The sequence below is a fragment of the Shewanella sp. HL-SH5 genome, assembly GCF_051163755.1.
In the GTDB taxonomy this organism is placed as follows: domain Bacteria; phylum Pseudomonadota; class Gammaproteobacteria; order Enterobacterales; family Shewanellaceae; genus Shewanella; species Shewanella glacialimarina.
Genome location: NZ_CP195038.1, coordinates 3,567,792 through 4,029,164, shown reverse-complemented (window position 1 = coordinate 4,029,164; position 461,373 = coordinate 3,567,792). Strand labels below are relative to the sequence as shown.

Genomic DNA, 461,373 nt, shown 5'->3' with positions numbered 1-461,373 from the left:
TATATGACCCAATCGATACTGGCTACCGCCAACGGTATTGAGATGATATTTAATGATGTGCATAACACGGTTAAACCTGACTCAGTTATCGGCAAGCAGGGCGCTAAAGCGATTGTTGAGTATTATCAGCACTTGTCAAAACAGGTATATGGTTTTGAGGTTTCTGCTGTTGAATCGTTAACCTTATTAGCAGACAGTCAGTTAAAAACGGATCCTCAAACCGCGTTAAGTACTTTTATGCTGGCTATTGAAACTTATCCTAAAGAGGCGGGAGCACATGCTGCACTCGCTGAAGCCTATGTTCAATTAGGCGAGGTCGATAAAGCTAAAGATTCACTGAGAAGTGCGCTTAGTTTAACTGAGCATCCATTTTATTTGGATAAGTGGACCAAGATGCTAGAGGGTCTATAGACGCTTAGCTGCTGTTAGCGAGCAATAACACCATGAATGAAAGTGTTATTACTCACGAATAAGCACTATATTCGAATGAAAGACTTTGTCGCAATAATATTGTCTGAGGAGTCCCTTAACGTTAGAGTATAGGTTCCTTTTGGAGCTTCGTACTTCGATACTTTATGCTTTATACTCCAAGTGTTATCGGCATTACCATAAAGCATTCCTGCCCATAATTCACCTCTGTCACCGTTTTCGCTGGTGAATTGCCAGCTAGCCATTATCGCGAGGTTTTTCTCATCATTGTCAGCCTCAATATTGAAGAATAGGGCAATGTGGTCACCCTCACTGAGCTTGAGTTTAGGCTGGTTATTCACAATTGTTAGACCGTCAGATGAGACTAAACCTGCATCTTTTATGTTTATTGAGAATTTGATGTTTTCAACTTGATACTCCTCTAACAATAGCAGTTGTAATGCTCGCCGCTCGGCTGCTGAAAAGTCCGTTTCGAGAAATATTTTGCCAATAACCGCGCGCTGAGCTTGTTTGTTAAGTTCTTCGTCTTCGTTTGTCTTATTTTCTTCAAGTACATTTTTCAAATGATTTAATTTTAGTAAATCAACGCATTTAGTGTTATCTCTTGGGATGGTATCACCGACACAATAATATTTTGCCATCTGTATTTTGGCAGCAGAACTATAGCCTTGTTGATCAGCTCTTCTGAAATACTCGAACGCTTTAATATTATCTTTAGATACAGACTCATTACTATTACCACTATACAACAAACCCAATTTATAGCTTGCTGCCGCGTAGCCATACTTAGATGCTTGCTTATACCAGGATAATGATTCTGCTTCTTCACCCTGTTCTAAATGAAGACTTCCCATTATGTAGTTAGCTCTTCCGTGTTTCATTTCTGCAGCTTTTAAATAATATTCATTTGCTTTTTCAGGATTTTTGGCAATTTTGCTATCGAAATGCCATGCATCTGCAAGGGTGACATAATCTTCAGCTAAATCCACAATTGCTTTTGCATCTTTGTCGGCTGAAATTAACTGTTCATAACTATTAAAGTTAAACGTGTTTTTTAGAAATTCGGCAATAGTGATGGATTGGTGACGCTCCCAAAAATAATTATCATGACCATGTTTAGTTTTATCGTAGTAAAGGGTCTGTGGTGGATTGCCTAACTTTTCTAGAACATATTCTAACCGACGAGTGTGTTCAAATTCAGCGATAGGGTCCTGCTTGCCGGCAATCAGTAATAAAGGAGTTTTGATTTTATTCGCCAAATACAAGGGAGAGGTATTCTTTAATTCGACCCTGTTATCACCAACCACTTTTGCAGTGCTTTCACGGTATTCATCTGTGGTTTTGATGTTGCTAGAATTAAACAATAAGGGCAAATCATAAACCCCATAAGCACCAACCACGCATTGATAATCATCGGGGTGTTGTATTGCTAACATTAAAGAAGAGTAGCCACCGTAGCTCGAACCAATAGCACATCTTCGTTTGAAGGAATACCGGCTATTAATATAGTTAACTGTGTTAGTGATGTCTTTTTCAATATCTAGACCAAATTCACCTACTCCACTGAGTTTAAAAGCTTTGCCGTATCCCTGAGAACCTCTGAAGTTGATTCTTAGAACAGCATAACCCCGGCTAGCATAAAACTGGCTTTCAGGATTGAAATGATTGTAATCTCTGATGCCAACAGGACCGCCATGAGGCATGATCAGTAACGTTCCATTACTGGTATCTTTATTGGGAAGGGTTAAATATGATTCAATATCGACGCCATTTTTAGATTTAATATTGAACTCTAAGGTCTTATTCAGTTGATAGTCTTGCAGTGACGGATAGCGATCAAAGAGTAAGACTGCTTTGTCGGTATCACTATTGAAAAGATAATATTTTCCTGAGTCATCAGAGGCTGAAACGAATAAAATATGTTGGTTGTTATCTTTGTTGGAGTTGATTGTGATTACAATTTTATTTGGAAATGCTTGAGTAAACTTTTTTTGTTCTAGACTGGCATCTTTATCAAATATGTTAGTTGTTAATTGGCCATTTTCATAAAAAGAAACCGAATGAAGGTTACTTTGCTGATCAAATTTTCCTCCGACAAGGTCATATTTTTCATGTTCATAAATCAAGTCGAGTAATGACTGATTTTTAATATCAAACTTATATAAACCCACTTTGTCGGAATTCTGATTGCTGAGTACATACATTGTTTGCTCATCAATAATTTGTATTGGGATGAAGGTTTCTGAGTCTGAGGATAGGGTGAAAAATTTTTGCCACTTGTAGTCATTAAATGGTCGGTAAAAGAAATTTATCTCTTTCGCTTCCTTATCAATTTTTAGAGAAAATAAGGTCATTTTTTTTTCATCGAAGAAATAACCGTGCACTTTCTGCTTGGTGTCATCAAATAAGGTTTGTTTAGAGAAGAGGTTTTTTTCTAGCTGTTCAATGCTGACTTTATGCAATTGTTGGTAGTTACTATTATATTTTTTGAAGCTATAGAGCACTTCACCACTATAATTGAGTGAACTAATGAGATCTCCTTTTGATTCAAGGATCGCAAAGCGAGGTTTAATGTTTCCTTGGCTATCTTTAATTGTCATAAAGCCTTCCATAGAGAAACCTTTGTGACTTATTTTTAAATATATATGATTGTTATCAAGCCACTGATATCCAGTAACGGTCTGGCTTGGGGGTAAGACTAAAATATTAATTAAATTCTGGGATTCGATTTCAATTAACGATAACTGATAGCCTTCGTCATTATACTGAGATGTCGATAGATATTTTTCATCAGGGCTAAAACTTAATTGACCGAAAGCGGGTGAAATAAACAGTTTATCTGCCGGAATAGGGATAGAGAAAACGGTTTTAATTATACTTAGGGTTAATACCAACGTAAGCAGGAGGCGATTTATCATTCAGATTTTTCCTTAGTCATTTCGCGGGCAAATGAAAAAAAGTCGTCATTACCCGGGCCAGAATAAACTAGCTCGCGAGATTGATATATATTGGGAAACTTTGCTTCTATATATCTCAGTGCTTCTGATGATTGGTTTTCTAAGAGCATTTTTGAGCCAAAAAATTTAATTTCAATATTGAAATTACCGATATAATTAATTTTTCCAGCTTCAACAGTGAAGTTCCATATTCCATCAGTAAGGGAGTAATAATAGTAACGATTTAGTTTTATCCTTTCGAAACTATAAGCGCCAGCAGGAATTTCGGCTATGATGAAGTTTGAACCAGGCTGCAAATTTTCTTCAGTAAAAATAAAATCACTGTCGCCGTCAATGCTAATACTGTCTAATTTACTATTAGTATCAATGGAAATAAGCAAGTAACCCATAAGGGTATCAAGTTTTTTATCTTGGTCTGTGTTGATTGCGGTAATTTTCTGCGCGCAACCAGCCATTAACATGGCGAGCAGTAACACTAAGCACGGGTTCATTATTTTAAGTATCCTTACTTGGTTTAACGTCATTATATCCATGATCAATAACGTATTTAAATATTTGTAGTATCTAAAAATGTGTAACAATATCTATTTAATAATCAATTTTGTCAAATGCAGAATGCAACTTTAAATTTATTATCGCAGTTGGATAGATATAAGAGTTAGTTTGGTTATCAGGTATGATATTTTATCGAATAAGATTGTTATTTGTCATTCATTTAGGGCTGTTAGTATGATTTCAAAGTGGGCAAAACGTTTTTTTCAAATGGCTGAGTTAGTTGGCTCTTGGAGTAAAGATCCGTCGACTCAAGTGGGCGCGGTGATCACCAAGCATAATCGTATTGTGTCTGTTGGCTTTAATGGTTATCCGCACGGTATTTCAGACAGTGCTGAAACCGACGACCGGGAAATGAAGCTGCTTAAAACATTGCATGCCGAAGAGAATGCGATTTTATTTGCCAAGCGAGATTTGGATGGGTGCGATATTTGGGTGACGCATTTTCCTTGCCCTAATTGCGCAGCAAAAATAATTCAAACAGGTATTACTGGGGTGTTTTGTCCTGAGCAGAGTGAAGATTTTCTTTCTCGTTGGGGAGAGAAAATTAAAATTAGCCAGGAAATGTTTTTACAAGCGGGAGTCGAAGTGAATTGGCTGCCGATAGATGAGTTGAACCAAAAGTAAACTTTAATTTCACGATAAAAAATCGCCCTCATGGGCGATTTTTTACATTTTATCCCAATCTTTATTATGTAATACAATGGGTTTTGCATTTTTTATCTTATTGCTTTCAATGAAACATTTTCCCTAGCGTACCTTGTTGTTTAACTCAAAGACTGATTTGTTCTTAAAAATAGTAATACTATAAGTATATCTATTAGATTTTTATCAATAATGTTTTTATCAATTAGATTTTTTGCATGAATATGATCGACATCAAATAATCATCTATCACTTTTGGGTAACATCATTAACAAGGCGGATAAATGAGGGTTTATTTTGCTTCAGTACAAAAATAGCAACTTTAGAGGTACAGATGATGAAATCAATACAACAATTAGGCGTAATAATCGCGGTGATATTAACCCTAGGCAGTACAGCAATGGCAGCTGATGGCGGCAACCCTAAAAAGGGAAAACATCTTTATAAAAAAGAGTGTAAAGCTTGTCATAGCGCAAATAGTGAAGGGCCGGAGTTAACGCCAATGGCAAAAACAATGGCTCAATGGGATAGATTTTTCACACGTGACCAGCACAAGTCAAAACCTGAAGTTTTTAAAGCGCTATCAGAACAAGAGCTAAAAGATATTCAGCAGTTTTTGTATGACCATGCAGCAGACTCTGACCAGCCTCAAACCTGCGGCTAACTCTTATATAGCTGATGTTATTGGTATGTTTTAGATAGCACACCATCAGTAAACCCAAATAAATGTAGAAAAAACGAGGATTAACCTCATGGATTTCTGCACCCTAAATTTAGCTAACTCGATTGATTTATCAAGGTTAGCATAAAAAGGAAGCACTATTATGCGCACCTTAATATCAATTTTAGTGGCAAACGTATTAGCAATAAGCAGCGTGGCTGTTACCGCAGACACGTTACAAGTAAACGATGACGCGCAAAAAATTGCAGAGCTGCAACGCCAACTTGCGGACATTACCGATGAACTTGACGATATTAATAGTCGAGTCGATAAAACCGAAAGGCATGGCGCGTTAGATAGAATTAGCATCACCGGTGACTTTAGAACCAAAGTCCACTCTTTGCATTACCAAAATGTCACCTGGAACCCTGCAATGAATGTCGATTTTTCTGACTTTGGCGGTAAGGCAATGTCAGGAGCATTTGGATCGCCAACCGATGCAAATTCCCCCTAGGGCAGATGATGATGGCTAATCCTGATTTGGCTCAAGCATTTCAAAGTGGCCAATTGCAAGGTGTGATGCCCTATGTTTTAGCACCTAAGACGATGCAAGACATAGATAATGACTTGTTTTATACCACGCGCTTACGCTTAGATTTAAAAGCCAAGGTTTGGGATAACGTCAGTTTTTCTGGTCGCTTAGCTATGTATAAAAATTGGGGCGACTCAACCGGTACACAGGTTTTCGACTCTTGGAGATCATTCACTATGGACGGGACCAGCAGCGGTAACACAAGCGGCGACTGGTTAAGAGTAGATCGTGCTTATTTTGATTGGCGCAATATTGGTGGCAGCGAAACGTATTTATCTATTGGCCGCCGACCATCTACCTACGGCCCACCAAGCCATTACCGTGAAAATGAAATGCGTGGTGGTACACCGTCAGGGCATTTAGTGAACTTTAACTTCGACGGAGCGACTTTAGGTTACAACCTAGGTGAAATTACCGGTGTTGATGGTCAGGTAGTGCGTTTTTGTTATGGTCAGGGCTTTGAATCTCAGTGGGGAAATGGCGAAATGTTTGGTGATATTGTGACCAAAGATACTCACTTAGGCGGCTTTAATATTGATGTCATCAATGATGGTAACCACTTCCTGCAACTTACCCTTTTTGGTGCGAAAGATGTCAATGATGGTTTTAAGGGCACGATGGCATTTCCAACGCAGTTAGCGGGTATTTTTGCCCCTACCATGTATCAGGATATGCAAAAGTTTGACAACTTTAACTTTGTCACCCGCGTGCAACCTAGTGGTGTCATTGGTGACATGTATTTAGGGGGTATTGGTTATGCCTATGAAAGTGATGACGACATTAAGGTGTTTGGATCACTTGGATGGACACGCGCTGAGCCCAATGGTAATAGCGGGTTATTTGGCGGCATGTTAAGTGATGCGGTATTTGAAGCTGAGCTCAATAGCACAGGTACAGAGATTATTATGGTGCCTAAATATGCAGATGATAGTTCATCTAAAGATGGTTATGGCATTTATGTTGGCATGCAAATACCTGCTCCCTTTGGCAAATTGGGCTTGGAATATAACTATGGTTCTGAATATTGGACGCCATTTACTCAAGCACAGGATGATCCCGTTGGTAGCAAGCTTGCCACACGTGGTCACGTGGGCGAGGCTTATTACATTTTTGACATTAATCCTCGTATGTTCATCAAGTTAGCCGGACTTTATTACGACTACGAATACACTGGCAGCGGCACGCCTGTTGGCGCACCGCAGAAAATTAATGACGTAATGGCAGGCACTGCATTCTCGATGTTGCCTGTGGTTGATACGGCTTTTGATGTTAATGCCTCATTAACCGTTAATTTCTAATCATGGTGTCCCAGCTTACTGGGACAAGGAGTGTACGATGAAAACCATGACCTTATTTATGGTGTTTGCATTAAGTAGTCCGCTTGCTTATGCAACATTTGATCACAAAGAAGCGATAACAGGGCCTTTTGCTCAAGGTACTGATGTGACATCTCAATGTATTGAGTGTCATGAAGATCATGCCAAAGAGTTTATGAAGTCATCACATTGGACCTGGGAGTTAAAGCAAGAACTCCCCGGAAGAACCGTAATGCGCGGCAAGAAAAATAGCATTAATAACTTCTGTGTATCTATAAGTGGTAACGAGCCTCGGTGTACCAGTTGTCATGCGGGCTATGGTTGGAAAGACAATAGCTTTGATTTTTCTGATATGACAAAAGTGGATTGTTTAGTGTGTCATGACACTACGGGAACGTACGTCAAAGAGCCTGCTGGAGCAGGAGAGCCTATGGCTAAAGTTGACCTCACGCGGGTAGCACAAAATGTTGGCCAGCCAGTGCGAGATAACTGCGGTACATGTCACTTTTATGGTGGCGGTGGCGATGCGGTCAAGCATGGGGATTTAGATTCATCCATGTCTTATCCAGATAAAGCGACCGATGTTCATATGGATACCGACGGTAATGATTTTCAGTGTCAAACCTGTCATACCACCGAAGGTCATCAAATTACCGGTAATGCGATGGGCGTGTCGCCTGGAGGACAAGATCATATAGGTTGTGAAAATTGTCATAATAGTGCACCACATCAAAATAAAAAGCTCAATACCCATACTGCTGCGGTAGCGTGCCAGACATGTCATATTCCATTTTTTGCTAAAAATGAGCCGACTAAAATGCGATGGGATTGGTCTACCGCAGGAGAGAAGCGACCAGAAACCAAAGATGAATATGGCAAAAGTACTTTCATGAACAAAAAAGGCAGTTTTGTGTGGCAGAAGAATGTGCCGCCACAATATGCCTGGTACAACGGCACAGCTGATGCCTATATGGCAGGAGATAAAATTGATCCTAAAAGTGTGGTGAAACTAACCTATCCATTGGGCAATATTGGTGATGCAAAGGCTAAAATTTACCCATTTAAAGTCCATACGGGTAAACAAATTTACGACACTAAGCTCAATATTATTATTACCCCTAAAACCTTTGGCGAAGGTGGATACTGGGATAAATATGATTGGGATCTTGCCGCAGATTTAGGCATGAAAGCTAATGCAACTATGGTTGAAAAAGGCTTGAGCTATAGTGGTCAGCATGACTTTGTGGAAACTGAAATGTGGTGGCGTATTAACCACATGGTGTCACCTAAAGATCAAGCTCTACAGTGCAGCGACTGCCATAACAAAGGTCAGCGCTTAGATTGGAAAGCATTAGGATATGACGGCGACCCAATGAAAAACAAACAAGGTAAACGTCATGCAATGGAGTAATTTTAAGCTATTCCTGAAGGCATTGTTTAGTTTCTAGGTTACCTAGACTTAATATTACCAATAATAAAAGAGCTTAAACCGACTAGCGATTTAAGCTCTTTTTATAGCGGATTATGTGGGTTTACTGCTGAATAATTTGACCCGCTTTAATGACTTGCTCGCAAGGGTTTACCCCAAAAGTGTAAGCCAGTTCAGCAGGTGAACTAATATCCCACAAACAGAAATCGGCTTGTTTACCTACCACTAAACTACCAACACTTTCTTCAATCCCCAATGCTTTAGCGGCATTAATGGTTAAGCCTTTAAGGGCTTCTTCAGGCGTTAGGCGGAATAATGTACACGCCATATTCAGCATCAATTTGGTTGAACAAATTGGCGATGAACCTGGGTTAAAATCACTGGCGATAACAATGGGTACTTTGTATTTACGCAGCAATTCAATCGGTGGCAATTTGGTTTCTCGTAGAAAATAATAGGCACCAGGTAGCAGTACCGCACAGGTACCGTTTTGACTGAGGGCTTGTACGCCTGCTTCATCTAAATGTTCAATATGATCGACAGACAAAGCGCCAAGTTTGGCAGCTAATTCACTACCACCAATATTAGACAATTGTTCGGCATGCAGCTTTATTGCTAAGCCGGCTTGTTTGGCAGCTGTCAGCACTCGCTCTGTTTGCTCAAGATTAAAGGCGATGCCTTCGCAAAACACATCAACAGCATCAGCAAGATTATGCTTAATCACTTGGGGCAGCATCTCATCAATGACTAAATCGACATAAGCATCAGGTTGGGTTTTATATTCTGCAGGAATGGCATGGGCGCCTAAAAATGTGGTTTTCACATCGATATGGTGATGCTCGCCGAGTTCCCGCGCAACCCTTAGGAGTTTTAATTCGGTTTCGGTATCTAAACCATAGCCGGATTTTATTTCAATTGTGGTAACGCCTTCCTTAGCAAGCGCATTTAAGCGCTTACGCCCCAGATTAAATAGCGTTTCTTCATCGGCTTCACGGCAGGCTGTTACGGTAGAAATTATACCGCCGCCAGCTCGGGCAATATCTTCATAGCTTACGCCTTGTAAGCGTTGTTCAAACTCATTGGCGCGGCTGCCGGCAAAGACGAGATGAGTGTGGGCATCAATCAAGCCAGGGGTGATCCATTTACCTTTACCACGGTAAATCGGCGTGGCTAACGCATCAAACTCAGGGAGATCTGCGCGAGGGCCTATCCAGGCTATTTTGCCGTCTTTTACGGCAATGGCTGCACTTTCAATCGCGCCATATGGCATTGATGATGCTGTATCCATAGTGGCCACGTTGACATCAATCCACACGTGGTCCCAGTTCATAGCCATGTTCTTTACTCAGTCTTTTGATTGTTAATCAAACAATACTTGATCTCGCTTGTATATACAAGCTAGGATGATATCCCATTATTCCTCATTTCTAGCATTGGAACCGCATATGGCATTGGCAAAATTTGCTGAGATTAAACAATTCATCCTTGCGCGTATTGAGGCGGGTGAGTGGGAAGAGAACGCCCGCATACCATCAGAAAATCAATTAACTGAGATGTTTAATTGTAGTCGAATGACTGCCAGACGCGCATTAACTGAACTGGTCGAGGCTGGCATTTTAGAGCGCACCCAAGGGTTAGGGACATTTGTAGCAGGTCTTAAGTCGCAATCGTCTTTACTGAATATTCGTAATATTGCCGATGAAATTAAAGAGCGCGGCCATGGATACAGTGTAAAGCAGCTAGAGTTAACCCAAATAGACGCCATCGCGCCAATTGCTATCGCGTTAGGATTAGAGGTGGGTAGTCCCGTATTTCACTCGGTATTAGTGCATTGCGAGCAAGGTATACCATTACAGTTAGAGGAACGCTTTGTTAATCCTAACTTGATCCCTGATTACCTAAAGCAAGATTTTAGCCAGCAAACACCCCATGAATACTTATCCCAAATTGCGCCATTAACAGAAGCGCGCCACACAGTCGAAGCGATTATTGCCACAGAACAAACTCAGCAACGTTTAGAAATAGTGGCCACTGAACCCTGCTTACAAATTACTCGCCGCACCTGGTCACGTAAAGGCGTGGTGAGTTTTGCCCGTTTAGTGCACCCCGGCAGTAAATTTAGATTAGGCGGCCATTTAACCTTTAAGCGTTAACCATAGATAAATAAGTTATTCGCCGTAAGTAAACAGATTAACTAACGAACAACAAGCCGTTAGCCACAGAAAAAATAAAACAAACCGAACAGGTTGAAGAGGAAAATATGGATAAAAGACACGACCCAAGCAGACGAATTATTGCGCCACACGGTACAACGCTAAGTTGTAAAAGCTGGTTAACAGAAGCGGCAATGCGGATGTTAATGAACAACTTACACCCTGATGTAGCTGAACGCCCGGAAGATTTGGTGGTTTACGGTGGTATTGGCCGTGCAGCAAGAGACTGGCCAAGCTATGACAAAATTATTGAAGTGCTGCAGCGTCTTGAAGATGATGAAACCTTATTAGTGCAATCAGGTAAACCTGTAGGTGTGTTTAAAACCCACAGTAATGCACCGCGAGTGATTATTGCCAACTCAAACCTGGTACCGCATTGGGCTAATTGGGAGCACTTTAACGAACTCGATAAAAAAGGTTTAGCCATGTATGGCCAAATGACCGCCGGTTCGTGGATTTACATTGGCTCGCAGGGCATTGTGCAAGGCACTTACGAAACCTTCGTCGCTATGGCAAACCAACACTTTAACGGTTCATCTGCGGGTAAGTGGATTTTAACCGGTGGTTTAGGTGGCATGGGCGGCGCTCAACCATTAGCAGGCACTATGGCAGGCTATTCAGTATTAACCTGTGAAGTGGATGAAACCCGTATCGACTTTAGAATGCGCACCCGCTATGTAGACAAAAAAGCCAAGTCGTTAGACGAAGCTTTAGCCATGATTGATGAAGCCAATAAAAGCGGCAAGCCTGTATCGGTCGGCTTATTAGGTAATGCGGCCGATGTATTTACTGAGTTAGTTAAGCGCGGTATTACGCCGGACGTGGTAACCGACCAAACCTCTGCGCATGATCCATTAAATGGTTATTTACCTCAAGGCTGGACATTAGAGCACGCTGCCAGCATGCGTAAAACTGATGAAGCGGCAGTGGTTAAAGCTGCTAAGCAATCAATGGCTGTTCAGGTTAGAGCTATGTTGGCATTACAAGCCGCTGGCGCTGCAACCACAGATTACGGTAATAACATTCGTCAAATGGCGTTTGATGAAGGCGTTGAAAATGCTTTTGATTTCCCTGGTTTTGTACCTGCTTATGTGCGTCCTTTATTCTGTGAAGGTATTGGCCCGTTCCGTTGGGTAGCCTTGTCGGGTGATCCTGAGGATATTTATAAAACTGATGCCAAAGTCAAAGAGCTTATTCCTGATAATCCACATTTGCATAATTGGTTAGACATGGCGCGTGAGCGTATTGCGTTTCAAGGTTTACCTGCACGTATTTGTTGGGTTGGTCTAAAAGATCGTGCTCGTTTAGCGTTAGCCTTTAACGAAATGGTTAAAAATGGCGAGTTATCTGCGCCAATCGTTATTGGTCGTGATCATTTAGACTCAGGCTCAGTAGCCAGTCCAAATCGTGAAACAGAATCTATGCTTGATGGCTCTGATGCGGTATCTGATTGGCCATTAATGAATGCACTATTGAATACCGCTAGCGGCGCCACTTGGGTGTCACTGCACCATGGTGGTGGCGTGGGTATGGGCTTTAGTCAGCATTCTGGTGTGGTGATTGTTGCCGACGGTACTGATGAAGCGGCTACGCGATTAGGTCGAGTATTATGGAATGACCCCGCTTCTGGTGTGATGCGTCATGCTGATGCAGGTTACGACATCGCAAAACAGTGCGCTAAAGAGCAAGGTTTAGATTTACCTATGATTTCAAGTGATAAAGCAGGAACACAATAATGACTAAGCATAAATTCACATTAACACCGGGCACACTCACACTGGCAGAGCTGCGCCAAATTAGTCGTAATTCTGTTGAGCTAACCCTTGCCGATAGCGCCTTTGCTGATATTAATAATAGTGCTGAAATTGTTCAGCAAGTATTGCGAGATGGTCGCACCGTTTATGGTATCAATACCGGTTTTGGCTTATTAGCTAACACCAAAATTGCGCCAGGTGATCTACAGCTATTACAGCGGTCCATTGTGTTATCGCATGCGGCGGGTATCGGCCAATATATGCAAGATGCGACCGTGCGCTTAATGATGGTATTAAAAATTAACTCATTAAGCCGGGGTTTTTCGGGTATTCGTCTTGAGGTGATCAACTTCTTAATCCAACTGGTTAATGCCGGTGTTTATCCCTGTGTGCCGGAAAAAGGTTCGGTTGGCGCATCGGGTGATTTAGCTCCGCTGGCCCACATGTGTTTGCCGTTATTAGGTGAAGGCGAAATGAGTTACCAAGGTGAGTTAATTAGCGCCAAAGAAGGCTTAGAAATTGCCGGTTTACAACCTTTAGAGTTAGCGGCGAAAGAAGGCTTGGCGTTACTTAATGGTACGCAAGCTTCAACTGCGCTGGCGTTAGAAGGTTTATTCAATGCCGAAGACTTATTTGCCGCCAGTTCAGTGATCGGCTCAATGAGTGTGGAAGCTGCAATGGGCAGCCGTAGCCCGTTTGATGAGCGTATTCACGCAGCGCGTGGACAGAAAGGCCAAATTGACTCGGCAGCTATTTTTCGTCATTTATTGGGCAATGACTCTGAAATAAGTCAAAGCCATGCAAACTGTGACAAGGTGCAAGACCCGTATTCACTACGTTGCCAACCACAAGTATTAGGTGCGTGTTTAACTCAAATTCGCCATGCCGCTGATGTACTCGGTGTCGAAGCTAATGGGGTAACAGATAATCCATTAGTGTTTCAGGACACCGGAGATATTTTGTCAGGCGGTAACTTCCATGCCGAACCTGTTGCAATGGCGGCGGATAACTTGGCGATTGCGATAGCTGAGTTAGGTTCAATTTCTGAGCGCCGTATGGCCTTGTTAATTGACTCTAGTTTATCAAAACTACCGCCATTTCTAGTGAATAACGGCGGGGTAAACTCAGGTTTTATGATTGCGCAAGTGACTGCGGCAGCGTTGGCGTCTGAGAATAAAACCTATGCTCACCCTGCATCGGTAGACAGTTTGCCGACCTCTGCAAACCAGGAAGATCACGTGTCTATGGCAACCTTTGCCGCGCGTCGTTTACGGGATATGAGTGAAAACACCCGTGGCGTGTTGGCAATTGAATTGTTGGCAGCGGCTCAGGGGCTTGATTTTAGAAAGCCATTACAACCCAGTGCTGCGGTAGCCAAAGCGAAAGCCGAGTTACGTGAAGTGGTGACGTTTTACGATCAAGACCGTTTCTTTGCACCTGACATCGAAAGTTCGATTGACTTATTGATGCAAGCAAACTTTAACACTTACTTACCAATGGGGATGATCCCGAGTCGCTAGATGATACGATTCTTGATACCTAGGGTGAGTTGTAAAGCCCTAGGTTAAAAAGTAATGAATAGATAAAGGACCCTGAGGTCCTTTTTTATTGTGATTTTCGGTTTTGTGCGATAACGATAAAGTAAGTGATAAAACACCGCCTAGCCTTGTTTCAAATGAGCAATATCAATATTGTTTAATCTTTCATATAAGTGCTGAAATGATAATGTTAAAATCACGATTTAAAATAATAGTTTGCGGCTGGCTTTAGATGGGTAATTATGGATTTAACTGATTATCGTTTACCCAGTGATTGTTATGTTTAGGCTTATCTTAATGAATAGGATTGAATTTGAATACAAATTGGCGAGTTGAAGTGGCCTCTTGGCTAACAGATTTAGGGATTAATAGTCAGCCTACCGATGGTATTTCTACCTCAGTATTATTGCTCGCGTGTGTGCTTGTGGCAGGCATTGGTTATTTTATTACTCATCATTTTTTTGTGAGTGGTATTAATCGTATTATCCGACGTTCTAGTGTGACTTGGGATGATATTTTTATCCGCTTCAAAATGTTTGAACGTTTAGCTATGCTAGTTCCCCTGCTCATTTTAGACTTTTTATTGCCGATAGTATTAACCGAACATAAAGTATTAAGCTTGTTTTTAGATCGTGCGCTTAGCGCTTTACTGGTGATATTAATTATCCGCGCCATTTACGCCGGTTTGAATGCAGTTAATGAGATAGCAGATGTTAAACGAATTAACCGAAACCTACCGGTTAAGAGCTTTGTACAGCTGACTAAGTTGTTTTTATTTTTTATTGGTCTGATTGTTATAATTTCCGTGTTAAGTGACCGTTCGCCGATATATTTTTTTAGTGGTTTAGGTGTTGCCACAGGTTTGGTGATGTTAGTTTTTCGCGACACCATTTTAGGCTTTGTTGCGGGTATTCAATTAGCAGCTAATCGCATGGTGAGTAAAGGCGATTGGATCCAAATGGACAAGTATGGTGCTGATGGTGCGGTTGAAGATGTCACTTTAACGACCGTAAAAGTGCGTAATTGGGATAACACTATCACCATGATCCCCGCTTATGCTTTAGTGTCCGATGCATTTAAAAATTGGCGCGGTATGTCAGAATCTGGCGGACGCCGTATCAAACGTTCAATTAATATCGATGTAAATAGTATTAAGTTTCTCAGCGATGATGAAAAAAGCCGCTTATCAAAAGTGAATCATTTAAAAGCTTATATTCCACAAAAGCTGTCAGAAATTACCACGGCAAACCAACTGATTAGCGATCTTGATATGCCAGTTAATGGCAGAAGGTTAACCAACATTGGCACCTTCAGGATTTACCTACAGGAGTTTTTACGCCAGCACCCTAAGATACACAAAGACATGACCCTGATGGTGCGTCAGTTGGCGCCAACAACTGAGGGGCTGCCGATTGAATTGTATATTTTTACCAATGATATTCGCTGGGCATACTACGAGGAGATTCAGGCCGATATATTTGATCATGTTTTTGCTGTATTACCAGAGTTTGGTTTGCAAGCATTCCAAAATCCGACTGGCATTGATATGCGTTCTATCAACACAGTAGTCAATAAGCTAGAAAATTAGCAGATTATAGGGCTGTGAATCGCAGCCCCAACGGTTATTTGGTTTGTTGCTTTTGATAAACGGGGATGGTTTTGGCGTGACGGCCATTAATGGTGCGGTAAAAAGCCATCAATTGATTTATTTCTAACTCTATCGCCCCGGTTGGTTTTAATGCTGTGGTGATAATTATTTTCTTACTGTTAAAATCTAAGCCTACCGGCACAATATCAACACCTGCCTGCAGGGCGATATGATAAAAACCACTTTTCCAGCGTTTAACAGGACTGCGAGTGCCTTCCGGTGCTAATGCAAGTTTGTAATTTGCGTTTTGATTAAATAGCTGTACCGCAGAATCAACCAAGTTATTGTGTTTACGTCTGTCTACCGGGCTGCCACCCATTGCTTTAAATATCCAGCCCCAAGGCGGAACAAACAATTGATGTTTACCTAAAAAATGGATTGGGGTGTTTAATGCACCGCGCGCCAGAATACCAATAACAAAGTCCCAATTGCTCGTGTGCGGGCCAACAATAATGACACATGATTGGTTATGATTTATATGGCCATCAAACTGCCAGCCAAGCTTGGTGAGTGACCAGCTACAGAAGCGATTAAACATAAGTAACCCTTTATTTTTGGCTACCATTAAACGGGTAGCCTTATTATTTTATTATGTATTTTAAAGTAACAAATCTATTTGGATTAGCAAGCGCTTAAGTAGAGCTGGCGCATCTTTCTAGCGGCCTGTAGAGCTTAAATTATAGATCAATTGGTGTTAGGTGAATTAATGTGTAGGGGCTTGTTCGAACTCAGTAATATTTTTGGCTTCTTGCAAAATACTCTCACCTAAGTCAGCTTCAGAGCGCATTCTGGCAAAATCCAGTTTCATACGTTGTTGCTTGGGTAGTGCTTGGCGCGCTTCCATAATAGGATGAGATCTTATGATGTCATAATGGCTGAACAGCTGTGGGAAAAGCGGGGTCACTTGTTCTGTCATTGACAAAGCATCGAATAACTTACCAATACGCATTACCCCTTCAGAAAGCTCGCAGCGGTCCTCTAGCATCGCTGCCGCGATGTAACGAATATCGGTAAGGGCTTGTTGTCGGCGCACCTCTGCTTTTGCTAGGCGCTCTTCAAGGGCTTGTTGATTAATGGCAGCTTGGCGTTTCACTTTCAACAACAATGATGCGGCATAAGCACCTAAGGCGATAACGATGATAATGGCGATGATTATAAGAGCGGTAGACACAAAGACTCCTTAATTGGCTGACTACGACGAATAACAAACTGGCGCATTAAGCGCCAGTCGGGAGTTTATTTAGTCTTTGGAGAAGTAATCGTTTAAGTGATTCTCACCAGACTCAAACCGGGCTAATAAGTCATCATCAGAATCTGATTTAGCGGGTTTTTTGACTGCTTTTGGAGCTGGCTCAGGTTCATTTAACCCTAAGCGGTTCATTAAATGTTCAATTTTGTCTAATTGAGCATCAAGCCACTTTTGATCTTCTGCAGACAAATCACGGCCTTCTTCTAGCATGTCTAACAAGCTATTTAGGCGTGGGTCATCTTCTAACTTGAGCAACTTTTGCTCGTCAGTCAGTTTAGGTTGCTTAGGCTTATCCTGTTCCGCAACTTTAGATACTTTGACCACAGGTGCTAGTGCTACAGGCTTTTTACTGCCATGACGAGGGTCTGTCGACTTGCCGGCATTAGAGGGTGCACTTTTCTTTAGTAAGGCTTCGTTGTGACGACTTCCAGACTTTCGGCCTGTTTCGCCACGTTTTCCTTCAGCATCTTTACGATCGGCTTTTTTGACTCTAGGTGCAAATTTAGGGCCGTTCTCTCCGCCCTTGCGAGTTTTTTTACTGCGCGCCATGAATTATCTCAGTTACTTTTTAAAACAGCTCACGCCGGCAAAATGCCAACGTGCATTAAATTAGGATGCGCTTTATACCAGATCCTGATGATTTTTGCATCAAAATGAGCGCCTGCGATACAAATAATAGCGTAAATTCGCTATTTTCGGTTAAATATTCGAAAGTTTGTCGTTGATAGAAGCTCACATGGGTAGGATTATTTTTATAATGCCACTTATTAAAATGTCTTAAATCCGTCATCAGTGGGGTACTAATTGCTAACCATCCCCCCGGTTTAACTAAACGAGATAACAATTGCCACTCTTTATTTGGGTGGCGAAAATGCTCAAACACTTTATAACTACAGACAAAGTCATAGGTTGTTTGCAATACACTGTGATCCGCTGCGAAAAAAGGATCGTACTGTTTAACACTATGGCCGGCTTCATTAATTGACTGCAAACATTGTTGATCCAGCACTCGGCCAAAGTTAAGTCCTGATAATGTACCAGATTGTTGTAAATTAATTTGCGCTAAAAGTGGCATTAAGAATTGTGAAAGCTGCCGTTGTTTAGCCCCTTTCTGTGCTCGGCCATAACGTTGCATTTCAATACTGGGTCTTAAATGAGACTTAGGATCTGCCATAACTAGCCCACAATGAGGACAGACATAAAACGCGCGCTTTTTATCCTGCAAAAAAAATTGAGCCTGATGATTGCACAGAGGGCAGGGTATCATTAAATATTTATACACCTATAGAAGGATGTGTCATGACAGTATATAGGGATTTTTTGAGCTTTAAAATCACCAAGATATACAGTTTAGCTTGAAAAAAAGACAAGAAAAAAGGTGGCAGTAAACTGCCACCTTATAAACAGTGCAAAAAGCACCTTATTCTGATTCCAAGTATCCATGCTTGCTATGCGACTTCCCGGTCGGATCCTTCTTGTTTTTTAAGCTTTCCATGCGCTTATTATTATTGGTCATCTATGACGCTTTTTATATGCTCTGTAGTCATCCTAACTTCAGCTTCCGTAGACGGTCATTAATGACACATCATATTCCTAACCGTCATCTGTGACGTGAATTTACTATCCATGTATAAAGTACCTTCCAGTGATAGTCGGCTTCCAGTGAATGCATCCTAAGCATGAGCTTTGTGTGCGAATACAGTTTGCTTTTATCTCTGTTGCGTAAGGCAGTGCTATATAGCATGTCGACCAATTGGTCTATCCCTTACAAATTATCTGACCTGGATTTCAAACCGAAATCGCGACTCTTTGTTATTATTATTGAGTGGCCGTAAGTATATTATTATTATTGATTCAATTTATTCTTATATCTTAAATGACAAGGTCCGAGATCTGTTTTTACATTATTATTATTAGCAATAAACAGCTGGGTTCATCTCGGTACGGGGGGTATTTAACCCTAAAAGCGTCAACCCTGTCAAGCATTGATGGTATGAAGTTGACGTAAACGTAAACTGGCGGTCAAAAATAATGGGTCAATCAGACCCATTATTTAATCAGTAGATTTATGATTTAAAACTACTTAATGCTTGAAATATACTTAGATAAAGCTTCCATATCTGCATCGGTTAACTTTTTCGCAATGTCTTGCATCATGCCGTTCATATCGTTATTACGGCTTTTTTCACGAAATTTAGTTAATTGAATTTTGATGTAATTAGCATGTTGGCCGCCAAGAGCTGGAAACCCTGCCGCTGCCATGCCTTTTGCATCTGGACCGTGACATGCAATACATGATGTTATGCCGCGAGCCATATCGCCACCTTTGTAAAGCGACTCACCCGCAGCAGGGACATCGGCTACATCAGCCACAATAAGCTTTTGCGATGAGTAATAGGCTGCAAGATCAGCAATATCTTGGTCACTTAACCCGATAGCCATACTGCCCATGATTGGGTCCATACGACCTTGTTTACCACCTGTTTGCATTGCTGCACGAAACTCTTTTAACTGTTTCTCAAGGTATGATGGGTGTTGTCCCGCGAGTTTCGGGTACATATCAATCATGCTATTGCCGTCAACACCGTGACAGGCAGAACATACGAGTGCTTTAGTTTTTCCCGCTTCGGCATTACCTTCAGCCATAACAGGTGATGACATAGCGGCTACTACAGACAGCGCAAGAGCTAACTTTTTCATGGCGTTCCAACTTCTTGTTAATTTATTGTCCTGAGCTTACTAGGATAACCCGCAAGCGTGGTAAAATAGTTTTCCAAGCGACAATTTTGCTTTAAATGAGGCTTTTAGAGTTCATTTAAGAGCTTTTTAAATCACAATATTAAGATTTGCTTGGAGTTATAATGTGATCTGGCTGATATTTTACACGAAAACGTGCAAAAGGCAGCATTTGAAACATAAATATGATGTTAGGTAAACATTTTCTGGAGTAAACCGTGTCTGAATCTCAAATCGACTTTCGTCAAACTAAGTTTTTAATCAGTGCACCTGACATTGCACACTTAGATCAATATCTTCCTGGCGATGTAGGTGTTGAGATTGCATTTGCGGGCCGCTCTAATGCCGGTAAATCCAGTGCATTAAATGCGTTAACCGAGCAAAAAGGTTTAGCCAGAACCAGTAAAACACCTGGCCGTACTCAGTTAATTAACGTGTTTTCTCTCGCTGCTGACCGCCGTTTAGTTGATTTACCTGGTTATGGTTTTGCTAAAGTGCCATTAGCGTTAAAAAATAAATGGCAGCTTGCGTTAGGCGAGTATTTACAAAAACGTGCTTGCTTAAGTGGTGTTGTGGTATTGATGGACATTCGTCATCCGCTTAAAGATTTAGATATGCAAATGATTGAATGGGCGGTGTTCAGTGAAATTCCCGTGTTAGCTTTATTGACCAAATCTGACAAGCTTGCGCAAAACGTGAAGATGAAAACAGTTAACGCCGTGCGTAAAGATTTGTCTAAATTTGGCGATTGGGTTCAAGTTGAGCCATTTTCGTCAACTAAAGGCACAGGTAAGCCAAAAGTGCTGAGTATTTTAAATAAGTGGTGTAATCCACAATGGCTACTTGATCAGCAAGCGCTTGAAAAAGAACAACAAGAGCAGCAAGATTAGCAGCTACTTATCGATAATAAAAAAGCGTAATGTGTTAATCACATTACGCTTTTTTATTGGTCTATCATTTTTTACAAGCAAAAAAAACCGATAACCATAGGGCTATCGGTATAAAATTCTTTAGCTCTTTTTGGGGAGAAGCTAAATTCAACAAGACTCAAGTGACATCAACTCAATTTGATGACTCTCAATACAAATATAATAACGCTATTTTTAACTCATTTAAAGTATTTACTCTAAAAAATCGAATTTAAATTACAAATAATCATTAATTTTCCCATTGTGCAGTTTTAAAGTCACAAATCGATTAAAAAAAACCAAAAAAAAGCCTCAGCAATAAACATTGCTGAGGCGCCGAATTTGGCTGGTCACTATCGCTAGTGAAATAAAGGTTTGAAAGACTGAACATCTTAACCTCTGTACCCTACGACAAGAATAATACCCTATTGGACTTTAAATGGAAAACTGTTTTTCATATAAAACGACAATAATGTGAACTTAAGCACAGTCGACTGCTATCTATTTTTTATTCATTTATCATTATTATAGATTTTAGTTATTAATATCAGAGGATTGACGTTAATTTTAGCCGATAAAAAAACCGCGCTATTCTGGCGCGGTTTTGGCTTGATCTTGAATCGAGTTAACTTTTTGGCATTTATGAGCTTAGTGGGCTTGATCCCAGTTGTCTCCAATACCAGCTTCTGCGAGTAAATAAACATCTAATTTGGCCGCATCGGCCATCAGCTGACACACTTTTTGTTTTAGCGCCTCTGCTTGATCTGCATCCACTTCAAACACTAGTTCATCGTGAACTTGCATTATCATGCTTATCTCGCCATGGGTGTCTTGCTTTATCCAGTTTGCTACAGCAATCATCGCTTTTTTGATAATGTCCGCAGCAGTACCTTGCATTGGCGCGTTAATCGCAGCGCGCTCTGCAGCTTGGCGGCGCATTGCATTACGATCTTTTATTTCCGGTAAATACAGACGACGACCATATAAAGTGGATACGTATCCTTGTTCAGCGGCATCAGCACGTGTGTCTTCCATATACTTTAATACGCCAGGGTAACGGGCAAAGTAGGTGTCGATATAGGTTTGAGCTTCATTGCGTGGAATATCTAATTGCTTAGCTAAACCGAATGCTGACATGCCGTAAATCAAACCAAAATTGACTGCTTTAGCACGGCGGCGTTGTTCTGTGGTGACTTCTTCAAAATGTACTCCAAACACTTCAGCAGCAGTTGCCTTGTGAATGTCTTTACCCTCGGCAAAGGCAGTTAATAGGCCTTTGTCCTGCGACAAATGCGCCATAATACGCAATTCAATTTGCGAGTAATCCGCCGCTAATATCTTACGACCTTCTGGAGCAATAAACGCTTGGCGAATACGGCGACCTTCTTCGGTGCGAATAGGAATATTCTGTAAGTTTGGATCGCTAGATGATAAACGTCCGGTTGCCGCATTAGCCTGATGGTAACTGGTGTGCACGCGTCCGGTGGTAGAGTTAACCATTAACGGTAATTTATCGGTATAGGTACTTTTTAATTTAGCCAAACTGCGGTGCTGCAAAATAATTTTAGGCAATGGGTAGTCTAGCGCGAGTTCAACTAAGACATCTTCAGCGGTAGAAGGTGCGCCTTTAGGTGTTTTCTTTTTAACTGGGTATTTTAACTTGTCGAAAAATATCACTTGCAGCTGTTTGGGTGAGGCAAGGTTAAATTTTTCTTCGGCTATTTCATATGCCTCTTGCTCTAGTTGGTCGAGCTTTTGAGCTAATTCCCCACTTTGTTGGCTGAGTAGCATTGAGTCGATATACACACCTTGTCGCTCTATATCGGACAATACTTGAATAAGTGGCAATTCTAGCTCATTAAATACGCTGGCAAGTTTGGCTTCTTTTTCGACTCTTGGCCATAAGTGCTGATGTAAGCGAAGGGTAATATCGGCATCTTCTGCGGCATAGGGTGCGGCAATGTCGAGCGACACTTGATTAAAGGTGATTTGTTTGGCGCCTTTACCTGCAACTTCTTCAAAACTGATATTTTTATGGCCTAGATACTTAAGCGCTAAACCGTCCATATCATGACGTGATGCAACCGAGTTAAACACGTAAGATTCAAGCATGGTGTCATAACGCACCCCTTGTAACTTAATGCCGGCGTTAGCAAATATACTGATGTCGTATTTTAGGTTCTGACCGACTTTCTCAGGTTTAGTGCCTTCAAGAATAGGGCGAAGTTTTTCTAATACAGCTGCTTTATTCAGTTGCTGAGGCGCTCCTTCATAATCGTGTCCTAGAGGTAAATAGGCTGCTTTTCCGGCTTCTACCGCAAATGAAATCCCGACTAATTCAGCATCCATATAATTTAAACTGGTGGTTTCAGTATCCACGGCAATTAACTCTGCCTGACCTAATGTGATTATCCATTGGTCAAGTTGCTGGTCAGTCAAAATGGTTTGGTAGTCAGTTTCTATTACAACTGGCACCGAACTTGGCTCATCCGTTTCTTCAGCTTTAGGCGCTGTTGGGTTGTTGTTATCCAATACCTCTGCTAACCAACGCTTAAATTCCATTTCGCCATAACAAGCAATGAGTTCGTCACGGTTTTGCGGTTTAATATCCAGACCATGCCAGTCTTGCTCTAGTTCAACATCTGTTTTGATGGTTGCTAACTCATAAGACAATTTCAACATGTCTGCGTTATCGATGATTTTAGCAGGCATGGTTTTTGAGCCTCTAAAGTTCACCTCTAGTACAGATTGAGGATCGGCTAGTAATTTTGCCACGCTGCCAACTCCCGTTAACATTGCAAGGGCTGTTTTTTCACCTACACCAGGCAAGCCTGGAATATTATCGGCTTTATCTCCCATCAAGGCTAAAAAGTCGATGATCAATTCGGGACCGACACCAAATTTAGTTTTTATTTCTTCTGGTCCCATGATGGTATCTGTCATGGTATTGATTAAAGTGACATGTTCATCAACGAGCTGGGCCATGTCTTTATCGCCAGTACTGATTAATGTCGCCCGACCTTCTTTACTCGCCTGACGAGAAAGAGTACCTATTACATCATCGGCTTCCACACCTTCAATACTGATCAACGGCAAGCCTAATGCGCGAATAATACGGTGCAATGGCTCAATTTGACTGCGTAAATCATCCGGCATAGGAGGACGTTGCGCTTTGTACTCACTGTACATGTCATTACGGAATGTTTTGCCTTTAGCATCAAAAACTACCGCGATATGTGAAGGCTCATATCGGCTTAATAAGCTACGCAACATGTTTACTACGCCATATACAGCGCCTGTTGCCTCCCCTTTAGAGTTGGTTAAGTGTGGTGGTGCGTAGTAAGCGCGATAAAGATAAGACGATCCATCGACCAAAATAAGCGGATTATGAGCAACTATAGGCATAATATGAGTTCGTTTCTGTTATGTTGAAAAGAATATACTAGCAGTGAATATAGCATGAAATGGACTATGAATGTTTGAACGTTATGAGTAACTTAACTCAAGCGAAAAGTGTCAACAAAAATGACCACGCACAATGGTCACAGCCTGTGGATAAGTCTGTGAGTCATTTTGTGTAAATAACAGGATAGTTTTAAATACGACTAGAATTGAAAAATATAACTTGTTGAATTATATTGTTTATTTTAATTTTTGTGAGCGGTATATAAGTTTTATAAATTATTCTTATTATGTGGACTTTTTTATTTAACTGGGTTAGTCCCTTGATATATAAACGATAGATTAAAGCTTTTTTGGTGTTGCAAACTACATCGGATAATTCATTTAATGGATTCTCCGATAATCCAGCTCTGATATTTTTCGTAGCGATTGACGGTATAAAATTGAATAACTGACTTTACAAAAAATTTGATGAGCTAAGTTAGCACGATTTTTAATCAGATCAAGTGTTTTGTTGAGCATTTGTTAAAAAATTACGTAATCAATCCTAAGGTGAAGGAACCGACAATGAAAACTATTGCAGTATTATTAAGTGGATGTGGTGTGTTTGATGGCACTGAAGTGCATGAGGCTGTTTTAACCTTACTGGCGTTGTCTCGTGCGGGTGCTAAGTATCAGTGTTTTGCCCCTGATATTGATCAAATGCATGTGGTTAACCATTTAACTGGTGAGGTTACAGCTCAAGAAACACGAAACGTATTAGTTGAGTCAGCACGAATTGCCAGAGGAGAAGTGCTTAACGCAGCCAACTTAGACGTTGACCAGTTTGATGGCTTGATTGTGCCTGGTGGATTTGGCGCAGCGAAAAACTTATCTAACTTTGCCACTAATGGCAGTGATTGCATTATTTCGCCTATTGTTGAGACCTTTTTGCGGGAGTTTGCGTTGGCGAATAAGCCAGTAGGCTACATGTGTATTGCCCCTATGATGCTACCTGTTATTTACACGAATGTTAAGGGCACTATTGGCCGTGACAATGAAACTGCTCATGCATTTAATGAAATGGGCGGCGAACATCATGCGGCGAATGTTGAGGATATTTTTGTTGATGAGGCGAATAAAATAGTCACAACTCCAGCTTACATGCTGGCAACTAGCATTGCACAAGCTAATGAAGGCATCGAGAAACTGGTTAATAAGGTGTTAGAAATGATAGGGTAAATGCTAACCCTCGCTTGCCAGCAATGACAAAGAGGAGGGTTAGCTTTTAGCTGATTTACGGCTATCGAATAGTGCTTGAGCTAGACCCACCAACAAACCACCCACATGCGCCCCGTTAGCTATTGGCATACCTAATAAATCGGTAAACCCTAATATTAACCAAACCATCATAAAGCCCATATAAGATTGTGGTAATGCGATACTACAATCTGGTTTTCGTACACCCATTAACCAGGTGTACCCGACTACCGCATAGACCACGCCAGATAAGCCGCCAAAATTGGGACCTGTAATAAAAAATTGTAAAATATTGGGCAAGGTGCCCGCCATAAGCAATAAAAACAATAAGGGCCTAGTCCCTAAGCGAGTTTCTATTTTACCACCCAAATACCACCACCAGAGTAAATTGAAAATAATATGCATCGCGGAAAAGTGCATTAATGAGGGGGTAAATACACGCCAAACTTGATTAAGGTTGCTGTCAGACACAGCGCTAAAAAATGATAATGCGCTAAAGGTGGCATTACCCAGACCTAAGTTCATTAATGCATATACAACAACACAACTAAAAAAGGTGATTAATGTCAGTGGTCCTGCGCCGGTAATAAATTGCTGGGCTAAGCCTAAAACACCTGAACCATAATCAAACTTTGTCTGTGTACTGCCATTATCCCACGAAGCCTGTAGATATTTGTCATCGTGAGGATGCAACACAAATTGAGCAAATTCATTACGGGCCTTTGCTTCATGTTGTGGCTCAACTAACATAATTGCTACGCCATGAGGGTGAGGCTCAATATGGCTCTCAATACCCAAACCTGTTAGGTAATCCACAAAAGCCTGTGCGGTGCGAGCGTATGGTAGCAGGCCAATTTCTATCATGCGTGGGCGGCTCCCCATGCGACATAACCACCATCAAGGCTATAGACATCATCAAAACCTTGTTCAATAAGGTAGCCTGCAGCGCCTTGGCTGCTTATACCGTGGTAACAGACAACCACTAGTGGTTTATCCATATCGGCATCGGCAATAAACTGAGCGATATTTTCGTTAGTTAAATTGATCGAGTTTTCAATATGCCCGGCATTAAAAGTGGCGCCGTCGCGAATATCAACAATCTGTACATCGTTAGAATCTGTAGTCATATGGATGAGTTCGTTGATAGATAAATGCTTAAAAGTCGACATGCTGCACCTTAAGGTAAAAATAACGGAATAAATAACAAAGTAAACGTGATTATGTAATAAGGGGTTGTAATGATACAACCCCTTATTGGTGTGAATATTATGTTAGGTTTAGGGCTGTGCCTAAATTAGTCCCAATTTAAAATCACTTTTCCTGATTGGCCTGAACACATAGCGTCAAAGCCTTGTTGGAAGTCATCAATATTGAAATGATGGGTAATAATAGGTGACAGGTCTAATCCCGACTGAATTAAACTGGCCATTTTATACCAGGTTTCAAACATCTCGCGGCCATAAATACCTTTGATGATTAACCCTTTGAAAATGACTTTGCTCCAGTCAATAGCCATATCGCCACCAGGAATACCTAGCATGGCAATTTTGCCGCCGTGGTTCATGGTGTCTAACATGGCGTGGAACGCTGATGGAACCCCAGACATTTCTAAGCCGACGTCAAAGCCTTCTGTCATGCCGAGATCTTTCATCACATCTTTTAAGTTTTCTTTGGCGACGTTTACAGCGCGGGTTACACCCATTTTGCGGGCCAAGTCTAAGCGGTATTCGTTAACATCGGTAATCACCACATGGCGAGCGCCCACATGCTTACAAACCGCCGCAGCCATAATACCAATAGGCCCAGCACCTGTGATTAATACATCTTCACCGACCAAATCAAATGATAATGCGGTATGAACAGCGTTACCAAATGGGTCAAAAATAGCGGCTAATTCATCCGGAATGTCCGCTGGAATTTTAAAGGCATTAAATGCTGGTAATACTAAAAATTCAGCAAATGCGCCATCACGGTTTACACCCACACCAGAAGTGTTACGACATAAATGAGTGCGACCGCCTCGGCAGTTTCGGCAATACCCACAGGTAATGTGGCCTTCACCTGATACGCGATCGCCAATAGCAAATCCGCGCACTTCCTGGCCCATGCCGACTACTTCACCGACATACTCATGACCCGCGATCATAGGAACAGGAATGGTCTTTTGCGCCCATTCGTCCCATTTGTAAATATGTACGTCAGTGCCGCAAATAGCCGTTTTACGAATTTTGATTAATAGGTCGTTATGACCTACTTCTGGTTTTGGTGCGTCAACCATCCAGATGCCTTCTTCAGGCTTTAATTTACTTAGTGCTTTCATCTTAATAACCTATTATTTCCGAGCTGTTGTCGTCTTGGCTAAGATCAAATAATGCCCATGTCTTTACCTATTCGGGTAAAGGCACTGATAGCATGGTCTAATTGCTCACGGGTGTGTGCGGCTGACATTTGGGTGCGAATACGTGCTTGTCCTTTAGGAACAACAGGGAACGAAAAACCGACCACGTAGATATTTTCAGCCAGTAATTTGTTAGCAAAGTCACTTGCTAGTTTTGCATCGCCAATCATAACCGGAATAATGGCATGATCTGCGCCGCCTAAAGTAAAGCCTGCAGCTGTCATTTGCTCACGGAAATAACGGCTGTTTTCCCATACGGCTTCACGTAAGTTTTGCCCAGTTTGTAGCATTTCAAGCACACGAATCGACGCACTGACAATTGATGGGGCTAAAGAGTTTGAAAATAAGTAAGGGCGTGAACGTTGACGTAACCACTCAACCACTTCTTTTTTGGCAGCAGTAAAACCACCTGATGCGCCACCTAATGCTTTACCTAAAGTACCTGTAATAATGTCCACTCGGTCCATCACATCACAGTACTCATGTGTACCACGGCCATTTTGGCCAATAAAGCCCACGGCGTGAGAGTCATCGACCATCACTAATGCGCCGTATTTATCTGCTAAATCACATACGCCTTTGAGGTTGGCAATTACGCCGTCCATCGAAAACACACCGTCGGTGGCAATCAAAATATTGCGTGCACCAGCGTCTTGAGCTGCTTTTAATTGGACTTCTAAATCAGCCATATCATTATTGGCATAACGGAAACGCTTCGCTTTACATAAGCGTACGCCGTCAATGATTGAGGCGTGATTAAGTGCGTCAGACACAATAGCATCTTCGGCATCTAATAAGGTTTCGAACAAACCGGCGTTGGCATCAAAACAAGAAGAATACAAAATAGTATCTTCAGTACCTAAAAACGCGCTTAAGCTTGCTTCTAATTGCTTATGAATATCTTGCGTACCACAGATAAAACGCACCGAAGCCATACCAAAACCATGGGTGTCTAAACCCGCTTTTGCTGCTGCAATAAGGTCAGGGTGATTAGCTAAACCTAGATAGTTATTAGCACAAAAATTAATAACTTGAGTGTGATTAACTTCAATCGAGGTTTGCTGAGCAGATGCAATTACACGCTCACTTTTATATAAGCCATCGGTTTTTACATCGGCAATTTGTTGGTTGATACGGTCATAGAAAGAGGTTGAGGCCACCTTTTTTCTCCTAGATATTGGTTATTATGCTAATCCAAACCTCAGTGTAAAATCGGTCTACACGGGGCAGGTCAGTTGGAGTTGATGGCATTCTAACCTGTATTTTTGTTGTCCCACAGTGTTTTTTATAGTGGCAAATGCAACATTAACAAGATTAGGGCAATTGAGGTGTTTCGATTAGAAAATCTAATCAGAATTATGAATGAATTGTTATCGAAAATACCGCCAACCCACATACTATTGTAGCGGGTTCGGGCAACATTGTTTGATGGCTGTAGAGTTTACGCTGCGGCAGCGCGCTCTTGGCTAGCGATATCACGATAATGATGTTCTAAACGATCAAACGTGGCGATGGATGACGGCGTTGAGTAAGCTTTAAAAATCATCATAACCCGTAATAAACCATCGTATAAAGTGGCTTTAGTTATGGTGCCAATACTCGTTTGCGTTAACTGGTAGCTAATCCAAAAACTCACCATCATTTTAATCGTGTCTGCTAAGTCGATAATGCGGTCATCATCTACGGCTAATATGCCGTCTTTTTTCAGTTTGCGTAATACATCACTAGAGCGATTTAATACCTGCTGCTGGGCATGTAAATAACGTTTTTTAAGCGCATCATCACGACTTAAAATATCGGCTAAATTAGCGTACATAAAGCGGAACTGCCATAGGGTATAAAACATGGCATCAAAATAACCAATCAGTAAGTCAACCGTAATTGGGATGTCATCGTACGGCTTAAACCCCGACTCCAAATGACTTTCATACAAACTGAATATGGAGTTAATGATGTCCTCTTTATTGCGGAAGTGGTAATACAAATTACCCGGGCTAATACCTAAATGGGCAGCAATATGATTGGTTGTTGTGGCACGTTCACCGTGTTCATTAAACAGTTCGAGGCTTGCAAAAACAATTTTATCGCGGGTTTTCATGCGGTTTCCAATTTCAACAAAAAGTCATTTACGCTTATGGCGACATGATAATCGAGAGTTCATATCCCTATGAATTATGATTATGTTAACATTGTGTTTATCTGACAAGCAAAAATCTCAAAAGTAGCTAATTAATGTTCCGAATTCTGTATTCGATATTTCTTTACCTCTTGTTTCCATTAGTTGTAATTTATTTTGGCGTGCGTGCCTATAAGAGTGTTGACTACCGCAGTCGTTGGGGTGAACGTTTTGGTTTAACCCAATGGGCAAAAACCGATGTGGTGGTGCATTGTGTCTCAATGGGTGAAACCTTGGCCGCTGTGCCGCTAATTAAAAAGCTAATTAAAACCTATCCAGAGTATAAATTTACCGTCACGACGACTAGCCCAACAGGGTCTAGCGAAGTGGTCAAAGCATTTGGCACTAAAGTACAGCATTGCTATTTACCGCTGGATTTTACTTATGCAGTGAAGCGATTTTTACGCCAGACAAAACCCCAAATGTTGATCATTATGGAAACCGAGTTGTGGCCAAACTTGTTATATTTTGCAGATAAACAGCAAGTTAAGTTAGTTCTAGCCAATGCGCGTTTGTCAGCAAAATCTGCTAAAAAGTATCAAAGTAAGTCATGGCTAACTCGGCCTATGTTAAAACGATTAAGCGCTATTGCGGTGCAAACTCAAGCAGAAGCTAGCCGGTTTTCTTCGTTAGGTGTTGACCCCGCCGTTGTGCATGTGTGTGGCAGCTTAAAATTTGACCTCACAATTGATCCGCAAAAATTACAGCAAGCTCAAGCGTTAAGGCTGCAATGGCAACGCCAACAAGCGCCGATTTGGGTGGCGGGCAGTGTTCATCCCGGCGAGTTTGACGCAATATTAACTGCACATAAACAACTGTTAGCCAAATACCCTCAAGCCTTGTTAATTATGGCGCCGCGTCATCCTGAGCAATTTAATTTAGCAGCTATTACCATTGCTCAAGCTGGTCTGCAATTAGCGCGTCGTAGTATGAATGATAACGTGGTTGAACAAACTCAAGTGTTACTAGGCGACACTATGGGGGAGTTGGTGATGTTATATGGCGCAGCAGACCAAGCTTTTGTCGGCGGCACGTTAATTAATAACGGTGGGCACAACCCACTAGAGCCAGCAGCAATGGGGTTACCCGTCACTGTGGGGCCTAATCATTGGGATTTTGCCGAAATTACTGCGCTGCTGAAACAAGCTGGAGGTCTTAAAGTGGTAGCCAATGCTGATGATCTTGCCGACACACTACTGCACTTTTTTGAACATCAGCAAGATTATCAACAAGCTGTGCTAGCTGCGCGTGGTGTTGTTGAGCAAAATAAAGGCGCACTTGAAAAGCAATATGCGCTAATCGCGCAGTTATTAACGCACTAAAATACACGAAAGTGCTCAATAGGCTGCTTTTATTGGCGCTTAATTTACAGCCCTATTGGGTTTAGCGTTTGATAGCCCTGGATTAATTGTTGCCAGTTTTCTGTGGTGAATGGTAAGGTCGGTTGTTTAGTTTGCTCTTTGTTAAACGAGCGCAATAATCGTTGTAAATTTGCCTGTTGCCATTGTTTCTGCGGTGATTTAATTTCACCGCGATCAAAATCGATTAACGAGAATGAATCACCAGAGATTAAAATGTTCTTCGCGTTAAGATCGGCATGGTACACCCCACGCAGATGAAACTTAGCAATAGTTTGGCCCAATGCGTGCCACTGAGCCTCAGTAAGTGGCTGGTTAGTTAAATGCGCCACTAGATCTTTCGCACCAGCGACTCGCTCAATAATAATATCTGCTCGATACCAGAAACCAAAACGTTCAATTTTAGCCGCAATAGGGTTCGGTACCGCAAAACCTTCTTGATAAAGCAGCTCTAATAACGCTAACTCGGCATAGGCGCGTGTGCGAGCTAATCCTGTGTAGAAGTAAGCGTCACGGCTAAACTTTTCCATTAATCCACCACGCCAATAATGACGTAACACCCACTGTTGCTGTTGGTGTTCAGCACCGGTTTGCACAAACCAAGTGGTGTAGCGTCCTTTGGACTGGCCAACGACTGCATCGTTCGCCTGCCAGTGCTCAACAGTGAAACTGTCGACAGTTAATTGTGCTGCTGATGGTGGGCACCAAGCAATAACGCCGTTGGGTATGGATTTTAGCTGCATGAATAGTTAATAACCCTGCTAGATCAAAAGGGCATTATACCTTAAGATCACTCACTTGCATTCACTGGCAACTTCGCTTGCTTAATCTTACATTGGACGCCCATGAAGTTTGACCCCAGCAAGATGAAATCATTATGCCTTTTAAGGTTATCTGCCATTGGTGATGTGTGTCATGCCGTGGCTATGGTACAAGCTATTCAGCGTGAATATCCTGAGCTCAGCATTACCTGGATTATAGGTAAAGTAGAATATCAATTATTACAGTATCTCCCTGGGATAAAGTTTGTCATATTTGATAAATCCCAAGGTTGGCGAAGCTATGGTGCATTGCGTAAAGCATTAGTCGGACAAAAATTCGATGTGCTTTTGCACATGCAAGTGGCTTTAAGAGCCACCATCGCATCATTGATGATTAACGCTCGTGTTCGAGTTGGTTTTGATAAGGCCAGAGCCAAAGAAGGCCAGTGGCTAGTGACTAACCATGCGGTAGAACCACTAGCAACGCCACATGTTTTAGACGGTTTTATGGGGTTTGCCAAAGCCATTGGCGTGACAGACTTAACCCCGCGTTGGCATATTCCTGTCCCACAAGCTGACACCGACTTTGCCTCACAACTTATTGGGGATGATAAGGTATTTATTATTTGCCCCGCAGCCAGCAAAGCTGAACGTAACTGGTTACCTGAGCGATACGCTGCTGTGGCCGATCATGCGATTTCGCAAGGCTTTAGGGTAATGTTGTGCGGTGGTCCCACAAAACTAGAAAAAGATTTAGCCGATGCGATTCAATCACACAGTCAACATATGTTAGACAACCAAGTCGGTAAAACATCCTTAACGCAATTGCTTGCGGTGTTAAAGTTGGCAAAACGGGTACTTGCACCTGATACCGGACCATTACATATGGCTGTCACGCAGGGCACTGCCGTAATCGGTCTATATGCACATTCTAACCCTGATCGAACAGGGCCCTATTTCTATCGCCAACATACCGTGAGCGTTTATCCGCAAGTTATAGCGACGCAAGTGCAGGGCGACATTCCTTGGGGAAAAAGAGCCAAAGGCGATCATTTAATGGTCATGATTGACGTTGCTGCTGTTATTGAGCAATTTGATTGTTTGAACATATAGGTATATCTAAGGTTGCTGAGATATTAATGTTTCAGGAGCAAAATTGACAGCACCACTATTACACTAGCGGTCGATGTTTAGTTTACTGAATATTTTATCTGACAATAATTGATTTGAAGTAGTGGGTATTAAAAAAGAGTATATAAAAATGGGCAAAGTATTAAATACTTTGCCCATTTTTTGTGGTCTAGTGAGTATTACTTGACCGTAGAAGGTTTATTTAACCAAGGTGATCTAGCATCTGTACCACCGTACAATTCGAACTTGCGACTCAGTTTTTGACCGCCATCACGAGTTAGTGGCTGCCAAGCTAAACTGCCACGGTTTGAAACCGGTTTTGGAAATATGGCATCAAAAGGTATTGAAATATAAAATCCTTTTGTAAAGCTACCTTCGCCAAACTCTTCTGCAGACAAGTTTGTTTTAGATGCAAAAGCACCAACAATCACACCACTATTAAACTGTTTAGCCAATTCAACGCTGACTCCACGATCTTCTGCTAGGAATTGACCATAGCTGACTCGAAGTGACACATCATCAAACCATTTGGGTTGATAGTACACACTAGCATGGCCGGTAAACGTTCCTGTTTGTGCACGGAAGTAACGATTTGAGTCTGGATCAAAATTGATTTCTTCATCAAAAAAGCCAAATATATCATCAGGATCACGCTGTTTTACATAGTTTGCATCAACACCAAAAGCCCATTCACTGTCTAATGGACGGTAAAGCACTTCTCCACCGACACCACCAAACATCATTTCTAAATAGCCAACATAAGCCTGGGCATAAATATTCTCACTGACTTTATCCAACCAGGTCAGTTGCAGATTGTCGACTCGAACAGGTGCGTCTGAAACATACTGTCTTACTAGTGTTCTGACTCGCTTTAAGTCAGTTCCATCAGGCGGAGTTTTATATTTAAACTGGTCATAGTTATCAAGTATATTTATATACATTGAACCGCCGACTTCAATATGCTCGGTTAACCAGCGACTGGCGGAACCATTGAGACCAAAGTTGTACATATAAAAGTTTTCTGAGCCACCAAAAGACTGTGCCAGCTTAGGCGCAAAACCAAAGTTCCACTGATCTTCTGTCTGCCAATCAGCTTTTTCTGTTGGCATATTAGGTTCAACAACAGTAATGCTATCTTTGATATCTGCATCAATATAATCGTATTTTACAGCAGCTTTAAACTGTTTGGCATCAATACGCGTTTCTGTTGTAGGTAAATGACCCGCTTCCTCAATAATATTGAATGTTTTAGCTTCAGGAAATTGATTGGCTAAAATGCGACCCGCTTGATCGTGGGCGTGTTTTCTATCGCGATATTTAGTTTGCGTCGCAACAACGGTAACTTGATCATTTTTAATATAAATTTTAGCGCCTTTATATCCTGCATCAAAAGCCAGTTGCTTATTTAATTCAGGTAAATCTACTTTGCGGTCTGCAGTATCAGGTTTATCTTCAATCACAGGTTTTGGTGTGTCACGCCAGTTAGATTTTAATGTATTAAAGTTGGTTGCCAAACTAAAGCCTAATGTCCAGGTATTACCACGCTCGTAACTGAGTTTAAAGTCACCCCAATTACCTGCCTTATATAGGACACCGAAGTTAATTGGGCTGTCTTGCTCTAATAGAACGCCGGTTCGAACCGCGGGGAAGTCTGATTGATAATCGTTGCCGTCATACTCTACCTTTAAACGCAATGGATCCCAGGGGGTTTGATACTCAATACCGGCAAAAATAGCGCTACAACCTTTAAACCATCGTTCAAAGTCAATACTACCGCCAGTACCTTTATAACCAGTACTTCTATTACAATCGACAGATGATGTTTTATCGGTATCAATTAAGTTACCACTATTACCAATATAGCCCCAGCCTATACCAATAGTGGCATCAAAAGGACCAAAGGCTTTGGTCATGGCAATAAATTCACTGTCAAACAACCCAGTACCACCAATATCACGTAAGCCTATAGATGTTTCAGGTATCCAATAGCTTTCTTCAAGTAAGCGTAGCTTTACGTCAATACCTTTATCTGTGTAATAAGTGTCACCACTAAAGCTAGGGTCATCGCTGTACAGTACATCAGGCACTTGAGTGTACCTAATGGTTGTTTCTAACCAGGGAAAAAGTTGTAGTGACAAGGCGCCGTGGTAGTAGTCTTCATTGAAGGTGGCATTGACGTTAAACTCCCCTTCAGGCGCCATTCTGCCTGTCGGCATTTGAATCAAACCAACGCCGCCAAAATCATTCTGCGATGGGGTGAGTTTAATGGTGGCAAATTCATCACTTTGCGCTTGAGTAGAAATAGCTATACCACTGATTATTAATGGGATAGCACAAAAAGAATAAACAGTCTGTTTTACATGACTCATGATTAACGCACCCAATGTCTTAGTAATTCGAGTATTGCACTATTTAACTCTGGCTCGTTATCTCTAACACCTTGAAAGTCTAAATAAATGATAGCACCTGGTGCAATATCAATGTGCTGTTGATTCCAATAAGCAATCGGATAGCTAGTGACTTTACCATCAGGCTGAATAAGCCAAGCAAAGCTATTTTCTGAGTCATTAATCGGCATTGCCAAATCTAAATAGGCAGTGGCTGGTTGATTAGCTTTAAATGGTAGTGGGCCATTTTCCTCTACAGCGCCAAGTACTAATACAGAGTCAGATTTTGTCGGTAAAGTCAGTAAATATTGCCCAGTAAGCAGAGGATTTAGTTCTTGTTTGAGACGAATGCTATCGAAATCAAGCGGGATAAATTCTCTTTTAATGAATTTATTGCTATTTATCCATGATGACAATGATTTAAGTGCATTAATATTTTGCGGTTGACCCATGTCGGTATATTTAGTTTTAAGCGAGTTCAGTATTTTCTGCTGCTTTTGTTGAAATTGGGTTTCGGTTTTAGAGTCGTACAGACCAGCGGATAACCAATAAATAGCCTGTGGGTGTTGATTACTGGCAAATTGCGGACTGTGTATTAGACTATCTTGCATTATCTGTACTAGTCGAGGCGCCTGATCATAACGGAGTGTGAGTGATTGCTGTGCCGCAATTGACTGTTTAACCGTAATTGAAGTGCTTGCATTGATATTTTGCGAAAAAGTTATCACAAACACCAAGCATAATTGAATTAAAGACTTCATTTAGCGTCTCCAAAACCGTAAGGTTTTAACAAGGTTATATCGATATACGGCAAATTAGGGGCTATTTTTTGGCGACTTTTCAGCACTAATCCTGTGGCATTATCGACCCAAAATTGATTGGTATATTCCATATTCAAATTGTGAACAACGACGTGTTCATTAAATTTTTTCGCTAATACTGGCTTATCATTAATCGATACCGTTTCATCAGCGATAAAAGTAAATGTCGAGTACTGTTGATAATTAAGGTGATAACCCGGTTGCCAATCAATAGTGTTTTGCCATTGTAAGGGGGTACTGGCTAAATGGAGCCCCAATGCAATAGGATCTGTTTGATCGCTCGTTAAACTCACTCTGTTACCATCATAAAGATTGATGGTTTTTAATAAACGACTGTTGCGAGTAACTAACATACCGGCATCAGATGAGACCCATTTTAGCTCTGCATTTTGTGAGCTAAATTGAGTGGGAGGAAGAGTTTGTGGAGCTTCGACTAAGGCGAGTAGAACATAGGCTTGATGGGCATCGTTAATGGTAACGTAAACACTCGAGTATGGGCTGCTAGCTATTTCACTCACCGGAATGTTATCACTAGGTAGGCCGACAACGCTTTCTTTTAGCATTGCTCCCACCTGTATCGCTGAATTGGTACAGCCAGTGAGCGCCAAAAAGGTGATAATGAATGGTAGGGCTTTGTTATGGGAAGTCGGATGCATACGAGCTCAATTCCTTAAGCTTTAAGATTATTGCTAAAAAAAGAAAATAAAAAAGCACATTAAAAAATGTGCTTTTAGTGCAGCCAAACGACTTAGTTTGATACTGAAGTTGTTGTCGTGCCAGTACCAGTACCTGTGCTAGAAGTCGTTGTGCCAGTGCCAGTACCTGGAGTTGTACCAGTGCCTGGGCCTGTACCATCTTCAGCATTACTGTCTTGCGTAGCAGTAACAACACCAGCTACAACAAGAGCGCTACCTGCAACTAATAAACCAGTTGTAAGACCTGCAGCTCCACCACCACCAGCTGCACCACCAACACCTGCTTGAGTGCCAGTGGTAGTGTCAGCTGCATTTGCAGAAGCTGAAACGATTGTTAATAAAGCAATTGATAACGCGATAGCTGATTTTTTCATATTCAAAGTCTTCCCATAAAATAATTCAAACAAACCTGATGGAATATTAGCACATAACCGACCTACATCCATATATAATTCGATATAATTGCTCAATAAATATTCAGCCCTATCGAATCACAAATTTACACGATATTGTACTTTTTTACAAAAAAATGTTTAGTTTATTATCAATGATCAGTGTGTTGAGGTGCATAGAACTGATAAAATCATTAAAAATATATCATCAAGACTATTTAACTATGCACAGAAGAGCAATTTACCCTGGGACGTTTGATCCTGTTACTAATGGACATGCCGATCTTATCGAGCGAGCTGCGCGTTTGTTTAAGCATGTGATTATAGGCATTGCGTCTAATCCTTCTAAGCAACCTAGATTTACCCTTGAAGAGCGCGTAGCACAGGTTAATTTGGTTACCGCTCATTTAGATAATGTTGAGGTGGTAGGATTTACAGGGTTATTAGTTGATTTTGCAAAAGAGCAGAAAGCCAGTGTATTGGTTCGGGGTTTGCGTGCTGTGTCTGATTTTGAATATGAATTCCAACTGGCTAACATGAATCGTCGTTTAAGCCCTGATTTAGAATCGGTCTTTTTGACTCCAGCTGAAGAAAATTCATTTATATCATCTACCTTAGTAAAGGAAGTGGCTTTACACGGCGGTGATGTATCTCAATTCGTTCATCCACAGGTGGCAGTAGCATTGAAAATGAAAATAGCGCAGATGCATGCGCTGCAACAAGGTAAATAGGATTATGTTAAAAGGATTTAAGCTTTCCGCATTAGTCGCAGCCTTCGGCATAATAGTTATTACCCATAGCCCCCAATCTGAAGCAGCGCCTTGGGTTGATACATCTGATATTTATTTACGGGCTGATATTCAAGCCTTAGCCGATGCAGGTATCATAACTGTGCCAGTGAATACCTACCCGTTAATGTGGTCTGGTATAGGTGTTGATTTATCTAAAGCCGAACCATCACTGATGTCAGCAGATTTAGTCGATGCTTTCGCGCGAGTCAATTTTTATTATCAAATAGCTATTGGCAACCGCAACAACACAAGAATTAAAGCAACCGCAGCCAGTGATAGTGCTCGTTTTCAACATTTTGGTTCTGATTATCGTGAAAAAGGTGAGTTAATCGGCAGCCATGAATATATGGGTGAACGATTCGTTTATAAGATCAGTGCTTCTGCGAATTACGATCCATTAGATGATAAAGAAGTGCGTTTAGACGATTCTTACTTTGCAATGGTGATGGGAAATTGGATTGTTACCGCTAGCACCTTGAATCAATGGTGGGGCCCGGGTTTTGATTCTGGGTTAATTAAGTCAAATAATGCCCGTCCCGCACCATCATTAATGCTTAGTCGTAATAATGCTGCTGCATTTGAAACGCCGTTGTTATCCTGGGTAGGCCCCTGGACATTAACCGCGGGTTTTAGCCGTTTGGAAGAAGAGCGAGCGGTAGCAAATCCACTGCTGTGGAATTTTCGCGGCACTATTAGGCCACTAAAACAATTAGAGCTGGGTGTCTCGTGGACCACCATGTTTTGTGGTGAAGGTGAAGAGTGTGGTTTTTCAACCTTCTTTGATGCTATCAGTGGTGGTAGTGAATGTGCTAACGGCGATGCGAACTGTGATCCTACATTAGACACAAAAAATGGTAATCAGATGGCGGGCTTTGATGCACGTTATTCAGAGAGTTGGTTTAATGTTCCTGTCGGTTTGTATTTAGAGCGCACCTGTGAAGATCCAAGTGGCTCAGCGCCATGGGATTTAGCCGGCTGCGGCATGATGATGGGTGCGGATACTCGTTTTGCTTTTGATAGCCAGCAATACAAATTGTTTTTTGAATACACCGACACTATAGTGGCGTGTGGAACAGATCAAAGTATCTTTAATTGTTTTTACGAACATAGTACCTATAAAAGTGGTTCGCGTTATTATGGCAGAGCTTTGGGCAGCACCTATGACAGTGATGCTAAAGTGTATGCTTTAGGCTTAGTGGGCCAATTTAAAGACAGTCATGGTTTGAGTTCTATTCTACGTTACGCCCAGTTAAATAATGACGGCCAAAACAGTAGTAATGAATGGGCGCCCCAACCACCTAAAGAAGACGTGTTAATGTTAGAAGTGTCTTATCGTATGCCGATTTTGTCGGGAATGGTGACCTTTGGCGGTGCAGTTTCTAGTTCGAAGTTTGAAGTTGAAGATAATAAAACCGATGGTACGGTATTTGGTAGTTATGAATACCGTTTTTAAAGGCTAAATATTTTAGTCATAATGTATTCAATAAAAGGGAGCTTCGGCTCCCTTTTTGTATTCTAGTTTATGAGGCTCATGCTTGATGCAACCGATTTAATTTACCGAGGTTGGCACACTCCACAAAAAACCGTTGTGCGCTGGCCTAATTTTATCTCACTCAATAAATTACCACAGGCTGTGCAGGTTTGACCGCCGCGACCATACACATGTAGTTTTTGGGCAAAGTAACCTGGTTTACCATCGGCATTAGTGAAGTCTTTCAGCGTGGTGCCACCTTGCTTGATGGCGTGAGCTAGAATTAATTTCACCTCATTAACTAAGATGGTCAAACGTTCAATGTCTATATTGCCAGCCGCTGTTTGTGGGTGAATACCCGCAGCAAATAATGCTTCATTGGCATAAATATTACCGACCCCGACGACAATGTGATTGTCCATCAAACACAGTTTAATAGCCTTTTTCTTACCGGCTAACGCAGTTTGCAGTTGGATAGTATTAAAGGCATCGCTTAGTGGCTCAGGCCCTAGCTTAGACAATAGCGGGTGAGCCTCTTCGGGGAGTTCATACCATAACCAGGCACCAAAGCGGCGGGGGTCGTTATAGCGCAGCATGCGACCATTACTGAGGATTAAATCGATATGGTCATGTTTTTCAGGCGGTGTATTACGTGGCAAAATGCGTAAACTGCCAGACATGCCTAAATGTACAATGGTAATGCCAGCATCGGTATCTATGAGTAAATATTTAGCGCGGCGACGCACGCTGTTAATGGTTTGTCCAACAATGTTTTGCGCAACATCCGGGACAGGCCAGCGTAATGAGCTATTGCGTACAATCAACTGGTCAACGGTTTGGCCGACAAGGAAAGGACTGACCCCCTGGCGGGTGACCTCTACTTCTGGTAATTCTGGCATGGCTTAGCAATCTCTCTTATGGTGGGTCATCTACAATTATTCACTTTGATGCTTAGCGAGATTGTACGTTGACTATGGGCAATAGATCAGCGCGTAAGCTTGGGGGAATTTTATACCAATTGAATCCGGGTGATTGCAATAAACCCTCCTCTGTGAATAACAACCACACTTGGGGCTCGTCAATATTGGCAATGGCAAAGGTAATCTTGATAGGTTCAGAGGTATGTATGGGTTCAATTTGTAATGCAGATATAGCAATGTTTTGCCAAGCTTCAGTCCACTGCAAGCAGTTAAGGACGTCATCAGAGCACTGCCATTGACCGTTAGAGTCAGCAAGCCATTGATTATTGATGTGCAGTTGCTTTAACGGCAAGGTGCTGTCAAACAATGGCATTGCATCAGTTGGTACCTGTTCGGTTTTACTATTAATAAAGCTCAGTACAGCAATCATCATTGCTGTGACCAGGATAATAATGGTATTCCATTTTTTACGTGATAAAGCCATAAGCTCAATAGGATAATGAAACGTTATTTGAGTTTATCATCTATGGTGAGAAATACTAAATATCCTCAATGAGGTAAAGTCAGCTTGATAGAAGTAACCACCTACGGCACTGATAAATCGAAATATCTGCACGCTTTCATTATTGCTTTAGCTATTTTCGAGATACGTGAGCTATTTGTTGTTATGGGCATCTAGCTCACGCGGTAAATAAATCGGTGTCTTCACTCACACAATAGAGGTAACAAAATCACAGCGATCAGTTACAGACAATTGCTAATATCCTGCTTGGCTATCTGAACTATCTTCAATTTGACTTATCTTTCCCCCATAGATTTTTCTAAAACGTGAGTTAAAGTTGCTGAATAAAAACACGCTCGCCCTTGGCAATATGCTCATCCTTTTCACCAATTACGATTAAGCAGTTGGCGGTAACCATCGAATTCAACATGCCAGAGCCTTGAGCACCGCTTGAGGTAACATGCACTTGTCCGTCTGCGGCAATACGATAAACCCCGCGTAGAAATTCAGTGCGGCCTGTTTTACTGCGCAACAACTCATCGGCAACCGCTGGCATATAACTGGGTTGCCATTGTTGTTCACCTGCCAATTGTTGTTCACCCGCAAGCTTACGTAATGCAGGTTGCACGAATTGTAAAAATGACACCATGACAGCGACAGGATTCCCCGGTAAGCCAAAGAACAAGCTGTTATTGATTTTACCTACCGCCAGAGGGCGACCGGGCCGCATATTGATGCGCCAAAAATTAATTTGACCAATTTTAGCCAGTACGGTTTTAATGTAATCAGCATTTCCTACAGACACACCACCAGAGCTAATCACAATATCTGCTTGCTCGGATGCCTGAAGTAAAGCGGCTGTAAGTGCCTGTTCATTATCTTCAATAATACCTAAGTCGATAATTTTGCAGCCTAACTTTCTGGCCATTGCTTTGATGGTGTAACGGTTAGAGTCGTAAATACAATTTGGTTTAAGGGCGTCACCTGGCTGGCTGACTTCATCGCCGGTGGAAAATACTGCCACTGTTGGTGCTTTAACCACTGATGCTTGATGAACCCCTAAAGAGGCTAATAAACCTATCTCAGCCGCACCTAAACGCTTACCTTTAACTAGGGCTACCTCATTAATAGCAATATCTTCACCGGCTAAGCGCACATGCTGACCTAGCTTAATATGAGTGGTTTCTAACAGCGTTAATTGGTTGTCCTGAGTGTCGCAAAGCTCCCGAGGTTGAATGGTATCGACACCTTGTGGGGTTGGCGCACCGGTCATAATGCTTACCGCTTCCCCTGGTTTTACAACCTTGTCATAGCCATGGCCAGCCAGTACTTCTGCCACTATGGTGAGTGGCTTGCCAGAAGCAACATCGTGATATGCAAACCCGTAACCGTCCATAGCTGAATTAGTTTGTTGCGGAACGTTAACCGAGGAAATACAATCATTGGCTAAAATACGGTTATCCAGTTCGTCTAAATAGACTGACTCTGTTGCAATAATTGGGGTGACCTGACTAAGAATATGATTAATGCCTTGCGCAACCGAAAGCCCTTGTTGGCCATCACCTGGTGTTTGTGCAGTTAAGAGATCAATCGGCAAAGCGACGTATTTAGCTTGCCAACTTTGTTGATATTGGATGACAAAATCGGCAATTTGAGCAACATTGTTGAGATTTAATCGAGTCAATTCTGCTGGCGTTTGTGTGTCATCGCAGCAAGCAATAGCGACAATGTTGTCATCATGGGTATGGATTAAAGGTTTGCCATGTGACGCGCGATGTAATTCAATTTTAGGCAAGGCCAGCTTTTTAAAACCTTCGACTAAGACTATATCAACTTTATCTACTTCAATTTGTTTCAGCAGGTGAGCTAAGCTCGGGTCTGTCTCTAATGCATCCTCTGTCATTAACGCCCAGCGAACATGGGATGCTACAAGCACTTGCTTCGCGCCTGCTTTGCGCATTTCGTAACTGTCTTTGCCGGGAATGTCGACATCAAAATCATGATGGGCATGTTTGATCACCGCTAAACGAAGTCCACGACGATTCAATTCAGGAATAAGCTGTTTCAATAGTGTGGTTTTGCCGGTGCCACTGTATGCACAAAAACCAAGAACAGGGATAGACAGTGGATTATTAAAAACGGAAGACATAATGACCTCTAATTGAAAGACTGTGCTGGTTTTTATAGATAACTTGGCTGGTTACTCGACCTATCGTCCAGCAAGTTGCTCAGCAAGCTGTTGTTTTTGTTCAGGGGTATTCACATTGATAAAGGCGTTAGGTTGATCAGCAAAGCTGGTCACTTCATAGTGATGCTTGGCGTACCAAAAATCGATTTTACGTTCACCTGCATCTAGAAATGTTTTCATTGAATCACGTAACCCCGGCTTAAGTAATAACACCACAGGTTGTTCACGTATGCCATCGCTAGCCACAACAAGCTCAGCGCCTGTTTGCTGCATGGTTGCTAGCATTCTGCTGGTTAAATCCTGTGGTAATAATGGGCAATCACAAGGTACCACTAATAATAAGTCTGCTTCAGTATTGCCCATCGCGGTGATCATGCCTGCTAAAGGGCCTAAATAGCCGGAGTCAATATCACTCATCACAGGGTAGCCGAACTCGCTATAACGCTGTTGATTACGATTGGCGTTGATCATAATGCGCTGTACTTGTGGTGCTAATCGAATAATCGTATGGCTAATCATCGGCTGGCTGTTTAACTCGACTAAGCCTTTATCTTCTCCGCCCATACGCCTAGCCATACCGCCGGCAAGAATAACGGCATCAATAGTCGGTTGGTGTTTACTTGGCAATGACATAGTGTGATTCCATAACAGAGTAATCTTGTTGAGTATCTAAATTAGGCACATATTGGCTTGTGTGTATAACATGTTGCTTAATATGCCAATGTTGTTGACATAACGCGGTCAAGCCACAGGTTTGATGGCTACTAATCAGTAAGCCAGTACCTTCTGATTTAAGCTGGTTTATCATGGCAAGCACAAGGCGTTGAGAGTGTTTGTCCATGTTTGAAATGGGCTCATCTAGCATGAGCAATTTAGGCTGACAGATCCAGGCCCTAGCAATCGCTAAACGCTGACGCTCACCGCCTGATAACTCACTGGCGCAATGGTGCACCAAGTCGGTAAGTTGAGCCATTTTTATTGCCTGAACTAAGCGTTGCCGTATTGCTTGTGAGCGAGCTTGTCTTACCGTTAATCCGTAGGTTAAATTGTATTCAACACTGCCATCGAATAAATAAGGGTGTTGATGTAAATACACCGCTTTACCTAGCAAAGACTCTGCTTGCCACCAAGCGGGTTGGCTAAAGCCTTGGCTGTTAATATGCCCTTGTGAAGGAGATATTAACCCCGCCAAAATCTTCATTAGAGTTGATTTTCCTGAACCATTATCACCCTGTAGATAAATGACATCCCCCTGGGTAAAGTTCAATTCGTTGACGGAAAATAGTACTTTTTGATCAAACTGCATCACCACATTGGTGGCATTGATTGTCGCCTTTGTTGTGGAGCGAATCGCTATGGTTGAAGACGATTGTCGAGTCATTAATGACTCCTTGGCAGGGCTTTACCCCGTAATGAGCCCAGAGAGAAATTCAGTACTAATGCCAGAATGAGTAACACTAATCCAAGTGCAATAGCCTGAGCAAAGTCGCCCTTGCTGGTTTCTAACGCAATGGCTGTAGGAATATTGCGGGTGACATTCATAATATTGCCACCGACCATCATAGAGCATCCTACTTCAGTTAAAATTCGACTAAATGCGGCTATAACAGCAAGCAATAATGCCGCTCGTAATTCTCGGCACACAGTCCAAATTGCATGTAACCAGTTCGCACCTAATGTGCGAGATGTTTCCCACGCGCGGCGGTCGACGCTGGTAAATGCAGCTTGCGATAAGGCCACTAGCACTGGGGCGCAAATTAACATCTGACCAAAAATCATCCCATTTTGGCTAAACAACCATTTTAAATCACCCATAACACCGTTGCGGGTGAGTAATAAATACACTAATAATCCAATAACAACCGTCGGAATTGATTGTAAAGTTTGCACTAGGTTAGTGACAATCCAACGGCCAGGAAAGTGAGTAAAAGCAAGTAAAAAGCCCAGCATGATGGATGGGATCAGGGTGAACAGTAGCGCAGCGAACGAGACGGAAAAAGACACATAAATGATTGACCACACATCGGGGTCAAAAGAGATCAGCAAGCTGAACGCTTGCTGCAAAAGGGCTAACCAGCCTTCACTCATTATTGATAAGTTGCCTTAAACAATTGCTCTCCTTGCACGGTGAACTCATTAATCATTTTTTGTGTAGCAGGGCTGATTAACCAGTCACTTAATGCTTGTGCACCTTGATGATTCAGCTCAGGGTATTTTGTCGGATTAATCAGCATAACTTGATAAGGGTTGGCTAATTCAGCGCCGCCTTCAAAGCTAATAGTTAAGTCCAACTTTGCTTTGTAAGCTACAAATGTACCACGGTCTGTTAGCGTATAAGCTTGTAACTCATGCGCCATTAATAGGGTTTTACCCATACCTTGACCAACCGAAGTATAGCCTGCAAAATCAGGCTTGACGTTAGTTTGTTGCCAAATCTCCAACTCTTTCATATGTGTGCCAGAGTTATCGCCACGGGAGATAAACGTGCTTGGTTTGGTGGCGATACGCTCAAATGCCTGGATAACGCTTTTAGCATTGTGCACACCAGCAGGGTCATTTTTAGGTCCTAAGACCACAAAATCGTTTTCCATAATGCCGCGAGGTTGAATGCCATAGCCGTCAGCGACAAATTTTGCTTCAGCAGCAGGAGCATGAGTCATCACGATATCTACATCGCCTTGGCTGGCGAGTTTAATTGCCTGACCAGTGCCTGTGGCGATTACCTGTACCGAGTAACCTGATTGTTTTTCAAACCTAGGTAATAATGCGCTTAATAAACCAGAGTTTTCAGTGCTGGTGGTCGTTGCTAATTTTATTACGCTGTGATTTTTATGCTCATGTGCTTGTAATAATGGACTAAAAACTAAGCTGCCCAACACGCTAAATGATGCCGTAATACAGGCGATTTTCTTTAACATTAAATTATCCTTTTAAACGACGATGGAATTGCATAATCCATTACAGGAGGTGTAAGTCTCGGTTTAGTAACCGTTAATACTGTCCGCTGTTAAGCAAGTTAAATGCCAATTACATAATGTGCAAATTCAGTTCACGGCAAAACCTTAATTTGTGAACCAGATCCCACGGTGGTTAAAAACACCTAAGACAAATTGTCCCAAGGTCACTTTTTGGTGGTTCATCCTGACCCAGTTTCTATCATTGAGTGCTAAAGTAACGCCAAGTTGAGCCAAAATGTCCAATTGGAGTAATTATGAGCATCGCTGTAAGCGCTAACACCAGTATGTCGGTTCTAATCGTTGACGATGAGCCTGGAATGCGCAGCTTCTTAACTAAAGCCATGTTGAAAAAATTTGCTCTAGTCGAAACCGCATCAAGTATTGCACAGGCCGAGCAACTCCGCAGCCAAGGTCATTTTGATTTGTTAATCGTCGATATTCGGTTACCCGATCGTTCAGGCATCGAATGGCATGAAGCATTAGATGATACAGACCGTCAGTCCGATATTATTTTTATGACGGGTTATGCTGACATGGATGTGGCGATTAGAGCATTACGAGCGGGCGCATCAGACTTCATCATGAAGCCGTTTCACTTAGAACAAATGATGACAGCTGTTGATCGTTGTATTGAAAAGCGTTTACTAAAGCGTGAAAATTTTATGCTAAAACGTGAGCTGTCCCATGGTCAGTCTTCTACCATCATTGGCAGCAGTGACGCGATTAATGAAGTTAAGCAAGTGATAGAACGTGTTGCTCAAACCAATGCGGTTGTTTTAATTGAAGGCGAGTCAGGTACAGGTAAAGAGCTTGTCGCGCGCCAGCTACATCAGTTGAGTGGACGAGCAGGCCCATTTGTACCGGTGAATTGTGGCGCTATTGCACCAGATCTATTGGCCAGTGAGTTATTTGGTCATATAGCAGGATCATTTACCGGAGCAAAAAGCTCTCGGGAAGGATTATTTAGTTTTGCTTCCGGTGGGACTATTTTTTTAGATGAGATCGGCGAAATGCCGATGAATATGCAAACGGCACTATTGAGAGTGTTAGAACAACGTGCAATTCGCCCAGTGGGTAGTGAGAAAGAAGTGGCAATTGATGTGCGTGTTGTGGCGGCCACTAACCGGTTATTAATTGAAGAAGTCGACCAAGGCCATTTTCGTCGAGATTTGTATTACCGTTTAAATGTACTGAATATTTTAATTCCACCTTTACGTGCTCGTCCAGAAGATGTGGTGGAATTAACCCATCATTTTACGGTACAGATATCACAGGACTTGGGCATTAAACCGGTTCTATGGAGCCATGAAGATTTACAAGTTTTAAAGCAGCATGAATGGCCAGGTAATATCCGTGAGCTTAAGAATATGATTGAGCGATGTATTTTATTAGGTAAGCCCCCTGCAGAATATTGGAAAAAAACTGAACAAGCAGAAACTGTAGATAATTACGGCTACCCCCTAAGTTGGACATTAAAAGATGTTGAAAAACAGCATGTAACACAGGTGGTTGACTCCCATGATGGCAATAAATCCGCAGCGGCGAGAGATTTAGGCGTATCGCGAAAAACCTTAGACAGAAAGTACAAAGATTGGTTTGGGCAAGATAGTTGCGAGGATCAAAAGGAAGCTTAATCGTGTCACTTTTTAAACAAATATTCGGTATCAGTTGGCAACAAATGCAGGCTAAGGTGCGTTATCGACTATTAATTCTGACACTATTGCCGATCTTAATGACATTAATCAGCCTAGTATTTATCACTATTTACTGGAATATTAGTTATACCAGTCAGCAATTGTTTATGAAGGTTAAAGCTGATTTATCGGTTGCTGAAAATACACTACAACAGGTTCAAATCCGTCAAGAGCAACAGCTTGTTCATTTGGCTAATTCATGGGCCTTTCAAACTGCGTTTAGTCAACTCCAACAAGATAAAAATAATCCACACGCGCAGCAGACGATCGCAGAGGTATTAACGCAAACTCAGCGGCAATTTAACTTAGATTTTTTAAGGTTAATCAGTGTAGAACAAGTTAAAACAGATCCAGATTTAACAGCATTGTTGCGTAACAAGCCTGACTCGCCATCTTCAGGTGTCATGGTGCTTCCCTCTGAGCGTTTAAAGCAGATAAACCCACAATTGGCACAATATGCCACAATTAATCTTAAAACCACTCAAAGAGCGATAGCGCCAAGCAAGCAGCAGGAACATCGCGGCTTAGTGAGTCGAAGTGTACTACCAATAATAATGAATTCAGGCTCTTCAATGCAGTGGTATCTTGATGGGGGGAATATATTTAATAAAGATACCGTGATAGTTGATTACATTCGCAATCTTGTTTATGACAAAGGGACTTTACCTGCACATTCAATTGGTACTGTGACGATTTTTTTAGACAATGTCAGAGTCAGTACTAACGTGCCAATGAATGCCTCGTCATCACAATATTCTGAACAAAATCGCGCGCTAGGCACCTTAGTGTCAGAAGAGGTGAAGCAAAAAGTACTAGTGGATGGGCAAACTTGGGTTGATAGGGCATTTGTGTTTAATGACTGGTACATTTCCGCCTACGCCCCTTTGCTTGATATCTATGGTAAACGAGTGGGTATGGTATATACCGGTTTTTCTGAAGGACCTTTCATTCATAATTACCTACTTAATATTATTGAGTTAGGCAGTATTTTAATGCTGGTATTATTTGGCTCAGGCTTATTGGTTTATCGTGGCGCGTACAGTTTATTAAAACCCATAGAACGCATTCATCAGGTGGTTAAAGCGGTACAATCAGGCCGTAATGTTCGTATCGGTGAGCTCGGTTTAGATCGTGATAATGAACTGGCTCATTTAGCTGAACAGTTCGATAGTATGCTGGACTTATTGCAAAGTCGAAATTTACAGATTCAAGCCGCAGCAGAGCAACTCGAATTAAAAGTGGAGCAGCGCACCAAAAGCTTGCAAGACAAAACGGAAGAGTTACAACGTAATGTCGAATTACTGAATGAAACTCGCCAGCAATTGGTCACCAATGAAAAACTAACCGCATTAGGTGAGTTAACGGCGGGTATTGCCCATGAAATTAATAATCCTACCGCTGTAATTCTAGGTAATATGGAATTATTAAAGTATGAATTGGGTGATCAAGCTGAACAGGTATCAGAAGAGATTGATCTCGTGATCCAGCAAGTGGGACGTATAAGCACTATTATTCGTAGCTTATTGCAGTACAGTCGCCCTGGTGAATTTAATGCCCCCATCGAAATGCATCAGATGACCCCGATTGTTGAAGAAGTTTTAGTCTTGGTGCGTCACTCAATACAAAAGCAAGAGGTTGTACTAGTTAAAGCGCTTAATGCAAGTTGTCCCGTTGAGGTTAATCGACCGCAGTTGCAACAAGTGCTAATTAACCTAGTTGTTAATGCCGCCCATGCTATTGAAGCTAGAAATGATACGGGTAAGGGCAAAATTTGGATTCGAACCCAAGACTGGCTTCAAGGTGATGAACCTATAGGAGTGAAAATCGAAATAGAAGATGAGGGTATAGGCATAAACACTGAGCAACTAAGCCGTATTTTTGATCCATTTTATACCACCCGTAAAGACGGCACAGGTTTAGGGTTATCATTAAGCTACGGTATTATCAAACGGTTAGGCGGCACTATTGAAGTGAAGTCTACCGAAGGCAAGGGCACGGTATTTATTATTGGTCTTTATCATAGAGCTAAAGATGAATATACCAATAACCCTTACGAGGGGCTGCAGTTTAACTAAGCATGAGATTGATGTGAACCACTGGTGGCTAAATTAAATGAAGTGTGATGATTAACAGCATGGGGATAGAATTGAGCGGTTTATCATAAACTCACGTAGCCGTATAAATGTGTCGGTTAATAAATTTTAAGCAAAAAAAAGCCGGATGATTAATCCGGCCACAAAGAGTGTGAGCAATGTCGTGCTTGCGAACTCAGCGTAACAATAAAGGTGATGAATCTTTAAAATCGTAACTGAGCTTTGGAACGCAAATGAATAGTAATCATTCTCATTATCGTTTGCAAGTTAAATAAACTTTTTTTTATTCTTTACACTTCATTTACCAACTTTAAGACAATAAAAAAGCGCGATAGCCGATACCATCACGCTTATTATTCTATTATCAAATAGGGTTATAAAATGCGTCTTGAATGTTGATGCGTACTTAATAATTTATCTTGTAATACCCTCAATAACACCCCGTAAGCGGGTAAAAACAATCCCAAACTGACAATCAATTTAAAACCATAATCTATGGTCGCTATTTCTGGCCAGTGTTGCGCCATAAAAGTATCGGTAGAGGCATAAAATGCCACACTGAAAAAGACTAAAGTGTCGACTAAGTTACCAATTAAGGTAGACGCAGCAGGGGCTATCCACCACGCACGGGCTTTTCTTAATTGCGCAAATACCGTTATATCCATTAATTGGCCAATAAGATAAGCAATGAAGCTTGCAAAGGCGATGCGGAATACAAAAGTATTGGCTTCGAGTACGGCGTCAAATTGTTGAAATTGGCCTTGATGAAATAGTACGCCAATTAGATATGACACAATTAAAGCAGGAAACATGGCTTTAAAAATGATTTGTCTAGCGGCTTGCTGACCAAATATGCGCACGGTTAAATCCGTGGCTAAGTACACAAAAGGAAAGCTAAATGCTCCCCAAGTGGTGTGATAGCCGAATACTTGAAACGGTAACTGAACCAAGTAATTACTGGCACAAATTATCAATATATGAAAGCTGACTAAAAATAGCAGCGCACGGCGCGTCTGCGTCGGGGTAAGTGTTAACATCTTGTGGCCTTTTTATTGAGATTAGGCGGGGTGAGGGAACCCGCAATTTTATTGGTTCTGGGTATGCTAGCACCCACAACGTGTACAGAGATTTATTATGATTATATCTTGTGCGGTCATCACCAGTAATAGGTCGCTGCCGACAAGGGGGCAGGATAATACCACTCTAGCAATAAATAGCCCAGCTTAAGCGATGAAGTCGATTGTTTAGCTCTCATATTTCTGAGTGAAATAAGAATAAAGTAACAATAATACATGCACTTAAAAATTATTGAACGACTCTCAAAAAAACTATTAAGTGAGTTGTATGGTAATGTCTATGTCAGTTTTTACGTTTGTAATTAATAAAATCAACAACAAAGCATTTGTTTGTTGTACTTAAATATTTTGGTTTCTTTGATTTGCACGATACCTGTTACAATAAATCATCTTGTATTTACCATGTTATCTATATGTCAGTATCTCTGCTTAAACACAATACCCTGGGACTAGAACAGTCTTGTGATGAACTATTTGTCGTAGATTCTAAAGCGTCTCTTATCGAGAATTGCCTATCCTTATATCACTCAGATAAAGCGTTAATGATACTCGGTGGTGGCAGTAATGTTGTCTTCACTGAAGATTTTGCAGGATCTGTGGTTAAAATTGCGACTAAAGGGATTGCTGTAGAACAAGAAGGGAATGAGGTACTGCTTACTGTTGAAGCTGGTGAGAGTTGGCATGAGCTGGTGGCGTATTGCGTGGAACATAATTTCTACGGTATTGAAAACTTAGCGTTAATACCCGGCACTGTTGGTGCTGCACCGATCCAAAATATCGGTGCTTACGGGGTGGAATTTAGTCAGGTTTGCCATTCTGTCGAGTTCCTCGATCTTGATTCATCACAACTGTATGAAATTATGGCTGCAGATTGCCAATTTGATTATAGAGAGTCAATTTTTAAGCAACAACTTAAACACAAAGCTGTCATTACAGCTGTCAAAATTAAGTTAACTAAAGTTTGGGTGCCGCAGCTGGACTACGCTCCATTAAACACACTTGATTCTACGACTGTCAGTGCGAAACAGGTTTTTGAACTAGTTTGCCAAATAAGACAGTCAAAATTACCAGACCCTGCGGTATTAGGAAATGTTGGCAGCTTTTTTAAAAACCCAATTATTAACACTGATAAATTTGAAACTTTAAAAGATAAATTTCCACAAATAATCGGCTACAGCTTAGAAAATAGTCTAGTAAAACTAGCCGCAGGCTGGTTAATCGAAAATGCTGGGCTTAAAGGGTTTTCTATCGGCGGTGCATCGGTTCATCAACTGCAGGCACTAGTTTTAGTGAACTCTGCTAATGCAACCGGCAATGATATCTGTCAACTTGCGTTACATGTTATTGATGTTATTGAGCAGCGATTTGAAGTATCTCTAGAAACTGAACCTAGGATGATGGCGCAATTTGGAGAGGTCGTTTTATCATGAATGAACATTGGTCGCGTAAACGTTCAATACTGTCCTTGCTGAGCGCAGAACATTTTACTTCTGGCGAGAAAATAGCAAGTCAAATTAGCTTAACCAGAATGGCGGTTAATCAGCATATTGACTCATTATCAGAATATGGTGTTGAGATTTTTAGTGTGAAGGGCAAAGGGTATAAGCTCGCCAACCCAATAGCATTAGTTGATGAAAATAGATTGATTAACCAGATAGATAACAGATGTTTTTATTTTGATGAAATAAATAGCACTAATAGTTTTCTGTTAAGCCACCATGAAGACCTTAAGTCTGGTGATATTTGTGTTGCTGAATATCAATCAGCCGGCCGCGGCAGGCGTGGTAGGCAGTGGCAGTCTCCCTATGGTAACCATCTTTATGCATCCCTATTTTGGCGTTTTGACAGTGATGTAACCAAAGCTATGGGGTTAAGTCTGGTTATAGCGTGCTCAATCGTCAAAGCGTTAACTGATATGGGTGTGACTGGGCTAGGGCTTAAATGGCCTAATGATATTTATTTAGAGGGTAAAAAGCTGGCTGGAATTTTAATTGAAGTGGCGCAAACCAATGCACAACAAACTGAGCTGGTAATCGGCTTTGGGATTAACATGAGTATGTCGGCTGTACAGGGCGAACTTATTGATCAGCCTTGGAGCGATTTAACTAGCCAAAATCAATTGCCCGATAAAACCTTGTTATTGGCAAAGCTACATCAGCACTTAAAAAGTGATATTCAACTGTTTGATAAGCAGGGTTTGGTTCCATTTATTGATTTTTGGCAGCAATATGACTTATTTACTGACAAGCCTATCAAGTTGCTGATGGCGCCTAATGAAGTTGAAGGTGTTTACAAGGGAATAGATCAACAAGGAGGGATTATAATTGATACTAATGAAGGGCTAAAAACCTTTATTGGCGGTGAAATAAGTTTACGACGCGCCTAACTTAGCGCGTGTGAACTTAAGGTTACTTTCTCAGTAACACATTATCCATTAGGTGATTTTCACCTTTTTTGAGGATCAAATTTGCGCGTTCTCGAGTCGGTTGAATATTCAAGTTTAAATTTGGGCCATTAATCGTGTCCCAAATATTAGCAGAAATGGCATTTGCCTCACTATCGGACAATGCCGCGTAGTGATGGAAAAATGATAATGGGTCGCTAAATGCGCCTTTTCGAAATTGCAAAAATCGCTGCTGGTACCATTCTTTTAATAAATGTTCTTCTGCATCGACATATATCGAAAAGTCGACAAAGTCAGATACAAATGGACGTCTTAAATCAATGGGAGAGTCTAGACCTGTTTGTAAAACATTTAACCCTTCAAGTATAAGAATATCCGGTTGTTCTATCACTTGATGTTGATCATGACATCGATCATAGGTCACATGGGAATATAAAGGGGCTAAAACACGCGGTTCACCGGTTTTCACTGCGGAAATGAAGTCGACTAACATTTTCATGTCATAACTTTCAGGAAAGCCTTTGCGCTGGAGTAATCCCTTGCGTTTTAAGTCTGCTAGTGGGTACAGGAAACCATCGGTTGTGACTAAATCGACTTTTGGATGTTCTGGCCAGCGTTGTAATAAGGTTTGCAGAATACGTGCAGTGGTACTTTTTCCAACAGCAACACTACCTGCAATACTGATAATGTAGGGTGAACGAGAAGCGCTTTGCTCCAAGAACTTGTCTACAATCATTCCCCGTTGTTGCTTAGCTCCTACGATAAGGTTAAGTAACCGACTTAATGGTAGATAAATGTCAGTTACTTCATCTAATGATAACTTCTCATTCATGCCCCTTAGGTTTTCAAGCTCTTCCTGACATAATGTTAAGGGAACAGAATTGCGCAACTCCGCCCATTTATGACGTTCGAAGGAGAGATATAGCGCTTGTTGAATGCTGTTTTTCATTAATAAGCCAACTTTATACTGGGTCTGGCACATTACACGATCCGTATTACTGGAACAATACTTTAAGATTCAATTAACTGACCGAATAAAAATAATGGTTCATTATTGGTTATATTTAACGCTTCGCGAATAAAAAAACGACAATTGAGAGTTTATTTAGCTTTTTTATAATTTTTCTATTGCACTTAGCGCCACATTTACCTAATATCCGTTCCCGAAATGATGCGCCGGCATAGCTCAGTTGGTAGAGCAACTGACTTGTAATCAGTAGGTCCCGAGTTCGACTCTTGGTGCCGGCACCATTTTTCTGGAGGGGTTCCCGAGTGGCCAAAGGGATCAGACTGTAAATCTGACGGCTCAGCCTTCGAAGGTTCGAATCCTTCTCCCTCCACCATTTTTTAGGTAGTTAGGTAGCCTATGTAGGTTGCGCGGATGTCGTATAATGGTATTACTCCAGCCTTCCAAGCTGATAACGCGGGTTCGATTCCCGCCATCCGCTCCAAGTTTGTTTGCTGATATGGCTCAATTAATTGAGCAAACCTTAGGTCAAGGTTAGTCGGTATTACTGCCATGCTTATCAGCACAATCCTACAAAAAATAATCGCCTGACTAAAAAATCGATTCGATGTCATATCTATATGCATCGGATTTTTATTATGTGTGTGTTTTCATCACCAAACTATTGGATTGAGGCTATACCATGGCAAAAGCTAAATTTGAACGTAAGAAGCCCCACGTAAACGTAGGCACCATCGGTCACGTTGACCATGGTAAAACAACTTTAACTGCAGCTATTTCTGCTGTGTTAGCTAAGACTTATGGTGGTGAAGTGCGTAACTTCGCTCAAATCGATAACGCTCCAGAAGAGCGTGAGCGCGGTATTACTATTAATACTTCTCACATCGAATATGACACACCAATTCGTCACTATGCACACGTCGACTGTCCAGGTCACGCGGATTATGTTAAAAACATGATCACTGGTGCTGCACAGATGGATGGCGCAATCTTAGTAGTTGCTGCTACAGACGGCCCAATGCCACAAACACGTGAGCACATCCTACTTTCTCGTCAAGTAGGTGTACCTTTCATCATCGTATTCATGAACAAATGTGACATGGTTGATGACGAAGAGCTATTAGAATTAGTAGAAATGGAAGTGCGTGAGCTTCTTTCAGAATACGACTTCCCAGGTGATGACTTACCAGTTATCCAAGGTTCTGCATTAAAAGCGTTAGAAGGCGATGCGGCATGGGAAGGTAAAATTCTTGAGCTTGCAGAAGCACTAGATACTTATATTCCAGAGCCAGAGCGTGACATCGATAAGCCATTCCTACTACCAATCGAAGACGTATTCTCGATTTCAGGTCGTGGTACAGTGGTAACTGGTCGTGTTGAGCGTGGTATTGTACGCGTATCAGACGAAGTTGAAATTGTAGGTGTTAAAGACACAACTAAAACAACTTGTACTGGCGTAGAAATGTTCCGTAAGCTACTTGACGAAGGTCGTGCTGGCGAGAACTGTGGTGTGTTATTACGTGGTACTAAGCGTGATGACGTAGAACGTGGCCAAGTACTAGCTAAGCCTGGTTCAATCAACCCACACACTACTTTCGAATCAGAAGTATACGTGTTATCAAAAGAAGAAGGCGGACGTCACACTCCATTCTTCAAAGGATACCGTCCACAGTTCTATTTCCGTACAACGGACGTAACTGGTACTATCGAATTGCCAGAAGGCGTAGAAATGGTAATGCCTGGTGACAACATCAAGATGGTTGTTACTTTGATTTACCCAATCGCGATGGACGACGGTTTACGTTTTGCTATCCGTGAAGGTGGCCGTACAGTTGGTGCTGGTGTTGTAGCTAAAATTATTGCTTAATTGCGAATTTAGTTAACACTGAAAAAGGAAGCTTAGGCTTCCTTTTTTGTTTTGGCTGCCTGCGTTAAGATAAAACGCAAGTTTTTTACTGATTTATTCGCATAAGACCACCAGTCATGTTGCGAATAGAGCTGAATCAGAATACAATCTATGACCGATTTTTGACCCTGTGCTGTGATAGTTTCTGGGGTAACTCGGGAATGTAGTGGCAGTTCACTGTTGCTAAGCTCAGGTCGTATTGAGTAACGGAATTAACAGATGACAACAAGTACTGAAAGCCAGGGTAATTCTCTGGATATCGTGAAGTGGAGCGTGGCTGTATTGCTAGTTTTAGCAGCAGTTATTGCTAACCAATTTTTTGCAGAAGCCAGTGTAGTGGCTCGTGTTGCTGGTGTAATTGTCACTTTTGCAATTGCTGGCTTCATAGCATTTCAAACCGTTAAAGGTAAGCAAGCACTTTCATTTGCTCGCGAAGCACATATTGAAGTGCGTAAAGTGATTTGGCCAACTCGCCAAGAAGCTCTTACCACAACGTTTATCGTTCTTGCTGCAACAGGTGTTGTTGCATTGATCCTTTGGGGATTAGACGCAATCTTATTGCGAGTTGTGAATTTAATTACAGGCGTATAGGCATTTAAACATGACTGAAGCTACAGAAGCGAAGAAAAGATGGTATGTTATTCAAGCCTTTTCAGGTTATGAAGGTCGTGTACTTAAAACACTACTTGAACATATCAAAATGCACAGTATGGAAGATTACTTCGGCGAGATTTTAGTGCCAACAGAAGAAGTCGTTGAAATGCGTGCAGGTCAACGTCGTAAAAGTGAGCGTAAATTCTTTCCGGGCTATGTGTTAGTCCAAATGGAAATGAATGATGATAGCTGGCACTTAGTAAAGAGCATTCCTCGTGTAATGGGCTTTATTGGTGGTACATCAGATCGTCCAGCGCCGATTTCAGAGAAAGAAGCCAATAACATACTACAGCGTTTACAGGACACTGTTACTTCGCCGACACATCGTGTTATTTATGAACCAGGTGAAGTGGTTCGTGTGTGTGATGGACCATTTGCAGACTTTAACGGAACTATCGAAGAAGTCGATTATGAGAAGAATCGCGTTAAAGTTTCTGTGATGATTTTTGGTCGCTCAACACCTGTTGAACTTGATTTTCATCAGGTTGAAAAAAGCTGATTAAAATAACCACAAAATATTGATTGTTTGCGGGTGTGGATTTTTGTATAATTCGCACCCGTTGTTTCAGGGGGAGCAAATTGGCATGTCGCCAAGATGCGTTTGAACCCAAATAGAGGAAATGTCGACATGGCAAAGAAGATTGAAGCTTATATTAAGCTACAAGTAGCAGCCGGTGCTGCAAACCCGTCTCCACCAGTTGGTCCTGCTTTAGGTCAAAAAGGTGTGAACATCATGGAATTCTGTAAAGCATTCAACGCTCGTACTGAAAAGTTCGAAAAAGGCATGCCAATTCCTGTTGTTATCACTGTATACAGTGACCGTTCTTTCACTTTTGAAACTAAGACTCCACCTGCATCTTTCCTACTGCTTAAAGCAGCTGGTTTGAAATCAGGTTCAGGCCGTCCTAATACACAGAAAGTAGGAACTATCAAGCGTAGCGCTGTTCAGGAAATTGCTGAATCTAAAGCGGCTGATATGACTGGTGCTGATATTGAAGCGATGACTCGCTCAATTGAAGGTACTGCACGTTCAATGGGTTTGGTAGTAGAGGACTAATATAATGGCAAAGCTAAGTAAACGCGCTCGCGTAATTCGCGAAAAAGTTGATGGTACTAAGCAGTATGACATCAACGAAGCAGTAGCACTTTTAAAAGAATTAGCAACAGCTAAATTCGTAGAAAGTGTTGACGTAGCTGTTAACCTTGGTATCGATCCTCGTAAATCAGATCAAAACGTACGTGGTGCTACTGTACTTCCACACGGTACTGGTCGTGACGTTCGTGTTGCTGTATTCACTCAAGGTGCAAACGCTGAAGCTGCTAAAGCTGCGGGTGCTGAACTTGTGGGTATGGACGACCTAGCTGCTCAAATTAAAGCTGGCGAAATGAACTTTGACGTTGTTATCGCATCACCAGACGCAATGCGCGTTGTTGGTATGTTAGGTCAAATCTTAGGCCCACGTGGTTTAATGCCTAACCCTAAAACTGGTACTGTAACGCCTAACGTTGCAGAAGCAGTTAAGAATGCTAAAGCTGGTCAAGTTCGTTACCGCAACGACAAAAACGGTATTATCCACACTACTATCGGTAAAGTGGATTTCACTGTTGAACAGTTAAAAGAAAACTTAGAAGCGTTAGTGTCAGCACTGAAAAAGGCTAAGCCTGCAGTTGCTAAAGGCATTTACGTGAAAAAAGTTAGCATCTCTACCACTATGGGTGCAGGTGTTGCAGTCGACCAAGCTAGCTTGGAAGACATTAAGTAATTTTACAATTTGCGCGCATTAGTCTATAATGCGCGCAAATTGTGGGTTGAAGCTCCTTTTACTTGATATTGCCTTAATTCGTTAAGGTATATTGGCTAAAAAGTGAGTTTCCGTCCAAGACCGCAGGTGTTTATCGTAAGGTTAACTTAATTTCCTGCGTAGACGGTGTCAGGCCCCAGCTAAATTTTTTTACTGGAAAATCTGCACCGTAAGTAGCCATCTACATATTGTATTTGGTTTGGTAAATTCTAGGGATTTCCCTAGGTAGAATCCAGGAGTAAAGCCTAATGGCATTAAGACTCGAAGACAAAAAGGCAATTGTTGCTGAAGTCAACGAAGCTGCCAAAGGTGCGCTTTCTGCAGTTGTTGCCGATTCACGCGGTGTAACTGTAAGTGCCATGACTGTTCTGCGTAAAGCCGCTCGCGCTAATGGTGTTTATGTACGTGTAGTACGTAACACTTTAGCTAAGCGTGCTGTTGAAGGTACTTCATTTGAATGCCTTGCAGAAACGTTCACTGGCCCAACTTTAATCGCCTTCTCTCTAGAGCACCCAGGTGCTGCAGCGCGTCTTTTAAAAGATTTCGCTAAAGAGCAAGCAAAGTTTGAAGTTAAAGGTGCAGCTTTCGAAGGGATGTTTATCCCTGCAGTTGAAATTGATCGTTTAGCGAAACTACCAACATACGACGAAGCACTAGCTCAGTTAATGATGACTATGAAAGAAGCATCTGCTGGCAAGTTCGTACGTACATTGGCCGCCCTTCGCGATCAAAAACAAGAAGCCGCTTAATTATAAGTTGGCCGCTTAATAAAATTGAATTCAGAACAATAGGAAATATTTCTAATGTCTATCACTAAAGACCAAATCTTAGAAGCTTTCGCAGCAATGTCTGTAATGGAAGTTGTTGAACTAATCGAAGCAATGGAAGAGAAATTCGGTGTTTCTGCTGCTGCAGCAACTGTAGCTGTTGGCGATGCTGGCGCAGCTGCTGAAGAGCAAACAGAATTCGACGTAATTCTTACTTCTCACGGTGCTAACAAAGTTGCTGTAATTAAAGCACTTCGTGGCGCTACAGGTCTAGGCCTGAAAGAAGCTAAAACTATGTCAGAATCTTCTCCAATTGCAGTTAAAGAAGCTGTTTCTAAAGAAGAAGCTGAAGCGCTTAAAGCTGAGTTAGTTGCAGCTGGTGCAGAAGTTGAAATCAAGTAAGTTTTAGTTAACTTACTCACCCAAGCAATTGGGTGAAGGCTGGCGGTTTTTTAACCGTCGGCCTTTTTTGCGCTCTATGCGCAGGCGATTTTTTATTCACCGTTTATCGCCAGTTTTAGCAGTTCCTAGCAGAGATTACTGGTTAGGTTCTTGCGACAACGGTGACGGGCAAACGCGCTGATTTATATTAAAAAATTAATGTATTTCAGTCTTGGTCACACTAGTAAGTAGAGGAAACCCATGGTTTACTCCTATTCTGAAAAGAAGCGTATTCGCAAAGATTTTGGTAAGCGTCCAAAGGTTTTGGACATCCCTTATCTATTGTCTATCCAGTTAGACTCTTTTAAGAAATTCACCGATCAAGATCCTACGGGTGAACGCGGTTTTGAAGCGGCATTTCGTAGCGTTTTTCCTATCAAGAGCTTTTCTGGTTATTCTGAGCTGCAATATGTCAGTTATAAACTAGGCGAGCCAGTTTTTGATGTGAAAGAATGTCAGATCCGTGGTGTCACTTATTCAGCTCCACTGCGCGTTAAATTACGCATGGTGTTGTTTGATCGTGAAGCTGCAGCTGGCACAGTAAAAGATATTAAAGAACAAGAAGTCTACATGGGTGATATCCCATTGATGACTGATAACGGTACGTTCGTTATCAACGGTACTGAGCGTGTTATTGTGTCTCAGTTACACCGTAGTCCTGGCGTATTCTTTGATCATGACCGTGGTAAAACCCACTCTTCCGGTAAAGTGCTTTATAACGCACGTATTATTCCTTACCGTGGTTCATGGCTTGACTTTGAATTCGATCCTAAAGACGCATTATTCGTCCGTATTGACCGTCGTCGTAAATTACCTGCGACTATCATGCTACGTGCGTTAGATTTTTCTACTCAAGACATCTTAGACTTATTCTTTGAGCGTATTCAGTTCAAGATTAAGAAAGATTCTTTAGTGATGTCATTAGTACCTGATCGCTTACGCGGTGAGACAGCTAGCTATGACATTAAAGATGCTGAAGGTAGTCTGTTGGTTGAAGCGGGCCGTCGTATTACAGCTCGTCATATTAAACAGTTAGAAAAAACCAACACGACTGAGCTTGAAGTGCCAGTGGATTACATTGTTGGTAAGTATGCTGCACAAGATTATATCGATGAAGATACTGGTGAAGTATTAGTGACAGCAAACAGCGAAATCTCATTAGAAGATTTAGCTAATTTGTCATTAGCCGGCATTAAAGAAATTGATACGTTATTTATCAATGACCTTGATCATGGTGCTTATATCGCAGACACACTGCGCATAGATTCAACAACTAACCGCTTAGAAGCATTAGTTGAAATCTATCGTATGATGCGTCCTGGCGAGCCACCAACCAAAGATGCTGCTGAAGGTTTATTCCAAAACCTATTCTTTAGTGAAGAACGTTATGACTTATCAAAAGTAGGTCGTATGAAGTTTAACCGTCGTCTTGAGATTGCTGAAGATGAAGGTTCAGGTGTTCTGTCTAAAGAAGACATCGTTTGTGTTATGAAGAAAATCATCGAAATCCGTAACGGGTACGATGAAGTCGACGATATTGACCATTTAGGTAACCGTCGTATTCGTAGCGTAGGTGAGATGGCTGAAAACCAATTCCGTGTTGGTTTAGTCCGTGTTGAGCGTGCTGTTCGTGAACGTCTATCTTTAGGCGATTTAAACGAATTAATGCCACAAGACTTAATTAACGCTAAGCCAATTTCTGCGGCAGTGAAAGAGTTTTTCGGTTCTTCACAGTTGTCACAGTTTATGGACCAAAACAATCCTTTATCAGAAGTGACGCATAAGCGTCGTATTTCTGCTCTAGGTCCAGGTGGTTTGACCCGTGAACGCGCAGGCTTCGAAGTCCGTGACGTACATCCAACTCACTATGGTCGTTTATGTCCAATTGAGACCCCAGAGGGTCCAAACATTGGTCTAATCAACTCGCTAGCCAGTTTTGCTCGTACAAACTCGTACGGCTTCCTAGAAACGCCATACCGTAAAGTGGTAGACGGTGTGATTACTGATGAAGTTGAATACTTATCAGCAATCGAAGAAGGTCGTTACGTTATTGCACAGGCTAACATCGAAGTTGATGCAGCTGGTCGTATGGTTGAAGACCAAATAGCTTGTCGTCATAAAGGTGAATCTACCTTTATGCGTGCAGCTGACGTTCAGTACATGGACGTTTCGCCACAACAGATTATTTCTGTTGCAGCGTCATTAATTCCGTTCTTAGAACACGATGATGCTAACCGTGCATTGATGGGTGCAAACATGCAACGTCAAGCCGTTCCTACACTGCGTGCTGATAAGCCGTTAGTAGGTACTGGTATTGAACGTACTCTTGCTGTTGACTCTGGTGTTGTGGTGGTGGCTAAACGTGGCGGTGTGGTTGACTATGTTGACGCTAGCCGTATCGTTGTTAAAGTTAATGAAGACGAGCTACGCGCAGGCGAAGCCGGTATCGACATTTATAACCTAACAAAATATACCCGTTCAAACCAAAACACTTGTATTAACCAACGTCCTTGTTGTTTTGCTGGTGATCCAGTGGTTCGTGGTGATGTATTAGCTGATGGTCCTTCTACGGACCTTGGCGAATTGGCCCTTGGTCAAAACATGCGTATCGCGTTCATGCCTTGGAATGGCTATAACTTCGAAGATTCGATCTTAATTTCTGAGCGCGTAGCGCAAGAAGATCGTTTTACTACTATCCATATCCAAGAGCTTTCTTGTATTGCTCGTGATACTAAATTGGGTAGCGAAGAAATCACGGCTGATATTCCAAACGTAGGCGAGTCTGCTTTATCTAAATTAGATGAATCAGGTATCGTTTATATTGGTGCAGAAGTGAAGGGCGGCGATATTCTTGTGGGTAAAGTGACACCCAAGGGTGAAACACAGTTAACTCCAGAAGAGAAACTACTCCGAGCTATTTTTGGTGAGAAAGCTTCTGACGTTAAGGACAGCTCATTACGTGTTCCTAACTCAGTGAAAGGCACCATCATCGACGTTCAGGTATTTACCCGTGACGGCGTTGAAAAAGACAAACGTGCACTTGAAATTGAAGACATGCATGTTCGTCAAGCTCGTAAAGACTTAGGCGAAGAATTCAAGATCCTTGAAGACGGCGTATTAGGCCGTGCGCGTAACTTGTTATTAGCTGCTGGTTTCTCTGAAGCTAAATTAGCTGAGTTACCACGCAAAGACTTGCTAATCCAAGTGATTGACGATGAAGCAAAACAAACTGAACTTGAGCAGTTAGCTGAACAGCACGAAGAGCTGCGCGCTGACTTTGACAAGAAGTTTGAAACTAAGCGTCGTAAGATCACTCAAGGTGATGATTTAGCTCCAGGCGTACTGAAAATTGTTAAGGTTTACTTAGCCGTTAAACGTACTATCCAGCCTGGTGATAAAATGGCGGGTCGTCATGGTAACAAAGGTGTTATCTCGAAGATTTGTCCAGTCGAAGACATGCCATATGATGAAGAAGGTAATCCAGTAGACATCGTACTAAACCCATTGGGCGTACCATCGCGTATGAACATCGGTCAGGTACTTGAAGTTCACATGGGTGCTGCTGCGAAAGGCATTGGTAACAAGATCACCGCTATGCTTGAAGAGCAACGTGAAATTGCCGTACTTCGTGATTACATCAAACAAGTTTATGAGTTAGGTGATGACGTGTTACAGCGCGTTGATATCGACTCGTTTACTGATGATGAAGTTGTGCGTTTGGCGACTCACCTTAAAGGTGGTATCCCAATAGCAACACCAGCATTCGATGGTGCTAAAGAGAAAGAGATCAAGCAAATGCTTGCTCTTGCAGGCTTACCTGAGTCTGGTCAGTTGACATTATGTGACGGCCGTACCGGTAACGAGTTTGAGCGTAAAGTGACCGTTGGTTACATGTACATGCTTAAACTAAACCACTTAGTTGATGACAAGATGCACGCCCGTTCTACTGGTTCGTACAGCTTAGTTACACAACAACCATTGGGCGGTAAAGCTCAATTTGGTGGTCAACGTTTCGGTGAGATGGAAGTGTGGGCACTTGAAGCATACGGTGCAGCTTATACTCTACAGGAAATGCTGACAGTTAAGTCGGATGACGTTAATGGTCGTACTCAGATGTATAAAAACATCGTCGACGGTAACCATCAGATGCAACCAGGCATGCCTGAGTCTTTCAACGTATTGTTGAAGGAAATTCGTTCACTTGGTATTAATATCGAGCTGGATCAAGAGTAAGCATCGCACTTAAGCAATGTTTGGTAACCAAGGGTGCTTTGCATCAGCAAAGCACCTGGTTTAACTCCTTCAGGAGAGAAACGTGAAAGACTTATTAAAGTTTCTTAAACAGCAAAGTAAGACTGAAGAATTTAGCGGAATTAAAATTGGATTGGCTTCGCCTGATCTAATCCGCTCTTGGTCATTTGGTGAAGTTAAAAAACCAGAAACCATTAACTACCGTACATTCAAACCTGAACGTGAAGGTTTGTTCTGTGCGCGTATCTTTGGTCCAGTTAAAGATTACGAATGTTTGTGTGGTAAATACAAACGTCTTAAGCACCGTGGTGTCATTTGTGAAAAGTGTGGCGTAGAAGTTACCCAGACTAAAGTGCGTCGTGAGCGCATGGGTCACATTGAACTGGCTAGCCCAGTTGCACATATTTGGTTCTTAAAATCATTACCGTCTCGTATCGGCTTAATGTTAGATATGACGTTACGTGATATTGAACGCGTACTGTACTTTGAATCATTTGTTGTGATCGAGCCTGGCATGACCACGCTTGAACGCGGTCAAATGTTGACCGAAGAAACGTATTTAGATGCGTTAGAAGAGTACGGCGATGAGTTCGAAGCGAAGATGGGTGCTGAGGCAGTTTTAGAATTGCTACGTGCTATCGATCTTGAGCAACAAATCGAGCAAATGCGCGAAGAGTTACCATCAATAAATTCAGAAACTCGTCGCAAAAAAGTGACCAAGCGTTTGAAATTGATGGAAGCATTTTTCACATCTGGCAACAAGCCAGAGTGGATGATCTTAAAAGTGTTACCGGTTCTTCCACCTGATCTACGCCCATTAGTGCCGTTAGATGGTGGTCGCTTCGCGACATCTGATCTTAACGATCTATATCGTCGTGTGATTAACCGTAACAACCGTTTGAAGCGTCTGTTAGATTTAGCTGCGCCTGACATTATCGTACGTAACGAAAAGCGTATGTTACAAGAGTCAGTTGATGCGCTATTAGATAACGGTCGTCGTGGTCGTGCTATTACCGGTTCTAACAAGCGCCCGCTTAAATCTTTGGCTGATATGATCAAAGGTAAGCAAGGTCGTTTCCGTCAGAACTTACTTGGTAAGCGTGTTGACTACTCTGGTCGTTCGGTAATTACCGTAGGTCCTACTTTACGTTTGCACCAGTGTGGTCTTCCTAAGAAGATGGCTCTTGAGCTATTTAAACCATTTATCTATGGCAAATTAGAAGGTCGTGGCCTAGCTACAACCATCAAAGCTGCTAAGAAAATGGTTGAGCGTGAACAGGCTGAAGTATGGGATGTGTTAGACGAAGTAATTCGTGAACATCCAGTCATGCTTAACCGTGCACCAACACTTCACAGACTAGGTATTCAAGCATTTGAACCTGTTCTGATTGAAGGTAAAGCGATTCAATTACATCCGTTAGTTTGTGCGGCATACAACGCCGATTTCGACGGTGACCAAATGGCGGTACACGTACCATTAACGCTTGAAGCTCAGTTAGAAGCTCGTGCGCTAATGATGTCTACCAACAACATTTTGTCACCTGCTAACGGTGAGCCAGTAATTACGCCGTCTCAAGACGTTGTATTAGGTTTGTACTACACAAGTCGCGAATGTATTAATGGCCGCGGTGAAGGTATGGCATTCTCTGACGTGTCAGAAGTAGAGAAAGCTTATGCTACTGGTGCTGTTGAGATACATGCACGCGTTAAAGTACGTGTTACAGAGACAACTATCGCTGAAGATGGTGAAAGAACTAAGGCTACTCGTATCGTTGATACAACAGTAGGACGTGCGCTTTTATCATTAATTCTGCCTGAAGGCTTATCATATGATTTGGTTAACCAAAACATGGGTAAGAAGCAGATTTCTAAATTGTTGAACACTTGTTATCGTCAACTAGGTCTTAAAGATACTGTTATCTTTGCTGACCAGTTAATGTATACCGGTTTCCGTTTTGCAACCATCTCTGGTGCCTCTGTAGGTATCGACGACATGGTTATTCCTGACGAGAAATATACCTTAGTTGCAGATGCTGAAGCTGAAGTGCTTGAAATTCAAGAGCAGTTCCAGTCTGGTCTAGTAACTGCCGGTGAGCGTTACAACAAAGTCATCGATATCTGGGCATCTGCCAACGAAAAAGTATCGAAAGCGATGATGGAAAACCTGTCAATTGAGACAGTGATTAACCGTGATGGCGTGCCAGAGCAACAAGCTTCGTTTAACAGCATCTATATGATGGCTGACTCGGGCGCTCGTGGTAGTGCTGCACAGATCCGTCAGCTAGCGGGTATGCGTGGTTTGATGGCTAAGCCTGATGGCTCAATCATTGAAACCCCAATTACGGCTAACTTCCGTGAAGGCCTAAACGTACTTCAGTACTTTATTTCTACTCACGGTGCGCGTAAAGGTCTTGCCGATACCGCATTGAAAACAGCTAACTCGGGTTATCTAACTCGTCGTCTTGTTGACGTTGCACAAGATTTAGTGGTTATTGAAGATGATTGTGGTGTTGAACACGGTCTAACAATGAAGCCGCTTATTGAAGGTGGTGATGTTGTTGAGCCATTGCGTGAACGCGTACTGGGTCGTGTGGTTGCTATTGATGTATTGAAGCCAGGTACTGAAGAAGTATTAGCGCCGCGTAATACATTACTAGACGAAGCATGGTGTGACACATTAGAAGAGCACAGCATCGATGAAGTTATCGTACGCTCTGTAATTACCTGTGACACAGATTTTGGTGTGTGTGCGGCATGTTACGGTCGTGATTTGGCTCGTGGTCATATTATTAACCACGGTGAAGCGATTGGTGTTGTTGCGGCGCAATCTATTGGTGAACCTGGTACACAGTTAACCATGCGTACGTTCCACATTGGTGGTGCGGCATCTCGAGCTTCTGCAGAAAACAACGTTCAAGTTAAGAACGCGGGTTCTCTGAAGTTACACAATGCTAAGCATGTTTCTAACATTGACGGTAAGCTTGTAATTGTTTCTCGTTCATCTGAACTAGCCATCATTGATGAACTAGGTCGTGAGAAAGAACGTTACAAAGTGCCTTACGGTACCGTTTTAGAAAAACTGGAAGATACTGAAGTGGCAGCTGGCGACATAATCGCTAACTGGGATCCACATACGCATCCAATTATTTCTGAAGTTGCCGGTACAGTTAAGTTCGTTGACATGATCGACGGCGTAACCATGACACGTCAAACCGACGAGTTAACAGGTCTTTCTTCTGTTGTTGTACTTGACGTTGGTGCACGTACTTCAGCGGGTAAAGAAATGCGCCCAGCAATCCGCTTAGTGGATGCTAATGGTAATGACTTAATGATCCCTGGTACAGAAGTACCAGCTCAATACTTCTTACCAGGTAATGCGATTGTAGCAAAAGATGATAACGCGAAAATTAACGTTGGTGACGCATTAGCACGTATTCCTCAAGAATCGTCTAAAACACGTGACATCACCGGTGGTCTTCCACGTGTTGCTGACTTATTCGAAGCGCGTAAGCCAAAAGAGCCTGCAATTCTTGCAGAAATCTCTGGTACTATTTCGTTCGGTAAAGAAACTAAAGGCAAGCGTCGTCTAGTGATTACTCCTGCCGATGGTGGCGATCATTATGAAGAGATGATCCCTAAGTGGCGTAACTTAAACGTGTTCGAAGGTGAAAAAGTCGAACGTGGTGAAGTTATTGCTGACGGCCCAGAAGCGGCACACGACATCTTACGTCTTCGTGGTATACATCATGTAGCAAACTACATTGTTAACGAAGTACAGGACGTTTACCGCCTCCAGGGTGTGAAGATCAACGATAAACATATCGAAGTGATCATTCGTCAGATGCTACGTAAGTGTATTATCACTTCGTCAGGCGACACTGACTTCTTAGAAGGTGAGCAAGCTGAAGTGGCTCGCGTTAAGATCGCTAACCGCGAACTTGAAGCGCAAGGCAAGATGCCGGCATTGTTTGAGCGTGATTTATTAGGTATAACTAAAGCTTCTTTAGCTACCGAATCATTCATCTCAGCAGCATCGTTCCAAGAAACGACTCGTGTGTTAACTGAAGCTGCAGTCGGTGGTAAGAGTGATCCATTACGTGGTCTGAAAGAAAACGTAATCGTAGGTCGTTTGATCCCAGCGGGTACTGGTTATGCTTATCATAAGACTCGTAACGAAGAACGTGCTAAAGCAGCCGCTTCTGGTGGCAAGGTTGAAGCACCAAAAGTGACAGCAAGCGAAGCTGAACAGAACTTAGCAGACTTACTTAATTTGGCAGGAAGCTAAGATTAAGTTGCGAAAATGTTAATAAAAGGCGCCTTTGGCGCCTTTTTTATTCGAATTTCGATCAAAAGTTGGCTATTTCTTGACAGATTGGCATTACCTTTCTAAAATTCCGCGTCCCACCATTGTGGGATATAGATTTTTCACACCTAATTGTTGAGTTATTCAACTGTCGGAGCTATACATGGCAACTGTAAACCAGTTGGTACGTAAGCCACGTGCGCCAAAAGTCGAAAAGACTAATGTGCCTGCGTTGAATGCGTGCCCACAAAAACGTGGTGTTTGTACTCGTGTGTACACTACAACACCAAAAAAACCAAACTCTGCTCTACGTAAAGTAGCTCGTGTGCGTCTTACTAACGGTTTCGAAGTAACTTCGTACATCGGTGGTGAAGGCCATAACTTGCAAGAGCATAGTGTAATCTTAATCCGTGGTGGTCGTGTTAAAGACTTACCCGGTGTGCGTTACCACACTGTTCGTGGCGCATTAGATTGTGCAGGCGTGACTACACGTCGCCAAGGCCGTTCTAAATACGGTGCTAAGCGTCCTAAGTCTTAACGTATCCCGTTAGAAGTAAGGCCAAGCTAGTATTATTTAACATTCCAGTTTTGGAAATACCTGAAGCATACGGAGAATTAATATGCCAAGACGTCGCGTTGTAGGACAACGTAAAATCCTACCAGATCCAAAGTTTCACAGTGAGTTGTTGGCTAAGTTCATCAACGTCATTATGCAAGACGGCAAAAAGTCGACTGCAGAAAAAATTATCTACAAGGCGTTAGATGTTGTCGCTGAAAAGAAAAGCGAAGATCATTTATCTATCCTTGAAGCAGCTCTTGATAACGTACGTCCATCAGTCGAAGTTAAATCTCGTCGCGTTGGTGGTTCTACTTATCAAGTACCATGTGAAGTTCGTCCAGTGCGTCGTAACGCACTAGCGATGCGCTGGTTAGTTGAAGCTGCTCGCAAACGTGGTGAAAAATCTATGGCTCTACGTCTAGCAGGTGAAATGCTAGATGCGTCTGAAAACAAAGGTACTGCGGTTAAGAAACGTGAAGACGTTCACCGCATGGCAGAAGCTAACAAAGCGTTTGCTCATTACCGTTGGTAATATAATGGGGCGGGCATTAGCCCGCTCCATATTGTTGATATTGTCTAAAGCAAATTTTGCTTTAGTTGAGAGGGTATAATCGTGGCTCGTACAACCCCAATTGAGCGTTACCGAAATATCGGCATCGTCGCTCATGTGGACGCAGGTAAAACTACCACAACTGAACGTGTTTTGTTCTATACCGGTCTGTCTCATAAAATTGGTGAGGTGCATGACGGCGCCGCCACTACGGACTGGATGGTACAAGAGCAAGAGCGTGGTATAACAATTACCTCGGCTGCTGTTACCACTTTCTGGCGTGGTATGGATGCTCAGTTCACTGAACACCGTATTAATATCATCGATACCCCAGGTCACGTTGATTTCACTATTGAAGTAGAGCGTTCATTACGTGTGTTAGATGGTGCAGTTGTTGTCTTCTGTGGCTCATCAGGCGTTGAACCTCAATCAGAAACCGTATGGCGTCAAGCTGACAAATACCACGTTCCGCGCATTGTATTTGTTAACAAGATGGATCGTACTGGTGCTGACTTTGACCGTGTTATTAAACAAATCCGTAATCGTCTTGGAGCCACTTGTGTACCTATTCAAATGAATATTGGTACAGAAGAGGATTTTAAAGGGGTTATTGATTTGATTAAGATGAAAGCCATCAATTGGTCTGAAGAAGATCAAGGGATGTCATTCACTTATGAAGAAATTCCAGCACATCTTGTTGCTAAGGCAACAGATATGCGTGAGTACCTTGTGGAAGCTGCTGCTGAAGCCTCAGATGAACTGATGGATAAATACTTGGAAACAGGTGAACTTTCAGAAATCGAGATTAAGCATGCATTGCGTCAGCGCACTATCAATAATGAAATTGTCTTAGCAACCTGTGGTTCAGCATTTAAGAACAAAGGTGTTCAGGCGGTGTTAGATGCGGTGGTCGACTTCTTACCCGCTCCAGTTGATGTACCTGCAATTAAGGGTATTGATGAGGAAGAGCAAGAAGTAGAACGTCCATCTGATGATAATGCCCCATTTGCGGCATTAGCATTTAAGATAGCCACTGATCCATTTGTTGGAACACTTACCTTTATCCGCGTATATTCCGGTGTACTTCAATCAGGTGCAGCCGTTTACAACTCTGTTAAACAGAAACGTGAACGAATTGGTCGTATGGTGCAAATGCATGCAAATGATCGCTCTGAGTTAAAAGAAGTACGTGCTGGTGATATCGCTGCGGCAATTGGTTTAAAAGATGTCACAACAGGTGATACTCTTTGCGATATAGATCACAAAGTGATTCTAGAACGCATGGAGTTCCCAGAACCAGTAATTACCATTGCTGTTGAGCCTCGTTCAAAAGCAGACCAAGATAAAATGGCGATTGCGTTGCAAAAATTAGCAGCGGAAGACCCTTCTTTCAAAGTCGAAACTGATGACGACTCTGCTCAAATACTGATATCTGGAATGGGTGAGCTACACTTAGACATTATCGTTGACCGTATGCGTCGCGAATTTGGTGTTGAGTGTAACGTAGGTAAACCTCAGGTTGCCTATCGTGAAACTATTCGTTCCAGTGTTGAAGTAGAAGGTAAGTTTATACGCCAATCCGGTGGGCGAGGTCAATTTGGTCATGTATGGCTAAGAATTGATCCACGCGAAGAAGGTGAAGGCTATGAATTTGTCAATGAAATTGTTGGGGGTACAGTTCCTCGTGAATTTATTCCTGCCGTTGACAAAGGTATTCAAGAACAGATGAAGAACGGCGTTTTAGCTGGCTACCCTGTACTTGACGTAAAGGTCACTTTATTCGATGGTTCATATCATGATGTGGATTCGAATGAGATGGCATTTAAGATTGCGGGTTCTATGGGCTTCAAAAAGGGTGCGCTAGAAGCTACCCCTGTGTTGCTCGAACCTTGTATGAAAGTAGAAGTGACTACTCCTGAAAATTATATGGGCGACGTAGTAGGTGACTTAAACCGCCGTCGTGGCATAATTGAAGGTATGGAAGATGGCATCGCTGGTGTTAAACTTATCCAAGCAGTAGTCCCTCTATCTGAAATGTTTGGTTATGCAACTGATTTGCGTTCAGCATCTCAGGGTCGTGCTTCATACTCTATGGAGTTCTTGAAGTACGCAGATGCACCGCAAAACATTGCAAAAGCGATTATAGAATCTCGTAACTAATATTGGTTACGGCATAAATGTTATATTGCTCGAATTAAACGAGCACTTCTGAAAAAGAAAGGAATATATCGTGGCAAAAGCTAAATTTGAACGTAAAAAGCCTCACGTAAACGTAGGCACCATCGGTCACGTTGACCATGGTAAAACAACTTTAACTGCAGCTATTTCTGCTGTGTTAGCTAAGACTTATGGTGGTGAAGTGCGTAACTTCGCTCAAATCGATAACGCTCCAGAAGAGCGTGAGCGCGGTATTACCATTAATACTTCTCACATCGAATATGACACACCAATTCGTCACTATGCACACGTCGACTGTCCAGGTCACGCGGATTATGTTAAAAACATGATCACTGGTGCTGCACAGATGGATGGCGCAATCTTAGTAGTTGCTGCTACAGACGGCCCAATGCCACAAACACGTGAGCACATCCTACTTTCTCGTCAAGTAGGTGTACCTTTCATCATCGTATTCATGAACAAATGTGACATGGTTGATGACGAAGAGCTATTAGAATTAGTAGAAATGGAAGTGCGTGAGCTTCTTTCAGAATACGACTTCCCAGGTGATGACTTACCAGTTATCCAAGGTTCTGCATTAAAAGCGTTAGAAGGCGATGCGGCATGGGAAGGTAAAATTCTTGAGCTTGCAGAAGCACTAGATACTTATATTCCAGAGCCAGAGCGTGACATCGATAAGCCATTCCTACTACCAATCGAAGACGTATTCTCGATTTCAGGTCGTGGTACAGTGGTAACTGGTCGTGTTGAGCGTGGTATTGTACGCGTATCAGACGAAGTTGAAATTGTAGGTGTTAAAGACACAACTAAAACAACTTGTACTGGCGTAGAAATGTTCCGTAAGCTACTTGACGAAGGTCGTGCTGGCGAGAACTGTGGTGTGTTATTACGTGGTACTAAGCGTGATGACGTAGAACGTGGCCAAGTACTAGCTAAGCCTGGTTCAATCAACCCACACACTACTTTCGAATCAGAAGTATACGTGTTATCAAAAGAAGAAGGCGGACGTCACACTCCATTCTTCAAAGGATACCGTCCACAGTTCTATTTCCGTACAACGGACGTAACTGGTACTATCGAATTGCCAGAAGGCGTAGAAATGGTAATGCCTGGTGACAACATCAAGATGGTTGTTACTTTGATTTACCCAATCGCGATGGACGACGGTTTACGTTTTGCTATCCGTGAAGGTGGCCGTACAGTTGGTGCTGGTGTTGTAGCTAAAATTATTGCTTAATTGCGAATTTAGTTAACACTGAAAAAGGAAGCTTAGGCTTCCTTTTTTATTGTAAAAAATTTACTAGTATTTTGACAATAATTGTGTAAAATGCTGCGCAACGAATTGTGTAGACTTATTTTAATATAACGCACAAAGGGCCTTGATCTTATAAACCAGATCTGTATAATTGCCCACTCGCTGCACTAGTGCAGTGAGCGAAAGAAGAGTCGATTAGGCTTTTCATATTCATAGCGACTCCGATTGGGAGTCGAACGGTTAAATCATCTCGCTCTGCATTTCCGATCAGGAAGTAGCAAGAGGGTGATTTTTTATGTGTCCATTTTAGGAGCTCTGGTCAATGCAGAACCAAAGAATCCGTATCCGCTTGAAAGGCTTTGATCATCGTTTAATTGATCAGTCTACAGCGGAAATCGTTGAAACTGCTAAGCGTACAGGCGCGCAGGTCCGTGGTCCTATTCCACTACCTACACGCAAAGAGCGTTATACCGTTTTGATCTCTCCGCACGTTAACAAAGATGCTCGTGATCAGTATGAAATTCGTACACACAAGCGCTTAGTTGACATCGTAGAGCCAACAGAAAAGACAGTAGACGCGCTAATGCGTTTAGATCTTGCGGCTGGTGTCGACGTTCAGATTAGCTTAGGTTAATTGAGATCCTTAGAAGAGGTTTGAGAGATGGCTATCGGTCTTATTGGTCGTAAAGTGGGTATGACTCGCATCTTCACTGAAGATGGTACGTCAATCCCAGTAACAGTTATTGAAGTAGCTGGCAACCGTGTTACTCAAGTGAAAACTTTAGAAACTGACGGCTACCGTGCACTACAGTTAACTACAGGTACCAAAAAAGCCAATCGCATCACTAAAGCAGAAGCAGGTCATTTTGCCAAGGGCGGCGTAGTTGCCGGTCGTGGTTTATGGGAAGTGCGTCTAGCAGATGGTGAAGGCGAAGGCATTGAAGTTGGTGCTGAGCTTAATGTTGATATTTTCGCAGAAGTGGCGAAAGTAGACGTTACCGGTCAATCAAAAGGTAAAGGTTTCCAAGGCGGCGTTAAGCGTTGGAACTTCCGTACCCAAGATATGACTCACGGTAACTCTTTGGCTCACCGCTCGAATGGTTCTATCGGTCAGAACCAAACGCCCGGTCGTGTATTCAAAGGCAAGAAGATGTCAGGCCATATGGGTGCTGAACAAGTAACTACTCAAAATTTACACGTTGTACGTGTTGATGCAGAGCGTAACTTGATATTAGTACGCGGCGCTGTTCCAGGCGCTACCAATGGTGACTTGATTATCAAGCCAGCAGTTAAAGCTTAAGGTCTGAGGAGATAGTAATGGAATTGGTATTGAAAGACGCGCAGAGCGCTCTTGAAGTTTCCGAAACTACCTTCGGCCGTGACTTTAACGAGGCATTGGTTCATCAGGTAGTTGTAGCTTACGCTGCAAACGCACGTCAAGGCACTCGTGCCCAAAAGACGCGCGCGGAAGTTATTGGCTCAGGCAAAAAGCCTTGGCGCCAAAAAGGCACTGGCCGTGCTCGTGCCGGTAGTGTTAAAGGCCCAATCTGGCGTGGCGGTGGCGTAACATTCGCTGCTAAAACTCAAGATCACAGCCAAAAAGTTAACAAAAAGATGTACCGTGGTGCTCTTCGTAGCATATTTTCGGAATTGGTACGTCAAGAACGTTTAGTTGTTGTTGAATCATTTAGTGTTGAAGCTCCTAAAACTAAAGAGTTGAAAGCTAAATTAGCAGCAATGAACTTACAAGATGTTCTAATTGTTACTGCAGAAGTTGATGAGAATTTATTCTTAGCAGCTCGCAACTTATACAAAGTTGACGTACGTGACGTTGCGGGTCTAGACCCAGTAAGTCTAATTGCGTTTAACACTGTTCTTGTTACTGCTGATGCAGTGAAGCAAATTGAGGAGATGCTAGCATGATCACCGAAGAACGTTTGCTAAAAGTTATTCTTGCTCCGCACATCTCTGAAAAGAGTACTGTTGTTGCAGAGAAAAACAACACTGTAGTTTTCCGCGTAGCAATCGATGCGACTAAAGCAGAGATCAAAGCTGCAGTAGCGAAGCTATTTGAAGTTGAAGTAGATACAGTTCGCACTTTAGTTAACAAAGGTAAAACCAAACGTACTGGCGCCCGTACTGGCCGTCGCAGCGATTGGAAAAAAGCTTATGTTACTTTAGCTGCTGGTGCTGACATCGATTTCGTCGGCGGCGCTGAGTAAGCAAAGGAGAATTATCATGGCAGTTATTAAGTGTAAGCCAACCTCTCCAGGTCGTCGCCACGTAGTTAAAGTGGTGAATACGGACCTGCATAAGGGTAAACCTTTTGCTGGCCTGTTGGCGAGAAAAACTAAAAGTGGTGGCCGTAACAATACTGGCCGTATCACTGTCCGTCACATCGGTGGTGGTCACAAGCAACATTACCGTCTAATCGACTTCAAACGCGATAAAGATGGAATTCCAGGAAAAGTTGAGCGTATTGAGTACGATCCAAACCGTACTGCGCACATTGCTTTAGTATTATACGCAGATGGTGAGCGTCGTTATATTCTTGCTGCTAAAGGCATGAAATCTGGCGATCCAATCCAATCTGGTAATGATGCTGAAATCAAAACTGGTAACGCTAAACCGTTACGCAACATTCCTGTTGGTTCAGTTGTTCACGCAGTAGAAATGAAGCCTGGTAAAGGTGCTCAAATCGCTCGTTCAGCTGGTGCCTATGTACAAGTTGTTGCTCGTGATGGCGCATATGCAACTCTACGTCTTCGCTCTGGCGAAATGCGTAAAGTTCCAGTTGATTGCCGCGCGACATTTGGTGAAGTTGGAAATGCCGAACACATGCTACGCCAATTAGGTAAAGCAGGTGCTAAGCGCTGGAGAGGCGTACGCCCAACAGTGCGTGGTGTTGCAATGAACCCAGTAGACCATCCACATGGTGGTGGTGAAGGCCGTACTTCTGGTGGACGTCATCCAGTGAGTCCATGGGGTGTGCCAACTAAGGGTTATAAAACTCGTAGTAATAAGCGCACTGACAAGTACATCGTACGTCGTCGTAATAAATAGTAAGAGGATTCGCCATGCCACGTTCTCTCAAGAAAGGTCCCTTCATTGACCTGCACTTGCTGAAGAAGGTAGAGAAAGCGATGGAAGCGGGAGATAAAAAGCCAATTAAAACTTGGTCTCGCCGCTCAATGATCATCCCTAATATGATTGGGTTGACCATCGCTGTCCATAATGGTCGTCAGCACGTACCTGTGTTCGTAACTGACGAAATGATCGGCCACAAGCTTGGTGAATTTTCACCAACTCGCACTTATCGCGGCCATGCTGCAGATAAGAAAGCGAAGAAGCGTTAATACGGGAGGAATAAGATGGAAGTTTTAGCTAAACATCGTTTTGCTCGTACGTCTGCGCAGAAGGCCCGTCTAGTTGCTGATCAAATTCGCGGATTGCCTGTTTCTAAGGCACTCGAGATTTTGACATTCAGCCCCAAGAAAGCCGCCGTACTAGTTAAAAAAGTACTTGACTCAGCTATAGCAAACGCCGAACACAACGAAGGTGCGGATATTGATGAGCTTAAAGTTGGAGCCGTCTTCGTAGATGAAGGCCCAACTATGAAGCGTATCATGCCACGTGCCAAAGGTCGCGCTGATCGTATCATGAAGCGTACCAGCCACATTACTGTGGTTGTATCAGATCGCTAGGAGAAGAGAGCAATGGGACAGAAAGTACATCCTAATGGTATCCGTCTGGGTATCACTAAGCCTTGGATCTCTACCTGGTACGCAGATGGATCAGACTATGCAAATAATCTGAACAGCGACTGGGAAGTGCGTCAATATTTAACTGAAAAGTTAAAGGCCGCATCAGTATCTAAGATTGTCATTGAACGCCCAGCGAAAAGCATCCGCGTTACTATTCACACTGCCCGTCCAGGTGTTGTGATTGGTAAGAAAGGTGAAGACGTTGAAGTACTACGTGCATATGTGTCTAAAATCACAGGCACTACTGCTCAAATCAACATCGCTGAAATCCGTAAGCCTGAATTAGACGCTAAGCTTGTTGCTGACAGTATTGCACAGCAATTAGAGCGCCGTGTTATGTTCCGTCGTGCTATGAAGCGCGCGGTTCAAAACGCAATGCGTATTGGTGCTCAAGGCATCAAGGTTCAAGTTAGCGGCCGTTTAGGTGGTGCTGAAATCGCACGTGCAGAATGGTATCGTGAAGGTCGTGTACCTTTACATACTTTACGTGCTGATATCGACTATTCAACAGCTGAAAGTCACACGCAATATGGTGTGATTGGTATTAAAGTTTGGATCTTCAAAGGCGAAGTTCTAGACGGTATGATGCCTGCTATTGAAGAGCCAAAGCAGCAACCTAAGCGTAAGCCTCGTGGTAAATAGGAGAAACTTTAATGCTGCAACCTAAACGTATGAAGTTTCGCAAGATGTTCAAAGGCCGCAACCGCGGTCTAGCGAACGGTACTGAAGTTAGCTTTGGTACTTTCGGTTTGAAAGCAGTCGGCCGTGGCCGTTTAACTGCTCGTCAAATCGAATCTGCACGTCGTGCCATGACACGTCATGTTAAACGTCAAGGACAAATTTGGATTCGAGTTTTCCCTGACAAACCAATTACCTCTAAGCCTCTTGAAGTGCGTATGGGTAAAGGTAAAGGTAACGTTGAATACTGGGTATGTCAGATTCAACCTGGTAAGGTTCTTTATGAGATGGGTGGTGTACCTGAATCGTTGGCTCGTGAAGCCTTCGCTTTAGCATCAGCTAAACTACCTCTGAAGACTACCTTCGTAACTAAGACGGTGATGTAATGAAAGCGAGCGAACTAAGAGAAAAGAGCGTTGAAGAACTTAACGCTGAATTACTTGGTCTGCTGCGTGAGCAGTTTAACCTGCGTATGCAACACGCTACTGGTCAATTGACTCAAACGAATCAATTGAAACTAGTGCGTCGTAACATTGCACGTGTTAAGACCATTATTACTTCTAAGGCAGGTGCGTAATGTCTGATAAAATCCGTACTTTGCAAGGTAAAGTAATTAGCAACAAAATGGAAAAATCTATTACTGTTGCTATTGAGCGCCAAGTGAAACATCCTATTTATGGGAAGTACATCAAGCGTACTACTAAGATCCATGCACATGACGAAACTAATCAGTGTAATGAAGGTGACATAGTGACTATTAGTCAGTGTCGTCCTCTATCTAAGACTAAGTCTTGGACCCTAGCTGAAGTAGTAACCAAAGCCTAATTTTATGTTAGGTTAATCTAAACGGCTCCTTATTTTGGAGCCGTTTGTTTTTTTACTATGCAATCCGATATTGTGGTGTTATACTTGCGCGCCAAAATTGAGTAAAACTATCCTCATTTTTGGCTAAATATTGTCCCAATATTGGGATTTGTGTAGTAACGATAGCGGAGCACTTAAAATGATCCAAATGCAATCGACTCTAGACGTCGCATGTAATAGTGGCGCACGTAGAGTTCAGTGTATTAAGGTCTTGGGTGGCTCTCATCGTCGTTATGCCGGTATCGGCGACATTATCAAAGTTTCTGTTAAAGAAGCGATTCCTCGCGCTAAAGCGAAGAAAGGTGATGTATATAACGCGGTGGTAGTCCGTACTAAGAAAGGCGTACGTCGTCCAGACGGTTCTGTCATTCGCTTCGATCGGAATGCAGCGGTATTGCTTAACGCAAACCTTGCACCGATTGGTACTCGTATCTTTGGACCAGTGACACGTGAATTGCGTACTGAGCAATTTATGAAGATTGTCTCTCTGGCACCTGAAGTACTGTAAGGAGCTTTCAAAATGGCAGCAAAAATCCGTCGTGAAGACGAAGTGATTGTATTAGCAGGTAAAGACAAGGGTAAACGCGGTAAGGTTTCTCAAGTTCTACCTACTGGTAAATTAATTGTTGAAGGCATCAATCTCGTTAAGAAACACCAAAAGCCAAACCCACAATTGGGCGTAGCTGGCGGCGTTATCGAGAAAGAAGCACCGATGCAAACATCAAACGTAGCGATCTTTAACCAAGCCACAGGCAAGGCAGATCGTGTTGGTTTCCGATTTGAAAACGACAAAAAAGTCCGTTTTTATAAATCGAACAGCGAACTCGTTAAGTAATTTGGAGTAAACGATGGCGAAACTGCATGATAAATATCAAGAGACTGTGATCGCTGAACTAGCTAAAAAGTTCGGTTATAGCAGTGTCATGCAAGTCCCTCGGATTGATAAAATCACCCTTAATATGGGTGTTGGTGAAGCTGTTGCAGATAAGAAAGTTATGGAGCACGCGCTTCGTGACATGACTGCAATCGCTGGCCAAAAGCCAATTGTAACTGTTGCTCGTAAATCAGTTGCTGGCTTTAAAATCCGTGAAGGCTACCCTATAGGCTGTAAAGTTACCCTGCGCGGTGAGCGCATGTGGGAATTTTTAGAGCGTCTAGTTGACATTGCAATCCCACGTATTCGTGATTTCCGTGGCTTAAGCGCTAAAGCGTTTGACGGTCGTGGTAATTACGCAATGGGTGTGAAAGAACAGATCATCTTCCCTGAGATCGATTACGATAAAATCGATAAGATTCGTGGTATGGATATTGTTATCACTACTACTGCGAAAAATGATGAAGAAGGTCGTGCTTTGTTGACCGCTTTTAACTTCCCATTTAAGAAATAAGGGTAGCATAATGGCTAAAACTTCTATGAAAGCACGTGAAGCAAAACGTGCACAGCTCGTAGCTAAGTATGCTGAAAAGCGTCTAGCACTTAAAGCTACTATCAGCAGCCCAGAGACTTCGGAAGAAGATCGTTGGGATGCGGTACTTAAGTTGCAAGCACTACCACGTGATTCAAGCGCATCGCGTCAACGCAATCGCTGTAATCAAACTGGTCGCCCACATGGCTTCTTACGTAAATTCGGCTTAAGCCGTATTAAATTACGTGAAGCAACCATGCGTGGTGAAGTTCCTGGCCTACGTAAGGCCAGCTGGTAAGCACTTGTACGGAGTAAGCTAATATGAGCATGCAAGATCCTATTGCGGATATGTTAACCCGTATTCGTAACGGCCAAGCTGCTAACCACGTATCTGTAAAGATGCCTTCAGCTAAGTTAAAAGTAGCAATTGCGAAATTACTTAAAGATGAAGGTTTCATTACTGACTACGCCGTAGCAGATGAAGCTAAGCCTGAATTAGAAATTACATTAAAGTACTTTCAAGGCAAACCAGTCGTTGAGACTATCCAGCGCGTAAGCCGTCCTGGTCTTCGTATTTACAAAGGTAAAGACGAACTTCCAAAGGTTATGGGCGGTCTGGGTATCGCAATTGTGTCCACTTCTAAAGGCTTGATGACTGATCGTGCCGCCCGCCAATTTGGCTCGGGTGGCGAGGTTATCTGCTACGTAGCGTAAGGAGTTAGTAATGTCTCGTGTTGCAAAAGCACCAGTCACTATCCCTGCTGACGTAGAGGTGACTTTAAACGAACAGACTTTAACTGTCAAAGGCAGTAAAGGAAGTCTGACTCGAGTAATCAACAATGCGGTAAATGTTGTTATCGAAGATGCACAAGTTAAGTTTCTACCTGTCGAAGGCTTTGAAAAAGCTTGGGCACAGGCAGGTACTGCACGTGCACTAGTAAACAATATGGTTGTTGGTGTATCTCAAGGTTTTGTGAAAAAACTTAAACTTGTTGGTGTAGGTTACCGTGCGAAAATCGCTGGTAGTGACTTAGACTTAACATTAGGTTTCTCACATCCATTAGTACACAAGCTACCCGCAGGCGTGACAGTAGAATGTCCTAGCCAAACTGAAATCGTCCTAACAGGCGTTGATAAACAGTTGGTTGGTCAAGTTGCTGCAAACATTCGTGGTTACCGTCCACCAGAGCCTTATAAAGGTAAAGGTGTTCGCTATGACGACGAAGTTGTACGCCGTAAAGAGGCTAAGAAGAAGTAGGTAACGCGATATGGATAAGAAAACATCTCGCTTACGTCGCGCTACTCGTGCACGTAAGAAGATCCAAGAGCTAGGCGTGAATCGTCTGGTTGTACATCGTACACCGCGTCACATTTATGCTCAGGTTATTAGTCCTGAAGCTCAGGTGTTAGCTGCCGCTTCAACTGTTGAAAAAACAGTTAAAGAGCAACTAAAGAGTACCGGAAACGTAGATGCGGCCAAAGCAATTGGTAAACTAGTTGCTGAGCGTGCGATCGAGAAGGGCGTGGCTACTGTTGCGTTCGACCGTTCTGGTTTCAAGTATCACGGACGTGTGGCTGCATTAGCAGACGCTGCTCGTGAAGCTGGCCTGAAGTTCTAAGGGGTTATAAATGGCTAAATTAGAAGCTCAGCAAAAAGACGATTTGCAAGAAAAATTGATTGCAGTTAATCGTGTTTCTAAAGTAGTTAAGGGCGGTCGTATCTTTAGCTTCACAGCACTAACAGTAGTGGGTGACGGTAACGGTAAGATTGGCTATGGCTATGGTAAAGCACGTGAAGTTCCAGCAGCGATTCAAAAAGCTATGGAAAAAGCGCGTCGTAACATTGTGACCGTTGAGTTGAATGCAGGTACTCTGCATCACCCAGTTAAAGGTCGTCATACAGGTTCACTTGTGTACATGCAACCAGCATCACAAGGTACTGGTATTATTGCCGGTGGCGCAATGCGTGCCGTATTGGAAGTAGCAGGCGTTCATAACGTTCTGTCAAAAGCATACGGTTCTACTAACCCGATCAACATCGTTCGCGCTACAGTCGATGCGTTGGTGCACATGAAGTCACCTGCTCAAATCGCTGCTAAACGTGGCCTGAATGTTGACGAAATTCGGGGATAATGCACCATGGCTACTAAAACAGTTAAAGTAACACAGACCAAAAGCAGCATCGGTCGTTTACCAAAACACCGAGCTACCCTAACAGGTTTAGGTCTGCGCCGTATTGGTCATACAGTTGAACTTGAAGATACTCCTTCAGTTCGCGGTATGATTAACAAGGTTTACTACATGGTTTCGGTGGAGGAATTAGGATAATGCGTCTAAATACTCTATCTCCAGCAGCAGGTTCTAAATCTGCTCCTAAGCGTGTTGGCCGAGGTATTGGTTCAGGTTTAGGTAAAACAGCAGGTCGTGGTCATAAGGGACAAAAGTCTCGTTCTGGCGGCGGTGTGCGTGTAGGTTTTGAAGGCGGTCAAATGCCTCTTAAAATCCGTTTACCTAAGTTCGGCTTTACATCTCGCAAAGCTTTGGTTTCAGCTGAAGTTCGTTTACTCGAACTAGCAAAAGTTAACGGTGATGTCATCGATTTAAACACTCTGAAAGCTGCGAACGTTATTACTCGCAATATCCAGTTTGCGAAAATCGTTCTTTCAGGTACCATTGAGCGCCCAGTGACTGTAAAAGGTCTAAAGGTAACCAAAGGTGCACGTGCAGCTATTGAAGCTGCCGGTGGCAAGATCGAGGAATAATACGTCGATGGCAAAACCAGGACTTGATTTAAAAAGCGCGAAAGGTGGTTTATCTGAACTGAAAACTCGCCTTCTGTTCGTGATTGGTGCGATTATCGTCTTTAGAGCCGGTTCGTTTGTACCAATTCCTGGTATTGACGCAGCTGTATTAGCAGAGCTTTTTGCTCAGCAAAAAGATACCATCCTTGGCATGTTTAACATGTTCTCGGGTGGTGCTTTAGAGCGTGCCTCTATCTTCGCATTAGGTATCATGCCGTATATTTCGGCATCGATTATTATGCAGTTATTGACTGTTGTGCATCCTGCACTTGCTGAATTGAAAAAAGAAGGCGAGTCAGGGCGTAAAAAGATAAGTCAATATACTAGATATGGCACACTTGTACTGGGTACATTGCAATCTATCGGTATCGCGACAGGTTTACCGAATTTAGTTCCTGGCCTCGTGGCCAATATTGGATTTGGTTTTTACTTTGTTGCTGTTGTAAGTTTAGTCACAGGAACTATGTTCCTAATGTGGTTAGGCGAACAGATTACCGAACGTGGTATTGGTAATGGTATCTCGATATTAATTTTCGCAGGTATTGTTGCAGGATTACCATCGGCTATCGGCTCAACAGCCGAGCAGGCGCGTCAAGGTGACTTGAATGTATTGGTACTACTGTTGCTCGCGGTTATTGTATTTGCTGTAACTTATTTTGTAGTGTTTGTGGAACGTGGACAGCGTCGAATCGTTGTTAACTATGCTAAACGTCAACAAGGCCGTAAGGTTTTTGCTGCGCAAAGCACTCATTTACCACTTAAAGTAAATATGGCAGGTGTAATTCCACCAATATTTGCATCCAGCATTATTTTGTTTCCAGGCACACTGGCTCAGTGGTTTGGACAAAATGAGTCTATGTCATGGCTAAGCGATTTCGCTTTAGCTGTGTCCCCTGGACAACCGCTGTATTCATTATTGTACGCGACAGCAATTATCTTTTTCTGTTTCTTCTATACTGCGTTGGTCTTTAATCCACGCGAAACAGCTGATAATTTGAAAAAGAGTGGTGCATTCATTCCTGGGATTCGTCCCGGTGAACAGACTTCGCGTTACATTGATAAAGTAATGACACGTTTAACCTTAGCGGGTGCGTTGTATATTACCTTTATCTGCTTAATTCCGGAGTTCATGTTAATTGCGTGGAAAGTACAGTTCTATTTTGGCGGTACTTCGCTACTAATTATAGTAGTCGTGATCATGGACTTCATGGCTCAGGTTCAGACCCATATGATGTCTCATCAATATGAGTCTGTGATGAAGAAAGCTAATTTAGTCAACAAAGCGAATTTAGATCGCTTTGGAAAATAAGTTAGCTTTTACGGAGTGATGAAATGAAAGTTCGAGCTTCCGTGAAGAAGATCTGCCGTAATTGCAAGATCGTCAAGCGTAGTGGTGTTGTTCGCGTTATATGTGTTGAACCTAAACACAAACAGCGTCAAGGCTAAGTAAGAAGTTGGTCAGCCCAATAATGGGCTGACCAAAAATATTGTTTGCAAATTTGTTGTCTGTCGAGTATCCTTTCGGGCTTTTCGCAGATAGCCTTTAACATTTAAGGAGTGCATAGTGGCCCGTATCGCTGGCATTAACATTCCTGATCAAAAGCATACAGTCATCGCATTGACTGCTATTTTTGGTATTGGACGTACAAGCGCAAGAGCAATCTGTGCTGCTACTTCAATTGCTGAAGATGCTAAGATCAAGGAATTGAGCGAAGCTCAAATAGATATCCTACGCGAAGAAGTCGCCAAATATGCTGTAGAAGGTGACTTACGTCGTGAGATTTCAATGAACATCAAGCGTCTTATGGATCTTGGTTGTTATCGTGGTCTCCGCCATCGTCGTAGCCTGCCACTTCGTGGGCAACGTACTAAGACCAATGCGCGTACGCGTAAAGGTCCACGTAAACCAATCAGAAAGTAACGGGAAGGTAAACCAAAATGGCTAAAGTTCCGTCACGTTCTCCGCGTAAGCGCGTACGTAAACAGGTTGCAGATGGCATGGCTCATATCCATGCGTCTTTCAACAACACAATCGTAACCATTACCGATCGTCAAGGTAATGCTTTATCTTGGGCTACCTCAGGTGGTTCTGGTTTTCGTGGTTCACGTAAATCGACCCCGTTTGCTGCACAGGTTGCGGCAGAGCGTGCAGGTATTGCTGCGCAAGATTATGGTGTTAAAAACCTTGAAGTTTTTGTGAAGGGTCCAGGTCCAGGACGTGAATCAGCGATTCGCGCACTGAACGCAGTTGGTTATAAAATAACCAATATTACTGATGTGACACCTATCCCTCACAATGGTTGTCGTCCACCTAAAAAACGTCGTGTATAACACTACGTTATAGGATAGTTGGAGAAAGATCATGGCAAGATACTTGGGTCCTAAGCTCAAGCTCAGCCGCCGAGAAGGTACAGACCTTTTCTTAAAAAGCGGTGTGAGAGCAATCGAATCAAAGTGTAAGCTGGAAACTGCACCTGGACAACATGGCGCTCGTAAGCCACGTTTGTCTGAGTATGGTACTCAGTTACGCGAGAAACAAAAAGTTCGTCGTATTTACGGTGTGTTAGAAAAGCAATTCCGTAACTACTACAAAGAAGCTGCACGTTTAAAAGGTAATACAGGTGAAAACTTGTTACAACTTTTAGAAGTCCGCCTAGATAACGTAGTTTATCGTATGGGTTTCGGTTCTACTCGTGCAGAATCACGTCAGCTAGTAAGCCATAAATCTATTATGGTTAACGGTCGTGTAGTTAACATTCCGTCATTCAAAGTGTCTGCGAATGATGTTGTAAGCATCCGTGAAAAATCACGCACTCAAGCTCGTATTAAAGCGGCTTTAGAAGTGGCTGGTCAACGCGAAAAGCCTACATGGGTAGAAGTCGACAATGCGAAAATGGAAGGTGCTTTCAAGCGTCTACCAGAACGTAGCGATTTGTCTGCGGATATTAACGAACAGCTGATCGTCGAGCTTTACTCTAAGTAAAGCTAACAAACAAGAGAGGACACAATGCAGGGTTCTGTTACAGAATTTCTTAAACCGCGTCTCGTTGAAATTGAGCAGGTTAATTCAACTCGCGCCAAAGTTACACTAGAACCGCTAGAACGTGGTTTTGGCCATACCTTAGGTAACGCGTTGCGTCGCATCCTATTGTCATCTATGCCTGGCTGTGCTGTTACAGAAGTCGAGATAGATGGCGTACTGCACGAATATAGCAGTAAGGAAGGCGTACAAGAAGATATCCTTGAGATATTGTTAAATCTTAAAGGTTTAGCGGTAACTATCGAGGGTAAAGACGAGGCTATGCTTACGTTAAGTAAGTCCGGCACAGGCCCTGTTACAGCAGCAGATATCACACATGATGGCGATGTTACCATCATGAATCCTGATCATATTATCTGTCATTTGACTGGTAATAATGACATCAGCATGCGTATCCGTGTTGAACGTGGTCGTGGTTATGTACCTGCTTCGGCTCGTGCACAAACCGAAGACGATGATCGTCCAATCGGTCGCCTGTTGGTTGATGCGTCTTTCTCACCTGTTGCTCGCATTGCATACAATGTAGAAGCGGCTCGTGTTGAACAGCGCACAGACTTAGATAAGCTCGTAATTGATATGACCACTAATGGTACTATCGATCCTGAGGAGGCAATTCGTCGCTCAGCAACTATTTTAGCCGAACAGCTAGATGCGTTTGTTGATTTACGTGAGCCTGCTGCTAAGCCTGAGGAAGATGATAAACCGGAATTCGATCCGATATTGTTGCGTCCTGTCGACGATTTAGAGCTAACTGTACGTTCGGCTAACTGTTTGAAAGCCGAAGCGATTCATTACATCGGTGATCTGGTACAACGCACTGAAGTTGAGTTGTTGAAAACCCCTAACTTAGGTAAGAAATCACTTACTGAAATTAAGGACGTTTTAGCATCTCGCGGACTGTCGTTAGGTATGCGTCTTGAAAACTGGCCTCCAGCTAGTTTAGCAGACGACCTATAAGTCTCAGGTTAGTACAGATTAAGGTTATAAGGATTAGTCATGCGCCATCGTAAGAGTGGTCGTCAACTAAATCGTAACAGCAGTCATCGCCAAGCTATGTTCCGTAACATGGCATGCTCACTAGTTCGTCATGAGATAATCAAGACAACTGTAGCAAAAGCGAAAGAATTGCGTCGCGTAGTTGAACCTCTAATAACATTAGCTAAAGTAGACAGCGTTGCAAATCGCCGTTTAGCTTTCGCTCGTACCCGCGACGCTGAAGTTGTAGGTAAGTTATTTACTGAATTGGGTCCACGCTTCCAGGAACGTCCTGGTGGTTACACTCGTATTCTTAAGTGCGGTCTTCGTACCGGTGATAAAGCCCCAATGGCTTACATCGAGTTAGTAGGTCGTCCTGAAGCTGCTGAAGCTGTTGAAGTTGAAGCTGCAGAGTAATTAATTTTTAATTACTTATTCAAAACCGAGCCTAGGCTCGGTTTTTTTATATCCACTTTTCAGCTTTCTTATCCTTTGTTTTATTCTACTTAACCTCAGCTCGGGTTAAGAATGAATAAACGGTATTGAAATAGTCAAAATTCAACTGTTTACCCTCAAACTTAAGCTTTGCGCTGTTAACAAGGCGAATTTATGCGTCAATAGCGAGCTATTGCAAATGAATTCAACACAGTTAGCGGGGCAAAGATCTGTTTGATATGCATTTATTATCCCGAGCTGAGGTTTCTTAGTATTTTCTGCAATTTTTAACGTTCACAGTAGTCTTCAGTAACTAACAAAGGGTTAATATCAGTTGTTATCAAGTGTCTAATCTAATGAAAATATACAGTTTAGTAAGCTTTCAGTAGCCTCAGCATGCACATCGGAACGCAGCATAAGCGTTTGTTGCACTCTCAAACATGCTAAATCGACAATTTGTCTTTATTTTATGAAATTCAATTATGATTTGGCTTTCTGATGTCTATTTGGAGCTGTAATAATTATGTTTATTTTGCGGTTACCTTAGTTCCACTTACTCGTAAATAAGTCGATGAGGATTGTCATGTTCGCCAGATTTAGAATTGATATCTAAAGGTTCGAATATCGTTTTCGAGTCACCTGCGCTACAGAATAGGATGAATAACAGCTACCAATGCTAGCGACATATAAGCTTGAAGTTAATGCCTCTTCAGCTCGATCACTACAAGCAAAATTTGAGTCGTTGTGGAAGTTATTCGGATATTACACTGACGTAACGATTTCAGCAGTTTTAAATCTGAATCGGTTCCCGTAAGCGGTTATGGGAATTCTTACAGAAGCAGACAATGCGTTTATAAATTACATTACTGAATATTGCAGTGAACCTCTACCCCATCAATATAATGATGGGTAACGCCAAATGAGTCAGACCGTTTATATTGGAATCGCACTAAAACCGCGGCTAATTTAACTTGACCAATATTTTATACGAATATAAAAAAGACCGAATCTTTTGGATTCAGTCTTTTTATTTAAAGAGATTATTTATCTAGTTATAAGAACCAATATCTATTTCAACTCTATTAATTTATAGGCTTTGAATTTGTAGTTTTTCAATATAAGTTACTGGTATTTATAGCCCTTTGGCTCTGCGCCTTCTGGATAATCTAATTTTTTGTGGGTTTGTCCCATTGCTTCAGCAACTTCTGGTGGCATATAATTTTCATCATGCTTTGCAAGTACTTCAGTTGCTTCCAGCTTACCTGATTCCACTAATACGCCTTGAGCGACTATTCCCTGGCCTTCGCGGAATAAATCTGGAAGAAGATCGTCAAATGTCACAATGATTTCGCCACCTACTGAGTCATGTACCGCGAATTCCACATGTAAACTGCTTGGGTCGCGTATCATAGAGCCAACAGTGACCATGCCGCCTACGCGAATACGCTGTCCAATCTCTGGCTTAACTCCAGTGTCATTCTTACCATGTACAATTTCATATGGTGTATAAAACAAGTTCAAATTGGTATTTAACGCGTACAGTAAAAGTGAAGCGACACCTGCGACACCTGCGATTAAAGCTACTGCCAGTGTGAGTCTTTTTTTACGTCTTGGGTTCACGATTTATTACCTCTCGATTCTTTTAATCGTTCTTCTCTGATGATCTTTTTAGATATCTCAATAAGAACTTTTTTCCTTTGGCTAAGACTATGAATGATCAAAATAGCCAAACTGCCAAATGTTACACCGTAAGCTAACCATACAAAGAACGCATAGCCGCCCATATCTAAAAATTCTGCTAATGTATCGAATTGCATTATTTTGTCGCCTCCGCGTTAGCTAAATCACGAACCCAAGGACGCATTCCGTTACGTGCCAATACTTCTGCTCTATATCTTACTATGGTTAATGCTCCTATCATCATGCCAAATCCAGCAATATTGATAAGCAGTGGATAGAGCATATCTCCAGTCATTGTAGATTTTTCTGTAATCTTGATTGTGGCAGGTTGATGTAAGCTGCTCCACCATTCAACTGAATACTTGATAATTGGAATATTGATTACCCCAACGATGGCCAATATGCCTGCAGCTCTGCCTGCCAATACTTTGTCCTCAAATGAGGCGTAAAGTGCAATAACACCCAAGTAAAGGAATAATAGTACTAGTTCTGAAGTTAAACGAGCATCCCAAACCCACCATGTACCCCACATAGGTTTTCCCCATGCAGCGCCAGTAAATAATGCGATAAAAGTAATAACTGCTCCAATTGGGGCAATAGATGCCGCAGCCCAATCGGCGGCTTTAATCTGCCAGACGATACCAATAAATGAAGCGGTTGCCATCCCCATGTAGGCTGCCATTGACATGGATGCTGCAGGAACATGTATATATATAATTCTAAAACTATCACCCTGTTGATAATCCATCGGAGCATATAACAAGCCCCATGTCGTACCAACACCTATCATTGCAATTGCTAAACATGCAAACCAGGGCAACATTTTTCCTGCTAGATTATAAGATCGCTCAGGGTCTGCATATGAATTAAGCCATTTCCACATCTTATTCCACATATTAATTTGTACTCACACGTAAGGAGGCGCCAATTGCAAAAGGTGCCATAATTAAAGAACCAACCAGCATAGCGCCAATAATCGCTAGCTGACCATCATAAGGTAAATTCATCCCTGCCGCATCGATAGCACTTGTAGCAAAAATCAACACCGGTATATATAAAGGCAATATTAATAAGGTCAGTAATACGCCACCTTTACTGAGCCCAACAGTAAGAGCCACACCAATTGCACCTAATAGTGACAGGACAGGTGTTCCCAACGCTAAGGTAGCCATTAAAGCAACATAGCTATTACCTTCTAAATGAAGCAATACCGCTAATAATGGTGATACGAGTATTAATGGCACACCCGTTAAAATCCAATGAGCTAAGACCTTAGCCAATACCATAATAGCGAGCGGCTGAGGACTAAGTAACATTTGCTCTAAGCTACCGTCGCTGTAATCCGCTTTAAAGAGCCTTTCCAGTGACAGCATTGATGCCAGTAGAGCTGCTACCCATATTATTCCTGGAGCTACACGTGTTAGTACTTGCGGTTCTGGTCCAATTCCTAGTGGGAATAGAGTTACCACCATAATAAAAAATAACAGTGGGTTAAATATGTCACCACGATGTCTAACCGCAATTTTCAAATCACGTTTTAACAAGGTCACAAACGCGCTGCTGTAGCTAATACCTCTGTTCATTATTGAGCCTTATATAAAACGATAATCGAGAGTGATTTTACGAAGATTAGGCTCAGTAATTAAACTCATATCTTGATGAGTTGTGATAATTACGCATCCACCGCGATTAGCATGCTCCATAAAGAGTTGCTCCAGCTCTTCAACACCTTTTTTATCGATCGCAGTAAAAGGCTCATCCAATATCCATATTTTACAATTGGTATGCCATAATCTTGCTAACGCTGTTCTTCGGTGTTGCCCTGCAGACAGATGTCCTGCTAATGCTTCTTCAAACCCGCTTAAGTTTACTTTGGCTAAAATGTCAGACGTTCTATAGTCATCATAACCACTGATTCTTAAATTGAAGTTAAGATTTTCTTCTGCGGTTAATTCACTTTTAACGCCGGCTAGGTGCCCTAAATAAAGTAAATTTTCATTAAACTCATCACGCGATCGAATGATGTTGTGTTTCAAATACAGCACATCCCCGGAATAGGGACGAGATAAGCCTGCTAGAATACGTAATAAGCTTGTTTTTCCGGAGCCATTCGGACCTTCAATTTGAACGATATCCCCAGGCATGATATCAAAGCTAAGCTCGTCAAATAATAAACGCTCTTCGCGGATGCATGTTAGGTTGTTTGCACTGATCAAGGGAGTGGATGATGTTATTTTTGTCACTGAGCCCTCTATTTAATCGACTAATAAAGATTAAAAGATATTAACATAAACAGTATTATGCAGTTAACTTTAGCTATCATTAAGTGTCCGCAATTTGATGTAGTTCCAATAAAATTACTAAAATGCGAGTTTTTTCAACATTTGCTAATATATTACTTGAACTGGTTAATATTGGTTGATTTGAATGCCAAGGTGAGATTGTTATCACAAAAAGGTGAGATTTTTTGCAGTATGTAGTAATCTAGTAGAGCTAAAAATAGTCTGCCTTCTAAAAATAACAGGCAGCGTTGAGCTTTGTATTTATTTGCAATTAGGAACGTTGAACATGAAAAAATTGTTAGCAATGACTGCAGTAGCTGCCTTAACTTTGTCTGCGAATGTATTTGCTCAAGAAGGTGAAGCTGTATATAACAAGGCATGTCAAGTATGTCACAGCATGGGTGTGGCCGGTGCGCCTAAATCTCATGATGTTGCTGCTTGGGAACCTCGTTTAGCCAAGGGTGTTGATGTACTATTAAACTCTGTTAAGACAGGTTTAAATGCAATGCCACCAGGTGGTATGTGTACTGACTGTTCTGATGAAGATTACAAGAACGCTATTGAGTTCATGTCTAAGTAATACTTCTTTAAGAATATAAAAACCGGCCTAATAGCCGGTTTTTTTATGGATGTCTGACAGCAAATTTGCGTAGACCTCTATTAAGGTGAACCTAATAAGTTCGCCTTAATCTAAGTTATTGAACTATTGTATCTAATACGAGCGTGGTTTTACCGCCGACTTTAACAGCATCTACAGTACCTTTCATGTCACCCGCTTGTGGTTTGACGCTGCCATGTTTTGATAGCACGGCTATAATCTCAACTTCGCTAGCACCACTTAATTTTACATCCCCTCCCATAGAAGTACTATCGTCTAAGGTAATGGTCAATGGTAAATCACTAGCATTGACTTTAGTCGCTGCTAAAGGCACTTTTGGCCCTTGAGTTGCGCGAGCAAAAATAAATACTTGATCATTTGGCCCAACCTTAGACGCTAATTCCGGTGCAACTTCGACCATAACACTGACAGTTTTTGCAATTGTTGTACCTGCTTCAGTGGCGGTATTTTTAACAGCACTGTGGGCATCATCATTTGGCATGGCTCCCGTATCTGATTGCATACTCATTTTAGCAGACTGAATAGCATTCATTAATGCTGTGCGGTCAACATCACTACGGTCACTATCTAAAATAGCTTGCCATGCATTAATTGCATCTTGATATTGAGCATTAAAAAAGGCGTCCATTCCGACAAGTAATAATGTAGATGGGTCTTGTGCATCCAAAGCTAATGACTGCTCAATAATAGCCTGAATATCTGGCGTGAGCTTCTGACCTGCCTGGTAATACATCGCCGTTGCTTTAGGGCCTAGTAATTCAGCGTGGGTTCCGACTAACTCCATGACTTTATCGAATGCAGCAACAGCTTTATTATATTGGTTTGCTGAAATATAAGCATGACCTAGGCTAAACCATGCTTGGCTGTTTTCAGGAGCTTGTTGAACCTCTGCCTCCATCATCTGCACACGCTGAGCCATAATTTGTTCATTACTCATGCCTTGATGCGGATTATTAGCTTGTGGCGGATTTGCCAGTTCATTATATGCACCAAGCTGCTGATAGAAGTAACCTGTTAGTCCCAACACTACTATGGTCATCAAAGAGGGCCATAAAATACCTTTTGGTTTTGCAGCAGCAAGTGAGTCATCACCCTTATGCTTCATATCCTGCAATAAACTAATTTCTAGTTCCTGCTTTAATGCGTCAAATTCATTCTGATCATGTAAATCGTTTTGTAATTCTTTCTCAAGAATGCCTAAACGTTCATTAAAAAGTTCAAGGTTAGTTTGTTTACGGACGCCAGACTCTTCAGCTTGAAGTAGCTTTGTCTGACGAAAATGAGGTACCCAAATCATCATTAAACCGATAATAAGGACAAGCGCGATAAGAATCCAAAATGTGGTCATCGTTTCAATATTCACTTTTAGTTTATAGGAAAGCGGGGGTTCCGCTGAGCTTGATTAGACGATTATACGTAAAGATTATTAATTGAATAGTAATATAAGGAAGATATAAAGCTCAAACTTGAGAGTTGAGCACTGGTTCACAATTTAAAATGTGAACATTAAATGGTAAGAAACTTTAGATCATTTTGTTAGTCTTATCGCTGTGTGATTGTGATTAGAGACTTTTGATCCTACAGCGTACCGATAATGAGACAAGTAACCCAGTTTTGCACGAAAGTGGCAGACATGTGAGCTGGCAAGCTCTAAAATGATTTAAAATTCGCTTAAGCTAATGTGAGTATAGTAACGTATGCTCATCACCTGCATTAACGTGGTTTGTTGATATCAAATCAATGTTTTTATAACTAAGGAATACCCATGATTCCAGAAATTGGACATTTTTCACTGATAATAGGTTTGGCATTTGCCATGTTATTAGCCAGTGTTCCATTAATAGGTGCTGCCAAGAAAGATGCATATTTAGTGAGATATGCCTGGCCTCTTGCGTACGGTATGTTTTTCTTCATTCTAGTTTCAGTAGTTATATTAGGCTACAGCTTCGCGGTGGATGACTTTTCAGTCGCCTATGTTGCACATCATTCAAATTCACAATTACCCATCTTCTTTAAAATTGCTGCAGTATGGGGCGGTCATGAAGGTTCATTATTATTCTGGGTATTCTCATTGTCAGTGTGGGCAACAGCTGTAGCCATGTTCAGTAAAGGCTTAGAAGAAGTCTTTACTGCGAGGGTGCTAGCAGTACTAGCCATGATTATTGTTGGTTTCACCTTGTTTATGGTTCTAACCTCAAGTCCATTTGAGCGTATATTTCCAATTCCAATGGAAGGACGTGACTTAAATCCAATGTTGCAAGATGTGGGGCTAATCTTCCACCCACCTATGTTATACCTTGGTTATGTAGGTTTCTCAGTAAGCTTTGCTTTTGCTATTGCAGCATTAATGAGTGGTAGTTTAGATTCAGCTTGGGCTCGTTGGTCTCGTCCTTGGACGTTGGCTGCTTGGGTGTTCTTAACCGGTGGTATCTCACTAGGCTCTTGGTGGGCATACTATGAATTAGGCTGGGGTGGTTGGTGGTTCTGGGATCCAGTTGAAAATGCTTCTTTTATGCCTTGGCTAATAGGTACAGCATTGGTTCACTCTTTAGTGGTAACTGAAAAGCGTGGTGCATTCCGCAATTGGACTGTTTTGCTATCAATCTTTGCTTTCTCATTAAGCTTACTGGGTACCTTTATTGTGCGTTCCGGTGTACTCACATCGGTGCATTCATTTGCAGCAGATCCAAGCCGTGGTATGTTTATTCTGCTTCTACTGGCTATTGCCGTTGGTGGCTCTTTAACTCTGTTTGCTTTCCGTGCCAGCGAAATGAGCAGTCCTGCTCGATTTGAGCTCAAGTCTAAAGAAACCATGTTGTTGGTTTGTAACGTGCTATTAACTGTAGCTGCCGGTACCGTGCTACTTGGAACCTTATATCCGCTGCTTATAGATGCGCTCGGTATGGGTAAAATTTCTGTAGGACCTCCATATTTCAACGCGGTATTCGTTCCAATCGTGTTAGTACTGTTTGGCTTTATGGGTATTGGTCCAATCATTCGCTGGAAGAAATCAAAGCAAGGCGAGATCAAGCGTCAATTACTTGTGCCTGCAATGGTTGCAGCAGTGATCGGTTTGTCTGTACCTTTCCTCATGGGCGGCGAATTCAATATATGGGTTGTACTTGGCATTACTGCGGCAACATGGGTGACATTATCGACATTCCGCGCTGCATACAATATGGTTAAAGGAACAGATGGCAGCATCAGTTTAACCCGTATTGGGCGTAGCCAACTTGGAATGATCATGGCCCACTTAGGTATTGCCGTCTCAATTGTTGGTGCCACTATGGTGTCGAACTACTCAATAGAGAAAAGTGTTCGCATGGGGCCAGGAATCAGTCAAGAGTTAGCGGGTTACACATTCAAGTATCTTGAAACTAAGAATGTCGTTGGACCAAACTACACAGCACAACAAGGTCAAATAGAAATCTATCAAGATGATAAATACATTACCTTATTAAAACCGGATCGTCGTCAATATAATGTTCGTACAATGGACATGACAGAAGCCGGTATCGATTGGGGTTTATTCCGTGACCTATATGTCACCATGGGTGACCCAATCAGTGCGACCGAGTTTGCTGTACGTCTAAACTACAAACCTTTTGTACGTTGGTTATGGTTCGGATCAATCTTTATGATGATTGGTGGTTTCCTTGCTGCATCAGATAAGCGTTATCGCGTAAAGAGCACGGCTGCCGAAGTAAACGACAAAGCAAAAGAAAAGTTAGCGACAGCTTAAAAACGGAGTATTTATGAAAAAGTTGGTGCTGTTTATACCTCTAGCCTTATTTTTGGTGATGGGAATATTCTTATATCAAGGTTTATTCCTTAATCCACAAAAGCTGGATTCAGCATTAGAAGGGAAGCCGGTGCCGGCTTTCCAACTTGAGAGACTTGAAACCCCTGGTGAACTGTTGACTGAAGCTGATTTAAAAGGTCAAGTTTCATTATTAAACGTGTGGGCCACCTGGTGTCCTGCATGTAAATATGAACATCCTTTTTTAACTATGTTGTCTCGTCGTAATATTATGCCTATATATGGTATTAATTATCGTGACGAGCGAGCACTGGCAATAAAAGAGCTACAGCGCGAAGGGGATCCATATACGATCAACTTTTATGATAAAGATGGTCGTTTAGGTTTGGATCTCGGGGTATATGGTGCGCCAGAAACATTTATCATTGATCATAATGGCATTATACGATTTCGCTATGCAGGCCCAATTGATCAAAATATTTGGCAAGATACCTTATATCCAATGGTTCAGCAGCTACAAGCTGAAGCTAAAGCGGATGGAGCAGCGTAATGAAATTAGTTAATTTATCGTTCGCGTTAGTTATTGGTTTGTTATCGAGTGTAGTGGTCCATGCCACACCAGTAGATACCTATGAATTCAAAACACCCAGTAATCAAAAGCGTGCTATTTCACTCGCACATGAGTTGCGTTGCCCACAATGTCAAAACCAAAACTTAGTTGATTCTAATTCGCCAGTCGCTCAAGATTTGCGATTAGAAGTTTATAAGATGGTTGATGATGGTAAGTCAGATGAGCAAATTGTAGAGTTCATGACAAGTCGTTATGGTGACTTTGTACTTTATAAACCGCGACTTGATCCAAAAACATATGTTCTTTGGATTGGTCCTTTTGCGCTGCTATTTATAGGTTTCATTGTTGGCGCGATACTTATTCGTCGCCAGAGAAATGTAAAATATGCCCATGCCGAGATGTCAGCTGAAGATAAACAGCAGCTTGATGAATTACTAAAACGTAATAAATAACCTCAGTCCAGAATATAAAGACTTTTCAAACCGCTCTTTGTTTTGTTAACAGCGTTACATCAACGTGCTTTGCTTTCAAAACAAATAGCAAGTTTGCGATAAAATAGGCTAAACGTGTAGGGTTTAGCCTATTGACTGTATCTCTTAACCCGACTTGAGGTTAAATAATGATATCGAAAAAAAAACTTGTTGTTGTAGCCTCTATTATTAGTGCTAGCATGCTGCTAATAGAAAGCGGTGTAGCCTACCCAGGTATGCAACCTAGTCAAAAACCAGTATCTCAAACCAGTTTGGATAAAATCATCATCCTGGAGCAACCTTTTCCCATCGCCCAAGCTAACTTCAGCCAATTGAATAATGATCAAATAGATTTTGAAGCCTTCAAAGGTAAAGTCATCTTAGTGAATATGTGGGCGACATGGTGTCCCCCTTGTGTCAGAGAACTTCCAGCACTAGACAGGCTTGCCAAAAAAATAGATCAAACCCAATACATGTTGTTACCTATATCAATTGATGGCGATGGCCAAGTGATAGTGCAACCATTTTTGCAATCGATAGGTCTACCAAAATTCGAATCTTATTTTGATCCCAAGCAAAATCTTCGTGAAGTGTTCCCGTTAGAAACAATTCCGGCGACTTTTATATTAAATCCGCAAGGGGAACTGGTAGCTTATGTACGTAGTTATGTTGATTGGGACGATGAGAACGCTATAACCTTCTTAAAGCAGTTTTACACCACAACAGGAAAAGTGGTCGATTAGTATTCTTTTTGGTGCCTAATTAAACGATTTAGATCGTGTTAGGTTAAAAGATCGTCAAGCGATCTTTTTTTATATAAAAACTTTATAAAAGGGGTTGCACTGCCTCAGAATCTCCCTATAATGCGCATCCACTGACACGGCACAGCGCGAAAGCAAAGTGGCGAGTTAGGTTAATTTGAAAGGATAAAAACTTCGGTTTCATCATCAAATCAACAGCGAAAAGAAAGTTTGAAAAAACACTTGACGCTGACAACAGGGTCTGTAGAATACGCAGCCCAAGCCAACGACCTAGCGTCCAACGGCGATGTTTGAAAAATCAACATCAACGCTCTTTAACAACTTAAACAAGAAATCTGTGTGGACATTCACAGGTATTGAGTTATTCGAAATTGTCTTCTGTTCTTCGGAATGTTGGCAATCAAAAAATTTAAACTCAATGCAACGATGAATGTTCATAGCAATATGTACAAAAAGACTTTGTTAGCTTCGGTTAATAAAGCAATCAGAATTCATTGAGCCGAAACCTTCGGGTTTCAAAAAACTTTAATTGAAGAGTTTGATCATGGCTCAGATTGAACGCTGGCGGCAGGCCTAACACATGCAAGTCGAGCGGCAGCGGGAAGATAGCTTGCTATCTTTGCCGGCGAGCGGCGGACGGGTGAGTAATGCCTAGGGATCTGCCCAATCGAGGGGGATAACAGTTGGAAACGACTGCTAATACCGCATACGCCCTACGGGGGAAAGGAGGGGACCTTCGGGCCTTTCGCGATTGGATGAACCTAGGTGGGATTAGCTAGTTGGTGAGGTAATGGCTCACCAAGGCGACGATCCCTAGCTGTTCTGAGAGGATGATCAGCCACACTGGGACTGAGACACGGCCCAGACTCCTACGGGAGGCAGCAGTGGGGAATATTGCACAATGGGCGAAAGCCTGATGCAGCCATGCCGCGTGTGTGAAGAAGGCCTTCGGGTTGTAAAGCACTTTCAGTAGGGAGGAAAGGCAGTAGTTTAATAAACTATTGCTGTGACGTTACCTACAGAAGAAGGACCGGCTAACTCCGTGCCAGCAGCCGCGGTAATACGGAGGGTCCGAGCGTTAATCGGAATTACTGGGCGTAAAGCGTGCGCAGGCGGTTTTTTAAGCCAGATGTGAAAGCCCTGGGCTCAACCTAGGAATTGCATTTGGAACTGGGGAACTAGAGTCTTGTAGAGGGAGGTAGAATTTCAGGTGTAGCGGTGAAATGCGTAGATATCTGAAGGAATACCGGTGGCGAAGGCGGCCTCCTGGACAAAGACTGACGCTCATGCACGAAAGCGTGGGGAGCAAACAGGATTAGATACCCTGGTAGTCCACGCCGTAAACGATGTCTACTCGGAGTTTGGTGACTTAGTCACTGGGCTCCCAAGCTAACGCATTAAGTAGACCGCCTGGGGAGTACGGCCGCAAGGTTAAAACTCAAATGAATTGACGGGGGCCCGCACAAGCGGTGGAGCATGTGGTTTAATTCGATGCAACGCGAAGAACCTTACCTACTCTTGACATCCAGAGAATTCGCTAGAGATAGCTTAGTGCCTTCGGGAACTCTGAGACAGGTGCTGCATGGCTGTCGTCAGCTCGTGTTGTGAAATGTTGGGTTAAGTCCCGCAACGAGCGCAACCCCTATCCTTATTTGCCAGCGAGTTATGTCGGGAACTTTAGGGAGACTGCCGGTGATAAACCGGAGGAAGGTGGGGACGACGTCAAGTCATCATGGCCCTTACGAGTAGGGCTACACACGTGCTACAATGGCGTATACAGAGGGTTGCAAAGCCGCGAGGTGGAGCTAATCTCACAAAGTACGTCGTAGTCCGGATTGGAGTCTGCAACTCGACTCCATGAAGTCGGAATCGCTAGTAATCGTGAATCAGAATGTCACGGTGAATACGTTCCCGGGCCTTGTACACACCGCCCGTCACACCATGGGAGTGGGCTGCAAAAGAAGTGGGTAGTTTAACCTTCGGGAGAACGCTCACCACTTTGTGGTTCATGACTGGGGTGAAGTCGTAACAAGGTAGCCCTAGGGGAACCTGGGGCTGGATCACCTCCTTACCTATACGACTAACTCAATACCTAAAGTGCAGAGATGCATGTGAGTGTTCACACAGATTACTTGTTAACTTCTTCGGAAGTAGAGTGAAACACACCGCTTGCCGGTTAAGTGTTGTTCTTTAACAATTTGGAAAGCTGATAGTACTAACTAAAGGCGCATGAATGATGATTCGTTGTCGTTTGTGTGATTACGTTAGTGCGAAAATAATATTGATGCGAAAGCATCAGTATCTTGAGTTCTCAAAACACTGTTTAAGTGTCTTGAATATTCTAAAAACTAAGGCGAGTCACACTTCCTGGTCGGGAGTGAGACAAGTAAAAACCAGCTAGTTGCGATACAGTCTGATTAGTTCATTCTCTTGTTTACAAGGGTTGTGAAACTCATTTGGGTTGTATGGTTAAGTGACTAAGCGTATACGGTGGATGCCTTGGCAGTCAGAGGCGATGAAGGACGTAATAACTTGCGAAAAGCGTTGGCGAGCTAGTAATAAGCATTTGAGCTAACGATATCCGAATGGGGAAACCCGGCCACATAAGTGGTCATCATACAGTGAATACATAGCTGTATGAGGCGAACCTGGGGAACTGAAACATCTAAGTACCCAGAGGAAAAGAAATCAACCGAGATTCCCCTAGTAGCGGCGAGCGAACGGGGATTAGCCCTTAAGTCTATGGTGTGTTAGTGGAATGAGTTGGAAAGCTCAGCGGCACAGGGTGATAGCCCCGTACATGAAAACTAACCATAGATGAAAACGAGTAAGGCGGGACACGTGACATCCTGTTTGAATATGGGGGGACCATCCTCCAAGGCTAAATACTCCTGACTGACCGATAGTGAACCAGTACCGTGAGGGAAAGGCGAAAAGAACCCCTGTGAGGGGAGTGAAATAGAACCTGAAACCGTATACGTACAAGCAGTGGGAGCGGTTCTTGAGACCGTGACTGCGTACCTTTTGTATAATGGGTCAGCGACTTACGTTTTGTAGCGAGGTTAAGCGAATAGCGGAGCCGTAGGGAAACCGAGTGTTAACTGCGCGTTTAGTTGCAAGGCGTAGACCCGAAACCGAGTGATCTAGCCATGGGCAGGTTGAAGGTTGAGTAACATCAACTGGAGGACCGAACCGACTTATGTTGAAAAATGAGCGGATGACTTGTGGCTGGGGGTGAAAGGCCAATCAAACTCGGAGATATCTGGTTCTCCTCGAAAGCTATTTAGGTAGCGCCTCGAGCGAATACCATTGGGGGTAGAGCACTGTTAAGGCTAGGGGGTCATCCCGACTTACCAACCCTTTGCAAACTCCGAATACCAATGAGTACTACTCGGGAGACAGACAGCGGGTGCTAACGTCCGTTGTCAAAAGGGAAACAACCCAGACCGTCAGCTAAGGTCCCAAAGTGTATGTTAAGTGGGAAACGATGTGGGAAGGCTTAGACAGCTAGGATGTTGGCTTAGAAGCAGCCATCATTTAAAGAAAGCGTAATAGCTCACTAGTCGAGTCGGCCTGCGCGGAAGATTTAACGGGGCTAAACATACCACCGAAGCTACGGGTTTGCAGTTTACTGCAAGCGGTAGAGGAGCGTTCTGTAAGCGGTTGAAGGTGAAGGGGTAACCCACACTGGACGTATCAGAAGTGCGAATGCTGACATGAGTAACGATAAAGGGAGTGAAAAACTCCCTCGCCGAAAGACCAAGGGTTCCTGTCCAACGTTAATCGGGGCAGGGTGAGTCGACCCCTAAGGTGAGGCCGAAAGGCGTAATCGATGGAAAACAGATTAATATTTCTGTACCTCTGCTAACTGCGATGGAGAGACGGAGAAGGCTAGGCTAGCGCGGCGTTGGTAGTCCGCGTTTAAGGTAGTAGGCGGTGTTCTTAGGCAAATCCGGGAACACGTACTTAAATGTACACGTTGAGAGCTGATGACGAGTCACTAAGGTGATGAAGTAGTTGATGCCATGCTTCCAGGAAAATCTTCTAAGCTTCAGGTTAGTAGGGATCGTACCCCAAACCGACACAGGTGGTCGGGTAGAGAATACCAAGGCGCTTGAGAGAACTCGGCTGAAGGAACTAGGCAAAATGGTACCGTAACTTCGGGAGAAGGTACGCTGCTGTTGGTGATGGGACTTGCTCCCTAAGCTGACGGCAGTCGCAGATACCAGGTGGCTGCAACTGTTTATCAAAAACACAGCACTGTGCAAAATCGCAAGATGACGTATACGGTGTGACGCCTGCCCGGTGCCGGAAGGTTAATTGATTGGGTTATCGCAAGAGAAGCTCATGATCGAAGCCCCGGTAAACGGCGGCCGTAACTATAACGGTCCTAAGGTAGCGAAATTCCTTGTCGGGTAAGTTCCGACCTGCACGAATGGCGTAATGATGGCCACGCTGTCTCCAGCCGAGACTCAGTGAAGTTGAAATTGCGGTGAAGATGCCGTATACCCGCGGCTAGACGGAAAGACCCCGTGAACCTTTACTATAGCTTGGCACTGAACATTGAACCTACATGTGTAGGATAGGTGGGAGACTTTGAAGCTTCGTCGCTAGATGGAGTGGAGTCAATCTTGAAATACCACCCTTGTAGTTTTGATGTTCTAACTCTGGCCCCTTATCGGGGTTGAGGACAGTGCCTGGTGGGTAGTTTGACTGGGGCGGTCTCCTCCCAAAGAGTAACGGAGGAGCACGAAGGTTGGCTAAGTACGGTCGGACATCGTACGGTTAGTGCAATGGCATAAGCCAGCTTAACTGCGAGACATACACGTCGAGCAGGTACGAAAGTAGGTCATAGTGATCCGGTGGTTCTGAATGGAAGGGCCATCGCTCAACGGATAAAAGGTACTCCGGGGATAACAGGCTGATACCGCCCAAGAGTTCATATCGACGGCGGTGTTTGGCACCTCGATGTCGGCTCATCACATCCTGGGGCTGAAGTCGGTCCCAAGGGTATGGCTGTTCGCCATTTAAAGTGGTACGCGAGCTGGGTTCAGAACGTCGTGAGACAGTTCGGTCCCTATCTGCCGTGGGCGTTGGATGATTGAGGGGAGCTGCTCCTAGTACGAGAGGACCGGAGTGGACGAACCGCTGGTGTTCGGGTTGTCATGCCAATGGCATTGCCCGGTAGCTACGTTCGGAATCGATAACCGCTGAAAGCATCTAAGCGGGAAGCGAGCCCCAAGATGAGTCATCCCTAGAGCTTTAAGCTCTCTAAAGGGCCGTAGGAGACTACTACGTTGATAGGCAAGGTGTGTAAGCGTTGTGAGGCGTTGAGCTAACTTGTACTAATGACCCGTGAGGCTTAACCATACAACCCAGATGGGTTTTACTGATACGACTTAGTATTAGAATGGGACGCTTAAATAGTGTGACGAGACTCAAACTCAGATAAAGTAATCAGCTTTCCGAATTATTATTTAATGCTAGTTAAATAGCGTTAGATAAACAAAATTTGTCTGGAAACCATAGAGCTGTGGCACCACCTGATCCCATTCCGAACTCAGAAGTGAAACACAGTATCGCCGATGGTAGTGTGGGGTCTCCCCATGTGAGAGTAGGTCATTTCCAGGCGCCTAATTTCTCTTTTAAGTAAGAGAAGTCTACTGATAGTGACATATCAGCGACTTAAAAAGAATTTAGCATCGTGCGCAAGCAATTTGCTAAAGGAGCGGTAGTTCAGTTGGTTAGAATACCGGCCTGTCACGCCGGGGGTCGCGGGTTCGAGTCCCGTCCGCTCCGCCAACTTAAGACGAAGGCCTTTGCAGCAATGCAAAGGCCTTTTTCGTGTGTGTAATATTAAAAATATGGGTAATAGTTCTGTTGGTTAAGGCTTTTTCGAGACATCGATTCGAGACAGCGGCCTGTCACGCCGGAGGTCGCGGGTTCACTCTTGTTACCAGCAGCGTCCGCTTCGCCAACTTAAGACGAAGGCCTTTGCAGCAATGCAAAGGCCTTTTTCGTATCTGGAATTTGATATTATTGTTGATGTTTTGGTTTTCATCAGTCAATAAGGGCCAATTGGATAGCGTTATTTTAGATTAATGTCGTTCTTTGTCATTAATCTATTTTTACACCTTGTGTGGCTAATCTGGTGAGACTTTTTGTCCGTTATCTGTCTGATGAACCAGCTTTTTTCTTGCTAACACTTAATAGGAACAGATAAATCGATCTATTTTCTTGCTATTGCCATATTGGTTGCCTAACTTATGGGGCAATTGTTGTTATAAAGGAAAAAGCAATGAAGCTTGAGATGATTTGTACTGGTGAAGAAGTGTTATCTGGCCAGATTGTTGATACTAATGCCGCTTGGGTTGCCAATGAGCTAATGTCATTAGGTATTGAGATGCAGCAACGCACCACTGTTGGCGATAGATTAGCGGATTTAGTGGCTGCTTTCCAAGAGAGAAGTAAGCACGCTGACGTTATTTTAGTGAATGGTGGCCTAGGCCCAACCAGTGATGATATGTCAGCGCTTGCTATGGCAAAAGCGAAAGGCGAAGAGCTAATAGAGAATCAGCAATGGCGCGATCATCTAGAGAATTGGTTTACCAAAAATGGCCGTGTGATGGCGAAGAGCAACTTAAAACAAGCTTGGTTGCCTGAGTCGGCGGTGATGATCGATAACCCCGTAGGCACCGCCTGTGGTTTTAGAGTGAAGTTAAATAAGGCCTGGTTATTCTTTACTCCGGGAGTACCTTTTGAACTAAAACACATGTTCAAAGAACAATTTGTGCCATTCATTACTAAAGAGTTTGGCTCAGGTGATAACACCCAATTGCATAAACTGCTCACCATTGGCTATGGTGAATCTACTCTCGCTGATATGTTATCTGAACTTAGCTTACCCCTAGGTATCGAGCTAGGTTATCGCTCTTCTATGCCACATATTGAAATTAAAATTTTCGCCCGTGGTGATGAAGCTATTCGCGCGTTGCCTCAAGTGACAAAAGCGGTTAAGGAATGTTTAGGCACTGCCGTTGTGGCGGAAAATAAGCCGACCTTAGCTGAAGAGATCCATACAAGGTTATACCAGTCTGGTTTTAGTTTAAGTGTGGCAGAATCCTGTACTGGCGGAATGATCACCAGTCAGTTAATTGATTTCGCTGGCAGCTCATCATACCTACATCATGGCTTAGTGACCTACAGCAATGAGTCCAAGGTAAAAGTACTTGGCGTTAATCCGCAAATTTTAGATGATCACGGAGCTGTCTCTATTCAAACCGTCGAAGCAATGGCTGAAGGCGTGCGTAAAATACTCGACAGTGACTTCGCTTTAGCGACCAGCGGAATTGCTGGCCCTGAAGGTGGTTCTGATCAAAAGCCAGTCGGCACAGTTGCAATAGCACTCGCGACGCGTAATGGCATTTACAGTCAAATGGTTAAATTGCCGAGTCGCTCTCGACAGTTAGTGAGAAGCCTCAGCACTGCCGTTGCTTATGACATGTTACGTCGTGCGTTATTGGATGAAGCTGTCATAGTAGATTACCCATCAATTAGTCGATTTGAAAAATAATAACTGGTAAGGCTTGAGACTTATAGACACTTTTTATGAGACTGTAACTAATTTTGTGTAACTGCTTATCAAAACGTACTCTATTGAGAGTTAAGGATAGGCAGATACTTATGAACAAAAAAAGCGCCTATTGGCGCTTTCATTGAGTCATACTTTTTGGCCTTAAAACTTAACTACCAATTTGCCTTTTTGAACGGCGAGCTCTTTGGTCATTTTGGCCATTAACGCTTGATTTGAATCATTCATATCAAGTGTGTAAACCGGCTGACTTTCTAGAAACCCACGTAAGAAGCTCATTACCTGTGGGGTAATGGCTGTTAGTGCTTGCTCTAAATCGGCCGGGTTTGCACTGACATTAACTAAATCCAAATTGCGTAAATAGATACTTTTAGTTTCGCTGTTATACCAAGGCTGTGCTTCAAACGTTGTTTTAAGCTCAGCGCTAATTGGCATTAAGGGATTACGAATACGCACAAGAGTCGTTGCCGTTAATCCCATAGTATTAGGTTTATCACCTAAGCTGACTTGCATGTCGTTAAGCACCAAATTAATACCAATAATTTGGTTACCTTGCTTTACCTCAAAATGCATCTCTTTATTAAGGTAATTTTCTATCTCATTTTCAGTAATGCTATACTGACTGGCGCAACCAGTCAGTAGTAGCAAGGCACTGATAAAAATCAGCTTTAGTGTTTTCATTAACCTGTGTTTCTCATGCCTGCGGCAACGCCCGCGATAGTAAGCATTAGCGCCAGTTGTACATGCTTAGAAGGCTCAGCTTCCTTACGCGTACGGGCTAATAGCTCGGTTTGCAGGAAGTTTAATGGATCAATGTAAGGATTGCGAAGTTTTACTGATTCACGATTCCAGGGAGTATGCGACATTAACTCATCTGACTCAGTTAATGACAATACGGTATCAATACCCAGTTGTAATCGTTGACGTAATTTCTCACCTAAATGATGTAGTTCAGGTTTCACCAAACAGTTTTCATAATAGCGGGCTAAGTTAGGCTCTGCTTTCATGTAAACCATTTCTAGCATAGAAATTCGTGTTTCAAAAAATGGCCACTCGGCTTCCATTTCACGCAGTAATGCTAGTTCATCACGCTGAATAGCGTCATTGAGTGCTTCACCTGCACCTAACCAAGCTGGCAACATTAAGCGGTTTTGTGACCAGGCAAATATCCAAGGAATAGCACGTAAACTTTCAATGCCTCCATCAACTTTGCGTTTAGCTGGGCGGCTACCTAATGGTAATTTACCCAGTTCAACTTCTGGTGTTGCTGCACGGAAGTAAGGCACAAAATCCTTTTCTTCACGTACGATACCGCGATAATGCAGCACAGATTCATCGGCAATCCGCTGCATACAATCACGCCAAGCTTTTTTCGGCTCAGGTGGCGGTAATAAAGTGGCTTCCATTACGGCTGAGGTATAAAGCGCTAAACTTTGTACCGCTAATTTTGGTAAGCCAAATTTAAAGCGGATCATCTCACCTTGTTCAGTCACACGGATACGGCCATCTACTGAACCCGGCGGTTGAGATAGAATGGCTTTGTGAGCAGGCCCGCCCCCACGTCCGATAGAACCCCCACGGCCATGGAACAACATCAGTTTGACGTTGGCTTTATTACACACTGCGACTAACTGCTCCTGTGCGCGATACTGCGCCCAGGCAGCGGCCATCACACCGGCGTCTTTAGCTGAGTCAGAATAACCAATCATGACTTCTTGCATGCCTTTGGTGTATCCACGATACCAATCGATATTCAATAAAGACTCAATACAGCTAGCGGCATTGGTTAAATCTTCTAAGGTTTCAAATAATGGCACTACGCGCATTGGATGGCTGCAACCAGTTTCTTTTAATAACAATAAAACAGTCAACACATCTGATGGCTTACCCGCCATTGAAATAACATATGATCCCAAAGACTCTTTAGGCTGTTTGGCAATCAGTTCACAGGTTTTGATGACTTCAGCAACATCTTCGCTTGGCTGCCAATTAGCCGGAATTAAAGGACGACGATTAGTGAGCTCGCGCAGCAAGAATGCTTGCTTTTCATTTTCATCCCAGTGATTGTAATCACCTAAACCTAAATAACGGGTCAGCTCGGCAATCACATCGCTGTGACGAGTAGAATCTTGGCGAATATCCAAACGCAGCATATGAATACCAAAGCTGGCTAGACGACGTAAAATATCGAGCAGTAATCCATTGGCAATCAATTTCATGCCGCTGTCACATAAACTGTTATAAAGCAGTTCTAATGGCGCTTGCAGATCCGCTTGTTGCCAAATCAGTTCACTGGTATCAACATCAGGAAAACGACCTTCAAGTCGAATGTTCAAGTAATCAATTGTTTTACGCAGTTTACAACGTAATTGGCGTAACACTTCACGGTATGGCTCATTGCTATTGTTAGTGAGTTCAAGCAGTTCTGGCGTTGCTTGCTCCATAGATAATTCACCGACTAAGGCAACGATGTCTTTTAAATACAAACGTGCAGCAGCATGACGATTTCGGTCTAATACTTCTTGGGTGACTTTGTGAGTAACAAATGGGTTGCCATCGCGATCGCCGCCCATCCAGCTAGAAAAGCGAACAGGGGCGATGTTAATCGGTAATTCTTTACCTGTGCGCTGCTCTACTTGATCATTTAACTGACGTAGAAAGTCGGGAATAGCCTGCCATAGAGAGGTTTCAATCGTGCTTAAGCCCCAACGAGCCTCATCTACAGGTGTTGGACGCTCGCTACGAATTTCATTGGTGTGCCAAATTTGGGCAATCAATTGACGTAAACGTAAGTTGTTTTGGTTGCGCTCACGGTCTGACAGTTGGCTGTTTTCTTGATCTGTTAAACAATCGACAACCGCAGCATATTTTTGGATCAGAGTACGACGAGATATTTCAGTTGGATGAGCAGTTAAGACTAAGTCGATTTCTAATTGCTTCAAGCAATTAATCACATCATTTTCATCTAAATCAGTATTAAGAATGCGACCAAGCAGTTGCTCTACTGGGTCTGGCACACAGACTAACTCATCGCAATTACGACTTATGGTGTGGTATTGCTCGGCGATGTTAGCTAGGTTCAAAAATTGGTTAAACGCTTTAGCAAACGGCACTAATTCTTCATCTGGAAGTGAGGTCAACAATGCTAACATTTGCTCGCGAGAGGATTCATCGCCTTTGCGTGCCTGTTTTGCAAGAATTCGAATTTGTTCTACTTTCTCAAGAAATGCATCACCAAGATGGCTTTGCATTGTCTCACCTAAAATTTGGCCTAAATGTCCCACATTCGATCTCAGTGAGGCATACATATCTGCCACTTGCTCTGCCATACATACTCCAAAGTAAACTCGGTTAAACTTGTACTACTTATCTATCACAATAACCATCGTACAGTATTCGGTCAATACACAAACACCGCGTTTGGTAATTTTATTTCGTTAAAAAATTTCAACAAAAGCGGTTTTAAGGCTTTTTTGGTTAAAAATTACTTAATGCATGCGTGATAAATCATCTTTTTGATCAATTCTACTGTCGGCGTGAGATATTCTAAGCCAATAAACTCATCGGGTTGGTGGGCTTGATTAATACTCCCAGGTCCTAAAACTAAGGTTTGGCAGCCTAACTTGTTAATGTAAGGCGCTTCGGTTGAGTAGTTAACCACTTCAGCTTCATGGCCTGACAATTCAGCTACCAGTTTTGTCCATGGGTTGTCTGCTTTACCGGCAAACGATTCAGCGCCAGGATATAAAGTGCTGATACTAATACTGCCAGGGTACTCTTTATTGATATCACTTAAATAATTCAGCACCATGAGTTCAAGATCGGCCAATTCCATTCCTGGTAAAGGACGAATATCTAAGTGTAAATCACAACAACCACAAATGCGGTTAGCTGCATCACCACCGTGAATATGGCCAAAGTTCATTGTAGGGTAGGGAACGGTAAAAGCATCTTCGCGATAGTTTTCACTTAAATGCTGTTTAAGTTTCAATAACTGGCCCATGACTTTATGCATTACTTCAATGGCGTTTAATCCGCGGGCGGGGTCAGATGAATGACCACTGCGACCAATAACGCGAATACCTTGAGCTAAGTGCCCTTTATGCATATACACAGGTTTTAAGCTGGTGGGCTCGCCTATTACCGCATAATCAGGTGCAATTGCCTTTGAGTCGGCAAATGCTTTGGCACCACTCATAGTGGTTTCTTCATCGGCACTGGCAAAAATAGTCAGTGGGCGTTTAAAGTCTGCTAGAGGCATGTCTTTTAGCGCTTCAAGTACCAAGGCAAAAAAACCTTTCATGTCACAGGTGCCTAAGCCGTACCAACGATTATCTTTTTCTATTAACTCAAACGGGCTTTGGCTCCAACGACCTTCATCAAAAGGTACGGTGTCTGTGTGGCCGGCTAATAATAAGCCACCTTCCCCTTGGCCAATGCGGGCTATAAGGTTTTGTTTATTGCGTGAGTCTGCAACCGTAGGAGTTTCGCAGCTAAAGCCTAACTCGCTGAACCAATCTTGTAACAAGGCAATAACTGCATGGTTACTCATATCTTGCTCTGGCTCAAGCGCGCTGATAGATGGTGTGCCAATTAACTGTGTAAAAGCACTTTTTAGGTCAGGTAGTGTACTCATTAGTTGTCCTGTGTCTGAAATTATTGAAATACTTATTCAATAATATTGCATAAAAATTATTGTGTGCTAGTCTAGCAAACAGATGACTAAGGCACTACAACTAGAATGTAAGCAATGATAATAAATATGTGTAACTTTACTGTTAAATCCAATATACCAATAATCAGCAAGAACTTCCTGCGACGATAGTTCTAGATTAGACGTCCCCCGTCTAAATGTACTATGCTAACACTTCCATTTATGACAACAAAAGATAACAACATAATGAAAAATATCGCAATTATTGGTGCCAGTGGATACACAGGTGCACAAATTACGTCTTTGATAAATGCTGACGCTAATTTATCGGTTCAGGGGTTGTATGTGTCTGAGGGCAGTTTAGATAAAGGGCGTAAGCTAGCTGATCTTTACCCAGTGTATAGTCATATGCCTTATGTGCTTGCTCCATTAACTGACGAAGCTAAAGCGACAATTATTGCTGAAGCAGATGCCGTAGTATTGGCAACAGAGCATTCAATTAGTTTGGAATTAGCCGCTGAATTTTATAAAAAAGGCTTAGCTGTATTTGATTTAAGTGGTGCATATCGTTTTGCTGATGTCGCGCAATACCCTAAGTGGTATGGCTTTGAACATACTCACCCAGACGTACTTGCAGATGCAGTTTATGGCTTAGCTGAATGGAATAGCGAGCAAATTAAGCAAACTAAAATGATTGCTGTGCCTGGCTGTTACCCAACAGCATCATTAACCGCACTAAAACCTTTGAAGCCTTTGCTTACTGCTGCTTACCCAGTAATTAATGCGGTAAGTGGTGTTACAGGAGCGGGACGTAAAGCGCATTTACATACCAGTTTTTGTGAAGTCAGCCTGACACCTTATGGTGTATTAGGTCACAGACATCAGCCTGAAATTGCCACGCAATTAGGCCAAGAAGTGATATTTACCCCGCATTTAGGTAATTTTAAGCGTGGCATTTTGGCCACAATTACCGTGCAGTTAAAGCCTGGGACCACAGAAGCGGATGTCGCTAAAGCCTATAGTGTTTATGACAGCTCACCGATTGTGACGGTTAAGTATAATCAATTCCCTAAAGTAGACGATGTGGTACTGACACCAAACTGTCATTTAGGTTGGAAATACGACGAAAACAGTGGTTATTTAGTAGTTGCCAGTGCGATTGACAACTTAATGAAAGGTGCTGCAAGCCAAGGTTTACAGTGCATCAAAATCCACTTTGGCGTTTAATCACTAAATAAAACAAGGATAAAAAAATGACAACTAATTCTGTTTTAGTACTTAAAGTGGGTGGCGCATTACTGCAAACCGAAACCGGTATGGCTAATTTAATGTCAGCAATTAAAGACATGACCGCAGCAGGGCAGAAAATTGTTTTAGTTCACGGTGGTGGTTGCTTAGTCGATGAGCAATTAACGGCAAACGGTAAAGAGATTATCAAGCTTGACGGTTTACGCGTAACCCCAGCCGATCAAATTGGCATTGTAGTAGGCGCATTAGCGGGCACATCGAACAAAACCTTACAAGCAGCAGCAGCGAAAGCGGGTGTTGTCAGTGTAGGCATGAGTTTGGGCGATGGTAATGTGGTTAAAGCGAACATTAAAGATGAGCGCTTAGGACTCGTGGGCGAAGTGACCCCGAATGACGCTAGCTACTTAAACTTTATTTTACAGCAGGGCTGGCTGCCGATTTGTAGCTCAATCGCCATTTCAGATGCCGGCCAAATGCTCAATGTTAATGCAGACCAGGCAGCAACCGCATTGGCCAAATTAGTTAACGGTACTTTAGTGCTGTTATCTGATGTGTCAGGCGTGTGGGATGCGAACAAGCAAGTGATTAAAAGTTTAAATAAAAGCCAAATTGACACCCTAATCGCTGAAGGCGTGATTGAAAAAGGCATGAAAGTCAAAGTTGAAGCCGCTTTAGAAGTGGCTCAATGGATGGGCAAGCCGGTTTTAGTTGCTTCTTGGCAAGATACTGAACAGTTAAAAACATTAGCACAAGGTGGGTCCATTGGGACCCAAATACAGCCTTAATGGAGTAGTTTATGAAGCACCTGTTGTCGATAAAAGAGTTATCTCAAACTCAGTTACTGGATATTTTAGCGCTAGCTAAAAAAATTAAAGCCAACCCAGCTGAGTACCGTCGCGCTTTAGATGGAAAAAGCGTTGTGATGCTTTTTGAAAAGCCATCACTGCGCACCCGAGTAAGCTTCGATATTGGCATCAACAAGTTAGGTGGTCATTGTTTGTACCTTGACCAACAAAACGGTGCTTTAGGTGAACGAGAGTCAGTGGCTGATTTTGCCACCAATATTTCATGCTGGGCTGATGCCATTGTTGCAAGAACATACCTGCATAGCACAATAGAGAAATTAGCTCAGTACGGTAGTGTACCGGTTATTAATGCGTTATCTGATTTATATCACCCATGCCAGGCATTGGCAGACTTTTTATCATTATCAGAAAAGTTTGATGATGTTAGTCAGGCGAGATTAGCCTATGTAGGGGATGGCAATAATGTCACCCACTCATTGATATATGGTGCAGCTATTTTAGGCTTAACCATGACAGTGATTTGCCCTGAAGGGTATTTTCCTGATGCATTGGTGGTTACCGAGGCACAAGCTTTAGCAGCACAAAATGGCGGTAAACTGACATTATCTACTGATATCAATCAGATTGAAGGCCATGACGCCATTTATACCGACACCTGGATTTCAATGGGTGATGAAACCTCTTTAGCTGAAATAAAAGAGCGCTTTAGCCCGTATCAGGTTAATGCCCAATTAATGGCTAAAGCGGGTGCAAAATATTTCATGCATTGTTTGCCTGCTCATCGCGGTGTGGAGGTAACGGATGACGTTATCGATGGCAAAGGGTCATTAGTTTTAGACCAAGCGGAAAACCGTATGCATGCTCAAAATGCAGTATTGGTCACCTTATTAAGTTAGTCTGATGATTAAGTCAGTAATGCCATTGGCGTTATTCATATATAAAAATATACGTAATCGATTGTAGGAAAACAAACATGTCTAGTGCAGTGAAAAAAACCGGCGTTAAAAAAGTCGTCCTCGCTTATTCAGGCGGGTTAGATACCTCAGCCATCATCCCATGGTTAAAAGAAACCTATGATGATTGTGAAATCGTGGCCTTTTGTGCCGACGTAGGTCAAGGCGAAGAGGAATTAGTGGGCTTACACGAAAAGGCCATCGCTTCAGGGGCATCAGAATGCTACATCGTTGACCTAAAAGAAGAGTTTGTTGCTGATTATATTTATCCAACCATTGCTACCGGCGCGATTTATGAAGGCACTTACTTGTTAGGTACTTCAATGGCGCGTCCAATTATTGCCAAAGCACAGGTTGAAATTGCCCGTAAAGTCGGCGCAGACGCCGTATGTCATGGTTGTACCGGTAAAGGTAATGATCAGGTACGTTTTGAAGGCTGTTTTGCTGCCCTAGCACCGGATTTAAAAGTGATCGCCCCTTGGCGTGAATGGGAAATGCGTAGCCGTGAAGACTTGCTTGCCTACTTAGCTGAGCGTGATATTAAAACCAGCGCATCGGCGACTAAAATTTATAGCCGTGATGCTAACGCATGGCATATTTCCCATGAAGGCGGCGAGTTAGAAGACCCGTGGAACGAGCCATCAAAAGGCGTGTGGACATTAACTGTTGCCCCAGAAGATGCGCCGAATGAGCCAGAATATGTGTCGCTTGCGGTTAAACATGGTCGTATTACCCATGTTAACGATGAAGCACTAACGCCATATGCAGCATTAATGAAGTTAAACGACATTGCCGGTAAACACGGTGTAGGCCGTATCGACATTACTGAAAACCGTTTAGTCGGCATGAAGTCACGTGGTTGTTATGAAACACCCGGCGGCACTGTGATGTTTGCGGGCTTGCGTGCCATTGAAGAGTTAGTACTGGATAAAACTAGCCGTACTTGGCGTGAGCAGGTCGCTGCCCAAATGTCGCATTTAGTCTATGACGGTCGTTGGTTTACGCCTTTATGTAAGTCACTTATAGCTGCATCTGAGTCGCTAGCTGAATCAGTAAATGGTGATGTGGTGATCAAGCTTTACAAAGGGCAAGCTACACCAGTTAAAAAACGCTCACCAAACAGCTTGTATTCAGAAGCTTTTGCTACCTTTGGTGAAGATGAAGTGTATGACCAAAAGCATGCAGAAGGCTTTATTCGTTTATATTCATTAGCTAGCCGTATTCGCGCGCTAAATACGAAATAAACCTTAATCAATCTTAATTAGGGCGCTGCAAAGCGCCCTTCTTGTAATCACTTTTAATCTTACAAAAGAGTGAATAAAAGAGTGCTTAAAGAGTGATTACAAGAAGACAATATTGATCTAATCGACTTAATTGAATAGCAAAAAAGAGGATACCGACATGGCGTTATGGGGCGGAAGATTTCAAGGCGAAACCAGTGCACTTTTCAAATTATTTAATGACTCATTGCCAGTCGATTACCGTTTATTTGAACAGGATGTTGTTGGTTCAATCGCCTGGGCAGATGCCATTGCTAGCGTAGGTATTATTACAGCCAAAGAATGTAGTGATTTAAAAGCGGCATTAAATGAATTACTGGTCGAAGTGGGGAACGACCCCCAAGCGATTATCAGCAACGGCGCCGAAGATATTCACAGCTTTGTTGAACAAAAGCTGATTGCCAAAGTGGGTGACTTAGGTAAAAAACTCCATACTGGCCGTTCACGTAACGACCAGGTTGCTACCGATTTAAAACTGTGGTGTAAAAAAGAAGGTGCAGCACTGCTGGCTCGTTTAGGTACATTGCATGCAGAGTTAATTGCTTTAGCAGAACGTGAAGTTGACGCCGTTATGCCGGGTTATACCCATTTACAACGTGCACAACCGGTAACATTCGGTCACTGGGCGCTAGCTTATGTTGAAATGTATGAGCGTGACATTAGTCGCCTACAAGATGCATTGGGGCGTGCCGATTCATGTCCATTAGGTTCTGGTGCACTTGCTGGTACAGCCTACCCGATAGATCGCCATGCGTTAGCGTCAGCGTTAAACTTTGCTCGCCCAACGCTAAACAGTTTAGACAGCGTGTCTGATCGCGATCACGTGGTTGAATTGTGTAGCGCAGCATCAATCAGCATGATGCATTTAAGCCGTATGGCCGAAGACTTAATTTTCTTCAACTCTGGCGAAGCCAATTTTATCTCGTTAGCCGATGAAGTCACTTCTGGTTCATCATTGATGCCGCAAAAGAAAAACCCGGATGCGTTAGAGCTTATTCGGGGGAAAACCGGCCGTGTATATGGCAGTTTAATGGGTATTTTAACCACAATGAAAGCCTTGCCATTGGCATACAATAAAGACATGCAAGAAGACAAAGAAGGCTTGTTTGATGTGGTCGACAGTTGGGCAATTTGTTTAGACATGGCCGCATTAGTGTTGTCGGGCTTAAAAGTTAATCGCCCGCAAGCACTAGTGGCAGCTCAACAAGGTTATGCTAATGCGACTGAGCTAGCTGACTACCTTGTCGCCAAAGGCATGCCGTTCCGTGAAGCGCATCATGTGGTTGGCGAAGTAGTGGTATTTGCCATTGGTCAGCAAAAGCCGATTGAAGCGTTAAGCGTGGCTGAGTTACAAAAATTTGCCCAAGTGATTAGCGATGATGTTTATCCAAACCTCACCATTGAAGCGTGTTTAGAAAAACGTGACGTACTGGGCGGCACTGCGATTAATCAAGTTAACGCAGCCATCGCAGCCAAAAAAGCGTAACTATAGCGTTATTGGTTTGAATAGTTTGGCTAACACCCATTTATCAAAAAGCCCTGCTGGTGGATACCAGAAGGGCTTTTATGTTTACAGGGCTTAAACAGCACTGTAAACATAAAAGCTTACAATGATAATAGCGGATTATGTGATCATTATAGATTGTTAGCTGGACACTTATCAGACATAATTTTAAACAGTAACGTTAATCAGTAATCGTAATCAATCACTTATCAATGGCGTGCATTCATACATCTTATGGCTTTAGAACATTCGTCTAGCAGCACTAACCCTTGTTCACGCAGTCGCGATAGATTGTCGTGGCTGCGACGGACGTTGCGCCGTTCTCAGCAAGAAGCCATAGCATCGTCAGCCATGACCGCCACCAGTGATAACTTTTTTAATGCCTATGCCATATTTTTAGGCGCAAGCATGGGGCAAATGGGTTTTGTTACCGGATTACCGCAATTATTTGGTGCGATATCGCAGTTATTGTCAGTGTGGTTAGCCAGTCACTTTAGCCGTAAACTTTTTATTGTTACATCAGCGATATTGCAAGCGCTGGTGGTATTAGCAATGGGATTAGTCGCCGCCCTCAGGCCTGACAATGCAGTGTGGATGTTTATTGGCTTAGCGGTGTTATACCACGGTTTTATTAACTTGATTCAGCCCCATTGGCGCGCCTGGATGGGGGCGATAGTGCCTGACAAACGTCGAGGAGCCTTTTTTGCTGCCCGCACCAGATTAACCATGGCAGCGTCCTTGAGTGTGTTTTTTGTTGGCGGCGGTATTTTAAGTCTTACCGACAGTTATCAAATGGCCTGGCTAGGGTTTAGTTTACTGTTTTCAATCGCCTTCATGGGACGATTAGTGTCAGCATGGCTATTATTGCAAATGCATGACCCTGAACCTTGTTGCGCAAAAGAGAAAGGCTATTTTACCCAGACATTGGTCAATTTTCGCAGTGCTTGGGCAGATAAGGTTTTCCGTCAATACAGTTTATTTGTCGCCGGCATGCAATGTATGGTGGCAATCTCTGCACCGTTTTTTGCGGTTTACATGTTAGAAGACTTACATTTTACCTATTTAGAATTTGTGTTCGCCAGTGTCGCCTCCATTTTTACCCAGTTTGTTACTTTGCGATTTTGGGGACGCTTCAGCGATTTATATGGCAATAGAATTGTGATGATAATCACCAGCTGCTTAATTCCTTGTTTGCCACTGCTGTGGATTTTTTCTGATAATTATCTTTATATTATCGGCCTACAAGTTTTTTCAGGTCTAGCGTGGAGTGGCTTTACCCTTTGTACCGCTAACTACTTATACGACATTCGGCCTTTTCGCAGCGACTTTGCGACCTACGCAGCATTACAGGCATCATTAAGTGCAGGTTTTGTATTTGTCGGTGCCATGGTCGGTGGGTTTATTGCCACCTATGCCAATGACTTCTTGGTATTCACCGGACTTAATCAATGGTTATCTAGCCCAATATTTGTGGTGTTTATTGTGTCTACTGTGATGCGCTGTATGGTCACGTTATGGTTTATTCCGCGCTCAATTGAACCTAAAATTCGGCCAAGGCCGCAATTTTTACAACTCATATTCCGTATTAAGGGCTTTAGTGCCATATCAGGGGTGAGTTTAGATTGGCTTACCGTAACCAAACGGATCGTAAAGCGAAAACCTCACGAAAACGCAGACGAATAATACATTGAGCTGAGGTGACTTAAGCCATGATTATTATGGTTTAAGTAAGGTGTAATCAAAAAACTTTCGTTTATCAGGGCCAGCAGCATTGCTACTGATTTTATGTGGATGTTTATATTCATCCCAGCTGGCAACGTTGCGACCGACATTAAGCACAGGGAAGTCGATAGCATCGTCATCTTTTATCCCTAAAAAGGTTAATAAGGTTTGCAAGCTATTCGGCTGACCAATATCAATACTGATAAAGTCATCCCGCCCCGCAAAGTAATCGCTTACTTGCTGCTGGTGGCGTAAATAACACCCTGCTAAATGCGCTTCATCACGTACATCTTTAACCTGCCATATATCAAAACAATGATTAAAGCTGCGTTTCATTATCGGATGAAAACGGCCATTGTCTTTATCTAAATGCACCATCATCTTACTGAACAACATTTGCATCGACGGTAGCCATTTATCCATTGGCCTATCTAAATGAACAAACTTAGCGCTGGGAAATAGCGCATCAAGTTGTTGATAGTCACTAAAGCACGGCGCATCAGACACCGCATCGGCCAACATAAACGCCTGCTTAGTAAAGGCCTGGTGAGCAACCGTTAAGTCTTGCTCAAGCAACGCCACACTCACGCTAGTCGTACCGGTACGTGGCAGGCCAATAATAAACACTTTATTTGCCTGTTTATTCGGCAAAGTGGGATTAGGTATCGTTGACAATGATGGTGTTGAATGGGGCAGTTTAGAAGTCATTCAGTCGTTTTCGCATCGTGTTTATTTAGCCGGTAAGTGATTATACCGAAATGACTATTTAAAGTGTTATTGAAGTGAAAATAGATCGTGATGAGGCAATTAAAAACCCTAATCGCCTCATTATGTGAGGCGAATAATTTGTTATTTGCCTCATCTTGTAAGTAGAATAGTTTGGTGCGCTCATCAATACAGTATTTTAGTTAGCTAGCAGAGGTTAATATGTGGATTTGGCAACAGCAAGAATGGCCTGACTTTGTATGGGATCAAACCCGTATAAATCCTTTATTGCGTCAAATTCAATTTAACCAAGGTTTGTTGCTTGGGAAAATAGGCACTGAATCAGCCAGCCAATGGACACTTGATACTATGATCGCCAATATCGTCTATTCAAGTGCTATAGAAGATGAAAAGCTCAATGTATTATCTGTACGTTCATCTTTAGCCAATAAACTTGGGGTGAGTGAAGAAAACCCTTATCCCAGCACGGCACAAACAGATGGCTTAGCCGAGATCACCATAGATGTATTACGAAATTGGCAACAACCACTGAATTTAACGCGTATTTTAGATTGGCATGCCCTGTTGTTTCCAAGTAACCAAGCTGTGTTTAATCCTGTTGTAGGCGGCCAGTTGCGCGTTAGTGAGCCTATGCAGGTGGTATCTGGACGTTTAGACAAACCGACGATCCATTTTGAAGCCCCCCCTCGAGATACGCTAGACAATAGTTTAATACAGTTTATTGAGTGGTTTAATCAATCAATAACACAGGCTGATCTAGATCCTTTAGTACGGGCAGCAGTCACTCATTTATGGTTTGTCACCTTGCATCCACTTGATGATGGCAATGGGCGTATCACACGTTTACTCACGGACTTAGCTTTAGCACAGGCTGAACATCGTTCGATTCATTTTTACGCTATGTCAGTGAGCATACTTGAGCGACGTAAAGCTTATTACGCGATATTAGAGTCTACCCAAAAGGGTTCTCTCGATATTACACCTTGGCTTCTTTGGTTTTTAGACACCTTAAACGATGCCGTTCAAAACTCTCTTAATAACATTGAACAAACCATTGCGAAAACCCCATTCTGGCTTCGTTTGGATCGACGCTCACTCACCCCAACGTTAACAACAGAACAAGTTAAAGTGCTTAATAGATTACTCGATGGTGACTTTAGCGATGGCATCAGCAGTAGCCAATATCAGAAAATCGCCAAAGTCAGCCGGGCCACTGCAACCCGACATTTAGCTCAGTTTGTAGAGCAACAATGTTTGGCCAAAACTGGCGCGGGCGGCAGAAGTACAAGGTATGTGTTGGTGCTGTGAGTTTAATATCATAACAATCTTAATATGTGACTTATAGTCCGTAGACTCATTGTCTACATGTTTGCATCATCATGAAAACCTTTTTTTAGGATTTTTCATGGAAGATTTGATACTCGTTTCATTTGGTGCCTACTTTAAAAGCTTAAGGGTTTCAAAGGGATTATCACAAGAACAACTTGCGCTAAAAGCTGATTTAGATCGGACATATATCAGTGGAATCGAAAGAGGGAAAAGAAATGTTAGTTTGATCAATATTGTCAAACTAGCAGAAGCTTTGGAGTTACCTCCTAAACAACTTCTTGATTTTAAGTTCAAGGAATAAATATGTCTAACAGAGCATTTTATTCCGCACCTCTCGAACAGTTTTTAGTTACTAACGCCTTGTCTATAAGTGGTGAAATATCCGCGGCTCATACTCAGCAACTACAGCATCAGCAATCCAGAGCGTGGGGGGCTGAAATAGATATACTCAAAAGAGAACTGAAATTATGTGGTGCTGATAATATACATATCTTTTTTGAGTTTATGATCCCAAGAATGGGGCGACGTGCTGATGTTGTTCTCGTGGTGAAAGGCGTCATCTTTGTTATTGAATTCAAAGTTGGTGCACAACAAATTAATCATGCCGATTTAAGGCAAGCCCATGGTTATGCACTCGATCTAAAAAACTTTCATAATGGCAGTCATGATAAGTTTATCGTGCCCATTTTAATTGCTACGAACTTAGCTAAACCAACACCCCAGCAAGCATTATTCAAATTAGACTTTGCATTTGATAACGTAGCTTCTCCGATTGCTATTCATTCAGGTCAAATACTTAATGCAATTAATCAAATAACTACATCTTTAAAGCAGGTTGAGTTTGATGCCAACCAATGGGCTGCATCTGGTTACTTACCGACTCCAACAATTATCGAAGCTGCACAAGCTCTTTATGCTCAACATAACGTTGAGGATATTGCTAAAAGTGAAGCGGATACTCAAAATATCGGCCAAACAAGTCAGCAATTATTGCAGCTAATACACGACGCCCGTGAAAGAAAACGCAAAGTGATTTGTTTTGTCACAGGTGTCCCTGGTGCGGGTAAAACACTTGTTGGATTAAATATTGCGAGTACTCATTCAAACCCAAAAGAGAAAGAGTATTCAGTATTCTTGAGTGGCAATGGCCCTTTAGTGTCGGTGTTACAAGAGGCCTTGGCCCGTGATCGAAAAGTAAGAACTGCTGATACACTGGCATCTTGTCGACGACAGACAGAGCAGTTTATTCAGAATATTCATAAGTTTAGGGACGATTCTTTATCCGGTGCTGTTCCGCCTGAACAGGTCGCAATATTTGATGAGGCACAAAGAGCTTGGAATAAAGAGCAAGCTAGTAAGTTCATGCAAACAAAACGCAATCAAATAGGCTTTAATAAATCAGAACCCGAATATCTCATTGAAGTCATGGATCGTCACGAAGATTGGGCCGTAATTATTGCTCTGGTTGGTGGAGGGCAAGAAATTAACACCGGAGAGGTGGGGTTGTTAGGTTGGCTTAATGCACTAGACGAAAAATTTAGTCATTGGGATGCTTATTACTCTGCAGATTTACTAAATGGGGAATATGTTGCATCAAATTTAACCGCTAGCCATTTATCAAAAGGAACAGTCTTACCCTGTTTGCATTTAGCAACTTCGATGCGGTCATTCAGGGCGGAAAAATTATCAAGTTTTATTCATTATTTGATTGATGGTGATAGCGTATTAGCTTGGAAATTATTCACTACGTTCTCGCACTTATATCCTATTAAAGTGACTCGAGATTTAGACACTGCAAAGAAGTGGATAAAGTCGCAGAGTCGAGCTACTGAAAGTATTGGCATGCTTGCTTCATCAAATGCAATACGTTTGAAAGCGGAAGGTATTTTTGTAAAAAACAAAATTGAACCTAAAGATTGGTTTTTAGGTCAGCCAGAAGATATTCGCTCATCTCATTTTTTGGAAGATATTGCGACTGAGTTTGATGTTCAGGGCTTAGAGTTAGATTGGTGTTTAGTTGCATGGGATGCAGATTTTCGATTTAAATCTAAGGGAAAAGAACATTGGCGATTCCGTGGAAGTAAATGGGAAAAACGTCAACAAGAACAAACTCAAATTTATTTAGAGAATGCCTACCGAGTGCTACTGACTAGAGCGAGGCAGGGGATGATAATTTTCGTTCCTAGTGGAGATGACTCTGATAAAACAAGGCTGTCTGAGTTTTATGATGACACTTTCGATTTCCTACAACGTTGTGGTATTACCGTTGTTTAGGCTTATTTGATTCCATCAAAGCCAGCCATATCGGCATATGCCACTGTTGAAAACAGGATGTTTTCGTCAAGCCCCCATGGATGGGTTTACGGCGTGTTGCAGAGGACGATGCGGTGGGCGTGGGACCATTAGTCGCGTGACTTAATCATCACGGGTTAACACTTCAAGCAATTCAATTTCAAAAAACAAATCTGAATGAGGTGGGATTTTCTCGCCAATTTGACGCTCGCCGTAACCAAGGTTTGCTGGCACTGATAATTGACGCTTGCCACCAACCTTCATCGGATTGTCTCCAATAATACCCATATACCAACCTTGAATAACCCGCTTAGCGGATATCACCACTTGAAATGTATCTGAACTATCAAACACAGTGCCGTCGGCTAGTTTGCCAGTATATTTACAGGTAATAAGTGCGCTTTTCTCGGCTGCTTTACCTGTTCCTATTTGGGTGTCGTTGATGATTAAATCTGTCAATGTTGATGAGGTCATAGGGTGTCTTATTGATTGTTTTGTCGATTTTTGTGAATGTTATTAATGAGTGTCTGATGCCAGCAGATTGGCTAAAAAGCCAAAAAATATGCCCGTATCATAGCAGTTGATACGGGCATATTTAAAGCTGTTAGCTTAAGTAACACTCTAATAGCGTGTGGTGTTTAATTAGTTCACCGGTAAATGCTTTTGTAAAAAGGCTTCAATAGCATAAAAGGTTTTAAGTCTGTCAGCATTGTCACTAAGGTAATGGTCGCCATCTTCAAGCTCAACAAATTGGACATTTTTATTGTACTTAGTTAATGCATCAAACATATCTTCACTGTGCTCAACGTCGACAACCCGATCTTTCTCGCCGTGAATTAATAGCACTGGCACATTAATGTCTTTGGCTTTACTGACAGGGGAGCGGGCATAAAGTGCATCATAATCGTCGCCAATTTGCTGCTTCACAATTTCAAAGTTGCGGTAACGACGGTGTGACTTGACTAAGTCTTCCACATCCATCACACCACCAAAACTAATCGCACATTGAAATAAATCTTGGGTGGTTGCAACGGCCATTAATGCGGCGTAGCCTCCGTAACTTGCCCCAGCAATACAAATTCTTTTAGGGTCAGCAACGCCTTGTTCAATAAGCCAGCGTGTACCGTCTTCTACGTCGGTTTGCATTTCAAGTCCCCAGTTTTTGATACCTGCTTTCATAAAGTCGTAGCCGTATCCGTCTGAGCCTCTAAAGTTCATCCGCAATACCGCGTAGCCGCGATTTGCAAAGTATTGGGTCCAATAATCAAAACTATTGTTGTCGAAACTAATTGGTCCGCCATGGGGGAATACAATGGTGGGTAGTTTAGTTTTTAATGCGTTTTTTGGCGTTGTTAGAAAACCTTCAATATTTAAACCATCACGGGCTTTGTAGTTAATACTTTCGGTACTGGCCATTAATTCAGGGAATAAATTTTTGTAGCGATAAGCAATAGGGATCAATGTTTTGGCATCTCTGTTACCTAAATAATAAGTGCCTGAGTCGGTTGCGCTGGTAGAGAATACAATGTAACTGCGCTCGTCTTCACTGTATTGAGTAATAAAATTGCGGGTGTCGGGCAACACTTGATTCAAGCCATTAATGAGAGCGATATATTCTTCATCCCAAAAAGTGTATTCCGAGTCAGCACCATCACTTACACCAACGATTTGTTGTTTTACTTTGGAGTAAATTAATCCCCCAGTGACATCAAGATTATCGCGCTTAAACACCAGCTCTTTGGTGAGTTTAGGATCAGTGAGGTTCACTTTGAAAATAGCTTTATAGCCTTCATGGTAGGCTTGAATATATAAAATGTTAGGGTCTTCACCGAAGCCCATTGGCCAAACTTGATTTTCAGCAAACGCCTCAAATTCCCATAACGTACGATAGCTTTCATTGTTATCGGCTTGTTCAATGATTTTATAATGGGTGTCATCTTGAAAGATGCCGACTCGTACTCGATGTTGTTTGTCCGTCGTCCAATCGATGACATTTTTTACCGCATATTGCACAGCACTTGAGCGGCCGTCGGTGAGGTTAATTTTCATTACTGTTTCATTTTCTGGTTTGCTACCTAATCCAGTAAATTGCATCAGAATGTGGTCATCATCGTCTTTGAGCATATCAATAATATCAGATTGAATTTGTGGCACCCATTTAAAGCGTTTTAAAACCATGGGTTTAATCACACTTGATAATTCATTTTCAGAGATAGAATATTTAAATAACCGCCATTCATTGGTTGGCGTGCCATATCGTATGGCTGGAAACTTGGCATAAATAAATAATATGTCATTACTTGCCCAGGATAAGCCGGTAATGGTGAATTTTTGGTTGTCAGTTTGTACTGGATAAACTGACTTACCAGAAGCAACATTATAAATATTAACTAATGAGCCTTTTTGAGTATCTAAATCCAACCGAACAACTGTTGCAATGTTTTTACCATCAGGTGAAAGGGTGACATTGGTTACGTCGGGAATGCTGGCAAAAGCTTCAACAGGCAGTTGTTGTGGTGTAGAGGGAGTGGCAAATGAAGGTTGTGCGACAAGCAAAGCGAGTAACAATGCAAATGCACTGGAAAAAAGAGCTAAAGTCCGTTTCATTAAATATCCAAACTAAATTGTTATTTTGACATGTAACCAGGATGTTACCGTGTAATGCATCAAAGTTTAATGCTTTTTGAGTATTTACCCAAATTTTAGTTTAAGTCGGTAATGATAATGCCATCCCAAGCTAATACTGCGAAACAGCATAAATGCACATAATGCGCCCCATAAGGCGTGGTTGCCAAAGGATTGCAAGCTCCACCAGAGTGGAAAGTAAACCCCAAAGGTGGCGATTATCATGCTGTTACGCATAATATGCCCCTGGGCGGTACCAATATAAACGCCATCAAATAAATAGCAGCCAAAGGCTAAAATAGGCATGGCGATAAGCCACATAAGGTAGGTGCTGGCCGTTTGTTGTACGCTGGGGATATTGGTCAGAGCGTTGATAATATATTGACCAAACAACCAAAAGAAGACACTGAAAATAACGGCGATAATCGCTGACCAGGCAAATGCTAGGCTAACAGATTCAAACAATAAGCTGGGGTTATTTTGTCCTACAGCGCGGCCAACTTCTGCTTCGGCGTAGTAAGCTACCCCATCCAGCGCATACGATATCAACATCAATAAATTGAGCAGTACCGCATTAGCGGCTAAGGTATCGTCACCTAACCCTGCGCCATAAAAAGCCATAAAACTGAATGCCGCTTGCAGGCATAAGCTGCGAATGAATATATCGCGGTTTAAGGTGAGTAAGCGTGATAAGCCTGTAAAGCTTAAGTGTTGGGTTAACTGTGGCCAGGTAAAACTAGGCTGCTTTTGCAGTTGCTGTTTAACCATGATTACCGCCACACTAAATGCACACATATCAGCGATCACCGATGCTAAAGCCGCACCTTGTACGTTCCATTGAAAACCAATTACAAACACCACATCTAGAATAATATTAACAATGTTGGCAATAATTAGCTGCCACATAGCAGCTTTGGGTTGTTGCCTACCAAGTAGCCAGCCTAATAACACTAGGTTAGTTAAGGCGAAAGGCAATGACCAAATGCGGATCTCCACATACTGACGACAATAAAATTGTACTTGCTCGCTGGCTTCAGTTAAGTGCAGCGCTAATGACAATATCGGCTGTTGGAATAGAAGGGCGAAAAAGGCCAGTAAAAGCGCTAAACTGATCCCTTGAATAAGTAATTGCTGCTGGGTATGGTGATCGTTTGCGCCAAAAGCTTGTGCCACTAACCCTGTGGTCGACATACGTAAAAAACCTAATAACCATATTATTAAGGTAATAATGGTACTGCCCAGCGCCACTCCGCCTAAGTAATAGGCTTCACCAAGATGGCCAATGACCGCAGTGTCCACTAAACCTAATAGTGGCACTGTGATATTCGATAAAATCATTGGAATGGCTAGCGCCATTAATTGGCGGTTTTTATCGCCATTTAACAGTAAACGAAACACAGACATATTTGGGAAACACTATGCTTAAAAAAGTCATGTTAGTGGCGGGCGCAATATTAACGGGGGTTATATCGTCATTGGCTAATGCCGTGGTGATATTACAATACCACCATGTGTCTGACAGTACACCCAAAAGTACCTCAGTTACCCCAACTCAGTTTACCGAACAAATGCAATATTTGGCTGACAACGACTTTACGGTTATGTCACTGACTCAGGCTGTTGAACAAATAAAATTGCAGCAAACTGGATCGCCTAAGCAAATCGTTATTACCTTTGATGATGGTTATGACAGCATTATTGACAATGCCGCAGCTATTTTAGCTAAGCATCAATTCCCGTTTACTGTGTTTATCTCTGTTAAGCCTATTGATGCAGGATATAAGGGGATGATGAGCTGGCGGCAGATAAAAACACTCACTGAACAAGGGGCGACAATCGCCAACCATAGTTGGGGGCATGAGCATTTAATTCGCTATCTTGCCAATGAAACCACTGCGCAATGGCGGCAGCGGGTTGGGCAAAACCTGTTGAAAACAGAAGCTGAAATTAAGCAGCAAACAGGGCAAAGTGTGAAAATGCTGGCATATCCATATGGTGAATATAATGCTGAGTTAACCTCATTGCTGGATGAGTTGGGTTTTGTCGGCTTGGGTCAGCAATCGGGTGCCGCAGGTCAGTATTCATCACTCACGGCATTGCCGCGTTTCCCGGTAGCCTTTGATTACGCGGAACTGGCTCAACTTAAGCTAAAGTTTACCAGCTTGAACATGCCGGTAATTAAGCAAAACATTACCGATCCACAATTAAAAAATGGCCAATGGCGCCCTTTGCTTGAGGTAACCGTCGACACCACTGATATTGATAAGCACCAAATGATGTGTTTTGTGCAGGGCCAGGGAAGTCAGCCTGCTATTTGGGTTAATGATAATACTTTTTCTGTGCAGGCGAAGCGCGATTTACCCGCAGGACGAAAGCGCTACAATTGTACTGTGCCTAGTAAAACCCAAACAGGCTATTATTGGTTTTCACAAGCTTGGGTAAGGCTTAAAAATGATGGTACTTGGCGTGAAGAATAGCGAAACCTATTCTCATAAAAACACATTAACTGATGGTGAGTAAGGTCAGTAGTTTGTCGCTAATCTGAGTTAGAGGTAATACTTCACTGGCTGCCTCAATGGCAACCGCGGCACTGGGCATTTGCCACACCAGCGACGATGCTTCATCTTGGGCTATGGTATAAGCCCCTTTTTGTTTCATTGCAAGCAGACCTGCGCTGCCATCGGCGCCCATTCCGGTCAGTATAATACCAACAGAGTTTTGAGCCGCATGTTCAGCGACGCTATTAAATAATACGTCAATCGAGGGTTTATGGCGGTTTACCGGCCCAGCGTTAAGTAGTTTTGTTTTAAAGTGGTCGCCTTCAGGTTCGATGGCTAAATGCTGATCCCCTGGGGCAATATAAACGTTACCTGCGGTGAGCTTTTCACCGCCTTGGGCTTCTATCACATTTAAGTGGCAATTTTTATTTAGCTTGGCTGCAAATGAGCTGCTAAATACTGGCTGTATATGCTGGGTAATCACAATGGGTGGTATATTTGCGGGTAATGCCATCAGAATGGTTTGAATCGCTTCAATGCCTCCTGTTGACGTCCCTATGGCGATAAGTCCATTTTTAAACTTCCCCGTCACAGGGGGAGCTATTGCATGATGATGGCGAATAGCCGGTGGTGCATCAAAGGACACTTGTCCTGCAGCGGTGACTTTTTGAACTAAATTATTTTGAAATAATGATAGGCTATTTTGATAATGGTTTTGTGGCTTAACAATATAATCTATAGCCCCCAAAGAGAGTGCTTCTAAGGTGATGTCGGCTGCCTTTTTAGTGAGCGAAGACACCATCAAGACTGGCATGGGTCTTAGGCGCATTAAATTACGCAAAAAAGCCAGCCCATCCATTTTTAGCATGTCAACATCAAGGGTTAACACATCAGGTGAAAGTTGTTTAATAAGTTCGCGAGCTTCATAGGGATCTTCTGCTTCACCCACAACAATAATATTATCATCAGTATCAAGCATCTGGGTGAGTAGCTGGCGCATTAAGGCAGAATCATCTATGACCAATACTTTAATCATTTAGCCTCCTTTCAAGTGGTGATAATAATACGTTACTCCCTTACGGGCGAAATAAATAGCGTGTCCTATAAACTAGACACCAGTAGTTAAGTTATGCTGGCTTTGAGCGTGATTAATTCATAACGGTTTGAACGTTGAGTTATGCGTTGGTTCACCTATTTTTGAAAAATGAGCGGGAGTGCCTTTCAAGTATTGGTGCCTTTATAGGCAGAGTCAAGTATCTGATGTGTAAAGCAATGATATAAAATATTTAAAGTGTACTTTTTAGAGCTTACGGTTTTTTAAGCATAATCAACAGTTGTTAAGTGTTATCAACGATCTTTTTAAAATCAGCAATTAGCTCATTATTCAGTATCTGAGGTGTCTCACCCGGCTTAGGCTTGGCTTTAAATACCGCTATTTTTTCCGCATTAGGTGAGACCAGTACATATGATGCACTGTGGTCGACTTGATAATCATCACCATCACCTACCATTGCATAAGCAAAGCCGAGATCGCGGCTAAAGGGAAATAGCTGAGCATGTTCAGCGGTAATGGCTTTAAAGTCACTATTAAAAAAGTTGATGTAATCTAGACGTTTAGTTTGCGTGTCACGGTCAGGATCGGCTGATACAAACACCACTTGTATGGAGTCAGATATTTGCTGTAACGCGGGATAAGCTGCGGCTAATTTATTAAGCGTTGTTGGGCACACATCTGGGCATGAGGTGAAGCCGATAAAAAATAGGCTCCATTTACCTGTTAAATTTTTATTAGTAAAAGTATTGCCATATTGGTCACTCAAACTAAACGGCGCTAATTTACGAGGATTATCGTAAATAAAGCTGGTGGCTAAATCTAGGGAGTCGTATTGCGGCTTAGCAAGTGACGTTGAAGGCATATTATCTGCAGGGCTTAGCCATTGATTAGCGACTATGCCCCCGAATGCCATAATGATCAGTGCGACGATAATACTGCGCTTACTCATTCACCACTTCCCTAGATATTGATGTTAGCTGCCAATTTAGCGTGTGTATTGTTACTGTAAGTCACGATTAAACTTAACGGATTAATTCACCCACAAGTAATGATCAACCAGCAAGATGATAAATAGCACCATTAAGTGGTATATAGAAAACTTAAACACATTCATCGCTAAACCTGAGTAGTCATGGTACTTAAGCTGCCAAGCTTTATAAATAAATCCACAACTCAGTAGCGTTGAACCAACCAAATAAACCGGGCCACACATTCCGACTAATACGGGTAATAAACACGCTATGGCTAATAGGACTGTGTATAACAAAATGCAGGTTTTGGTAAACTCAACGCCGTGGGTAACTGGCAGCATCGGAATATCAACCTTGGCGTACTCTTTACGTCGATGAATAGCTAGCGCCCAGAAATGCGGAGGTGTCCAGGTGAAAATAATAATCACCAACAATAACGCATGACCATGCATTTCATTGGTGACAGCAGTCCAGCCAAGTAAAGGGGGCATTGCGCCTGCTAAGCCGCCAATTACAATGTTTTGCGATGTTGCACGTTTCAAATACGTGGTATAGACCAAGGCGTAACCAATTAGGCTGGCAAAGGTAAGCCAAGCTGTGAGGGGATTAACCCAGGCATACAGCATCACAAATCCTAACACCCCAATAGATACCGCAAACACTGCCGCTTTTACGCCAGATATTTTACCTTTAGGCAATGGACGGTTATAGGTTCGCGCCATTAGGCCATCTATTTTTCGGTCAATAAGGTGATTAAAAGCGGCTGCTGCGCCTGCCATTAATCCTATGCCGACCATACCGACAATTAAAGGTTGTAGTGGTACGGCTCCTGGTAATGCTAGACACATGCCGACTAACACCGTCAGTAGCATCAATGCTACCACTTTGGGTTTAGTCATTTCAAAGTATGCCCGCCACTGTAATGTGAGAGCCGCACTTGGAGCGTTGAGGATGATCGGTTTTGTCATTGTTATGTCCTCTAGTTACGCTTTACGCCATAGGGCGTAGTTAATAAATACCATGGTGAGCAGTAATAATGCTGCGCCGCCATTATGTGAAACTGCAATGCCTAATGGTAAATTCATCACCACATTGCTGATGCCTAACGCAACTTGCACAATTACCATTAAAATAAGTAAATAGGCACTGGTGCGCATGGTGGATGATTGTGCTTTTAATAACTTGAACGCCAACCAAACAAGCATTACTGCGGTGAATACTCCCCAAATACGATGAGTGATGTGAATCGTCATTCTGGTTGGATAATCTAATACCCCATATTCAAAACTGGGATGGTCACCTTGAAAGGGTGAAAACGCATCGGCAAAGCGCAGATTGTCTATCCAATTCCCCTCACAAATTGGCAAAGTGGTACAGGCCAGTGCAGCATAGTTAGAGGATGTCCAACCGCCCAACATGATTTGCACCACTAATACCACTAAACCTATAGCAGCCAATGGCGCCAGTTTTCGAGCATAAGTATCACCGCCGGGAATACGTAAAGGCTTAGTACGTAAATACAAAATGAGTAATAGTGAAAATAGGGCAAAACCGCCGATTAAGTGAGACATCACTACAATCGGCATCAGTTTCATGGTGACCGTCCACATCCCTAACGCGGCTTGAAAAATGATTAAGGCTGAGATAAATATTGGCAACTTTTTTGGCGCTTCACGTTGCTTTAAACACATGATTAAAATCACCAGCACCATAAGGCCTAATGTGCCAGCAATGTAGCGATGGATCATTTCAAGCCAAGCTTTTTTCGGTTCAATAGTGTGTTCAGGAAAATGGGTTTCGACTTTTGCCAGTTCATGGCTTTCATTGGGAACGGTTAAATGACCATAACACCCAGGCCAGTCAGGACAGCCTAAGCCTGCATCAGACAGGCGGGTGTATGCGCCCATTAGAATTACCATTAAGGTAAATACTAAGGTGAATTTAATCAGTTGAGGAATATGCATTAACCCACCCTCGACAACTTAAGCATTTTACGTAGGTCGGCAATGATCGCTTTGCCCTGAACGATATTAGCATCACGCCCCAATACTGCGTCATATTGCATGACTAAACTGCCTAATGGGTCGACGATAATCATTTGTTGTAACCGTAATAATTCAGCCATTTTGCTATTAATTACAGCGGTATCAAAAGGAATGTGTAGCTGTTTAAGCGCCTCGATATCACTGTTGTCTTGCAGCAGTATCATTGGAACTATTCTGTCGCGGTCTCGCCCAAGTGCAATGTGACTTTGGTTAATAATATATAATCTGTCTACACATTGTTCATCGCACTTTTCTGGCAGTAAATACACTAATTGCCATAAATGTGGCTTAGGGTTGTCCATATCTAGGGTGCTGTAAGTAAGGTCTGTACTGAGTAGCGCGCCTTTATTGGTTGCGCCGCCATGGTACAAATCCATACTTAATACTAGTTTGGCCAATGCCACAGGCACTAAAAACACCACAAACAAGAGTATTAATGTTTTATTACTTTTTCTAGGTTGGGAGTTCATTCTCTCTCCTCTTATTACTTGTTATATAATGGAAAAATATTTAACGCCTTAATTGCTGCCACTTTTTCAGTGTCAGCCAAGTCATTAATCCTAAAAACACTGCGGCCATAGTGAACCATTGCAGTGCGTATCCTTGATGTTTATGGGCCGATAATGGAATGGGTTGCCAGGGTTGTGGTAAGTCCACATGGGGCACATTGTCAGGTTGTAAAACCACAGGTAATAATGGATACCCCAGTGTTTGTGATAACTCATCTATGGCAATATTTTGAAAGCGCATAGGATTACCCGTTTCAGCCATAAGATGGTCGCTAAGTGGATTAGTTTGCTTTTGATAAATTCGCCCGAGCAATTTGTATCGCCCAGCTGGAATAGGGTTAATTTGCGGCAAAATACGGCGATCTTTATTGGCTGGTATAAAGCCAAGTTCGACTAATAATCGAGGCTCTGTTTGCTTTACTTGGAATACTTGGTAGGCCAAGTAACCCACTTGACCTTGGTATACTTGATTATCGAGTAATAAAACCTTGTCAGAGGCTGGCGAAGCTGAAACGGCTACACGGTAGCCTGTCAAAATATTTGTCTCAGACGCATCGGCTGTCTGTGAAGTAATGATTTGTTGTAAGGACTTAAAGGTAATTGCAGGTTGATTTTGTCTTTCAATTAACGTTTGTTCCCAAGCTTGTTTGAATTCGGCTCTATCAAGTTGCCACAAACCCAGCTTGACCAGAATGCTAAACACGCTCACAGTAATAGCAACAAAAACAAACGCGGCCCAACCTATACCCGCAAAAGGATTGCCTGTGACAGCCCCTCTGTTCGTTAAGTTAGTTTTAGTGCTACTGCTTGTATTCATTATATTTAATTTAGCCCGCGCATTATTTATTATGGTTAAAGGTGAAAACACTCAGTCTATGAGTCGCTTTTTAGGGCGTAGGGTAATGTTTTCTGCATTCGTGGTTATTCTGTTATTAATTGCCATGGGACTAGGCATTATTGAGCCTAACCCACGGCCTTACTAATATGTGCTATTTACCTGTTGCTACAACACGTAAACGAACACAAATAAACATAACCACACCACATCAACAAAGTGCCAATACCAACTACCTGCTTGGAAGGCAAAATGTTTATCTTGGGTAAAGTGACCTTTCAGCACCCTTAAAAGCAGTACAATTAAAAACACTGTCCCTAAGGTAACGTGCATACCGTGAAAACCGGTTAACAAGAAGAAGGTATTGCCATAAATTCCCGACTCAAGCGTTAAGCCCATTTCATGGTAGGCGTGGGTGTATTCTTCTACTTGTAAAAACAAAAACGCAGAACCTAAAAGAATGGTCAGTCCTAGCCAAATTTTCAGTGGTGTACGTTTCGCTTTTTCTAAACTTGTGTGAGCAAAATGTAAGGTTACCGAAGAGGTTAATAACAATATCGTATTGATAAGCGGTAAACCTGTCCATGGCATGGCTTCGGTGGTGGTGCCATCTGGAGTCTTAACCAGTGGCCATACTGCTTCAAATGCTGGCCACAATACTTCATGGGTCATGGCATTATTTGATGCACCGCCTAACCAGGGCATTGCAATCATTCTGGCATAAAATAATGCGCCAAAAAATGCCCCGAAGAACATGATTTCAGAGAAAATAAACCAGCTCATTCCTTGACGAAAAGAACGGTCCATTTGCGCCGAATACAAACCGGACATAGATTCATCAATCACGGTTTTAAACCAACCAAAAATCATAAATATGATCACAGCGATACCGGTTATTAGAATATAACCGCCATAACTGGCTTCAGTTGATAGTTGTTGTACGTAACTGCCTGCGCCAAAGGCGATTAAAAATAGGCCTATTGCACCAATGATAGGCCAGGCACTTTGTGCTGGCACATAATAGGTTTCATGCTTTGTGGTCATTTTGCTGCTCCTTGCTTTACACCACCGCCGACTTTGTCGGTAATGTCATAAAGGGTATAAGAGAGAGTCAATGTATGAATGGATTCTGGTAAATCAGGATCCACGTAAAAAACCAGTGGAAGTTCAGCGCTTGCTGATGCCGCTAGCGGTTGTTGATTAAAACAAAAACACTCTGTTTTATTAAAATAGGCTGCACCTTGACCTGGTGATACTGAAGGTATCGCCTGGCCAACCGTGTCTTTTGTCGATAAGTTTTTGGCATAAAACTTCGCATGGGTAAGCTCTCCAGGGTGCACTGTAATACGATTGACCTGAGGCTTAAATTCCCAAGACATATCAGATTGCACCTGCGCGACAAATTCAATGGTAACGGTGCGGCTTTTATCTACAATCACCGCTTGGTAAGTGCTGGCGGTGCTTTGGGGTTTGCCATTAATCCCCAAGGCATCACATAGCACGTCATACAAAGGCACCAACGCAAAACCAAAGCCGAACATACCCACAGCGCCCAAAATAAGCAGGGTCAGTAATTTACGATTCGATTTTGTTGGCTGATTCATCTCATTTTATCTCTGGTGGGGTAGTAAACGAGTGATATGGAGCAGGACTCGGAAGGGTCCATTCCAATCCTTCAGCACCTTCCCATGGTTTATCTGGTGCTTTTTCACCACCTTTAATGCATTTAAGCACTACGGCTAAGAAAATAAACTGAGACAATCCAAAGGCAAATCCACCAATTGATACAATCTGGTTAACGTCGGCAAACTGAATTGCGTAATCAGGAATTCGACGTGGCATACCAGCAAGTCCTAAGAAATGCATTGGGAAAAACAGCACGTTAACCGAAATGACCGAACACCAGAAATGCCATTTACCTAAGGTTTCGTTGTACATATGACCGGTCCACTTAGGTAGCCAATAGTAAGCAGCGGCCATAATGGAAAATATTGCCCCAGTAACCAGTACGTAATGGAAATGAGCCACCACAAAATAGGTGTCATGGTACTGGAAATCTGCCGGTGTAATGGCCAGCATTAACCCTGAGAAACCGCCAATAGTGAACAAAATAATAAAGGCGATAGCAAACAGCATGGGCGTTTCAAACGTTAAAGAACCGCGCCACATGGTTGCTACCCAGTTAAATATTTTTACACCCGTTGGTACGGCTATCAGCATGGTGCAGTACATGAAGAACAGCTCTGCAAATACCGGCATACCCGTGGTGAACATATGATGTGCCCACACTAAGAATGACAGCACCGCAATACTGGCGGTCGCATATACCATTGACGAGTACCCAAATAGCTTCTTACGGCTAAAGGCGGGCACAATGGCAGAGATAATACCGAATGACGGTAAAATCATGATGTACACTTCAGGATGACCAAAGAACCAGAAAATATGCTGGAACATAACAGGGTCGCCACCACCTGCGGCATCAAAAAAGCTGGTGCCGAAGTATTTATCGGTTAACACCATGGTGACCACACCAGCCAGTACTGGCATTACCGCAATCAGCAAGAATGCAGTAATAAGCCATGTCCACACGAATAAAGGTAACTTCATCCATGTCATTCCTGGTGCGCGCATATTAACTATGGTCACAATCACGTTGATTGCGCCCATAATCGAGCTAATCCCCATAATGTGTATCGAGAACACAAACAGTGCTGTGCTATCTGGACTGTAGGTGGTAGATAAAGGCGCGTAGAATGTCCACCCAAAGTTAGGTCCACCGCCTTCCATAAATAATGTGCTAAGTAACATGGTAAAGGCGAAGGGTAAAATCCAAAAGCTCCAGTTGTTCATGCGAGGTAATGCCATATCTGGCGCACCAATCATCATAGGTATTAGCCAGTTAGCTAAGCCGGTAAAGGCTGGCATAACAGCACCAAATACCATGATAAGGCCATGAACTGTGGTCATTTGATTGAAAAAGTTAGGTTCAACTAGTTGTAAGCCTGGTTGAAATAACTCAGCGCGGATCACCATTGCCATGGCACCGCCAGTTAGAAACATAATAAAACTAAACCATAAATACAAAGAGCCAATGTCTTTATGGTTAGTGGTTAGCAGCCAGCGCATAATGCCCTTAGGGGCACCATGATGATGGTCGTCATGGACTGCAGTATCGTGCGTAGATGTACTCATTAATTATCCCCTACTGTCCATGGCTATTGACATCGGCTGCTTGCACCGTATCGCCTGAATTGTTACCCCATGCATTACGCTCGTAAGTGATCACCGCTGCCATTTGGCGTGGTGATAATGAACTGGCGAAAGCTTGCATCGCGGTACCAGGTTTACCGTTGTGAACGATATTGATATGCGCATCAACAGGGCCAGTAATTATGGGACTACCAATCAATGATGGGAACGCACCAGGTAAACCTGCACCTGTTGCTTGATGACAAGCAGCACAAGACGATGTGTATACCTGTAGACCTTCGGTCATTAACTGCTCATAAGTTAATTCCGTCAAATCTACCTCTTTCACCTCGGCGACAATGTCGACAGCTTTGGTAACTGCAGCATTGACTTGCTCAGATGGATCGGCAGATACAACTGCTTGAGTGCTGGTATTTGCTGGATTAGGTTCTGCTGCATTAATACCACTGGCAACATTGCTTACATCAACAGCCTGAATAACATCACCGGAGTCGTTCCCCCAAGCATTACGCTCATAGGTGACAACCGCGGCAATATCTTTGGCGGTTAACTGTTTTGCAAATGATTGCATTGCTGTTCCAGGCTTACCATTAAGCACAATATTAATATGGCCATCGACAGGCCCCTTAATGAGTGGGCTGCCAATAAGAGATGGGAATACACCGGGTAAGCCTGCACCATTAGGTTGGTGACATGCTGCACATGTAGAGAGGTAAATTTGTTCACCTTTGGTCATTAACTCTTCTTTTGAAAGAGTTTCTGATAAGGCTGCTTGAGCCGCGGCAGCTGCATTATTGGCAAGCTGTTTTTGGTCTAAAAGCCACGCATCATATTCCGCTTCAGGCAACGCCTGAACCACAATAGGCATAAATCCATGGTCTTTGCCGCATAATTCAGCACATTGACCACGGTAAGTTCCTGCTTTATCAATTCGTGTCCAAGCTTCGTTAATAAAGCCTGGGTTAGCATCCTTTTTAACCGCAAAAGCTGGAACCCACCAAGAGTGGATAACATCATCTGATGTCATTAAAAAACGCACTTTCCGATTGAGAGGCAGTACCAAAGGTTTATCTACTTCTAATAAGTAGGTTGCGCTTTTAGTTTCATCACCGTCAATTTGGGTGCGAGGAGTGGATAAAATGCTATAGAACTCGACATCTTCATTAAAATAACTGTAATGCCATTTCCACTGCGAACCAGTGATCTTAATGGTTAAGTCCGCGTCAGACGGATCTTCCATAGCGATAAGGGTTTTAGTGGCTGGAATGGCCATACCAATTAAAATAACAAATGGGATCACGGTCCAAGCAATTTCTACTTTGGTACTTTCATGAAAATTTGCCGCGACCGCGCCTTTGGATTTACGATGATAGATCATTGAATAAATCATGATCCCGAACACCACAACACCAATAGCACAGCAAATATAAAGAATAATCATATGGAGGTCATAAACCTGGCCACTGATATTCGTTACACCCTTTGTCATGTTGAGGGGCATTTCGTTTGCCCCAAGTGGAGGTGCCAGTAACACCGCCATTACACAATACAACCATTGCTTCACAAGACTTCTCCTCTGCCAATTGCGAATAGCAACTACAAAGAAGAGTCACACAGTAAGTCTCTGCTCTATGTAAACTCTTCGGTTCCCAAAAAAGCTTGATGACTTCAAAGTACCCTGGTGGTTGTAAGCGTGTAAGGCTTACGGATTTGTATTTATGTGCACCACGCTGGCACCTACAACTGAACCTATCAATTCTGATTTGACGCTTTTATCTGTCAGATAAAATCTAGACTGTAGCGTTTCAATTAGGTTAAAAATGTTTCAACCCTGTTAAATACATTACTTGTAGATTAAACATTGATCAAGATCACTTTTATAGCTAATTAACTGAAATTTTGCATAAAAAAGCCCTGTACATAGACAGGGCTCAGTAAACACGGCGTTTAGTACTAATGAAATGAAGTGAAATTAATTGTTTTAACAGCATTATTTTGATTTGAAATAATCGCTTTAGTTGCCAAATTAGTGCCTAAGTGAGTGCTTACATCTTCAATAACGACACCTAATGCTCGGGCACTTTTTGCGACTAACTCTAATCGGCGACTGTCGCGTGCATCTAAAGGTTGAGTCCATGAAATAACGGCACTTGATGTACCACTGGTTAATGCTTTTTCCATTGCCCAAAGTGTTTCAATTTCATCCTTGGCATGTACTAACAATACGCGGTCCATTCTTACCCCAGCACTAGCTAACATCTGTTTATAATTGATATTGGCGGGATTAATTAGCACAATCCAACGACCTTGCAGGCTTAGTTGTGCCAATTGGCTAGCATATTGACTGAGTTCCACTTTACCATTGGTTTCGGTTTGGAGTGTGGTGATAGGCTGCGCTAAATTAATATCTGCAGTTGGCAAATCTACCCATAAACCAGGATGACGAGGGGATGTACCCATTAGTTTGTTCATAACCATTCTCCATTACGAATTACACCAACTGCAAGCCCTTCAATAGTGAGGCTTTGGTAACTTAAATCGACTTCGATAGGTGCATACGCTTCATTTTCAGCATGCAAATATACGACATTGCCTTTTTTCTCAAAACGTTTCACTGTCACATCATCTTCAACACGAGCAACAACGACCTGGCCATTTCTGGCTTGCTGTATTTTATGAACGGCGAGTAAATCACCCTCTAAAATGCCGATGTTTTTCATGCTGTCACCGCGAACCCTTAACAAAAAGTTTGCGGCAGGTTTAAACATATTAGGATCAACTTGATAGTATTGTTCTACATGCTCTTGCGCTAAAATAGGTTCACCTGCAGCGACTTGTCCAATTAAAGGTAAACCTGCTTCTTCGGGTTCATCTTCTTGGGTTAATCGTATTCCACGGGATGTGCCGGGCATGATTTCAATAAACCCTTTTTTAGCCAAGGCTTTTAAATGCTCTTCTGCGGCATTTGCGCTTTTGAAACCTAAGCGTGTAGCGATTTCTGCACGAGTAGGTGGCATACCAGTTTCAGAGATATTGTTTTTAATAAGCTCTAAAATTTCAGCTTGGCGTGGTGTTAAGGGTCTCATGTTATTTCCTGTCTTTCTATACAGTAACTGTCATTATATACAGTGTTTGTGTTTGCGCAAGTATTCACCAATTATTTTTTAATTTTATTATTTGAAATTTTTTTTTTATTATATGTATCAATTGCATGCTTCAATTTATTTGTTCTTGAATTTAAAAGCATTGTTTGATGTGTACAGCCTATAGTGAAAGGTAACCAGTTTCTGGTATCCTATGCGCCCATATTAAAAGGGCTTTATTGCGAATATTATTATGTCAAAACCAGATTCAATCATGCTTAGACTGCTGCGTAGGGTGCAAAAGCTGATGGTGCAAACGATAGTTGTGCCACATGACCCATTTGCAGATCTAAACTTCGATCCAGACAAGCCCATTGTTTATGTCATGAAGACAGAGTCGATCAGTGACACTGCAGCATTAAGCGAAATGACCCAAGGCTTAGGCTTACCAAGTCCTTATGCGCCATTACAACTTGATGGTATGAAAGTGCCACGAGTTGTTTGTTTAGAGGGGCGAAAGCCTATTATTGGTAAGCGTGAGGGTGGTGAGAAGTTTTTAAACTGTTTTACCAGTTTATTAGCGCTCCACCGTCAGCAGCCTGAATTAGATATTCAACTTGTGCCAGTAAGTCTTTACTGGGGCCGTACTCCAGGCAAAGAAGATGACACGATGAAAGCTGCTGTGCTTGAACGTGAGAATCCAACCTGGTTACGTAAATGGTTAATGATTCTATTTCTAGGTCGCCATAGTTTTGTGCAGTTCTCTAACGCAATGTCATTACGCTATTTAGCCGATGAACATGGTACTGATGAAGCCATTGCCCATAAATTAATTCGGGTGGCTCGGGTACATTTTCGCCGTCAACGTAAAGTCATGACTGGACCACAACTGCCTAACCGTCAAGCTCTGTTTGCTTCGTTATTAAAGTCTGAATCGATCAATAAGGCCATTGAAGAAGAAGCGGCAAACAAGAAGATTTCCAAAGAGAAAGCGCGTGAAACTGCGATTGAGTATCTGGACGAAATCGCGGCCGACTATTCAGATAGTTTAGTACGTATTGCTGAGCGTTTTCTCACCTGGTTATGGAATAAGCTATACAGTGGTATTAACATCAAAGGCGCTGAGCAAGTGCGCCAACTGCATCATGACGGTCATGAAATTGTATATGTGCCTTGTCATCGCAGCCACATGGACTATTTACTGCTGTCTTATATTTTGTATTACCAAGGTATGGTGCCGCCGCACATTGCAGCCGGTATCAACTTAAACTTCTGGCCTGCAGGCCCAATGTTCCGTCGTGGTGGTGCATTTTTCATTCGCCGTAGTTTTAATGGCAACAAACTGTATACCGCTATTTTTCGTGAGTATTTAGATCAACTGTTTGCTAAGGGCTACGCCGTTGAATACTTTACCGAAGGTGGTCGTTCACGCACTGGTAGATTGCTTGCACCTAAAACCGGTATGTTAGCCATGACAATTAACAGTGTGCTGCGTGGTATTGAGCGGCCGGTGACGTTAGTGCCTGTTTATCTTGGTTATGACCACGTGATGGAAGTGGCTACTTACCATAAAGAATTAAGTGGTAAGAAAAAAGAGAAGGAATCGCTTTGGCAGGTATTTGGTGCTATTCGTAAGCTGGGTAATTTTGGCCAGGGTTACGTAAACTTTGGCGAGCCAATCAATTTACAAAACTTTTTGAAACAACAATCTCCTGATTGGCGTGAAGAAATTGCCAAAGATCCAGACCAGAAACCATCATGGGTTACGCCAGCAGTTAATCTTCTAGCCAATCAAGTGATGACCAACATTAATGGCGCAGCAGCGGCAAGTTCAGTCACGCTAACTAGTTTAGTGTTATTAGCCTCAGAGCAAAATGCGTTAGAACGTCATCAGCTTGAGCGTCAGCTAAATTTCTATTTAAAGTTGTTGAAACAAGCACCTTATTCCGACTATGCATCGGTTGCAGAAGGTGATGGTCCATCCATTGTTAAGCATTGCTTATCACTCAATAAATTTACCTTAGAAAAAGACCCACTAGGGGACATTGTCGCAATTGACCCTAACCACGCTATTACCTTGAGTTATTATCGTAATAACATTATTCATATCATGATTATTCCTTCCTTAATTGCCAGTTGTTTAGTGCGCTATGAAGAATGTAATCGTGAACAAATTCTGGCAGTGGTTGAGGACTTTTACCCGCTGATGAAAGCAGAATTATTTATGGGTATTGCTGATCTTCCCGCTTATGTTGATTTAGTGCTTGATCAAATGGTTGAGGAGAATTTAATTAGTGGTGATAAACGTTGTGTTGTTGTCCAAGCGAATATCACCCAGTTAGAGCTATTAGCTGAAACCGTCAGTGAAACATTACAGCGTTATGCAATTATCTTTAATTTGCTAGGGATCAAACCTGAATTAGAGCGTGCTGAGCTTGAACGAGACAGCCATTTATTGGCCCAAAGGTTAGGGGCGTTGCACGGTATTACTGCACCAGAGTTCTACGATAAAAAATTGTACAATACCCTGAGCGTGAAACTAAAAGAGCTAGGTTATTTATGCAGTCGTGAGCCATTAGATGAAGTGTTTCGTATACGCGACCACGCGAATGGATTATTACGTCCATCAGTGCGACAAACCATTCAAGATAGCGTAAACGCGGAGCATTTAAATTAATGGCAAACCACATGAATGCGGCTAAAAATAGCCCCAAAAGTAAGTCTCTTATTGGTGGGGCAATGATTATTGCTGGTACGACTGTCGGCGCGGGAATGTTCTCGTTACCCGTGGTCGGGGCAGGTATGTGGTTTAGTTATTCTGTACTGATGTTAGTAGGTATTTGGTTTTGTATGCTGATGTCTGGTTTACTATTACTGGAAGCCAATTTACATTTTGAGCCTGGGGCCAGTTTTGACACGTTAACGCGTGATACGCTTGGGCAATTTGGTAGAATAGTCAATGGGTTATCAATTGCTTTTGTGTTGTACATCCTAACTTACGCTTATATTAGTGGCGGTGGCTCGATTGTTAATCATAGTCTGCAGGCCATTGGCATCAGCTTACCGCAAAGTATCGCCGGATTAGTGTTTGCGTTGGTGCTTGCACTTATTGTGTTAATCAGCACTAAAGCCGTTGATCGCATTACCACCATTATGCTTGGTGGTATGGTGATCACTTTTTTCTTAGCTACGGGTAACTTATTAATTGAAATAGATCCAAGTCGATTGTTTGAGCCTGATGGTGAAGCTCGATACTTGCCTTATATGTTAGCTGCATTGCCATTTGGCCTGGCCAGTTTTGGTTACCATGGTAATGTACCCAGTCTGGTTAAATATTACGGTAAAGATGCCAAAACCATTGTAAAAGCTATCGTACTAGGCACAACCATTGCCTTGGTGATTTATGCCTGTTGGTTAGTGGTCACTATGGGCAATATTTCTCGTGCTATGTTCTCAGATATTATTGCCCAAGGCGGTAATATGGGGGTATTAGTGGCGGCCTTATCTGAATCCATCGCCAGCGAAAATTTATCACGCGTACTGACCTTGTTTGCCAACTTAGCGGTTGCCTCATCTTTCTTAGGGGTGACATTAGGCTTATTCGATTACCTAGCTGATTTATTTGGTTTTGATGATTCACGTACTGGTCGATTAAAAACCGCAGCAATTACGTTTATTCCACCAACAGTATTAGGGTTACTCTTTCCTAATGGTTTTTTAATGGCTATCGGTTTTGCAGCTTTAGCCGCAACCATTTGGGCGGTTATTGTACCTGCACTATTGGCTTATAAAACCCGTCAGCTCTATCCAAATAGCCAAAGCTTTAAAGTACCAGGAGGCAATATGTTGATCATTATTGTGGTGTTATTTGGGGCATTAACGGCAACGTGTCACTTGTTGGCCATGGCGGATATTTTACCGGTTTACCAGTAGGTTTTTGACAGGCTTACATAATAAAAAGTCTTCTTCGGAAGACTTTTTGCATTTATGGCATTTTGTAGCTTAACTGTGGGCAATAAGATACGTGAAACCCTATGTTAAGAATTAAAAATGAAGGAGGCATGTTTTAATCATTACGTTACCCTCCCATGTTATAAGGCAGATGAAACATAAAACAAATAAACTTGTTGATAACAGATTGTTTTTATTGCTATGTTAATTTTTTAATTTAAGGATGAAATTGTTATGTCAGATCTGCTACTAACACAACTAAAAGCGATTGATCGTAAAATGCTGATGATTGCCATTATTGATTTTCCAGGCAGCCTTCTGTTTGGCTTAGGCTTGTATGGCATATTTGCTGGCTTTGATAAAAACTTTTTACCTATGTTGGCGGATCAACAAATCATTTACGCCATGATCCTTGTAGGTGGGGGGATAATGCTGTGGGGTGGTTGGAAGATGCTTATACTAGCCCGTGAAAAACAGCATATTTTGGCTCAACATAAATAATTAAATTAGCGGGTCATGGCATAAAATGAGATCTGTGTTGCAATTATACTGTTGATATTTCGTGTCTTGTTGTTAAGCCACCTCCGTTGTATTAAGTTTAGTTTAAGGTTGGAGTGAGTAATAGTTAGTCAATTATTGATCAGCTTCAAAGTTTAAGTGATGAATTCTACCTATTACCTAAATCTAGAGGCATATCAGCTTTTTTCGTACCACAACACTCTACACTTACTCAAAATTAATAATATATAAAATATTGTAAAACGGAGATGTGTGATGAACTGGCGAACCCTATTTAAACCAAGCACAAAATATTCCATTATCGTACTGATTTTAGTCGGTGTGATTTTAGGTGTAGTTGGCTATTTTGCAACTCAGCAAACCTTACATGCAACAAGTACAGATGCTTTCTGTATGTCTTGCCACAGTAACCATTCTTTAAAGGATGAAGTATTAGCGTCAGCTCATGGTGGTGGCAATGCAGGTGTAACAGTGCAATGCCAAGATTGCCATTTACCCCATGGCCCAGTTGATTACTTGATCAAAAAAATCATCGTTTCTAAAGATTTATACGGTTTTATCATGATAGATGATTTCAATACTCAAGCATGGTTAGATGAAAACCGTAAAGAACAAGCGGACCTAGCATTAAAGTATTTCAAATCTAATGATTCAGCTAACTGTCGCCATTGCCATACTCGTATATATGAAAATCAGCCTGAAGGCATGAAGAAAATGGCGAAAAAAATGCATGAAAATAATTTCAAAAAAGCACCCGAAGACAGAAAAACCTGTGTTGATTGCCATAAAGGTGTCGCCCATCCTTACCCTAAAAAGTAACTTAGCTTAGGCTACTGAATAAAAAACCTCGTTCAAGTGAACGAGGTTTTTTTATGGATGATTATTTAAAGTGTGCTTAACGGTATTGAGTGAGTTTATGGTACTGGTTGATAAGCATATAAACGGTAACTCACTTGTCCTGCTGTTTTTTGTTTCAGCGGTAACCAATTTGCTGGAATAACCAGATCAGTAAGATCGGTTTCGGTTTCAAGATAAATGAGTGCATCGTTATTTAACCAACCATGGGCCATTAATAATTCAATAGTCTGTTTGGCCAAACCTTTACGAAAGGGAGGGTCAATATAAACCACATCAAAACCTTGATCTGTTCCTTTAGCCAATAACTGCAAACTGTCACCATTAATCACTTTGGCATTGATGCAGTTAAGGGTGTGCAGATTTTTGGTCAGTTGGTTGGCGGCACTTTTTTGTAATTCAAACATTAACGCAAATTCGGCATAACGTGATAACGACTCTAGGCTTAATGCTCCGCTTCCGGCAAAACAATCTAATACTCGAGCGCCCCGAATATCAACCGATAGCCAGTTAAATAGGGTTTCACGCACACGGTCTGTTGTAGGGCGTAAGCCTTCTAAATCATGGATCGGCAGCTTACGAGAACGCCATTGTCCAGAAATAATTCTGACCTGCCCACTACTGCTATTTTGTCGTGCCATGTGTTCCCCGTGATTTTGTCTGAACAAAGAAAAAGAAAGTGGTAGACTATGCTCACCCTAAACAGCTGATATTTTATATTAAACTCAACCAAAAATACTGAGTATTCTCCAATAACCCCTATTGGCGTAAAAAAATCGCTGTAATTGAACTTATTTTATATTGAGCACTGGTAGTAAACATGGCAAAGAAAGGTTTTTTCTCGTGGTTTCGTAAAGACAAGAACGAGCAAGAGGTCGTTGAAACCTCCAAAGAAGTCGTCCAAGACGTTGCTCAAGATAGTATTCAAGATAGTATTCAAGATGATGCTAATCAAGCGCAAGCGAGTGATGCAAAAATTGCCGCTGAGGCGCAAGCTGCAGAAGAGGCTAAAATAGCAGCCGCTGAGGCTAAGATAGTCGCCGCTGAAGCTCAAGCTGCCGAAGAGGCTAAAATAATTGCCGCTGAAGCGCAAGCTGCCGAAGAGGCCAGAATAGTAGCTGCTGAAGCTCAAGCTGCCGAAGAGGCTAAAATAGTCGCTGCTGAAGCTCAAGCTGCCAAAGAGGCTAAAATAGTCGCCGCTGAAGCTCAAGCTGCAGAAGACGCTAAAATAATTGCCGCTGAAGCGCAAGCTGCCAAAGAGGCTAAAATAGCAGCCGCTGAGGCTCAAGCTGCCGAAGAGGCTAGAATCGTCGCTGCGGAAGCTCAAGCTGCCGAAGAAGCTAAAATAATTGCTGTGGAAGCTCAAGCTGCCGAAGAGGCTAGAATAGTCGCCGCTGAAGCTCAAGTTGCGGAAGATAATGCACAAGGTGTTGTTACCCAAGTTGAGCCAGAACCCCAAGACAAGCCTAAAAAAGAAGGCATGTTTGCGCGCTTAAAACGTGGTTTGATGCGTACCAGTGAAAATATTGGTTCTGGATTCATTGGTTTGTTTAGTGGCAAAAAAATCGATGACGATTTATTTGAAGAGCTTGAAGAACAGCTGTTAATCGCCGATGTGGGTGTTGAAACGACGACTAAGTTAATTAAAAGCCTCACTGAGCAAGCATCACGTAAACAGCTTAAAAATGCAGAAGCGCTGTATGATCTTATGCGTGATGAAATGCAAAAAATGTTAGCCCCTGTAGCTATCCCTTTGGTGCCTGATAATGCAGAGGGGCCATTTGTTATTTTAATGGTAGGTGTTAATGGTGTAGGTAAAACAACGACCATTGGTAAATTGGCAAAACAGTATCAAAAACAAGGCAAATCTGTCATGTTAGCTGCTGGTGATACTTTTCGGGCAGCCGCTGTTGAGCAACTACAAGTCTGGGGGCAGCGCAATAATATTCCAGTTGTTGCACAGCACACAGGTGCCGACAGTGCTTCAGTTATTTTTGATGCACTTCAAGCTGCTAAGGCGCGTAAAGTCGATGTGCTAATTGCAGATACTGCGGGCCGTCTACAGAATAAAAGCCACTTAATGGAAGAGTTGAAAAAAGTGGTTCGAGTGATGAAAAAACTCGACATCAATGCTCCCCATGAAGTGATGTTAACCTTAGATGCTAGTACAGGGCAAAATGCGATTAGCCAGGCACAACTATTTCAAGAAGCAGTAGGTGTGACAGGTATTACCTTAAGTAAATTAGACGGCACAGCCAAAGGCGGAATAATCTTCGCCATAGCAGACAAGTTTAATATCCCCATTCGTCACATTGGTGTCGGCGAACAAATTGATGATTTACGTACTTTTAATGCCAATGATTTTATCGAAGCATTATTTAGTCAAGAAAAGGCAGAATAACAGAACATGATCCAATTTGAGCAGGTAAGTAAAGTCTATCCCGGCGGGCAAAAAGCCTTACTGGATGTGAATTTTCATCTTCGTCAAGGTGAGATGGCTTTTTTAACCGGTCACTCTGGTGCAGGTAAAAGTACCTTGCTTAAATTGATCACCGTTATTGAGCGTGCATCGGCAGGTCGGGTGGCGATTAATGGCCATGACATTGCCAATGTCAGTGCTAAACACGTGCCTTATTTACGTCGTAATATAGGGATGATTTTTCAAAATCATCACCTATTAATGGACAAAAGTGTTTTCGATAATGTGGCATTACCATTAGTGATTGAAGGCTTTTCCCATGGTGAAATAAAAAAGCGTGTTGCAGGTGCGTTAGACATGGTTGGGCTATATGGCAAAGAGCGTCATAGCCCCATTATGTTATCTGGTGGCGAGCAGCAAAGGGTAGGTATTGCCCGCGCGATTGTGAATAAGCCACCTATTTTATTAGCCGATGAGCCAACAGGTAACTTAGACCCAAAGCTGTCTATGGATATTTTAAGGTTATTTGAAACCTTTCATGATGCTGGTACCAGTGTGTTAATTGCGACCCACGACTTGGGACTCATCGCACGAATGAAATATCGTACCTTTACCCTAAAACAGGGAAGAATGATTGGCGGTGAGTCTCATTCTAGCTCGAGGGGAGAAGACTAATGGCTAAACAAAATAGCATTACCCAAAGCAAGCTGCCTATGAGTGGGCGAATCGTGATGTTTTTTATTCGTCATGTTCAACAAGGCATGTCGAGTATGGGAGAATTATGGCGTACGCCAGTGTCTTCAATCATGACAATGGCAGTTCTTGGGGTCAGTTTAAGCTTACCTGCAGCATTGCAGGTGTTGGTTAAAAATGCAGAAAATATCACTCAATCTTGGAATAGCGCCGCGGAGATATCACTGTTTATCAATGAAGGACGCAGCGAGCAGTCTATTCAAAGCTTAATTTCACGCATTAAAGTGTTTCGAGAAGTCGAGTCGATTGACTATATCAGCCGAGATCAAGCCTTAGAAGAATTTCAGCGTCTATCTGGTTTTGGTGAGGCTTTATCTTACCTGGACGAAAACCCACTACCCGCAGTGGTAACGGTTACACCGTCACTTAAATATTCTAGTCCAACAGGTGCGCGAGAATTACTACGTAAGCTTGAACGTGAACCTGAGGTCAGTTTTGGTCGTTTAGATATTGAATGGTTAGAGCGTTTACAAGCCATGGTGCGCTTGCTGGAGAAAACCGTATTGGCAATCGCGGCATTATTAGTACTGGCGGTGATATTGGTAATAGGTAATACCATTCGACTGGCTATTATGAATCGTCGTACCGAAATTGAAATTATGAAATTAGTCGGCGCGACAGAAGCCTTTATTCAGCGGCCGTTTCTATATACCGGGATATGGTATGGCGTCATTGGTGGACTTTTAGCGTGGATAATTATTAATTTATTAGTCTGGTACTTAGATAGTGCGCTAGCTGACTTAATGGGACTATATGGTAGCGAATTAAGTTTACAGGCACTTACTTTTGCTGAACTGGGTCAATTGGTTTTACTGGCATCATTTTTAGGATGGTTAGGATCTTATTTATCAGTGCGGCAGCATCTTCGTAAAATAGAGCCGTCGTAAATCTATCGCCGACCAGCGGTAAACTTAGCATAGATGTTAACGGTAACAGGATTAACCGATTGAGATAATCTATGCAAAGTAAGTAAATGAAACTTAGTTTACTTGCAAAGTAGTACGTTAACGGGTTAAATAACCGCTCGGATGAACTTTGTTGGACATAAGATGTCTTAATAATATGAAGTTTATCAGCTAACATCTTGTGAATTTTTTAATCTATTTCATTGTATTCAAAGATTTTGTAGCATGATTTTATTAAAGCAGTAGGAGAGCGAATGACTAATCAAACGCAATCAATGGCGCTAGCGTTACCGCAAAGCAGTGGTAGCATAGAAGCTTATATTCGGTCAGTATCTAAAATTGAGATGTTAGATGCTAAGACTGAGTTTGATCTCGCCAAGCGTTTACAAGAAACCGGCGATCTTCAAGCGGCTAAACAACTTATTATGTCGCATCTTCGTTTTGTTGCACACGTCGCCAAAGGTTATTCTGGCTACGGGCTACCACAGGCGGATTTAATTCAAGAAGGCAATGTTGGTTTGATGAAAGCGGTAAAACGTTTTGATCCTGATGTTGGTGTACGTCTAGTCTCATTTGCAGTGCATTGGATTAAAGCCGAAATTCATGAATACGTGTTGAAAAACTGGCGTATTGTGAAAGTGGCTACCACCAAAGCACAACGCAAACTATTCTTCAATATTCGCAAATCTAAAAAACGTTTAGGCTGGTTCAGCGATGAAGAAGTCTCAATGGTGGCCGAAAACTTAGGTGTTTCTAGATCAGACGTGACCGAAATGGAATCTCGGATGGCAGCGCAAGATCCTGCCTTTGATTTGACCAATGACAGTGACGACGACACAACCGATTATGCGCCAGCATTGTATTTGCAAGATCACGCTTCAGATATTGCGCAAAATATTGAAGACGACAACTGGGAGTCTGACTCGCAGGACCGTTTATTATTAGCCATTAAAACCTTAGACGAGCGTAGTCAGCATATTCTCCGTTCTCGCTGGTTAGATGATGATAAAACGACTTTGCAAGAGCTGGCTAATACTTACCAAGTATCAGCTGAGCGTATAAGACAGTTAGAAAAAAATGCCATGAATAAGCTTAAAAGCTGTATGGATATCTAATACTGTTATTAGTGCTCGTTAAGTATTAATTAAAACCTGCCGAGGCAGGTTTTTTTATGCCTATCGCTAAAATATTTGTGTTAGCTGATACCGTTTCAAACACTATTGTGCATAAAAATCTTCACATCAAAACGCTTCAGTTTTAAGGCTAATTAGTTCGAGTTTTAAGTCTTCATATCTGTGCATTCCGAGTTAAATTGTTATAACCCGTGCTTAAGATCAACTTCCTGATAATGGGTTTTGTTAGGGGCTATTAAAGTTTTAAATTAGCCCTTACACTGAAAACAGAGCCATGACCTAGGTAAACTTAATGCCCCCAATTATTTGTAATACTGCTTTAGAAGCTGTTTCTTTAATTGAAAATGGTGAAACAATCTGGACCCACTCTATGGGCGCAACACCCAAGCTATTACTCGATGCATTGGCTGTTCACGCTTTAAATCGGCATGATTTAACACTATTGCAGCTTCATACTGAGGGCGCAGAGTCATTAAGTGACCCAAGATTGAAGGCTCATCTTCGTCATCGTTGTTTTTTCGGTGGCGTGCCAACACGCTTGTTATTGCAACAAGGTGATGCGGACTACGTACCGATATTTCTCTCTGAAGTTCCTAAACTGTTTCGTTCCGGTGAACAGCATATTGACACCGCTATTATTCAGGTATCGCCGCCAGATAAACATGGTATTTGTTCACTGGGTATTTCGGTTGAAGCAACGTTGGCAGCATGCCAAATGGCCGGTAAAATCATCGCACATATTAATCCCATGATGCCCCGTACTCATGGTGATGGGTTTGTTCATTACCAGAAATTTGCCGCCGTGTATGAGCAAAGTATAGTATTACCACAACATCCATTAGCAGTAAGTGACCCGATTAGCTCAGCCATAGGTAAAAATGTTGCCAAGTTGGTGCGCGATGGTGACTGCTTGCAAATGGGCATAGGCTCGATTCCTGATGCGGTACTCTCTTGCCTTACGGAGCATCGTGACCTTGGTGTCCATACCGAACTATTTTCCGATGGGGTATTAAACCTGGTTGAGAGTGGCGCCATTAATAATAGCCGTAAGAAGGTGCATCCAGACAAACTGGTGACAGGTTTTGCTTTAGGAAGCCAGAGACTCTATGATTTTGTTGATGATAATCCATCAGTGATTTTTATGGATATTGAACAGGTTAACGATACGGCTATTATTCGAAAAAACCCAAATGTTATGGCCATAAATTCTGCCTTACAGGTGGATATATCAGGTCAGGTCTGCGCCGACTCGCTAGGCACGAGCATCTACTCCGGTGTAGGCGGTCAAATGGACTTTATTCGCGGGGCAGCACTTTCTGAAGGAGGGCGATCGGTTATTGCCCTGCCGAGCACTGCAGCTAAAGGCACTATTTCAAGGATTGCGACAGTGTTATCTCCTGGAGCAGGGGTCGTCACTACTCGTGCCCATGTGCATTACATTGTCACCGAATATGGTATTGCCAATATGCGGGGTAAATCACTGCGTGAACGTGCCCGCGCTTTAATCGATATCGCTCATCCAGACTTTAGAGAACAGTTGTGCCAGGAAACCTTCGATATTTGGCGGTTGAGGGTATAGTTTTTTATGGATATTAGTAAATAACCTCAGCTCGGGATAATAAATGCATATCAAACAGATCTTTGCCCCGCTAACTGCGTTGAATTCATTTGCAATAGCTCGCTATTGACGCATAAATTCGCCTTGTTAACAGCGCAAAGCTCAAGTTTGAGGGTAAATAGTTGAATTTTGACTATTTCAATACCGTTTATTCATCTCTTAACCCGAACTGAGGTTAAATAAAAAAGCCTCACTTAATGAGGCTTTAGTAAGGTGTTTAGTGTTTTAGCGTGACCGCTAAAACATTACTCAACATTTTGGATCTGAATGTTGGCTTGGTTTTTTATTTCATTTAAAAACAGGCAATTAGTCTATTTTTGTTTGTTTTAAAATGATTTTAGTCACCACTTTAGTCCCATTTCACTTGTTGTGAACGCTTAAGTTTTTACAATACAATTAATTCGTCACTAAAATTATCTTCAACTCTATTACCATTACATAGAACCGAGTAAATAGAACAATCTAAGTTATTTTTATGAACCTGTAATTTCTCAATAAATTCAGGTGAAAGTGAACAGTCGCCATCCGAAACCATTAGAATATCGGCTTTGATATAATTATCGCTTGTTTCAATGATGTCTAAGGCACGCTTAAGAGGAGGCTCAAAGTCAGTGCCGCCACCAAAACCTTGCTTTAGAAAACTGAGTAAGCCTGATGATTTGTCGGCATCGTTCATAGTGAACTCTCTTAGTTCGCCATTCGAGCCAAATAACAACACATGAAGCGACCGTTGTTCTTGTTTCAGTATGTTGGCAATGGCTAGTAGAATAGCCTTAGCTTTTAGCAAAGGCAGTCCTGCCATACTGCCAGATGTATCTATGCAGGCTATAACAGGTCCTGTTCGTTTTTGGCTAATTTCGTTTATCTCGCCGTTAACGTGGGTCACGCCTTGAAGCTCGTATGTGAGTAAATTATTTTCAAGAAGCCTTGCGTAAAAAAGCATCTCTAGTGTTTCGTCTTCTAAATTTACTAACTCACTTGGCAACATCCTCATTAAATCATTGCTACGGTGTGTGCCGTGAACTTCATTTTTGCTGGCCTCTGGTATTTTAGTGACTTTCTTTTTATCTACTGAAATGTAGTTCCTACCCATCTTTTGAGCTAGGTCTTTAATTTGCTGATTATCCTTTAATAGGCTTGCCAATGCGCTAAAGTCATCTTTGCAGGCTTGTAGGTCAGCATAGGAAAATTCTGCATTAGGGCAGCCAACAAGAAAGCCTTTCACTTCTTCATATTTATCTGAGATATGACTAAGGGTGCTATTTAACGCTTTTAGTTTACCTTTTACTTCCTCAGGAATAGGTTCATCAGCCAGTTCTTCTTCATAGGCTTGCAGTTCTGCCAGTTCTGCGCGTATTTTACTAATACTGGTTTCATTCAGTGGTAGGTTTTTAAAGTATTCTTCTTGTGTTTGCCAGTCAGGTTCAGGAGTAGAATTGTCTGCCAGAGAATTGTCCCAATCCCACAAACGCCATTTTGTTGTGCCTAATTGCTTGCGTGCAGTGTTTTTCAGCTCACCGAGGGTTGGTTCCCAGGTTTCAATGGAAACTAGTGATGTGATGTAATCAAAGCCCCTTTCAATCAAGCCGGTTTTTTGTGACACGTGATCTGCATAATTTACGCACTTAGTCGAAAACTGATGGCAATTATTAAACACAAGGCCATAAAATGCTCTATCGCCGATATGGGTCTCTGCGCCATTGGCGACGCTCAAGTTACCAACTGCACCATAGCTGTTACAAGAAACATAAATTTTACGCCCCAGCTTACTTTTAGAAGTGAAGTCTGCAGCGCTACTATAGCTAACAGTGCTTTCCGCAATGCCATCAACCACAATGTTTGATATCCTGCCGTCACCGACATAAATACCCGAATGCTCAACGGCCACCCATAGATCGCAATATAGAGCGCTACCTGGGACTGGTGTTACAGTCTCTCGGAAATTGCTATCGATAAAGTATTTTATCGATTTAATACCTAGAGGAATGGCACTTTTGATTAAGTTGGCACCAGAGCTGAGGATGTTGGCGGCTGTACTGAGCATTACGACTCCCTATAGCCAAATGTTAGCTTTAATTTGATGCATTAATAAGTCAACACTGTTAATTTCACTTTCATCTGCTTGGGAATGTGATTTATCAGCATCAATAACCACTTTTCGTAACCTTGGTAAGTTGCTACTTCCATCCCATTGCCATACAGTATTAAAATCCCAGTTTAAGGTGTGCTCAAAAAAGTATTGATTAAACTGTGAATTCGCTATTTCCCTTCCATCTATATCATCAGAATTATTAACTCTATTATGTATTTTAATGCTATCTACAGAGGCATTATTAATGAGTTTGCAATCAAATGAATTACTAGTTATTCCTTTAATAGCCACTTCACCAGCACTTGTTATTGGGCCAAGTATACATTCAGTAATCTCGCCACTTTTAAGGCTCGATGTTATTCCGAAAAAGTTAAAATTATCTGTATGTGTGCTTGATTGAGTGTTTAGTTGAGCACTAGAACGGATATAAGGAAAAAATCCAAAGAACTGTCGTTGAATTTCTAGTGTACCTGTGACAATGCAACGTTTTATCTTGCTGTTGAATGCATTGACAACAATCCCTCCTTTCTTATAGGAGATGGCGGCACTGAAATTATCTAGTTCAATCATGCAGTCTGTAATCGTGCTATTTTTTGCATAATTGTCACTGTTAAAACTATCGTCGATTAAAATGGATTTTGTTTGGCATTGGGTTATTTCACAATCTTCGACATTTCCACCAACTAAGCTACTTGTTGTAGAGCAGGAATGAATTTTCGACTTTATTGCATCCCTTCTAGTTATTTTTCCATCAGAAATGCAATAAGTAATCTCAGAGCCTTCAATATTATTTGCTAATGAATAATCAATAAGTACAAGAGCAGTGATACTAGACTTTGGCTGAACATCATCAAATAGTGTCATATCTGTAGATGTTCCCTTAATACTAAAACTATTACCATTGTAATGACCTTGAAAAGGGATTTCTGTCCATGAACTCATTGAGGAGCAGTCAATGTCTTTTGTTTGCTGAAAATAGTAGCCTTTTAGCCCAATGTCTGGACGCAGTAAACCAATTAACTCATCTGTATTTGAAATCAGCAAGGGGTCGTCTATAGTGCCACTGCCTGTGTAGCCCTTGATAACTCCTTTTACTCGGCGTTTCGGTGCTACTTTGGTAGCGCTGACTGTAGGGGTGTCTTGTTCGCTAAGGGGAACGGATGAGCTGTAATTTCGCAAGACTTTAATAATTAACTTTTGAACGGTTGCAATATTATCAGGATGATTCCATAAACAATTTTTTAGCAACAACACATCTGAAAGATCAACCTCATTCCTACCATTAGTTGCAGCTGAAACTCGTAATAATTTAATGATTTTAATCAGGCGGCGATCAGATAATTCTTCTCGACGGTCTTCTTTGAAAGCTTCTTTATGCTCATGCCAAATATCTTGAACGGCTTGTTTGATATTGTCGGGGATCTTTATGCTTGAAATGCTGTCATCTAATTGTTTTAAATCATCATGGGTTAGCGGGCCTTCAATATCCTTATCTTCATTTAGTTCAAACAGATACTGTAACTTGCCTTCGCCAACATAATCGACAAAGCTTCTTACTAAGAAGCGGTCATACAATGCGTTAAGCTCTTCTTGACCTGTAGGTAACTCATTTGAAGCGGCGATTAAGGCTCTTAATGGTACTTTCACAGCGTTGGTACCATTGTGATAAACACGTTCATTCATAATGGTGAGTAATGCATTAAGAATCGATGAACTAGCCTTAAAAATCTCATCAAGAAACGCAATTTTAACTGATGGCAGGTACCCAGCAGTATTGCGCTTAAAGCGATCTTGTTTCAGTTCGCTTATGGATAGCGGACCAAAGATTTCCTCAGGCGTAGAGAATTTAGTCAGAAGGTATTCAAAATAGGGAATTGTGCTGGCTTGGGGCTCATGGGTAAAGCTTTGGGTGATACGCCTCGCAATGAGACTTTTTGCTGTACCTGGTGGGCCGATTAACAGTATGTTTTCACCTGCGAGTATTGATAGTAAAGTTGACTTTAATGTAGCATCACGGTCAACAAGGCCGTGATTAAGTTGTATTAGAAGAGAGATTATTTTATCTTTTATTATTGTCATTTTTAGTAACTTCCATGTGTAAAAAATCAAAACTTATTGAAGCGAAAATATGCAAAGAGTCATTATGCTAACACTGCTTTTTAAGTGTTACTAGTCAGATGATTTTTATTTACTTATTTCGAAACTGCTCCTTATATACATTTAAGCTTGTGACATTTCATCACTCAGTAATCAAGTGCTATTCAGCGAGTTAAGTATTTTACGTATATCTGTATCTTTTTGATCTGTATGCTCATATGTAATAACAAATTGATGATTCTTAAATTTTTACAGGGTATGATTGCATTCAATAAAAAAGATAAAAATTTAACGCTGCGAAGGAATGATGGCATTGGATATACAAGATAAAAGCCTTGAAAAGGGCTCTACTAATTTCAGTTTTCTCAAGCCATACGACCCTATCTTTATCGATTTGGCCAGCAGCGCCGAACGTGCCTTTATAAGCGACCCTAACACCACCTTGATTAAGCTGCGCCAACTCGGCGAAGCCATGGCGCAAGATATCGCCGCCAGATGTGGTGTTGAATTTGATGAAAAAACCACTCAAGCCGATCTGCTGTATAAAATCCATCGAGAACTGAATTTAGAGCCTGTTGTACGGCAGTTATTTCATTCATTACGTATCGAAGGCAACAAAGCTACACATCAGTTTATAACCCATCACAAAGAAGCATTAGAAGGCTTAAAACTGGCTCGTAGCTTAGCCATCTGGTTTCACCATGCCTTTGGTAATCTTAAAACACCATTTAAAGCGGGTCCGTTTACACCACCTCAAGATCCCAGTGCGCAGCTGCAAGCGTTACAAACTCAAATTGAGCAATTACGTAGTGAACTAAATGATAACCACCAGCAGTTAACTGATAATCAACAGCTAACCGAATTAATCGCCCGTGAAAAAGAAGAATACGCCGTCCTTGCTGAACAAATGGACGCTGAAGCTCGGGTATTATCAAAGCAGGCTGCTGAGCATGAAAAAGCACTCGCCGAGCAACAGAGTCAATTTGAGTCTCGTATTAAAGCGCTTCAAGCCGAACTGGCTCAACAAGCTCAAACCGACAGCAAAGCAGCCAGTAAAAATAGGTCAACCTTAAGTAAGCAAGCCAGCAAAGCGGGTAATCATATTGAGCTAAGCGAAGAGCTAACTCGGGTGTTAATTGACCAGCAACTTAATGAAGCCAAATGGACTGCTGATACCCAAAGATTAGATTACCGCAAAGGCACTCGACCCGAAAAAGGTAAAAATCTCGCCATTGCAGAATGGCCAACATTATATAAGGGCCAGCAGGGGCGAGCTGACTATGTTTTGTTTTGTGGCCTAACACCTATTGCTATTGTTGAGGCTAAAAAAGAGAACTCCAATGTCGCGGGTAAAATTACTCAAGCAGAGCGTTATTCTAGAGGCTATAAACTACCATCAACACAACAAGGAGCATGGGAACTAGAGGGCCGCACCGTTGCTTGGGCGGATGAAAACGATGGCCACTATCACATTCCCTTTGTTTATTCATGTAATGGCAGACCGTTTAACAAACAGCTAGCCGAATTATCGGGCACTTGGTTTCGGGATACGCGCAAGCCCAGCAATGCAAAGAAAGCACTGCAACAGTTTCATTCGCCAGATGGCCTGCTCGATAAGTTAAAACGTAGCCGTGAAGATGCTGAGCAGCAACTCCAACAAGAGGGGTTTGATTACCTGGGGTTGCGTGATTATCAACAAAAAGCCATTGCAGCGGTTGAATCGGCCTTAGAGCAAGATAAAACCGAGTGCCTGCTGGCAATGGCTACAGGCACAGGTAAAACTCGTACCATTATTGGTTTAATGTATCGCTTCTTAAAAGCTGAACGTTTTAGGCGTATTTTATTCCTCGTTGATAGAACCGCATTAGGTGAGCAAGCATGCGACTCCTTTGACGAAGCCAAGCTGGAACAAAATAAGGTTCTATCGTCTATCTACAACATTGCCGAATTAGGCGATATGGCCAGTGAGGCCGAAACCCGCATTCAAGTGGCCACAGTGCAAGCCATGGTCAAGCGTATTTTTATGTCTGACACACCGCCGCCACTTGATGAATTTGACTGTATTATTGTTGATGAAGCCCACCGAGGCTATGCCCTAGACCAGCAAATGACAGAAGGTGAGCTTGCCACTCGCGATGCGAGTCAATACTTGTCTAGTTACCGTCGCGTACTCGATTATTTCGATGCCGTGCGTATTGGATTAACCGCAACGCCTGCCAAGCATACGAGTGAAATTTTCGGTAAGCCCATTTATACCTATAGTTACCGTGAAGCCGTGGCAGATGATTGGCTTATCGACCATGAACCACCGATTAGATATGAAACCCAACTCAACAAACACGGCATCAAGTTTGAAAAAGGTGAAACCGTTAGCGCTATTAATACCCAAACAGGTGAAATAGAAACCGCCGATTTAGACGATGAATTAAAGTTTGATGTAGAGTCCTTCAATAAAAGGGTGATAACCGAGTCATTTAATGATGTTATCTGCCAAGAGTTAACCAAAGAGCTAGACCCATTCGGCGATGAAAAGACCATGATCTTTTGTGCCACCGACGTACATGCTGACATGGTAAAACGCTTATTAGACAAAGCATTTTTTGAGCTGTATGGCGATGAATACAACCAAGCCGCCGTGGCTAAAATTACCGGCCAAAGCGATAAAGTCAGTCAGCTTATTCGCCAATACAAAAATGAGCGATATCCTAATATCGCCATTACTGTTGACCTATTATCAACGGGTATTGATGTCCCTAAGATTTGTCATTTAGTGTTTTTACGCCGCGTTAAGTCACGCATTTTGTATGAACAGATGATGGGGCGAGCGACTCGTCGTTGTGATGATATTGGAAAAACCGCCTTCAAGATTTATGACCCCGTAGATATTTATAGTGCGCTTGAAGCTGTCAACACAATGAAGCCGATCGTTAAAGACCCCAGCATCACCCTTGAACAGCTGGTGGAAGAGTTAAGCGATGATGCCTATTTAGCGCAAGCCTTAGATGTACCTGGTGAACAGGCAGGCACTAGCCATGCCGATGATGTACTTAATCAGCTTGGTCAAAAAGTCATGCGGGTGATGCGTAAAGCGGTGAAAAAGGCAGAAAACAAGCCAGAACTTAAAGCAAAGCTCGAACAGCTTGAAGAGGTGTGGGGCGTAGCGCCTGATAAGCTCCACCAGCACTTACATCAAATTGGCCCTAAAGAGGCATCGCAATTTTTTAAGCAGCATAGCGGCCTTATTAATCAATTGGCAGAAGTCCGTTACTTAGTTGGCAGTAACGCAATGCCGATTATTTACAACGGCAATGATGAATTTATAAGTCGTCAGCAAAACTATGGCGTACACGAAAAACCAGCTGACTATCTTGAAAGCTTTAACCATTTTATTAAGCAGAATATTAACCAATCGGCAGCCTTGTCAGTAGTCGTGAATCGCCCTAAAGACCTAACGCGAGAACAACTGAAAGAAGTCAAATTAATGTTAGATGCAGCCGGTTATAGTGAGGCCCATTTGCAAAGCGCATGGCGTAAAAATACCAACCAAGACATTGCAGCCAGTATTATTGGTTATATTCGTCAGGCGGCGCTTGATGAAGCCCTCATTCCCTTTGAGCAGCGAGTCACCAAAGCCATGCAGCGCATTTACAGCGAGCATGACTGGAACCCGCTTCAACGTAAGTGGCTTGATCGTTTAGCAAAGCAGTTAGTGCATGAGGCTGTGATTGATAAGGCATTTGTCAACCAACGTTTTGCAGACCAAGGAGGGGCAAAGCGTTTTGATAGCGTGCTCGATGATCAGCTCGACACTATCCTAGATGAACTCAATGAATACCTCTGGCAGGTTGGTTAGTCATTGATGGAAGTTGTTGCATTAATGGCTTCAATGCCTCGGTTTGATTCGCTTATGAATGTATCGTTACCTTCAATAGTCTCTCAAACTCGACCTCCTGAACGAATAGTATTGGTCACCGATAGAGTTGCTTTATCTGAATCAGAGCAATCTAGTATCACTACGGCAGTAGCCCCCATACCTGTAACATTCTTAATTAATGAACGTTGCCAAGGCGCGGCTGGCTCTTGGAATACAGGCCTAGCCTATATTAATGAGTGTCACTCTAAGTGCTATGTTGCCATTCTTGATGATGATGATTATTGGCTTACAAATCATTTAGAACTGTGTTTAACACATTCGCAGCGAGGAGCTGCAAACATGGTTTTATCGGGGATATCTGTCATAAAAGAAGGGCTCACAGTAGCTAATAATATCCCTAACAACCTGAAACAAAGTGATTTTTTAGTCGGCAATCCTGGTTGGCAAGGGTCAAACACATTTGTGCTGTGTCAGTTGTTAATAGATGCCGGCGGCTTTAGTGATGGTCTTGTTAGTAGTAACGATAAAGATTTAGCCATAAGAGTGTTAGCTATTACTAATATCAAGATTGAGTACACGCTAGCCGTAACCGTTTGTTGGAATTTAGGAATGCACTCAACAGCCTTATCCGCTAGAGGTTCCAGACAAAAATTATTGGGTTGTGCTCAGTTTATCTTATTACATGGCCACCGAATGACTCAACCTCAAAAAGAACAATATTTTGAACGAATTTCTTCATTATTTTCTATTTCAGAGCAAGCAATAGTTAATGAGATGAACACTAATAAGGACATTAGAATTGCAGCAGGATCACTCTCATAAAGATACGCGGCCCTTAACCGTAGGGTTAGCGTTACGTAAACTGACAATGATAAAAGAATGTGGATTACATTATAAAAATGCTCCAGTCATCATCGGTATTAATCTATGTAACCAAGCAGAATTCATTGCTCAAGCGTTACATAGCGCATTATCTCAATCGTTAGTCGACAATAGCACTGCACAAATTGTCATTCTCGATGATCAATCAACAGATAATTGGCAAGCACACTGTAGCACCCTGTTAGATCATCCTAGCGTGACAATTTTAAGTGCACTCTGCGGCTCTCCAGCCAGAGCTCGTAACCAACTGCTAGATTATGCATCTACAACTACTGCTCAATGGGTTGCACGACTGGATGCTGATGATGTTCTTGATAACGCTAGAAGTGTTGAGTCTTTATGGTTAAGAGGTGAAGCGTCAAATGCTGACTTTGTTATTGGGAGTAATAGATTAAAACAAAATGGTCAGCTTTTAAGTGTTACCAATATTGCGAAACCAGAAGTATTACTTAATCCAATCAAGTTAACTGGATTTATTGAGGCATTTTGTCATGGGCAGTCCGATAATGAACTACCATCATGCAACTTGTTACTTAACACTAGGGTTATAGAACGATATCCAAATATTCGAAGTGCAGAAGACCATTGGTTGATTACACGCTTATTATTGTTACCTGAATATAAAGGTGAAATCGTAAGTTTGCCTTACTACTCTGTTTACACGTTGGATGGAATCGATACAACAAACAATAAGCAAAAAGCAATTTGGACAGAACAGAGACATCGTTTAGCCGTTGCAGCAAAACAATGGATGCAGGTACAAAAATTACCATTTCAATATTTAGGCTCTGGGCAAGAAGGGGTGGTCATTCAAAAAGGAAATAATATTGAGAAGTCTTTTTATCCTTGGGCAATCGATGATGAACAAGTCAGCTGGTTAAAACAAGCCTTACCTAGTAACAACATCGTCCCCCAAGTGAGCTGGCACAAGAAAAACGGACAATGGAGTTATAGTACCCCGAATTTATATACCTCTGAGATGCAGTTACCTGTGTCAGCCATTGTTGTTGGCCAATTTTTACAAGGAATGTATGCGGCAGGGATTTGTGGCTTGAATATAAAAAGGGACAATATTCGTCAAATGAAAGATGGCAGCCTGCACTACATTGATGTTGGGAGCGATATCCAACCTCTTACAGCAAGCAAGTTCTTAGATATGTCTGCAAGATTATATGCCATTGCCATATTACAGCTACCCGATGAAGAATTAGTGAGGCGAACATCTTCAACCTCTCAAGATAAAGCATTACAGCAATTAAAAGGCTTTACAGACTTCTATTTAGCTTTAATCGAAGCATTGCATCCACATGTGTCATTAAGAGCACCTAATGTACCAACCAGCATCGATGTGGGGATTAATCAAGATACAACATTACTAATTAAAGCCTGTGCCCAAGATGCGGATGTACTATTCACTCAAGTGAGTCATATCGTTACACAGTTAAATTATCCTCAAAAATTTAAACAGGTATTGCTATTGCTCGACAGCTACCAAGGGCCATTTTTACGTCAATATCAACAAGGTGATTTTAACCAGTTGCTCACATCAGCCAACGAACTAGTAAACAATGGCATAGTCGATGAACTGCTTATTGCTCCCACTTCAAGTGATGTTATATCTGCTACTTACAGCCAATGGTTTGGTGCATCAAAGGTTAAACAATCACACACCACTTCACAGGCACCACTTTTTTCACAGATATGGGCATTTAATCAAGTCACTACTCGTTATGTATTACAGTGTGACTGTGATGTGCTGGTGGGGCGTAAAAACTGGCAACATGATTACATTGCAGACATGAAAGCTGAATTAATCGACCCTAAAGTGATTAGCGTAGGATTTAATATACCTAAGTCTACAGATGCATTCTTACCCTACTTTGGACAAGATGGACAATTTGCTCCCGAAGTCAGAATGGGCTTGTTAGATCTCGTTAAAATTAAGCAAACACTGCCAATCAATAACCCCATAATTAATGATAAATACACATTAACTTGGCACCGTGCTTTACAGGCACATCAAAAGACAACAGGGCTCAGTTCATTACGTGGGGGAGATCCTGCCACTTTCTACATTCATCCTCGCAATGAAGATAAACAAGCAACAACACTTGATCAGATAAGGGACTTGGTTTCCCAAGGTTGTTGTCCTGTTGAGCAAGAAGAACAATTTGATTTAATTACTCATGCTAATTGGCAATATCCAAAGCGCAAAGAAGCTGTGATTTTCCTATTAAAAGGACGCTTCACCACGATAAACAAGCTTGAAAGGTGCTTAGATAGTTTACGTATGCAAAGCGATCAATCATTTGGGATCATCTTAATAGATGACGCCAGTGGTGAGATCCATAATTGGTGCTATCCAATATTGCTCGATAAGCTACTTGATCGTACAACCTTGATACGTCACCAACACAACCACGGGCGAGTACTGAATTTTATCCAAGCTATTTCAGATGTTTGTGTTAATGATGACAGTATCATTGTGATATTAGATCAAGATGACTGTTTAATGCGACATGACGTTGTTAAGCATATTGTGGATGCAGCTAATCAAGGTGCTGACTTAATCCACATGCCTATGTTTCGCCCTAATAAACCATTGAAATTGTATCAACCCAGCTACAACAATATTAGGCAAAAAGGGGGAGGGAATGTATGGGCTCATCAGCGTGCATTTAAAAAGTCTTTATTTGATAGCGTTCCACACGCTTATTTTAAAAAAGATCATGATTGGATACCATCGGTGACTGATTATGCCACTATGTTACCAATGGCTGAGGCCGCTAAAGCCCCTGTTTTTATTGATATTGGCTATTCATATTTCCACCAGCGAGCGGAATACACTCTAGATATAAAAGCTGAACAAAGCCAATTATTAAAAGCTATCTTTGCAAAAGAGCCTTTAAGCACTGAGCTGCAATGATTGCTGGCACCATGCCAATTTTATGTGGGTATCTGCCAGATATTGGGACGCTTCATTATGATACAGCCACCAATTACTGGTTCGCTGTTGGCCGCGTTGTAGGTAAAAATAGCTCTCTGCCTGCTTTAAGCTTTCGATGGAACTGTTATTGAGCCAACAGTCTGCCGAAATATTACCAATGAGCTTAGCCAAGGTAATATCATTAGGTGCTATAGCGAGCGTTTGTAATTGCGAAAAAGGATCAGATACATTGAGTTTGCCTAATTGAGGTTTACGTAAGCTCAATGCTTTCCAATCGAAGTGCTGGTCAAACTTTTGCATTAACGCATAGCGCCTCTCTCCTAGCCAGTTATGGAAGTGACATGGGTTAGGGATGTTGGCCGATAATGTCGCTGAGCGGGCTATAGAAGGAAGTAAGTTCATCCCAACAACTCTAGCTTGTATAGTGTTAGCCGCTAATGCTGTCAGTAAAACGGTGCCACTTGATGGAACATTGTTAAGCTCAGTCTGCAGTAAACTATGCAGTCTATTTAGCTGTGTTTCAAACCCTTCAAAAGGCAGTGGCCCTTGAATAGTATATGGTGAACTGAGCCCTGAGATTTTTTGGTTCTGAATTCGGCAAACGCCAACAAGCTCATTAAAGCCATGATTAAATACAATGATATTGGTGTCGTTAGATAATGAACATACATCAATATCTTTAGCGCCATTGCCGAGCACTAACCAGTTCATCGTTTCTGTATTATCACAATTAAGCGTTCTTCGGTTTGCTTTATTTGATGTATCAATGCTTTATGACGCAGGGTGTTATTGACATTGATTTGTTCACCAAAACGATTGCTAATGATAAAGTCCTCATTAACAACATCAAAATTCCATTGATGTAACCCATAGTATTTAGCCGCTTTACCCTCATTACGATAATGGTTCAAATAAAAATAACACTTAGGCTTTAATACCGTAATAGCTTCTTCAATAACGTTAATGGGATTAAGGCAGTGATCTATGCTGTTACGTGCATGAATTAAATCAAATGAGTTTTCCTCAAACTGCTGACTAAGTCGTTCCCCCTCACCGTAACGAGTCCAATATTTAGGCCGTAAATTAAGCGCAGTCAGTATTTTACAGTATTTATCTGCCATAGGATCGATAGGTACTAATTCGATTTCATGTCCATTATGTATTTTACCGACCTTACTCACTGGCCCAGCACCAATGTCTAACACTTTTACACCAGTTTTTGTACCACAGGGAAGTAACTCGGCTAGATCAGCTTGCAAAGGAGTATCGTGAGCAAAATGACGGGCTAATTTATCGCGGTTATTTAATAAGTTTTGTAGATGGAATTCATCGCCAACTAAAAGCAATGCCAGCTTCCATTTTACAAATTGGCCAAAGCCTGTGTTAGGCAAATAAGGCGATATAGCCACAAAGAAACATCGATATAGTGTTTTACGCAAAATCCAGTTACCTATAAAATCAATTGCATCAGTATGATACACCAATATATATTGGCTTTTGTAATTAATGTTTAGACTCGTTTACCAGTGAGTCATTGTAAACGAATACCTTTGACAAACGGGTTAGCGGAAACTTGCTTTATGTGTATAGATAATCCTATTTTCTATACAGAACAGTTGAACATGTATAGATTTTGGCTATTGCTATAACCGAATACCGAGCAGCGATACATAGGTGGCTTTAATGCTATCGACATAACACCTCAAAATATTCACGATGTGTCGATAAAGTAAGCTTTTGTGAACATGTTTTCTTTACATGTCGATTGAATCGACATAAGCTCAGCGTAATCTCTTTATATGTCGAAAAAGGAAGGTTTTTTAAACATGGAATGGCAAGCTGAACAAGCATACAACCATTTGCCCCCTCTACCACTAGATGACAAGCTAGGGGAGTTGGCCGAAACCTTACCCATACTCAAGGCTTGTATTCCAGCTCGCGCCGCGCTTGCCGAGTTAAAGCAAGCGGGTGAGCTATTACCTAACCAAGGCTTGCTTATCAACTTGCTGCCACTGCTAGAGGCACAAGGCAGTAGCGAGATTGAAAACATTGTCACTACCACAGACAAACTGTTTCAATATGCTCAAGAAGACAGCCAAGCAGACCCCATGACCAAAGAGGCGCTTCGCTACCGTACAGCGCTTTACCAAGGCTTTACTCAGCTAACCAGCCGGCCGCTGTGTGTCACAACCGCATTAGAAATTTGCAGTACCATAAAATCGGTGCAGATGGACGTGCGTAAAGTACCAGGTACTAGCTTAACTAATCAGGCCACGGGGGAGGTTATTTACACTCCACCAGCAGGCGAGAGTATTATTCGTGACTTGCTAAGCAACTGGGAAGCCTTTTTACACAATCAAGATGATGTGGACCCGCTCATCAAGATGGCCATGGCTCACTACCAGTTTGAAGCCATCCACCCTTTTATCGACGGTAATGGCCGTACTGGGCGGGTGCTGAATATCCTCTATCTTATCGATCAGCAATTGCTAAGTGCGCCTATCTTGTACCTAAGCCGTTATATCGTCGCCAACAAGCAAGACTATTATCGTCTCTTGCTTAACGTGACCACCAAGCAAGAATGGCAACCTTGGATAATCTTCATGCTTAATGCCGTCGAGCAAACCGCTAAGTGGACCACCCACAAAATCGCCGCGGCCCGAGAGCTCATTGAACACACCACGGAATACGTTCGCCTGCAGTTACCCAAAATTTATAGCTATGAGCTGGTACAGGTGATTTTTGAGCAGCCCTATTGCCGCATACACAACTTAGTCGAGAGTGGCTTAGCAAAACGTCAAACCGCCTCTGTGTATTTAAAGCAGCTATGTGACATTGGGGTACTCGAAGAGGTGCAATCGGGCAAAGAGAAGCTATTTGTTCACCCTAAATTTGTCACCCTGATGACCAAAGACAGCAATCAGTTCAGCCGTTATTCATCAGATAATCAGCAATCCCCTATTCAGTCAGCGCCGCAACAGGCCTAAACGTAAAGAGCAAAATCCAATGAGCAACAACGACATTGTACAAAAACTGTGGAACCTGTGTGACGTACTCCGTGATGACGGCATTAACTATTCCGACTACGTGACTGAGCTAGTCTTGCTGCTGTTTATCAAAATGGTGCACGAGAACACCGAGGCGGGCTTACTTAATAAACATACCTTGCCAACAGGTTGCCGCTGGACCGACTTAAGCGACAAAGATGGCTTAAACCTGCTCGATGACTATAAGCGCATGTTGCTCACCTTATCCACAGGCAAAGACAGCGAGGGTAACACCCAACATGCAGACCCATTGATTTTAGCTATTTACGCCGATGCACAAACTCGCCTGCGTGAACCGCGCCACCTAAAGCAATTGATCAAATCACTTGACTCAATCGACTGGTTCAGCGCCCAGAAAGACGGCTTAGGTGATTTATATGAAGGTTTGTTAGAAAAAAATGCTAACGAGACTAAATCCGGTGCCGGCCAATACTTTACCCCGCGCGCCTTGATTGATTCCATGGTGCGAGTGATTAACCCACAAGCCGGTGAAGTCATTCAAGATCCCGCTGCAGGTACCGCAGGTTTCTTGATAGCCGCCGACAGCTTTATTAAAGCCAAGACTGATGATCATTTTGATTTAGATGCTAAGCAGGTCGAATTTCAAAAGAATAAGGCTTTTATCGGTGTCGAGCTGGTGCCATCGACTCGCCGTTTAGCACTAATGAACTGTTTACTCCATGGCATGGAAGGTGACGATGAAGGCGTGGTGCATTTAGGTAACTCATTAGGCCAAGTCGGCATGAGTTTACCCAAAGCCGATGTCATTTTAGCCAACCCGCCCTTTGGAACCAGCAAGGGCGGTGATGCCTCCATCACCCGTGATGATTTAACTTATCCCACCAGCAACAAACAGCTGGCGTTCTTACAGCACATTTACCGCAACTTAAAGCCAGGTGGCCGCGCCGCCGTAGTATTGCCTGATAACGTGTTATTTGAAGCGGGCGTAGGTACCGATGTGCGCCGCGACTTAATGAACAAGTGTAACTTGCACACTATTTTGCGTTTACCTACCGGCATCTTCTACGCCGCTGGTGTCAAAACTAACGTGCTCTTCTTCACCAAGGGATCAGAGGCCGACAAGCTACAAGAAGAAAATTGCACCACCAATACTTGGGTCTATGACTTACGTACCAACATGCCTAACTTTGGCAAACGCACCCCGTTTGGTGAACAACATCTCAAGCCATTTGAAGCGGTTTATGATCCTTCAAGTCATTCCCGCGAAGGCGGGAATCCAGATCTTTCAGCAAGAAAAGAAGGTGAATGGTCGTTTAACGCCGAAGAAGTGGAAGTCGAAAGCACTGACGTTAACAAGGGTGTAGACCCACGCTTAGCGCACAGTCGTTGGCGCGTCTTTAGCCGTGAATTTATACGAGACACTAAAGGTGACTCACTGGATATCTCATGGCTCAAAGACGCCAACAGCGTCGATGCCGCAGACTTAGGCACCCCAGAAGAACTGGCCGGTGAAGCCATGACAGAGCTTAAAGGCGCATTGGCCGATCTTGAGGCTTTGATGAGATCTCTGGGTGTAGAGCTGGATCAAGAGCAAGACGAAGAGTTAGATGCTGAGGTGAAGGGATGAGCAGTTTGATTCCTGAAGGGTGGATAAAAGCTTCTTTAAAAGAGGTTGGAAAAGTAACTTCAGGTAATGCATTTAAAAGTACTCAATTTGTATCTACAGGTGTGCCGGTTGTGAAAATCTCTAATATTCAATATGGTGAATATGTAGAGAAAAACCAAGAGTATCTGCCATTATCTTTCATTAATGAATTCTCGAATTTTCAAATCGGGAGTGGAGATTTATTGCTAGCACTTACTAGGCCGATAACCAATGGTCAATTAAAAGTGTGTAAGTACCCTAAAGATGCAAGCACAGCTCTTTTAAATCAACGTGTAGCAAAATTAGAAACCAGTAAATCATTAACTCAACAATTCTTTGAATATTACTTGAGGTCAAAATTGTTCTTAGAGCAAGTGGAAAATGGGCTATCTGAAACTTTACAACCTAATTTGTCACCCAATACACTAACAGATTTTATAGTACTGCTCCCCCCACTCGCCGAACAAAAAGTGATTGCCGACAAACTGGATGAGCTGCTGGCGCAGGTGGAAAGTACCAAAGCCCGCCTCGATGCCATCCCCGCCATCTTAAAATCGTTCCGCCAATCGCTCTTGGCAGCGGCAGTGAGTGGCAAATTGACGGAGGCGTGGCGTGGTGAAAATCAGATTATAGAAAACTCAAAAAGCTTAAAAATACGATGGCTATCTGAGCGAAGAAATAATTTTGAACAACTGCAAAAAGATTTGGTTTCTAACGGTACCATCAAGCGACCTCGCCAGTTTAAAGAACCCATTGCGCCAGATACTGAAACCGGTGAAGTTGATATTTCTTCTGAATGGGAATTAGTAAGTGTTTCTGAGTTTGCAGAATGCCTTGATAATATGAGGATTCCTGTAAAAAAAGAACAGAGAGAATCAGCACAAGGTCTTTATCCATACTTTGGTGCAAATGGTGAGGTGGATAAGGTTGATGAATATATCTTTGACGATGAACTAGTTATGGTTACCGAAGATGAAACTTTCTATGGACGAGTTAAACCTATTGCTTACCGATATAGTGGTAAGTGTTGGGTTAATAATCATGCACACGTACTGAAGGCTCCAAATAAAGTCGCTAGTGATTATTTATGTTACTCGCTAATGTATTACAAAATAATTCCTTGGCTATCAGGTACTACAGGTCGTGCAAAGTTGACTCAAGCTGCATTAAATAGTTTGCCTATAGGGCTTCCTCCTGAAATTGAACAAACCGAAATCGTCCGCCGTGTCGAAGAGCTATTCGCCTTAGCCGATAAAATAGAAGCCCAGGTCAATGCCGCGCAGCTACGGGTCAATAACCTAACCCAGTCGATACTCGCTAAAGCCTTCAGAGGTGAACTCACCGCCGATTGGCGCGCCGCAAACCCTGAACTCATTTGCGGCGATAACAGTGCACAGGCTTTGCTTGAGCGCATTAAAGCCGAACGTGAAGCGCTTACGAAAACAACTAAGAAGCCTGCTAAAAAAGCCAGTACTAAAAAGGTGAAAGCATGATTGAAGCCGATACAGAGTCAAATCGAGTCGGCCGTGAGCGCGGCTTTAGTGATTTTGTTGTATACGTGGATGAGAGCGGTGATCACAGCCTGACGTCTATCGATAAAGATTATCCTGTATTCGTCTTGGCCTTTTGTATTTTTTACAAAGGGCATTACTTAGCTAAAGTTGTCCCTGAATTACAACAGTTAAAGTTTGATTATTTTGGCCATGATTTAGTGATCTTGCACGAGCATGAAATCCGCAAAGAAAAAGGTGATTTTACACTCTTTAAAACCCGTGACGAGAAAAACGTTTTTATGGGGCGGTTAAGCAACATTATTGACAGCAGTAATTTTATTTTGGCTTCCTGTGTTATCGAAAAACATAAGATGCCAAATAAGGATGATGGCCAAAACCCATACCACATCGCCTTGAAACATTGCCTTGAAACATTGTTTGATTTTGTTACCGAAAAAGGTCAACAAACGCTTGAAACGCATGTGATTGTCGAGCGCCGTGGCGCCAAAGAAGATGATGAGCTTGAGTTAGAGTTTCGCCGCATCTGTGATGGTGACAATCGCTATCAAAAAGATTTGCCCTTTAAAATACGTATGGCAGCTAAAACCAGTAATTCCGCAGGCTTACAATTAGCGGATTTAGTGGCAAGGCCTATTGGCAGGCACGTGATTAACCCCGCACAAGCTAACCAAGCTTTTGATGTATTACGAGCTAAGTTTTACTGCGAAGGTGGGCGTAAAATGGTGGGTAATGGTTATGACCAGTGGGGGTTGAAGCATTTCCCTTAGTTGCAGACTCTTATTTATCAAACGCCAGATAGCGAAAAACCCCGATGAAACTCACCAAGGTTTTGACGCCGACCGGGTACTCCCAATCCACTTAGCCTAAGTATAGTCGAATCGATTGCATGTTATCAATAAGCTAGACAAAAAATAAAACACAATACGGCACAATACGGCACAATACGATACAACCAGAGGTTAGATATAATCATTATGATTGACGTTATTAACCAGATTACAGATAAAAATGAGCCTTTAGGCAAAGGCATTTAACTGTGCAAGGCAATTGGGTGGCAGGCTATTTAGCTCAAGTCGGTATTAATTCGGCTAGCGCTTTAATTTTATCAATATTGTTTTACAGGGGCATTCAATGTCTATAATTACCTCTACTCAGTATAAAGCGGCGCTAAATTATGCTCTGAAAGTGCAACAAGGAGTATTTTCACTGACTATTGCCGCAGAACAGCTTGCAGCTGAAGAGTTAATTGGATCTGGTTCAGCTAAAGATTACTTAGTTGTACTTAGGGCGATGCTCAATGGAAGTATCTATAAGCGCACCATTAAAATTGATGCTTATAGCTATTATCTGGAGAAATTTTATCAAACATTAGCTGCAAATGATTTTGGCAGAGTGATTCAGGCAATTGAGCTTCATCTTGATTATTATTCGGAACTAGGTAAAGGCAATCAACCGTCGGTTAGAGCACTGGTGAACACCTATAAAGCCAAACTAGCTTCACAAGCCGCAAGCCCTATCTATCCTGATGAAGTCTTTAAGCTGCCTACAGAGTTTACTGAAGGAGCAGTAAGACAAGTTACTATCAATGCCTATGAGCGGAATTCCGAAGCAAGAACGGTTTGTATCGCCAAGCTCGGTGCCATTTGCCAAGTGTGTGACTTTGATTTTGAAAAGACCTATGGCGAAATAGGTAAAGGCTTTATCCATGTGCACCATAAAGTTGATTTAGCCACGATTGGTGAAAGCTATCAAGTTGACCCGATTAACGACCTTATCCCCGTTTGTCCGAATTGCCACGCCATGCTTCATACGGAAAAGCCTGCGATGGATATTGAGACGTTAAGACAGATAATCCAAGACAACGCCTTATTCTAAATTTACACTCCCCTAATTCAACAACCAAGTTGCTTGAGAACATCAAAGCCATTTATTAGCAGTAGGTTACACATTGTCATCAAAGCCGTCAGCGCAAACAATTAAGCACAGTTGGTTTGGCCATTTTTATAGGGGCAAGCCAAATGCTGTGGTTCTCACCGAGAAAGGCATTACATTTTATCGTGCTCAGGGGCAGTTTTTAGCTAAGTTCGGTTCAGTTAAAGAGCCACCAGCTGAAGTGAGTTTTTTATGGCAACAATTAGATTGCCCACCGAAGTTTAGTTTTAGTCCTTTAGGTTATCTGCTTGGATTTACTGTTTCAGGTAAGGCTTATCAAGTCCTTTTTCTCAGCTATTTTGCTCGAAAACATTTTGAGAATGACATAGCGCAACGTTGGGCTACCCACAATGCTCAACAATTGGATAATCTGGTGGCGAGGGTTGAGTTAACACTTTCTAGGGAATATTTGCGTCAATCGCGCTTGGAGATGATGCAGGCGAGAATCGATCGTGAATATCGGCGTTGGTTCCCTTGGTGTGAAAATATGCCATTGGCGAATGATATAAACGCAGCGTTAGCCAAATTACAGAAGATGTATAGCTGGAACAAAGCAGACATCGAACAGCTGCGTGAAAACTATGTAAAAGCTCAGCTATTCAAGTTTGCAGATTTTTTTGAACATGTTGAATCTAAGCCTCTGACTGAGATGCAGCAACGAGCTTGTGTGATTGATGATAACAATAACTTGCTATTAGCAGGGGCTGGTACGGGTAAAACTAGCGTAATGGTGGGCCGTGCAGGCTATTTAATTAACAGTGGTCAGGCACAAACCGATGAAATATTACTGCTTGCTTACGGCAGAAAAGCGGCTGATGAAATGGACGAGCGCATAAAGGAGAAGCTTGATACCGATGACATTAAAGCAAGCACTTTTCATAGTTTAGGTTTAAGAATTATTGCTCAAGTCGAAGGCAAATCACCGAGCCTATCGCCTTGGGCTGAGGATGAAAAAGCGAAAGACAGCTGGGTACAAAGCACGCTTGAAACATTGATTGAAGACGGAGCCTATCGTAAGCAGCTGTTTGAGTACTTCAGTCAATATTATTATGTTGAAAAAAGCCCTTTTGATTTTGATTCTCAGGGTGAGTATTTTCAATACCTTAATGACAATGATATCCGCACCCTTAAAGGGGAGCGGGTAAAAAGCTTTGGCGAGCTATACATTGCAAACTGGCTATTCAGTCATGGCATTGAATACAAATATGAAGCTAAGTATGAGCACGATGTAAGCACGGTTGATTTTAGTCAATATCAACCAGACTTTTATTTACCTGACTACGGGGTTTACATCGAGTATTACGGCATTGATGAAGATGATCGTACAGCCGCTTATATCGATAACCAGCAATATTTGGAGTCGATGGCGTGGAAGCGCCAATTGCATAACGAGCATGAAACAGTTTGCCTTGAACTATTTTACTATCAGCATAAAAAAGGTCAGCTTACTCATAAGCTTGAGCACGCTATTCATGCGTTAGATATTAAAGTGTCTCCGCTACCTGATGAAGCAATACTAGCGACACTTAATGAACTTGGTCGTGTTACTGAGTTAGCCAAATTGTTCAGTAAGCTAATTGGCTTGTACAAATCAGCTTGTCTTGATAATCATGAACTAGAAATGGTGTTTAGCAATGCCGCAGATGCGAAGCAGACCCGTAAGGCATTTGAGTTACTAGAGCCCATATTAAATCGTTACCAACAGCAATTGTTAGCATCTGGCGATATCGATTTTGAAGACATGATAGGCAAAGCATTAGGCTATATCCAACAAGGGCAATTTCTTAGTCCATGGCGCTATATCATGGTGGATGAATTTCAAGATATCTCAGAGCCTAGGGCTCGGTTAGTCAAAGCATTACGGGACTCTTGCTTACCTGGGGGCAAACCCAAAGCATCATTGTTTTGCGTGGGTGATGATTGGCAGGCAATTTATCGATTTAGCGGAGCAGATGTCAGTTTAACCACTCAGTTTACTGAATATTTCGGCCCGACAGCTAAAACGTATTTAGACGAAACATTCCGATTTAACAATAGCATTGGTGATGTCGCGACACAGTTTGTGACCAAAAACCCTGTGCAGCTGAAAAAAGACATTCGCTCCAATTCAAAAGTTGATTACCCCGCGGTGTCATTGATACGACGAGGCGCACAAGAGCCTGCCAATCAAGATGAACCAAGCCTCAATGCACTTGAACAGGCTTTGAATGCGATTAACAAGCGTGTTGAAAAGGTTGAGGATGAACTTAGCACTAAGTCAAAAGCCCAGCCTGTTGTGTATCTGCTGGCGCGCTTCTGGTTTCAACTACCCGACAACGTTGAACTAAAGCAGTTAAACAGACGATATCCAAAGCTGACTATCGAATGCCAGTCTTTTCATGCCTCAAAAGGTAAAGAGGCTGATTATGTGGTGATCATGGGGATGCAAACGGGCAAAAATGGTTTCCCGTCGATGAAAGTGACCCCTCCCATACTTGATGCGTTTTTACCTAAGGCAGAGGCATTTGAATTTGCAGAAGAGCGCCGCTTATTTTACGTGGCATTAACTCGGGCAAAACACCGAGCATACGTGCTTGCTGATATGACTGACGTGAGTCCATTTGTGATCGAATTGCTTAAAGAAAACTATGTCATTAAGAAAGATGAATTCAACACCTCTTTGGTGCAACAAATTTTTGAGGACATAAGCTGTGTGCGCTGTACTACAGGTACGCTGAAACCCAGAGTTGGCAACTTCAAATCGTTCTTCTCATGCTCCCATTTCCCTTTGTGTGCTCATAAAGAGGAGGGATGTGAGCTTTGCGGTGGCCCAATGACACGTAAACGGTTTACCGGCTTTAAGGTATGCCTTAATGATTCTTGTGGCCATACAGCGCCGGTTTGCAGTGTTTGTGGTGGCGATATGAAATTAAGAACGGGCCCTTATGGTGAGTTCTGGGGCTGCAACAACTATAGAAGGGATGCACTTAACAGTTGCAGTAATAAAATCAACAAGCTAGCTGCCACCAGCTTACTAGAACAATCGAAATTATGACGGATTATAAATGACAATCTTGGTGGTAGTTTTTATTGCGTCACAATAAGGTGAGCTTTGAGTGGGCTCCGCTAGCAAATAAAGCTTTTGCATAGACTGGTAGCTGTTTATTCTGCTAAAGCCTGTAACGTTTTAATGCGTTTTTTTAATTCACGCATATTGTCGCTTTGTTTTACCTTACCAGTGTAGAACATGCCTTTCTTGCGCAAGCTGCTAGCGTCCCAATTTAGATGTTGTTGATGCTGTGCATTGCTGAGCAAGCATTGATTAAAAAAAGGTGTTGGGTATACAGGTGTGTGGACATGAAAGTAAAGGTGCTTGCTGCCAATATCTTTATAGTATTGATCTAAGGCTGACTGAATAAGCATGAGAGCGTCAACGTTTTCATATTCAGCAATGTAGTATTTGAGCGTTTCTAACTCGACTCTGAATTCTGCAACAATTGCCATCGCGTCCGTGTAAGCAGATTTCTGGTGACTGTCGCTTAGTTTTGCTAGGTTGATATATGCAGTGATTGCACTTTCAGCCTGTTGCTTGGTGATTTTTAGCTTAAAATGGTTGTCTATAAACCAAGTGAATGAACTTAGTAATGGATTAAGCCTGACCTTTAATTTCCCCTCCTTTGTTTTTGCCCCCGTCGAGCGTCCACCGTGCAGTTTGCATCGCCCATTAGCCTTATTGCCATATCGTTTACAGGGTTTTCCTGAGCGCGTTTTAGCGCCACATAGGGGTAAGTCTTGAAGGTTAAACTTAGTCATCAATACTCCTGTTTTTACTGTTCATAATAGTGATCACTTTTAGTAACGGTTCGGTTCATGGGCTTTGTTTGGTATTTTCTAAATTATTATTTCGACTTTTTAGGTTGAAAACCGATAAACCTTAGAGCATGTGTGTTTCAGAGTGTGCGCTCAAGTTTGGTGTTCGGTCACCTTTTTTCTAGTTGGGTTTTAGTGCCAGTGCTAGGTTATCGGTTCATGGACTGCTAATTCATTTAAAGTGATCAGTGATCATTAGTTAAGTCGAACATAGTGAATCTCATCATGGCATGTAGATGCCCCAAAAAGTGGTTTTGGGCTTAAATGTGCTAATGACGACGTTCTAGTGGCAATGCATTGTTGAAGCTGCACAGCGAGCGATTGAGTAGTAAACCAAGCATGTTTCGTTTTTATATTTGGCTTGTCGCTCGGAGACTTTTGCTTGTGAGTAGCATGATAAGCCTGTATTCGACGGTTGCGCTGGAATGTGATGTATGGGTCCACCAGCAATATATCTAACTGCTCGTCAAAGGTTGATGCAGCTTTGAGTTTGTTGCTTAGCAAAGAACGTGCTTTACCGTTCAGCTCTTTTGTTGCTTCCTTTGCCAGATAGCTGAGTCGATAAATTGTTTGTTTAAGGGAGGCTTTATTACCACGTAGCATTATATTGAATGGGTAATCTACTAGAGCCACTGAACCACCTAGTTTTTCCCAGTCGGACTGTAAAAGGCTAAGTAGTTTTTTAGGGTGTTGGATCTTATGCCCGCTAAGCATTAATGCTAAATGGTAATGCTGTTTGTATGATTGGTGTTGTTCACGCGCGCATAGATACTGGATTTTGCAATTATAGCGTTTACTGAGTTTGTTAACTTGTTCGGTCAGGAATTGGCAGATCTCTTTGTTATCTGCTGAATAGCCCTTAGGATGCAAATCAACCCTAACGGAAAATACTTTGCTGTAATGGCTTAGCATGGTTTCACAGCTAGCAATAACCTGTGTTACGAGTTTTGGCTTCAATGTTTTACTTTTAGGCTTATAAACACTGTAAGCGTGGTTCTTGTAGGCGACTAATGTTGAGTTATGTTTTGTTATACAGAAAGACATGATTATTCTCGTTAATTTGCAATTCAGTGTTGCTGGGCCGTTATAGTATTTAATATCCGCTGTAACGACAGATGCCAATCTACTTGTTTTTACCTGCATTGCTGGGTTTGCGCTTGATTAGGGCTGAAAGTAGCAGTTAATTAAGTGGGTCAAACTGTGTCACAACAGTCGAATAAAAAGCAGGTATATAACCTGCTTTGCATACCATTGCGTTATTGGGGGAGCCATGCACGGATATCTTTAAATAACCAGCATGGGCGACCACTTTCAATGACTGACGGGCTAGGAAACTGACCCGCTTTGATTCTTCGGCCTAATGTTGAGCGGCTTACGTCTAGTAATCGCTGTATTTCAGGCTTTCTAACCAGTCTGTGTGCATCAATGAAAAGGGCCAGTTGATCGTCGTTACTCTTAGTCATTGTTATTATCCTGCCGCGCTGATGGGTTGACGTGTAGATACCCAATCGGTTAATTCGGATAGTAACCATCCAACTGAAGTGCTTTGTGGGTAAAGCTGTCTGCGTTTAGGAAATAGCCCTTTACGTTCTAATGACCATGCTGTGGTGCGTGAAATGGAGGTAATCTTTTTGCGTTCTGCTTCGCGTACTATGCGGTCAGGTAAAGTTTGATTTAATGTAGTCATAGTCACTCTCGTTTAAGTTAGTTCGAGAGCGATTTTGTAGGGGTTCTTATTCTTTAAAGGATAGCTGGCTCAGCCAACTACCCTTTATTATTAGACAATACTAATTGATGTAATGGACGAATTTTTGTTTGAAGTTGTTAAAAGGTATTGTTTGGTAAGGTGTTTTTTGAGCACCAACCCAAGATTGCTCAATAGAAAATTTTTTCTTTATATCGTTGATAATTGGATTTAGCATGCTTTTGAACTTATCAGAGTTAAAATCTTTGGGGTAACTGATTTTATTCTCTACACATAGCCTTTCAATGTGCCTTATTACGAGGATTGGCGGATAAGGGTGATTAGCTTGATCGCTATAAAAGTCTTCTAAAATGAACTCTGTTAGCCTAATGGCATTGAGATATTTTTTGAAAAAGGCTTTATGAGATTTCTTCTGAGCTGACTTTAACGATGTTAGCCCTCTATTCAGTAGGTCTTCATGCTCGACCTCATAATTATATTGTCCGATTAGGTACATTAGTTTGTGATGACAAGATGCGTATTCATCAGCCAGTGACTGTTTTTCTATATCATTCATTCTTTCGCTATTGGTAACATATTCTGTTTGTAAATCATCTAATACCATGTGTAGGTTATGTATTTCTCCTAAGCTGGTATTGATTAAATTTAGATTTTTATCAGCGTTGCAATCACTAACAATGGACAATTGCTGTAGAGGCGCACCTTTATTTATTAGCGTTATAAGCTGTTCACTCAGGGTACGTGTGAATAGTGTGGACATGATGTCATGGTTATCAGGTCGAAACGTTAAATCGATTTTAGTCTTCATATAATTTTAATACCTGTAACGGGTTGAATTATGCACGTTTAATAAAAGGCGTTATTGTGTTGTGAGCATCATTGATGGCAGGGGCAATTAGATTAGATAAGTTCTCCAATGCCTCTCTCCGCTCATCCAAATAGTCATGTTGGTTGTATGTACCCTCTATGCCTTTTAATTTATGGTTGAGGCAGCGTTCAGCTACATGAGGCAGTACATTAATGCTAGCAAGTAGTGTCCGACATGTTCTACGTAAATCATGGATCGTGAAGTGCTCGATTCCAGCTTGACCTAATAAGTTGTCATAGGGTTCCTTATTGCTATCCACTTTTTTACCAAACACTTTTGCTAGGGCATGGTTTAAGGTGTCGCTAGATATGTAACCTCTGCGCTTACTTGCGCGACGTGATGGGAAAACGAATTCAGATCCACCAGCTCTAACATGAAGTTCCTTAAGCCAGTTGATAGTTGCTGTTGGTAGGGGGATGGTAATTGCTACCCCTGTTTTACTTCGGTCTTTTGGCATGTGCCAAAGCTGTTTATCAAACTCAAACTCTTGCCACTTAGCGGCTATCAACTCCCCTTTTCTAACACCCAATGAAAGTAATAATGCAATCGCTAAATAATTGTCTCTGGTGAAAATATGGCTGTTGTTTCGCAATACATTAAATAGGCTAACCACCTCAGCGATTTTAAGTGCTCGAACACGGCTTTTCTCAACGCCACCAGCATCATTAGGTTTGAAAGCTGCCGCAGGGTTACCAGTGATAAGGTCTAACTTACAGGCATGATTAAAAAGCTGTTTACAGCATAAAAGTGTTTTATTGGAAACTGTAGGGCGGTTGCTGGTGGCCACTTTATGAATGATGGCCCGAATGTCGCGAGCATTGACATCAGCAACTCTAAGTTGGCCTATGGTGGGCTTAATTTCTTTCGTATACATTCGCAGTGGTATTTCGTCATGCTTTAAGCGTGAGGCTGTTGTTTGATACCAATCGGCAAAAAGGTCATTAACAGTGATGATGGTTTCTTGCTGCTGGCGTTCCCTTTCGGCCAGTGAGTCTATACCTTGCTTAGCTAATAGCTTTACTTTTGCGGCTTCAGCCTTTGCCTCTACCAAAGGCATGGCAGGGTAGGTGCCACCTTCAATCATCATTGAGCGCCTTTTGCCATTAACGCTGTATCTTACTTCCCAATATGCGGTGCCTTCCGTCTGCACTCTAATGTACAGGCCACCTCCTGCGGCTCTGCGTCCAAGCTCTTTAGTTTTTATAAAAGCCTTTATTTGTTTATCATTCATTCGCTTAAGTCCAAATTGGTGACTAATCTGACATAAAAGTGGGACTAATTAGTTTAGTCACCATTTTAGTCCCACTTTTTATGAAACAATAGCAAACAATATGAAACAAGTAAAAACAACTTAAAAATAAAAAACCCTGTTATAACAGATGTTATAACAGGGTTTTAGTGAGCTGTAGTAAGGGATTTAAAGTCTATTCAATGTTTTGGATCTGCTCGCGCATTTGCTCTATCAAAACTTTAAGCTCTACTGCTGCAGAAGTGATTTCTGCGCTAATTGATTTTGAGGCTAAAGTATTTGATTCGCGGTTAAACTCTTGCATCATAAAGTCTAAACGACGGCCTTCACTGCCGCCTTTTTTAAGGATTCTGCGGGCTTCGGTCACATGCGCTTCAAGGCGATCCATCTCTTCAGCCACATCTTGCTTCTGAGCCAGCAATACCATTTCTTGCTCAATTCGTGCCGGGTCTAATTCACCTTGAATTTCGGCTAAGCGATTAGTCAGTTTTTCACGCTGATACAGCATAACAGTAGGCATGTGGTCGCGGACCACTTTGATTTGCTCGGTCACGCCGTCTAAACGACTTAGTAGCATATCTTTTATCGCTGAACCTTCACGGCCGCGGGCTTCAATGAATTGGTCGATGGCGCTGTCAAAGGCGGTCATCAGTTCGCTGCCTATGCTGTCCATATCTTGCTCTGCTGAAGCTAACACGCCAGGCCAGCGTAGCACGTCGGTAAGGCTTAGTTCGCCTTGTCCGGCTTCTTGTTTTAGCCAATTGGCTGCATTAAGTAATTGTTTGGCTAAATCTTGATTTAACTGCAATGCGTTTGTGCTGTTGTCGGCTAGTTCATAACGTAGGTTTACTTCCACTTTACCGCGATTTAAACGTTTACGCAGGCGATCACGTAGCACGGGCTCAAAGCTACGGAATTGTTCTGGCAAGCGTAGGTAGGTCTCTAAATAACGCTGATTGACTGAACGAATTTCCCATGAGGCTGTGCCCCAGTCTGCTTTATGCTCGATACGAGCGTAGGCTGTCATGCTTTGGATCATGAAGTGTCCTATATGATATTAACCAAATTGATTTTCGATTATAGCGGTTTTATCACAAGGGGTTAAAGGATTCGTTCACACAATGTCGCCTTTACATGGCATATGTAAGCTTATGCGACTATAATATTGTCCCAAATTAAATACGAATTCGACTACAGGACTTTTCATGCGCCCAAGCAATCGTACACCCGCTCAAACTCGCCCTATTACTATTACCCGTAACTTTACTGCCCATGCGGAAGGTTCGGTATTGGTTGAGTTTGGTGATACTAAAGTACTTTGTACCGCTAGCTTTACTGAAGGTGTACCGCGCTTTTTGAAAGGCCAAGGACAAGGTTGGGTAACGGCTGAATACGGTATGTTACCGCGTTCGACCCATAGCCGTATGGACCGTGAAGCGGCTCGTGGTAAGCAGTCTGGTCGTACACAAGAAATTCAACGCTTAATCGGTCGTTCATTACGTGCTGCAGTTGATATGAAGCTGTTAGGCGAAAATACTCTCGTTATCGATTGTGATGTGATTCAAGCTGATGGCGGCACGCGTACTGCTGCTATTACTGGTGCCTGTGTGGCATTGGTTGATGCGCTTAACTGGGCGCGTGGTAAAGGCATTATTAAAGCTAACCCGCTTAAGTTTTTAATTGCAGCAGTAAGTGTCGGTATTTATAAAGGCGAAGCGATCAGTGATTTAGAATACATTGAAGACAGTGCTGCTGAAACCGACATGAATGTTGTGATGACTGAAACGGGCAAAATTATTGAAATTCAAGGTACTGCAGAAGGTGAGCCATTTAGCCACGAAGAGTTACTAGAATTGCTTGGCTTAGCTAAAAACAGTATTCGTGAAATTGTCGATGTACAGAAAGCGGCATTAAGTTAATATGCTGTTGAAAAATTAGGACCTTTGGTGGTCCTTTTTTTAATCTAAAATTTGATTGTAGAGGAATGAAAGTGAAAGCTTATCAACGTGAGTTTATTGAATTTGCCTTAGAACGCCAAGTATTACGCTTTGGTGAGTTCACCTTAAAATCTGGCCGTACTAGCCCGTACTTTTTCAATGCTGGATTGTTTAATACAGGCAAGGATTTAGCCCGTTTGGGACGTTTTTACGCCGCTGCATTAATTGATTCTGCTATTGAATTTGATTTGTTGTTTGGCCCGGCTTATAAAGGCATTCCTATTGCAACAACTACAGCAGTCGCCCTTTGTGATCATCATGATGTGGATATTCCTTATTGTTTTAACCGTAAAGAAGCAAAAACTCACGGTGAAGGTGGCAGCCTGGTTGGCAGTGAGCTTAGAGGTAAGGTGATGCTGGTTGATGATGTGATCACCGCTGGTACCGCTATTCGTGAGTCGATGGAAATTATTAATGCCCACAATGCCCAACTTGCTGGTGTGTTGATTGCACTAGATCGTCAAGAAAAAGGTAAGGGCGAGCTGTCGGCGATTCAAGAAGTTGAACGCGATTTTGGTTGTCAGATTGTATCGATTATTAAATTAGCCGATTTAATCAGTTATTTGTCTGAAAAGTCGGGCATGGAAACCGAGCTAGCTTCGGTGAGCGCCTATCGTCAGCAGTACGGGATTTAATTGGTACTGATGAGTTAGTTTCAGTTTAAGCATAAAAAAGCTGCGCAATAGTCATATTGCTGCAGCTTTTTTATTGGAATATTTATCACAATAGGTAATTGTTGTGGCTATTTAACTTGATGCAAAAACTCAGCACGGGTAGCCGGATTTGACTTGAAAATACCCCCTAATGCGGTGGTGGTGGTTGAACTTGTTGAATCCATTACGCCACGGGATTTAACGCAGTAATGCACCGCATCGACTTTTACCGCAACATCTTTGGTTTCAAGCAAGGTTTGTAATGCCACTAACACTTGTTGGGTTAAACGCTCTTGTACCTGTGGTCGCTGGGAAAAAAATCGCACTATACGATTAATTTTTGATAAGCCGATAATCTTGGTGCGTGGTAAGTAAGCAACGGTAGCAAAGCCATCTATGGTGACTAAGTGGTGCTCACAGGTGCTGGTTAAACTGATGTCTTGCACCCGCACCATTTCATCAACGCCCATTTTGTTTTCAATGACGGTGATTTTGGGGAAATTCTCGTAATCAAGGCCTGAAAAAATCTCATCGACATACATTTTTGCAATTCGACGTGGGGTGTCGGCTAGGCTGTCATCCGTCAAATCTAACGACATCAAGGTTAGAATTTCACGCATGTGATGCTCAATTTTAACCTTACGTTCTTCAGGTGTAGAGGTTTGTGGCAGCATAGGGGTTTCAAGCCCTCTATCAGCTAATGCGGCTTGAACTTTCTTGGCTGTTTCAGATAGTGCCATCATATTCTCCTACAACAAGTACCACTAAAGTGTACGTTAAAAATGAGGGAGCTGCTCACTGCAGCTGGATAGGGATGATAACGTGGTTTGGACTAAATTAATATTGCTGGCATAAAAAAGCCGACCCTTTTAGTCAGGTATCGGCTTTTGATGAGAAACTTTTTTGAAAAAGAGGCTAAATATCTAGGTTATCTTTTAGGAACTTAAGCATTTTTTGGTAGTATTTTGCACGGTGACTATCATTATAAAAACCATGGCCTTCGTCGTCCATGACTAGCTTTTCGTATGGATAATTTATGGCCTTCAAGCTTCTTTCAAGTGATTCAAGTTGTTCTATCGGCGCTCGTTTATCTTCACCGCCATGAACTAGCATCAGTTTTGCTTTTAATTTATCGACGTTAGCTGATGGCGACATGGCTTTTAGCGCCGACGGATTCTGTCCTAGTACTTGTTTAAGAAAGCTAGTGCCGGAGCGAGAGTCGGCAATATCCCCTTCGTTAAACATCAATTCGAGATCATATATCCCAGCAAAACCTATTGCACACTTGAATAAATCGGGTGCGAGTATAGAACTTTGCAATGCGCTATAGCCACCAAAGCTGCCGCCTACAATACAAATTCTGTTTTTATCTGCCATACCTTGTTCAATAAGATACTTTGTACCATCAATGATGTCATATTGAGTGTTTGAGCCCCATTGCTGGTAACCAGCTTCTTCAAAAGCAAGCCCATAGCCACCTGAACCTCTAAAGTTGATTTGCAGTACAGCCATTCCTTCGTGTGCTAACATTTGGTTTTGAGGATCGAACCCCCACCAGTCACGTACACCATGCGGTCCACCATGTGGATTAACCACTAATGGTAAGTCTTTCGTTTGTTTGCCATTTGGTACTGTTAAATAGCCATTAATCGTTTGGCCATTTCTATTAGTAAAAGTGATAGGTTTTACTTCAGCCATTAAGTCTGGATCAAGCCAAGATTTGTTTGAGACTAAATACTCGAGTTTTAATTTTTCAGCATCAAATAGATAAAAATCACCCGGATTACGATCATTAAATGCTTTAATTATAAATTTCTTACCATCCTCTGTTTCACTGACGATATGTACTTGGTGTCCTGGTAGCGAGGCTATAAGCTGTTTTAATAATTTACTGTGTGAATCATCTTGATCAACAAAAGCATATGTTGGATAGCCATTTTCAAACTCAACAGCATAAAGCTTTTGGGTTGAGTTGTTTTTCCAAAAATGACTTGGATCGACTTTTTCATCTTGAATGATTTTTTGCAGCTCGCCCGTTTCAAGATTAATTTTATAAACCCCCATAGTTTCAGTACCGTTTCTGCCAACGGCATAAATCGAGGTATCATTTTCTGCAAATGAAACAGGGGAAAACTCGGACAAATTAATGTTTAACTTACTGCTGTCAATCCAATCGCCATCATTTCTGTAGAATAATTTTGTTTCGTTATTTTTATCTTCGCCTGAAACAAATTTCACTTCACCTTTGAGGTTGGTTAGAAATCGCGAACCGCCTATGGGGGCCAATGTCAGTTTTTTTCGACTGCCAGTATAAACATTAACACGATAAACAACCTGTTTTGTTTCAGTAAATTCATCTAAAGATATAAACCCGCCTGAAGACATGCCTGCCCACGGCACCGCATTGACGAGCATGTATTTATTATCATGTGTCATCGGATCAAGAATGTATGCAGTCGCTTCGATAGAGGTGTTCTTTTTGATATGGGAACCTGTTTGCATTTGTCCGCTATTGTGGCCAAACAAATACATGCTTTTTGAGCCATCGGCATTGATGGCAAAAAGTTCACCATAGTAGATAGGATGATCTTGCCAGCCTTTTAAGTATTCTTTGGCTAATACAATGCGCTCATTATTCACCCATTGGTAATCGCCCACTTGTGCATTCTCACCAAAATGGACGGTATTGAGTAATTTTTTTGAGTCTGACGCCATGACAACCAGCACATTTTTACCTTCAAAACTTGTAATGGCGCTTAGGTAATCTCCAGTTGGAGATATTTTGACATTGCTATATTGGCTCCCTTTGCTGAATAATTCGGCAGAATTATTACTTAAAGCAAAAGGTGAAGTAAAAATTAATAAAAGTAGAAAAAAATAATGGTTTTTCATATTCATCCTTGAGTAACACTAGTCCCGTAAGTTATTGAGATATATCTTACTTTAATAATCAGATTGACCTAATTCTATAGCTGTTTTTTAATTAGGTAAAGACCCTTTAATCAGCACGTTGCACTTTGGTTGTTAGGGTTAACTTCTTAATAGCTGTTGCTGAATAAACGTCCATTGTTCGTCAAAGTGCAGTGTTGGTTTTTGCTTAAACTCACTGCGAACAAATTGCGAAATTCGTCCTTCAGCAAAGGCTAGTAGCAGATTGGCTAAAACGGCTTCATCCAAATTAAATCCACGACCTTCACGGACTGTTTTTTCACGCAGAATTTGTTTAATTTGAGTTTCTATTTTAGCAAAAAGCACGCTTATTCTGCTGCGTAGACGCTCGTTCTCACCTAGTAATGCATCTCCATTTAGCACACGTGAAATACCTGGATTACGCTCAGAAAATACCAATAAAAGGTGCAATACTAATTGGCAGCGTTTCATAGTGTCTTTCTCTTCATCCATTATGATGTTTAAGCGAGATAAAAGCGCATCTTCGATAAATTCAATTAACCCTTCAAACATGCGTGCCTTACTTGGAAAGTGGCGATAAAGTGCCGCTTCTGACACGCCGACTTCGGCAGCGAGTTTGGCTGTGGTTATGCGTTGACCTGGGCTGGTTTCTAACATTTGAGCTAAACATTGTAAAATGTGTTCACGACGATTGATTTTAGGGCTTTCCGCCATTCTTATGTTCCTTGACTCAGTGACTGCAAGTTGGGTTATTTGGTGCCAGAATGACCAAATCCACCTTCACCACGATCCGAGTGATTAAATTCATCTACTAGTGTAAATTGCGCCTGTACTATAGGTACAAATACCAGTTGTGCTAAACGATCGCCGATTTCTATCGTAAAAGATGCCGAGCCTCGATTCCAACAAGACACCATTAATGGACCTTGGTAATCAGAATCAATTAAACCGACTAAATTACCTAATACAATGCCGTGTTTGTGACCTAATCCCGAGCGTGGCAATATGATTGCAGCAAGGCTTGGGTCAGCAACATGAATTGCTATACCTGTTGGAATTAATACGGTTTCACCCGCGGCAATTTCCATCGTGGTGTCTATCATCGCACGTAAGTCCATACCAGCGCTGCCAGGTGTGGTATAGGCGGGCAGTGGGAACTCACTACCAATACGTGAATCTAAAATTTTTAGTTCAATAGGTGTTTTCATGTTGTCGGTAATTGTTGATTGATTAAAGTCAGCAGTTGGCGCGCTAACGAGAGTTTATCTGTTGCGGGTAATGAATGTTGCCCATCATGCCAAAATACCTGTAGTGCATTATTATCGGCATTAAAGCCTAGGCCTTGAATAGACACATCATTAGCGGCAATCATATCTAACTTTTTACGCTCAAGTTTACCGCGGGCATATTGTTCAATATTATTAGTTTCTGCCGCAAATCCAACGGTAAAGGGTTTATTGGCTAACGCTGCAACATTGGCGAGTATATCTGGGTTTTGCACCATAGACAGTTGCATTTTATCTGCCGACTTTTTCATTTTTTCAGTTGCGATGTCTGCAATTCGGTAATCCGCCACAGCGGCACAACCAATAAAAATATCTTGCTGGCTAATATTTGCCATAACCGCAGCTAGCATTTGCTCCGCTGATTCTATATCGATACGGCTGACATTGGCTGGGGTAGCCAAATTAACTGGACCACTAACAAGTGTGACTTCAGCACCCATTTCTGTCGCTGCTTGTGCTAAAGCAAAGCCCATTTTTCCCGAGCTATGGTTGGAAATATATCTTACAGGATCAATCGCTTCACGGGTGGGACCTGCTGTTAATAGCAATTTTTTACCCGCGAGCAGCTTTGGTGCAAAAAATTGAACCAATTGCTCTGCTATGGTTAATGGCTCAAGCATGCGTCCTGGGCCGACTTCACCGCAGGCCTGGCTACCGGACGCTGGTCCCCAAAGGGTAAAGTCTTTTCTAGCTAAATTAGCGATATTTTCTTGTGTAGCGATATTTTGATACATCTGCTGATTCATTGCAGGACAAATGATCACCGGTGCGCTAGTTGCCAAGCAGGTCGTGGTCAGTAAATCATCTGCCATGCCAGCATTAATGCGGGCAAGTAAGTTTGCTGTGGTAGGTGCAAGCAGTACAACATCAGCCCAGCGCGCTAATTCAATATGTCCCATAGCGGCTTCCGCAGCTGGGTCAAGTAAATCAGCCGCTACGGGATGACCTGATAAGGCCTGAATGGTTAAAGGAGTAATGAACTCCATCGCGCTTTGAGTCATGATAACTCGCACATCAGCGCCACGCTCTTTTAAGCGGCGAATAAGGTCGGCACTTTTATATGCCGCAATGCCACCGCCAATACCTAATAACACTTTCTTATCTGTCAGCATGGGTAAAAATTCGCTTCAAATCGTAATGCGGCTAACGATACCACAAAGCAATCAAAAGTGGGTGAAGATCCATTATCAAAATATTCGACCATACTGTGATGACAATAAATTATTTGAACAGATTTTATTCGATTAAAAACAAGGAATGTTTATGGGGATTAAAGATTGGCCGCAAGGCGAAGGACCGCGTGAAAAGCTATTACTCAATGGCGCAGGTCAATTAACGGATGCTGAATTATTAGCAGTAATATTACGTAATGGTTTGGCGGGACAAAATGCACTGGATTTATCACGTCAATTAATTACGCAATTTGGCGGTTTGCGTAAATTATTTTCAGCGCCCAAGCAGCAAATTTGTAAAGTTGCCGGTATTGGACCGGTAAAATATGCTCAATTACAGGCCGCAGCGGAGATTTCTAAGCGAATTGCACGAGAAAATCTACAAAAAGGCCAAATTTTGACAAATCCTGATTTAACTCGGGACTATTTAATGAGACAATTAGCGGACCGATCCTATGAAGTGTTCGCCTTGCTATTGTTGGATAACCAACATAGAGTCATTCAATTTGTAGAATTATTCCGCGGAACTATTAATGCAGCCTCGGTTTACCCCCGTGAGGTGGTGAGCTTAGTGCTGGAAAAAAACGCCGCGGCTGTAATAGTATGCCACAACCATCCATCAGGCATTGCAGAGCCCAGTCAAGCTGATCGGCGAATAACTGAGCGAATAAAAATTGCATTAGAAACTATCGATGTTTCTTTGTTAGATCATATGGTTGTGGGTGATAAAGAGATAGTATCCTTCGCTGAGCGAGGATGGATGTGTTAATCACTACTTGATCTTATGTAGCTAATCGTGTATAAAATGCGCCCTCTTTGTGCCTCGGGCGACGGCCATACGAGGCACATTAATGCTCGAGCGTTAAAAATTTGTTTTGGAGAAGATTGACATGTCAAGAGTATGCCAAGTAACTGGCAAGAAGCCTATGGTTGGTAACAACCGTTCGCACGCTAAAAATTCGACTCGTCGTCGTTTTTTACCTAACCTACAAAACCACCGTTTTTGGTTAGAAGAAGAAAAACGCTTCGTGCAACTACGTGTATCTACTAAAGGTATCCGTATTATCGACAAAAGAGGCATTGAAGTTGTTGTTAAAGAACTTCGTGCTCGTGGCGAAAAGGTATAATAGAAAATGGCTAAATCTAAAGGTAATCGTGAGAAGATCAAATTAGTCTCTAGTGCTAAAACTGGTCACTTCTACACTACTGAAAAAAATAAGCGTAACATGCCTGAGAAAATGGAGATCATGAAATTTGATCCTGTTATCCGTCAGCACGTTATGTACAAAGAAGCTAAAATCAAGTAATTGATTTATGCCTCTTTTAAAAAGCCCCTTTATTGGGGCTTTTTTTATGTCTGCAATAAAGTAAGCTATACTAATGGCTTAAAGACTTTAACTAAATCGCTGTCCTATAGTTTTTACACTTGCTAGCGAATTTTTATTTTCCCCTAAGTGATAATAAATGCTGTTCTAGTGAATTAAAATGCAATAGGATTGCATAAAGTGTGATGTCTTAGGGGTGTCCTACATCACAATACAGAAACTTAATTATTTAATGAGGTGAATTTGCCTGTGAGAACTACAGAACTGGTTGATGGATTTCGTCATTCTGCTCCTTATGTTAACGCCCACCGCGGTAAAACGTTTGTGGTCATGTTAGGCGGGGAAGCGCTAGCGAATAATCACTTTCGCGGCATTTTGAATGATGTGGCGCTATTACATTCTCTCGGGATTAAAATTGTTCTTGTTTATGGTGCAAGGCCGCAAATAGATGCGGGCCTTCAGGCCGCGGGGATTGAGCCTGCTTACCATAATGGTGTGCGTATTACAGATGAAGATACCTTAAAGGTAATCAAACAAGTTGCCGGAGCCGTTCAGTTTGATATTACTGCGCGCTTATCCATGAGCCTTGGCAATACGCCAATGCAAAATGCACAAATCAACTTAGTCTGCGGTAATTTTGTGATTGCTCAGCCTTTAGGGGTCGACGATGGTGTTGATTTTTGTTTAAGCGGCAAAGTTCGCCGTATCGACACTCAAGGCTTAAAACGCCAGTTAGAAAATAATTGTATAATTTTAATGGGACCAATAGCGGCTTCTGTTACGGGCGAAAGCTTTAATTTAACCGCAGAAGAAGTGGCAACCCAGGTTGCTGTAAAACTAAAAGCGGATAAAATTATTGGTTTTAGTGAAACCAATGGCCTGTCTGATGAAAATGGCAATGCGATTGCTGAACTGATGCCAAATCAAGCCATAGAGCATTTAGCCAAAATGGAACAAAATGGTTCAGCTTGTACCGGCATTACAGCGTTTGTTAAAGCCAGTATTGATGCTTGTCGTAATGGTGTACCACGTTGTCATTTAGTCAGCTATTTAGATGATGGTGCCTTACTTCAAGAACTGTTCTCCCGCGAAGGGATTGGTACCCAAATTGTCACAGAAAGCGCAGAGCGCTTACGCCGCGCAACTATTGGCGATATTGGTGGAGTATTGAATCTTATTCGTCCATTAGAAGAGCAAGGTATTTTAGTGCGTCGCTCACGTGAACAGTTAGAGATGGAAATCGAGCAATTTATGCTGATCGAACGCGATAACTTAGTCATTGGTTGTGCCGCGTTATATCCATTTGAAGAAGACAATGCCGGTGAGTTTGCCTGTTTAGTTGTTCATCCTGACTACCGAGATGCAGACCGAGGCAGCGTGTTGTTAAACAACATTATTGGTCAAGCGCGTGTTCGTGGTTATTCACGCCTATTTGCCTTAACAACGCGCAGTATTCACTGGTTTTTAGAGCATGGCTTCAACATTGTAGAAGTAGAAGCATTACCCGGTAAGAAAAAGCAGTTGTATAACTATCAACGTCGCTCAAAAATATTGGCACTGGATTTATAATCAAATAACCCAGTTGTCTCGTTAAATATGCCGGTCTGTCCGGCATTTTTTATGCCTGCCATTTATTAAATCGATAAGTTGACATAATATGTCGTTACTGGCAGATTAAATTTATTATTATCTTTTTATCCAGTGGAATACGTTTATGGACATTATTTCTCTTAGTGCTTTAGGGCCGTCAGCGCTATATAGCCTGATAGGTTTGTTAGCAGGACTGCTTGTTATTGCCGTTATAGTATTGCGTAAACCTATGCCTAAAAATGCTAAGTATGCCTCTATGGGGATCTTATTGGCTGTGTTTGGGGTATTTGTATTAACCTTATATCAGTCATATAACAGTGAGCTAAAATGGGATGATACGGGCGTATCACTTAATTTACCGTTATATAGCCAAGATTTTACCGCGAGTGACATTGATTGGCAGGCTTCGTACATCGCTGATTTAGCGATTCAAACCCAATTGCAGCCTAAATGGCGTATCAATGGATTAGGATTGCCTGGTTACGCTTTAGGCTGGTTTAAATTACAAAATGGCAATAAGGCCTTATTGTCAGTTGTTGCGGCGGAAAATGGCACACAAAAAGTGGTAATAGTGCCTATTATCGATAAAGATTATGTGATCATGATTAGCGTGGAGCAGCCAGATACTGCACTGGCTTTGCTCCATACTCAACTAACCCATTAAATGAGTGCTTGTGGGGACTTGATGAGGTTAATTATACCTTGGCTGTATTAATGCGTTTTTGACGTTGTGCTAACATGTCACCGACAAATACCACAAGCGCTAACCAAATAAATCCAAACGTTAGGCCTTTTTCCATATCAAAAGGTTCATTAAACAGCTTGATAGCCAAAATGAACATAATACTGGGGCCTATATATTGAAAGAAGCCTAGAATTGAAAATGGGATACGTACCGCGGCTCCCGCAAAGCAAAGTAATGGAATAGTGGTGACAATACCTGCTGCAATTAAGGTGAGATTCAAACTAAGGTTGTTAACTAGCATACTGGTAGCAGATGAATCTAGCGTCACCAATAAGTAACCTAAAGCGATGGGTAACAGCAATGCTGTTTCAACTAATAAGCCGGTTTTTGCATCGATATTGACCTTTTTACGCAGTAAGCCATAGAAACCAAAACTGGCGGCTAATGCAAGCGATATAAGTGGAATAGATCCAAACGAAATTAACTGTAGTAACACCCCAATGAAGGCTAGGCTCACAGCAACCCACTGCAATTTACGTAATCTTTCCCCAAGAAATAACATGGCTAAAAATACATTAAATAATGGGTTAATGAAGTAACCTAAACTGGCATCTAGCATGCGGTCATTATTGATGGCCCAAATAAAGATTAACCAATTGGCGGCGATTAATATCGAGGTGAAAACTAATACCGCAACTTGTTTAGGTTGTTTAAGCACTAAGCGTAAACGTCCAAATCCACCGATAAATTGCATTAATAGGATCATAAATACAAATGACCAAATTACTCGGTGCATCAAGATTTCAAGCGGAGACACTTGGATAAGTAATTTGAAGTAAAGCGGAGCAATTCCCCACATAACGTAGGCGCACACAGCAAGTATAACGCCTTTGCGGTATTCTAAATCAGGCATAAGTTCACAGGAATTGTCAGGTAAATGAGCGGGAGATTGTAGGCCTGATAGTCGCCCGACTCAAGTAAACTTATTTATCTTATTAGATTGCTGCTGTAAAGATTCTGCCTCAAAACTAACCCACCATATAGGTGCCCGTGCCGAAGGCAATATGAGTGCCTTCTTCGTTATGTAATTCCATACGACAAACTGACACCCGATTACCTGAGCGAATAACACTGCCTGTGCCAGTGAAAACCTGACCTCTACCTGGGCGAAGATAATCAATGCGCATATCAATGGTACCTAAGGTGGTGAGGCGTTGTTGTAATTCTTCAATTTGCCAATTATCTCGACTGCCAACTAACCCTGCAAACACCGTCAAGCCACCCACAACGTCCAGTATTGTTGCTGTTACTCCGCCATGAAGAATGTTTTGATGAATATTGCCAATTAATTCAGGTTTCATCTTAATGGCCACTTCTACGCCCTGAATATCGTAACGTATGATGTCTAATCCTAATAGATTATGAAACGGGACATGCTTATCGAAAATCTCTGCAACCTGCTGTAACACTTGAGCTTGAATGGGTGTTGTCATGTTCGTCCTTGCTTTCTATTAAACGTAGAGTATTTAATCTAGCGCTAATTCTAATCATTTGATAGAGGTGAATGTGGTTTAAGCCAAGACATCTGTGCATGGGTGCTTTAGAATAGTCGACTCATTTTGTTCCGTTCAACTAATTATGGATAAACCATTTTCCGCTAATGACATCACAACCCGTTCAATCTACTCATGCTGATTTATTAGCTGCTCAATTGCAGCAAGTCTTTGGTTATCGCGATTTTCGCGATGGGCAGCGTGAGGTTATTGAGCAAGCTTTATCCGGCAACGATACCTTGGTGATAATGCCAACCGGTGGTGGTAAAAGTATGTGCTACCAGTTACCAGCACTCGTTATGCCTGGGTTAACTATTGTGGTGTCACCGTTAATATCCTTGATGAAAGATCAAGTCGATAGCTTAAGGCAAAGTGGGGTTAGTGCGGCGTATTTAAATTCATCCTTACCACGGGAGCAAAGCGCCGCAATTTTGCGTCAGTTGCACCAGGGCGAAATAAAACTGCTTTACGTGTCTCCTGAACGGTTATTAAGACCGGACTTTATTGAGCGCATGCATGAGCTTACCATTTCATTATTTGCCGTTGATGAAGCGCATTGTATTAGTCAATGGGGTCATGATTTTCGACCTGAATATGCCGCATTAGGTGCGCTTAAACAGCATTTCCCCCACATTCCATTAATGGCATTAACGGCCACAGCAGACCATGCTACCCGTCAGAGTATTTGTGAGCGTTTGCATATTCAGCCCTATACTCTATTAGCCAGTTTTGATCGTCCAAACATTCGCTATACCGTAGCGGAAAAACTCAATGCAGCGAATCAATTACGCCAATACCTCCAAGTTCAAAATGGCGCCAGTGGGATTATTTATTGCAGCAGTCGACGCCGCGTTGATGAAGTGTCTGAGCGCTTACGTTTACAAGGTTTTAACGCGCAAGGTTACCATGCGGGCATGAGTCAGGATGACAGAGCGGATATACAGGATAAATTTTTAAAAGACCAAGTCGACATAGTCGTTGCGACAGTGGCATTTGGTATGGGGATCAATAAATCGAATGTGCGGTTTGTGGTGCATTACGATATTCCTAAAAGTATTGAATCCTACTACCAAGAAACAGGCCGTGCCGGTCGAGATGGGTTAGAAGCCGAAGCCTATATGTTATTTGACCCCGCCGATATCGGCAGGGTTAGACACTTGATTGAACAATCTGAACCGGGTCCGCAACAACAGGTTGAGTTTCATAAGTTACATACCATGGCCGCGTTTGCTGAAGCGCAAACTTGCCGTCGTCAGGTACTACTGCATTATTTTGATGAGAGTGCCTCTGAACCCTGTGGTAACTGTGATATTTGTCTTGACCCCCCTAAACGATACAACGGTACAGAAGATGCGCAAAAAGTGCTTTCTTGTGTATTTCGATTACAACAACGCTTTGGCATGCATCATATTATTGATGTGCTAAGAGGTTCTAAAGCTGCCAATGTGATGGATAGGGGTCACGACAAGCTGACAACCTGGGGAATTGGTGCAGATAAGTCCGCCGAACATTGGTTAAGTGTACTTAGGCAATTGATTCATCTTGGCTTAGCGAGTCAAGACATTACCCGTGGCTCCAGTATTCGCTTAAATCCCGCCGCCCGACCGATTTTAAAAGCTGAAATGGCGTTGATGTTAGCTGAGCCGCGGATCCAGTTACTCGATGTGAAACGTAAGCCTAATACCCGCTCAGTGCAGCAATATGATCGTAAGTTGTTTGCACGCTTAAAGCTATTGCGGCGTGAGCTTGCTGAACAACACGATATACCACCTTATTTGGTGTTTAATGATGCAACGCTAGCTGAAATGTCTGCCATGTTACCCACAAGTCCAGGTGAAATGCTGGCTGTAAATGGCGTAGGTCAAATTAAACTAGACCGCTTCGGTGGTGAGTTTCTTGATGAGATCAGTGACTATTTAGCCAACAGCTAATGTCTCGGTTATCAGGCCATAAAACGCTGCTAAATTAAAAATGTTCAAGTAGAACACCAAATAACAGCCATTACCTCTAATCCAGTTTGTTTAGTATTTTATTTACTACTTTGGTGCCACTTCTGTAAATTGCCTAGCTGATTTAATTCTGCACGTTTAATTAAGCTATCAAGGTTGTCCAGCTGCTGCAGGCTGGCAATGCCAAAGTTAACTTTAATTGATTGATATGGCTGAATAGTAATCGCAAGTTGATTAACTACTCTTGTAGCGCCTTCATCGGATGTGAAGGGCAGTAATACAGCTATTTGGTTGCTTTTTTGGCGCAAAATTTTATCTTGCTCTCGTAAGACTTGCTGCATTGCTCCTTGTACTATCGCAATATCCACATCACGCATATTGATGGTGTCCAGGAGCAACAATGTAAGCGGATTATGGCTCTGCTTCGCTAAGCTTAACATTGCATCTATTTGCTGTAATGGGTCGTCATTATTTCTCAAGTTGAGTTCAGTTTTAGGCTTGCGAGAGATGAAGAAAATAAACGATGCCAATAAAATAAAAATAGCTAAACTTAATAGCGCGATATTTTGTGCTTGAAAGGTTAACGATGATGGGTCTATTTGTTGGGTAATATTTTCAATGGGTTCGCGATTAGCCTTGAGCTGCGCAATGCGTGTATTAGTCAGTTTTTCACTGGCCTTTTGACTTGCAGCATATTTAAGTTCTTGCTGATGAAACGCTAATTTATATTGATTGTTGCTGCTGTAATGTTGACTTAGAATTTGATGAAACTCTACTAGATCAAAAAATTGATTATTATCATTGGCTTGGGCAATATTTTGATCCATTAGCGATAACGCTTGCTGGTTTTTATCTTGAGCGAAATAAATCATTGCTAAAGTACGTTTAGCCCGCATTAATTTAATATTGTCATTAGTATTGATAAAATGCTTGATGCTTTTTTCAATAGCGGTTTCTGCTGAGAGTAAATGACCCAGGTGCAGTTCGATATAAGCCGTTTGGGCATTAAAATTAGCTTGGTTATTTAAGTTATCTGGTTCAGGTGACAGGGTTTTAGTTAACGCTAAATAGTGCTCTGCAGATTTTAAATCACCTGAAGAGATAGAAATTCGTGCCAAGTAAAACCCCACTGCGGTGGCAATCACACCATTAGCCTGATGTGAGGCTTGTGCTTCTTTTGCATAGGCTAATGCAGCTAATAAATCACCAGAAGAGTACATTAAATTACTCATTACTAGTGCCAAGTATGGTTCGGGCAGCATGTACCATGAAGGAGTTTGAGTTTTGGCAACAGGATATAAGTCTATGGCGACTTTGATATCTTCAGATGCTTGTGAGAAGGTTTCATTAGTATTATTTCTGGTACTTCTAGTCATTAAGCCCTGAACTAATGCTTGAGGCTGGTTATATAGCTGAGCTAATTTAATCGATTCCTCATTGACGAGTGCGGCCAGAATTTGTTCCCCCTCAAAATCCAATGCACTTGCTTCACAGGCCAGAAAATAGGGTTTGGCTAAATCTATACGCATTTTTTGAGCCATATCGACGCCAACTTTGGCTACTTTAATGGCTTGTGAATTTAAACCCAAATTAATCAGATTAAAACAACTTAACAAATGTAATCTCAAATAATGACGGTCAGAAAAAGGCGTTGCTTGATGCAAAGAATCAAGTTCATCAATCAGTTTTTTAGCCTGGGCTGGATACTGTGGTGACAGCCAATCGATGTAATCGAGCTTTTCTGTTTTCGTTTTAAGCTGATAATCAGCATGAGTTAGTGCGGGTGGGTAAGTTGCAGCCAAAGCTGTGTTGCTGTTTAAGGATAATGCTGCAGTAATCAGTATCAGTGATCCTGTGATAAATAAGCAATACACACGTATAAACCGCTGCAACAAAAACATGATGACCTATAGGGACTGTTAAAAAGATGTCTGAGTAGTGTTGAGTATACCGATTTCACGCTAAATAATGCACAAAATTAGTGACTAAGTTAGAAGTGAAACAATGAGATAGCTCAATTTATTACGCTATTTATTCAATGATTATTCATTTTAATTGTCACTCATATTATTCAACTTAGTAAAAAGGGGGTTGACACTGAGGCGTTGCCAAGGTAATTATTAACCCAAGAGAAAATTTGATAACTGTAAAAATAGAATAGATATTTAAAAATTATGAATAACACTAACGTACTTCTAGGGCTCCTTCTCCTCATTCGCAGAAACTGCGCGGAGCCTGTTGTGCTGAATGTGAATTAATTTTCTCACCAATCACAAACCCCGCGCATGATGTCGCGGGGTTTTTTGTTTATACGCATTTGAAAATGTATTAATTACCGAGAAGCAATTGCCGATTTAGTTTAAAAAGCAAAGGCAAAAATGGAGTAAAGTCGATGTCTGATAGAGTCATAATTTTTGATACCACATTAAGAGATGGTGAGCAGGCTTTGGCGGCCAGTTTGACGGTGAAAGAAAAACTTCAAATCGCATTAGCATTAGAACGTCTTGGTGTAGATGTCATGGAAGTAGGGTTTCCTATTTCATCACCTGGTGATTTCAAGTCGGTACAAACTATTGCCCAAACCATTAAAAACAGTCGTGTCTGTGCGCTAGCACGTGCCCTAGAAAAAGACATTGATGCAGCAGCTCAAGCCTTATCTGTGGCAGAGCAGTTCCGTATTCATACCTTTATTTCTACTTCAACTATTCATGTTGAAAGCAAATTAAAACGCAGCTTTGATGATGTGCTAGAAATGGCCGTTAACGCGGTTAAATATGCGCGTAAATTTACCGATGATGTTGAGTTTTCCTGTGAAGATGCCGGCCGTACACCGATTGATAATTTATGTCGTATGGTTGAAGCGGCAATTACTGCGGGTGCGCGCACCATTAATATCCCGGACACCGTCGGCTATACCATCCCAAGTGAATTCGGCGGCATTATTCAGACCTTGTTTAATCGCGTCCCTAATATCGATCAAGCGGTAATTTCAGTGCATTGCCACGACGACTTAGGATTGTCGGTTGCCAATTCGATTACCGCCGTTGAAATGGGGGCTCGTCAGATTGAGTGTACTATTAATGGTATTGGTGAGCGTGCAGGTAACTGTTCTCTTGAAGAAATCGCGATGATTTTATCGACTCGCAAAGGCTTATTAGATCTAGAATGTGGCATTAACGCCAAAGAGATTTATCGTACTTCAAGTTTGGTTAGCCAGTTATGTAATATGCCTATTCAGGCCAATAAAGCGATTGTTGGTGCGAATGCCTTTTCACATTCGTCAGGTATTCACCAGGATGGCATGTTAAAAGCCAAAAATACTTACGAAATTATGACCCCAGAAAGCATTGGCTTAAATCGTAATAATTTGAATATGACCTCGCGTTCAGGCCGTCATGTGATTAAGCATCGCATGGAAGAAATGGGTTATTTGACGACTGATTATGATATGGACAGTTTGTACGATCAGTTCTTAAAATTAGCCGATAAAAAAGGCCAAGTATTTGATTATGACCTTGAAGCCTTAGTGTTTATGGAATCACGAGCTCAAGATGATGATAACTATGAATTACAACACATGATGGTGCATTCAGATTCAACCGAAGGTGTGGCGACAGCCACTATTCGTATTATGGTTGATGGCGAGCAAAAAACGGAAGCTGCCACAGGTAACGGTCCAGTTGATGCAGCATACAACGCGATTGCCCGAGCAACTGGGCGTGAGATAAATATTACTAGCTATAAATTAGGTGCTAAAGGTGAAGGCCAAAACGCATTAGGGCAAGTGGATATTACCGCCAAATATAATGGCCAAAACTTCCACGGCGTTGGTTTGGCTACCGACGTAGTTGAGTCGTCAGCGCAAGCGTTAGTGCATGTGATGAACTTAACTTATCGTGCCGATAAAGTGGCTGATTTTAAACAACAGATTCATAAAGATAGGGAGTTAGGTGGCGTATGAGTTATCAAGTAGCAGTATTGTCGGGTGATGGTATCGGTCCTGAAGTGATGGCTGAAGCACGTAAAGTGCTTGTCGAAGTCGAAGCACGCTTTAACCTCGATATTAAATACACCGAATATGATGTAGGCGGCATTGCGATTGATAATCATGGCTGCCCATTACCCGATGCCACATTAAAAGGCTGTGAAGCCGCCGATGCGATTTTATTTGGTAGCGTTGGTGGTCCAAAGTGGGAAAAACTACCGCCTAACGACCAACCTGAGCGCGGTGCATTATTACCGCTTCGTGGTCACTTTGAATTGTTTTGTAATCTACGTCCTGCAAAATTACACAATGGCTTAGAGCATATGTCACCATTACGTAGTGACATATCAGCCCGTGGTTTTGACGTGTTGTGCGTGCGTGAGCTAACCGGTGGCATTTACTTTGGCAAGCCAAAAGGGCGCCAGGGCGAAGGGGATGATGAAGAAGCATTTGACACTATGCGTTATAGCCGCCGCGAAATTAGCCGTATTGCCCGTATCGCATTTGAAGCGGCGCGCGGTCGCAAAAATAAAGTCACCTCGGTCGATAAAGCCAACGTGCTAGCGTGCTCGGTATTATGGCGTCAAGTGGTTGAAGAAGTTGCGATCGATTTCCCAGATGTTGAGCTGGAACATATCTATATTGATAATGCGACCATGCAATTGTTACGTCGCCCAAATGAGTTCGATGTGATGTTATGTTCAAACCTTTTTGGTGACATTATCTCTGATGAAATCGCCATGTTAACCGGTTCTATGGGTCTATTATCATCGGCCAGCATGAACAGCACAGGTTTTGGTTTGTTTGAACCCGCTGGTGGCAGTGCGCCAGACATTGCAGGGCTTGGTATTGCCAACCCAGTAGCGCAAATTTTATCTGCAGCATTAATGCTACGTCACAGCTTTAAAGAAGAAGCCGCGGCAACCGCCATTGAGCGTGCCGTAAGTAAAGCATTGTCGGCGGGCTATTTAACCGGCGAGTTATTAACAGCAGAGAAGCGCGACCAAGCCAAATCGACTAAGCAAATGGGTGACTTCATCGCTAATGCTATTAAGGAAGGTGTCTAATGATGCAAACTAGCGCAAAAACATTGTACGAAAAAGTATGGGATGCACACATAGTCGCCAGCCCAGAAGCTGAGGCGCCAATTATTTATGTGGATCGTCATTTAGTGCATGAAGTGACATCACCGCAAGCGTTTAGTGGCTTAAAGGTTGCGGGACGTAAATTACGCGCACCAGAAAAAACTTTTGCCACCATGGATCACAACACTTCAACTAAAAGTGCCAGCCTTGATGCGCTAAGCCCAATGGCACGCATTCAAGTTGAAACTCTAGCGCAAAACTGTAAAGACTTTGGTGTGCGCTTATATGATATTCATCATCCCAACCAAGGTATTGTGCATGTAATGGGGCCTGAGTTAGGTATTACATTACCTGGCAGTGTTATTGTCTGTGGTGACTCGCATACTGCTACACATGGTGCGTTTGGCGCACTGGCATTTGGTATTGGTACCTCTGAAGTTGAGCATGTATTGGCGACACAAACCTTACGTCAATTAAAAGCCAAAACCATGCGAGTAGAAGTGCGTGGCAGTGTCACTGACGGCGTGACAGCTAAAGATATCGTATTAGCCATTATTGGTAAGCTTGGCATGGACGGTGGCACAGGTTATGTGGTCGAATTTTGTGGTGATGCAATTGCCGCATTATCCATGGAAGGCCGTATGACCTTATGTAATATGGCCATTGAAATGGGCGCAAAAGCTGGCATGGTAGCACCTGATCAAACTACTTTTGACTACTTAAAAGGGCGCGAATTTACACCAAAAGGCCAAGATTGGGAGAAGGCGGTTGCCGCTTGGTCTGAATTGAAAACCGATTTAGATGCCCAGTTTGATGCGCAAGTAGTGCTAGAAGCGAAAGATATTGCGCCGCAGTTAACCTGGGGAACTAACCCTGGTCAAGTGGTTGCAATTGATGGCGTAGTACCTAATCCAGATGATGAGACCAATAGCACTGAGCGCAACAGTATCATTAAGGCATTAGAGTATATCGGCCTGACATCGGGCACAAAAATGACCGATGTGACCATCAATAAAGTGTTTATTGGCTCGTGCACTAATTCGCGCATTGAAGATTTACGTTCCGCTGCCGCACACGCTAAAAATCGTAAAGTGGCGGCAGGTGTTGTGGCTATTGTTGTGCCGGGTTCTGGCCAAGTGAAGTTGCAGGCAGAAGCTGAAGGTTTAGATAAAATATTTATTGAAGCCGGCTTTGAGTGGCGTTTACCGGGTTGTTCGATGTGTTTAGCCATGAATGATGACCGTTTAGAAGCCGGCGATCGCTGCGCATCAACCAGCAATCGTAACTTTGAAGGTCGTCAGGGCCGGGGTAGCCGTACTCACTTAGTGAGCCCGGCCATGGCCGCGGCAGCGGCAATAGCCGGTCATTTTGTTGATATTCGCAAACCTTACTAAACCGATAAAGGAGAGAAACATGCAAGCATTTACTGCCCATACCGGTTTAGCGGTAACCATTGATAGTGCCAATATTGATACCGACCAAATTATTCCAAAGCAATTTTTGTCTAAAGTGACCCGAGATGGTTTTGGGGTTCATTTATTTCACGATTGGCGTTATTTAGACGATGCAGGTGATCAACCTAATCCTGAGTTTGTGTTAAATCATCCTCGTTATAAAGGTGCCTCAATTTTACTCACCCAAGAAAATTTTGGCTGTGGATCAAGCCGTGAGCATGCTCCTTGGGCATTAGCGGATTTTGGTTTACGGGTGATTATCGCGCCTAGTTTTGCTGATATTTTTTACGGCAACTCAATTAACAATGGTTTGTTACCGGTAAAATTAGCGGCTGATCAAGTGCAGCAATTAATGAATGAAGTCGCGGCCAAAGAAGGTGCTGAAATTACTGTCGATTTACAAGCGCTGCAAGTTACCTCACCAACAGGTGCTGTGTTTAGTTTTAGTCTTACTGAATCAGCGCGTCATAAATTGCTAAATGGTTTAGATGCCATAGGATTAACCTTGTCGTTTGAGCAAAGCATCACCGATTATGAAGCTAATATTCCAGCTTGGTATGCATAAAACTTACCGCTAAAAGGTGGGTTAATTTTTTAAAAACCTTCTAGCAATAGAAGGTTTTTTTATTGGATACCATTTAATTACATTGAGTTTTCTTTAGTGCGCAACTTTAAGCTCTTATTAAGCCTAGTTGCATTTTGTAGCGTTTGTGAATAAGGTGTTTCATTTTTGTGTTTGGCTAATGGACTTTTCGCTTACATGGAGCTGGGTTAAATGAGAGCAAGTTATTAATGAAACTATCTTTTAGATGCTCGTTATTATTAGTGATGGTGCTAGTCTCGCTAGTGCCGATTATTTCTATGGCGGTATGGTCGAATCATAATGTATTTGAAGATGAATATCGGACGGTAGAAGAAAAGCATTTACTACTCGCCAAAAATATTTCTCAGGCATTAGAGCGCTATGCCATTGATGCTTTAGCTATTTTTACTCGTGCGAGTGATTCAGTGGTATCGCAAACCTTAGCAACAGAATTTATTCAGTTGATGCAGGATGTCGATGTTATTTCATTAGGTGAATTTGATCAGCATGGCAAATTACAAGCGGTTATTTTTGGTCCTGAAAACTCACAGCCTACCTCGTTAACCTCTTCATTAAACCCATTTAATTTAACTGATATTAATCGTAGCCGCTTCACCCCAATCCATAAAAAAGGTGTTACCAAGCCGACCTTATATATGATCCGCCAAAGTGATGATAAACGCATATGGCTCGCCACTATGCACTCTAGCTATATCGAACAATTACAATCAGCGGTTAAATTTGGTCAAGGCGGGCATGCTGCTATTGTTGATCAACAAGGTAATGTATTAGCCCATCCGAATAAGTTATGGCAACAAGAAAGTAAAGACATCAGCGCCATCAGTGTAGTGCAAAATATGATGATGGGTGGTTCAGGCGTTATGGCGTTTTATTCTCCGGCGGCAAAGGTTGACATGATAGCCGGCTATACCGTGGTACCGAGCACAGGATGGGGGGTGATGATCCCCCAGCCAAAAAGTGAATTATTAGCCCGTGCAGATGAACAAGCCGGCATTATTTTAACGCTAGCAATTAGTGCCTTTATTGTTTGCGTTGTCATTTCGTGGTGGATCTCTGGGTTAATTACGCGTCCGATTGCGTTATTAATTGATACTACTAATGGTTTAACCTTTGCCCCTAACACCTTAAAAAAACTGCCTTTATCGCGGTTAACAACCAAAGAGTTTGTGCAGCTTTTTGAAAGTTTTAACCATATGTCTGAAGAGATTAAAAAAAGTCGCTATGAGTTAGAGCGTCGCGTAGCTGATAGAACAGCAGATTTGGCACAAGCCCAGACAAAAGCGCTGCACTTGGCTAATCATGATATGGTCACAGGGTTACCTAACCGCATGGCGATTAGAGATATGATCCAAAACTTATTATCCGAAAAGCGTCACTTTTCATTATTATTTATCGATCTTGATGGTTTTAAGTTGATCAATGATAACTATGGGCATGGCATTGGTGACTTATTACTTAATGAGGTGGCTAAGAGAGTCAGCCGAGATCTGTTTCATGGTGATATTATTGCCCGCTACGGCGGCGATGAGTTTATTGTATTGTTGCCCAACAAAGACCAGGCGCAAACCGCTAACTTTGTTGCCAATAAAGTATTGGATATTATAAAGTTACCTTATGAATTAGAGGGGCATACTTTGTTTGTAGGTGCTTGTATTGGGGTGGCATTGTGTCATGGAGATGATGTGGATACAGATAGCTTGATTCACCGAGCAGATATTGCCATGTACAAAGCCAAGCATAATGGCAAAGATCAAATATCTATTGCGCAAGATGCTGTTTTTTGTGATAGCTAGCCAAACTTAACTCAATCAGTTAATGGTTCTACCTTAGTTGATCCCGTCGTGGTGAATTTATCATCACCACCTTTAGTGCTGCTGGGCAAGTGGCTGGATGACATATTAGGCCCAATGCAGATTATGCGGCAAATAAATCTGAAGTGCGTTATTCTCAACCGCAAGTGGTGGGAGAGGTTCCTATAATTGTGGTTCAAGTTAATGGCTGTTAGAAACAGTTTTAAAGATAATAGGCTATACAATGGATAAAAAAGACTTAAAGTTACTTGATATTTTGCAGCATCAGGGCCGTATTTCAATAGCCGACTTAGCTGATAAAATGAATATGTCTGATACCCCTTGTTTACGCAGAGTGAAAAAGCTGGAACAAGATAAAGTGATTATAGGCTATCAAGCCCAGCTAGATCCGCAAAAACTCGATCTTAATATCAGTGCGTTTATCTATGTTCGATTGGCTGATTGCACCAGTATTAAAGCGGATAAGTTTGAATTAGAGATGACTAAGCTGAAGCAAGTGATGGAATGTGCCGTGATCACTGGCGAATATGATTACATGCTTAAAATTGTCGCGAAAGATTTGTTGAGTTTAGAATGTTTGATTAAACAAAATATCAATAACATTGATAATGTTGCTCAAGTTCATTCAACGGTGGTGTTAAAGCCGGTGTTTAGCCGCACTATGTTGCCGTTAGAGCAGTAGACATACATGACTAAAATGCCGTATTACTGCTAATAGTAATACGGCATTTTAGTCAGTGTCAGACAATAAGTAGCTGTTAAATAAAATTATATTATCCAGAGCTGAGGTTGTTTAGCTAGCTGTTTCCATTGATTTAATAAACGCATTAGATTCAGCAATCGACTTGTTCATCTCTTTAATCAAGCTTGAAATGTCAGTCTGTAGGCTGCTGAATTCGCCTTTAATTGCGCCAATAGCCTGCGCATTAAGGTTGTGTTTTAAATACAGCATATTATCTTTCATCGCAGTTAAAATGGGCGGCATTTTAGCTTCAGCTCTGCGCATACTTTTCACTAAAGAGTTGTATGAACGCTGAGTCTCTTTCAGTTTGCTAGTGCTGTTACGACGTAAACTGGCCTTGCTGATTTCATCTATTTCAGATTGCCATTCTTCAAATAATGCTTCAGCCACATCTTCTACTTTATCTATACGATTACTCACATCATCAGCTGCAGCCTGCGCTGACTCATATTCGTCTTTAGCTTTGTTATAGGCTTTTTCTAAATCGCCGCCATCAAATGCCAGTAATGCCTGCATTTCAGCTAATGCAGAACTAAATTGCTCTTGCGCTTCTTCCTGTGACTCTTTTGCATCTTGCACTCGGTCGACCATAATATCACGCTTGTGATAGCCGACTTTTTCCATCGCGCCATAATAAGCACTTTGACAACCACCTAATGAAAGGGTGCTTGCTGCTAACGTTAAAGCAAGTCCGATGTTAATTATTTTTGAGGTTTTCATTTGGTTTCTCTTATTGTTTCTCTTATTGATTGTTACGCAGCAGACTTAAACTTTGCAGCATCAATAATGGCCCATAAATGAAATATTGCGCCTATGATAGCGGGTACAATGAGTACCCCAAAAAAGTATCCAGTACCTACAATGCAAAAGAAAGCGATAGCAGCTAAAAATCGACCTTGTAATAATTGTCCCAGTCCAGGGAAAAATAAACTCGCGACAGCGGCTAATACATTGCCAGCAGATCCTTGTTGTGACATAAATTCGTTCCTTTGGTTTGCATCTCATTTGTTATAACATTGTACGAAGTTGAAAGGTGATTACAATGAATATCTTACCTATCGTTTGTTGAATAAGGATAAATATGGCCAGTCGTATCACTATGGCATCCCTAAAGAAGTTTTTTATTGGGAGTTGGGAATTCTTATTACATCTCAAGCCTCGGCTTGATGAAGACCAAATTAATATTCGCGCCGGGCATTTAACCTATGTAACGTTATTATCACTGGTGCCTATGGTCGCGGTGACTATGTCGATGTTGTCGGCTTTTCCGGTGTTTGAGGGCATTAGAGAGCATATCGAAGGGTTTATGTATCAGAACTTTTTGCCCGCAGCCGGAGATACAGTACAAGTTTATATTAATGAGTTTGTCAGTAATGCTTCTAAAGGGACCTTTGTAGGGATTATAGCCTTAGTCTTTGTTGCCATTATGCTGATTTCTGCCATTGATAAGTCGTTGAATAGTATTTGGCGGGTCACAGAAAAGCGCTCTTATGTGGTGTCTTTTTCTATGTATTGGATGGTGCTGACCTTAGGCCCGGTGCTAATGGGGGCCAGTATTGTGGCTTCTTCCTATCTTGCCTCTTTGGAGCTATTGAGCGATACCGAGCTTTCAGGTTTTTTACCCTGGCTTATGGCACAGTTACCGATGATATTTTCTGTTGCCTCTATTTTGCTGCTGTATATGGTTGTGCCCTATAAAAAAGTGCATTTTTTACATGCGCTTTTGGGCGCTATAGTGGCAGCGGTATTGTTTGAGGCAGGTAAAAAAGGTTTTGCTTTTTATGTTACTCAATTTCCTAGCTATGAGGCCATTTATGGTGCGCTCGCGGTTATCCCTATTTTGTTTGTTTGGGTTTATATCTCTTGGATTATAGTGTTATTGGGTGCGGTTATTACCGCTTCATTACCTGAGTATTTAGATCAGCATGTTGCTCAATTACTGCATCAAATGATCCCAGAGCTGGATGATAAGCCTGCTGCTGACAATAACTCCATCGTTCATTCAGTGGTTGAAAAAGATATTTTGGAACCATCCGATGAAGATGAGAGTACGGCAACTCAGTCATCTCATTCAAATCAGTCATCGCAAACGACTGACAAAAAGATTAAGTCAACGTCTTGAGCTTAGCGTTTATTCGCCATGCAATGGTTGATGTTGGCGAGGGTGTCACGCTTTCGGTGTCGCAATATGGCCGCCTAGGCGCTAAACCTGTGCTGTATTTACATGGTGGCCCTGGTGCAGGTTGTCATGCCAGTGACGTGACTTTGTTTGAATACCTAGACTTACACGTATTTTTTATTGATCAACGAGGATGCGGCCGCTCACAAGGTGGTGATTTAAGTACTAATACTTTACCCGCTTTAATTGACGATATTGAGGTTGTGCGACAGTATTTTGCTATCGAAAAATGGGCTATCGTGGGTGGGTCTTATGGTGCGACACTAGGGTGGTTATACAGTGGATTATATCCTGCTAGGGTAAGTGAGCAAGTGTATTGGGGCTTGTTTTTAGCTAATACAGCAGCACGTGATTGGTTATATGGCCCTAATGGCGCGGCACAATTTTTTATCGATGCTTATCAAGCATTCAAGCCTGCAGCCGATGCACAAACAGAAGATGCTCAGATTGAAGATACAGCACAGTTATTATCTGCTTATGACACATTGTTACACTCATCAGACCCGCAACAAAGACAACACGCTATTTGGGCATGGAATCAGTGGGAGCAAGCTTTGGCTTCGCCAATGCTAGTTCATGTTATGGGGACTGGGCCTGAACTCACTTCAATCGCTCATATTGAACACCACCATGCCATGCATCATTATTTTTCTGCACCTGAGTTGTTTGAGCAAATAGCGCGGCGAGTTTCTGCAAAAACTCATTTAATTCAAGGCGAGTTAGATTGGGTGTGTCCTGCTCATTTACTGACGGATTTCTTACAAAAGGCCCAACACCATTATTTAACGGTAGAGCATGTAAAGTCCGGATACCATAGTTTGAGTGATATGAAGATGCTGCGTGCAGTGATGCAAGGTATCGCAAGTATTTGTTAAACGATAACGAATATGAGTCAACGCAGAACAGCCAATTTATACCTGTTATAAGCCGTTTTTAAGGAGTGAAATTACATTATGATTGGACTGATACAAAGGGTTAAACACGCCAAAGTGACTGTGGCAGATGAAACAACTGGCGAGATTAATCAAGGTTTGTTGGTGTTGTTAGGTGTTGAGCGTGAAGATGATATTGATAAAATGCAAAAGTTGGCCACCAAGATCAGTAAGTATCGAGTGTTTAGCGATGAAAATGGCAAAATGAATTTGAATATATCCCAGGTTGGCGGCCAATTGCTGGTGGTTTCTCAGTTCACTTTGGCAGCAGATACAGGTAAAGGATTACGCCCCAGTTTTTCTGGTGCAGCGACCCCCGAGCAAGCCAATACTTTGTATGAGGCGTTTGTTGCATACTGTGGTGAGCTTGGGCTTGACACTCAAACAGGACGTTTTGGTGCTGATATGCAAGTATCCTTGATTAACGATGGCCCAGTGACCTTCAGTTTACAGGTATAAAGTATGACTCAGCATCAACCGCTAATAGAAGAACTGGTGAGCACCTGGTATCAAACCATTCCGCTCAGTCAGTTTATGCAGATTGAGGTGTTGTCATTTACTGATGCGATTAATTTACCAACAAATATTGAACTTGCAGCTTCCCATGCTGAGGTGCCTTTATCTAAAATCAGTGAGCTAATAACCACAGCACCGTTAGCACCCAATATTAACCTGCATCAAACCATGTTTGCCGGCAGTATTTATACTTTGATGACCTTAACGGGTTGGGGCATGGTATGGCTGCAACAGCAGTTGGCCTCGGTCTCGGGTGACATTGTGCTTGCTGATGCGCAGGTGAACTATATTGCGCCAGTGCGTCAACAACCTACCGCGAGAGTGATTTGGCCAGCATTAGACTTGTCACCGCTGACACGAGGGCGGCGAGTTAAAGCCGAGCTTACGGTTGAACTCTGGTGTCAGGATGTATTATGCGCTCGTTTTTGTGGCGTTTATGTATCTTTACCTTCTGCTAAATAGGTGTTCATTCTATTTTTTAGAACCTTAGTGTCGATTTATTCCGCTATTATTCCATTTATTAGTAAGTATACTGTTGTTATTCCATCAAGGCAGCGATTCAACGTGTTTGAACGTACAGGGGTCCAGTGCTGAAGATGACGACACGACTTTAAGGAATAATCATGAACAAAGTATTAATGTTGAAATCGAGTATTTTAGGCGAGCATTCACAATCATCAGTATTATTAGATGACTTGGCAATGTTATTTAAAGATAAAGGTGCAGCAATCACTACCCGCGATTTGGCACTAGACCCAGTACCTGTATTAGATGGTGAACTGGCAAATGGTTTACGTGGTGGCGATAATTTATCTTCGCGTCAACTCGATGCCTTAGCGTTATCTGATAAATTAGTCGCTGAGCTCCAGCACAATGACACCATAGTATTAGCTGCTCCTATGTATAACTTTATGATCCCTACACAACTTAAAGCTTGGATTGATTTTATTGCCAGAGCAGGTGTGACATTTACCTATACAGATAAAGGGCCACAGGGATTATTAACCGGCAAAAAAGCCGTGATTGTGGCTTCCAGTGGCGGTATGCATAAAGATGCTGGCAGTAACCATGTCGTGCCTTATTTAACCACAGTATTAGCGTTTATTGGCATTACAGATGTAGAAGTTATTTATGCTGAAGGGTTAAACATGGGCGCAGATATTGCCGCATCAGCAATGACAAATGCAAAGCAAGCGTTAAAAGCAATATCATTGTAATTATTCGATTACTTATTAAAAAAATCCCGTAAATGCCCATGATTGAATATACTCAATCATGGGCATTTTTTATGATAATGTATTAACTTTTACCCAGATATATTATTTCGCTAAGCGGTGAGGTGAATGACAAAAACGCAAAAATGGTCGGCAGTTGGCTTTATTGTTACCGCACTATTTTTAGTGCCTCTATTAATGATTGCAGCACAACTCATTACCAGCACAGATGGCCAAAGCCGATATGGTATTAATGCTGAAAATTTAGCACCCTTAAATTTTCAATGGCAAGACACTAAGCTTAATACGCATATTTTTCCTGCTAATTCTGGTCAGTTCACTTATTTGTTTGCTGGATTTTTGTCTTGTTCAGAAATCTGTCCAATACGCATTCAGCAATTACATCAGCTTGAAAATGCCATTGCCCAAGATACTGAATTGGGCCAAGCAGATATAGTATTTATGTTTATTACTATTGACCCAGATAATGATACTCCAGCAATTCGACAGCAAATGATTGATGCCCAGTCAGCTAGATTTGTCAGTGCCGCGCTGGCAGAATCTGATCTATTGAGGTTTTCCCAGCATTTGTCTGAAAATATTCATGCGTATTCACCTACTAATAATCACGTAGGTAATCTATATTTAATTGCACCGAATGGACATATTGGTCGTATTTATACAGCCAAACAACTTTCGACCGACAAGATGTTAGCTGAATTAAGACAATATATAACATCGAAATAAAGGATCGCTATGATTGAATCGCAAGCCATTGAACGATTATTAAAAAATGATGCATATGTATACCGAATATTATTAATGCAAGCACCGTTACTTATTTTGAGTGGTTTTTTTGGTGCGAAAATGCTCATGTTTACCGGTGTTTCAGCGGTTGCTATCGCAGTGTTAGTGCAGGCAAGTTACAGCATGCTTAAAGGTACGCCGTTATTTGGTATTGTTGCAGCTGTAATCATGATGACGGTATCTGCGCTATTAGTGCAAAGCCAAATGGGTATGATTGAAATGCATTTTCATATCTTTGCTTCTATGGCTATTTTTTTGATTTATCAGCGTTGGCAGCCTTTGTTAGCCTCTTTATTAACTGTTGCCGCCCATCATGTGATATTTACCTATATTCAGCTTTCAGGTGGTAGTTTTTTTGATACACCTATAATGATTTTTGCCGGCGATTGTAATTGGAGCATTATGTTTGTACATGCTTTATTTGCTGCTGTTGAAACGATGATTTTAATTAAAATATCACTCTTCATGCGTGAAGACTCATCGGCGAATATACGCATCGCCGATGCTATTGAGCAAATTTCGGCTAATAAAGACTTATCTATTAGGCTGAGCCCTGCTACGACTTCAGCAGAGAGTGCATTTAATTTGATGCTGGAAGAGCTGAGTCAGTTGTTCAGTGATTATCATGATATTGCCGCGAAGATGACTAAGACGTCAGATCAATTACTGATGTTAAGCGAGCATACTCAAGAGGCTATGAATCATCAGCAGCATCAGGCTCATTCAATTTCGCAAACGGCGCAAAATGTGATTCAGTATTTTCACCAGGTTACAGATAACAGCAAATTATCAGCAGAGCAGGCACACACAGCAGCTTCATCTAGCGTGCAAGATAGACAAAGTGCATTGTCGATCATGAAGGACATGCAGTTATTAGAAAGTAATACCACAGAGGTAACCGAATCTTTAACCGATTTAACCAAAGATGTCACTGCCATCACCACCTTATTACAAGCTATTCGCAGTATTTCTGAGCAAACTAACTTGCTGGCATTAAACGCGGCGATTGAAGCTGCAAGAGCGGGTGAAAGTGGCCGTGGTTTTGCTGTGGTTGCCGATGAAGTGCGCGCTTTAGCACAACGAACTAGTCAATCAACTGATGAAATTGCCAAAGTATTAAGTCGATTAAATAACAGTATGCTGAAAACAGTTGAGTCAATGGATGAAGGCAAGCAACGTACTACGGCTAATGTGGCCCATACAAACGTTATTGCATCGGGACTGGCGGAACGAGCTAATCAAATTGAGCAAGTTGCTAGCTTAAGCCGTCATGTTGCTGATGATACAGAACAGCAGGGTAAGCAGTTAAGTCATATTGGCAGCGAAATGAGCGACAACATGAACACAGTTACCTTGTTATCAGAGCAAATTGCTAAGTTAGCTAATGGAGTGACCAGCATGAAAGCAATTACTGAAGAGTATCAAACCAAAGCGGCGATATATCGTGTTTAATTACATGCTTTAACATGTCTGTGTTTAAGGAAAAATGCGACTCGAATGAGTCGCATTTTTGTTAAAGCTAAGCAATTAGGCTTAACGGTAAGAGTTTAAATACTCTGATACGTAACTGCGTAGCTTTTTCTGGTTCGGTTTCAGACAGCTTCACTGTCACAGGTTTGAATTTCTCCATTGCCAGAGACTCAAAGTACTTTGGTTATCCAGGCATAGGCATCAATCGCCAGTTTATCATTAGTTAATTCGTTTAAACGGGTTAGCTTGGCTTTATCTTTATTAGTGCTTAATATGCCATAAATTCCACTGCTAATATTATGTACGGACTGGCTAAAGGCCATGGGGGAAAGAGGTTGTTTGGCTACCACATCTTCAAGCAAGCCAATAGTGCGATTGAGCTCACCGTGGCGGGACGAAAGATACTGCGAGTTGACACTTCTGCTTGGCAATCAAATGCGACAGTAAGTATCATTTTGCTTAGTCGACTGAACCGGCGTCTTTTCATTGCAGGTATTTGAGAAAGCGCTGGCGACACGTTATTGAGTACAGTTTGTTGATTTGGTCTCTGCTAGAGCGACCAACTTTTTTTGTTGGAAAGATAGGTGTCCAAGCACTCCATGATAAAATATCAAATGCTAACTGCACTACATTGCCTCTTTGTTGCCTAGTCGTCCTTATCTAAGTAGGCATTTTTGTTTGCGAGTGAAAATAGGAGAGATTACTGGCAAGCAAAAATCGACAGGGTGACTCTACACTAAAGTATGAAGGGCTAAACAGTCTTGCTTGCATAAAAAAACAGCAGGGAAAGAGGTTTTTTCGCTGCTGCTTCTTATAGGTTACTCAAATGTTACAGTGTTGGCTGACTATTGAGGTAATAAAGGTTGTAATCGTTTTACGGCATTTTTAATTTTACGGGTGTTTTCTGGTCCCATTCTAACAAGCAGTTTTTGCGCATTCGGTAGTGCTTCTAAATTAGCATCAACGTACTGATAGTTGACCGATATTGAGGTTAATTCAATAGGATCTTCAACAATTGGGGCGTCAGCAATCATTTTAAAAGCTTGTTGCATGCGTTCATCAAAAGTCATATTGGTGTAACCAAGTTCTGTAAACGCTTCCTCAAATAATGGCTTAAGTTCGCGGTAAGTCGCAGCAAGTTCTTGATCGTTCAAGCCAGAGACAAAATCTGCGTATAAATCATAGCGATGATAGCTATCTGGGTTTAAGTAAGTTTTATTAGTAATTTCACTCACCGAAAACTTATTGCTGGGCCCCTGCATTGGGCTGGCTTTACGGATCAACTCACCCTGAGCTAAGTTATCAATAAAGACCACAAATTGACGCGCCATATCTTTTTTCAAAATAAGCGGCTCAATTTTCATTCCATTGGCAACAGCTAAGGTTTTCTTGGCAACAAAGTCATCAGATTCCGCTAATGGTGGTAAGGGTTCTGCAACGACTTTAGGGGCTTGTGACTCTCCACCCAATGGCACAATATCAGATACTGATGTATCAGTTGTATCAGTATCTGTAATCGACTCTTCAATAGGTACCTCTTCGATAGGGTTCATTGGCACGGGTTCTGGTAACTCAATAGGTGTTGGCATGGCCGGTTCTAATTCAGCTGAGTCTTCGCCACTCATATAGAAGTAACCCGCACCGACTATCAGTGCAACGATAACGCCGCCGATAATGGCGTTATTCATATTTGGTTTTGTTTCAGCTTCAGTCGCGGGTGTAGCTCTATCTTCTTTATTAACCTGCATTGTAATTCCTTAGCTGTTTAAAGCTGATAATACGGAACAGAAAGAGTAAATACTGTTTCCATTGTGCAAGATTACGCTTGCATGTCCATAGGGTGGTTAAAATATAAATAAAAAATCATCTTATGCCTGTACATATTGTTGTCGTTCACCCAACCATCGCTCAATGATTAAGTCGACGTTATCGGGCACTTGTTGATAAACATGCACAGCAAGCTTTTGAATGCTTGGGATCAGGTGTTGGTCACGCATTAAATCAGCAATTTTCATTTCTGCCAACCCAGTTTGTTTGGTACCTAATACTTCACCAGGGCCTCTGATCTCTAAATCTTTTTGAGCAATAACAAAGCCGTCATTACTATTACGTAGCACACCTAATCGCTTGGTCGCAGTGTGTGACAATGGCGCTTTATATAACATGACGCAATGACTTGCCACCGCACCACGACCAACACGTCCCCTTAATTGATGTAATTGAGCCAGCCCTAAACGTTCAGGATTTTCAATAATCATCAAGCTAGCATTAGGCACATCAACGCCTACTTCAATCACAGTCGTCGCAACTAGCAGCTGTATTTCACCTGCTTTGAATTTTGCCATGACCTGTTGTTTTTCAGCGCTTTTCATGCGCCCATGTACTAAGCCAATAGTGAGTTCTGGTAATACCTCAGTCAGTTCCGCCGCGGTATCTTCAGCAGCCTGACATTCTAATACTTCAGACTCTTCAATTAAGGTGCATACCCAGTAAGCTTGACGATTATCTTGTAGCGCGGCTTGTCTAACTCTTTCTATCACATCATTGCGGCGACTGTCGGATACGGCTACCGTGGTAACTGGCGTTCTACCAGGGGGGAGTTCATCAATCACCGAGGTATCTAAATCCGCATAGGCTGTCATGGCTAAGGTTCTGGGTATTGGGGTGGCAGTCATGATGAGTTGATGTGGATGAAAACCCTGACTAACGCCTTTTTCGCGTAAGCCTAGACGTTGATGAACACCAAATCTGTGTTGTTCATCAATAATTATTAACGCCAGTTTATGAAAGTGAACCGCCTCTTGAAATATTGCATGGGTACCAATGACTATCTGTGCCGCTCCCGAAGCGATATCTTCTAATGATTGTACTCTTGCCTTACCTTTAATTTTACCCGCTAACCAACCTACTTTTACCCCTAAAGGTTCAAACCATTGGGCGAAATTAATCGCATGCTGTTCGGCTAATAACTCAGTGGGTGCCATCATAGCCACTTGATAACCATTTTCTATGACTTGCAGCGCGGCCACTGCAGCAACTAATGTTTTGCCTGAGCCTACATCACCTTGCACTAATCGCATCATAGGATGCGATTGCTGTAAGTCTTGGCTTATTTCAGCAACAACGCGCTGTTGCGCACCTGTTGGCCTAAAAGGGAGATTTTTTAAAAATGGATTAAGTAGTTGCCCGCTTGCGGCGATTGAAATAGCGGCATCACGCTGTGATTTTTGTCTTAGTTGTAACATGCTTAAGTTATGGGCGAGTAATTCTTCTTGGACTAAACGTTGCTGGGCAGGGTGTTGCCCTTGCTCAAGCATAAATGGATCGACATTTTTATCCGGTCGATGAAGTAGCATTAGGGCTTGCGGCAGTGTCAGGTTGTTGGGTTGCAGGTTAGCGGGAATAAGCTCTTGCAAGCCACCTTGATTTAGCATCAATAGTGCTTGTTCGGTTAACTTAATCCAACTTGCCTGCTTTAACCCTTCCGTTGTCGGATAAATCGGGGTTAAGGTTTCAGTTAAATTACTTTCATCACCGGCTTGGATAATTTTATATTCAGGGTGAACTATTTCAGCATGATGATTGCCACGACGAACTTCACCATAGGCACGGATCATCGCGCCTTGTTGCATACCATTACGTTGTGCCATCGAAAAATTAAAAAACCGTAATGTCATAGGTCCTGTGTCATCACGCACATTGCAGATAAGCATTCTGCGACGACCTTGAATAATTTGCGTGGACTGAACTTCGGCTTCGATGGTGCCGTAGCCGCCAAATGATAGGGCGCTAATAGGGTAGATTTGAGTGCGGTCTTCATAACGCAGCGGCAAATGAAACAGCACATCCTGTACTGTTTTAATGCCTAGCTTATGCAGCCTTTCAGCCATTTTTTTAGCCACACCTTTTAGCTCGGTGATGGGCACTAAATCTAAACGCAACAAACGTTATTTACTCCACTAAGTTATGCTTAACTCAATTTGCTAAGCAATTGCATAGTACTGTGATTATATACATATGTTTTACTATCTTAGCAGAGATTAGATCTAAGGCAATATCAAGATATTAGCTTAAATTCATAACCAACCTTTTTGTTTGGCAATTCGAGCAGCATCAATGCGATTGCTGGCATTGAGTTTAGCGATTGCTTCAGACAAGTAATTACGTACCGTACCTTCGGCAATAAAGAGTAATTTGGCAATATCGCTGGTGGCTTTACCTTCGCTGGCTAATCGCAGTGCTTGGCGTTCTTTATCATTTAGTGGGTCAATTTCACCTATGGCGGCAAACGCAAGCTCAGGGTCAATCACGCGCTTGCCTGACATGACTTTAATAATGGCATTAATTAGCTCATCTGATGGGGCATCTTTTAATAAAAAACCATTTACACCATATTCTAAGGCGCGTTTGATGTAACCGGCTCGGCCAAAGGTGGTTAGAATAATCACTTTGGTTGTGCTGGATTGTGATTGTAGCCATTGGCTTAAATCAAGGCCGGTTTTATGCGGCATTTCTATGTCGGTGAGTAATAAATCAAAAGACTGTTTTTTCAGCAAAGCTAAAGCTTGCTCACCGTCTTCAGCTTCTGTAATTTCAAAGCCATTAGCTAAATGCGCGAGGGGCAATTGGCCTTTGGCCAACGTAAGCAGTGCCACTAAGGCACCACGGATCATAGCCTGGTCTTCAGCGAGTAAAATTTTCATACGGTATCGTTTCCCTTTGCTTTAGCTCTTTCTTGTTACCGCGACTCACTACTAACCTTAATGCGTTGCATTGGGTAGGGTGATATTCAGCTGAAAGACTGGTGTCGTTTGATATTCAAATGTGCCATTTAATAAATCTACCCGCTCACGTATGCCTTTTAAACCATTACCTTCGGTAATCTCTTTTGCGGCGGTATTCTGGCTGAGACTAAGATGAATATGATGTTCATCTTGAGCAAAAATTAGACTCACTTTTTCAGCATGACTATGTTTAAGGCAATTATTAATAGCCTCTGTCAAAATGAGCGCTAATTGTGACTCGGTAAGGTCAGTTGATGAGGGAGTATCACCCTCCACATTCACTTCTATACCTTGATCGCGTAAAGATTGTATTAATTTAGGCAAACAAGCTTGCAGACCTTTATGTTTGTAGTTCGACACAGTTTGACGAATTTGGCTCAGGCTATCACGTGCTATTTCGGCTAATTGGCTTAATTGTGTTTGGGCCAAGTCTAATTGATTTGCATGAAGTAATTTTCCAGCAAGTTCGGCTTTTAAGGCAATAGAAGATAAATTGTGGCCCATAATGTCGTGTAAATCACGCGCAATGCGTTCACGTTCTAATGCGGTTGCCAGTTGGGTTATCTCGTCTTGTGAGCGCTTATGCTGACGCTTAATACGTTGACGATTTTGTTCAATAATACCAAAAAACCCTACACCTAAACTAATGCCCATGCCATAGAAAGCAAAATAGTAACCTTCAATATTAACGACTTGATTCAATAGTAATAACAACAAACAAATTGCCAAAAACCCTAAAGTAGCCGTGCGTAATGTATAGAAAAAGCCAATAAAAAAGCATACAAATGAGAATAATGAAATAGTGCCGGAGGTAAAAGGTGTCGCCACAATCGCGCATGTTAGCATTAAGATGATAGGGTAAAGCGCTTTTTGGGTACTGCTGTTATATGCCCAAAAATATCCGAAAATAAAGGGCACTAATATTAACAGTGCGACTATGATATTGAGCCATTGACCTTGCATAAAAAACAGCGGCACAAAGTAAAAACCTAGGTTTAACAGGTATACCCAAGCCGTTTTTTGCTCGTAGCTTTTTTCAGCAGTTAGGGCGTTGTTATTAAAGTAACTCATGGTGCTCATTCCCGTTTAATCATTAGGTCGTGCTGATAATTAAGGCGCTGTTAATCATATGTTAACTGCGCCTTAATTGCGCGTATTTGCACAAGCCTTTATTTAAAAAGGCGTTTAATATGACGCTTACTTTGACACCTGCTTTGCTGTTTGCTGGCTAAGTAAAAACTTAGCCCAACCATATTGTGCATCAACCGTTAACGCGGTTTGCCAGTCAGAAATTGCCCCCGCCATGTCGCCATCCTCTTGTTTAGCTAGCCCGCGCCATGTGTAGGCTTCGGCGTGCCCCCAGCAAATACTTTCACAAGGAGCTTCAAAAAGCGTAATGGCTTCTGTTGCAAGTGTTTGTGCTTTCTCTATACCGCCACCAAATATCGATGGGGTATTGAACGCGCTAATGGCTTGCACTAATTTAACCCTTGGGTTGGTCGCATCAAGTTGCTCTGCTTGGGTCAGTAAACGTGATGACTTCATGCCTAAGGTGGCAGCTTTGCTGCTATCAAAGGCGATTTGCATGCCATAGATTGACGCTAACAGCGCGCTGGCATCGGCACTATTTTCTCTGTTAATCAGCTGTGCAAGGTTTGCTTGAGCTGAATCTAAGTGAGTGCTTGCAAGCTGTCGCTGCCCCAATATATTAGCGGTTATTGCTAAGCGATACTCTGCATAAGCTTTTTCATAATCAAAAGTTTGGCTACTAATTTGTTTTAGTTGCTCAATATTCATGGTGTTGGCCGCGGCATCAATTTGGTTTATGTCAGCAAAGCTTGCGTGGCTAATAAGGGTTAAGCTGCCAATCAATAATAGTGTTTTCATGTCAATCTCCATTTGTTTCATGTTAATAAGCCAAACCAGACTGGTTTGAAACTGAGATAATTATGTCGAGAAACAGTGAAGCTTGGCAGACACATAGGTCATGGATTTTATATGACAAATGTCATTAATTTTAGGTGAGTTTTGTAGGCATAAAAAAACCGCCTATAAAATGAGACGGTTTTTTTGCTGGACACCAAGATGGAGATTTTGGTTGTTAGTAAATCTACTTAAGTGTTTATCAGCACCTGCTGATTAGCATGTTTAATTTAAGCAACCACTTGAGAAATCAAGAAGCCGGTATAACCAATATAGCCCGTTAGCAATACCGCACCTTCGCGACGACCAATACGCAGTCCGCTCCAGGCAAAAGGTAATACCATAATGGCGAAAATGATCATGGCGATGAAGTCTATTTGATTAAACCCCTCTGCAGATACCGGGTGGATTAATGCTGTAGCGCCCAATATGCCTAAAACGTTAAAGATGTTCGATCCCACTACGTTACCGATAGCAATATCACTTTGGCCCTTTAATGCAGCCATAACCGAAGTGACTAGCTCTGGCATACTGGTGCCAATAGCCACAATCGTTAAGCCGATAATGACTTCACTAATGCCAAACATTTTGGCTAGATCTACTGCGCCATCAACGAATAAAATTCCGCCGCCAACCAGCATAGCAATACCGACAATAATAAGCCCTACAGACAGTAATGGGTTTTGTGGCGTGGTATCAATATCTAATTCTTCAGGTTCATTTTTTGAACTGACATAGCTAAATACTAAGTAACCCACTAATAAGCTGAATAAAATAGCACCGTCGGTAAAGCTCACTACACCGTCAAGAAGTAAGAACCAAACTAAGATAGATGCAGCAATCATGATGGGAATATCACGTTTAACCATTTGTGATTGTATTTGGATCGGTTTAATTAATGCGGTAATAGCCAGAATTAATCCGATGTTAACAATGTTTGAACCAACAACGTTACCTAAGGCAATGCCTGGGTTGCCAGCAAGAGCAGACTTTATGCTGACGGCAAGCTCTGGTGCACTAGTACCAAAAGCCACAATGGTTAAACCAATAATCAGCGGGGCAATACCGAGCTTAAGTGCAACAGCACTTGCGCCACGAACTAGGGCTTCAGCCCCAATGGTTAAAATAATAAATCCGCCAAGAATGGCTAATGCAATTAACATGTTGCTCTCATTTAATGAAGTGGCGCGGTATTAACCATTAGCCACTTAAGGGTTACAGACATAATGAGACGTATATTGACAGAATATGTCAAAAAAATACACGCATTCAGCGTGTATTTTTTTGTCTATTTAATGAATTTTAGTTCATCAATTTATAGCTCATCTTCCCAGCGAATTTTTGCACCACGAACACCCTCTACTTTAGCGCTAAAGGCTTTTTCAAGCACATGACGTTTAATTTTAAGTGTTGGGGTTAATACATCATTTTCGATAGTCCATGGTTCTTTGACAACAATAATTGCATCAACATGTTCATGGGATTCAAGATTAGGATTTATGCTGTCTAAGGTAGCCTTTAATGAGGTACGCACTTCTTCACGTGGTTGTAAATTGGCGCCTTCAGACAATTGTACTAGGGCAACGGGATGAGGTAGACCTGAACCGATAACACAGATTAACTCGACGTGTGAGTCTTGAGCCAGCTTGCGCTCGATAGGCACTGGCGCAACGTATTTGCCCTTTGATGTTTTGAAGTTGTCTTTCACACGACCGGTAATATCTATATAACCATCACTGTCTATTTCACATAAGTCGCCAGTATGGAAAAATCCATCTTCATCAAATGCCGCTGCAGTGGCTTCATCTTGTAAATAATATCCTTTCATTAAACCAGGACTTTTTACTAATAATTCACCTTGTTCGGTGCGGCGCACCTGGCAGCCTTCAATTGCGCGGCCGACAGTGCCAATCTTATCGGCATTAAAAGGGTAGTTAATAATCGAATAAGCGCAGTTTTCGGTCATACCCCATGCTTCACAAATATTCATACCAATACTGTGATACCACTTCAGTAACGTGGGTGGAATAGGCGCTGAGCCTGAGCCGAGTAAACGGCAATGTTCTAAACCTAAGCCTTTTTGAATTTTGCGTTTAATAATGCTATTGATAATAGGTAATTTAAGCAGGAAATTAAGCTTATTTTGGCCAATTTTATTAACAATATTAAGTTGGAATAAGGTCCATAAGCGGGGTACTGAAAAGAAAACCGTTGGACGGCAACGTTTCACGTCTTCAACAAAGCTATCTAAGCTTTCAACAAACGCCACCGTTGAGCCTGAGTAGAAAGAGGACCCTTCCATGGCAATACGTTCAGTGATGTGAGCCAGAGGCAAGTAAGACAGCAGTCTATCGGCAGTATTGGTTTGTAAATCACGTACCACAGCCTCACAGGTCCAGCTGTAATTAGCAAAGGTATGAATAGCGCCTTTGGGCTTACCTGTTGAGCCTGAGGTATAAATGATGGTCATAGTGGTGTCGGGAGTTGGATACTCAGCATCAACAAGAGGCTGACCCAATGACAATAACTGATCCCATTGATACTGAGCTGGCATAGTGTCATAGGGCATGGCTAGGCGTAAAATTTCACCACCGACACCGGCTTCTTGGTCTGCCCAGTAGTCTAACTTACCGATAAAAATAGCCTTAGTACCACTGTGTTCTAACACATAGCGAATGGTATCGGCATTGGCGGTAGGGTAAATAGGTACGCTGATGTAACCGCCTAGCATTAAGGCTAAGTCTGTAATAAACCATTCGGCACAGTTTTTAGATAAAATAGCAACTTTATCGCCGGGGACTAAACCCAGATGACGTAATGCGCCTGCGATTTGTTGAACTTTTTGTTGTACTTCGCTCCAGGTGAAGTCGTTATAGCTGCCATTAATCGGCTGGCGTAAATAGACTTTTTCGCCGTGTGTTTCAACCCAATGCGCAAGCATTTCAACGGGTGTTTTAATTGCATTATTCATAGGGCTATTCTCTGATTTATTGTTTTTAATTAAGATTAGTTCAAACATGCGTTTGAACCAGTATGGCGAGTTTTGTGAGCCGGCGCAAATGGTTTGAGTTGATGGGATAGTAAACGTTATGAATCAATAGAATGCCCTGACCAGCGAGATAAGTGACGTCTTACAATTGAATATAATGGTATGCAGAGAAAAGCTCTCAGTTAGCTATATTTTCAGTTTACCTATACATGATGATAATTATTTGATATTCGACCTGGCTGTAAGTTGTTGAGTTATAATGTTTTTGTGTTATTTTGGTGTTGTTTTTTTATTTATTAAGAGGTTTATCTGCCATAGTCGCAAAATGGGGTTAATTAAAAACTTGCTGCAAAGGAATTCAGCAGAAATGTTTTTTAAAGTTCATTTACAACGGCGGCGATGCTATTTTTGAGGGGGATTTTATGCGTTTCTATTTAGGGCTTTCCTGTACGTATAGTTTCAAATGGGCGTGAGCTAATAAAGACATGATAATTAACAGTTTATTCCAGACAGGTAAGTGCTATCCCCATCGTTTAACGGTAGCATAATTAAATTACTACCATATTAATAATTCAAATAAAAACGCCTGGCAGATAAGGTTTATGAGTACTTAATGTTCATTGAAATCAGCGCTTCACGCGACCCCTTTTCCGCGCGAAGGCGGGCTAAATACTGTTGCCAAAGCTCGACCTGATTAGTACACAAATCAAATAAAACCTTCCATGAAAACAAGCCTGTATCATGACCATCATCAAAGATAATCTTTACCGCATAATTACCAACGGGTTCAATGGCAGTAATGTTAACTTCTTTTTTATGGGTGACTAATACTGGGTTGCCATGACGCTGTACTTCAGCCGATGGCGAGTGGACGCGTAACATCTCACAACTAATGCTGTGGGTTTGGCCATTGTCGAAACTGACTTCTAATAACTTAGATTTCCGCTTAAGTTTAATACCTGTTACGTCGGGTGTGGCTGCTGACATATGATTACCTTTTAAAATATCTAGCCAAAAAAGTGATAGGCCTATAAAAATGTTAATCCATAAAAAAGGATTAACGCTAAACCTAATATGTTAATCATACTCGATTGTAGTGTTAATCCAATTTTTGTCGTGTCTAAACGTGACGCGCTTTGCTTAGACCACTATTTATACCTGTTATCGATTATGCCAATTACAAAATAAAGCGGCTTAAATCTTCATCTTGAACGAAGGCATCTAGGTGCTTATTAACGTATTCTGCGTCAATGACAAAACTAGAACCGGATATTTCAGAAGCCTCGTATGAGATATCTTCCATCAGTTTTTCCATCACAGTATGTAAACGGCGGGCACCAATGTTTTCTGTGCGCTCGTTGACCTGCCAAGCAGCTTCAGCGATTCGCTCGATACCCGATTCTGCAAATTCAACTGTTACGCCTTCGGTGCCCATTAACGCGATATATTGCTCAGTCAATGAAGCATGCGGCTCTGTTAAAATGCGTTTGAAATCATGAGCCGTTAGCGCATCTAGCTCAACGCGAATAGGCAGTCGACCTTGCAGCTCTGGGATAAGATCTGATGGTTTTGACATCTGAAATGCGCCTGAAGCAATAAATAAGATATGGTCTGTTTTAACCATGCCGTGTTTAGTAGTAACAGTACAGCCTTCGACTAATGGCAGTAAATCACGTTGCACACCTTCACGGGACACATCAGGCCCTGAGGTTTCGCCACGTTTACAAATTTTGTCAATTTCATCTAAAAAGACAATGCCATGCTGTTCAACTAACTCAATAGCTTGCTCTTTTAAATCTTCTTGATTAACTAACTTTGCAGCTTCGTCTTCAATTAATTGTTTATAAGCGTCTTTAATTTTCATCTTCTTACGCTTTGAAGTGTTTTGACCTAGATTTTGAAATAGCCCTTGCAGCTGATTGGTCATTTCTTCCATGCCTGGTGGCGACATGATTTCTACACCAATTTGCGGTGCAGTAACATCTATCTCGATTTCTTTATCGTCGAGAGAGCCTTCACGCAGTTTTTTACGGAAAATTTGACGGGTACCCGAATCTTCTTTTTTGTCGGTTTCCCAGTCTTCTTTTGGCTTAGGCAGAAGGGCATCTAAGATGCGTTCTTCGGCTAATTCTTCAGCGCGGAAACGGCACTTTTTCATTTGCAGTTCACGGGTCATTTTTACCGCAGAGTCGGTTAAATCACGAATGATTTGCTCGACTTCTTTACCGACATAACCGACTTCAGTGAACTTTGTCGCTTCAACTTTGATAAACGGGGCGTTGGCGAGCTTAGCTAACCGACGGGCTATTTCAGTTTTACCTACGCCAGTAGGGCCAATCATTAAAATATTTTTCGGGGTCACTTCTTGGCGCAATGACGCGTCAAGCTGCATCCGGCGCCAGCGATTACGAAGGGCAACAGCGACTGAGCGTTTAGCATTTTTCTGGCCAATAATGTGCGAATCGAGTTCGTGGACAATTTCGCGAGGGGTCATTTCAGACATAGTTTTTCCTTTCACTCGAATTAATAATTCAGCTCTTCGACAGTTTTGAATTGGTTGGTAAATACGCAAATGTCGCCAGCAATAGTCAGTGACTTCTCAGCAATGTCACGGGCGCTTAATTCGGTATTTTGTAATAGGGCAAGTGCTGATGCGTGGGCATAGTTACCACCTGAACCAATGGCAATTAAATCATATTCTGGCTGCACGACATCGCCGTTACCTGTGATGATTAATGATTCTTTTTCATCGGCGACCACTAACATGGCTTCTAACTTACGCAACATTTTGTCGGTACGCCAGTCTTTAGCTAACTCGACTGCAGATTTAAGCAGGTGACCTTGATGCATTTCTAGCTTGGTTTCAAAGCGCTCGAACAAGGTGAATGCATCAGCGGTGCCGCCAGCAAAACCCGCAAGTACTTTATTGTGATACAGACGACGCACTTTACGCGCATTACCTTTCATTACAGTATTGCCTAGGGAAACTTGGCCATCACCTGCGATGACAACTTGGTTATTGCGGCGAACAGATACGATAGTAGTCACGGTTAATCCTCTTCACTAAACTCAGCAACCTTGAACAGGGTGCTGATTGATATAAAGGATATGGGGTAGCGGGTGAGTGTTTTCAAGTGAAGAAGATGAACATTCATTTATGAAAAAGCCCGATGGCTCGGGCTATTAAAATGGTATTTAAGATAGATTTATTGCCATAACCAAATTTGGCAGGTATTTATGCCGCCTTTTTGCATTGTATGACGGCCACGCTCACCATCACGCTTACTTTCAAAAGGTCCTAAAACGACTCGGTACCAAATGCCGTTAGCGCCTTCTGAACGCTTAACCAGTGCTTCCATGCCCATGAAGGCAATACGCGCTTTCATCTCATTGGCTTGGCTTTCCTGACGGAACGAGCCACATTGCATTTGATATAGGCCGCTAGACACCACACCAGAGTTTGGTACATCAACCTCAACCTGTTTGTTCTCTAATTCTTCAAGATAAGTCCATTCTTCTTGAGGCTTAGGCGGCAGTTCATTAGGATCTTTTTTAACGACTGCTGGTTTGGCTATTGGCGTGTCAGTTTTATTGGCCGTTGACGATGCTGTTCCTGTTGCGGAATCAGTAGAGCTGCCGTTAATCATCCATAAAAAATAACCAAAACCGGAAACCAATACAATAGCCAATAACCATGGGATGATTGGCATAGTGCGCGTATCTTTGCGTTTTGAAGCACGCGAAGTCTTAGCTGCTTTTGCAGCAGGTCTAGGTTTACGGTTAGCGTAATCTCGGCTCATATTTACATGCGCTCTAAGGTTTCAATGCCTAATAACGACAAACCTGTTTTTAAAGTGTTAGCGGTTAATTGTGCTAACAGTAAGCGGCTGCGTTTTTGTGCATCCGTGTCGGCGGCTAGCACTGGGCACGCTTCATAAAAGCTAGAAAACTCGCTGGCTAGCTCATACAAATATGCACATAGCACATGTGGCTGACCTTTGTCGGTCATGCGCGTAAGCACTTCACTAAACTGGGCAAGTTTGGTGCCCAAGTCTTTTTCTTTTTCATGCTCTAATACTATTTCGGCCTGGCTTAAGTTAATGTCTTCGGCGCGTTTGAAAATACCGGCTACACGGGTATAAGCATAAAGTAGGTAAGGCGCAGTATTGCCTTCAAAACTTAACATTTGCTCAAAGCTAAAAATGTAATCACTGGTTCTGTTTTTAGATAAATCAGCATATTTAACCGCGCTAATGCCTACTACGCGGGCGATTTCAGTTAATGTGGCTTCGTCCATGTCTGGATTTTTACTGCGAACCAAATCAAGTGCGCGAACGTTTGCTTCATCAAGTAAGTCGACTAGCTTAACCACGCCACCACTTCGGGTTTTGAATGGACGACCGTCTTCACCGTTCATGGTGCCAAAACCTGTGTGCTCTAAGGTCATGTCTGGGCGAACGAATTTAGCTAGGCGAGCAAGCTTGAACACTTGCTGAAAATGAAGTGCTTGACGTAAATCAACAAAATACAGCGCGCGATCTGCTTTTAATACATTAGAACGATAACGCATCGCGGCTAAATCTGTGGTGGCATACAGGTAACCGCCATCGGCTTTTTTAATAATAACCGGCAGTGGCTCGCCTTCTTTTGTTTTGAATTCATTCTGGAAAACAACTTTAGCGCCATTACTTTCAGTTAATAAACCCTGGCTATCTAAATCGGCAACCACTTGGTCTAAATCAGCATTGTAAGCACTTTCACCATGCACATCGTCACGGGTTAAACTCACCCCTAAACGTTGGTATACCTCTAAACAATGGCTTAATGAAATATCATTAAACTCACGCCAAAGTTTATTACAGTAGGCATCGCCTGATTGCAGTTTAACCACTAATTGGCGGGCGCGGGTGGCAAAGTCAGCGGACTCATCAAAACGAACCTTAGCAGCACGGTAGAAAATTTCTAAGTCGGATAACTCTAGTGTCGCTTGTTCACCATTGGCTGCACGAAGTTCTTCCATATATGCTAACAACATACCGAACTGTGTGCCCCAGTCACCGACATGGTTTTGACGAATAACGTTATGGCCTAAAAATTCTAACGCGCGCACCACACTGTCACCAATAATGGTTGAGCGCAGGTGACCTACGTGCATTTCTTTGGCTAAATTGGGTGAGGAGTAATCAACAACAATAGTTTGCTTAGTCGGCAGCTTAACCCCTAAATGGGCATCATTAATCGCTTGCTGTAATTGGTTAGCCAGTGCGTTGTCATCAATAAAAAAGTTAATAAACCCAGGGCCAGCAATTTCAACTTTAGCCACATGAGATGAGGCGGGTAAAGTATCAATAATCAGCTGGGCAACATCACGCGGCGGTTTGCCGATAACTTTAGTCAGCATCATTGCTAGGTTGCTGGCGAGATCACCATGGCTTTTATCTTTAGTGCGGTCCACCTGAATACGGGCTTGAAAATCAGCAGGTACAATACCTTGTTCTATAAACGAGGCGATGGTTTGTTGTAGTAAAGATTCAATATGTGATTTCATGGGCCTTTGCTTGCACTAAATTCGTTAATGAATGACGCGACAGAACCGCATATTTTAGCCGCTTATGGGGGTAAATTGCTATGTACTTGATGGAATTTTTTCAGATCAGATTATAAGCTTGCCATAAATGTGCTAAATGTTAACCGCTACATGAGGTCTTGTGGGTCACGATCTATGCTCCAACGGCACTTTTTGGTCTGTGGAAGTTGTTCTATAAACTCAAGAATTTTTTCAAATTCGATTTGTAACCGCTGACGTGATTTAGCTTGAAACATTAACTGGCGGCGATATTTACCTGCCTTTCTGTCTAATGGCGCGGGTATCGGACCAATAATTTCAAAGTCTTTATCCTGCGGCAGCAGTTGGCTGACTTGATTAAGAAAACTGTCGGCATCAGTAGCTAGGTGTGCTTCAGCGCGAATAAGCACCATGTGCCAAGCGGGCGGCAGCAGGGCTAATTGACGCTCTTTGAGTTGCTCGCGGGCAAAGTTACCATACCCCTGGCGTAATAAACTGCGCAGTAATGGATTATCGCTTTGGTGAGTTTGTAATAATACTTTGCCTGGCTTATCCGCACGTCCCGCACGGCCAGATACCTGGGTATATAGCTGACCAAATCGTTCTGGTGCACGAAAGTCAGCACTGAATAATGCACCATCGACATCTAATAAGCCGACTAAGGTAACATCTGGGAAGTGATGTCCCTTAGCCAGCATTTGCGTGCCAACTAGAATTTTATATTCCCCTTTATGAATACCGTGAAGTTGTTTCTCTAACGAGCCTTTGCGCCTTGTGGTGTCGCGATCTATTCGCACTACCGGGTATTTGGGAAACATTGTGGTTAATGCTTGTTCGAGTTGCTCAGTACCTAATCCATGACCCATTAGCATAGTGCTGCCACATTGATGGCACTGCTTAGGAATAGCGTATTGATTGCCGCAATGGTGACAGCAAATCTCATTCAAACCTTGGTGGACAGTAAAAAAGGCATCGCAGCGGTCACACTCGTGCAAATGTCCACACTCGTGGCATAACAATGCCGGAGCAAAGCCACGACGGTTTAAAAATAATAGCACTTGATTACCTGCATCTAAATGCATGCGCATTTCATTAATCAGTGAGGCTGACATACCATGCTTAAGCGGCTGGTTGGTGATATCAATAATTCCCTGTTTAACCTTTTGTGCAGCGCCTGCTCGTTCACTTAGCGTGAGATGATGGTATCGACCTGATATGGCATTTTGTAATGATTCTAAAGAAGGTGTAGCAGTACCTAAAATGACCGGAATATCTTCATAATGGCCTCGCATAACGGCTAAGTCACGGGCGTGATAGCGAACTCCCTCTTGCTGCTTAAAGCTGGAATCATGCTCTTCATCTAAAATAATGACCCCAGGAAAAGGCATAGGGGTAAATAATGCCGATCGTGTGCCAATAATAATCGCCGCTTGACCGCTTCTAGCTTGTCGCCAAGCATCAAGCCGTTGATTGTCGGTAAGCCCTGAATGAATTACCGCAATATTGACCGCAAATCGACGTTTAAAACGATTAATGGTTTGTGGGGTCAAGCCAATTTCAGGTACTAAAATAAGTGCCTGTTTACCTTGCTTTAATACTGTTTCAAGCACAGCTAAATATACTTCTGTTTTGCCTGAACCAGTAATGCCTTCGAGCAAACTACAGTTAAAGCCTTGTTGCTGATTAAGAATCGATACTGCAACGGCTTGCTGTTTATTAAGTTTATGGGGTGTTTCAGTGATGTCTAACTGCTGACGCCAAGCTAAATCAATGTTGACAGCTTGTGTTTTTTGCTCAATCCAACCTTTATCTTCAAGCGCTTTTAATGCCGCTTTACTATACTCCAAACTTAAAAACTCATCGTGGGTGATAGATTGTAATTTAAGCGCGTCGAATAATTTTTTTGAGCGGGTGCGCGGCTGAGTAAACTGACTTGAGCCTGTTGACCTTGCTCGCTTAAGGCGTAATAAATAATGGCTTGTGGCGCGGTGTCTGCCCCTTTACGAAGCGCAACCGGTAGCGCCTGACTGAGCATTTGCCCCTGGGTGGTAAAATAATATCGTGCAGCCCATAAAGTTAGCTTGTATAAAGATTCAGGTAAAATAGCTTCTGAGTCGAGCACTTGAGTGATATTTTTTACTTGATTTTCAGCTAGAACACATTGATCTGTAATGGCGGTAATTAAACCAATGAGCTGTTGGCGCCCAAAAGGGACTTTGACGCGCAACCCTATTGCTAATGCAGGCATGTCCTTTTCTGGGACGCGATAACTGAAGTTTCTTCGCAGTGGCACAGGTAAAGCGACTTCAACATACACAGGCATAAGGTTCCAAAAAGACAATTTAAATTATTCATCAATAGATGTACTTAGTGTACCGTTAACTGACAATAAATATAACAAACAGAATAAAAAGTAAGGTGAAGCTATGAATATGATGGGATTGATAATCAAATTCCTGCTCGTTGTTGTGCTGATATACAGCCAAGTTTTACCTGCTCAAGTATCACATATCAGTATTAATAGTCGTCAATTTGAACTAGGTCAGCCGCCTGTGTTAAAGGTTAATTTCATTGATCAGCATGCTGATTTATCTTTATATCAATTTGCCATCAAACAAACACACAATCAGCAGACTATAATGCAGGTATTGATGGCGGAGAAAATTAATCCTTACTTATTGCATGTTCAAGGGAATAAAGAGGTTACGGACACTGGTGCTGAGTTAATTGTGTCAAGATTACACAGTGATCATTGGGCAGCCATAATCACTTTGGCTTTATTTGATGCGCCTATCTCAGATAAAAGTGCGGCCTTAACTTCAACTGGTATTACATCTGCTAAGGTAAATCAAATCGCCGATACAGCTAAAAATAGTTCATCGGCGCTTGTTGATTCAGTTCAATCTTCGCCAGTTAAATCTGCTTCAGTGAGTTCGCAAAAAACACCGCCTTACGTTGAAGCGAATTGCACTATAGAGCGCAATGACAGTGATACCTTGTGGAAAATAGCGAATCGTTATAAAGGACAGTGGAATACCAATGTTTATGGGGCAATGCTGGCAATATTTGAATCAAATTTGATTGCTTTTTCTAAACAACGTATTCATTTATTGTTGAAGGATGCGCCATTAATCTGCCCATCTAACGAAATTTTGACTGAATATAATGATAAGTCAGCCGATCGTCGCGTATTTGAAGTGATTGAAGCTAAGCATCTGGCTCAGTAGAGCTTAATACATTAATAAATCAGTATTTAGTTGCAGCGGATTAGGGTATTTATATATAGTTGTTAGGCTTTGTTAAAAAAAAGTATCGATAATAAAAATGAGATAGAGCCATAATGGATACGCATCGATAAAAATGACAACGATAATATTGGTGTATGAATATAGTTAGACAAAGGATTAATAAATGAAAGCCTTTCAGGTATGTATCGCTTTAGCGGCATTTGCGGCTAGCGTATTCACTCAACCTGCAGTCGCTGATGTAAGTCATATCGGTATCGAAGCCATGGACTTTGAAGCTGGTGAGTTACCCAAACTAAATGTTAATGTGGTCAGTGACCATAATGACCTCTCACTACTCACCTTTTACATACGTCAAAAATATAAAAATACTATAGTGTTAGAGAAGTTAATTGTTGATGACCATAAGCAAAATACTTTTATTTTACGCGGCGAAGAAAAAATTATTGACCCTAATTCTTCACTGATAGTATCTGAGTATCGCAATGGTAAATGGCAGCAATATTCACCGGTAAGCTTATTTAAAGGCGATTTGGGGAAGCAAACAGCGAGTCATCAAGCGGATAAGCCGGTAGCGATTAAAACCATGAAGTCTTCGACAGCTTATAAGCAACGCCATCAAAATGTTGTGGCACAACCACAAGCCAAGCCAGAGAGTCGTTACAGCTCATCAATAGCTAGTACCTCATCAAGTACCAGTAATAGGTATTCATCGTCAGCAGACGCGAGTCAATCTGACTGTATAATTAATAAATCTGTCGAAGATACCTTATGGAAGTTGGGTATAAGTAATGCAAAACAATGGGGAACCAATGTGTTTGGTGCCATGATTGCTATTTATGAAACTAATCCAGATGCTTTTATTAACAATAATATTCAAAAGTTAAAGGCTGATAGTAAGCTGAATTGCCCCTCTGGTAAGATGCTTGCTCAGTTCCAAAGTCCGAATCAAGATAAGTTGTCGTTTGATGCGTTAGTGGCGGGAAAAATATCCAAAGCTGAGCATAATAACCTTGATGATCAGGTTGAAATGGTACAGTCTGATGATCAACAGTCGCAAAGGGTTAAAGCAAGTGAAGTCACTGCACTCCCTGAAGCTATTGAAGTTATTGAAACAATTGAAGATGAGATTGTGAGTCTTGAAGTGAGTGAAAGCGAGCTTGTAGCTGATGAGCCATACTTAATATCTGAATGCGTCATCAATAAGCTACCTCAAGACAGCCTGTGGAGTGTTGCAACGGCGAACCATAAGCAATGGAATACGAGTATATTTGGCGCGATATTAGCGATATATGAGGTCAATCCTAGTGCATTTTCGGGGCAGAATATTCAACAGTTAAGAGCCGATGCTACATTGGATTGCCCATCTGAGGATATTTTAAAGCAATATCAAAATGCCCAGGCAGATAAGCTAAAGTTTGATGAATTGGTTGCTAGGCAGCAATCAAACTAGCGATAAATTAACGGCGTTTGGTCTACAGTGCTCTGCGCTGAAAATAACCGCTTGTGTGCAAAGTGTAGAAGCTGTATTATCTTGCGCCTAAAACATATTGTTATTAACTGCATGTGGTGTCCAACTTCGGGTTGAGATAGCGACATGGCCTTCAATTTAAGGTAACCCCCATGAAAACAGGTATTCACCCAGAGTACGCAGAAATTACCGCAACTTGTACTTGTGGCAACATCATCAAAGTAAACTCAACTGTTGGCAAAAGCTTGCACTTGGACGTATGTGGTGCATGTCACCCATTCTACACTGGTACTCAGAAAATTGTTGATACCGGTGGTCGTATTGACAAGTTCAACAAGCGTTTCGGCGCACTTGGTAAAAAGTAATTGCTTGTGCAATTATGACAAAGGCGCCTTAGGCGCCTTTTTTGTTTTTGAAAATCATTTATCTTCACGTGATAACTCTTCCCCAAGATCATTTTGTTATAAACAATAGCTTAGTTTACTTAGCCGGTATTGTTGTTATATTTACTAACATTTTATTGGGTTTAGTGACAATTTAAGCGTTAATTGATTAAATGTTTGTTATTTTACTACACTTTTAACTTGTTGATTTTTAAAAGTTCATAAATGATAAGTTATTATTAAATGGCTTAGGTACTGTAATGGTAAGATGTGTGGTGAAAGTTTGATTTTTTGATTTATATCCACTTTAGATTAGCGTATTGTTAGGGTTCTTCGATGCTGAATAAACCAGCATTTATAAGATAACTGTTCACAACAATAGCCATTCAGGATTGATAAAATGTCAGATATTCGCCAACAAGCCCTCGATTATCATGAATTTCCCGTACCTGGCAAAACTGCCGTTTGTTTAACCACACCCGCACAATCAAGTCACGATTTAGCACTGGCGTACAGCCCTGGTGTTGCAGAACCTGTGCGTGAAATTGCAGCCAACCCTGAGAATGCTTATCGATATACTAATAAAGGTAATACCGTTGCGGTTATTACCAACGGTACCGCAATTTTAGGACTAGGAAATCTAGGTCCTTTGGCTTCAAAGCCTGTGATGGAAGGTAAATCTTTATTATTTAAGCGCTTTGCTAATATTGACTCTACTGATATCGAGGTGACTCACAATACATCAGAAGAATTTATTAATACCGTAGCGGCTATTGCGGATACTTTTGGCGGTATTAACCTTGAAGATATTAAAGCCCCCGAGTGTTTTGAAATTGAAAAAGAATTAATTGCCCGCTGTAATATTCCGGTATTTCATGATGATCAACATGGCACTGCAATTGTGACTGCTGCAGGCATGCTGAACTCACTTGAGATTCAAGGGAAGAATATTAAAGATGCGATATTTGTCTGCCTTGGTGCTGGCGCGGCCGCGATTGCCTGTATGACCATGATAGTAAAATGCGGTGCTTTACGTGAAAACATCTATATGTTGGATCGCCAAGGTGTTATTCATACTCGTCGTGAAGATTTAAATGAATATAAAGCATTGTTTGCCAATAACACTGACAAACGCACTTTGAAAGATGTGATTGAGGGGGCCGATGCATTCTTAGGCTTATCTGGAGCCGATTTGCTGACCGAAGAAGATGTGAAGCTTATGGCGCCTAATCCAATTATTTTCGCTTGTTCAAATCCTGACCCTGAAATTAAACCGGAAATTGCCCACAATATTCGCCAGGATTTGATCATGGGCACTGGTCGCAGTGACTATCCAAATCAAGTTAATAATGTGCTTTGCTTTCCGTTTATTTTTCGCGGTGCTTTAGATGTGCGTGCAGCAGTGATTAATGATGAAATGAAACTGGCAGCGGTTTATGCCATTGCTGATTTAGCCAAAGAAGCTGTGCCTAGCGAGGTTTTAGCAGCTTATCCGAATGTTAAGTCCCTTAGCTTTGGGCCTGAATATGTTTTACCTAAGCCAATGGATCCAAGGTTGCTGGTTAATGTCGCTCGCGCCGTAGCACAAGCTGCGATTGATTCCGGTGTCGCTAAAATTAACAAAGTACCAGCGTATTAATTTATCGGATAAAATGGTCATCGGCGCGAATACCAGTTTATATCAAGGGGCTTAAGCCCCTTTTTGCTGTTTTCTGCAATGTATCGGGATAAAGCAAAATATTTCCTTTAGATTATGTATACTTACCAAAGAATAAAAATCCAGCAGGAAGCGGATAAATGAAGCTTACTCAAATTCTCACAAAAAAATTGACCAGTTTTTGGTTGGTGTCTTTGGCTGCCGTTGCCTTTGTTTTTTTACTTTGTGCTTTAATGAGCTTTATTCAGCTGACCTACCGTTTTCAACAAAGTAAGGTCACTGAACTGGAATCTATGATTGTGGTCCACTATAAACAACATAGTGAGCGCCAGTTAGATACATGGTTGCCGGCCGTATTAAAAGCCTACCATGCCCAACATTTTCAATTGAGTCTTGGTGATAAAGTCTTATTTACTTATCAAGCAGATCACCCCCGAACTCCTTATTCAAACCTTAATTTATATCAACATGTTATTGACGCCGATAGTGGTCTTAGTATGACGCTTGCGGTACCTCCTCCTTTTAGCGCATATCAGCTGGGGTGGTATGAAACATTGATTCTGTTAATCGGACTTGGTGCCATTGGGGTGTTTGTGCGATACGGTTTAAGGTGGATTAGCCATGAGTTAGAGGGTATCGAGCAACTTGCACTGCGTAGTAAATTAATTTTAGACGGTGATATTAATGCTGCAAAATCACAAGCAACTAATGGACGTCCGCGGCTAATTAATCGGGCTATATCTCGCTTACTTGATGAATTGGATGATGCCAAACAAGAGCGTGGCAGATTAGATCAATTTATTCGAGCCAATACTTTTCTAGACCCGATAACTAATATTGGTAATAGGCTGTATTTTGATAATCGTATTGATGCGTTAAGCCATGATAATAAAATGGTGGCCCATGGGGTGATATTTCTACTTGAATTTAATGATGATGCATTAATGGATGTTAAGGCTGATATTGAAGCCGATCGGATATTTTTAACCCAAATAGTTGCCACTATTTCGCCGTTGATTAATGAGCACAGTGAGGTGATTTTTGCACGTAAAACACTGTTGCAGTTTATTATCGTGATCCCTCAATTATCGTTAGATGAAGCCGACTTATTGGCTGACAGATTATTAAGAAACTGCTTATTGGTAGATCATCACCATATAGTCAACCACGACAACTATCTTCATTTTGGTGGTGCATTTTATAAAGCTGGAGATCAGCCATTATTAATCATTGAAGAAGCCGAAATGGCGCTGCGCGCTGCTCAGCTGCAAAGAATTAATACATGGTTTATGTACGATAAAGGTGCGGTGGACCAGGAAATTGCTAAAGGGTCGGTTAGGTGGCGCAGTTTTTTAGAAAATGCACTCGTTCAAAAGCGTTTTATTGTAATGACCCAGGCTGTGCTGGGTAGTGATAATAGCCTGCTACATTATGAAGTATTTAGCCGTGTTAAAGATAATAAGAATAATGAGGTAAGAGCAACACTATTTATCCCAATGGCCAATAAGTGTGGCTTGATGCCGCAGATAGAAAGGCAGGTTATTGAGAAAGTATTATTTGGTTTAATGCAAAACAATACACTTACCTATAGTGTTAATTTAAGTATGGACACGCTAACAAGCCGAGCTTTTATTCGTTGGATCCAGTCTACTTTGCTTGAACACAGGCCATTGGCAGCAAGGTTGATTTTTGAAGTGTCAGAAGATATTTTTATTAAGCATCAGCAACATCCACAATTAGCTAAAACGCTCACTATGTTATCTAAAATAGGCGCTAAATTGAGTGTAGATCATGTAGGTAAGCAAGTAGTTGGCACACAATATATTCAAAACCAAGATTTTGATTTTGTAAAATTAGATCGTTCAATTATTCGTCAGGTGCATGAGCGACCTGAAAATCAGTTGTATATCCGTAGCCTTATTGGTGGTCTGTTACGTTCGAAGGCGCAGGTCATAGCGGAAGGAGTTGAAATGTTTGAAGAGTGGCAAACATTGAAAATATTAGGCGTTAGTGCCGCCCAGGGGCCGTTCTTGGGTGATGCTATGGTCTCGCAAAGGTGATGAGTCAGTAAACTTATATGTTATCAAATATCGTGAAAAACTTGTTTATCTTAGCGTGACAATCTATCTTATCTAAATAGGGCTATTTTTAGTATTTTTCTATAAAATAGAAAATATTAGCTGCTAAAGTATCGAATAAGTTCACCATGGATAATGCCATGTTTTTAGTTTTAGTTAACAGTTATGGTTGAATTAATGTTAGCGGTTAATATTTGTACTCAAAAGCCGTATCGTCAAAAGTTTAAATGGATGTAAACATACGATTAGACGCCAACACTTAATTCGAGTTAGATTGACTTTTTTAAGGCTCAATAAGTATGTTGGGGATCGACACCATTTAACACGCAAAAAGGTTTTTAGATGAATAGTGGTTTTGTTAATAAATTGGCTTTTTGGCGTACAGCAGAGGCTTCCGCTAAATTGGGCGTGTTTGTCGACACTGACTCAGTGTGGGTCTATCAAAGTGAAACGTCAGGTCAAGCCGAATCGTACACCAAATTTCCATTAATAAAACAGAACTGGAACGAAACTTTTAACGATATAAAACAAAAGTTTGGCACGGCTACTGTGCAAATAGTTATGTCAGCTAGCCATTATCAATCACTGCAAGCCGAGAAACCTAATGTTGAACCAGCCGAAATTAACCAAGCATTAATTTGGACTGTTAAAGACATGGTGTCCGAACCTGTTGCCAATATTCATCTCGATTATTTTGAATCGTCAGTTTCCGCTAACACTAAAATCAATGTCGTTGTTGTCGCTCGAGATAAACTTGTCGCTATTGCGAGTGCGTGTGAAGAACTTGGTTTTACCATTGCGGGTATTACCATTGAAGAGTTAGTGTTAACTCACATATTTGACGCAGATAACATGGCCCACATGTTAGTAACACATTTACCTCACCAGGAGTTGTTATTCACAGTCATTAAAGCGGGTGAATCTTTAATGCAACGCCGTGTACGTGGTTTTAACGAGTTGCAAGGTGTTAAAGAACAAGACTTGAGTGCTGGGTTGGCAGATAACTTAAGTTTAGAAATACAGCGCTCAATGGACTATTTTGAAAGTCAGCTGCGCCAGGCGCCGGTTGCTGCGATTAACTTGCTGACAGAGGGTAAGCAAGCTGCTCTGACTAAATTAGTTGCTGCTAACTTTAATCAAGCAGTTACTATGGTCGAACATCAAGGTGTTGCAGCTTATTTGGCCAAATTAGCCTTTGTAGAACTATCAAGGAGTGAAGTGTGATTAAAAGCAGAATTAATCTCTATACCGCTTCGCTTTTACCTCCCAAGCAAAGGTTAAACTTTACTAGGTTAATGGCTGCTCTAGCAGTGTTACTGAGTGTAAGCATACTTTTATATGGCCTTGCCTGGCATCAATTGAATAATATGCAGCATGAATTGCAGCAGGCTAATGCTCAGCAGCAAATGTTAATCGAAAACAAAAACAACTTAGAACAACAGGTTGCTCAACGTGTTCCCGATCGTGACTTAGTCGCCCGTGTTGAGCTTGAGGAGCAACGTTTAGTATTAAAGCGCTTGCTTAAGAATGAACTAGAGCAGCGCACAGCTTTGATTAGTCAAGGTTATTCTCCTATTTTAACTGACTTGGCAGTGGTATCTGACGCATCAGTTTGGTTGAGTCGAATTTATTTTAATCAAACCCAGATTGAATTTGAAGGTTTTGGGCTGCAACCCTCTAGCATTCCGAGATGGATTGAGCGACTTAATACGGCTGAGACACTTAAGGGTTTTGCTTTTGCCACTATGACGATGGATCGAGGCGAAGATCAGCCTTTGGCCTTTAAGCTTACCAGCATGCCTGTGGTGAGTAAGGAGATGGCTCAATGAAACAAAAGTGGCAGTTAATTGAGCAAAAATTTAATCAGTTGACTCAACGTGAACGAGTATTAATTGCTGCGGCAACGTTTATCGTTATTGGTATGCTGGCTTTTTTACCACTCGATGGTAGTTGGATGAAAATAACCCAACTAGATAATCAATTGCATAGCGTTGCGCAAGAAACCTCCATTATTGAACAGCAGATTGAGTTATATCAACAAAGGTTGATGTTAGATCCCAATGCAGATTATCAGCAAAGGCTGACATTAATTAATGAGCAGATGCGTGTAGTTGATGCAGAGCTAGATGCGCAAATGGTTGATATGGTGCCAGCAGATTATATGCCCACTGTATTGGCTAATCTGTTATCAAATGATAAAGGCATCAAGCTAATTTCATTTAGCTCTATTGCCCCAATTGCACTTTTACAGGTGGGTGAGGACGAGCAGCATCAGATGAACCTATACAGCCATGGGATCAAGCTGCAAATTGAGGGCGATTATTTTGCTATTTTGAATTTTGTTAAAGCGGTTGAATCTATGCCAGATAAGCTTTATTGGAAGCGTTTAGATTATCAAGTTGCTAAACACCCTACAGCAAATGTCGAATTAGAGTTATATACATTAAGCATTAATAAGGACTTTATCAGTGTTGCTAAACAAGATTAATCCTTACGTTATGAGCAGCTTGCTTTCATTGGTGGTTTTTGCCGCCCATGGGCAGACATTGCGTGATCCGACTTTACCAAGCGCGAGTTATCAAGCCGTCGTTATAGCGGATGCGACAGAAAGGTTAGTGCTAAGTAGCGTCATTAATGGCGCATCTTCGTTTGCGGTGATAAATAATAAAATTATGAAAGTTGGTGATAGGGTACAAGGAGTACGTATTGTGGCAATTGGTAAAAGCCAGGTAAGCTTGTCTGATGGTCGTAAACTCCAACTATTCCAGTCGGTAACAGAGAGATAGGACAATAATAACAATGAAATCGATTAACTATATCACCCCTCTGTTGGCATTAAGTTTGATGGCATGTCAAACCACCAATCGTCCAGATCCAACTGAATCAAAACAATCAATTAATGAGTCATTAACGCAAGCGCAAGCGCCCAAATTGGTTATGCCTCCTCCTGCTGCCATGCCCGCTGATGTGCAACGTGAGCTTAATGGTCAAAACAGTATTGGCGCTTCAATGCCGCCGCTTCCAGCAGAGCGTCGATTTGATGTTTCAGCGCATGAGGTTGATGCAAGAGTCTTTTTTCCTTCATTAGTTGAAGGTACGCCACTCAGTGTTGCTGTGCACCCCGAAGTACAAGGTAGTATTTCACTGTCTTTAAAGAGTGTCACTTTAGCCGAAGCAATCCAGGTTGTTGAAGACATTTATGGCTATGAGGTGAGTCGAGAAGGCCGGATATTACGTGTTTTCCCTTCTGGAATGCGTACAGAGACCTTCTCATTGAATTACTTATATATGGAACGTGAGGGGTTATCGTTAACTTCAGTCAGTTCAGGTCGTATTTCTGATAACGACAATAGTTCAAATTCGAGTAATAACAGTAATTCTAATTCAGGTAACAACAGTAGCTCGAGTAACAACAGTAATAACGACAGTAGTAATAGTAATAGCAGCGATAATACAAATGGTACATTTATCCGTTCCAGAACTAAAACTGATTTTTGGGGTGAACTAAAAGAAACGCTAACCGCTATTATCGGGGAAACTGGCGGCGGACGCCAAGTGGTTGTAACTCCGCAGGCTGGCTTAGTGACGATTCGTGCATTTCCGAATGAGTTACGCCAAGTACGCTATTTTATCGAAAAAGCAGAAACTCATTTACATCGTCAGGTGATTTTAGAAGCTAAAATTATTGAAGTGACCTTATCTGATGGTTATCAGCAGGGTATTCAATGGGAAAATGTCATGGGTCATGTTGGCAGTACTAACATTGATTTTGGCACAGGTGCAGGTCAGGGATTAAGTAATGCTATTACCAGTGTAGTTGGTGGCGTGACCTCAATTAATGTCAAAGGTACTGATTTTGCTGCGATGATTAGCCTGTTAGATACACAAGGTGACGTCAATGTGCTATCAAGCCCAAGGGTGACCGCTTCTAATAACCAAAAAGCTGTTATAAAAGTGGGTAGTGATGAGTATTTTGTCACCGATGTGTCATCAACCACTGTTGCAGGCACCACACCAGTGACCACTCCACAGGTTGAATTAACGCCTTTCTTTTCTGGCATTGCGTTAGATGTCACTCCGCAAATTGATGATGATGGCAATGTGTTATTACATGTCCACCCATCAGTTATAGATGTGAAAGAGCAAACTAAATTAATTAAAATCAGTGATTCCACCTTAGAATTACCTCTAGCACAAAGCGAAATTCGCGAATCTGACACTGTGATTAAAGCGGCATCGGGCGATGTGGTGGTTATTGGTGGTTTGATGAAGAGCGATAATATCGAAATTGTGTCTAAAGTGCCGCTATTGGGAGATATTCCCTTTATAGGTGAAGCATTTACAAATCGCAGCAGTTCAACCAGAAAAACCGAATTAATTATTATGCTAAAACCTACCGTGGTGGGTGATGATACCTGGGCAAATGAGCTAAAACGTTCGCAGGATCTCATTGAGCGTTGGTATCCGACTCAGCAGTAACCTTTGGCTGATCAGGAATTAGCAGTTATGTATTTGCAACACTTTGGTTTACGGCAGTTACCTTTCACATTGACGCCGAATACCGGATTCTTTTTTGGACTAACGCCACATGTTGAAGCGTTGCAAGTGCTGCAAATGGCGCTGGAAACAGGTGAAGGGTTTATTAAGGTTACAGGGGAAGTTGGCACTGGCAAAACCTTAGTTTGTCGCAAGTTATTGAATGAATTACCTTCGCAGTTTCAATGTGCTTATATTCCGAACCCTTACTTAACCCCAGCTGAGTTACGTTGGGCGGTGGCGGCAGATTTAGGTATTGATGTCGCCGAAAAACTTGATCAACAGCAATTGACCCGGTTGATACATGAAAAGCTATTAGCACTGAGCGAGCAAGGTTTTCAAGTTGTGTTAGTGATTGATGAAGCACAAGCTTTACCGGATGAAAGCTTGGAGGCACTGCGATTATTTACCAACCTTGAAACCGAAAGCCGTAAGTTATTGCAAGTGGTGTTATTTGGTCAGCAGGAGCTTGATGACAGATTAAATCAGGCTAATTTACGCCAGCTAAGACAGCGGATTACGTTTAGTTATCATTTACGGCCATTAAATTGGGATGAGGTTCAAGCCTATATGAACCATCGTCTCACGATAGCAGGCTACCAAGGTCTGGCCACTTTTACCGTTAAAGAATCAAAGTTAATCGCCTCCGGCGCACGCGGGATCCCTCGGTTGGTGAATATACTCGCCCATAAAACGTTATTACTTGCTTATGGAGAAGGGGCTACCAAAGTCACCTTGGCACATTGTAAAGCGGCAATTAACGATACCGAAGATGCCAATAAGAGTATTGTGTCCTCATCACAATTATTTACCCTTAAACCAGTACTCGTTTTCATCGGGGTGGCGTTAAGTGTTTTGGTTGGATTACATTTCAGTTCGATTTCATGTTGCGGTCATTGGCTGGCACGAATAAGTGGGTGGTTATGAGCGTAATCAATAAAATGCTGCAAGATTTAGAGCAGCGTCAGCAGAATGCGACTAGTGCAGATACTGCACCAGCAAGCCAATTTGTGCGTCCTCAAGTAGAGTTTAACAGTCAGGTTGAACAACCAAAAAAAACACGTTTAGGATTATTAGTGCTGGCATTGACTATTCCTATGGCGTGGTTTGGGTATAGTTTACTTCAGCAAGGTGAGCAGCTTGAGGATGCGGCAGAATTTTTGCCTGAAATATCGACTAACAATACCAGTTTACCCGAACAATCACTTATTTCTTCAACTGTATCACCAGTGATAACATCGGATAACCAGCAAGTTGAAGACACTAGCCAAAAGCAGGATATGTCGGACGAACAATTAACCCAACTTGCGTTATCTACAGAGCTTGGTAATGACTCCGCCAGCCATTTTATTGCAGCAGAAATTTTAGATGGGCAAAATATCGAGCTGCAACCAGCTGAAGCTACTATGGCCAAGCAAGATGCCCAGTTATCAGAGTTAGCACCGCAATCCGATACTTTGGAGCAGCAAGATACAGTCAATGTTACTGCCAGCTCAGATATTGTACAAGCTACCGCGATAACAACCGAGAGTGAAGCACCTGCAGTGGCTAGCTCTGCGCAGGCTAACTCGACTATACAAGCTCAAATACAACAAACATCGCAACAGCAACAATCACCGCAGCAAAAGGCCAGTAATAGACCAGTAAGTCAGCAAGCTGTGGCGAGTAATATGAAGGTAACTGAAGTCAATCTGACCAAGGCGCAATTAGCTAAGGTGTTATTTCAAAAGGCGCAAACGGCAGAAAAAGAAAAACGCTTAAGTGATGCATCAAGCGGGTATTTGGAAGCGATAATACTCGACCCTAGCTTACATGCGGCGCGCAAACAGTTAGTGAGTATTTATTACGCTCAAAATAATGCTAATACCGCGATTAGATTACTTGAAAGCGGCGTAGGTATGTTTCCGTCACACTGGGAATTTTATTTAATCAAAGCCAATATTGAAAACGCTTTGCAAGAATATCGCGCCGCTCTGCAATCATTGAGCTACATTGATGATAGTAGTCACTTTGTTAAAGATAAGTGGGTATTTCAAGGTGAAGTAGCCCAAAAAATAGGTCAATATAGTTTGGCTGAGTCTGCTTACCGCTCGCTGTTAACCCTTGAGTCAACACAGGCTCGGTGGTGGATGGGATTAGCCTATGCATTAGATTCTCAGCAGCAATATGTCAAAGCGGCCGAAGCTTATCGGTCTGCATTAAGCTATCCAGGATTATCGAATACTGCGATTGAATTTGTTGAGCAGCGTTTAGCGCAGCTAGGAGAAAACCAATGAAACCTAAGTTAAAGATGCGTTTAGGTGATCTTTTAGTCCAAGAACACATTATTTCGGAAGCTGAACTTCAACAAGCGTTAGCAGAGCAACGTAGTTCCGGTAAAAAACTCGGCCGTACCTTAATTGATTTAAAAAGTATTAGTGAAACGCAATTACTGCAGTTTTTATCACAGCAATTAAACTTACCCTTTTTAGATATTAGTCGCCTGCCGATTACCCCTGAAGTGGTTAATATTCTTCCAGAAGTACAGGCGCGTCGACATCGTGCACTTGTGGTTGAGAGCAACCACGATAGTGTCTTAGTGGCAATGAGTGACCCTGCAGACCTTCAAGCAATCGATAATTTGGAAATTCTTGTTGCACCTAAACAACTAAGAATTGCGGTAGCACCTGAACAGCAGCTGTTAGACGCGTTTGATAATTTATATCGTCGTACAGATCAAATTGCGCAAATTGCCGGTAAATTAGATGAAGAATATGCCGCTGACGACATGTTCGATTTGGCAAATTTAACCCAAGGTGACAGCGATAACGAAACAACAGTTGTTAAGTTACTGCAATCAATATTTGAAGATGCAGTGCAAATGCGCGCCTCAGATATTCATATTGAACCGGGTGAAAAAGTACTGCGTATTCGCCAGCGTGTTGATGGACAACTGCACGAAAATATTTTAAATGAAGTCAATATTGCTTCCGCTTTAGTGTTGCGCTTAAAGCTGATGGCAGGGCTAGATATTTCTGAAAAACGTTTGCCGCAGGATGGTCGATTCCACATGGAAATTAAGGGGCATAAGATTGATGTTCGTATGTCGACTATGCCCATTTATCATGGTGAGTCAGTCGTAATGCGTCTACTTGATCAAACAGCAGGTTTACGCACACTAGATGAAACCGGGATGCCGCCACACATTGTTGCCCGTATTCGTAAACAAATTAAACGCCCCCATGGCATGTTGTTGGTAACAGGCCCAACAGGTAGCGGTAAAACCACCACTTTGTACGGTATTTTAAGAGAGCTAAATACAGCCGACCGTAAAATTATTACAGTAGAAGACCCGGTGGAATATCAATTACCGCGCATTAACCAGGTGCAGGTGAATCATAAGATTGGTTTAGATTTCTCTAACGTGCTTCGTACCACCTTACGTCAAGACCCTGACATTATAATGGTGGGCGAGATGCGTGACCAAGAAACCGTTGAAATTGGTTTGCGAGGCGCATTAACCGGTCACTTTGTATTATCGACTTTGCATACCAATGATGCGGTCACCAGCGCATTACGTTTGCTCGATATGGGCGCGGCTAGTTATTTAGTTGCCAGTGCTTTAAGAGTGATCATTGCCCAGCGTCTTGTGCGCAGAGTGTGCCATAATTGCAGTGTCGATTATCAATTAACCCCAGCTGATACCAGTTGGTTGAAAAGTGTTTCTAAAGAAGATTTTTCACAGGCCACCTTTAAAGTAGGGACGGGCTGTCAAACATGTAGCGGTTCAGGTTACCGTGGTCGTATCGGTATTTTTGAAATACTAGAACTTGATGAGAACATGATTGATGCCATGCGTACAGGTAATCCGCAGGATTTCGCCCGCGCAGCATTAAAAAGCCCTAATTTTGTTCCTTTGGCTAAATCCGCGATGGAATACTTATTTCAGGGCACTACGACTATGGAAGAGGTGTCCAAGTTGGTTGAAGATGTCAGTGAATCTTCAATTGCGTTATCACAAGATGTTATAAACCAACAAACGGCTGAGGCGTAATTATGCCCACTTATCATTATCGAGGTAGAAATGCGCAAGGTCAGTCAGTGACGGCGCAACTGGAGTCAGCGGATGAAAACTCAGCCGCGGACGCCTTGATGAGCCGTGGCATTATTCCGTTAGAACTAAGAGTGGTAAAACCTCAAAAGACATTCTCTATTACTAGCTTGTTTGGCAGTAAAGTGTCATTGGAAGAGTTACAAATTTTTTCACGGCAAATGTACTCGCTGACTCGGTCTGGTATTCCTATTTTAAGGGCAATAGCAGGGCTGTCGGAAACCACTCATTCAGTGCGGATGAAACAAGCATTGGATGATATATCATCGCAGTTAACCGCTGGTAGACCTTTGTCTTCTGCGATGAATCAACATCAAGATGTATTCGATTCTTTATTTATTTCAATGGTTCATGTTGGTGAGAATACCGGTAAGCTAGAAGATGCTTTTATTCAATTATCTGGTTATATCGAACGTGAGCAGGAAACTCGTCGTCGAATAAAATCGGCTATGCGCTACCCCATGTTTGTGTTAATTGCGATCGCTATTGCTATGGTAATACTTAATATCATGGTTATCCCTAAGTTTGCTGATATGTTTTCACGCTTTGGTGCCGAACTCCCCTGGGCAACTAAAATTTTAATGGCAACCTCTAGTCTATTTGTGAATTTTTGGCCACATATGATAGTCGGCTTAATTGGCATAATCGTGGGTATTCGTTATTGGTTGCACAGTGAAAAAGGCGAGAAGCAGTGGGATAAATGGAAGTTACATATTCCTGCCGTAGGTTCAATCATTGAGCGTTCGACACTGGCGCGTTATTGCCGCAGTTTTTCGATGATGTTAAGTGCAGGTGTACCAATGACACAAGCGCTCAGTCTCGTTGCAGATGCGGTAGATAATGCTTACATGCATGACAAAATTGTAGGTATGCGACGAGGAATAGAGTCTGGCGAATCCATGCTTAGAGTGTCGAATCAAAGTAAGTTGTTTACACCATTAGTGCTGCAAATGGTTGCCGTTGGTGAAGAAACTGGACAGATTGACCAACTATTAACTGACGCTGCTGATTTTTATGAGGGCGAGGTTGATTACGATTTAAAAAATCTCACCGCTAAACTAGAACCTATATTAATTGGCTTTGTTGCTTGTATCGTATTGATCCTCGCCTTAGGTATTTACCTCCCTATGTGGGATATGCTCAATGTGGTTAAAGGCTAGATTATCAATGACCTCAATAGGTGAGGAACATTTATGCTGAAACAACAAAAGGCTGATGATGACTTACTGAAAATCTATGGTCGTATAGTAGCAATAAGCATATTTTTATTAGTTTTGGCTGTTTTAGGAATTAAATATTTTAACGCCATGCCTGCTATTGCTGGTAAAAGCTTAGCCCTTGAGCATACGCGTTTTCTTAATATCACCACAATGATAAAAAGCCAGTGGCTATCAAGCGGTAGACCGAAACAACTACTGCTTAACTGGCCAAGCATGGCACCCAAGGCACCCAAGGCACCCAAGGCACCCGACAATAAAAGTGCTATAGCATCTGCTAAAGTTTCACCGCAACGTGTAGTAGATACGTTAGGCAATCAGTTTGTTGCAACAGATAATTGGATTAGCCTGTCCGATAAAGGATGGCCGGTGATCGACAGTTTAGATGTTCCAGGATGTAAACGTTTATGGTATCAATTATTAGCGACTCAATTAACCGACATTGAGGTGAGCTATGATGCTAATGATAAAATATGTCGATATACCGCGGAAGATTCCGCTAATATCAATTATCAATTTACCTCTGGACAAGTGCTTTTTTTTCAAAAAGTAGCTATAGAAAGTAAATAAATTTTAGCAAGTTGCAATAAGCTGCTAATATCAGTGGAGATATCGTCATTTTAGTGTAATGCTAAGGTGTAGATAAATCGATGGGACAATTGAAAGAGTGTATAACTTATGAAGTTGAATCAAAAAGGCTTTTCATTAATCGAGTTGGTCATTGTTATTGTGATCCTTGGGTTGCTTGCGGCAACCGCTATTCCGCGTTTTTTAAACGTGACAGAAGATGCTGAAAATGCCAGTGTTGATGGTGTGTCGGGTGGCTTAGCGACTGCGGTTGGTTTTGTGAGAGCACAATGGGAAGTCGATGGTCGTCGTAATACGTCGGTTATTTTAGACGGTACCAGTGTATCTTTAGATACTCGTTTTGGTTTCCCCACAGGAACAACCAATACTGACGTGACCTCTATGACAGATGCAACCTGCCAGGAAGTATTTAATCGCGTATTGCAAAGTGCACCGCGTAATGTACTGTATACAGCAGACGCAAGAGATCAGCGCTATACGGTTAGAGCATTAGACAATGTCGGCGGTTCGGCTACAGGGATAAACGGCACTAGTGTGGCCGGTATTGATTTATGCGTTTATCACCAAATAGCATCTTTGACGATAAATCAGACCACAGGTATAGCCACTCCCGCTCCTGACTTAAGCACAGCTGGCGCAAAAGGCGTGACATATAATCCAGGCACAGGACAGGTATTGTCGTTTACCAACAACTAATTTTTAATTTGGCTGTTAAGTTATATTAGACAATAACAGCTAAACAGACATGAATTTATTTTATTTATTTTGAGAGGCTTACTATGCAAAAATTAATGCAAAAACAACAGGGTTTTACCCTAATCGAATTAGTGGTCGTGATTATTATTTTAGGTATTTTAGCGGTTACTGCTGCGCCTAAGTTCATTAACTTGCAAGGTGATGCACGAGTGTCAGCACTAGCGGGCATGAAAGCAGCTATTCAAGGTGGCAATACTTTAGTTTATTCAAAAGCAGCTTTATCTGGAAAAGAAAAAGCCGCTAACCAAACGGTGACTATCGGTGGCACAACAGCGGTACCCGTTACGATAACTACTCAGTATGGCTATACTAATGCACTTCAGGTTGATTTACAGAAAGCATTAGACGTTGTGTTTGACGCGGGTGCCGATGGCGCACCAACGGCGACAACTGGAACAGCTGAATGGATTATTAAAGCGAACGCTGGTACGCCTAAAACCGTTGAAATTTGGCAGAAAGGTGCTCCAGCTGCATGTAAGCTTACTTACACAGAAGCAAGTGCGACTACATTGCCTACTTATGTTATTAGCGCTGCAGCAGCTGATTGCTAAATAACATAGAGTTTAATAAAAAAGCCTGCATTTTTGCAGGCTTTTTTACACCTGTCATTCGGGTAGCGCAAAGGTGAACGATCGTGGCGGTTCAGCTGGATGCTATTGAAAAAATGCCTACTAATCATCTTACAGACGACTTACTATTAACCTTTACTAAAAGTGAGCTAGAAAAGGGTAAAAAAACTTCTTTACTCATGCCAATACTAAGTTGCCATGAGCCACTTAACTAGCTTCGGTACCTTTTTGTAATCGATTTACTATCAAAGATGGTTTGTGCATCCACTTATAAATAGGCAGACAAATACTTAAAAAATTTGCCATACTATCAAGTGCTAATTGCTATTTTTTTGCTGAATTTATCGAAAGGGCAATATGGATTTAAATCGTTCAACATCAAGACTAAACGGCTTTACTTTAGTCGAGCTTGTGACCACGATAATACTGATTGGTATTGTCTCGGTTGTGGTGTTGCCGCGATTTTTTTCAAGTTCGAGTTTTAGTGCATACACGTTACGCAATGAATTCATTTCAGAGCTTCGCCAAGCTCAATTAAGGGCACTGAATAACACCGACCGATGCTATGAGGTTAATGTCACTGCAACGGGTTATCAGTTACGCCATTATAGTGCTCGCGCAGGCAATAGCTGCGCTACTCTTATTCGCAGTGAGGCAATACAAGGCTTTAATGGCGGCGCTTCCATCAGTTTAGTCGTATCCGCTAGTCAGTCATTTAACATCACTTTTGATAGTTTAGGTCGAATGTTATCACCCAGTTGTACTGGTGCGTGTTTCAATATTAATGCTGATGACATTTTAAACGTGGCTGTTGAGTCTGAGGGTTATATTTATGCTTTATAACTCAAGTCGTTTAAGCCAGTTGTTACCGTGTTTAGCACGCTCACACCTAAAGTCGCTTAATCGGCCTAACACGGGCTTTTCACTGATTGAATTAGTGGTGGGAATGTTAGTGATCAGCATCGCCATTGTGATGATGACATCGATGTTTTTCCCCCAGGCTGACAGATCCGTTGAGTCACTGCACCGGATGCGCTCTGCTGAATTAGCCCATTCTGTAATGAATGAGATTTGGGGTAAACGCTATGATCAACAAACCAACCCCAATGGTGGTGTGCCTGCGTGTAATAGTCCTTTAGGGTTAACATGCTCAGTCACATTAGGACCAAACGGTGAGACTCGTGACAATTATAATGATGTAGATGATTATAATGGATTGAATATCAATTCATTGATGTTTAACTCAAACAAAACCTATGCAGCTGTTTATATTAATTTTGGTCTGAGTGTTGAGGTGAAGTACGTTGATGCCACCACTCAGGCTGCTAAGCTGATTTCGGTCAATGTCACTACGCCCAGTAATGAAGTGATCACTTACCAAGCCGTAAGGAGTAATTACTGATGCGAGTGATTACTCAATCTAAATGGGCTAAACAAGCCGCTTTTACGCTTGTAGAAATGGTCATGGTTATTCTTATTTTAGGCATAATTGTGGTTGGTGTTAGCAGCTTTGTCATTTTTGGCACGCGTATTTTTGTTGAATCGAGTGCGGTAGACCAAGTGCTAAGCCAAAGTCGTTTTGGGGTCGAGCGGATGACTCGAGAGATACGCAGCGCACTGCCTAATTCAACCCGTTTACTAACAGCAGCAGATGGCAGCTACCAGTGTATAGAATTTGTTCCTGTTACTGCCAGTACATCCTACGTTAATGCACCAATCGCACCGGCTGCAACAAGTAATATACTGAGTGCAATTGTGATTAATCAAACCATTTTAGCAGGGCAATGGGCGACTATTTATCCGCTAACCGCAAGTGAAATTTATAATCCAACCGGCAGTACCGCAAAACGATTTCTAATATCAAATGTTAGCACCAGTGGCGATCAAGTTGACTTAACCTTTGGCGCATCAATTCGATTTACTGAAGCTTCGCCATTAAAGCGGCTTTATCTAACCGCGCAACCTGTGAGCTATTGTGTTGAAAACCAACCTAATGGCACCTCAGATTTAACCCGTTACGCTAATTATGGTTATCAAAACAGTCAGCCAGCCCCGACAGCAATGGCTAACAGGGTGATTATGGCGCAAAATATTATCAACAGTTTATTAATTGAGCCCGCCATAATCTTAACACCATCCAGTTTGGTGACTAATGCGATTGTGCATATTGAACCTAGGTTTAGTGTCAATGGTGAGTCATTTAAATATCAGCATCAGGTACAGGTGATCAATGTTCCTTAAATTGTCGATAAAATCACACCAACAAGGCAGCGCATTAGTGATTGGTATTTTTGTGCTAATAGTGATGTTTTTGCTCGCGGCAAGTTTACTGCGCATTGTTGATGATTCTGATGCCTCTATTTCTATGGAAGTATGGGGCGCACGGGCACTTAATAGTGCGAACAGTGGTGCCGATGCTGCGTTAGCACAACTGTTTCCTTTAAATGGCGCAACTGCATTATGCACCAATGTGAGTTCAACCTGGACACCTCCTGCTAATGCGGTTGGATTTCATGGCTGCAGTGTCACCATTACCTGCAATAGCGCGACAGTCAGTTCCCTTACTCAGTACCGTATTAGCAGTAAGGCCGTGTGTGAAACCGGAGCCTGTGGTGCTAACAGCAGTACTGACTGTTTAAGAGTGCAAAGGCAAGTAGAGGTAGAAGCCCGTGGGAATTAAATTGATATCGCGTGTTCTTAGCTGTATTGGCGTGCTAACGGCGTTATTTACAACGACCGTATTTGCATTTGATGCTATTGATGAATCAGTGACCTGGCCTACAGTGGCACAAGGGCATCATCAAAACAGCAGTAATAGTTGCAATCAGATTTCTAACCCACAGCTTTCTATGCAGGGAGGCTCGCGCATAAATGGTACTTTGGGCGCAGATCTGGCTTATTGTTCTAATAATAGTGGTTCAGGCTTACCTAATGATAGCTGCGATACCGCCTCTGGAGGCGATCGTTTTTGCACAGTCACAGGCAGTGATACTCGAGGTTTGAGCTTAAATGGCAATGATGCCTTTAAAACCAGCAATGGTGCCGATGGTGGTGTAGGGTTCTGTACTGCAAATCAAAATATTAGTTTGGGTAATACGGGCCAAAATCAATTCAGTTCAATTGCATTATATTCAGCCTGTACTGTTACCCTCTCTTCAACCCAGCAAGAGTATCGATTTCAGTCTATAGAGGCTGGAAGTGGTGCTAAGTTGGTTTTCCCTGCTGGGGACTACTGGATAAATTCTTTAACATTAAATCAAAATGCACAGATAGTATTGCAGGGAAATGCGCGCATTTTTATTGGTAATAACATTCAATTAAACGGCGCTAAAATTAACGAAACCAATACTCATTCGTTACAGTTAGTTGCCTATAAAAACCTGAGTTTAACTTCTGGAGCGATTATTGGTGGGCGTGTTTATAGTGATGAAACCTTAACTATTGATAATAACTCAATTATTAATGGTCGGGTTACATCGCGATATTTAACTATTAACTCAAATGGCCAAATTAATGATGCTTCAGTGGCTGTGCCTTTTCATATTCAATATGGCAAAGCAACCACAACTAGCATTACTTTTACCACTGCCTTTCCAACGGGGGTTAAGCCCTTGGTGTTTCTAATGCCAACGGTTTCAACCAGTAATAGTAATAATGATGGTCCCGCGTCAGCATTACTTGGTAATGTGACCGCACAAGGTTTTACCTGGTTAAAGCAAGAGCCTGAATCACCCACCAATCAATATATTCCTTCTAATAATATGCCTGAGGTGCATTGGATAGCCGTGACCCCTGGTAATTATGATTTACCTAATGGCACTAAGCTTATAGCCGGTTCAGTTAATTATAATCAAGCATTGTTCGGGTCTAACTCACCTTATACGCCCGTTACGCTGCCTGCTAGCCAGGATGTATTGCTGAATCAAATTCAAACCCGCAATAACAATTGTTGGTTTACTAGTACCTCACAATTTACCTCGACGGGTATTGAACTGGCATTAGACACTTCTGAAGTAAGAGATAATAGCGCTCGATGCCAACCGGGTGGTTTGAATAATAGCCAAATTCAGAATGAGACCATTGGTTATTTATCATTAAAATCAGGCAGCGGAGCAATGGTGCTCGCAGGTGAAAATACCAATTACCATTTCGGTAAGTCTCAGACGTTTAATGTTGGCGGCGTACAAGATCTGAATTATCAATGTGGCTACACAACACCGTTAATCGGATTCACTGTTCCCCCTGTATTAGTTGCAGGCAAAAATAGCCGTAATGGGGGGGATGGCGGTTGGTTACGTCGTTGTCAATTAACTAATAGCCTGGTCAGTATGGTTGATGATGAGGATACTTATCGAGATACCGACAGGAGTCACATTTTTGAAAATTATAGCTTTGTTGCCATTGAGCGCTTAACCAAAGTGAGACAATGTTTTACCGACGACTTTCAGCGCAGCAGTGTGGGCAATGACTGGGTTGTGTCAAATAGTGGTGGTGGTTTTACCCCTTCTATTGTGAACAATCGCTTGCGGGTAACTCAGGCGGCCGGTAATCAAGCCACCTCTTCAACCTATCAACGCTTATTTCCAGCAGCAAATAATCTCGTTGAAATTGAATTTTATCACTATGCCTATGGCGGTAGTGGCGCCGATGGTATCGCATTTGTGCTTTCGGATGCCGCGGTTACCCCACAGGCAGGTGCTTACGGCGGTCCGTTGGGTTATGGTGCTAGATCAAACGTCAATGGTTTTGCTGGTGGCTGGTTAGGTTTTGGTATTGATGAATACGGTAACTTTTCAACGGAAGGCGGGCCAAGTGGCCCGGGAAGAAGGCGTCAGTCTGTCGCCGTTCGAGGTTCCGGGGCTGGCACGGTAGGTTATCCTTACTTACGCGGCTCTTGTAATAATGGCACCACTAATACGGGGGGAAGCTGTCTTAGTCCAACGGTGGATAATAATAATGTGACTCCAGCACACAGGTATCGCATTACCATTGATTCAAAAATAGCCGGCCAATCGATTGTTAAAGTTGAGCGTAATAGTGGTAGTGGATTCATTGAAGTTGTCCCTGCTTTTAATGCCGCGGCTATTAGCACTCAAGCGGCCATTCCTGCTGATTTTTTATTGTCATTAACCGGCTCAACTGGTGGTGCGACTAACAACCATGAAATAGACAACGTCGAAATTTGTGCACTGGATTCAAGGCCGATTGGGGTGGTGATTGATCATTTTGAATTTACCCACAGTGGCAGCGGGTTAACCTGTGGCCCTGAAACATTAACCCTTAAAGCCTGTGCCAATGCTGATTGTAGTCAAACTGTGCCAGATTTTGTTACCGCCACGCTAAGCCCTGCAACGGTCACAGGCGGAGGAGGCTGGGTTGGTGGTAATGTTGTCAGTTTTAGTGGCGGCGCTACTACACTGCAATTGAATCGCAATACTGTAGGCACAGTGGTGGTTGATGTAACTGGCTCAACACCTGGTGCTAAACCTTTCAGTCAGACCTTATGCCGTATTGCTGGAAGTGCTGCATCTGCTGCTAATTGCACGCTAACCTTTGGTGATAGTGGTTTTATTTTTGATGTGCCCGATAAGTTAGCCAACAAACCTGCGCCAGATATAGTGGTTAGTGCGGTTAAAAAGAGTGATATTACCAAGCAATGTATTCCAAGTTTTGCCAATGTGTCTAAAAATGTCGCTTTTTGGAGCACTTATACCAGTCCCTCAGTACCCATTAATGGTCAAAGTGTGTCAGTAAATGGTACCAGTGTGGGTAAAACAAGCGCGACTGCAACCAATATAGCACTTGCATTTGATGCCTTAGGCAAGGCGAAAATTGCGGTGAATTATCCTGATGCGGGCCAGCTTCAACTCGATGCGAGATATACAGGCACGGGTAATGAACAAGGGTTAATTATGTTAGGTAATGATCCCTTTGTGAGTTTTCCGGTAGGTTTATGTATTACGCCGCAGGATATAGGTGCCCAATGTGTAGCAGGAAATAGCACTTGTAATGTGTATAAAAAAGCCGGGGAATCATTTAACTTACTCATTCAAGGTAAAGCTTGGCAAATTGATGGTGATACTAATTACTGTGACAATCTCAATACCCCTAATTATGCCCACAGCAATATTACATTAGGCCGTAGTATAGTTGCGCCTTCAGGTGGCGAGCTTGGGACTGTTTCTAACGTAAGTTATGCTCAAGTGGCCCAAACAACCAACACTAGTATTGTGCCTCAATCAATAAGTGAAGTTGGGGTGTTTACATTCACGGCTAAACCGCCTACTAATTATTTAGGCTCCAGCTTTTATGATATTCCCTTAGCACAATCACCAAATATTGGCCGCTTTGTACCAGATAGATTTGTGGTGAGCGGTGTAAGTGTATTACCAGCCTGTGGCGTGTTTAGTTATATGGACCAGCCTTTCCCATTGTCGATGAATCTTACGGCTTACAATATATTTTCGAGTGTGACGAAAAATTATCAAGCAGCCTTTGCGAAAGGGACTGCTCAGTTAGTGGGCGAAAATAGTAATAATGGTACTGAGCTGTCAAACCGCCTCAGTAGCCTACCTGTCAATGCGGCGTCATGGGTTGCCGGTGTGGCTTCGGTCGATGCAAGTTATCGAGCCAAATTTGCTCGCACAACGGCGCCTAATGTTGATGGGCCTTTTAGCGTGTTAGATATCGGCGTGAAGGTTTTTGATAATGACACTAATATTGCGTTTGTCGCCGATCCAGACATGCGCGCAGACACAGCGGGCAATTGCACTACGCCATCAAATACTTGCAGTGCCAAACGCATCACTACTCAGGATTTACGTCATGGCAGGGTCACTATGGATAATACCTATGGACCTGAAAATGAAATATTACGCATGCCAACCTATGCACAATATTGGAACGGCAGTCAGTGGGTTGTCAATGTTGGCGATAGTTGCAGCGTAATTAATGGCAGCTTATCTGGAGCAGAAATTTATACTCCGACTAAGGTTGCAGGTCAAACGGTAACAAGAACAAATAATAGTACTAATATTTCTGTAGGGAAGATGACCTTGTTCTGGCAAAATACAGGTACGAATAATTATCGTGGTCAAGTGCAAGCACCTGCGCAAGTTGATAGTTGGCTGCAATGGTATTGGAATTACGACACGAGTTCGATCAATTTATTGGTTAACCCCCAGGCAAGTGCTTTTTTTGGTCGTTATCGAGGCCATGATAGAATTATTTACTGGGAAGAAGTAAGGCAATAATGACGATTTATGTGCTAATTCACTTTTTCACTGGACCATTTAGCCTATTTAAGGGCTCTTTTTAAAAAAATATAGTCAGATTAGCAATTGTTAACCCTCACGGTCTTGTGGATTGTGGGTGTGATTGATAAAGTTAGCTGATTTTTTTCTTCTGACTTCACAGAATACAGGCCTGATACATGTTCAAAAAGCTGCGCGGCATTTTTTCTAACGACCTATCGATCGATTTAGGTACGGCAAACACTCTTATTTATGTTCGCGATGAAGGTATCGTGTTAAACGAACCCTCAGTAGTTGCTATTCGTGGTGAGCGAAACGGTAACGGGCCAAAATCAGTGGCAGCAGTCGGAACCGAAGCAAAACAAATGCTTGGCCGAACACCTGGCAATATTCAAGCTATTCGCCCAATGAAAGATGGCGTAATTGCAGATTTTTATGTGACAGAAAAAATGTTGCAGCACTTTATCAAACAAGTGCATAACAATAGCTTTTTCCGCCCAAGTCCTCGCGTATTAGTTTGTGTGCCAGTTGGTGCTACGCAAGTTGAACGTCGTGCGATACGTGAATCGGCAATGGGTGCAGGTGCTCGTGAGGTTTACTTAATTGAAGAACCTATGGCTGCTGCAATTGGTGCTGGTTTACCAGTATCTGAAGCAACCGGTTCTATGGTTGTCGATATCGGTGGTGGTACTACTGAAGTGGCAATCATTTCGTTAAATGGTGTGGTGTATTCATCATCGGTTCGTATCGGTGGTGACAAGTTTGATGATGCCATTATCAATTATGTTCGTCGTAATTATGGCTCGTTAATTGGTGAAGCTACCGCAGAGCGTATTAAGCATTCTATTGGTACTGCTTACCCAGGTGATGAAGTGCTTGAAATTGAAGTGCGTGGTCGTAACTTGGCCGAAGGTGTTCCAAGAAGCTTTACGTTGAACAGCAACGAGATTTTAGAAGCATTGCAAGAGCCATTATCAGGTATTGTTAGTGCTGTTATGGTTGCCCTTGAGCAATCTCCTCCTGAATTAGCGTCTGATATTTCAGAGCGCGGTATGGTACTAACAGGTGGCGGCGCATTACTTCGTGATTTAGATCGCTTATTAATGCAAGAAACCGGCATTCCAGTCATGGTAGCGGATGATCCACTGACGTGTGTTGCGCGTGGCGGTGGTAAAGCGTTAGAAATGATCGATATGCATGGTGGCGATTTGTTCTCTGAAGAGAACTAATCAACCCCTCATTAAGCGGCGAAGTGTGTTAGCTTTTGGCTATTGGCAAGAAGGACTATTTGGCTTTGCCGCCTAATTTTTTATGAAACCAATTTTTGTTCGTGGTATTTCACACCAATTCCGTCTCACACTGGCTATTATTTTGTCGGTGGTATTATTTGTTGCCAACGATCGCCTTGAGCCTGTTCGCCAATCCCTTTCTTCCTTATTAAGTCCATTACAATATTTAGCTAATGTCCCTGGTTTGATGCTTGATTGGACTGCTGAAGCCTTGGCGACGCGTAATATGCTGGCGGTACAAAATAAAACGCTAATGGATCAGCAGTTATTAATGTCAGAGCGTTTACAACGTTTTGAGCATTTACGCCAAGAAAATGTCCGCTTAAGAGCACTTTTAGGGTCACCAGTACATATGGAATCCCGCAAAGTGGTTGCAGAAGTGATGGAAGTGGCTAGCGACCCATTTCGTCAGTTAGTTGTTCTCAATCATGGTCAACGTACCGGTGTGTTTGTGGGTCAGCCAGTGGTTGATGCAAAAGGTGTTGTGGGTCAGGTCATTGAGGTCAGTGAATTAACCAGTCGAGTGTTATTGGTTTCAGATGCTAGCCATGGTATTCCGGTGCGTGTAACCCGCAATGATGTGCGTGCTATTGCAAATGGTACAGGTGAGATTGATCAAGTTGAGTTACGGCACGTAGCAAAAAGCACTGATGTTATTGCTGGTGACTTATTAGTGACTTCTGGCCTAGGTAATCGTTTTCCTGAAGGCTACCCTGTTGCTAGGGTGACATCTGTGTCACGGGACGATGGCCAAAGTTATGCTGTTATAAATGCCCAACCTTTGGCTGCTTTAGACCGTATTCGCTATGTGTTATTGATTTGGCCCGGTGAAGCAGATGATAAGCCTTTTTGGCCTATTTTACCGGCCGTAGAGCAGACTGATAACAATAACACTGTCGAACCAAAGATTGATTCAGGCGTTGCAATCGAGCCCACTCCCGATAGCGCGACGCAGCAAGTGCCATCAAGCGAAATGCAGCCGAATCAAGTGCAACAAATTCAAACACAAGCTATTCCTGTGCAATCAACCCCAGCACAGCCAATTCAAACACAATCAACTCAAACACAGTCAACCACAGAGGTGAGACAATGAGCGCTCACATCCCCAATGGCCGTTTGGTGGTTTGGATTACATTATTTATTGGCATGATGTTCCAGATTATGCCATTGCCCCATGTGGTTGCTGCATGGCGTCCTGATTGGCTGTTGATGGTGATGATATACTGGGCAATGGCATTGCCGCACCGTTATAGTATTTTGACGGCCTGGGTATTAGGCGTGCTATTAGACGTATTACTTGGCGCCACATTAGGGATAAGAGGGCTAGCTTTCGCACTCATAACTTATGTTGTTGTGATGCATTTTCAACGCTTACGTAATTTTCCCCGTTGGCAACAAACACTGCTGATTGCAATGTTTATTTGTATCTATCATTTTGTTATTTATTGGGCCGAATATGTGCTCGTTGGCAAAACGCCTTTCAAAACCGATATGTTTTTACCTGCATTTTCAAGCGTACTAATTTGGTGGTGGGTATTTTGGATACTGAGAAATATTCGCCGTAGGTATAAAGTACGTTAGTTGCTTAACATCAGTGAAATTGATTTATTGATACTATAGCTGCTCATCAGGGGCTGATTTTAAAGAGAGTGTAATTCAAATGACTTGGGTTTTAGCTTCCACTTCACCTAGACGAAAACAGCTGTTTGCCCAGGCCGGATTTTCAATTGCTGACTTTTCCTTTGAGCAGGTGTCCCCTGATATTGATGAAACGCCATTAGCGAACGAGTCTGCTGCTGATTATGTGGTTCGTCTTGCGTTAGAAAAAGCGCAAGCTGGATTGTTATTAGTGCCAACGCTAACAGATGCCAAGGTGTTAGGATCAGATACTTCAGTAGTGCTTGAAGGCAAAATTTTGGGTAAACCGCAAAATGCTGCTGATGCGAAACATATTTTGCGTCAATTGTCAGGTCATACCCACCAGGTGATGACAGGTGTCGCCATGACTGATGGTACACATGCGTATAGCCGACTTTGTGTTACCGATGTGACCTTTTGTCATATTACCGATGACGAAATTGACACTTATATAGCCACTCAAGAACCAATGGATAAAGCCGGTGCTTACGGTATTCAGGCGCTTGGAGGTTGTTTTGTTGAGACGATTAAAGGCAGTTATTCTGCCGTTGTCGGCTTGCCGTTAGTAGAAACACGACAATTAATGCAGCTAATGGCTCAACCGTGAATACAGAAATAACACACAAATCATTTTAATTTTCATGTTAGCTCTTTACTCATCATTTAATTGAACAAGAGCAAGCATGTGACCTGAATACTGGTGGCTTATGAATATCAAAGCACAGCGTAAGAAAGGATCGGAATTACTGATAAATGTCACACCTACAGAGGCGCGCGTAGCTTTAATTGAACATGGTGTGTTACAAGAAGTGCATATTGAGCGTCGGATGAAACGAGGCCTGGTTGGTAATATCTATAAAGGTAAAATCAGCCGAGTTTTACCCGGCATGCAGGCTGCTTTTGTGGATATTGGCTTAGATAAAGCCGCATTTTTACATGCCTCAGACATAGTGCCGCACACAGAATGTGTCGCCGATGTTGAAAAAGGCCACTTTGTCGTGCGTGATATTGCCGAACTTGTCCGCCAGGGGCAAGATATTATGGTGCAAGTGGTAAAAGACCCGCTTGGCACAAAAGGCGCTCGTTTAACCACAGATATCACCTTACCGTCTCGCTACTTAGTCTTTATGCCAGGTTCAAGCCATGTGGGTGTATCACAACGGATTGAGCTTGAAGATGAACGCGCCCGTCTGAAAAATATTACCTTACCTTATGTTGATGAAGATGGTGGTTTTATTATTCGCACCGCCGCGGAAAATATAGGTGAAGACGAACTGGCACAAGATGCGGCTTTTTTACGTCGGGTGTGGGCTAAAGTCAGTGAGCGACGTAAGCGCAAAGGGGCTTGTTTACTTTACCAAGACTTAGCTTTACCGGTGCGCATTATTCGTGATTTTGTTGGCACTGATCTTGACAATATTAAAGTCGACTCTCGACGTACTTTTGCTGAGCTACAGCAATTTGCGCAGGAGTTTATGCCTGAAATCGCGCAAAAGATTGAGCTTTATGAAGGTCCTGCGCCCATTTTTGAACTGTACGATGTTGAAAATGAAATTCAGCGAGCGCTAGGCCGTAAGGTTGAGCTTAAATCCGGCGGGTATTTGATTATCGATCAAACCGAAGCTATGACCACCGTTGATATTAATACCGGTGCATTTGTTGGCCATCGAAATCTTGAAGAAACCATTTTCAATACCAATCTTGAAGCCACTCAAGCGATTGCTAAACAACTGAGGTTACGTAACCTAGGTGGTATTATCATTATCGACTTTATTGATATGCTCAGTAGCGAACACCAGGCGCGGGTATTAGAAAGTTTAAATGCCGCACTCGCGTTAGACAGAGTAAAAACCAGTGTCAGTGGCTTTTCAGGACTTGGGCTGGTGGAAATGACCCGCAAGCGAACCCGCGAGAGCTTAGAGCATGTCGTGTGTGGTGAGTGCCCAGCCTGTTTAGGTACAGGTTCTATGAAGACAGTAGAAACCGTCTCTTATGAAATTTTCAGAGAAATCATTCGTCTCAATCGTGCATACAAAGCAGATGAGTTTTTATTGTATTGTTCACCTGCGGTTTATATGAGCTTTAGTGGTGATGAAAGTCATTTATTGGCTGAGCTTGAGGTATATATAGGTAAACGTATTCGTCTGCAAAATGAAACCCTGTACACTCAAAATAAATATGATGTGGTGATGATGTAGTGTGGTTACCACGTCTGACAGCTATTGGGCGCACCAGCTTACAAGTACTCGCTATTTTGCTAGTACTTTTTGCGCTTGGGGTCAGTCTTATTCGTGGCTTGTTACCCCATATTCCAGAAGTTCGCCAAGAAATACTGGTTTATGTGGAAAAAAACTATGGGGTAAAGCTGCAGCTGGAGGGATTGTCAGCCAAATGGCAAGCCTATGGCCCAGCGTTAACTGTTACTAATCTGGTGTTACCACCGCAAGATAATCTACCGATAACCTTAGTCAGTGAACAGGTCAATATCAAACTCGATTTTTGGCAATCATTACTGACGTTATCGCCTCAAATAGAAACGGTCAGTTTTGATAAGGTACGTATCGCAATCGATGTCGATAAATTATCCAATCAAAGCGGGTCACCAACACCCATAGCCAATATGGATTGGCTGTATGCTTTTTTACTCGAACAATTAAACCATTTTTCTATTAATGATGTTTCGGTACAACTGAACAGTTCTTTGCATCAATTTCGGCCTATTTTTGTTGATAACTTAGTTTGGCTCAATCAAGGTGAAGATCACCGGGGCGAGGGGAGCTTATTTGTTGATGATCAAGCATCTGATAAAGAGTCGTTATCATTACAAATTGCATTACAAGGTAATGGCTATCAGCCTGAATCGATAAAGGGTGATATTTATATTGCCGCCGCAGCACTCGATATTGGTGAGTGGGCCTCAAGGCGCATTAATCCCCAAAATGATGTAAATAGTATCAGTTTTCAAGGTGTTGTTAATTTTGAAGCCTGGTTCAGTTTCGCCGAACGTAATATTCAAGATGGTCAGTTAATATTTCAACCAAGCTGGTTAGAATGGGATGATAAACGCCCTAAAACCGGCGGGATTTTTGACACCAGTTTCGATGTCATATCGAATACAAAACCTGATAAAGAAGCAGAAATAACACAAAATGCAGTAAATGCAGTAAATGCAGTCGATGCTCGCAATACACAGCGTTTCGATATCAAAAATGGTCAATTAACCTGGCAAAACACCCCTGAAGGATGGCAGATTCAAAGTCATCAGTTAGCTATTGAGTCAAATCAACAAACCTGGCCTGAACTGAGTTTATCGCTGGCGTATCATAACGCGCAATTATTTGGTCAACTGAATAAAATTAACTTAAATAATCTTGCCCCGTTATTACCGCTAATCCCCAGCGTAGGCCATGATGATGTGCAGCTGTGGCGGGATATTAATGTACAAGGCGATATCGGCCCCATAAAGCTTTATAAAGCTAAAGATAAACCTTGGGCGGCATCAGCCAGCTTAAGTCAGTTAACATGGCAAGCATTTGAACAGTTACCAGGTCTAAGTCCCGTTGATTTACATTTATCCTGGGCAAATAACATCTTACAGGCAGATCTGCCAGAGCAAGATTACAATATAGATTTTGCAGGCGGTTTTAATCAACCTTTACAGTTAACAGGCCAAACATTATCGGTTAGTTTTGATCTTAAAGACATGCGACTCACTGCGCCTGATATTGCCTTTTATAATGATGACATTCGTTTGCAGGCAGCGCTTAATCTTCATCTTGGCGATAATCCTTATATGGCGTTAGCGGCTAATCTTGATATTACCGATGTGGCTAAAGCCAGTGATTATTTTCCTTTAATGGCGATGTCGCCTAGTCTTGTCGAGTATTTAGACAGCGGCTTACAGGCAGGGCATATTGAACAGGCGAATGTACTGTGGCGAGGCGCTTTTAATCGTTATCCCTATGTTGATTTTGATGGGGTATTTCAAGCTGAGTTCAATATTAACCAAGCCGAGTTTAAGTTTCAGCCAGATTGGCCTGCGGTAAAACAGCTAGATTTATATGCTTTTTTTGAAAATAAGCTAATGGATCTCACCATTAACTCAGGCAAGTTAGGCCAGGTGGCTGTTGATGGCACCAAAGTGTGGATCCCTGAGCTAGGCGCTAAGTCTTTGTTGCGAGTTGATGCTGATTTATGGATGGATGCACAAGCGGCAGCGCAAGTTATTAACGCCTCACCACTTAAATCGAGCGTGGGCTCAACCCTTGCTGTGGTGCAGGTTAAACAAAACCTGAATACGTTGTTAGATCTGTCGATTCCGTTATTTAAAGGCGAAAATCCGTTAATTAAAGGCACCGTTCGTTTCGAAAATAATCCGGTGTTTATTAGCCAGCCAGGTGTTAATTTAACGCAAGTCAATGGTGATTTAAGTTTTGAAAATAACTTGGTCACAGGAAAAAACCTAAAAGCTAAACTATTTGGTCAGCCGCTGCAATTTAGCTTTGCCACTAAAGAAAAAGGCCGTCAGCTAGCGTTAGATGTCGACTTTAACGGGCGTGTGGATATTGCCTCTTTACCGGCATCTTTTAATCATCCTCTGAGCGATTACTACCAAGGTGCTCTCGATTGGACAGGCCAGTTAATGATGATGTTTGGCGATCAAGGCTATAGTTTGCGCGCCCAAGCAGAAACAGACCTTCAAGGGGTAAGTGTGTCGTTACCCGCTCCCTTTGCTAAAACCGTTGAGCAGTCGCAAAAATTGTCTGCGGACATTATGGGTGACAACAAACAAATTACAGTCGATGTTAAGCTGAGCGACCAAGCTGAATTTTGGGGTGGCCTAGGGGATAAAGACGGTAACGCTTTGCAGTTTTATGACTTAATGTTAGGGCGAAACTTTAAGTTTGGTGACACATTGAGCCAGCAAGATGGCGTTATTCATATTGACCTTAAGCAAGCCAATCTAACCGAATGGTTGCCCATTATTCGCGGTTTTACTGCATCGGCAGCAGAAACTGTTGTCAGCGCCAACCCAGAGCCATTGGTTGCATCAAAGTCGACGTTTCCTGCTTTAAAACAAATTAATGCCAGTATTGGTCAGTTCAATTTACTGGCGCAAAACTTTGAACAGCTAAAACTGACAGCCAGTCCCATCGATGAGGTCTGGCGATTTAATGTCAACTCGACACAGTTTGAAGGGCGAGTTGATTTTTATAAAAACTGGCGGGAGCAAGGGCTTAAAATTGTGGCCGACAAGCTGCACTTAGCACCCGTTGTAAAAGACAGCCAAGATGCAGAATACAGCCCCGACACTCTGCTTGATAGTTTGCCGCCGCTGGCTATTGATGTTGATGACTTTACAGTCTTTGATATGCAATTTGGTCATCTGCAAATGCAAGCCAATCCTTATGATCAAGGATATCGTTTTCAAACGGTGTCATTAACGCACCCAGTATCTAATATTAGTTTACAGGCCAAAGGCGCATGGACCAAAAATAGCATCGGCACTATGACTCAATTTGATGTTAAATTGAATGCCGATAAGTTTGATGATTTATCAGCATTGTTAGGCATTAATCCTGGCTTGCAAGATGCACCTTTAGGGTTTATGGGTGATTTTTCATGGCAAGGTGCGCCCTATAACTTTTCGCTTGAAACCTTAAATGGCAAAATTAAATTTGATATGGGTAAAGGGCATTTGTCGGAAATAAGTGATAAAGGGGCGAGAATATTTTCACTTTTCAGCTTAGATTCTATTTTACGCAAACTGTCATTTGATTTTTCAGACGTGTTTGGTTCAGGTTTATATTTTAATAGCTTTAAGGGTAACTTAGACATCAAAGATGGCGTGGTTAAAACCACCGACACAGAAATGGATGCCGTGGCGGGCAATATGAAAGTGCGCGGTTATACAGATTTAACCACTCAAAGCCTAAATTACGACATCCGCTTTATGCCTCAATTAGCATCCAGTGTGCCAACCGTGGTATTTTTAAGTACTAGCGCCTGGACATTAGGTATTGGTGCATTTGCACTGACGAAGGTATTGGAGCCAGTGATTGAGATTATTTCTGAAATCAGATTTCGCTTAAAAGGCACCATGGATAACCCTGAACTCCAAGAGTTAGAGCGCAAAAGCAAAGAGATTGTTATTCCAGAGTCGATATTACGTGAGAATGGTATTTTTCCGGGCGCTGAAGATGTGACTGCCGATGGCAAAGGCACACAAGAGCCATTATCAAAGGGTAAAGCTAATAGTACAGCGCCTCAAGCGCCAGCCACAAAAGACGCTGAAACTAAATCAGAAAACGAAACCGGTGATAAACCATTAACCGCCCCCAGTGTTAATGCCAGTAATCTGCGATATTTGAAAAGGGACAGTTATGCAAATCAGTTTGTTACAATGTCAAAGCAGTCGAGACGTTCAGGCCAATCTGGCTTTTATCAACGCGCAGCTTAACCTATTACCTCGACAACCTTCACAACCGCAATTAGTGGTTTTACCTGAATGCAGTTTGTTATTTGGCGGTCATGAGTCACAGCAATTACAATACGCAGGCACTGATGACAACGGTGAGCTTAAACAAGCATTAGCCGATTTAGCACAAAAGCATCAGGTTTATATGGTCGCTGGGACGATTCCAATGCGTGCCGATGACCATAGGGTTTATAGCCGCAGTTATTTATTCAATGATAGTGGTGAAACCTTAGGCTCATACGATAAGCTGCACTTATTTGATGTAGAGGTTGCCGACGGCACTAAGACCTATCGTGAAAGTGACACCTTCCATCCAGGTTCCCGTATTACGGTTGTTGATACTCCTTTTGGCAAGGTTGGCCTAGCGATTTGTTACGACATTCGCTTCCCTGATGTGTTTCGTGCACTGCGCTTAGCCGGAGCTGATATTATTGCATTACCTTCGGCCTTCACTAAAGTGACCGGAGCTGCGCATTGGCAAGTATTGTTACAGGCCAGGGCAATTGAAACCCAATGCTACCTACTTGGCGCAGGGCAATGGGGGCAACATAATGAAGGTAGCCGAGAAACCTGGGGACACAGCATGATTGTTGACCCCTGGGGGAAAGTGATTGCCGAACTACCCGAAGGGTTAGGTTGGGTTCAAGCCGAGATAGATTTAAAACAAGTAACAGAAATTCGCCAACAAATGCCTGTGTTAGGGCATAATCGTTTTATTGCTCCCGCGCTGGCTAAATAGAAGCTGCGGGTTGATTAGATTGAATAAAGAGAATATGAATGCCTTTTTTATCGCAAGTTGAGCAAAGCTTATTTCAAGGTGGACTGACAATCGATGGCCTGCAAGATTATTTAGCCATCATTCATCAACATCAAATTGACTTCTCTGATCTGTATTTTCAAGGCAGTCGCCATGAGTCCTGGGTGCTAGAAGATGGCATCATTAAAGAAGGCAGTTTTCATATTGAGCGGGGTGTGGGCGTGCGCGCCATTACCGGCGAAAAAACCGGTTTTGCCTATGCCGATGAAATTAGCCCTGCAGCATTAGATGCCGCAGCACGAGCGGCCCGCGGTATAGCTATTGCCGGTGAACAGCACAAAGTCAAAGCCTTTAGCCGCACTAAAACCATTCAACTGTATGATAGTGCAGACCCTATCGCGGCGATGGATGAAGTTAAAAAAATTGATTTGTTAAAACAAGCGGACGCGTATATTCGCAGCTTAGACAGTCGGGTTATTCAAGCCGTGGTCAGTTTATCTGGCGTGCATGAAGAAATTCTAGTGGCTGCCAGTGACGGCACTCTAGCTGCTGATGTACGCCCATTAGTGCGTTTTAACTGCAGTGTTATTTTAGAAGAAAACGGCAAGCGTGAACGCGGCAGTGCTGGTGGCGGTGGTCGACATGATTACAGCGTATTTTTAACCACAGACGATGCAGGGCTGCCACACAGTTTTGAGTTTGCCCGTGAAGCGGTACGTCAGGCACAAGTTAACATTCATGCCGTCGATGCCCCTGCCGGCGAAATGGCTGTGGTGTTAGGTAATGGTTGGCCAGGAGTATTATTGCATGAAGCGGTAGGGCATGGCTTAGAGGGTGACTTTAACCGTAAAGGTAGCAGTGCTTTTAGTGGCAAAATAGGTCAGTCAGTCGCATCAAGCTTAGTGACCGTTGTTGACGATGGTACGATGAAAAATCGCCGTGGTTCATTAAGTATTGATGATGAAGGTGTACCCACTCAAAAAACCACCTTGATTGAAAACGGTATCTTAAAAGGCTATATGCAAGATAAGCTTAACGCCCGATTAATGGGTGAAAAGTCCACAGGTAACGGTCGTCGTGAGTCCTATGCACACTTACCTATGCCTCGTATGACTAACACTTATATGGAAGCAGGCCAATCTGATCCTGCCGATATTATTAAGTCGGTTAAAAAAGGCATTTATGCGCCTAATTTTGGCGGTGGGCAAGTGGATATTACTTCAGGTAAATTCGTGTTCTCAGCTTCTGAAGCCTATTTGATTGAAAATGGTGAAGTGACTAGAGCGATCAAAGGTGCCACGTTAATTGGCAATGGCCCAGAAGCTATGAGTCAAATCTCTATGGTGGGTAATGATCTTGCTTTAGACAAAGGTGTGGGTGTGTGTGGTAAAGACGGTCAAAGTGTGCCTGTTGGTGTGGGTCAGCCAACCTTAAAGTTAGACAAGCTCACTGTAGGCGGTACGGCTTAATTTATCGCCATAATTGATGTCATCGTCCACCTCAAACGGGATTGTGTTTGAGGTGGATTATATTCATAACAGCAAGCTTAACTGTTCAGGTCCAAGCATAAACTGCCTCTAAAGGGAGTTAAGTGCACAGACTTAACATCTATAGCCATTAGAGAGTGGCAGTAATCAAAGAGTCGGTTATAATTCATTTATATTCTTAGAGTAAAAACTCTACACGGTGATGAACGACATGGAACTACAGATTAGCTCACAGCAAGTTTTCGCGACTTCTACACTGACCCGTTTGTCTGGGTTCATCAAGGCTGCTGTTATTTTACTGCTGGCCAGCGTCAACCATGTGAGTGCAGCGCAAGATCCTCAAACTTCCCCTATAGGTATTGCTCAAACACAAGCTTCGAGCACCATGAGCTTTGAGCAGGCATGGCAAAACTTATTAAAAGTGAGCGACACCTTACAAGCCAAACAACAGCAAGTGAATCGCGCACAAGCGAAACAAGATGCGGGTAAGTCATTAAATTATCCTGCTGTCGATATTGCTGGTTCTTATACCCATTTAGAAAAACCAATTGAGCTGGATTTAATGGACTTAAATCCGATAGTCGGTCTTGACCCAGCGCAATTGCCACCCGCAATAGGCGGTATGTTAGCCACCATTCCCGCATCAGCGTTTGTCACCCCTTTTACCGAGCAAGATGTGTTTCGCTCAAGCCTACAAGCTATGTGGCCAATTTATACCGGGGGCAGAATTACCGCTGCTCAAGGTATTCAAGCTGCCCTGGTTGTTGAAGAGCAACAGCAACTAGCGTTAAGCCAGCGTGATTTATTTACCCAGCTGGTTGACCGCTATTACGCGGTGGCAGTGACCCAAGCACTAGCTGATACTCAATATCAATTAGTTGAATCACTAACAATGCATGAAGATCATGCTAGAAAGTTAGAGCAGCAAGGCCAAATTGCCAAAGTTGAACGCTTAAATGCCCAGGTCGCATTAGAGAATGCCAAAGTCAATTGGACCCGTGCCAAGCGTCAATATGAAATGACCGAAATAGCCCTTGCCAGTATGATGCATCAGCGACAAATTTCACCGACATCGGCTTTATTTATCCTTAATACTCAACCTGCTTTGTCTCGCATGAGTCAATTAACTTTATCGACTCATCCAGCGCTAAAATTGCTCGAGGCTAAAGAAGTGCAAGCCAATGGCCTAGTGGATTTAGAGAAGGGCAGCTATTACCCAACGGTATTTCTATACGGCAATTACACCTTATACGAAGATGACAGCTTATTTTCACAGGTGGAACCCGATTGGATGGTTGGCGTTGGCATAAAAGTGCCACTATTAAGCCGTGATGGTCACAGTGGTAAGGTGCAAGCTGCCAAAAGTGCCTTGTTACAAGCAAGACACACCAAAGCACAAACTCAACTTGATTTAAGCCTACTGGTCGAACAGCAGTACCGCCAAATGATGCAAGCCATTGAAGAGATTGATGCTTTAGATATTTCATTAGCGTTAGCAGAGGAAAACCTGCGCTTACGTGAGCTCGCTTTTAATCAAGGACTATCGACATCCATTGACAGGGTCGATGCCGAGCTTAAATTAGCAGCGGTTAAAACCCAGCAGTTAGGTGCTAAATACCGTTACCTACAAACCTACGCCAAGTTGATGGCGATTAGCGGTCAGTTAGATGAGTTTATTGCACGAACCAGCCCAGTTATCACTTCACCGGAGAACAATAATGCGAGTAAATAAGTTTTTAGCGGTCATCGCATTATGTTTTCTGGGAGTATTTCTAGCTTATGGGCTTTGGCTGGCCTACACGCCTAAGCCACAGACGCTACAGGGCCAAATTGAAGCGCGCGAATACAATGTGTCATCCAAGGTACCGGGACGCGTTGAGCAAGTGATGGTTCGCCGGGGTGATTTTGTGACTCAAGGTGATTTGTTATTTGCCATTAGCAGTCCTGAACTGGATGCGAAATTGATGCAAGCAGAGGGCGGTCGAGATGCCGCTGAAGCAATGCAAACCGAAGCGCAAAATGGTGCCAGACAACAAGAAATTACCGCTGCTGAAGAGCAATGGCGCAAAGCCAAAGCGGCTAATCAGTTAATGCAAGCCACTTATCAGCGGGTAGAGAATTTATTCACCGAAGGTGTCGTTGCTAGACAAAAGCGCGATGAAGCCTATACCCAATGGCAGGCTGCAAGATATACCGAACAAGCCGCATTGGCGATGTTTCAAATGGCACAAGAGGGGGCGCGGGTAGAAACCAAAGCCGCAGCGGCGGGTAATGCACGCATGGCTGAAGGCGCGGTACGTGAGGTCAATGCCATTATGGCCGATAGCCAGATGCGTTCGCCTAAAAATGCTGAAGTCAGTGAGGTGTTATTGCAAGCGGGTGAATTAGCCCCAAGTGGTTTCCCTGTTGTTAGTTTGATAGACATGCAAGATTCATGGGCTATTTTACAGGTTAGAGAAGATCAATTAGCCGATTTTAAACAAGGGCAGCTAATTAAACTGACTGTGCCAGCTTTACAGCAAACCTATGACTTTACTGTCGATCATGTCAGCGTGATGGGGCATTTTGCTACCTGGCGTTCAACAGAAAGTGGCCATGACTTCGATATGCGCACTTTTGAGGTTGAATTAACCCCAGTAACTCCTATTGCGGATCTTCGTGTCGGTATGTCTGTACTGTATCAATATGACGCTGAGTAATCATGCTAACCATGATGGATTTCGTTAAGCGAGAGTGGCGGACACTGTGGCAATCACCTTGGCAATTAGCCTTAGTGACCTATATTCCTATTGTGAGTGTACTGTGCTTATGGTGGTTATTCAGCGCCGGATTGCCCAGGCAATTACCCGTTGCGGTAGTTGATTTAGACAATAGCCAAATGTCCAGAATGCTCACCCGAAAAATGTCGGCCAATGCAGTGATGAAACTAGAGTCATATGGACAATTAGATCTCGCCATCAAGGACATGCGCGAAGCGAAAGTGTATGCAATGGTGGTGATTCCTTATCAGTTTAAATACCAATTATTGACCTCAAAATCTCCTACAATTGATATTCGTTACAACAGTCAATATTTGCTGGTGGGTAAACTATTATCTAGCCAAATACAGATGAGTTTAGGTGCCGGACTGTTTAAAAGTGCTGAACAAAAGCTATTAATGAGCGGCGTCAATCATGCCAGTATTGCGGTAAACCTATCGCCAGTAACGAGTCAAACTACCGCCTTATTTAATCGCAATAATAACTATGTTGGTTTTTTGGTGCCGCCAGTGTTAATCGCACTATGGCAATTACTGGCCATGATGGTGTTTTCTAATGCACTGAACAAAGAGCTGATTACGGTAAATAATCAAGTCACCTTACCGCAGGATTTGTGGATAAAAGTATTGGCTAAGTGCGCAGTATTTTTACCCATCATGCTATTGCACAGTAGTTTTATTTTATTGTTATTGTACCAATATTTACAGCTACCTTACGCGGGTGAATTAGGGGTACTCATCATCGCCCAAGCCATTATGCTAATAGCGTTATGGTTAATAGTGACGATGATCTTCCTGATGATGAAAGATTCGGCTCGCTGTGTCAGTTTTTGTACCGCATTATTTGCCCCAGCCTTTGCTTTTATGGGGATAACATTTCCGGTCAATGAAATGCCAGAATTGGCTCAATATTGGCGCTTGTTAATGCCATCGAGCCATTATATTGATTCCCATGTCAGTGTGGTGAGTTACGGCGCAGACAGCGCCTTAGTCTTGCAGCAACTGTCTTCCTATTGGATGTTTATTTTCATTCTTCCTGTAATAGTTGGGTTATGGCATCGCGCACCTAAATCATCAGGTGACACACTGGATACAGGCTTGCTGGATAGCAGCTCGTCAGTAAAGTCGGAGTTTATATGACATTTTGGGCGCTTTATTTTGCTGAATGGCGATCACTTCTAGCCGATAAAGCCATTGTGGTGACCCTATTTGGTGGCGTGGTGTTTTACTCTGTGTTGTATCCACTTCCCTATTTGCATCAAGTGCCTACCGAACAAACCATTGTGGTAGTCGATCAGGACAACTCTTCGCTGAGCCGAAAGTTAACCCGCCATGCCGATGCCAGCGCCAAAATTCATATCATCGCCCATGCCAATAGTATTGACGAAGCTAAACAGCTTATACAGCAAGGTAACGCCCACGGCTTATTGGTTATTCCCGAAGGATTTAGACGCAATTTACTCTTAGGCAAAGGCGCTACGCTGAGTTATGGCGGTGATGCCAGTTACTTTTTGATTTACTCAGCCGTTGCTGAAGGGTTAGTAGCAGCAGGGATGGATGCGGGTAAGCAAGTGCAACTAATGGGTTTATTAGCCCGTGGTGAAAACCCTACACTTGCAGATCAAAATATCAATTCGGTCAATATTAACGCCGTGCCGGTTTTTAATCCTAGTTTGGGTTATACGCCTTATGTTGTGCCTGGGTTGTTTATATTGATTTTGCATCAAACATTACTCATTGGTACAGGTATTTTAGGGGCAGGGCAGTGGCGCAAAAAAGGCTACTGGCAGCAAGTATCACCTATGGCAATATTCAGCGCGAGAATGGCGATGTTTGTCAGTTTATATAGCGTATTTAGCAGCTTTTATATTGGTTATTGTTTTTATGCTTATCAGGTCACTGTACTTGGAACATTAGCAGAAACGGCACTAATGCTGCTGCCCTTTTTATTGGCAACAACCGCTGCAGGTATTACATTAAGCTGCCTGTTTACCCGACGTGACTTACCGACTCAAATCTTTTTACTGTCATCAATGCCAATCTTGTTTGTTGCAGGTTTCGTGTGGCCAATAGCATTAATTCCAGAGCCACTCGTGTGGATGTCACAGGTTATTCCAGCCATTCCTGCAATTAATAGCATGTTGACGTTGAATCAAATGGGCGCAGACTGGTCGGCAATAATGCCGCAATGGTTACAAATGTGGTTGATGTTTGCGGTGTTTAGCGGGTTGGCTTTAGCGGGTATTAGACGTCGCCAAAAAGAAGTAAACCAGGCACATTAACAAGTAATGATATCTTGTATAGGCAGTGCTAAATTGAGGTTGAAGTTAACTTAGCTCTTAGGTAAGAGCTAGACACAAAGGTAGTTTAAATTGATTAGGCATAATCATCATAATCACCTCATTCATCATCACTAAGCACTTATATCGGCTCCTAACAAAAAAGCCCACCGAAGTGGGCTTTTGGAGTTAGATAGCTAGACACTAAGTGTCAGCTCAATCTGCATTTGCTAAGTTTGACTACAGCAAAGTTACATTAAAGTTGGTTTCAGTGATAATGCCGCCTGGGGTGGTCACTGTTACCGTGACCCTACTGACTCCCGTTACACCGTTATGTTTTAATATGAATGAAGTGCTAGTACCACCGGCAAGCGTGCGGTTAGGCACAGTATAACCGTTAAATAACACCTCGCCCTCAGTCGCGGTAACTGCGACTGTAGTGTTGGCAGGTAATATTTGGTTAGCAGTATCGGTAAGCTTAATTGTGAATGTTGAGAGGCCATTGACAGCGATAGGGGTAATATTACTAAAGTTAGTATTTAGCGCCGTGCCATCTTGGTTAAATTGCATCACTGCAGTTGAACCAGACATAGTAAGCACAAAAGCCTTACGGATATAGGTTTTATTGGCTTGACCTATCCCGCATATGCCGTCATTGCGAAGACATTGTGGTCCATTAAATTTAGCGTCGGGACCAGTGTAGGTACTGGCTAAAGTGTTAAAGAATTTTTCGCTGGAATCAAAAGCACCCGTCTCATTATCATCTCTAAACGCGTCGCCTAAATCGATAAAGCCAGCTGGGTGATAAGTTTCAATGTCCATACCATTACCTTTACAGGCAACTGGATTATTGCTGGCATTTAAACAAGCTAATGCAATTGCACCACCATCTTCATCACCAAACATATTATCGCCATCGGTATCAAAGAAAGTTTCATGGCCTAGTGCATAGGCTAAAATTGTCACCCTATTATCAGTGACTCTCGGGTTGGCTGATGTCCAGCTGACGTTACAGGTTCCACCTTTAGTAGAGCAAGAGGGCTGTATTTGGCCGCCTTCAGCGGTGAAGTTAACCACAGTGTCGTCGGGCGCAGGGTTCCCAAAACTATCTGATGCGTAAACCGTAATAGTGACTTGCTTGCCATTTTGATTGCCTGCCTCTGGGTTATATTCCGAGGGTGAAATACTGAAGCCAAGCTGCTGTGGTAAACCAGTATTTACCGTTAACTGTTCAGATTGGCTGGTAATGACTTCATTAGTGTCGATGTCGGTTGCTTTGGCGACGACCCGCACAGGCGTTGGTACAGTACCTGATAATACTCGAACGCTGGCTAGACCCTGTGTATTAGTAATACTTTTATCGGTTTGCTGGCCATTTGCAAAGCTTAAGCCGCCTATTACAGTATCAAGATTGAAGTTGACGGTTTGCTGCGCAGTCGGTTGACCATTGGCACTGGTGACCATAAAAGTCACTAATGATGACTCGCTTGAGCCAGTACCTCCAGCGCCTTTAATGCGAATCTGATCTGGCTCTGCAGAAATAAAGCTTAAGCTTGCTAAGGTTTGACGGCTTAAGGTGAAGTCTATACTCGCCGTTAATGCAGTGGTACCAACCATTGCTGTTGCAATGATTTGATCGCTACGTTCACTATTGCCGCTGCAACTGGTATCAGAAAAAGTCGCACCAGCACTGCCTGATAACGTTGTTACAGGCGAGTCTAAACTGGCCTTGTTATTAGTTGAGCAATCTGAGCTAAAGGCCACGCTAGTCGGTGTTTGTAAACGGCTAAAAGTGCCATCGCTATTGTCGGAAACAATGGTGGCTGTCACGCCAAATGTGCCGCCGGCGCTGACTTTATAAATACCGTTAGTATCTGTGGGTAATGTGGTGTTCAGTTCACCTTCATAAAATTCGGTAGCAGATACCCAGCGACCCATTTTTAACAAACCTGTTTGGGCGACATCATCTGCGGTTAACACTTCGTAAAAACTTGAGCTAGTGACCATCTTGCCTTGGTAATTAGTGCTCACCGCTAAGGTGCTGGCACCTAAATCTGTTACGGCGGGTGTATAGCTCACCACAGCTTTACCGCTACTATTAGTGAGCGCTGTTGCGGGTGATAAGCTGGCACTGCCGGCAGTAAAAGTCACCAATTGATCGGCGATACCTTGGTTACTGCTGTCTAATAGGGTGGCTTGTAACTGAACCGCTTCATCAACCTTAAAGCGTGTGACTGTGCCCGAAGCATGGTTAATACTGGCTGAAATGGTGACCGACTCTGTCGTTGGTGAAGTAGTTAACGCTAAAAACTCAAAATTACGACTGGCACTGACCACATTACTATTAGCAGGGTTGAATTGTACGCTTAGCTCTCCTGCATTGGTCGTACTTGAGCTAATGATGGAGCTTGCTTGACCATTAGCATTGGTGAGCTTTGAGGCAGGCGAGGCACTGCCAAAAGGTAGAACAAAATTGACTAGTTGTCCCGATGCGAGTGTATTGCCATTTTTGAGGGTGGCAACCGCACAAAATTGTTCATTAAGATAAAATGATTGCTGGCTTGTTGCGTCGCTACATTGCCCATCTACAACCGCCTGAAAACTTAAGCTAATGGCATAGTTTTCTGTGGTTGTTTCTGTCTCAGTGCCATCAGCGGCTCCATTGCAACCGCTGATAAGTAAAGATGAAGCAAAAATTAATGGAATGCTGCGACTCAAAGTCATTATTCGCATGGGTAACATCCTAGTATTATTGTTATTCAGAATCTAAGGTAAATTGCTGTTTACTACTTACTCAGTCCGTTTAATAACACCCCAGCCAAAAAATGACTAAGTTATTTCACTGCGCAAGTATTTAAACAGTTCTTTGGCTGATTTAGACTCAGGGCCTTGGGTCAGCTCTTTATTGGCTTGACGCACTAATTGACGAAGCTTTTGACGATCAAGTTGTGGATGGTCATCCATCAATGTTTGAACTTCAGTGTCACCATTAGTCAACAAACGATCGCGCATTTTTTCGAATATCTGTATTTGCGCAGCTTCATTATTGTTCTTATTCAACACTTTATCCAGTGCAGCTTCAATAGGTTCGTGATCAAAGTTACGCATTAATTTGCCTATGTACTGCAAATGACGACGATAAGCTTCAGTTTTTTGCTTAATGACTTTGCTTTTTAGCACAGCATCGTACAAAAATTCGTCTAACCCCATTCTGTCTAACTGCGTTTTACTTAGTGCCACCAAACGCATGCCTAACGCCTGCGCCTCTTCACTTTCTTTTTTAAATCCAGTACGGCTGACGTATTCTTCATCGTTGTCATACGGTTGCTGAAAGTGCTCAGAATCACCAACAATTTTCATAATCTTAAACCTCAAATAAATATCTGCTAATGATAGCATTTATTTTGCAGTTGTATCGGGGAAAAAAGGTCAGCAAAACGTGTTGTTATCAATCGTGAAATGAATTTGCTATGCTAGCGTTAATTTAGGCCATTTAAGAGACTATTTGTGACTTCTCATCAAGCACCTCCAGCCACTATTGACAGTGAATTATCGGCATTAAAGCAAGCAGTCAGTGTTGCGCTTGAATACGCCAAAGAATTAGGCACTACTGCGGCGGAAGTCGCCATTAGTAAGCAGCAAGGCCTGTCAGTTTCTACCCGTAATAAAGAAGTTGAGACCGTCGAGTTTAACAAAGATGGTGCTTTAGGGATTACTGTATTCCGTGATGGCCGTAAAGGTAACTCTTCTACTTCAGATTTAAGCCCGGAGGCAATTAGACAAGCGGTTAAAGCGGCCGATGATATTGCCAAATATACCTCTGAAGATCCGTTCAGTGGTCTGGCGGATAAAGCCTTGATGGCACAAGATATTCGTGATTTACAGCTATATCATCCGCAAGCATTAACCGCTGAAGAGTTAGCTGAGTTAGCTATTAGGGCAGAAGAAGCCAGCTTATCAACCGACCGCCGTATAAAAAGCTCCGATGGCGCCACAGCCAATGCCCATACCAGTGCCAAAGTGTATGGCAATAGTCATGGCTTTTTAAATGGCTATTGTAGTTCGCGTTACAGTTTAAGTTGCGTGGCGATTGGTGAAGAGTCTGATGGCAATATGCAGCGCGATTATGACTATACCGTTGCCCGTAAGTATCAAGACTTATTAAGCCCTGAAGCGGTTGGTAAACAAGCAGCCAATAAAACCCTTAGCCGTTTAGATGCACGTAAAATTGCCACCGCGAAAATGCCGGTACTGTTTGCGCCTGAAATAGCCACTGGCTTGATGGGACATTTAATTGGTGCAATTAGCGGCAGTAGTTTGCATCGTAAGTCGAGCTTCTTGCTCGATTCAATTAACACGCAAATTTTTCCTGAGTGGTTCAATATTGAAGAGCAGCCTCACTTAATAGGCGCATTAGCGTCAGCCAATTACGACAGTGAAGGTGTTGCGACTCAAAGTAGAAAAATTATTGATAATGGTTCATTAGCGACCTATTTATTGACCAGTTACTCGGCGCGTAAATTAGGTTTGACCAATACAGGTCACGCTGGCGGTATTTATAACTGGACGCTTAGCCATACAGATCAAACCTTTGATGATTTAATCAAAGCGATGAACACAGGTTTGATTGTCACTGAAGTGATGGGGCAAGGCGTTAATGGCGTAACGGGCGATTACTCCCGTGGCGCTGCAGGGTTTTATGTTGAGAACGGTCAAGTGATGTTCCCTGTGGAAGAAATCACCATAGCGGGTAATTTAAAAGACATGTTTATGGGGATTCAGGGCGTGGGTAAGGATCGTGATTTACGATCGTCGATTCGCACTGGTGGCATTTTACTCAGTGAAATGAAGATCGCAGGTAACTAATACGGTCTGACTGACATGACCGCTAGCAAAAGTGATTTAAATTAAATAAGGGGTAAGTGAAAACTTACCCCTTATTTGTTTTTATTGACGACTAAAGCTTTATTCTATTGAAAACTCATAACGTGAAATATGGTGATAAACTTTATTTGGCATTAGCCAAGCATTACCCGGTAAATCAGGCTGATTAGGTGAGTCTGGTAGCATCTGCGGCTCAATGCATACCGCTTGATGGTCAACTAATATCTGCTGCTTTTTAGCCACTACACCGTTTAGGAAATTAGCACCGTATAACTGCACCCCAGGCTGGTTGGTATACACCGTCATACTGGCACCGCTAACCGTACTGGATAACTTACCAAAACGTTGTAATTCACCCCCGGTATTATCCATTACATAGCAATGATCAAAACCATTGGTTGCAGCAAGCTCTGGGCGTTGTGTTTGTACTGCCATTGAGGTTGTGTGAGCTAAATCTAAATCGCTGCCTGCTGTGGTCAGTAATGCTGTGGGTATACCCACCTCATTCATGGTCAGGTATTGCCTAGCATCAACTTGTATTTGATGGGTAGTATTGGTCACACCGCCGTCTAAATTAAAATAACTGTGCTGGGTGAGGCTAACAGGGCAGGCTTTATCTGTTGTGGCTAACATTTCAACATACAAATTATTACCGACTAATCGGTAATCTAATTGGACTCTGCAGTTGCCCGGAAATCCCATATCGCCATCAGGACTGTGTAAGGTCAAACGCACCCCGTCACTTGTCGTCCCCAGCTGCCAATGCTTATGGTTAAAACCTTCCATACCGCCGTGTAAACAGTTAGTTGCCTGGTTAACACTTAATTGATACTCAGTACCGCCGTGGGACATTTTGCCATTGGCGATGCGATTGGCGTATCGACCTGCAATAGCCCCAAGGTGGGCTGACTGAGCCAGATAATCTGCCACACTGTCACAACCGAGTACCACGTTTTGGCGCTCACCATTTTTTGTCGGTACCCACAATGATCTGATAATGCCGCCTAAACTTAAAATTTCCACTGCGATTGTGCCATTGTCTAAACGGACTCGTTCAACTTCTCCACCGCGGGGATCTTGCCAAGATTCAAGCACACTAAAACGTACCATTGAGGCCTCTCTTATTATGATGTGTTAGATTATTTTCGGGATTATTTGCTTATCCTGCCTGCGCCAGCACTGGCTGAACATAAATGGATTTTGGCTTCTAAGCCTGTTTTTTGGGTGTATTGTTGTTCAACTAAATTGATCACATTATCTGTTAATTCATGCTCGATTAACGCGATAACACAGCCGTCGCTCATACGCACGCCGCCGCGTTCACCTATGTGCTCGGCTATCATTGACACCAATATATCGACTTCAGGTAATATCACTTCAAAATCATCACGCAATGACTGGTGAGATTGCGTCATTAATTGGCTAAAGCGGGCTATATTATTTTGCTCAAAGGCACGGGCAACATTGCTGGCGCGGGTATTTTCAGTGATAACGTGGCGAGCGCGTCTAAATTGCTCAGATGACAAGGTGTCTCTGCGTTGCTCTAGGTATGAGGATGATAAATCGCGTAAGGAATCTAAACCTAATAAATCAGTAATGATGGAACATTCTTTTTTACGTTGCTCAAATTGCATCATAAAGGCTTTACGATTAATGCCGGGGTCAATCACGATAATGCTTAACTCTTCAGGAATTAATACAGTTTCACTTTCTAACTCTAAACAATCAATTAATAAGGCGTGATCTTCAACGGCTAACGCGCTGATCATTTGATCCATAATGCCACAGTCATGGCACATGTATTGGCTTTCACCACGTTGAGATAATTGAGCAATGGCTAATGGAGACAAATGTAATTGGCTGGCATAACTGATGGCTGTGCCAAAAGCCACTTCTAATGCTGCCGATGAAGAAAGCCCCGCGCCCAATGGCACATTGCCCACAATCGCCAAGTCCAAGCCTTTAGCGTGAAGGCCAGAGGTGTGCATCGCTGAGGTGACACCTTTTAAGTAGTTAGCCCAATCGTCATTAGAAGACACAGTGCCTTCTTCGCCAAAGTGCCATTGCTTAATTTGTCCTGGAAAGGCATCTGTTACCGCGCGAAATAAATCATCTTCCCGGTGTTTTACTGCAATTACGGTATGAAAATTAATTGCTGCGGGCAGCACTAAACCTTCATTGTAATCTGTATGCTCACCAATAATATTCACCCGCCCTGGTGCTTGGTATAAATCGTCCGCTTTTGTGCCGAAAGTTTGCACAAATAATTTGGTAGCACGTTGAGCAGGGTTAGACATACTTCAAAAATTTCCGACAGACAGTGATTTAAGTTATTACTTTGATTTATATCACGACTTTGTAGCTGCTGTAACTGAGATTTTTTTCACTATCTGAAAATTGAAAATACGCTGACAAAAACAAAAACGCCCCGAGAAAATTCGAGGCGTTATATATTGACTATTACTAACTTAAATGGCGCAAGTGTTTAGCACTAAACTCGGCTATTATTGGTTGAACTGCTAGTTGAATCAGTGGCATTATCCTGCATTGCCTCACTGGCAACCTGCTCCGCACGGTTAACCTTTTCTTGAGGTTCATCAAGATGCTCGTAAATCACATGATCAACAAAACCAGCACCTGCGGCTTCATAAAGGTTATAGGCACTGTCGACTCCTGCTGCATTAAGGGCTTCTGCATCTTCTGCATATTGTACAATCGCGCTGATTTTTCCACCGTAGTTGAGCTTTTTAAGTTGCTCTACGGCAAACAAATTACCAACGTGATGGGGGATGGCCAGTAATACCAGTTCAAGATTAGGCGCACGTTCTAGTTTTTCCCAAAAGTCAGTGTCACCAGCATCACCTTGGACGACATTACGGCCCTGGCTGCGGTGAAAGTCAACTAACTCCTGTTTATGCTCAATGCCTAATATTTCGCCATCGAAACGCAAACGCAATTCATCATAAGCACCACTACCAATACGGCCCATACCAAAGATTAAAAATCGCGGATTACCAATTTTTATTTGACGATCTTCTGGGTGTAATGGATGTATCTCAAGTTTGACTAAGTGGCTTTGGAAATGCTGATAAATTTTATTCACACTGCTGTTAAGCGGCGCAGCAAACAAAAAGCTAATACTTAAGGCAACGGCAATAATGATTAACCATGATGCTGGCAACCAGCCTTTATGCGCCGCTACTGCGGCGACAATTAATCCAAACTCACTGTAGTTAGCCAGATTAAAAGAGGCTAATAGTGAGGTGCGTGAGCGCAACTTAAAGCGAGTGAGTAAATACATAAACATGGCTATTTTTACTGGTACTAGCATGACTAATATGCCAGCCAAGCCAATATCTGACCAGGTAGGTAGCCCATTTAGGCCTATGGTGAGGAAGAAGGCGACTAAAAATAGTTCTTTAAAGTAGTACATGGATTTAGCTAATTCAGACGACTTTGCATGGCCTGCTAGTAAAATACCAATAATCAATGCCCCTAAGTCGGGCTTCAAGCCTACGGCTTCAAATAACCAAGCGCCGACCACTAATGCCATCACTAGGCCAAACAGCACTAACATTTCACTGTGGCCCACTTTGTCGAACACTTTATAAATAAGCGGTCGAGCAAAGGGTAATAACAATAATCCTAGCGCCCAAATAGAGGGCACATCGCCTTTTGATATGGTTAAAAACACCACAGCGAAGATATCTTGCATAATCAAGATACCAATAGCGACACGACCATACAGTGACTTCATATCACCATTATCTTCGATCACTTTTACCGCAAATACAGTACTTGAAAAGCTTAATGCGAACGAAATAAGCAGTAGTTGATTAAGGGTATAGCCTTCTAGTTGTTCTAACCCCGCCATGCCTAATAATTTTAATATCGGAATGAAAAAGATAATTGAACCAATTAAATGAATGCTAGAAGTGGCCCACACTTCGGCTTTAAATAAGCTTTTTAAATCCAGCTTTAAACCTATTGAAAATAGCAGTAAGGTCACGCCTAAATTAGCGAGTTGTTGTAAAAGAGGCAGGCTGGTGTCTTGAATACCAAAAGTGAATAGCACAAACCCAGCAGCTAAATAACCAATAAGCGGCGGTAAGCCCACTTTACTGACCAAAAGCCCACAGAGTAAGGTGATAATTAATATGGCCGGTTCCATAGCACTCCATCATGGTGAATTAAGGCAAAGATGCTTAACATTGTATAAGAAAAACCAGCATTTGGGGAAAATGATGCTCATAAAACAAAACAAGCGACCTGAGTGAAAAGTCGCTTGTTTACATTGGTAGATGTTTATTGTGTCGATATTGTCACTAGCTAAGAGGTTGTTTACTCTTTAAGCAGTAAATCCAAGTGATTAGCGAAATCTTTAGGGCCCATAAAGCCAGTGACACGAAGATCATCACGGATATCACCGTTTTTATCAAACATCAGCAAAGTAGGTAAACCAAGCACACCGTAATGCTCAAGTAACTCGATATCAATAGCATCACTTTTGGTCACATCGGCTTGCAAGATAACCATTTTATTCATGCGTTCAAGCACATCTGCATTGGCGAATGTAATCGCTTCAAACTCTTTACAGGCGACACACCAGTCAGCATACAAATCTAACATGACAGTTTTACCACTGATGCTGGCTTTATCTAACTCAACCGCTAAATCATCTAACGATTTAATCTTAATAAAGTGGTGCGCATCAGCTTGGGCTGTACCCTTGTTCGCCGTTTGACTAACCCCGGGCACCTGGAAGCCAAAGTGACTCATCACAGCTTGAAAACCATAGGAAAAACTGGCAAGTAAAGCGAGTAATAATAATACTCCACGAACAGACTGCTTCCAGTTAAAGGCGGTTAACTTGTTCTGATGCATTAAATAACCGACTAAGCTAACAGCCCAAATTGACCACAATACGTCAGACACCAGCCCTACCCAAATACGACCAATCATCATGATTGAAACCGAAATTAGCAAGAAGCCGAAAATAGTTTTGATAACATCCATCCATGCACCGGCGCGAGGGAGAATTTTGCCACCGGAAGTACCGAGTACTAATAACGGCACGCCCATGCCCATGCTTAATACATAAAGAGCGAGGAAGCCCTGTAATAAGTCACCGCTTTGAGCCACGTAAATGAGTGCGCCTGATAACGGTGCAGTCGTACAAGGCGATGCCACCAAGCCTGAAATCACCCCCATAAAGAATACGCCAATCAAGTTGCCGCCTTTTTGGTTGTTTGACATGGCGTTCATTTTTTCTTGCCACTTTGACGGCAGTTTTAAATCATACATGCCAAACATAGATAAGCTCAGCAACACAAACATCACCGCTAAGAAAATCAAAATAGCAGGGTGTTGCAGCGCCGCTTGAAACTTCATTCCGGCACTGGCTACTACTAGGCCCAATAATGAATAGGTAATCGCCATACCTTGCACATAAGCCATCGATAACGTGAAGGCTTTTGCAGTAGACAGTTTTTCACCCTGGCCGACAATAATACCCGATAAAATAGGGTACATTGGGAACACACAGGGTGTTAACGCTAGGCCAATACCTAAACCAAAAAAGATCGCCAAGGTCCACAGTAAGCTGTCATTTTGAAGCATTTGGCTTAAGGTGTCTTGTTGGGTAATCGGGCTTTTAGTTGCTTGTTCAGCCGTGTCGTTGATCGATACTTCTGGTGCGCCAATGACTTTTTTAGCTTGAGCCACTTTGCCATCGTTAGCGGCAACTTCCGTTAAAATCACATCACGGGTGGTTGGCGGATAACACAAAGTCCCTTCCGCACAACCCATAAAGGTCACTTTAAAAGTGCCTTCTTTACTGGCTTTTTTAATACCAACAGGGATTTGGACAAACGAGTAAAATACCTCTTGTTCGCCAAAGTATTCGTCGTTATGGATTTTTCCGCGGGGTAAATTAATCTCACCAATAACCGCGCCGTCGGCTTTAAAGGTCAGTTTGTCACGGTACATGTAGTAACCGTCAGCAATCACCCAGCTAATGAGTAACTGATTGCCTTGCTGCTTAAAATCGAATGAGAATGCTTCATTAACCGGCAATAGCTCAGGTTCACTGCTTAAAAAATCAAACTTACTTTTACTAAATACCCCTTCACTTTGCACCAGTGGCGAGAAAGCGATTGAAGACAGTAAAAGTAAAGATGTTAAAACAAAGGCGAATATTTTTTTCATGATTGAGTGGTTTCTTTTATCCATGTTAAATAAGGCGCTAACCCATGAGTAATAGGGGTTGCGATTAACTCTGGTACTTCATAAGGATGCAATTGGATCACCAATTGTTCAATTGCTTGATAATGTAACGCGCGACATTTTATCTGCAATTGTACCTCTTGAGACTGACACACTTGGTTATCCCAATAATAAACCGACACAATAGGTTGGCTAATTTGCACACAGGCAGCAAGCTTGGCATTAATTAATGCCTGGGCGATACTATCGGCAGTGGCCTTATCGGGACAGGTTGAAAAAATCAGTAAATAATCAGCTTCCATTGTATCTCGGTTAAACTTAACGTTAGCTTAAGCTAAAATAGTCAATATCGGCTTACTGTACGATTTTTAGCAACAGATTTCACTGTTATGTTTGAAATTCGTGACGTCTCTTGAAAATAGACCGGACAAACCCCATATAGCTTTCATCGACAGCAGATTATTTGCCAGTTATTGGGTAAACATCATTCTTATATCGAGGTTTACATGTTTTTGATTTTATTATTAGTGTTCGTTATTGTACCAGCCTTAGAACTGTCGGTATTAATTCAAGTGGGTGATGCACTTGGTGTATGGCCAACTATCGGCCTAGTATTTTTTACTGCCATTGTTGGTGTGTCATTGGTAAGAAGCCAAGGTTTGAACACCCTAATGACAGTGCAACAAAAAATGGCACGGGGCGAAGCGCCAGGACAAGAAATTGTAGAAGGCATGATGTTAGCGGCCGCCGGTGTATTGTTGTTAATTCCGGGCTTTGTCACCGATGCGATAGGGTTATTATTGCTAACCCCTTTTACCCGTTCGCCTGTGGCGGCATTTATGTACAAACGATTACAGTTGAGGGTGATGGCTAACGGCGGAGTACACGGTGGATTTGGTCAGCAAGGTCCGTTTAATCAAGGTCCATTTGGACAAAACCCTTTTGAGCCACCGCGTGATCAAGACAACACCTTTGAAGGGGATTTTGAGCATAAAGACGACCCAAGCCAAAAACGTCCAGAAAGCCACCAAATAGACAATAAAGATGATACTAAAAAGTAATTTATCAAAGGTGTGAGCTAAAGTGATCAGCGCTCTATTACTTCACCTATTCTTTATTTAATATTAAGCCAGCTTATCGCTGGCTTTTTAGTGACCGATTATTATGCAGCGCTTATACAGCATAGCTATTTATCGCTGCTATTTTTACCGCTAATCTTTTTATCATCAGTCTTTGTACCAGCAACATAGGCAGTCACAATGCTGGTTAACCAATTAGCGACAAAAATCCAGGTGATCCAGGCGGCGACTTGCGCAGCATCACCTTCGGGCGCTTGGGTTATTTGGGCGTAAATTGCACTGTATTCTAATGGAACTTCGCCAGCTAAAATTTTCTCTGATATCACCTGCGCCCGCTTAATGGCAAAGTTCATTAATACCAGCACACACCCCAGCGATACTGCCATAAAACCCATGCCTTGCCATTTATTACCCAGCCACATTTGCCCACTGCCCGGCATAATAAATGCTGACATCAGAGCCGCTTTAAATGGGCGCTTTATACCTGAGGATTGATCCGTTTGTGGGGTGTTTTGAATCGCCATAGTATGCCTATGCAGTAATGTAGAAAATGAGTCGGTGACATTAGTCGATGATATTTAGTCGATAACATTTAGTCGATAACATTTAGTCGATAATAATGGGAGTCGAGCGTGTCTGTTGATTTGGCTCAGTAATTTTGGTTGCCAATATATAACAGGCTATCCCCATTAGGGTGTTTGTTACAGGTAGCGCCAACATCAAGCCTTTAACCCCACCAATGTACGAGCCTAACGCAGCTAAGGGAAGCATTAACAACATTAAACGGCATAAATTAATCACCAAAGAGCTCATTGGACGATGATACGCATTTAAGCTGGTGGCAAAAATAATCACTATGCCCAGCGGACCATATGCCGCTGGCAACGCCATAATATAAAAAGTCAGCCAATCAATAACCACAGGGTCGTTAGAGAATTGCTGTGCAATGGGATAGGCAAAAAAATACATCGGAATATACAACAGGGTTTGAAATACCAAGATAAACTGCAACGATTTAAGTAACGCTGCTTTGGCACGAACATGCTGTCCAGCGCCTAAATTTTGCGCAATAAAGGGCATTAAACTTGATGACAAAGCCATTACCACCAGCAGCAATACCGACTCTAAGCGCATTCCCGCGCCAAATGCCGCCACACCTGCATGGTCTATACGGGCTATCATGGCCATCAAAATACCATTGGCAATGGGGTTAATTAAATTCATTAATGCCGCTGGGCGAGCGATATGCGCTAGGGCGCGCCAATTGGCGACCATACGGCTGCGGACTAAGCTGGCACTATGTAATAACTTACGTTTAAATATCAGCAATCGGCCCGCAAGCAACAGCGCAATAATCCAAGATAATGTGGTAGCAATGGCAGCCCCTTGCACTTCTAAGCGTGGAAAAGGCCCTAAACCAAATATTAATAAGGGATCTAGCACCAAGTTGACAATAGCCGCCAACATCATAATTTTAGCAGGAGAGCGAGTATCGCCAGTGGCGCGTAATGCTTGATTGCCCACCATCAGAACCACCAAAGCTGGTGCACCCAAATACCACCACATCATATAGTCATGAATGTAAGGCATACTGCGATCATTCGCGCCCAGCAAGGTGAATAATGGCTCAATCAGTAAGCCACCCATTAGGCACAATAAAGTGATAATCGCAGAGGTTAATACTAAGGTATCGAATAAAAAAACTTTAGCTTGTTCTGCATGGCCAGAGCCAATAAAACGGCCTAAATTGGTGGATACACCGGCACCTATGCCGATACCGATACTGACAATCACTAAGGTTACCGGAAAAGTAAAACTGACCGCCGCTAAGGCTTCTGTACCTAGCTGGCTAATGAAATAGATGTCCACCAAGCTGCCACCCAGAATGGTGAGAATACCAATCAGGTTAGGCAGGGTCATGTTAAACAGAACACGACCAATTGGTGCACTAAGCAACCCGTGTTTATCTTTCATGGTGACATCGCTTTGTAATGAAGGATGCGAATTCTATCAGGGTTTGCATAGCTTTAATAAAACAGACTTAAAAATTCTGTAGTTTTTTTATTGTTAGCCCTTGGAAGTGTGATGGATCACCCCCATATATCAACCATCAAAGGGTAAAAGCCTTTTCCATCAAAACCGCCTCGATATTGGGCATAAAATCATTAGGAGAGTTCATAGATGAATATTCGTCCATTACATGACCGTGTTATCGTTAAACGTTTAGAAGTTGAATCTAAATCTGCAGGTGGCATCGTGCTTACCGGTAGCGCTGCTGAAAAGTCAACTCGCGGTAAAATCCTTGCTGTAGGCAACGGTCGTATCTCAGAAAATGGCACAGTGACTCCGCTTGACGTTAAAGTGGGTGATGTTGTGATCTTCAATGAAGGTTATGGCGTTAAAAAAGAAAAAATTGACGGTGAAGAAGTGTTAATCCTGTCAGAAGCAGATCTAATGGCTGTTGTAGGCTAAGCCTCCAGTATTATTAGACTTTCTACTTCAAAACTCATTTAAAGGAACATCAGAACATGGCAGCAAAAGAAGTATTATTTGGTAACGATGCACGCGTAAAAATGCTTGCAGGCGTTAACATTTTAGCTAACGCAGTTAAAGTAACCTTAGGCCCTAAAGGTCGTAACGTTGTTTTAGATAAAAGCTTTGGCTCACCAGTGATCACCAAAGATGGTGTGTCAGTTGCAAAAGAAATCGAACTAACAGATAAGTTCGAAAACATGGGCGCGCAAATGGTTAAAGAAGTTGCTTCTAAAGCCAATGATGCAGCCGGTGACGGTACCACTACTGCAACAGTATTAGCACAAGCAATTGTTGTTGAAGGCCTAAAAGCCGTTGCAGCGGGTATGAACCCAATGGATCTTAAGCGCGGTATCGACAAAGCGGTTATTGCAGCCGTTGCTGAGCTTAAACTACTTTCTCAAGAATGTTCAGACACTAAAGCGATTGCTCAAGTTGGTACTATCTCTGCTAACTCTGACGAGTCAATCGGCGACATCATTGCAACCGCAATGGAGAAAGTCGGTAAAGAAGGCGTTATTACGGTTGAAGAAGGCCAAGCGCTTGAAAACGAATTAGACGTTGTTGAAGGTATGCAGTTTGACCGTGGTTACTTATCACCATACTTCATCAACAAGCCAGAAACTGGCAGCGTTGAATTAGACAGCCCATATATTTTGTTAGTAGACAAAAAAGTGTCTAACATCCGTGAATTATTGCCAATTCTTGAAGGTCTAGCTAAAACCGGTAAGCCATTATTAATGGTTGCAGAAGACGTTGAAGGCGAAGCATTAGCCACATTAGTGGTAAACAACATGCGTGGCATCGTTAAAGTGGCTGCTGTTAAAGCACCTGGTTTTGGCGACCGTCGTAAAGCAATGTTACAAGACGTAGCCATTCTAACTGGCGGTACAGTTATCGCAGAAGAAATCGGTCTAGAGCTTGAAAAAGCGACCCTAGAAGATTTAGGTACAGCTAAGCGCGTTATCATCACTAAAGATAACACTACCATCATCGATGGTAATGGCGATCAAACGCAAATTGCTGGCCGTGTAAGCCAAATCAAACAACAAATTGAAGAATCAACTTCAGACTACGACAAAGAAAAACTTCAAGAGCGTATGGCTAAATTAGCTGGCGGTGTTGCAGTAATTAAAGTTGGCGCAGCAACAGAAGTTGAAATGAAAGAGAAAAAAGCCCGTGTTGAAGATGCATTACATGCAACTCGCGCAGCGGTAGAAGAAGGCGTAGTAGCAGGCGGCGGTGTAGCCCTTGTTCGCGTAGCAAGCAAAATTAAAGATGTTGAAGTATTGAACGAAGACCAAAAACACGGTGTGGTAATCGCACTACGTGCTATGGAAGCGCCTTTACGTCAAATCGCAACTAACGCTGGTCAAGAAGCATCAGTTGTGGCTAACACTGTTAAAAACGGCACAGGTAACTTCGGTTACAACGCTGGCAACGACACTTACGGTGACATGTTAGAAATGGGTATCCTAGACCCAACTAAAGTGACTCGTAGTGCGCTACAGTTTGCAGCGTCTATTGCTGGTTTGATGATCACAACCGAAGCAATGATTGCTGAAGTACCACAGGATTCTGCGCCAGATATGGGCGGAATGGGTGGTATGGGCGGAATGGGCGGCATGATGTAATCTAACTGGTTAAAATCAGTTATAGCTGCGTTACTTTGCCACTCACGTAGAAAAACACTACGCTTCGTGACAAAAAGCCTTGCTCTAAGCTGATTTTTCCTGCGTTAGATCAATTGTTGTTTCAAGCCTAAAAGCTTAAAGCCAAACTTCTTGTAAAAGAACAGAGAAAGCCCCGATACCTAACAGTATCGGGGCTTTTTTTGATTTTTAGAAATGAACTTGAGGAAGAATCTTAATATATGATACTGACCGTAAGCTTGTATTGCTAAAGAAAGCAAATGATAATAACGCGGAAAATCGAGCATCAGAGTTGAACTCTTGTCTATTCAATTTAAAGGATTAAATATGCTGAATCGTTTACTAATATCTTTAACTGTTTCTATGTTTTTATACTCGTCGATAGCCTATGGGAATAATTATGAAAGTGCTATTAAAATTTTTGATACTAACGATACCATTACAAATAAAAGTTTAAATGGCTATCGTTCGCCAATATTTCATACTGATGCTGGATATTTATACACGGGTACAAATAATTCTGGTTATACCTCTTTGTACTTTCTTGGGAATGGTTCAACAGTACCAGTAGAGATTGATATCCCAGTAAGAGGGAAAGCTAAATATAATCGTTCTGATTGGAAGGCTTTAAAAAAGATAGCTGAAAATCTATTTATATTTCACTTAGAAAGTACTGATGATGTATTTTATTTCGATTTAAATAATAAAAAACTTGTAAAATGGCTGCCATATTATAAGTTGAAAAACAATGATGTGTTTTCGGGAAAACTGTTAAGTTTAAATGGAAGATTAATGTCGAATATTAGTTGGATTTCTGTACTTGATAGTAAATTAATTGTTTTTTCAGAATCTGGAGTAGTTTATTCATATGATAGTAATAATGATATTTTACTTAGAGTTACTGATGGTGTTGAATCATCAAACAAATTAGTTCAAAATTCTGGTGGTTATGCTTACTTTGACTTTAATGGGGTAGTCTATAAAACTAATGGCATTGATACTAAAATCATTATCCGTGAAGAAGGTAGAAATTCATTAATTTATAGAGATAGTGGTGATGTGGTTGCTAGAGCAAAACATACCGCCCCAAGTTCAGATGAAGTTAATAAAAATGTATTTTCAATGTTATTTGAATCGTATTCATTTGATACAAGTAAAAACACTGAGACTTTATATGCTGTTAATAAGGATGTTGCCCATAAAGTTACTGTGAAGGATGGATTTAAATATTATAGAGATTCTGGATTCGTTTCGTATAAAGATGAGTTTACTTTTTTAATTATAAATTCAGCTAATGCGTATTATGATAGATATGAAATTCAGCATTGCAAAATAGTTGTCGTAGTAACTTGTGATTATATTGAACTGTTTCCTGAAAGCACTCAAGGATTATCTTATGTGACATTGTTCAATATTGCTGATAAAAAAATATTAGTTAATGCTCAGTATAATAATGGTAAAGGAGTAGATTCGAAAATAATAACCATTAATCTCAATTCTAAGCAGGCAGTAGATGTTAATGTTAATAATGATGAAAATATTGTCACTAGTATAGTTGCCAAGTCAAAAAGTGAAATATTCTTGCTCACTAAGACTATTTTCGATTCTAAATATACATTGTACAAGTATAATGTCAGCACTAATACGGTTAGCGAAAGTGTCGTGCAAAATGGCCCTTATTTTACTTTTGAAAGCTTAGTCCATGGTGGTGAACTATATACCTTTCGTGAGAGTAAAATTTCTGAAAGTGAGCTTGACGTCGAGAGATTTTATGGTTTATATAAGTTGAATGAAAATTCTAAGTTGCTAAGTTTGATTTTTCAGAGTAATTTCGGTCGTGAAACTGGTGATTTAAATACAAGTGGAATAGACGGTATAAATAAGATTAATGGAGGGGTGGTATCTTCCAGTACTAGATCATCAGCGGAGAAAAAAATCAGCAACTCAAAGATTACATTTTTAAAGTAGATCAAGATCTTAATAAGACTACTATTTATGATGGCTCAATTTCTTCTTGGCTGGATACAGATAAAGGTTTTGTATTTGTCGCCAATAACACTGTGTACAAGGCCGTTAATGGTTCCGTTCATGAGTTGTATAAGTATAGTGATTCATCTGAAATAAGACTTCTCTCACCACTGTCGTATAGCAATGGTAAAGTTTTATTTGACTCAGCATCGAGTAATAGTAGTGGTTACTTACTGGATATTAACACTGGTGATATATTGCCAGTATTAACGCCAGCAAGTGACGGCTATATGGCATCTACACCAGCACAATGTGGTAATGGTGCATTCTATATATGGTCAAATAATAATGAGGTAAGTGTTTGGAAAACTGACGGGCTTTCTACTGTTAAAGTGAATAACATTAGCTCTCAATATATAGCAAGTTTTTCCGTTGTCAGTAATAACACGAAAATGTTGTTTTCAAGTTATGATGATAGCCTTTTTACAAAACAGAGTATTTTGGCTCTAAATTGCTCGGATCTCTCAGTTAGTGAAGTATTCAAAAACTCAGAAGATGAAACGGCTAACATCAGCGTTAATAAAAATGAGCGTGGGGATATATTCTTTACTATAGCTTCAGATCAGCGAAATGATATTTATTTCCTTAATGAGAAAGACTTGAGTTATGAGCATATATATTCTGGCTTGAGTTCAAGTTATAATGAAATATTTTACTTTACACACTTAATTCATCGGACGGTAAATGGTTTTTATTATAATACTAACTATGTTTTAAAAGATAAACAGCTGGTTGCAATTCCTTCGCCGGAAGACGCTCCTACTATTTTCCGTGGGAACGGATGTGAAAGTGATTTTGATGATTCTAAAGGCTGGATTATCTGTGCATTAACCATAAAAAATAACGATGGATTATTGGAAGATGTATTACAAATTCTTGATACTTCTACCTTGAAATATATTTATGTAGAATTGAAATATCTGGAATCTGCTGCGAATATTGATAATTTAACATATAGTAATGGTCGATACTTTTTCAATGCTAAGATTGTAGGTATTGGAAATGAGTTATTAGCAATAGATCAAAACTGTTTTTATGAATTAGACAGTGGTGCAGACTCATGTACATTACCAATACCAAATTCAACACCTCAAGTTTATGATCATAAAAAACAAAGTTACTACCAAGGTCAATATGTTTACTTACCAATAAGGGTAGTGGATGAAAATTTAGACATTCTGACATTCAAAATCTCGAATCAAAATGGAAATTGGTTATCTATTTCGAATGATGGTGTTATAACTGGCACTGTTCCAACAAGTACCGAAATAGGTACTTACTCTTTTACCGTAGATATTTTTGATGGTAACACAGAGGTTTCAAAAGAGATTGAGTTGGAAGTTTTAAAAAGTACTATTAACACAGAGGCACCTAAACCTTCAATAAATGAAAATACAGATCAGGGCGGCGGTGGCAGCATGTCAGCATCGGTTTTATTATTGTTGTATTTATTGTCATTTTATAATCGTAGGGTCAGACTGGTGAAGGTTTAGATAAGTGAGGGGCTTATAGAGAGCCCATCATTTTTTAAACTCACAGAATTAACGAGCCCGCATTGTTAAATTTTGACAATTAGCTTTCAAGTCAGCAGGCTAAGCTGACGCTTCACTATTGATAATAGCGGAGGGTGTCATCGATTAAATAGTCTAACAAGTGACACTTTTAGCAGTGTTGGCTGATTAAATCACGACAAAGTGTATCTTGTTACACCTTGCTGTTGAATATTCAAGTATCCAGGTGTTAACACTGCCATGGATTGTTAAATCTTTCTGCAAGATTTACCTGGTGCCAAATTGTCAAAATAACTGCAGCTCCGCAGCTCTGAAGCCTCAAGCCAAATTTCTGGTAAAAAAAAGCCCCGATACTTAACCGTATCGGGGTTTTGTTATTTTCTGTAGAGCGATTTACTTACGGACTATTATATACGGATTACTTACGCGTAATCTTATCCAAATATCCCATAGCAAAAGCCGATAACACAAAAGTGATGTGGATGAGTAGATACCACATGATTTTGTCGTTCTCGATGTTTTCGGCATTCATAAAGACTTTAAGTAGGTGAATAGATGAAATTGCCACAATCGAGGCGGCCACCTTGTTTTTAAGCGAACCTGAATCCATCTTGCCAAGCCAGTTCAGTTTTTCACTGTCTTCACCGACATCCAGCTGTGAAACGAAGTTTTCGTAGCCTGAAAACATCACCATGATGAGCAGACCACCGACCAACGTAATATCGATCAGTGATAGGGTTACCAGTATTAAATCGACTTCAGCCATTTTGAAGATATTGGGTATGATATGAAAGATCTCCTGGAAGAACTTTATGCCTAAAGCAAATAAAACCAGGCTTAATCCCAGATAAATCGGCGCCATTATCCAGCGCGATGCATACATCAGTTTTTCAAACACTTTTTCCATAAAAAACTTAACCCTTCAGATAAAATACGCTAGAAATCAATCGAGCTAACTATTTTTGAATAATAACATAATGAACCTTAACTGTGCTTGCATATAGTAACAAGCTTGATGACGTCTCGTGAGTAAGCTTTGCGGTAGTAATCTGTTTCAATGTTTGATATTCACAATATAAGTTACTTGATGTAGCCGGTAGGCTTTTAGTATTAAACTCAAGTGGATGCGATACTTTTTCAATGGATTTATCGTTATTTTGAGAATGTTCAATCTCTAGTTTTTCAAGGTTTAAGTGCCAAGGTCGATATAAATATTATTCAGCTTTGGAAGGGGCAACCATTGAATATTTCAGGCTTAAATTCACCGAGTTCAATAATAGATAATCTACAAAATCGGCAATTACGAGTAAAGCCTACTATTACGCCGCTGGGTATATCGCTTGCTCATTCTGCGAATACTGAAGATAAGGTCTCTATTTCAAATGAAGGGCAGAAAAAATTGTCGGCGGAATTAGGTTCGGCGATGGACAAAAATGTAGTGATTTCTGGTGGTTCGAAGTCAGCTGACGGTGATGAGGTCGATACGCGCACTGAAATAGAAAAGAAGATTGATAAGTTAAAAGAAGACATAAAAGAGCTTCAAGCACAACGTAGGGAGTTGATGGGTGATAATTCGGAAGAAGCCGAGTTGCAGCGAAAACACTTAGATCAGCAAATCACTATGCTCAACACACAACTGATGACCCTGTTTAAAATGCAAAAAAACGAAAATAGATAGGTTTCTGTATAGTCGCTGTTAGTTTACATTTTACATAAAATTATTTACAGGCTCATGCGATTAACCCGCTTTTACGATATTTCATCCGCTTTTTTAGCCTGATTTAAGTTTTCATCTACTTTGAATGATGTGGTCTTGCATCATGTGGTCCAAGTATCAAAACAGTCAGCCTCAATATTGATAAAAATTTTGCTAAGGCAAGATTACAAAACACTAACCTGTCTTCGGATTAAAATGCCTACATCCTCTTTTGTGAGTAATAGTGAATCAATAATCATCTTTTCAATATGATGGTCTAACACTTGAAACACCCAATTGAGCCCTTGTTTACTATGATGTTAAAGTGATGATGTTCAAATAGAGGCGAGACATTTTCACTGCTGAGTTCCTTCATTTAAAGCTGATAGAGAAATAGTGGATATTTGCATAGCGTGCGTCAGCTTAAATAAGGCATGATTGAGTCGAACAAAGTCTAGTTTTGTCTAAAATGCAGTTAGCCAGTTTTTATGCAAGATTGTCCAATTTACTCAGCACTGTAATGATACGCAAATTTAACTATTTCTATTAGATAACTATTTCTATTAGATAATCAGCTAAGGGCTAAATTTCAACGGTAAGTGTAATAACCTCAGTACTTATATCTTTAACGAGTCATGCTTTCTGTTAACAACATTTAGTAGTAATTTTTAATCTAGGCCTCAGGTTGAGTCGCTAAACTGAGTGACTTAACTATGTATTTCAACCTCTTAAAATCGAGATCTATTATCATGGATACACATACTGCAAATATGCCACGTAAAATGCCTTGGGTTGCAATAAGTGTTATTGCATCCATAGTCTTGCTACTTGGGCTATTACTGATGGTGATGCCCAAAGGGTTTAAAACTACCCACGAGCAAATCGGTACAGGTAAGCCTTCGGTAGTATTTGTCTATGATGCTAACCTTGTTTCGAGTACCACCCAGACTGAACAAATGAATGAAGCCCGAGCTCATCTTGGCGACAACGTTTTCTTTCTTCTGGCCAGAGCGGGTACTCCAGAAGGGGATCAACTTATTGCTAAGCATGGTGCTAGACCAGCTGAGTTATTACTGTTTGACGCAGCAGGAAGCTTAACTAAAAGGCAGCTTGCGGTGATAGATGCTAACGAGCTTATGTTGTGGGTACGTTAGTTATTTATAGGGCTGTTTGAATTTGCGTCTATGAGTGTAGATTTTAGTGTTTAAAGATTTATAAACTTTTGTTTTATTTTTCTAATTAGGGTCAATCGCAGCCTTACTTAGCTAAGTTGATTTAGATTTATCATCCAGATGTTTGATACTAAAAATCCTCGACACTAAAAGTTTCGGGGCTTTTTGCCTTTTGGCGGTGTAAGTGCATGGGTGTTAGCGTGACTATTAACAAGCTGACTTATTTGTGTAGCACGATTTATTTGCGGTTATTGCTTGCGGTAGCGTTTTAAGCTACAACTTAGTTATAACTTCTTATCGATATGTGACTAAATGCACGTTTTTCAAACGATATATCAGAATGGCCATTGGGATAAACCGTTACTGCAAAATGCAGCCATTAATTTGGTGTTGGTATTTGGTTCGCCTGAGCTTATGTTAGACAGCAAGCTTAATGTTGAGCTAGCAAGTGCTTTTCCAAACGCGCAAATCGTAGGCTGTAGTACTAGCGGTGAAATTCAAGATGATTGTCTATATGACAACAGTGTATGCGTTACAGCGATTGATTTTAAACATACACAGGTGCAAGTTGTCAGCAGTTCGATAAATCAATTTGAACATTGTGCTGAATTAGCAAAGCAGTTGATCGATCAATTAAGCTTTGATGGGTTAAAACATGTTTTTGTTATTTCTGATGGTCATTTAGTTAATGGTTCTGAACTGGTTGATGGTTTACAGCAGCACCTGCCTAAAGGTGTCATGGCTACGGGAGGCTTAGCCGGTGATGGTGAGCGTTTTAGTCAAACCACGGTATGGCATAATCAGCAAATAGAAAGCGGACTTATTGTGCTGGTAGGGCTTTATGGTGAAAGGTTATCTGTTGGTTTTGGTAGTCTAGGAGGCTGGCGCCCATTTGGGCCTAAACGGGTGATTACTCAGTCGACAGACAATGTGCTTTTTGAACTCGATGGACGGCCAGCTCTTGATTTATATAAAGAGTTTTTGGGTGAGTTTTCTGCCGGCTTGCCTGCTTCTGCATTACTCTATCCGTTAGCACTACAACTCAATGGTGAGCAAGAAACTGTGGTTCGCACTATATTATCCATTGATGAACTGCAAAAAAGTATGTTGTTTGCAGGTAATATGCCCACAGGCGCGACATGTCAGTTAATGCATTCTAATTATGAAGATTTACTTGATGGTGCACAGCTTGCCGCAGAGGATGCTGTCTCTTCCTTTGGGGGAGTACAGCCTGAGTTGGCTATTTTAATTAGTTGTGTCGGCCGTAGACTCGTTTTACAGCAAAGGGTTGAAGAGGAGTTGGAGATTATTAAGCAAGGCTTACCCAGCCAGTGTACTATTTCTGGCTTTTACTCGTATGGTGAAATATCGCCTATTAAGTCTATTGGTCGGTGTGGTTTACACAACCAGACTATGGCTGTCACGTTATTTTCTGAGACATAGTGATATTAACAATGCATAAATTGCTATTGCGTCAGCTCAAACGTAACCAAAAAGATGAATTGTTTATTTCAAAAAATGACATTTTTTTAAATTCAATATCAGATGCTTATGCTCAAAATGAGCAAAGTGTAAAAATGTTAGAGCGTTCTTTATTCCTTATTTCCAATGAGTTGAACGAGCGTAATCAAACGCTAAATGACCAGTTAGCAAAGATGAAACTGGTTCAAGATAAGCTTGAGCACTCCATTGGTTTATTAAATGCGACGGTCAATTCGACCGGTGAGATTTTGTTTGTTTATGGATTAAATGGTGAACTATTGTCATTTAATACCATGGGGCAGGATTTTTTTGACGATATAGGCTTTAAACCTGTATCGCATTGGGAAGAGTTTCTTAGCATTATTAAAGATAAACAACATATGTTATCTATTATTGATCGTCTTCAACATGACCCATTTCAATATTTAACTGGCACAATAGAGTTACTCGATAACCGTTTTTTTGATTACCGGTCTTTACCTCAGATACAAGAGAAGCAAATTTATGGCCGAGTGTGGTGCTTTCGCGATGTGACAGTGCAAAAGCAGTACGAGGCTACTATTGAATATCATGCTTTTCATGATGCACTGACTGGCTTACCTAATCGTGCATTATTATTGGATAGAATTAGCCATTCTATTGCGACGAGTAAAAGAGAAAATAAAAAGTTAGCGGTGTTATTTTTAGATTTAGATGACTTTAAAAAAATCAATGATACAGAAGGCCATGATGCAGGTGACTTGCTGCTAAAAGAAGTGGTTCGACGACTTCAGACACGCTTACGAGAATTTGATACTTTGTCCCGCCAAGGTGGCGATGAGTTTATTATTGTTTTAGAAAAAATAGAGTCAGAAATGACGGTAAAACAGGTTTGCCAAGATTTATTAGCATTGATTAAGCAGCCTTTTACTATCGGTTCTCGTCAATTTATTGTGACCTCAAGTATTGGGATTTCACTATTCCCTAATGATGATGACAATGCCAACTCGCTGATCCGTAAAGCGGATTTAGCTATGTATGAGTCAAAATCACTGGGTAAAAACAGCTTTCATTTTTACAGTCAGGCACTTGAAAAAGAGGCATTAACTCAACTTGCCGTTGAGCAAGCACTTCGCCAGGCCATCGAAGATCAGAGCTTACATTTAGTTTATCAACCCAAAGTTGATTTAAACACTATGAAAGTGGTTAGTGTTGAAGCGTTATGCCGTTGGACGCAGCAAGATGGCGTTGTGATCCCGCCCGATGTTTTTATTCCCATAGCAGAACAAACTGGGCTGATTATTGATATCGGTTGCTTAGTAATTTCTAAAGCCTGCTTACAGTTAGCTAAGTGGCGAGATGCAAACATTACAGCGCTGGCTATTTCAATTAATCTAAGCTGTTTAGAATTTCAAAACGAAGCGCTAATAACACATTTAATAGATACCTTAACCCATTATAAATTAGAGGGTAAATATCTTATTATTGAATTAACCGAATCGATTTTTATGGAAGATAAATTCAGTGTAAAAGAAATTATGTTACGGCTTAATCAATATGGGATTACTTTTGCACTTGATGATTTCGGCAAAGGTTATTCATCATTTAGCTACTTACAATTTTTGCCGTTGCATTATCTCAAAATAGATAAAGCATTCTTACAAGATGTTGAGAGCAGCAGCTCATCGGCAGCGATAGCTAAAACTATTATCGACATAGGGCATAACCTAGGCTTAAAAGTTATCGCAGAGGGGGTGGAAGACCAATTTATGCTTGATTACGTTAAGGCTTATAAATGCGATTTAGCCCAAGGTTTTTATTTGCACAAGCCCATGCTGCCAGAGGCGATAGAAACCTTATATCTCGGCTGATCTGATTGAGTAAAGGTGGGATTGAGTAGCGCTAGAGCATAAGGTATTGAAACTTATTCAGTGGCGAGTCGTTAGTGCTTATTGATTAGTTATTTCTCAATCGCACTATTTGATATATGATGCGCCACCCTAAATTTACCAACCTCGTCGATTCTATTTTATGTCTACCAATGCCCTCTATACCGATTTGTCCGGTTACTATGATTTGATGTGCTGTGACATTAATTACCAACAACAAACTAATAGCGTAGCGCGCTTACATCAGTTTTTGGGTAACAGCGGCAAACAACATTTAGACTTGGCCTGTGGCACTGGGCCACATGTTAGGCATTTCATCGATTTAGGGTTTCAAAGCAGTGGCCTGGATATCAATCAACCTATGCTCGATATCGCTATGCGTCGTTGTCCTGAAGCGCAGTTTAGTTTGCAAAATATGACTGAGTTTTACGTTGAACAAAAACTTGATCTGATCACCTGTTTTTTGTACTCCATTCATTATTCTCCAGGAACCGAGGCGCTTAAAGCCTGCATTGCAAGCGTACATAAGGCATTAAATACTGGTGGCCTGTTTTGTTTTAACTCAGTTGATAAGCATAAAATCAATAACAAAGCGTTAGTGAAACATAGTGCGGAATTTGACGGCAGCCAGTTTGTGTTTGAATCGGGTTGGCATTACAGCGGTGCAGGTGAGATGCAAGCACTCAATTTAAGCATCGCCAAAACTCAATCTGGTGCAACGCAGTTATGGCAAGACTCCCATGCGATGGTGGCCACCAGTTTTACTGAAATCGAAGCCTTGTTAAGTCCGTACTTCGACGTACAAATATTTGAACACGATTACGACAAAATCATCCCGTGGGATTTGGAATCAGGCAACGCCTTGTTTGTGTGTGTTAAGCGAGAGATTAAATAGTTAAGGTTTTTTAGCGTCATTGCGGTAATAATTTCGAGCTGAAATATCCCTGTTAACTTTTGTGATTGTATCGCAGGGTAAATGTTGAGATTTTTGCGGTGTGATTAGATCGACTTATTAGAACATAGGCCATTATGCATCATTAATGATAATGGCCATTTATAAGGTTTACTCTTCAGTAAATGCCGCTTCAACCTTTTCTAATTCTTGCTGGTTTTTAAGCTCGGTTTGTTGCTGTTTTTTAATGCTGACTTCTTCTACTAGTGCAGCTTGTCTTTGTTTAAGGCTGTGTTTTTCATCTTTGGTTAGAAACTTAAATGCCTTTTCATTGGCAAGCGCATATGCCACCACATCTTCACCCTTTACTCTGCGCTCATCCACACGTTTTGAAAAACGATCGTTATCTCGAGCTTTACGCTCTTCGGCATTTAACTTGCTCATATTTTGTATCCTCTGAGTTATTCACGGTAGCATTGTTCTAGGTTCAGTTAGACAAATGAGAGCGGTAATACATTTATAAAGCTGATGGGCGCATTTTAGCATAAATTGGCTTACTAGCTTGCAATACGTGATATGTGAATAACTATGGTTTGTGAATAACTAGAGTTGGTAAGGTAATCGATTGAGTGGGATGAGTATTAGCTCTTGCAATGGTTAAATAAGCTATTGGTAACAATCACCATTTTACATGCCGGTTGAGTCTATACGGGTGGCTAAGAAAGTAGATATGAATAGAATATGGGGCAAAGTTGAATATGACTTACTATTCCCCACATTGCTAAATTGATTGAAACTACGTCATTTATTGCAGTGTTGACTCATCTATTAAGTATTGAGTTGTCAGCTGCGATATAAGCTTTTCAGTATCGAATGTATCGACTTTATTGTTAGATTCATTAATTAATTTAACTTCGATTACGACCTCTGGTTTAAAAGTATAAACGCCAGCAGTACCTGAACTTCCCTGGTTTATGACATTTTTTAAGTATATTACTTCAAAATAAGGCGATAGGTTTTTTCTTGCCAGCACAGCCGCTCTTAGTAAAGCAAAATCATTCGCCCTGCGCTGTGAGGTATTACCGTTGCCAGAAAATCGAACATAATAAGTGTTCTCTTTGTCTTCATATTTAGAATCAGAATACCCACCGGTTAAACCTTGTGATTGATAAGTTGTCGGTGAAGCACAACCGCCAAGCATTAAAAGATTAATAACCAAAATTATTTGAATTAGATACTTCATTTTTACCTTTAGACTATCCGTTAATTAACTGGGCGATAAGGTAGCAGAAAAATTAGCTAATAATCTTATTTTCAAACCAATAAGCCATCTGAATGTTGTAATTGTGAGCTTAGACTTGTTGAGGTATAGCTTTGGTTTTGTGGGACGGTTTGTTTTATAGGACTTTGTAAAAAGTTGTGCAGTTTGCAGCAATTTAGTTTTCAGAATCATCTATCCACAATCCATTTGTAACTTGATAACCATTAATCTGCAATAACCTAGAGTAAGGGATTAATAAAGCAGTAACCTTTAGCCACAGAATTGTCTTTCGCACGGAACTCCGTCGCCATCACCATCCATTTCAGTTCCTGGACAATTACGGGTGTAAAAGGTGGCCTCTGCACAAGATCGCATATGGCTACAATGTGTCTTGCCTGTTTCACATCTGAACTGATTGCTGGGGATGATTGAACTTGGTTGTTGCATTGCAGGTGTCCACTCAATTTGTTCAACATCCTCATTGGTGAGAATCGCAGTGGCCTTGAAGTCTTGATACTTGTTGAAACCGTATATGGCTAAGTTGAGCACAATTAACACTAAAATGATTCTGCCAATGACGGAGCTTGATGAAGTGCGCAGCGAGTGGTGAGTTTTATTATTGGAAGGCAGGTTAAATGGACCACTTAATGGCGTGTCCGCGACTTTTGCTTGTGATGAACCTGCAATAACTGCAACACCTTCAATGCTGGCTTTTACGGCTTTAACTTTGCCGTCGGGCTGGTTCTCACGATGAAATAGAATCTCATCGCCAATAAGGAGTTTTCTGGCCATGTGCTTGAGCGTGGTAATATGAATAAACACATCTACATCACTGCTTGTTTCTGGTTTGATAAACCCAAAGCCTTTATCTTTATTCCAACGAACTAACGTGCCTCTTTCCATGGCAATATTCCCTTTATAAGTATTGTTTGATGATGTAGATACGTCAACTAAGCTGCCATAATAGCGAGTTATAAAGGCAATAAGCTAGCTATTTCATTAAGTTAACTTAAATTTAGTTACAATGATATCTGATAATAGCAGGACGTAATAACTATCCTCACACAATATTGTTGTAGACGCTAAATATAGGCATCAAGCTAACGACCAACTAGTTTGATGCCCATAGTTTAATCCTGTTTCTTAACATGTTTTAGCGCAGCTTGAAGCGCTTCATAGCGAAATAAGAAGGTATTTTCTTTCGGTAGTGAGTCGATAGCTTGAAACTTGCCAAGTTGCTCTCGTGTTTGTTGATTTGGGCACAGTAAAAACACTTCACAATTAGCCTCTAGTGCATCTTTAATCGCATTTTCAAGCGCTAAGCCAACGGTAACATCAATCATAGGCACATCAGTTAGGTCGAGGATCATTGCTTCATATTCGGCAATACTGGCGTGTTGACGTGAAATCGCTTTTGATACGCTAAAAATCATTGGACCTGATAAGTAGAAAAACAGCACTTTACCATTTGCCTGGTCAAGTAAGCCGCGCTCACTTTGTGTCAGCGGAACATCGTTTTGATCTGCATCACTGATGGCTTTAACTTGGCGTGCTTGTTCTCGGCTTAAGCGTTCAATAATGAGGATGTTAGAAATAAAGACCCCAAGTCCTACTGCCACAATTAAATCGACAAATACGGTTAATAACATCACCCCATACATAATAGCCATGCTTTGCATACTGACTTTGTGAGCACGTTGAATGAAACTCCAGTCAAGAATATTAAAACCAACATAAACCGCAATCCCAGCTAATACCGCCATCGGGATAGGCTCGGTCAAACCACCGGCCACCAGTACCACTAATGCCAGTATTACTGCTCGGGTGATACCTGATAGCGGTGATTGGGCACCTACTTGAATATTGGTTACCGTGCCCATAGTGGCTCCCGCACCAGGAAGCGCGCCAAACAAGCCTGAAATCATATTGGCTAAACCTTGGCCACGTAATTCTTTGTCTGAATCGTGCTCTTTACGGGTTAATGAATCGCCGATAACTGCGGTCAGTAGGGTGTCAATACAGCCAAGGGTACCTAGCACTAAGGCGTCGATGATCATGGTGACAAATATATCAGCGTTAATGTGAGGAATAACCAGAGAAGGTAAGCCTGCTGGAATTTCACCAATGCGGCGAATACTGTCGGTGTCAAAGAACATGATCGATAATAAGGTGACCCCTACTAGGGCAACAAGCTGCGCAGGCACATATTTACGATATCGTTTAGGGAACATGAACAATGTTATTAGGGTTAACAAACCAAGAAACAGCTCGCTAAACTTGATGTTTGCTAGGGTATTTGGCAGTGCAGATAAGGTGCCTATAACGCCACCTGTGGGCGCAGCATGACCCAGTAAAGGCGAGAGCTGTAATATAATCAAAATCACGCCAATGCCCGACATGAAACCAGAAATAACGCTATACGGCATTAAGGTGACATATTTGCCTAGTTTTAAGCTGCCGATTAAAAATTGAAAGCCACCTGCCATCATGACTATCGTGAATGAGATAGCGATACCAGATTCAGGATACTTAGCCACCATGGTGGTTAAAATGGCGGTCATAATTACAGTCATAGGACCGGTAGGTTCAGAGATTAAGGTTGATGAACCGCCAAATAACGCGGCAAAAAAACCAACAAGAATAGCGCCCCATAAACCTGCTTCGGCACCAGCGCCAGAGGCGACACCAAACGCAAGAGCCAAGGGTAATGAAATGATTGCCGTGGTAACACCGCCAAACAAATCGCCTTTGATACTGACATCCTTAAAGCGTTCTTTAAACAAAACAATACCCCTTATACAAAAGTTGGCGTGACTGTAGCAAATTATGCGTAAATTATTAATCATTTTGTATAGACCATTTACATTTGGGGCGCGTATAACTGTATATAGAACTTAATAACAAGGATTAAAAATGCGTTTATTTATGGTTATTGCGATGGCGACGTTATTAACGGCCTGCAGCACCAGCTACCCTAATCAAGCCATTACAGGACAGGTTTTTCCGTCAGTAACGGGGCAAACTCTTGAACAGCAGCCGATGGCCTTACCTGACGATTTAAAAGGTAAGGTGGCATTATTATTAATTGGCTATAAACAAAACTCACAATTTGATATTGATCGCTGGTTGATTGGCTTAGACATGACGCAGACTCAAGTTGCTGTATATGAAGTGCCGACAATACAAGGATTGTTCCCTAGAATGTTCAGTACTTTTATTGATAATGGCATGCGCGCGGGTATTCCTAAGCCACTTTGGAAAGGGGTGGTGACGGTTTACCAGGATGGCGACCAAGTACAAGCCTTTACTGGCAATGAAAACCCAAACAACACCCGAGTCGTGCTGTTAGACCCACAGGGAAAAGTGATTTACTTTTATGATCAAGGTTTCTCGGTAGATGCGCTTAATCAGCTAAGAGCCTTACTTTAAAAACGCTCATATCAGGCTATAAAAAAATCGAGTCTGAGTAAGAGGTTACTTATAAGCTAGTTAATGACTGGCTCGGTTAACTTTTATCCTAAGTAACAGACTAATAAGTGGTGAAAATCATCAATATGGTTAACTTCAATATCTTGGTTGATTAATAAGGCTTTGAATTTAAATGTAAAAAAATATGGTCTAATCCTTGCTAAATATCTTCCAACTCAACCAGGAAGAGCAATATTATGCAATTGGACATTCAATCACTTAGTCAACAATATCAAAGTGGCAAACACGTTAAACTGGCGATTAACGCCTTATCGTTAAAAATTGAGCCGGGAATTTTAGGGTTACTCGGGCCTAATGGTGCGGGTAAATCTAGCCTAATGCGTATTCTGGCCACTATCACCAAACCCACCGCCGGAAAAATTTTGTGGAACGGACAAGATATTGTTAGGTCACCGCAAGTTTTACGTCATGAATTAGGTTATCTGCCGCAGTACTTTGGTGTGTATGATCAACTATCGGCTGTCGAATTTTTACATTACATTGCCAGCTTAAAAGGTTTACCCAAATCAAAGGCTAATCAAGTTATTGACGAGTTAATTGATAAACTCAATTTAACCCACGCTGCCCATATGCCATTAAAAGGTTATTCGGGCGGTATGAAGCAGCGAATTGGTATTGCGCAAGCCTTGCTCAATGATCCCAAGTTACTGATTATTGATGAACCCACAGTAGGTTTAGACCCGCATGAGCGGGCCAACTTCAGGCAACTACTGACTGAGTTAGCGGGTGACCGATGCATCATCTTTTCGACTCATATTGTGTCTGATATTGAGTCTATAGCGAACCGTATCGCGATTATGAATACCGGGCAGTTGATCCAATCGGACACTCCTAGTTCACTGCTACAAAAAATGGCCAATAAATGCTGGCAACTCACCACTGACTTTAATGAGCTTAAACATATTCAGCATGAGTTTATTGTTAGCCATAGCGTGCGTAAAGAAGACAAAGTGGAGCTCAATATTGTTGCCGACCATTGCCCTGATGCCAGAGCAATTGCAAGAACCCCATCATTAGAAGATGCTTATCTTTACTTTACCAGCAGGCAACAACCGCAAGCGGGTTTAGCGAGGGCAAGTTAATGAATACCATGTGGCAATGTATCATCGCTGATTTTAAACAGCGTACCCGGCAACAAAGCTATATTGTCGCTTTGTTGGCTATGTCGGTTTTAACGCTATTATTTTTTCCATCGCCGGATGCTCAATATCAAACATTAGTGATTAATGGCTATCGCGGCATTTATAACAGTGCCTGGCTTGGTGTGTGTTTGGCGATGTTGAATGTACTTTTTTTACCGATTATTTGCTTTTACTTAGTTAAGAATGCACTTGAATTAGACCGGCAATCCATGACAAGTGAGTTGATCGCCGCCACGCCTGTGGCCAAGCACACATTTTTATTTTCAAAGTGGTGTGTGAATGTACTTATATTGCTATCAATTGTACTGATCATGTTGTGCAGTACTGTACTTATCCAGCTTTATTATGGCGAAAGTTATCAAATTGATTTTTGGGTATTAATTTGGCCTCAGCTGGTGTTCGTTTTGCCTGTATTACTGGCTGTCGCCTCTATTGCTATCATGTTCGAATCAATAAAATGGCTTAGAGCTGGCTTAGGTAATCTGGTGTATTTTTTTATCTGGATAGGCTCGATTGTACAAACGATTGAAAGTGTTTCTGGTATTGGCAATCTGCTTGATCAATTAGATGCTGAAGTGGTAGCACGTTTTCCTTTATCACAAGGGGCAACCAATATAGGCATCAAAGTGGGCGATAGCTTAAGCCCAGAAATTAATACCTTTATATGGCAAGGTATTGAGCCAACGGCAGCGCATTTTTGGGGCGCGTTACCGTTAATATTTTTTAGCCTGATTTGTTTGGGGATTACCTATCTATGTTTCGACCGATTTAGTCAGCAAACGCTTGCCGTTAAGCAACAATCATCATGGCTACACCGCACTTTTAGGCGCACAGTAGGGATGCCACTGGATAGTTTTTTGGGTTTTTTTACTCAGTATTTTGCCTTCACACGGTTACTACGTTTAGAGCTCAAATTAATGCTAACTGGCCAATCTACTTATTGGTTTATCGGCTTAATTATTTTAAATATTGTGCAAGTATTTATTAGCCAGCAATTACTGATGAGCATAGTGTTACCTCTTGCATGGTTGTGGTGTGTGTTAGTGCTATCGCCCTTAGGGCAATTAGAAAAACAATCGAATACAGTAGAGTTAATGACCTACAGTAAGCAATCATCAAGGTTACAAAGTTTGGCGAGTTATTCCGCAGCATGGATTGTACTGGCAATGGCCTGTTTGGGCGGCGCTATCCGTTTTATGGTGATTGCTGAGTGGATGTTACTGCTGCAATTGATTATTGCTATTTCATTTACGGTATCACTGGCTTATTTTTGTGGTGCTTTTGGCGCAACAAAGCGCTTGTTTGAAGTGCTTTATCCCGCTATTTGGTATTTTGGACCGATTCAAACAGCACTTTATGTCGACTTTTTTGGGGTGAATAGCCAAACCAGTTGGCAGGCGGGGATGCCTTATGCCGTTGCTGCTATGTCTGTGGGATTACTGCTACTCACTGTGGGAGTAAAAAATAGCCGTTAGCTAATAAATAATTCATTAATAACAAAGCTAAGTCCGCGATGCTATTAGTTCATGATGCTATTAGATCACGATACTATTAGTTCACTGACTAAGCTTTGTTAACAACTAGGCTTAATCTACCACAGCTTTATTAGGTATTCTTCGGCGCAGCAGCTGAATTAATGCCGGTGCGATAGAGGCTAAAATCATTCCGCTCATTAATAAATATTGGTGAGGCGTATAGGATTCACTCATTAACACTAAACCACAAACGATACCCGCTATGGGGTTGGCAATGCCACCAAAAGTAAAGTCGACCACCGACATACGTTGTAATAACCAGACATACATGCTGTAACCCAGCACTGTATTGAGCAACACTATCCAGCCTATTCCAGCAGCATTTATCAGGCTGAATTGGCTGATCGCATCGAAATATTGCTGCGGTAAAAAGAATGCCTGAACGCCTGCACTAACTAGTAATAATGCCCCCCCAATAATGAGCTGCCAGGTCAGTATGGTCCACCAATGAATCTGCGTACCCAGTGCCTTGGTTATCGTGCTACCGACAATAATGCAGCTAATAGCCGCTAGCATAGCAACTAACCCTATTGGGTTTAACGTGATCGAACTTGGGTCAAATAGCATCCAAGCTAATAGCACTAACATCATGCCAAAAAATGCTTGTACTGGGTTAGGGCGCTTTTTACTGATAACCCAGTGGAATAGCATGGCAAAAACGGGTACGGAAATCATTCCAATGCCTGATATGGCTGAAGGCAGCGTTAATGCCATCACAAAAATAAGGCTGAAAAACACCGCGATATTAATTGCACCCAGTTTAATTAAAATCGGCCATTGTGCTTTTTTAGGTTGGCTAGGCTTTATGGCTAATAATATTAGCCCCGCAGGTAAAGCGCGCAGCGCGCCTAATAGTAATGGTGGCCAGTCAGGTAAGGTGAACTGGGTCATGGCATAAGTGGTACCCCAAAAAAAAGCTGGGATCATGGCTAATAGGATATTCATAAACTACCTTTAAATTAAGTATCTTTATATGAAGATACATTACAATTCTGAACCGATAATTTATTTTTGTAAAGTATCTTTTTATCAAGTATCTTTGCGTTAAGTTTATTTAGGCGTTAGTTAACGGCTTAACAGTCAGGTGAAAAATGGAAGATATCGATCGACTTGTCGCCCAATGGGGGGAGCAGAAACCACATTTAGATACCCTGCCAATGGCGATACTTGGACGTTTTTTACGTCTACAAAAACACATTGAAGCCGAAATATCCGCTTGCCATAAACAGTTTGATCTTACTATGGGTGAGTTCGATGTGCTGGCAACATTAAGGCGTGCAGGTACGCCCTTTTCGCTAACGCCTTCAGGGTTATTATCGTCGATGATGCTGACCTCTGGTGCGATGACCAATCGGTTAGATAAACTTGAATCTAAAGGGTTAATCAAGCGTGTTCACAGTACTGAAGACAGACGCAGTGTGACGGTTGGTTTGACTGAAAAAGGCCTTGCCACCATAGATGAAGCAATTGAACAACATGTGCGTATTCAACACACCTTAGTGGATCATCTGTCGGATACTGAGATGCCCGAGCTTAATCAGTTGCTCAAGACTTGGCTGGTGGCCTTTGAAGGTAAGAAGTAATTTAGTCGTGAGATAAGACTGTTGATATAAGGGCTGTTGATTTTTGTGGTTAAAATTGATCTCGAAAGATCACAGCCCTCAAGTATTGCTCAGTATTTTATTACCGTTTATTGATTCAGCATTAACTGGTAAAAGCTAACTTGGGTATAGTCGCCCGCTTCCATACCTCTTGATTGGCAATTCGAACTGCTTTTAGGGTATTACATTGATTGTAAGCACCTGCTTTATAATACATCCAGTCATTTTTGTAGTCTTGATCGACCTCATGCCCTTGGTAATGACCTTCGGCTAAATCAATGGCAAAGGTCTGAATAATTTTATGTGCTGTAACTGGATTTTTAGTAAAAGCAAGATGTGTAGTATTGCCTTTGACATCCACTTTATAAGCGAAAATTTCACCTAGTTTAATCCCCCCTAGAGGCACTGAATAACCTTTGTTTGTGTCGGTTATTTTGTCTCTCCCTAAAGAATGTTTGGTGGTTGAAGCTGGAAGCTAAATTGTTTGAACTTGTGCCCGGGTGGCTCCGGGGCCAAAACCGAAATGCCTTTTATAGGCTTTGGCAAAAGTAATGTCACTTTGATAGCCTGCATCAAGCGCCACTTTTAAAACAGAATCACCTTTTGCTAATTGTTTAAAAGCATATGTTAATCTGAGTTGCTGTAAGTATTCCATCGGCGAAATAGCAAAATACTGTTTAAAATGACTCGCAAAACTGGCTCGTGAATACCCGCCAGTTTCAGCCATTGAATTAACCGACCAATTGTGAGCCATATTGAGATGAATGGCTTGTAGCACTTTGGCCATTTTAGGATTTTGTAATGCATTAAAAAACCCTAATTTTTGATGCTGTTGTTTAGCTAGGTGACGGAGTAAAGCTAAAAAGAAAACTTCTGTTAAGCGGCTAATTATAGCTTCTGAACCTTGATAATCAGCTTGAGTCTCATCAATCAAGCCTTGAATTAAACTCGCTAAAGCACCTTGTTGTTCGTCAGCTTTTATGACGATGGTTTGTGGTAATTGTCGAATAAGAGGCTGAGATTTATCTTCAGCAAAATCAAAATATCCGCATAACAATCCGGTGCTATTGGCAGGAGCTAACGTGTCAATTGGGTAAGCAATAAATGATGTGTGTTGACTAGCGATACTGCTTTCTGGGCTGAAGCTAATAATATGCGGTGCATCATGGGGGAAGATCACCATGTCTCCAGCCGTTAATAAGGTGCCATTATACAGTTCGGTATGGAGATAGGCCTTACCTGAGCTGATTAGATGAAAGCTTGCCATTCCGGTGCCCGAGGTATCAGTTCCCCATGTATCACAAACTAATGAGCGGTGAAATATAGTCGCATGCAGATGAAATTGGTTAAGTAAGCTGTTTAGCAGTAAGGTCGACATGGCTATTTAACGCTTTGTAAGACTCAATGGTGAGCAGTGTAGCTGCTTTACTTGAAAGAATAAAATGAGTGATGTTGTTATTCACTGACGTTGGGCAGCTAAAAAGTTGACGATATAACGACTTAAAATGGACGTTAGACGCAAAGACATAAAGCTTAGACGGTAGGTCATATTTGATTGGTGCCATTTTTTATAAGATGTCCTCGTTGAAACAACTTAACCCTTCGTAAGGACATAACATGAAAAAATTACTATTAAGCATATTAACTCTGTCAGTATTCGCGTTTAGTTTCGTCACTACAGCTGCGACGCCAACCAAGAATGACCAAGGTGTTGTTGAAATTCACCTAGAGCAGCACGGTGGCCACTTTACCGCTCGCGATACATTGGCGGGTTTAAAGCCTGGTAAGTACCAGTTTATTATTGAAAATAAAACTAATAAGTTGGTAGGTTTCCAATTACAAAACTTTATCACTCATGAACAGCTAGATATGTTCCCGCTTGAAGTGGGTCAAACAAAGCGTACTGATGTGATAGAGGTCACTGAGGAAGGTATCCGTTTCCGCTGCCCAATTAACCCAACCCCATGGTACGACATGGATGGTATTAAAGGGTAGATAAGTTACATAAGTTTGTGGTCAAGGTATTAGCCTGTCATACGACAGGCTTTTTTGTGTTATTTTTCTATTTATTAGGTGGACGGAGGTAGGGGCGCTGCCGTGTTTACGTTATGCTGAATAAACCGTCAAAAAACCAAAGTTGGTGCCTTATGACATTATCCAATCAATTCTATACCGCTGAGCAAGTTAAAGTAGGCGAAATCCAAGCGGCGAAGCTTGCTGGTGTAACTATGTTTGACTTAATGAAGCGTGCCGGAGAAGCCGTTCTTAAGCTTGTTTTACAATATTACCCAACGCCTCAACATATTTTAGTCTGTTGTGGTGGCGGTAATAATGGCGGTGACGGTTATGTGCTGGCACGCCTAGTGCGTAAAGCGGGTATTAAGCTCACTGTGTGGTCAACTCATCAACCGAGCCAATTAACAGGTGATGCTTATCAAGCTTATTGTGACTTTACGGCTGCAGGTGGCAGGGTTAATACTCAAACAACTCATATTGCTGATGATGTTGATGTGATTGTCGATGCGCTATTGGGTACAGGTCTACGTGGCGAGGTTAAACAACAAACCTCTGCATTGATCCAGTTGGTCAATACCAGTTCGGCAAAAGTGTTCGCTGTTGATATTCCCTCAGGGTTATGTGCAAACACCGGTACGGTATTGGGTATTGCGGTACGTGCAAATCATACGGTCAGCTTTATTGGTATCAAACAAGGTTTAGTAACAGGTCAGGCGCGGGAATATTGCGGAACATTACATTTTGCAGGTTTGGGGGTTGAGTTATTTTTTCAGCAAAATAACTTGGCAGAAGTGCATGCTATAACCGAGCAGAGATTAAAGCACACTTTGCTCGGCCGAAACCCTGTATCAAATAAAGGTCATCATGGTAAGGCCTTGTTACTCAGTGGCGATATCGGTTTTGGTGGAGCAATAATATTAAGTGCAGCAGCATGTGCTAGAACGGGCGCAGGATTAACCGCAGTATTAACCCACAGCGCAAATTACTCGCCATTGTTATCATATTGTCCTGAGGTAATGTGTCACGCTTGGGATTGCCTTGATAATGTTGATGCTCGTATTCATTGGGCTACGGCCATTGCGTTAGGTCCTGGGCTAGGGATGAGTGTGCATGCAAAATTAATTGCCGATCGGGTTAGGCAATCTGATAAACCCAAAGTGATTGATGCAGACGGGTTAAACCTGTTGGCATTAGCTCCTAATATCGATGTTAATAGAGTGATTACTCCGCATCCAGGTGAAGCTGCAAGATTATTAAACTGCGCTGTAATAGATATAGAACGAGACCGTTACCAAGCTGTGCGACAGTTGCAACAACGTTTTGGTGGGGTGGCTATTTTAAAAGGTGCTGGCACATTAGTGTGTGATGGTCGCCAAGTTTATGTGTGCTTAGCAGGTAACCCAGGGATGGCCTCGGGTGGAATGGGCGATGTGTTAACCGGGGTTATTGTGAGTTTGTTAGCCCAAGGCTATTCACTTTTAGATGCCGCGTTAATCGGGGTGCAACTGCATAGTCAGGCAGCAGATCAATCGGCGAAACAATCAGGCTTTATAGGTTTGCAGGCCAGTGATTTAGTGCCGTTTATTCGAAAGCAAATGAATCGCCTAAGTACTTAACTTAATTATTGAGATAAATGTGAGCGTTATCAAAAAAGAGTAAAGTAGGGTGCCACTTTACTCTTTTTATCGTTTACAGCTCTAGTGCTGTAATTGTGCTTTTGCCGCTTCGACTTTTGAAAAATCAAAACCTAATTCTAATACAGCTTCTTTAATTAATGCAGGGTTTTGCATAACCATAGCCATCAATTGTTGTAATTTTTCAGCTGGGATCCCTAATTGACCAATAACGCTCATTGCCATTAATGGATTTTGGGTTAGCGTTTGAAATAATTCGCTAATTTTAGCATCGCTTACATTGTGCTCTTTTAAGATGGCAATAATTGGATTCATTAGATGACCTTATGTTGATGGCTGAAATTTATTTGTTGCTGATTCTAACACACTAAAACTGAGTGAGTTTGAATGTTTAAGTTAAGCTTTGTCGATAAAGTATATGGTTTTAAAATCAATAGATAACTCAATATTAACGTATAAAGTATCATTTTAAAATAAAATGACGCATCACCTTTTAATTACTTGAAGATTGTTTAATTCATTGAATATAAAAGAGTAATGCTGTAAATTTATCCTATTAAATACTTTTTTGCTGGGTAATGTATATGCATTTTAATACTAAAATTAAAGCTGAACGTCCTTTTCAATATAAAGCGTCCTCAGGCCCAATATTAAGGCAGTTTGAAAGTGACCGTGGCCGTATCATTAATTCAGCAGCTATTAGGCGATTACAGCAAAAAACTCAAGTATTTCCGCTAGAGCGAAATGCCGCAGTGCGTAGCCGATTAACTCACTCAATGGAAGTGCAGCAAGTCGGCCGATATATCAGTCAGTTGATTTGTGATGGCTTGTCAAAGTACGACTCCGACACACAAAACTATGGTTTAAAAACCTTAGCACGTGAGCTGGAAACTATCGTAGAAATGTCGTGTTTAATGCACGATGTTGGTAATCCACCATTTGGTCATTTTGGTGAAGCGGCAATGATTGATTGGCTGCAAAACAGTCTTGCGGGCATATATCAGCAATTACACAATAAAATCTTACCCGATGACATTGCCAGAGACTTAATTAGTTTTGAAGGTAATGCTCAGGGAATACGATTAATTCACTCCTTGCTAAAACTGAATCTGACTTATTCACAAGCCTCGGGGATCATGAAGTACACCCGCTGTGGTACTGAGCCCAAACCAGCTAAAAATGGTAATGACCCCCACAGTTATTTAAAGAAAAAGGTCGGTTATTATTTGAGCGAAACTGACTATATCACTGAGTTACAAAAAACCTTAGATATCGCTCCTCATTGCCGCTCACCTTTTGCGTATATTATGGAAGCCGCGGATGATATTTCTTATGGAATAGCTGATTTAGAAGATGCGGTTGAAAAAGGTGTGCTGACGGTAACGCAAATGAAGTTAGCATTAATAGACAAGTTTGCCCAAATATCTACACATCTTAGCGATGTAGACCAAGCTGTAATGCAAGTGATGCTAGATAAAGCCAGTAAAAGTGCCAAGGGCAGTGACAGCATGTTTTTTGTGTTCTTACGAGTAGGGGTGAACGGTCGTTTACCTCAGCACGCCCAGAAACGCTTTATTGATAATATGGAAGCCGTGTTCAATGGCAGCTTTAATTATGCCTTGATTGAAGACAATAGCGCTAATCACATGATTGTTGAAACGTTTAAACGGGTCGCGTTAGAACAAGCTTTTTGTCACCCAGAGGTGGAAGCGCGTGAGTTGCAGGGGTATAGAGTAATCAGTGGCTTAATGGAATGCTATAAGCCATTGCTAACCCTGAGTCGTGAGCAATTTAATGTATTAATGTATGGCGCTCAAACGGCTGAGGATAAGTTGCTGTCAATTCCGATATACCCGGCACGTTTATACAAGAAACTGTCTTCTAAGCATATTGCCGCATACCAAACAGCCATGGCAGAGGGCGCATTAACGACTCAAATTACTGATGAAGATTGCCGTGAGTTTTACTTCCGTATGCGGCTGATTATTGATTATATCAGTGGTATGACAGATCAATTTGCCTATGATGAGTATCGTGCTTTTCATGTGATAGATGATTTTTAATTAATCGACAGCTTGTTGCTGATGTTAATTTTAATTTCAGCCCTTTTGGTTTTTGTATTTATTTATGTGTATCAGTAGTCATTAGGATGACAGCGAGCTTTTGTCTAACTGTAAACGTGCCAGACAATCAACGACAGACAAAGGCTTACTCAGCAAAAAGCCCTGTACTTGGTCACAACCACCTTGTCGTAAAAACTCAAGCTGCTCATAGGTTTCAACCCCTTCAGCCACAACATTTAAGTCTAAGCTGTGTGCAAGAGTAATAATTGCGCTGGTGATGGCCGCATCATCAGGATCTTCACTAATGTCACGTACGAACTCACGGTCAATTTTTAAGGTATCGATAGGAAAGCGCTTGAGGTAACTTAAGCTTGAATATCCTGTACCAAAATCATCAATAGATATCGTTAAACCAATGGCTTTTAGCTGGGTGAGAATATCTACAGAATCTGCTGGGTTACCCATAATCATTGATTCGGTTAATTCTAATTCAAGCGCGCTTGCAGGTAGGCCTGAAACCGCCAAAGCAACTTCAATAGTCGATATTATATCGGCCTTTAATTGTCTGGCAGAAAGATTTACCGCAACAGATATATGCTCAAATCCCTGTTGATGCCATTGTGAAAGCTGACCACAGGCTTGGTTAAGCGCCCAATGACCTATCTCATTAATCATGCCAGTTTCTTCAGCTAGCGGGATAAATTCGGCTGGAGAAATAAATCCAAGCTCTGCGCTATTCCAGCGTAATAGTGCTTCTAATCCGATAATTTTTTCTGTTTTAACATCAAATTTAGGCTGATATACCAAAGACAGCTCATTCAAAGTAATGGCTTGTTTAAGACCTGCTTCTAGCTGCACATGGCGGGTAGCATATTGGTTAAGCTCAGCGGTATAGAACTGGAAATTATTACGCCCTAAAGACTTAGCATGATACATAGCTGTATCGGCATATTTAATTAATGAAGTTGTATCATCAGCATCACTTGGATATAAGCTGATACCAATCGATGATGAAATCGTTAACACTTTATCGTCTAATAAAAACGGGGTTTCAAATGATTGCAGCACTTTCTCTGCAATTCGCGTCGCTGATTCGATTTTTTTAACGCCTTCTAAAATGAGGGTAAATTCATCGCCGCCTAATCGGGCAACGGTATCACCTTCTCTAATTGCATTTTGAAGACGCACTGACACCGCTTTTAGTAATAAATCACCAATATGATGCCCCATAGAATCATTAATATGTTTGAAGCGATCTAAATCAAGAAACAATAACGCGACAATTTGCTGTGAACGATGCGCTTTGGTGATGGCATGATTAAGTCTGTCTTGGAATAAGGTTCGATTAGGCAAGCCAGTCAATGGGTCGAAGTTAGCCAGAACACGTAAATCTTCTTCTGCTTTTTTACGGGCAGTGATATCGGTAAATACCGCAACAAAGTGACTGGTTTCACCTTTATTGTCGATGACCTGATTTATTTCTAGCCAAGCCAAAATACCTTTACGATTACGGGTACGGATTTTAATTTCTCCGGCCCAGTGCTTATGACGTAACAATTGGGCTTCAACGGCAAGATAAAACTCCCTTGATTGTTTGCCCATAGCCAAGAATAAAAAGTGTTTTCCGGCGACTTCTCGGGGTTTAAAGCCGGTAATTCGACTAAATGCCGGATTAACTGATCGAACGCTATAATCTAATTCTCCAACGACAACAGCTTCATTCATACTGAATAGCACTTGTGAAGACAGTTTTAATTCATTTTCAATTTCTTTACGGCTGGTGATATCTTTATGGGTTCCCGCCATACGAAGTGGTCTATTTTTGCTATCACGTTCAACGACTTGTCCACGGTCAAGCAACCAGGTCCACTTACCATTACCTATTTCAACTCGGTATTCGGCCTCGAAAAATTCACTATTACCATCAAGATGTTCTTGCAGTAGACTTTCTACTCTTGCTCGATCTTCAAGGTGAATGCTATGTATCAGTAACTCATCAGAATGATCAAAGCTCATCTGAGGCTCCATGTTAGTGCGGTAGACTTTGTTCTGTGTGATATTCCAGTCCCACATACCATCACCAGAAGCCCATAAGGCAAGCTTCAAACGTTCTTCAGATGCACGAATACTTTGCTCAAATTCTCGTTGTTTTTCGAGTTTATAGTGCCTTGAATACATAAAATATGACAATAGGCTAAAGCTGAGTATGCCATAAAGCATATAAGCAAGTTTGCTCATATAAAGTGGTGGAATTACCGAAATAGGTATGACTAATGATTTCTCATCAAAAGCATTTTGCCCTAAAGCATGACGAACTATGAGTTGATAATCGCCTGGTGGGATGTTGGTGTAGGTTATTTTGCTGCCAGTGGGCAGTTTATGCCATACAGAATCAAAGCCAGTTAAAAAGTAACTGTATTGACTTAAATTACTATAACTAAAGTTGAGCGCGCCAACTTCAAGGCTAATGAGTTGTTTCTCATAGGGCATATTAATTTTAGGTGTGTGACTAAGATCCAAAACCGGATAGCGGGTATCGCCAATAGTGTAGCTAGTGAGTGCTAATTTTATTGGGGGACGTTGCTGTGGTATATCGCTCGGCGTAAAGTAATTTAGTCCATTTATGCCGCCAAACCACATGTCACCATTACTGTCTTTAAAACGAGCCGCGCCATTAAACTCTAAAGCCTGTATCCCTTCGTGAATATTGAATGAAGTAAATTTTTTCGTTGTGGGGTTATAACGTGCAATGCCTGAGTTGGTACCTAGCCATAGGTTTTGGTCATTATCTTCCAGCAAACTGTATGCTGTATTTATAGCTAAGTCGTTTTTCACATCCAAGCGTTCAAATTTAAAAATACCGTAATCTGTTGTTAGTTTGTCTATACCCCCATGGGTTGCTACCCAGAGATCGCCATTTGAGGCGCGAAGAAAGTCTCGAACGCGGTTATCGCTTAAACTATAGGGATTACCGGGTTCGTTGCTAACAAAAACTAATTCTTTTTCTTCTGGATTAAGTCTAACAAGCCCACCTATGGTACCTATCCATAAATAACCATCACTGAAATGTAGCGTTAGCATTTGGTGCTTATAGGGTGAATACTCTTTCTGAAAACCAAAGTTATAGGGCAGCATTTGCTGATTATCTTTAGAGATAAAATACAGCCCTAGCATGCTAGCTAACCAGACTCTATTTTTATCATCAATGGCTAAGCTGCGAAAATTTATATCTGCCTGCAGCGCTGGATTGTGAGGCTTAACTTGCGATAGCGTATCTTGTTTATCTAAGGTAAATACACCTATGCTGGTCGCAAACCATACAGTTTGTTCACTATCTTCAATAATATCGTTAACTTGTATATCGAGTTCAGTGGCAGGAATATTCAACAACACAGAGAATTGATCATTAAGATAGGTATATTTGCCATCCTCCGTTAAATATTTAAGGCCTTTTCCATCTGTTCCAATCCATAAGCGTTGTTTATGATCGCGATAAATTGCCCTGATCATATTAGCTTTACGTGGATTACTGGTACTGCTATCGAATAAGTGGGCAAAATATTGATTATTAAGGTTAATTTTGTCGATACCAGAAAAGCTAGTCCCTAGCCACAAGGTGCCATTAGGATCGAGCATCATGGTGTATAAATTATCTTCACTCAAACTATTTAGTTTATAGGCTTGATTTTTATGATATTGGCTTTGCCATTCTTTGCCGTCAAAATCTAACTGAATAAGCCCTGAGCCATTACCTATCGCCCATACTTGGTTGGCGTCAATAACTATAAAGTCTTTGATATCATTCTTTTTCCCAATAGCATCAGATCGTTGCCAGATAAGTTCTTTTTGATGGGTATCTAAATTATAACGCCATATTTGATTATCAATAGCTAACCAAACGGCAAAAACTGAGCTGGCCTGAATTCGGTTAACCTGCATTTCATTTGGAATGTCTAAACGATTAATTGTATTAGTATCAATGGCATAAGTTCCAACCCTGTCCGTTCCAACGATGACAAACTTATCATCGATATTAGCTAAACTGGTTATTTGTGGTTCTAAGCTATTACCAAGGCCAATAGAAGTGATTTTATAAGTCTTGAGGGACATCATAAACAGGCCAGAACGTGTGCCTATCCAAAGAGTGTCACCAATAACAGCAAGGTGAGACACTTGGCTATCAGCTAAGCCATCTACCTCACTAAATCGAGTAAACTTACCGGTTTTAAGGTCAAGTCTATTTAGGCCGCTATTAAAGGTTGCGACCCAAAGTGCACCATCGGGGGTTTGTATAATATCAGTAATATAATTATCTGAAATTGTTTCGGGATCAGCAGAACGCTTGAGGTATATCTGAAAATCGACACCATTATAACTGTGCAAGCCATCTTGAGTACCAATCCATAACATACCAGCACTGTCCATAAACAACTTGGTAATACTGTTTTGGTTGAGCCCTTGCTGGCTATCAAAGTGCTCAAATTTGATCTCGGAAATATGACTATACTTGCCTTTATGTAACGCAATAGCAGGTGTTGCATACAATGAAGCTGCAAATAGAATGGCTGTAATCAAAAGTGAAAATATGCGTAAAATCAAACGACACCTTAGTTTCTGTGTTTTTTTATTATAAAATGACAGCTTAATTTCTGTGTTTATTATTATGAAATGACAGCCTAAATCAATACTACCTTGTAAGGTGGGAAATTCAATTGTTAATCAATTATTAATAGATATATTTTCTCGTTAACTATTTGCTATTGATTATAGCTAGTTTTACAGATGATGCTTGATCGTTATTGTTTGTTGCTTGTTATAGATTTATCAGCATATTGCTTAAGGATGCCATCGATTTGATTATCTTTCTCTAACCACAAATCATTCAACCAACGCTGAAATTCAGCTCTATATTCCGCCTGAGAAAAATAAACTTCAGGGTCAACCTTAGGAACGGGGAGTATTTCAACTCTCATAACAACTTTTTTAACACGACCATTCATCACGCCATAAAGTATATCTTCATCAGCCTTTGCGTCTGGATACACTAAAGTAATATTAAGAAGGCTAGTAAATTGTTCACCCATTGCCGAAAGCGTAAAAGCAATACCACCCGCTTTTGCGCGCAGTAAATGTTGGTAAGGTGATTGTTGGCGTTGATGTTTTTCTACCGTGAAGCGACTACCTTCAACGTAGTTAATAATAGAGGTTGGTAAATGTTTAAATCGAGCGCAAGCCTTGCGAGTCGTTGCTAAGTCTTTACCTTTTAACTTAGGATTTTTACGTAACTTTGCAGGGCTAGTTCTATGCATAAATGGCATATCCAGCGCCCAACAGCCCAATCCCATAATGGGTACATACATCAATTCTTGTTTGAGAAAAAACTTTAGCATTGGAATATGGTTACGCAGTAAATAGGTTTGCGCAGCAATATCAAAACCGCTTAAGTGATTACTTATCAGTAAATACCAGCTATTTTTATCAAGATTCTCAAGCCCTTCAACGTCCCATTCAATATTAGAAATTAGTGCTAAAATGCCGCCATTGCAGACTGCCCAGCACCACATAAAGCGATTCATTAAGTGAGATAAACCTAAGCGAATCGTTTTGACTGGCAATAGTAATTTAACAATGCCGCCAATGCTGAGTAATGAGCTCCAAACAATAGTATTGATAATCAATAAAGTCAGACTTATTGCGTATAAAATTGGGCCAGGTAAAAACGATAACATTGATATTTATGCCTTTTTCGTGCACTTATTGCTAATTGCCGCGCTATGACTTGGGGCTGTGCAGTGCTGATGATACTGTTGTAATTTTTGATCTTTCTCAGACCAAAATTGGTTTAGCTGCTCTTGAAAATCAATTTTAAATTGACGGTCGTTAATATAATCACCGCGCATATTCTGTGGAATATCGCTAATTTCAATATTGACTTTAATGTGCTTGGTTTGCCCACAGATATACCCCCAAAATGAAGGCACCTGTTCAGGATAATAAATAGTTACATTGACTAACTTATTAATGTGCTGACCCATAGCTGAAAGTGCGAAGGCCATTCCACCTGCTTTAGGTTTTAATAGGTGTTGAAAAGACGATGCCTGTAGTTGATGTTTTACGTTATTAAAGCGAGTACCTTCTACAAAATTCATTACACTGACAGGCTTAGTTTTAAATTTTTCGCAGGCTTTGCGGGTAATTTCGATGTCTTTACCTTTAAGCTTAGGGTTTTTCTTGAGTTGTGCATGACTAAAACGGCGCATAAAAGGAAAGTCTAATGCCCACCAAACAAGACCTAACACAGGCACATAAAGTAGCTCTTGTTTGAGAAAAAATTTAAGAAAAGGAATTTTGCCATTTAATATACGTTGCAGTACTAAGATATCGACCCAGGACTGATGGTTTGCAATTACCATATACCATTGTTTTTGATCAAAATCAGTATCACCAGTGACTTCAAAAGTGACCGGGTGAAGGATTCTTTCAGTGAGAGTATTGCAGTAAATCCATGCAGAAGCACAATGATCGGCGATATAACTGCAAATCTTGTCGATTATTTTTAAAGGGATTAGTTTGATTAAGCCAAAAACCAAAATGGGGATAGCCCAAAATAGTGTATTTATGCAGTAGCATATAAATGCTAACGATCCTTTAATTTTTGAAAACAACGACATCTAACTCTCCTGTAAATGGAGGTCTATATTACTCGTTGTATAGGTTTAGCTCAATCAGTAGCGATTTTATTTTAATATTGTCTACTTAAACTGGCTAGTAGGCGGTCCATTGCGCGGTACCCCAAGGCCTGAGCTATGTGACTTCGCTCTGTCTTTTGACTATTTTGTAGATCAGCAATGGTACGAGCTACGCGCTGAATTCGGTGAAAGCTACGCACCGATAACCCGAGTTTAACTACACTTTGTTCTAAAAAAACCAGATCTTGATGGCAAATGCCGCTGTGCTGGTTAAGCAGTTTAGGGCTCAATTCGCTATTTAACACCCCGTTGCGACTCAGTTGTAAATCTCGAGCATGTTTGACTCGCAGTGCAATGCTAGCGCTGGTTTCTGATGCGCTATTGGTTTGGGTTAACGTACCAGAGGGTAATTTAGGCACATCAATAGTTAAATCAAATCGGTCTAAAAAAGGCCCTGATAAACGTGATAAATAACGCTGAATTTGATCTGGTGTCGCACGGGCGTGTTCGGTATCACCGCATGGACTAGGATTCATTGCAGCAATTAGCTGAAATCGGCTTGAAAAAGTCAGCTTGGCTGCGGCGCGTGAGATCACCACCTCACCACTTTCCATGGGCTCCCTTAGGCAATCTAATACTTTACGGGGAAACTCGGCTATTTCATCTAAAAAGAGAATGCCGCGATGGGCTAATGAAATCTCCCCAGGTTTTGGGTGGCTACCGCCGCCGACTAATGAAATCGAGGAGCAAGTATGATGTGGCGCGCGAAAGGGGCGGTTCAAGAAGTTAGCCGGTTTAATACTGAGCGCCGCCACTGAATGAATCGCCGCGACTTCTATTGCTTCTTCATAAGTCAGTTTCGGCATCAACGGAATAATTCGATTGGCCAACATCGACTTGCCAGTGCCTGGTGGCCCGAGCATTAGCATGTTATGCCCGCCAGCAGCGGCAATTTCTAATGCTTGTTTTGCTTGGTGCTGGCCAATCACTTCGCTCATACATAAATGGCTTTCATCAGTGGGGGCGTCATCTATCCATTGGGGTAAGTTATCTAACTTAGGCAATTGTGATTGCCCGTGAAGAAAAGCCGCTAAGTGCTGTAAATGGGCAACAAAAAAGCAGTGTTCATAGCCTACAAGTTCTGCTTCATAACGATTTTCTAGTGGCATAAATAAATGATGATATTGATTTTTTGCAGCGATAATGGCGGGCAAAATACCACTACAGGATCTAACATGCCCCGATAGTGCAAGCTCACCAATAAATTCATATTGGGCGATATTCTTAATTGGGATTTGCCCTGATGCAGCTAAAATGCCAATAGCGATAGGTAAATCGTAGCGACCACCCTGTTTAGGTAAGTCTGCAGGGGCAAGATTGACGGTAATTCGGCGTTGTGGCACTTCAAAGCCTGCATTTATCAAGGCGCTGCGGACTCGCTCTTTTGCTTCTTTTACTGAGGTTTCTGGCAAGCCGACTAAATTAAAGGCCGGCAGGCCATTACTTAAATGGACTTCAACGGTCACTATGGGGGCATCAACGCCACAACTGGCGCGAGTGTTAATACAGGCAATTGCCATAAACAGATCCTTTGCTGTGGATAATCCTGATTCCATGGATTAATCAATAAAAATATAGGCAGTTCGATCAATATTCAGTAAGTGTAGACTATTTTATAAATAATACTTCGAGTACCATACGGCGATTTTTAACAGCACAAAGATGCTCAATTCAACTAAAGTAGATTAATGCCGTTTTCAAGTTAGCTGTAACTGCCAAAGTTGTTGCTATTTGATCCCCTTATAATGGTCATGATGTTTATCGTGCTCCTAGCGATTTAACCAGCCTATAAACAAAAATTAGGCAGAGGTAGTAATGAGTTTTGTTGACAACTTTTTAATTATGATGGGCTTAATTGCGATTAGCTGTTTCTTTTCTATGTCAGAAATAGCCCTAGCAGCCGGACGTAAAATCCGCTTGCAAGCCCTTGCTGAAGAAGGGGATGTTCGTGCAGTTAAAGTGCTTAATTTACAAGCGCATCCGGGCAGTTTTTTTACGGTTGTGCAAATAGGGCTTAATGCCGTCGCCATTATGGGTGGTATTGTGGGTGAAGGTGCATTTAGGCCATATTTTGAAGGTCTATTATCGTCATGGGTTGACCCTGCTTGGGTCAGTCAAAGCAGTTTTGTATTATCATTTATTTGTGTGACTTCACTGTTTATCTTATTTGCTGATTTAATGCCAAAACGTATTGCCATGGTGATGCCTGAAAAAGTGGCGGTGACCCTAGTCGCGCCTATGATAGTGTGTATTACGCTGCTAAAACCCTTTGTTTGGCTTTTTAATGGTTTGGCGAATGGCTTATTTAAGTTATTACAAATTCCTATGATACGGAATGACCAAATTACCCATGATGATATTTACGCGATCATGAGTGCTGGCACTGAAGCGGGTGTTCTGGACAAAGGCGAGCAGCAAATGATGGAGAATGTATTTGAAATGCAGTCCGTCCCTGTTACCTCAGCAATGACAGCACGTGAAAGTTTAGTGTTTTTTTTACAGCAAGATTCTGAAGATACTATAAAGCGTAAAATTGCAGATCAACCCCACAGCAAGTTTTTGGTGTGTAATGGCCAACTAGATACTATTTTGGGTTATGTCGATGCTAAAGAGATTTTGCTGAGGGTAATTAACGGCCAAAGTATTAACCTAAAAGACAGCTCCTTGGTGCATAGCTGTCTGATTATTCCCGATACACTGACCTTGTCAGAGTCGATGGAGTACTTTAAAAATAATCGCACCGGATTTGCGGTAGTGATGAATGAATACGCTTTAGTTGTCGGTATCGTGACCACCAATGATTTACAAAGTGCAGTGATGGGTGCTTGGTCGTTACACGAAAGTGAAGAGCAAATTGTCAGTCGTGATGACAGCTCATGGTTAGTGGATGGCGTGACACCGATAACCGATGTGATGCGAGCATTTAATATCGAGTCATTTCCCCACAGTCAGAACTATGAAACCATCGCGGGTTTTATTATGTATATGCTACGTAAAATCCCCAAACGAACCGACTTCGTTAATTATGGCGGCTATAAATTTGAAGTGGTCGACATTGATTCATACAAAGTCGACCAGTTATTAGTGACGAAAATAGACTTACTTTAAATGACCTGTAAAAACGCATTGATGATCGGATCGTCAGTGCGTTTGTCTTTGCAACAACAGCCTAGCTCAAACCCTGGAATTTCAACCGGTGAAGCCACCATTTGAATCCGTCCTCGCACTGGGCTATTTTGAATCACTACATCAGGGCTAATGCCAACCCCGCATCCTAGCGCCACCATTGAAGCAATAGCCTCTTGTCCAGCAACTTGAGCGTATATATTCGGCTTGAAACCCATTTGCTTAAACCAATTATCAACACGACGGCGTCCAGGGCCATGATCCGGCACAATAAACGGCAACTTGTCCCATTCAATATTGGCTTGCGACACCATTTGTTGAACCTGGCAGGGCATAGTGGGCGCGATAATAGATAAAGGTACATAATCAATTTTACTGAAATGAATACTGGGTGCAAGGGCATCTGGCAGCGCAAGTATGGCAATGTCAGCCCTATTTTGTTGCACTTCGTTTATGGCATTAGCAGGGTCGCCAGTGGTTAAGTTGATTTCTACATGCGGATGTTCACGCCTAAATCGGTCTAATAGTGACGGTAAGTGACTGTAAGCTGCGGTAACCGAGCAGAAAATATTTAACCGGCCACGTAACACATTTTGTTGTGGATCAATGCGCTGTTTCAACTGTGTCCATTCAGATAACGTTTGTTCAGCAAAATGCTTAAACTCAACTCCGGCATGGGTTAGGCTGACACTGCGATTATCTCGCTCAAGCAATTTACAACCTACTTCCTCTTCTAATCTTTGCATGGCTCGGCTGAGTGTTGATGGACTGACGTGGGTTTGCTCGGCCGTTTTGGCAAAGTGCAAACTATCGCATAAATGTAGGTAAAGCTTGAGTGAACGAATATCCATAACACCCCAGATATTAGGTTAAGTGTGCGCTGTTTGATATAGCAAACTATATCATTTCATTTAATGCAATTACAAATGCCAAATATATCATTTTAAGCAATAACATGCTTGCGCTATAGTGAGCTTAATCACAACTTCCGATGATGTAAATTATCTGAATGTTGCGTCTCAAATTTCTGAATTTTATAGGTGGTATCAGATGGCTAACTATTTTAACTCTCTGAATTTACGTCAACAATTATCTCAATTAGCACAATGTCGTTTTATGGACCGCAGCGAATTCTTAGACGGCTGCAATTATATTAAAGATTGGAACATTGTTATTTTAGGTTGTGGTGCTCAGGGGCTTAACCAGGGCTTAAACATGCGTGACTCTGGCTTGAATATTTCATTTGCCTTGCGTCCTCAAGCCATTGCTGAAAAGCGTGCCTCTTGGAAAAAAGCTACCGACAACGGTTTTACCGTTGGTACCTTTGAAGAGCTTATTCCAGCTGCAGATTTAGTATTAAACCTGACACCTGACAAACAGCACACTGATGTTGTTAATGCGGTTATGCCATTAATGAAGCAAGGAGCAACATTATCTTATTCTCACGGTTTTAATATCGTTGAAGAAGGCATGCAAGTGCGGTCAGACATCACTGTTGTCATGGTTGCACCTAAATGTCCAGGTACTGAAGTGCGTGAAGAATATAAGCGCGGCTTTGGTGTACCAACATTGATTGCGGTTCACCCTGAAAACGATCCTAATGGTGATGGCTTAGACATTGCTAAAGCCTATGCAAGTGCTACTGGTGGCGATCGTGCTGGTGTACTACTGTCATCGTTTATTGCCGAAGTTAAGTCAGATTTAATGGGTGAGCAAACCATTTTATGTGGCATGTTACAAACCGGTGCCATTTTAGGTTACGAGAAAATGGTTGCCGACGGTGTTGAGCCAGGTTATGCCAGTAAACTTATCCAGCAAGGTTGGGAAACCGTTACCGAAGCGCTTAAGCACGGCGGCATCACTAACATGATGGATCGTTTATCCAACCCAGCTAAAATTAAAGCCTTTGATATGGCAGAAGAATTAAAAGAAATTCTTGCGCCATTATTTGCTAAGCATATGGATGACATCATTAGTGGTGAATTTTCTCGCACCATGATGGCTGATTGGGCTAATGATGATGCCAACTTGCTTAAGTGGCGTGCAGAAACGAACGAAACCGCCTTTGAAAACTCACCGGTTTCAAGTGAGCACATCGACGAGCAAACGTACTTTGATAAGGGTATCTTTTTAGTTGCGATGATCAAAGCCGGTGTTGAGCTAGCATTCGATACTATGGTTGCTTCAGGTATTGTCGAAGAGTCAGCTTATTATGAGTCGCTACATGAAACGCCGTTAATTGCTAACACTATTGCACGCAAGCGATTGTATGAAATGAACATTGTTATTTCAGATACCGCTGAATATGGTTGTTACTTATTTAACCATGCCGCAGTGCCGTTATTACGTGATTACGTTAATGCCATGTCACCAGAGTTTTTAGGTAGTGGTTTAAAGTCAACTTCTACAGGTGTAGATAACCTTCGTTTAATTGAAGTGAATGACGCTATTCGCAACACTGATGTTGAGTTTGTAGGTGCAGAACTTCGCGGTTATATGACTGATATGAAAAGTATTGTAGAAGCTAGCTAACTACTAGTGGCTTAATCATTAAGCCGTTAACTCGTTAGAGTTATAGTCTAGGTTTATGAAATTAGATTTGTAAAAAAGTACTGATGAAGTACCTGTTCAGTTTAGATTATTTAATTAATCATAAGTTGTCGGACAGGCATCATTAGAGTGAGTAACTAAGGTGACCACTCTAGCAAATTTTTATTTGAGTAATCTAAATTGGGTTACTGCCAAATTTTTAGTTTGTTGTTTGCATTGTCTCGGCAGGGAAGCTGAATTTTTTTTACAATACCGATTTTTACTTGTGTTGGATGAAGTTTGTATGGTATCACTTATCACACAGTTGATATTCAACACTCAAATTAGGAACTCAGTCTTTATATGTTTAACCAAGTAGCCCTACTCATTATTTCGATTATTACCGTAGTGATTATTAAATCACAGCGGGGGCTGCATTTGGCAAAAAGACTGACCTAGAGGTCACAAAATTCCAAAAACCCCCGCTCCGAAAGGACCGGGGGTTTTTTGTTTTAAGGCGTTTGAACATTCACTGAACATACACATTGTCATCAAGTAGCGTTAATAAGTAGAGAGTACATTATGGAAGTAGGGCAAAAAATGAGAGGCGCAGACGCCGTAATCAAAGTACTAGCCGCACATGGTGTAACCACAGTGTTTGGTTACCCAGGTGGGGCTATTATGCCGATTTATGATGCCCTTTATGGTAGCCCTGTTGAGCATCTGTTAAGTCGCCATGAACAAGGTGCTGCTTTTGCCGCAGTCGGGTACGCCAGAGCCAGTGGCAAAACCGGTGTATGCTTTGCAACATCAGGACCGGGAGCGACCAATTTAATCACCTCACTTGCTGATGCATTACTTGATTCCGTGCCGTTAGTTGCCATTACAGGCCAGGTGTCGACCAGTGTAATTGGTACTGACGCCTTCCAAGAAATTGATGTGCTGGGCATGTCACTGTCTTGTACCAAGCACAGTTTTATGGTCACAGACATCAACGAGCTCATTCCGACTTTATATCGCGCTTTTGAAATTGCCGCCTCTGGAAGACCTGGACCTGTGTTGGTCGATATCCCTAAAGATATCCAAATAGCCGAACTTGAATACAAAACACCACTGCAATCGGTGGAAGTTGAATTGCAAGCCGAACAGGCTGATTTGGACGCCGCAGCTGAATTAATCAAAGCCGCCAAAAAACCCATGTTATACGTCGGTGGTGGCGTGGGTATGGCTGGTGCTGTTGGACACTTACGTCAGTTTATAGCTCAAACAAAAATACCGTCTGTAGCCACTTTAAAAGGGCTTGGCAGTATTGCCCATGATGCACCGGGTTATCTTGGTATGTTAGGGATGCACGGCGGCAAAGCGGCTAATTTAGCGGTACAAGAATGTGATTTATTAATCGTAGTCGGGGCACGTTTTGATGACCGTGTAACTGGCCGTTTAGCCAGTTTTGCCAGTAATGCCAAAGTGCTTCATTTAGATATCGATGCCGCCGAGCTGGGCAAGTTACGCCAACCCGATGTGGCTATAGCGGCTGAACTGCGTGTTGTATTGCCAGCTTTAGCAGAAGCAGTCGTTGATGCGGTGCATATTCAGCCGTGGTTACAAGATATTGCCGACATGTCACGTCAATATAAATGGGATTATAACCACCCAGGTGAACTGATTTTTGCCCCTTCTATGTTACGCCGCTTAGCCAATAAGCTACCCGAAGATAGCGTGGTTTGTTGTGATGTGGGTCAGCACCAAATGTGGGTGGCTCAACATATGTGGTTTAGACGCCCAGAAGACCACTTGTCTAGCGCAGGCCTTGGCACTATGGGATTTGGATTGCCAGCTGCCATTGGCGCACAAGTAGCCAGACCTAATGCAACTGTGGTCACAGTATCGGGCGATGGCTCGTTCATGATGAACGTGCAAGAGTTAACCACCATCAAGCGCCGTAAGTTACCGGTTAAGATTTTACTGGTTGATAACCAAAAATTAGGCATGGTGAAGCAATGGCAGCAGCTATTTTTTGAAGAACGCTACAGCGAAACAGATTTATCAGACAACCCTAACTTTGTGTTAATGGCATCGGCATTTGATATCCCAGGGCGTACCATTACCCGCGCAGATCAGGTCGAAGAAGCCCTAGATGAAATGATTAATACCCCAGGTCCATTTATGTTGCATGTGTCGATTGATGACGCTTTCAACGTTTGGCCATTAGTGCCTCCAGGGGCCAGTAACAGTGAAATGATGGATCAAATGGAGAAGCAAACATGATGCTACATAATCTAGAGATAACCGTAAAACAATGTCCTGAAGTACTAGAGCGTGTTCTGCGTGTTACACGTCACCGTGGCTTCAAAGTGACTGAAATGAAAATGCACACTAAGGATGATAGCAACCTAGCGATTAATTTATGGGTTGAAGCCGAGCGTGCAATTGAATTATTAAGCAACCAATTAGACAAGCTGATTGATGTGACACAGTGTAAAGTGTTACCCGTTGCCGCCCAATTAGATAAAACAGTAAACGCTTAATATTTTTAGCTTTCACCAGCAAAGATTAATCGATTTTATGCAGTAAAGAATTAAACAAGGAATAAAGCAATGCCAAAACTACGTTCAGCAACCAGTACCGAAGGTCGTAACATGGCTGGAGCTCGCGCACTTTGGCGCGCAACAGGCGTGAAAGAAACGGATTTTGGTAAGCCAATTATTGCCATCTCTAACTCATTTACTCAATTTGTGCCGGGTCATGTGCATTTAAAAGATATGGGCTCGTTAGTAGCAAGCGCTATTGAAGAAGCAGGCGGTATCGCCAAAGAATTTAACACCATCGCAGTAGATGATGGTATTGCCATGGGCCATGGCGGCATGCTTTATAGCCTGCCATCGCGTGAGTTAATTGCCGACAGCGTTGAATATATGGTCAATGCCCATTGTGCCGATGCGTTAGTGTGTATTTCAAACTGCGACAAAATCACCCCAGGCATGTTGATGGCTGCACTAAGATTAAATATCCCAGTGGTTTTTGTCTCTGGTGGCCCAATGGAAGCCGGCAAAACTAAGTTATCAGACAGAATCATTAAGCTTGACTTAGTCGATGCCATGGTTGCTGGCGCTGACACCAATGTTAGCGATGAAGACAGCAAACAAATTGAACGCAGTGCCTGTCCTACTTGTGGCTCGTGTTCGGGTATGTTTACCGCAAACTCAATGAACTGCCTAACTGAAGCGCTAGGGTTATCGTTACCGGGTAATGGCTCAATGTTGGCTACCCATGCAGATCGCCGTGAACTGTTTTTAGAAGCGGGTCGCCGAGTCATGAAGCTCGCCGAGCGTTATTACAAGCATGACGATGAAACTGCTTTACCACGTAATATCGCCTCATTTAAAGCGTTTGAAAACGCGACAACTTTAGATATAGCCATGGGTGGATCATCGAACACGGTATTGCATTTATTGGCCGCTGCGCATGAAGCGGAAGTTGATTTCACCATGGCCGATATTGACCGTATTTCACGTTTAGTGCCCCACCTTTGTAAAGTGGCGCCATCTACCCCTAAATATCATATGGAAGACGTTCACCGTGCGGGTGGCGTCATGGGTATTTTAGGTGAGTTAGACAGAGCAGGCCTATTGCATAATGACGTACCACATGTGGCTGCGGACAATGGCGGTGATTTAAAGTCTGTTTTAGCCAAATACGATATTAAACAAACCAATGACCCTGCCGTTATACGCTTCTTTAGTGCAGGACCTGCTGGTATTCCAACCCAAAAGGCCTTTAGCCAAGATTGTCGCTGGGACACTGTTGATGATGACCGTGAAAACGGCTGTATCCGTACGCGTGAATTCGCTTTCAGCCAAGAAGGCGGCTTAGCGGTATTGTCGGGTAATATCGCTGAAAAAGGCTGTATTGTGAAAACCGCAGGGGTTGATGATTCTAATTTGACCTTTGTGGGCAGCGCCCGTATTTATGAAAGCCAAGATGACGCTGTTGCGGGTATTCTAGGTGGTGAAGTGGTTGCCGGTGATGTGGTGGTTATTCGCTATGAAGGTCCTAAAGGTGGCCCAGGTATGCAGGAAATGCTGTACCCAACTACCTACCTTAAGTCTCGTGGGTTAGGTACCAAGTGTGCGTTAATTACCGATGGACGTTTCTCTGGCGGCACTTCAGGTTTATCGATTGGCCATATATCACCAGAAGCGGCTTCAGGTGGCACCATTGCTTTAATTGAAAATGGCGATCAAATTGCCATTGATATCCCTAATCGTAGTATCAAACTTAATGTCAGTGACCAAGCTTTAGCCGCGCGCCGTCAAGCAATGGACGCTAAAGGTGTATTAGGCTGGAAACCCATTGGCCGTGAACGTTACGTGTCATTGGCGCTGAAAGCATACGCACTATTGGCGACCAGTGCCGATCAAGGTGCTGTGCGCGATCGCAGTAAGTTAGAGGGATAGATTATGCAGCCCTTGGCATCATCAACTCAATTGGAACTAGCGCCCATGCCCTTAGCTCAGCAGTATTTGCAAAAGATTTTGCTGTCATCCGTTTATGATATTGCCGAGGTGACACCATTATCTGCGATGAAAAAATTGTCAGCCCGCTTAGGTTGCGATGTATTTCTTAAGCGTGAAGACATGCAACCAGTACACTCGTTTAAATTGCGCGGTGCTTATAATCGAATTGCACAGCTAACCTCTGAGCAATGCGCTTGTGGGGTCGTGTGTGCATCAGCTGGTAATCATGCCCAAGGTGTGGCTATGTCGGCCGCAAGTCGCGGCATTAATGCTGTTATCGTCATGCCAAACACAACGCCAGACATTAAAATCGATGCGGTAAAGCGTTTGGGCGGCACAGTCGTATTACACGGGCAAGCATTTGACCAAGCCAATGAATATGCTAAAGCGCTGTCAGAATCTGAAGGTCGAGTGTACATTGCCCCATTTGATGATGAAGCTGTCATCGCAGGACAGGGCACAATTGCCCAGGAAATGGTGCAACAACAACGCGGGCTTGATGTGGTGTTTGTACCTGTTGGTGGTGGCGGGTTAATTGCAGGTATTGCGGCGTATTATAAAGCGGTAATGCCACACGTAAAAATTATTGGTGTTGAGCCGGAAGATGCCGCGTGTTTAAAAGCGGCATTAGAAGCCGATGAGCCCGTTACATTAAGTCAGGTAGGTTTATTTGCCGATGGCGTAGCCGTTAAGCGCATTGGTGATGAGCCTTTTCGGGTTGCTCGAGAATATGTTGATCATGTGATTACAGTCACCTCGGATGAAATTTGCGCTGCAGTAAAAGATATTTTTGAGGACACCCGTGCGATAGCTGAGCCCGCTGGTGCGTTATCCATTGCCGGTTTGAAAAAGTATATGCTCGCGTATCAAAGTGACACGGATAAACCATTAAAAGTGGCGGCTATTTTAAGTGGCGCTAATGTTAATTTTCATAGCCTGCGTTATGTGTCTGAACGTTGTGAGTTAGGCGAGCAAAAAGAAGCGGTTTTAGCGGTAAAAGTGCCTGAACAACCTGGCAGCTTTTTGCGCTTTTGTGAGTTACTTGAAAAACGGGTCATGACCGAGTTTAACTATCGTTTCAGCAGCCGAGATATGGCGGTAGTCTTTGCCGGTATTCGCTTAAGTGGTGGTCAAAATGAGCTAAAAGGCATTATTGCCAAGCTAGAGTCAGAAGGCTTTGAAGTTCAAGACTTATCTCAAGACGAAACCGCAAAACTGCATGTGCGCTATATGGTTGGTGGTCACCCGTTAGAGCCATTAGAAGAGCGGTTATTCAGTTTTGAGTTCCCTGAGCATCCTGGCGCATTGTTGAAGTTTTTAACCACATTACAAAGTAAGTGGAATATCAGTTTATTTCACTATCGTAACCACGGCGCAGCCTTTGGTCGAGTGTTAGCGGGTTTTGAAGTGCCAGCAAAAGATGATGTTGCCTTTGGCCACTTTTTGACCGAGCTTGGCTTTGTTTATCAAGAAGAAACACACAGCCCCGCATATAAGTTATTTTTAAATTCCAGTAAATAATCTTTTAGCATTGGCTTCTTTTGCAAGCCAATGTGATAAGTTTACGTTAATGGCTAAAACGAGAACATACTCGTTGGCTGAGTACTATTTTTCTATGTAGGGTAAATTTTTTCAACTACTGCTATTTAATAAAATAGCTAGACCTAGTTAAGGAGACATTGATGTTGCCCGTACCGCAAATTGCTGCTTTTAACCCTCCACGTCGTATTTTGATGGGCCCAGGGCCGTCCGACGTTTATCCTGAAGTCTTGGCTGCACAAGCCAAGCCGACTATTGGTCATCTTGATCCGTTGTTCGTTAATATGATGGATGAGCTAAAACAACTGATCCAATATGCCTTTCAAACTAAGAATGAAATGACCCTAGCGGTATCTGCCCCAGGCAGTGCTGGCATGGAGACCTGTTTTGTCAACTTAGTTGAGCCAGGTGAAAAGGTCATTGTGTGCCGTAATGGGGTGTTTGGCGAACGTATGCGCCAAAACGTTGAACGTGTCGGCGGCGTAGCCGTGGTAGTTGATAATGCTTGGGGAGAACCTGTTTGTCCAGAAGCGGTTGAACAGGCATTAGTGGCCAACCCTGATGCAAAATTTTTAGCCTTTGTACATGCAGAAACATCGACTGGTGCCTTATCTGATGCGCAAACCCTGTGTACACTTGCGCAGCTCCATGGCTGTTTAACCATAGTGGATGCGGTGACATCATTAGGGGGTGTTGAGCTACGTGTGGATGAATGGGGTATTGATGCCATTTATTCCGGTAGCCAGAAGTGTCTATCATGTGTGCCCGGTTTATCGCCAGTATCGTTTTCAGATAAAGCCGTTGAAAAGCTTAAAAACCGTAAAACACTAGTACAAAGTTGGTTTTTAGATCAAACACTCGTTATGGGGTACTGGGGCAATAGTGCTGGCGGTAAGCGCAGCTATCATCACACAGCCCCCGTTAATGCACTTTATGCATTGCATGAGTCATTAAGGGTATTGGCGAATGAAGGGCTAGAAAATGCCTGGGCGCGTCACCACAATATGCATGTGATTTTACGCGACGGACTGACTAAGCTAGGGCTTAAGTTTGTTGTTGAAGAGGCATACCGACTACCTCAGCTTAATACCGTTTATATTCCTGAAGGTATTGATGATGGCGCGGTGCGCAAACAACTGCTAGAGCAATACAACCTAGAAATTGGCGCAGGATTAGGCGCATTAGCAGGAAAAGCCTGGCGTATCGGTTTGATGGGTTTTGGTGCAAGGGCTGAAAATGTGGCCCTATGCCTTAAAGCACTTGAAGATGTGATGAATTAATTTGTGATGCGGATAAACACAGGTGCCTATTGGTGCCTGTTTTTTTATGGCGACTTTATATGTTTCACGTTTATATTTATGAGCTATATTTGTTGAATGGTTGAGCTTGATCGTCATTCATTATTCACGCTATGCTTGCACTATAACTGGCACAAAAAATAATAAAAGGTAACACTTACCCTATGCTAGGTTCTCAAAGGCATTATTTCTCACTCGCTTTGACCTCTAGCGTATTACTGACGTGTCTAGCATCTATGCTTCAACTAGTCGTATCACAACCATTGTCTGCTACAGAGTTGAGGGTAGATAAAAAAATCATTATCGCGTCCCCTACAGCTCGCCCGCCTTATATATTACAAGATGAACAATCAGGTATTGAACTGGATATCATCCGTCAGGCATTTGCCAGTGAAGGCATAAAGGTTGAGTTTCAGTTTTCTTCCCGTAATCGCCAATTATTGCATTTTCAACAGAAAAAAGCGGATGCCATTATGACGGTAAATCAGCATACAGGTGTTGGAGGGTTCGCTTCAGATAATTATATTTCATACCACAATGTAGCGATTAGCTTAGCCAAAAATGACTTACGTATTACTAGCATTGACGATTTAAAACATTACAGCGTGGTGGCCTTTTTGAATGCCCAACACGTTATGGGCAACACTTTTAACAAAATGACCCAAAATAATCCCTCCTATTTGGAAGTGTCACCACAAGAAAAACAAAATAAAATGCTTTATAAAGAACGCATTGATATCGTGATAGCCGACCGGTACGTGTTCCAAGATTTAAACCGTGTGATCGCCAAAGATATCGATGTAACAGCAAGCTTGCATTATCACATGATATTTTCAGGACCGGATTATTATCTAAGCTTCCATGATGAGGCATTAAAAAACACGTTTAATCGTGGTTTAAAAACAATTCGAGCCAGTGGTGAGTATAAGCAGCTTGAACAACAATATTTTGTCGATGTAGAAACAAAATAGCATATTACTGATTATCCGCTAGGCTAACTCAATTCACTTGATTCACTTTACTTCAATTTAATCCAATCCAATGCGCTAGTACCTTGATAACATAATAGCGTCGACCAGCTATTTTTAGCTAATTCCCCCATAGCAAACCTAAACCATTAGATTAATCATTTGGTGTAATCGTCATTTTCAGCCCTTTAATAAGATTTTCCCCCTGCTTATAGATTATGTATTTTGTCTTAATTGTCAGCACGCTACTTTAATCACACAACCAGCGGTTCCTACCGTTGTAAAAAATAATTAATAGCTTAAAGAGGGCGCACCATGACTACTCATCAAAACGTTGCTTTAGTACAACAATTTAAAACTCAAAAATTCATTAACTACATCTTAGGCATTAGTCTCTTATCATTAGGAAGTTATGTTTTTTTAGATAAATTAGATAACAGCCCTAATAAGATGACGTTTGAAGAGATTTCTGTTGAACGTATTAATATTGTAGAGAAAAATGGCTTAAACCGAATGGTACTCTCAAACGCTGATAAAGCGCCTGGGGTTGATAAGTTTGGTAAGGAAGTATTTCGCTCTAATGAGCCTAGACCGGGTATGATTTTTTATAATGATGAGGGCACAGAAAATGGCGGTTTCATTTTCCGTGGTAAAAAAGACAATGGAGAGGTTAATCATGGGTTACACATGTCTTTTGATCGCTATAACCAAGACCAGACTATGATGATGCAGCATATTGAGCAAAAAGATTTTATGATCACCGGCTTAACCGTTATGGATAGACCTGATACCGATATGGACTTTGAATTGACCAAGGCATTTATTAAAGCGCAGTCAGAAGGAGATACTGCTAAATTAGCTGTCCTCGAGCAACAATATATAGAAGACAATAAAGGTGCAGTGCATCGTGCTTTTTACGGTACCTTAAATGGTAGCTCACAATTACGCTTAAATGATGCTCAGGGTAATAAGCGAATTCAACTGGTAGTGACTGAATCGGGTGAAGCAAAACTAGAGTTTTTAGACGACAAAGGCCAAGTGATTATGCGGTTGCCAGAAAATAACTAAACTCAAATGAATTTAAATAGAGTCAACATCATGAATAAACTTATTAATATTATTATTATCAGCCTTTTTTCGATATTTATGGTGTTGTACTCTGCACTTTTACAGGCCAAACCCGGTGAGGCCATTCAATGGCATTTTGATGCCCCAGTGTGGATGGCCATTCAATGTCTTATTGCGCAATGGCTTACTTTACGCTGGTTTAGCTTCTATCAAAACAGCAAACACATACTAAGTAATACACAATGCTATATACGAGTATTTTTACTCAGTAATGTCAGTTTTACCTTTGCCGTTACAGGGTTAATTGTCGCGCTTGAGTTTGCGATAGGTATTCAAGCAATTAATGTGGCTCATATCATATCGCTTTTGAGTATGCAGTTTATTTTGCATACCATAGTGGGTGGTTTTACCTTAGCATTCAAAGTGTTTGAAGATATAAAACAACAACATAGCGCGCTAGAACAAAGCGAAAAAGCGTTACTGCAAAGCCAAGTAAAAACATTACAGCAGCATATTGATCCACATTTTTTATTCAATAACCTCAATGTGTTGTCGGCATTGATACAACAAGACCCTGATGAAGCGGATGAATACCTTAATACCTTTAGCGATATTTACCGTTATATTTTACAGCATAAAGATCACTCTTTAGTACCGCTTGAACATGAACTGATTTTTGCAAAAAATTACATGTCATTAATATCAACACGGTTTGAAGGGGCTTACGTGCTTGAGATTATTCAAAAGCCTGGGGATAATTTACGCAGTCATATTTTACCCTGTGCTTTGCAACTCGCTATTGAAAATGTGATTAAGCATAATCAAGGCAATAAACTTGCCCCTACCAAGATTGAAATAACAATTGATGCTGATAAAGTCAGTATTGGTAATCAGATTAGTCAGAAAAGCTTTAAACCTGAGTCTACTCAATTAGGTCTGCAAAACTTACGCACACGCTGTGTGGCTATTTGTAACCAACCTTTAGAAGTTGAGCATACTGAACACTATTTCAGGCTCACTTTACCTTTATCTGTTCACAGGGAGTTTGCATGAGAGTGTTAGTGATTGAAGATGAGCCGTTGGCTGCCCAAAAACTCATTGGTTTTATTCATCGTTACTATCCCGAGGCTGAAATTGTTGCACAAATAGATAAAGTAGCCGATGTCATTACATTCTTTGATAATCAGCCACTGTTAGACCTTATTTTCTCTGACATTGAATTGTTAGATGGCCAGGTCTTTAACGCTCTTAATGCCCTTGATTTACCTTGCCCTGTTATATACACCACATCTTATGATCAACATTGGGGTGATGCTTTTCAAAATCAGGGGATTGAATATCTGCTCAAACCTTTTTCATATAAGCGTTTCTCTGCGGCTATGTTGAGCTATGAACAATTAAAGCATAACTTAACTCAGGTTCAGATAGGTCAGCCCAGTGTTGAACAGCCAATCTATAAAAGTCGCTTTTTATTCCGTAAATCACAAGTGGTCGAAATACTTAAAACCGATGACATAGTGTGTTTGCGCGCAGCGGCAGGGGTTATTTCTGCTTACGATAAACTCGGCCAGCATCATATGCTAACAGGCAACTCGATTACTGAACTTGAACAACAACTCGACCCTAAGCAGTTTTTCAGGCTCAACCGCAGCGATTTAATTAATTTGAATTATATTCAAGCATTCGAGAATTACGGCAAAGATACCGTCGCGGTAACAACGACAATATTAAAAGAACCACTTATCACCAGCAAAACTCGCACAGCACAATTTAAAAAATGGTTAGATGGTTGAGCATAATAGGTTAGTCATAGCGGTTTTAGTTGGTCATATTAGTGACATCACTCAATACAAAGGCTATATAAAACAAATGTTGTTATGAGATATTTTATGGGTGAAAAGACTAAAAGAATAAGGGACAACAAAAAAGAAGGTACATATGCGGATACATATACGCAAAAACGGGCTTATCATTGCTGATAAGCCCGTTTTCTTACAATTACTTAGACGTTGAGTCTTAGTTCATGCCATATTTTTTTAGCTTCTTACGTAAAGTACCACGGTTGATACCTAACATGTTCGCTGCGCGAGTTTGGTTGCCACGAGTGTGTTGCATGATAATGTCTAGTAAAGGTGCTTCAACTTCACTAAGTACCATTTCATACACTTCTGAAGCTTCCTGACCGTCTAACTGAGAGAAGAAGTTGGTTACGGCGCGTTTAACTGCGTCGCGTAATAACTGCGGCTTGATAGTGCCGTTTGCTGTTTCGATTTTGCCTACGGTAAGCTGGTGAACTTCTGTGTTAGTTGTCTGATCAAACATTCTATTCTGCTCTTTAATTAATTTTACACTAATTCTTCAAAATAACATTCCACAAAGGAATGCTGTTGGACAGCGGTTTCAAGCCTGTTGAAGTCAGCACGCCATTGACGTTGTTCTTCCTGGTTTAGGTACCATCCGATATGCTTTCTGGCAAAACGGACACCTTTGTACTCGCCATACAGATTATAAAGTTTATCAAGGTGTTCAAGCATCACAGTGCGTTGCTCTTCTGCCCCGATAGGCGCTAACTTTGTACCTGTTTCCAAGTAGTGCTGAATCTCTTTAAAAATCCAGGGCCTTCCTTGTGCACCTCTTCCTATCATCACCGCATCAGCACCCGTATAATCAAGCACAAATTTGGCTTTTTCGGGGCTGTTAATATCGCCATTGGCAACAACCGGAATCGAGATATTCTGTTTTATTGCTTTAATTGTGTCGTATTCGGCAAAGCCTTTATACATACATTGCTTTGTACGGCCATGAACCGCTAACGAAGCAATGCCACAATCTTGAGCAATTTGGGCTATTTGGATCCCGTTACGATTATCTGGGTCCCACCCTGTGCGAATTTTTAAGGTTACCGGAACATCCACTGCGCTAACCACGGCCTGTAAAATCTCTTTTACTAAGCAGGGGTTTTGCATCAATGCAGAACCAGCTAACTTTTTATTCACTTTTTTTGCTGGGCAACCCATATTAATATCAATGATATGCGCGCCTTGTTCAACGTTGAACTGAGCGGCATTAGCCATTAAATCAGGGTCTGCACCTGCAATTTGTACGGAGCGTATTCCTTCTTCGCCTGAATGCGCCATGCGCATGCGGCTTTTATCCGAGTCCCAAACATCAGGATTGGACGACAACATTTCAGATACTGCTAAGGCTGCGCCATAACGTAAACAAAGGTTGCGGAAGGCTTGATCGGTGACACCTGCCATTGGTGCCACGATCAGCTGGTTAGACAGTTGATAGGGGCCAATTCGCATTTGCTGATTTCACCTTGCTCTTCAAAGGGGCGCTATAGTAGCCCTTTTTGACCAGCTTGAAAAGGTCAATAAATGACCTAAATAAAACTTTTTTACTTGACTTTTGATCTCAGACAATTAATTGACTTAATATCTGCGGTTTAGGGGGATATATTTTTGTTTTTGAGCACTGATGGGGGTTGCAGCTAAGCAGTAGATAAGCTAGACGCGTGTAAAACAATTGTAACCCTTGTTATACGCGCGTCTGTTTGCTTAAATAGTAAACTATTTTTTTGTTCCGTTTAAGCGAGTCCAATCTTCTTTATGGCACGCTGGGTCCATATCAAACCATTGGCTATAGAAGTCAGATACATCTTGAGCCTGTTCGCGCAATAAACCTGACAGGGCTAGTTGACCACCGGTTTTTACTTTTTCAGCAATCAATGGGGCTAATTCTTTGAGCGGTCCCGCTAGAATATTGGCGACAAGCACATCAGCTTGTAAATTCTCTGGCTGATCTTCAGGTAAATAAAGTGATAATTTATCTGCTACATCATTTCGTTCAGCGTTAGCGGTAGAGGCGTCTATAGCTTGATAATCAATATCCACACCGGTGACTTTTTTGGCCCCGAGTTTGATAGCGGCAATCGCTAAAATACCTGAGCCACAACCAAAGTCGATAACTTCTTTATCAGCTAAATCTAAGCTGTCCAACCACTCAAGACATAATGCAGTTGTAGGGTGTGTACCTGTGCCAAATGCTAAGCCAGGATCTAAAATAACGTTAACCGCTTCTGGGTCAGGAATAGGGCGCCAACTTGGGCAAATCCATAAACGTTGACCAAATTGAATAGGGTGGAAACTGTCCATCCATTCACGTACCCAGTCTTTGTCTTCTACTTGTTCAATTTTATGGCTAAAACCAGCGCCTAAAAATGGCATAGATTCTAAAAATTCAATCGTGAGAGCTAAATCGGTGCCTGCATCAAATAACGCAACAACTACCGTATCTTGCCAAAGTGGAGTTTCACCTAATTTAGGTTCAAAAATTGGTTCGTCCTGGCCATCTTCATAGGTAATGGAAACAGAACCTTGATCCATTAATAAGTCGCCTAACATATCTGCATTGTCGCGATGGGTGTGAATGCGCAATTGGATCCAAGCCATGAAGTGTTCCTAATCTTTGATAAAAGTGGTGTTAATGGCGGCTATTATACCCAAACCATTTACAGATGCGCACCTTAGTATGGATTTTATCTTGTTAAGATTTTTGGAGTGATGTTGTGAGCGTGATGACGGTTAATTATCGCGACATGATCATTGTCATTGTTTGAAAGCGCAAATTCGTTTTGTTAATTAGCCAAGTCATTGGGTTTGTTTGAAATTTCAATCTTAAACACAGTGTGATCAGCCTCTAAGTCCGACATGATAATAAGTGAGCAAGATCACGGTTTGTTTTATCGCTAATGATGTTGTTTGAAAAGACTTGATATGGTCAAGGTACCTTATTGTGCCAGTACCGGATGTAACAATTTATGGAGTCTCAATCCTTGCCTGCAAAAAATAATAATGTGAGTGCTGCTAAGGGTTTTTCTCATCCAATTTGGGCTGCAAGAGCTGACAGTTTACAAAGTATATCCGGGGTGTTACTCGGGCTTTTTATTATTGCGCATTTACATTTTGAATCGAGCATTTTGCTGGGTAAAGAAGCTTTTTATCACGTTGTTCAGTTTCTTGAGGGTGGGATTTTCAGTGAAACGGGTCATGGTTATCCATTATTAACCCAGATATTTTCAGCGTTTATGTTAGTTGTGGTGATGATCCATGCCATTTTTGCCTTGCGCCGCTTTCCGACTCAAATTGGTCAATGGCGAGCATTACGGCAACAAATGCATTTTTTACCCCACGAAGATACCAAAATATGGTTCTGGCAAATGGTGACAGGTTTTTTATTGTTTTTCTTAGTGCCGGTGCATCTATTTACCATGATCATGAATCCTGAAATTGGCCCGCATTTATCTGCCGAGCGAGTTTATTACGATAATGTCTGGATTCTGTATATCTTACTTTTACCCGCCGTTGTAGTGCACGCCGTGTTTGGTTTATATCGTGTTTGCGTGAAGTGGGGATTAGTACAGCAACGTTTTGCCTTGCTTAAGTTTGCCAAGGTGCTGCTGGTATATTTGATGATTATTGGTATTGCCAGTTTAGTCGCTTACATTGTGATAGGGCGAACCCTTGAGTTGCCTGTTATCCCTTTTGTGCCAACTTAATAAGGAATAAACATGCAAATAATTTATACCGATACATTAGTGGTTGGTGCAGGTTTAGCCGGTTTAAGGGTTGCTATTGCGTCTAAAGAGCGCGGTCTTGATACATTAGTGCTGTCACTCATTCAAGCTAAACGCTCTCATTCAGCAGCAGCCCAGGGAGGGATGCAAGCTAGTTTGGGTAACACAATAAAAGGCATGGGCGATGATGAAGATGTGCATTTTGAAGACACAGTAAAAGGCTCTGACTGGGGCTGCGATCAAACCGTTGCCCGTATGTTTGCCCATTGTGCACCTAAAGCAGTACGTGAGTTAGCCAATTGGGGCGTACCTTGGACACGCATCACTAAAGGTGAACGCCAGGTGATAGTTAATGCACAGAAGGTCACTATTAATGAAGCCGAAGAGGCGCATGGGTTAATTAATGCCCGTGACTTTGGCGGCACCAAGAAATGGCGCACCTGTTATACCGCAGACGGGACTGGGCATTCATTGCTGTATGCGGTCGATAATAAAGCGATTTCGTTAGGCATTCCTGTACACGAACGCATGGAAGCGCTAAAGATTATTCATGATGGCAAGCGCTGCCAAGGTGTGATTGCTCGCTGTTTAATTACTGGCGAGGTTAGGGCGTATATTGCCAAATCAACCACGATAGCTACTGGGGGTTATGGTCGTATATATGAAGTGTCTACCAATGCGATTATTTGTGATGGGATAGGCCAAGCATTGGCGTTAGAAACTGGCGTGGCGACATTAGGTAACATGGAAGCGGTACAATTTCATCCTACTGCCATTGTGCCCGTAGGTATTTTAACCACAGAAGGCTGTCGCGGTGATGGCGGGTTATTGCGCGATAAAGACGGCTATCGTTTTATGCCAGATTATGAGCCTGAAAAGAAAGAATTAGCGTCACGTGATGTAGTGTCACGGCGGATGACTGAGCATATGCGTAAAGGCAAAGGTGTCGATAGCCCGTATGGCCCACATTTATGGTTGGATATTACCTTGTTAGGCCGCAAACACATTGAAACCAACTTGCGCGAAGTGAAAGAAATTTGTGAAAAATTTCTCGGTATAGACCCCACTAAAGATTGGATCCCCGTTAGGCCAACTCAGCATTATTCTATGGGCGGCATACGCACAACGCCTACAGGTGAAAGCCCGCAGTTATCAGGTTTATTTAGTGTGGGAGAGGCGGCGTGTTGGGATATGCATGGCTTTAATCGTTTAGGCGGGAATTCTCTAGCAGAAACCGTGGTTGGCGGGATGATTATTGGTAAATATGTTGCTGACTTTGGCGAGAAAAACAATCTGGTTATTGATACTGACCTCATTAATCGTTTCGGTGGTGAGTTAATTGATGAGATTAATGGTTTAGTGGATGGTGAAGGCACCGAAAATACCTTTGAACTTAAGCTGGCGATGCAAAAAATTATGATGGATTACGTCGGTATTTTCAGAAATGGCGATGAGTTACAACAAGCCGTAGATGAGTTAAGTCAGTTGCTTAAACGTTCACGCAATATCGGACTAAGGTGTAAAAAACGCCATGCTAACCCTGAGCTAGTAGAAGCATTACGCCTAAGGCGAATGCTAAAAGTGGCGCTAACTGTCGCTTGCGGTGCGAATGCGCGCACCGAAAGTCGTGGTGCTCACTCCCGTGAAGACTTTCCACAACGTAATGATAAAGACTGGCTAAACCGGACATTATCAACCTGGCCAGATGCCGATGCTTTAGCGCCAGTACTGAGTTATGAAGCGCTTGATGTGATGCAAATGGAACTGCCACCGGGCTATCGTGGCTATGGTGTAAACAATACGATTGCGCATCCCGATACCGAGAAGCGTCAGCAGCAAATAGACGCCATTCTTGCCAACTTAGGTATTGATGCTGACCGATATGCCAAGCAGGCAGCAATCATGCCATTCACCTTACCTGACGAGCTAATGCCGCTAAATCAGCGCTTATCAGACACATTAAATTGTGCTGTGGTCAGTGCAACAATGGTGGGAGATAAATAACATGAGCCAAGCTAGAACAATTCGTTTTTCAATTTTTAGATTTGATCCACAAGACCCTAACGACAAACCGAAAATGGTTAACTATGAAGTGACTGAAGCGCCCGGTATGACGGTGTTTATTGCGCTGAATATGCTTCGTGAGCAACAGGACCCTTCACTGCAATTTGACTTTGTCTGCCGCGCAGGCATTTGCGGCAGCTGCGCCATGGTGATTAACGGCAAGCCCACATTGGCTTGCCGCACTTTAACGGCCAATTACCCTAAAGGTGACATTATATTGATGCCATTACCTGGGTTTGAATTAATCGGCGATTTGTCAGTTAACACCGGTAAGTTTATGCGCGAGTTGGCCGAACGTTTACAGTTGTGGTTACAGCCAAATAATTTTGATAGTGATATTCATCGCATCGAAACACCCATGGATCCAGACGAAGCGGCCAAGTTATACGAACTCGACCGTTGTGTAGAGTGTGGTGTATGTGTGTCAGCCTGCGCCACCAAACAAATGCGTGAAACCTTTGTTGGCGCGGTGGGTATGATGAAAATTGCCCGCTTTGAATTAGATAGCCGCGATACCCGTACTGCGGATGATTTTTATCATGTTATCGGTAATCAAGATGGGGTATTTGGCTGTATGACTTTATTAGGCTGCCAAGATGCTTGCCCGAAAGATTTGCCTCATATGCAACAGATTGCTTACTTACGCCGTAAGATGGCGATAGCAAGCCCGAATAGGATTTTGTAGTGGATGTATTGATTAGCGATAAACTGAGTGATACAAAAATGCCGCTAACCTTTATTAGGGGGAGCGGCATTTTTATCAGATATAGAATGTATGTCTTAAGACTTAGCGCGTTTCATCGCGGTGAAGAATTCTTCATTTGTCTTAGTCATTGCAAGCTTATCGATTAAGAATTCCATTGCTGATACTTCATCCATTGGGTGAAGTATTTTACGTAAGATCCACATCTTCTGAAGTTCTTCAACTGTAGTCAGTTTCTCTTCGCGACGAGTACCGCTGCGGTTGAAATCAATCGCCGGGAACACGCGCTTTTCTGCTGCTTTACGAGAAAGGTGTAACTCTTGGTTACCTGTACCTTTAAACTCTTCGTAAATCACTTCATCCATTTTCGAACCAGTATCAACAAGTGCGGTAGCAATAATAGTTAAGCTGCCGCCGTGCTCGATGTTACGTGCTGCACCGAAGAAACGCTTTGGACGGTGTAGTGCGTTAGCATCAACACCACCGGTAAGCACTTTACCTGATGATGGAATAACTGTGTTGTATGCACGGGCTAAACGAGTGATAGAGTCTAGTAAAATCACTACGTCTTTTTTGTGTTCAACTAAACGCTTGGCTTTTTCAAGTACCATTTCGGCAACTTGAACGTGACGGCTTGCTGGCTCATCAAAGGTAGAAGCAATAACTTCGCCTTTGACCATGCGCTGCATTTCGGTCACTTCTTCTGGGCGTTCGTCAATCAGTAATACCATTAACACCACATCAGGGTTGTTATAAGTAATACTTTGGGCGATGTTTTGAAGTAATAATGTTTTACCCGCTTTTGGCGGCGCAACAATCAAACCACGTTGACCTTTACCGATAGGAGAACATAGATCAAGAATGCGTGAGGTAATATCTTCTGTTGAACCATTACCGCGTTCCATACGAAGACGTTCTTCAGCATGAAGTGGGGTTAAGTTTTCAAACAAAATTTTGTTACGTGAGCTTTCTGGCTTATCGAAGTTAACTTCAGATACTTTTAGCAGGGCAAAATATCTTTCACCTTCTTTAGGCGGACGTATCTTACCAAAAATGGAGTCACCAGTACGCATATTGAAGCGGCGAATTTGGCTAGGTGAAACATAGATATCGTCAGGGCCGGCTAAGTATGAGCCATCTGAACTTCTTAAAAATCCAAAACCGTCTTGGAGGATTTCTAATACACCTCCACCGAAGATATCTTCTCCGCTTTTGGCATGTGATTTTAAAATCGAGAAGATAATATCTTGCTTACGGGCGCGAGCCATATTTTCTAGTTTCATGCTTTCAGCAAGTGAAACAAGATCTGAAATCGGCGTGTCTTTTAATTCTGTTAAATTCATGTATGGGAGTCTTGTGTTACGCGACAAAGCTTACCGCAATCAATCAGTAGGGGTATTGAACAGAGTTTATGACTGAAAAGCGAGAAAAGGTTAAATTGAAAAAATCTGAGGTAAATTTATCACCATATTAGGCTGACGTCCAGAATTTTAGGTACAAAAATGGCACAAATTGTATAAAACTTGTGCCATTTCGCAATTAGACTCTAAATGAGATTAGATTTGAGCGTCAATAAACTCTTTTAATTGCGTTTTAGACAGCGCACCAACTTTGGTTGCAGCCAACTCGCCACCTTTAAACATAAGCAAGGTTGGAATGCCACGAACGCCAAACTTTGCAGGTGTAATGCTGTTTTGGTCAACGTTCATTTTGGCAACAGTAACTCTACCTGCATACTCTTCTGCTACGTCATCTAAGATTGGCGCGATCATTTTACAAGGTCCACACCACTCAGCCCAGAAATCGACTAACACAGGAGTGTCAGACTTTAATACGTCGTTTTCGAAGCTGTCGTCGCTTAGGTATACTATTTTGTCGCTCATGTTGTTCTCCAGATTTGGTTCCATTGCTAGTTTATTAATGGCTTACCATGTATATTGGGTTAGTTGAAAAGCTTTTCAAGTGACCGTGTAAATATCCGCAATTTTTATATTTGCCATTATACGCAGAGCATCATCCGCTGTTAAATAGTTAAGGTGATTTTTTTTAAGCTTCTCAGTGCCCAGTCTTTTTTATAACCATTTGATAATTAATTATTTATCAATAAAGAAGCCTGTGCAGTGAGGTGCTTTGAACTCTGCATATATAATATGAACGGATAAACAATGTAGCTATTTCAAACTATCGTATCTTTTTTTGCAACCCCAACTAGTATGCTGGTGCCATGAGCCAAACACATTTATCTACCAAAAAGTTCGCTGACTTTCCGCTGCAAGATGCAGTTTTATCAGCCTTAAACGAGAACGGCTTTGAATTTTGTACCCCAATCCAAGCCTTATCATTACCTATTTTACTAAACACTAAAGATATCGCCGGCCAAGCCCAAACGGGCACAGGCAAAACCATGGCGTTCTTAGTAGCAACTTTTAATCACTTACTCACATCTGCTGCCCCAGAAGGGCGCAAAAATACTGAACCACGTGCCATTATCATGGCTCCAACTCGCGAATTAGCGATTCAAATAGCTAAAGATGCCAATTTACTGGCTAAACATACTGGCTTAAAAGTTGGGATTGTTTATGGCGGTGAAAGCTATGAAACACAGCGTGAAGTATTAGATAAAGGCGTTGATATTTTAATTGGTACCACAGGTCGAATTATTGATTATGTTCGCCAAGGTGTCATTAGCCTGAATCATATTCAAGCCGTGGTATTAGATGAAGCCGATCGTATGTTCGATTTAGGCTTTATTAAAGATATTCGTTTCTTATTTCGTCGTATGCCAGACGCTAAAGCGCGTTTGAACATGTTATTTTCTGCCACACTTTCAATGAAAGTGCAGGAATTAGCCTATGATCATATGAATGACCCTGAGAAAGTGGAAATCGAACCACTTGAAAAAACCTCTAAAAACATCAAAGAAGAAATTTTTTATCCTTCAATGGAAGATAAAATGCGCTTATTGCTTACTTTGATTGAAGAAGACTGGCCAGAAAAAGCGATTGTGTTCTCTAACACTAAACACAGCTGTGAAAAACTATGGTCATACCTTGAAGGTGATGGACATCGTGTTGGGTTACTGACAGGCGATGTACCACAAAAGAAACGTATTCGTATTCTTGAACAGTTTACCTGCGGTGATTTAGATATTTTAGTCGCCACAGATGTAGCAGCCCGTGGTTTACATATCTCTGATGTATCGCATGTTTATAACTATGACTTACCTGATGATTGTGAAGATTATGTACACCGTATAGGCCGTACTGGTCGAGCTGGCGCTAAAGGTATTTCAATCAGTTTTGCCTGTGAAGAATATGCATTAAATTTACCAGGTATTGAAACCTATATTACCCACGCTATTCCTGTATCTGATTATGACCGTGATGCATTACTGGATGATATTCCTCCGCCAGTGCGTATTCATCGTAAACACCCTACTACCCGTACCCGTGATGGTGCAAGTAAAGGTGCTCATCGAAGTGGAAGCAGTAATACACCATCGCGTCATCGGACTCGCAGACCGACGTAAATGCCTCAATTATCATCCTTACCTGCATACGCAGCCATCACATTAGGCTCTAATAGCTTTAATATGTTGGTTGCGGTGACTGTGGCTGGTAAGCCACAGATTATTGCCAAGTATAAGCGCAAAGTGCGTTTGGCAGAGGGTATTGGTGATGATGGTTATTTGTCGCATGAGGTGATGCAACGGGGGTTAGATTGTTTAGCTCTGTTTGCAGATATGCTAAAAAAACATCGTGTTAATCAGCATGATGTTGCAGTAATCGCTACCGCCACATTGCGTGTTATTGCTAATGCAGATGAGTTTAAGCAGCAGGCTTTACCTATATTAGGCCATCCGATAGAGGTTATTTCAGGTTTACGTGAAGCTGAATTAATTTATCAAGGTATGGTGGCAACTACTACAGGCATAGAAAAACGCCTCGTGATTGATATTGGTGGTGCCAGTACCGAGTTTATTGTCGGTAAGGGCCGTAAAGTGTTATTTAAAACCAGCGTACCCATGGGCGGGGTGGTTTTTAATCAACAATTTTTCAATGCTACGCCTTTTCAAATGCTTGATTTTTCCCAAGCAAAAGATGCCGTTAAAAATATTTTATCAGAACACATGCAGTCTCTGACTAACTTAGGCTGGGACAAGGCTGTGGGTGCATCAGGAGTTGTGCAATCTGTTGTGTCGGTATTGCAACATAGGCAAGTGTCTGAAGTGATCACCTTAACTGTGCTGCAATCATTACGTGATGAGATTTTAGCTCAGTCAGATTTGCTTCTATCCGATATTGAAGGATTAACGGCAGAACAAGCACCCACTTTTGCATCTGGTGTCGCCATCCTGTTGGCATTGTTTGAATTATTATCAATTAAGCAATTACATCTAGCGGGCGGCGCATTACGTGAAGGCGTATTGCAAGTGCTGGCGGATAAGCAACGCGTACCTAATACATGAGTTACTAGGCCATCAGCGCTAAGCTCAACCGATAGAACAATAAAAATAGGTCGCATAATGCGACCTATTTTTTGCCATTTAGCGAGAACTCATTATTTCAAAATGTTTACTAAGTCGGCTTCAAGTGACACTTCTGGACGCTCTACAATACGGCCGATTTCATGACTTTTTTGCTCAATAATAAAGGTAGGAATACGCGTGAAATCATATTTAGCTGCTAGCCCTTCAGGGTCAAGCTTGCTGCGGTCAACTCCTATATAGGTCACTTTAAGGTTTGGGTTGGCAGCTGCTTCGATTAAACGCATAAAGCGGGGTGTTTCACGGTGGCAATCCGGGCACCAGGTACCAATAATAACGACTATGTCAGTGGGTTCTGATACTTGCTTTAATGCCGCTATTTGCGCCTCATCAACCCCGTAATCTTGGTACTCAGCAGCATAGCCTGGTAAATCTTTTGCAAGTGTTTCAGTTGTAACAATACCGGTAATGATCACTTCTTCTTTCTCCTCACTGCAAGTTGCGTTAAACCCTTGCGACTCTTTTTCAAATCCACAACCACTGTTGGCGAAAACGGGAGCCACTAATGCTTGGCTGCTGAAAATAAGTGCGCTGGTGGCGAATAATGTCTTAATGCTATTGTGCATGATAAAGCCTCTGTGCAGAAGGAAATAGTGCGAGGGATATTCAAACATGAGTTGATTTAGCTGTTAAGTCATAACCATGCTGGATGTTAACTTAGTCACTAAATTAATGGGTTAAATGCTCAAAATGAGACTTAAAGCATATTCGCATAGCAGTGAATAGACAATAAAAAAGCCCAGAATATCTGGGCTTATCAAAGGTGATAAAATCTATTTGTCGTCTTTTAACCACTGAGCCGCACGTTTAGCAAAGTAAGTTAATATCCCATCAGCACCAGCACGTTTAAAGCAAAGTAATGACTCCATTACGATGGCTTTTTCCGCTAACCAACCATTTTGAATTGCGGCCATATGCATGGCATATTCACCACTGACTTGGTAGGCGAAAGTGGGTACCGCTAACTCTGTTTTAACACGATAGACGATATCAAGGTAAGGCATGCCAGGTTTCACCATCACCATGTCAGCACCTTCTTGAATATCTAAAGCAACTTCGTGCAATGCTTCATCACTGTTAGCAGGATCCATTTGGTAGCTATGCTTATTGCCACCCTTTAGATTACCAGCAGAGCCAACCGCATCACGGAAAGGACCATAATAATTAGAAGAATATTTTGCAGAGTAAGCCATTATTTGGGTATTAACATGACCAGCCGCTTCTAACGCTTTACGGATCTCACCAATACGGCCATCCATCATGTCAGACGGCGCGACAATATCAGCACCTGCTGCAGCATGTGATAGAGCCTGTTTGACTAAAATTTCAGTTGTGATGTCATTTAAAATATACCCTGTGTCATCAATTATGCCGTCTTGACCATGGGTGGTGAACGGATCTAATGCGATGTCTGTCATCACACCCAGTTGCGGGAAAGCTTTTTTTAACTCGCGAACAGCGCGCTGCACAAGTCCATCATCATTGTAAGCTTCCTCTGCCATTAATGATTTTTTCTCAGCAGGCGTTACTGGAAATAAAGCAATTAACGGAATGCCTAGCTCAACTAACTCAGCGGCTTCTTTTAATAATAAATCGATAGAGAAGCGTTCAACACCTGGCATTGAAGCCACTTTTTCGCTGCGCTGCGTTCCCTCTAGAATAAACATCGGATAAATTAAATCATTTACGGTCAGCTGGTTCTCGGCCATTAAGCGACGACTAAATTCATGTTTACGCATGCGGCGCATTCTGCGCTGAGGAAAAGCACTAGTAATAATATTCACATTCTACTCCAGGTTAAGATTCTTCTGATGCTACTGAGTGAAGACGGACTCGATTTCTTCCACCACGCTTGGCTTGATACAATGCTTTGTCTGCTTGGTCTAATAAAATGGTTGGGTGATCATCACTATCAATAATCGCCACAGAAATACCGATACTAATGGTAAGCGGAATATCATGGCTATCCCACTTTATCGCTAATACTTCAATGGCATTGCGTATTGTCTCAGCCACTAACATTGCACCATCTCCATCAGTATTAGGCAATATAATAGCAAACTCTTCACCACCAAAACGTGATACGAGATCAGTTGGGCGCTTTACATGTTCAGATAAGGTATGAGCAATAATTTGTAAGGTATGATCGCCAGCTAAATGGCCATAGCGATCATTAATACTCTTAAACTTGTCAATATCGAGCATTAGTAGTGCCATTGGCGTTTGTTGGCGGCGGCTGATACGCCCCTCTGCAATCAGTCTGCGATCAAATACGCTACGATTTTTGACACCCGTTAGACTATCGATAGTGTTCTGCTCGGTGAGTTTTTGATTAACTTCATTCAGTTCACGTAAAGTCACTTCTAACTCTAAAGTGCGCTCCTGGACCATTTGCTCTAACAGTTCATTGGCTTCTGTCTCAGCTTTAAAAGACTCTTCGCGGTTTTGCCTTAAGCGCTCAGCCTGCTCTAATGCTTGCTGTTGGATATCTAATTTAGATTTACGCTCATCATTATAGCGAATGGTTAATACCGCAGCCATAGTGATAACTTCAATACTTATCCCTATCATTAGGGGCGTTTGCACCGCCATGCCTATGTCAAACAGACCTAGATACATCAGGCAAGAGATAATACAACTAGCAAGTAGTATAACGCGTCCTAACCCATATAAACGTGCATTACGCTGTCCTGCCCAAGCCTGGGCAATGGTAATAAAGCTTAAAATAATGCATACCAAAGCGACGAAAAATAATAAAACATATATCGCGATACTGTAGTCAATAAACGGCAGTATTATTGCCAACAAAAATGCAATAGCGGCTAATAAACGGCAAACTTTTAACATCTGTAAGTTGTGATATTTGAGCAGTAGCACCTTTTCAGTGAACATTAAGTTAAATCCCAGAATAATGGGGATAAGAAAAGGGACTATGGTGTTTTGCACCTGGGGCCATTCTGACCATAAATATCGGAATGACACACCATGAATAGTGGCAACTAATAACGCTAAACTTAATACATAGCCACTGTAATAACTAAAGCTAAATGAGCCTGAAGTTAATGCGATAAAAAGACTAAAAGTACCGATAGCAACCAATAAACCGATTTGTAAGCCATAACTAAGATTTTTGGTTTCAATTTCTTGGGTTAAATCATTAGGTGACCATAAAATTAACGGTAAATTGGTACTGCCTAAAGTGTCTATTTTGAGTAAAAACTGGTGAGTTTCGCCTGGTTGTAACTCAAAGGGAAATAGAAAAGTATTACTTTGTAATGGTCGGTTATTAAACGTTAATGCATCCCCCATATAAGCTGTACTGACTAATTCTCCATTCACTTTGTGATAAAGCGTTATATTGTCAATTAACGGGTTATCAAGGGCAATAATACGAGTTTGATAGTCAATTGGTGAAAAAATACTGAAGCTAAGCCACATATCTTTAACACCAATAAGCTCAGTATCTTCTCGGGTTATTTTACGCCAAGTGGTGGGTGCTTGTTGTTCTAGTTCTGCTAAGTTACTGATGTTTTTCTGTGTTTGAATAAACATCCAGTCATGTAAATTAATTTTGGTGATAGAACTTTCTGTGAGACGAACAGGTGGTTGATGACTATAATTTTCATTGTTAGCAACACTTTGCTGAGTGAGTAGTAATGAGCACAAAACCAAAAAGAGCAAACCAAATAGTTTGCTAGGCATGAATGCTGAAACTGGCTGATTATTCATTACTTTGTACCAGTAATATTGGCAGGTAAGTTAAAAAACGTACTGCTGTTTTGATAACAATGTTGCGCAACTACAGCATAATCTTGATTGCGTAGTTTCGCTATTGATTCGACAATATAAGGTAAGTATTGGGGTAAGTTTTTACTTGATTTAGGCTTAGGGCGCATACTTCTTGGTAGTAGATAAGGCGCATCAGTTTCTGCCATTAAACGGTTGTTGGGAATATACTTCACTAACTCAGCTAAATCTTGTCCGCGACGTTCATCACAAATCCAACCTGTAATGCCAATATATAAATCAGCAGCTAAACATGCGTCGAGCTCTGATTTGTTGCCGGTAAAGCAATGCAATACCGCCTTAGGTAAGTGGGCTTTATACTGATTAAATATGGCGATAAAGTCATCATGGGCATCGCGACAATGCATATAAACCGGCATGTTGAGTTCAGCGGCTATCTCAAGTTGAGCTGCAAATGCTTGTCGTTGTTTATCACGCGGAGAAAAATCACGGTTATAATCTAAACCGCACTCACCAATAGCAACCACAGTTTCATCTAGGGCTAATAGTTTTAACTCATTGGCACTGGTATTCGTCCACGTACTGGCATGGTGAGGGTGCACACCTACTGTACAAAATACGTGTAGGGGATGTTGCTTACATAGGGTAATGGCTTGGCCACTTTCGTCCAGGTCAGAACCAATAACGATTAAAGGCGAAACATGATGTTTCGCCGCTTGTTCTATTATGTCGCTGCTGTTTTCTATTAAGCTTGAACTTAATAAATTAACTGCAATATCGATATGCTGGATCATTAATAGTTTACTTGATCCGCTTTACTCGAGTGGTTGAGTTGCGATCATCTGTGCCAAGTAAAAATGAGCTTAACGCGCCTTTTTCGATATAAATTGTTTGCCCTTTATTGATTCTGTAGCGATCACTCTCAGTTTGTTTCCAGACCTGGCCATTGGTTAGCGTAATAGTGAATGCCCCATAAGGGTTTGTATTAATCTCAGCAACTTTGAAATATAACTTCTCTATGTCTGCTTCAATGGTTTTTTGAAAACCAAAGGCATCGACTGGCATAGAAGATGGCGTTGCCGCGACAGGAACAACTGCTTGAGGGGTTGACGCGATAATAGTTTCTTTAGTCGTCACAGCTGACTGAGCCGCCACAGTCGCCGGTAAAGTGACCGCAACAGCATGACTATTTTTAGGTGTTAGTGCAATTTTAGCCGCTAAATCATCATAACAAACTAGGCGATCGAGCTTATCGGCTTTAATTGCACAAATTGATAATTGTTGTTCTAATTCGGTATTTGCTTGTGCAGAGTTAGAGGCCACAATAATGGCTGCTGCAATCCAAGTTAAGCGCATGATTTATTCCTTGTTATTATTAACTAATCACTGGTTGGATTAAGGATTAGCCATCAGAGTGCTCATTTGTTGGCACATCTTCTTCGTCGTCTTTTGGAGTATACATCTTAGCAGCTAATAAACCGCCTTCAAATAACAGTAGCATAGGAATTGCTAGCATAGTTTGCGAGATGATATCAGGAGGGGTAAGGATCATGCCAATAACAAATGCCCCTACAACGATATAAGGACGTTTTTCTCTTAATTCATCAGGTGTTGTCACACCTGCCCAGCAGAGTAATACCACAGCTACTGGGATTTCAAATGCTAAACCGAAAGCAAAAAATAGCTTTAAAATAAAACTTAAATAACTACTGATATCGGTAGCAACTTGCACGCCTTCAGGCACAACACTCGTAAAAAATCCAAATACGACAGGGAAAACAACATAATAAGCAAAAGCGATGCCTAGATAGAACAATAAGGTACTGCTAGCAAGTAGCGGCATAACCAAACGCTTTTCATGTTTATATAGTCCCGGAGCCACAAAAGACCAAATTTGATACAATACATAGGGTATTGCGACAAAGAATGACAACACTAAGGTTAATTTGAAAGGTGCAAAAAACGGCGCCGCAACATCGGTTGCAATCATACTGCCAGTTTCTGGTAATGATTTCATTAATGGCAAGGCAACATAATGGTAAATGTCATTAGCCCAATAAACGCTAATAATAAAAACCAGTAGCACACTGCCAATGGCTTTAAGTAATTTTGTGCGTAATTCTAACAAATGGCTAATAAGCGGTAGCTGTTGCGACATGAATTATCCGTTTGATTTAGGGCTAGAGTGGCTAGTGTCTGATGTCGATTTAACAGTTTCATCACCTAGTTTGTCTTCGCTAGGCTGACTGACTGTTGAGTCATTAGCTATTGATGCTGGTGCTGGTGATTTTGTCGGATTAATGTCTTCGACCTGATAAGGACGATTTACCGATTGGGCAGCCTGTTTTAATTCATCAATTGATTGCTGTAGCTCAGGTGACAAATTGCTTAAACCTTTGCTTTCTGCTTTTTTTAAATCGGCATGTAACTGCTCGATTTTAAGCTCTTGCTCAAGTTCATCTTTAACTGAATTGGCCATGCGTTTAATCGCACGGATCCAGCCAGTGATTGAACGTACTGCAACTGGTAAACGTTCGGGGCCGAGAACAACCAGCCCCAAAATACCAATCAGCAGCAGCTCCATAAAGCCGATACCGTCAAACATAATAAATTACGCCTGTTCTTTGCTCTTAGACTCAGGCTTTTTTTCATCAGCCTGTTGAGAGGTTTGTGCTGTGGCGTCTTCTAATGACTTTTTCTCATCTTCAGATGACATGGCGTTTTTAAAGCCTTTTACGGCACCGCCTAAATCACCACCTAATGAACGAAGTTTCTTCGTTCCAAATAATAACACTACGATAAGTGCGACGATTAAAAGCTGCCAAATACTGATGCCGCCCATGGAATTTCCTCTTTAAAATATAAAATGGTGTCTTGTTTCACAAAACTTAAAAAACCATTATAAGGTCAAATTATGTAAGTATTATGAACTTCTAATAAATTAGTGCTAGCTAAAATTTACGGTTCTTTGGCCTAGATCGCCATCCTGCTATCCATAAAGCACTGCCAATACCGATACAAGTATAAGCTGACCATAGTGTAGCGCTTTGGGTGAATAATATTGTGCCACAGATCAACAAAACGGCAGAGGTGATAAGCAGGTAATTACTTTTATGAGATTTCTGCTGATAACGTAAGTACTTATCAAGCATTTGCTGTTGTGTGCCTAATAATTTTCGACCTACTTTGAGGTTGTCATATATCAGCTCAGGCAACTCAGGCAGCATCTCTGCCCAATAAGGTGCGTTAGTTTTCACTTTGTTAAACATGGCTTTAGGGCCGACTTGTTCTGCCATCCAGTTTTCTAAAAATGGCTTAGCTGTTTGCCATAAGTCCAATTGAGGATAAAGCTGACGGCCTAAACCTTCGATGTACAGCAAGGTTTTTTCAAGCAGCACTAACTGAGGTTGTACCACAATATCAAAGTGACGTGCGGTACGGAACAGCGCTAATAACACATGACCAAATGAGATCTCATCCAGTGGTTTATTAAACATAGGCTCGCAGACTACTTTTACCGCTTGCTCAAACGCTAATACGTCAGTGTTTTCAGACACCCAACCAGATTCAATGTAAAGCTGGGCAATGCGATGATAATCTCGATTAAAAAAGGCTAAAAAGTTTTCCGCAAGATAGCGCTTATCTACTTCGGTTAATGTGCCCATAATGCCGCAGTCTAAGCCTATATAATAGGGGTTTTCAGGGTGTTCGGTACTGATGAAAATATTGCCGGGATGCATGTCCGCATGGAAAAAGTTATCCCTAAACACCTGAGTAAAAAACAACTCTACGCCACGCTCAGCCAGCAACTTAAAATTAGTCCCCTGGGCACGTAAAGCCTCGGTATCAGAAACTGGAATGCCGTAAACACGTTCCATTACCATGAGTCTTTGATAGCAATGTTCTTCATATACATAAGGGACATAAAGCGAGTCTGAGTCTAAAAAATTGTTTCTGAGTTTGGTGGCATTCAACGCTTCGAGTTTGAGGTTTAATTCGCCCAGAATTGTGGTGCGATAATCTTCTATCACTTCAGCAGGGCGCAGACGATTTCCTTCCCCTAAAATACGATCTAATGTATTTGCCGCTAGCATCATTAGCTGAATATCGGCATTGATATTGGCTTCAACATTGGGACGTAATACTTTCAGTACGACTTCTTTACCATTTGATTTTAAGGTGGCGGTGTGGACTTGAGAAATCGATGCGCTGGCTAGTGGCGTGTCTTCAAAATTATCAAACAGGTTTTCAATCGGTTCACCTAAGGCCGCTTCAATCGAAATACGCGCTAAGGCAGAGTCAAATGGCGGGACGCGATCTTGCAGCATTGCCAACTGATAAGCCCACTCATCATCTAATAAGTCTCGACGTGTGGATAGCATTTGACCTAGTTTTATATAAACAGGCCCCAGCTCTTGCATCGCCAGTTTTAAGCGCTCAGCGGGTTGTTTATTTTTATGACGGTTACCTAGCCAGAAGAAACAAGCGCGCAGTAATTTGAAGTACCATGGCTTTTTATTTTTAGGTAATAAATCATCAAGGCCGAAGTGAAGCACGGTTTTAATGACTTGATAACCGCGCCTGATACTAGCAATTGTCATGAGGTTATTTTGTCTCTTAGTTGGGCAATACGTGTATCGATATGTTCAGTTTGCGTGACAAGTTGTTGCAGATTATCACGAAAGTGCAGGAATTCGATTTTATGCGGTGCAAGGCGGTATTCTTCGGTGGTTAATTGCCCTAGATGAGCACGAGTTTTTACCAGCACGGACTTGATATCTTTACCTATTTGCTGGGTGGTGGTGAATAATTTATGCGCCGGTGCGTCACCAATGTATCGTGATAGTGGTTCGGCAAAGTCAAATTCGATGTTTTGCATGTAGTGACTGAAAGTTTGCAATAACTGAATGTCACCTTCAATACTGAGCTTATCTTGTTTAATTAACTCGGTGAGGTTGGCACCTTCACGGAGTTGGTACAAGGTCGATGCATCCGCTTTTACGGTGACAGCTATCTCGCCTTCAAAATGGCTCATTACTTGAATTTGCTTGGCAAAAATAATGTAAATCGGCCAGGAAAATTGTGATAGTTGTATGCAAAACACTTTACCGTGTAAGGGTTTTAAACGAGCGTAATCTTGCTGCGCTTGAGCAGGCAGCTTGGCAAAGCCTGACTCAATCGCTGCGCACGTTAACAAGGCTAAGTGGTTGACGCTCATTAAAACTTATAACCTCTGTGCAATGCGACAACACCGTCAGTCATGTTGGTGTAATCCACTTGTTCTAAACCCGCATCAATCATCATTTGCTTTAAGGTTTCTTGGTCGGGATGCATACGAATTGATTCGGCTAAGTATTCATAGCTATCTGCGTCTTTAGTGATTAACGCGCCCATTTTAGGCAGTACTTTAAAGCTGTAAAGATCATAAACCTTACGCATAATTTCATGTTGTGGTTTTGAAAATTCTAACACCAGCAACTTGCCGCCTGGTTTTAAAACTCGTTGCATAGAGCGCAGCGCCGCATCTTTGTCGGTTACGTTACGTAAACCGAATGCGATGGTGATAATGTCAAAATAGTTATCAGGAAACGGCAAGGCTTCAGCATTAGCTTGTACGTATTTGACGTTATTGACAATACCCTTATCTCGTAGCTTAGTGCGGCCAACCTTAAGCATAGAATCATTAATGTCGGCTAAAACGACTTGACCCGAGTCACCTACCAGATGAGAAAACTTAGCGGTTAAATCGCCTGTGCCACCGGCTAAATCTAATATTTTCATACCTGGGCGAGCCGCGGCTACTTCAATAGTGTGACGTTTCCAAAAACGGTGAACACCAAATGACATCACATCGTTCATGATGTCGTATTTTGCCGCAACAGAATGAAATACATCCGCAACAAGATCGGCTTTCTTTTCAGCCTCTACGGTTTTGTAGCCAAAGTGGGTGTTTTTTGATTCGCCCTCAGACATGGGTATATTCCTATAATGTGCGATAATTAAGTGCCAGTTTATGCCATCGTTGCAGCTTGTAACATCACCTAAGCGCCAGAGTGTGATAACAATCAAGTCGATAATAAATGATACGTGCTTAAGCCAAACTTGATCATTGGCGTTAGCTTGATTTGGCTAAGGTTAAATCGAGATATTAACTTCAGTAAAGTGAAGCATAAATTTGCCCCGCATTAGAGCATAATTTAACGATAAAAATCTACTCTGCTGGTGTTTGTGCTGTTAATTCGAACTTGTTTTTTACAGCATCTTTCATCCATGTTAGCCCAGTTTGCTCATTCGACCTTGAATGTAGCTATAAATAAGCTCGCTTATGCCTTGGCCTACATCACGGTATCCCGCCGTTACTCCAGCCTCATGGCACTGCGGCGCAGCTTCTGCTAAATGTAGATAGGCGCAATCACATTGTTTGGCGACACGGTAAACGTAATGACAAGCGTCTAAAAGGGGGACCCCTGCAAACGTTGATGCGCTACTGGGCATTTTAGCGATAGCATCAACGTCAAGCTCAAGGCCCACAGGTAACCCCGTGTTATTTAACTCGCGACAGATATCTTTAAGGGCTTGATCTAAGCTTATTTCGCGGTGCACCCATATTTGCTGAAAACTGTGCCAACTGGCTCCAAATAAGCTGAGCTGCTCTAAGGTTGCTTCGCTATTTTTAAGTTCGTGTAATCCTAGAATATGGTAGTAGTCGAGTGAACCATTAGCCGCAGCATAACTAAATCCATTGCCACTGTGCCGACCTTCTCGCGGCCTAAAATCACTGTGTGGGTCAAGGTTGACAGCGGCCATTGGTTGATTAAAGGTTTGTTTAGCGGCAGTTAACAGGCCATAGGCATTATTATGTCCACCACCAATCACAATCGGCTCTAACCCTGCGGCAAACACTTGGGTTAATACTGCTATAACCTGATCGTCAAGATCTGCCGTTGCTTGGCGTAATGTGGCGATATCAGCGTTAGCGTCAACAACTTGATCTAGGCTAATTTGACCCACAATCATGCATTGTTTACCGCTAAAAAAGCGGTTTGACTGTAAGTTGGCAAGCTGGCTGATACTTGCCGTAAAGGCATCATGTGATCCGCCGCGGCCTAAATTAGCCCGGGGGCCAATGTCTTCACTAATGCCAATAATGGCGAACTTAACCCCTTGTGTAGCAGCATGTGCAAGTGCTATTGAAATATCACCATCTTGATTTCCTTCAAGCGGCAATAGCTGAAATTGCTGCCCAAGTTTTGTTTCACCTGTTCGACAATTCAGTAAGGATTGAAGATCGGTTGCATGGAATGACGTGAGCATAAATACACCTTTAATGAGTTTATGATACGGAACAGAAGCTGCTAAGTTTGCAAGGGTAAACACGGTGAGTATAAAACAAAAAAAGCCAGCAATGCTGGCTTTTTATTATTGGAATGATTAATCAATATCCAAAGGTTCTGGAGATAAAATCACCCCAGTGTTATCGGCATAAATATGGTCGCCAGGTAAGAAGGTCACACCGCCAAAGTTCACTGGCACTTCAACTTCGCCAATGCCATTACTATCGGCACCCACAGGAATAGAAGCAATCGCTTGAATACCAATATCTAGCTCTTCTAGCGCATCAACATCACGGACAGTACCGTAAATGATAATACCTTCCCAATTGTTGGCTACAGCAATTTCAGCAATACTAGCATCTAGTAGTGCACGGCGTAATGATCCGCCACCATCTACTAACAATACTTTTCCTTCGCCATCTTCCTGTAAGGCTTCAGCAATTAAACCGTTATCTTCAAAACATTTAATGGTGCTTATAGAGCCGCCGAAAGAGCTGCAACCACCATAATTACTGAACATAGGCTCGACAACGTCGACCACATCGATATACATGTCGCACAGTTCTGAGGTGTTGTATTCCATAGATAACTCCTAGTGGCTGCAATAGTTTCATTGCTCTGGATTAATTGCTATTAAAGGTAATAGTTAAGTGAATTATATGGGGTTTATTTTAAATTAAAAGCGTTATTCGTCACGACCTTGTTGCAAATCAAACTAGAATGATAATACTATATAAAAAACACAATGGTCTATTTTGAGAACAATAGGTGGTTTTGTAAGTAATTTACTTTCAAATTTAACTATTTATCAATCAACTGTAGATCATGATCACTAAAATACGTTTATAAATTACTAACATACCTGGCAACTTGTTAACATATCAGTGGTTTTTAGGCATTGGTTTATTTTATTTATTTGCTTTAGGGGCATGGATCCCTCGTTACGCTTATGGATGGCAGAGAGCCTTAAAGAGGTTCTTATGGATAGTTCAAATATGGTTGAAATATTAGGTTACGTTGCTTCTGTTATGGTGGCGATTTCATTAATGATGAAAGATATCATTATGTTACGTTGGTTGAATTTCGTTGGTTGTGGTTTATTTGCTGCCTACGGTTATGCCATTGATGCTTGGCCCGTTGCTGGTATGAATGCGTTTGTTGCCGGTATTAATATTTATCACTTAGTGAAAATTTATCGCAACAAAGCACCAGAAACACAAGCTGCTTCAGCATAAAAAGCATCTTACTTCATTCACCCTTAGTTGTTATTTACACAATCAAGGGTGAATAGTAAGTGTTCTGGCCAGTCAGTGCTTGTCGCTGTTGCGTGACAAACATCAAACATCTCGCTTTCTGTTCTATTACTTCTATTTATTATATTTGCCTGTCATTTCAACTTCTCTTGCTGCGCGTTTAGTTTCTATTGTCATAAAAGCTTCGAATAAATGTCACTCCACATTCATTGGCGCAGATTAGTCTGCCAAAGTGAATTAAATAAAAGTGGATTAAACATTAGCGCATGACGCGCGACAGGAGTGGCGATGAACCTGATTACAAAAGTTGATCAATATCTGTTTTATTCGATTATTCGTTTTACTCGTGAACAACAATTGTCATCAACCGCGTTTAAAATATCCGCAACGGGTGATGGCCATTGGTACGTTTATCTGTCTGTCGCGATATTGTTATCCCACAGCCAAGGCCAATCATTTTTCAACCTATTACTGCTCGGATTTTTAATTGAGCTACCGCTATATTTAGTGCTTAAAAACAGCATACGACGCCAACGACCTTGTTATGCGTTAGTCGGTTTTAATTGCCATTTTGATCCATCAGATAAGTTCAGCTTACCTTCTGGACACACTGCCGGTGCTTTTGTGCTGGCCAGTGTTATTCATGTGTATTTTCCCGTATTAGCGCCATTAGCTTATCTATGGGCAATAACGGTCGGCTTCTCTCGTATCGCACTTGGGGTGCACTATCCATTAGATATCGTAGCAGGAATGGGGCTAGGTATTGGGTCAGTTATGCTAGCTGAAAACATTATATAAGGGTGAAATAGCATGAAAATTCTTTACGGAGTTCAAGGAACTGGAAATGGTCATATTAGCCGTGCACGTGTGATGGCTAAGGCAATGAAAAATAAAGGAGTCGATGTCGACTTTTTATTTAGCGGCAGACCCGCAGAGCATTACTTCGACATGCAGGAGTTTGGTGATTATCAAGTGCGTAAGGGATTATCATTTGCTACAGATAATGGGCGCATTAATTTATTAAAAACCGCTCAAAAAACGGTAAGTCGTTCGATATTTAATGAAGTTAAACAATTGGATGTGCGCGGCTATGACTTAGTGTTAAACGACTTTGAGCCTGTTACCGCTTGGGCGGCAAAACAGCAGGGGGTTAAATCGATATCTATTAGCCACCAGGCAGCGTTACAGCATTCGGTGCCTAAGCAAGGTGGCAGTTGGTTAGATGAAGTCATTTTAAATCATTTTGCGCCGGTTGATATTGGATTAGGGTGCCATTGGCATCACTTCGGCTTTCCAATTTTGCCCCCATTTGTAGAGGTTTCTCCATCAGATATTCAATACGGTCATCAAATCTTAGTTTATTTACCGTTTGAAAGTGCCGATAGTATCGCTGAGTTTTTAGCCCCATTCGATGATTATCAATTCTATGTTTATCACAGCACCAAGCCAATTAAACCCTTACCTGAGCATATTCAATGGCATGGTTTTAGCCGAGACGGATTTAAACTGCATTTATCGCAATGTGGTGGCGTGATAGCGAATGCGGGGTTTGAATTAGCCAGTGAAGCGATGGCATTAGGTAAAAAGCTACTAGTTAAACCGCTAATCGGCCAATTTGAGCAGTCGGCTAATGTAGCAGCACTAGAATTGCTTGCCGCAGCGGATAGTATGCAAACGTTGGACAAGTCTAAATTAACGCGCTGGTTAAAGGCGCCGTCACCTAAAGCTATTCGTTACCCGCAGGTGGGGGATAAACTGGTTGACTGGCTTAAAACGGGAGAGTGGCAGCAGCCTCAACAGCTATGCGACCAACTTTGGGATCAAGTAGAGTTACCTGAAAATTGGCATAAAAGGCAGTAATAACAACTTCAGCGACATAAAATAATAAACCCATAATGAGTATCATGGGTTCGTGTATAAACTTTCAATTTTAACAATACTGGTTAACGGTGTCGTAATTAAGATTGAGAATGACGGCTATGAAGAATTTCTAATAATTCGTCTTCAAATTCAAACCGTGATTCCATTGCTTGTGCAAGTTGTGCTAAGTCTTTATCCAGTTGGTAAAGAATATTTTCATCTTCAGATTCGGTATATTTATCATTAAAATCGAGAGCAGTATCGGTACTTTCACTGATTTTAGGCAGTAAGTTTTGAGCGGTCGCTTTGCTGTCCTGACCATGGGTAGCACATTCGCTCACTACTCTGTCATATACTTCAAAATGTCCTTCAGACACGTAATCTACAAGCTGCTCACAAAAATCCTTTACATCTTTGATGCTAGGTAGGCCTTTTTCTGCCTGTTTATTGGGTGAAAGTCCAACAAGGGTAAAGTATTTAACCAGCAATTTACGACGGTGAGTCAGCCATTGGTCGACTAATTTGTTAGCTCCGCCCCAACGTTGCTCAGCTTGTTCTAATTTTATAAGCATACTTGTATTCCTGACGTTCAACCGATCAATTTCAACCACTGTATTGGACAAGTACGTAGTTGATCAACTGTTTTATGCTTTATTTATCAATGGACAAACCAGCCTTAATAAATTACTAAAGAATTTAAAATAAAAAACCCAGTGATAGATAACTATCACTGGGTAAATAAGCATTTAAGGGCTCGATATATCGTGCTTCTTGATTGTTCTTGCTAGCGCGTACTTTTTATACCAAACACTCACCAATGGTGCAACTAATAATCTACTTTATGGGGTACTAACAATATTGTTGCTGTTTTTGTGAGCAAAGATTGAGGCGTTTTCAGATTTTTGAATACAGATTTAGTAATAGCTCACATAAATATCGCATAAGTGGTTACATTAATCGCGTAAGTGCTAAACTACCGACCTGCAAAATTCATAACTATCTAGGAAAATAGCCCCCATGGCAGAACTAAAGAATGATCGTTATTTACGTGCTTTATTAAAACAACCTGTAGACAGAACGCCAGTATGGATGATGCGTCAAGCAGGTCGTTATCTTCCAGAATATAAAGCCACACGTGCTGAAGCCGGTGATTTTATGTCTCTTTGTAAGAACCAAGATCTAGCATGTGAAGTGACCTTACAGCCATTACGTCGCTATGATTTAGATGCCGCTATTTTGTTCTCTGACATTTTGACCATTCCTGATGCAATGGGTTTAGGTTTGTATTTTGAAACCGGTGAAGGTCCACGTTTTCAGCGTCCTACCGATACAATCGATGCCATCAAAAAGCTTGCTGTGCCAGATCCAGAAGATGAATTAGGCTATGTAATGCGTGCTGTAAAAACCATTCGTCGCGAATTAAACGGTGACGTACCGTTAATTGGTTTTTCGGGTTCACCTTGGACTTTAGCCACTTATATGGTTGAAGGTGGTTCAAGCAAGACCTTTGAAAAAATAAAGAAAATGGCATACGAAGAGCCAGCAACTTTGCACATGTTGTTGGATAAACTAGCTGATTCAGTGATTTTATATCTCAACGCGCAAGTGGCCAACGGTGCTCAATCGTTAATGATTTTCGATTCATGGGGCGGTGCGTTATCTCACCATGCTTACCGTGAGTTCTCATTACGTTATATGCAGAAAAATCGTTGATGGCTTAACCCGTGAAGCCGAAGGCCGCGCAGTACCAGTGACTTTATTCACTAAAGGCGGTGGTTTATGGTTAGAGGCAATGGCTGAAACCGGTTGTGATGCGTTAGGCTTAGACTGGACCGTAGATATTGGTGATGCACGTCGTCGCGTAGGGCACAAAGTGGCCTTACAAGGCAATATGGATCCATCAGTACTTTACGCTTCACCTGAGCGTATTCGTCAAGAAGTTGAGCAAATCTTAGCGTCTTACGGTGAAGGTAGTGGTCATGTATTTAACTTAGGCCATGGCATTCATCAACATGTTGATCCAGAACATGCGGGTGCATTTATTAAGTCAGTTACCGAGCTGTCGGGTAAATATCACAAGTAATTAAGTGGTATTTGATAAAAAAGCGAACCTTGAGGTTCGCTTTTTTTGAATTAAAAACTGACTATAATTTTTTTGCCTTACCCCTTGATAGTCAACATCAACTTCATTGGATTCCTTCCTGCTAGGGCCATTGCTGAAAATCCCTAACGCTTTCGATGTGCTGTCCTTAACCCAAAGAAAGCTAGCTTGGCATCTATGCCAAGCTCACAGCATGTTCTCGATGGCTTCAATGTAAATGATGTCCGAATTGTTTAAAATATGACTGTTACATCTACTTCTTGTTGTTGTTCTTATTCTTATTTGTATATTTTATTGAAGTCGTCAATGAGGCTAAATCTCAGTAATGAAAATATCAGGTGTAAAAAAAGTGATTCAATAAAAAAACCCAGCCTGGGCTGGGTCTGTTTTATTGACGAGTTCGATTAATTACATGAGCTGCTATAAAGATCCTCGGCCCACATTGGGTTATCGATGAAGGGGTTGCGGTTCAACTGCCATTCATACACACGGTTATTACGACGACGCTCCCAATCACTCACAGGATCTTGAATGTGCCAGCTAAGCAAGGTGCATAAATCACCCAATAGTGCCTCACCAGTACCGGTAACCCCTTTGGCTACAGTAAGGTTAGGTGTACCACTGTTATCGCCGCCTTCATAACGCACATCCATATAAAACACCATGCGCGCGACATCGCCTTTAACCATGTTTGCAGGCTCGAAACTATCCGCATCTGTTTTGTTATCTGGCGCTTCAGTTAATGGCGACCCACCTAAGGCAAAATCTTTATTACCACGACTGCTATTAACAGTCACATCGGCAGGACGCAAATGGTGTAAGTCGGTATAGGCATGTTGTCCGCTGCTAGGAAAACCATGGCTTTTAGCCCATACATGTTCACGATTCCACGCATCTAAAGAATTACTCATACCGGCACGGTTTGTTTTAGGCTCAGAGCGATTGGTATAGAGTAAAATCACATTGTTAGTGTTGCTTGGATCTTCATCTGCATAGTTAAGGCCATCCCATACTTGATCATAGGTAAAGCGGGTATGATCTCGAATGATAAGGTTTAGGCTCGCCTTTAATGCTGAACCTGTTTTACCACTAGCGTTAGCATAATAGGTATCGAAGGCATAATCACCTGGGTTTCCCGTACCGCCTCCCGAAGTGGCAGGAGTATAGTTAGCCACTAAGCTCGTAGCGCTAAAGCCTTGATAGGCTGTGATGTTGACAAAATAACGACCTGCTACTGCTGTAGCAATAGGGCATTCTTCATTATTACCAGTTAAGTATGGGCGACAATCAAATACGCTTGCCGTTGGCTCACTGCCCTGGCGCACATATAGATCCGCATCACCACTACCGCCACTCATTTTAAAACTAAGCCCAGTTGCCCCAGCTGGAATATCGGCGACAAACTTCAATGTTTGCCCTGTGCTGGCGCTTAGGCTTGTCTTGGCTTGGCCATTTTCGAGTAAGTTTTCCGTTGGTGCTGGCGGCGTGCCACAGCTAGTGGTTAAGCTGCCTACACCTGGATTGCCAGCATTGCTGCCCACACTCCAATCAGCTTGGCTTTTGGTGTTGGTACTGGTGCTGCGCACCAAAGACACGTTAGTGGCATTAAGTGTCCAACCACTTAAACCACCTTCCCAAGCGACGACATCAACGTCTTGAGTACCCTTGAGCAACTTAACGTAATCACCTGAGTTACCTAAAGATAAAGGCATAGGCGCTAAATCGGCTTGGCGGGAGAACAGGCTGTTAAAACCCGCAGCGTTTTTGGCTATCGTAAAGTATTGCCCGGATGCCAACGTGCCGCTTAATGCTAAACTTGCGCCATTATCGCTGATGCTATATTGGCTTAAGTCGATGCTGCTGCAGCTTGCGTTGTAGAGCTCGACAAATTCTTCAAGGCTATCATTATTGGGTGCATCGTAGAGCACTTCGCTTATCATCAGATTGGCACTAGCATTGAATGCTAGGCCTGCGAGTGCCAGTGTTACTGCTGTTTTTAGTGCTATAGTGGATTTAATCATCAACATAACTCTCTTTAATATTTATTATTATTGAGGACTTTCATGGCAGTTTTTCATGGAAATTCTCAATAATGATTTCCTTAGAAAACACCACGAAAGTCCGACCCCATTCAAATCCATTTGAGTTTTGTTAAAGCGGCTGGAGTATGACATAAAATTAGTTACGTATATGTGACCAAATTGTTATTTATAAAAAAGAATATGGCGATATATGGGATCTCTCTGTGGACATTAAGCATGGTCATTCCTATGGGTTGATCTTAAAATCCTTTTATCGTTTGTTGCTCATCCCACTCAAAACATATCTTATCCTTAGAATGTGGTTATGAATTAGCTATGCCGATCCAGTCCATATCCGATGTGTTGAGTCATTTGACTGAGAATAATATTGCCTTCTATCAGGTAGTTGGTGGTGATAAGATAAAAGATGCATGGTGTTAATATCACGCATTGTACATTTTGAGTTATTTTTGCCTTTTATGAGGGCGCAATATTTGCACATCAAGGACGTGGCACATATGAAACTGAGTTTTTTTAAGCTGTTATCCATTCTGGTTTTATCGTTTGAGGTTAACGCAGCCAGTTATGATTGTGCTGGTAAATTAAATTTAACTGAGCAGGCAATTTGCTCAAGCAAAGCGTTAAATTTATTAGATGAGCAATTATCTCAATATTATTCAGCACAGTTAGCAGTATTACAAAATGCTGAAAAATCTGACTTGATCAATAATCAACAAAAATGGATAAGAAAAAGAAATCATAATTGCCAGGCGAATGTAGATTGTTTAGTCGTTGTTTATTCTGCAAGAATTGAGCAGTTAAGTTTTACACCTGAGAGAATCGAGGCTACCAACACCACATTCACCCATCTGCCTAAAGTTGATAGCTTTGAAGTTGAAAAAAAATGCGACTTTTTAAACTTTACCTTTCCTGAAAATGTAGCGATTTATGCTGGTGGCGCTTACAGCGGCTATAAAACCAATTATCAGACTGATGAAAGTGGTCATATGACAACGGTTTTTGATGTTGCGATAAACTCTCCCAATGTACCAGTTGCGCTAATTTTAGGTGCTTATGAACCTTCGGTATGGAATATCAAGTGGACAAAAAACACTAAAATAACAGCGGTTTACGCTATGGGATACCATAAGCAAGTCGTTGCGGGATTACCAAACGATACTCCTGTTGTTATGAGTAGTTCTCGTGAAAGGCCCAATTGCCGTGATAGTTTTTATATCAGCGCTAAAACTCTGGATAAAATAAACCCTCTTTCAATGAAACTTTTTAATAAGAAAGTATCATTAGTTACTTTTGCTAAAAGCGGTAAACTTGGATTTGGTGATGCTTTTAATCAAAGAACCGAATTTTTTACTAATGCAGCCAATACTTTACACAACCATGTCGATCAGTCATTACCGCTAGCAGGAAAAGCGGGAATAGATGAATTGTTGGCAAGGGGCGATATAAGAAGCTACAACAATAAAGATATTGAAAAGTGGGTTAAGTTAAAGTCGAATCAGCTTAATGAAGACTTGCCTCCTGTTTCTGGAATAGATATTTCATCAAGATACAAGCCAAAACATATCGGTGTTGGTTATGTTATTCTCAAAAAAATAACGATTCCGGCGGGCTTATTTGGCGGTAATCGGGTCACATTTTTTTTGAATGAGAATGTTCCCTATCCGGAGGGAAGTCTTGGTCACAGTGATTTATACGATTTTAATACTCTCAAATGCCATGGGTCATTATGTAATATCTGATTATATAATCGTTTAGTATCAGTCGTTATCTAGCAACGGCCATGATGCTTTTGACTCGAGCTCGAAAGCTGCGGGCTGAGATGTTAGCTGGTCAAGCCAATAAGTGATTTGTGCCATACAAACAGCGCAAGGCTCAAATACTAGAGCGTTAGATGCCAAAGGATTATCGAATGATTAGACGACTTCTATCCCGCTTTGCACCTGTAATATACGTTCAGATTTGGGAAGATAGAATAAAAGTTATAAATGTATCAAGTAATGTTAGCTTTGATGATTCACCTTTAGTCGTCATTCGGACATCAGATAAAGGTGAAAAGTTGATTTCAGGGATTGGTAAAAAAGCCAGTTTATCACTCGATTCCAACGAAAAAGTAGTTAACCCATTTTCACATCCTAGAGTCTTGTTTTCGGATTTTTACGTTGCTGAAAAATTGCTACAACATGCATTCCAACAAATTAACAATATTAAATATCTACGGCCACAACCTAAAGTAATCGTCCATCCAATGGAGAAAACAGAAGGAGGCCTGACAATGATTGAAAAAAGAGCGTTTAGAGAACTTGCACTTGGGGCTGGCGCAATTGAGGTTAAGTTGCATACAGGAAAACCCCTCACGATTACGTCTATCGACTTTGATCAATTCGAAGAGGATGAAGGCTTCTTACATGAGGCTTTAAATAACAGTTCAACATCATCAAACCTTATTATGTTTATGTTTTATCTTGTTTTTATCATTTTAGTTGTCTGGCATTTTGGCAACTAAGAAAACAATATGTGCGACTCCTTAATAAAAGACTTTATGGACTTAAACCAAAAGAGTAAAAGTGAAGTTGATGGTAAGTAGAACATCTAATCAGTGCATCATTGTTTCAACAATGTGTGCCGTGTTTAGTTAGCAGTTGGCATGCAATAGCGACAGTAAAAGAATGTTATAACCAGAGACTACGATTTAATAATCATCTTTTAATCAATTCACGAGTGTGTTGATTCAGTCCGTAAAGGGACGCTTGCATCAGCGATGCTTAAGTAACTTAGCTTTGCATCACCAGTTCTATCTTAAATTCACTGCCGACACCGGGCTGGCTTTCTACTTCAATTTTACACTTCAATAACCCCAACAGCTGACGCACAATGGCCAGTCCTACGCCTAACTGAGGTAGCGCTTGGTTGTTATCGAAGCTTCGCTGGTGTTGTTGTGGAGTATCCGTTTGGCTAAGTGACAATTGTCTTAGGGCTTCTACTTCATGTTGGTGCATGCCTGAGCCGGTGTCTTTTACGGCTAACCATTGTTGGTTTTTACCCTGGCTAAAGTCTTGTTGTGTAAGAATAGTGATTTCGCCTCCCGACGGAGTGTAGCGTAAGGCATTATCAATTAGATTGTTGAGTATGCGTCGCATCAATTGTGGGTCGGTTAAAATTGAGGTGGCGTTAATATGCTTAAAATTTAATATTACGCCGAGTTTTTTCGCTCTTGGGGTAAAGGTTTGTTCTATTCCATTGAGGAGTTCTGTTAACTCAACTTGTTGAAGTTGAGCATGAATTTGGCCATTTTCTAGTGCAGCTAATTCTAATAACTGGGCTAATAACTGTTGTAAGGTTTGGCCTGAATTTGCCGCGTATTGAATTAAGGCTTGATCACGGTCCGCTTCAGGCAAAATTAACCAGGTATCGATATAGCCCAATAATGCGGTGAGTGGGGTTTTTAAGTCATGGGACAGGTGCAGTAAAAAGTCATGTTTTGCCTGCTGTTGACGTTTGACCTGTTGTTGCTGTTGCTGAATTTCTTGCAGCAACTGATTAATGTGTTCGCTGAGTTGAGCTATCTCTAAACTGCCTCTATAGCGATCTGGCAAGGTGAGCTTTTCGGTAATGGGTAAGGTTTTTAAATTAGTTAAATCCTGGGCTAATTTATGGATCGGGCGGGTAAAATAATGCAATAAAATCACAAATAACAATAGGGCGAATATTACCCAAAAACCTATGGTTGCACCCCATATTTTTGGTTGATTTTCGGCATTAATTAATGCTTGCCAGCTGTCGTAATCTTCTCCGCCAATAATCACATATAAATAACCACTGTGCAGACCTTGGGCATTGACTAACTTACTGGCTGAAAAAATCTTTTTGGTTTGTTGCGAACGCGGATCTGTGCCTAAAATCGGCAGATTCTTTCCTGCTAAAAACTGCTTAATAATACCGGTGTCCACTCGATGTGTTTTAATTTTTTCTTCTTTGGCATCATAGGCTATCACTTTGCCATCTGGATCTAAGGTGTAAATTTCAAAGCTGGGTCCGAGCAACATAAAATCATGAAAAGCTTCTTTTAATGCGGCATCAGAGGTAATCCCCTGTGATAACAACGGATTAATATGCGCCATATGTTCAGCCAACTCTTGATGTAGAGACTGCTGTATTTGATTGCGACTGAATTCGTGGTTTAGTTGTAGCCATTGCCATAATGCGACAAATAGCAGCAATACAATCATTGTAGCGACTAAAAATAATCGATTAAATAGGCGATTCATTAGTGAGCATGTGCCTCTGGTGGCGAGAATTTATAGCCCACACCCCACACGGTTTTCACTAAGTCGTGTTCTGAGCAGCGGGACAATTTGTTGCGTAAACGATTAATATGGCTATTTACTGTGTGCTCGTAACCACTATAGTTGTAGCCCCACACCGCTTCTAATAACTGTAAACGGCTGAACACTTGTAGTGGATGTTGAGCAAGAAAAAGTAATAAATCGAACTCGCGTGCGGTTAACTCTAAAGCATTATTAAATGCTAATACTTCACGTGTGCTGGCATTAATACTGACACCATTAAAATCAAGTTGCTGCTGATGGTTATGCAGAATTTGTCCACGTCTTAAATGCGCTTTAACTCTGGCGCGCAGTTCTAGCACGCTGAAGGGTTTTACAAGGTAGTCATCGGCGCCCGCTTCAAGCCCCAGTACTATGTCAGCTTCAGAATCTTTGGCGGTCAATAACATAATTGGCACCTGTTTTTGCGCTTGCCTCAGTTGCTGGCATAGCATAATGCCGTCGCCGTCTGGTAGCATTCTGTCCATTAAAATCAGATCGAGCTTTTTATGTTCGATGATCTGCATGGCTTGCTTCAATGTCGTGGCATGGTCGACGCTATAGTTAAGGGCCTTGAGGTTCAGAATAATTAATTTAGCCAAATCTTGTTCGTCTTCTACCAGTAAAATATGTTGCGGACTAACATGACCGTTATTTTTGGTGTTTCCATTCATGGTAACTTCCTCAAAGCAAATCCAGTAATTGCATTAATACCTAGACCTGCTTTAAGGATAATAAATTTCAATCTGTTTAAAACTTATTCAATCAACCAGTGGTGTCGCGGTTACTGGGTACGCATAATGGTTACTGCAAGCACTGGGTTGTCAAAACGATGTGAAGGCAGAAGGACTGAGTCAGCTAAACCATCATATTGGCTGATAACGCCTGGATGAATATGCACAAAATCGACATCATCACGTGCAGTGTTAAACCCTTCACCTCCGTCAGCTGGGCCAGGCATAGTGCCTTTTGCTTCGCTGTTGGCTTCAGTACCCGCATCATAAGCCATGTATTTCATCATTTGTGGCATATCAACTTCCATACCTGCAATGTGGTAACTATTGACCCCGGTAAAGGCGTCATTAGTATTCACTAGCATTGTGGCTAAGCTGATATTGGCAACATTGGCTTGTGCTAATGTGAGGGTAAGTGTTTCACTCATCCCCGGCATTAACATACCCGTACCGTTGACACTGCTATCAATGACTTCAAGGGCTGCTATATCTGCAGTGTCGCCACCTTCGGCCATTTTTTCGATAGCAAGGCTGGCCATTTCGCCCGCTTGCCATAAACTGGCTTCGGCATTATGCGCGGCTAAAATGACCGGTGACATAGGCTGATTTGCCGTTAGGTTAGTCACAGTGACAGTAAATGTTTGCATTACCGGCTCAGGTTCAACCGGTGGCACCACAACATTGTCATCGTCACTACAGGCGGTGAGTAATGTCGCGGCAACAAATAAGCTAAGTAAGCTGGGTTTAAGTTTAATGTCGGTGGTTTTCATGTGTTACCTCCTTATTTTACTGTGACCACAACTTTGGCTACAGGGTTTAACCAGCGGTGAATACGGCTGTCTAAATCACTTGCGCCTCCAGCGGGATCTTTGTCACCTAAAACACCTGGGTGAGTGTGCACATACATATTGTCAGCACCGTCCATTACACCAGTCCCATTTGCGCCGCCATTGCCACCGGGTGCAGCAGGAATACCCGGTACGCCTGACATCCCACCGCCGTTTATGATTTCATCATTTGCTTCAGTGCCTGCATCATAGGCATTAACATAAACAGTATATGTTCCTGCTTCAGTTGGAATTTTCCAGCTGTCTAAACCAATAAATGCATCGTTGGTTGGCAGCACCATTGCGACGATAGAAAGGTGGGTGTTATCACCTGTATCTAGCATCACATCTTTAATGCTGGCTCCCGCGGCAAGTAACCCCATGGCTGGGTTAGCTAAGGTGACGCCATTTGCGCCAGTTACCGCAGTATTAAGATCGCTAATATCGCCACCTTCTGCCATTTTTTGTAACGCAGGCGTGGCCATTTCTCCGACGTGAAATAAATGACTGTCGCTGTTGTGAGCGGCTATTAACAATGGGGTAAAGTGATTACCATGGGTAAGGTTGGTGACACTGACTTCAATGTCTGCGGCTTGGGTTGATAAACTCAATAAACCTGCTGCTAGAAGGCTAGCGCTAACTAATGTACGTTTCATAACCGAGCTCCTTTTGTTTAATTGCAGCTAGTATTACAAATGGATATCACCGGGTTATCGCTAAATTATCACAAAAGTTTAACATCGTTAGCTTTGTGTGTTTTTGATGTGCTAAATTGAGCTTAAACGTGCCATTTCAATGTTTAAAATAATAAAAATAAAAGCATAAAAAATATGATTAGAATATTACAAAAAGATGATTTTAAAGCAGTATTAGTATTAGGTGAGCAAGTGCATGGTCAGGGTTATATGGATATGGACGAACTGACAGCCATTTATCACAAAGGCATAAAAAATGGCATTAATGCTAACTTTGTTGCCATTGAAAACGATGAATTACTGGGTTTTCGATTAACCTATGCCGCAGGTAAATGGCAACAGGATCAATGGTGTACTGTAGCGTTGTGGGGCGTTAACTTTGATGATGTGTGTTACTTTAAATCCAATACTATTGCTGAACATGGCCGAGGTAAAGGATTAGGGGGACAACTTTTACAAGCCTCTAAAGAAGCGGTTATCGCACAGGGCGCTAAAGCTGGCGTGAGTCATTTGTGGCAACAAAGCCCCAATAATGCTGCGGTACGATATTTTACCAAAGCCGGTGGGAAATTGATTAAACAGCATCCTCAACGCTGGCACCAACGGCATATGGGAGAGGATTATATCTGTGTACTTTGCGGCGTTGATTGTCACTGTGTCGCATGTGAAATGTTGTTAATTTTTTAAGGGATTAAGCGATGAAAACAGCCACGCAAACATCGTCTGAAACACGCTCTACAACCATTACCACAGCACCAGAAGAGCTCAAGTTACTGAAAATCGAGTTAGACAAACTCGAGTTAGAAAAGCTGAAACTGTCAAAAATCTTGCTTTATTTACAATTTATTCAATTACTTATTTTTATTCCTTTAGGTGTCGTATTGCTGGTTTTACTGACGCGTCATTGGGATAAAATTTTACAGCTATTAGGCTAACCCAATGCAACTTTATGATCCCCTTGTAAATACCTCTCCACAACAGCAACCCCAGCCTAATAGCTATTGGGCAAGTACGGTTCAATTACCCCTGCCAGGTGCCGCACTAAAAGGTTCTCATCAAACCGATGTGGCTATTATTGGCGGCGGCTACACTGGATTATTAACCGCTTATTATCTAGCGACTGAATTTAATATTGATTGTCACGTGTTGGAAGCTAATCAGGTTGGCTTTGGTGCCAGTGCTCGTAATGCGGGATTTGTTTTAAAAGGTTCTGGTAGATTGGGCTATAGCGCCATGGCACAGCGTTGGAATATTGATACCGCCAAAGGTATTTATGGTGAGTTTACCGAGGCGGTTGAGCGGGTATCAGGATTAATTAAACAGCATCAAATTAGCTGTGATGTGCAGGACACGGGTTACTTAAAAGTCGCCCATAACCCAAAAGCGCTCGCACAACTGCAAGCCGCGGCAGGGTTCATTCAACAACATTTTGGTGATGGGGCTGAGTTTATTGACCGTAACACTTTTTGTGATCAGTACATGAATCACCAGCAAGCTTATGGTGCATTAAGACTAAATGATGGTTTTGGGATTAACCCATTAAAATTATTACTGGGTTATAAACAGATGGTACAGCAAGCCAAAGTGTCGATATCAGAACAATCTTGCGTGCTTGAATGGCAGCAGGAGGGCGGAAAACATCGCTTAATAACCGATTCAGGTGAGCTTACTGCCAATAAGGTGATTTGTGCCGGTAATGCTTATACGCCAAAACAATTCTCGCCAATTATCGATAATAAATATTTGCCAATACTCAGTAATGTCATTGTGACTGAGCCACTTACCGCCGATGAATTACAACAAGCGGGTATTTATACTTCGCAAGTCACCATGGATACTCGCATATTAAAATATTACTATCGATTATTACCTGACAACAGGTTGTTGTTTGGTGGTCGCGGCGCGGTATGGGGCAAAGACGGTGCTAACCCTGTGTATGGTCAAAGGCTAAAAATGGCCTTAGATAAATGCTTTCCTGCATTAAAACACAAAGCCATTGCCTATAACTGGACCGGCTGGATAGCGGCATCGTTTGATGATATGCCACATGTATTTGCACAAAGTGGAGTGGGTTATAGCCTAGGTTATTGTGGTGCTGGAGTGTCTTTTAGCAGCCAAGCGGCTTATCGATTAGCGCAAAGTATGGCGGGTATCGCATCACCTAATTTGCCTTTATATCGTCAGCCGTTACCTGCGCAGCCTGTATCTATACTACCTTTTGGCCAGTTAAAGCGTTTAGGTCAATGGGGTTATTATCATTATGGCTGGATGAAAGACCGCTTTGGCTAAAGCGGTCTTCTATTGTTAAATCGAATTAGCCTACAACGGTACCGTCACTCACTAAGCGCTCATCTAGCGGTTCAATTTTGAAATTGAAATAAGCATATGATGCACTAATTAAGGGGCAAACTAAGTTAAAGAATGCATAGGGTAGATAAGCCACTGTCGCGACACCTAAGGTACTGGCCATAAAGGCACCACAGGTATTCCAAGGAACAAGCGGGCTAGTGACAGTGGCAGAATCTTCAAGGGCGCGACTTAAATTAACTGCAGCAAGTTTTCTGTTGGTATATTCCATTTTGAGCATTCTACCGGGCAACACAATCGCAATGTACTGGTCGGCAGTGATCACGTTGGCGCCAATACACACGCCGAGAGTAGTAATGATCAAACTAGAGGTGCCAGTCACTAGGGTTAAAATACTTTGCAAAATACGGCCAAGTAAGCCAGTAACTTCCATCACGCCACCAAAGGCCATGGCACACAGGATCAGCCAGACAGTCGTCACCATGCTGCTCATACCGCCACGGCTTAATAAGTTATCTAATACCGCATCGCCCGTATTAGCTACATAGCCGTCAAACATAGCGATCCAAATACCTTTAACTAACGCCAGCAGCGGCGGTATTGCATCATCGTGCACATAGGCTAATACATTATCAAATTGAAATATTGCCGCACATACTGCGCCAGCAAGCGTGCCTAAAATAACCGTAGGGAAGGCAGGCATTTTACGGTTAGCTAAATACAACACCACTAAAAGGGGGATCAATAAGTGGAACCCCGGATTAAAGGTGCGTTCAAGTAAGGCTAAGCTATCAGCTAATTGATTTTCTACTGGGGTGGCTTCAGCGGTTAAGCCTAAAAAGGTAAAGCCTATCAGTGCAATTGTAATACTAGGAACCGTGGTCCAGGTCATATGTTTAATGTGGCTGAAAATATCGGTACCGGCTACAGCCGGTGCAAGGTTAGTAGTGTCAGACATTGGCGACATCTTGTCACCAAAGTAAGCACCACTGATAATTGCGCCCGCGGTGATATTAACATCTAACCCCATGGCTGATGATATACCAATAAGCGCAATACCTAAGGTACCGGCTACCGTCCAGGAACTACCAATACTTAATGCAACAATTGCACACAATACACAACATGCGCTGTAGAAATATTGTGGATTAAGAATTTGCATACCGTAATAAATCATTGTGGGCACTGTACCGGCTAAAATCCAGGTACCTATCAGCGAGCCTACACTAAATAAAATAAGTAATGCCCCGGTCGCGACCCCAATACTTTTAACTATGCCACGCTCCATTTGATTCCAGCTGTAGCCATTTTTATAGCCAATCACCATGGCAATACAGGCCGCTAATACCAAGGCGATTTGGTTGGCACCCGATGAGCTATCAGACGAGAAAAGATATACCGCAGCGGCTAGCATAATGATCAGAGCAAACACCGGAATAAGTGCGTCAAGCAAACTTGGTTGCTTGTGCTGAGTGTCAGGCATAAGTAAATCCCTTTGATGATTTATTATTATATTTATAGTCAACGGGTAGTGGTGTGTTATGTGGGTTATAAACTCATTCTGGGGAGTTATAAGCTATTTTACACTAGCCGCATTAGCTTGTTACTAACTTGTTATTTGGCTTCATCGTGACACAGGTCACATCGCAAAGTCGAGCCTAAAAAACTTGTGTTGAGGCGGTTTGGATATAAATCAAAGAGAAGTGTTGATGATGGTATTGATTAAAGCTTTCGGTAAAGTTGGTATTTATGCTAAATAATGAGATTTTCTTGCCTAATTATGCAAGCTATAGCGCTAGAAATGATTTGTTTTTTTATCAAAATCTTCTGCATTATTTACAACGGTAGCATGCGGGATAATTGTTTATCTGAACACCTTATTTAATTATTTGTCTTAAAATATCATTTATATGTTAATAAATAGTGAGGGAATATTTTTTTAGTAGCCTTGACAACCCCTAATATAATTTACTTACGATCTATGAACGCTTTTATATATTCGTTACTTTATTTGAGTATAATGTCATTCATTCTGAGCCGTGGTAGTGCGTTTGTGATAAATCTTTTGCAAGACCCCCAAATTTTTTATATTGGTGGACATTTAGTTGTTGATCCTCGCAAGCAAACAATTACTTACGACAACAATGAACAGAAAGTTGAGCCTCAGCTGATACAGCTGTTATTACTTCTTGTTAGCGAACAAGGTAATATTGTTAGCAGGGAGCGAATATTTGAAACCGTTTGGCCGGGTATGGTGGTCACTCAAAATTCGCTAAACCAGTCCATCAGTAAATTGCGTAAGTTGGTTGGAGATAATAGTAAATCACCACATATTATTGTGACTAACCCAAGAAAGGGATATTCGTTTATTGAGCATGCTCGTTTGGCTCATACCTCAGATGATAATGTGTCTCAAAATCTCCCCTGTTTACCCGCCCAGCAAAGCTCGCAAAGCTCGCAATACGCAGATACTGCATTGCAAACATCGAGTCAAGTTACTGAATCCTCTTTGCCGATAAGTCTTCAGCATATGAAAACGACTGTAATGGTTGTAATTGTTTTTTTGTTATTCATCATTTGCGTTGTATGTATTTCATTGTGGCCAAAGCCTAAACAAGTCATCGTTGTTTCGCCCGCGCCCGTGTTGATCTCTAGTGGAGAAATTCCATCAGATCCCATAGGGCATGCGTTTTCTGGATTTATTTATGCCGGACTAAAAGATTATCTTGCCGATGAAAATATTGAGGTTCATTTTGAATGCTCGACATTGACTGCTAAACAACTGTGCCCTGAAGATTATCAATTTGATCGAAGTCAGGCTATTGAGATTAAGCCAATTTTGCGTTACTTAGGCGATACAGTGAAGCTCAATTTAGTCATTGATGGTGTTAATTCAGATATTGAATTACAAAGTACCTCATTATCTTTCAGCCAGTTAGATCAAGAGCTCGATGATTTATTGTTACAGCTTTTGGATAGGTTTACTGATGAAAAAAATAAAAAGCGAGTATTAACTCCAGCGTTGAACCGGCTGAAGCAGCCACATGATCCTGCTTTACCAATTGATAGGTTGCAATTAGCTGCTTTTGCTTACAGCCAAGGCATTGAAGAAAATAATGATTTCATTGCAAAATTGAAGGCATCTACGCTTAGTTGCGGTTTAGATTGTCCATTAGTCTTTGGTGCCTATGGGCGAGTATTGCTCAATAAGTATGTTAAAGATGAACAGTCGCAAACGCTTCATCTGGCTATCGAGTATTTACTGCAAGGCTTACCTGAGCAATTATCTGAGAATAGATTAAAGCTAGCGGTAGCATATGCTTTAGATGGACAATTAGAAGTTTCACAACAATTGTATGAAAGCTTAGATGCCGTGTCATTTTCTGACGTTAAAAACGCGCTTAAATATTATCTTGACAAAAAATATCGACATAATACTTTGGCAACTCAGAATACTAAGCCGCGTAATAGGCTAGCACGTTTTTTATTTTTTAAAGCGGATGAACAAGCCGAATAGCAATAGTTACTCAGGTTTTTTACCAAAAGTTGCTAGGGCACGTTGCTCTTTAAAGGTTGTTTTTTGCAGCTAATTGTTGGCCAACAAACGCTTTGGCTAAAAACGTTTTACTCTTTATTGAAATGCTTTTTGCTTAGATGACTAAGCATCAATCCATTCGCCTCAATTAAAACGTGTTTAACCCAAAAAATTTAACCAGTAAATATCGACAAGCCCAAGGCACATTTAACTTAATTATAGCTAAAGTGATTTATTCCAGCTGCCATTTTAGAGAAGGTAGCAAGGTTGCGTCACCGCGTTCATCACTATAAAAGCGTATGTCACCATCAGTTGCACTATAGAGTATTTGGCTGTACTGACCTGAAGTAGGCAATGCCAAATCTAGAATTCGAACAGTTTCGCCATTAGCAACAGTAAAACTTGGGCAAACGTGTGCTATTGCCATTAACGTTGCTGACGACACAGGTGACGCTAAGCTCGATTTATTTAATAATGCGTTAGTAACAACCGCTAGTTGTTTAATGTTGTTATGTTCAATGAGTACACTTGAATCGCTTATAGCTAATGATGTTTCGTACGAGTGGACATTATTTTGATTATCAATTAACGCTAAGCATACAGCAGCATCGTCTCCCATTAGGCTTGAATGTTTAAAGCGGTTAATAAAGCTAACTTGGCTGGCTTGCATCGTTATATCAGAATGTTCATTACTTTCGATGAATGCGATGGGTAATTCATCGTTAAGGTCAGTTTCTAACGGCAGGAAAATAAAGTGTCCTTTATTTTCAACTGTTGCGGGAGTAGTAAATTCCCAAGGATCGCTGGCACCATAGAAAGAGGACACTGTAATCTTTAGTTTGGTATTGATATCGCTGTTCTTGACCTGAATGCTGCTCTTATATCCGCTTCTCCAGATTGGCAGTGAAAAACCAGGTCTAACCCTGTCTAATGTTGATAATACCAATCCAGAGTCAATTGTTGGTTGGTCAATTCGTAGCAGCACCTCTTCACTGCGTAAATTGACGGCATTTATTCTAAGCGGTGAATATCCAGTTTTTATTGATTTCGCACCATCTTCAATATATACCAACTGCTGTTGTTTGTTACCTTCATCAGGGGCATCGCTTGATGAGCCACCACATGCTGATATAAAAAATGGTAATATAGTGATGGCACTCAATTTGTAAATTGATTTCATGTTAACTCTATTAAGATAAATGTTGTCGGAACGATACCAAGCTTAATGGCTTGGAAGCTTAATGTGTTTCAGTGGGAGGCATCTTAATAATTGAATGTGATAAAGGGTAATCAAGATTGATGATGAAAAGTGAATATTTGTGACTAGATGCCTATGCATCTGTTTTGCAAAATAATTTTTAAGGTCATTAGGCTGGAGTGTACTTTTGCCTTGTTCGGGGCGTCAGTGAAGTGACCAGTAATTGCGATACGCAATTATGCTTGCGTGTTATAAACATATAGCCCATAGGGAATCAAAGGAATGTTGATGAAGTCTAAAATGTGTGTCTGTCTACTAGTAGTGTTTTTTTTATCAGCCTGCAGTGCAATTGTCAGTCAAAATACCGGTAAACAAACACAATCCAGCAGTCTGATGGATTTTTTATATCCGGATGAAAAAAGTCGTGCTGAACATCAGCCTGAAATCCCTATTCTAAAATTACCGGTAAAAGTGGGTATCGCGTTTGTGCCGTCTAAAAACTGGGGTGCCGACGGTATTCACAGCAAAGATCAAATCGAGTTACTTGAAAAAGTAAAACAGGCGTTTCTTCAATATGATTATATTGGCCACATTGAAGTCATCCCTAGCACTTACTTAAAGCAGGGCCAAGGGTTTGACACCTTAGAACAGCTATCAAGACTATATGATGTCGACGTTATGGCATTAGTGTCTTACGATCAAGTGACTCAATCAATCGAGAATAACGCCGCACTTTTGTATTGGACCATAGTGGGCATGTACGTTATTCCGGGTAATGAAAATGCGATACAAACATTTGTTGATACCGCTGTTTTTGATATCAAAAGTAAAAAAATGTTGTTCAGAGCGCCTGGGGTTAGCAAGCTTGAAAAAAGAACCACCGCGATTGGCATTGATGATACCTTAGCCGAAAAATCACTTGAAGGGTTTGGTATCGCCGTCGATGATATGACGACTAATCTAGATGCGGAATTAGCTAGATTTAAGACTCGAGTAAAAGAAGATAAAGTGGCTACAGTTGAACATAGAGAAGGCTACAGCGGTGGCGGTTCAATGGGTTTTTATTGGGTATTGCTAATGGGTATGGCATGGCTGAGAAGAGTCTGCCGTTGATCATGATTAATGCGGCTTGATGGTCGAAAAAATTAATTGATAAGTTATCTAATAAAATGAAAGGGCATAGTTTGAAAAAAATAATAATAGGGATGTTGTTTATATTTCTGACAGCGTGTGCAGCAACTGGCGGTAAAACAGAATCAGCAGTTAATAATGAAACCCAAAATGAGCAGACTGATATCCCACTATCAGAAAGAATTTATTTTCTACAGCATAACTTGATAGCAGAGTGGATGTTTGAATCGGAAGGTGATTTCTATGCTGATTTAATGGAGGGGAATAATGATAAATTCTTTGAAGTTGCTGCTGAAGTCGTCAATTCTGAATATGCCAGCGGTATCGTAGTGGCCCCCATGATTGAAAGTGGCGTGGTGTTATTTAGTTTTCCTACCCCGTTAACCTCTCCGAATTGTTACTTTTCTATCATAAAAAAGGAAGCAACAGGTTTTTCTTATTATACCTATGAGAAAACTTTAGATTACGGTGAAAAAGAGTTTATAGCCGTCGTAGGTGGATGGGATGAAGATGGATCTCACATGAATTTTGGCATTCGAAATTATCAAACCGGACAAGATTTTGTGACTGATATCTTGGGCGATAAATAGAGGGCAACTTCAGGATTTAATGATGCCAAATAATAGGGGCCATAGATATTTGTCATAAAAAAATCCCTGTGATGCTTTAATTAGCCACCATCACAGGGATTTATTATGTCACATAAAAACTAACTTATTATGCTTTACCTTGCTCGCGCGCAATGGCACGGTAAGCAATATCGGTGCGGAAGTAAACGTCATCCCAATGGATGGTATTTACTAATGCGTAAGCGGCTTTTTGCGCTTCAGTAACGGTATTACCTAATGCTGTAGCACATAGCACTCGGCCACCATTTGTTACCACATGACCGTCTTTCATTTCAGTGCCAGCATGGAATACCTTGGCATTGTTATCGCCAAGTGATAACCCATCAATCACATCATGCTTACGATACGCATCTGGGTAACCGCCAGCGGCTAACACAACACCTACAGCAGGACGTGAATCAAACTCAGCGGTGACTTTATCTAACTCACCACGAGTTGCTGCTAAACACAGTTCAACGATATCAGATTGCAGACGCATCATGATTGGCTGAGTCTCTGGGTCACCAAAACGGCAGTTGTACTCAAGTACCTTTGCACTACCGTCAGGTGAAATCATCAAGCCCGCGTAAAGAAATCCAGTGTAAACGTTACCTTCAGCGGCCATGCCATCTACCGTTGGGCGAATAACATTAGCGATGGTCCAGTCATGAACTGCCTGAGTCACAACAGGTGCCGGTGAGTATGCACCCATGCCGCCAGTATTTGGACCGTAGTCTCCATTGTCGCGAGCTTTGTGGTCCTGGCTGGTGGCCATGGCTAGAATGTTTTTGCCATCAACCATAACGATAAAGCTGGCTTCTTCACCCTTTAAAAATTCTTCGATAACAACGCGTGAACCCGCTTCGCCAAATTTATTACCAGATAACATATCGTCAATGGCTGCATCGGCTTCAACCTGGCTAGCAGCAATAATCACGCCTTTTCCTGCGGCTAAACCATCGGCTTTAATCACCACAGGAAAACCTGTTTTAGCGGTTAACTCTGTCGCGTAAGCTTTGGCTGGCTCAATTTCAGTGAAGTTTGAATAATCAGCTGTTGGAATGTTATGACGCGCTAAAAAGTCTTTAGTAAAGGCTTTTGATGACTCAAGCTGAGCAGCACCCTGTGTTGGACCAAATATAGGTAAACCAGCAGCGTTAAACGCATTAACCACACCCAATGATAAAGGCACTTCTGGGCCAACAATGGTGAGTTCAATCTTGTTGTCTTGGGCAAATTTCACTAACTCTGAAATGGCCTCAACCTTGATTGCTACGTTTTCTAGTTTTGGCTCTAGTGATGTGCCCGCATTACCTGGCGCAACAAAAACTTTTTCAACTTGAGCAGACTGAGCCGCTTTCCAAGCTAGAGCATGTTCACGACCGCCGCCACCAATTACAAGTACTTGCATCTCGATTCATTCCTCTAAGTAGTAAAAATATATGATTCTTTAAACGAAAAAAGCAGCCAAACAAGGCTGCTCTATTCTAGTGCCGATTAATGGCGGAAGTGACGCATGCCAGTAAATACCATGGCGATATTGTGTTCATCCGCAGCGGCAATAATTTCTTCATCGCGAATTGAACCACCCGGTTGAATAATACAACTGATACCTGCAGCAGCGGCAGCGTCAATACCATCGCGGAATGGGAAGAATGCATCAGATGCCATTACAGAACCTTCAACCACTAAACCTTCATCAGCTGCTTTAATACCGGCAACTTTAGCTGAGTAAACGCGGCTCATTTGACCTGCGCCAACACCGATTGTCATGCCATCTTTGGCGTACACAATCGCGTTTGATTTAACAAACTTAGCCACTTTCCAGCAGAACATTAAGTCGGTTAATTGCTCAGCCGTTGGTTGACGTTTTGATACCACTTTAACGTCTTCAACATTGACCATGCCCTGGTCGCGGTCTTGAACCAATAAACCACCATTAACACGCTTAAAGTCTTGAGTGGTGGTTTTAGTGTTCCACTCACCACATTCTAATAAACGTACGTTAGCTTTAGCAGCAACAATGTCACGTGCAGCCTGGCTGACTTTAGGTGCAATAATCACTTCAACAAATTGACGGTCAACAATTGCTTTGGCCGTGTCTGCATCTAATTCCTGGTTAAAGGCAATAATGCCACCAAAGGCAGAGGTTGGATCTGTTTTGAATGCGCGCTCGTAAGCTTCTAAAATAGTACTGCCTAATGCTACACCACAAGGATTAGCATGCTTAACAATCACACATGCAGGGCCTTCAAATTCTTTTACACACTCAAGTGCTGCGTCAGTATCGGCGATGTTGTTATAAGATAATGCCTTACCTTGAAGTTGAGTTGCACTGGCAACAGATGCTTCATCAATGTGCGTATCCACATAAAACGCCGCTTTTTGATGACTGTTTTCACCGTAGCGTAAGTCTTGTTTTTTGATCAACTGAGTGTTGAATGTACGTGGAAAGCTTGAATCTTCATGGCACTCATCTTTGCTATGAGCAGGCACCATAGTGCCGAAGTAGTTAGCTATCATGCCATCGTATGCCGCAGTGTGTTCAAATGCGGCTATGGCTAGGTCAAAACGGGTTTCAAGCGTAGTGCTACCATTGTTAGCTTGCATTTCAGCAATCACGCGAGCGTAATCTTTAGCGTTAACCACTATGGTAGTGTCTTTGTGGTTTTTAGCCGTAGAGCGCACCATTGTTGGGCCGCCGATATCGATGTTTTCAACGGCATCAGCCAATGTACAACCTGCTTTTGCCACAGTTTCAGCAAATGGATACAGATTTACGGCGACTAAATCGATAGGCTTGATACCGTTTTGTTCCATCACGATCTCATCAATACCACGACGAGCTAAAATGCCGCCATGCACTTTAGGATGCAATGTTTTGACACGACCATCCATGATCTCAGGGTGACCTGTGTAATCAGAAACTTCCATGACAGGGATATTGTTATCGGCAAGCAATTTTGCTGTGCCACCGGTAGATAACAGTTCAACACCTTGGGCATGCAAAGCTTGTGCAAATTCAAGGATTCCAGTTTTATCTGAAACGCTTAGTAGCGCGCGACGAATTGGTCTGACAGTATTCATGTAGGTACAGGGTCCACTATTAAATTTCAAGGATCTTTCGCAAAGCAGATTCGGGTTGTTTAATGGTGTTTACACCCAAAAGTGAATCTGTTTTGCCAAAGTTCCTCGGGGCATTATTTGAACAAAATGTGCAGCTATTTATGATTATTATTATCTGTGCCGCCAGAGCGCGCATATTTTACCGTAAACAATAGGGCTTGAGTGTTTTTTCTGCGTGATTTCACAATATTGAAATCCGAACAACACCAGGGAAAATAAATAACCATAAAACCCTTGACCTTGGATTAAACTCTAAGGTTTATACTTGAGCCATATTCAAAGTTTGCTTACGGCAACAACGGGACGATTATGTATCGAATAGGTGAGTTAGCGAGTCAGTGTGATATCAAGGCTGACACCTTACGCTTTTATGAAAAACACGGCCTGCTTGCACCATCGAGCCGTTCTGAGTCTGGTTATCGTTTATATAATAATGATGATGCCGCTAGATTACGTTTTATTTTACGCGCTAAAGCTGTTGGTTTTACCTTAAATGAGATAGCAGAGCTGTTGTCTATTGAACTTGATAAAGCCAACTGGGCCTGTGCTGACGTGAAAGGTATGGTGGATAACAAACTTGAGCAGGTTGAAGCTAAAATTGCCGAGTTAACCCAGTTTGCTAATTCCTTACAAAGTTTATCTAACGCCTGTTGTGGTGGCCCCGATAGCGCCGAGCATTGCAGTATTTTAGAGGCGCTTGAATCTGAAGATAAGCAGCTAAATGCCAGAAATGAAACGGCACATAAAGCGCATCAACATGGTTAGTCTTTATTGATTTTGCTTGTTCGCCGCTATCAACACCTTGATGGAAGCTTGTTAGTTATATTGCCATAAGCGGCTTTAACCGATAGCCGCTGGAGAAATCACTATGTTATTTGATAATTTTATTCAGTTATTTTTAGAGTCGGCACCCTGGCTGCTGCTTGGACTCATTCTGGCTGGCTTGTTAAAAGTCTTTGTTCCTATGGAGTGGATGCAAAAGCAGCTAGGTGGTCATGGTTTTAAAACCGTGCTGAAAGCGGCCTTGCTAGGTGCGCCATTGCCTTTATGCTCATGTGGGGTTATTCCTGCCGCTGTTGGCTTGCGCCGCTCAGGTGCATCAAAAGCCGCGACAACGTCATTTTTAGTTTCAACGCCTGAAACCGGTGTCGATTCTGTGACAGTGTCTTACGTGTTACTCGGCCCTTTCATGGCCATAGTACGTCCAATTGCGGCAATCACCAGCGCCATTGTTGCAGGCTTGTTGGTCGGGCGAGATGACGATGATGGAAAGCCTGATGATAAAGCTAGCCATAAAGCTGTGGAAAAGACTGCGGTTGTGATAGCAGAAAAATCCAGCAGTTGTTGTGCAAGTCAGTCAGCTAAACCTAAAGCGATAACAACGATGAGCTTTAAGCCAGTCGATCCCGCTAGCTTGTTGATTAAACCGGCCTTGGTTGAAAGTCAGTCGTTTAAAGCTGACTCATTTAAGGTTGTTGCTGATAAATCGGTGGATAATCTTGCTCAGGTAAAATCGTGTTGTAGTTCAACCTCCGTCGAAAAAGCACCGCAAAAGTCCAGCTGTTGCAGTAAAGCTTCAGCGTCGTCTGCGCAAATAACCGCTTTGGTCAAATCCGATGTTGTAGCATCGACTAAAGCCAGTTGTTGCAGCACCAAATCGGCTAACCAAGCAAATGTGACTCCTAAAGCGAGTGAACCCTCAGAAAGTTGCTGTGCTTCAACCGATGATATGGCGACTGCGTTAAAGCAAAACTCAATTTTAAGCCGAGTGGGTTCAGGTTTGCACTATGCAGCGACCGATCTCGTGCGTGACACCACCCTATGGTTATTGGTGGGCTTGTTCTTTGCCGCTTTAGTACAAACCTATGTGCCAGGTGATTTTTTGGCAAAATGGGGTGATGGTATTCTGGCCATGTTAGTGATGGTGCTGGTGTCTGTGCCTATGTACATATGTGCGACCGCTTCAACGCCAATAGCTGCAGGCTTGTTATTGGCCGGGGTGTCGCCGGGTGCGGTGCTGGTGTTTATGATGGCAGGTCCTGCAACTAATATCGCCACATTAGGTGTGGTCAGTAAGGAGTTAGGCAAGCGTGCATTGTTAGGTTACCTTGGTGGAGTATTAGGTGTGGCGTTAATTTCTGGCTTGGTTGTGAATTACTTAGTGGCAACATTTGGATTTGAGGTGGTACCGCAAATTGGACCAGAACATCAGTTATTACCACAGGGTGTTGTGGCAATATCGGGCATTGTGTTGGCCATTTTAATGGCAAAAGTATTATGGGATAAGCTGCCTAAAAAACAAAAAGATCAAAGCTGTTGCTCGTAATGCAGCGTTAAATGCCATCAAATGATATTAATGATGGTTTAAGATAAAAAGGCCGCAAAGGCCTTTTTTATTGAGATTTGTCACGCTTATTGGCCAAATATCTGATTTAACTTTTCAGCTAATCGAATACCAGCCTGCTGTAATCTAAGTTCAATTAAAGGTAAATTGGCTGTTTCATAATCGGACCCTAACTCGTATTCTGCTGCTGAATTGACCTCTAATCGATAAACATTGACCCGTAAGGCTGTAGACTCATCAGCCCATTGACAGTAGTTTTTTCCCGTCCAGTCATGCTTTTGTTCTGGGGTGATATGACTCAAAAAGCGCGTATATTCATTAGCGTTAAGTTGCTGGTGGGCTAATAGTTTACTGTCCCATACCGAATGTAAATTGCTGTTTTTACCAAACCATTTCAATTTCACGCCGTTACCACCCTGATCATGACGATATCCTACATGCAAAGGTTGGTGTAGATCACCGACAAAATGGACATAAAAGGCGAGCGCTTGCCATTGCTTCTTAGGTGTTGTGTTCGAGTCAGAGAGTACTTTTTCAAAACCTTCTAGACTGCGTAAAATATCACCGTTTGGATTACGTTTAACATTGCTCCAACTTTCATTCTCATCAATGGATATATAATGCCAAGAGGCACTATGTCTCCAGTGAGTGCTGGATCGTATTTCATCTGCCCAAGTCGATATTTGTGCTAAGGATTTCCCCTGAGTCAATTGACGGATATTTTTAGCCGCGTGATCAGTTAAATTGTCTTCGGCTATATGAGCGATAATTTGATGACCTAATCTGCCAAATGCCACAGCAGGGCGACTGCTGAATATGCACAAGACTAAACTAATGCAGAGCAAGGATGTTATCCCGTTCATTAAATTCCTTTTCTTGTTATTGATGTAAATTGCTTTCTAACCTCAAGCCAAAAGAGAAAACGGCACTCTTATATGACATGTTCTCATCGTGAGTTTTGGGCGATAACAGCAGTAGTCGTTAACGCAATACTGTAATCTGTTAATGCTATATATTGGTTTATAGAATGGTATTGCGCAAAATAACAGCGGAAAAGGCGTTTTACAGAAGCTTGCTTGACTTGTATTTTGACGTTGCGAATTTGTGTGAGAAATGATTGAAAGAGGCACAAACAAAAATACCGAGCTATGCTCGGTATTTCTTATGGTTATCACTTAAAAATAAATTTTATTTAGCCTTAGAAACGATACCTGATGAAGGTGCGTTTTTTGATTGCTTAACTGCACGTTTTTCTTTTAATGACAGTAATGGCTGCTTTTTGGATTCTTTAGAATTATTGCGCTCTTTACTCATGTTGTGCTCCAAAAAAGTATGATAGAAAATGACGAATTCATTTATTAACGGTTATGCTGTTTTTGTGCTTAACCTAGTTAGTAAAAGTAGCGTAGCACTAATTCGTTTAGTTTCATCTAGGGCCAATATATAATATTTTCATCTAGGATTAGCGTAATTTATGCTATCACTTTGGCATATAAAGTGCCGTGCTGGCACTTGAGATATTAGCGTGTTAAGTAATGTTACAATATGGTCAAATTAGAGAGAGTATAAAGGAGTGGAAAGTGATTTCACGTAGCCTGAGGTTTGAACAGTTAACACGAGATGAACTCTACGAAATAATGAAACTGCGAGTTGATGTGTTTGTGGTTGAGCAAAAGTGTCCATATCCTGAATTGGACGAGAAAGATCGACATTCACAAACCCAGCACATGGTAATACAGGACCGAGACGGACATTTAGTTGCCTATTGTCGTATTTTGCCTCCAGGATTAAGTTACCCGCAAGCCAGTATTGGACGGGTTGTTGTTGCATCTAGTCACCGCGGCCAGGGCTTAGCAGAGTCATTAATGCAACAGGCATTACCAAAAGTATTGGCGTATTGGCCCAATGCTGGGGTGCAAATTGGTGCACAGGAACATCTACAAAAATTTTATCAGCGCCTTGGTTTTATTAGCCATTCCGAGGTTTATTTAGAAGATGGAATCCCCCATATTGATATGCTTTACCAATTTTAAAGGAAATTTTAATGTCTGATTATGTAATCAATAACACCCAGTTAGTATGTGTAGCACAATTTGTCGCCAAAACAGGTAAGCGAGATGCACTAGTGGCGGCGTTAGCTGCATTAATTCCTGACACGCGTAAAGAGCTAGGTTGTATTCGCTATGAATTAAACATTAGCTTAGATGATGACAATAAAGTGGCTTTTGTGGAAAAGTTTGTCGACCGGGCAGCATTTGACCAACATTGCGAAAAAGAGGCTATTCAGTATTATTTTCATAAAGTAATGCCTGAGTTAGTCGAATCGCACCATGTTGAAGTATTTAATCAGGTAATTGTGTAATAGATTATAAATAAAAGAGTGGCAGGCCACTCTTTTTAAAATGAATTAGTGGGATTTACGTAAAACGATGTTGGGGCGTAAGTCGACCTCACCATCTTGATATATTGCAGCAATGTCATTTTGTTGTGATATTACAGCCACTGGACCTTTTAATGTGTGCCGAACAAACAGTAAACGGTATCCGAAACGATGTAAGTCGTATAGTGCGAGTTTTTGCTCAGCAGTTGTGAGCTCCCAACATTCACTATTAGCTAAGGGGGCACTTCGGCGCTCACCGATATCAAGCGCGGTCTGATCCATCATCATGTAACTCATTCACACTCCTTTGTGAGAGAAAAATAGTCAACTAAAATGTTGATTAGGCTAATATAACAAAAAATTTATTCATGGATAGTGCTTTTTTATGACAAATTATGTTTTATGCCATAAACCAAGTGTAATAGAGTGTGATTTAAATGAATATTAAGGGATGTGATCTTGTTAGAATATATTGAACCTGTGTTTAGACCACCGTCAGAATGGAAGTCATTAATCTTACAGGTGACTAATGGATGTAGTTGGAATAATTGCACTTTTTGTGACATGTATACTCAACCGCAAAAGCAGTTTCGGGCGCAGAAATTAGATAAAATAGAACAAGACATTTTACTCGCCGCTGAATCTGGTTATCCAATAAGTCGGGTGTTTTTGGCTGATGGTGATGCGATGAGCCTGCCATTTAATCGCTTGAAAGCCATGTGTGAGTTAATTAATACCCATCTCCCCTCTGTGACTCGTATTAGCAGTTACTGTTTGCCGCGTAATTTGAAAAATAAAACGGTTGAACAGTTAGCTGAGCTGCGCCAAATGGGATTATCTTTACTTTATGTCGGCTGTGAAAGTGGCGATGATGAAGTGCTGACCCGTATTCAAAAGGGGGAGGATTATCAGTCTTCAGTTGAAGCCCTTAATAAAATCAAGCAAGCTGGAATGAAATCATCAGTAATGATTTTAATGGGGCTGGGTGGGGTTAAATTATCCAAGCAACATGCCATAGCCTCAGCTAAGTTAATGAATGAAACTCAACCTGATTACTTGTCTACTTTAGTTGTCACTTTACCATTAGGTACTGAGCGTATGGATGCGGCATTTGATGGTAAATTTGAGTTACCTAACCAACAGGGATTATTGGCTGAAATGCATACTTTGCTGACTCACCTTGAGTTAACTAAAACCATTTTTAGATCTGATCACGCTTCAAATTATTTAGTGCTTAAAGGTGTGTTAGGTAAAGACAAACCTCAACTTGTCCAACAAGTCACGCAAGCATTACAAGGTATGGTGCCATTAAGACAAGAATGGCAAAGAGGCCTGTAAGCCTGTTGCTCTTAATATTAGATAAAAGGAAGTTATTAATATGGATATTCGAGTCGATGATTTATCTGGTGTTGAAATAGCAGCATTGTTAGAAGAACATTTACAGGATATGTACGCAACCTCTCCAGCAGAGTCGGTTCATGCTTTAGATTTATCAAAACTGCGCCAGCCTAATATTACCTTTTGGACTATTTGGGACAATGGGCAACTTGCTGGATGTGGCGCATTAAAGCACCTTAGTACATTACATGCAGAGATTAAATCTATGCGCGTAGCCAAGGCCCATAGACGTAAAGGCGTTGCAGCAAAATTATTGCAACATATGTTGGATGTTGCAAAAATTAATGGATATCAACAGCTCAGTTTAGAAACCGGCACAATGGCATTTTTTGAACCCGCTAGACAATTGTACGCAGGTTTTGGATTTGAGGTAGGCGAACAATTTGCTGACTACCCGTTAGATCGCCACAGCTTGTTTATGCATAAACACCTTTAATTGAACCAAGCTAAGGAGTCATTAGCTTGGTTCATCAATAAAGATATCTTCTATGGTCAAGCCAAATAGTCGCGCGGCTTTGAATGCCAATGGTAAGCTGGGATCAAACTTACCTTTTTCAATCGCATTAATGGTTTGGCGCGACACATTCAACAAGTCAGCTAACTGAGCTTGAGTTAAGTCCCGCTCGGCACGTAATACTTTCAAGCGATTATTCATTGGTACTTCCTGTTTCCCATAATTATACCTATTAGATAAGTGAGACTCATCACAATAACAAGATGGGATATTTCAGCATGAGCTTGAATTAGACCTGTTGTATCTAGGGTTGAGTAGCTGATCCCTATGATAAGTCCCATACCTAAACTTAACCCCATGGCATTGAGTTGAATCTTTTGCTGAAGTTCATCTAAGTCGGCTAAATGTTGCTTATTGGCAATTATCATCCCTATTCCAATAAGAAAGTTAACGCCTATTGCGGTAAGTGTTATCCATTGGCTTTGTTGCCAAATAAATTGAGCGCCAAAAGTGGCAAATGCTAAAGAAAGTACCCATGCAGCCGTCCATTTAGCGAGTCGTTTGGTGTTAATCTGGTTACGCTGTTTCCAATCTGTATTATTACAATCGAGTGTTTTCATTTCGGTATCCTTTTCAAGTTAGTCTGCTTTAATGTCAAGTAAGCTTTACTTAAATATGGTGTGATTACTGAAATGTGTCAAGTGTAGTTTACTTTTTGTCGTTAATTTAAGTCTTTTTGCGGGCAGAAAACAAAAAGACGACATAATGTCGCCCTAATATATTCAACACTAATCCTATTCAGGGTTAACGTTGAATTTGAATTTCGCGCACTGGGCAAGGAATGATTATGTTTGCTTGTTTTAATGCCAGCATCACTTGTTGATTGGTTTGATATTTAGCTTGAAAATAATGTTTTGTTGGCACCCAGTACCGCATACCCAATTCAATGCCTATGCTATTAAAACCGTTGATGCCAACTAAGATTTTTTGGTCTTTATTGACCTTGTCTGACAGCGAAATAGCCTGTTCAATTATTGTAATTATCGCCGCGGTATCAGCTTGATAATCAATATTGAGGGTATTTTCAACTAACTTGTATTCAAATGAGTTATGCAGTATTTCACCTATAATGAGTTTATTAGGGATACTGATTTGTTCACCTTCTTCGTTGGTTAATATTGTTTGTCCCAGTTTGATCAAACTGACTACACCATTAACGCCACTCACTTCAATGGTGTTACCGACCACAAAAGGGCGAGTCACTATGATAGTCACCCCTGCGGCATAGTTTGATAACATGCCTTGTAAAGCAAGTCCTGCCCCTAAGGACGCTGCACCAATAGCGGCAACCATTGGTGTGACACTAATTCCCAGTTTGCCTAAGCAGATGACCGCAACCATGACTATGATAATGATGCGAACCAAGTTTGAAGTGAAATTACTCAGGGTAATGTCTATTTCATGCTTTTCAAATAGCCTAGTGACAAGGTTAGCCACTTTACTTGCTAGCCATAATCCGATTAAAAATATCAGTAAAGCCCCAACAAGCTGAAAGCTATACTGAACTAAAAACTCAGTGATAAGGCTGTAAGCATTTTGAAGTTGGGCAAGTTCCAGGTCTAAGTTTGGTTGGTCCATCTGATATCCCTATTTTGGCAAGTCATAAAGGTATTTTTGTGAACCGTATCATAACAAGTTCATTCACTTTATAAAAAATCATCTTCATTGGGATATTAGTCATATTATCTTGGTAGCGTGACTAAACTTATTTTTAGCTTAGAGGTGGCACATGCGAAATCAGCTGTTTATGGCAAGTTTTATATTACCGATGTTATTTTTATCTACTTCCACAATTGCGGATAAGCTGACACTAAAAGTGGGCGATACGCTGACAGAAATGAGTTTACACAATCAGTTTAATAAGCCACTTAATGTAACTTCACAAACACAGGTCTTATTATTTAGTCGGGATATGGACGGCGGAGCAGTTATCCAAGCCGCATTTGAACAAACACCAGCAAATAAACGGCCTGAAAATTTAGTTTATGTTGCTGATATCAGTGGTATGCCTTCACTTATTGCGAAATTTATTGCCGTACCTAAAATGCAAGATTATTCATTTATGTTAGGACTTGATAGAGAAGGTGACATAACAGCAAGGTTTCCTGCCGAAAAAAGTCAGGCTACTATCATAAAAATCAATCAACTAAAGGTGATATCGATTGCATATGCTCAGGATGTCGAATCACTCATTGTTCAATGGTAATGACATCTTGAAAATATTAATTTAGGTTAATCATTTGTTATTTTCACCAATATTTGGTTGAATAGAGATAGCAACTGGCATGTTTTAACTAAAATTGTATCTGATATGGATAATTCCGCAGTGGAAATGACAAATAGAGCCGCTGGCTATTGGAATAAAAAATTGTCTATGACGCATAAAAATTCATTGCGTCGCAACTTAAAATAGCGTTTACTTCGCCTGTTTTACCATGTTGTCAAAAGCACGTATTTATTGTTAAAGCATTGCCCAGTATTATTGCCCAACTATGAGGAGGCACCGGCCTAATGAGCCAATTTCAATCTATTGATATCGCTGATTATTATGAAAAAGATACTTTCGCCCGTATTCAAGAATTCGCGAAAGACAAGCCGACACCATTTGTCGTCATTGATACTCAGATCGTTGCTAAACAATTCGATGACATGGTGGAAAGTTTCCCTTTTGCTAAAGTGTATTATGCGGTGAAGGCTAACCCTGCAAAAGAAATTTTAACCTTATTGCGTGACAAAGGTTCTAGCTTCGATATTGCCTCTATTTATGAATTAGAAATGGTGACATCAATTGGTGTTAGTCCTGACCGTATCAGCTACGGTAACACCATTAAGAAGCGTGTTGATGTGCGCTCTTTTTATGAGCAAGGTGTTCGTATGTTTGCTTCTGATTCAGAAGCAGACTTACGCATGATCGCTGAAGAAGCACCCGGCGCAAAAGTGTATGTTCGGATTCTTACCGAAGGCACTCATACTGCTGATTGGCCTTTATCACGTAAGTTTGGTTGCCAGAATGAAATGGCTTATGACTTATTGGTATTAGCAAAAGAGTTAGGCCTACAGCCACACGGTATTTCTTTCCATGTCGGTTCTCAGCAGCGCGATATCGGCGCATGGGATTCTGCAATAGGTAAAGTGAAAAGTATTTATGACCGTTTACGTGAAGAACACGGCATTGTGCTTAAAATGATTAACTTAGGCGGTGGTTTTCCTGCAAACTATGTAGACAAAACCAACGAGCTAGCGACATATGCTCAGCAAATTAAGCATTTCTTGCATGAAGATTTTGGGGATGATTTACCTGAAATTATTCTTGAGCCTGGTCGTTCACTATTGTCTAATGCGGGTGTATTGGTTTCTGAGATCGTGTTGATTTCACGCAAATCAAATACCGCACTTGAACGTTGGGTATTTACCGATGTGGGTAAATTCTCAGGTTTGATTGAAACAACTGACGAAGCGATTAAATTCCCTATCTATACTGACCGCACAGGCAAGTTAGATAAGTGTGTCATTGCCGGACCAACGTGTGACAGTGCTGATATCATGTATGAGCATTACAGCTATGGTTTACCTGTTGATTTAGCCATTGGCGATCGCATGTATTGGTTAACTGCAGGGGCTTACACTACAACATATTCAGCTGTCTCTTTTAACGGTTTCCCACCGCTTAAAGATTACTATTTATAATAAAGAATATAGATTCAACAAAGGACGCCTAGGCGTCCTTTTTTTAGCTTAAAACGAAGTATATTCTTTCGTTAAGCCATTTCGTGTTTTTTCAGAATGTCAAAAATCTCTTCTTTAAGATGCAGTTTCTTCGCCTTTAGCACTTTTACTTCTGGCGTACTATCACTGCTATTATGTGTTTCTAAATGCTTTATCTCTTCATCTAATTGATTGTGTTCGTCAAATTTTCTTAAAAAATGCGCATCCGATGTTTTAAGTTTAGTAATTAAGTCACGGTATTCTGGGAACATAGATAAACTCCTGTAGGGTAAATAATTATTTTTTGCTATACCTTAAACCTACTCTTATCTTTAAAGTAAAAGTTTGATGTAAATCAAATTAACGTGTTTTGGAGATATAAAATGTTAATCTTCATTGTTACATGTTGATTTAATGAGCTGTTATCAGTTAATTACCCAGCTTTTTAGCGGGTTCATTTGCCACCTTGTCATGACAAATTATATGAGTGATAAATAATAATGTGATCCAGTTAACCTTTTCTGAGACAATACTAGGATACAGTTTATAAAACACAGCGTTTCATTTTTAAAATAATATAGGGGTTCAGCATGTCTGACGTATTCCACTTAGGTTTGACCAAAAAAATGTTAGATGGCGCTACATTAGCAATCGTGCCCGGTGATCCAGAACGCGTGAAGCGTATTGCTGAATTAATGGATAATGCGACGTTTCTTGCCAGCCATCGTGAATACACCACTTATTTAGCCTATATCGGCGGCAAAGCTGTCGTTGTTTGTTCAACCGGTATTGGTGGCCCTTCAACTTCTATCGCGGTAGAAGAATTAGCTCAGTTAGGTGTCACGACATTCTTACGTGTAGGCACTACTGGCGCCATTCAACCGCATGTCAATGTTGGCGATGTGATTGTGACACAAGCGTCAGTACGTTTAGATGGTGCAAGCTTGCACTTTGCGCCACTTGAGTTCCCAGCTGCAGCAAACTTTGACTGCACCACAGCAATGGTTGCCGCCTGTCGTGATGCAGGTGTTGAACCACATGTGGGCATTACAGCATCTTCTGATACTTTTTATCCAGGACAAGAGCGTTATGACACAGTATCAGGCCGTATCACTCAACGTTTTGTCGGTTCGATGAAAGAGTGGCAGTCTATGGGTGTGCTGAACTATGAAATGGAATCAGCAACTTTATTTACTATGTGTGCGACTCAAGGTTGGCGTGCAGCCTGCGTTGCGGGTGTAATTGTAAACCGCACTCAGCAAGAGATCCCAGATGAGGCTAGCATGAAGAAAACCGAAGGTGTTGCAGTATCTATTGTTGTTGCAGCAGCGAAAAAGTTACTCTAGTACCGATTTAATTTTAAAACAGCTATTGATATGTAAAAGGGCACCCTAGGGTGCCCTTTGTCTTTTAGCCCGATACAAACACTGCCACTAATAAGCTATTTTAAGTTTCACTAAAAATTGAGTTAGAAGTGATATTTAGCAATGACTGAATAAGTGTTTTGATCAATCCCGTCTACGCCGTATTTATTTTGCCAATAGTCGTATTCAAAACCGACTAAGAGTTTATTCTTTTTATGTTGGCCGAATAAAATTGACCCTAAATCGTATTTGATTTGTGGATTGAAGTGCAGATTTTCTTGATAACCACCGTTGTCGGCTACAAATATCCAATCAATAAAACCATCTAATACAATATTGGAATTGCCTACAGGGAAATCAACTCTAAACGCAGGGGTTAATTGCCAGCCATCGCTGTTATTACCGCTACTTATCGCATTACGACGGTAGGTGTTAAGTTGAAAATAGCTAAAATAAGGGATATCAAAGTCAAGTCCTACGCCGTAAAGTAAACTGGTTACAGGACCTCTGCCTTCTTCTAATGTTAGTGCCAACGACACATCTTTGATTGGGCCAAGATTAATCTTATTACCAGAAATTTTTCCATAACTAAAACGGGGAGATATTTCACCATAGTTTGTTCTTTGTTGCCCATTAGCATCATTAAAATGGGTAAAATCTTGGAAGGCAAACCAATCGCCATATTTCCATGCGCCCGCAGTTTCAACTGTGATAGTTGTTTGGGTCTCTGATGGTGATAAATCGTAGTTGTCACCATAAAGTGCCGTGGCACTAAAATCCCACCATTGCACCATGTCATCAGCAATAGCGGGTTGAGCGGCGAGAAGGGCTAAAGCTAGCCAGTTTTTATTCATTGAAATACCTTCATTTATTTTGCTATCAGAACAAATACAAAAAAATTACCGATTGTACGTTTAGTTTTATAGGGTTACCGCAATATGTTACCTGAGTATAAATAAATTAGCATCGAAGGATACCGTTTAACTATAGACTAAAAGGTGAAGGATTATTTGTCTGACATAATATGTCGCTATAAGGTAAAAGAGTTGATATAGTCTAATGACGAATACTCTAGAATAAGGAGTGAATATGACTTTTAGTGACCCAATTTCAATATGGGTAATACTGGGCATAGTGTTGATGCTAGCGGAAATTATTATTCCAGGCGGTATAGTAATATTGCTCGGCTCATCATGTTTGTTGGTTGCTTTGGCATTAGCTGTGGGTATTATCGAAGGTATAAGCCAAAGTCTAACCCTGTGGTTTATTGCCTCAATGGTAATGTTACTCAGCTTCCGTCATGTGACCCAAAAACTAGTGGGTGGGGACTCACATGTTGATAACACAGATGAAGAATTAGATTTGTACAATCAGGTTGCCATTGTTAAGGAACCGATTGGCCCGGGTCAACAAACTGGGCGCGTGAGTTGTTTAGGCTCAGATTGGACTGCACTTGGTGATGGTACTGAGATACAATCGGGCACAAAAGTTAGAATCATATGTCGGGATAACATTGCATTAGTGGTTGAGCCTTTTGTGGAGTAACACATCCACTCAAATAGCCAAGCGTCATTAATGTAGTATCAAAAGGAAGAGAGTATGTTCATGTTTACCATAATATTTTTATTCATCATGTTTATTTTATTTAAGCTGATGTTGATAGTGCCTATGCGCGAAGTGCATGTCATTGAACGTTTAGGAAAGTTTCGTACCGTATTGCAACCGGGCTTTCATTTTTTAGTCCCTTTTGTTGACCGTGTTGCCTACCGACACGATACCCGCGAGGAAGTACTTGATGTCCCTCCGCAAAGTTGTATTTCAAAAGATAACACTCAGTTAGAAGTCGATGGTTTAGTTTACTTAAAAGTCATGGACGGCAAGCTAGCTAGCTACGGTATTGAGAATTATCGAAAAGCGGCTGTAAACCTTGCCCAAACCACTATGCGTTCTGAAATTGGTAAATTGACTTTGTCACAAACTTTTTCCGAGCGTGACAGCTTAAATGAATCGATTGTACGTGAAATTGATAAAGCTTCCGATCCCTGGGGCATTAAAGTTTTGCGCTATGAAATTAAAAATATTACCCCCTCGCACCATGTGATCCATACGCTTGAAAAGCAAATGGAAGCGGAACGCCGCAAACGTGCTGAAATTACCTTAGCCAATGCTGAAAAAGCGGCGATGATTAATATGTCGCAGGGGGAACGCCAGGAAGCGATTAATTTATCTGAAGGCCAAAAGCAAAAACGAATTAATGAAGCACTTGGTACCGGTCAAGAAATCTCCATTATTGCTAATGCAAAAGCCGATGGTATGGAAATGATTTGTAAGGCATTAACCGTTAATGGCGGTAACGATGCAATGAATATGTTACTTAAAGAGCAGTTTATTGGTCAGGTGGGTAAGATTTTATCTGAAGCTCAAGTATCAGTGGTGCCAGCAGAAATGGCAAAACTGGAAGGCTTTTTTGAAGGTATGGAACAAGTTACCCATGCGGTTTCAGGTTCACCATCACAGAATGCCAAATCAGCAGCAAAAGGAGCACGCTAATGATCTTAAATGGAATTGATACCGATATTGTTGTAATGGGTATTTGGGGTATTATTTTTGCTATCTTCGTGATGAAGTTATTCCAATCTATTCGCTTAGTCCCAACAAAGTCAGCGTGTATTGTGGAGCGTTTAGGTAAATATCACTGCACCTTAGATGCCGGTTTTCATGCGCTAGTGCCGTTTGTTGATAAAGTAGCTTATATACATGACTTGAAAGAAGAAACAATTGACGTGCCACCGCAGGAATGTTTTTCCAGCGATGAAGTCAATGTCGAAGTTGACGGGGTAATTTATATTTCGGTGACTGACCCTGTTAAAGCCAGTTACGGTATTACCGACTACCGTTATGCAGCCATTCAGTTAGCGCAAACCACTACACGTTCAGTGATTGGTACTTTAGATTTAGACCGTACTTTTGAAGAGCGCGACCTAATTTCCGCCAAAGTGGTTCAAGTATTAGATGAAGCCGGTGCGATTTGGGGCATACGCGTACATCGATATGAAATTAAGAACATTACCCCACCTGAAACCGTTAAAAATGCCATGGAAATGCAAGTGAACGCTGAGCGTGAACGCCGTGCATTATTGGCAAAAAGTGAAGGTGACAAGCAAAGTAAAATTAACCGCTCTGAGGGTGTGATGGCGGAAACCATTAACCGTTCAGAAGGCGAAATGCAGCGCCGAATCAACGAAGCTGAAGGTAAAGCCCAAGAAATTTTAACCTTAGCTAAAGCGACGTCTGAGTCGATTGAGCGTCTGGCACAAGTGATTTCTTCTGAAGGCGGCCAAAGTGCATTACGCATGCAGTTAGGCGAGCAGTATATGAAGCAGTTAGATGGGCTAACCAAGACAGACACTCGCATTGTATTACCCGGTAACTTAGTGAACTTTGAGTACTGGATGGACACGATTGGTTTGAAAGACGATAAAAAGTAATTCTGTTGTTAAATGTTAAACCTTAAATGGGCCGGTATTCACTGGCCCATTTTGCTTTTATAGTTAGTTGTGCAACAATTTAAGTACTTCTTACTCGCCTTAATAGGGGTTAAATGCGGCCAAAAATTTTGCATTGTGTTGATGATAACAGCATGGGTGGAGTCAATTTCGCCTTGCAAGCACTTTGTGATTCGTCATTAGTTCAAGACTATGATTTTGAGATCCGCTATGTCGATTTGACCCGCCTAAGTCGAATATCCACCTCTGCCGACATTATCTGCTTTCATGGTGCTTCTAGCTGGCGCAAACTGATTGGGTTAGTTTGGCTAAAACTGCAGTTTCCACGCACGCCATTTATGTTACAAGAGCACCATTATTGTCAGCACTTTGTAGTGTCACAAATCCCCTCAGTCAGCCGTTTCTATCGTATGTTGAAAATGACTTATGCTTTAATGGATTACGTTATTGCTATCTCACCGTCGCAACGTCAATGGATGATTACAAATAATCTTGTTACAACAAGTGCGATTGAACTTGTGGGGCAGGGGCGTGATTTAAGCCAGTTTGTGACCACAAACGTGCAGGCTATTAGCGCAACTCATAAAATACCAGTAATTGCTGCTTATGGGCGGTTTCATCAGCAAAAAGGCTTTGATTTATTACTGCATGCCATGGCAAATATTGCCACAAGCCAATGCCAGCTCAAACTTGCAGGAGAAGGGCCACAATTAACTGCATTAACTAAATTAGCCGCGCCTTTAGCCCATGTTGAAATAGTTGGCAGGGTTGATAATGTCGCCGATTTTTTAATGACCTGTGATGCAGTAATTATTCCTTCGCGATGGGAACCCTTTGGACTGGTGTTTATTGAAGCGTTAGCCATGCAAAAGTGGATAATATCTACCGAGGTCGATGGTTTGGGCGACCAATTGACAGAGATAACATCGCGCTGGCCTGATGCATATGTTACCCCGATAAAGGGGGGGCAGTGGCTTCAATAACTCAAGCGATTGAAGCGTTTATTGCTGATTGGCAAGCCGCTCAAGTGTCTTCGATGGATGTTCTAGAGCAAAACATGGCAGCAGAACTGCAACAGCCATACTTAGATAAAGCTTGCTCAGATAAAAATGGCTTAGATAAAGAGGCTCAGGTTCAACTATGGTCTATTGAACAGTGGGATAGGGTGCAAGCTAAATGGCGCGACTTGTTTACTAAAATACTGTCTTAGTTTTGTCACTCTATTCACCAATTGTGCTTGGCTCAAGCTAGGGGGATGAATATTTTACTGCGGTTTATTAGAGGGTTAAGTTATTCATCTACACGTATACATCAGTTTATTTTAGGTTGCTTTAAACCATTACAAAAAGCGCTTACTCGCCACACTCCCCACAGAGGTCAAATTCACCTCGAAAGTTGACCCCTCGCTAGATACAATACCAAAAATCAATCAAAACGAAATTCTAAATATGAATCGCTTTTCTGCTTTACCGATAGCTCACCATATATTGAAGAACCGCTTAGTGGTGGCGCCTATGGCCTCGCAAACTTCAACCCTTGATGGCAAGGTAACAGATAAAACACTGCGCCATTATGCCAATCTAGCACAATCTCAAGCGGCATTAGTGATGGTTGAATATAGCTTTGTAGCGTTTTCAGGTCGCAGTGAGCCTAATCAGTTGGGCGTACCTGATGATGATTGTATTGATGGAATTAAAGCTATTGCTAAGGCTATTCATCAAACAGACGCCAAAGCTGGCCTACAATTAACCCATTGCGGCGGTAAGGCGCAGCTTGACGTATGCCCTGATTTAATGGGGCCATCAGGGATAACGGTTCCAGCCTATGATCGTATTTTACCTACCCCTAAAATGATGACGCTAAACGACATCGCTGTATTGAAAAAGCAATTTGTCGATGCAGCCAAAAGGGTTGAATTGGCGGGCTTTGATTTTGTTGAGCTACATTGCGCCCATGGCTATGGCCTGAACCAGTTTTTATCACCACTGACCAATCAACGCGATGATCAATATGGTGGTTCTCAGCTTAATCGTGCACGGTTAATCGTTGAGATTATCGAACAAATTAAGCAGCATACCCAGTTATCAATTATGGTCAGAGTGCCAGGGCAAGACCTTTATCCACAAGGGCTTACCCAGACTCAAATTGTCGAATCCTGTGAATATTTCATTGATGCTGGCGTGGTGATATTAGATGTTTCATCTGGTATTGGTGGTTGGAATCGCCCGAAAGAGCGTCGCGGTGAAGGTTTCTTGGTTGAAGAAGCCGCTTTCTTGAAACAAGCGGGATTACAGGCGTGCATTATTGGTGTGGGTGGTATAGAAACCGCTGAGTATATTGATATGGCGATTGAAAACCAGTGGCTTGATTTAGCGGCGGTTGGCCGAGCGATACTCAAAGGGCCGCAGGAATTTGCCCATAGCGTAATGCGCGAAGCAAGCGAAGTGGTTGTGTGATGATGTTTAGCATAACCTCTTTAATCTTATGAATAAAAACAGGCTCGCATATCTGTGAGCCTATCTTCTGTATCTGATCGAAAATTTTTGCCGGTTATTATTCTCATTTAAGCCCACATTCCACTCACAATAATGCTCCCCATAATACTCCCCAATGACTTCTCGCGCCTCTGATAACGGGCAGTGTCGAGCTATTACCCTTAGGGTGATATTACCTATTCCCATACCGTTTCGATTGGGAGGATTAAGTCTATTTTTGCAATTTATTCGCATTTTGCAAAATGATAAATCTATAATGATTAAATATAATCCTATATATTTCAATGTTTTGAATGTTGGCATCTTATGTGCAGTACGTATATTACGTTCAGTGAAAGATGAGATCACCAATATGAAATTAGTCACATTAACTCAGTTAACCCGTCATCCCTTATCCGGATTATTTACCCTAGGGGCTTTAACGTTAGCATTGGCCCAATCTGCGCAGGCAAGTGAACCTTTTCAAGCTTGTCCCCACGAAGCATTTATCATTCAAACTCCTGCCTCTAAACCCATCGCCTACGGAGTTGATTTGGGCACAGGTAGTTATATCACTCTGTCGGATAATATGGGTATTAATGGTGCACTCAATGGCACAGGTTTCAGCTTCAATGACAATTATTTATATGGCTGGGATTACGAGCATCAAACCCTAGGTCAAGTCGGGAATGATTACCAAGTTATTCCATTAGCATTAGCCAAAGATGCACCATCTGCCGCAGCCGCAGCGGGTAACTTCTTCGTCGGTGACGTGGCGTTAGCAGAAAACGCCTGGTACGGTTATCGCAAAAATGTGGGTCTATTTCGGGTCGATTTAGATGACCAAAACCATCCCATGACGTTAGTCCCTGGCAGTAATTCACAGGCGAGCTTTAACATTACTGATTTTGCCTTTCATCCAACCAATGGTTTTTTATATGCGGTAACCAATGGTAAAGAGGGGCAATTAATTAAAATTGACCCCACTACCGGTGGCTCTGAAAATTTAGGGCTAGTGATCACTGGCAGTACAAATTTCACCTTTGGCGCTCAATTTTTTGACCCACAAGGCAATTTATACTTAAGTAATAATGGCACAGGTAATGTGTACAAATTAAATGTAGAGCAGAGTTCGCCTCAAGCTGAATTGTTCTCATATGGGCCTTCTTCAACCTCTAATGATGGTGCGCGCTGTGCTTTAGCTGAAGTGCCGGTTGGTGATACGGTCGATTTTGGAGATGCCCCAGCAAGTTATGGAACCTTAATGGCAGATAACGGTGCCCGTCACGGGATTATCGAGTCATTAACATTAGGGATATTGAATGATAACGAAGCAGATGGTTCGCCAGCTCCTTTATCTGATGATAGCAGCGATGGTATTGATGATGAAGATGGTGTCAGTATGCCCACGGGATTTGAGATTGGTGAAGAAGCGATTTTATTAGTCACTACCTCAGGGCAAGGCGGATTTTTAAATGGGTGGATTGATTGGGCCCAAGATGGCAAATTTGATCAAGAAGACCGCATCATTAGTGCCAAAGCTATGCCTGCAGGCGTGCAAACCTTATTAATCAATGTGCCTAACTGGGCAACGCCGGGCGAAACCTGGTCAAGATTTAGATTAAGTTCTGTTGCAGATATTTTACCAACAGGCGGTGTCAGTGACGGTGAAGTAGAAGATTATCCTATTACTGTGACTGAAACCGGCATCACTATGACCTACTATCCATCATCATCAGGTTTTACCACATTGGCGTATGAAGATTTATATCCTGATCAAGGTGACTTTGATATGAATGATGTGGTGATGCAATTACGTATTACCCAGTTTGTAAAAAACAATCAAGTGCGTCGCGTGGGATTTAATGCCCAGTTGGTTGCCATGGGCGCCTGGTACCACAATGGTTTTGCGGTTCAACTTCCCGGCATTGCGCGCAGTAACGTGCAGGAGTCAGCCATTGATTGGACATTACAGGGGGTAAAACAACCTCAATCTCCGCTTGAAACGGGGCAAACTAACGCTGTGCTCAAGTTTACTGATGACCTTTGGCAGCATGCTACCCGCGGTAACGGTTGTGAATATTTCAGAACCGAGCCTGGTTGCGGCACAAGTTATCGTGCGACCTGGCAAATGACCGTACCGTTTGTAAATGCGGTGGATGAAGACCAAATGCCAGAGTTTCCATACGATCCGTTTATCTTCGCTACACCTAATACCGATCATGGATTAGCCGCTAAAAACATTAATGGGGGTAAAGAGCCTGGTCGAGCATTAGAAATTCATCTTAAAAACCATGCGCCAACAGATTTATTCAATCAAGCCTTTTTAGGTCAACGTGATGACGCCTCAAATGCGGCGGCTGGACAGTATTTTCAAGATAAAAATGGTATGAGCTGGGCCATAGAAGTGCCAGACACCTGGCAGCATCCACTTGAAAAACAGCGTTTAGATGGAAGCTATCAAGAGTTTGTTGATTTTGCAGCAGATGCAAGTGGTACAACTAACCCCTATTGGTATCTGACCGCCATCGAAGCATTAATTTTTGAAGATTAATGCCCGTAATTATCAGTAATGATTGGCCTAATACATAATGAAGGTGAACGATATGAAATATGCAAACATAACCAGATTAACCTTAAGCTCAAAGGTAAGAGAAGTATTTAACAGTAAGCGTGAAAGTAAGCCGTTATTTGGCCTATTAACGTTAACTCTGCTGTTACAGTTAACGGCCTGTGGGGGAGGCGGCGGTAGTGACAGTGCGCCTGCAGTTCAAGTGACGCCTCCGGCAACCACACCGCCAACAACGACGCCACCTACCACCGTAACACCGCCGATACCACCAACTCCGCCGGTTGTCGAGCCTGTGCCGGATCCCACATCACTTGATGACTTGATTGTGGATCCAGATTTTGATTTGCAAGCCGCATTTACGTTATCGATAAACGTCGACATCGCCAGCGGAAAAAGAGGCTATTTTTCTTTGTGCGATAAGTTTGAGCAGCAAGGGCAAACCATCAGCGTGAACTATGAATCGTGTTTATTAAGGGGCGCGCTTGATAACGGCCAACTGAGCGAATCGTTATTGGTTGCAAACCACCAACGCGACTTAATGGCAGTTGTCTGGTTTTATGACGGTAATCAGCCACAGTATTTACATTGGCAATATGCAGCCAATGAAGTAGAGCAGCAGCTTGTTATTAATTAAGGGTTGTTGAGTCTAGGCTAAATGGGATGAGTATTAGAGAGATAAAATTTTAATATTCAGTTGTTGCAAGGTGTGAAGTGTCGCAAACGCACTCAGTACCTTGCAGCAAACCGCATTTTTTGAGTGCTAGAGCTATAACAACTATTTTAGTGGACGGGTAAGGTGCTCTATAAATACTTTTGCGGCATTAGATAAGTGGGCATCATGCGGGTAAATTAAATTTAGGTCAGTAAAGCCTGCGCTCAATTCAGGTAACACATTGACTAATTGTTGGTTGGCTATCGCTTCGTTAGCAATAGTTTGCGGTAACAGCGTAATCCCCGCACCGCCTAAACACAGGTTATACAAAGAGTTGTAATCAGTGCAAATTACTTTGTGGTTAGCCGTAATTGAGGTTTGTTGAAACGTCCATTTATCTTCAACCAAGCCATTAGTGTTTCTAAAGCCAAGTAAGGATTGATACTGCAAATCATCAACGGTTTCTATCACAGATGATTTTTCAAGGTAACTCGGGCTTGCATAAATCTTGCGTTCAAAACTGAGTAATGACTGAGTCGTAAACTGGCTATCATGCTGTTGATTGATATCAATAACCATATCTAAATCTAATCTAAGTATATCTTTATAACCGCCTGAAATCACCATGATATCTAATTGCACTTGTGGATAAGCATGCACAAAACTAGCGATTTTTTTATCTAACATCTTATCGACAAAAGGCAATAAGCCGATGCGAACACGCCCTTGTATTTCGTTGTAGCGATTTTTGAAAATAAACGAGGCATTTTTAAGTTGTTTGAGTAGCGGGGCGACTTGCTCTAAATATAACTCTCCGGAAGATGTGAGCGTCATAACCCGAGTTGTACGGGTGAATAAAGGTGCGCCAAGTTGTTTTTCTAACTCAGCAATACGGCGACTGACTAATGCACGGCGGGTATTCAATGATTCTGCAGCTTTAGCAAAACTGCCTTGCTCAGCTACCAAAATAAATAGCTCTAAATCATTGATGTTCAAATTAATATAACCCGCTTAGATAAATGAACAATTATAGTAGTTTTAGTGTCTATTGTTGTCAATTTATGACTACTTAAGACTCAATAAGTGAACATTAGTTAGCCATTTTTAATCTTTTATAGGAAGTGAAGATTATATTGGGACATAAATCCATGGGCTTTCATCGCATCTGGTATCCGTTTGGCGCTATAATGCGCGCAGATTTCTGGGAGGAAAAATGGACGTATCATCATTATTAGACGGCCTGAATGACAAGCAACGCGAAGCCGTCGGCGCACCTTTATCTAACATGCTGGTATTAGCCGGCGCGGGCAGCGGCAAAACTCGGGTGTTAACCCACCGTATTGCTTGGTTAATGCAGGTTGAACAGCAAAGTCCATATTCTATTCTGGCGGTAACTTTTACCAATAAAGCCGCAGCAGAAATGCGTGAGCGTGTTGAAAAAGTAGTTGGCAGCAATATGGGACGCATGTGGATAGGCACCTTCCATGGTTTAGCCCATCGAATTTTACGCACCCATTTTCAAGATGCTAATTTACCGCAAACCTTTCAGATTATTGATTCTGACGATCAGCTCAGATTATTAAAGCGCATTTTAAAAAGCCTCAATCTAGATGATAAACAATATCCTCCAAGACAAGCTCAGGCGTATATCAATGGCAAAAAAGATCAAGGGTTAAGACCTAAGCATATTGATGCTGGTGGCTTTCCGATTGAACAAAATCTGCTTAATATTTACAAAATATATCAAGAGTCTTGCGATCGCGCGGGTCTAGTCGATTTTGCGGAAATTCTATTGCGTGCCCATGAGTTATGGCTGAATAAACCGCATATTTTGGCACATTATCAGGACAGGTTTCGCCATATCTTAGTCGATGAGTTTCAAGATACCAACGCGATTCAATATGCGTGGATCCGCGTACTGGCAGGTAATACCGCAAATGTAATGATTGTCGGTGATGATGACCAATCTATTTATGGCTGGCGCGGCGCTCAAATTGAAAACTTACACCGTTTCTTAAAAGACTTCCCCGGTGCAGAAACGGTTCGCCTAGAGCAAAACTACCGCTCGACCGGCAATATCCTCAAAGCGTCTAACGATTTGATTGCCAATAACCCCGATCGTTTAGGCAAAAAACTGTGGACCGAAGATAAAGATGGCGAGCCTATTTCAGTTTATTGCGCTTTCAATGAAATGGATGAAGCTAAGTTTATTGTTGGTCGCATTAATGACTGGCAAGAAAAGGGCGGCAGCTTAAGTGACTGCGCGATTTTATACCGCTCCAATGCCCAGTCTCGTGTGCTTGAAGAAGCCTTATTACACCGTGGTGTCGCTTATCGAATTTATGGCGGCTTACGCTTCTTTGATCGTCAAGAAATTAAAGATGCTATGGGTTACATGCGCCTAATCAATAACAAAGATGATGATGCAGCCTTTGAACGTGTGGTGAATACGCCTACACGTGGCATTGGCGATCGCACCCTTGAAATTATGCGCTCTACCGCAAGGCAACAACAATTAACCCTGTGGCAGGCGAGTTTACGTCTATTGGAAGAAAAAGTACTGGCCGGTCGTGCCGCTAATGCCGTGCGTGGCTTTATGGACTTAGTGATTAATATGCGCACAGATACCGCTGATATGTTGTTGTATCGCATGACGGATACTGTCATTAATCAATCCGGTTTACGGACCATGTACGAGGCAGAAAAGGGCGAAAAAGCCCAGGCGCGGATAGAAAACTTAAATGAGCTAGTTACCGCAGCCAAAAGCTTTGAAATGCCAGAAGAGCTCGAAGATATGGGCGAGTTAAACGCCTTTTTATCCCATGCTGCGTTAGAGGCTGGCGAAGGTCAGGCTGATGCCTTTACTGATGCGGTGCAATTAATGACTTTGCATTCCGCTAAAGGACTAGAGTTTCCAATGGTGTTTATGTCTGGGGTAGAAGAAGGGCTTTTCCCGAGTAAAATGGCATTAGATGAAGGCGATCGTTTAGATGAAGAACGTCGTCTTTGCTATGTGGGTATGACCCGTGCCATGAAGAAGCTGTATATCAGTTATGCAGAATCCAGACGAATTTATGGCCGCGAAGATTACGCCCGTCCATCCCGTTTTATTAATGAAATACCTGAGCAATACGTTGAGCAAATTCGACTACGCGCTCAAGTTTCGCCGTCAATCAGTCAGCGTTTTCCCGCCAGAGGTGTCAGTACTGGGTTTAGCCAATCACCCGCCAATACCACCGGGTTCAGCGTTGGCCAAAAAGTGAAACATTTTAAGTTCTCTGAAGGCGTGGTGACAAGCTTTGAAGGTACAGGTGAAAAAGCGCGAGTACAGGTTAACTTTCGCGACTTTGGCAGTAAATGGTTACTGGTAAGTCTAGCGAAACTCGAAGCCTGTTAAGCAAGAAGGAACTTGATGTGAAACAAAAACTGCACGCCTATGCACGCTTAATGCGCATTGACCGACCCATAGGGACTTTACTGTTATTGTGGCCGTGCTTGATGGCGCTGTTACTGGCAGCCAAGGGAATGCCAGACATTAAGGTGCTGGTTATCTTTGTGGCAGGGGTGATTATAATGCGTGCTTGTGGCTGCATTATTAATGATTTTGCCGATCGTAAATTAGATGCCCACGTTGAGCGAACCCAAAATAGGCCATTGGTTTCGGGTGAAATCAGCGTTAAAGAAGCGCTGAGCTTATTTGCTATTTTAGGCCTAGTGGCATTTTCATTGGTGCTGCTGTTAAATACCTTAGTGGTGCAGCTTTCGGTTGTCGGCATTATTTTAACTGTGATGTATCCGTTTATGAAACGGGTGACTAATATGCCACAAATGTTTTTGGGTGTGGTATGGAGCTGGTCAATTCCAATGGCCTATGCGGCCCAGTTAGGTACTGTGCCTGTTGAAGCATGGTGGCTATTTATGGCCAATTGGTGCTGGACAGTGGCTTACGACACCATGTATGCCATGGTCGACAGGGATGATGATGTAAAAGTCGGTATTAAATCTACCGCCATTTTATTTGGTCGATATGATAGGCATTGGATTGGCTTGTTTCAGTTAGCCGCGCTTGGGTGTTTTATTATGGCGGGCTTATTAGCCGAACGTGGGCTTATATATGGGCTAGGGATTATCGCTTTTGTCGGCTTCAGTGGTTATCAACAATGGATGATTTATAGGCGTGAACGAACAGCTTGTTTTACGGCTTTTTTAAATAATAACTGGGCCGGTTTGGTATTATTTTTAACGTTAGCTGCCGACTACCTCATCTAATCCTGTTAGCTGTTTTTAAATGCGAGTCTTTTAATTGTTAAACATTAACCTTGATGCACTCAAAACCGCTATTTAGCGGTTTTTTGTTGTTTATTACTCAGCAAACATAATTATTAACAAATTTAATTTGTTAATAATTTGTGGATCTATATGCTGAACGTCATGACCAAATTTACTAAGTACTTAAATCTACAAGGATTGTTTGATGCGTTCACAGGTGAAGTTTCGTTTATTGTTTCTGCTATTAGCATTGGTGTGTTTCGTGGTGGGGGTGAATTTTACGCCCGAGTCCTTGAGTACAGACAATGAAAAATGGTTGCTTGGCACTATTTCTGGCGCCTATTTTATCCTTCTACCCATTGCGTATTGGTATTGCATCATCAAAGTGGGCCAGCAAAAGCTGTGGAAAATTATCATGGTATTGAGCTTAAGTAGCTTAGTCGCAAGATTGAGTTACCCTGCGGAGTTAAGCCAATATTTCGAGTTTGTGATGTGGGTGCGCTACCCTATCATTGCAGTGCTATTGGTTATTCAATTGTATTTGATGTTCAGTGTTATTCGCGGACTGTTTAAGGTCAGAAAACTGAAAGGTGACCCCAGAGTCGGCGCAGTTGAAACCTACCGAGAAGGTGATGATAAAAGTTTAACCCTTGCGCTTATTCTTGCCAGCGAAGCGACCAACTGGCTTTATGCAATTCCCAGGTTTTCACGCAATCAACAACCCGCAATCGCTCATATCAAGCTTATTAGCACTTCTAGGTGGCATGTCGCATTCATGGTGCTCGCTTGTCTTGCGGCATTGACGACCAGCTATGTGTTATTGCAGTCGTGGAGCCAATTAGTGGCCATTATAGTATCGTCTTTCATTGGTTATACCTTGATGTCGATAGTGGCCAACCATAGAGTGTCGCGTTACTACTCGATATATATTCTGCGTAATAAGCTGGTTATCAATAACTCCTTATGGGGTTTTATGGTGATAGATATGGCTGATATTTCCTGCATGCTCAATCAAGAAGCCACGGCGGAAACTAAAGATGATACTGAGGTTCTCTCAATTGGGCGAGGGCCGACTAATTTAACCCTTAACTTAGTAAAGCCTGTTATTTACCACGGTGGCATGGGGCAGTTGCCTGAGCCGATGAGGATTATTCATTTGAGTGTTGATAAGCCACAAGATGTGATTGCAGCGATTGAAGCTAGCAGAGCAGGAATGGCTGCTTAACCAAACGTCTCTGTTTTCGATACCCTCAGTCGTATCTATACTGGGTCATTCATCTCTTCAATTTTACTTCATTTCAGTATTTCCAAACTCCGTTTGGATTAACATCGCAGGATTCCATCCTGCACCGGCCAAAAGGGTATCAACAGCAATACCCTCTTGGATCACCCTGCCGCCCCAGACGAAAAATGCTGAAAAGCGCATAATTTTCGATGGGGATCGATCCAGCTTTAAACTTCATCTGTATCCTGCTTCGGCCATTGTCGAAAAGCCCTAACGCTTCCGATAGGCCATCCCTGGCCCAACGAAAGCTAGCGTGGCATCCATGCCAAGCTCACGGCCTGTTCTCGATGGCCTCAATTCAAATTGAGCCTTTTAGATTTGCAGCTTTTCAAGCTTTAAATCTTTAAATTGTCACGATTATAGTTAAATCGAAGATGCGAAAATATCATCATAAGAACCTGCGGCAGGCAATGGATTCGATTAAAGTCACGGACTTACTTAACTTACTCAATATAACTTGTATTAAAACATTGAATTAAAGTTATAAAGTAGATTAAAGTATAAAAATTAAGGACAAAGTTGGGTAAGCTCGAACACAATCATCGAGCGCACCATTTAGGGAAGATAAAGCCATTCAAAACATGTGTATATCAACACCCTTTTTAAACTTTAGTCTGACCTCCACTAATTCAGTTTCAGCCGCAGTTGCTTGCGGCGTTAGGCTTTAAGGATATATACATGTCACGGGTCACAATATTCTGCTCTTTTCTATCCATATTTTTCTCTAGCTATTTATTTGGTTCAACATCCTCAAAGTTAGTTGGGAACTGGGACTGCGAACCATATGTTATGAATAACGAGGCTTATGATGTAATAGTGCATGATTCACCAGCTTATAAAGCCAATGGTCAGTTTTTAGAAGTTTCTAAAGCGACTGTAGAGTACCCAAATGGGTTTTCTTTTACATTCGAAGTTGAGTTGATTGGAACTTGGACTTTTAAAAGCAATATTATTGATACCAAGTTTGAACAGTCGACCTTTCTTTCTTCTAATAGTCCGGAAATTAACAAACAGAAAGGACAAAAAATTGCAGATGATCAACTTGTAAAAAAGAATTGGGCTAAAAATGAAGTTATATCCCTTGGGGAAAAGCTACAATTTAAAGCCGTTGATCCAATGCATAAAGAAGCCAATGTACTCATTACTTGCAAAAAAGCCTAATACATATGAGCCTTCCACCAGTCAATAGGCGAGCCTAACTTATTTGACTGCTTTTGCAGTCAAATTAAAATCAATCAACAAATTGATCCACTTCATCTGTCACTTAGCTGTCAAATCATCGTTTACAGCAAACACATATAGAGGCTCTCTTAGTGCGATCTTATCGCTGTCTTACTCTTTTCACTCCTTCGAAATATCAGGGGCACTACGACTAAATGGATTTAGGAAGTAGAGCGACGCAGGAAGCCAAAGCCGAGACATTAAATTTAGTCGGGTCAGGGTAAATTTTTATAAAAAGACACCTTCTAACTTTTACATCCATGTGATCACGACATTCCGTTCATCCTGAACATCCCTGTGGCAGGCAATAAGTACCCATGAAGTACTGGACTCGTTACACTAACCAGAGTGATTGCCGTTGAGACATTGAGTGGGGCAGACATTTAGTATGCTCAGGATCATCGCGATTATCTTTGTAAATTAAACACAAAAAATGCGCTTACCGTTAATACGATAAGCGCATTTTATTTGGCTATTTTGCGATTTTCATGGCGAGTGTTTTAGCAAAAAACCGCTTTAAGCCTTAACCCTTAACTAACGATGTTAAATCTGCAGGGCGATAATAAACTGATTTCAATACCTTGCCTTGACGAACGGTTTTACCCGCCATTTCAACATCTTTAGCGCACTTAGCAATTAAAAACTCACCTTTTTGACTGCCAACAATTTCTACGCCTTGTTTTGCATAATGGGCAATCGTTTCATCTAACTCTTGTTGATTGCGACACACTTTACTCATGTTACTTGAGTGCACTTCATCCCAGCATTTTATAAAATCTATTTCACGGTTTTTAGCCACATTTAACAATAGATCAATCAGATAGCTAATTTCTAAACGATCACTTACCTGAGACGCACCTAAGTGGACTAAACGACCCATTAACACATATACAGAGTCAACAATGGCATCAGCCTGTTCAACTTTACAATCTGCCTCAGCTAGCTCAGTTAACTCTTCAATAATAAGCGAGGTGTGAAGGGTATCTGCTTTACTGTCTAAACTTGATTCGTCGGCAACTGGAAGGTCAAATGTGCTGCGAAATTCAAAAATATCATGGTAAAGGTGATCAAAAATGGGCTGAGTTAACTGACTTAATTGCATGTGGAACCTTATAAATGGGTAATGAGTAGTTCATGTATTGGGTGATAAGGTAACTATGTTAGCTTTAATAACGTTACCCAAATGTATTACGTAAGCCTTTGGCCTTTTCAGCATGATGCTGAATGTTTATTGCCGCCGATCCTATCACATTTAAATTATCAACATTACTTTGGCTAAGCTGACTTATTTGATGAATATTATGGGTCATTTCAACGGTTACATTTTTTTGTTGCTCTGTTGCCACCGCACTTTGCTGGGTAAACTGATTTATTTCACTCATGCGTTGATACACTTGATCAAATTTTTCAGTCACTTGACCCATTTCATTTGCACAAACTTCGGCTTGTTGCTTACTGTTTTGCATTTGAACAGACCAGTCATGTAGCATGGTGTGCATTGACTGAATACTTTTAGAGATAGTATCGGTGGAGAGCTGCGTTCGGCTGGATAAGGCGCGAACCTCATCAGCAACGACGGCAAAACCTCGGCCTTGTTCACCAGCTCTGGCTGCTTCAATGGCGGCATTTAGCGCCAGTAAATTTGTTTGCTCAGCAATACCGTTGATTTCAAGCATCGCATTAGACACATTTTCCGCTTCTTTGGTTAATAAATGCGAATTTTCAGCCGCTGTGGTCACTGAATGACTTAGCAGTTCAATTTGTTTCTTATTGTTTTGCATGGTTTGACGATTTTCAACACAGACCAGTTGGGCTTCTTCTGCATGGTGTGATGTCGATAAGGCGTGTTGTGCCATATCTGACACCGTGTTGTTCATTGTTTCTATCGCGGTAGCGATATGATTAATCTGATTCTGTTGTTGCTCAATACTGCGATTAGCTTGCTTAGATGAGGCAACAAGTTCATTGGCTATTTGATCAAGGTTATTACCTTGATCCTGCGCACGCCCAAGCACTCCCTGCATTTTTGCCTGATTAAGGATCAGCTGAAAATCTAATACAGTGCTGTTGCCGTTACCACAAAATACCAAACGACTTACTGAGTCATATTTTTGCTGTAACTGCTGTATTTTAGCTGGAATAGTGAACAGTTCCTCCTTGAAAAGAACGGCCATTAAAATGGATAACGCCAAGGTGAAGAGTGCGGTGCCAATATTGAACATCACTGCCATAGCGATAACAGCTGCCATGATTATTATAGCAGCGACCGTTTTTTTATGGCTGAAACTCATGGGTGAAGAAAGCTTTTTGCCCTGTTTGATTTTGGCGTATAAGCTAGTGGCCCTAGCAATATATTCAGGCTTTGCTTTTATCCGAACAGATTGATAACCGATTACTTTACCATTTTCAAATAGAGGGGATATAAAAGCATCAACCCAATAATAACTGCCATCCTTACAACGATTTTTAACGATACCACGCCAAGATTCACCCGCTTTCAATTTATCCCAAAGCTCTTTAAATGCCTCTGCTGGCATGTCGGGGTGACGTACTAGGTTATGGTTATGGCTAATAAGCTCATGCTCACTGTAACCCGATATTCGAATGAAAATGGGGTTTGCATAGGTAATAATACCGCGAGTATCGGTTATTGACACCAGCTCGTCGCCCGCTTTTAGTTCAACTTCCTTATTAATGATGGGCTTGTCTCGCATCAGATACTTCCATAATGTTTAACGTACGCTCAGCGTAGGCTTTAATTGTTTGTTATTACCAATATTAGATGATGAAGGGATAACTTTCACGTTAGATCTTACTAAAGAGGTATTAAGTTAGCATTATCAATAAAAAACCGACTCAGAGAGTCGGTTTTAAAGAAGCTTTAAATATATCAATAACTACTTTATGAATGCAAAAGCATCACCATAAAGATGGGCTTCTTCGATACCTTGGGCTCTAAATACTTCACGCGCAGCGCCTACCATATCGAATCGTCCAGCAATATAGACGTCATATCCATTAAGGCTGATAAAATCTTGCTTAATTTGTTCCAGTAAATTGGCTTGTTTGCCTGTCCAATTTGCATCGGCCTGTTCAATAACAGGTATGAACTCTAACCACTCATGGGCTTGATGCCATTGACGTGCGATAGCTTGATAATACATAGCATCTTCGGTGCGACATCCCCAATAAAAATGGGTATGTACTTTTTCGCCGATAGCAATTTGGTGCTCAATGATACTTTTGATATATGAAAAACCTGTGCCGCCTGCAATCAAAATACGCGGACGGATACTGTCCTCGCGAAAATAGGCATCACCAGCGGGGGCTTCAATATCAATGTGAGTAGCGTTTTTTAAGCGCTCTACCACCTGCATTGGATAGCTTTCACTTACCGCAGCACCGATATGTAATTCAATTTCATCGGCATTGGGTGCTGATGCAATAGAAAAAGGACGTTTGTCTTTTTCACCCATAACAATACTTAGATACTGACCCGCTTTAAAATCAAAAGCAGTGTCAGGTTTAAGAACGACTTGGAATACAGCGTCATTAAACGGGGTGATTTTTTTAATCTGACAACGAATGGTTTTCATCTAACGTCCTTTAAGCCCTTTCTTTTGAAGGTGGTTTATCATTTGCTAAATTATAGCGTTTAGTTACTCTTAACTCACGTCTTACTGAGATGTTACTTTTTCATCATCAAAGTGTATTTCGACAGATTAACATACTCTATAGTGTAGCTTGACCATCAATACCCAGTTGTTCCCACATTTGATCAACTTTCTCTTTAACAGCCTTATCCATTACTATCGGTGTACCCCATTCGCGATTGGTTTCACCAGGCCATTTATTGGTAGCATCTAAGCCCATTTTTGAGCCTAAACCAGCGATTGGCGAGGCAAAGTCTAGGTAATCAATTGGGGTATTGTCTATCAGTACGGTATCACGTGTAGGGTCCATACGCGTTGTGATTGCCCAGATGACATCTTGCCAGTCGCGACAGTTTACATCGTCATCGACTACCACAATAAATTTGGTGTACATGAACTGACGTAGGAATGACCAAGCACCCATCATGACTCGCTTAGCGTGGCCAGGGTATTGCTTACGAATAGAGATAATCGCCATGCGATATGAGCAGCCTTCTGGCGGCAAATAGAAGTCGATAATTTCTGGATATTGTTTGCGTAATATGGGCACAAAGACTTCATTGAGTGCTACGCCTAACATGGCAGGCTCATCAGGTGGGCGGCCAGTATAGGTGCTGTGATAAATAGCATCTTTACGGTGAGTAATATGCGTTACCGTAAAGACTGGGAAGGCATCGGTTTCATTGTAGTAACCGGTATGGTCGCCATAAGGGCCCTCTTCGGCAACTTCATCGGGGGCTATATAGCCTTCTAGGATGATTTCACTGGTAGCGGGCACTTCTAAATCACAACTGATCGCTTTACATATTTCAGTACGTTCGCCACGTAAAAGCCCCGCAAAGGCATATTCGCTCATAGAATCTGGTACTGGTGTTACCGCACCTAAAATAGTGACTGGATCGCTTCCCAGTGCAACGACCACTGGATAGTTTTCTCCCGGGTGTTTTTGTTTAAAATCTTTAAAATCTAATGCACCACCGCGATGATCTAGCCAGCGCATAATGAGTTTGTTTTTACCCAAAAGCTGCTGACGATAAATACCTAAGTTTTGGCGTTTTTGACGTGGACCTTTGGTAATAGTTAATCCCCAGGTAACCAGAGGTGCGACGTCTCCCGGCCAACAATGTTGAATTGGTAGAGAGGTTAAATCAACCTCGTCACCGGTTTTTATGACTTCTTGGCAAGGTGGATTACGCACTATTTTAGGCGGCATGTTTAACGCTTGTTTAAACATTGGGATCTTTGAAATAGCGTCTTTAAAACCCGTTGGTGGTTCTGGCTCTTTTAAAAATGCCAATAATTCACCAACTTCCCGCAACGCTAGCGGATCGTCTTTACCTAGGGCCATAGCAACACGTTTAGGTGTGCCAAATAAATTGACTAAAACAGGCATAGAATTATTAACTGGGTTTTCAAACAACAAGGCTGGGCCACCGGAGCGTAATACTCTATCGGCTATTTCAGTCATTTCAAGGTGAGGGTCAACTGGATGACTAATACGTTTGAGCTCACCATTGGCTTCAAGATGGTTAATGAAGCTGCGTAAATCCTTGAAACTCATACCTACCGCCTATATATGCAATTCGATGTGGCGCGCACTATAGCATTTTTATAATTTGAGGTTAAGCCATTTGATCCCTATCGGGGTGTCATATGTACGTTATTTATGTGTGATTAAGAGGCTTAGGTGTAAACTGAAGTTGGGTGGTTTGACATTGACAAAGCTATGTATGTATTAACCGGGATGTAACGTTAAATGATCATGAAAATCAATATTATAAAGACGCTGCTGTTTGCGATTTTTATTAGCAGTAGCCATTTCGTTCTGGCACAAGAGCCATTAAGGTTCGATCTGCTCAATCAAGATACTGACTCATCTATTGGTCAGCAACAGAGTATTAGCCAAGGTTATCAGCAGGGTCATCGACAACACTATCAATCAAACCATCGACAACACTATCGACAAGGTAATCAATATGGCTACCAAGACCCTTGGCGTTGGGGGGCTGGCTGGAATAATCACTGGGGGCCAAATATTGGCATTGGCTGGAGTTCTGGTTATCGATGGGGAAATGATTGGGGATGGCGTGACCCTTGGTATAATAACAGACGTGCAAACTATGATTATGATCGAAATGACTATAATCGATACAACGAATATCCTAGACGTGAGGTCAGAGTCGAACCTGTTGTGGTTACTCCGCCAGAAAGAACAACCACATCTATCCAATATGACCGTGGCATAAAAACCTTACCTGAAAATGCTAGAGTGATTCAGCTCGAAGGGAAAACTTTATACGAGTGGCAAGGGGTCAGGTATGTCTATGACTGGTCTACAGAAACTTATATCAAAGTAGAGTAAAGGGATACAAACGATGAAAGGTACAGCCAAAATAGGTTGTTAATGTCATCTGACTAACGGGTTTAATTGATATTTTGAAATAAGCAGTAGTGGTTATGAGTATTTTGTTTTGCTAGATACATGGCTGTATCTGCGGCGGTAACAAGGCTACTACTACTATTACCATGTAATGGAAACTGACTTATACCAATGCTTGCCCCCACACTGAGTGTTTCACCATTGGCTATTATAGGCTGCTCTATCAGCATGATTATCTGATTAACTTTTGCAATAATATCATGCACATCATCAATATAATCTAACCATACAACAAATTCATCGCCACCCAACCTGCCCACAAAGTCACTGCTACGAAGGTGAGACGTGAGTCGTTGAGCTATGGTTATTAATACTTCATCTCCCATTTGATGGCCTAAAGTATCATTAATCATTTTGAATCTATCGAGGTCAATAAACAATAATGCTGCCTTGTCATCTCTTCTTATGCCTCTAGCAATGGCGATATCGATTTGTTTTATGAAGGCCCTGCGGTTGTAAATCGAGGTAAGTTCATCGTGTTCAGCTAAATAAGTCAGTTTGGCTTGCTGTGCGGTTAGCTTTGCGGTTTGCCTGGCAACCTCTTGTGTGAGCTGATCTTTTTTGACTGTGATGTTCTGTAATGAGGACTTCATATGGTTGAAATTGTCGCTCATTTCGGAAAACTCATCTTTCAGCGTATAGGCAATACGGCTTTCTAAGTCACCGGCAGCTAATTTTCGCATGCCGTCATTAAGCGCTTTCATGCCGCGTTTAAATCTAATCAGCGTGATAGATGACCAAAGGGTTGCTATGGCAGAGAGTAGTAATACGACCAGAGAAATAGATATGAGTAAAGATTGTTGGGTTTGTTTTGCCTGTGAAATGGTCAGTTGATGCAGACGATACATATCCTCAGTCATTCTTTCAATATTCATACTGTATTTTACTTTAAGTAACCGCACTGAGGTGGAGGTTCTTTTTGCAGTTGTCTCGCCATTTTTTGAGATCTGCTGAGTATTAAATAGCACTCTAACATTGGTGTTAAGGCGATTTAGGTTATCTAATACTTGCTGTTGCTTAGTATTCCACTGCATGTTTTTTGATAGCTCAAATGCTAAGTTAGCCTGTCTGGCATTAAGCTCTGTTAAACTGAGTTTGTCAGCGTATTCTTCATAAAGCCATAATTGGCTTCGAAGGCTGTCAATGCTGAGTTGAATTTGCATTGAGTGGTTAAGTTGTTGATAGATTTTTTGCTGGTAGTTGTGTGCTCGAAATAAAGCCTCACCAACTGCAAGCGTTAACAATGCACACAAAATAGCGGTTAATTTTAGTCGTGTCGCAAGTGTCATTAATGCTCATCCTGATGCTGACTGATAGCGGATTCAAATAGCTGTTTATCAATAATCATCCTGACATCAATTCGATTATCTTTAAGGACTAATCTATTGTCAATTGCCCATTGGGCTTGTGACTGTATGTTTGAAACTAACGCATTACTTAATGATACTCGAAAAGAGTAATCCTTCCATAAATAACGCAGTTGTTGTAAATCCATGTCTAATGTTTGACTGACAATGAGTTGCGATTCAGTAGGGTTCTCGCTAATAAAGTCAATTGCATCACTGAGCGCTTTAAGTAAACTTTGACGATCTTTCAGACTAACTTGATTTTGTTTTAACCCGATCAGGTTAAACGATAAGTTATACAGCCCTTTGGTACTCATAACCTGGTTAGCGTTTTGACTCCTTTGTAATATTTGATAACCCAATGGCTCCCAGGCTGAAATAGCATCTACCTCACCGTTTTCTAGCGCAGCTAATAGCTCATTAGGTTTCAGGTAGACCCTTTCTAAAGGCAAGTCTTGCTGATGATGAAGTATCAGTAGGCTATCAAAAAAGAATTCACTGGCACTACCTTTGATGATGCCTATTTTGGCATTTTTAATACTCGCTAGATTTTGATACTTTTTCGCGGATAAGCTGATTAATTTAATATCATTATCAGATTCAACAAAACTGGTTAAAATAGCAAAGTCGCTACGATAGAAGCTATTAAACATAGCTACAGTTTCTGATGCGGTGGCAAAATCGACTTGTTCAGTGATAAGTGCTTCAAAACATTTTACCCCACCTTCGTGTTCAATTAATTCAACATTTAAGCCATGCTGCTTAAAAAACCCCTTTTTATGTGCAATAAATAAAGGCGCCGATAAGGGAGTATTAGACACTGCAATCTTGATAACATTAACCGTACTGTTTTGTGGGGTAACCGTTGAATCGGGCTGACATGCGAATAATAGTGCAACAAGCAACATAAATACTGGGAGTTGAAATTTCATACATAATTGATTTTAGTTAATAATGGTAAGTGTAGTGACTAAAAGACATGTTCGCTAAATTGTTGAGTAAAAAACTGTTAATTATTATAGAAGTAAGTAAAAAGTCGTAGTTATAATCTGAATTTGACTAATCCTTATTATCTCAATGCTGGCGTTAACGGTAAAAATATTACTCACTATTAAGGGGCTAAATAAGGCTTAGCCTAATTATTGTCTTGTGGATTGTCTTGTGGATTGTCGTGCGGATAAAGTGGCAAGGGTGTTAGTGCGTCACTATTAGGCTTCTAGCGCCATATTATTATGTGTGGTTGTTGTTTGCATTGATATATCCCATTACTGGGGAATAATTGAATATATCCAAACACCCTTGCCGAAACTGGTTTATGCAATCATTTGCAATTGTTTATTTAAGCTTTGGATTTGCCTTTGTAAAGAGGCTATTTGTTCTGTGATTAGATCTTTTTTAACCTCAACGGGTTCAGTCGTTGATTTTACCCATTGGTATACCACTCTAGATGAAACGCCATATTCCTTGGCTACTTCTGATAACAAGCGGTTATGGTTAGTGACTTGATTAACCACTTGATTGATTAGTGTGTCTGGATAACGATTGCTTAGGTATTTTTTCATAATCAAAGTCCACTTTTTTGAATGCAGATATTTATCGTTTTTCAACTTCCCATTGACTAAAACCAACATTGGCAAAAAATGTGTAGTGTTGCTGAATTTTTGTAAAAATTGGGCTAGCCAATTTAAGAGTATGTCCAAAAACAGTATTAATCGTATTTAAGGTTAATTGTGTATTTCGCATAGTGCTCTCTCCAATAAGTCTTGCTAGCTTTAAATCTAGTACCACTTTGTAGGTACTAATTACTATATGAAAAGAGCGTGCCAACTATTTTTTTATTTATTTTTTATTTATTTTCAATGCGTTATGATTTTATGGTTTCTGTGGTGGTCGTAGGGTATGCAATATAATGGTGCAATTGCACTAATTCGGAGGGAGATTTAAATTATCCTAACTGCATTAATTTAACCTCAACTTAGCTCTGGTTAAGCGAGGAATTCAATAAATTAAACACGGTTAGCTATTTTAAAGCAAAGGTGGGTTCATGATGAAAAAGTAGATTCAATCGCTGGGGGAAGTGATTAGGATCAACAACCTTCTTCGAACTTGTCATTAATTAAATCGCATATAGCATCAAGCGCAGATTGTGCATCTGGCCCTTCAGCTATGATATCTATGGTTTTACCTAAGCCACTTTCAAGCATTAATAAGCCTAAAACACTGGCGGCGCTGGCCTTTTTTATCACCCTGGATCAGGGTAACATTGGCATTGAATGCATTAGCAAGAATAGCCAGTTTGGTCGCCGCTCGTGCGTGTAAACCAAGCTTGTTTGATATGATGACTTGGCGCTGTAAAAGACTCATTTAGTTAAGTTCCGACAAGTAACTTTATTGCGATTATTTGTGCTTATTTATAAGCTCTCGATGTCTTGCTTGAACAACATGTTTTTTACCACTTGAAAAACGTTTAGCAAGCTGGTCGGCGATATAAACTGAACGATGCTGGCCACCAGTACAACCAATAGCTATGGTTAGGTAGCTGCGGTTATTGCGCTCTAAGTGGGGCATCCATGTTTCAAATAGGTTTTCTATTTGCCAAATGAATTTATTTACCAGCGGTTGCTGGCCAAGAAACTCCTGTACCGGTTCATCTAATCCAGTAAAGGGGCGTAATTCTATTTCCCAATGTGGGTTAGGTAAAAAGCGTACATCAAACATAAAATCGGCTTCGGCGGGCATACCATATTTAAAACCAAATGACTCAAAATTGATCACTAACTCTTTATCAACACTGCCCATTAAAATTTCACGTACTTGATCACTAAGTTGATAAATATTTAGCTTAGATGTATCGATAAAATGGTCCACGTATTCAGAAATAGGCGCTAGTAGCTCACCTTCAAATTGAATCGCATCTTGTAGGGACATATTCTTTTTCGATAAAGGATGTAGTCGTCGGGTTTCACTGTAACGTTTTAGTAGTGCCTCATCACTTGCCTGTAAAAAAAAGCTTATGACTTCCGTATCCTCAGATAACCACGCTAGCTGCTGCTGTAATACTTTACCTTGCTCTTCTATATTTCGAACATCAACACTTATAGCCACCAGTTCATTGGTGTTTCTAAGCTGTTCTAATAGCCGTCCAATTAAGGGCAGTGGTAAGTTATCAACGCAATAGTAACCTAGGTCTTCTAGTACCCTAAGTGCGACAGATTTACCTGAGCCCGAACGACCGGATACAATGACTAATTTCATGCTGTGATAACCTGATAGAGTTCAGTTGAGTTACTTGCTTTTCGTAACTGCTTAAGAATATGTTTATCCGATAACTTTTCAGCCATTGAGGATAGGGTACTGAGATGTTGCTGACACTGGTCTGCTGGCACCAGTAATGCAAATAAGAGATCCACTGGTTGTTTGTCGATAGCATCAAATGAAATCGCTTCTTCGCACTTTATAAAAACCGCGATAGGGCGAACGATGGACGTTAAACGACCATGCGGGATTGCAATGCCAGAGCCTATTCCTGTGCTACCCATCTTTTCTCTAGCCACTAGGCTTTCAAAAATCTCTTGTGAAGAGAGGGATGGGTACTGGGCTGCAGCTAAATCGCTGATAAGCTCCAGTACCTTTTTCTTACTGCCCGGTGTGGCACAGGAGGTGCATTCCGGCTGCAGGATGGTACTAAGTTCCATCATTAATGCTTAGTTAATTTCTCTTTGTGTTTAATGACCTGACGATCGAGTTTATCAATCAGGGCGTCTATAGCGTGATACATGTCAGCATGTTCAGATGTCGCAAATACCTCAGCTCCATTCAAGCTGACTTTTGCTTCAGCTATCTGTTGTTGCTTTTCGACATTTAATACTACGTGGACATTATTGATCTGATCGAAATGTCGTTCAAGTTTTGTAAACTTACTTGTGACATATTCTCTTAGTGATTCAGTAATTTCAATATGATGACCCGTTAAGGTGATTTGCATATTTATCCTCCAATTGCCTAGGTAGATTATAAACTCTTACGTTGGTTTGAGGGAGGGATCATCATCGCTTCGCGGTATTTCGCTATGGTACGACGTGCAACATTAATCCCTTGTTCTGCCAGAAGATCTGCCATTTTACTGTCGCTTAGTGGTTTTTTCTGGTTTTCAGCAGCAACCAGCTTTTTAATAAAAGCTCTAATTGCTGTAGACGAACATTCTCCGCCATCATCAGTACTGACATGGCTAGAGAAAAAATACTTAAGTTCGAACAGTCCGCGCGGTGTGTGCATATACTTTTGTGTGGTGACACGCGAAATAGTGGACTCATGCATTTCGACAGCTTCAGCTATGTCATTCAACACCATAGGCTTCATGGCTTCAGCACCGTACTCAAAAAAACCTTGCTGAAATTGCACAATACAATTGGATACTTTAAGCAGGGTGTCGCTGCGGCTTTCTAAGCTTTTGATAAACCATTTGGCTTCTTGTAAGTGACCTCGAATAAATTGAGTGTCTGTTGAACTCTTACTGCTTTTTGCCATGGCGGCATATTGTTGATTAATACCTATTTTTGGCATGTTATCAGGGTTCAATTCAACCACCCAACGGCCATTCTTTTTGGTCACTGACACGTCTGGGATAACATATTCATCATCCGGTGGGGTGATCATCGTGCCAGGACGTGGATTTAAAGATTGAATTAATTCAATTGCTTCGCGCAGCTCATCTTCTTTTAGCTTAGTTTTGCGCATGAGTGTGCGAAAATCACGTCCAGCAATCAAATCTAAATAATCTTTGATTAACATTCTGGCATTATCAATATGGGGCGTGTCTGGTGCAAACTGAACAAGTTGAATCAATAAACATTCACTTAAGCTACGTGAGGCGACACCCAGAGGGTCGAAATGTTGTATACGTTTTAGTACCGCTTCGACTTCGTCTAATTCGACAGAATCATCGCCCATAGCTTCTAAAATATCTTCAGTACTTTGGGTGAGATAACCTGTGTCATCAATGGCATCAATAATGGCTGTGGCAATAGCGAGGTCTGTTTCAGAAAAAGGGGTTAGATTTTTTTGCCATTCTAAATGCTCGTATAATCCTTCGGATGTTTCACCTTGGAAGGGCATGTCATCATTTGGCATGCTGCCAGAACCCGAACCAGGGCTTGCCATTGGGGAGGCGCTGTACACTTCATCCCAGGTAGTGTCCATTGGCAAGTCTTCAGACATTTGCTCTTTAGTCATTGACTCTGCGGTGTCGACATTTGAAGTGTCTTTTTCGACTACAGGTGCGCTTACTTCATTGAAGTCAGTTTCTGATAGGTCTTTGGAGTTATCATTTTTGTTGCTAAGTGCTGAAAATTCATCTTCCATTTCAAGCAAAGGATTGGAATCTAATACTTGTTGAATTTCTTGCTGTAACTCCAAAGATGATAACTGCAGCAAACGTATAGCTTGTTGCAGCTGTGGGGTCATAGTGAGGTGCTGACCCATTTTAAGTTGGAGTGAAGCTTTCATTACTGCTGATCCCTAGAAGAATTCGGCTTTCTACACTGATTAAAGTGAGTGATAGTCGCAATTTTTTAACAAATGGTTTTACTTTACCTATACACGATCAATTAGCTTAGTCGCCAGAAACATTTTGCCAAGCAAGTGCTTCAGATCCTATTTAGATTAACTATAGCTTGAATTGTTCGCCTAAGTATACTGCTCGAACTTGCTGATTGTTGAGTACTTCAGTTGGGGTGCCTTCGGCAATCAAATTCCCCTGGCTAACAATATATGCCCGCTCACACACATCAAGTGTTTCACGGACATTATGATCAGTAATTAATACGCCTAGGCCACGGTGTTTGAGTTGCAGAATAATTTTCTTAATATCAATCACTGAAATAGGGTCAACACCCGCAAAGGGCTCATCTAACAATATAAATTTAGGATTGGCTGCTAAAGCGCGTGCAATTTCTACCCGTCGTCTTTCACCACCAGATAGCGACATGCCTAAGCTATCGCGAATATGGGTAATATGGAATTCTTCTAAAAGATGCTCCAGTTCCTGAATTCGCTCATCCGAAGTCATCGATTTTCGGGTTTGCAACACGGCCATAATATTATCGTGCACACTGAGTTTTCTAAAAATACTGGCTTCTTGTGGTAAATAGCCAATACCTTTTCGCGCACGTAAATGCATTGGGTCAGCAGTTAAGTCATCGTCATCAATTAAAATGCGGCCATGATCACTTTTGACTAAACCAACAACCATATAAAACGTGGTCGTTTTACCTGCGCCATTGGGACCAAGTAGTCCGACAATTTGGCCTGTTTTTACAGTTAAGCTGACACTTTTAACCACTTGACGACTTTTATAGCTTTTAGCTAAATTCTCAGCTGTTAAGGTAATTTGGGTCATTGGTTACCTTGCTTTTTTAACGGGATTTCAGGTAATTTTTGTGCTGGTGACTCATCATTTTGGAAATTTTCCGGTTGAATAATGGTAATAACACGATCTTCACCTTTACCGGTACTTTCAGCGATAAGTTCCTGAGCATTGATATTGTAACGGATCACGTTACCCGTCACTTTACTGCCTGCTTGATCTAGCTTAGCGTTACCGGTTAATAACAGTCCAGTTGTTGCTAAGTCATAACGAATTTCATTGGCGCTTGCTGTACCTATGCGACCATCATCAAGTTCTTGTGAAAATGTAGCAGGGTTACCGGTCGCAATGAGCGTTTTAGTCTGGCCGTTTTCAGCTGAAAATGCCCGCAGTTCATCGGCTTCGATATTGATCGAGCCTTGGGTAATTTTTACTGGGCCGTTAAAAATAATTTGATTATTTTTAACATCAGCTCGTTGACTTACGGCAGCAATTTTAAGCTCTTGCTTCAAATCGCCTTCTTTAGCTACGGCGTTTCCTGCTAATACACTAATCGCTAAAGTGCAAATAACACTGCTTTTACCGAGCAATGTGGTTAAAAACTTAATGTGGTTCATATGTCCCTTCTACCTGGCTGAGTAAGGTAATTTGTTCTGCATTGAGATCGGCAAATAGCCCTAAGCCTTGAATAATAAAACCATTACCTTTAATGGTAACTGACTCTTCAGAACGACCTATCATAGTGTTTAAATTAAAGGTGACTTGTTGAGTTTCAAGTGATTGTAATGGTTCTTCAATATCAATGGCATCAATTACTACATCGTTATGTAAACTGACTTCATTTGAATGTTGATCTAAGGTCGCATTTTTAGCTGTTATTTGCCACTGCGCTTTACCATTTTCAGGGTAAAGAAGTAGTACAGGCGCAGTAAATGAAGTGGTATTTGTGCTGGTGAAATGTTCCATATGCTCGGCGCTAACTTTGCTGTCAATAAACCCGAGTTTATTAAATTCTGTCGTGCGAAGATTGTCAGCCACAAAATCAGGTCGCTCAATTCTAGGATCTTTAATTAACGCCATTTGGTTACGTTTGACTTGTACTTGCCAATACAATACCAAGGCTAAGCCAAAAAATGCACAAATAGCCAGTGTGGTTCGATTCATATGCTCATACCATGGGCACTTTCAAATTTATTTTGGCTTAATAACAACAAATCAGTGAGTTCTCTTAAGGCACCATTACCACCTTTAATGGTGGTTATCATATGGCAATGTTGTTTCACGTAAGGATGGCCATCGGCCACGCTGACAGCAAGTCCTACTACTTTCATCACAGGTAAATCTACCATGTCATCGCCAATATAAGCTACTTGTTCAGCAGTAACGTTATATTTTTTGATTAATTCCTCGTAGGGAGTAAATTTATCATCTATTCCTTGATAGATATCTTTGATGCCTAAAGCTGTCATGCGATTTTCGACAATTTTAGATTTTCGTCCGGTAATAACCGCCACATTAATGCCACTGGTTAATATTGAGCGAACGCCATATCCGTCTCGTGTATGGAATGCTTTTGACTCTTCGCCGCTATTATTAAGGTAAATACGGCCGTCAGAAAAAACACCGTCAACGTCGCAAATAAGCAGTTTAATTTTTTGAGCGCGCAGCCAAATATCATCACTAATAGGGCCATAAAAACCTTGGTGAGTGTGCGTATTTATTGTCATGTTTAAATTACTCCTGCTTTGACCATATCGAGCATATTCAATGCACCAATAGGCTGGTGTGCGTCATTGACCACAATCAAACCATTAATGCTTTTCTCATCCATTATTTGTAACGCTTTAGCGGCCAAGATGTTAGCCGGGCTAGTGACACATTTTTTGGTCATAACCTGTGAAATAGGCGTGGTGCGAAGATTGACTTCTGCATCGATAACACGTCGTAAATCACCATCAGTAAAAATACCGACTAAAACATTATTACCATCAACAACCGCGGTCATACCTAAGCCTTTATTTGATATTTCATACAAGGCTTCAGTGATACAAATATCTTGCTGTACCAAGGGGAGATCTTTGCCTTGGTGCATGACATCATTAACCTTGAGTAATAATTTTCGGCCCAAAGAGCCCCCTGGATGTGAGAGGGCAAAATCATCACGGGTAAAACCTTTTGCTTGTAATAGGGCGACCGCTAAAGCATCTCCCATGACTAATGTCGCCGTCGTGCTTGATGTTGGCGCTAACCCAAGGGGGCAAGCTTCTTCTAGCACTTCAATACATAAATGCACTTTTGCCAGCTTCGCCATATTAGAGTCTGGTTTACCAGTAACTGCAATCACAGGAACGCCCATACGTTGAATAACAGGCATTAATGTCAAAATTTCACTTGATTCACCTGAGTTCGAAATGGCTAAAATAATGTCGTTTTTAGCTAATGCACCAAGGTCGCCATGACTGGCTTCTCCTGGATGAACAAAAAAAGCTGGGGTGCCTGTACTGGCAAATGTGGCTGAAATCTTATTACCGATGTGGCCAGATTTGCCCATGCCCATTACGATAACTTTACCTTTGCATTGCATGATTAATTCACATGCCTGCCCGAACGCATCTGAATCTACAAATTGGTAGAGATGCTCAAGTGCTGCTTTTTCAATATCAATGACTTTACGGCCCCATTGACGAAATTGAGTTTGGTTTGCCATGTATGTCTCTCTTGGTAAAGTCCTTTGTGCTCCATTAAGAAGCGTTGAATACAACGTATTGGTAAGCCACAAAGGTTAATAGTAATAAAACGCCATGCCAAGGCGTAAGCTGTCGCTTTGCACCGCTGGATAACACTAACACTGCTAATGCGGCACTGGTGCCCAGTACCATGTAAAAATCTCTGTTTACCGCTGTCGCATCAACCTCACCTGGTGAGATTAGCCCTGGAATAGCTAAAACCGCAAGAATATTAAATAAATTAGACCCGACTATATTTCCAATGGCTAAATCGTGTTCTTTTTTTAACACTCCGGCGATACACGCCGCTAATTCTGGCAAGCTAGTGCCAACAGCAATGATGGTCAGTCCAATGACTAAATCAGACAAACCGTAAATTTTTGCAATACCTACAGCTCCGTCTACCATCCAACCAGCTGATAGTGGTAAAAAAACAATGCCGATAATAATCCACATGATAGCATTAAAAGTAGGGACGCCTTTAGGGATCTCGCTGTCGAGTTCTGCATCCAGGGGATCAGCTTCTTTATTGCTTAAAGCTTGATAAATAAATCCACCCATAACAAGCAAGAAAGCCACGACTAAAATCACTCCTTCAACGCGTGTCAGAAAACCATCATGGATCAAATATCCAGCCAATACAGTTGCAGCAAGCATGAGTGGCACTTCACGTTTTAAGGTTTTAGAGCTGACGCTGATTGCCCCTAGTAAAGCTGTAATGCCTAATATAAGAGTGATATTGGCAATGTTTGAGCCAAGTACGTTACCTATGGCGGTATCGTTCATGCCTTCCATAGATGCCGTTGCCGCAACAAACATTTCTGGTGCAGAGCTGCCCATAGCGACTATGGTAAGCCCAATTAACATGGGAGGTAAGCCAAGATTACGGGCAAATGCAGACGCGCCATAAACAAATTTGTCAGCACTTATTACCAGTACCGCCAGTCCAACGCAAAGCATCAAAATATTAACTAACATGTCATCCCTTCAATTTATTTGAACATGAGCATTTTCCCTGTAAATGACCCAAATTGAAAGCTGCAATAAGTATAAATAAGCTAATCAATCAGTCGATTAATCTTTGTTTAAGATTAATTTCATTTAAGGTTTGAGTATTTTTATCGTGATGAGGTTGTTAGGTGAACAACATTCACGTAAAATTTAACCTTCATTTACGCGCCGGGATGGCAGCTATCTCTTCAAATATTATGTCTGAGACATCAACCGTGTTGCAAAATCCGCTTGTAGAAATTAAACACCTTGGCTTTAGTCGTGGTGAGAAAGTCATTTATGATGATATTTCTTTAACGATCCCAAAAGGGAAAGTCACCGCTATTATGGGCCCTAGTGGTATTGGTAAAACTACCTTACTTAAATTAATTGGTGCTCAGTTAACGCCCGATTCAGGTGAAGTATTATTTGATGGCCTCAATATGCATCAATTATCCCGTACTGAGCTATATCAAGTGCGCAAACGTATGAGCATGTTATTCCAAAGTGGTGCTTTGTTCACTGACATGAATGTGTTTGATAATGTCGCTTTTGCATTACGTGAACATTCAGGGTTACCAGAAACGATTATTCGTTCGATTGTGCTAATGAAATTACAAGCCGTTGGACTTCGTGGCGCAGCTTATATGATGCCTAGTGAGTTATCGGGCGGAATGCAGCGTCGTGCAGCGCTCGCCAGAGCTATCGCTTTAGAGCCTGAAATGGTGTTGTATGATGAGCCTTTTGCGGGGCAAGATCCAATTTCAATGGGTATGCTAGTTAAGTTAATTCGAGAATTATCAGATTCATTAAAGTTAACCTCAGTGGTGGTGTCCCACGACGTCAAAGAAGTCTTAGGCATTGCCGATTATGTTTACGTGATAGCGGATAAAAAAGTCATTGCAGAGGGCACGCCTGAGCAATTGAGAAAATCTGATAACCCGCAACTGATACAGTTTATTGATGGTGCGCCAGATGGTCCGGTACCATTTCATTATCCAGCAGTTGATTATCAACAGGAGTTGTTGAGTGAATCCGATTAATTTGATTGCTGCAATTGGTCGTTATGCCATTGGGTTAGTAGGCGGTTTTGGTAAGGCTGGCGTGATGTTATGGCGCGCCATAGTCCATGTCCCCAACCCTAAAAAAGGCCTACCCTTACTGATTAAACAAATCTACGTATTGGGCGTGCGCTCAATGATTATTATTATTGTATCAGGCTTATTTATTGGCATGGTATTAGCGCTTCAGGCTTATAATATTTTAGTCGGTTTTGGTACCGAAGACAGCCTAGGCCCTATGGTGGCGTTAAGCTTACTGCGTGAACTTGGACCTGTTGTTACCGCACTGTTATTTGCCGGGCGAGCAGGGTCTGCGCTTACTGCTGAAATTGGCTTGATGAAATCAACCGAACAGTTATCAAGCTTAGAAATGATGGCCATTGACCCGTTAAGACAAATTATAGCACCACGATTTTGGGCCGGCGTGATCAGTATGCCACTGTTAGCTATGATGTTCAGTTTAGTCGGTATTTTTGGTGGGCATTTAGTCGGCGTAGAGTGGAAAGGCATCGATACCGGTGCTTTTTGGTCGATATTACAAGCTTCAGTTGAGTGGCGACAGGATATTGTTAACTGCCTTATTAAAAGTACAGTGTTTGGTATTGTGGTGACATGGATTGCATTATATCGAGGTTATGAAGTGAAGCCTAATCCAGAGGGCATTAGTCGGGCGACAACCTCTACGGTAGTGCAGGCCAGTTTAGCTGTTTTAGCTTTGGACTTTTTGCTAACAGCATTAATGTTCGGAAATTAAGATTAATTTATTAACTATTTAAGTGGTTTAAGCGTATGTTGACACGGAAGATTGAGTTACTTGTTGGTCTATTTTTATTGTCAGGAGTGTTAGCATTTTGCGTATTGGTTTTTAATGTAGCCAATGTCAAAGTCGATACCCAAAATAATAATTATTCCCTCATTGCTGAATTTAATAATATTGGCGGATTAAAAGTGCGTGCGCCAGTAAAGGTCGGTGGTGTGGTTGTTGGCCGAGTGGCCGACATCACCTTAGATGATCGCAAGCTTGTTCCCATAGTGACGTTAACTATGGATAAGCGTTATGATCATTTTCCTGAAACCAGTAGTCTATCTATTTTAACATCAGGCTTGTTAGGTGAGCAGTTTATTGGCTTAACCCCAGGTTTTATGGATGATGATATCGACATGTTGGGTGATGGTGACAAAGTTGATGACACCCGCGGCGCGTTGATTTTAGAAGACCTTATTGGTCAATTGTTATATAGCATGTCGTCAAAAGATAAATAGGAGCGGTTTTATGCAAGCATTTTTAGTGCGTATCGTTAGCGCTGTTATATTGTTGACCAGTATTCAAAGCTGGGCGGCAGAAATTAATACTCAAGACCCATATAAGTTAATCGAACAAGTGGCCAATCAAACCTTTGATCGCTTTAAAAGAGATAAAGCGATAATCGATCAAGATTTAAGCCATTTAAAAGTCATTGTAGCTGATGAACTTATGCCTTATGTCGATTATAAATATGCCGCCTATAAAGTGATGGGCCAATATTTACGTGAAACCAGTGATGATCAAAGAACACGGTTTGTCGAAGCGTTTAAAGGTTATTTAATTGGCACTTATGCACAAGCGTTAACGGCTTATACCGATCAAACGGTCGCATTTGAACCGCCGTCAAATTTTAGTAAAGAGAAAATGGTTGAAGTGAGCGTGCAAATTATTGAGCAAGGTCGTCCGCCGATTAAAATTCAATTCAAAGCGCGTCGTTTAAAAGATAACTCATGGAAAGCATTCGATTTAGTCGCAGAAGGCGTCAGCTTACTTGCATCAAAACAATCTGAAATATCAAATTTAATTCGCCAGCAAGGCATTGAATCGGTCATTACTATGCTGAATGATAAAACAAAGCAAAAAATTGATCGCAAACTAGATAAAGAGGATAAAGCGGCGTGATTCAGTTTGAGCAGCAAGGTGATACTTGCCTAGTGCAAGGGCGTTTAACGCAAGATGAGGTCATACTTTTGTGGCCGAATCGACATCAACTGTTTACTGCATCTACCCAAGTGGTAGACTTGTCCGCTTTGACTTATGTCGATAGCGCAGGCGTTGCTATGCTGCTTGCACTAAAAGGATTAGTAATGTCAGAGCAAGATATGTCTTTAGGGACTATTTCGCGTATATTGCAGCATCCTGCGGCTCAATTACAAAAAATGATTGAGCTATACGATTTACACACTTTTTTTGCTGATAATTCTCGTTAATTTGATCGGCATTTAGTTCACCATTCACGATGTTAATTTTGTTAGATTAACATCGCAATAAAGGTATAAATTCATGGATTGCAAAGTTATTGAGCAAATTCTATCCGAAGCATTAGAACTGACAGAAGTTCATGCTACATCTGATGGCAGCCACTTCAAAGTTGTTGCTGTAGGTGAATGTTTTGATGGCATGAGCCGAGTAAAACAACAACAAGCAATATATGGACCGTTAGCAGATAATATTGCCAGTGGCGAGCTGCACGCATTAACTATTAAGACATTTACGCCGACCCAGTGGAAGCGTGAAAAACTTTTCAATATGTAATTAGAGAGCCAAGTGGATAAATTAACCATTAAAGCTAGCCAGCCTTTATCTGGCAGTGTTGTTATTTCAGGTGCTAAAAATGCGGCATTGCCAATTTTAATGGCAGGTGTACTGGCTGAAACTGACTTTATTTTAACGAATGTTCCAAGCTTGCGAGACGTTAGCACCAGCTGTAAGTTGTTACGCTGTTTAGGTGCTGACGTTGAAGAGTTAGGCCAAGGTAAAGTACGGATTTCTACCACTAACCTAAATGAATTTTGTGCGCCATATGATTTGGTAAAAACCATGCGCGCATCTATTTTAATTTTAGGTCCACTGCTTGCCCGTTACGGCACTGCAGATGTGTCTTTGCCTGGTGGCTGCGCTATTGGTGCAAGGCCTGTTGATTTACACCTTCATGGCCTTGAGCTAATGGGAGCTAAAATCGAAGTCAAAGAAGGTTATATAAAAGCACGTGTAGATGGTCGTCTCAAAGGTGCACATATCTTTATGGATATGGTCAGTGTTGGCGCGACTGAGAATTTACTGATGGCTGCCGCATTAGCTGACGGTACCACAGTGATTGAAAATGCTGCCCGTGAGCCTGAAGTGTCAGACTTAGCGCATTGCTTAATTGCAATGGGAGCAAAAATTACTGGTATTGGTTCAACTACGTTAACTATTGAAGGCGTTGAACGTCTGCAAGGTTGTGAATACCGTGTGATGCCTGATCGCATCGAAACTGGCTCATTTTTAGTTGCCGCCGCCGTCACTCGTGGGCATATTCGCTGTGAAGCGGCAGATCCTGGCTCTCTTGAAGCGGTAATATCAAAACTTGAAGACGCTGGTGCTACGATTACGACAGGTGAAGATTGGATTGAGCTTGATATGCAAGGCAAACGTCCAAAAGCGGTTAACATTAAAACCGCGCCTTACCCTGGCTTCCCGACAGATATGCAAGCTCAGTTTTGTGTACTGAATGCGCTAGCAGAAGGTACTGGACGAGTCACTGAAACGATTTTTGAAAATCGTTTTATGCATGTACCAGAGTTAAGCCGGATGGGCGCTAAGCTCGCACTTGAAGGTAATACTTGTATTATCGAAGGTATTGAGTCATTAAACGGTGCGCAAGTGATGGCAACTGATTTACGTGCTTCAGCCAGCTTAGTCATAGCAGGTTTAATGGCAGAAGGGATCACTACAGTTGATCGCATATACCACTTAGATCGTGGTTATGAGCACATTGAAGCTAAGTTTAAAGGCTTAGGCGGTGAAGTATTACGCGTGTCTTAACTTAAGTCGCTTAGAGGCAATCGATTAATTGCTAAATACAAAAGCCATCAATTTAAATTGATGGCTTTTTTCATGGCAGTTTATGCCATTTAATATCGTGTGGTTGGAATGTTTTGTGGTTGTGACTATTGATCAAAAGAGTTCTTTTCTACAACAAATACCGGTATTTCCAGTTTTAATCCCTCTCGAATAACCGTCAATAGCACTTTGTTACCAGGTGGTGTTTCTGCAATTTTATCCATTAACACCTCAACACCTGGAATATCGTCATTACCATAAGTAATAATGACATCCCGCGGCTGTAACTCCGCATTGGCAGCGGGCCCATTAGGGTCAATACCAGTAACAAAAACCCCTTTTAAATCAGGTAAATTTAAAATTTGCGCCACAACTGGGGTTAATGCTTCTCCGGAAATACCAATTGCGCCACGAATAACGCGTCCATCTGCAATGAGTTTGTCCATAATGCTGTGGGCTAACTTTATCGGGATAGCAAAACTAATGCCATTACCACCATTATCACCGCCGACTTTAAACGCTGCGGTATTTATTCCAATTAATTCACCAGTAGTATCAATTAACGCACCACCAGAGTTACCCGCATTAATCGCAGCGTCTGTTTGTAAAAAGTCTAAATAACCTGAGCTTAATCCACTGCGACCTGTTGCACTAATAATACCCTGAGTAATTGTTTGTCCAAGATTATAGGGATTGCCAATGGCTAACACTACATCGCCAACTAATGCTGGGTTAGTTAAGTTAATCGGCACGACAGGGAGGTTGTCACCTTCAATTTTTAACACTGCTAAATCTGTTTCAGGATCACTGCCAACCACTTCAGAGGTAAAACGCCGTCCATCTTGCAGTGCAATAACTATTTCATCGGCACGTTTTATAACGTGATAGTTGGTTAGAATATAACCTTGATTACTCATAATAACGCCAGAGCCTAAGCCCTGCAGTGAACTTGAGTTAAGTGGTGCGCGTTGATCAATACTTAAGCTATAAATATTAACAACGGCGGGTGCTGCACGGCGAACCGCTTTAGCAAAAGACAACTCACTGCCCATATTAGCACGCTGTGTTAAACCGCTTTTAAACGGACTGCCTTCAAATGAGGTTGCGATAAGGAAAACGGCAGCCATGATCAGACCAAATAAAATGGATTTGCCTAGATAAATACTAATGTCTTTAAAGTTCATAGTCTGATCTATGTTAAGTAAATAGCGCAAATACTAACATAACTGAAAAAATTAAGCATCGAGGTTGAATGCTCGATGCTTAATTAATGAATGCTAACATTAACTTAAGTGATTACAGTCAACAATCACCACTAATAATATTAAATAAATTACTCTCAGTATCGATTAATCATTATCGTAAAACTAAATAGCTCAGGTTGTTATCGCGTAGTATTTTAAGCGCGACTGAGCCCTGTTGTTTTTCTAGCAAGGCTTTAAAGGATTTTAAATCTTTAACCTGGGTGCGATTAATGCCGACGATGAAATCGCCTTTTTGCAAACCAGACATAGCAGCTGGAGAGCCTTGGGCAACATCGGTTATTTCAACTCCTCTAGAGCCATTACTAAGGGTAGTACCCTGAAGCATAGGATGTAATGCGCCTGCAGCGGCTTCAATAGCATCAGCTTTACCTAAAGTTGCTTTAACAGTTTTAGTGTCGCCATCACGTATAAGGCCAAATTCAACTTTTACATCAGCTCCCATAGTGGCCACTTTAGCGCGCAGTTCCTGGAACGACTTAATCTTGCGGCCATTAACGCTGGTAATAATATCACCCGCTTTAATGCCTGCCTTGGCTGCTGCACTGTCTGGCACCACTTCGCTAACAAAAGCGCCATGTTGGGTTTCTAGTCCGAATGCTGTAGCCAGTTCTTTATCTAAATCACGACCCGCTACCCCTAATATTCCTCTTCTTACCTCACCGTGTTCTATGATTTGTTGAACTAAGTTATTGACCATATTTGCAGGAATGGCAAAACCAATACCGACGTTACCGCCATTAGGTGCCACAATGGCGGTGTTGATCCCCATTAATTCACCATTTAAATTAACTAATGCGCCACCTGAGTTACCACTATTAATTGCAGCATCGGTTTGAATGAAGTTTTCAAGCATTTCAATGCCCAAACCACTTCGCCCTAAAGCACTCACAATACCGGATGTCACTGTTTGGCCCAAACCGAATGGATTACCTATGGCCACGGCAAAGTCACCGACGCGAACTTCGTCTGAGTCAGTTTGTTTGATCGCGGTGAGGTTTTTAGCGGTAATTTGTAATAGTGCAATATCGGATTCTTTATCTGCACCTATTAGTTTAGCTTCTACTTCTCGCCCATCGCTTAAACCTATTTGAATATCATCAGCACCATTAATGACGTGATTGTTAGTTACGATATAGCCTTTTTCGGCATCAATAATAACTCCAGATCCTAGACCTCGAAACGGACGTTCTTGGACTTGTTCACGCGGAGCGTTTGGACCAAAAAAATAACGAAATACATCGGGAACTTGCTGCTTAGATACTTGAGTACCTGATACTGCCACAGATACCACAGCTGGTGTGGTGCGTTCTAGCATAGGCGCTAAACTGGGTATGGATTGGCCATCAACAGATTGTGGAATAGCAGCAAAAGAAGTGGTTGGTATAATAGCTAATGATGCGGTTAACAGGGCAACAGAAAGTAAGCTTAATTTGGTTTTCATTAATATGGCTCCTTGGACATTCAAGCTAATGCTGAAAATATGGCGCTTGAGTGAGATAAATTAAAGTTAAATATCGTTAATCAGGTAAATTATTAGGTCGTTAAAATTCAAATTTTTGATAAACAATTTTTTCTATAAATGTCGTTGTTTCAAAATGAGCGTCAATTAGATTTGCCTTGAAACGTAAAAATTATGGAAAGTGGATATGTTATTTATTGGGAGTCGGTTTCGAATTGATAGTTCATTAACGATTAACAAAGGTTAATTTGATCGTTTAACGCGGTTACTCGTATTGAAGGTTTAATGTTATTATTCGCAGCAATTATTTGATGTAAGAGAGTCATAATCGTGTCTCAGTTAACCCCTTGGCAGCATTATCAACAAGATCTCACCCGTGAGAACTTCTCCCACGATCCAGCTCAAGAGCAAGCTGTTAGATCATTACAGCGTGTGTTTGATGAAATAATTGCTACCAATCAACCTATATCTGGTTTATCGAAGATACTAACCGCATTTGGGAAAAAACCAACAACATCGGTTAAGGGGTTATACCTATGGGGTGGCGTCGGGCGTGGCAAAACCTACTTAATGGATACCTTTTATGATGCGCTTCCAGGTGATAAAAAACTCAGGGCGCACTTCCACCGTTTTATGCATCAACTTCATCATGACTTGGGGGAGCTAAAAGGGGTGCAAGACCCGTTACTGACGATCGCAAAAAAAATGGCCAACCAATACCAAGTGATTTGCTTCGATGAGTTTTTTGTTTCTGACATCACAGATGCAATGCTATTGGGCACCTTGTTTCAAGCCCTATTTAAAGAAGGGGTGGCATTAGTGGCTACCTCGAATATTATTCCTGATGATTTGTACAAGAATGGCTTACAACGGGTCCGTTTTTTACCTGCTATCGCTCTGATCAATAAGCATTGTGAGATTTTAAATGTTGATTCAGGTATAGATTACCGTTTAAGAACTCTAGAGCAAGCTGAGATTTACCATTACCCGCTTGACGAATCTGCGGACTTGAATTTACATACTTATTTCAAACAGCTTGCACCAGAGTCTGAGGTGTTAACCGATGCTATTAATATTGATGGTCGCTTAATTAGTATCCGTCAGCAATCTCAAGGAGTGCTGCTCGCCAACTTCAGAGATATATGTGATGGGCCCCGTTCGCAGCGAGATTATATGGAGATAGCGCGAATTTATCATACCGTATTACTCAGTGGGCTTGAGCAAATGGGTGATCAGTTAACCGGTGATGATATTGCCAGGCGTTTTTTAGCTATGGTGGATGAGTTTTACGAGCGAAATGTAAAATTAATTATTTCTGCACAGGTGCCTTTAGAAGACATTTATACTAAAGGTATGCTCAATTTTGAGTTTCGTCGCTGCCGCTCAAGATTAATAGAAATGCAATCCCATGATTATTTAGCTTCAGAACATTTACCTTAAAAAATAGTATCAATACGAAATTAGCTGTTATTTTGAGCAAAATTAAATAGTAAAAGTGCTGCTAAAACGATCAAACTATTTAACGCTTTTTATAAATATCAGGTGATTTCTATCTCATGTTTGCGTATAATCCGCACCTGCCCTCGTTACTCCGTCGAATTGGGCGGAAGTTTTAAGCCAATATTCATGCTCGAAGGGGCAAGAATCGGTCCATTTTGTGTTAATTGCGACTTGCAGTTGGCATGTGAGACAGAATTTTAAACATTGGGTTTTTGTAAAAAATGAAGACTACATTTAATGCTACATCAGAAACAGTCACACGTGATTGGTTCGTCGTTGATGCCGAAGGTAAAACTTTAGGTCGTATGGCTACTGAAATTGCTACTCGTTTACGCGGTAAGCACAAGCCTGAGTACACACCTCATGTTGATACTGGTGATTACATCATCGTTATTAATGCTGAGAAAGTTACCGTAACTGGTAACAAAGCTGCTGGTAAAATTTATTACTCGCACACTGGTTTCATCGGTGGGATTAAGCAAATTTCTTTTGAGAAATTGCAAGCTCATAAACCTGAGATGATTATCGAGAAAGCTGTTAAGGGTATGTTGCCAAAAGGTCCATTGGGCCGTGCTATGTTCCGTAAACTTAAGGTTTACGCAGGCACTGAGCATAACCATGCTGCACAACAACCACAAGTTCTTGATATTTAAAACGGGAGTAAGCTAATGTCTGCAACTCAGTACTACGGCACTGGCCGTCGTAAAACATCAACTGCTCGCGTATTCGTTAAAGCAGGTAGTGGTACAATCGTTGTTAACCAACGTCCACTAGATATATATTTTGGCCGTGAAACTGCTCGTATGGTTGTTCGTCAACCACTAGAGCTAGTTGAAATGACTGATAAATTCGACATATATGTAACTGTTAAAGGCGGTGGAACCACTGGCCAAGCAGGTGCAATTCGTCACGGTATTACTCGTGCGTTAATGCAACTAGACGAGACTTTACGTCCTTCTCTACGTGCCGCTGGTTTTGTTACCCGTGATGCTCGTAAAGTTGAGCGTAAGAAAGTTGGTCTACGTAAAGCACGTCGTAAGCCACAATTCTCGAAGCGTTAATTCGCCTTTGGAATACAAAAAACCCAGCTTATGCTGGGTTTTTTATTGGCTGCAGTTTTATAATAATAAGCTAAATGCATTCAAATTAACGGGGAGTTCAAATGACATTACAGCTTTTAATGACAGCAATTGCCTTGGTATTAATCGTTGAGGGGCTTGGTCCGTTATTGTTTCCACAAAAATGGAAAAAGTATTTATTTGAGCTTTCTGGGCAAAACCAAAATGTTCTCAGACGCTTAGGTGGATCTTTAGTCACAGCGGGGATCGTTTTATTGATTATTTTTTAATAAAATACTTGCCTATAACCCCCTAAAATCTGTTAAAATTCTATTTTATACCACAAGACGTTGCAGCTAATAATGGGCAAAAATGTAGTCGTACTCGGCACTCAATGGGGTGACGAAGGCAAAGGTAAGATTGTCGACCTTTTAACAGAACAGGCAAAATACGTAGTTCGTTACCAAGGCGGCCATAATGCCGGTCATACTTTGGTAATTGATGGTGAAAAAACAGTACTTCATTTAATTCCATCTGGAATTTTACGTAATAACGTAAAATGTTTGATTGGTAATGGTGTCGTTGTTGCCCCTGATGCGTTGATGAAAGAAATCAACATGCTGAAAGAGCGCGGCGTACCTGTTGAAGAGCGTTTACTTATATCTGAAGCGTGTCCGCTAATATTACCCTTCCATTGTGCACTTGATATTGCTCGCGAAAAAGCGCGTGGCAATAAAGCGATTGGCACAACGGGTCGCGGTATTGGGCCAGCTTATGAAGATAAGGTTTCACGTCGTGGTCTTCGCATCGGTGACTTATTCAATGCAGAACTTTTTGCAACTAAACTAAAAGAAGTGATGAAATATCACAACTTTATGTTAACTGAATACTACAAGGTAGAAGCTGTTGACTATCAAAAAACGCTAGATGATGCATTGGCTATTGCTGATTATCTGAAGAGTTTATGTGTTGACGTTACTGAGTTATTAGATACCGCCCGTAAGGCTGGTGAGCCAATTCTATTTGAAGGTGCTCAAGGTACATTATTGGATATCGACCATGGTACATATCCATTTGTAACCTCTTCTAATACTACTGCTGGTGGTGTTGCAACAGGCTCAGGTTTTGGTCCACGTCATATTGATTATGTACTTGGTATCATGAAAGCTTACACTACACGTGTAGGTGCTGGTCCTTTCCCAACGGAATTAGCCAATGAAATTGGTGATTACATTGGTGAGAAAGGCCAAGAGTTTGGTGCGACGACGGGTCGTAAACGTCGTCCTGGTTGGTTAGATGCAGTGGCAATGCGCCGTGCAGTTCAAATCAATAGCGTAAGTGGTTTCTGCTTAACCAAGCTAGATGTATTAGATGGTCTAGAAGAAGTTAAAATCTGTGTTGGTTATCAAAACCCAGATGGTACTGTTTCTAAAATTACGCCACTAGCTGCTGAAGGCTATGAGCTAGTTACACCTATCTATGAAACCATGCCAGGTTGGAAAGAAGTGACTTTTGGTGCGACTTCAATTGAGCAACTTCCTGCTGCTGCAATTAACTACATCAAACGCATTGAAGAACTATTAGAAACGCCAATCGATATCATCTCAACCGGTCCTGACCGTAATGAGACCATGATTCTAGTTAATCCGTTTAACTAAAATCAATATCGTAAAAAAGGCCGCGTTAAGCGGCCTTTTTAATGAAAGCGGCTTTGAAAGTATTGGCTTAGTCCTTAAGAAAAGTGTGCAGCGGCCGATTAATAAGTTAATCAAACTGTCATAGAGAATTATTATGTTACGGCTTTCATTATTTCTCACACTTACGTTATTATTTGGCTCGTCTATTCAAATTGCCAAGGCCGTCTCTGGCGCCTATGATATTTATAGCGATGAACAACTCATTAATCTGATCCGCAGTAATCAATATCTTCAACGTGTGAAGCTTGATGAGTGCCAGTTAGTACAAGATATTGAAGCTAGAGCAGAAGTGCTACAGCAGCCCTTATATCAATTTTTATGGGGCGAAATGTTAAATCACGGCGTGTGTGTGAAAGCACATCCTTCTCGTGGAATAGCAATATTACAAACGGCCGCCGAGCAAGGCAGTGCCGAAGCTATGTTAAAATTAGCTGATTATTACTACCGAGGACAACTGGTGGTAAAAGATCGACATCGTTCAGTGCAATACACATTACCTGCAGCAGCGAATGGTGATGTAAATGCACGTATGATGTTAGTTAAACTGTTTGCTGAAGGTTATGGCAGCCCAAAAGATTACGAAATGGGCTATCATTGGCTTTATAACAGTATTTTTGATGATGAGAGTCAGCAAAAGAAAGCGACTTCATTGTTACAACAACTTGCTGTAAAAATGCCCACAAGTATTGTTGAAAGGGCCCAGCAGCAACAACTTTATATGCAATAAGGCATACAATATTATGCCGATGATTTGGAAATTGAATGATCACCGATCCTCATTTTGAGAGAGAACAAGACAAGTACGATAATCCTATTCCTAGCCGTGAGTACATTTTAGAGTACTTGCGCGCGCAAAAGTCACCCGTTACCCGTGACAAAATCGCCGAAGCGTTAAAAATAACTGAGGAAGAGCCATTAGAAGCTTTACGTCGTCGCTTACGCGCGATGGAGCGTGATGGCCAGTTAGTGTTTACCCGTGGTCAAAGCTACGGTTTACCTGAAAAAATGGATTTACTATCGGGCACTATTATTGGTCACCGAGACGGCTTCGGCTTTTTAAAGCTTGAAGAAGGCGGTGACGATTTATTTATAAATAACCGTGACATGCTGATGTATTTTCATGGCGACAAAGTGCTGGCGCAAAAAGCCGGTACAGATCGTCGTGGACGCCGAGAAGCGCGCATTGTGCGTTTGGTTCAAGAGCGAAGCGCGGCATTAGTTGGCCGATACCATGTTGATGGCGGGATGGCATTTGTTATTGCAGATGATCGCCGTATCAACCAAGAGATTTTAATTGCCAATGAAGATAACAACGGCGCTCGTGCCGGTGATGTTGTGGTGGTTGAGCTAACAAGACGACCAGGTCGCTTTGTTAAAGCAGCCGGTAAAGTCACTGAAGTCCTAGGTAAAACGATGGCACCTGGGATGGAAATTGAAATTGCACTGCGCAATTATGATTTACCCCATACCTGGTCAGATATTATTGAGAAAAAACTTAAACGTATACCTGATGAAGTGCCTAATTCAGACAAACAAGGCCGAGTTGATTTACGTCATTTACCACTAGTCACTATTGATGGTGAAGATGCGCGTGACTTTGATGATGCCGTTTATGCGGAGAAGAAACCTGGTGGTGGCTGGCGCTTATGGGTGGCTATTGCAGATGTAAGCCATTATGTGCGCACAGATTCAGCATTAGATGTGGAAGCTCGTGAGCGTGGTAACTCGGTGTATTTTCCCTCGCAAGTTATTCCTATGTTGCCAGAGAAAATTTCTAACGGATTATGTTCGTTAAATCCCCATGTCGATCGTTTATGCATGGTGGCCGAAATGACTATTGCCGCCAGCGGTAAATTGTCAGGTTATAAGTTTTACCCTGCAGTGATGCATTCCCATGCGCGTTTCACGTATACCCAAGTTGCCGACATGCTAGAAGGTGGCGTTATTGCCCCTGAACATCAAGCATTGTTCCCACATTTACAGTGTTTACAGTCTTTGTACTTAACCTTAGATGAACGACGAGCTGAGCGCGGCGCCATTGCATTTGAAACATTAGAGACGCAATTTATTTTTAATGAACAGCGCAAAATCGATAAGATTGTGCCTAGAGGCCGTAACCAAGCGCATAAAATCATTGAAGAATGTATGATTTTAGCTAACGTGGCATCAGCTAAGTTCGTTAAAAAGAACAAGGGTGAAGTGTTATACCGTGTGCATGAAGCGCCGTCTGAGCAAAAGTTAGCAAACTTTAAAGAGTTTCTCGCTGAGCGTGGTTTATCGATGGAAGGTGGTTTAGAACCTACACCAGCAGATTACCAAGGTATTATGCTGAAAATTGCAGATAGACCCGATGCAGAGCTCATTCAGGTTATGTTATTACGCTCTATGCGCCAGGCTATTTATAGCCCAGATAATGACGGTCACTTTGGTTTAGCCCTAGAAGAGTATTCTCACTTTACATCACCTATTCGTCGTTATCCCGATCTTGTCCTCCATAGGGTGATTAAGTTCCTGCTGGCTAACAGTGAAGGCACGGTTAAAGACAAGTGGACTCAGGACGGTGGCTTTCAATATACCCTTGCTGAGTTAGATTCATTAGGTGAAGAGTGCTCAACCACTGAGCGCCGAGCAGATGAAGCGACTCGAGATGTGAGCGACTGGCTTAAATGTGAATACATGCAAGATCATGTTGGTGATGACTTCGACGCTGTAATTGCATCGGTGACTAACTTTGGCTTATTTGTGCGCTTAAATGATTTATTCATTGATGGTTTGGTTCATATATCCAGCTTAGCAAGTGATTACTATCAGTTTGATGCTATGCGCCAGCGCTTAGTGGGTGAGAATACCCGTCAAGTTTATCAAGTTGGTGATCCAGTAAGTGTGAAAGTTGCTGCAGTTAACCTAGATGATCGCCAAATTGATTTAATTATGATTGGTGACAACAGCAAAGGTCAGGGCAAACGTCGCAACAGCAACAAGCCACTTACGGCGCGTGATCGTGTTAAGTTAGAAGGAGCTAAGTCTGCTCGTGGCGCTAAAGAGGGTGATAAACCGTCTAAAGGTCGTGGCAAGAAAGTCGCTTCTGAAGGTACTGGCTCAGCAGTTAGCAAAGATTCAGCTAACAAGGGTTCGGCTAAAAAATCGACTAGCAAAAAAACTCGGGTTAAAAAACCTAACGCAAAAAAGGCTGACGCCAAAAAGACCGACGCTAAAAAAACGGCTGTTAAAAAGCCTTTAGCGAGTAAATCGAAAGCTAAGAAGACCGATGCTAATAAAGCCAACAATAGCGAATCAACCGCAAAAGCGGCTGAAGCCAAAAGCAGTAAGAGAAAGTAATTAAATGAAAAAACAAGATGTTATTTTTGGTATTCACGCCGTTGAAGCCCTATTAAAAAACAGCCCAGAGCGTGTTATTGAATTATGGCTAATGCAAGGTCGCGATGATGAACGCTTAGAACCTCTAGTAAATGCAGCCCAAGAAGCGGGTATTAAGTCACAGCGTTCAGCGAGAAAAGTGCTTGATGAAAAAGCAGAAAGTACTCAGCACCAAGGTGTCGTAGCGCGTGTAACCGCAGCCAAAGTGCTTGCTGAAAGTGAGTTAGACGCTTTACTGGATAAACTCAGTGCTGAGCAGAAAACGCCTTTCTTCTTGATACTCGATGGTGTGACAGATCCACATAATTTAGGCGCCTGTATTCGTAACGCTGATGCAGCTGGTGCGCACGGGGTTATCGTACCTAAAGATAATTCGGTTGGCCTAACATCCGTTGTGAGTAAAGTTGCGAGTGGTGCAGCAGAAGTTGTGCCGTTATTTCAAGTGACTAACTTGGCACGTACAATGCGACACATCCAAGACAAAGGTGTGTGGATTGTTGGCGCCGCAGGTGAGGCTGACAGTAACGTCTATCAAGCTGACTTTAAAGGTGCGTTAGCGATTGCTATGGGCGCGGAAGGTAAAGGCTTACGCCGTTTAACCCGTGAAAGCTGTGATTCGCTAATCTCTATTCCGATGTCAGGAACAGTTTCAAGCTTAAATGTATCTGTTGCTACCGGTATCTGTTTGTTTGAAGCGGTACGTCAACGTTTAGTATAACGACCACTAATTTGTGATGAAAAAAGCGAGCTGATGCTCGCTTTTTTGTGTTTGCAACTAAACCCAATGTCTGACTAGGTTTTGCGAGTTTCTACTTGGCTTGTAATATTATTTTGGTCTACGTGGTTAATTACATCATCATTTTTGTCATCAACTACTTGGGTGTAATCAGGCTCATCGTCTAATACATCGTCTTCTGTGCCAACCATATCAAATGCATTATCATCAGGATTAATCATCTGATCCTGCACCGATTGCACATTTACCCTAGGGTCAAAAGAGGCAGCCAATGGTGATGACACTAAATCTCCACCTGCCATCACATAGTCATTACTTGAGCCCTGTTCAGCTTTTTGCTTGTTATTAATAAATAATAAGCGAATAACTAACGTGAAAGCACAAATACTCATAAAGCCATATAGCATATTGTTACCAAAGTGCTGCATCAGTGATGAAGCGATAAGTGGGCCAATACTGGCGCCAATACCAAATGTCACTAAAATTGTGGCCGATAATCCAACTCGCTCATGTTGCTCTATACGAGAATTGGCTAACGCCGTGGCTAATGGATAAAGTGTAAAAGCCAACACGCCAAATATTCCTGTTAAGACTAATGAGATTTGAGCATCAAAAGGCACCAAAGCAATAACCAGCACCAATATACCAAGCAGACCACAGTTAATGCGAATAAGGCGGCTTCTTGGCATTAAGTCAGACAGTTTACCCATAGGCCATTGGGCTAGCAGACCTGCGAAAATAGTACATGACATATATAAGGCGACAGATTGAGGTTCAATACCTTGCGCAGTAGCATAAGCTGGCGCTAAACCATAAAAGCATCCCACTATCATGCTACCCAAAGCTATCGTGGTTAGTGCTTGCGGGGCGCGTTTCCAGTAGTGCTTCATGTTAAGTGGTGCAGGTGTTAATGGCTCTGGGTGAATACGGCGTGTAATTGAAATGGGTACAGTACACAAAGCAAAACAAATTGCGATAAGCAGTAAAGGTTCAATACCTAAGTCTGGGTATAAACTAATGGCGCCTTGGCCAGCCATTAATGCCAAGTAAGATACAATCATATAACTGGCAAAAACGGTGCCGCGTTGACTCGGTTCAGATTGCTCATTTAGCCAGCTTTCAAGCACCATGTATTGACACATCATGCCCATGCCAACAAGGACACGTAGGATTAGCCAAATGGTTAGGTTATCAATTAATGCATGACCTAAGGCAGATGCAGTCACCACACCCGCGCATGCCACAAAGGCACGAATATGGCCAACTTGCGCAATGAGTTTATGACCCACTTTGGATCCACATACCAAACCAATATAGTAGGCAGACATCATGCCACCTACCCATATTTGTGGCACGTCCATCATAGTGAGCTTTAGGCCTAAATATGTAGTCAGAAGACCAGCTGCCAGTACCATCATAAAGGTGGTGCTGTATAACGAGGTAAAACTACGTAATGGACTGGTCATCACACTGCCTCTAAAGGTTATTTATGACTCCGCTTAAATAAGCGTAATTACTGGAATGTGTACAGTAAGTTGAATGTTGTAATTGTATCCGTCTTCTGACTGTCCTGTGGCACATCAGAGGTATATTTAACGTTAACGCCAATTTTAAATGCCCAATCTTGAATGAAGGTATTTCTATAGTTCATATCTAAGGTCAAGGTGTTGTTATCTTGGCCCGTCTCAGCCGTCACATCGGCATTAAGGCTAGTATATTCCTGTAGCTTTACAGAGTACTTAGCCGCAGAACGTAAAATGATATCTCTGTTTGGCGTTGGCTCTGGATCAATAACAGATGAAGAGGGTAAGTCATAACGATAACCAGGACCGAATTCTAAACTGAGTTTAGTTCTATAGTTTTTGATTAAATCAAAACCATAACCTGAGGAAATAGTATAAATTTTGGTGAACGAGCCGTATTGGTTCCAGGTGAATTCACCGCGGCCAAAAACGTATCCTCGCTCTAATTTATAGTTACTTTGAAGATAAACCTCATATTTCTCCGAGGTTGCTTCACTTCCGTCAGCAGAGTAGTAGGCTTTTAAGGTGCCTTCTTGCTTAGTATTAAGGGTGTCGTAAGTCGCATAAGTACGCCCGTTGAAGTTTTTAGTTTCATTATTGCCACTATTAAGTTGCAACCCGGCTTCAATTTCAGCATTAAAACCGTTCTCGGGTTCTTGATAGTCAGGTGGTACTAAAGCCCACGCGGAAGGGGACAATATCAGCAAACAGCAGATAGACAGCGCTTTTTTCATAATGATCACTATTTCTTGTTATCCATTACAACTCATTCTTAACTGCCGACATGATACCTGTATTCAATAACACAGGAAAGAATACTTTATTACTTGAGTTTGTGGGGGAGTTTCGGTATCATCGCGCGCTCAAATCAGTCACTTTAATTCGTTCCTTGCCTCCACATTGGTCTGACTGAGCCAGAAAAGAGGCTACTTAACCGTAAGGAGCAATAAATGCGTCATTATGAAATCGTATTTATGGTTCACCCAGATCAAAGTGAACAAGTCCCAGGTATGATTGAGCGTTACACCGGTGTTATCACCGCTGCTAACGGTACAATTCACCGTTTAGAAGATTGGGGCCGTCGTCAATTGGCTTACCCAATCCAAGACCTACATAAAGCTCACTATGTTCTTTTGAACGTAGAAGCAACTGCAGAGTCTATTGAAGAGTTAGAGACAGCTTTCCGTTTCAACGACGCTGTTCTGCGTAACTTTGTAATGCGCACTAAAGCTGCTGTTACTGAAGCTTCACCTATGGCAAAAGCAAGAGACGAACGTGAAACACGTCGTTCATCTTCTGATGACCGTATGGACGAAGAAAGCGCTGAAGAAAACGCTGAATAATTTACTCTGTGAATAACCATTTAACTTTGTTTGGAACCATTACGCGTTCAAAACAAATGAGCAGTCCCAGCGGTATTAATCATACGATTATTACGCTAGAACATAAGTCACAGAAGTATGATGCAGAGTTATTACGTAACGTATACTGCCTTATACAAGTGGTGTTGAGTGGTCCACGCTTTAAAAGCGTAGCAGATAAATTAAAAGCAGGTGTGCAGGTTGAAGTTGAAGGGTTTCTTTCACTCCAACAAGGACGAAATGGTCAAAACCGTTTAGTTTTGCATGCTGAAAATGTCGAATTGAAAACTTAGGAGACTGTCAAAATGGCACGTTATTTCCGTCGTCGCAAGTTCTGTCGCTTCACAGCTGAAGGCGTTACAGAAATTGATTATAAAGATATCGTAACTTTAAAGAACTACGTAACAGAAAGCGGCAAGATTGTTCCTAGCCGTATTACTGGTACTAGTGCTAAATACCAACGCCAACTAGCTCGCGCTATCAAGCGTGCTCGTTATCTTTCTCTACTGCCATATACTGATTTACATCAGTAATATAGCAGTATTAATTCCTAATCGAATAAAGAGGATTTGATAATGAACGTAATTCTACTAGACAAAATTGCAAACTTAGGCAGCTTAGGCGACCAAGTTTCTGTTAAAGCTGGTTATGCACGTAACTTCCTTTTACCATTTGGTAAAGCTGTTGTTGCGAATGCTGCAAACGTTGAAGTATTTGAAGCTCGTCGTGCTGATTTAGAAGCTAAAATAGCTGCTGATCTAGCTACAGCGACAGCTCGTGCTGAAAAATTAACTGCATTAGAAGGCGTTGTTATCGCTTCTAAAGCAGGTGATGAAGGTAAACTATTCGGTTCAGTTGGCAACCGTGACATCGCTGATGCAGTAACTGCAGCTGGCGTTGAACTTGCTAAATCTGAAGTCCGTTTACCTCTAGGTGCTTTACGCACTACTGGTAACTTCGAAGTTGAAGTGCAAGTACACACTGAAGTTAAAGCTATCGTTAAGATTTCTGTTGTTGCAGAAGCTTAATTATTGCTAACGCTTTAAAAGAACACCGCCAATAGGCGGTGTTTTTTTATGGGTGTTTTTCAACGCTATATCCATAACCATCATTTGATGTCAGATTAAATTCATCGCAACTTCAAAAAATATCTTTTCTCGACCAACAATTCACTTAATTTAACTCGATTGCTACTTTGTTAACCGCCATCATAAGATGATTTACAGTATGATCCAATGCTGGAATATCATTGCCATCGCAGACGGATTAATTTAACGTAAAGCCCAGCTATTGTGTAAAAATCGTGGTTTTAAAAACCAGTGCATTAGAGATTAATGTATTAAGTACCCCGGCTTTATCCCGAAGTGAATTGAATCGCTTGTTTTGTTTTAATAAAGGACTCTCATGCCTAGTTTGATAAGAATCGTGCTCATTAACACTCACTTACCCGGTGTGGTGGAATTGGCATTAAATGGCCACACTAATATTTGTGGTACAAACGCATCAGGTAAAACCACCTTACAACGTCTGGTACCGGTGTTTTACGGTGAATATCCAAGTCGAGTTGTACCCTCAACGCGTGACAGTTTTGAGCGCTGGTATTTACCGCACGATTCAAGCTACATCATTTATGAATACCAAAAAGATGATGGGCTGCTTTATCAAGCTGTATTAGCATCCGCAGGTGACGGTAAAGGGGTTAACTATCGCTTTATTGCCCGTGGTTTTGAGCTTGAGGATTATGTTAAAAATCGTAATGGCGATACCATTATTTGCCATTCAATGGCGGAGCTTGGACGTGAAGTAAAACGCCAAGATGTTGCTCACACCAATTTATTAAATACCCGTGAATTTAGGGCTATTATCCAAAACGATCGCAGTTTGCTTAATACCGGAGCTAATCGTAATGAGCTGCGCACATACGCGCGTCAATTCTCCCTGTGCGACAGTGAACACTCTTTACGCCATATTGAAAAACTTGCCAAAGCGGTGCATTCCAAAGAAGGTAAAATGGAAACGGTCAAGTCGATGATCGCCGCCATTTTAGAAGAAGATGGCGTTAATCCGCCAACCTCTCGATTAAACCCACAAAGGGTTGAATCTTGGATCCGCGAGAGTCAGTTGGTCCAAGGCTTTGAGCAAATCCGTCCAGAATTTGAAAAGCTTGAACAAGAATTTAATCAGCTGCTCAGCGCTGAAATGCGCCTGGCTAGTTTATCTCGCGGTTATCGACATGATGAAACCTTAGAAGCGGATCGTCAAGATGCTAACCAAACCTTGGCAAAAGAGCTAAACCTTAAGCTTAAAATGCTCGACGAAGAGTGGAAAGATATCCGTGATGAATTACAAAACGAAATATCTGCCGCCAAAGGTGACACCCAGAAGTGTGAGCATGAATTAGATGCGATTGAAGAACAGCATGGTGGTTTTTTAGATGCTGATATCGATCAAGCAAAAGCAGATTTAGATAGCTTACCCAGCTGGCGCCAAGATGTTGAAAACTTAAATGAGCGCCACAAATTACAAACAGAAAAGCATCAAGACATTGAAGCTGCCTTTAATGGCAGACGTTCAAAAATTGCCGAACAATTACACAGTGAATTAGAGACATTACACAAAGAGCAAGATACTCAGCGTGAAACCCGTGACAAACAACGTGAGTTAGCCACTGACGATTTAACTCAACTTGAAGGTTTTTGGCGCGAACAAACCGATGCTGGCAAAGCTAAGTTTAGCGAGCAAGAATATCAACTGAAGTTAACCGCCGCAGAACTTAAACATCAAGTAGATAGTGTGTCATACACTGAAGATGAAAAAGTGCGTTTGGCCATCTTTGATGAACGCATTAGCCTAGCAGATGAAGAGCAGGAAAGTTGTAATCAAAAGGTTGAACGCTTAACCACAGAAGAGCGCAAGCAGCGCGCTAAGCGTGATCAAGCTAATGAGTCGCTGCGCATTGCCAGTATTCGTGTTAATGAGCGTGAGCAAGCCAAAGAAGACATTCATCATATGTTGTTCCCGCAATCGCATACTTTATTAGAATTCTTACGTAAAGAAGCGGTCGGTTGGGAACATTCTTTTGGCAAAGTCATTGCGCCAGAGTTACTGCATCGCACCGATTTACACCCCAGTGTAGCCAACCAGGACAGCGATGCGTTGTTTGGGGTCCATATTGACCTAAAAGCCATTGATGTGCCTGATTATGCACAATCTGAGCAGGATTTACGGATTCGCCTAGCTAAGGCCGAAGAAGCCCTTAAAAGTGCACAAGAGTTGCAGGCTGAACATGAAGATCAGCTCGTTGCTATGAACGATGTGCTAGACAAACTTAACCGTGAACTGACCTTTGCCCGTACGGCTTATAAAAATAGCCGTGAAGATTTACGTCGATTATTTGATGAAAAACGCAGTGAGCAACAACGTATTGATCAAGCGCTCACTGAACGAAAAGCAGAATCGGGTAAGCGATTAATTCAGTTAGATAATGAATTGAAGCAACTGAAAAACCAGCATGTTGATTGGTTGTCTGAGCAAAAATCCCAAGCCCTTGAAGCGCGTATGGAAAAAAATGCTTATTGGCAAGAAGTGGTCGGTGCTATCGATAACCAACTTGGGCAAATTAAGGCCAATATTGAACAGCGTCGAACCAATGCCAAAACCGAGCAAAAAGCCTGTGAAACCTGGTACAAAAACGAGCTTAAATCCCGCGGTGTTGATGAAAGTGCGATTTTGGCACTTAAACGTGAGATTCGTGAATTAGAAGCCAAAATTAGTCATGCAGAACAACGTCGTAGCGATGTACTGCGATATGACGACTGGTATCAACATACCTGGCTATCTAGAAAACCTAAGCTGCAAACTCAGCTTGCCGATGTTAAACGAGCAGCTTTAGCGCTTGAGCAGCAGCTAACCAACAAAACCAATGATATTAAGAGCCGCCGTACAGACTTAGAAACCCAGCGCAAAGCATCTGATGCCGCTCAGGTTGAAGCGTCTGAAAACCTCACCAAACTGCGTGCGGTCATGCGTAAGTTGGCTGAGCTAAAACTGCCGGCTAATAAAGAAGAAGCCAGCGGCGGCATTGGTGAACGTTTACGCCAGGGTGAAGACTTATTACTTAAACGTGATTATTTACAGGGCTCAGTGAAGCAATATATCGAGCATTTTGATAGCGTGATTGCCAGCAAATCAGGCTCTAGTTTGGCTGAGTTTTGGGAACGTGCCCGTGAAGAATCGAGTTATGTGAATGACAAAGGTATTCGCTTATTAGATTACCGTAAGTTGGTGCCGCAGCTTGAGCAGCTATTAAACGTAATGGTGCCACAATCGTTAATGGCCATTCGTGAACAGGGGCGTATTTTCGGGGTCGATTTAAGCGCATATTATGATGTGTTAGCTGACATTGACCGTCGTATCGCCTCCCAAAGTGCCCGTATTACCCGTGAAGTGGGTGAAGAGTTATTCCTTGATGGGGTATCAGAATCTGCGGTACGCATTCGTTCACGTATTAGTGAGTTAGAGTTTTGGCCAGAGCTTGAAGTGTTTGTAAAAGCCTTTAAAGCCTGGAAAGCCGACAACTTCAGTAGCCTTCCTGACGAGCATTACACTAATAGTATGCGCCGCGCATTAGACATAATTGGTCGAGCGGCATTAACCGGCGGTATTGCCAAATTATTGGAGATTGAACTGCGCTTGAAAGAGGGTAACAGCGATCTAATTATTCGCACCGATCGCCAGTTAAATGAATCTTCCAGTCATGGTATGGCTTACCTTATTTTATGTAAGTTTTTACTGGCCTTTACCCGATTATTGCGTGGCAAAGCCGATGTCACTATTCACTGGCCGATAGATGAGTTGGGCACCTTGCATCATACTAACGTCAAGAAGATATTTGATGCCTGTGAAAACAACAATATTAGCGTGTTAGGTGCATTCCCTAACCCTGAGTCAGAAGTGTTAAATCTGTTTGCTAACCGTTATATCATCAACAAACAGACTAAAAAATTACAAGTGGTTAAGCCTAAAGCGAATCCATTAGCAGCACGTTTAAACCAGCACAACGCTAAAACAGAGGAGTTAGCATAATGACTAGCGAAGTTTATGATAACCATGACACTGTATTGGTAGGCGCAGGTGCCATCATAGAGCAATTATTACGCGGCGAGTTTATTTGCCGCGTCACTAATGAAGATGGTTGGCGAGCACTGAAAAATAACAGTACCCGTGAACGTGTAGAAAGCTATTTGAATCAAATTAATCGCACCATTGCCAGCGCAGGTGAAGGGGAAGTGTTTTTTTGTGGTTATTTGCAATTGGGCGAAAGTGAACGCAAAGTGGTTTCTAGCCAGTTTAAAGAAATCTGCGGTGCGCTAATCCCCCTAGTGGAATGGTTAGTGTTAGTGCAAGAAGCCAGTGGTCAAGATGCTCCATTAAGCGAAGGCGCACCCATTCGATTAACTGAGCTGCAAGCGCGCATTGAAGATACCCCCGCTTTTAGTGAGCAACTGACCAAACTAAGCCATTATCGTTTATTTGGTTCAAGCAGTACTAATGTTGACGGCCAAATTAAGCTGGTATTTAAGCGCTTAGTTGAACTGGGTTATCTAACTAAACCGAACGTAGAAAAACAGATTTATATTGCCACTGGTAAATTAGATTACTTGTATGAAGTGATCCGCTTTATTGATGAAACCGAAGGGTTAAGCTTAGAAGCACAGGCTGAAACCGCGACCCAGCGGGAGTTAATATGAGTAACAACTTGCATCAAGCAGGGGTAAAGCTGCTTAAGCAGCTTGCTCGGCATGCCGATGTGATTATGGATGCCTATCTAGCGGGCTCGGTGAATGAATCAAGTCATGACACGGCTGTGATTGAAAAACTGAAAAAAAGTGGCTTGTTATGGCGACCAGAGCCCGATCAAGAATTACGTTTGAAGCGTTCAGTGCGGGCATTGTTAGAAGAAGGCTTAAGTGATGAGCGCAATCGCCAAATCGACTCTAATGTGGGCTCTGCATTAGCGACCATAAAAACCTTAGCCGATCACTACAAAGAAGCCCGTCATAATGTGGATCACGGCGCGGCAGAAGCATACCTTGCCGATTTAAGTGAGCATGTTTACAGTTTTACAGACAGCTTACGTTATTCAATTCGGGTGCTATGGGGACGCATTAACAATGAGTTTGGTTATGTTGGCACCATTAACGCCAAAATCCGAGAAAACGAATTAGCCCAAAGCCAGGTCAGCGAGCTATTGAATGGCTTAGAAATGTTCCAGTTCAGCGAACTGGGCGAAATAGCTGGCGATATTCGTGAGCTGCGCCGTTTATTGATCACCAGTTTACAAGATACCTTAAGTTACTGTACCCAAGAACTCAGCGTAGTGCAGGGGAGGTTATTTGAGTTACTGGGACGTTTTAGACAAATTAGAGGCCGTACCCGTTTATTAAAAGGTTGGCTGCTGCACACCAGTTTACACCCTGATTACCAACCTGATAATCATGCTGGACATAATAACGTTCCCGCTTTGTTCAACTATGCTGAAGCTATATTAAAACCTGCACATGTGGACGTTAGTAATCCGCACCATGAGCTTGATCTGATGAACATGGTGGCACAGGTCAAAGCCATCAGCCGTGATGAGCGCATTGTGACTCAGCGGGATTCGAATTTCACTTTCGAAATAACCGATGTAGAAGATTTCGATATTCCTGACAACCCACTTAAAGTGGCCGTTGATGAATATTTCTGCGCCATTATTGACTCAGGCTTGCGTCAATCTGCACTGGAATATCTAGAGCAACAACAACTTAACTGGGACAGCGAGAGTTGGTTGTATCAAGTGATTGGTGGCTACGAAGCCTTACCTATGGAACATAAACAGTACTTTGAGTTAGAACCTATAGGCAAACCTGATCCGATTTATACTGGTAACTTCATTGTAACCGACGTTGAATTGTGGCTGGCGTAGCGTGTGGCTAAGTTAACTAAAACACAGTTTAATGCAATCCAAACCGTGGTGTTCAATCGATCTCCACGGACTAAGCTCACCAACAATTGGCAAAAAATATTTGATCAATTTGCTATTGGTGAGCCTGATGGTGCGGGTAAACATTTATATTTTAGTGGTAAAGATTACGATTTACTGCGTGAAATGGCACAACTCGATACTGGCTTTGATGTGCAGAATGTGAGCTTTAATCAGCCACGAAATACCTTAGCTGCCCAAGGTAAAAAAGAGAAGTATGCCAATATTCGCCCCGATGCCAATTACGTTTTAGTTAAACTTCCACCTCAATGTTATCCACCTTTTGCTGCACAATATAGCCTGAGAATGACGGTTGAGCAGGTGGAAGCCGTTTGTCTTCAATTTAACTTGCTGCATCTTATTGTGGTTGAAAACTTAGACAGCTTTGATGAGTTCAAGCACTTTCAATTTGAGCAGTCGTTAGGCTGTGTCATACAGCAAGCTGTGATTATTTATCGAGGCAGTGGCGCGCATTCACCTGCAGGCTGTAAACGCCTACTGCACGTGATTGCACAAAATGAAGTATTACAGCCAATCATGCAGATCAGCGCCTTTACCGACTTAGATCCCGCAGGGTTGCAAATTGCGCAGTTGCTTCAAGGTTGCAGGTATCTGATTGCACCCACATTGGTCAATGAATCAGCACCTTTGTTACCTCAGCAAGCTCAATTATTTCAACAATCTCCATTGTCGTCATTAAATGATCCTGATGATTTTGATAAACAATGGCGGCAGCAAAAGTACCTTGATAAGGTGACATTACACAACTGGCGCAAATTAGTAGACTGGCTGCAACAACATCGTATCAGTATTAAACAGCAGCATATGTTGGCGCATCAGCTTGAGTTAACATTAATCCCTATTCAAGAATAGATTGACCTCTTTTTTTCACTAGTCAATATGCTTTTGTAATTGATTATGCTGTTTGCGATAGGTTAATTTTTTTGCTATTTCATCCTATAATCACAATTATTTTTTTGCATTTAAAATCATGAGTTTATTCTTGATGTACTGAGTATTTTCGTGCTAATTAACATTTTTATTCGTTAACTAATTGAAATCTGTATTTTGATAGCTCAGTATCTTGGCACTAAAACAACAAGCCTGAATTAATCTAGGCAATAATAAGGATATACAAGTCAATGATGAAGTCATTATCAGCCCGTATTTTTACGGGTCTTTTTCTAGGGGTAATTTTAGGCAGTATTGTGCAATTTGCACTTGCTGATGTTGCATTTTTCTCCGGCACGTTAGTCAATATTACCGGAGGAATTGGCACCATGTTCGTTAATATGATCATGATGCTTGTGGTACCACTGGTATTTGTCAGTATTATTTGCGGCGTATGTGAGCTGCAAGATTTAAAAAGCTTTGGCCGCTTAGGCGGCAAAACCTTTGGTTTTTATATCATAAATACCGTGGTAGCCATTCTGGCGGCATTTATCGTGGCCATGCTCATTGAACCCGGTAAAGGCGTTGATATGAGCAGTAGTGATTCTGCAGCGATTACCGCAACAGAATTACCAAACCTCGTCACTTTAATTGTCAGTATTGTGCCCAATAATCCTTTTTCTGCTTTTACCTCTGGCAATATGCTGCAGGTGATCTTTATGGCATTGCTATTAGGTGGCGTAATGAAGTCAATGGGCAGTGCCGTTGAGGGTGCGGTTAAAGGTTTTCAAACCGCTAACAAGATTATGATGCGTTTGATTTCTGTCGTGATGAGCATTGCGCCTATCGGGGTGTTTGCCTTGATGTTCAAACTAGGGGCGACTTTAGAGCCAGAAGTCTTTGTCAGCGTGGTGGAATATTTAGTACTCATTTTAAGCTTATTACTGCTATGGATTTTTGTGGTTTATCCCTATGCAGTCAGCTTTTTTACGCCTATTTCAGCGAAAAAATTCCGCGCTAAAACCCAAGAACAAATCCTGTTCTCATTGTCGACCGCATCATCAAATGCCACCATTCCAGTCACTATGCGTACGCTTACTGACAAGCTTGGTGTCAGTAAAGCGGTTGCAGGGTTTGGCGTGCCACTAGGGGCAACGATGAACATGGGCGGGGTGTCTATTTATATTACTATCGCTATTTTCTTTGTTGCCAATGCCTATGGCATGCCAATCAGTAATGAGCAAATACCGGCATTATTGTTTAGTGTGTTCTTATTGTCTGTCGGTGCAGGTGGTGTGCCCGGCGGTGGTATGGTGATGATTGGCGTATTAATCCATCAAATGGGTTTGCCAGTAGAAGCTTTTGCCATTGTGGCTGCATTAGATCGTATTATTGATATGGTGCTGACATCATGTAATGTAGTGGGCGATACCGCAGTATTAACTATTGTAGATCAAACCGAAGCGCCACACCGTGTTGAAGAAAAAGTGTAATAGCTAGCTTTATTCATCATAAAAAAACGGCCTTATTTAAGGCCGTTTTTTGTTTTGTAGAGCGTATCGATATCCAAGGTGATGTTAACTGCCTTAGCGTTTATCTTCGACTTTTGCCATTAAGGATAATGTTGCTGCTTCCAGTTCAGTTAACCCTAACCCCGAGATTTGTTCAAATGATCGGGCAATATCGCGATACGCCTGGGGATAATTGTGTTCAACAATTTCAAGTTCAACAAGCAAATTAAGTGATTGTGATTGGCCAATAGGGTACCCCATCATTCGATGGTACTTAATCGCTTGTTTAAATTGCAGTCTTGCCTCTTCATTACGTCCAAGTCGCTGGTTAATGACACCAGCAAGTTGTGCAATATAGCCTAAGTATAACCACTCATTCACCTTGGCAGCGTGAGTTTTGGCAACTGACAGTAACGCTAATGCTGGCTCAATTTCAGTCATTTCTAGAGCTGTCTGGGCTAGTAATAACCTTAATTTTGCTAGTTCACGTTCATTGTTAATCGCTGTAGCGTGTTCAATTGCTGAGGTTAACGTTGCTTTAGCTAAGGTATATTGGGTGTGTTGATATTGCAGTCCTGCTAATAATCGTCTGGCGAGTAGGTTTTCTGGTTCTGCAGCAATAGTCTGGGTTAATTGCTATTGTGCAAAAGTCCAGTCGCCAGATTGCATAAAGCCAAGACCCTTAATGAGTTGTAAATTATCAAAGTTTGAATGATATGTTGAAGGTGGTGCAGTATTGTTAGGGTTTATCTGTTGGTTAATATCAGCTGCGGTTAAAGTCATTAATGAATCTACTGTTGCTGCCTCAATTATCTGTTGTTGCTGATGATTTTCTTGATGCAAATTATAGGTTAACTGATAGCCGTTATTGGCTTTGGTGATATTAGCTTCAATAATATATGTGGCACCGGAAATGGCCATTAATCTTTTTATATCAACATGATGCTCAGAGTTATCTAGAGTGCTATTAATCGTATTACCAGCATCAGCGAGCTGCATCATACTGATCACATCTTCAGTCTGCAGTATGGGGAACTTAGCCCCTAGCGTTAATTGGTGGTTGAGATTATCCATTGCAGCGTACATATTCCACCAAGGCTCAGTGGCTTCTGCTGTTAATGTTATCGGTAAAACCAAAACAGATCCTGATGAGGGTGCGTCGTTTGAGTTTGAATTGATATAGCTATAAGCCCCTATGCTGAAAAGCACAAATACAATAACTATCCCAAGATATGTATTTTTATGAGATTGGACACTGCGCGACATCGTTGTCGTCCTTAGGTAACTGTCAAGCGGGCTAACTTAGAGGTTAACCAAACCATTGTAAAGTAAAGGCCTTAGGTTCAAACAAAAGTTTGATGACACGATTATTTTACAAACAAAAAAACCGCCCAAAGGCGGTTTTTTTGTTAATGGTTATAACTTAATCAATTACAGGTTCTTCGCTATAATCAATGCCATGATAACTCAAGCAGGTGTCCACTTCGTTGGCGCTGCCTAGAATCACGGCCACACGTTGATGAATTTCAGATGGCACTATGTCTAAAATCGTTTCATAGCCGGTAGAGGCTTTGCCGCCAGCTTGTTCAACCAAAAATGCCATTGGGTTGGCTTCATACATTAAACGTAGCTTGAATGGTTTTGCTGGATTTTTGTTGTCTGTTGGGTAAGTAAAAATACCGCCACGACAAAGTACACGATGTACATCACCTACCATAGCCGCAATCCAACGCATGTTGAATGACTGCTCACGAGGACCTATTTTACCTAATAGTAAATCGGCAATATAGGTTTGCATTGGCGCTTCCCAAAAACGTTGGTTTGACATATTAATCGCAAACTCAGCGGTATCAGGGGTAATTTGTACATTGTCATTAGTCAGTAAAAACTCACCGCTGCCAGGGTTTAGGGTATAAAACTGTGTTCCGTGGCCTGTGGTTAATGCCATCATGGTTGACGGACCATAAAGCACATAACCGGCAGCCACTTGGTTGCGGCCAGCTTGTAAAAAACTTTGCTCGTTTAGCTCACCTGTTGGTGCAGGTAATATTGAGAAAATTGTGCCCACAAGTGAGTTAATATCAATGTTTGATGAGCCGTCTAAAGGGTCAAAGCACACTAGGTACTCGCCTTGTTTACTCACTTCAACCACATAATCTTCTTCTTCTGAAGCTAATCCGCGTACATTGCCTTCCGCTTTTAACGCATCTTTAAGCATATCATTAGTGATCACATCTAATTTCTTTTGTGTTTCACCTTGAATGTTTTCTTGCTCTGTTGCACCTAATATCCCGGCTAACGCACCATGACGCACCGCGCCACTAATGGCCTTTGAGGTGTCAGCTAACGATAATATGAGCTCAGTAAGAGAGGGTTTGACTGCTTGTGTTGTTAGGGTTTGTGCCAAAGTTTGCATGCTTATTCCTATGACAAGTTTAAGGTTAAGGTCGGTTATTCTTGAAGATGATTATAATTAATTATTTTTTGAATCTTATTGGCGGCGATCATACCCTAGAATGGCGTGAATTTCAGCGCTTGATGAGGCATTTTCGTTTTAAGGTGAATTCAGGCAGAATGCGTGAGTAAAAATTTTTTAGGAAAAATAATAATGACCCTTACATGGAAGCAACAAGCCTTGGCTGCTTTTCTATTTGCCAGTACATCATCTATGGCGACTCAAATGACATCAGTTAATCATGCTCAACACACAACAAGCATCAATACTATATTTAATACCACTTTACCGCTCATTGGTTTAAAGGGTGGCGATAACGCATTAACTATAGAGCGCATCCACGCTTCGCCAGCATTGGCGGGCTCAAGTCCTAGAGGATTAAGTTTATCGCCAGACGGTAAACGTGTGACATACCTTGCTGGTCGAGATGATAACCAGAGCTTTTATGATCTATGGCAAATGGAGATTAGCAGTGGTGTACGCAGTCGTTTGATTGATGCGGACAAATTAGCCGCGGATGAATTATCCGATGAAGAAAAAGCCCGTCGTGAGCGTCAACGTATTTATGGCCAAGGGATCATGGAGTACTTTTGGGCTGATGATAGTCAGTCAATTTTAATTCCCGCGTCTGGCCAACTGTATCTTTTTGATGTTAAGAGTAACGCCGTCAATGTACTTGATACCGGTGAAGGCTTTGTTACCGATGCCCGTCTGTCGCCTAAAGCCAATTATGTGTCTTTTGTGCGCGATCAAAACCTATTTGTGCTTCATTTAACCAGTAAAAAAATTACCGCGTTGACCAAAGACGGTAAAGGGCCGATTAAAAATGCCATGGCAGAGTTTGTCGCCCAAGAAGAAATGGACAGAATGACAGGTTACTGGTGGTCACCAGATGAATCACACATTGCCTTTACCCGCATTGATGAGTCAGGTGTAGAGCTTGTGACCCGCAATGAGATTTATGCCGACGGTATTAAGCTTACTGAGCAGCGTTACCCTTATGCAGGTAAGCCAAATGTAACTATTGAACTGGGAGTGGTATCCATCACTGACATCAAAACCCAATGGATTGATTTAGGTAAAGAAACAGACATTTATTTACCGCGAGTAAAATGGTTACCAGACAGCCAACATTTATCATTTCAATGGCAAAGCCGTAATCAACAAGCGTTAGATTTACGCATTGTGGATATTAGCAAGCCAACTGACATTAAAACCATTGTTAAAGAGCGCAGTAATGCCTGGGTTAATTTAAATAATGATCTGCACTTTCTAAAACAGCAATCAGCTTTAGTTTGGGCGTCAGAACGTGATGGTTTTAACCACCTTTATTTATTTGATTTAAACGGTCAACTGATACGCCAATTAACGCAAGGTGAGTGGGTGGTTGATAGCCTTGACTATGTTGATGAAAAACAAGGTTGGTTGTATTTTTCTGGTCGCAAAGACAGCGTGGTTGAGCGTCACTTATATCGAGTTAATTTAGCTAAAGGCAGCCAAAGCATAGAACGTATTAGTGAACGCTCTGGTATGCATCAAAGTGTCTTTGCTGAAAATAAGCCAGTATATCTAGATTACTTCAGCAGTTTACAGCAGCCACCGCAAATTAGTTTGCATAACGAATCTGGCAAGCAATTATCTTGGGTTGAACAAAATGAAGTGAATGCTTCGCATCCGCTTTATGCACTGGCAGGTCAGTGGGCGATGCCGGAATTTGGTCATTTAAATGCCGATGATGGTCAAACATTACAATACCGTTTATTTAAGCCAGTACCATTTGATGACAGCAAACAATACCCTGTTGTGGTGCGAGTTTACGGCGGGCCTCATGCCCAGTTAGTTGTGAACGCATGGAGCGAGGCTGATTACTTTACCCAGTATTTATTGCAACAAGGTTATGCGGTGTTCCAATTAGATAACCGTGGTTCAGCCCATCGCGGTACAAAGTTCGAATATGTGATTTATCAAAACATGGGTGATGCAGAGGTTCGCGATCAAAAAGCCGGTGTCGATTATCTGCGTAGTTTGCCTTTCATCGATGGCGATAATGTGGCGATTTATGGTCACAGTTATGGTGGTTACATGGCGTTGATGAGCCAATTTAAAGCCCCTGATTACTTTAAAGCTGCCATTGCTGGTGCGCCTGTGAGTGATTGGCGTTTATATGACAGCCATTACACCGAACGTTACATGGGTAACCCGGAGGTTAACAAACAAGGTTATGATGCAGGCAGTGTTTTACCTTATGTGAAAAACTATCAATCTGGCCTGTTGATGTACCACGGCATGGCGGATGACAATGTGTTATTTGAAAACAGCACTCGGGTGTATAAAGCCTTGCAGGATGAAGGTAAGTTATTTCAAATGATGGATTACCCAGGTTCTAAGCATTCAATGCGTGGTGAGAAAGTGCGTAATCATTTGTATAAATCGTTAGCCGCCTTTTTGG

At 41.9% G+C, this 461,373-nt stretch carries 412 protein-coding genes, 4 tRNA genes, 3 rRNA genes and 6 pseudogenes (2 of these 425 running past the window's edge); 250 read left to right on the top strand and 175 right to left on the bottom strand.

What is annotated here, in order from left to right; translation table 11 throughout:
• Positions 1 to 411, top strand: the final stretch of a protein-coding gene (locus ACRWQM_RS17665; RefSeq protein ID WP_434930778.1) for an alpha/beta hydrolase-fold protein. Its footprint begins 756 nt before the window's first position; only the last 411 of its 1,167 coding nucleotides appear in the window; its start codon lies off the left edge, out of view; the stop codon is at positions 409 to 411.
• A 65-nt stretch (positions 412 to 476) separates the two neighbouring features.
• On the opposite strand, the gene ACRWQM_RS17660 is transcribed toward ACRWQM_RS17665, so the two are convergent.
• Entirely contained in the window at positions 477 to 3,347 is a 2,871-nt protein-coding gene (locus ACRWQM_RS17660; protein WP_434930777.1) for a prolyl oligopeptidase family serine peptidase, read from the bottom strand.
• A complete protein-coding gene (locus ACRWQM_RS17655) occupies positions 3,344 to 3,847 on the bottom strand; it encodes a hypothetical protein (protein ID WP_434930776.1) in 504 nt (167 codons plus the stop codon). Before ACRWQM_RS17655 ends, ACRWQM_RS17660 begins: the two co-directional genes overlap by 4 nt.
• Before the next feature lie 268 nt (positions 3,848 to 4,115).
• On the opposite strand from ACRWQM_RS17655, the gene ACRWQM_RS17650 reads away from it, so the two are divergent.
• From ACRWQM_RS17650 to ACRWQM_RS17635, 4 genes and pseudogenes are all read left to right on the top strand, one after another.
• Entirely contained in the window at positions 4,116 to 4,565 is a 450-nt protein-coding gene (locus ACRWQM_RS17650) for a dCMP deaminase family protein (RefSeq protein WP_434930775.1), read from the top strand.
• A 352-nt stretch (positions 4,566 to 4,917) separates the two neighbouring features.
• Positions 4,918 to 5,247: a c-type cytochrome gene (locus ACRWQM_RS17645; RefSeq protein ID WP_434930774.1), complete on the top strand. Its 330-nt coding sequence runs from the start codon at positions 4,918 to 4,920 to the stop codon at positions 5,245 to 5,247.
• A gap of 160 nt (positions 5,248 to 5,407) precedes the next feature.
• Positions 5,408 to 7,134: pseudogene (locus ACRWQM_RS17640) on the top strand (DUF3373 family protein).
• A 46-nt stretch (positions 7,135 to 7,180) separates the two neighbouring features.
• Positions 7,181 to 8,563, top strand: a complete 1,383-nt coding sequence (locus tag ACRWQM_RS17635) for a tetrathionate reductase family octaheme c-type cytochrome (RefSeq protein WP_434932055.1) — start codon at positions 7,181 to 7,183, stop codon at positions 8,561 to 8,563.
• A 121-nt stretch (positions 8,564 to 8,684) separates the two neighbouring features.
• On the opposite strand, the gene hutI is transcribed toward ACRWQM_RS17635, so the two are convergent.
• The gene (hutI, locus tag ACRWQM_RS17630) at positions 8,685 to 9,911 is read right to left on the bottom strand and encodes an imidazolonepropionase (protein WP_434932054.1); all 1,227 of its coding nucleotides are present in this window, start codon (positions 9,909 to 9,911) and stop codon (positions 8,685 to 8,687) included.
• A 115-nt stretch (positions 9,912 to 10,026) separates the two neighbouring features.
• Here hutI and hutC point away from each other — a divergent pair, with 115 nt between their 5' ends.
• The 4 genes from hutC (at position 10,027) to ACRWQM_RS17610 (ending at position 15,674) form a co-directional block, all read left to right on the top strand.
• Complete coding sequence (hutC, locus tag ACRWQM_RS17625; protein WP_434930773.1) at positions 10,027 to 10,734, top strand: histidine utilization repressor; 708 nt, start codon at positions 10,027 to 10,029, stop codon at positions 10,732 to 10,734.
• Positions 10,735 to 10,841: 107 nt separating this feature from the next.
• Positions 10,842 to 12,530 (top strand): urocanate hydratase, encoded by a 1,689-nt coding sequence (hutU, locus tag ACRWQM_RS17620; RefSeq protein WP_434930772.1) that lies wholly within the window; start codon positions 10,842 to 10,844, stop codon positions 12,528 to 12,530.
• A complete protein-coding gene (hutH, locus tag ACRWQM_RS17615) occupies positions 12,530 to 14,068 on the top strand; it encodes a histidine ammonia-lyase (RefSeq protein ID WP_434930771.1) in 1,539 nt (512 codons plus the stop codon). The genes hutU and hutH overlap by 1 nt, the downstream gene beginning before the upstream one ends.
• A gap of 331 nt (positions 14,069 to 14,399) precedes the next feature.
• The gene (locus ACRWQM_RS17610) at positions 14,400 to 15,674 is read left to right on the top strand and encodes a mechanosensitive ion channel family protein (protein WP_434930770.1); all 1,275 of its coding nucleotides are present in this window, start codon (positions 14,400 to 14,402) and stop codon (positions 15,672 to 15,674) included.
• Positions 15,675 to 15,708: 34 nt separating this feature from the next.
• Here the strand turns inward: ACRWQM_RS17610 and ACRWQM_RS17605 are convergent, their stop codons facing one another.
• The 5 genes from ACRWQM_RS17605 to ACRWQM_RS17585 all read right to left on the bottom strand — a co-directional run bounded on the left by ACRWQM_RS17605 (position 15,709) and on the right by ACRWQM_RS17585 (position 19,683).
• Positions 15,709 to 16,272, bottom strand: a complete 564-nt coding sequence (locus ACRWQM_RS17605) for a 1-acyl-sn-glycerol-3-phosphate acyltransferase (RefSeq protein ID WP_434930769.1) — start codon at positions 16,270 to 16,272, stop codon at positions 15,709 to 15,711.
• Between the two features lie 165 nt (positions 16,273 to 16,437).
• On the bottom strand, positions 16,438 to 16,905 hold the full coding sequence (locus tag ACRWQM_RS17600) for a DUF2489 domain-containing protein (RefSeq protein WP_434930768.1): 468 nt from the start codon (positions 16,903 to 16,905) through the stop codon (positions 16,438 to 16,440).
• Between the two features lie 69 nt (positions 16,906 to 16,974).
• Positions 16,975 to 17,532, bottom strand: a complete 558-nt coding sequence (gene yihI / locus ACRWQM_RS17595) for a Der GTPase-activating protein YihI (protein ID WP_434930767.1) — start codon at positions 17,530 to 17,532, stop codon at positions 16,975 to 16,977.
• A gap of 55 nt (positions 17,533 to 17,587) precedes the next feature.
• Positions 17,588 to 18,250, bottom strand: a complete 663-nt coding sequence (locus tag ACRWQM_RS17590; protein ID WP_434930766.1) for a methyltransferase domain-containing protein — start codon at positions 18,248 to 18,250, stop codon at positions 17,588 to 17,590.
• A gap of 812 nt (positions 18,251 to 19,062) precedes the next feature.
• A complete protein-coding gene (locus tag ACRWQM_RS17585) occupies positions 19,063 to 19,683 on the bottom strand; it encodes a c-type cytochrome (RefSeq protein WP_434927762.1) in 621 nt (206 codons plus the stop codon).
• 254 nt (positions 19,684 to 19,937) lie between these two features.
• Here ACRWQM_RS17585 and yihA point away from each other — a divergent pair, with 254 nt between their 5' ends.
• Complete coding sequence (yihA, locus tag ACRWQM_RS17580; RefSeq protein ID WP_226412061.1) at positions 19,938 to 20,609, top strand: ribosome biogenesis GTP-binding protein YihA/YsxC; 672 nt, start codon at positions 19,938 to 19,940, stop codon at positions 20,607 to 20,609.
• A 666-nt stretch (positions 20,610 to 21,275) separates the two neighbouring features.
• Here the strand turns inward: yihA and polA are convergent.
• Positions 21,276 to 24,032 carry a DNA polymerase I gene (polA, locus tag ACRWQM_RS17575; RefSeq protein ID WP_434930765.1) on the bottom strand — a complete coding sequence of 919 codons (2,757 nt, stop codon included), beginning with the start codon at positions 24,030 to 24,032 and terminating at the stop codon, positions 21,276 to 21,278.
• 564 nt (positions 24,033 to 24,596) lie between these two features.
• On the opposite strand from polA, the gene elbB reads away from it, so the two are divergent.
• The gene (gene elbB / locus ACRWQM_RS17570) at positions 24,597 to 25,250 is read left to right on the top strand and encodes an isoprenoid biosynthesis glyoxalase ElbB (RefSeq protein ID WP_434930764.1); all 654 of its coding nucleotides are present in this window, start codon (positions 24,597 to 24,599) and stop codon (positions 25,248 to 25,250) included.
• A 39-nt stretch (positions 25,251 to 25,289) separates the two neighbouring features.
• Here the strand turns inward: elbB and glpG are convergent, their stop codons facing one another.
• From glpG to ACRWQM_RS17545, 5 genes are all read right to left on the bottom strand, one after another.
• Positions 25,290 to 26,132: a rhomboid family intramembrane serine protease GlpG gene (gene glpG, locus ACRWQM_RS17565; protein WP_434930763.1), complete on the bottom strand. Its 843-nt coding sequence runs from the start codon at positions 26,130 to 26,132 to the stop codon at positions 25,290 to 25,292.
• Positions 26,129 to 26,437, bottom strand: a complete 309-nt coding sequence (gene glpE / locus ACRWQM_RS17560; protein ID WP_434927766.1) for a thiosulfate sulfurtransferase GlpE — start codon at positions 26,435 to 26,437, stop codon at positions 26,129 to 26,131. Before glpE ends, glpG begins: the two co-directional genes overlap by 4 nt.
• Positions 26,438 to 26,562: 125 nt before the next feature.
• Positions 26,563 to 27,588, bottom strand: a complete 1,026-nt coding sequence (tdh, locus tag ACRWQM_RS17555) for an L-threonine 3-dehydrogenase (protein WP_434927767.1) — start codon at positions 27,586 to 27,588, stop codon at positions 26,563 to 26,565.
• Between the two features lie 44 nt (positions 27,589 to 27,632).
• Positions 27,633 to 28,826 (bottom strand): glycine C-acetyltransferase, encoded by a 1,194-nt coding sequence (locus ACRWQM_RS17550; RefSeq protein WP_434930762.1) that lies wholly within the window; start codon positions 28,824 to 28,826, stop codon positions 27,633 to 27,635.
• 281 nt (positions 28,827 to 29,107) lie between these two features.
• On the bottom strand, positions 29,108 to 29,764 hold the full coding sequence (locus ACRWQM_RS17545; protein WP_434927769.1) for a TetR/AcrR family transcriptional regulator: 657 nt from the start codon (positions 29,762 to 29,764) through the stop codon (positions 29,108 to 29,110).
• 134 nt (positions 29,765 to 29,898) lie between these two features.
• Between ACRWQM_RS17545 and waaA the strand changes: the two genes are divergently transcribed.
• Entirely contained in the window at positions 29,899 to 31,164 is a 1,266-nt protein-coding gene (gene waaA / locus ACRWQM_RS17540) for a lipid IV(A) 3-deoxy-D-manno-octulosonic acid transferase (RefSeq protein ID WP_434930761.1), read from the top strand.
• A 44-nt stretch (positions 31,165 to 31,208) separates the two neighbouring features.
• Here waaA and ACRWQM_RS17535 read toward each other — a convergent pair whose 3' ends face one another.
• Complete coding sequence (locus ACRWQM_RS17535) at positions 31,209 to 31,943, bottom strand: 3-deoxy-D-manno-octulosonic acid kinase (RefSeq protein WP_434930760.1); 735 nt, start codon at positions 31,941 to 31,943, stop codon at positions 31,209 to 31,211.
• Positions 31,944 to 32,045: 102 nt separating this feature from the next.
• Here ACRWQM_RS17535 and ACRWQM_RS17530 point away from each other — a divergent pair, with 102 nt between their 5' ends.
• Positions 32,046 to 33,074, top strand: coding sequence for a glycosyltransferase family 9 protein (locus ACRWQM_RS17530; protein WP_434930759.1), 1,029 nt, complete (start codon positions 32,046 to 32,048; stop codon positions 33,072 to 33,074).
• 197 nt (positions 33,075 to 33,271) lie between these two features.
• Here the strand turns inward: ACRWQM_RS17530 and ACRWQM_RS17525 are convergent, their stop codons facing one another.
• The 4 genes from ACRWQM_RS17525 to ACRWQM_RS17510 form a co-directional block, all read right to left on the bottom strand.
• Entirely contained in the window at positions 33,272 to 35,461 is a 2,190-nt protein-coding gene (locus tag ACRWQM_RS17525) for a YjbH domain-containing protein (protein ID WP_434930758.1), read from the bottom strand.
• A 2-nt stretch (positions 35,462 to 35,463) separates the two neighbouring features.
• Positions 35,464 to 36,240, bottom strand: a complete 777-nt coding sequence (locus ACRWQM_RS17520; protein WP_434930757.1) for a capsule biosynthesis GfcC family protein — start codon at positions 36,238 to 36,240, stop codon at positions 35,464 to 35,466.
• Positions 36,237 to 36,863 (bottom strand): YjbF family lipoprotein, encoded by a 627-nt coding sequence (locus ACRWQM_RS17515; RefSeq protein WP_434930756.1) that lies wholly within the window; start codon positions 36,861 to 36,863, stop codon positions 36,237 to 36,239. Before ACRWQM_RS17515 ends, ACRWQM_RS17520 begins: the two co-directional genes overlap by 4 nt.
• A 185-nt stretch (positions 36,864 to 37,048) precedes the next feature.
• A complete protein-coding gene (locus ACRWQM_RS17510) occupies positions 37,049 to 37,369 on the bottom strand; it encodes a hypothetical protein (protein WP_434930755.1) in 321 nt (106 codons plus the stop codon).
• 242 nt (positions 37,370 to 37,611) lie between these two features.
• On the opposite strand from ACRWQM_RS17510, the gene coaD reads away from it, so the two are divergent.
• Together coaD and ACRWQM_RS17500 are read left to right on the top strand one after the other, a co-directional pair.
• Positions 37,612 to 38,118 (top strand): pantetheine-phosphate adenylyltransferase, encoded by a 507-nt coding sequence (coaD, locus tag ACRWQM_RS17505; protein WP_434930754.1) that lies wholly within the window; start codon positions 37,612 to 37,614, stop codon positions 38,116 to 38,118.
• Between the two features lie 4 nt (positions 38,119 to 38,122).
• Complete coding sequence (locus ACRWQM_RS17500; protein WP_434930753.1) at positions 38,123 to 39,631, top strand: capsule assembly Wzi family protein; 1,509 nt, start codon at positions 38,123 to 38,125, stop codon at positions 39,629 to 39,631.
• A 101-nt stretch (positions 39,632 to 39,732) separates the two neighbouring features.
• Here ACRWQM_RS17500 and mutM read toward each other — a convergent pair whose 3' ends face one another.
• The 7 genes from mutM to ACRWQM_RS17465 all read right to left on the bottom strand — a co-directional run bounded on the left by mutM (position 39,733) and on the right by ACRWQM_RS17465 (position 46,177).
• A complete protein-coding gene (mutM, locus tag ACRWQM_RS17495) occupies positions 39,733 to 40,548 on the bottom strand; it encodes a bifunctional DNA-formamidopyrimidine glycosylase/DNA-(apurinic or apyrimidinic site) lyase (protein ID WP_434930752.1) in 816 nt (271 codons plus the stop codon).
• Between the two features lie 52 nt (positions 40,549 to 40,600).
• The gene (locus tag ACRWQM_RS17490) at positions 40,601 to 41,053 is read right to left on the bottom strand and encodes a hypothetical protein (RefSeq protein ID WP_434930751.1); all 453 of its coding nucleotides are present in this window, start codon (positions 41,051 to 41,053) and stop codon (positions 40,601 to 40,603) included.
• A 349-nt stretch (positions 41,054 to 41,402) separates the two neighbouring features.
• Positions 41,403 to 43,220, bottom strand: coding sequence for a bifunctional molybdopterin-guanine dinucleotide biosynthesis adaptor protein MobB/molybdopterin molybdotransferase MoeA (locus ACRWQM_RS17485; RefSeq protein ID WP_434930750.1), 1,818 nt, complete (start codon positions 43,218 to 43,220; stop codon positions 41,403 to 41,405).
• A gap of 60 nt (positions 43,221 to 43,280) precedes the next feature.
• The gene (gene mobA / locus ACRWQM_RS17480) at positions 43,281 to 43,892 is read right to left on the bottom strand and encodes a molybdenum cofactor guanylyltransferase MobA (protein WP_434930749.1); all 612 of its coding nucleotides are present in this window, start codon (positions 43,890 to 43,892) and stop codon (positions 43,281 to 43,283) included.
• Positions 43,876 to 44,640 (bottom strand): ABC transporter ATP-binding protein, encoded by a 765-nt coding sequence (locus tag ACRWQM_RS17475; protein WP_434930748.1) that lies wholly within the window; start codon positions 44,638 to 44,640, stop codon positions 43,876 to 43,878. Before ACRWQM_RS17475 ends, mobA begins: the two co-directional genes overlap by 17 nt.
• On the bottom strand, positions 44,640 to 45,347 hold the full coding sequence (locus tag ACRWQM_RS17470; protein WP_434930747.1) for an ABC transporter permease: 708 nt from the start codon (positions 45,345 to 45,347) through the stop codon (positions 44,640 to 44,642). Before ACRWQM_RS17470 ends, ACRWQM_RS17475 begins: the two co-directional genes overlap by 1 nt.
• Entirely contained in the window at positions 45,347 to 46,177 is an 831-nt protein-coding gene (locus tag ACRWQM_RS17465) for a substrate-binding domain-containing protein (protein WP_434930746.1), read from the bottom strand. The genes ACRWQM_RS17470 and ACRWQM_RS17465 overlap by 1 nt, the downstream gene beginning before the upstream one ends.
• 293 nt (positions 46,178 to 46,470) lie before the next feature.
• Between ACRWQM_RS17465 and ACRWQM_RS17460 the strand changes: the two genes are divergently transcribed.
• Complete coding sequence (locus tag ACRWQM_RS17460) at positions 46,471 to 47,850, top strand: sigma-54-dependent transcriptional regulator (RefSeq protein ID WP_434927786.1); 1,380 nt, start codon at positions 46,471 to 46,473, stop codon at positions 47,848 to 47,850.
• A 44-nt stretch (positions 47,851 to 47,894) separates the two neighbouring features.
• Positions 47,895 to 49,985: a sensor histidine kinase gene (locus ACRWQM_RS17455; protein ID WP_434932053.1), complete on the top strand. Its 2,091-nt coding sequence runs from the start codon at positions 47,895 to 47,897 to the stop codon at positions 49,983 to 49,985.
• Between the two features lie 392 nt (positions 49,986 to 50,377).
• Here the strand turns inward: ACRWQM_RS17455 and ACRWQM_RS17450 are convergent, their stop codons facing one another.
• Positions 50,378 to 51,040: a 7-cyano-7-deazaguanine/7-aminomethyl-7-deazaguanine transporter gene (locus ACRWQM_RS17450; protein WP_434930745.1), complete on the bottom strand. Its 663-nt coding sequence runs from the start codon at positions 51,038 to 51,040 to the stop codon at positions 50,378 to 50,380.
• A 446-nt stretch (positions 51,041 to 51,486) separates the two neighbouring features.
• Between ACRWQM_RS17450 and murB the strand changes: the two genes are divergently transcribed.
• Together murB and birA are read left to right on the top strand one after the other, a co-directional pair.
• Positions 51,487 to 52,509, top strand: coding sequence for a UDP-N-acetylmuramate dehydrogenase (murB, locus tag ACRWQM_RS17445; protein ID WP_434932052.1), 1,023 nt, complete (start codon positions 51,487 to 51,489; stop codon positions 52,507 to 52,509).
• A complete protein-coding gene (gene birA / locus ACRWQM_RS17440; RefSeq protein ID WP_434927788.1) occupies positions 52,506 to 53,465 on the top strand; it encodes a bifunctional biotin--[acetyl-CoA-carboxylase] ligase/biotin operon repressor BirA in 960 nt (319 codons plus the stop codon). The genes murB and birA overlap by 4 nt, the downstream gene beginning before the upstream one ends.
• Before the next feature lie 22 nt (positions 53,466 to 53,487).
• Here birA and coaA read toward each other — a convergent pair whose 3' ends face one another.
• Positions 53,488 to 54,432 (bottom strand): type I pantothenate kinase, encoded by a 945-nt coding sequence (gene coaA / locus ACRWQM_RS17435; RefSeq protein WP_434927789.1) that lies wholly within the window; start codon positions 54,430 to 54,432, stop codon positions 53,488 to 53,490.
• A gap of 226 nt (positions 54,433 to 54,658) precedes the next feature.
• Between coaA and ACRWQM_RS17430 the strand changes: the two genes are divergently transcribed.
• From ACRWQM_RS17430 to rplQ, 44 genes are all read left to right on the top strand, one after another.
• Positions 54,659 to 54,734, top strand: a tRNA-Thr gene (locus ACRWQM_RS17430).
• Positions 54,735 to 54,741: 7 nt separating this feature from the next.
• Positions 54,742 to 54,826: transfer RNA gene (locus ACRWQM_RS17425), tRNA-Tyr, on the top strand.
• Between the two features lie 34 nt (positions 54,827 to 54,860).
• Positions 54,861 to 54,934: transfer RNA gene (locus tag ACRWQM_RS17420), tRNA-Gly, on the top strand.
• A 198-nt stretch (positions 54,935 to 55,132) separates the two neighbouring features.
• The gene (gene tuf / locus ACRWQM_RS17415) at positions 55,133 to 56,317 is read left to right on the top strand and encodes an elongation factor Tu (protein WP_434927790.1); all 1,185 of its coding nucleotides are present in this window, start codon (positions 55,133 to 55,135) and stop codon (positions 56,315 to 56,317) included.
• Between the two features lie 258 nt (positions 56,318 to 56,575).
• Positions 56,576 to 56,947 carry a preprotein translocase subunit SecE gene (gene secE, locus ACRWQM_RS17410; RefSeq protein ID WP_226412011.1) on the top strand — a complete coding sequence of 124 codons (372 nt, stop codon included), beginning with the start codon at positions 56,576 to 56,578 and terminating at the stop codon, positions 56,945 to 56,947.
• Between the two features lie 10 nt (positions 56,948 to 56,957).
• Positions 56,958 to 57,509: a transcription termination/antitermination protein NusG gene (gene nusG / locus ACRWQM_RS17405; protein ID WP_226412009.1), complete on the top strand. Its 552-nt coding sequence runs from the start codon at positions 56,958 to 56,960 to the stop codon at positions 57,507 to 57,509.
• Between the two features lie 129 nt (positions 57,510 to 57,638).
• Positions 57,639 to 58,067: a 50S ribosomal protein L11 gene (gene rplK, locus ACRWQM_RS17400; RefSeq protein ID WP_182771917.1), complete on the top strand. Its 429-nt coding sequence runs from the start codon at positions 57,639 to 57,641 to the stop codon at positions 58,065 to 58,067.
• 4 nt (positions 58,068 to 58,071) lie between these two features.
• Positions 58,072 to 58,773, top strand: coding sequence for a 50S ribosomal protein L1 (gene rplA, locus ACRWQM_RS17395; protein ID WP_434927791.1), 702 nt, complete (start codon positions 58,072 to 58,074; stop codon positions 58,771 to 58,773).
• 287 nt (positions 58,774 to 59,060) lie between these two features.
• The gene (rplJ, locus tag ACRWQM_RS17390; protein ID WP_434927792.1) at positions 59,061 to 59,561 is read left to right on the top strand and encodes a 50S ribosomal protein L10; all 501 of its coding nucleotides are present in this window, start codon (positions 59,061 to 59,063) and stop codon (positions 59,559 to 59,561) included.
• Between the two features lie 54 nt (positions 59,562 to 59,615).
• Positions 59,616 to 59,981 carry a 50S ribosomal protein L7/L12 gene (gene rplL, locus ACRWQM_RS17385; RefSeq protein ID WP_434927793.1) on the top strand — a complete coding sequence of 122 codons (366 nt, stop codon included), beginning with the start codon at positions 59,616 to 59,618 and terminating at the stop codon, positions 59,979 to 59,981.
• Positions 59,982 to 60,221: 240 nt separating this feature from the next.
• The gene (gene rpoB, locus ACRWQM_RS17380; protein ID WP_434927794.1) at positions 60,222 to 64,253 is read left to right on the top strand and encodes a DNA-directed RNA polymerase subunit beta; all 4,032 of its coding nucleotides are present in this window, start codon (positions 60,222 to 60,224) and stop codon (positions 64,251 to 64,253) included.
• A gap of 82 nt (positions 64,254 to 64,335) precedes the next feature.
• Complete coding sequence (rpoC, locus tag ACRWQM_RS17375; protein WP_434927795.1) at positions 64,336 to 68,556, top strand: DNA-directed RNA polymerase subunit beta'; 4,221 nt, start codon at positions 64,336 to 64,338, stop codon at positions 68,554 to 68,556.
• 181 nt (positions 68,557 to 68,737) lie between these two features.
• Positions 68,738 to 69,112: a 30S ribosomal protein S12 gene (gene rpsL / locus ACRWQM_RS17370; protein ID WP_025823559.1), complete on the top strand. Its 375-nt coding sequence runs from the start codon at positions 68,738 to 68,740 to the stop codon at positions 69,110 to 69,112.
• A gap of 82 nt (positions 69,113 to 69,194) precedes the next feature.
• Positions 69,195 to 69,665: a 30S ribosomal protein S7 gene (gene rpsG / locus ACRWQM_RS17365; protein WP_226411997.1), complete on the top strand. Its 471-nt coding sequence runs from the start codon at positions 69,195 to 69,197 to the stop codon at positions 69,663 to 69,665.
• An 81-nt stretch (positions 69,666 to 69,746) separates the two neighbouring features.
• A complete protein-coding gene (fusA, locus tag ACRWQM_RS17360; protein ID WP_434927797.1) occupies positions 69,747 to 71,843 on the top strand; it encodes an elongation factor G in 2,097 nt (698 codons plus the stop codon).
• Positions 71,844 to 71,913: 70 nt separating this feature from the next.
• On the top strand, positions 71,914 to 73,098 hold the full coding sequence (gene tuf, locus ACRWQM_RS17355) for an elongation factor Tu (protein ID WP_434927790.1): 1,185 nt from the start codon (positions 71,914 to 71,916) through the stop codon (positions 73,096 to 73,098).
• A 340-nt stretch (positions 73,099 to 73,438) separates the two neighbouring features.
• Positions 73,439 to 73,750, top strand: coding sequence for a 30S ribosomal protein S10 (gene rpsJ, locus ACRWQM_RS17350; RefSeq protein WP_011635639.1), 312 nt, complete (start codon positions 73,439 to 73,441; stop codon positions 73,748 to 73,750).
• Positions 73,751 to 73,777: 27 nt separating this feature from the next.
• Positions 73,778 to 74,416, top strand: coding sequence for a 50S ribosomal protein L3 (gene rplC / locus ACRWQM_RS17345; RefSeq protein WP_226411991.1), 639 nt, complete (start codon positions 73,778 to 73,780; stop codon positions 74,414 to 74,416).
• 17 nt (positions 74,417 to 74,433) lie between these two features.
• On the top strand, positions 74,434 to 75,039 hold the full coding sequence (rplD, locus tag ACRWQM_RS17340) for a 50S ribosomal protein L4 (RefSeq protein ID WP_226411989.1): 606 nt from the start codon (positions 74,434 to 74,436) through the stop codon (positions 75,037 to 75,039).
• A complete protein-coding gene (rplW, locus tag ACRWQM_RS17335) occupies positions 75,036 to 75,338 on the top strand; it encodes a 50S ribosomal protein L23 (RefSeq protein ID WP_226411987.1) in 303 nt (100 codons plus the stop codon). The genes rplD and rplW overlap by 4 nt, the downstream gene beginning before the upstream one ends.
• Positions 75,339 to 75,354: 16 nt before the next feature.
• Positions 75,355 to 76,179, top strand: a complete 825-nt coding sequence (gene rplB / locus ACRWQM_RS17330) for a 50S ribosomal protein L2 (RefSeq protein WP_226411985.1) — start codon at positions 75,355 to 75,357, stop codon at positions 76,177 to 76,179.
• A gap of 14 nt (positions 76,180 to 76,193) precedes the next feature.
• Positions 76,194 to 76,472, top strand: coding sequence for a 30S ribosomal protein S19 (gene rpsS, locus ACRWQM_RS17325; RefSeq protein WP_006083596.1), 279 nt, complete (start codon positions 76,194 to 76,196; stop codon positions 76,470 to 76,472).
• 15 nt (positions 76,473 to 76,487) lie between these two features.
• On the top strand, positions 76,488 to 76,820 hold the full coding sequence (gene rplV / locus ACRWQM_RS17320; RefSeq protein ID WP_160056441.1) for a 50S ribosomal protein L22: 333 nt from the start codon (positions 76,488 to 76,490) through the stop codon (positions 76,818 to 76,820).
• Positions 76,821 to 76,832: 12 nt separating this feature from the next.
• A complete protein-coding gene (gene rpsC / locus ACRWQM_RS17315; protein ID WP_226411984.1) occupies positions 76,833 to 77,522 on the top strand; it encodes a 30S ribosomal protein S3 in 690 nt (229 codons plus the stop codon).
• A gap of 11 nt (positions 77,523 to 77,533) precedes the next feature.
• Positions 77,534 to 77,944 (top strand): 50S ribosomal protein L16, encoded by a 411-nt coding sequence (rplP, locus tag ACRWQM_RS17310; RefSeq protein WP_124017689.1) that lies wholly within the window; start codon positions 77,534 to 77,536, stop codon positions 77,942 to 77,944.
• The gene (gene rpmC / locus ACRWQM_RS17305) at positions 77,944 to 78,135 is read left to right on the top strand and encodes a 50S ribosomal protein L29 (protein ID WP_006083592.1); all 192 of its coding nucleotides are present in this window, start codon (positions 77,944 to 77,946) and stop codon (positions 78,133 to 78,135) included. The genes rplP and rpmC overlap by 1 nt, the downstream gene beginning before the upstream one ends.
• Complete coding sequence (gene rpsQ, locus ACRWQM_RS17300; protein ID WP_188922997.1) at positions 78,135 to 78,383, top strand: 30S ribosomal protein S17; 249 nt, start codon at positions 78,135 to 78,137, stop codon at positions 78,381 to 78,383. Before rpmC ends, rpsQ begins: the two co-directional genes overlap by 1 nt.
• Before the next feature lie 178 nt (positions 78,384 to 78,561).
• The gene (gene rplN, locus ACRWQM_RS17295) at positions 78,562 to 78,930 is read left to right on the top strand and encodes a 50S ribosomal protein L14 (protein ID WP_011494644.1); all 369 of its coding nucleotides are present in this window, start codon (positions 78,562 to 78,564) and stop codon (positions 78,928 to 78,930) included.
• Positions 78,931 to 78,942: 12 nt separating this feature from the next.
• Positions 78,943 to 79,257 carry a 50S ribosomal protein L24 gene (gene rplX, locus ACRWQM_RS17290; protein WP_226411983.1) on the top strand — a complete coding sequence of 105 codons (315 nt, stop codon included), beginning with the start codon at positions 78,943 to 78,945 and terminating at the stop codon, positions 79,255 to 79,257.
• A gap of 13 nt (positions 79,258 to 79,270) precedes the next feature.
• Positions 79,271 to 79,810, top strand: coding sequence for a 50S ribosomal protein L5 (gene rplE / locus ACRWQM_RS17285; protein WP_226411982.1), 540 nt, complete (start codon positions 79,271 to 79,273; stop codon positions 79,808 to 79,810).
• 10 nt (positions 79,811 to 79,820) lie between these two features.
• Positions 79,821 to 80,126: a 30S ribosomal protein S14 gene (gene rpsN, locus ACRWQM_RS17280; protein ID WP_226411981.1), complete on the top strand. Its 306-nt coding sequence runs from the start codon at positions 79,821 to 79,823 to the stop codon at positions 80,124 to 80,126.
• A 23-nt stretch (positions 80,127 to 80,149) separates the two neighbouring features.
• Complete coding sequence (rpsH, locus tag ACRWQM_RS17275; protein ID WP_188959299.1) at positions 80,150 to 80,542, top strand: 30S ribosomal protein S8; 393 nt, start codon at positions 80,150 to 80,152, stop codon at positions 80,540 to 80,542.
• Positions 80,543 to 80,552: 10 nt separating this feature from the next.
• A complete protein-coding gene (gene rplF / locus ACRWQM_RS17270) occupies positions 80,553 to 81,086 on the top strand; it encodes a 50S ribosomal protein L6 (RefSeq protein ID WP_226411980.1) in 534 nt (177 codons plus the stop codon).
• A gap of 10 nt (positions 81,087 to 81,096) precedes the next feature.
• Complete coding sequence (gene rplR, locus ACRWQM_RS17265; protein WP_188843805.1) at positions 81,097 to 81,447, top strand: 50S ribosomal protein L18; 351 nt, start codon at positions 81,097 to 81,099, stop codon at positions 81,445 to 81,447.
• A gap of 10 nt (positions 81,448 to 81,457) precedes the next feature.
• The gene (rpsE, locus tag ACRWQM_RS17260) at positions 81,458 to 81,961 is read left to right on the top strand and encodes a 30S ribosomal protein S5 (protein ID WP_076502247.1); all 504 of its coding nucleotides are present in this window, start codon (positions 81,458 to 81,460) and stop codon (positions 81,959 to 81,961) included.
• 6 nt (positions 81,962 to 81,967) lie between these two features.
• Positions 81,968 to 82,156 (top strand): 50S ribosomal protein L30, encoded by a 189-nt coding sequence (gene rpmD, locus ACRWQM_RS17255; RefSeq protein WP_226411979.1) that lies wholly within the window; start codon positions 81,968 to 81,970, stop codon positions 82,154 to 82,156.
• The gene (rplO, locus tag ACRWQM_RS17250; RefSeq protein ID WP_226411978.1) at positions 82,156 to 82,590 is read left to right on the top strand and encodes a 50S ribosomal protein L15; all 435 of its coding nucleotides are present in this window, start codon (positions 82,156 to 82,158) and stop codon (positions 82,588 to 82,590) included. The genes rpmD and rplO overlap by 1 nt, the downstream gene beginning before the upstream one ends.
• 7 nt (positions 82,591 to 82,597) lie before the next feature.
• Entirely contained in the window at positions 82,598 to 83,938 is a 1,341-nt protein-coding gene (gene secY / locus ACRWQM_RS17245; protein WP_226411977.1) for a preprotein translocase subunit SecY, read from the top strand.
• Between the two features lie 23 nt (positions 83,939 to 83,961).
• Positions 83,962 to 84,075 (top strand): 50S ribosomal protein L36, encoded by a 114-nt coding sequence (gene rpmJ, locus ACRWQM_RS17240; RefSeq protein ID WP_006083579.1) that lies wholly within the window; start codon positions 83,962 to 83,964, stop codon positions 84,073 to 84,075.
• A 118-nt stretch (positions 84,076 to 84,193) separates the two neighbouring features.
• Positions 84,194 to 84,550 (top strand): 30S ribosomal protein S13, encoded by a 357-nt coding sequence (rpsM, locus tag ACRWQM_RS17235; protein WP_226411976.1) that lies wholly within the window; start codon positions 84,194 to 84,196, stop codon positions 84,548 to 84,550.
• A 17-nt stretch (positions 84,551 to 84,567) separates the two neighbouring features.
• On the top strand, positions 84,568 to 84,960 hold the full coding sequence (gene rpsK / locus ACRWQM_RS17230; protein WP_011635661.1) for a 30S ribosomal protein S11: 393 nt from the start codon (positions 84,568 to 84,570) through the stop codon (positions 84,958 to 84,960).
• 31 nt (positions 84,961 to 84,991) lie between these two features.
• Positions 84,992 to 85,612, top strand: a complete 621-nt coding sequence (rpsD, locus tag ACRWQM_RS17225) for a 30S ribosomal protein S4 (RefSeq protein ID WP_226411974.1) — start codon at positions 84,992 to 84,994, stop codon at positions 85,610 to 85,612.
• Between the two features lie 24 nt (positions 85,613 to 85,636).
• Positions 85,637 to 86,626 carry a DNA-directed RNA polymerase subunit alpha gene (locus tag ACRWQM_RS17220; protein WP_188843792.1) on the top strand — a complete coding sequence of 330 codons (990 nt, stop codon included), beginning with the start codon at positions 85,637 to 85,639 and terminating at the stop codon, positions 86,624 to 86,626.
• Between the two features lie 39 nt (positions 86,627 to 86,665).
• Positions 86,666 to 87,061, top strand: coding sequence for a 50S ribosomal protein L17 (rplQ, locus tag ACRWQM_RS17215; RefSeq protein WP_226411972.1), 396 nt, complete (start codon positions 86,666 to 86,668; stop codon positions 87,059 to 87,061).
• Between the two features lie 1,140 nt (positions 87,062 to 88,201).
• On the opposite strand, the gene ccmE is transcribed toward rplQ, so the two are convergent.
• Genes ccmE through ccmA form a run of 5 tightly spaced genes read right to left on the bottom strand, consistent with a single transcriptional unit; the run spans position 88,202 to position 91,002 of the window.
• Positions 88,202 to 88,699, bottom strand: coding sequence for a cytochrome c maturation protein CcmE (gene ccmE, locus ACRWQM_RS17210; RefSeq protein ID WP_226411970.1), 498 nt, complete (start codon positions 88,697 to 88,699; stop codon positions 88,202 to 88,204).
• The gene (gene ccmD / locus ACRWQM_RS17205; RefSeq protein WP_226411968.1) at positions 88,696 to 88,896 is read right to left on the bottom strand and encodes a heme exporter protein CcmD; all 201 of its coding nucleotides are present in this window, start codon (positions 88,894 to 88,896) and stop codon (positions 88,696 to 88,698) included. Before ccmD ends, ccmE begins: the two co-directional genes overlap by 4 nt.
• Entirely contained in the window at positions 88,896 to 89,642 is a 747-nt protein-coding gene (locus ACRWQM_RS17200) for a heme ABC transporter permease (protein ID WP_226411966.1), read from the bottom strand. The genes ccmD and ACRWQM_RS17200 overlap by 1 nt, the downstream gene beginning before the upstream one ends.
• Before the next feature lie 13 nt (positions 89,643 to 89,655).
• On the bottom strand, positions 89,656 to 90,342 hold the full coding sequence (gene ccmB / locus ACRWQM_RS17195) for a heme exporter protein CcmB (protein WP_434927801.1): 687 nt from the start codon (positions 90,340 to 90,342) through the stop codon (positions 89,656 to 89,658).
• A 9-nt stretch (positions 90,343 to 90,351) separates the two neighbouring features.
• The gene (gene ccmA / locus ACRWQM_RS17190) at positions 90,352 to 91,002 is read right to left on the bottom strand and encodes a cytochrome c biogenesis heme-transporting ATPase CcmA (RefSeq protein ID WP_434927802.1); all 651 of its coding nucleotides are present in this window, start codon (positions 91,000 to 91,002) and stop codon (positions 90,352 to 90,354) included.
• A 325-nt stretch (positions 91,003 to 91,327) separates the two neighbouring features.
• On the opposite strand from ccmA, the gene ACRWQM_RS17185 reads away from it, so the two are divergent.
• Positions 91,328 to 91,621, top strand: coding sequence for a c-type cytochrome (locus ACRWQM_RS17185; RefSeq protein WP_434927803.1), 294 nt, complete (start codon positions 91,328 to 91,330; stop codon positions 91,619 to 91,621).
• 115 nt (positions 91,622 to 91,736) lie between these two features.
• On the opposite strand, the gene ccmI is transcribed toward ACRWQM_RS17185, so the two are convergent.
• Entirely contained in the window at positions 91,737 to 93,008 is a 1,272-nt protein-coding gene (gene ccmI / locus ACRWQM_RS17180; protein ID WP_434927804.1) for a c-type cytochrome biogenesis protein CcmI, read from the bottom strand.
• A 417-nt stretch (positions 93,009 to 93,425) separates the two neighbouring features.
• On the opposite strand from ccmI, the gene ACRWQM_RS17175 reads away from it, so the two are divergent.
• The 9 genes from ACRWQM_RS17175 to ACRWQM_RS17135 all read left to right on the top strand — a co-directional run bounded on the left by ACRWQM_RS17175 (position 93,426) and on the right by ACRWQM_RS17135 (position 104,795).
• Positions 93,426 to 95,402, top strand: a complete 1,977-nt coding sequence (locus tag ACRWQM_RS17175) for a heme lyase CcmF/NrfE family subunit (RefSeq protein ID WP_434927806.1) — start codon at positions 93,426 to 93,428, stop codon at positions 95,400 to 95,402.
• A gap of 13 nt (positions 95,403 to 95,415) precedes the next feature.
• Positions 95,416 to 95,970, top strand: a complete 555-nt coding sequence (locus tag ACRWQM_RS17170) for a DsbE family thiol:disulfide interchange protein (protein WP_226411954.1) — start codon at positions 95,416 to 95,418, stop codon at positions 95,968 to 95,970.
• Positions 95,970 to 96,443 carry a heme lyase NrfEFG subunit NrfF gene (gene nrfF, locus ACRWQM_RS17165; protein ID WP_434927808.1) on the top strand — a complete coding sequence of 158 codons (474 nt, stop codon included), beginning with the start codon at positions 95,970 to 95,972 and terminating at the stop codon, positions 96,441 to 96,443. Before ACRWQM_RS17170 ends, nrfF begins: the two co-directional genes overlap by 1 nt.
• A gap of 167 nt (positions 96,444 to 96,610) precedes the next feature.
• Positions 96,611 to 97,204 (top strand): TlpA family protein disulfide reductase, encoded by a 594-nt coding sequence (locus ACRWQM_RS17160; protein ID WP_434930744.1) that lies wholly within the window; start codon positions 96,611 to 96,613, stop codon positions 97,202 to 97,204.
• Positions 97,205 to 97,748: 544 nt separating this feature from the next.
• Positions 97,749 to 99,293 (top strand): 16S ribosomal RNA (locus tag ACRWQM_RS17155).
• Positions 99,294 to 99,689: 396 nt separating this feature from the next.
• Positions 99,690 to 102,592, top strand: a 23S ribosomal RNA gene (locus tag ACRWQM_RS17150).
• A gap of 145 nt (positions 102,593 to 102,737) precedes the next feature.
• Positions 102,738 to 102,853: ribosomal RNA gene (gene rrf / locus ACRWQM_RS17145) — 5S ribosomal RNA — on the top strand.
• Together the 16S, 23S and 5S rRNA genes with 1 tRNA gene alongside form the textbook arrangement of a ribosomal RNA operon.
• A gap of 94 nt (positions 102,854 to 102,947) precedes the next feature.
• Positions 102,948 to 103,024, top strand: a tRNA-Asp gene (locus ACRWQM_RS17140).
• 496 nt (positions 103,025 to 103,520) lie between these two features.
• Complete coding sequence (locus tag ACRWQM_RS17135; RefSeq protein WP_434930743.1) at positions 103,521 to 104,795, top strand: CinA family nicotinamide mononucleotide deamidase-related protein; 1,275 nt, start codon at positions 103,521 to 103,523, stop codon at positions 104,793 to 104,795.
• A 162-nt stretch (positions 104,796 to 104,957) separates the two neighbouring features.
• Here ACRWQM_RS17135 and ACRWQM_RS17130 read toward each other — a convergent pair whose 3' ends face one another.
• The 3 genes from ACRWQM_RS17130 to argE all read right to left on the bottom strand — a co-directional run bounded on the left by ACRWQM_RS17130 (position 104,958) and on the right by argE (position 109,449).
• Positions 104,958 to 105,494 carry a DUF1439 domain-containing protein gene (locus tag ACRWQM_RS17130; RefSeq protein WP_434930742.1) on the bottom strand — a complete coding sequence of 179 codons (537 nt, stop codon included), beginning with the start codon at positions 105,492 to 105,494 and terminating at the stop codon, positions 104,958 to 104,960.
• The gene (ppc, locus tag ACRWQM_RS17125) at positions 105,494 to 108,142 is read right to left on the bottom strand and encodes a phosphoenolpyruvate carboxylase (protein WP_434927812.1); all 2,649 of its coding nucleotides are present in this window, start codon (positions 108,140 to 108,142) and stop codon (positions 105,494 to 105,496) included. Before ppc ends, ACRWQM_RS17130 begins: the two co-directional genes overlap by 1 nt.
• Positions 108,143 to 108,297: 155 nt before the next feature.
• The gene (gene argE / locus ACRWQM_RS17120) at positions 108,298 to 109,449 is read right to left on the bottom strand and encodes an acetylornithine deacetylase (RefSeq protein WP_434930741.1); all 1,152 of its coding nucleotides are present in this window, start codon (positions 109,447 to 109,449) and stop codon (positions 108,298 to 108,300) included.
• Between the two features lie 264 nt (positions 109,450 to 109,713).
• Here argE and argC point away from each other — a divergent pair, with 264 nt between their 5' ends.
• The 6 genes from argC (at position 109,714) to ACRWQM_RS17090 (ending at position 116,941) form a co-directional block, all read left to right on the top strand.
• Positions 109,714 to 110,694, top strand: coding sequence for an N-acetyl-gamma-glutamyl-phosphate reductase (gene argC, locus ACRWQM_RS17115; RefSeq protein ID WP_434930740.1), 981 nt, complete (start codon positions 109,714 to 109,716; stop codon positions 110,692 to 110,694).
• A gap of 26 nt (positions 110,695 to 110,720) precedes the next feature.
• Entirely contained in the window at positions 110,721 to 111,500 is a 780-nt protein-coding gene (gene argB, locus ACRWQM_RS17110) for an acetylglutamate kinase (protein WP_434927817.1), read from the top strand.
• Between the two features lie 11 nt (positions 111,501 to 111,511).
• Complete coding sequence (locus ACRWQM_RS17105) at positions 111,512 to 112,417, top strand: ornithine carbamoyltransferase (RefSeq protein ID WP_434930739.1); 906 nt, start codon at positions 111,512 to 111,514, stop codon at positions 112,415 to 112,417.
• Positions 112,418 to 112,494: 77 nt separating this feature from the next.
• Positions 112,495 to 113,718 carry an argininosuccinate synthase gene (locus ACRWQM_RS17100; RefSeq protein WP_434930738.1) on the top strand — a complete coding sequence of 408 codons (1,224 nt, stop codon included), beginning with the start codon at positions 112,495 to 112,497 and terminating at the stop codon, positions 113,716 to 113,718.
• Between the two features lie 157 nt (positions 113,719 to 113,875).
• Positions 113,876 to 115,240: an argininosuccinate lyase gene (gene argH, locus ACRWQM_RS17095; protein ID WP_434928912.1), complete on the top strand. Its 1,365-nt coding sequence runs from the start codon at positions 113,876 to 113,878 to the stop codon at positions 115,238 to 115,240.
• Between the two features lie 252 nt (positions 115,241 to 115,492).
• Positions 115,493 to 116,941: an MFS transporter gene (locus ACRWQM_RS17090; protein ID WP_434930737.1), complete on the top strand. Its 1,449-nt coding sequence runs from the start codon at positions 115,493 to 115,495 to the stop codon at positions 116,939 to 116,941.
• Between the two features lie 33 nt (positions 116,942 to 116,974).
• Here the strand turns inward: ACRWQM_RS17090 and ACRWQM_RS17085 are convergent, their stop codons facing one another.
• On the bottom strand, positions 116,975 to 117,688 hold the full coding sequence (locus tag ACRWQM_RS17085; RefSeq protein WP_434930736.1) for a sulfotransferase family protein: 714 nt from the start codon (positions 117,686 to 117,688) through the stop codon (positions 116,975 to 116,977).
• A 219-nt stretch (positions 117,689 to 117,907) separates the two neighbouring features.
• Between ACRWQM_RS17085 and ACRWQM_RS17080 the strand changes: the two genes are divergently transcribed.
• The 3 genes from ACRWQM_RS17080 to ACRWQM_RS17070 all read left to right on the top strand — a co-directional run bounded on the left by ACRWQM_RS17080 (position 117,908) and on the right by ACRWQM_RS17070 (position 121,309).
• Entirely contained in the window at positions 117,908 to 119,014 is a 1,107-nt protein-coding gene (locus ACRWQM_RS17080) for a Fic family protein (protein WP_434930735.1), read from the top strand.
• 97 nt (positions 119,015 to 119,111) lie between these two features.
• On the top strand, positions 119,112 to 119,336 hold the full coding sequence (locus ACRWQM_RS17075; protein ID WP_124018418.1) for a helix-turn-helix domain-containing protein: 225 nt from the start codon (positions 119,112 to 119,114) through the stop codon (positions 119,334 to 119,336).
• Positions 119,337 to 119,338: 2 nt separating this feature from the next.
• On the top strand, positions 119,339 to 121,309 hold the full coding sequence (locus ACRWQM_RS17070; RefSeq protein ID WP_434930734.1) for a DUF2075 domain-containing protein: 1,971 nt from the start codon (positions 119,339 to 119,341) through the stop codon (positions 121,307 to 121,309).
• A gap of 141 nt (positions 121,310 to 121,450) precedes the next feature.
• Here the strand turns inward: ACRWQM_RS17070 and ACRWQM_RS17065 are convergent, their stop codons facing one another.
• From ACRWQM_RS17065 to dinF, 3 genes are all read right to left on the bottom strand, one after another.
• Positions 121,451 to 121,801 (bottom strand): FKBP-type peptidyl-prolyl cis-trans isomerase, encoded by a 351-nt coding sequence (locus ACRWQM_RS17065; protein WP_434930733.1) that lies wholly within the window; start codon positions 121,799 to 121,801, stop codon positions 121,451 to 121,453.
• Between the two features lie 168 nt (positions 121,802 to 121,969).
• On the bottom strand, positions 121,970 to 123,934 hold the full coding sequence (locus ACRWQM_RS17060; protein ID WP_434930732.1) for an alpha/beta fold hydrolase: 1,965 nt from the start codon (positions 123,932 to 123,934) through the stop codon (positions 121,970 to 121,972).
• A gap of 84 nt (positions 123,935 to 124,018) precedes the next feature.
• A complete protein-coding gene (dinF, locus tag ACRWQM_RS17055) occupies positions 124,019 to 125,356 on the bottom strand; it encodes an MATE family efflux transporter DinF (protein WP_434930731.1) in 1,338 nt (445 codons plus the stop codon).
• A gap of 14 nt (positions 125,357 to 125,370) precedes the next feature.
• Between dinF and ACRWQM_RS17050 the strand changes: the two genes are divergently transcribed.
• Positions 125,371 to 126,429 carry a polysaccharide deacetylase family protein gene (locus ACRWQM_RS17050; RefSeq protein ID WP_434930730.1) on the top strand — a complete coding sequence of 353 codons (1,059 nt, stop codon included), beginning with the start codon at positions 125,371 to 125,373 and terminating at the stop codon, positions 126,427 to 126,429.
• Between the two features lie 25 nt (positions 126,430 to 126,454).
• Here the strand turns inward: ACRWQM_RS17050 and ACRWQM_RS17045 are convergent, their stop codons facing one another.
• The 6 genes from ACRWQM_RS17045 to ACRWQM_RS17020 all read right to left on the bottom strand — a co-directional run bounded on the left by ACRWQM_RS17045 (position 126,455) and on the right by ACRWQM_RS17020 (position 131,849).
• The gene (locus tag ACRWQM_RS17045) at positions 126,455 to 127,486 is read right to left on the bottom strand and encodes a protein-glutamate methylesterase/protein-glutamine glutaminase (protein ID WP_434930729.1); all 1,032 of its coding nucleotides are present in this window, start codon (positions 127,484 to 127,486) and stop codon (positions 126,455 to 126,457) included.
• A gap of 301 nt (positions 127,487 to 127,787) precedes the next feature.
• Entirely contained in the window at positions 127,788 to 128,453 is a 666-nt protein-coding gene (locus ACRWQM_RS17040) for an SCO family protein (RefSeq protein ID WP_434930728.1), read from the bottom strand.
• Positions 128,454 to 128,534: 81 nt separating this feature from the next.
• Complete coding sequence (gene cyoE, locus ACRWQM_RS17035; protein ID WP_434927841.1) at positions 128,535 to 129,443, bottom strand: heme o synthase; 909 nt, start codon at positions 129,441 to 129,443, stop codon at positions 128,535 to 128,537.
• Between the two features lie 15 nt (positions 129,444 to 129,458).
• Positions 129,459 to 130,439: a COX15/CtaA family protein gene (locus ACRWQM_RS17030; RefSeq protein WP_434930727.1), complete on the bottom strand. Its 981-nt coding sequence runs from the start codon at positions 130,437 to 130,439 to the stop codon at positions 129,459 to 129,461.
• Positions 130,439 to 130,990, bottom strand: coding sequence for a hypothetical protein (locus ACRWQM_RS17025; RefSeq protein WP_226411906.1), 552 nt, complete (start codon positions 130,988 to 130,990; stop codon positions 130,439 to 130,441). Before ACRWQM_RS17025 ends, ACRWQM_RS17030 begins: the two co-directional genes overlap by 1 nt.
• 40 nt (positions 130,991 to 131,030) lie before the next feature.
• Entirely contained in the window at positions 131,031 to 131,849 is an 819-nt protein-coding gene (locus ACRWQM_RS17020) for an SURF1 family protein (RefSeq protein ID WP_434932051.1), read from the bottom strand.
• On the opposite strand from ACRWQM_RS17020, the gene ACRWQM_RS17015 reads away from it, so the two are divergent.
• The gene (locus ACRWQM_RS17015) at positions 131,794 to 132,012 is read left to right on the top strand and encodes a DUF2909 domain-containing protein (RefSeq protein WP_434930726.1); all 219 of its coding nucleotides are present in this window, start codon (positions 131,794 to 131,796) and stop codon (positions 132,010 to 132,012) included. The genes ACRWQM_RS17020 and ACRWQM_RS17015 overlap by 56 nt on opposite strands.
• 20 nt (positions 132,013 to 132,032) lie before the next feature.
• Here ACRWQM_RS17015 and ACRWQM_RS17010 read toward each other — a convergent pair whose 3' ends face one another.
• From ACRWQM_RS17010 to lexA, 6 genes are all read right to left on the bottom strand, one after another.
• Entirely contained in the window at positions 132,033 to 132,908 is an 876-nt protein-coding gene (locus ACRWQM_RS17010; protein ID WP_434930725.1) for a cytochrome c oxidase subunit 3, read from the bottom strand.
• Positions 132,905 to 133,468, bottom strand: a complete 564-nt coding sequence (locus tag ACRWQM_RS17005) for a cytochrome c oxidase assembly protein (RefSeq protein ID WP_434927846.1) — start codon at positions 133,466 to 133,468, stop codon at positions 132,905 to 132,907. Before ACRWQM_RS17005 ends, ACRWQM_RS17010 begins: the two co-directional genes overlap by 4 nt.
• A gap of 1 nt (position 133,469) precedes the next feature.
• Positions 133,470 to 135,059 carry a cytochrome c oxidase subunit I gene (ctaD, locus tag ACRWQM_RS17000; RefSeq protein WP_434927847.1) on the bottom strand — a complete coding sequence of 530 codons (1,590 nt, stop codon included), beginning with the start codon at positions 135,057 to 135,059 and terminating at the stop codon, positions 133,470 to 133,472.
• 10 nt (positions 135,060 to 135,069) lie between these two features.
• Entirely contained in the window at positions 135,070 to 136,641 is a 1,572-nt protein-coding gene (coxB, locus tag ACRWQM_RS16995; RefSeq protein WP_434930724.1) for a cytochrome c oxidase subunit II, read from the bottom strand.
• 389 nt (positions 136,642 to 137,030) lie between these two features.
• The gene (locus tag ACRWQM_RS16990; RefSeq protein WP_434927850.1) at positions 137,031 to 137,549 is read right to left on the bottom strand and encodes a cell division inhibitor SulA; all 519 of its coding nucleotides are present in this window, start codon (positions 137,547 to 137,549) and stop codon (positions 137,031 to 137,033) included.
• On the bottom strand, positions 137,546 to 138,163 hold the full coding sequence (gene lexA / locus ACRWQM_RS16985) for a transcriptional repressor LexA (RefSeq protein ID WP_434927852.1): 618 nt from the start codon (positions 138,161 to 138,163) through the stop codon (positions 137,546 to 137,548). The genes ACRWQM_RS16990 and lexA overlap by 4 nt, the downstream gene beginning before the upstream one ends.
• 250 nt (positions 138,164 to 138,413) lie before the next feature.
• Here lexA and plsB point away from each other — a divergent pair, with 250 nt between their 5' ends.
• From plsB to ACRWQM_RS16965, 4 genes are all read left to right on the top strand, one after another.
• Positions 138,414 to 140,837: a glycerol-3-phosphate 1-O-acyltransferase PlsB gene (gene plsB, locus ACRWQM_RS16980; protein ID WP_434927853.1), complete on the top strand. Its 2,424-nt coding sequence runs from the start codon at positions 138,414 to 138,416 to the stop codon at positions 140,835 to 140,837.
• Positions 140,837 to 142,093 (top strand): tryptophan permease, encoded by a 1,257-nt coding sequence (mtr, locus tag ACRWQM_RS16975; protein ID WP_434930723.1) that lies wholly within the window; start codon positions 140,837 to 140,839, stop codon positions 142,091 to 142,093. Before plsB ends, mtr begins: the two co-directional genes overlap by 1 nt.
• A gap of 252 nt (positions 142,094 to 142,345) precedes the next feature.
• Positions 142,346 to 142,612: a hypothetical protein gene (locus ACRWQM_RS16970; RefSeq protein WP_226411884.1), complete on the top strand. Its 267-nt coding sequence runs from the start codon at positions 142,346 to 142,348 to the stop codon at positions 142,610 to 142,612.
• Positions 142,613 to 142,885: 273 nt separating this feature from the next.
• A complete protein-coding gene (locus ACRWQM_RS16965) occupies positions 142,886 to 143,449 on the top strand; it encodes a NapC/NirT family cytochrome c (RefSeq protein ID WP_434927856.1) in 564 nt (187 codons plus the stop codon).
• 95 nt (positions 143,450 to 143,544) lie between these two features.
• On the opposite strand, the gene rsmD is transcribed toward ACRWQM_RS16965, so the two are convergent.
• Positions 143,545 to 144,126 (bottom strand): 16S rRNA (guanine(966)-N(2))-methyltransferase RsmD, encoded by a 582-nt coding sequence (gene rsmD / locus ACRWQM_RS16960; protein ID WP_434930722.1) that lies wholly within the window; start codon positions 144,124 to 144,126, stop codon positions 143,545 to 143,547.
• 179 nt (positions 144,127 to 144,305) lie between these two features.
• On the opposite strand from rsmD, the gene ftsY reads away from it, so the two are divergent.
• The 5 genes from ftsY (at position 144,306) to ACRWQM_RS16935 (ending at position 150,274) form a co-directional block, all read left to right on the top strand.
• Positions 144,306 to 145,886, top strand: a complete 1,581-nt coding sequence (gene ftsY / locus ACRWQM_RS16955; protein WP_434930721.1) for a signal recognition particle-docking protein FtsY — start codon at positions 144,306 to 144,308, stop codon at positions 145,884 to 145,886.
• A gap of 6 nt (positions 145,887 to 145,892) precedes the next feature.
• Positions 145,893 to 146,579, top strand: a complete 687-nt coding sequence (gene ftsE, locus ACRWQM_RS16950; protein WP_434930720.1) for a cell division ATP-binding protein FtsE — start codon at positions 145,893 to 145,895, stop codon at positions 146,577 to 146,579.
• On the top strand, positions 146,579 to 147,544 hold the full coding sequence (gene ftsX / locus ACRWQM_RS16945) for a permease-like cell division protein FtsX (RefSeq protein WP_434927862.1): 966 nt from the start codon (positions 146,579 to 146,581) through the stop codon (positions 147,542 to 147,544). The genes ftsE and ftsX overlap by 1 nt, the downstream gene beginning before the upstream one ends.
• A 272-nt stretch (positions 147,545 to 147,816) precedes the next feature.
• The gene (gene rpoH / locus ACRWQM_RS16940; protein ID WP_434927863.1) at positions 147,817 to 148,677 is read left to right on the top strand and encodes an RNA polymerase sigma factor RpoH; all 861 of its coding nucleotides are present in this window, start codon (positions 147,817 to 147,819) and stop codon (positions 148,675 to 148,677) included.
• A gap of 310 nt (positions 148,678 to 148,987) precedes the next feature.
• Entirely contained in the window at positions 148,988 to 150,274 is a 1,287-nt protein-coding gene (locus ACRWQM_RS16935) for an acetyl-CoA hydrolase/transferase family protein (protein WP_434930719.1), read from the top strand.
• Between the two features lie 424 nt (positions 150,275 to 150,698).
• On the opposite strand, the gene ACRWQM_RS16930 is transcribed toward ACRWQM_RS16935, so the two are convergent.
• Together ACRWQM_RS16930 and ACRWQM_RS16925 are read right to left on the bottom strand one after the other, a co-directional pair.
• Positions 150,699 to 152,357 carry a VWA domain-containing protein gene (locus ACRWQM_RS16930; protein WP_434930718.1) on the bottom strand — a complete coding sequence of 553 codons (1,659 nt, stop codon included), beginning with the start codon at positions 152,355 to 152,357 and terminating at the stop codon, positions 150,699 to 150,701.
• A gap of 9 nt (positions 152,358 to 152,366) precedes the next feature.
• Positions 152,367 to 154,484 carry an AAA family ATPase gene (locus ACRWQM_RS16925; RefSeq protein ID WP_434930717.1) on the bottom strand — a complete coding sequence of 706 codons (2,118 nt, stop codon included), beginning with the start codon at positions 154,482 to 154,484 and terminating at the stop codon, positions 152,367 to 152,369.
• Positions 154,485 to 154,809: 325 nt separating this feature from the next.
• Between ACRWQM_RS16925 and hsdR the strand changes: the two genes are divergently transcribed.
• Genes hsdR through ACRWQM_RS16910 form a run of 3 tightly spaced genes read left to right on the top strand, consistent with a single transcriptional unit; the run spans position 154,810 to position 162,184 of the window.
• Complete coding sequence (hsdR, locus tag ACRWQM_RS16920) at positions 154,810 to 158,355, top strand: type I restriction-modification system endonuclease (protein WP_434930716.1); 3,546 nt, start codon at positions 154,810 to 154,812, stop codon at positions 158,353 to 158,355.
• Between the two features lie 6 nt (positions 158,356 to 158,361).
• Positions 158,362 to 159,198: a glycosyltransferase gene (locus ACRWQM_RS16915; protein ID WP_434930715.1), complete on the top strand. Its 837-nt coding sequence runs from the start codon at positions 158,362 to 158,364 to the stop codon at positions 159,196 to 159,198.
• Positions 159,176 to 162,184 (top strand): glycosyltransferase, encoded by a 3,009-nt coding sequence (locus ACRWQM_RS16910; protein WP_434930714.1) that lies wholly within the window; start codon positions 159,176 to 159,178, stop codon positions 162,182 to 162,184. Before ACRWQM_RS16915 ends, ACRWQM_RS16910 begins: the two co-directional genes overlap by 23 nt.
• Here the strand turns inward: ACRWQM_RS16910 and ACRWQM_RS16905 are convergent.
• Positions 162,164 to 162,916 carry a hypothetical protein gene (locus tag ACRWQM_RS16905; RefSeq protein WP_434930713.1) on the bottom strand — a complete coding sequence of 251 codons (753 nt, stop codon included), beginning with the start codon at positions 162,914 to 162,916 and terminating at the stop codon, positions 162,164 to 162,166. The genes ACRWQM_RS16910 and ACRWQM_RS16905 overlap by 21 nt on opposite strands.
• Positions 162,913 to 163,644 carry a class I SAM-dependent methyltransferase gene (locus ACRWQM_RS16900; RefSeq protein ID WP_434930712.1) on the bottom strand — a complete coding sequence of 244 codons (732 nt, stop codon included), beginning with the start codon at positions 163,642 to 163,644 and terminating at the stop codon, positions 162,913 to 162,915. Before ACRWQM_RS16900 ends, ACRWQM_RS16905 begins: the two co-directional genes overlap by 4 nt.
• Positions 163,645 to 164,031: 387 nt before the next feature.
• Here ACRWQM_RS16900 and fic point away from each other — a divergent pair, with 387 nt between their 5' ends.
• The 6 genes from fic to ACRWQM_RS16870 all read left to right on the top strand — a co-directional run bounded on the left by fic (position 164,032) and on the right by ACRWQM_RS16870 (position 173,338).
• Positions 164,032 to 165,192 (top strand): protein adenylyltransferase Fic, encoded by a 1,161-nt coding sequence (gene fic, locus ACRWQM_RS16895; protein WP_434930711.1) that lies wholly within the window; start codon positions 164,032 to 164,034, stop codon positions 165,190 to 165,192.
• Positions 165,193 to 165,211: 19 nt separating this feature from the next.
• Positions 165,212 to 166,840 carry an N-6 DNA methylase gene (locus ACRWQM_RS16890; RefSeq protein WP_434930710.1) on the top strand — a complete coding sequence of 543 codons (1,629 nt, stop codon included), beginning with the start codon at positions 165,212 to 165,214 and terminating at the stop codon, positions 166,838 to 166,840.
• A complete protein-coding gene (locus ACRWQM_RS16885) occupies positions 166,837 to 168,351 on the top strand; it encodes a restriction endonuclease subunit S (RefSeq protein ID WP_434930709.1) in 1,515 nt (504 codons plus the stop codon). The genes ACRWQM_RS16890 and ACRWQM_RS16885 overlap by 4 nt, the downstream gene beginning before the upstream one ends.
• Positions 168,348 to 169,139, top strand: a complete 792-nt coding sequence (locus tag ACRWQM_RS16880; protein WP_434930708.1) for a DUF3800 domain-containing protein — start codon at positions 168,348 to 168,350, stop codon at positions 169,137 to 169,139. The genes ACRWQM_RS16885 and ACRWQM_RS16880 overlap by 4 nt, the downstream gene beginning before the upstream one ends.
• A 364-nt stretch (positions 169,140 to 169,503) precedes the next feature.
• Positions 169,504 to 170,247, top strand: coding sequence for an HNH endonuclease (locus tag ACRWQM_RS16875; RefSeq protein ID WP_434930707.1), 744 nt, complete (start codon positions 169,504 to 169,506; stop codon positions 170,245 to 170,247).
• Positions 170,248 to 170,320: 73 nt separating this feature from the next.
• Positions 170,321 to 173,338 (top strand): UvrD-helicase domain-containing protein, encoded by a 3,018-nt coding sequence (locus ACRWQM_RS16870; protein ID WP_434930706.1) that lies wholly within the window; start codon positions 170,321 to 170,323, stop codon positions 173,336 to 173,338.
• 107 nt (positions 173,339 to 173,445) lie between these two features.
• Here ACRWQM_RS16870 and ACRWQM_RS16865 read toward each other — a convergent pair whose 3' ends face one another.
• From ACRWQM_RS16865 to ACRWQM_RS16835, 7 genes are all read right to left on the bottom strand, one after another.
• Complete coding sequence (locus ACRWQM_RS16865; RefSeq protein WP_434930705.1) at positions 173,446 to 174,096, bottom strand: HGGxSTG domain-containing protein; 651 nt, start codon at positions 174,094 to 174,096, stop codon at positions 173,446 to 173,448.
• A 252-nt stretch (positions 174,097 to 174,348) separates the two neighbouring features.
• Positions 174,349 to 175,296, bottom strand: coding sequence for a YagK/YfjJ domain-containing protein (locus ACRWQM_RS16860; protein WP_434930704.1), 948 nt, complete (start codon positions 175,294 to 175,296; stop codon positions 174,349 to 174,351).
• 113 nt (positions 175,297 to 175,409) lie between these two features.
• Positions 175,410 to 175,616: a helix-turn-helix transcriptional regulator gene (locus ACRWQM_RS16855; RefSeq protein WP_434930703.1), complete on the bottom strand. Its 207-nt coding sequence runs from the start codon at positions 175,614 to 175,616 to the stop codon at positions 175,410 to 175,412.
• 5 nt (positions 175,617 to 175,621) lie between these two features.
• Complete coding sequence (locus tag ACRWQM_RS16850; protein ID WP_434930702.1) at positions 175,622 to 175,840, bottom strand: helix-turn-helix transcriptional regulator; 219 nt, start codon at positions 175,838 to 175,840, stop codon at positions 175,622 to 175,624.
• A 100-nt stretch (positions 175,841 to 175,940) separates the two neighbouring features.
• Positions 175,941 to 176,666: a hypothetical protein gene (locus tag ACRWQM_RS16845; RefSeq protein WP_434930701.1), complete on the bottom strand. Its 726-nt coding sequence runs from the start codon at positions 176,664 to 176,666 to the stop codon at positions 175,941 to 175,943.
• A gap of 28 nt (positions 176,667 to 176,694) precedes the next feature.
• Entirely contained in the window at positions 176,695 to 177,957 is a 1,263-nt protein-coding gene (locus tag ACRWQM_RS16840) for a tyrosine-type recombinase/integrase (RefSeq protein ID WP_434930700.1), read from the bottom strand.
• Positions 177,958 to 178,150: 193 nt separating this feature from the next.
• Positions 178,151 to 179,014, bottom strand: a complete 864-nt coding sequence (locus ACRWQM_RS16835; protein ID WP_434930699.1) for a YicC/YloC family endoribonuclease — start codon at positions 179,012 to 179,014, stop codon at positions 178,151 to 178,153.
• 166 nt (positions 179,015 to 179,180) lie between these two features.
• Here ACRWQM_RS16835 and rph point away from each other — a divergent pair, with 166 nt between their 5' ends.
• Entirely contained in the window at positions 179,181 to 179,894 is a 714-nt protein-coding gene (gene rph / locus ACRWQM_RS16830) for a ribonuclease PH (protein WP_226411819.1), read from the top strand.
• A 71-nt stretch (positions 179,895 to 179,965) separates the two neighbouring features.
• A complete protein-coding gene (gene pyrE / locus ACRWQM_RS16825) occupies positions 179,966 to 180,607 on the top strand; it encodes an orotate phosphoribosyltransferase (RefSeq protein WP_434927879.1) in 642 nt (213 codons plus the stop codon).
• A 107-nt stretch (positions 180,608 to 180,714) separates the two neighbouring features.
• On the opposite strand, the gene folE is transcribed toward pyrE, so the two are convergent.
• The 5 genes from folE to coaBC form a co-directional block, all read right to left on the bottom strand.
• The gene (gene folE / locus ACRWQM_RS16820; RefSeq protein WP_226411815.1) at positions 180,715 to 181,365 is read right to left on the bottom strand and encodes a GTP cyclohydrolase I FolE; all 651 of its coding nucleotides are present in this window, start codon (positions 181,363 to 181,365) and stop codon (positions 180,715 to 180,717) included.
• Between the two features lie 175 nt (positions 181,366 to 181,540).
• On the bottom strand, positions 181,541 to 183,517 hold the full coding sequence (locus ACRWQM_RS16815; protein ID WP_434930698.1) for an alpha/beta hydrolase family protein: 1,977 nt from the start codon (positions 183,515 to 183,517) through the stop codon (positions 181,541 to 181,543).
• A gap of 138 nt (positions 183,518 to 183,655) precedes the next feature.
• Positions 183,656 to 184,249 (bottom strand): nucleoid occlusion factor SlmA, encoded by a 594-nt coding sequence (slmA, locus tag ACRWQM_RS16810; RefSeq protein ID WP_226411811.1) that lies wholly within the window; start codon positions 184,247 to 184,249, stop codon positions 183,656 to 183,658.
• 35 nt (positions 184,250 to 184,284) lie between these two features.
• Entirely contained in the window at positions 184,285 to 184,743 is a 459-nt protein-coding gene (gene dut, locus ACRWQM_RS16805) for a dUTP diphosphatase (protein ID WP_434927882.1), read from the bottom strand.
• On the bottom strand, positions 184,740 to 185,933 hold the full coding sequence (gene coaBC, locus ACRWQM_RS16800; RefSeq protein WP_434927884.1) for a bifunctional phosphopantothenoylcysteine decarboxylase/phosphopantothenate--cysteine ligase CoaBC: 1,194 nt from the start codon (positions 185,931 to 185,933) through the stop codon (positions 184,740 to 184,742). The genes dut and coaBC overlap by 4 nt, the downstream gene beginning before the upstream one ends.
• Positions 185,934 to 186,084: 151 nt before the next feature.
• On the opposite strand from coaBC, the gene radC reads away from it, so the two are divergent.
• The 5 genes from radC to ACRWQM_RS16775 all read left to right on the top strand — a co-directional run bounded on the left by radC (position 186,085) and on the right by ACRWQM_RS16775 (position 189,572).
• Complete coding sequence (gene radC, locus ACRWQM_RS16795) at positions 186,085 to 186,762, top strand: RadC family protein (RefSeq protein WP_434930697.1); 678 nt, start codon at positions 186,085 to 186,087, stop codon at positions 186,760 to 186,762.
• 121 nt (positions 186,763 to 186,883) lie between these two features.
• On the top strand, positions 186,884 to 187,120 hold the full coding sequence (rpmB, locus tag ACRWQM_RS16790; RefSeq protein ID WP_235086910.1) for a 50S ribosomal protein L28: 237 nt from the start codon (positions 186,884 to 186,886) through the stop codon (positions 187,118 to 187,120).
• Between the two features lie 6 nt (positions 187,121 to 187,126).
• A complete protein-coding gene (gene rpmG / locus ACRWQM_RS16785; RefSeq protein WP_226411801.1) occupies positions 187,127 to 187,300 on the top strand; it encodes a 50S ribosomal protein L33 in 174 nt (57 codons plus the stop codon).
• A 267-nt stretch (positions 187,301 to 187,567) separates the two neighbouring features.
• Positions 187,568 to 188,887, top strand: a complete 1,320-nt coding sequence (gene argA, locus ACRWQM_RS16780; RefSeq protein WP_434927887.1) for an amino-acid N-acetyltransferase — start codon at positions 187,568 to 187,570, stop codon at positions 188,885 to 188,887.
• A 145-nt stretch (positions 188,888 to 189,032) separates the two neighbouring features.
• A complete protein-coding gene (locus ACRWQM_RS16775) occupies positions 189,033 to 189,572 on the top strand; it encodes a PH domain-containing protein (protein WP_434930696.1) in 540 nt (179 codons plus the stop codon).
• Positions 189,573 to 189,603: 31 nt separating this feature from the next.
• Here ACRWQM_RS16775 and rarD read toward each other — a convergent pair whose 3' ends face one another.
• Both rarD and ACRWQM_RS16765 read right to left on the bottom strand, forming a co-directional pair.
• The gene (gene rarD, locus ACRWQM_RS16770; protein WP_434930695.1) at positions 189,604 to 190,506 is read right to left on the bottom strand and encodes an EamA family transporter RarD; all 903 of its coding nucleotides are present in this window, start codon (positions 190,504 to 190,506) and stop codon (positions 189,604 to 189,606) included.
• A 115-nt stretch (positions 190,507 to 190,621) separates the two neighbouring features.
• Positions 190,622 to 191,086, bottom strand: a complete 465-nt coding sequence (locus tag ACRWQM_RS16765; RefSeq protein ID WP_434927891.1) for a thioesterase family protein — start codon at positions 191,084 to 191,086, stop codon at positions 190,622 to 190,624.
• Between the two features lie 167 nt (positions 191,087 to 191,253).
• Between ACRWQM_RS16765 and recQ the strand changes: the two genes are divergently transcribed.
• Positions 191,254 to 193,077, top strand: coding sequence for a DNA helicase RecQ (gene recQ, locus ACRWQM_RS16760; RefSeq protein ID WP_226411791.1), 1,824 nt, complete (start codon positions 191,254 to 191,256; stop codon positions 193,075 to 193,077).
• Between the two features lie 98 nt (positions 193,078 to 193,175).
• Here the strand turns inward: recQ and ACRWQM_RS16755 are convergent, their stop codons facing one another.
• Entirely contained in the window at positions 193,176 to 194,897 is a 1,722-nt protein-coding gene (locus ACRWQM_RS16755; RefSeq protein WP_434930694.1) for a hypothetical protein, read from the bottom strand.
• A 590-nt stretch (positions 194,898 to 195,487) separates the two neighbouring features.
• On the opposite strand from ACRWQM_RS16755, the gene leuA reads away from it, so the two are divergent.
• The 6 genes from leuA (at position 195,488) to ACRWQM_RS16725 (ending at position 202,716) form a co-directional block, all read left to right on the top strand.
• Entirely contained in the window at positions 195,488 to 197,056 is a 1,569-nt protein-coding gene (gene leuA / locus ACRWQM_RS16750) for a 2-isopropylmalate synthase (RefSeq protein WP_434927894.1), read from the top strand.
• The gene (gene leuB / locus ACRWQM_RS16745) at positions 197,053 to 198,147 is read left to right on the top strand and encodes a 3-isopropylmalate dehydrogenase (RefSeq protein WP_434927896.1); all 1,095 of its coding nucleotides are present in this window, start codon (positions 197,053 to 197,055) and stop codon (positions 198,145 to 198,147) included. The genes leuA and leuB overlap by 4 nt, the downstream gene beginning before the upstream one ends.
• Positions 198,147 to 199,559: a 3-isopropylmalate dehydratase large subunit gene (gene leuC, locus ACRWQM_RS16740; RefSeq protein ID WP_434930693.1), complete on the top strand. Its 1,413-nt coding sequence runs from the start codon at positions 198,147 to 198,149 to the stop codon at positions 199,557 to 199,559. Before leuB ends, leuC begins: the two co-directional genes overlap by 1 nt.
• A gap of 19 nt (positions 199,560 to 199,578) precedes the next feature.
• Complete coding sequence (gene leuD / locus ACRWQM_RS16735; protein ID WP_434927899.1) at positions 199,579 to 200,184, top strand: 3-isopropylmalate dehydratase small subunit; 606 nt, start codon at positions 199,579 to 199,581, stop codon at positions 200,182 to 200,184.
• A 227-nt stretch (positions 200,185 to 200,411) separates the two neighbouring features.
• Entirely contained in the window at positions 200,412 to 202,016 is a 1,605-nt protein-coding gene (locus ACRWQM_RS16730; protein ID WP_434930692.1) for a diguanylate cyclase domain-containing protein, read from the top strand.
• A 241-nt stretch (positions 202,017 to 202,257) separates the two neighbouring features.
• Entirely contained in the window at positions 202,258 to 202,716 is a 459-nt protein-coding gene (locus ACRWQM_RS16725; RefSeq protein ID WP_434927903.1) for an Lrp/AsnC family transcriptional regulator, read from the top strand.
• 111 nt (positions 202,717 to 202,827) lie between these two features.
• Here ACRWQM_RS16725 and ACRWQM_RS16720 read toward each other — a convergent pair whose 3' ends face one another.
• Positions 202,828 to 203,496, bottom strand: coding sequence for a DUF2959 domain-containing protein (locus ACRWQM_RS16720; protein WP_434927904.1), 669 nt, complete (start codon positions 203,494 to 203,496; stop codon positions 202,828 to 202,830).
• Between the two features lie 32 nt (positions 203,497 to 203,528).
• A complete protein-coding gene (locus ACRWQM_RS16715) occupies positions 203,529 to 203,753 on the bottom strand; it encodes a hypothetical protein (protein ID WP_226411773.1) in 225 nt (74 codons plus the stop codon).
• A 104-nt stretch (positions 203,754 to 203,857) separates the two neighbouring features.
• Here ACRWQM_RS16715 and ACRWQM_RS16710 point away from each other — a divergent pair.
• The 7 genes and pseudogenes from ACRWQM_RS16710 to ACRWQM_RS16680 all read left to right on the top strand — a co-directional run.
• Positions 203,858 to 204,697, top strand: a pseudogene (locus ACRWQM_RS16710) (virulence factor BrkB family protein); the annotation flags it as partial.
• Positions 204,698 to 204,894: 197 nt separating this feature from the next.
• Positions 204,895 to 205,830, top strand: a complete 936-nt coding sequence (locus tag ACRWQM_RS16705; RefSeq protein ID WP_434930691.1) for an alpha/beta fold hydrolase — start codon at positions 204,895 to 204,897, stop codon at positions 205,828 to 205,830.
• Positions 205,831 to 205,908: 78 nt separating this feature from the next.
• Entirely contained in the window at positions 205,909 to 206,346 is a 438-nt protein-coding gene (dtd, locus tag ACRWQM_RS16700) for a D-aminoacyl-tRNA deacylase (protein ID WP_434927908.1), read from the top strand.
• A gap of 3 nt (positions 206,347 to 206,349) precedes the next feature.
• Positions 206,350 to 206,865 (top strand): thioesterase domain-containing protein, encoded by a 516-nt coding sequence (locus ACRWQM_RS16695; protein WP_434930690.1) that lies wholly within the window; start codon positions 206,350 to 206,352, stop codon positions 206,863 to 206,865.
• Between the two features lie 161 nt (positions 206,866 to 207,026).
• A complete protein-coding gene (locus tag ACRWQM_RS16690) occupies positions 207,027 to 207,620 on the top strand; it encodes an FMN-dependent NADH-azoreductase (protein ID WP_434927911.1) in 594 nt (197 codons plus the stop codon).
• Between the two features lie 126 nt (positions 207,621 to 207,746).
• Positions 207,747 to 208,364, top strand: a complete 618-nt coding sequence (locus tag ACRWQM_RS16685; protein WP_434930689.1) for an SCO family protein — start codon at positions 207,747 to 207,749, stop codon at positions 208,362 to 208,364.
• A 9-nt stretch (positions 208,365 to 208,373) separates the two neighbouring features.
• Complete coding sequence (locus ACRWQM_RS16680) at positions 208,374 to 209,876, top strand: methyl-accepting chemotaxis protein (protein ID WP_434930688.1); 1,503 nt, start codon at positions 208,374 to 208,376, stop codon at positions 209,874 to 209,876.
• A gap of 188 nt (positions 209,877 to 210,064) precedes the next feature.
• Here ACRWQM_RS16680 and ACRWQM_RS16675 read toward each other — a convergent pair.
• The 14 genes and pseudogenes from ACRWQM_RS16675 to priA all read right to left on the bottom strand — a co-directional run bounded on the left by ACRWQM_RS16675 (position 210,065) and on the right by priA (position 227,479).
• Positions 210,065 to 210,381: pseudogene (locus ACRWQM_RS16675) on the bottom strand (beta-ketoacyl synthase chain length factor).
• A 358-nt stretch (positions 210,382 to 210,739) separates the two neighbouring features.
• Positions 210,740 to 211,642, bottom strand: coding sequence for a DUF3014 domain-containing protein (locus tag ACRWQM_RS16670; RefSeq protein ID WP_434927915.1), 903 nt, complete (start codon positions 211,640 to 211,642; stop codon positions 210,740 to 210,742).
• A gap of 120 nt (positions 211,643 to 211,762) precedes the next feature.
• Positions 211,763 to 213,838 carry an ATP-dependent DNA helicase RecG gene (gene recG / locus ACRWQM_RS16665; RefSeq protein WP_434930687.1) on the bottom strand — a complete coding sequence of 692 codons (2,076 nt, stop codon included), beginning with the start codon at positions 213,836 to 213,838 and terminating at the stop codon, positions 211,763 to 211,765.
• A gap of 132 nt (positions 213,839 to 213,970) precedes the next feature.
• The gene (locus ACRWQM_RS16660) at positions 213,971 to 214,597 is read right to left on the bottom strand and encodes a response regulator transcription factor (protein WP_434927916.1); all 627 of its coding nucleotides are present in this window, start codon (positions 214,595 to 214,597) and stop codon (positions 213,971 to 213,973) included.
• 57 nt (positions 214,598 to 214,654) lie between these two features.
• Positions 214,655 to 215,749, bottom strand: a complete 1,095-nt coding sequence (locus tag ACRWQM_RS16655) for a sensor histidine kinase (protein ID WP_434930686.1) — start codon at positions 215,747 to 215,749, stop codon at positions 214,655 to 214,657.
• A 126-nt stretch (positions 215,750 to 215,875) separates the two neighbouring features.
• Positions 215,876 to 216,565: a hypothetical protein gene (locus tag ACRWQM_RS16650; protein ID WP_434930685.1), complete on the bottom strand. Its 690-nt coding sequence runs from the start codon at positions 216,563 to 216,565 to the stop codon at positions 215,876 to 215,878.
• A 266-nt stretch (positions 216,566 to 216,831) separates the two neighbouring features.
• Positions 216,832 to 217,764, bottom strand: a complete 933-nt coding sequence (locus ACRWQM_RS16645; protein WP_434930684.1) for a calcium/sodium antiporter — start codon at positions 217,762 to 217,764, stop codon at positions 216,832 to 216,834.
• Between the two features lie 152 nt (positions 217,765 to 217,916).
• Entirely contained in the window at positions 217,917 to 219,572 is a 1,656-nt protein-coding gene (locus tag ACRWQM_RS16640) for an AMP-binding protein (protein ID WP_434927922.1), read from the bottom strand.
• Positions 219,573 to 220,190: 618 nt separating this feature from the next.
• Positions 220,191 to 220,577, bottom strand: coding sequence for a gamma-butyrobetaine hydroxylase-like domain-containing protein (locus tag ACRWQM_RS16635; protein WP_434927923.1), 387 nt, complete (start codon positions 220,575 to 220,577; stop codon positions 220,191 to 220,193).
• 190 nt (positions 220,578 to 220,767) lie between these two features.
• Entirely contained in the window at positions 220,768 to 222,093 is a 1,326-nt protein-coding gene (hslU, locus tag ACRWQM_RS16630) for an HslU--HslV peptidase ATPase subunit (protein WP_434927924.1), read from the bottom strand.
• A 20-nt stretch (positions 222,094 to 222,113) separates the two neighbouring features.
• Positions 222,114 to 222,638 carry an ATP-dependent protease subunit HslV gene (gene hslV, locus ACRWQM_RS16625; protein WP_226411739.1) on the bottom strand — a complete coding sequence of 175 codons (525 nt, stop codon included), beginning with the start codon at positions 222,636 to 222,638 and terminating at the stop codon, positions 222,114 to 222,116.
• A gap of 158 nt (positions 222,639 to 222,796) precedes the next feature.
• Entirely contained in the window at positions 222,797 to 223,390 is a 594-nt protein-coding gene (locus tag ACRWQM_RS16620) for an SPOR domain-containing protein (protein WP_434927925.1), read from the bottom strand.
• A 2-nt stretch (positions 223,391 to 223,392) separates the two neighbouring features.
• Complete coding sequence (gene argS / locus ACRWQM_RS16615) at positions 223,393 to 225,138, bottom strand: arginine--tRNA ligase (RefSeq protein WP_434930683.1); 1,746 nt, start codon at positions 225,136 to 225,138, stop codon at positions 223,393 to 223,395.
• A gap of 146 nt (positions 225,139 to 225,284) precedes the next feature.
• A pseudogene (priA, locus tag ACRWQM_RS16610) lies at positions 225,285 to 227,479 on the bottom strand (primosomal protein N').
• 103 nt (positions 227,480 to 227,582) lie between these two features.
• Here priA and ACRWQM_RS16605 point away from each other — a divergent pair.
• The 34 genes from ACRWQM_RS16605 (at position 227,583) to ACRWQM_RS16440 (ending at position 269,688) form a co-directional block, all read left to right on the top strand.
• Positions 227,583 to 228,383: a FimV/HubP family polar landmark protein gene (locus ACRWQM_RS16605; protein ID WP_434930682.1), complete on the top strand. Its 801-nt coding sequence runs from the start codon at positions 227,583 to 227,585 to the stop codon at positions 228,381 to 228,383.
• A 184-nt stretch (positions 228,384 to 228,567) separates the two neighbouring features.
• Complete coding sequence (locus ACRWQM_RS16600; protein ID WP_434930681.1) at positions 228,568 to 229,854, top strand: FimV/HubP family polar landmark protein; 1,287 nt, start codon at positions 228,568 to 228,570, stop codon at positions 229,852 to 229,854.
• A gap of 170 nt (positions 229,855 to 230,024) precedes the next feature.
• Positions 230,025 to 230,237: a 50S ribosomal protein L31 gene (gene rpmE, locus ACRWQM_RS16595; protein ID WP_226411727.1), complete on the top strand. Its 213-nt coding sequence runs from the start codon at positions 230,025 to 230,027 to the stop codon at positions 230,235 to 230,237.
• 418 nt (positions 230,238 to 230,655) lie between these two features.
• A complete protein-coding gene (locus ACRWQM_RS16590) occupies positions 230,656 to 231,894 on the top strand; it encodes a malic enzyme-like NAD(P)-binding protein (protein ID WP_434927930.1) in 1,239 nt (412 codons plus the stop codon).
• Between the two features lie 158 nt (positions 231,895 to 232,052).
• Complete coding sequence (gene csrD / locus ACRWQM_RS16585; RefSeq protein ID WP_434930680.1) at positions 232,053 to 233,972, top strand: RNase E specificity factor CsrD; 1,920 nt, start codon at positions 232,053 to 232,055, stop codon at positions 233,970 to 233,972.
• 360 nt (positions 233,973 to 234,332) lie between these two features.
• Positions 234,333 to 235,214: a biogenesis protein MshI gene (locus tag ACRWQM_RS16580; protein WP_434930679.1), complete on the top strand. Its 882-nt coding sequence runs from the start codon at positions 234,333 to 234,335 to the stop codon at positions 235,212 to 235,214.
• Positions 235,211 to 235,819 carry a fimbrial assembly protein gene (locus ACRWQM_RS16575; protein ID WP_434930678.1) on the top strand — a complete coding sequence of 203 codons (609 nt, stop codon included), beginning with the start codon at positions 235,211 to 235,213 and terminating at the stop codon, positions 235,817 to 235,819. The genes ACRWQM_RS16580 and ACRWQM_RS16575 overlap by 4 nt, the downstream gene beginning before the upstream one ends.
• Entirely contained in the window at positions 235,816 to 236,478 is a 663-nt protein-coding gene (locus ACRWQM_RS16570) for an MSHA biogenesis protein MshJ (RefSeq protein ID WP_434927935.1), read from the top strand. Before ACRWQM_RS16575 ends, ACRWQM_RS16570 begins: the two co-directional genes overlap by 4 nt.
• The gene (locus ACRWQM_RS16565; protein ID WP_434927936.1) at positions 236,459 to 236,776 is read left to right on the top strand and encodes an MSHA biogenesis protein MshK; all 318 of its coding nucleotides are present in this window, start codon (positions 236,459 to 236,461) and stop codon (positions 236,774 to 236,776) included. Before ACRWQM_RS16570 ends, ACRWQM_RS16565 begins: the two co-directional genes overlap by 20 nt.
• Before the next feature lie 13 nt (positions 236,777 to 236,789).
• Positions 236,790 to 238,469, top strand: coding sequence for a pilus (MSHA type) biogenesis protein MshL (gene mshL / locus ACRWQM_RS16560; protein ID WP_226411713.1), 1,680 nt, complete (start codon positions 236,790 to 236,792; stop codon positions 238,467 to 238,469).
• A gap of 27 nt (positions 238,470 to 238,496) precedes the next feature.
• A complete protein-coding gene (locus tag ACRWQM_RS16555) occupies positions 238,497 to 239,453 on the top strand; it encodes an ExeA family protein (protein WP_434932050.1) in 957 nt (318 codons plus the stop codon).
• Positions 239,450 to 240,802 carry a tetratricopeptide repeat protein gene (locus ACRWQM_RS16550; protein ID WP_434930677.1) on the top strand — a complete coding sequence of 451 codons (1,353 nt, stop codon included), beginning with the start codon at positions 239,450 to 239,452 and terminating at the stop codon, positions 240,800 to 240,802. Before ACRWQM_RS16555 ends, ACRWQM_RS16550 begins: the two co-directional genes overlap by 4 nt.
• A complete protein-coding gene (locus ACRWQM_RS16545) occupies positions 240,799 to 242,559 on the top strand; it encodes a GspE/PulE family protein (protein ID WP_434927942.1) in 1,761 nt (586 codons plus the stop codon). Before ACRWQM_RS16550 ends, ACRWQM_RS16545 begins: the two co-directional genes overlap by 4 nt.
• A gap of 2 nt (positions 242,560 to 242,561) precedes the next feature.
• Positions 242,562 to 243,776 (top strand): type II secretion system F family protein, encoded by a 1,215-nt coding sequence (locus tag ACRWQM_RS16540; RefSeq protein WP_434927943.1) that lies wholly within the window; start codon positions 242,562 to 242,564, stop codon positions 243,774 to 243,776.
• A 33-nt stretch (positions 243,777 to 243,809) separates the two neighbouring features.
• Positions 243,810 to 244,403: a hypothetical protein gene (locus tag ACRWQM_RS16535; protein ID WP_434930676.1), complete on the top strand. Its 594-nt coding sequence runs from the start codon at positions 243,810 to 243,812 to the stop codon at positions 244,401 to 244,403.
• Between the two features lie 108 nt (positions 244,404 to 244,511).
• Entirely contained in the window at positions 244,512 to 245,117 is a 606-nt protein-coding gene (locus ACRWQM_RS16530) for a pilin (protein WP_434930675.1), read from the top strand.
• Between the two features lie 95 nt (positions 245,118 to 245,212).
• Complete coding sequence (locus ACRWQM_RS16525) at positions 245,213 to 245,728, top strand: type II secretion system protein (protein WP_434928914.1); 516 nt, start codon at positions 245,213 to 245,215, stop codon at positions 245,726 to 245,728.
• Between the two features lie 375 nt (positions 245,729 to 246,103).
• Positions 246,104 to 246,589, top strand: a complete 486-nt coding sequence (locus tag ACRWQM_RS16520) for a type II secretion system protein (protein ID WP_434930674.1) — start codon at positions 246,104 to 246,106, stop codon at positions 246,587 to 246,589.
• A complete protein-coding gene (locus ACRWQM_RS16515) occupies positions 246,579 to 247,148 on the top strand; it encodes a type IV pilus modification PilV family protein (RefSeq protein ID WP_434930673.1) in 570 nt (189 codons plus the stop codon). Before ACRWQM_RS16520 ends, ACRWQM_RS16515 begins: the two co-directional genes overlap by 11 nt.
• Positions 247,148 to 247,987 carry a PilW family protein gene (locus tag ACRWQM_RS16510; protein ID WP_434930672.1) on the top strand — a complete coding sequence of 280 codons (840 nt, stop codon included), beginning with the start codon at positions 247,148 to 247,150 and terminating at the stop codon, positions 247,985 to 247,987. The genes ACRWQM_RS16515 and ACRWQM_RS16510 overlap by 1 nt, the downstream gene beginning before the upstream one ends.
• Positions 247,977 to 248,426 carry an MSHA biogenesis protein MshP gene (locus ACRWQM_RS16505; RefSeq protein WP_434930671.1) on the top strand — a complete coding sequence of 150 codons (450 nt, stop codon included), beginning with the start codon at positions 247,977 to 247,979 and terminating at the stop codon, positions 248,424 to 248,426. The genes ACRWQM_RS16510 and ACRWQM_RS16505 overlap by 11 nt, the downstream gene beginning before the upstream one ends.
• Positions 248,416 to 252,999: a DUF6701 domain-containing protein gene (locus ACRWQM_RS16500; RefSeq protein ID WP_434930670.1), complete on the top strand. Its 4,584-nt coding sequence runs from the start codon at positions 248,416 to 248,418 to the stop codon at positions 252,997 to 252,999. The genes ACRWQM_RS16505 and ACRWQM_RS16500 overlap by 11 nt, the downstream gene beginning before the upstream one ends.
• Before the next feature lie 179 nt (positions 253,000 to 253,178).
• Complete coding sequence (locus ACRWQM_RS16495) at positions 253,179 to 254,228, top strand: rod shape-determining protein (RefSeq protein ID WP_188842525.1); 1,050 nt, start codon at positions 253,179 to 253,181, stop codon at positions 254,226 to 254,228.
• An 82-nt stretch (positions 254,229 to 254,310) separates the two neighbouring features.
• Complete coding sequence (gene mreC, locus ACRWQM_RS16490; RefSeq protein ID WP_434930669.1) at positions 254,311 to 255,381, top strand: rod shape-determining protein MreC; 1,071 nt, start codon at positions 254,311 to 254,313, stop codon at positions 255,379 to 255,381.
• Complete coding sequence (mreD, locus tag ACRWQM_RS16485; protein WP_226411689.1) at positions 255,378 to 255,869, top strand: rod shape-determining protein MreD; 492 nt, start codon at positions 255,378 to 255,380, stop codon at positions 255,867 to 255,869. The genes mreC and mreD overlap by 4 nt, the downstream gene beginning before the upstream one ends.
• Positions 255,870 to 255,948: 79 nt before the next feature.
• Positions 255,949 to 256,533: a Maf family protein gene (locus ACRWQM_RS16480; RefSeq protein ID WP_434927955.1), complete on the top strand. Its 585-nt coding sequence runs from the start codon at positions 255,949 to 255,951 to the stop codon at positions 256,531 to 256,533.
• Between the two features lie 100 nt (positions 256,534 to 256,633).
• A complete protein-coding gene (gene rng / locus ACRWQM_RS16475; protein WP_226411685.1) occupies positions 256,634 to 258,124 on the top strand; it encodes a ribonuclease G in 1,491 nt (496 codons plus the stop codon).
• The gene (locus ACRWQM_RS16470; protein WP_434930668.1) at positions 258,124 to 262,386 is read left to right on the top strand and encodes a YhdP family protein; all 4,263 of its coding nucleotides are present in this window, start codon (positions 258,124 to 258,126) and stop codon (positions 262,384 to 262,386) included. The genes rng and ACRWQM_RS16470 overlap by 1 nt, the downstream gene beginning before the upstream one ends.
• Positions 262,310 to 263,143: a carbon-nitrogen hydrolase family protein gene (locus ACRWQM_RS16465; protein WP_434927959.1), complete on the top strand. Its 834-nt coding sequence runs from the start codon at positions 262,310 to 262,312 to the stop codon at positions 263,141 to 263,143. The genes ACRWQM_RS16470 and ACRWQM_RS16465 overlap by 77 nt, the downstream gene beginning before the upstream one ends.
• A gap of 38 nt (positions 263,144 to 263,181) precedes the next feature.
• Positions 263,182 to 264,630 carry a metalloprotease TldD gene (gene tldD / locus ACRWQM_RS16460; RefSeq protein ID WP_434930667.1) on the top strand — a complete coding sequence of 483 codons (1,449 nt, stop codon included), beginning with the start codon at positions 263,182 to 263,184 and terminating at the stop codon, positions 264,628 to 264,630.
• 403 nt (positions 264,631 to 265,033) lie between these two features.
• On the top strand, positions 265,034 to 266,380 hold the full coding sequence (locus ACRWQM_RS16455) for a TolC family protein (protein WP_434932049.1): 1,347 nt from the start codon (positions 265,034 to 265,036) through the stop codon (positions 266,378 to 266,380).
• Positions 266,367 to 267,347 (top strand): HlyD family secretion protein, encoded by a 981-nt coding sequence (locus tag ACRWQM_RS16450; RefSeq protein ID WP_434930666.1) that lies wholly within the window; start codon positions 266,367 to 266,369, stop codon positions 267,345 to 267,347. The genes ACRWQM_RS16455 and ACRWQM_RS16450 overlap by 14 nt, the downstream gene beginning before the upstream one ends.
• 2 nt (positions 267,348 to 267,349) lie before the next feature.
• A complete protein-coding gene (locus tag ACRWQM_RS16445) occupies positions 267,350 to 268,546 on the top strand; it encodes an ABC transporter permease (protein ID WP_434930665.1) in 1,197 nt (398 codons plus the stop codon).
• Positions 268,543 to 269,688, top strand: coding sequence for an ABC transporter permease (locus ACRWQM_RS16440; protein WP_434930664.1), 1,146 nt, complete (start codon positions 268,543 to 268,545; stop codon positions 269,686 to 269,688). Before ACRWQM_RS16445 ends, ACRWQM_RS16440 begins: the two co-directional genes overlap by 4 nt.
• 237 nt (positions 269,689 to 269,925) lie before the next feature.
• Here ACRWQM_RS16440 and ACRWQM_RS16435 read toward each other — a convergent pair whose 3' ends face one another.
• Both ACRWQM_RS16435 and yjgA read right to left on the bottom strand, forming a co-directional pair.
• Positions 269,926 to 272,409, bottom strand: coding sequence for an Ig-like domain-containing protein (locus ACRWQM_RS16435; RefSeq protein ID WP_434932048.1), 2,484 nt, complete (start codon positions 272,407 to 272,409; stop codon positions 269,926 to 269,928).
• Between the two features lie 105 nt (positions 272,410 to 272,514).
• Positions 272,515 to 273,045 carry a ribosome biogenesis factor YjgA gene (yjgA, locus tag ACRWQM_RS16430; protein WP_226411671.1) on the bottom strand — a complete coding sequence of 177 codons (531 nt, stop codon included), beginning with the start codon at positions 273,043 to 273,045 and terminating at the stop codon, positions 272,515 to 272,517.
• 147 nt (positions 273,046 to 273,192) lie between these two features.
• Here yjgA and pmbA point away from each other — a divergent pair, with 147 nt between their 5' ends.
• Entirely contained in the window at positions 273,193 to 274,551 is a 1,359-nt protein-coding gene (pmbA, locus tag ACRWQM_RS16425; RefSeq protein WP_434930663.1) for a metalloprotease PmbA, read from the top strand.
• A 99-nt stretch (positions 274,552 to 274,650) separates the two neighbouring features.
• On the opposite strand, the gene ACRWQM_RS16420 is transcribed toward pmbA, so the two are convergent.
• The 5 genes from ACRWQM_RS16420 to cutA all read right to left on the bottom strand — a co-directional run bounded on the left by ACRWQM_RS16420 (position 274,651) and on the right by cutA (position 281,096).
• On the bottom strand, positions 274,651 to 275,679 hold the full coding sequence (locus ACRWQM_RS16420; RefSeq protein WP_434930662.1) for an aldose epimerase family protein: 1,029 nt from the start codon (positions 275,677 to 275,679) through the stop codon (positions 274,651 to 274,653).
• A 41-nt stretch (positions 275,680 to 275,720) separates the two neighbouring features.
• Complete coding sequence (gene galK / locus ACRWQM_RS16415) at positions 275,721 to 276,866, bottom strand: galactokinase (protein ID WP_434927967.1); 1,146 nt, start codon at positions 276,864 to 276,866, stop codon at positions 275,721 to 275,723.
• Positions 276,867 to 277,060: 194 nt separating this feature from the next.
• Entirely contained in the window at positions 277,061 to 278,740 is a 1,680-nt protein-coding gene (locus tag ACRWQM_RS16410; RefSeq protein ID WP_434930661.1) for a cation:proton antiporter domain-containing protein, read from the bottom strand.
• A 170-nt stretch (positions 278,741 to 278,910) separates the two neighbouring features.
• A complete protein-coding gene (locus tag ACRWQM_RS16405; protein ID WP_434930660.1) occupies positions 278,911 to 280,776 on the bottom strand; it encodes a protein-disulfide reductase DsbD in 1,866 nt (621 codons plus the stop codon).
• Complete coding sequence (gene cutA, locus ACRWQM_RS16400) at positions 280,773 to 281,096, bottom strand: divalent-cation tolerance protein CutA (RefSeq protein ID WP_226411661.1); 324 nt, start codon at positions 281,094 to 281,096, stop codon at positions 280,773 to 280,775. Before cutA ends, ACRWQM_RS16405 begins: the two co-directional genes overlap by 4 nt.
• A 204-nt stretch (positions 281,097 to 281,300) precedes the next feature.
• On the opposite strand from cutA, the gene ACRWQM_RS16395 reads away from it, so the two are divergent.
• The gene (locus ACRWQM_RS16395) at positions 281,301 to 281,855 is read left to right on the top strand and encodes an FxsA family protein (RefSeq protein ID WP_434930659.1); all 555 of its coding nucleotides are present in this window, start codon (positions 281,301 to 281,303) and stop codon (positions 281,853 to 281,855) included.
• A 125-nt stretch (positions 281,856 to 281,980) separates the two neighbouring features.
• Here the strand turns inward: ACRWQM_RS16395 and ACRWQM_RS16390 are convergent, their stop codons facing one another.
• Entirely contained in the window at positions 281,981 to 282,397 is a 417-nt protein-coding gene (locus tag ACRWQM_RS16390; protein WP_434930658.1) for a hypothetical protein, read from the bottom strand.
• A gap of 82 nt (positions 282,398 to 282,479) precedes the next feature.
• Positions 282,480 to 283,847: an MATE family efflux transporter gene (locus ACRWQM_RS16385; RefSeq protein ID WP_434930657.1), complete on the bottom strand. Its 1,368-nt coding sequence runs from the start codon at positions 283,845 to 283,847 to the stop codon at positions 282,480 to 282,482.
• 207 nt (positions 283,848 to 284,054) lie between these two features.
• Here ACRWQM_RS16385 and ACRWQM_RS16380 point away from each other — a divergent pair, with 207 nt between their 5' ends.
• The 4 genes from ACRWQM_RS16380 to ACRWQM_RS16365 all read left to right on the top strand — a co-directional run bounded on the left by ACRWQM_RS16380 (position 284,055) and on the right by ACRWQM_RS16365 (position 289,578).
• Positions 284,055 to 284,345 carry a co-chaperone GroES gene (locus ACRWQM_RS16380; protein WP_011639076.1) on the top strand — a complete coding sequence of 97 codons (291 nt, stop codon included), beginning with the start codon at positions 284,055 to 284,057 and terminating at the stop codon, positions 284,343 to 284,345.
• A 56-nt stretch (positions 284,346 to 284,401) separates the two neighbouring features.
• Positions 284,402 to 286,039, top strand: coding sequence for a chaperonin GroEL (groL, locus tag ACRWQM_RS16375; RefSeq protein ID WP_434927975.1), 1,638 nt, complete (start codon positions 284,402 to 284,404; stop codon positions 286,037 to 286,039).
• 345 nt (positions 286,040 to 286,384) lie between these two features.
• Positions 286,385 to 288,025 (top strand): hypothetical protein, encoded by a 1,641-nt coding sequence (locus tag ACRWQM_RS16370; protein ID WP_434930656.1) that lies wholly within the window; start codon positions 286,385 to 286,387, stop codon positions 288,023 to 288,025.
• Positions 288,026 to 288,282: 257 nt separating this feature from the next.
• A complete protein-coding gene (locus ACRWQM_RS16365) occupies positions 288,283 to 289,578 on the top strand; it encodes an Ig domain-containing protein (protein ID WP_434930655.1) in 1,296 nt (431 codons plus the stop codon).
• 436 nt (positions 289,579 to 290,014) lie between these two features.
• Here the strand turns inward: ACRWQM_RS16365 and ACRWQM_RS16360 are convergent, their stop codons facing one another.
• Positions 290,015 to 290,503, bottom strand: coding sequence for a TIGR00645 family protein (locus tag ACRWQM_RS16360; RefSeq protein ID WP_434927991.1), 489 nt, complete (start codon positions 290,501 to 290,503; stop codon positions 290,015 to 290,017).
• Between the two features lie 213 nt (positions 290,504 to 290,716).
• On the opposite strand from ACRWQM_RS16360, the gene ACRWQM_RS16355 reads away from it, so the two are divergent.
• From ACRWQM_RS16355 to ACRWQM_RS16335, 5 genes are all read left to right on the top strand, one after another.
• Complete coding sequence (locus ACRWQM_RS16355) at positions 290,717 to 291,274, top strand: hypothetical protein (protein WP_434930654.1); 558 nt, start codon at positions 290,717 to 290,719, stop codon at positions 291,272 to 291,274.
• A 767-nt stretch (positions 291,275 to 292,041) separates the two neighbouring features.
• The gene (locus ACRWQM_RS16350; protein ID WP_434930653.1) at positions 292,042 to 292,446 is read left to right on the top strand and encodes a hypothetical protein; all 405 of its coding nucleotides are present in this window, start codon (positions 292,042 to 292,044) and stop codon (positions 292,444 to 292,446) included.
• 330 nt (positions 292,447 to 292,776) lie between these two features.
• A complete protein-coding gene (locus tag ACRWQM_RS16345; RefSeq protein ID WP_434930652.1) occupies positions 292,777 to 293,907 on the top strand; it encodes an FIST signal transduction protein in 1,131 nt (376 codons plus the stop codon).
• An 11-nt stretch (positions 293,908 to 293,918) separates the two neighbouring features.
• On the top strand, positions 293,919 to 295,796 hold the full coding sequence (locus tag ACRWQM_RS16340) for a putative bifunctional diguanylate cyclase/phosphodiesterase (protein ID WP_434927996.1): 1,878 nt from the start codon (positions 293,919 to 293,921) through the stop codon (positions 295,794 to 295,796).
• 160 nt (positions 295,797 to 295,956) lie between these two features.
• Positions 295,957 to 296,709: a class I SAM-dependent DNA methyltransferase gene (locus ACRWQM_RS16335; protein ID WP_434930651.1), complete on the top strand. Its 753-nt coding sequence runs from the start codon at positions 295,957 to 295,959 to the stop codon at positions 296,707 to 296,709.
• 168 nt (positions 296,710 to 296,877) lie between these two features.
• Here the strand turns inward: ACRWQM_RS16335 and ACRWQM_RS16330 are convergent, their stop codons facing one another.
• The 4 genes from ACRWQM_RS16330 to ACRWQM_RS16315 form a co-directional block, all read right to left on the bottom strand.
• Positions 296,878 to 297,150 (bottom strand): DNA polymerase III subunit epsilon, encoded by a 273-nt coding sequence (locus ACRWQM_RS16330; RefSeq protein WP_434927998.1) that lies wholly within the window; start codon positions 297,148 to 297,150, stop codon positions 296,878 to 296,880.
• A gap of 361 nt (positions 297,151 to 297,511) precedes the next feature.
• Positions 297,512 to 297,949: a CC0125/CC1285 family lipoprotein gene (locus ACRWQM_RS16325; protein WP_434930650.1), complete on the bottom strand. Its 438-nt coding sequence runs from the start codon at positions 297,947 to 297,949 to the stop codon at positions 297,512 to 297,514.
• Positions 297,950 to 298,237: 288 nt separating this feature from the next.
• Positions 298,238 to 298,870, bottom strand: coding sequence for an excalibur calcium-binding domain-containing protein (locus tag ACRWQM_RS16320; RefSeq protein WP_434930649.1), 633 nt, complete (start codon positions 298,868 to 298,870; stop codon positions 298,238 to 298,240).
• A 227-nt stretch (positions 298,871 to 299,097) separates the two neighbouring features.
• Positions 299,098 to 300,813, bottom strand: a complete 1,716-nt coding sequence (locus ACRWQM_RS16315) for a SulP family inorganic anion transporter (protein ID WP_434930648.1) — start codon at positions 300,811 to 300,813, stop codon at positions 299,098 to 299,100.
• A gap of 67 nt (positions 300,814 to 300,880) precedes the next feature.
• Between ACRWQM_RS16315 and ACRWQM_RS16310 the strand changes: the two genes are divergently transcribed.
• The 3 genes from ACRWQM_RS16310 (at position 300,881) to ACRWQM_RS16300 (ending at position 304,073) form a co-directional block, all read left to right on the top strand.
• On the top strand, positions 300,881 to 301,396 hold the full coding sequence (locus ACRWQM_RS16310) for a hypothetical protein (protein WP_434928003.1): 516 nt from the start codon (positions 300,881 to 300,883) through the stop codon (positions 301,394 to 301,396).
• A 236-nt stretch (positions 301,397 to 301,632) separates the two neighbouring features.
• On the top strand, positions 301,633 to 302,538 hold the full coding sequence (locus ACRWQM_RS16305; RefSeq protein WP_434930647.1) for an ABC transporter ATP-binding protein: 906 nt from the start codon (positions 301,633 to 301,635) through the stop codon (positions 302,536 to 302,538).
• Entirely contained in the window at positions 302,538 to 304,073 is a 1,536-nt protein-coding gene (locus ACRWQM_RS16300) for a hypothetical protein (protein ID WP_434930646.1), read from the top strand. The genes ACRWQM_RS16305 and ACRWQM_RS16300 overlap by 1 nt, the downstream gene beginning before the upstream one ends.
• A 111-nt stretch (positions 304,074 to 304,184) precedes the next feature.
• Here ACRWQM_RS16300 and ACRWQM_RS16295 read toward each other — a convergent pair whose 3' ends face one another.
• Positions 304,185 to 305,078: a DMT family transporter gene (locus tag ACRWQM_RS16295; RefSeq protein ID WP_434930645.1), complete on the bottom strand. Its 894-nt coding sequence runs from the start codon at positions 305,076 to 305,078 to the stop codon at positions 304,185 to 304,187.
• 146 nt (positions 305,079 to 305,224) lie between these two features.
• Between ACRWQM_RS16295 and ACRWQM_RS16290 the strand changes: the two genes are divergently transcribed.
• Entirely contained in the window at positions 305,225 to 305,716 is a 492-nt protein-coding gene (locus tag ACRWQM_RS16290; protein ID WP_434930644.1) for a MarR family winged helix-turn-helix transcriptional regulator, read from the top strand.
• Positions 305,717 to 305,837: 121 nt separating this feature from the next.
• Here the strand turns inward: ACRWQM_RS16290 and ACRWQM_RS16285 are convergent, their stop codons facing one another.
• Positions 305,838 to 306,140, bottom strand: a complete 303-nt coding sequence (locus ACRWQM_RS16285) for a polysaccharide lyase family 7 protein (protein ID WP_434930643.1) — start codon at positions 306,138 to 306,140, stop codon at positions 305,838 to 305,840.
• A 69-nt stretch (positions 306,141 to 306,209) separates the two neighbouring features.
• Positions 306,210 to 307,112, bottom strand: coding sequence for a cupin domain-containing protein (locus tag ACRWQM_RS16280; RefSeq protein ID WP_434930642.1), 903 nt, complete (start codon positions 307,110 to 307,112; stop codon positions 306,210 to 306,212).
• Positions 307,113 to 307,351: 239 nt separating this feature from the next.
• On the opposite strand from ACRWQM_RS16280, the gene ACRWQM_RS16275 reads away from it, so the two are divergent.
• Both ACRWQM_RS16275 and ACRWQM_RS16270 read left to right on the top strand, forming a co-directional pair.
• Complete coding sequence (locus ACRWQM_RS16275) at positions 307,352 to 307,729, top strand: hypothetical protein (RefSeq protein ID WP_434930641.1); 378 nt, start codon at positions 307,352 to 307,354, stop codon at positions 307,727 to 307,729.
• Between the two features lie 152 nt (positions 307,730 to 307,881).
• A complete protein-coding gene (locus tag ACRWQM_RS16270) occupies positions 307,882 to 309,366 on the top strand; it encodes an NAD(P)H-hydrate dehydratase (protein ID WP_434930640.1) in 1,485 nt (494 codons plus the stop codon).
• Between the two features lie 81 nt (positions 309,367 to 309,447).
• Here ACRWQM_RS16270 and ACRWQM_RS16265 read toward each other — a convergent pair whose 3' ends face one another.
• Positions 309,448 to 309,699, bottom strand: coding sequence for a DUF2999 family protein (locus tag ACRWQM_RS16265; protein ID WP_226411599.1), 252 nt, complete (start codon positions 309,697 to 309,699; stop codon positions 309,448 to 309,450).
• Positions 309,700 to 309,962: 263 nt separating this feature from the next.
• Here ACRWQM_RS16265 and dgt point away from each other — a divergent pair, with 263 nt between their 5' ends.
• Positions 309,963 to 311,447 (top strand): dGTPase, encoded by a 1,485-nt coding sequence (gene dgt, locus ACRWQM_RS16260; protein WP_434928009.1) that lies wholly within the window; start codon positions 309,963 to 309,965, stop codon positions 311,445 to 311,447.
• A gap of 81 nt (positions 311,448 to 311,528) precedes the next feature.
• On the opposite strand, the gene ACRWQM_RS16255 is transcribed toward dgt, so the two are convergent.
• The 4 genes from ACRWQM_RS16255 to ACRWQM_RS16240 all read right to left on the bottom strand — a co-directional run bounded on the left by ACRWQM_RS16255 (position 311,529) and on the right by ACRWQM_RS16240 (position 319,716).
• Positions 311,529 to 316,046, bottom strand: a complete 4,518-nt coding sequence (locus tag ACRWQM_RS16255) for an EAL domain-containing protein (RefSeq protein WP_434930639.1) — start codon at positions 316,044 to 316,046, stop codon at positions 311,529 to 311,531.
• Between the two features lie 197 nt (positions 316,047 to 316,243).
• Positions 316,244 to 317,176 carry an acyltransferase gene (locus tag ACRWQM_RS16250; RefSeq protein WP_434930638.1) on the bottom strand — a complete coding sequence of 311 codons (933 nt, stop codon included), beginning with the start codon at positions 317,174 to 317,176 and terminating at the stop codon, positions 316,244 to 316,246.
• Positions 317,177 to 317,182: 6 nt separating this feature from the next.
• The gene (locus ACRWQM_RS16245) at positions 317,183 to 318,118 is read right to left on the bottom strand and encodes an acyltransferase (protein ID WP_434930637.1); all 936 of its coding nucleotides are present in this window, start codon (positions 318,116 to 318,118) and stop codon (positions 317,183 to 317,185) included.
• A gap of 71 nt (positions 318,119 to 318,189) precedes the next feature.
• The gene (locus ACRWQM_RS16240; RefSeq protein ID WP_434930636.1) at positions 318,190 to 319,716 is read right to left on the bottom strand and encodes a YifB family Mg chelatase-like AAA ATPase; all 1,527 of its coding nucleotides are present in this window, start codon (positions 319,714 to 319,716) and stop codon (positions 318,190 to 318,192) included.
• A 295-nt stretch (positions 319,717 to 320,011) separates the two neighbouring features.
• Between ACRWQM_RS16240 and ACRWQM_RS16235 the strand changes: the two genes are divergently transcribed.
• Positions 320,012 to 321,304 carry a hemolysin family protein gene (locus ACRWQM_RS16235; protein WP_434930635.1) on the top strand — a complete coding sequence of 431 codons (1,293 nt, stop codon included), beginning with the start codon at positions 320,012 to 320,014 and terminating at the stop codon, positions 321,302 to 321,304.
• On the opposite strand, the gene ilvY is transcribed toward ACRWQM_RS16235, so the two are convergent.
• Positions 321,301 to 322,173 (bottom strand): HTH-type transcriptional activator IlvY, encoded by an 873-nt coding sequence (gene ilvY, locus ACRWQM_RS16230; protein ID WP_434930634.1) that lies wholly within the window; start codon positions 322,171 to 322,173, stop codon positions 321,301 to 321,303. The two genes, ACRWQM_RS16235 and ilvY, sit on opposite strands and share 4 nt — an antisense overlap.
• Positions 322,174 to 322,372: 199 nt before the next feature.
• Here ilvY and ilvC point away from each other — a divergent pair, with 199 nt between their 5' ends.
• The 10 genes from ilvC to ACRWQM_RS16180 all read left to right on the top strand — a co-directional run bounded on the left by ilvC (position 322,373) and on the right by ACRWQM_RS16180 (position 335,034).
• Positions 322,373 to 323,854, top strand: a complete 1,482-nt coding sequence (gene ilvC / locus ACRWQM_RS16225; protein ID WP_434930633.1) for a ketol-acid reductoisomerase — start codon at positions 322,373 to 322,375, stop codon at positions 323,852 to 323,854.
• A 579-nt stretch (positions 323,855 to 324,433) separates the two neighbouring features.
• Positions 324,434 to 326,119: an acetolactate synthase 2 catalytic subunit gene (gene ilvG, locus ACRWQM_RS16220; RefSeq protein WP_434930632.1), complete on the top strand. Its 1,686-nt coding sequence runs from the start codon at positions 324,434 to 324,436 to the stop codon at positions 326,117 to 326,119.
• Positions 326,119 to 326,379: an acetolactate synthase 2 small subunit gene (ilvM, locus tag ACRWQM_RS16215; protein ID WP_434928924.1), complete on the top strand. Its 261-nt coding sequence runs from the start codon at positions 326,119 to 326,121 to the stop codon at positions 326,377 to 326,379. Before ilvG ends, ilvM begins: the two co-directional genes overlap by 1 nt.
• 69 nt (positions 326,380 to 326,448) lie before the next feature.
• Positions 326,449 to 328,308: a dihydroxy-acid dehydratase gene (gene ilvD / locus ACRWQM_RS16210; RefSeq protein ID WP_434930631.1), complete on the top strand. Its 1,860-nt coding sequence runs from the start codon at positions 326,449 to 326,451 to the stop codon at positions 328,306 to 328,308.
• Positions 328,309 to 328,311: 3 nt separating this feature from the next.
• Positions 328,312 to 329,889, top strand: coding sequence for a threonine ammonia-lyase, biosynthetic (ilvA, locus tag ACRWQM_RS16205; protein WP_434930630.1), 1,578 nt, complete (start codon positions 328,312 to 328,314; stop codon positions 329,887 to 329,889).
• Positions 329,890 to 330,050: 161 nt separating this feature from the next.
• The gene (locus ACRWQM_RS16200) at positions 330,051 to 331,187 is read left to right on the top strand and encodes a pyridoxal-phosphate-dependent aminotransferase family protein (protein ID WP_434928021.1); all 1,137 of its coding nucleotides are present in this window, start codon (positions 330,051 to 330,053) and stop codon (positions 331,185 to 331,187) included.
• Between the two features lie 182 nt (positions 331,188 to 331,369).
• Complete coding sequence (locus ACRWQM_RS16195) at positions 331,370 to 332,176, top strand: substrate-binding periplasmic protein (protein WP_434930629.1); 807 nt, start codon at positions 331,370 to 331,372, stop codon at positions 332,174 to 332,176.
• Between the two features lie 312 nt (positions 332,177 to 332,488).
• A complete protein-coding gene (locus ACRWQM_RS16190) occupies positions 332,489 to 333,241 on the top strand; it encodes a hypothetical protein (protein ID WP_434930628.1) in 753 nt (250 codons plus the stop codon).
• 30 nt (positions 333,242 to 333,271) lie between these two features.
• On the top strand, positions 333,272 to 334,294 hold the full coding sequence (locus ACRWQM_RS16185; protein ID WP_434930627.1) for a sensor histidine kinase: 1,023 nt from the start codon (positions 333,272 to 333,274) through the stop codon (positions 334,292 to 334,294).
• Positions 334,291 to 335,034: a LytR/AlgR family response regulator transcription factor gene (locus ACRWQM_RS16180; RefSeq protein WP_434930626.1), complete on the top strand. Its 744-nt coding sequence runs from the start codon at positions 334,291 to 334,293 to the stop codon at positions 335,032 to 335,034. The genes ACRWQM_RS16185 and ACRWQM_RS16180 overlap by 4 nt, the downstream gene beginning before the upstream one ends.
• Positions 335,035 to 335,257: 223 nt before the next feature.
• Here the strand turns inward: ACRWQM_RS16180 and fis are convergent, their stop codons facing one another.
• From fis to prmA, 3 genes are all read right to left on the bottom strand, one after another.
• The gene (fis, locus tag ACRWQM_RS16175; RefSeq protein ID WP_011494902.1) at positions 335,258 to 335,563 is read right to left on the bottom strand and encodes a DNA-binding transcriptional regulator Fis; all 306 of its coding nucleotides are present in this window, start codon (positions 335,561 to 335,563) and stop codon (positions 335,258 to 335,260) included.
• A gap of 23 nt (positions 335,564 to 335,586) precedes the next feature.
• The gene (gene dusB, locus ACRWQM_RS16170; protein WP_226411578.1) at positions 335,587 to 336,549 is read right to left on the bottom strand and encodes a tRNA dihydrouridine synthase DusB; all 963 of its coding nucleotides are present in this window, start codon (positions 336,547 to 336,549) and stop codon (positions 335,587 to 335,589) included.
• 264 nt (positions 336,550 to 336,813) lie between these two features.
• Entirely contained in the window at positions 336,814 to 337,695 is an 882-nt protein-coding gene (gene prmA, locus ACRWQM_RS16165) for a 50S ribosomal protein L11 methyltransferase (protein ID WP_434930625.1), read from the bottom strand.
• A 368-nt stretch (positions 337,696 to 338,063) separates the two neighbouring features.
• Here prmA and ACRWQM_RS16160 point away from each other — a divergent pair, with 368 nt between their 5' ends.
• From ACRWQM_RS16160 to ACRWQM_RS16150, 3 genes are read left to right on the top strand one after another with little or no spacing between them, the layout of a single operon-like run.
• Positions 338,064 to 338,801: a fumarate reductase cytochrome b subunit gene (locus ACRWQM_RS16160; protein ID WP_434930624.1), complete on the top strand. Its 738-nt coding sequence runs from the start codon at positions 338,064 to 338,066 to the stop codon at positions 338,799 to 338,801.
• Positions 338,802 to 338,813: 12 nt separating this feature from the next.
• A complete protein-coding gene (locus ACRWQM_RS16155; protein WP_434930623.1) occupies positions 338,814 to 340,823 on the top strand; it encodes a fumarate reductase flavoprotein subunit in 2,010 nt (669 codons plus the stop codon).
• Between the two features lies 1 nt (position 340,824).
• Positions 340,825 to 341,568 (top strand): fumarate reductase iron-sulfur subunit, encoded by a 744-nt coding sequence (locus ACRWQM_RS16150; protein WP_434928030.1) that lies wholly within the window; start codon positions 340,825 to 340,827, stop codon positions 341,566 to 341,568.
• A gap of 95 nt (positions 341,569 to 341,663) precedes the next feature.
• On the opposite strand, the gene rho is transcribed toward ACRWQM_RS16150, so the two are convergent.
• A complete protein-coding gene (gene rho, locus ACRWQM_RS16145) occupies positions 341,664 to 342,929 on the bottom strand; it encodes a transcription termination factor Rho (protein ID WP_226411573.1) in 1,266 nt (421 codons plus the stop codon).
• Between the two features lie 213 nt (positions 342,930 to 343,142).
• Complete coding sequence (trxA, locus tag ACRWQM_RS16140) at positions 343,143 to 343,469, bottom strand: thioredoxin TrxA (protein ID WP_226411572.1); 327 nt, start codon at positions 343,467 to 343,469, stop codon at positions 343,143 to 343,145.
• A 341-nt stretch (positions 343,470 to 343,810) separates the two neighbouring features.
• On the opposite strand from trxA, the gene rhlB reads away from it, so the two are divergent.
• Both rhlB and ACRWQM_RS16130 read left to right on the top strand, forming a co-directional pair.
• A complete protein-coding gene (rhlB, locus tag ACRWQM_RS16135; protein ID WP_226411570.1) occupies positions 343,811 to 345,115 on the top strand; it encodes an ATP-dependent RNA helicase RhlB in 1,305 nt (434 codons plus the stop codon).
• Positions 345,116 to 346,054, top strand: a complete 939-nt coding sequence (locus ACRWQM_RS16130) for a Ppx/GppA phosphatase family protein (protein ID WP_434928040.1) — start codon at positions 345,116 to 345,118, stop codon at positions 346,052 to 346,054. It begins immediately after the preceding gene.
• A 92-nt stretch (positions 346,055 to 346,146) separates the two neighbouring features.
• Here ACRWQM_RS16130 and ACRWQM_RS16125 read toward each other — a convergent pair whose 3' ends face one another.
• The 13 genes from ACRWQM_RS16125 to rraA form a co-directional block, all read right to left on the bottom strand.
• Positions 346,147 to 346,698, bottom strand: a complete 552-nt coding sequence (locus ACRWQM_RS16125; RefSeq protein WP_434930622.1) for a thioredoxin family protein — start codon at positions 346,696 to 346,698, stop codon at positions 346,147 to 346,149.
• A 207-nt stretch (positions 346,699 to 346,905) separates the two neighbouring features.
• Entirely contained in the window at positions 346,906 to 347,916 is a 1,011-nt protein-coding gene (hemB, locus tag ACRWQM_RS16120; RefSeq protein ID WP_434928043.1) for a porphobilinogen synthase, read from the bottom strand.
• Positions 347,917 to 347,929: 13 nt separating this feature from the next.
• The gene (locus ACRWQM_RS16115) at positions 347,930 to 349,861 is read right to left on the bottom strand and encodes a sensor domain-containing diguanylate cyclase (RefSeq protein WP_434930621.1); all 1,932 of its coding nucleotides are present in this window, start codon (positions 349,859 to 349,861) and stop codon (positions 347,930 to 347,932) included.
• Positions 349,861 to 350,673, bottom strand: a complete 813-nt coding sequence (locus tag ACRWQM_RS16110) for a TatD family hydrolase (protein WP_434930620.1) — start codon at positions 350,671 to 350,673, stop codon at positions 349,861 to 349,863. The genes ACRWQM_RS16115 and ACRWQM_RS16110 overlap by 1 nt, the downstream gene beginning before the upstream one ends.
• A 7-nt stretch (positions 350,674 to 350,680) precedes the next feature.
• Positions 350,681 to 351,235: a hypothetical protein gene (locus ACRWQM_RS16105; RefSeq protein WP_434930619.1), complete on the bottom strand. Its 555-nt coding sequence runs from the start codon at positions 351,233 to 351,235 to the stop codon at positions 350,681 to 350,683.
• Positions 351,236 to 351,281: 46 nt separating this feature from the next.
• Entirely contained in the window at positions 351,282 to 352,037 is a 756-nt protein-coding gene (tatC, locus tag ACRWQM_RS16100; protein WP_226411556.1) for a twin-arginine translocase subunit TatC, read from the bottom strand.
• A gap of 3 nt (positions 352,038 to 352,040) precedes the next feature.
• Positions 352,041 to 352,484 (bottom strand): Sec-independent protein translocase protein TatB, encoded by a 444-nt coding sequence (gene tatB, locus ACRWQM_RS16095; RefSeq protein ID WP_434928047.1) that lies wholly within the window; start codon positions 352,482 to 352,484, stop codon positions 352,041 to 352,043.
• Positions 352,485 to 352,490: 6 nt separating this feature from the next.
• Positions 352,491 to 352,721 carry a Sec-independent protein translocase subunit TatA gene (gene tatA / locus ACRWQM_RS16090; protein WP_226411552.1) on the bottom strand — a complete coding sequence of 77 codons (231 nt, stop codon included), beginning with the start codon at positions 352,719 to 352,721 and terminating at the stop codon, positions 352,491 to 352,493.
• Between the two features lie 109 nt (positions 352,722 to 352,830).
• The gene (ubiB, locus tag ACRWQM_RS16085; RefSeq protein ID WP_434930618.1) at positions 352,831 to 354,480 is read right to left on the bottom strand and encodes a ubiquinone biosynthesis regulatory protein kinase UbiB; all 1,650 of its coding nucleotides are present in this window, start codon (positions 354,478 to 354,480) and stop codon (positions 352,831 to 352,833) included.
• Positions 354,477 to 355,097 (bottom strand): ubiquinone biosynthesis accessory factor UbiJ, encoded by a 621-nt coding sequence (locus tag ACRWQM_RS16080; RefSeq protein ID WP_434930617.1) that lies wholly within the window; start codon positions 355,095 to 355,097, stop codon positions 354,477 to 354,479. Before ACRWQM_RS16080 ends, ubiB begins: the two co-directional genes overlap by 4 nt.
• The gene (gene ubiE, locus ACRWQM_RS16075; RefSeq protein WP_434928051.1) at positions 355,097 to 355,852 is read right to left on the bottom strand and encodes a bifunctional demethylmenaquinone methyltransferase/2-methoxy-6-polyprenyl-1,4-benzoquinol methylase UbiE; all 756 of its coding nucleotides are present in this window, start codon (positions 355,850 to 355,852) and stop codon (positions 355,097 to 355,099) included. The genes ACRWQM_RS16080 and ubiE overlap by 1 nt, the downstream gene beginning before the upstream one ends.
• Positions 355,853 to 356,152: 300 nt before the next feature.
• The gene (locus ACRWQM_RS16070) at positions 356,153 to 357,193 is read right to left on the bottom strand and encodes a formimidoylglutamase (RefSeq protein WP_434928053.1); all 1,041 of its coding nucleotides are present in this window, start codon (positions 357,191 to 357,193) and stop codon (positions 356,153 to 356,155) included.
• Positions 357,194 to 357,310: 117 nt separating this feature from the next.
• A complete protein-coding gene (gene rraA / locus ACRWQM_RS16065; RefSeq protein WP_226411542.1) occupies positions 357,311 to 357,796 on the bottom strand; it encodes a ribonuclease E activity regulator RraA in 486 nt (161 codons plus the stop codon).
• 397 nt (positions 357,797 to 358,193) lie between these two features.
• Between rraA and ACRWQM_RS16060 the strand changes: the two genes are divergently transcribed.
• The 3 genes from ACRWQM_RS16060 to ACRWQM_RS16050 all read left to right on the top strand — a co-directional run bounded on the left by ACRWQM_RS16060 (position 358,194) and on the right by ACRWQM_RS16050 (position 360,326).
• A complete protein-coding gene (locus ACRWQM_RS16060) occupies positions 358,194 to 358,448 on the top strand; it encodes a uroporphyrinogen decarboxylase (protein WP_226411540.1) in 255 nt (84 codons plus the stop codon).
• Between the two features lie 306 nt (positions 358,449 to 358,754).
• Complete coding sequence (locus ACRWQM_RS16055; RefSeq protein WP_434930616.1) at positions 358,755 to 359,264, top strand: phosphatase PAP2 family protein; 510 nt, start codon at positions 358,755 to 358,757, stop codon at positions 359,262 to 359,264.
• Positions 359,265 to 359,276: 12 nt separating this feature from the next.
• Positions 359,277 to 360,326: an MJ1255/VC2487 family glycosyltransferase gene (locus ACRWQM_RS16050; protein WP_434930615.1), complete on the top strand. Its 1,050-nt coding sequence runs from the start codon at positions 359,277 to 359,279 to the stop codon at positions 360,324 to 360,326.
• A 98-nt stretch (positions 360,327 to 360,424) separates the two neighbouring features.
• Here ACRWQM_RS16050 and rsd read toward each other — a convergent pair whose 3' ends face one another.
• Entirely contained in the window at positions 360,425 to 360,898 is a 474-nt protein-coding gene (rsd, locus tag ACRWQM_RS16045) for a sigma D regulator (RefSeq protein ID WP_434928057.1), read from the bottom strand.
• A 445-nt stretch (positions 360,899 to 361,343) separates the two neighbouring features.
• On the opposite strand from rsd, the pseudogene hemE reads away from it, so the two are divergent.
• A pseudogene (gene hemE / locus ACRWQM_RS16040) lies at positions 361,344 to 362,409 on the top strand (uroporphyrinogen decarboxylase).
• Between the two features lie 422 nt (positions 362,410 to 362,831).
• Here the strand turns inward: hemE and ACRWQM_RS16035 are convergent.
• The gene (locus ACRWQM_RS16035) at positions 362,832 to 364,454 is read right to left on the bottom strand and encodes an endonuclease (protein WP_434930614.1); all 1,623 of its coding nucleotides are present in this window, start codon (positions 364,452 to 364,454) and stop codon (positions 362,832 to 362,834) included.
• A gap of 512 nt (positions 364,455 to 364,966) precedes the next feature.
• Here ACRWQM_RS16035 and ACRWQM_RS16030 point away from each other — a divergent pair.
• Both ACRWQM_RS16030 and ACRWQM_RS16025 read left to right on the top strand, forming a co-directional pair.
• On the top strand, positions 364,967 to 366,208 hold the full coding sequence (locus ACRWQM_RS16030) for a lysozyme inhibitor LprI family protein (protein ID WP_434930613.1): 1,242 nt from the start codon (positions 364,967 to 364,969) through the stop codon (positions 366,206 to 366,208).
• Between the two features lie 170 nt (positions 366,209 to 366,378).
• A complete protein-coding gene (locus ACRWQM_RS16025) occupies positions 366,379 to 366,972 on the top strand; it encodes a rod shape-determining protein MreB (protein ID WP_434930612.1) in 594 nt (197 codons plus the stop codon).
• Between the two features lie 268 nt (positions 366,973 to 367,240).
• Here the strand turns inward: ACRWQM_RS16025 and ACRWQM_RS16020 are convergent, their stop codons facing one another.
• The 4 genes from ACRWQM_RS16020 to ACRWQM_RS16005 form a co-directional block, all read right to left on the bottom strand.
• A complete protein-coding gene (locus ACRWQM_RS16020; protein WP_434930611.1) occupies positions 367,241 to 368,734 on the bottom strand; it encodes a sensor histidine kinase in 1,494 nt (497 codons plus the stop codon).
• Positions 368,734 to 369,465, bottom strand: a complete 732-nt coding sequence (locus ACRWQM_RS16015; protein WP_434930610.1) for a response regulator transcription factor — start codon at positions 369,463 to 369,465, stop codon at positions 368,734 to 368,736. The genes ACRWQM_RS16020 and ACRWQM_RS16015 overlap by 1 nt, the downstream gene beginning before the upstream one ends.
• A 110-nt stretch (positions 369,466 to 369,575) precedes the next feature.
• A complete protein-coding gene (locus ACRWQM_RS16010; protein WP_434930609.1) occupies positions 369,576 to 370,295 on the bottom strand; it encodes a spondin domain-containing protein in 720 nt (239 codons plus the stop codon).
• Between the two features lie 11 nt (positions 370,296 to 370,306).
• Positions 370,307 to 371,008, bottom strand: coding sequence for a spondin domain-containing protein (locus ACRWQM_RS16005; protein WP_434930608.1), 702 nt, complete (start codon positions 371,006 to 371,008; stop codon positions 370,307 to 370,309).
• Positions 371,009 to 371,182: 174 nt separating this feature from the next.
• On the opposite strand from ACRWQM_RS16005, the gene ACRWQM_RS16000 reads away from it, so the two are divergent.
• The 3 genes from ACRWQM_RS16000 to ACRWQM_RS15990 are packed head-to-tail and all read left to right on the top strand — an operon-like array spanning position 371,183 to position 373,336.
• Positions 371,183 to 371,734: a GNAT family N-acetyltransferase gene (locus tag ACRWQM_RS16000; RefSeq protein ID WP_434928067.1), complete on the top strand. Its 552-nt coding sequence runs from the start codon at positions 371,183 to 371,185 to the stop codon at positions 371,732 to 371,734.
• Positions 371,735 to 371,745: 11 nt separating this feature from the next.
• The gene (locus tag ACRWQM_RS15995; protein WP_434930607.1) at positions 371,746 to 371,982 is read left to right on the top strand and encodes a hypothetical protein; all 237 of its coding nucleotides are present in this window, start codon (positions 371,746 to 371,748) and stop codon (positions 371,980 to 371,982) included.
• A 4-nt stretch (positions 371,983 to 371,986) separates the two neighbouring features.
• Positions 371,987 to 373,336, top strand: a complete 1,350-nt coding sequence (locus ACRWQM_RS15990; protein ID WP_434930606.1) for an NAD(P)/FAD-dependent oxidoreductase — start codon at positions 371,987 to 371,989, stop codon at positions 373,334 to 373,336.
• Positions 373,337 to 373,361: 25 nt separating this feature from the next.
• Here the strand turns inward: ACRWQM_RS15990 and nhaC are convergent, their stop codons facing one another.
• Positions 373,362 to 374,837 carry a Na+/H+ antiporter NhaC gene (gene nhaC / locus ACRWQM_RS15985; RefSeq protein ID WP_434930605.1) on the bottom strand — a complete coding sequence of 492 codons (1,476 nt, stop codon included), beginning with the start codon at positions 374,835 to 374,837 and terminating at the stop codon, positions 373,362 to 373,364.
• A 537-nt stretch (positions 374,838 to 375,374) separates the two neighbouring features.
• Between nhaC and ACRWQM_RS15980 the strand changes: the two genes are divergently transcribed.
• Positions 375,375 to 376,871, top strand: a complete 1,497-nt coding sequence (locus ACRWQM_RS15980; protein ID WP_434930604.1) for a winged helix-turn-helix domain-containing protein — start codon at positions 375,375 to 375,377, stop codon at positions 376,869 to 376,871.
• A gap of 250 nt (positions 376,872 to 377,121) precedes the next feature.
• On the opposite strand, the gene ACRWQM_RS15975 is transcribed toward ACRWQM_RS15980, so the two are convergent.
• Positions 377,122 to 378,069 (bottom strand): hypothetical protein, encoded by a 948-nt coding sequence (locus ACRWQM_RS15975; RefSeq protein ID WP_434930603.1) that lies wholly within the window; start codon positions 378,067 to 378,069, stop codon positions 377,122 to 377,124.
• 306 nt (positions 378,070 to 378,375) lie between these two features.
• Here ACRWQM_RS15975 and rhlP point away from each other — a divergent pair, with 306 nt between their 5' ends.
• Entirely contained in the window at positions 378,376 to 379,200 is an 825-nt protein-coding gene (gene rhlP, locus ACRWQM_RS15970) for a rhombotarget lipoprotein (protein WP_434930602.1), read from the top strand.
• Between the two features lie 71 nt (positions 379,201 to 379,271).
• Positions 379,272 to 379,808, top strand: a complete 537-nt coding sequence (locus tag ACRWQM_RS15965) for a hypothetical protein (RefSeq protein WP_434930601.1) — start codon at positions 379,272 to 379,274, stop codon at positions 379,806 to 379,808.
• A gap of 127 nt (positions 379,809 to 379,935) precedes the next feature.
• On the opposite strand, the gene purD is transcribed toward ACRWQM_RS15965, so the two are convergent.
• Entirely contained in the window at positions 379,936 to 381,237 is a 1,302-nt protein-coding gene (gene purD / locus ACRWQM_RS15960) for a phosphoribosylamine--glycine ligase (protein ID WP_434930600.1), read from the bottom strand.
• An 86-nt stretch (positions 381,238 to 381,323) separates the two neighbouring features.
• Entirely contained in the window at positions 381,324 to 382,913 is a 1,590-nt protein-coding gene (purH, locus tag ACRWQM_RS15955; RefSeq protein ID WP_434930599.1) for a bifunctional phosphoribosylaminoimidazolecarboxamide formyltransferase/IMP cyclohydrolase, read from the bottom strand.
• Positions 382,914 to 383,261: 348 nt separating this feature from the next.
• On the opposite strand from purH, the gene zntR reads away from it, so the two are divergent.
• Both zntR and ACRWQM_RS15945 read left to right on the top strand, forming a co-directional pair.
• Complete coding sequence (zntR, locus tag ACRWQM_RS15950; RefSeq protein WP_434928077.1) at positions 383,262 to 383,717, top strand: Zn(2+)-responsive transcriptional regulator; 456 nt, start codon at positions 383,262 to 383,264, stop codon at positions 383,715 to 383,717.
• A gap of 103 nt (positions 383,718 to 383,820) precedes the next feature.
• Positions 383,821 to 385,278, top strand: a complete 1,458-nt coding sequence (locus ACRWQM_RS15945; protein ID WP_434930598.1) for an SO_0444 family Cu/Zn efflux transporter — start codon at positions 383,821 to 383,823, stop codon at positions 385,276 to 385,278.
• Positions 385,279 to 385,364: 86 nt separating this feature from the next.
• On the opposite strand, the gene ACRWQM_RS15940 is transcribed toward ACRWQM_RS15945, so the two are convergent.
• Positions 385,365 to 386,159 (bottom strand): S1/P1 nuclease, encoded by a 795-nt coding sequence (locus tag ACRWQM_RS15940; RefSeq protein WP_434930597.1) that lies wholly within the window; start codon positions 386,157 to 386,159, stop codon positions 385,365 to 385,367.
• Positions 386,160 to 386,484: 325 nt separating this feature from the next.
• Positions 386,485 to 386,610 (bottom strand): hypothetical protein, encoded by a 126-nt coding sequence (locus ACRWQM_RS15935; protein ID WP_264177950.1) that lies wholly within the window; start codon positions 386,608 to 386,610, stop codon positions 386,485 to 386,487.
• Positions 386,611 to 386,831: 221 nt separating this feature from the next.
• Between ACRWQM_RS15935 and ACRWQM_RS15930 the strand changes: the two genes are divergently transcribed.
• Positions 386,832 to 387,329: a GNAT family N-acetyltransferase gene (locus ACRWQM_RS15930; protein WP_434928081.1), complete on the top strand. Its 498-nt coding sequence runs from the start codon at positions 386,832 to 386,834 to the stop codon at positions 387,327 to 387,329.
• An 11-nt stretch (positions 387,330 to 387,340) separates the two neighbouring features.
• Positions 387,341 to 387,658, top strand: a complete 318-nt coding sequence (locus ACRWQM_RS15925) for a putative quinol monooxygenase (RefSeq protein ID WP_434928082.1) — start codon at positions 387,341 to 387,343, stop codon at positions 387,656 to 387,658.
• Between the two features lie 45 nt (positions 387,659 to 387,703).
• Here the strand turns inward: ACRWQM_RS15925 and ACRWQM_RS15920 are convergent, their stop codons facing one another.
• Positions 387,704 to 387,973, bottom strand: coding sequence for a hypothetical protein (locus ACRWQM_RS15920; protein WP_434928083.1), 270 nt, complete (start codon positions 387,971 to 387,973; stop codon positions 387,704 to 387,706).
• Between the two features lie 159 nt (positions 387,974 to 388,132).
• Between ACRWQM_RS15920 and ACRWQM_RS15915 the strand changes: the two genes are divergently transcribed.
• Positions 388,133 to 389,014 (top strand): radical SAM protein, encoded by an 882-nt coding sequence (locus tag ACRWQM_RS15915; RefSeq protein ID WP_434932047.1) that lies wholly within the window; start codon positions 388,133 to 388,135, stop codon positions 389,012 to 389,014.
• Between the two features lie 40 nt (positions 389,015 to 389,054).
• Entirely contained in the window at positions 389,055 to 389,510 is a 456-nt protein-coding gene (locus tag ACRWQM_RS15910) for a GNAT family N-acetyltransferase (RefSeq protein WP_434930596.1), read from the top strand.
• 21 nt (positions 389,511 to 389,531) lie between these two features.
• Here the strand turns inward: ACRWQM_RS15910 and ACRWQM_RS15905 are convergent, their stop codons facing one another.
• From ACRWQM_RS15905 to ACRWQM_RS15895, 3 genes are all read right to left on the bottom strand, one after another.
• A complete protein-coding gene (locus ACRWQM_RS15905; protein WP_226411482.1) occupies positions 389,532 to 389,729 on the bottom strand; it encodes a helix-turn-helix transcriptional regulator in 198 nt (65 codons plus the stop codon).
• Positions 389,726 to 390,148, bottom strand: coding sequence for a hypothetical protein (locus tag ACRWQM_RS15900; protein WP_434930595.1), 423 nt, complete (start codon positions 390,146 to 390,148; stop codon positions 389,726 to 389,728). Before ACRWQM_RS15900 ends, ACRWQM_RS15905 begins: the two co-directional genes overlap by 4 nt.
• 184 nt (positions 390,149 to 390,332) lie before the next feature.
• Complete coding sequence (locus ACRWQM_RS15895) at positions 390,333 to 391,166, bottom strand: mechanosensitive ion channel family protein (RefSeq protein ID WP_434930594.1); 834 nt, start codon at positions 391,164 to 391,166, stop codon at positions 390,333 to 390,335.
• Between the two features lie 151 nt (positions 391,167 to 391,317).
• Between ACRWQM_RS15895 and ACRWQM_RS15890 the strand changes: the two genes are divergently transcribed.
• Both ACRWQM_RS15890 and ACRWQM_RS15885 read left to right on the top strand, forming a co-directional pair.
• Positions 391,318 to 391,794: a hypothetical protein gene (locus ACRWQM_RS15890; RefSeq protein ID WP_434928088.1), complete on the top strand. Its 477-nt coding sequence runs from the start codon at positions 391,318 to 391,320 to the stop codon at positions 391,792 to 391,794.
• Between the two features lie 305 nt (positions 391,795 to 392,099).
• Entirely contained in the window at positions 392,100 to 393,275 is a 1,176-nt protein-coding gene (locus tag ACRWQM_RS15885) for a type III PLP-dependent enzyme (RefSeq protein ID WP_226411474.1), read from the top strand.
• A gap of 71 nt (positions 393,276 to 393,346) precedes the next feature.
• Here the strand turns inward: ACRWQM_RS15885 and ACRWQM_RS15880 are convergent, their stop codons facing one another.
• Positions 393,347 to 393,565 carry a YdcH family protein gene (locus ACRWQM_RS15880; protein WP_434928089.1) on the bottom strand — a complete coding sequence of 73 codons (219 nt, stop codon included), beginning with the start codon at positions 393,563 to 393,565 and terminating at the stop codon, positions 393,347 to 393,349.
• Between the two features lie 318 nt (positions 393,566 to 393,883).
• Here ACRWQM_RS15880 and udp point away from each other — a divergent pair, with 318 nt between their 5' ends.
• Positions 393,884 to 394,639, top strand: coding sequence for a uridine phosphorylase (gene udp / locus ACRWQM_RS15875; protein ID WP_434930593.1), 756 nt, complete (start codon positions 393,884 to 393,886; stop codon positions 394,637 to 394,639).
• Between the two features lie 122 nt (positions 394,640 to 394,761).
• Here the strand turns inward: udp and ACRWQM_RS15870 are convergent, their stop codons facing one another.
• Positions 394,762 to 395,511, bottom strand: coding sequence for an ion channel protein Tsx (locus ACRWQM_RS15870; RefSeq protein ID WP_434930592.1), 750 nt, complete (start codon positions 395,509 to 395,511; stop codon positions 394,762 to 394,764).
• 235 nt (positions 395,512 to 395,746) lie between these two features.
• Between ACRWQM_RS15870 and ACRWQM_RS15865 the strand changes: the two genes are divergently transcribed.
• The 8 genes from ACRWQM_RS15865 (at position 395,747) to ACRWQM_RS15830 (ending at position 403,843) form a co-directional block, all read left to right on the top strand.
• Complete coding sequence (locus ACRWQM_RS15865) at positions 395,747 to 396,202, top strand: NfeD family protein (protein ID WP_434928091.1); 456 nt, start codon at positions 395,747 to 395,749, stop codon at positions 396,200 to 396,202.
• A gap of 54 nt (positions 396,203 to 396,256) precedes the next feature.
• Entirely contained in the window at positions 396,257 to 397,207 is a 951-nt protein-coding gene (locus ACRWQM_RS15860) for an SPFH domain-containing protein (RefSeq protein WP_434928092.1), read from the top strand.
• Complete coding sequence (locus tag ACRWQM_RS15855; protein ID WP_434928093.1) at positions 397,207 to 398,145, top strand: SPFH domain-containing protein; 939 nt, start codon at positions 397,207 to 397,209, stop codon at positions 398,143 to 398,145. The genes ACRWQM_RS15860 and ACRWQM_RS15855 overlap by 1 nt, the downstream gene beginning before the upstream one ends.
• Before the next feature lie 113 nt (positions 398,146 to 398,258).
• Positions 398,259 to 399,146 (top strand): glycosyltransferase, encoded by an 888-nt coding sequence (locus tag ACRWQM_RS15850; protein ID WP_434930591.1) that lies wholly within the window; start codon positions 398,259 to 398,261, stop codon positions 399,144 to 399,146.
• Entirely contained in the window at positions 399,134 to 399,373 is a 240-nt protein-coding gene (locus tag ACRWQM_RS15845) for a hypothetical protein (RefSeq protein ID WP_434930590.1), read from the top strand. The genes ACRWQM_RS15850 and ACRWQM_RS15845 overlap by 13 nt, the downstream gene beginning before the upstream one ends.
• Before the next feature lie 238 nt (positions 399,374 to 399,611).
• Positions 399,612 to 400,619 (top strand): NADH:flavin oxidoreductase, encoded by a 1,008-nt coding sequence (locus tag ACRWQM_RS15840; RefSeq protein ID WP_434930589.1) that lies wholly within the window; start codon positions 399,612 to 399,614, stop codon positions 400,617 to 400,619.
• A 295-nt stretch (positions 400,620 to 400,914) separates the two neighbouring features.
• Positions 400,915 to 403,191 (top strand): LruC domain-containing protein, encoded by a 2,277-nt coding sequence (locus ACRWQM_RS15835; protein WP_434930588.1) that lies wholly within the window; start codon positions 400,915 to 400,917, stop codon positions 403,189 to 403,191.
• Positions 403,192 to 403,243: 52 nt separating this feature from the next.
• The gene (locus ACRWQM_RS15830; protein WP_434930587.1) at positions 403,244 to 403,843 is read left to right on the top strand and encodes a hypothetical protein; all 600 of its coding nucleotides are present in this window, start codon (positions 403,244 to 403,246) and stop codon (positions 403,841 to 403,843) included.
• Positions 403,844 to 403,984: 141 nt separating this feature from the next.
• On the opposite strand, the gene ACRWQM_RS15825 is transcribed toward ACRWQM_RS15830, so the two are convergent.
• Positions 403,985 to 404,857 (bottom strand): LysR family transcriptional regulator, encoded by an 873-nt coding sequence (locus ACRWQM_RS15825; RefSeq protein ID WP_434930586.1) that lies wholly within the window; start codon positions 404,855 to 404,857, stop codon positions 403,985 to 403,987.
• Between the two features lie 217 nt (positions 404,858 to 405,074).
• Between ACRWQM_RS15825 and uvrD the strand changes: the two genes are divergently transcribed.
• The 4 genes from uvrD to ACRWQM_RS15805 all read left to right on the top strand — a co-directional run bounded on the left by uvrD (position 405,075) and on the right by ACRWQM_RS15805 (position 410,576).
• Positions 405,075 to 407,258, top strand: coding sequence for a DNA helicase II (gene uvrD, locus ACRWQM_RS15820; protein ID WP_226411450.1), 2,184 nt, complete (start codon positions 405,075 to 405,077; stop codon positions 407,256 to 407,258).
• Complete coding sequence (gene ubiA / locus ACRWQM_RS15815; RefSeq protein WP_434930585.1) at positions 407,219 to 408,130, top strand: 4-hydroxybenzoate octaprenyltransferase; 912 nt, start codon at positions 407,219 to 407,221, stop codon at positions 408,128 to 408,130. The genes uvrD and ubiA overlap by 40 nt, the downstream gene beginning before the upstream one ends.
• A gap of 205 nt (positions 408,131 to 408,335) precedes the next feature.
• Positions 408,336 to 409,355 carry a hypothetical protein gene (locus tag ACRWQM_RS15810; RefSeq protein ID WP_434930584.1) on the top strand — a complete coding sequence of 340 codons (1,020 nt, stop codon included), beginning with the start codon at positions 408,336 to 408,338 and terminating at the stop codon, positions 409,353 to 409,355.
• Between the two features lie 849 nt (positions 409,356 to 410,204).
• Positions 410,205 to 410,576: a hypothetical protein gene (locus tag ACRWQM_RS15805; protein WP_434930583.1), complete on the top strand. Its 372-nt coding sequence runs from the start codon at positions 410,205 to 410,207 to the stop codon at positions 410,574 to 410,576.
• A 583-nt stretch (positions 410,577 to 411,159) separates the two neighbouring features.
• Here the strand turns inward: ACRWQM_RS15805 and ACRWQM_RS15800 are convergent.
• The 4 genes from ACRWQM_RS15800 to ubiD form a co-directional block, all read right to left on the bottom strand.
• Positions 411,160 to 411,738 (bottom strand): nucleoside triphosphate pyrophosphohydrolase family protein, encoded by a 579-nt coding sequence (locus tag ACRWQM_RS15800; protein WP_434930582.1) that lies wholly within the window; start codon positions 411,736 to 411,738, stop codon positions 411,160 to 411,162.
• 73 nt (positions 411,739 to 411,811) lie between these two features.
• Positions 411,812 to 413,350, bottom strand: coding sequence for a methyl-accepting chemotaxis protein (locus ACRWQM_RS15795; protein ID WP_434930581.1), 1,539 nt, complete (start codon positions 413,348 to 413,350; stop codon positions 411,812 to 411,814).
• 183 nt (positions 413,351 to 413,533) lie between these two features.
• Complete coding sequence (gene fre / locus ACRWQM_RS15790) at positions 413,534 to 414,232, bottom strand: NAD(P)H-flavin reductase (RefSeq protein WP_226411438.1); 699 nt, start codon at positions 414,230 to 414,232, stop codon at positions 413,534 to 413,536.
• A 136-nt stretch (positions 414,233 to 414,368) separates the two neighbouring features.
• Positions 414,369 to 415,850 carry a 4-hydroxy-3-polyprenylbenzoate decarboxylase gene (gene ubiD / locus ACRWQM_RS15785; RefSeq protein WP_434930580.1) on the bottom strand — a complete coding sequence of 494 codons (1,482 nt, stop codon included), beginning with the start codon at positions 415,848 to 415,850 and terminating at the stop codon, positions 414,369 to 414,371.
• 201 nt (positions 415,851 to 416,051) lie between these two features.
• Between ubiD and ACRWQM_RS15780 the strand changes: the two genes are divergently transcribed.
• A complete protein-coding gene (locus ACRWQM_RS15780; protein ID WP_434930579.1) occupies positions 416,052 to 416,651 on the top strand; it encodes a hypothetical protein in 600 nt (199 codons plus the stop codon).
• A gap of 62 nt (positions 416,652 to 416,713) precedes the next feature.
• On the opposite strand, the gene ACRWQM_RS15775 is transcribed toward ACRWQM_RS15780, so the two are convergent.
• The 15 genes and pseudogenes from ACRWQM_RS15775 to ACRWQM_RS15705 all read right to left on the bottom strand — a co-directional run bounded on the left by ACRWQM_RS15775 (position 416,714) and on the right by ACRWQM_RS15705 (position 428,143).
• Positions 416,714 to 418,018 (bottom strand): diguanylate cyclase domain-containing protein, encoded by a 1,305-nt coding sequence (locus ACRWQM_RS15775; RefSeq protein WP_434930578.1) that lies wholly within the window; start codon positions 418,016 to 418,018, stop codon positions 416,714 to 416,716.
• A complete protein-coding gene (locus tag ACRWQM_RS15770; RefSeq protein ID WP_434930577.1) occupies positions 418,018 to 419,007 on the bottom strand; it encodes an ABC transporter substrate-binding protein in 990 nt (329 codons plus the stop codon). Before ACRWQM_RS15770 ends, ACRWQM_RS15775 begins: the two co-directional genes overlap by 1 nt.
• Positions 419,008 to 419,388: 381 nt before the next feature.
• Positions 419,389 to 419,637 carry a transposase gene (locus ACRWQM_RS15765; protein WP_434930576.1) on the bottom strand — a complete coding sequence of 83 codons (249 nt, stop codon included), beginning with the start codon at positions 419,635 to 419,637 and terminating at the stop codon, positions 419,389 to 419,391.
• 31 nt (positions 419,638 to 419,668) lie between these two features.
• Positions 419,669 to 419,818 (bottom strand): hypothetical protein, encoded by a 150-nt coding sequence (locus tag ACRWQM_RS15760; protein ID WP_226411426.1) that lies wholly within the window; start codon positions 419,816 to 419,818, stop codon positions 419,669 to 419,671.
• Between the two features lie 344 nt (positions 419,819 to 420,162).
• Positions 420,163 to 420,439 (bottom strand): annotated as a pseudogene (locus ACRWQM_RS15755) (HPr family phosphocarrier protein).
• A gap of 33 nt (positions 420,440 to 420,472) precedes the next feature.
• On the bottom strand, positions 420,473 to 421,330 hold the full coding sequence (gene rapZ, locus ACRWQM_RS15750; protein ID WP_434928123.1) for an RNase adapter RapZ: 858 nt from the start codon (positions 421,328 to 421,330) through the stop codon (positions 420,473 to 420,475).
• A complete protein-coding gene (gene ptsN, locus ACRWQM_RS15745) occupies positions 421,327 to 421,770 on the bottom strand; it encodes a PTS IIA-like nitrogen regulatory protein PtsN (protein ID WP_434928125.1) in 444 nt (147 codons plus the stop codon). The genes rapZ and ptsN overlap by 4 nt, the downstream gene beginning before the upstream one ends.
• A gap of 2 nt (positions 421,771 to 421,772) precedes the next feature.
• The gene (hpf, locus tag ACRWQM_RS15740) at positions 421,773 to 422,060 is read right to left on the bottom strand and encodes a ribosome hibernation promoting factor (protein WP_226411418.1); all 288 of its coding nucleotides are present in this window, start codon (positions 422,058 to 422,060) and stop codon (positions 421,773 to 421,775) included.
• A 26-nt stretch (positions 422,061 to 422,086) separates the two neighbouring features.
• A complete protein-coding gene (locus ACRWQM_RS15735; protein WP_434928126.1) occupies positions 422,087 to 423,580 on the bottom strand; it encodes an RNA polymerase factor sigma-54 in 1,494 nt (497 codons plus the stop codon).
• A gap of 160 nt (positions 423,581 to 423,740) precedes the next feature.
• Positions 423,741 to 424,472, bottom strand: coding sequence for an LPS export ABC transporter ATP-binding protein (gene lptB, locus ACRWQM_RS15730; protein WP_226411414.1), 732 nt, complete (start codon positions 424,470 to 424,472; stop codon positions 423,741 to 423,743).
• Positions 424,469 to 425,056 (bottom strand): lipopolysaccharide transport periplasmic protein LptA, encoded by a 588-nt coding sequence (gene lptA / locus ACRWQM_RS15725; protein WP_434928128.1) that lies wholly within the window; start codon positions 425,054 to 425,056, stop codon positions 424,469 to 424,471. Before lptA ends, lptB begins: the two co-directional genes overlap by 4 nt.
• Positions 425,043 to 425,603: an LPS export ABC transporter periplasmic protein LptC gene (lptC, locus tag ACRWQM_RS15720; RefSeq protein WP_434928129.1), complete on the bottom strand. Its 561-nt coding sequence runs from the start codon at positions 425,601 to 425,603 to the stop codon at positions 425,043 to 425,045. The genes lptA and lptC overlap by 14 nt, the downstream gene beginning before the upstream one ends.
• Positions 425,600 to 426,166 carry a 3-deoxy-manno-octulosonate-8-phosphatase KdsC gene (kdsC, locus tag ACRWQM_RS15715; protein WP_434928131.1) on the bottom strand — a complete coding sequence of 189 codons (567 nt, stop codon included), beginning with the start codon at positions 426,164 to 426,166 and terminating at the stop codon, positions 425,600 to 425,602. Before kdsC ends, lptC begins: the two co-directional genes overlap by 4 nt.
• A 2-nt stretch (positions 426,167 to 426,168) precedes the next feature.
• A complete protein-coding gene (locus ACRWQM_RS15710) occupies positions 426,169 to 427,146 on the bottom strand; it encodes a KpsF/GutQ family sugar-phosphate isomerase (protein ID WP_434930575.1) in 978 nt (325 codons plus the stop codon).
• A 34-nt stretch (positions 427,147 to 427,180) separates the two neighbouring features.
• On the bottom strand, positions 427,181 to 428,143 hold the full coding sequence (locus ACRWQM_RS15705; RefSeq protein ID WP_434930574.1) for a calcium/sodium antiporter: 963 nt from the start codon (positions 428,141 to 428,143) through the stop codon (positions 427,181 to 427,183).
• Positions 428,144 to 428,373: 230 nt separating this feature from the next.
• On the opposite strand from ACRWQM_RS15705, the gene mlaF reads away from it, so the two are divergent.
• The 7 genes from mlaF (at position 428,374) to murA (ending at position 433,048) form a co-directional block, all read left to right on the top strand.
• Positions 428,374 to 429,198 carry a phospholipid ABC transporter ATP-binding protein MlaF gene (gene mlaF / locus ACRWQM_RS15700; protein ID WP_226416042.1) on the top strand — a complete coding sequence of 275 codons (825 nt, stop codon included), beginning with the start codon at positions 428,374 to 428,376 and terminating at the stop codon, positions 429,196 to 429,198.
• Complete coding sequence (gene mlaE / locus ACRWQM_RS15695) at positions 429,185 to 429,970, top strand: lipid asymmetry maintenance ABC transporter permease subunit MlaE (RefSeq protein ID WP_434928136.1); 786 nt, start codon at positions 429,185 to 429,187, stop codon at positions 429,968 to 429,970. Before mlaF ends, mlaE begins: the two co-directional genes overlap by 14 nt.
• A 35-nt stretch (positions 429,971 to 430,005) precedes the next feature.
• Complete coding sequence (gene mlaD / locus ACRWQM_RS15690; protein WP_434928138.1) at positions 430,006 to 430,479, top strand: outer membrane lipid asymmetry maintenance protein MlaD; 474 nt, start codon at positions 430,006 to 430,008, stop codon at positions 430,477 to 430,479.
• Between the two features lie 10 nt (positions 430,480 to 430,489).
• Positions 430,490 to 431,143, top strand: a complete 654-nt coding sequence (locus ACRWQM_RS15685) for an MlaC/ttg2D family ABC transporter substrate-binding protein (RefSeq protein WP_434930573.1) — start codon at positions 430,490 to 430,492, stop codon at positions 431,141 to 431,143.
• Positions 431,140 to 431,451, top strand: a complete 312-nt coding sequence (locus tag ACRWQM_RS15680; RefSeq protein ID WP_434928141.1) for an STAS domain-containing protein — start codon at positions 431,140 to 431,142, stop codon at positions 431,449 to 431,451. Before ACRWQM_RS15685 ends, ACRWQM_RS15680 begins: the two co-directional genes overlap by 4 nt.
• Positions 431,452 to 431,524: 73 nt before the next feature.
• Complete coding sequence (locus tag ACRWQM_RS15675) at positions 431,525 to 431,776, top strand: BolA family protein (protein ID WP_434928143.1); 252 nt, start codon at positions 431,525 to 431,527, stop codon at positions 431,774 to 431,776.
• A 12-nt stretch (positions 431,777 to 431,788) separates the two neighbouring features.
• A complete protein-coding gene (murA, locus tag ACRWQM_RS15670; RefSeq protein ID WP_434928144.1) occupies positions 431,789 to 433,048 on the top strand; it encodes a UDP-N-acetylglucosamine 1-carboxyvinyltransferase in 1,260 nt (419 codons plus the stop codon).
• A gap of 125 nt (positions 433,049 to 433,173) precedes the next feature.
• Here murA and degS read toward each other — a convergent pair whose 3' ends face one another.
• Both degS and degQ read right to left on the bottom strand, forming a co-directional pair.
• Positions 433,174 to 434,250 carry an outer membrane-stress sensor serine endopeptidase DegS gene (gene degS / locus ACRWQM_RS15665; protein WP_434928146.1) on the bottom strand — a complete coding sequence of 359 codons (1,077 nt, stop codon included), beginning with the start codon at positions 434,248 to 434,250 and terminating at the stop codon, positions 433,174 to 433,176.
• A gap of 172 nt (positions 434,251 to 434,422) precedes the next feature.
• Positions 434,423 to 435,772, bottom strand: a complete 1,350-nt coding sequence (gene degQ, locus ACRWQM_RS15660; protein ID WP_434930572.1) for a Do family serine endopeptidase DegQ — start codon at positions 435,770 to 435,772, stop codon at positions 434,423 to 434,425.
• A gap of 348 nt (positions 435,773 to 436,120) precedes the next feature.
• Here degQ and zapE point away from each other — a divergent pair, with 348 nt between their 5' ends.
• The 8 genes from zapE (at position 436,121) to rlmB (ending at position 444,141) form a co-directional block, all read left to right on the top strand.
• Positions 436,121 to 437,230: a cell division protein ZapE gene (gene zapE / locus ACRWQM_RS15655; protein ID WP_434928148.1), complete on the top strand. Its 1,110-nt coding sequence runs from the start codon at positions 436,121 to 436,123 to the stop codon at positions 437,228 to 437,230.
• Positions 437,231 to 437,511: 281 nt separating this feature from the next.
• Positions 437,512 to 437,943, top strand: a complete 432-nt coding sequence (rplM, locus tag ACRWQM_RS15650; RefSeq protein WP_226411384.1) for a 50S ribosomal protein L13 — start codon at positions 437,512 to 437,514, stop codon at positions 437,941 to 437,943.
• Positions 437,944 to 437,958: 15 nt separating this feature from the next.
• On the top strand, positions 437,959 to 438,351 hold the full coding sequence (gene rpsI / locus ACRWQM_RS15645; protein WP_235086614.1) for a 30S ribosomal protein S9: 393 nt from the start codon (positions 437,959 to 437,961) through the stop codon (positions 438,349 to 438,351).
• Positions 438,352 to 438,452: 101 nt separating this feature from the next.
• Positions 438,453 to 438,638, top strand: coding sequence for a DUF2065 domain-containing protein (locus tag ACRWQM_RS15640; protein ID WP_226411380.1), 186 nt, complete (start codon positions 438,453 to 438,455; stop codon positions 438,636 to 438,638).
• Between the two features lie 72 nt (positions 438,639 to 438,710).
• Positions 438,711 to 440,006 carry an adenylosuccinate synthase gene (locus ACRWQM_RS15635; protein ID WP_434928149.1) on the top strand — a complete coding sequence of 432 codons (1,296 nt, stop codon included), beginning with the start codon at positions 438,711 to 438,713 and terminating at the stop codon, positions 440,004 to 440,006.
• 133 nt (positions 440,007 to 440,139) lie between these two features.
• Positions 440,140 to 440,772: a tetratricopeptide repeat protein gene (locus ACRWQM_RS15630; RefSeq protein WP_434928150.1), complete on the top strand. Its 633-nt coding sequence runs from the start codon at positions 440,140 to 440,142 to the stop codon at positions 440,770 to 440,772.
• A 35-nt stretch (positions 440,773 to 440,807) separates the two neighbouring features.
• Complete coding sequence (gene rnr, locus ACRWQM_RS15625) at positions 440,808 to 443,384, top strand: ribonuclease R (RefSeq protein ID WP_434930571.1); 2,577 nt, start codon at positions 440,808 to 440,810, stop codon at positions 443,382 to 443,384.
• Between the two features lie 4 nt (positions 443,385 to 443,388).
• Positions 443,389 to 444,141, top strand: coding sequence for a 23S rRNA (guanosine(2251)-2'-O)-methyltransferase RlmB (gene rlmB, locus ACRWQM_RS15620; protein ID WP_226411375.1), 753 nt, complete (start codon positions 443,389 to 443,391; stop codon positions 444,139 to 444,141).
• A gap of 74 nt (positions 444,142 to 444,215) precedes the next feature.
• Here the strand turns inward: rlmB and ACRWQM_RS15615 are convergent, their stop codons facing one another.
• Together ACRWQM_RS15615 and ACRWQM_RS15610 are read right to left on the bottom strand one after the other, a co-directional pair.
• Complete coding sequence (locus ACRWQM_RS15615) at positions 444,216 to 445,625, bottom strand: MFS transporter (RefSeq protein ID WP_434930570.1); 1,410 nt, start codon at positions 445,623 to 445,625, stop codon at positions 444,216 to 444,218.
• A gap of 47 nt (positions 445,626 to 445,672) precedes the next feature.
• Positions 445,673 to 446,416: a DUF481 domain-containing protein gene (locus ACRWQM_RS15610; protein ID WP_434928156.1), complete on the bottom strand. Its 744-nt coding sequence runs from the start codon at positions 446,414 to 446,416 to the stop codon at positions 445,673 to 445,675.
• 216 nt (positions 446,417 to 446,632) lie between these two features.
• Between ACRWQM_RS15610 and rpsF the strand changes: the two genes are divergently transcribed.
• The 9 genes from rpsF to ACRWQM_RS15565 all read left to right on the top strand — a co-directional run bounded on the left by rpsF (position 446,633) and on the right by ACRWQM_RS15565 (position 456,451).
• A complete protein-coding gene (gene rpsF, locus ACRWQM_RS15605; RefSeq protein WP_226411372.1) occupies positions 446,633 to 447,025 on the top strand; it encodes a 30S ribosomal protein S6 in 393 nt (130 codons plus the stop codon).
• Between the two features lie 8 nt (positions 447,026 to 447,033).
• Complete coding sequence (gene priB / locus ACRWQM_RS15600; RefSeq protein ID WP_226411371.1) at positions 447,034 to 447,336, top strand: primosomal replication protein N; 303 nt, start codon at positions 447,034 to 447,036, stop codon at positions 447,334 to 447,336.
• Between the two features lie 12 nt (positions 447,337 to 447,348).
• Positions 447,349 to 447,576: a 30S ribosomal protein S18 gene (gene rpsR, locus ACRWQM_RS15595; protein WP_226411370.1), complete on the top strand. Its 228-nt coding sequence runs from the start codon at positions 447,349 to 447,351 to the stop codon at positions 447,574 to 447,576.
• A 42-nt stretch (positions 447,577 to 447,618) separates the two neighbouring features.
• Positions 447,619 to 448,071 carry a 50S ribosomal protein L9 gene (gene rplI / locus ACRWQM_RS15590; protein ID WP_226411369.1) on the top strand — a complete coding sequence of 151 codons (453 nt, stop codon included), beginning with the start codon at positions 447,619 to 447,621 and terminating at the stop codon, positions 448,069 to 448,071.
• Positions 448,072 to 448,447: 376 nt separating this feature from the next.
• Positions 448,448 to 452,128, top strand: coding sequence for an ATP-binding protein (locus ACRWQM_RS15585; protein ID WP_434930569.1), 3,681 nt, complete (start codon positions 448,448 to 448,450; stop codon positions 452,126 to 452,128).
• Positions 452,128 to 452,793 (top strand): hypothetical protein, encoded by a 666-nt coding sequence (locus ACRWQM_RS15580; protein WP_226411367.1) that lies wholly within the window; start codon positions 452,128 to 452,130, stop codon positions 452,791 to 452,793. The genes ACRWQM_RS15585 and ACRWQM_RS15580 overlap by 1 nt, the downstream gene beginning before the upstream one ends.
• On the top strand, positions 452,790 to 454,010 hold the full coding sequence (locus tag ACRWQM_RS15575; protein ID WP_434930568.1) for a phosphoenolpyruvate carboxylase: 1,221 nt from the start codon (positions 452,790 to 452,792) through the stop codon (positions 454,008 to 454,010). The genes ACRWQM_RS15580 and ACRWQM_RS15575 overlap by 4 nt, the downstream gene beginning before the upstream one ends.
• Positions 454,011 to 454,013: 3 nt before the next feature.
• Entirely contained in the window at positions 454,014 to 454,940 is a 927-nt protein-coding gene (locus ACRWQM_RS15570) for a DUF7281 domain-containing protein (protein ID WP_434930567.1), read from the top strand.
• 269 nt (positions 454,941 to 455,209) lie between these two features.
• Positions 455,210 to 456,451, top strand: a complete 1,242-nt coding sequence (locus tag ACRWQM_RS15565) for a dicarboxylate/amino acid:cation symporter (protein WP_434930566.1) — start codon at positions 455,210 to 455,212, stop codon at positions 456,449 to 456,451.
• Between the two features lie 93 nt (positions 456,452 to 456,544).
• Here ACRWQM_RS15565 and ACRWQM_RS15560 read toward each other — a convergent pair whose 3' ends face one another.
• From ACRWQM_RS15560 to ACRWQM_RS15550, 3 genes are all read right to left on the bottom strand, one after another.
• On the bottom strand, positions 456,545 to 457,090 hold the full coding sequence (locus tag ACRWQM_RS15560) for a tetratricopeptide repeat protein (protein WP_434932046.1): 546 nt from the start codon (positions 457,088 to 457,090) through the stop codon (positions 456,545 to 456,547).
• A 15-nt stretch (positions 457,091 to 457,105) separates the two neighbouring features.
• Positions 457,106 to 457,606 (bottom strand): hypothetical protein, encoded by a 501-nt coding sequence (locus ACRWQM_RS15555; RefSeq protein WP_434930565.1) that lies wholly within the window; start codon positions 457,604 to 457,606, stop codon positions 457,106 to 457,108.
• 286 nt (positions 457,607 to 457,892) lie between these two features.
• Positions 457,893 to 458,885 carry a class 1 fructose-bisphosphatase gene (locus ACRWQM_RS15550; RefSeq protein ID WP_434928163.1) on the bottom strand — a complete coding sequence of 331 codons (993 nt, stop codon included), beginning with the start codon at positions 458,883 to 458,885 and terminating at the stop codon, positions 457,893 to 457,895.
• Positions 458,886 to 459,077: 192 nt separating this feature from the next.
• Between ACRWQM_RS15550 and ACRWQM_RS15545 the strand changes: the two genes are divergently transcribed.
• On the top strand, positions 459,078 to 461,373 hold the 5' portion of the coding sequence (locus ACRWQM_RS15545; RefSeq protein WP_434930564.1) for a S9 family peptidase. Its footprint extends 17 nt past the window's final position; 2,296 of the gene's 2,313 nt are visible here — the first part of the coding sequence; it begins with the start codon at positions 459,078 to 459,080; the stop codon falls past the right edge of the window.

Bases quoted from the DNA above. Each gene is read 5' to 3' on its own strand.
- waaA (WP_434930761.1), top strand. From the start codon at position 29,899: ATGTTCCGAATTCTGTATTCGATATTTCTTTACCTCTTGTTTCCATTA.
- ccmD (WP_226411968.1), bottom strand. From the start codon at position 88,896: ATGCAATTCGATACATTAGCAGAATTTTTAGATATGGGCGGCTATGCG.
- ACRWQM_RS15780 (WP_434930579.1), top strand. From the start codon at position 416,052: ATGAAAATCAATATTATAAAGACGCTGCTGTTTGCGATTTTTATTAGC.
- ACRWQM_RS16495 (WP_188842525.1), top strand. From the start codon at position 253,179: ATGTTCAAAAAGCTGCGCGGCATTTTTTCTAACGACCTATCGATCGAT.
- ACRWQM_RS17650 (WP_434930775.1), top strand. From the start codon at position 4,116: ATGATTTCAAAGTGGGCAAAACGTTTTTTTCAAATGGCTGAGTTAGTT.
- rplL (WP_434927793.1), top strand. From the start codon at position 59,616: ATGTCTATCACTAAAGACCAAATCTTAGAAGCTTTCGCAGCAATGTCT.
- ACRWQM_RS15685 (WP_434930573.1), top strand. From the start codon at position 430,490: ATGCAAGCATTTTTAGTGCGTATCGTTAGCGCTGTTATATTGTTGACC.
- ppc (WP_434927812.1), bottom strand. From the start codon at position 108,142: ATGGCAGAGCAAGTGGCAGATATGTATGCCTCACTGAGATCGAATGTG.
- ACRWQM_RS17080 (WP_434930735.1), top strand. From the start codon at position 117,908: ATGTGGATTTGGCAACAGCAAGAATGGCCTGACTTTGTATGGGATCAA.
- ACRWQM_RS17010 (WP_434930725.1), bottom strand. From the start codon at position 132,908: ATGACCACAAAGCATGAAACCTATTATGTGCCAGCACAAAGTGCCTGG.
- ACRWQM_RS15995 (WP_434930607.1), top strand. From the start codon at position 371,746: ATGAAAACAGCCACGCAAACATCGTCTGAAACACGCTCTACAACCATT.
- ACRWQM_RS16835 (WP_434930699.1), bottom strand. From the start codon at position 179,014: ATGATCCAAAGCATGACAGCCTACGCTCGTATCGAGCATAAAGCAGAC.
- lptB (WP_226411414.1), bottom strand. From the start codon at position 424,472: ATGACCCAAATTACCTTAACAGCTGAGAATTTAGCTAAAAGCTATAAA.
- ACRWQM_RS16315 (WP_434930648.1), bottom strand. From the start codon at position 300,813: ATGATTAATAATTTACGCATAATTTGCTACAGTCACGCCAACTTTTGT.
- ACRWQM_RS17585 (WP_434927762.1), bottom strand. From the start codon at position 19,683: ATGAAAAAGTTAGCTCTTGCGCTGTCTGTAGTAGCCGCTATGTCATCA.
- ACRWQM_RS15710 (WP_434930575.1), bottom strand. From the start codon at position 427,146: ATGGCAAACCAAACTCAATTTCGTCAATGGGGCCGTAAAGTCATTGAT.
- tldD (WP_434930667.1), top strand. From the start codon at position 263,182: ATGCCTTTTTTATCGCAAGTTGAGCAAAGCTTATTTCAAGGTGGACTG.
- ACRWQM_RS16970 (WP_226411884.1), top strand. From the start codon at position 142,346: ATGTCAGATCTGCTACTAACACAACTAAAAGCGATTGATCGTAAAATG.
- folE (WP_226411815.1), bottom strand. From the start codon at position 181,365: ATGGCACTATCTGAAACAGCCAAGAAAGTTCAAGCCGCATTAGCTGAT.
- lptA (WP_434928128.1), bottom strand. From the start codon at position 425,056: ATGAACCACATTAAGTTTTTAACCACATTGCTCGGTAAAAGCAGTGTT.
- rhlP (WP_434930602.1), top strand. From the start codon at position 378,376: ATGAAGTCTAAAATGTGTGTCTGTCTACTAGTAGTGTTTTTTTTATCA.
- dtd (WP_434927908.1), top strand. From the start codon at position 205,909: ATGATTGGACTGATACAAAGGGTTAAACACGCCAAAGTGACTGTGGCA.
- ACRWQM_RS17500 (WP_434930753.1), top strand. From the start codon at position 38,123: ATGTTAAAAGGATTTAAGCTTTCCGCATTAGTCGCAGCCTTCGGCATA.
- ACRWQM_RS16720 (WP_434927904.1), bottom strand. From the start codon at position 203,496: ATGAAAACCTCAAAAATAATTAACATCGGACTTGCTTTAACGTTAGCA.
- ubiB (WP_434930618.1), bottom strand. From the start codon at position 354,480: ATGACAATTGCTAGTATCAGGCGCGGTTATCAAGTCATTAAAACCGTG.
- rpmD (WP_226411979.1), top strand. From the start codon at position 81,968: ATGGCTACTAAAACAGTTAAAGTAACACAGACCAAAAGCAGCATCGGT.
- ACRWQM_RS17510 (WP_434930755.1), bottom strand. From the start codon at position 37,369: ATGAAAAAATCAGCTATCGCGTTATCAATTGCTTTATTAACAATCGTT.
- ACRWQM_RS16195 (WP_434930629.1), top strand. From the start codon at position 331,370: ATGCTAGGTTCTCAAAGGCATTATTTCTCACTCGCTTTGACCTCTAGC.
- leuC (WP_434930693.1), top strand. From the start codon at position 198,147: ATGATGCAAACTAGCGCAAAAACATTGTACGAAAAAGTATGGGATGCA.
- rpsE (WP_076502247.1), top strand. From the start codon at position 81,458: ATGGCTAAATTAGAAGCTCAGCAAAAAGACGATTTGCAAGAAAAATTG.
- rplJ (WP_434927792.1), top strand. From the start codon at position 59,061: ATGGCATTAAGACTCGAAGACAAAAAGGCAATTGTTGCTGAAGTCAAC.
- ACRWQM_RS16860 (WP_434930704.1), bottom strand. From the start codon at position 175,296: ATGCAGGTAAAAACAAGTAGATTGGCATCTGTCGTTACAGCGGATATT.
- ACRWQM_RS15565 (WP_434930566.1), top strand. From the start codon at position 455,210: ATGATGAAGTCATTATCAGCCCGTATTTTTACGGGTCTTTTTCTAGGG.
- ACRWQM_RS16660 (WP_434927916.1), bottom strand. From the start codon at position 214,597: ATGAAAATTTTACTCGCTGAAGACCAGGCTATGATCCGTGGTGCCTTA.
- ACRWQM_RS17645 (WP_434930774.1), top strand. From the start codon at position 4,918: ATGATGAAATCAATACAACAATTAGGCGTAATAATCGCGGTGATATTA.
- ACRWQM_RS16990 (WP_434927850.1), bottom strand. From the start codon at position 137,549: ATGAACAAACTAATGGGTACATCCCCTCGTCATCCTGGTTTATGGGTA.
- rpsS (WP_006083596.1), top strand. From the start codon at position 76,194: ATGCCACGTTCTCTCAAGAAAGGTCCCTTCATTGACCTGCACTTGCTG.
- ftsY (WP_434930721.1), top strand. From the start codon at position 144,306: ATGGCAAAGAAAGGTTTTTTCTCGTGGTTTCGTAAAGACAAGAACGAG.
- uvrD (WP_226411450.1), top strand. From the start codon at position 405,075: ATGGACGTATCATCATTATTAGACGGCCTGAATGACAAGCAACGCGAA.
- ACRWQM_RS16680 (WP_434930688.1), top strand. From the start codon at position 208,374: ATGATTGAATCGCAAGCCATTGAACGATTATTAAAAAATGATGCATAT.
- zntR (WP_434928077.1), top strand. From the start codon at position 383,262: ATGTATCGAATAGGTGAGTTAGCGAGTCAGTGTGATATCAAGGCTGAC.
- ACRWQM_RS15860 (WP_434928092.1), top strand. From the start codon at position 396,257: ATGTTCATGTTTACCATAATATTTTTATTCATCATGTTTATTTTATTT.
- ACRWQM_RS16370 (WP_434930656.1), top strand. From the start codon at position 286,385: ATGCTGAATCGTTTACTAATATCTTTAACTGTTTCTATGTTTTTATAC.
- rsd (WP_434928057.1), bottom strand. From the start codon at position 360,898: ATGCTTATAAAATTAGAACAAGCTGAGCAACGTTGGGGCGGAGCTAAC.
- ACRWQM_RS16450 (WP_434930666.1), top strand. From the start codon at position 266,367: ATGCGAGTAAATAAGTTTTTAGCGGTCATCGCATTATGTTTTCTGGGA.
- rplO (WP_226411978.1), top strand. From the start codon at position 82,156: ATGCGTCTAAATACTCTATCTCCAGCAGCAGGTTCTAAATCTGCTCCT.
- lptC (WP_434928129.1), bottom strand. From the start codon at position 425,603: ATGAATCGAACCACACTGGCTATTTGTGCATTTTTTGGCTTAGCCTTG.
- rpsJ (WP_011635639.1), top strand. From the start codon at position 73,439: ATGCAGAACCAAAGAATCCGTATCCGCTTGAAAGGCTTTGATCATCGT.
- ACRWQM_RS15550 (WP_434928163.1), bottom strand. From the start codon at position 458,885: ATGCAAACTTTGGCACAAACCCTAACAACACAAGCAGTCAAACCCTCT.
- leuA (WP_434927894.1), top strand. From the start codon at position 195,488: ATGTCTGATAGAGTCATAATTTTTGATACCACATTAAGAGATGGTGAG.
- ACRWQM_RS15775 (WP_434930578.1), bottom strand. From the start codon at position 418,018: ATGACACTTGCGACACGACTAAAATTAACCGCTATTTTGTGTGCATTG.
- ACRWQM_RS16435 (WP_434932048.1), bottom strand. From the start codon at position 272,409: ATGACTTTGAGTCGCAGCATTCCATTAATTTTTGCTTCATCTTTACTT.
- ACRWQM_RS17130 (WP_434930742.1), bottom strand. From the start codon at position 105,494: ATGAAAACACTAAAGCTGATTTTTATCAGTGCCTTGCTACTACTGACT.
- ACRWQM_RS16035 (WP_434930614.1), bottom strand. From the start codon at position 364,454: ATGTTGATGATTAAATCCACTATAGCACTAAAAACAGCAGTAACACTG.
- ACRWQM_RS16670 (WP_434927915.1), bottom strand. From the start codon at position 211,642: ATGCAGGTTAATAAAGAAGATAGAGCTACACCCGCGACTGAAGCTGAA.
- ACRWQM_RS15835 (WP_434930588.1), top strand. From the start codon at position 400,915: ATGATTAAATATAATCCTATATATTTCAATGTTTTGAATGTTGGCATC.
- mtr (WP_434930723.1), top strand. From the start codon at position 140,837: ATGGCAAACCACATGAATGCGGCTAAAAATAGCCCCAAAAGTAAGTCT.
- ACRWQM_RS16000 (WP_434928067.1), top strand. From the start codon at position 371,183: ATGATTAGAATATTACAAAAAGATGATTTTAAAGCAGTATTAGTATTA.
- ACRWQM_RS17485 (WP_434930750.1), bottom strand. From the start codon at position 43,220: ATGTCTTCCGTTTTTAATAATCCACTGTCTATCCCTGTTCTTGGTTTT.
- ACRWQM_RS16015 (WP_434930610.1), bottom strand. From the start codon at position 369,465: ATGAATGGAAACACCAAAAATAACGGTCATGTTAGTCCGCAACATATT.
- ACRWQM_RS16420 (WP_434930662.1), bottom strand. From the start codon at position 275,679: ATGGTACGTTTTAGTGTGCTTGAATCTTGGCAAGATCCCCGCGGTGGA.
- dut (WP_434927882.1), bottom strand. From the start codon at position 184,743: ATGAAAACACCTATTGAACTAAAAATTTTAGATTCACGTATTGGTAGT.
- polA (WP_434930765.1), bottom strand. From the start codon at position 24,032: ATGCCTATAGTTGCTCATAATCCGCTTATTTTGGTCGATGGATCGTCT.
- coaD (WP_434930754.1), top strand. From the start codon at position 37,612: ATGCACAGAAGAGCAATTTACCCTGGGACGTTTGATCCTGTTACTAAT.
- ACRWQM_RS16070 (WP_434928053.1), bottom strand. From the start codon at position 357,193: ATGCTCACGTCATTCCATGCAACCGATCTTCAATCCTTACTGAATTGT.
- ACRWQM_RS16245 (WP_434930637.1), bottom strand. From the start codon at position 318,118: ATGTCGTTGTTTTCAAAAATTAAAGGATCGTTAGCATTTATATGCTAC.
- ACRWQM_RS16250 (WP_434930638.1), bottom strand. From the start codon at position 317,176: ATGTTATCGTTTTTACCTGGCCCAATTTTATACGCAATAAGTCTGACT.
- ACRWQM_RS16965 (WP_434927856.1), top strand. From the start codon at position 142,886: ATGAACTGGCGAACCCTATTTAAACCAAGCACAAAATATTCCATTATC.
- ACRWQM_RS17660 (WP_434930777.1), bottom strand. From the start codon at position 3,347: ATGATAAATCGCCTCCTGCTTACGTTGGTATTAACCCTAAGTATAATT.
- rplP (WP_124017689.1), top strand. From the start codon at position 77,534: ATGCTGCAACCTAAACGTATGAAGTTTCGCAAGATGTTCAAAGGCCGC.
- ACRWQM_RS17200 (WP_226411966.1), bottom strand. From the start codon at position 89,642: ATGTGGAAATGGCTTAATTCATATGCAGACCCTGAGCGATCTTATAAT.
- ACRWQM_RS17635 (WP_434932055.1), top strand. From the start codon at position 7,181: ATGACCTTATTTATGGTGTTTGCATTAAGTAGTCCGCTTGCTTATGCA.
- ACRWQM_RS15940 (WP_434930597.1), bottom strand. From the start codon at position 386,159: ATGAACGGGATAACATCCTTGCTCTGCATTAGTTTAGTCTTGTGCATA.
- ACRWQM_RS16815 (WP_434930698.1), bottom strand. From the start codon at position 183,517: ATGAAAAACCATTATTTTTTTCTACTTTTATTAATTTTTACTTCACCT.
- csrD (WP_434930680.1), top strand. From the start codon at position 232,053: ATGAAGCTTACTCAAATTCTCACAAAAAAATTGACCAGTTTTTGGTTG.
- ACRWQM_RS15580 (WP_226411367.1), top strand. From the start codon at position 452,128: ATGACTAGCGAAGTTTATGATAACCATGACACTGTATTGGTAGGCGCA.
- rpsQ (WP_188922997.1), top strand. From the start codon at position 78,135: ATGTCTGATAAAATCCGTACTTTGCAAGGTAAAGTAATTAGCAACAAA.
- ccmB (WP_434927801.1), bottom strand. From the start codon at position 90,342: ATGAACAGAGGTATTAGCTACAGCAGCGCGTTTGTGACCTTGTTAAAA.
- ACRWQM_RS16200 (WP_434928021.1), top strand. From the start codon at position 330,051: ATGTTGCCCGTACCGCAAATTGCTGCTTTTAACCCTCCACGTCGTATT.
- hutU (WP_434930772.1), top strand. From the start codon at position 10,842: ATGGATAAAAGACACGACCCAAGCAGACGAATTATTGCGCCACACGGT.
- ACRWQM_RS16690 (WP_434927911.1), top strand. From the start codon at position 207,027: ATGAACAAAGTATTAATGTTGAAATCGAGTATTTTAGGCGAGCATTCA.
- ilvC (WP_434930633.1), top strand. From the start codon at position 322,373: ATGGCTAACTATTTTAACTCTCTGAATTTACGTCAACAATTATCTCAA.
- ACRWQM_RS16845 (WP_434930701.1), bottom strand. From the start codon at position 176,666: ATGAAGACTAAAATCGATTTAACGTTTCGACCTGATAACCATGACATC.
- ubiA (WP_434930585.1), top strand. From the start codon at position 407,219: ATGGTTACTGGTAAGTCTAGCGAAACTCGAAGCCTGTTAAGCAAGAAG.
- ACRWQM_RS16775 (WP_434930696.1), top strand. From the start codon at position 189,033: ATGGACATTATTTCTCTTAGTGCTTTAGGGCCGTCAGCGCTATATAGC.
- mshL (WP_226411713.1), top strand. From the start codon at position 236,790: ATGAAATCGATTAACTATATCACCCCTCTGTTGGCATTAAGTTTGATG.
- ACRWQM_RS16445 (WP_434930665.1), top strand. From the start codon at position 267,350: ATGCTAACCATGATGGATTTCGTTAAGCGAGAGTGGCGGACACTGTGG.
- ACRWQM_RS17605 (WP_434930769.1), bottom strand. From the start codon at position 16,272: ATGTTTAATCGCTTCTGTAGCTGGTCACTCACCAAGCTTGGCTGGCAG.
- rpsN (WP_226411981.1), top strand. From the start codon at position 79,821: ATGGCTAAAACTTCTATGAAAGCACGTGAAGCAAAACGTGCACAGCTC.
- ACRWQM_RS16850 (WP_434930702.1), bottom strand. From the start codon at position 175,840: ATGACTACATTAAATCAAACTTTACCTGACCGCATAGTACGCGAAGCA.
- ACRWQM_RS15990 (WP_434930606.1), top strand. From the start codon at position 371,987: ATGCAACTTTATGATCCCCTTGTAAATACCTCTCCACAACAGCAACCC.
- ACRWQM_RS15930 (WP_434928081.1), top strand. From the start codon at position 386,832: ATGTTACAATATGGTCAAATTAGAGAGAGTATAAAGGAGTGGAAAGTG.
- fre (WP_226411438.1), bottom strand. From the start codon at position 414,232: ATGAAAACCATTCGTTGTCAGATTAAAAAAATCACCCCGTTTAATGAC.
- ACRWQM_RS17220 (WP_188843792.1), top strand. From the start codon at position 85,637: ATGCAGGGTTCTGTTACAGAATTTCTTAAACCGCGTCTCGTTGAAATT.
- fic (WP_434930711.1), top strand. From the start codon at position 164,032: ATGGAATGGCAAGCTGAACAAGCATACAACCATTTGCCCCCTCTACCA.
- ACRWQM_RS17085 (WP_434930736.1), bottom strand. From the start codon at position 117,688: ATGACTTCTAAACTGCCCCATTCAACACCATCATTGTCAACGATACCT.
- purD (WP_434930600.1), bottom strand. From the start codon at position 381,237: ATGCAAGTACTTGTAATTGGTGGCGGCGGTCGTGAACATGCTCTAGCT.
- glpE (WP_434927766.1), bottom strand. From the start codon at position 26,437: ATGTCGACTTTTAAGCATTTATCTATCAACGAACTCATCCATATGACT.
- ACRWQM_RS17490 (WP_434930751.1), bottom strand. From the start codon at position 41,053: ATGGCTTTATCACGTAAAAAATGGAATACCATTATTATCCTGGTCACA.
- ACRWQM_RS17525 (WP_434930758.1), bottom strand. From the start codon at position 35,461: ATGAGTCATGTAAAACAGACTGTTTATTCTTTTTGTGCTATCCCATTA.
- ACRWQM_RS15935 (WP_264177950.1), bottom strand. From the start codon at position 386,610: ATGAGTAAAGAGCGCAATAATTCTAAAGAATCCAAAAAGCAGCCATTA.
- rpsF (WP_226411372.1), top strand. From the start codon at position 446,633: ATGCGTCATTATGAAATCGTATTTATGGTTCACCCAGATCAAAGTGAA.
- ACRWQM_RS16915 (WP_434930715.1), top strand. From the start codon at position 158,362: ATGGAAGTTGTTGCATTAATGGCTTCAATGCCTCGGTTTGATTCGCTT.
- ACRWQM_RS15905 (WP_226411482.1), bottom strand. From the start codon at position 389,729: ATGAATAATCGCTTGAAAGTATTACGTGCCGAGCGGGACTTAACTCAA.
- ACRWQM_RS15770 (WP_434930577.1), bottom strand. From the start codon at position 419,007: ATGAAATTTCAACTCCCAGTATTTATGTTGCTTGTTGCACTATTATTC.
- ACRWQM_RS16510 (WP_434930672.1), top strand. From the start codon at position 247,148: ATGCGAGTGATTACTCAATCTAAATGGGCTAAACAAGCCGCTTTTACG.
- rplN (WP_011494644.1), top strand. From the start codon at position 78,562: ATGATCCAAATGCAATCGACTCTAGACGTCGCATGTAATAGTGGCGCA.
- tdh (WP_434927767.1), bottom strand. From the start codon at position 27,588: ATGAAAGCACTAAGTAAATTAAAGCCTGAAGAAGGCATCTGGATGGTT.
- ACRWQM_RS15895 (WP_434930594.1), bottom strand. From the start codon at position 391,166: ATGGACCAACCAAACTTAGACCTGGAACTTGCCCAACTTCAAAATGCT.
- secE (WP_226412011.1), top strand. From the start codon at position 56,576: ATGACAACAAGTACTGAAAGCCAGGGTAATTCTCTGGATATCGTGAAG.
- ACRWQM_RS15630 (WP_434928150.1), top strand. From the start codon at position 440,140: ATGTTACGGCTTTCATTATTTCTCACACTTACGTTATTATTTGGCTCG.
- ACRWQM_RS15870 (WP_434930592.1), bottom strand. From the start codon at position 395,511: ATGAATAAAAACTGGCTAGCTTTAGCCCTTCTCGCCGCTCAACCCGCT.
- rplQ (WP_226411972.1), top strand. From the start codon at position 86,666: ATGCGCCATCGTAAGAGTGGTCGTCAACTAAATCGTAACAGCAGTCAT.
- ACRWQM_RS17070 (WP_434930734.1), top strand. From the start codon at position 119,339: ATGTCTAACAGAGCATTTTATTCCGCACCTCTCGAACAGTTTTTAGTT.
- ACRWQM_RS16530 (WP_434930675.1), top strand. From the start codon at position 244,512: ATGAAGTTGAATCAAAAAGGCTTTTCATTAATCGAGTTGGTCATTGTT.
- tatB (WP_434928047.1), bottom strand. From the start codon at position 352,484: ATGTTTGACGGTATCGGCTTTATGGAGCTGCTGCTGATTGGTATTTTG.
- ACRWQM_RS17050 (WP_434930730.1), top strand. From the start codon at position 125,371: ATGCTTAAAAAAGTCATGTTAGTGGCGGGCGCAATATTAACGGGGGTT.
- dusB (WP_226411578.1), bottom strand. From the start codon at position 336,549: ATGCGAATTGGCCCCTATCAACTGTCTAACCAGCTGATCGTGGCACCA.
- ACRWQM_RS16385 (WP_434930657.1), bottom strand. From the start codon at position 283,847: ATGAAAGATAAACACGGGTTGCTTAGTGCACCAATTGGTCGTGTTCTG.
- ubiD (WP_434930580.1), bottom strand. From the start codon at position 415,850: ATGAGTTTCAAGGATTTACGCAGCTTCATTAACCATCTTGAAGCCAAT.
- ACRWQM_RS16405 (WP_434930660.1), bottom strand. From the start codon at position 280,776: ATGAAAAAAATATTCGCCTTTGTTTTAACATCTTTACTTTTACTGTCT.
- lexA (WP_434927852.1), bottom strand. From the start codon at position 138,163: ATGAGACCCTTAACACCACGCCAAGCTGAAATTTTAGAGCTTATTAAA.
- ACRWQM_RS17160 (WP_434930744.1), top strand. From the start codon at position 96,611: ATGATATCGAAAAAAAAACTTGTTGTTGTAGCCTCTATTATTAGTGCT.
- ACRWQM_RS16390 (WP_434930658.1), bottom strand. From the start codon at position 282,397: ATGGCGATTCAAAACACCCCACAAACGGATCAATCCTCAGGTATAAAG.
- mreD (WP_226411689.1), top strand. From the start codon at position 255,378: ATGAGCGCTCACATCCCCAATGGCCGTTTGGTGGTTTGGATTACATTA.
- mutM (WP_434930752.1), bottom strand. From the start codon at position 40,548: ATGCCAGAATTACCAGAAGTAGAGGTCACCCGCCAGGGGGTCAGTCCT.
- ACRWQM_RS15735 (WP_434928126.1), bottom strand. From the start codon at position 423,580: ATGAAAGCTTCACTCCAACTTAAAATGGGTCAGCACCTCACTATGACC.
- rpmG (WP_226411801.1), top strand. From the start codon at position 187,127: ATGGCTAAATCTAAAGGTAATCGTGAGAAGATCAAATTAGTCTCTAGT.
- ACRWQM_RS16125 (WP_434930622.1), bottom strand. From the start codon at position 346,698: ATGCACAATAGCATTAAGACATTATTCGCCACCAGCGCACTTATTTTC.
- ACRWQM_RS17065 (WP_434930733.1), bottom strand. From the start codon at position 121,801: ATGACCTCATCAACATTGACAGATTTAATCATCAACGACACCCAAATA.
- rplM (WP_226411384.1), top strand. From the start codon at position 437,512: ATGAAGACTACATTTAATGCTACATCAGAAACAGTCACACGTGATTGG.
- mlaF (WP_226416042.1), top strand. From the start codon at position 428,374: ATGTCTGAGACATCAACCGTGTTGCAAAATCCGCTTGTAGAAATTAAA.
- ilvM (WP_434928924.1), top strand. From the start codon at position 326,119: ATGCTACATAATCTAGAGATAACCGTAAAACAATGTCCTGAAGTACTA.
- ACRWQM_RS16020 (WP_434930611.1), bottom strand. From the start codon at position 368,734: ATGAATCGCCTATTTAATCGATTATTTTTAGTCGCTACAATGATTGTA.
- ACRWQM_RS16685 (WP_434930689.1), top strand. From the start codon at position 207,747: ATGACAAAAACGCAAAAATGGTCGGCAGTTGGCTTTATTGTTACCGCA.
- rpsG (WP_226411997.1), top strand. From the start codon at position 69,195: ATGCCAAGACGTCGCGTTGTAGGACAACGTAAAATCCTACCAGATCCA.
- yihI (WP_434930767.1), bottom strand. From the start codon at position 17,532: ATGGCGCGCAGTAAAAAAACTCGCAAGGGCGGAGAGAACGGCCCTAAA.
- secY (WP_226411977.1), top strand. From the start codon at position 82,598: ATGGCAAAACCAGGACTTGATTTAAAAAGCGCGAAAGGTGGTTTATCT.
- ACRWQM_RS16905 (WP_434930713.1), bottom strand. From the start codon at position 162,916: ATGAACTGGTTAGTGCTCGGCAATGGCGCTAAAGATATTGATGTATGT.
- hutH (WP_434930771.1), top strand. From the start codon at position 12,530: ATGACTAAGCATAAATTCACATTAACACCGGGCACACTCACACTGGCA.
- ACRWQM_RS16865 (WP_434930705.1), bottom strand. From the start codon at position 174,096: ATGACTAAGTTTAACCTTCAAGACTTACCCCTATGTGGCGCTAAAACG.
- rplA (WP_434927791.1), top strand. From the start codon at position 58,072: ATGGCAAAGCTAAGTAAACGCGCTCGCGTAATTCGCGAAAAAGTTGAT.
- ACRWQM_RS17530 (WP_434930759.1), top strand. From the start codon at position 32,046: ATGAAGTTTGACCCCAGCAAGATGAAATCATTATGCCTTTTAAGGTTA.
- coaA (WP_434927789.1), bottom strand. From the start codon at position 54,432: ATGAAAAACAGCATTCAACAAGCGCTATATCTCTCCTTCGAACGTCAT.
- cyoE (WP_434927841.1), bottom strand. From the start codon at position 129,443: ATGACAAAACCGATCATCCTCAACGCTCCAAGTGCGGCTCTCACATTA.
- ACRWQM_RS16730 (WP_434930692.1), top strand. From the start codon at position 200,412: ATGAAACTATCTTTTAGATGCTCGTTATTATTAGTGATGGTGCTAGTC.
- ccmI (WP_434927804.1), bottom strand. From the start codon at position 93,008: ATGACCACATTTTGGATTCTTATCGCGCTTGTCCTTATTATCGGTTTA.
- ACRWQM_RS16765 (WP_434927891.1), bottom strand. From the start codon at position 191,086: ATGACAACACCCATTCAAGCTCAAGTGTTACAGCAGGTTGCAGAGATT.
- degQ (WP_434930572.1), bottom strand. From the start codon at position 435,772: ATGAAAACCAAATTAAGCTTACTTTCTGTTGCCCTGTTAACCGCATCA.
- ACRWQM_RS17185 (WP_434927803.1), top strand. From the start codon at position 91,328: ATGAAAAAATTGTTAGCAATGACTGCAGTAGCTGCCTTAACTTTGTCT.
- ACRWQM_RS16190 (WP_434930628.1), top strand. From the start codon at position 332,489: ATGACTACTCATCAAAACGTTGCTTTAGTACAACAATTTAAAACTCAA.
- ACRWQM_RS16725 (WP_434927903.1), top strand. From the start codon at position 202,258: ATGGATAAAAAAGACTTAAAGTTACTTGATATTTTGCAGCATCAGGGC.
- ACRWQM_RS17455 (WP_434932053.1), top strand. From the start codon at position 47,895: ATGCAGGCTAAGGTGCGTTATCGACTATTAATTCTGACACTATTGCCG.
- ACRWQM_RS16290 (WP_434930644.1), top strand. From the start codon at position 305,225: ATGGAAGATATCGATCGACTTGTCGCCCAATGGGGGGAGCAGAAACCA.
- ACRWQM_RS16305 (WP_434930647.1), top strand. From the start codon at position 301,633: ATGCAATTGGACATTCAATCACTTAGTCAACAATATCAAAGTGGCAAA.
- ACRWQM_RS17170 (WP_226411954.1), top strand. From the start codon at position 95,416: ATGAAAAAGTTGGTGCTGTTTATACCTCTAGCCTTATTTTTGGTGATG.
- ctaD (WP_434927847.1), bottom strand. From the start codon at position 135,059: ATGAGTACATCTACGCACGATACTGCAGTCCATGACGACCATCATCAT.
- ACRWQM_RS16350 (WP_434930653.1), top strand. From the start codon at position 292,042: ATGGATACACATACTGCAAATATGCCACGTAAAATGCCTTGGGTTGCA.
- ACRWQM_RS16025 (WP_434930612.1), top strand. From the start codon at position 366,379: ATGATTAGACGACTTCTATCCCGCTTTGCACCTGTAATATACGTTCAG.
- ACRWQM_RS15865 (WP_434928091.1), top strand. From the start codon at position 395,747: ATGACTTTTAGTGACCCAATTTCAATATGGGTAATACTGGGCATAGTG.
- ACRWQM_RS16310 (WP_434928003.1), top strand. From the start codon at position 300,881: ATGCGTTTATTTATGGTTATTGCGATGGCGACGTTATTAACGGCCTGC.
- rpsC (WP_226411984.1), top strand. From the start codon at position 76,833: ATGGGACAGAAAGTACATCCTAATGGTATCCGTCTGGGTATCACTAAG.
- ACRWQM_RS15910 (WP_434930596.1), top strand. From the start codon at position 389,055: ATGGATATTCGAGTCGATGATTTATCTGGTGTTGAAATAGCAGCATTG.
- ACRWQM_RS16880 (WP_434930708.1), top strand. From the start codon at position 168,348: ATGATTGAAGCCGATACAGAGTCAAATCGAGTCGGCCGTGAGCGCGGC.
- ACRWQM_RS15840 (WP_434930589.1), top strand. From the start codon at position 399,612: ATGAATCGCTTTTCTGCTTTACCGATAGCTCACCATATATTGAAGAAC.
- ACRWQM_RS15980 (WP_434930604.1), top strand. From the start codon at position 375,375: ATGTCATTCATTCTGAGCCGTGGTAGTGCGTTTGTGATAAATCTTTTG.
- ACRWQM_RS16890 (WP_434930710.1), top strand. From the start codon at position 165,212: ATGAGCAACAACGACATTGTACAAAAACTGTGGAACCTGTGTGACGTA.
- ACRWQM_RS16465 (WP_434927959.1), top strand. From the start codon at position 262,310: ATGCAAATCAGTTTGTTACAATGTCAAAGCAGTCGAGACGTTCAGGCC.
- ACRWQM_RS16150 (WP_434928030.1), top strand. From the start codon at position 340,825: ATGAGCCAAGCTAGAACAATTCGTTTTTCAATTTTTAGATTTGATCCA.
- ACRWQM_RS15800 (WP_434930582.1), bottom strand. From the start codon at position 411,738: ATGCAATTAAGTCAGTTAACTCAGCCCATTTTTGATCACCTTTACCAT.
- ACRWQM_RS15760 (WP_226411426.1), bottom strand. From the start codon at position 419,818: ATGCGAAATACACAATTAACCTTAAATACGATTAATACTGTTTTTGGA.
- ACRWQM_RS16885 (WP_434930709.1), top strand. From the start codon at position 166,837: ATGAGCAGTTTGATTCCTGAAGGGTGGATAAAAGCTTCTTTAAAAGAG.
- ACRWQM_RS16105 (WP_434930619.1), bottom strand. From the start codon at position 351,235: ATGCGCTTAACTTGGATTGCAGCAGCCATTATTGTGGCCTCTAACTCT.
- argS (WP_434930683.1), bottom strand. From the start codon at position 225,138: ATGAAATCACATATTGAATCTTTACTACAACAAACCATCGCCTCGTTT.
- ACRWQM_RS17040 (WP_434930728.1), bottom strand. From the start codon at position 128,453: ATGAGTAAGCGCAGTATTATCGTCGCACTGATCATTATGGCATTCGGG.
- rplW (WP_226411987.1), top strand. From the start codon at position 75,036: ATGATCACCGAAGAACGTTTGCTAAAAGTTATTCTTGCTCCGCACATC.
- ACRWQM_RS17535 (WP_434930760.1), bottom strand. From the start codon at position 31,943: ATGCAGCTAAAATCCATACCCAACGGCGTTATTGCTTGGTGCCCACCA.
- ACRWQM_RS15810 (WP_434930584.1), top strand. From the start codon at position 408,336: ATGCGTTCACAGGTGAAGTTTCGTTTATTGTTTCTGCTATTAGCATTG.
- rplC (WP_226411991.1), top strand. From the start codon at position 73,778: ATGGCTATCGGTCTTATTGGTCGTAAAGTGGGTATGACTCGCATCTTC.
- radC (WP_434930697.1), top strand. From the start codon at position 186,085: ATGGGGATTAAAGATTGGCCGCAAGGCGAAGGACCGCGTGAAAAGCTA.
- rpoB (WP_434927794.1), top strand. From the start codon at position 60,222: ATGGTTTACTCCTATTCTGAAAAGAAGCGTATTCGCAAAGATTTTGGT.
- tuf (WP_434927790.1), top strand. From the start codon at position 55,133: ATGGCAAAAGCTAAATTTGAACGTAAGAAGCCCCACGTAAACGTAGGC.
- fis (WP_011494902.1), bottom strand. From the start codon at position 335,563: ATGTTTGATCAGACAACTAACACAGAAGTTCACCAGCTTACCGTAGGC.
- ACRWQM_RS16395 (WP_434930659.1), top strand. From the start codon at position 281,301: ATGTTTTTGATTTTATTATTAGTGTTCGTTATTGTACCAGCCTTAGAA.
- udp (WP_434930593.1), top strand. From the start codon at position 393,884: ATGTCTGACGTATTCCACTTAGGTTTGACCAAAAAAATGTTAGATGGC.
- ACRWQM_RS16930 (WP_434930718.1), bottom strand. From the start codon at position 152,357: ATGCTCAGTACAGCCGCCAACATCCTCAGCTCTGGTGCCAACTTAATC.
- hutC (WP_434930773.1), top strand. From the start codon at position 10,027: ATGGCATTGGCAAAATTTGCTGAGATTAAACAATTCATCCTTGCGCGT.
- ACRWQM_RS17520 (WP_434930757.1), bottom strand. From the start codon at position 36,240: ATGAAGTCTTTAATTCAATTATGCTTGGTGTTTGTGATAACTTTTTCG.
- rpsL (WP_025823559.1), top strand. From the start codon at position 68,738: ATGGCAACTGTAAACCAGTTGGTACGTAAGCCACGTGCGCCAAAAGTC.
- kdsC (WP_434928131.1), bottom strand. From the start codon at position 426,166: ATGACAATAAATACGCACACTCACCAAGGTTTTTATGGCCCTATTAGT.
- tatA (WP_226411552.1), bottom strand. From the start codon at position 352,721: ATGGGCGGCATCAGTATTTGGCAGCTTTTAATCGTCGCACTTATCGTA.
- ACRWQM_RS16925 (WP_434930717.1), bottom strand. From the start codon at position 154,484: ATGACAATAATAAAAGATAAAATAATCTCTCTTCTAATACAACTTAAT.
- ACRWQM_RS16275 (WP_434930641.1), top strand. From the start codon at position 307,352: ATGAAAAAATTACTATTAAGCATATTAACTCTGTCAGTATTCGCGTTT.
- ACRWQM_RS16480 (WP_434927955.1), top strand. From the start codon at position 255,949: ATGACTTGGGTTTTAGCTTCCACTTCACCTAGACGAAAACAGCTGTTT.
- galK (WP_434927967.1), bottom strand. From the start codon at position 276,866: ATGTCTAACCCTGCTCAACGTGCTACCAAATTATTTGTGCAAACTTTC.
- ACRWQM_RS17135 (WP_434930743.1), top strand. From the start codon at position 103,521: ATGAAGCTTGAGATGATTTGTACTGGTGAAGAAGTGTTATCTGGCCAG.
- rplD (WP_226411989.1), top strand. From the start codon at position 74,434: ATGGAATTGGTATTGAAAGACGCGCAGAGCGCTCTTGAAGTTTCCGAA.
- ACRWQM_RS15830 (WP_434930587.1), top strand. From the start codon at position 403,244: ATGAAATATGCAAACATAACCAGATTAACCTTAAGCTCAAAGGTAAGA.
- ACRWQM_RS16340 (WP_434927996.1), top strand. From the start codon at position 293,919: ATGCATAAATTGCTATTGCGTCAGCTCAAACGTAACCAAAAAGATGAA.
- ftsX (WP_434927862.1), top strand. From the start codon at position 146,579: ATGGCTAAACAAAATAGCATTACCCAAAGCAAGCTGCCTATGAGTGGG.
- yjgA (WP_226411671.1), bottom strand. From the start codon at position 273,045: ATGAAAATTGTTGGTGATTCTGAGCACTTTCAGCAACCGTATGACAAC.
- ilvA (WP_434930630.1), top strand. From the start codon at position 328,312: ATGCAGCCCTTGGCATCATCAACTCAATTGGAACTAGCGCCCATGCCC.
- ACRWQM_RS17100 (WP_434930738.1), top strand. From the start codon at position 112,495: ATGTCTAGTGCAGTGAAAAAAACCGGCGTTAAAAAAGTCGTCCTCGCT.
- ACRWQM_RS17465 (WP_434930746.1), bottom strand. From the start codon at position 46,177: ATGTTAAAGAAAATCGCCTGTATTACGGCATCATTTAGCGTGTTGGGC.
- ACRWQM_RS15855 (WP_434928093.1), top strand. From the start codon at position 397,207: ATGATCTTAAATGGAATTGATACCGATATTGTTGTAATGGGTATTTGG.
- rplF (WP_226411980.1), top strand. From the start codon at position 80,553: ATGTCTCGTGTTGCAAAAGCACCAGTCACTATCCCTGCTGACGTAGAG.
- ACRWQM_RS16130 (WP_434928040.1), top strand. From the start codon at position 345,116: ATGCCTCAATTATCATCCTTACCTGCATACGCAGCCATCACATTAGGC.
- leuD (WP_434927899.1), top strand. From the start codon at position 199,579: ATGCAAGCATTTACTGCCCATACCGGTTTAGCGGTAACCATTGATAGT.
- ACRWQM_RS16270 (WP_434930640.1), top strand. From the start codon at position 307,882: ATGACATTATCCAATCAATTCTATACCGCTGAGCAAGTTAAAGTAGGC.
- ACRWQM_RS16440 (WP_434930664.1), top strand. From the start codon at position 268,543: ATGACATTTTGGGCGCTTTATTTTGCTGAATGGCGATCACTTCTAGCC.
- ACRWQM_RS16635 (WP_434927923.1), bottom strand. From the start codon at position 220,577: ATGTCAGCAGCCACACCCGACGTAACAGGTATTAAACTTAAGCGGAAA.
- groL (WP_434927975.1), top strand. From the start codon at position 284,402: ATGGCAGCAAAAGAAGTATTATTTGGTAACGATGCACGCGTAAAAATG.
- ACRWQM_RS16110 (WP_434930620.1), bottom strand. From the start codon at position 350,673: ATGATCCAGCATATCGATATTGCAGTTAATTTATTAAGTTCAAGCTTA.
- glpG (WP_434930763.1), bottom strand. From the start codon at position 26,132: ATGATAGAAATTGGCCTGCTACCATACGCTCGCACCGCACAGGCTTTT.
- rplB (WP_226411985.1), top strand. From the start codon at position 75,355: ATGGCAGTTATTAAGTGTAAGCCAACCTCTCCAGGTCGTCGCCACGTA.
- ACRWQM_RS16055 (WP_434930616.1), top strand. From the start codon at position 358,755: ATGAACCTGATTACAAAAGTTGATCAATATCTGTTTTATTCGATTATT.
- ACRWQM_RS16505 (WP_434930671.1), top strand. From the start codon at position 247,977: ATGTTCCTTAAATTGTCGATAAAATCACACCAACAAGGCAGCGCATTA.
- ACRWQM_RS16050 (WP_434930615.1), top strand. From the start codon at position 359,277: ATGAAAATTCTTTACGGAGTTCAAGGAACTGGAAATGGTCATATTAGC.
- ACRWQM_RS15900 (WP_434930595.1), bottom strand. From the start codon at position 390,148: ATGAAAACACTCGATTGTAATAATACAGATTGGAAACAGCGTAACCAG.
- ACRWQM_RS15640 (WP_226411380.1), top strand. From the start codon at position 438,453: ATGACATTACAGCTTTTAATGACAGCAATTGCCTTGGTATTAATCGTT.
- ACRWQM_RS16300 (WP_434930646.1), top strand. From the start codon at position 302,538: ATGAATACCATGTGGCAATGTATCATCGCTGATTTTAAACAGCGTACC.
- ilvD (WP_434930631.1), top strand. From the start codon at position 326,449: ATGCCAAAACTACGTTCAGCAACCAGTACCGAAGGTCGTAACATGGCT.
- ftsE (WP_434930720.1), top strand. From the start codon at position 145,893: ATGATCCAATTTGAGCAGGTAAGTAAAGTCTATCCCGGCGGGCAAAAA.
- ACRWQM_RS16875 (WP_434930707.1), top strand. From the start codon at position 169,504: ATGTCTATAATTACCTCTACTCAGTATAAAGCGGCGCTAAATTATGCT.
- dinF (WP_434930731.1), bottom strand. From the start codon at position 125,356: ATGTCTGTGTTTCGTTTACTGTTAAATGGCGATAAAAACCGCCAATTA.
- rpmC (WP_006083592.1), top strand. From the start codon at position 77,944: ATGAAAGCGAGCGAACTAAGAGAAAAGAGCGTTGAAGAACTTAACGCT.
- hpf (WP_226411418.1), bottom strand. From the start codon at position 422,060: ATGCAAATCACCTTAACGGGTCATCATATTGAAATTACTGAATCACTA.
- elbB (WP_434930764.1), top strand. From the start codon at position 24,597: ATGAAAACTATTGCAGTATTATTAAGTGGATGTGGTGTGTTTGATGGC.
- ACRWQM_RS16280 (WP_434930642.1), bottom strand. From the start codon at position 307,112: ATGTCGACCTTACTGCTAAACAGCTTACTTAACCAATTTCATCTGCAT.
- ACRWQM_RS16570 (WP_434927935.1), top strand. From the start codon at position 235,816: ATGAAACAAAAGTGGCAGTTAATTGAGCAAAAATTTAATCAGTTGACT.
- ACRWQM_RS16590 (WP_434927930.1), top strand. From the start codon at position 230,656: ATGTCAGATATTCGCCAACAAGCCCTCGATTATCATGAATTTCCCGTA.
- ACRWQM_RS16240 (WP_434930636.1), bottom strand. From the start codon at position 319,716: ATGGCAATTGCCTGTATTAACACTCGCGCCAGTTGTGGCGTTGATGCC.
- ACRWQM_RS16550 (WP_434930677.1), top strand. From the start codon at position 239,450: ATGAGCGTAATCAATAAAATGCTGCAAGATTTAGAGCAGCGTCAGCAG.
- rplI (WP_226411369.1), top strand. From the start codon at position 447,619: ATGAACGTAATTCTACTAGACAAAATTGCAAACTTAGGCAGCTTAGGC.
- ACRWQM_RS16185 (WP_434930627.1), top strand. From the start codon at position 333,272: ATGAATAAACTTATTAATATTATTATTATCAGCCTTTTTTCGATATTT.
- ACRWQM_RS16535 (WP_434930676.1), top strand. From the start codon at position 243,810: ATGCTGAAACAACAAAAGGCTGATGATGACTTACTGAAAATCTATGGT.
- ACRWQM_RS16335 (WP_434930651.1), top strand. From the start codon at position 295,957: ATGTCTACCAATGCCCTCTATACCGATTTGTCCGGTTACTATGATTTG.
- nusG (WP_226412009.1), top strand. From the start codon at position 56,958: ATGACTGAAGCTACAGAAGCGAAGAAAAGATGGTATGTTATTCAAGCC.
- rarD (WP_434930695.1), bottom strand. From the start codon at position 190,506: ATGCCTGATTTAGAATACCGCAAAGGCGTTATACTTGCTGTGTGCGCC.
- leuB (WP_434927896.1), top strand. From the start codon at position 197,053: ATGAGTTATCAAGTAGCAGTATTGTCGGGTGATGGTATCGGTCCTGAA.
- ACRWQM_RS16600 (WP_434930681.1), top strand. From the start codon at position 228,568: ATGAAAGCCTTTCAGGTATGTATCGCTTTAGCGGCATTTGCGGCTAGC.
- ACRWQM_RS16380 (WP_011639076.1), top strand. From the start codon at position 284,055: ATGAATATTCGTCCATTACATGACCGTGTTATCGTTAAACGTTTAGAA.
- ACRWQM_RS15610 (WP_434928156.1), bottom strand. From the start codon at position 446,416: ATGAAAAAAGCGCTGTCTATCTGCTGTTTGCTGATATTGTCCCCTTCC.
- rplR (WP_188843805.1), top strand. From the start codon at position 81,097: ATGGATAAGAAAACATCTCGCTTACGTCGCGCTACTCGTGCACGTAAG.
- ACRWQM_RS16010 (WP_434930609.1), bottom strand. From the start codon at position 370,295: ATGAAAACCACCGACATTAAACTTAAACCCAGCTTACTTAGCTTATTT.
- ACRWQM_RS17060 (WP_434930732.1), bottom strand. From the start codon at position 123,934: ATGAAACGGACTTTAGCTCTTTTTTCCAGTGCATTTGCATTGTTACTC.
- rpmB (WP_235086910.1), top strand. From the start codon at position 186,884: ATGTCAAGAGTATGCCAAGTAACTGGCAAGAAGCCTATGGTTGGTAAC.
- ACRWQM_RS16645 (WP_434930684.1), bottom strand. From the start codon at position 217,764: ATGTTAATTGCATTAGCCATTCTTGGCGGATTTATTATTTTAACCATT.
- rpsD (WP_226411974.1), top strand. From the start codon at position 84,992: ATGGCAAGATACTTGGGTCCTAAGCTCAAGCTCAGCCGCCGAGAAGGT.
- ACRWQM_RS15585 (WP_434930569.1), top strand. From the start codon at position 448,448: ATGCCTAGTTTGATAAGAATCGTGCTCATTAACACTCACTTACCCGGT.
- ACRWQM_RS15885 (WP_226411474.1), top strand. From the start codon at position 392,100: ATGAGCCAATTTCAATCTATTGATATCGCTGATTATTATGAAAAAGAT.
- ACRWQM_RS17655 (WP_434930776.1), bottom strand. From the start codon at position 3,847: ATGTTAATGGCTGGTTGCGCGCAGAAAATTACCGCAATCAACACAGAC.
- ACRWQM_RS16695 (WP_434930690.1), top strand. From the start codon at position 206,350: ATGACTCAGCATCAACCGCTAATAGAAGAACTGGTGAGCACCTGGTAT.
- mreC (WP_434930669.1), top strand. From the start codon at position 254,311: ATGAAACCAATTTTTGTTCGTGGTATTTCACACCAATTCCGTCTCACA.
- ACRWQM_RS15765 (WP_434930576.1), bottom strand. From the start codon at position 419,637: ATGAAAAAATACCTAAGCAATCGTTATCCAGACACACTAATCAATCAA.
- ACRWQM_RS16180 (WP_434930626.1), top strand. From the start codon at position 334,291: ATGAGAGTGTTAGTGATTGAAGATGAGCCGTTGGCTGCCCAAAAACTC.
- ACRWQM_RS15575 (WP_434930568.1), top strand. From the start codon at position 452,790: ATGAGTAACAACTTGCATCAAGCAGGGGTAAAGCTGCTTAAGCAGCTT.
- birA (WP_434927788.1), top strand. From the start codon at position 52,506: ATGAATGAACATTGGTCGCGTAAACGTTCAATACTGTCCTTGCTGAGC.
- ACRWQM_RS17175 (WP_434927806.1), top strand. From the start codon at position 93,426: ATGATTCCAGAAATTGGACATTTTTCACTGATAATAGGTTTGGCATTT.
- rho (WP_226411573.1), bottom strand. From the start codon at position 342,929: ATGAATTTAACAGAATTAAAAGACACGCCGATTTCAGATCTTGTTTCA.
- ACRWQM_RS16295 (WP_434930645.1), bottom strand. From the start codon at position 305,078: ATGAATATCCTATTAGCCATGATCCCAGCTTTTTTTTGGGGTACCACT.
- ACRWQM_RS16540 (WP_434927943.1), top strand. From the start codon at position 242,562: ATGCCCACTTATCATTATCGAGGTAGAAATGCGCAAGGTCAGTCAGTG.
- rph (WP_226411819.1), top strand. From the start codon at position 179,181: ATGCGCCCAAGCAATCGTACACCCGCTCAAACTCGCCCTATTACTATT.
- nhaC (WP_434930605.1), bottom strand. From the start codon at position 374,837: ATGCCTGACACTCAGCACAAGCAACCAAGTTTGCTTGACGCACTTATT.
- ACRWQM_RS16545 (WP_434927942.1), top strand. From the start codon at position 240,799: ATGAAACCTAAGTTAAAGATGCGTTTAGGTGATCTTTTAGTCCAAGAA.
- ilvG (WP_434930632.1), top strand. From the start codon at position 324,434: ATGGAAGTAGGGCAAAAAATGAGAGGCGCAGACGCCGTAATCAAAGTA.
- ACRWQM_RS16605 (WP_434930682.1), top strand. From the start codon at position 227,583: ATGAATATGATGGGATTGATAATCAAATTCCTGCTCGTTGTTGTGCTG.
- ACRWQM_RS16005 (WP_434930608.1), bottom strand. From the start codon at position 371,008: ATGAAACGTACATTAGTTAGCGCTAGCCTTCTAGCAGCAGGTTTATTG.
- rlmB (WP_226411375.1), top strand. From the start codon at position 443,389: ATGAAAAAACAAGATGTTATTTTTGGTATTCACGCCGTTGAAGCCCTA.
- rplX (WP_226411983.1), top strand. From the start codon at position 78,943: ATGGCAGCAAAAATCCGTCGTGAAGACGAAGTGATTGTATTAGCAGGT.
- ACRWQM_RS16650 (WP_434930685.1), bottom strand. From the start codon at position 216,565: ATGAAAACACTATTATTGATTGGCAGCTTAACCCTTATTAGCCACGCA.
- rpsH (WP_188959299.1), top strand. From the start codon at position 80,150: ATGAGCATGCAAGATCCTATTGCGGATATGTTAACCCGTATTCGTAAC.
- ACRWQM_RS16935 (WP_434930719.1), top strand. From the start codon at position 148,988: ATGCCCCCAATTATTTGTAATACTGCTTTAGAAGCTGTTTCTTTAATT.
- dgt (WP_434928009.1), top strand. From the start codon at position 309,963: ATGTATATGCATTTTAATACTAAAATTAAAGCTGAACGTCCTTTTCAA.
- hutI (WP_434932054.1), bottom strand. From the start codon at position 9,911: ATGAACTGGGACCACGTGTGGATTGATGTCAACGTGGCCACTATGGAT.
- tatC (WP_226411556.1), bottom strand. From the start codon at position 352,037: ATGTCGCAACAGCTACCGCTTATTAGCCATTTGTTAGAATTACGCACA.
- ilvY (WP_434930634.1), bottom strand. From the start codon at position 322,173: ATGGATATTCGTTCACTCAAGCTTTACCTACATTTATGCGATAGTTTG.
- ACRWQM_RS15805 (WP_434930583.1), top strand. From the start codon at position 410,205: ATGAATAACGAGGCTTATGATGTAATAGTGCATGATTCACCAGCTTAT.
- rplE (WP_226411982.1), top strand. From the start codon at position 79,271: ATGGCGAAACTGCATGATAAATATCAAGAGACTGTGATCGCTGAACTA.
- ACRWQM_RS16410 (WP_434930661.1), bottom strand. From the start codon at position 278,740: ATGGAACCGGCCATATTAATTATCACCTTACTCTGTGGGCTTTTGGTC.
- rpsK (WP_011635661.1), top strand. From the start codon at position 84,568: ATGGCTAAAGTTCCGTCACGTTCTCCGCGTAAGCGCGTACGTAAACAG.
- ACRWQM_RS16235 (WP_434930635.1), top strand. From the start codon at position 320,012: ATGAGTTTTGTTGACAACTTTTTAATTATGATGGGCTTAATTGCGATT.
- plsB (WP_434927853.1), top strand. From the start codon at position 138,414: ATGTCAAAACCAGATTCAATCATGCTTAGACTGCTGCGTAGGGTGCAA.
- ACRWQM_RS17460 (WP_434927786.1), top strand. From the start codon at position 46,471: ATGAGCATCGCTGTAAGCGCTAACACCAGTATGTCGGTTCTAATCGTT.
- ACRWQM_RS16265 (WP_226411599.1), bottom strand. From the start codon at position 309,699: ATGAATCCAATTATTGCCATCTTAAAAGAGCACAATGTAAGCGATGCT.
- ACRWQM_RS16115 (WP_434930621.1), bottom strand. From the start codon at position 349,861: ATGAATAATCAGCCAGTTTCAGCATTCATGCCTAGCAAACTATTTGGT.
- ACRWQM_RS16515 (WP_434930673.1), top strand. From the start codon at position 246,579: ATGCTTTATAACTCAAGTCGTTTAAGCCAGTTGTTACCGTGTTTAGCA.
- rnr (WP_434930571.1), top strand. From the start codon at position 440,808: ATGATCACCGATCCTCATTTTGAGAGAGAACAAGACAAGTACGATAAT.
- ACRWQM_RS17090 (WP_434930737.1), top strand. From the start codon at position 115,493: ATGGCTTTAGAACATTCGTCTAGCAGCACTAACCCTTGTTCACGCAGT.
- ACRWQM_RS15945 (WP_434930598.1), top strand. From the start codon at position 383,821: ATGTTATTTGATAATTTTATTCAGTTATTTTTAGAGTCGGCACCCTGG.
- rpmJ (WP_006083579.1), top strand. From the start codon at position 83,962: ATGAAAGTTCGAGCTTCCGTGAAGAAGATCTGCCGTAATTGCAAGATC.
- rpoH (WP_434927863.1), top strand. From the start codon at position 147,817: ATGACTAATCAAACGCAATCAATGGCGCTAGCGTTACCGCAAAGCAGT.
- degS (WP_434928146.1), bottom strand. From the start codon at position 434,250: ATGAACTTTAAAGACATTAGTATTTATCTAGGCAAATCCATTTTATTT.
- ACRWQM_RS15920 (WP_434928083.1), bottom strand. From the start codon at position 387,973: ATGAGTTACATGATGATGGATCAGACCGCGCTTGATATCGGTGAGCGC.
- ACRWQM_RS17475 (WP_434930748.1), bottom strand. From the start codon at position 44,640: ATGACTCGACAATCGTCTTCAACCATAGCGATTCGCTCCACAACAAAG.
- ACRWQM_RS17075 (WP_124018418.1), top strand. From the start codon at position 119,112: ATGGAAGATTTGATACTCGTTTCATTTGGTGCCTACTTTAAAAGCTTA.
- ubiE (WP_434928051.1), bottom strand. From the start codon at position 355,852: ATGTCTGAGGGCGAATCAAAAAACACCCACTTTGGCTACAAAACCGTA.
- ACRWQM_RS15615 (WP_434930570.1), bottom strand. From the start codon at position 445,625: ATGACCAGTCCATTACGTAGTTTTACCTCGTTATACAGCACCACCTTT.
- rpmE (WP_226411727.1), top strand. From the start codon at position 230,025: ATGAAAACAGGTATTCACCCAGAGTACGCAGAAATTACCGCAACTTGT.
- ACRWQM_RS16080 (WP_434930617.1), bottom strand. From the start codon at position 355,097: ATGAGCGTCAACCACTTAGCCTTGTTAACGTGCGCAGCGATTGAGTCA.
- rhlB (WP_226411570.1), top strand. From the start codon at position 343,811: ATGAGCCAAACACATTTATCTACCAAAAAGTTCGCTGACTTTCCGCTG.
- rplK (WP_182771917.1), top strand. From the start codon at position 57,639: ATGGCAAAGAAGATTGAAGCTTATATTAAGCTACAAGTAGCAGCCGGT.
- ACRWQM_RS16155 (WP_434930623.1), top strand. From the start codon at position 338,814: ATGCAAATAATTTATACCGATACATTAGTGGTTGGTGCAGGTTTAGCC.
- recQ (WP_226411791.1), top strand. From the start codon at position 191,254: ATGACATCACAACCCGTTCAATCTACTCATGCTGATTTATTAGCTGCT.
- cutA (WP_226411661.1), bottom strand. From the start codon at position 281,096: ATGGAAGCTGATTATTTACTGATTTTTTCAACCTGTCCCGATAAGGCC.
- rapZ (WP_434928123.1), bottom strand. From the start codon at position 421,330: ATGAAATTAGTCATTGTATCCGGTCGTTCGGGCTCAGGTAAATCTGTC.
- trxA (WP_226411572.1), bottom strand. From the start codon at position 343,469: ATGAGCGACAAAATAGTATACCTAAGCGACGACAGCTTCGAAAACGAC.
- ACRWQM_RS16715 (WP_226411773.1), bottom strand. From the start codon at position 203,753: ATGTCACAACAAGGATCTGCTGGCAATGTATTAGCCGCTGTCGCGAGT.
- hslU (WP_434927924.1), bottom strand. From the start codon at position 222,093: ATGTCTGAAATGACCCCTCGCGAAATTGTCCACGAACTCGATTCGCAC.
- ACRWQM_RS17545 (WP_434927769.1), bottom strand. From the start codon at position 29,764: ATGAAAACCCGCGATAAAATTGTTTTTGCAAGCCTCGAACTGTTTAAT.
- ACRWQM_RS16580 (WP_434930679.1), top strand. From the start codon at position 234,333: ATGAATAGTGGTTTTGTTAATAAATTGGCTTTTTGGCGTACAGCAGAG.
- ACRWQM_RS16320 (WP_434930649.1), bottom strand. From the start codon at position 298,870: ATGGAAAGAGGCACGTTAGTTCGTTGGAATAAAGATAAAGGCTTTGGG.
- prmA (WP_434930625.1), bottom strand. From the start codon at position 337,695: ATGGCTTGGATCCAATTGCGCATTCACACCCATCGCGACAATGCAGAT.
- ACRWQM_RS15890 (WP_434928088.1), top strand. From the start codon at position 391,318: ATGCGAAATCAGCTGTTTATGGCAAGTTTTATATTACCGATGTTATTT.
- ACRWQM_RS17030 (WP_434930727.1), bottom strand. From the start codon at position 130,439: ATGCATATTCCTCAACTGATTAAATTCACCTTAGTATTTACCTTAATG.
- rpsI (WP_235086614.1), top strand. From the start codon at position 437,959: ATGTCTGCAACTCAGTACTACGGCACTGGCCGTCGTAAAACATCAACT.
- ACRWQM_RS15975 (WP_434930603.1), bottom strand. From the start codon at position 378,069: ATGAAATCAATTTACAAATTGAGTGCCATCACTATATTACCATTTTTT.
- rplV (WP_160056441.1), top strand. From the start codon at position 76,488: ATGGAAGTTTTAGCTAAACATCGTTTTGCTCGTACGTCTGCGCAGAAG.
- ACRWQM_RS16325 (WP_434930650.1), bottom strand. From the start codon at position 297,949: ATGAAGTATCTAATTCAAATAATTTTGGTTATTAATCTTTTAATGCTT.
- ACRWQM_RS16840 (WP_434930700.1), bottom strand. From the start codon at position 177,957: ATGAATGATAAACAAATAAAGGCTTTTATAAAAACTAAAGAGCTTGGA.
- ACRWQM_RS17470 (WP_434930747.1), bottom strand. From the start codon at position 45,347: ATGAGTGAAGGCTGGTTAGCCCTTTTGCAGCAAGCGTTCAGCTTGCTG.
- ACRWQM_RS15850 (WP_434930591.1), top strand. From the start codon at position 398,259: ATGCGGCCAAAAATTTTGCATTGTGTTGATGATAACAGCATGGGTGGA.
- ACRWQM_RS16160 (WP_434930624.1), top strand. From the start codon at position 338,064: ATGGAGTCTCAATCCTTGCCTGCAAAAAATAATAATGTGAGTGCTGCT.
- ptsN (WP_434928125.1), bottom strand. From the start codon at position 421,770: ATGGAACTTAGTACCATCCTGCAGCCGGAATGCACCTCCTGTGCCACA.
- ACRWQM_RS16640 (WP_434927922.1), bottom strand. From the start codon at position 219,572: ATGAATAATGCAATTAAAACACCCGTTGAAATGCTTGCGCATTGGGTT.
- ACRWQM_RS17590 (WP_434930766.1), bottom strand. From the start codon at position 18,250: ATGATACCCTGCCCTCTGTGCAATCATCAGGCTCAATTTTTTTTGCAG.
- argH (WP_434928912.1), top strand. From the start codon at position 113,876: ATGGCGTTATGGGGCGGAAGATTTCAAGGCGAAACCAGTGCACTTTTC.
- ACRWQM_RS16555 (WP_434932050.1), top strand. From the start codon at position 238,497: ATGTATTTGCAACACTTTGGTTTACGGCAGTTACCTTTCACATTGACG.
- ACRWQM_RS16855 (WP_434930703.1), bottom strand. From the start codon at position 175,616: ATGACTAAGAGTAACGACGATCAACTGGCCCTTTTCATTGATGCACAC.
- ACRWQM_RS17450 (WP_434930745.1), bottom strand. From the start codon at position 51,040: ATGTTAACACTTACCCCGACGCAGACGCGCCGTGCGCTGCTATTTTTA.
- ACRWQM_RS15705 (WP_434930574.1), bottom strand. From the start codon at position 428,143: ATGTTAGTTAATATTTTGATGCTTTGCGTTGGACTGGCGGTACTGGTA.
- ACRWQM_RS16360 (WP_434927991.1), bottom strand. From the start codon at position 290,503: ATGGAAAAAGTGTTTGAAAAACTGATGTATGCATCGCGCTGGATAATG.
- purH (WP_434930599.1), bottom strand. From the start codon at position 382,913: ATGAATACTGTCAGACCAATTCGTCGCGCGCTACTAAGCGTTTCAGAT.
- mlaD (WP_434928138.1), top strand. From the start codon at position 430,006: ATGTTGACACGGAAGATTGAGTTACTTGTTGGTCTATTTTTATTGTCA.
- coaBC (WP_434927884.1), bottom strand. From the start codon at position 185,933: ATGCTGACAGATAAGAAAGTGTTATTAGGTATTGGCGGTGGCATTGCG.
- ACRWQM_RS16345 (WP_434930652.1), top strand. From the start codon at position 292,777: ATGCACGTTTTTCAAACGATATATCAGAATGGCCATTGGGATAAACCG.
- hsdR (WP_434930716.1), top strand. From the start codon at position 154,810: ATGGCATTGGATATACAAGATAAAAGCCTTGAAAAGGGCTCTACTAAT.
- argE (WP_434930741.1), bottom strand. From the start codon at position 109,449: ATGAGTACACTACCTGACCTAAAAAGTGCTTTTACACAGTTAATTGGC.
- ACRWQM_RS17005 (WP_434927846.1), bottom strand. From the start codon at position 133,468: ATGAATCAGCCAACAAAATCGAATCGTAAATTACTGACCCTGCTTATT.
- ACRWQM_RS17045 (WP_434930729.1), bottom strand. From the start codon at position 127,486: ATGATTAAAGTATTGGTCATAGATGATTCTGCCTTAATGCGCCAGCTA.
- ACRWQM_RS15795 (WP_434930581.1), bottom strand. From the start codon at position 413,350: ATGCGAGACAAGCCCATCATTAATAAGGAAGTTGAACTAAAAGCGGGC.
- ACRWQM_RS17025 (WP_226411906.1), bottom strand. From the start codon at position 130,990: ATGAACTCCCAACCTAGAAAAAGTAATAAAACATTAATACTCTTGTTT.
- mobA (WP_434930749.1), bottom strand. From the start codon at position 43,892: ATGTCATTGCCAAGTAAACACCAACCGACTATTGATGCCGTTATTCTT.
- slmA (WP_226411811.1), bottom strand. From the start codon at position 184,249: ATGGCGGAAAGCCCTAAAATCAATCGTCGTGAACACATTTTACAATGT.
- ACRWQM_RS15635 (WP_434928149.1), top strand. From the start codon at position 438,711: ATGGGCAAAAATGTAGTCGTACTCGGCACTCAATGGGGTGACGAAGGC.
- argB (WP_434927817.1), top strand. From the start codon at position 110,721: ATGACAACTAATTCTGTTTTAGTACTTAAAGTGGGTGGCGCATTACTG.
- rng (WP_226411685.1), top strand. From the start codon at position 256,634: ATGAATATCAAAGCACAGCGTAAGAAAGGATCGGAATTACTGATAAAT.
- ACRWQM_RS16655 (WP_434930686.1), bottom strand. From the start codon at position 215,749: ATGAGTTACTTTAATAACAACGCCCTAACTGCTGAAAAAAGCTACGAG.
- ACRWQM_RS17105 (WP_434930739.1), top strand. From the start codon at position 111,512: ATGAAGCACCTGTTGTCGATAAAAGAGTTATCTCAAACTCAGTTACTG.
- ACRWQM_RS15925 (WP_434928082.1), top strand. From the start codon at position 387,341: ATGTCTGATTATGTAATCAATAACACCCAGTTAGTATGTGTAGCACAA.
- rsmD (WP_434930722.1), bottom strand. From the start codon at position 144,126: ATGGCACGACAAAATAGCAGTAGTGGGCAGGTCAGAATTATTTCTGGA.
- ACRWQM_RS16525 (WP_434928914.1), top strand. From the start codon at position 245,213: ATGCAAAAACAACAGGGTTTTACCCTAATCGAATTAGTGGTCGTGATT.
- ACRWQM_RS16520 (WP_434930674.1), top strand. From the start codon at position 246,104: ATGGATTTAAATCGTTCAACATCAAGACTAAACGGCTTTACTTTAGTC.
- rpsR (WP_226411370.1), top strand. From the start codon at position 447,349: ATGGCACGTTATTTCCGTCGTCGCAAGTTCTGTCGCTTCACAGCTGAA.
- ACRWQM_RS16330 (WP_434927998.1), bottom strand. From the start codon at position 297,150: ATGAGCAAGTTAAATGCCGAAGAGCGTAAAGCTCGAGATAACGATCGT.
- ACRWQM_RS16455 (WP_434932049.1), top strand. From the start codon at position 265,034: ATGAGCTTTGAGCAGGCATGGCAAAACTTATTAAAAGTGAGCGACACC.
- ACRWQM_RS16060 (WP_226411540.1), top strand. From the start codon at position 358,194: ATGGATAGTTCAAATATGGTTGAAATATTAGGTTACGTTGCTTCTGTT.
- ACRWQM_RS17515 (WP_434930756.1), bottom strand. From the start codon at position 36,863: ATGCTAAAAGAAAGCGTTGTCGGCCTACCTAGTGATAACATTCCGGTG.
- nrfF (WP_434927808.1), top strand. From the start codon at position 95,970: ATGAAATTAGTTAATTTATCGTTCGCGTTAGTTATTGGTTTGTTATCG.
- ACRWQM_RS16620 (WP_434927925.1), bottom strand. From the start codon at position 223,390: ATGAGCCGAGATTACGCTAACCGTAAACCTAGACCTGCTGCAAAAGCA.
- ACRWQM_RS15880 (WP_434928089.1), bottom strand. From the start codon at position 393,565: ATGTTCCCAGAATACCGTGACTTAATTACTAAACTTAAAACATCGGAT.
- ACRWQM_RS15675 (WP_434928143.1), top strand. From the start codon at position 431,525: ATGGATTGCAAAGTTATTGAGCAAATTCTATCCGAAGCATTAGAACTG.
- rraA (WP_226411542.1), bottom strand. From the start codon at position 357,796: ATGGAATACAACACCTCAGAACTGTGCGACATGTATATCGATGTGGTC.
- ACRWQM_RS16030 (WP_434930613.1), top strand. From the start codon at position 364,967: ATGAAACTGAGTTTTTTTAAGCTGTTATCCATTCTGGTTTTATCGTTT.
- argC (WP_434930740.1), top strand. From the start codon at position 109,714: ATGAAAAATATCGCAATTATTGGTGCCAGTGGATACACAGGTGCACAA.